The organism is Vibrio sp. Y58_MX_L22, from assembly GCF_024181865.1.
Lineage (GTDB): Bacteria > Pseudomonadota > Gammaproteobacteria > Enterobacterales > Vibrionaceae > Vibrio > Vibrio alginolyticus.
Genome location: NZ_JAMZAN010000005.1, coordinates 1 through 416,912 on the forward strand (window position 1 = coordinate 1; position 416,912 = coordinate 416,912).

General features: G+C 45.1%; 378 protein-coding genes, 10 tRNA genes, 1 other RNA gene, 1 pseudogene and 1 riboswitch. Of the genes and pseudogenes, 261 read left to right on the forward strand and 129 right to left on the reverse strand.

Annotation, left to right across the window (positions count from 1 at the left end; genetic code table 11):
• Positions 1–123: 123 nt before the first annotated feature.
• Positions 124–1,017 (reverse strand): LysR family transcriptional regulator, encoded by an 894-nt coding sequence (locus NL626_RS12720; RefSeq protein ID WP_017633561.1) that lies wholly within the window; start codon positions 1,015–1,017, stop codon positions 124–126.
• 140 nt (positions 1,018–1,157) lie between these two features.
• Here NL626_RS12720 and NL626_RS12725 point away from each other — a divergent pair, with 140 nt between their 5' ends.
• The 5 genes from NL626_RS12725 to mscS all read left to right on the forward strand — a co-directional run bounded on the left by NL626_RS12725 (position 1,158) and on the right by mscS (position 8,123).
• Positions 1,158–3,116 (forward strand): ligand-gated channel protein, encoded by a 1,959-nt coding sequence (locus tag NL626_RS12725; protein ID WP_239938371.1) that lies wholly within the window; start codon positions 1,158–1,160, stop codon positions 3,114–3,116.
• Positions 3,117–3,251: 135 nt separating this feature from the next.
• Complete coding sequence (epd, locus tag NL626_RS12730) at positions 3,252–4,289, forward strand: erythrose-4-phosphate dehydrogenase (protein WP_253657423.1); 1,038 nt, start codon at positions 3,252–3,254, stop codon at positions 4,287–4,289.
• A 151-nt stretch (positions 4,290–4,440) separates the two neighbouring features.
• Positions 4,441–5,601, forward strand: coding sequence for a phosphoglycerate kinase (locus NL626_RS12735; RefSeq protein WP_005384547.1), 1,161 nt, complete (start codon positions 4,441–4,443; stop codon positions 5,599–5,601).
• A gap of 154 nt (positions 5,602–5,755) precedes the next feature.
• Positions 5,756–6,832, forward strand: a complete 1,077-nt coding sequence (gene fbaA, locus NL626_RS12740; protein WP_005380996.1) for a class II fructose-bisphosphate aldolase — start codon at positions 5,756–5,758, stop codon at positions 6,830–6,832.
• Positions 6,833–7,256: 424 nt separating this feature from the next.
• The gene (gene mscS, locus NL626_RS12745; RefSeq protein ID WP_005380995.1) at positions 7,257–8,123 is read left to right on the forward strand and encodes a small-conductance mechanosensitive channel MscS; all 867 of its coding nucleotides are present in this window, start codon (positions 7,257–7,259) and stop codon (positions 8,121–8,123) included.
• Between the two features lie 47 nt (positions 8,124–8,170).
• Here mscS and NL626_RS12750 read toward each other — a convergent pair whose 3' ends face one another.
• Together NL626_RS12750 and NL626_RS12755 are read right to left on the reverse strand one after the other, a co-directional pair.
• Positions 8,171–8,653: a YbaK/EbsC family protein gene (locus NL626_RS12750; RefSeq protein WP_017633558.1), complete on the reverse strand. Its 483-nt coding sequence runs from the start codon at positions 8,651–8,653 to the stop codon at positions 8,171–8,173.
• Positions 8,654–8,679: 26 nt separating this feature from the next.
• Positions 8,680–9,309, reverse strand: coding sequence for a LysE/ArgO family amino acid transporter (locus tag NL626_RS12755; protein ID WP_031780897.1), 630 nt, complete (start codon positions 9,307–9,309; stop codon positions 8,680–8,682).
• A 147-nt stretch (positions 9,310–9,456) separates the two neighbouring features.
• Between NL626_RS12755 and NL626_RS12760 the strand changes: the two genes are divergently transcribed.
• Complete coding sequence (locus NL626_RS12760; RefSeq protein WP_005380990.1) at positions 9,457–10,353, forward strand: LysR family transcriptional regulator ArgP; 897 nt, start codon at positions 9,457–9,459, stop codon at positions 10,351–10,353.
• A gap of 208 nt (positions 10,354–10,561) precedes the next feature.
• Entirely contained in the window at positions 10,562–11,254 is a 693-nt protein-coding gene (locus tag NL626_RS12765; RefSeq protein WP_005384550.1) for an oxidative stress defense protein, read from the forward strand.
• Between the two features lie 71 nt (positions 11,255–11,325).
• On the opposite strand, the gene serA is transcribed toward NL626_RS12765, so the two are convergent.
• The 5 genes from serA to NL626_RS12790 form a co-directional block, all read right to left on the reverse strand.
• Positions 11,326–12,558 (reverse strand): phosphoglycerate dehydrogenase, encoded by a 1,233-nt coding sequence (gene serA / locus NL626_RS12770; protein ID WP_005384551.1) that lies wholly within the window; start codon positions 12,556–12,558, stop codon positions 11,326–11,328.
• Between the two features lie 274 nt (positions 12,559–12,832).
• Positions 12,833–13,489, reverse strand: a complete 657-nt coding sequence (rpiA, locus tag NL626_RS12775; RefSeq protein WP_005380982.1) for a ribose-5-phosphate isomerase RpiA — start codon at positions 13,487–13,489, stop codon at positions 12,833–12,835.
• A 53-nt stretch (positions 13,490–13,542) separates the two neighbouring features.
• Positions 13,543–14,142, reverse strand: coding sequence for a 5-formyltetrahydrofolate cyclo-ligase (locus NL626_RS12780; protein ID WP_053350725.1), 600 nt, complete (start codon positions 14,140–14,142; stop codon positions 13,543–13,545).
• A 5-nt stretch (positions 14,143–14,147) separates the two neighbouring features.
• Positions 14,148–14,332, reverse strand: a non-coding RNA gene (ssrS, locus tag NL626_RS12785) — 6S RNA.
• 8 nt (positions 14,333–14,340) lie between these two features.
• Entirely contained in the window at positions 14,341–14,649 is a 309-nt protein-coding gene (locus NL626_RS12790) for a cell division protein ZapA (RefSeq protein WP_005384553.1), read from the reverse strand.
• A gap of 249 nt (positions 14,650–14,898) precedes the next feature.
• Here NL626_RS12790 and NL626_RS12795 point away from each other — a divergent pair, with 249 nt between their 5' ends.
• From NL626_RS12795 to NL626_RS12805, 3 genes are read left to right on the forward strand one after another with little or no spacing between them, the layout of a single operon-like run.
• Complete coding sequence (locus tag NL626_RS12795) at positions 14,899–15,477, forward strand: YecA family protein (RefSeq protein ID WP_248486991.1); 579 nt, start codon at positions 14,899–14,901, stop codon at positions 15,475–15,477.
• 23 nt (positions 15,478–15,500) lie between these two features.
• A complete protein-coding gene (ubiH, locus tag NL626_RS12800) occupies positions 15,501–16,679 on the forward strand; it encodes a 2-octaprenyl-6-methoxyphenyl hydroxylase (protein ID WP_248486990.1) in 1,179 nt (392 codons plus the stop codon).
• A gap of 31 nt (positions 16,680–16,710) precedes the next feature.
• The gene (locus NL626_RS12805) at positions 16,711–17,919 is read left to right on the forward strand and encodes an FAD-dependent 2-octaprenylphenol hydroxylase (protein WP_033907445.1); all 1,209 of its coding nucleotides are present in this window, start codon (positions 16,711–16,713) and stop codon (positions 17,917–17,919) included.
• Positions 17,920–17,984: 65 nt separating this feature from the next.
• On the opposite strand, the gene NL626_RS12810 is transcribed toward NL626_RS12805, so the two are convergent.
• The 3 genes from NL626_RS12810 to ygfZ all read right to left on the reverse strand — a co-directional run bounded on the left by NL626_RS12810 (position 17,985) and on the right by ygfZ (position 20,264).
• Positions 17,985–18,191 carry a DUF1107 domain-containing protein gene (locus NL626_RS12810; protein WP_005380970.1) on the reverse strand — a complete coding sequence of 69 codons (207 nt, stop codon included), beginning with the start codon at positions 18,189–18,191 and terminating at the stop codon, positions 17,985–17,987.
• Positions 18,192–18,829: 638 nt separating this feature from the next.
• A complete protein-coding gene (locus NL626_RS12815) occupies positions 18,830–19,303 on the reverse strand; it encodes an aminoacyl-tRNA deacylase (RefSeq protein WP_005384562.1) in 474 nt (157 codons plus the stop codon).
• Entirely contained in the window at positions 19,296–20,264 is a 969-nt protein-coding gene (ygfZ, locus tag NL626_RS12820) for a tRNA-modifying protein YgfZ (RefSeq protein WP_065274852.1), read from the reverse strand. Before ygfZ ends, NL626_RS12815 begins: the two co-directional genes overlap by 8 nt.
• A gap of 189 nt (positions 20,265–20,453) precedes the next feature.
• On the opposite strand from ygfZ, the gene NL626_RS12825 reads away from it, so the two are divergent.
• Positions 20,454–20,714, forward strand: a complete 261-nt coding sequence (locus NL626_RS12825) for a succinate dehydrogenase assembly factor 2 (protein WP_005380951.1) — start codon at positions 20,454–20,456, stop codon at positions 20,712–20,714.
• Positions 20,683–21,144, forward strand: a complete 462-nt coding sequence (locus NL626_RS12830) for a protein YgfX (protein ID WP_248486986.1) — start codon at positions 20,683–20,685, stop codon at positions 21,142–21,144. Before NL626_RS12825 ends, NL626_RS12830 begins: the two co-directional genes overlap by 32 nt.
• A 22-nt stretch (positions 21,145–21,166) precedes the next feature.
• On the opposite strand, the gene nadB is transcribed toward NL626_RS12830, so the two are convergent.
• A complete protein-coding gene (gene nadB / locus NL626_RS12835) occupies positions 21,167–22,780 on the reverse strand; it encodes an L-aspartate oxidase (protein ID WP_005380947.1) in 1,614 nt (537 codons plus the stop codon).
• Between the two features lie 554 nt (positions 22,781–23,334).
• Here nadB and rpoE point away from each other — a divergent pair.
• The 11 genes from rpoE (at position 23,335) to acpS (ending at position 32,574) form a co-directional block, all read left to right on the forward strand.
• Positions 23,335–23,913, forward strand: coding sequence for an RNA polymerase sigma factor RpoE (rpoE, locus tag NL626_RS12840; protein WP_005380946.1), 579 nt, complete (start codon positions 23,335–23,337; stop codon positions 23,911–23,913).
• A 26-nt stretch (positions 23,914–23,939) separates the two neighbouring features.
• A complete protein-coding gene (locus NL626_RS12845) occupies positions 23,940–24,566 on the forward strand; it encodes a sigma-E factor negative regulatory protein (protein ID WP_005380944.1) in 627 nt (208 codons plus the stop codon).
• The gene (gene rseB, locus NL626_RS12850; RefSeq protein ID WP_151515120.1) at positions 24,563–25,522 is read left to right on the forward strand and encodes a sigma-E factor regulatory protein RseB; all 960 of its coding nucleotides are present in this window, start codon (positions 24,563–24,565) and stop codon (positions 25,520–25,522) included. Before NL626_RS12845 ends, rseB begins: the two co-directional genes overlap by 4 nt.
• 2 nt (positions 25,523–25,524) lie before the next feature.
• Entirely contained in the window at positions 25,525–25,995 is a 471-nt protein-coding gene (locus NL626_RS12855) for a SoxR reducing system RseC family protein (protein ID WP_005384575.1), read from the forward strand.
• A gap of 158 nt (positions 25,996–26,153) precedes the next feature.
• Positions 26,154–27,947 carry a translation elongation factor 4 gene (gene lepA / locus NL626_RS12860; protein ID WP_154205030.1) on the forward strand — a complete coding sequence of 598 codons (1,794 nt, stop codon included), beginning with the start codon at positions 26,154–26,156 and terminating at the stop codon, positions 27,945–27,947.
• 104 nt (positions 27,948–28,051) lie between these two features.
• Positions 28,052–28,951 (forward strand): signal peptidase I, encoded by a 900-nt coding sequence (gene lepB, locus NL626_RS12865; protein WP_154205031.1) that lies wholly within the window; start codon positions 28,052–28,054, stop codon positions 28,949–28,951.
• Positions 28,952–28,972: 21 nt separating this feature from the next.
• On the forward strand, positions 28,973–29,650 hold the full coding sequence (gene rnc, locus NL626_RS12870) for a ribonuclease III (RefSeq protein ID WP_005380932.1): 678 nt from the start codon (positions 28,973–28,975) through the stop codon (positions 29,648–29,650).
• On the forward strand, positions 29,643–30,605 hold the full coding sequence (era, locus tag NL626_RS12875) for a GTPase Era (RefSeq protein WP_005380931.1): 963 nt from the start codon (positions 29,643–29,645) through the stop codon (positions 30,603–30,605). The genes rnc and era overlap by 8 nt, the downstream gene beginning before the upstream one ends.
• Positions 30,606–30,720: 115 nt before the next feature.
• On the forward strand, positions 30,721–31,452 hold the full coding sequence (gene recO / locus NL626_RS12880; RefSeq protein ID WP_005384578.1) for a DNA repair protein RecO: 732 nt from the start codon (positions 30,721–30,723) through the stop codon (positions 31,450–31,452).
• Entirely contained in the window at positions 31,449–32,183 is a 735-nt protein-coding gene (gene pdxJ, locus NL626_RS12885) for a pyridoxine 5'-phosphate synthase (protein WP_005384579.1), read from the forward strand. The genes recO and pdxJ overlap by 4 nt, the downstream gene beginning before the upstream one ends.
• Before the next feature lie 10 nt (positions 32,184–32,193).
• Positions 32,194–32,574, forward strand: a complete 381-nt coding sequence (gene acpS, locus NL626_RS12890) for a holo-ACP synthase (RefSeq protein ID WP_005380927.1) — start codon at positions 32,194–32,196, stop codon at positions 32,572–32,574.
• Positions 32,575–32,643: 69 nt separating this feature from the next.
• Here the strand turns inward: acpS and barA are convergent, their stop codons facing one another.
• Positions 32,644–35,442 carry a two-component sensor histidine kinase BarA gene (barA, locus tag NL626_RS12895; protein ID WP_253657424.1) on the reverse strand — a complete coding sequence of 933 codons (2,799 nt, stop codon included), beginning with the start codon at positions 35,440–35,442 and terminating at the stop codon, positions 32,644–32,646.
• Between the two features lie 192 nt (positions 35,443–35,634).
• On the opposite strand from barA, the gene rlmD reads away from it, so the two are divergent.
• From rlmD to rpoS, 13 genes are all read left to right on the forward strand, one after another.
• Positions 35,635–36,954: a 23S rRNA (uracil(1939)-C(5))-methyltransferase RlmD gene (gene rlmD, locus NL626_RS12900; RefSeq protein ID WP_213961249.1), complete on the forward strand. Its 1,320-nt coding sequence runs from the start codon at positions 35,635–35,637 to the stop codon at positions 36,952–36,954.
• 123 nt (positions 36,955–37,077) lie between these two features.
• Complete coding sequence (relA, locus tag NL626_RS12905) at positions 37,078–39,297, forward strand: GTP diphosphokinase (protein WP_005380915.1); 2,220 nt, start codon at positions 37,078–37,080, stop codon at positions 39,295–39,297.
• A 349-nt stretch (positions 39,298–39,646) separates the two neighbouring features.
• Positions 39,647–40,444: a nucleoside triphosphate pyrophosphohydrolase gene (gene mazG, locus NL626_RS12910; protein ID WP_253657425.1), complete on the forward strand. Its 798-nt coding sequence runs from the start codon at positions 39,647–39,649 to the stop codon at positions 40,442–40,444.
• A gap of 211 nt (positions 40,445–40,655) precedes the next feature.
• Positions 40,656–42,296 (forward strand): CTP synthase, encoded by a 1,641-nt coding sequence (locus NL626_RS12915; protein ID WP_021034029.1) that lies wholly within the window; start codon positions 40,656–40,658, stop codon positions 42,294–42,296.
• Between the two features lie 78 nt (positions 42,297–42,374).
• Positions 42,375–43,676, forward strand: a complete 1,302-nt coding sequence (gene eno / locus NL626_RS12920; protein WP_005383785.1) for a phosphopyruvate hydratase — start codon at positions 42,375–42,377, stop codon at positions 43,674–43,676.
• Between the two features lie 401 nt (positions 43,677–44,077).
• Positions 44,078–44,359 carry a cell division protein FtsB gene (ftsB, locus tag NL626_RS12925; protein WP_005380907.1) on the forward strand — a complete coding sequence of 94 codons (282 nt, stop codon included), beginning with the start codon at positions 44,078–44,080 and terminating at the stop codon, positions 44,357–44,359.
• Position 44,360: 1 nt separating this feature from the next.
• Positions 44,361–45,068 carry a 2-C-methyl-D-erythritol 4-phosphate cytidylyltransferase gene (ispD, locus tag NL626_RS12930; RefSeq protein WP_017821625.1) on the forward strand — a complete coding sequence of 236 codons (708 nt, stop codon included), beginning with the start codon at positions 44,361–44,363 and terminating at the stop codon, positions 45,066–45,068.
• Positions 45,069–45,082: 14 nt separating this feature from the next.
• On the forward strand, positions 45,083–45,559 hold the full coding sequence (gene ispF, locus NL626_RS12935) for a 2-C-methyl-D-erythritol 2,4-cyclodiphosphate synthase (protein WP_005380896.1): 477 nt from the start codon (positions 45,083–45,085) through the stop codon (positions 45,557–45,559).
• Positions 45,560–45,604: 45 nt separating this feature from the next.
• The gene (gene truD, locus NL626_RS12940) at positions 45,605–46,648 is read left to right on the forward strand and encodes a tRNA pseudouridine(13) synthase TruD (protein WP_154205036.1); all 1,044 of its coding nucleotides are present in this window, start codon (positions 45,605–45,607) and stop codon (positions 46,646–46,648) included.
• Positions 46,648–47,424, forward strand: a complete 777-nt coding sequence (gene surE, locus NL626_RS12945; protein ID WP_005380894.1) for a 5'/3'-nucleotidase SurE — start codon at positions 46,648–46,650, stop codon at positions 47,422–47,424. Before truD ends, surE begins: the two co-directional genes overlap by 1 nt.
• The gene (locus NL626_RS12950) at positions 47,424–48,050 is read left to right on the forward strand and encodes a protein-L-isoaspartate(D-aspartate) O-methyltransferase (RefSeq protein WP_005380892.1); all 627 of its coding nucleotides are present in this window, start codon (positions 47,424–47,426) and stop codon (positions 48,048–48,050) included. The genes surE and NL626_RS12950 overlap by 1 nt, the downstream gene beginning before the upstream one ends.
• A 19-nt stretch (positions 48,051–48,069) precedes the next feature.
• On the forward strand, positions 48,070–48,993 hold the full coding sequence (locus NL626_RS12955; protein WP_253657426.1) for a peptidoglycan DD-metalloendopeptidase family protein: 924 nt from the start codon (positions 48,070–48,072) through the stop codon (positions 48,991–48,993).
• An 80-nt stretch (positions 48,994–49,073) separates the two neighbouring features.
• Positions 49,074–50,060 (forward strand): RNA polymerase sigma factor RpoS, encoded by a 987-nt coding sequence (gene rpoS / locus NL626_RS12960; protein WP_005380887.1) that lies wholly within the window; start codon positions 49,074–49,076, stop codon positions 50,058–50,060.
• Between the two features lie 82 nt (positions 50,061–50,142).
• Here rpoS and mutS read toward each other — a convergent pair whose 3' ends face one another.
• Positions 50,143–52,704: a DNA mismatch repair protein MutS gene (mutS, locus tag NL626_RS12965; protein ID WP_017633545.1), complete on the reverse strand. Its 2,562-nt coding sequence runs from the start codon at positions 52,702–52,704 to the stop codon at positions 50,143–50,145.
• An 84-nt stretch (positions 52,705–52,788) separates the two neighbouring features.
• Between mutS and pncC the strand changes: the two genes are divergently transcribed.
• The 23 genes from pncC to luxS all read left to right on the forward strand — a co-directional run bounded on the left by pncC (position 52,789) and on the right by luxS (position 71,968).
• A complete protein-coding gene (gene pncC / locus NL626_RS12970) occupies positions 52,789–53,271 on the forward strand; it encodes a nicotinamide-nucleotide amidase (protein WP_017633544.1) in 483 nt (160 codons plus the stop codon).
• 200 nt (positions 53,272–53,471) lie between these two features.
• Positions 53,472–54,515, forward strand: a complete 1,044-nt coding sequence (gene recA / locus NL626_RS12975) for a recombinase RecA (protein WP_005380874.1) — start codon at positions 53,472–53,474, stop codon at positions 54,513–54,515.
• A 127-nt stretch (positions 54,516–54,642) separates the two neighbouring features.
• Entirely contained in the window at positions 54,643–55,110 is a 468-nt protein-coding gene (recX, locus tag NL626_RS12980; RefSeq protein WP_017633543.1) for a recombination regulator RecX, read from the forward strand.
• A gap of 142 nt (positions 55,111–55,252) precedes the next feature.
• Positions 55,253–57,835: an alanine--tRNA ligase gene (gene alaS, locus NL626_RS12985; protein WP_005380872.1), complete on the forward strand. Its 2,583-nt coding sequence runs from the start codon at positions 55,253–55,255 to the stop codon at positions 57,833–57,835.
• Positions 57,836–58,047: 212 nt separating this feature from the next.
• Complete coding sequence (locus NL626_RS12990) at positions 58,048–59,235, forward strand: aspartate kinase (RefSeq protein WP_005383803.1); 1,188 nt, start codon at positions 58,048–58,050, stop codon at positions 59,233–59,235.
• Positions 59,236–59,327: 92 nt separating this feature from the next.
• Complete coding sequence (gene csrA / locus NL626_RS12995; protein ID WP_004415691.1) at positions 59,328–59,525, forward strand: carbon storage regulator CsrA; 198 nt, start codon at positions 59,328–59,330, stop codon at positions 59,523–59,525.
• 334 nt (positions 59,526–59,859) lie between these two features.
• A tRNA-Ser gene (locus tag NL626_RS13000) sits at positions 59,860–59,951 on the forward strand.
• Between the two features lie 31 nt (positions 59,952–59,982).
• Positions 59,983–60,059 (forward strand) — tRNA-Arg (locus NL626_RS13005).
• Between the two features lie 29 nt (positions 60,060–60,088).
• Positions 60,089–60,180: transfer RNA gene (locus NL626_RS13010), tRNA-Ser, on the forward strand.
• Positions 60,181–60,265: 85 nt separating this feature from the next.
• Positions 60,266–60,342, forward strand: a tRNA-Arg gene (locus NL626_RS13015).
• Positions 60,343–60,397: 55 nt separating this feature from the next.
• Positions 60,398–60,474, forward strand: a tRNA-Arg gene (locus NL626_RS13020).
• Positions 60,475–60,526: 52 nt separating this feature from the next.
• A tRNA-Arg gene (locus tag NL626_RS13025) sits at positions 60,527–60,603 on the forward strand.
• Between the two features lie 53 nt (positions 60,604–60,656).
• A tRNA-Arg gene (locus NL626_RS13030) sits at positions 60,657–60,733 on the forward strand.
• 52 nt (positions 60,734–60,785) lie between these two features.
• Positions 60,786–60,862: transfer RNA gene (locus NL626_RS13035), tRNA-Arg, on the forward strand.
• Positions 60,863–61,415: 553 nt separating this feature from the next.
• Positions 61,416–61,673, forward strand: a complete 258-nt coding sequence (locus NL626_RS13040) for an oxaloacetate decarboxylase subunit gamma (protein ID WP_005379932.1) — start codon at positions 61,416–61,418, stop codon at positions 61,671–61,673.
• A 31-nt stretch (positions 61,674–61,704) separates the two neighbouring features.
• Entirely contained in the window at positions 61,705–63,489 is a 1,785-nt protein-coding gene (gene oadA / locus NL626_RS13045) for a sodium-extruding oxaloacetate decarboxylase subunit alpha (protein ID WP_149192423.1), read from the forward strand.
• Between the two features lie 9 nt (positions 63,490–63,498).
• Positions 63,499–64,629, forward strand: a complete 1,131-nt coding sequence (locus NL626_RS13050; RefSeq protein ID WP_005379935.1) for a sodium ion-translocating decarboxylase subunit beta — start codon at positions 63,499–63,501, stop codon at positions 64,627–64,629.
• A gap of 123 nt (positions 64,630–64,752) precedes the next feature.
• Positions 64,753–65,703: an NADP-dependent oxidoreductase gene (locus NL626_RS13055; RefSeq protein WP_132936928.1), complete on the forward strand. Its 951-nt coding sequence runs from the start codon at positions 64,753–64,755 to the stop codon at positions 65,701–65,703.
• The gene (locus tag NL626_RS13060) at positions 65,697–66,158 is read left to right on the forward strand and encodes a YqaA family protein (RefSeq protein WP_005379938.1); all 462 of its coding nucleotides are present in this window, start codon (positions 65,697–65,699) and stop codon (positions 66,156–66,158) included. The genes NL626_RS13055 and NL626_RS13060 overlap by 7 nt, the downstream gene beginning before the upstream one ends.
• A gap of 9 nt (positions 66,159–66,167) precedes the next feature.
• Complete coding sequence (locus NL626_RS13065; protein ID WP_047102663.1) at positions 66,168–69,011, forward strand: pitrilysin family protein; 2,844 nt, start codon at positions 66,168–66,170, stop codon at positions 69,009–69,011.
• 156 nt (positions 69,012–69,167) lie between these two features.
• Positions 69,168–70,736 carry a glutamate--cysteine ligase gene (gene gshA, locus NL626_RS13070; protein ID WP_025768181.1) on the forward strand — a complete coding sequence of 523 codons (1,569 nt, stop codon included), beginning with the start codon at positions 69,168–69,170 and terminating at the stop codon, positions 70,734–70,736.
• Between the two features lie 23 nt (positions 70,737–70,759).
• Positions 70,760–71,365 carry a hypothetical protein gene (locus NL626_RS13075; RefSeq protein ID WP_253657427.1) on the forward strand — a complete coding sequence of 202 codons (606 nt, stop codon included), beginning with the start codon at positions 70,760–70,762 and terminating at the stop codon, positions 71,363–71,365.
• An 84-nt stretch (positions 71,366–71,449) separates the two neighbouring features.
• A complete protein-coding gene (luxS, locus tag NL626_RS13080) occupies positions 71,450–71,968 on the forward strand; it encodes an S-ribosylhomocysteine lyase (RefSeq protein WP_017820391.1) in 519 nt (172 codons plus the stop codon).
• Positions 71,969–72,035: 67 nt separating this feature from the next.
• Here luxS and NL626_RS13085 read toward each other — a convergent pair whose 3' ends face one another.
• Together NL626_RS13085 and NL626_RS13090 are read right to left on the reverse strand one after the other, a co-directional pair.
• Entirely contained in the window at positions 72,036–73,316 is a 1,281-nt protein-coding gene (locus NL626_RS13085) for an HlyC/CorC family transporter (RefSeq protein WP_005379948.1), read from the reverse strand.
• 124 nt (positions 73,317–73,440) lie between these two features.
• Positions 73,441–74,235: an inner membrane protein YpjD gene (locus NL626_RS13090; protein ID WP_005379950.1), complete on the reverse strand. Its 795-nt coding sequence runs from the start codon at positions 74,233–74,235 to the stop codon at positions 73,441–73,443.
• 224 nt (positions 74,236–74,459) lie between these two features.
• Here NL626_RS13090 and ffh point away from each other — a divergent pair, with 224 nt between their 5' ends.
• The 5 genes from ffh (at position 74,460) to rplS (ending at position 78,062) form a co-directional block, all read left to right on the forward strand.
• Positions 74,460–75,842, forward strand: a complete 1,383-nt coding sequence (gene ffh, locus NL626_RS13095) for a signal recognition particle protein (RefSeq protein WP_253657428.1) — start codon at positions 74,460–74,462, stop codon at positions 75,840–75,842.
• A gap of 209 nt (positions 75,843–76,051) precedes the next feature.
• A complete protein-coding gene (rpsP, locus tag NL626_RS13100) occupies positions 76,052–76,300 on the forward strand; it encodes a 30S ribosomal protein S16 (RefSeq protein ID WP_005379962.1) in 249 nt (82 codons plus the stop codon).
• A gap of 29 nt (positions 76,301–76,329) precedes the next feature.
• Positions 76,330–76,878 (forward strand): ribosome maturation factor RimM, encoded by a 549-nt coding sequence (rimM, locus tag NL626_RS13105; protein WP_005379964.1) that lies wholly within the window; start codon positions 76,330–76,332, stop codon positions 76,876–76,878.
• A gap of 27 nt (positions 76,879–76,905) precedes the next feature.
• Positions 76,906–77,667 carry a tRNA (guanosine(37)-N1)-methyltransferase TrmD gene (trmD, locus tag NL626_RS13110; protein ID WP_005385420.1) on the forward strand — a complete coding sequence of 254 codons (762 nt, stop codon included), beginning with the start codon at positions 76,906–76,908 and terminating at the stop codon, positions 77,665–77,667.
• A gap of 41 nt (positions 77,668–77,708) precedes the next feature.
• Entirely contained in the window at positions 77,709–78,062 is a 354-nt protein-coding gene (rplS, locus tag NL626_RS13115) for a 50S ribosomal protein L19 (RefSeq protein WP_005379971.1), read from the forward strand.
• 312 nt (positions 78,063–78,374) lie between these two features.
• On the opposite strand, the gene yacG is transcribed toward rplS, so the two are convergent.
• The 8 genes from yacG to nadC form a co-directional block, all read right to left on the reverse strand.
• On the reverse strand, positions 78,375–78,569 hold the full coding sequence (gene yacG, locus NL626_RS13120; RefSeq protein ID WP_017635922.1) for a DNA gyrase inhibitor YacG: 195 nt from the start codon (positions 78,567–78,569) through the stop codon (positions 78,375–78,377).
• A gap of 158 nt (positions 78,570–78,727) precedes the next feature.
• Positions 78,728–79,468, reverse strand: coding sequence for a cell division protein ZapD (gene zapD / locus NL626_RS13125; protein ID WP_213871674.1), 741 nt, complete (start codon positions 79,466–79,468; stop codon positions 78,728–78,730).
• A gap of 27 nt (positions 79,469–79,495) precedes the next feature.
• Entirely contained in the window at positions 79,496–80,110 is a 615-nt protein-coding gene (coaE, locus tag NL626_RS13130; protein WP_213871673.1) for a dephospho-CoA kinase, read from the reverse strand.
• Entirely contained in the window at positions 80,111–80,980 is an 870-nt protein-coding gene (locus NL626_RS13135) for an A24 family peptidase (RefSeq protein ID WP_253657429.1), read from the reverse strand. It lies immediately after the preceding gene.
• A 64-nt stretch (positions 80,981–81,044) separates the two neighbouring features.
• Positions 81,045–82,268 (reverse strand): type II secretion system F family protein, encoded by a 1,224-nt coding sequence (locus NL626_RS13140; RefSeq protein WP_062730449.1) that lies wholly within the window; start codon positions 82,266–82,268, stop codon positions 81,045–81,047.
• A 23-nt stretch (positions 82,269–82,291) separates the two neighbouring features.
• The gene (pilB, locus tag NL626_RS13145) at positions 82,292–83,977 is read right to left on the reverse strand and encodes a type IV-A pilus assembly ATPase PilB (RefSeq protein ID WP_151515109.1); all 1,686 of its coding nucleotides are present in this window, start codon (positions 83,975–83,977) and stop codon (positions 82,292–82,294) included.
• On the reverse strand, positions 83,977–84,435 hold the full coding sequence (locus NL626_RS13150) for a prepilin-type N-terminal cleavage/methylation domain-containing protein (RefSeq protein WP_151515108.1): 459 nt from the start codon (positions 84,433–84,435) through the stop codon (positions 83,977–83,979). Before NL626_RS13150 ends, pilB begins: the two co-directional genes overlap by 1 nt.
• A gap of 262 nt (positions 84,436–84,697) precedes the next feature.
• Positions 84,698–85,585: a carboxylating nicotinate-nucleotide diphosphorylase gene (nadC, locus tag NL626_RS13155; protein WP_151515107.1), complete on the reverse strand. Its 888-nt coding sequence runs from the start codon at positions 85,583–85,585 to the stop codon at positions 84,698–84,700.
• Positions 85,586–85,677: 92 nt separating this feature from the next.
• On the opposite strand from nadC, the gene ampD reads away from it, so the two are divergent.
• From ampD to lpdA, 5 genes are all read left to right on the forward strand, one after another.
• Complete coding sequence (ampD, locus tag NL626_RS13160; RefSeq protein WP_042521337.1) at positions 85,678–86,229, forward strand: 1,6-anhydro-N-acetylmuramyl-L-alanine amidase AmpD; 552 nt, start codon at positions 85,678–85,680, stop codon at positions 86,227–86,229.
• 405 nt (positions 86,230–86,634) lie between these two features.
• The gene (gene pdhR / locus NL626_RS13165) at positions 86,635–87,402 is read left to right on the forward strand and encodes a pyruvate dehydrogenase complex transcriptional repressor PdhR (protein ID WP_005379989.1); all 768 of its coding nucleotides are present in this window, start codon (positions 86,635–86,637) and stop codon (positions 87,400–87,402) included.
• A gap of 48 nt (positions 87,403–87,450) precedes the next feature.
• A complete protein-coding gene (gene aceE / locus NL626_RS13170) occupies positions 87,451–90,114 on the forward strand; it encodes a pyruvate dehydrogenase (acetyl-transferring), homodimeric type (RefSeq protein WP_005386612.1) in 2,664 nt (887 codons plus the stop codon).
• Positions 90,115–90,133: 19 nt separating this feature from the next.
• On the forward strand, positions 90,134–92,026 hold the full coding sequence (gene aceF, locus NL626_RS13175) for a pyruvate dehydrogenase complex dihydrolipoyllysine-residue acetyltransferase (RefSeq protein WP_005396678.1): 1,893 nt from the start codon (positions 90,134–90,136) through the stop codon (positions 92,024–92,026).
• Positions 92,027–92,293: 267 nt separating this feature from the next.
• Positions 92,294–93,721, forward strand: a complete 1,428-nt coding sequence (gene lpdA, locus NL626_RS13180; RefSeq protein ID WP_005379993.1) for a dihydrolipoyl dehydrogenase — start codon at positions 92,294–92,296, stop codon at positions 93,719–93,721.
• 146 nt (positions 93,722–93,867) lie between these two features.
• Here lpdA and opaR read toward each other — a convergent pair whose 3' ends face one another.
• Entirely contained in the window at positions 93,868–94,482 is a 615-nt protein-coding gene (gene opaR, locus NL626_RS13185) for a transcriptional regulator OpaR (RefSeq protein ID WP_005379994.1), read from the reverse strand.
• Between the two features lie 319 nt (positions 94,483–94,801).
• Here opaR and hpt point away from each other — a divergent pair, with 319 nt between their 5' ends.
• Positions 94,802–95,332, forward strand: coding sequence for a hypoxanthine phosphoribosyltransferase (gene hpt, locus NL626_RS13190; RefSeq protein WP_005379995.1), 531 nt, complete (start codon positions 94,802–94,804; stop codon positions 95,330–95,332).
• A gap of 78 nt (positions 95,333–95,410) precedes the next feature.
• Here hpt and can read toward each other — a convergent pair whose 3' ends face one another.
• Complete coding sequence (can, locus tag NL626_RS13195; RefSeq protein ID WP_005379996.1) at positions 95,411–96,079, reverse strand: carbonate dehydratase; 669 nt, start codon at positions 96,077–96,079, stop codon at positions 95,411–95,413.
• A 281-nt stretch (positions 96,080–96,360) separates the two neighbouring features.
• On the opposite strand from can, the gene NL626_RS13200 reads away from it, so the two are divergent.
• The 4 genes from NL626_RS13200 to NL626_RS13215 all read left to right on the forward strand — a co-directional run bounded on the left by NL626_RS13200 (position 96,361) and on the right by NL626_RS13215 (position 101,027).
• Positions 96,361–98,031: a SulP family inorganic anion transporter gene (locus tag NL626_RS13200; RefSeq protein ID WP_253657430.1), complete on the forward strand. Its 1,671-nt coding sequence runs from the start codon at positions 96,361–96,363 to the stop codon at positions 98,029–98,031.
• 250 nt (positions 98,032–98,281) lie between these two features.
• Positions 98,282–99,199 carry an ABC transporter ATP-binding protein gene (locus NL626_RS13205; RefSeq protein ID WP_005380000.1) on the forward strand — a complete coding sequence of 306 codons (918 nt, stop codon included), beginning with the start codon at positions 98,282–98,284 and terminating at the stop codon, positions 99,197–99,199.
• Positions 99,200–99,970, forward strand: a complete 771-nt coding sequence (locus tag NL626_RS13210; protein WP_005386598.1) for an ABC transporter permease — start codon at positions 99,200–99,202, stop codon at positions 99,968–99,970.
• Positions 99,971–100,097: 127 nt separating this feature from the next.
• Entirely contained in the window at positions 100,098–101,027 is a 930-nt protein-coding gene (locus NL626_RS13215; protein ID WP_253657431.1) for a Kdo(2)-lipid IV(A) acyltransferase, read from the forward strand.
• A 53-nt stretch (positions 101,028–101,080) separates the two neighbouring features.
• Here the strand turns inward: NL626_RS13215 and panC are convergent, their stop codons facing one another.
• From panC to sfsA, 7 genes are all read right to left on the reverse strand, one after another.
• A complete protein-coding gene (gene panC, locus NL626_RS13220; RefSeq protein WP_161440654.1) occupies positions 101,081–101,986 on the reverse strand; it encodes a pantoate--beta-alanine ligase in 906 nt (301 codons plus the stop codon).
• Positions 101,987–101,997: 11 nt separating this feature from the next.
• A complete protein-coding gene (gene panB / locus NL626_RS13225; RefSeq protein WP_161440653.1) occupies positions 101,998–102,792 on the reverse strand; it encodes a 3-methyl-2-oxobutanoate hydroxymethyltransferase in 795 nt (264 codons plus the stop codon).
• A gap of 24 nt (positions 102,793–102,816) precedes the next feature.
• Positions 102,817–103,302, reverse strand: coding sequence for a 2-amino-4-hydroxy-6-hydroxymethyldihydropteridine diphosphokinase (folK, locus tag NL626_RS13230; RefSeq protein ID WP_017635910.1), 486 nt, complete (start codon positions 103,300–103,302; stop codon positions 102,817–102,819).
• Entirely contained in the window at positions 103,299–104,666 is a 1,368-nt protein-coding gene (gene pcnB / locus NL626_RS13235; RefSeq protein ID WP_005386589.1) for a polynucleotide adenylyltransferase PcnB, read from the reverse strand. Before pcnB ends, folK begins: the two co-directional genes overlap by 4 nt.
• 102 nt (positions 104,667–104,768) lie before the next feature.
• A complete protein-coding gene (gluQRS, locus tag NL626_RS13240; RefSeq protein WP_005386586.1) occupies positions 104,769–105,632 on the reverse strand; it encodes a tRNA glutamyl-Q(34) synthetase GluQRS in 864 nt (287 codons plus the stop codon).
• A 95-nt stretch (positions 105,633–105,727) separates the two neighbouring features.
• The gene (gene dksA / locus NL626_RS13245) at positions 105,728–106,174 is read right to left on the reverse strand and encodes an RNA polymerase-binding protein DksA (protein WP_005386584.1); all 447 of its coding nucleotides are present in this window, start codon (positions 106,172–106,174) and stop codon (positions 105,728–105,730) included.
• 136 nt (positions 106,175–106,310) lie between these two features.
• A complete protein-coding gene (gene sfsA, locus NL626_RS13250; RefSeq protein ID WP_017635909.1) occupies positions 106,311–107,027 on the reverse strand; it encodes a DNA/RNA nuclease SfsA in 717 nt (238 codons plus the stop codon).
• A 66-nt stretch (positions 107,028–107,093) separates the two neighbouring features.
• On the opposite strand from sfsA, the gene hrpB reads away from it, so the two are divergent.
• The 10 genes from hrpB (at position 107,094) to NL626_RS13300 (ending at position 123,420) form a co-directional block, all read left to right on the forward strand.
• Entirely contained in the window at positions 107,094–109,562 is a 2,469-nt protein-coding gene (gene hrpB, locus NL626_RS13255) for an ATP-dependent helicase HrpB (RefSeq protein ID WP_253657432.1), read from the forward strand.
• The gene (mrcB, locus tag NL626_RS13260; RefSeq protein WP_005380020.1) at positions 109,555–111,927 is read left to right on the forward strand and encodes a penicillin-binding protein 1B; all 2,373 of its coding nucleotides are present in this window, start codon (positions 109,555–109,557) and stop codon (positions 111,925–111,927) included. Before hrpB ends, mrcB begins: the two co-directional genes overlap by 8 nt.
• A gap of 122 nt (positions 111,928–112,049) precedes the next feature.
• Positions 112,050–114,380: a patatin-like phospholipase family protein gene (locus NL626_RS13265; protein WP_253657433.1), complete on the forward strand. Its 2,331-nt coding sequence runs from the start codon at positions 112,050–112,052 to the stop codon at positions 114,378–114,380.
• Between the two features lie 268 nt (positions 114,381–114,648).
• Positions 114,649–117,246 carry a bifunctional aconitate hydratase 2/2-methylisocitrate dehydratase gene (gene acnB, locus NL626_RS13270; RefSeq protein ID WP_005380009.1) on the forward strand — a complete coding sequence of 866 codons (2,598 nt, stop codon included), beginning with the start codon at positions 114,649–114,651 and terminating at the stop codon, positions 117,244–117,246.
• A 99-nt stretch (positions 117,247–117,345) separates the two neighbouring features.
• The gene (locus tag NL626_RS13275) at positions 117,346–117,714 is read left to right on the forward strand and encodes a YacL family protein (RefSeq protein ID WP_064368753.1); all 369 of its coding nucleotides are present in this window, start codon (positions 117,346–117,348) and stop codon (positions 117,712–117,714) included.
• A 188-nt stretch (positions 117,715–117,902) separates the two neighbouring features.
• A complete protein-coding gene (locus NL626_RS13280) occupies positions 117,903–118,241 on the forward strand; it encodes a P-II family nitrogen regulator (protein ID WP_005386570.1) in 339 nt (112 codons plus the stop codon).
• A gap of 27 nt (positions 118,242–118,268) precedes the next feature.
• The gene (locus NL626_RS13285; RefSeq protein WP_253657434.1) at positions 118,269–119,498 is read left to right on the forward strand and encodes an ammonium transporter; all 1,230 of its coding nucleotides are present in this window, start codon (positions 118,269–118,271) and stop codon (positions 119,496–119,498) included.
• A gap of 152 nt (positions 119,499–119,650) precedes the next feature.
• Positions 119,651–120,664, forward strand: coding sequence for a Fe(3+) ABC transporter substrate-binding protein (locus NL626_RS13290; protein ID WP_005386566.1), 1,014 nt, complete (start codon positions 119,651–119,653; stop codon positions 120,662–120,664).
• 99 nt (positions 120,665–120,763) lie between these two features.
• Positions 120,764–122,389, forward strand: a complete 1,626-nt coding sequence (locus NL626_RS13295) for an iron ABC transporter permease (RefSeq protein ID WP_154205054.1) — start codon at positions 120,764–120,766, stop codon at positions 122,387–122,389.
• Positions 122,389–123,420: an ABC transporter ATP-binding protein gene (locus NL626_RS13300; RefSeq protein ID WP_005380055.1), complete on the forward strand. Its 1,032-nt coding sequence runs from the start codon at positions 122,389–122,391 to the stop codon at positions 123,418–123,420. Before NL626_RS13295 ends, NL626_RS13300 begins: the two co-directional genes overlap by 1 nt.
• Positions 123,421–123,577: 157 nt before the next feature.
• Here the strand turns inward: NL626_RS13300 and NL626_RS13305 are convergent, their stop codons facing one another.
• The 14 genes from NL626_RS13305 to hemL form a co-directional block, all read right to left on the reverse strand.
• On the reverse strand, positions 123,578–124,990 hold the full coding sequence (locus NL626_RS13305; RefSeq protein ID WP_025768194.1) for a phosphoglucomutase/phosphomannomutase family protein: 1,413 nt from the start codon (positions 124,988–124,990) through the stop codon (positions 123,578–123,580).
• Positions 124,991–125,115: 125 nt separating this feature from the next.
• Positions 125,116–127,524: a N,N'-diacetylchitobiose phosphorylase gene (locus tag NL626_RS13310; protein ID WP_253657435.1), complete on the reverse strand. Its 2,409-nt coding sequence runs from the start codon at positions 127,522–127,524 to the stop codon at positions 125,116–125,118.
• Positions 127,525–127,608: 84 nt separating this feature from the next.
• Positions 127,609–129,528 (reverse strand): beta-N-acetylhexosaminidase, encoded by a 1,920-nt coding sequence (locus NL626_RS13315; RefSeq protein ID WP_005380048.1) that lies wholly within the window; start codon positions 129,526–129,528, stop codon positions 127,609–127,611.
• Positions 129,529–129,536: 8 nt separating this feature from the next.
• A complete protein-coding gene (locus NL626_RS13320; RefSeq protein WP_253657436.1) occupies positions 129,537–130,427 on the reverse strand; it encodes an N-acetylglucosamine kinase in 891 nt (296 codons plus the stop codon).
• Positions 130,428–130,429: 2 nt separating this feature from the next.
• A complete protein-coding gene (locus tag NL626_RS13325) occupies positions 130,430–132,169 on the reverse strand; it encodes a glycoside hydrolase family 9 protein (protein WP_253657437.1) in 1,740 nt (579 codons plus the stop codon).
• 63 nt (positions 132,170–132,232) lie between these two features.
• Entirely contained in the window at positions 132,233–133,228 is a 996-nt protein-coding gene (locus tag NL626_RS13330; protein WP_005380041.1) for an ABC transporter ATP-binding protein, read from the reverse strand.
• Positions 133,229–133,275: 47 nt separating this feature from the next.
• Complete coding sequence (locus NL626_RS13335) at positions 133,276–134,259, reverse strand: ABC transporter ATP-binding protein (protein WP_005380040.1); 984 nt, start codon at positions 134,257–134,259, stop codon at positions 133,276–133,278.
• Positions 134,260–134,261: 2 nt separating this feature from the next.
• Entirely contained in the window at positions 134,262–135,287 is a 1,026-nt protein-coding gene (locus tag NL626_RS13340; RefSeq protein ID WP_130545024.1) for an ABC transporter permease, read from the reverse strand.
• Positions 135,288–135,289: 2 nt separating this feature from the next.
• A complete protein-coding gene (locus NL626_RS13345; protein ID WP_005380038.1) occupies positions 135,290–136,276 on the reverse strand; it encodes an ABC transporter permease in 987 nt (328 codons plus the stop codon).
• A 170-nt stretch (positions 136,277–136,446) separates the two neighbouring features.
• Positions 136,447–138,129 (reverse strand): ABC transporter substrate-binding protein, encoded by a 1,683-nt coding sequence (locus tag NL626_RS13350; protein ID WP_005380037.1) that lies wholly within the window; start codon positions 138,127–138,129, stop codon positions 136,447–136,449.
• A gap of 781 nt (positions 138,130–138,910) precedes the next feature.
• Positions 138,911–142,297, reverse strand: a complete 3,387-nt coding sequence (locus tag NL626_RS13355) for a response regulator (protein WP_253657438.1) — start codon at positions 142,295–142,297, stop codon at positions 138,911–138,913.
• Between the two features lie 226 nt (positions 142,298–142,523).
• Positions 142,524–143,549 carry a 16S rRNA (guanine(1207)-N(2))-methyltransferase RsmC gene (gene rsmC / locus NL626_RS13360; RefSeq protein WP_213969869.1) on the reverse strand — a complete coding sequence of 342 codons (1,026 nt, stop codon included), beginning with the start codon at positions 143,547–143,549 and terminating at the stop codon, positions 142,524–142,526.
• A 76-nt stretch (positions 143,550–143,625) separates the two neighbouring features.
• A complete protein-coding gene (locus NL626_RS13365) occupies positions 143,626–144,711 on the reverse strand; it encodes an AI-2E family transporter (protein WP_005386541.1) in 1,086 nt (361 codons plus the stop codon).
• Positions 144,712–145,056: 345 nt separating this feature from the next.
• Positions 145,057–146,352: a glutamate-1-semialdehyde 2,1-aminomutase gene (gene hemL / locus NL626_RS13370; protein WP_005380032.1), complete on the reverse strand. Its 1,296-nt coding sequence runs from the start codon at positions 146,350–146,352 to the stop codon at positions 145,057–145,059.
• Between the two features lie 246 nt (positions 146,353–146,598).
• Between hemL and erpA the strand changes: the two genes are divergently transcribed.
• The 3 genes from erpA to vmeK all read left to right on the forward strand — a co-directional run bounded on the left by erpA (position 146,599) and on the right by vmeK (position 151,275).
• Entirely contained in the window at positions 146,599–146,940 is a 342-nt protein-coding gene (gene erpA, locus NL626_RS13375) for an iron-sulfur cluster insertion protein ErpA (protein WP_005380031.1), read from the forward strand.
• Positions 146,941–147,045: 105 nt separating this feature from the next.
• Positions 147,046–148,161: an efflux RND transporter periplasmic adaptor subunit gene (locus tag NL626_RS13380; protein WP_005386537.1), complete on the forward strand. Its 1,116-nt coding sequence runs from the start codon at positions 147,046–147,048 to the stop codon at positions 148,159–148,161.
• Positions 148,162–148,170: 9 nt separating this feature from the next.
• Positions 148,171–151,275 (forward strand): multidrug efflux RND transporter permease subunit VmeK, encoded by a 3,105-nt coding sequence (gene vmeK, locus NL626_RS13385; protein WP_253657439.1) that lies wholly within the window; start codon positions 148,171–148,173, stop codon positions 151,273–151,275.
• Positions 151,276–151,339: 64 nt separating this feature from the next.
• Here vmeK and NL626_RS13390 read toward each other — a convergent pair whose 3' ends face one another.
• Positions 151,340–152,632, reverse strand: a complete 1,293-nt coding sequence (locus NL626_RS13390) for a peptidoglycan DD-metalloendopeptidase family protein (protein WP_005386530.1) — start codon at positions 152,630–152,632, stop codon at positions 151,340–151,342.
• A gap of 130 nt (positions 152,633–152,762) precedes the next feature.
• Here NL626_RS13390 and tyrS point away from each other — a divergent pair, with 130 nt between their 5' ends.
• Together tyrS and NL626_RS13400 are read left to right on the forward strand one after the other, a co-directional pair.
• Entirely contained in the window at positions 152,763–153,950 is a 1,188-nt protein-coding gene (tyrS, locus tag NL626_RS13395) for a tyrosine--tRNA ligase (protein ID WP_017820416.1), read from the forward strand.
• A 418-nt stretch (positions 153,951–154,368) separates the two neighbouring features.
• Positions 154,369–155,214: a magnesium transporter gene (locus NL626_RS13400; RefSeq protein ID WP_047102637.1), complete on the forward strand. Its 846-nt coding sequence runs from the start codon at positions 154,369–154,371 to the stop codon at positions 155,212–155,214.
• Here NL626_RS13400 and dacB read toward each other — a convergent pair.
• A complete protein-coding gene (gene dacB / locus NL626_RS13405; RefSeq protein WP_047102636.1) occupies positions 155,193–156,614 on the reverse strand; it encodes a serine-type D-Ala-D-Ala carboxypeptidase in 1,422 nt (473 codons plus the stop codon). The genes NL626_RS13400 and dacB overlap by 22 nt on opposite strands.
• Positions 156,615–156,800: 186 nt before the next feature.
• On the reverse strand, positions 156,801–157,823 hold the full coding sequence (locus tag NL626_RS13410) for a porin (RefSeq protein ID WP_005380064.1): 1,023 nt from the start codon (positions 157,821–157,823) through the stop codon (positions 156,801–156,803).
• Between the two features lie 545 nt (positions 157,824–158,368).
• Here NL626_RS13410 and greA point away from each other — a divergent pair.
• Positions 158,369–158,842: a transcription elongation factor GreA gene (gene greA / locus NL626_RS13415; protein ID WP_005380065.1), complete on the forward strand. Its 474-nt coding sequence runs from the start codon at positions 158,369–158,371 to the stop codon at positions 158,840–158,842.
• Between the two features lie 84 nt (positions 158,843–158,926).
• Here the strand turns inward: greA and yhbY are convergent, their stop codons facing one another.
• The gene (gene yhbY / locus NL626_RS13420; protein ID WP_005380066.1) at positions 158,927–159,223 is read right to left on the reverse strand and encodes a ribosome assembly RNA-binding protein YhbY; all 297 of its coding nucleotides are present in this window, start codon (positions 159,221–159,223) and stop codon (positions 158,927–158,929) included.
• Positions 159,224–159,361: 138 nt separating this feature from the next.
• Between yhbY and rlmE the strand changes: the two genes are divergently transcribed.
• From rlmE to NL626_RS13505, 17 genes are all read left to right on the forward strand, one after another.
• Positions 159,362–159,991, forward strand: a complete 630-nt coding sequence (rlmE, locus tag NL626_RS13425; protein WP_005388985.1) for a 23S rRNA (uridine(2552)-2'-O)-methyltransferase RlmE — start codon at positions 159,362–159,364, stop codon at positions 159,989–159,991.
• Between the two features lie 108 nt (positions 159,992–160,099).
• The gene (gene ftsH / locus NL626_RS13430; protein WP_017635895.1) at positions 160,100–162,073 is read left to right on the forward strand and encodes an ATP-dependent zinc metalloprotease FtsH; all 1,974 of its coding nucleotides are present in this window, start codon (positions 160,100–160,102) and stop codon (positions 162,071–162,073) included.
• Between the two features lie 52 nt (positions 162,074–162,125).
• Positions 162,126–162,956: a dihydropteroate synthase gene (gene folP / locus NL626_RS13435; RefSeq protein WP_017820419.1), complete on the forward strand. Its 831-nt coding sequence runs from the start codon at positions 162,126–162,128 to the stop codon at positions 162,954–162,956.
• Between the two features lie 19 nt (positions 162,957–162,975).
• The gene (gene glmM / locus NL626_RS13440; RefSeq protein WP_005380076.1) at positions 162,976–164,316 is read left to right on the forward strand and encodes a phosphoglucosamine mutase; all 1,341 of its coding nucleotides are present in this window, start codon (positions 162,976–162,978) and stop codon (positions 164,314–164,316) included.
• Between the two features lie 220 nt (positions 164,317–164,536).
• Complete coding sequence (secG, locus tag NL626_RS13445; RefSeq protein WP_005380080.1) at positions 164,537–164,875, forward strand: preprotein translocase subunit SecG; 339 nt, start codon at positions 164,537–164,539, stop codon at positions 164,873–164,875.
• A 16-nt stretch (positions 164,876–164,891) separates the two neighbouring features.
• Positions 164,892–164,975: transfer RNA gene (locus tag NL626_RS13450), tRNA-Leu, on the forward strand.
• A 56-nt stretch (positions 164,976–165,031) separates the two neighbouring features.
• A tRNA-Met gene (locus NL626_RS13455) sits at positions 165,032–165,108 on the forward strand.
• A 225-nt stretch (positions 165,109–165,333) separates the two neighbouring features.
• Positions 165,334–165,789, forward strand: coding sequence for a ribosome maturation factor RimP (rimP, locus tag NL626_RS13460; protein ID WP_005386424.1), 456 nt, complete (start codon positions 165,334–165,336; stop codon positions 165,787–165,789).
• Between the two features lie 36 nt (positions 165,790–165,825).
• Positions 165,826–167,313 (forward strand): transcription termination factor NusA, encoded by a 1,488-nt coding sequence (nusA, locus tag NL626_RS13465; protein WP_005380084.1) that lies wholly within the window; start codon positions 165,826–165,828, stop codon positions 167,311–167,313.
• Positions 167,314–167,335: 22 nt separating this feature from the next.
• Positions 167,336–170,047 carry a translation initiation factor IF-2 gene (infB, locus tag NL626_RS13470; protein WP_253657440.1) on the forward strand — a complete coding sequence of 904 codons (2,712 nt, stop codon included), beginning with the start codon at positions 167,336–167,338 and terminating at the stop codon, positions 170,045–170,047.
• A gap of 114 nt (positions 170,048–170,161) precedes the next feature.
• The gene (rbfA, locus tag NL626_RS13475; protein ID WP_005380087.1) at positions 170,162–170,557 is read left to right on the forward strand and encodes a 30S ribosome-binding factor RbfA; all 396 of its coding nucleotides are present in this window, start codon (positions 170,162–170,164) and stop codon (positions 170,555–170,557) included.
• A complete protein-coding gene (gene truB / locus NL626_RS13480) occupies positions 170,557–171,510 on the forward strand; it encodes a tRNA pseudouridine(55) synthase TruB (protein ID WP_005380088.1) in 954 nt (317 codons plus the stop codon). The genes rbfA and truB overlap by 1 nt, the downstream gene beginning before the upstream one ends.
• Before the next feature lie 141 nt (positions 171,511–171,651).
• Positions 171,652–171,921 carry a 30S ribosomal protein S15 gene (rpsO, locus tag NL626_RS13485; protein ID WP_005380094.1) on the forward strand — a complete coding sequence of 90 codons (270 nt, stop codon included), beginning with the start codon at positions 171,652–171,654 and terminating at the stop codon, positions 171,919–171,921.
• A gap of 292 nt (positions 171,922–172,213) precedes the next feature.
• On the forward strand, positions 172,214–174,349 hold the full coding sequence (gene pnp / locus NL626_RS13490; RefSeq protein WP_005380098.1) for a polyribonucleotide nucleotidyltransferase: 2,136 nt from the start codon (positions 172,214–172,216) through the stop codon (positions 174,347–174,349).
• A 178-nt stretch (positions 174,350–174,527) separates the two neighbouring features.
• Complete coding sequence (gene nlpI, locus NL626_RS13495) at positions 174,528–175,448, forward strand: lipoprotein NlpI (RefSeq protein WP_005380101.1); 921 nt, start codon at positions 174,528–174,530, stop codon at positions 175,446–175,448.
• Between the two features lie 99 nt (positions 175,449–175,547).
• The gene (locus NL626_RS13500) at positions 175,548–175,970 is read left to right on the forward strand and encodes a MarR family winged helix-turn-helix transcriptional regulator (protein WP_005380103.1); all 423 of its coding nucleotides are present in this window, start codon (positions 175,548–175,550) and stop codon (positions 175,968–175,970) included.
• A gap of 124 nt (positions 175,971–176,094) precedes the next feature.
• Positions 176,095–177,441, forward strand: a complete 1,347-nt coding sequence (locus NL626_RS13505; RefSeq protein WP_253657441.1) for an MATE family efflux transporter — start codon at positions 176,095–176,097, stop codon at positions 177,439–177,441.
• 53 nt (positions 177,442–177,494) lie between these two features.
• Here the strand turns inward: NL626_RS13505 and NL626_RS13510 are convergent, their stop codons facing one another.
• The 3 genes from NL626_RS13510 to NL626_RS13520 form a co-directional block, all read right to left on the reverse strand.
• Entirely contained in the window at positions 177,495–178,373 is an 879-nt protein-coding gene (locus tag NL626_RS13510) for a U32 family peptidase (protein ID WP_065275085.1), read from the reverse strand.
• A 20-nt stretch (positions 178,374–178,393) separates the two neighbouring features.
• Positions 178,394–179,407 carry a peptidase U32 family protein gene (locus NL626_RS13515; RefSeq protein ID WP_213870455.1) on the reverse strand — a complete coding sequence of 338 codons (1,014 nt, stop codon included), beginning with the start codon at positions 179,405–179,407 and terminating at the stop codon, positions 178,394–178,396.
• 133 nt (positions 179,408–179,540) lie between these two features.
• Complete coding sequence (locus NL626_RS13520; RefSeq protein ID WP_005380112.1) at positions 179,541–181,580, reverse strand: bifunctional diguanylate cyclase/phosphodiesterase; 2,040 nt, start codon at positions 181,578–181,580, stop codon at positions 179,541–179,543.
• Between the two features lie 363 nt (positions 181,581–181,943).
• On the opposite strand from NL626_RS13520, the gene NL626_RS13525 reads away from it, so the two are divergent.
• Together NL626_RS13525 and NL626_RS13530 are read left to right on the forward strand one after the other, a co-directional pair.
• The gene (locus tag NL626_RS13525) at positions 181,944–182,471 is read left to right on the forward strand and encodes an SCP2 domain-containing protein (protein WP_005394645.1); all 528 of its coding nucleotides are present in this window, start codon (positions 181,944–181,946) and stop codon (positions 182,469–182,471) included.
• Positions 182,455–182,958: a GNAT family N-acetyltransferase gene (locus NL626_RS13530; RefSeq protein WP_253657442.1), complete on the forward strand. Its 504-nt coding sequence runs from the start codon at positions 182,455–182,457 to the stop codon at positions 182,956–182,958. Before NL626_RS13525 ends, NL626_RS13530 begins: the two co-directional genes overlap by 17 nt.
• Positions 182,959–183,020: 62 nt before the next feature.
• Here the strand turns inward: NL626_RS13530 and NL626_RS13535 are convergent, their stop codons facing one another.
• On the reverse strand, positions 183,021–183,467 hold the full coding sequence (locus NL626_RS13535; RefSeq protein ID WP_253657443.1) for a hypothetical protein: 447 nt from the start codon (positions 183,465–183,467) through the stop codon (positions 183,021–183,023).
• A gap of 159 nt (positions 183,468–183,626) precedes the next feature.
• Between NL626_RS13535 and NL626_RS13540 the strand changes: the two genes are divergently transcribed.
• The 6 genes from NL626_RS13540 to NL626_RS13565 all read left to right on the forward strand — a co-directional run bounded on the left by NL626_RS13540 (position 183,627) and on the right by NL626_RS13565 (position 188,908).
• Complete coding sequence (locus NL626_RS13540) at positions 183,627–184,025, forward strand: DNA polymerase III subunit psi (RefSeq protein WP_053306748.1); 399 nt, start codon at positions 183,627–183,629, stop codon at positions 184,023–184,025.
• Between the two features lie 12 nt (positions 184,026–184,037).
• Positions 184,038–184,493: a ribosomal protein S18-alanine N-acetyltransferase gene (gene rimI, locus NL626_RS13545; RefSeq protein WP_206954571.1), complete on the forward strand. Its 456-nt coding sequence runs from the start codon at positions 184,038–184,040 to the stop codon at positions 184,491–184,493.
• A 285-nt stretch (positions 184,494–184,778) separates the two neighbouring features.
• Positions 184,779–186,368: a peptide chain release factor 3 gene (prfC, locus tag NL626_RS13550; protein WP_005380123.1), complete on the forward strand. Its 1,590-nt coding sequence runs from the start codon at positions 184,779–184,781 to the stop codon at positions 186,366–186,368.
• A 94-nt stretch (positions 186,369–186,462) separates the two neighbouring features.
• Positions 186,463–186,660, forward strand: a complete 198-nt coding sequence (locus NL626_RS13555; RefSeq protein WP_017635884.1) for a DUF5363 family protein — start codon at positions 186,463–186,465, stop codon at positions 186,658–186,660.
• A complete protein-coding gene (locus NL626_RS13560; RefSeq protein ID WP_213968920.1) occupies positions 186,647–187,420 on the forward strand; it encodes a TatD family hydrolase in 774 nt (257 codons plus the stop codon). Before NL626_RS13555 ends, NL626_RS13560 begins: the two co-directional genes overlap by 14 nt.
• 204 nt (positions 187,421–187,624) lie before the next feature.
• The gene (locus tag NL626_RS13565; protein WP_005380131.1) at positions 187,625–188,908 is read left to right on the forward strand and encodes a NupC/NupG family nucleoside CNT transporter; all 1,284 of its coding nucleotides are present in this window, start codon (positions 187,625–187,627) and stop codon (positions 188,906–188,908) included.
• Between the two features lie 358 nt (positions 188,909–189,266).
• On the opposite strand, the gene NL626_RS22970 is transcribed toward NL626_RS13565, so the two are convergent.
• The gene (locus NL626_RS22970) at positions 189,267–189,401 is read right to left on the reverse strand and encodes a hypothetical protein (RefSeq protein WP_005391675.1); all 135 of its coding nucleotides are present in this window, start codon (positions 189,399–189,401) and stop codon (positions 189,267–189,269) included.
• A gap of 90 nt (positions 189,402–189,491) precedes the next feature.
• Between NL626_RS22970 and deoC the strand changes: the two genes are divergently transcribed.
• The 4 genes from deoC to deoD all read left to right on the forward strand — a co-directional run bounded on the left by deoC (position 189,492) and on the right by deoD (position 193,846).
• Positions 189,492–190,268, forward strand: coding sequence for a deoxyribose-phosphate aldolase (gene deoC, locus NL626_RS13570; protein WP_005380133.1), 777 nt, complete (start codon positions 189,492–189,494; stop codon positions 190,266–190,268).
• A 97-nt stretch (positions 190,269–190,365) separates the two neighbouring features.
• Complete coding sequence (deoA, locus tag NL626_RS13575) at positions 190,366–191,694, forward strand: thymidine phosphorylase (protein WP_005380134.1); 1,329 nt, start codon at positions 190,366–190,368, stop codon at positions 191,692–191,694.
• A 68-nt stretch (positions 191,695–191,762) separates the two neighbouring features.
• Entirely contained in the window at positions 191,763–192,983 is a 1,221-nt protein-coding gene (locus NL626_RS13580) for a phosphopentomutase (protein ID WP_253657444.1), read from the forward strand.
• Positions 192,984–193,126: 143 nt separating this feature from the next.
• Positions 193,127–193,846, forward strand: a complete 720-nt coding sequence (deoD, locus tag NL626_RS13585; protein ID WP_005380140.1) for a purine-nucleoside phosphorylase — start codon at positions 193,127–193,129, stop codon at positions 193,844–193,846.
• A 95-nt stretch (positions 193,847–193,941) separates the two neighbouring features.
• On the opposite strand, the gene NL626_RS13590 is transcribed toward deoD, so the two are convergent.
• Positions 193,942–194,547, reverse strand: coding sequence for a YtjB family periplasmic protein (locus NL626_RS13590; RefSeq protein WP_005391677.1), 606 nt, complete (start codon positions 194,545–194,547; stop codon positions 193,942–193,944).
• A gap of 91 nt (positions 194,548–194,638) precedes the next feature.
• Here NL626_RS13590 and serB point away from each other — a divergent pair, with 91 nt between their 5' ends.
• Positions 194,639–195,619 carry a phosphoserine phosphatase gene (gene serB, locus NL626_RS13595; RefSeq protein ID WP_005386439.1) on the forward strand — a complete coding sequence of 327 codons (981 nt, stop codon included), beginning with the start codon at positions 194,639–194,641 and terminating at the stop codon, positions 195,617–195,619.
• A 63-nt stretch (positions 195,620–195,682) separates the two neighbouring features.
• Here serB and NL626_RS13600 read toward each other — a convergent pair whose 3' ends face one another.
• Positions 195,683–198,031, reverse strand: a complete 2,349-nt coding sequence (locus tag NL626_RS13600; protein WP_017635880.1) for a PilZ domain-containing protein — start codon at positions 198,029–198,031, stop codon at positions 195,683–195,685.
• Positions 198,032–198,167: 136 nt separating this feature from the next.
• Here NL626_RS13600 and radA point away from each other — a divergent pair, with 136 nt between their 5' ends.
• Positions 198,168–199,547 carry a DNA repair protein RadA gene (gene radA, locus NL626_RS13605; RefSeq protein ID WP_005386443.1) on the forward strand — a complete coding sequence of 460 codons (1,380 nt, stop codon included), beginning with the start codon at positions 198,168–198,170 and terminating at the stop codon, positions 199,545–199,547.
• A 215-nt stretch (positions 199,548–199,762) separates the two neighbouring features.
• Entirely contained in the window at positions 199,763–201,853 is a 2,091-nt protein-coding gene (fusA, locus tag NL626_RS13610; RefSeq protein ID WP_005386444.1) for an elongation factor G, read from the forward strand.
• A gap of 96 nt (positions 201,854–201,949) precedes the next feature.
• Here the strand turns inward: fusA and NL626_RS13615 are convergent, their stop codons facing one another.
• Positions 201,950–202,897, reverse strand: coding sequence for a LysR substrate-binding domain-containing protein (locus NL626_RS13615; RefSeq protein ID WP_213871655.1), 948 nt, complete (start codon positions 202,895–202,897; stop codon positions 201,950–201,952).
• Positions 202,898–203,003: 106 nt separating this feature from the next.
• Here NL626_RS13615 and NL626_RS13620 point away from each other — a divergent pair, with 106 nt between their 5' ends.
• Positions 203,004–203,204, forward strand: a complete 201-nt coding sequence (locus NL626_RS13620; protein WP_224721253.1) for a DUF1127 domain-containing protein — start codon at positions 203,004–203,006, stop codon at positions 203,202–203,204.
• A 68-nt stretch (positions 203,205–203,272) separates the two neighbouring features.
• Here NL626_RS13620 and NL626_RS13625 read toward each other — a convergent pair whose 3' ends face one another.
• Both NL626_RS13625 and NL626_RS13630 read right to left on the reverse strand, forming a co-directional pair.
• Positions 203,273–204,964 (reverse strand): AMP-binding protein, encoded by a 1,692-nt coding sequence (locus NL626_RS13625; RefSeq protein WP_031779037.1) that lies wholly within the window; start codon positions 204,962–204,964, stop codon positions 203,273–203,275.
• A gap of 148 nt (positions 204,965–205,112) precedes the next feature.
• A complete protein-coding gene (locus NL626_RS13630) occupies positions 205,113–205,838 on the reverse strand; it encodes an AraC family transcriptional regulator (RefSeq protein WP_130545037.1) in 726 nt (241 codons plus the stop codon).
• Positions 205,839–206,174: 336 nt separating this feature from the next.
• Here NL626_RS13630 and NL626_RS13635 point away from each other — a divergent pair, with 336 nt between their 5' ends.
• The 14 genes from NL626_RS13635 to NL626_RS13700 all read left to right on the forward strand — a co-directional run bounded on the left by NL626_RS13635 (position 206,175) and on the right by NL626_RS13700 (position 218,658).
• Positions 206,175–206,348 (forward strand): Flp family type IVb pilin, encoded by a 174-nt coding sequence (locus NL626_RS13635; protein WP_031781043.1) that lies wholly within the window; start codon positions 206,175–206,177, stop codon positions 206,346–206,348.
• Entirely contained in the window at positions 206,348–206,836 is a 489-nt protein-coding gene (locus NL626_RS13640; protein ID WP_031781044.1) for a prepilin peptidase, read from the forward strand. Before NL626_RS13635 ends, NL626_RS13640 begins: the two co-directional genes overlap by 1 nt.
• Before the next feature lie 62 nt (positions 206,837–206,898).
• Positions 206,899–208,212, forward strand: a complete 1,314-nt coding sequence (locus tag NL626_RS13645; RefSeq protein ID WP_165401630.1) for an AAA family ATPase — start codon at positions 206,899–206,901, stop codon at positions 208,210–208,212.
• 13 nt (positions 208,213–208,225) lie between these two features.
• A complete protein-coding gene (cpaB, locus tag NL626_RS13650) occupies positions 208,226–208,981 on the forward strand; it encodes a Flp pilus assembly protein CpaB (RefSeq protein WP_005386448.1) in 756 nt (251 codons plus the stop codon).
• 7 nt (positions 208,982–208,988) lie between these two features.
• Positions 208,989–210,452, forward strand: a complete 1,464-nt coding sequence (locus tag NL626_RS13655) for a type II and III secretion system protein family protein (RefSeq protein ID WP_005386449.1) — start codon at positions 208,989–208,991, stop codon at positions 210,450–210,452.
• A 13-nt stretch (positions 210,453–210,465) separates the two neighbouring features.
• A complete protein-coding gene (locus tag NL626_RS13660) occupies positions 210,466–210,690 on the forward strand; it encodes a hypothetical protein (protein WP_031781045.1) in 225 nt (74 codons plus the stop codon).
• 25 nt (positions 210,691–210,715) lie between these two features.
• Positions 210,716–212,035, forward strand: coding sequence for a pilus assembly protein TadG-related protein (locus NL626_RS13665; RefSeq protein WP_137282334.1), 1,320 nt, complete (start codon positions 210,716–210,718; stop codon positions 212,033–212,035).
• A gap of 1 nt (position 212,036) precedes the next feature.
• Positions 212,037–212,501 (forward strand): TadE/TadG family type IV pilus assembly protein, encoded by a 465-nt coding sequence (locus NL626_RS13670; RefSeq protein WP_031781046.1) that lies wholly within the window; start codon positions 212,037–212,039, stop codon positions 212,499–212,501.
• The gene (locus NL626_RS13675) at positions 212,498–213,031 is read left to right on the forward strand and encodes a TadE/TadG family type IV pilus assembly protein (protein WP_005386454.1); all 534 of its coding nucleotides are present in this window, start codon (positions 212,498–212,500) and stop codon (positions 213,029–213,031) included. The genes NL626_RS13670 and NL626_RS13675 overlap by 4 nt, the downstream gene beginning before the upstream one ends.
• 4 nt (positions 213,032–213,035) lie before the next feature.
• Positions 213,036–214,244, forward strand: a complete 1,209-nt coding sequence (locus NL626_RS13680; protein WP_005386455.1) for an AAA family ATPase — start codon at positions 213,036–213,038, stop codon at positions 214,242–214,244.
• Between the two features lie 12 nt (positions 214,245–214,256).
• Positions 214,257–215,702 carry a CpaF family protein gene (locus NL626_RS13685; protein ID WP_046875025.1) on the forward strand — a complete coding sequence of 482 codons (1,446 nt, stop codon included), beginning with the start codon at positions 214,257–214,259 and terminating at the stop codon, positions 215,700–215,702.
• 9 nt (positions 215,703–215,711) lie between these two features.
• On the forward strand, positions 215,712–216,680 hold the full coding sequence (locus tag NL626_RS13690; RefSeq protein ID WP_046875024.1) for a type II secretion system F family protein: 969 nt from the start codon (positions 215,712–215,714) through the stop codon (positions 216,678–216,680).
• A gap of 2 nt (positions 216,681–216,682) precedes the next feature.
• Positions 216,683–217,624, forward strand: coding sequence for a type II secretion system F family protein (locus NL626_RS13695; protein WP_005386462.1), 942 nt, complete (start codon positions 216,683–216,685; stop codon positions 217,622–217,624).
• A gap of 20 nt (positions 217,625–217,644) precedes the next feature.
• Positions 217,645–218,658, forward strand: coding sequence for a lipopolysaccharide assembly protein LapB (locus NL626_RS13700; RefSeq protein ID WP_005386465.1), 1,014 nt, complete (start codon positions 217,645–217,647; stop codon positions 218,656–218,658).
• Positions 218,659–218,758: 100 nt separating this feature from the next.
• Here the strand turns inward: NL626_RS13700 and NL626_RS13705 are convergent, their stop codons facing one another.
• Both NL626_RS13705 and chrA read right to left on the reverse strand, forming a co-directional pair.
• Entirely contained in the window at positions 218,759–219,874 is a 1,116-nt protein-coding gene (locus tag NL626_RS13705) for a phosphatase PAP2 family protein (protein ID WP_253657445.1), read from the reverse strand.
• Between the two features lie 113 nt (positions 219,875–219,987).
• Positions 219,988–221,127: a chromate efflux transporter gene (gene chrA / locus NL626_RS13710; protein ID WP_253657446.1), complete on the reverse strand. Its 1,140-nt coding sequence runs from the start codon at positions 221,125–221,127 to the stop codon at positions 219,988–219,990.
• A gap of 93 nt (positions 221,128–221,220) precedes the next feature.
• Between chrA and NL626_RS13715 the strand changes: the two genes are divergently transcribed.
• The gene (locus NL626_RS13715; RefSeq protein WP_054574857.1) at positions 221,221–222,162 is read left to right on the forward strand and encodes a LysR family transcriptional regulator; all 942 of its coding nucleotides are present in this window, start codon (positions 221,221–221,223) and stop codon (positions 222,160–222,162) included.
• Between the two features lie 169 nt (positions 222,163–222,331).
• Here the strand turns inward: NL626_RS13715 and ebgR are convergent, their stop codons facing one another.
• A complete protein-coding gene (ebgR, locus tag NL626_RS13720) occupies positions 222,332–223,318 on the reverse strand; it encodes a transcriptional regulator EbgR (protein ID WP_213886688.1) in 987 nt (328 codons plus the stop codon).
• Positions 223,319–223,745: 427 nt separating this feature from the next.
• Between ebgR and NL626_RS13725 the strand changes: the two genes are divergently transcribed.
• On the forward strand, positions 223,746–224,333 hold the full coding sequence (locus tag NL626_RS13725; RefSeq protein WP_005391699.1) for an outer membrane beta-barrel protein: 588 nt from the start codon (positions 223,746–223,748) through the stop codon (positions 224,331–224,333).
• A 39-nt stretch (positions 224,334–224,372) separates the two neighbouring features.
• Here the strand turns inward: NL626_RS13725 and NL626_RS13730 are convergent, their stop codons facing one another.
• Entirely contained in the window at positions 224,373–224,924 is a 552-nt protein-coding gene (locus NL626_RS13730) for a gamma-glutamylcyclotransferase family protein (protein ID WP_005391700.1), read from the reverse strand.
• Between the two features lie 182 nt (positions 224,925–225,106).
• Between NL626_RS13730 and NL626_RS13735 the strand changes: the two genes are divergently transcribed.
• Positions 225,107–226,291 (forward strand): NnrS family protein, encoded by a 1,185-nt coding sequence (locus NL626_RS13735; protein ID WP_253657447.1) that lies wholly within the window; start codon positions 225,107–225,109, stop codon positions 226,289–226,291.
• Positions 226,292–226,364: 73 nt separating this feature from the next.
• Here NL626_RS13735 and NL626_RS13740 read toward each other — a convergent pair whose 3' ends face one another.
• The 5 genes from NL626_RS13740 to NL626_RS13760 form a co-directional block, all read right to left on the reverse strand.
• Complete coding sequence (locus NL626_RS13740; protein ID WP_005380188.1) at positions 226,365–227,318, reverse strand: CorA family divalent cation transporter; 954 nt, start codon at positions 227,316–227,318, stop codon at positions 226,365–226,367.
• Positions 227,319–227,593: 275 nt separating this feature from the next.
• On the reverse strand, positions 227,594–229,153 hold the full coding sequence (gene glpD, locus NL626_RS13745) for a glycerol-3-phosphate dehydrogenase (RefSeq protein WP_017636005.1): 1,560 nt from the start codon (positions 229,151–229,153) through the stop codon (positions 227,594–227,596).
• A 176-nt stretch (positions 229,154–229,329) separates the two neighbouring features.
• Positions 229,330–230,121 (reverse strand): DeoR/GlpR family transcriptional regulator, encoded by a 792-nt coding sequence (locus tag NL626_RS13750; RefSeq protein ID WP_005380192.1) that lies wholly within the window; start codon positions 230,119–230,121, stop codon positions 229,330–229,332.
• Between the two features lie 159 nt (positions 230,122–230,280).
• The gene (gene glpK / locus NL626_RS13755; protein ID WP_005380193.1) at positions 230,281–231,798 is read right to left on the reverse strand and encodes a glycerol kinase GlpK; all 1,518 of its coding nucleotides are present in this window, start codon (positions 231,796–231,798) and stop codon (positions 230,281–230,283) included.
• A gap of 59 nt (positions 231,799–231,857) precedes the next feature.
• On the reverse strand, positions 231,858–232,712 hold the full coding sequence (locus NL626_RS13760; protein WP_253657448.1) for an MIP/aquaporin family protein: 855 nt from the start codon (positions 232,710–232,712) through the stop codon (positions 231,858–231,860).
• Positions 232,713–233,608: 896 nt separating this feature from the next.
• On the opposite strand from NL626_RS13760, the gene glpT reads away from it, so the two are divergent.
• Together glpT and glpQ are read left to right on the forward strand one after the other, a co-directional pair.
• The gene (glpT, locus tag NL626_RS13765) at positions 233,609–234,973 is read left to right on the forward strand and encodes a glycerol-3-phosphate transporter (protein ID WP_005380199.1); all 1,365 of its coding nucleotides are present in this window, start codon (positions 233,609–233,611) and stop codon (positions 234,971–234,973) included.
• A 56-nt stretch (positions 234,974–235,029) separates the two neighbouring features.
• On the forward strand, positions 235,030–236,085 hold the full coding sequence (gene glpQ / locus NL626_RS13770; protein ID WP_017820787.1) for a glycerophosphodiester phosphodiesterase: 1,056 nt from the start codon (positions 235,030–235,032) through the stop codon (positions 236,083–236,085).
• 77 nt (positions 236,086–236,162) lie between these two features.
• On the opposite strand, the gene dapD is transcribed toward glpQ, so the two are convergent.
• From dapD to NL626_RS13795, 5 genes are all read right to left on the reverse strand, one after another.
• The gene (dapD, locus tag NL626_RS13775; protein ID WP_025768219.1) at positions 236,163–237,194 is read right to left on the reverse strand and encodes a 2,3,4,5-tetrahydropyridine-2,6-dicarboxylate N-succinyltransferase; all 1,032 of its coding nucleotides are present in this window, start codon (positions 237,192–237,194) and stop codon (positions 236,163–236,165) included.
• 323 nt (positions 237,195–237,517) lie between these two features.
• Positions 237,518–238,501, reverse strand: coding sequence for a GGGtGRT protein (locus NL626_RS13780; protein ID WP_253657449.1), 984 nt, complete (start codon positions 238,499–238,501; stop codon positions 237,518–237,520).
• A 23-nt stretch (positions 238,502–238,524) separates the two neighbouring features.
• On the reverse strand, positions 238,525–239,217 hold the full coding sequence (locus NL626_RS13785) for an iron-sulfur cluster assembly scaffold protein (protein WP_199483002.1): 693 nt from the start codon (positions 239,215–239,217) through the stop codon (positions 238,525–238,527).
• A 259-nt stretch (positions 239,218–239,476) separates the two neighbouring features.
• A riboswitch (Fluoride riboswitch) is annotated at positions 239,477–239,551 on the reverse strand.
• Positions 239,552–239,707: 156 nt separating this feature from the next.
• Positions 239,708–240,007, reverse strand: coding sequence for a YebG family protein (locus NL626_RS13790; RefSeq protein ID WP_005386503.1), 300 nt, complete (start codon positions 240,005–240,007; stop codon positions 239,708–239,710).
• A 128-nt stretch (positions 240,008–240,135) separates the two neighbouring features.
• A complete protein-coding gene (locus NL626_RS13795) occupies positions 240,136–241,062 on the reverse strand; it encodes a LysR substrate-binding domain-containing protein (protein WP_213901505.1) in 927 nt (308 codons plus the stop codon).
• A gap of 109 nt (positions 241,063–241,171) precedes the next feature.
• On the opposite strand from NL626_RS13795, the gene NL626_RS13800 reads away from it, so the two are divergent.
• Positions 241,172–242,146 carry a TDT family transporter gene (locus tag NL626_RS13800; protein ID WP_085569832.1) on the forward strand — a complete coding sequence of 325 codons (975 nt, stop codon included), beginning with the start codon at positions 241,172–241,174 and terminating at the stop codon, positions 242,144–242,146.
• A gap of 75 nt (positions 242,147–242,221) precedes the next feature.
• On the opposite strand, the gene NL626_RS13805 is transcribed toward NL626_RS13800, so the two are convergent.
• Positions 242,222–244,045 (reverse strand): DUF3413 domain-containing protein, encoded by a 1,824-nt coding sequence (locus NL626_RS13805; protein ID WP_253657450.1) that lies wholly within the window; start codon positions 244,043–244,045, stop codon positions 242,222–242,224.
• Positions 244,046–244,297: 252 nt separating this feature from the next.
• Here NL626_RS13805 and recC point away from each other — a divergent pair, with 252 nt between their 5' ends.
• The 3 genes from recC to recD all read left to right on the forward strand — a co-directional run bounded on the left by recC (position 244,298) and on the right by recD (position 253,937).
• The gene (gene recC, locus NL626_RS13810) at positions 244,298–247,789 is read left to right on the forward strand and encodes an exodeoxyribonuclease V subunit gamma (RefSeq protein ID WP_253657451.1); all 3,492 of its coding nucleotides are present in this window, start codon (positions 244,298–244,300) and stop codon (positions 247,787–247,789) included.
• A gap of 326 nt (positions 247,790–248,115) precedes the next feature.
• The gene (recB, locus tag NL626_RS13815) at positions 248,116–251,790 is read left to right on the forward strand and encodes an exodeoxyribonuclease V subunit beta (protein WP_253657472.1); all 3,675 of its coding nucleotides are present in this window, start codon (positions 248,116–248,118) and stop codon (positions 251,788–251,790) included.
• Positions 251,790–253,937, forward strand: coding sequence for an exodeoxyribonuclease V subunit alpha (recD, locus tag NL626_RS13820; RefSeq protein ID WP_253657452.1), 2,148 nt, complete (start codon positions 251,790–251,792; stop codon positions 253,935–253,937). The genes recB and recD overlap by 1 nt, the downstream gene beginning before the upstream one ends.
• A 34-nt stretch (positions 253,938–253,971) precedes the next feature.
• On the opposite strand, the gene NL626_RS13825 is transcribed toward recD, so the two are convergent.
• A complete protein-coding gene (locus tag NL626_RS13825) occupies positions 253,972–254,160 on the reverse strand; it encodes a hypothetical protein (RefSeq protein ID WP_005380230.1) in 189 nt (62 codons plus the stop codon).
• A gap of 416 nt (positions 254,161–254,576) precedes the next feature.
• Positions 254,577–255,914, reverse strand: a complete 1,338-nt coding sequence (gene argA / locus NL626_RS13830) for an amino-acid N-acetyltransferase (protein WP_012841478.1) — start codon at positions 255,912–255,914, stop codon at positions 254,577–254,579.
• Between the two features lie 162 nt (positions 255,915–256,076).
• Here argA and NL626_RS13835 point away from each other — a divergent pair, with 162 nt between their 5' ends.
• From NL626_RS13835 to NL626_RS13855, 5 genes are all read left to right on the forward strand, one after another.
• Complete coding sequence (locus NL626_RS13835) at positions 256,077–256,532, forward strand: DUF2850 domain-containing protein (protein WP_253657453.1); 456 nt, start codon at positions 256,077–256,079, stop codon at positions 256,530–256,532.
• Positions 256,533–256,805: 273 nt separating this feature from the next.
• Entirely contained in the window at positions 256,806–257,909 is a 1,104-nt protein-coding gene (gene mltA / locus NL626_RS13840; RefSeq protein ID WP_033905546.1) for a murein transglycosylase A, read from the forward strand.
• Positions 257,910–258,008: 99 nt separating this feature from the next.
• Positions 258,009–258,818, forward strand: a complete 810-nt coding sequence (gene tcdA / locus NL626_RS13845; protein ID WP_005380241.1) for a tRNA cyclic N6-threonylcarbamoyladenosine(37) synthase TcdA — start codon at positions 258,009–258,011, stop codon at positions 258,816–258,818.
• A 19-nt stretch (positions 258,819–258,837) separates the two neighbouring features.
• Positions 258,838–259,266, forward strand: a complete 429-nt coding sequence (gene csdE / locus NL626_RS13850; protein WP_017636016.1) for a cysteine desulfurase sulfur acceptor subunit CsdE — start codon at positions 258,838–258,840, stop codon at positions 259,264–259,266.
• A gap of 309 nt (positions 259,267–259,575) precedes the next feature.
• Complete coding sequence (locus tag NL626_RS13855; RefSeq protein WP_005391727.1) at positions 259,576–260,496, forward strand: GGDEF domain-containing protein; 921 nt, start codon at positions 259,576–259,578, stop codon at positions 260,494–260,496.
• Between the two features lie 33 nt (positions 260,497–260,529).
• Here the strand turns inward: NL626_RS13855 and csdA are convergent, their stop codons facing one another.
• The 4 genes from csdA to NL626_RS13875 all read right to left on the reverse strand — a co-directional run bounded on the left by csdA (position 260,530) and on the right by NL626_RS13875 (position 264,133).
• Positions 260,530–261,741: a cysteine desulfurase CsdA gene (csdA, locus tag NL626_RS13860; RefSeq protein ID WP_213962823.1), complete on the reverse strand. Its 1,212-nt coding sequence runs from the start codon at positions 261,739–261,741 to the stop codon at positions 260,530–260,532.
• Positions 261,741–262,340: a DJ-1 family glyoxalase III gene (locus NL626_RS13865; protein ID WP_253657454.1), complete on the reverse strand. Its 600-nt coding sequence runs from the start codon at positions 262,338–262,340 to the stop codon at positions 261,741–261,743. Before NL626_RS13865 ends, csdA begins: the two co-directional genes overlap by 1 nt.
• Entirely contained in the window at positions 262,337–263,227 is an 891-nt protein-coding gene (panE, locus tag NL626_RS13870; protein ID WP_206949382.1) for a 2-dehydropantoate 2-reductase, read from the reverse strand. The genes NL626_RS13865 and panE overlap by 4 nt, the downstream gene beginning before the upstream one ends.
• Positions 263,228–263,335: 108 nt before the next feature.
• Positions 263,336–264,133 (reverse strand): outer membrane protein OmpK, encoded by a 798-nt coding sequence (locus NL626_RS13875; protein WP_005380251.1) that lies wholly within the window; start codon positions 264,131–264,133, stop codon positions 263,336–263,338.
• A gap of 323 nt (positions 264,134–264,456) precedes the next feature.
• Between NL626_RS13875 and NL626_RS13880 the strand changes: the two genes are divergently transcribed.
• The 4 genes from NL626_RS13880 to NL626_RS13895 are packed head-to-tail and all read left to right on the forward strand — an operon-like array spanning position 264,457 to position 267,693.
• Entirely contained in the window at positions 264,457–265,053 is a 597-nt protein-coding gene (locus NL626_RS13880; protein WP_005380253.1) for an LON peptidase substrate-binding domain-containing protein, read from the forward strand.
• Positions 265,050–266,408, forward strand: coding sequence for a DUF4397 domain-containing protein (locus tag NL626_RS13885; protein WP_005380254.1), 1,359 nt, complete (start codon positions 265,050–265,052; stop codon positions 266,406–266,408). The genes NL626_RS13880 and NL626_RS13885 overlap by 4 nt, the downstream gene beginning before the upstream one ends.
• A 44-nt stretch (positions 266,409–266,452) precedes the next feature.
• Positions 266,453–267,037, forward strand: coding sequence for an RNA polymerase sigma factor (locus tag NL626_RS13890; RefSeq protein WP_017636022.1), 585 nt, complete (start codon positions 266,453–266,455; stop codon positions 267,035–267,037).
• On the forward strand, positions 267,034–267,693 hold the full coding sequence (locus tag NL626_RS13895; RefSeq protein WP_005380256.1) for a ChrR family anti-sigma-E factor: 660 nt from the start codon (positions 267,034–267,036) through the stop codon (positions 267,691–267,693). The genes NL626_RS13890 and NL626_RS13895 overlap by 4 nt, the downstream gene beginning before the upstream one ends.
• 63 nt (positions 267,694–267,756) lie before the next feature.
• Here NL626_RS13895 and NL626_RS13900 read toward each other — a convergent pair whose 3' ends face one another.
• From NL626_RS13900 to NL626_RS13915, 4 genes are all read right to left on the reverse strand, one after another.
• On the reverse strand, positions 267,757–269,109 hold the full coding sequence (locus NL626_RS13900; protein ID WP_005380257.1) for an MFS transporter: 1,353 nt from the start codon (positions 269,107–269,109) through the stop codon (positions 267,757–267,759).
• A 71-nt stretch (positions 269,110–269,180) separates the two neighbouring features.
• Complete coding sequence (locus tag NL626_RS13905; RefSeq protein WP_203346006.1) at positions 269,181–269,726, reverse strand: peptidylprolyl isomerase; 546 nt, start codon at positions 269,724–269,726, stop codon at positions 269,181–269,183.
• Positions 269,726–270,295 carry a YajG family lipoprotein gene (locus tag NL626_RS13910; RefSeq protein ID WP_253657455.1) on the reverse strand — a complete coding sequence of 190 codons (570 nt, stop codon included), beginning with the start codon at positions 270,293–270,295 and terminating at the stop codon, positions 269,726–269,728. The genes NL626_RS13905 and NL626_RS13910 overlap by 1 nt, the downstream gene beginning before the upstream one ends.
• Before the next feature lie 32 nt (positions 270,296–270,327).
• Positions 270,328–271,482: a methyltransferase gene (locus NL626_RS13915; protein WP_154205090.1), complete on the reverse strand. Its 1,155-nt coding sequence runs from the start codon at positions 271,480–271,482 to the stop codon at positions 270,328–270,330.
• 243 nt (positions 271,483–271,725) lie between these two features.
• On the opposite strand from NL626_RS13915, the gene bolA reads away from it, so the two are divergent.
• The 9 genes from bolA (at position 271,726) to nqrM (ending at position 279,767) form a co-directional block, all read left to right on the forward strand.
• On the forward strand, positions 271,726–272,034 hold the full coding sequence (gene bolA, locus NL626_RS13920) for a transcriptional regulator BolA (RefSeq protein ID WP_005380262.1): 309 nt from the start codon (positions 271,726–271,728) through the stop codon (positions 272,032–272,034).
• Positions 272,035–272,507: 473 nt separating this feature from the next.
• Positions 272,508–273,848: a Na(+)-translocating NADH-quinone reductase subunit A gene (locus tag NL626_RS13925; protein WP_005380264.1), complete on the forward strand. Its 1,341-nt coding sequence runs from the start codon at positions 272,508–272,510 to the stop codon at positions 273,846–273,848.
• A 5-nt stretch (positions 273,849–273,853) separates the two neighbouring features.
• Positions 273,854–275,098, forward strand: a complete 1,245-nt coding sequence (locus tag NL626_RS13930; protein WP_005380265.1) for an NADH:ubiquinone reductase (Na(+)-transporting) subunit B — start codon at positions 273,854–273,856, stop codon at positions 275,096–275,098.
• The gene (locus NL626_RS13935) at positions 275,088–275,858 is read left to right on the forward strand and encodes a Na(+)-translocating NADH-quinone reductase subunit C (RefSeq protein ID WP_005380267.1); all 771 of its coding nucleotides are present in this window, start codon (positions 275,088–275,090) and stop codon (positions 275,856–275,858) included. Before NL626_RS13930 ends, NL626_RS13935 begins: the two co-directional genes overlap by 11 nt.
• Positions 275,858–276,490 (forward strand): NADH:ubiquinone reductase (Na(+)-transporting) subunit D, encoded by a 633-nt coding sequence (locus NL626_RS13940; protein ID WP_005380269.1) that lies wholly within the window; start codon positions 275,858–275,860, stop codon positions 276,488–276,490. Before NL626_RS13935 ends, NL626_RS13940 begins: the two co-directional genes overlap by 1 nt.
• A gap of 7 nt (positions 276,491–276,497) precedes the next feature.
• A complete protein-coding gene (gene nqrE / locus NL626_RS13945; protein ID WP_005380270.1) occupies positions 276,498–277,094 on the forward strand; it encodes an NADH:ubiquinone reductase (Na(+)-transporting) subunit E in 597 nt (198 codons plus the stop codon).
• 33 nt (positions 277,095–277,127) lie between these two features.
• A complete protein-coding gene (nqrF, locus tag NL626_RS13950; RefSeq protein WP_005380271.1) occupies positions 277,128–278,351 on the forward strand; it encodes an NADH:ubiquinone reductase (Na(+)-transporting) subunit F in 1,224 nt (407 codons plus the stop codon).
• Positions 278,352–278,506: 155 nt separating this feature from the next.
• On the forward strand, positions 278,507–279,511 hold the full coding sequence (locus NL626_RS13955) for an FAD:protein FMN transferase (RefSeq protein WP_253657456.1): 1,005 nt from the start codon (positions 278,507–278,509) through the stop codon (positions 279,509–279,511).
• A gap of 22 nt (positions 279,512–279,533) precedes the next feature.
• Positions 279,534–279,767, forward strand: coding sequence for a (Na+)-NQR maturation NqrM (gene nqrM, locus NL626_RS13960; protein WP_005380273.1), 234 nt, complete (start codon positions 279,534–279,536; stop codon positions 279,765–279,767).
• A gap of 158 nt (positions 279,768–279,925) precedes the next feature.
• Here nqrM and NL626_RS13965 read toward each other — a convergent pair whose 3' ends face one another.
• Positions 279,926–281,143, reverse strand: coding sequence for a response regulator (locus NL626_RS13965; RefSeq protein ID WP_005380276.1), 1,218 nt, complete (start codon positions 281,141–281,143; stop codon positions 279,926–279,928).
• A gap of 187 nt (positions 281,144–281,330) precedes the next feature.
• Between NL626_RS13965 and NL626_RS13970 the strand changes: the two genes are divergently transcribed.
• Together NL626_RS13970 and dinB are read left to right on the forward strand one after the other, a co-directional pair.
• Complete coding sequence (locus tag NL626_RS13970; protein WP_005380277.1) at positions 281,331–281,564, forward strand: DUF2789 domain-containing protein; 234 nt, start codon at positions 281,331–281,333, stop codon at positions 281,562–281,564.
• 112 nt (positions 281,565–281,676) lie between these two features.
• Positions 281,677–282,705, forward strand: a complete 1,029-nt coding sequence (gene dinB / locus NL626_RS13975; RefSeq protein ID WP_017636025.1) for a DNA polymerase IV — start codon at positions 281,677–281,679, stop codon at positions 282,703–282,705.
• Here dinB and NL626_RS13980 read toward each other — a convergent pair.
• Positions 282,702–284,627, reverse strand: a complete 1,926-nt coding sequence (locus NL626_RS13980) for an ATP-dependent DNA helicase RecQ (protein WP_253657457.1) — start codon at positions 284,625–284,627, stop codon at positions 282,702–282,704. The genes dinB and NL626_RS13980 overlap by 4 nt on opposite strands.
• A 76-nt stretch (positions 284,628–284,703) precedes the next feature.
• On the opposite strand from NL626_RS13980, the gene NL626_RS13985 reads away from it, so the two are divergent.
• On the forward strand, positions 284,704–285,183 hold the full coding sequence (locus NL626_RS13985) for a GreA/GreB family elongation factor (RefSeq protein WP_005380280.1): 480 nt from the start codon (positions 284,704–284,706) through the stop codon (positions 285,181–285,183).
• A gap of 61 nt (positions 285,184–285,244) precedes the next feature.
• The gene (locus NL626_RS13990) at positions 285,245–285,988 is read left to right on the forward strand and encodes a YggN family protein (protein WP_005380283.1); all 744 of its coding nucleotides are present in this window, start codon (positions 285,245–285,247) and stop codon (positions 285,986–285,988) included.
• A gap of 90 nt (positions 285,989–286,078) precedes the next feature.
• Here NL626_RS13990 and NL626_RS13995 read toward each other — a convergent pair whose 3' ends face one another.
• Positions 286,079–288,625 (reverse strand): Ig-like domain-containing protein, encoded by a 2,547-nt coding sequence (locus NL626_RS13995; RefSeq protein ID WP_253657458.1) that lies wholly within the window; start codon positions 288,623–288,625, stop codon positions 286,079–286,081.
• A 378-nt stretch (positions 288,626–289,003) separates the two neighbouring features.
• Between NL626_RS13995 and NL626_RS14000 the strand changes: the two genes are divergently transcribed.
• Entirely contained in the window at positions 289,004–290,368 is a 1,365-nt protein-coding gene (locus NL626_RS14000; protein WP_005391763.1) for a sodium-dependent transporter, read from the forward strand.
• 104 nt (positions 290,369–290,472) lie between these two features.
• Here NL626_RS14000 and NL626_RS14005 read toward each other — a convergent pair whose 3' ends face one another.
• From NL626_RS14005 to tsaA, 5 genes are all read right to left on the reverse strand, one after another.
• On the reverse strand, positions 290,473–290,664 hold the full coding sequence (locus NL626_RS14005) for a DUF4250 domain-containing protein (protein ID WP_005380289.1): 192 nt from the start codon (positions 290,662–290,664) through the stop codon (positions 290,473–290,475).
• Positions 290,664–290,870 carry a YaeP family protein gene (locus NL626_RS14010; RefSeq protein ID WP_005391765.1) on the reverse strand — a complete coding sequence of 69 codons (207 nt, stop codon included), beginning with the start codon at positions 290,868–290,870 and terminating at the stop codon, positions 290,664–290,666. The genes NL626_RS14005 and NL626_RS14010 overlap by 1 nt, the downstream gene beginning before the upstream one ends.
• A 111-nt stretch (positions 290,871–290,981) precedes the next feature.
• Entirely contained in the window at positions 290,982–291,650 is a 669-nt protein-coding gene (locus NL626_RS14015) for a tellurite resistance TerB family protein (protein WP_053306724.1), read from the reverse strand.
• A 178-nt stretch (positions 291,651–291,828) separates the two neighbouring features.
• A complete protein-coding gene (locus NL626_RS14020; protein ID WP_005380292.1) occupies positions 291,829–293,544 on the reverse strand; it encodes a proline--tRNA ligase in 1,716 nt (571 codons plus the stop codon).
• Positions 293,545–293,655: 111 nt separating this feature from the next.
• Complete coding sequence (tsaA, locus tag NL626_RS14025) at positions 293,656–294,351, reverse strand: tRNA (N6-threonylcarbamoyladenosine(37)-N6)-methyltransferase TrmO (RefSeq protein WP_253657473.1); 696 nt, start codon at positions 294,349–294,351, stop codon at positions 293,656–293,658.
• A gap of 122 nt (positions 294,352–294,473) precedes the next feature.
• Between tsaA and NL626_RS14030 the strand changes: the two genes are divergently transcribed.
• From NL626_RS14030 to NL626_RS14040, 3 genes are all read left to right on the forward strand, one after another.
• Positions 294,474–294,734, forward strand: a complete 261-nt coding sequence (locus NL626_RS14030; RefSeq protein WP_005380295.1) for a type B 50S ribosomal protein L31 — start codon at positions 294,474–294,476, stop codon at positions 294,732–294,734.
• 3 nt (positions 294,735–294,737) lie between these two features.
• Positions 294,738–294,863 carry a type B 50S ribosomal protein L36 gene (ykgO, locus tag NL626_RS14035; protein ID WP_005380299.1) on the forward strand — a complete coding sequence of 42 codons (126 nt, stop codon included), beginning with the start codon at positions 294,738–294,740 and terminating at the stop codon, positions 294,861–294,863.
• Positions 294,864–295,092: 229 nt separating this feature from the next.
• Positions 295,093–296,679: an AbgT family transporter gene (locus NL626_RS14040; protein ID WP_005380301.1), complete on the forward strand. Its 1,587-nt coding sequence runs from the start codon at positions 295,093–295,095 to the stop codon at positions 296,677–296,679.
• Between the two features lie 106 nt (positions 296,680–296,785).
• Here NL626_RS14040 and NL626_RS14045 read toward each other — a convergent pair whose 3' ends face one another.
• From NL626_RS14045 to NL626_RS14080, 8 genes are all read right to left on the reverse strand, one after another.
• A complete protein-coding gene (locus NL626_RS14045) occupies positions 296,786–297,859 on the reverse strand; it encodes a hypothetical protein (protein ID WP_053349824.1) in 1,074 nt (357 codons plus the stop codon).
• Positions 297,859–298,968, reverse strand: a complete 1,110-nt coding sequence (locus tag NL626_RS14050) for an ATP-grasp domain-containing protein (RefSeq protein WP_213898539.1) — start codon at positions 298,966–298,968, stop codon at positions 297,859–297,861. The genes NL626_RS14045 and NL626_RS14050 overlap by 1 nt, the downstream gene beginning before the upstream one ends.
• Positions 298,956–300,224, reverse strand: a complete 1,269-nt coding sequence (locus NL626_RS14055; RefSeq protein WP_171343216.1) for a F390 synthetase-related protein — start codon at positions 300,222–300,224, stop codon at positions 298,956–298,958. The genes NL626_RS14050 and NL626_RS14055 overlap by 13 nt, the downstream gene beginning before the upstream one ends.
• Complete coding sequence (locus tag NL626_RS14060) at positions 300,212–301,075, reverse strand: MBL fold metallo-hydrolase (RefSeq protein WP_017636031.1); 864 nt, start codon at positions 301,073–301,075, stop codon at positions 300,212–300,214. The genes NL626_RS14055 and NL626_RS14060 overlap by 13 nt, the downstream gene beginning before the upstream one ends.
• Positions 301,044–302,030 carry an NAD(P)-dependent oxidoreductase gene (locus NL626_RS14065; RefSeq protein ID WP_253657459.1) on the reverse strand — a complete coding sequence of 329 codons (987 nt, stop codon included), beginning with the start codon at positions 302,028–302,030 and terminating at the stop codon, positions 301,044–301,046. Before NL626_RS14065 ends, NL626_RS14060 begins: the two co-directional genes overlap by 32 nt.
• Positions 302,027–303,016: a ketoacyl-ACP synthase III gene (locus NL626_RS14070; protein WP_017636033.1), complete on the reverse strand. Its 990-nt coding sequence runs from the start codon at positions 303,014–303,016 to the stop codon at positions 302,027–302,029. The genes NL626_RS14065 and NL626_RS14070 overlap by 4 nt, the downstream gene beginning before the upstream one ends.
• 194 nt (positions 303,017–303,210) lie before the next feature.
• Positions 303,211–303,660 (reverse strand): YaiI/YqxD family protein, encoded by a 450-nt coding sequence (locus NL626_RS14075; protein ID WP_005380310.1) that lies wholly within the window; start codon positions 303,658–303,660, stop codon positions 303,211–303,213.
• Entirely contained in the window at positions 303,657–303,950 is a 294-nt protein-coding gene (locus NL626_RS14080; RefSeq protein WP_005391777.1) for a hypothetical protein, read from the reverse strand. The genes NL626_RS14075 and NL626_RS14080 overlap by 4 nt, the downstream gene beginning before the upstream one ends.
• A 932-nt stretch (positions 303,951–304,882) precedes the next feature.
• On the opposite strand from NL626_RS14080, the gene NL626_RS14085 reads away from it, so the two are divergent.
• Positions 304,883–305,368: a GNAT family N-acetyltransferase gene (locus NL626_RS14085; RefSeq protein ID WP_025768243.1), complete on the forward strand. Its 486-nt coding sequence runs from the start codon at positions 304,883–304,885 to the stop codon at positions 305,366–305,368.
• Here the strand turns inward: NL626_RS14085 and NL626_RS14090 are convergent.
• Together NL626_RS14090 and NL626_RS14095 are read right to left on the reverse strand one after the other, a co-directional pair.
• On the reverse strand, positions 305,328–305,627 hold the full coding sequence (locus NL626_RS14090) for a DUF3301 domain-containing protein (protein WP_005380315.1): 300 nt from the start codon (positions 305,625–305,627) through the stop codon (positions 305,328–305,330). The genes NL626_RS14085 and NL626_RS14090 overlap by 41 nt on opposite strands.
• Positions 305,628–305,640: 13 nt before the next feature.
• Positions 305,641–306,678, reverse strand: a complete 1,038-nt coding sequence (locus NL626_RS14095; RefSeq protein ID WP_253657460.1) for a DUF3549 family protein — start codon at positions 306,676–306,678, stop codon at positions 305,641–305,643.
• Positions 306,679–306,754: 76 nt separating this feature from the next.
• On the opposite strand from NL626_RS14095, the gene NL626_RS14100 reads away from it, so the two are divergent.
• Together NL626_RS14100 and truC are read left to right on the forward strand one after the other, a co-directional pair.
• The gene (locus NL626_RS14100; RefSeq protein WP_042521408.1) at positions 306,755–307,069 is read left to right on the forward strand and encodes a YqcC family protein; all 315 of its coding nucleotides are present in this window, start codon (positions 306,755–306,757) and stop codon (positions 307,067–307,069) included.
• Positions 307,070–307,073: 4 nt separating this feature from the next.
• Positions 307,074–307,856: a tRNA pseudouridine(65) synthase TruC gene (truC, locus tag NL626_RS14105; protein ID WP_253657461.1), complete on the forward strand. Its 783-nt coding sequence runs from the start codon at positions 307,074–307,076 to the stop codon at positions 307,854–307,856.
• Positions 307,857–307,923: 67 nt separating this feature from the next.
• Here truC and NL626_RS14110 read toward each other — a convergent pair whose 3' ends face one another.
• The 3 genes from NL626_RS14110 to map form a co-directional block, all read right to left on the reverse strand.
• Entirely contained in the window at positions 307,924–308,307 is a 384-nt protein-coding gene (locus NL626_RS14110) for a DUF3461 family protein (protein WP_005380322.1), read from the reverse strand.
• A gap of 142 nt (positions 308,308–308,449) precedes the next feature.
• Entirely contained in the window at positions 308,450–311,074 is a 2,625-nt protein-coding gene (gene glnD / locus NL626_RS14115; RefSeq protein WP_017636037.1) for a bifunctional uridylyltransferase/uridylyl-removing protein GlnD, read from the reverse strand.
• A 108-nt stretch (positions 311,075–311,182) separates the two neighbouring features.
• Positions 311,183–312,061 carry a type I methionyl aminopeptidase gene (gene map / locus NL626_RS14120; RefSeq protein WP_005380326.1) on the reverse strand — a complete coding sequence of 293 codons (879 nt, stop codon included), beginning with the start codon at positions 312,059–312,061 and terminating at the stop codon, positions 311,183–311,185.
• 384 nt (positions 312,062–312,445) lie between these two features.
• On the opposite strand from map, the gene rpsB reads away from it, so the two are divergent.
• The 21 genes from rpsB to NL626_RS14225 all read left to right on the forward strand — a co-directional run bounded on the left by rpsB (position 312,446) and on the right by NL626_RS14225 (position 335,284).
• On the forward strand, positions 312,446–313,174 hold the full coding sequence (gene rpsB / locus NL626_RS14125) for a 30S ribosomal protein S2 (protein ID WP_005380327.1): 729 nt from the start codon (positions 312,446–312,448) through the stop codon (positions 313,172–313,174).
• A gap of 132 nt (positions 313,175–313,306) precedes the next feature.
• Positions 313,307–314,152, forward strand: coding sequence for a translation elongation factor Ts (gene tsf / locus NL626_RS14130; protein ID WP_005380328.1), 846 nt, complete (start codon positions 313,307–313,309; stop codon positions 314,150–314,152).
• Between the two features lie 147 nt (positions 314,153–314,299).
• Positions 314,300–315,025 carry a UMP kinase gene (gene pyrH, locus NL626_RS14135; protein WP_005380329.1) on the forward strand — a complete coding sequence of 242 codons (726 nt, stop codon included), beginning with the start codon at positions 314,300–314,302 and terminating at the stop codon, positions 315,023–315,025.
• A gap of 100 nt (positions 315,026–315,125) precedes the next feature.
• The gene (gene frr, locus NL626_RS14140; RefSeq protein WP_005380330.1) at positions 315,126–315,683 is read left to right on the forward strand and encodes a ribosome recycling factor; all 558 of its coding nucleotides are present in this window, start codon (positions 315,126–315,128) and stop codon (positions 315,681–315,683) included.
• Between the two features lie 96 nt (positions 315,684–315,779).
• Positions 315,780–316,535, forward strand: coding sequence for an isoprenyl transferase (locus NL626_RS14145; RefSeq protein ID WP_005380331.1), 756 nt, complete (start codon positions 315,780–315,782; stop codon positions 316,533–316,535).
• Between the two features lie 12 nt (positions 316,536–316,547).
• Positions 316,548–317,390, forward strand: a complete 843-nt coding sequence (locus tag NL626_RS14150; RefSeq protein WP_005385351.1) for a phosphatidate cytidylyltransferase — start codon at positions 316,548–316,550, stop codon at positions 317,388–317,390.
• 50 nt (positions 317,391–317,440) lie between these two features.
• Positions 317,441–318,646, forward strand: a complete 1,206-nt coding sequence (gene ispC / locus NL626_RS14155) for a 1-deoxy-D-xylulose-5-phosphate reductoisomerase (RefSeq protein ID WP_005385353.1) — start codon at positions 317,441–317,443, stop codon at positions 318,644–318,646.
• Positions 318,646–320,004, forward strand: a complete 1,359-nt coding sequence (rseP, locus tag NL626_RS14160) for a sigma E protease regulator RseP (protein ID WP_005380334.1) — start codon at positions 318,646–318,648, stop codon at positions 320,002–320,004. Before ispC ends, rseP begins: the two co-directional genes overlap by 1 nt.
• Positions 320,005–320,048: 44 nt before the next feature.
• Positions 320,049–322,463 (forward strand): outer membrane protein assembly factor BamA, encoded by a 2,415-nt coding sequence (gene bamA / locus NL626_RS14165; RefSeq protein WP_005391802.1) that lies wholly within the window; start codon positions 320,049–320,051, stop codon positions 322,461–322,463.
• A 13-nt stretch (positions 322,464–322,476) separates the two neighbouring features.
• The gene (locus NL626_RS14170) at positions 322,477–322,986 is read left to right on the forward strand and encodes an OmpH family outer membrane protein (protein WP_005391804.1); all 510 of its coding nucleotides are present in this window, start codon (positions 322,477–322,479) and stop codon (positions 322,984–322,986) included.
• 6 nt (positions 322,987–322,992) lie between these two features.
• Positions 322,993–324,024, forward strand: a complete 1,032-nt coding sequence (gene lpxD, locus NL626_RS14175; RefSeq protein WP_054577588.1) for a UDP-3-O-(3-hydroxymyristoyl)glucosamine N-acyltransferase — start codon at positions 322,993–322,995, stop codon at positions 324,022–324,024.
• A gap of 232 nt (positions 324,025–324,256) precedes the next feature.
• Entirely contained in the window at positions 324,257–324,709 is a 453-nt protein-coding gene (gene fabZ / locus NL626_RS14180) for a 3-hydroxyacyl-ACP dehydratase FabZ (RefSeq protein ID WP_005380349.1), read from the forward strand.
• Position 324,710: 1 nt separating this feature from the next.
• Entirely contained in the window at positions 324,711–325,499 is a 789-nt protein-coding gene (gene lpxA, locus NL626_RS14185; protein ID WP_005380357.1) for an acyl-ACP--UDP-N-acetylglucosamine O-acyltransferase, read from the forward strand.
• A gap of 119 nt (positions 325,500–325,618) precedes the next feature.
• Positions 325,619–326,758 (forward strand): lipid-A-disaccharide synthase, encoded by a 1,140-nt coding sequence (gene lpxB / locus NL626_RS14190; protein ID WP_253657462.1) that lies wholly within the window; start codon positions 325,619–325,621, stop codon positions 326,756–326,758.
• Between the two features lie 9 nt (positions 326,759–326,767).
• A complete protein-coding gene (rnhB, locus tag NL626_RS14195; RefSeq protein ID WP_005380361.1) occupies positions 326,768–327,403 on the forward strand; it encodes a ribonuclease HII in 636 nt (211 codons plus the stop codon).
• An 81-nt stretch (positions 327,404–327,484) separates the two neighbouring features.
• A complete protein-coding gene (gene dnaE, locus NL626_RS14200; RefSeq protein WP_253657463.1) occupies positions 327,485–330,964 on the forward strand; it encodes a DNA polymerase III subunit alpha in 3,480 nt (1,159 codons plus the stop codon).
• A 46-nt stretch (positions 330,965–331,010) separates the two neighbouring features.
• The gene (gene accA / locus NL626_RS14205; RefSeq protein WP_005380365.1) at positions 331,011–331,970 is read left to right on the forward strand and encodes an acetyl-CoA carboxylase carboxyl transferase subunit alpha; all 960 of its coding nucleotides are present in this window, start codon (positions 331,011–331,013) and stop codon (positions 331,968–331,970) included.
• A gap of 106 nt (positions 331,971–332,076) precedes the next feature.
• Positions 332,077–333,387: a tRNA lysidine(34) synthetase TilS gene (gene tilS, locus NL626_RS14210; protein WP_239932087.1), complete on the forward strand. Its 1,311-nt coding sequence runs from the start codon at positions 332,077–332,079 to the stop codon at positions 333,385–333,387.
• A 70-nt stretch (positions 333,388–333,457) separates the two neighbouring features.
• On the forward strand, positions 333,458–333,772 hold the full coding sequence (locus tag NL626_RS14215; protein ID WP_005391816.1) for a cytochrome c: 315 nt from the start codon (positions 333,458–333,460) through the stop codon (positions 333,770–333,772).
• A gap of 187 nt (positions 333,773–333,959) precedes the next feature.
• Positions 333,960–334,298 carry a nitrogen regulatory protein P-II gene (glnB, locus tag NL626_RS14220; RefSeq protein ID WP_005380372.1) on the forward strand — a complete coding sequence of 113 codons (339 nt, stop codon included), beginning with the start codon at positions 333,960–333,962 and terminating at the stop codon, positions 334,296–334,298.
• A gap of 140 nt (positions 334,299–334,438) precedes the next feature.
• Positions 334,439–335,284 carry an endonuclease/exonuclease/phosphatase family protein gene (locus tag NL626_RS14225; protein ID WP_033905505.1) on the forward strand — a complete coding sequence of 282 codons (846 nt, stop codon included), beginning with the start codon at positions 334,439–334,441 and terminating at the stop codon, positions 335,282–335,284.
• 1 nt (position 335,285) lies between these two features.
• On the opposite strand, the gene NL626_RS14230 is transcribed toward NL626_RS14225, so the two are convergent.
• The 3 genes from NL626_RS14230 to gloB all read right to left on the reverse strand — a co-directional run bounded on the left by NL626_RS14230 (position 335,286) and on the right by gloB (position 338,565).
• The gene (locus NL626_RS14230) at positions 335,286–335,972 is read right to left on the reverse strand and encodes a YIP1 family protein (protein ID WP_033905504.1); all 687 of its coding nucleotides are present in this window, start codon (positions 335,970–335,972) and stop codon (positions 335,286–335,288) included.
• Positions 335,969–337,552 carry a LysM peptidoglycan-binding domain-containing protein gene (locus NL626_RS14235; protein ID WP_017820746.1) on the reverse strand — a complete coding sequence of 528 codons (1,584 nt, stop codon included), beginning with the start codon at positions 337,550–337,552 and terminating at the stop codon, positions 335,969–335,971. The genes NL626_RS14230 and NL626_RS14235 overlap by 4 nt, the downstream gene beginning before the upstream one ends.
• 254 nt (positions 337,553–337,806) lie before the next feature.
• Positions 337,807–338,565 carry a hydroxyacylglutathione hydrolase gene (gloB, locus tag NL626_RS14240; protein ID WP_005380380.1) on the reverse strand — a complete coding sequence of 253 codons (759 nt, stop codon included), beginning with the start codon at positions 338,563–338,565 and terminating at the stop codon, positions 337,807–337,809.
• A 37-nt stretch (positions 338,566–338,602) separates the two neighbouring features.
• Here gloB and NL626_RS14245 point away from each other — a divergent pair, with 37 nt between their 5' ends.
• Positions 338,603–339,349, forward strand: coding sequence for a class I SAM-dependent methyltransferase (locus NL626_RS14245; protein WP_017636046.1), 747 nt, complete (start codon positions 338,603–338,605; stop codon positions 339,347–339,349).
• On the opposite strand, the gene rnhA is transcribed toward NL626_RS14245, so the two are convergent.
• Complete coding sequence (gene rnhA, locus NL626_RS14250; RefSeq protein WP_005380384.1) at positions 339,346–339,810, reverse strand: ribonuclease HI; 465 nt, start codon at positions 339,808–339,810, stop codon at positions 339,346–339,348. The two genes, NL626_RS14245 and rnhA, sit on opposite strands and share 4 nt — an antisense overlap.
• A 59-nt stretch (positions 339,811–339,869) precedes the next feature.
• Between rnhA and dnaQ the strand changes: the two genes are divergently transcribed.
• The 5 genes from dnaQ to NL626_RS14275 all read left to right on the forward strand — a co-directional run bounded on the left by dnaQ (position 339,870) and on the right by NL626_RS14275 (position 343,550).
• Positions 339,870–340,592 (forward strand): DNA polymerase III subunit epsilon, encoded by a 723-nt coding sequence (dnaQ, locus tag NL626_RS14255; RefSeq protein WP_005380385.1) that lies wholly within the window; start codon positions 339,870–339,872, stop codon positions 340,590–340,592.
• 8 nt (positions 340,593–340,600) lie between these two features.
• Entirely contained in the window at positions 340,601–341,851 is a 1,251-nt protein-coding gene (locus NL626_RS14260; protein ID WP_017820744.1) for a TIGR03503 family protein, read from the forward strand.
• Positions 341,852–342,053: 202 nt separating this feature from the next.
• Positions 342,054–342,611, forward strand: a complete 558-nt coding sequence (locus NL626_RS14265) for a nucleotidyltransferase domain-containing protein (protein ID WP_053304069.1) — start codon at positions 342,054–342,056, stop codon at positions 342,609–342,611.
• Positions 342,612–342,662: 51 nt separating this feature from the next.
• Positions 342,663–343,055 (forward strand): DUF1353 domain-containing protein, encoded by a 393-nt coding sequence (locus NL626_RS14270; protein WP_017633769.1) that lies wholly within the window; start codon positions 342,663–342,665, stop codon positions 343,053–343,055.
• An 84-nt stretch (positions 343,056–343,139) separates the two neighbouring features.
• The gene (locus NL626_RS14275) at positions 343,140–343,550 is read left to right on the forward strand and encodes a GNAT family N-acetyltransferase (RefSeq protein ID WP_005391824.1); all 411 of its coding nucleotides are present in this window, start codon (positions 343,140–343,142) and stop codon (positions 343,548–343,550) included.
• 73 nt (positions 343,551–343,623) lie between these two features.
• On the opposite strand, the gene NL626_RS14280 is transcribed toward NL626_RS14275, so the two are convergent.
• Positions 343,624–345,399: a SulP family inorganic anion transporter gene (locus NL626_RS14280; protein WP_005380390.1), complete on the reverse strand. Its 1,776-nt coding sequence runs from the start codon at positions 345,397–345,399 to the stop codon at positions 343,624–343,626.
• A 202-nt stretch (positions 345,400–345,601) separates the two neighbouring features.
• The gene (gene fadE, locus NL626_RS14285; RefSeq protein ID WP_064377460.1) at positions 345,602–348,046 is read right to left on the reverse strand and encodes an acyl-CoA dehydrogenase FadE; all 2,445 of its coding nucleotides are present in this window, start codon (positions 348,044–348,046) and stop codon (positions 345,602–345,604) included.
• Between the two features lie 376 nt (positions 348,047–348,422).
• Here fadE and lpcA point away from each other — a divergent pair, with 376 nt between their 5' ends.
• Complete coding sequence (lpcA, locus tag NL626_RS14290) at positions 348,423–348,998, forward strand: D-sedoheptulose 7-phosphate isomerase (RefSeq protein ID WP_005380392.1); 576 nt, start codon at positions 348,423–348,425, stop codon at positions 348,996–348,998.
• Between the two features lie 51 nt (positions 348,999–349,049).
• The gene (locus NL626_RS14295) at positions 349,050–349,895 is read left to right on the forward strand and encodes a class II glutamine amidotransferase (protein ID WP_005380394.1); all 846 of its coding nucleotides are present in this window, start codon (positions 349,050–349,052) and stop codon (positions 349,893–349,895) included.
• Between the two features lie 389 nt (positions 349,896–350,284).
• Here NL626_RS14295 and purN read toward each other — a convergent pair whose 3' ends face one another.
• The gene (gene purN, locus NL626_RS14300; RefSeq protein WP_253657464.1) at positions 350,285–350,941 is read right to left on the reverse strand and encodes a phosphoribosylglycinamide formyltransferase; all 657 of its coding nucleotides are present in this window, start codon (positions 350,939–350,941) and stop codon (positions 350,285–350,287) included.
• 151 nt (positions 350,942–351,092) lie between these two features.
• Positions 351,093–352,133, reverse strand: coding sequence for a phosphoribosylformylglycinamidine cyclo-ligase (purM, locus tag NL626_RS14305; RefSeq protein ID WP_005389861.1), 1,041 nt, complete (start codon positions 352,131–352,133; stop codon positions 351,093–351,095).
• A 179-nt stretch (positions 352,134–352,312) separates the two neighbouring features.
• Between purM and upp the strand changes: the two genes are divergently transcribed.
• Positions 352,313–352,939 carry a uracil phosphoribosyltransferase gene (gene upp, locus NL626_RS14310; protein WP_005380401.1) on the forward strand — a complete coding sequence of 209 codons (627 nt, stop codon included), beginning with the start codon at positions 352,313–352,315 and terminating at the stop codon, positions 352,937–352,939.
• Positions 352,940–353,055: 116 nt separating this feature from the next.
• On the opposite strand, the gene NL626_RS14315 is transcribed toward upp, so the two are convergent.
• The gene (locus tag NL626_RS14315; protein WP_253657465.1) at positions 353,056–354,309 is read right to left on the reverse strand and encodes a uracil-xanthine permease family protein; all 1,254 of its coding nucleotides are present in this window, start codon (positions 354,307–354,309) and stop codon (positions 353,056–353,058) included.
• Between the two features lie 365 nt (positions 354,310–354,674).
• On the opposite strand from NL626_RS14315, the gene NL626_RS14320 reads away from it, so the two are divergent.
• Positions 354,675–355,883, forward strand: a complete 1,209-nt coding sequence (locus tag NL626_RS14320) for a DUF2066 domain-containing protein (protein WP_042521428.1) — start codon at positions 354,675–354,677, stop codon at positions 355,881–355,883.
• Between the two features lie 140 nt (positions 355,884–356,023).
• On the opposite strand, the gene NL626_RS14325 is transcribed toward NL626_RS14320, so the two are convergent.
• Genes NL626_RS14325 through NL626_RS14340 form a run of 4 tightly spaced genes read right to left on the reverse strand, consistent with a single transcriptional unit; the run spans position 356,024 to position 358,875 of the window.
• Positions 356,024–356,464 carry a DUF2069 domain-containing protein gene (locus NL626_RS14325; protein ID WP_005380407.1) on the reverse strand — a complete coding sequence of 147 codons (441 nt, stop codon included), beginning with the start codon at positions 356,462–356,464 and terminating at the stop codon, positions 356,024–356,026.
• A 22-nt stretch (positions 356,465–356,486) separates the two neighbouring features.
• Complete coding sequence (gene wrbA, locus NL626_RS14330) at positions 356,487–357,056, reverse strand: NAD(P)H:quinone oxidoreductase (RefSeq protein ID WP_025768258.1); 570 nt, start codon at positions 357,054–357,056, stop codon at positions 356,487–356,489.
• A complete protein-coding gene (gene arsC, locus NL626_RS14335) occupies positions 357,057–357,407 on the reverse strand; it encodes an arsenate reductase (glutaredoxin) (RefSeq protein WP_005380410.1) in 351 nt (116 codons plus the stop codon).
• 16 nt (positions 357,408–357,423) lie between these two features.
• Positions 357,424–358,875 (reverse strand): M48 family metallopeptidase, encoded by a 1,452-nt coding sequence (locus NL626_RS14340; RefSeq protein WP_005394337.1) that lies wholly within the window; start codon positions 358,873–358,875, stop codon positions 357,424–357,426.
• Positions 358,876–359,132: 257 nt separating this feature from the next.
• On the opposite strand from NL626_RS14340, the gene NL626_RS14345 reads away from it, so the two are divergent.
• Positions 359,133–359,369, forward strand: coding sequence for a sulfurtransferase TusA family protein (locus tag NL626_RS14345; RefSeq protein WP_005380414.1), 237 nt, complete (start codon positions 359,133–359,135; stop codon positions 359,367–359,369).
• Position 359,370: 1 nt separating this feature from the next.
• A complete protein-coding gene (locus NL626_RS14350; RefSeq protein WP_005389843.1) occupies positions 359,371–360,444 on the forward strand; it encodes an AI-2E family transporter in 1,074 nt (357 codons plus the stop codon).
• A gap of 77 nt (positions 360,445–360,521) precedes the next feature.
• Here the strand turns inward: NL626_RS14350 and bcp are convergent, their stop codons facing one another.
• Together bcp and NL626_RS14360 are read right to left on the reverse strand one after the other, a co-directional pair.
• On the reverse strand, positions 360,522–360,992 hold the full coding sequence (bcp, locus tag NL626_RS14355) for a thioredoxin-dependent thiol peroxidase (RefSeq protein ID WP_005380418.1): 471 nt from the start codon (positions 360,990–360,992) through the stop codon (positions 360,522–360,524).
• A 16-nt stretch (positions 360,993–361,008) separates the two neighbouring features.
• A complete protein-coding gene (locus NL626_RS14360) occupies positions 361,009–361,551 on the reverse strand; it encodes a glycine cleavage system protein R (protein ID WP_005380420.1) in 543 nt (180 codons plus the stop codon).
• A gap of 476 nt (positions 361,552–362,027) precedes the next feature.
• Here NL626_RS14360 and dapA point away from each other — a divergent pair, with 476 nt between their 5' ends.
• Both dapA and bamC read left to right on the forward strand, forming a co-directional pair.
• Positions 362,028–362,906: a 4-hydroxy-tetrahydrodipicolinate synthase gene (dapA, locus tag NL626_RS14365; RefSeq protein WP_005380422.1), complete on the forward strand. Its 879-nt coding sequence runs from the start codon at positions 362,028–362,030 to the stop codon at positions 362,904–362,906.
• Between the two features lie 80 nt (positions 362,907–362,986).
• Entirely contained in the window at positions 362,987–364,006 is a 1,020-nt protein-coding gene (bamC, locus tag NL626_RS14370; RefSeq protein WP_005380424.1) for an outer membrane protein assembly factor BamC, read from the forward strand.
• A gap of 106 nt (positions 364,007–364,112) precedes the next feature.
• On the opposite strand, the gene NL626_RS14375 is transcribed toward bamC, so the two are convergent.
• The 4 genes from NL626_RS14375 to NL626_RS14390 are packed head-to-tail and all read right to left on the reverse strand — an operon-like array spanning position 364,113 to position 366,531.
• Positions 364,113–364,316: a DUF2897 family protein gene (locus NL626_RS14375; RefSeq protein WP_005380425.1), complete on the reverse strand. Its 204-nt coding sequence runs from the start codon at positions 364,314–364,316 to the stop codon at positions 364,113–364,115.
• Positions 364,313–365,011: a M15 family metallopeptidase gene (locus NL626_RS14380; protein ID WP_053306708.1), complete on the reverse strand. Its 699-nt coding sequence runs from the start codon at positions 365,009–365,011 to the stop codon at positions 364,313–364,315. Before NL626_RS14380 ends, NL626_RS14375 begins: the two co-directional genes overlap by 4 nt.
• Positions 365,012–365,025: 14 nt before the next feature.
• Positions 365,026–366,162: a succinyl-diaminopimelate desuccinylase gene (dapE, locus tag NL626_RS14385; RefSeq protein ID WP_005380429.1), complete on the reverse strand. Its 1,137-nt coding sequence runs from the start codon at positions 366,160–366,162 to the stop codon at positions 365,026–365,028.
• Positions 366,163–366,180: 18 nt separating this feature from the next.
• On the reverse strand, positions 366,181–366,531 hold the full coding sequence (locus NL626_RS14390; protein ID WP_005380431.1) for an ArsC family reductase: 351 nt from the start codon (positions 366,529–366,531) through the stop codon (positions 366,181–366,183).
• A gap of 291 nt (positions 366,532–366,822) precedes the next feature.
• Between NL626_RS14390 and NL626_RS14395 the strand changes: the two genes are divergently transcribed.
• Positions 366,823–367,110, forward strand: coding sequence for a helix-turn-helix domain-containing protein (locus NL626_RS14395; RefSeq protein WP_005380433.1), 288 nt, complete (start codon positions 366,823–366,825; stop codon positions 367,108–367,110).
• A gap of 34 nt (positions 367,111–367,144) precedes the next feature.
• Here the strand turns inward: NL626_RS14395 and NL626_RS14400 are convergent, their stop codons facing one another.
• Both NL626_RS14400 and NL626_RS14405 read right to left on the reverse strand, forming a co-directional pair.
• On the reverse strand, positions 367,145–367,477 hold the full coding sequence (locus NL626_RS14400; RefSeq protein WP_025768262.1) for a DUF4156 domain-containing protein: 333 nt from the start codon (positions 367,475–367,477) through the stop codon (positions 367,145–367,147).
• A gap of 3 nt (positions 367,478–367,480) precedes the next feature.
• Positions 367,481–367,834, reverse strand: a complete 354-nt coding sequence (locus NL626_RS14405) for a DUF2956 domain-containing protein (protein ID WP_169630860.1) — start codon at positions 367,832–367,834, stop codon at positions 367,481–367,483.
• A gap of 144 nt (positions 367,835–367,978) precedes the next feature.
• Here NL626_RS14405 and NL626_RS14410 point away from each other — a divergent pair, with 144 nt between their 5' ends.
• The 18 genes from NL626_RS14410 to fliJ all read left to right on the forward strand — a co-directional run bounded on the left by NL626_RS14410 (position 367,979) and on the right by fliJ (position 387,102).
• On the forward strand, positions 367,979–368,464 hold the full coding sequence (locus tag NL626_RS14410) for a DUF2919 domain-containing protein (protein WP_025768263.1): 486 nt from the start codon (positions 367,979–367,981) through the stop codon (positions 368,462–368,464).
• Between the two features lie 46 nt (positions 368,465–368,510).
• On the forward strand, positions 368,511–369,413 hold the full coding sequence (locus NL626_RS14415) for a Dyp-type peroxidase (RefSeq protein WP_005387715.1): 903 nt from the start codon (positions 368,511–368,513) through the stop codon (positions 369,411–369,413).
• 143 nt (positions 369,414–369,556) lie between these two features.
• Entirely contained in the window at positions 369,557–370,696 is a 1,140-nt protein-coding gene (locus NL626_RS14420) for a flagellin (protein WP_253657466.1), read from the forward strand.
• 263 nt (positions 370,697–370,959) lie between these two features.
• A complete protein-coding gene (locus NL626_RS14425; RefSeq protein WP_005380447.1) occupies positions 370,960–372,093 on the forward strand; it encodes a flagellin in 1,134 nt (377 codons plus the stop codon).
• A gap of 288 nt (positions 372,094–372,381) precedes the next feature.
• Entirely contained in the window at positions 372,382–373,512 is a 1,131-nt protein-coding gene (locus NL626_RS14430; RefSeq protein ID WP_005380449.1) for a flagellin, read from the forward strand.
• Between the two features lie 92 nt (positions 373,513–373,604).
• Positions 373,605–374,039 (forward strand): flagellar protein FlaG, encoded by a 435-nt coding sequence (gene flaG, locus NL626_RS14435; RefSeq protein ID WP_005380451.1) that lies wholly within the window; start codon positions 373,605–373,607, stop codon positions 374,037–374,039.
• Positions 374,040–374,060: 21 nt separating this feature from the next.
• Positions 374,061–376,055, forward strand: coding sequence for a flagellar filament capping protein FliD (gene fliD, locus NL626_RS14440; RefSeq protein WP_253657467.1), 1,995 nt, complete (start codon positions 374,061–374,063; stop codon positions 376,053–376,055).
• A gap of 3 nt (positions 376,056–376,058) precedes the next feature.
• Positions 376,059–376,364: a flagellar protein FliT gene (locus NL626_RS14445; RefSeq protein WP_005380456.1), complete on the forward strand. Its 306-nt coding sequence runs from the start codon at positions 376,059–376,061 to the stop codon at positions 376,362–376,364.
• Between the two features lie 12 nt (positions 376,365–376,376).
• Complete coding sequence (gene fliS / locus NL626_RS14450; protein WP_005380457.1) at positions 376,377–376,787, forward strand: flagellar export chaperone FliS; 411 nt, start codon at positions 376,377–376,379, stop codon at positions 376,785–376,787.
• Positions 376,788–377,074: 287 nt separating this feature from the next.
• Positions 377,075–378,541, forward strand: coding sequence for a sigma-54 dependent transcriptional regulator (locus NL626_RS14455; RefSeq protein WP_005384490.1), 1,467 nt, complete (start codon positions 377,075–377,077; stop codon positions 378,539–378,541).
• A 199-nt stretch (positions 378,542–378,740) separates the two neighbouring features.
• Positions 378,741–379,772 carry a PAS domain-containing sensor histidine kinase gene (locus NL626_RS14460; RefSeq protein WP_253657468.1) on the forward strand — a complete coding sequence of 344 codons (1,032 nt, stop codon included), beginning with the start codon at positions 378,741–378,743 and terminating at the stop codon, positions 379,770–379,772.
• Positions 379,773–379,808: 36 nt separating this feature from the next.
• Complete coding sequence (locus NL626_RS14465; RefSeq protein ID WP_225455688.1) at positions 379,809–381,218, forward strand: sigma-54 dependent transcriptional regulator; 1,410 nt, start codon at positions 379,809–379,811, stop codon at positions 381,216–381,218.
• Between the two features lie 122 nt (positions 381,219–381,340).
• Complete coding sequence (gene fliE, locus NL626_RS14470) at positions 381,341–381,652, forward strand: flagellar hook-basal body complex protein FliE (RefSeq protein WP_005384482.1); 312 nt, start codon at positions 381,341–381,343, stop codon at positions 381,650–381,652.
• 14 nt (positions 381,653–381,666) lie between these two features.
• A complete protein-coding gene (gene fliF, locus NL626_RS14475; RefSeq protein WP_005380462.1) occupies positions 381,667–383,409 on the forward strand; it encodes a flagellar basal-body MS-ring/collar protein FliF in 1,743 nt (580 codons plus the stop codon).
• Positions 383,402–384,457: a flagellar motor switch protein FliG gene (gene fliG, locus NL626_RS14480; protein WP_005380470.1), complete on the forward strand. Its 1,056-nt coding sequence runs from the start codon at positions 383,402–383,404 to the stop codon at positions 384,455–384,457. The genes fliF and fliG overlap by 8 nt, the downstream gene beginning before the upstream one ends.
• Positions 384,458–384,528: 71 nt before the next feature.
• Positions 384,529–385,329, forward strand: coding sequence for a flagellar assembly protein FliH (fliH, locus tag NL626_RS14485; RefSeq protein WP_005394317.1), 801 nt, complete (start codon positions 384,529–384,531; stop codon positions 385,327–385,329).
• 3 nt (positions 385,330–385,332) lie between these two features.
• Entirely contained in the window at positions 385,333–386,652 is a 1,320-nt protein-coding gene (gene fliI, locus NL626_RS14490) for a flagellar protein export ATPase FliI (RefSeq protein ID WP_213901782.1), read from the forward strand.
• A 6-nt stretch (positions 386,653–386,658) separates the two neighbouring features.
• Positions 386,659–387,102, forward strand: a complete 444-nt coding sequence (fliJ, locus tag NL626_RS14495) for a flagellar export protein FliJ (protein ID WP_005380474.1) — start codon at positions 386,659–386,661, stop codon at positions 387,100–387,102.
• Between the two features lie 40 nt (positions 387,103–387,142).
• Here the strand turns inward: fliJ and NL626_RS14500 are convergent, their stop codons facing one another.
• Entirely contained in the window at positions 387,143–387,457 is a 315-nt protein-coding gene (locus NL626_RS14500) for an NIPSNAP family protein (protein ID WP_033907108.1), read from the reverse strand.
• Between the two features lie 280 nt (positions 387,458–387,737).
• Here NL626_RS14500 and NL626_RS14505 point away from each other — a divergent pair, with 280 nt between their 5' ends.
• The 32 genes and pseudogenes from NL626_RS14505 to NL626_RS14660 all read left to right on the forward strand — a co-directional run.
• Positions 387,738–389,609, forward strand: coding sequence for a flagellar hook-length control protein FliK (locus tag NL626_RS14505; RefSeq protein ID WP_253657469.1), 1,872 nt, complete (start codon positions 387,738–387,740; stop codon positions 389,607–389,609).
• A gap of 85 nt (positions 389,610–389,694) precedes the next feature.
• Positions 389,695–390,198, forward strand: a complete 504-nt coding sequence (gene fliL, locus NL626_RS14510) for a flagellar basal body-associated protein FliL (protein WP_005380477.1) — start codon at positions 389,695–389,697, stop codon at positions 390,196–390,198.
• Positions 390,199–390,205: 7 nt separating this feature from the next.
• Positions 390,206–391,252, forward strand: coding sequence for a flagellar motor switch protein FliM (gene fliM, locus NL626_RS14515; protein ID WP_005380478.1), 1,047 nt, complete (start codon positions 390,206–390,208; stop codon positions 391,250–391,252).
• Between the two features lie 58 nt (positions 391,253–391,310).
• Entirely contained in the window at positions 391,311–391,721 is a 411-nt protein-coding gene (gene fliN, locus NL626_RS14520) for a flagellar motor switch protein FliN (RefSeq protein WP_005380479.1), read from the forward strand.
• Between the two features lies 1 nt (position 391,722).
• On the forward strand, positions 391,723–392,136 hold the full coding sequence (fliO, locus tag NL626_RS14525; RefSeq protein ID WP_025767169.1) for a flagellar biosynthetic protein FliO: 414 nt from the start codon (positions 391,723–391,725) through the stop codon (positions 392,134–392,136).
• Complete coding sequence (fliP, locus tag NL626_RS14530) at positions 392,123–392,992, forward strand: flagellar type III secretion system pore protein FliP (protein WP_005380487.1); 870 nt, start codon at positions 392,123–392,125, stop codon at positions 392,990–392,992. The genes fliO and fliP overlap by 14 nt, the downstream gene beginning before the upstream one ends.
• 24 nt (positions 392,993–393,016) lie before the next feature.
• A complete protein-coding gene (gene fliQ, locus NL626_RS14535) occupies positions 393,017–393,286 on the forward strand; it encodes a flagellar biosynthesis protein FliQ (protein WP_005380488.1) in 270 nt (89 codons plus the stop codon).
• Positions 393,287–393,294: 8 nt separating this feature from the next.
• Complete coding sequence (gene fliR, locus NL626_RS14540) at positions 393,295–394,077, forward strand: flagellar biosynthetic protein FliR (protein ID WP_005384463.1); 783 nt, start codon at positions 393,295–393,297, stop codon at positions 394,075–394,077.
• Positions 394,078–394,080: 3 nt separating this feature from the next.
• Positions 394,081–395,211: a flagellar biosynthesis protein FlhB gene (flhB, locus tag NL626_RS14545; protein WP_005380490.1), complete on the forward strand. Its 1,131-nt coding sequence runs from the start codon at positions 394,081–394,083 to the stop codon at positions 395,209–395,211.
• Between the two features lie 210 nt (positions 395,212–395,421).
• Positions 395,422–397,521 (forward strand): flagellar biosynthesis protein FlhA, encoded by a 2,100-nt coding sequence (flhA, locus tag NL626_RS14550; protein WP_253657474.1) that lies wholly within the window; start codon positions 395,422–395,424, stop codon positions 397,519–397,521.
• A gap of 28 nt (positions 397,522–397,549) precedes the next feature.
• A complete protein-coding gene (flhF, locus tag NL626_RS14555) occupies positions 397,550–399,067 on the forward strand; it encodes a flagellar biosynthesis protein FlhF (RefSeq protein ID WP_064354227.1) in 1,518 nt (505 codons plus the stop codon).
• A gap of 14 nt (positions 399,068–399,081) precedes the next feature.
• Positions 399,082–399,969, forward strand: coding sequence for a MinD/ParA family protein (locus NL626_RS14560; RefSeq protein WP_005380498.1), 888 nt, complete (start codon positions 399,082–399,084; stop codon positions 399,967–399,969).
• Complete coding sequence (locus NL626_RS14565; RefSeq protein ID WP_005380499.1) at positions 399,962–400,696, forward strand: RNA polymerase sigma factor FliA; 735 nt, start codon at positions 399,962–399,964, stop codon at positions 400,694–400,696. The genes NL626_RS14560 and NL626_RS14565 overlap by 8 nt, the downstream gene beginning before the upstream one ends.
• Positions 400,697–400,741: 45 nt before the next feature.
• Positions 400,742–401,110, forward strand: coding sequence for a chemotaxis response regulator CheY (cheY, locus tag NL626_RS14570; protein ID WP_017635949.1), 369 nt, complete (start codon positions 400,742–400,744; stop codon positions 401,108–401,110).
• Positions 401,111–401,228: 118 nt separating this feature from the next.
• Positions 401,229–401,969: a protein phosphatase CheZ gene (locus NL626_RS14575; RefSeq protein ID WP_005380502.1), complete on the forward strand. Its 741-nt coding sequence runs from the start codon at positions 401,229–401,231 to the stop codon at positions 401,967–401,969.
• 9 nt (positions 401,970–401,978) lie between these two features.
• Positions 401,979–404,225, forward strand: a complete 2,247-nt coding sequence (locus NL626_RS14580; RefSeq protein ID WP_085569740.1) for a chemotaxis protein CheA — start codon at positions 401,979–401,981, stop codon at positions 404,223–404,225.
• Positions 404,226–404,254: 29 nt separating this feature from the next.
• The gene (locus NL626_RS14585; protein ID WP_005380504.1) at positions 404,255–405,367 is read left to right on the forward strand and encodes a chemotaxis response regulator protein-glutamate methylesterase; all 1,113 of its coding nucleotides are present in this window, start codon (positions 404,255–404,257) and stop codon (positions 405,365–405,367) included.
• An 8-nt stretch (positions 405,368–405,375) separates the two neighbouring features.
• Positions 405,376–406,155, forward strand: coding sequence for a ParA family protein (locus NL626_RS14590; RefSeq protein ID WP_005380505.1), 780 nt, complete (start codon positions 405,376–405,378; stop codon positions 406,153–406,155).
• Positions 406,145–407,215 carry a chemotaxis protein CheW gene (locus NL626_RS14595; RefSeq protein ID WP_253657470.1) on the forward strand — a complete coding sequence of 357 codons (1,071 nt, stop codon included), beginning with the start codon at positions 406,145–406,147 and terminating at the stop codon, positions 407,213–407,215. The genes NL626_RS14590 and NL626_RS14595 overlap by 11 nt, the downstream gene beginning before the upstream one ends.
• A 35-nt stretch (positions 407,216–407,250) precedes the next feature.
• Complete coding sequence (locus NL626_RS14600) at positions 407,251–407,745, forward strand: chemotaxis protein CheW (RefSeq protein ID WP_005380507.1); 495 nt, start codon at positions 407,251–407,253, stop codon at positions 407,743–407,745.
• A 13-nt stretch (positions 407,746–407,758) separates the two neighbouring features.
• A complete protein-coding gene (locus tag NL626_RS14605) occupies positions 407,759–408,253 on the forward strand; it encodes a DUF2802 domain-containing protein (RefSeq protein ID WP_025998721.1) in 495 nt (164 codons plus the stop codon).
• Positions 408,254–408,543: 290 nt separating this feature from the next.
• Positions 408,544–409,161: a cytochrome c biogenesis heme-transporting ATPase CcmA gene (ccmA, locus tag NL626_RS14610; protein WP_005380511.1), complete on the forward strand. Its 618-nt coding sequence runs from the start codon at positions 408,544–408,546 to the stop codon at positions 409,159–409,161.
• A 1-nt stretch (position 409,162) separates the two neighbouring features.
• The gene (ccmB, locus tag NL626_RS14615; protein ID WP_005380512.1) at positions 409,163–409,831 is read left to right on the forward strand and encodes a heme exporter protein CcmB; all 669 of its coding nucleotides are present in this window, start codon (positions 409,163–409,165) and stop codon (positions 409,829–409,831) included.
• A gap of 109 nt (positions 409,832–409,940) precedes the next feature.
• On the forward strand, positions 409,941–410,684 hold the full coding sequence (locus NL626_RS14620; protein WP_213894387.1) for a heme ABC transporter permease: 744 nt from the start codon (positions 409,941–409,943) through the stop codon (positions 410,682–410,684).
• Between the two features lie 11 nt (positions 410,685–410,695).
• Positions 410,696–410,902, forward strand: a complete 207-nt coding sequence (gene ccmD, locus NL626_RS14625; protein ID WP_005380515.1) for a heme exporter protein CcmD — start codon at positions 410,696–410,698, stop codon at positions 410,900–410,902.
• A complete protein-coding gene (gene ccmE, locus NL626_RS14630) occupies positions 410,899–411,384 on the forward strand; it encodes a cytochrome c maturation protein CcmE (protein WP_005380516.1) in 486 nt (161 codons plus the stop codon). The genes ccmD and ccmE overlap by 4 nt, the downstream gene beginning before the upstream one ends.
• Positions 411,381–413,357 (forward strand): heme lyase CcmF/NrfE family subunit, encoded by a 1,977-nt coding sequence (locus tag NL626_RS14635; protein ID WP_017635943.1) that lies wholly within the window; start codon positions 411,381–411,383, stop codon positions 413,355–413,357. The genes ccmE and NL626_RS14635 overlap by 4 nt, the downstream gene beginning before the upstream one ends.
• 1 nt (position 413,358) lies before the next feature.
• Positions 413,359–413,913, forward strand: a complete 555-nt coding sequence (locus tag NL626_RS14640; protein WP_005380518.1) for a DsbE family thiol:disulfide interchange protein — start codon at positions 413,359–413,361, stop codon at positions 413,911–413,913.
• Positions 413,910–414,395 carry a cytochrome c-type biogenesis protein gene (locus NL626_RS14645; protein ID WP_005380519.1) on the forward strand — a complete coding sequence of 162 codons (486 nt, stop codon included), beginning with the start codon at positions 413,910–413,912 and terminating at the stop codon, positions 414,393–414,395. Before NL626_RS14640 ends, NL626_RS14645 begins: the two co-directional genes overlap by 4 nt.
• Complete coding sequence (gene ccmI, locus NL626_RS14650) at positions 414,395–415,609, forward strand: c-type cytochrome biogenesis protein CcmI (protein ID WP_253657471.1); 1,215 nt, start codon at positions 414,395–414,397, stop codon at positions 415,607–415,609. Before NL626_RS14645 ends, ccmI begins: the two co-directional genes overlap by 1 nt.
• Positions 415,610–415,825: 216 nt before the next feature.
• A complete protein-coding gene (locus tag NL626_RS14655) occupies positions 415,826–416,599 on the forward strand; it encodes a VacJ family lipoprotein (protein WP_005380523.1) in 774 nt (257 codons plus the stop codon).
• Between the two features lie 119 nt (positions 416,600–416,718).
• Positions 416,719–416,912: pseudogene (locus NL626_RS14660) on the forward strand (IS3 family transposase); the annotation flags it as partial.

A 416,912-nucleotide genomic window follows, 5' to 3' on the forward strand; every position in this document is an offset into this window, starting at 1 on the left:
TGTAAGACATCAAGAGAAGCAAGAGCGAGTAGAGCAGCAGCAATTGGCGCTGGACTAAACAAAGGCCCCCTTTTAGGGGGCTCACACAAAGCCACCTTCTTTAGAAGGTGGTAATTTACTTTGTCAGGTTTTCCAACCTTGTGGAATGCTTTGGTGAATGCAGTCTAAAAGTACGGATAAGCGCAGTGGTGGTCGTCCTGCTGGTGTATAGCAGTTAATGGAAATAGGCTCAGAAAGCCAACCTTCTAAGCAAGGTGTGATTCGCCCTGGGTGATGTTTCTCATAGCCGCATGCTGTCCAAGTCGGCAGCAGTCCAATACCATGACCATTCGCGATACTGTCTATTTGCATTGCTATGTTGTCGCTGTATAAGCGACTAACAAAGGGTTCTAAAAAGAACTCACCGTGTTGAGGGTGTGCTAGCATCAATCCATTTTCCTGCACTGAACCAAAATCGATCCATGGATGTGCTTCAAGTTCTTTGGGGTGCGGTATAGGCCCATGTTGTTTTAGATAATTTGGAGAGGCAAAAGGCGTATAGCGAAATACCCCCAGCACTTCTTTTCGCCAGTCTAGCTCTTTACGTTCGCCGAGCCAGATGAACAAATCTGGGTCATGGTGCGCTTCAGAAAAGTCACTGGTAAGTTGAACCCTAACGTCAGGATTATCAGCAAGAAAACGATTGAGTACGCCGCCGAGCCAGCTTCTAACTAAGGCGGTGTGACAAACAATATGCAGTGGTCCTGAAACTTGGTTCGTTAAACCTTGAAGTGCATCATAACTCTCTTCACTTAACTCAAGAATCTGGCGGCTGTAGTGGGCAAAGATTTCTCCAGCTCTTGTCAGAACTAATCGATTACCTTGTCTAGCGGTTAGAGCCTGACCGAAGTCTTCTTCTAATTGTGCCAAGCGACGACTTAGCGTTGATTTTGGCTGATTAAGGGCTTTAGCAGCAGCTGTCAAACTTTTATGCTGATTGAGCGCATCAAAGGCTCTAATTGATGCTAAGTCGTGCATATTTCTTTTACTCCTTACTGCGTTATGTACGAGTTCCATAAATGGAAAGAACCGTTCCATAACTCTCACTATGCATCTCATTCTATTTGTGAATAATTCACTTTCGAAAATAATAATCATTATCAATTATGGAGATGTAGATGTCTACTCTTAGACTGCCAGTTATTACCGCAACTGGTATTTTAGCCTTCGTCAGTGTCCCTCATGTTTTTGCCAATGATGCAGTTTCTAAAATGGAAACAGTGGTTGTAACTGCATCAAGCTACGAGCAATCTCAAGCGGACGCGCCTGCAAGTATTAGTGTTATTTCACGTGAGGAGTTGGACTCCCGTTATTACCGCGATGTGACTGATGCACTAAAAAGTGTGCCAGGTGTTGTCGTGACAGGTGGTGGTGATACCACCGACATTAGTATCCGTGGTATGGGTTCTAAATACACTTTGATACTGGTCGACGGTAAACGTCAAAGCACGCGTGAAACTCGTCCAAATAGTGACGGTCCTGGTATCGAACAAGGTTGGTTACCTCCTCTTCAAGCGATTGAGCGAATCGAAGTTATTCGTGGCCCAATGTCGACGCTTTACGGTTCTGATGCGATTGGTGGTGTGATTAACGTCATCACACGAAAAGATGCGCTAGAGTGGACAGGTAATGTTCAACTGGGCACGGTACTACAAGAGAATAGCCGCTCAGGGGGAGAGCAGAGCGCGAACTTTTTCGTTAATGGTCCGTTGGCTGAAAATTTATCTCTCCAAGTATATGGTCAGTACACAACCAGAGAAGAAGATGACATCGAATACGGTTATGAAGATAAAGATATGCAGAGTATCTCTTCAAAACTGACTTACCAGATTAATGAGCGCCATTCGGTGCAATTAGAAGGTGGCACGTCGGCACAAAGTCGTCGTGGTAATGTGGGCCTTTCAGTGCCGACCACTGGGTGTCGTGGTGGGTGTGAAGACTCACTGAATGAATATCGTCGTAATTACGTAACGGTAAGCCACAACGGTGATTGGGATTCGATTGGCATTTCAGATACTTACTTACAGCGAGAAGAGAGCGAGAACAAATCTCGTGAGATGACGATCACCAACACCACGTTCAAATCGAGCTTGGTGACTGGTATCGGAAACCATACGTTGACGACGGGTGTGGACGCCACTCATGCAGAGCTTGAGGATTTCACCTCCAACAAAGCGTCAACGAAGACTGAAACATCGAATACGCAGTGGGCTGTTTTCATTGAAGATGAATGGAGAATCGCTGATCCGTTTAGCGTTACGCTTGGTGGTCGTCTAGATCATGACGAAAACTATGGCGCGCACTTTAGTCCGCGTGTTTACGGTGTATGGCGAGTTGATCCGTCTTGGACGGTGAAAGGCGGTGTGGCAACAGGTTTCCGTTCTCCACAATTACGTGAAATTACTCCTGGCTGGGCGCAAGTCAGTGGTGGCGGTAATATCTACGGTAACCCAGATCTTGACCCTGAAACGTCGCTAAACAAAGAAATCAGCGTCTTGTATCAAGGTGATTCTGGCTTAGATGTCTCTTTGACAGCGTTCCATAACGAATTCAAAGACAAGATCACACGTGTTGTTTGTCCAGACACTATCTGTACTGATGGTCCAAACCAATGGGGCGCAGATCCAACGTACCGTATTAACGTGGATGAAGCCGTCACACAAGGTATTGAAGCGACCTTAGCATCGCCGTTAACGGAAACCATTTACCTTAGCTCGAGCTACACATTTACCGACTCAGAGCAAAAAACAGGTGAATACAAAGGTATGCCGCTGCAGCAGTTACCAAAGCATCTGTTTAATGTGGATGTGACTTGGCAAACGACAACAGATCTAGAGAGCTGGGCGAAAGTCACGTACCGAGGTAAAGAAATGGATCCGGTTACTGGCCCATCAAGAAACAGTATTGTAGAACCAGCTTATACCTTTGTGGACGCCGGTGTGACATACCAGTTAACCGACAATACTCGTATTAAAGGCGCTATCTATAACTTGCTAGACGAGGAAATCAGTTACGAAGAATACGGATATATTGAAGATGGTCGTCGCTACTGGTTAGGTTTAGACGTCGCATTTTAATTATCTATCGTTGTAATAAGGTCGAGCATAGTCTCGACCTTTTTTAATCCTGCTTTACTGTGATTCAACAGGTGCGTTTGTCAGCCTGATCAGGTAGTATCTGTGACACGAAATTTTTGGTAGGGCGAAGGATAAATGCTAAAGGTTGCGATCAATGGATTTGGACGTATAGGTCGTAATGTTCTGCGAGCGGTGTATGAAAGCGGAAAACACCAGCAGATCAAGGTTGTGGCGGTTAACGAACTAGCACAGCCAGAGGCGATGGCACACCTACTGCAATATGACACCAGTCATGGTCGCTTTGGTAAAAAAATTTCCCATGACCAAGAACATTTGCATGTTCATCATGACAGCGGTGAATATGATTCCATTCGCATTCTCCACCTCTCCGAAATCGAATTACTTCCTTGGCGTGATTTAGAAGTTGATATCGTCTTGGATTGCACTGGTGTATTTGGTTCGCAAGCGGATGGGCAAGCGCATATAGAAGCTGGCGCGAAGAAAGTACTGTTTTCGCACCCGGGCGCAAACGACCTAGATAATACGATTATCTATGGCGTGAACCACGAAACTCTGAAAGACGAGCACCGTGTTGTCTCCAATGGTTCTTGCACCACCAACTGTATCGTTCCCATCATTAAAGTATTAGACGAAGCCTTCGGCATAGAGTCTGGCACCATTACCACAATTCATTCGTCCATGAACGATCAACAAGTAATTGATGCGTATCATAACGACTTACGCCGTACCCGCGCTGCAAGCCAATCTATTATTCCGGTGGACACTAAGTTGCATAAGGGGATTGAAAGAATCTTCCCGAAATTTTCCAACAAATTCGAAGCGATTTCTGTTCGTGTTCCAACGGTTAACGTCACTGCAATGGATTTAAGTGTCACAATTAGTACAAATGTGAAAGTTAATGACGTAAATCAAACCATTGTTAACGCATCTCAGTGTACATTACGTAACATTGTTGACTATACTGAATCGCCACTCGTTTCCATCGACTTTAACCACGACCCCCATAGTGCGATTGTGGATGGAAGCCAGACTAGAGTGAGTAACGGGCAACTCGTAAAAATGCTCGTTTGGTGCGACAACGAATGGGGCTTTGCTAACCGGATGCTGGATACTGCCTTAGCAATGCAAACTTCTTCGCAAGTGGAACAGTAATGACGAAGAAGTGATGGAGAATTTTTATTTCAAGCCTTGAAATAAATCCATAATATCTCCATATCTATAACCAGTTTGAAGAATTAACAGGCTTGGCAGGGTTGCCGAGTTTTCAAAAACTTTAATTATTAAATATTTGAGAGGACACATCATGTCTGTAATCAAGATGACTGACCTGGATCTTGCAGGTAAACGTGTATTTATCCGTGCTGACCTAAACGTGCCAGTAAAAGACGGTAAAGTAACTTCGGATGCACGTATCATCGCATCTCTTCCAACTATTAAGCACTGCCTAGAAGCAGGCGCTAAAGTAATGGTTACGTCTCACCTAGGTCGCCCAACTGAAGGTGAATACGCTGAAGAGTTCTCTCTACAACCAGTTGTTAACTACCTAAACGACGCACTAGATTGCGAAGTGAAGCTAGCAAAAGACTACCTAGATGGCCTAGAGCTAAATGCGGGTGAACTTGTTGTTCTTGAAAACGTTCGCTTCAACAAAGGCGAAAAGAAAAACGACGAAGAGCTATCTAAGAAATACGCAGCACTATGTGACGTATTCGTAATGGACGCATTCGGTACGGCTCACCGTGCTCAAGCATCTACTCACGGCGTTGGTATGCACGCAGACGTAGCATGTGCTGGTCCTCTACTAGCGAACGAACTAGAAGCGCTAGGCAAAGCAATGGACAAGCCAGCTCGTCCAATGGTTGCTATCGTAGGTGGTTCAAAAGTTTCTACTAAGCTAACGGTTCTTGAGTCTCTATCTAAAATCGCTGACCAACTCGTTGTTGGTGGTGGTATTGCTAACACATTCATCGCAGCTGCTGGCCACAACGTTGGTAAGTCTCTATACGAAGCAGACCTAGTTGAAACAGCTAAGAAGCTAATGGACGAGTGTGCAATTCCAGTAGCAACTGACGTTGCATGTGCGAAAGCATTTGACGAGAACGCAGAAGCTGAAATCAAGCACGTTTCTGAAGTACAAGACGACGACATGATCTTCGACCTTGGTCCAGATTCAACTGCTGAACTAGCTGAAATCCTTAAAAACGCTAAGACTATCCTATGGAATGGTCCAGTAGGCGTATTCGAATTCAAGAACTTCGAAGCTGGTACTAAAGGTATCTCTGAAGCTATCGCAGCTTCTGAAGGCTTCTCTGTTGCTGGTGGTGGTGACACGCTAGCGGCTATCGACAAGTTCGGTATCAAAGCGGATGTATCTTACATCTCTACTGGCGGCGGCGCTTTCCTTGAGTTCGTAGAAGGTAAAGTTCTTCCAGCAGTAGAAATGCTAGAAGCACGCGCTAAGTAATTAAAGCAAAGCGGGGGAGTGATTCTCCCGCTTTCTTGTTTGCTGCAACGTGTGAGGAACTCTGCTAGAATAGCCTCAGTTGTGAGCAAACGTTTGCAAGATTTTCAACTTAACAAGTTTTGTTTAAAAACGACAGATAAATAGGATTACATCCATGTCTAAGATCTTCGACTTCGTAAAACCAGGTGTTATCTCTGGCGATGACGTTCAGAAAGTATTTGAAGTTGCAAAAGAAAACAGCTTTGCACTTCCAGCAGTAAACTGTGTGGGTACTGACTCTGTAAACGCAGTACTTGAAGCAGCTGCAAAAGTTAAAGCTCCAGTTATCGTTCAGTTCTCTAACGGTGGCGCTGCTTTCTTTGCTGGTAAAGGTCTAAAACTTGAAGGTCAAGAAGCTCAAATCCTAGGTGCTGTTGCTGGTGCGAAATACGTTCACGCTGTAGCTGAAGCTTACGGTGTTCCAGTAATCCTACACACTGACCACGCAGCTAAGAAACTACTTCCTTGGATCGACGGTCTACTAGACGCTGGTGAAGAGTACTTCGCGCAAACTGGTAAGCCACTGTTCTCTTCTCACATGATCGACCTTTCTGAAGAGTCTCTAGAAGAGAACATCGAAATTTCTGCTAAGTACCTAGAGCGCATGGCTAAAATGAACATGACTCTAGAAATCGAACTAGGTTGTACTGGTGGTGAAGAAGACGGCGTTGACAACTCTGATATGGATGCGTCTGAGCTATACACTTCTCCAGAAGACGTTGCATACGCATACGAGAAACTAAGCGCAATCAGCCACCGTTTCACTATCGCAGCATCTTTCGGTAACGTACACGGCGTATACAAGCCAGGTAACGTTGTACTAACTCCAACTATCCTACGTGATTCTCAAGCGCACGTTTCTGAGAAATTCGGTCTTCCAGCGAACTCTCTAAACTTCGTATTCCACGGCGGTTCAGGTTCTTCTCTAGAAGAAATCCGTGAATCTATCGGCTACGGTGTGATCAAAATGAACATCGATACTGATACACAGTGGGCTACTTGGGATGGTATCCGTAAGTTCGAAGCTGAAAACCACGATTACCTACAAGGTCAGATCGGTAACCCAACTGGTGAAGATGCACCAAACAAGAAGTACTACGATCCACGCGTATGGCTACGTGCAGGCCAAGCTTCAATGGTTACTCGTCTAGAGCAAGCATTTGCTGACCTTAACGCAGTTGACGTACTATAATCGTTACTGATTAAGTTACTTAAAAGCCCGCTCTTTGAGCGGGTTTTTTTATGTCTATCATTTTCTTCCCCTCTGCTTTCTCCCGGTATTTTTATGCGTTAGGTTGTATTTGCTAGTGAGATATCTCACCTTTAACGTTTTTTTAAAGAAAACATGGGAATATCAGTCTTAAGAGTGGCGAAATCAGAGTACATTGCGTAACCTGTAACAAGTCAGTGTCAGAAAGCTCTGATAAAGTCTTGTTTTGCATATCTTTGCGAAACTCTGACTTTGAAAAAAGTCAGAGTTGGGATATTGTGCCAAAAATCTGACACTGTTCAGTGGAGCAATAGGGATGTTGTTTTAGAAAAGAGCCTTTAAAAAACAAGGTTCATAAATTAACGGCAATTGGATTTATATCTCTTTATTTTTGAGGATAAGAATTATGGCAGGTGAATCGGTGGGTATCGATACCACTTTAACGGATGGTCTAACTCAGGCTGAAACTTGGCTGACAAACAATTCAGATCTACTGGTTCAGTACGGTGTGAACATTATCTCTGCGCTGCTTATTCTGTTTATCGGTAATCTTATCGTTAAGGCAGTCGCTGGTAGTGTTTCTAAAGTACTAGAAAAGAAAAACATGGATAAGGCCGTCGTTGAATTTATTCACGGTCTTGTTCGTTACTTGCTATTTGTAATCGTGCTAATCGCGGCTCTTGGTCGATTAGGAGTTCAAACCGCTTCTGTTGTTGCTGTGATTGGTGCGGCAGGTCTTGCTGTTGGTCTTGCACTACAAGGTTCACTATCAAACTTTGCAGCAGGCGTACTTATTGTTGCGTTCCGCCCATTCAAATCAGGCGACTACGTAGAAATCGGTGGTGTAGCGGGTAGTGTTGAAGCAATTCAAATCTTCCAAACCGTTCTAAAAACACCAGACAACAAAATGGTTGTTGTGCCTAACTCTTCAGTTATCGGCGGTGCCATTACTAACTACTCTCGCCATGCGACACGACGTGTCGACCTAGTGATTGGTGTTTCATACAAAGCAGACCTTAAACTAACGAAGAAAGTGATTCGTGAGACGCTAGAGAAAGATCCACGTATCTTGAAAGACCCAGATATCACAATTGGTGTACTTACGTTAGCAGACTCTTCAGTTAACTTTGTGGTTCGTCCATGGGTGAAAACTGCAGATTACTGGGGCGTATACTTTGATGCAATGCAAGGTATTAAAGAAGCATTGGATGAAAATGGTATCGAGATTCCATTCCCACAAATGGATGTTCACCTGAACAAAGTCGACGCTTAATCAAAAGCAGTCGATATTCAAAAGCGAGGCCAATAGGCCTCGCTTTTTTATACTTCGTAAAGGGTGTGATGACCAGCAAGTAAGAGGCGTTTTAGATGTTTACCTGCAAATCCAAATGTGAACTCAGGTAAGCCAGGCGTATAGAGCAACTCTTGATGTTGATAGAGATTGGTATCAACAATGATAGTGATGTATTCCGGTAAGCCTATTGGGCAAACCGCGCCGGGTACGCAACCTAACACTTCGACCATTTCATCGTCATTACAAATAGAGGGACGTTTACCTGTAATCGCTTTAATCTGCTTGGCATCGAGGCGCGAGTCCTTATCTGTCAGATAAACCGCGTAACCTTGTCCTTTGAGTGTTAAAAAGAGGCTTTTGGTATGCGTACCCGTCCAACCAAGCTCTCTCGCAATACGTATATCTGTCTCAAAGTCTAAGATGGCTTCGTGCTGCCATTCCCGAAAAGGAATAGAGAGCGCGTTGAATCGCTCTCTATTGTTGTTATAAATACGTTTTAGTGACTCCATGTCTTTGCTGCCTTACTACCTGGTGATTACCAATACTTATCAATAAGCTCACTCGCTAAGATATACGCGATTGTGAACATCATCATTGCGATTGCAATGTCGATGGTTTTTTTCACTTTTGGTTGAGAGAGTGTTGGACCTAGTTTGGCTGCTCCTATCGATAAAGTGTAGAACCAAACAAAGGAAGCCATAATCGTACCTAGTGCAAAAGCAATGCGATCATGGCCTTCAAATTGTCCACCGATCGAACCTAGAATAACGACTGTATCTAAATATAAGTGCGGATTAAGCACAGTGACAGCTAACGCACCTAGAATAACCGTTCGACGACCTCGAGCTACAATCTCCCCTTTTGATTCCGATTCACTCTCTGGCTTAAAAGCACTTTTTAGTGAGAGCAGTCCATAGAAGCTCAAGAAAGCAATACCACCAAGTGTCACCGACGTCAGTAAGATTTCATTTTGAGACAGAATTGCACCACCACCAAAAATACCTAGAGAGATGAAAATCATATCTAGCACGCTACAAATAGTGGCGGTTGTTAGGTGGTGGTTACGCTTTATGCCTTGATTCAAAACATACGCATTTTGCGCGCCGATCGGAATGATCATTGATGCTCCTAAACCAAAACCTTGCAATAGAACCCACAAGCTCACACTTCACCTCACTTCAAAATAACAAATACATTTACAGAAAAGGGAAAGATAAAGCGTTTATCTAAATAAGTATAATTAATGATTTTAATCTTACATTAGATAGACTAATTTAACGGGAGGCGTTTGATCAAGAGTGAGAGGAAAGGTATGCGAGGGTTAGATTACAAATGGATTGAGGCATTAGACGCTATAGTTTATCAGGGTAGCTTTGAGCGTGCTGCCGAGCATTTATTTGTTTCTCAATCCGCCATTTCTCAACGTATCAAGCAGTTAGAGAAGTTTCTCGCGCAGCCTGTTTTAATTCGAAGCCAGCCACCTAAGCCAACGCCAATTGGTAAAAAATTGTTGGGTCTTTATCGGCGAGTACGCTTGCTAGAGCATGAAATTCTCCCCGAACTAAAGAATGATACCAGTACGCGACCTGTGCAACTCTCTTTAGCGACTAATGCAGATAGCCTTGCAACATGGCTACTGCCAGCGCTGCAAAATGTTATGAAGCAGCGTCAAGTTGAACTAAAACTGACTATCTATGGTGAATACCGCTCTATTGAAAAACTCAAAAGTGGCGAAGTGACAGGAGCGATCAGCTTGGAGTCCCAGCCAATCCCCGGATGCAGAGCAGACTATTTAGGTCGCATCGATTATGTTTGTGTCGCGAGCCCAGAGTTCTATCAGCGTTATTTTTCTAAAGGCGTAAATAATCAGACATTGGCAAAAGCACCGGCCGTTTCATATGACCAATATGATGATCTACATAAAACATTTCTTACCGAGCATTTTAACGTCAATCCTGACAGCGTTATTCATCACAACATCAGTAGTTCTGAAGCGTTTCTAAAAGTGGCGTTAGCTGGTGTTGCTTATTGCTTGATCCCCCGCTTGCAAATTACCGACGAATTAGACAGAGGTGTGTTGGTTGATGTGACTCCAGGTTTTTTAATGTCCCATCGGATTTATTGGCACCACTGGCAGTTAGAAACTGGGGTATTACAAGAAATCTCACACGCGATAGTGGGGTATGCGCAGCAGCATCTACCTCAATAAGTTTGTCAGAGCTGCCTATCGTTAACTTAAGTATGTTTTGTTTAAAAATTACGCCAATGTTACATAGTCAAAGTTGTGTTAGAAGTCACTATGGGTGCTTGGATAATCGGCGGAAGTTTCTATTATGAAACCACACGCTTTCTCAGCCATGATAGTGATGTTGGAATCTGAGATTAAGTACTTAATTTTGTATGGATGGATTTATTGAATGAAATTGTATTCATTTTTGCTGGCTTCAGCACTCAGCCTTACCAGTGCTTCAGTTTTGGCGAATACGCCAGAGTTTGCTCATGTTACGACAACGGGGTATGGCGAAGTGACGGCCACACCTGATATGGCTACGTTTTCTGTAAAAGTAGTCGATACGACAATGACGGCTGAACAAGCGAAATTGTCCGTAGATAAAACCGTTGAAGAGTTTCTAAAAAGCTTATCGGATGCCGGCTTGTCAAAAGACAATATTACTAGCTCGAATTTATACCTTGCTCCTCAGTACCATTACCCTAAATCAGGGAAAGCAGAACTTGTTGGGTATCGAGCATCTCGCAGTATTGATGTCACGGTGACGGATCTGAAAAACCTTAACCAATACCTAGATATGGCGTTAGAAGCGGGAATTAATCAGGTTGATAATATTCAACTTAAGGTAAGCAACCAAGCCGAGTATCAGCAAAAGGCACGAATGGCTGCGATTAAGGACGCAAGAGAAAAAGCAGGGTCATTAGCGACTGGTTTTGAGAAAAAGTTGGGCGATGTATGGCAGATCAATTACAGACAGATGCACGTTCAGCCTGTGTTAATGCGTTCAATGGCGATGGATAGTAAAGAAGGAGCGAATAGCTACCAAGATTCAACTATGATCATTCGCGATCAAGTCGATGTCATTTATAAGCTAAAGTAAGGCTTAGCAAACAGTAAAAAGCAAAAGGCAGGGAGTCATAACCCCTGCCTTTGTCGTTTCTGTTTCACTGTTTAGTGAAGGATACGGGCACGGATTGTGCCTTCAATGTTTTTGAGCTTTGTTAGAGCTTCTTCTGAGCGCTCAGTTTCAACGTCGATCACTACGTAGCCTATTTCAGCGGCTGTTTGTAGGTACTGCGCGGCAATGTTAATGCCTTCTTCAGCAAAGATGGTGTTGATCTGAGTTAGGATACCAGGACGGTTCTTGTGGATATGAAGCAGACGAGAGCACTCACCACTGTGTTCTGGTAATGACACTTCAGGGAAGTTTACGCTTGAAAGTGTCGATCCGTTATCAGAGTACTTAGCCAGTTTACCCGCCACTTCTAAGCCGATATTTTCTTGTGCTTCTTGTGTTGAACCACCAACGTGTGGAGTGAGGATGACGTTATCGAATTTTTGTAAAGGAGACTCGAACGGGTCAGCATTCGTTTTTGGTTCAGTTGGGAATACATCAATTGCAGCGCCGGCAAGGTGACCAGCTTCTAAGCTATGGCAAAGTGCAGGAATATCCACAACGGTGCCACGTGCCGCGTTGATAAAGATGGAACCTGGTTTCATTCGAGCAAATTCAGCTTCACCCATCATGTTTTTCGTTTCCGGTGTTTCGGGAACGTGCAAAGAAATCACATCACATTTGTTCAATAGTTCACTCATGGTATGTACTTGCGTCGCATTACCAAGGGACAGTTTGTTCTCAATATCGTAGTAGTAAACGCGCATACCTAAGTTTTCGGCAATAATACCAAGCTGAGTACCAATGTGACCGTATCCGATAATGCCAAGGCACTTACCACGAGCTTCGTAAGAGTTGTCTGCACTTTTCTTCCAAATACCGCGATGTGCAAGTGCATTCTTTTCAGGAATACCACGCACTAGTAAAAGGATTTGCCCAAGTACAAGCTCTGCCACGCTTCGAGTGTTAGAGAATGGTGCATTAAAGACAGGAATACCGCGTTTTGCTGCTGCGTCTAGGTTTACTTGGTTAGTACCAATACAAAAACAGCCAATTGCAACCAGCTTGTTCGCCGCATTTATTACCTCTTCGGATAGGTTCGTACGGGAGCGGATACCAATGAAGTGTACGTCTTTTACCGCTTCAATTAGTTCTTCTTCCGGAAGGGAACCTTTATGGTATTCAATGTTGGTATAACCAGCTGCTTGAAGAACTTCAACTGAAGAAGGGTGGAGTCCCTCTAACAAGAGGATCTTAATCTTTTCTTTTTCCAGTGAAACTTTGGCCATTTTTTCTCGTCCTTAAAATGGAAAGGTGGGCTAATGTGGCGCACATTGGGCAAAACTATTAAAAAGGGGATAATTAACAGTTTTGTAGGAAGACAAACGTTTCCCTGTGCGTCTTCTGTTCAATAAAGTAACAAAAAAAAATTGCTTTGGGTAAGAAAATTACGGAATAAGAGATAATTTTCTTATAGAAAGGAATAAAAAACGGTGCCTTTCAGCACCGTATGTAATGAAATAACAGAAAAGTGAACCAGATAGGTTCATTTTGGGCTGTTATTTACTCTTCAATTTTTGCACCTTCTGGTGTGCCAGTGATCACTACGTCTGCACCACGATGAGCGAAAAGACCCACAGTCACCACACCAGCGATGCCGTTTATTTTGTCTTCCATTTCTTTCGGGTTGGTAATTTGCATATTGTGCACATCCAGAATCACGTTGCCGTTGTCAGTCACAACGCCTTCACGGTAAGCTGGATCACCACCTAGTTTTACCAATTCACGAGCCACGTAAGAGCGTGCCATTGGGATTACTTCAACAGGCAATGGGAACTGGCCAAGTACGTCAACTGCTTTAGTGCCGTCAACGATACATACGAACTTATCAGAGATTGCTGCGACAATTTTCTCACGAGTCAGAGCCGCGCCGCCGCCTTTGATCATTTCACGTGCTGGGTTGATCTCATCTGCGCCATCAACATACACATCCAGCTTCATTACATCGTTACACTCGTATACTTCAATACCAAGCTCTTTAAGGCGCTCAGTTGAAGCGACAGAGCTAGACACTGCACCTTTAATATCATCTTTGATAGTGCCTAGTGCATCGATGAAGTGATTCACGGTAGAGCCAGTACCAACACCGACAATGCTGCCTTTCTCAACATATTTTAGTGCTGCCCAACCAGCCGCTTTTTTCATTTCATCTTGAGTCATGCCAATCTCCTGAATAGATGTTCGTTAACGTTTGCGGGCGTGATTATAGCGGCTTACTTGTCACTTTCCCATTGCCATATTTGGCTTGGGGTCACGATCTTAGGTAATGGAATATCCCAGCTTTCAATTGGTAAGCGTTCTACATGTTGGCAGTCATGAGCGATACCGACAGGTTTAGCACCCTCTCCAGTTATAAACCAACGTGACAGAGTACGATCGTAGTACCCTCCGCCCATGCCTAAGCGGTGTCCGATACTGTCGAACCCAACTAAAGGCGTGCAGATTAAATCAAGCTGGCGAACGGGTTTGAGGTGTCTGATATCGAGCTTGGGCTCTAAGATGCCGTACTTGTTGTAGATGAGCTGTTCATCACTTATATACTGAAGAAACAGTAACTGACCTTTAGAAAAGGGATGGATGACGGGCAGATAAACCGATTTTCCCTGTTGCCATAACCATTCAATGAGCGGTTTAGTATCAAGCTCACCGTCTGCAGAAAGGTAGATGGCAATATGTTGCGCCTGATCGATTTCAGGAAGTTGGGAAAATTGAGTAATAAGGTCGATTCCCGCTTGGTATTGCGTATCACTGCACAGAGCGTTGCGCTTTTCACGAATCAGTTTGCGGAAGTCTTGTCGAGAGAGGTCTGACATAGAGAGAATACCCCAGGGTGCCGTTGAGGATTGTGGCCCTTGAACCAGCTGGTTCAAGGCGGATCAGCAATGACAACCGTAGGCTTCTCGGTGCATGCCGAGCTTGCTCAATAGTTACCAAATACTAACCCTTAGGTATTGCTTATCGGCTCAGGGACTTAAATCCTGCTGACGCACACCCCAGGGTAAATTTTGTATTTACTGCTGTCCTTGCGTAACTTTGCTTAGTGCGTTCTCTAAAGACGCGGTGAGCTTTTCCATTCGCTCAGTAATTTCTTGCTGTTGACCATTGGATTCGTATGACTTGGTGTGCAACTCATAGCAAATATTCAATGCAGCAAAGGTCAGCAGTTGGATTTCATTGGTTACCTTAGTACGTTCGCTCATTTCTTTCAATCGGCGATCCAGATCTTTTGCCGCTGCAACAAGAGACTCTTCTTGTCCTGTCGGACAATTCACTCGTGTAAGTTTGCCTAATATTTCAACGTCGATCGCTTGATTGCTCATGATGAATAAACTCTATATTCGCGCTATCTAAGGTGTTGCTTCATACAACTACCGAGGAGCAAACTATAGGAAAACCGCTATTAAGATTCAAGCATTTCCCATCACAGAAAGAGAAATGATGACGAGATCACACAGGAATTGGGCAAATTGAACAAATGCTGTCCAAAATTGAATTTGATAGCCGTTTCAGACCACTAACCTTGATGGTAGGATATACCAATACATTATTACGCAAGAATGAGCCAAGTTATGAGTGAAATCACCCTTCCTGAATACCAATCTATTGCTGCTGAACTGCAATCGGCAAGCCTGGCTGTGACACCGGCGGAGTTACATGGCTTATTTGTTGGCATGTTAAGTGGTGGATTGGCGATCAATGATCAAACTTGGCAGCCGATTCTTTTTGACTACACCAATGATGGGATGGGGTGGCCCTCGACAGCACTCACTTTTGCTCAGAGCATATTCAACGCTACTGTTAATGAGCTTACTGGCACATCAATGGAGCTGTCTTTACTATTGCCAGATGAGCCGGGCGAAGAAGGCTTATTCGCATTAGCCGACAGTGTGTCCGACTTTGTAAACCACTTTATTTCTGGGCTAGGTCTAGCAGGCGTTGCGCTTAATAAAGCATCTGATGACGCTAAAGAAGCACTGGCTGACTTAGAAGAGATTGCCAAATTAGGCATTGATGAAGATGACGATCTTGGTGAACAAGCGCAATTGCTAGAGCAAGTGATTGAGCACATCAAAGCTTGCGTACTAACGATTCATGCTGAATTTGGTGTTCGTCCTGAAAGCAGCGACAAAAAACCTACTATTCACTAATCGTAGACCGTCCAGAGGTTAGTATGAAGCAATATGATGTAGTCATTGCTGGTGGTGCCATGGCTGGTGCAACGTTAGCATTGGCGATTGACCATTTGTCTCAGGGAAAGCTCCGCATTGCCGTCGTTGAGCCTTTTAAAGCACAATCAGATATGCACCCTGGTTTTGACTCTCGCTCAATCGCATTGTCTTACGGTACTGTCAATCTGTTGCGTCAACTACAGCTCTGGACGTCAGTAGAACCGTTTGTCACACCCATTGAACATATCCACGTTTCTGACCGTTCTCATGCTGGGATGACGGAGATTACCAAGCAAGAGGTTGGGGTGGGAGCTCTAGGGTATGTTGTAGAATTAGCCGATGTTGGGCGTATATATCAAGAATTATTAGACAGCAGCGAATCAATTACGCTGTTTTGTCCTGACTCGGTTACCGATATCGAGCGCGAGCAAAACTGTACCCATGTGACGTTGAAAAGTGGTGAGCAACTTGAAGCAAAACTGCTGGTGGCTGCAGATGGTGCTGTTTCGACCTGTTGTCAGAAAATTGGTCTAGAACTTTCTGAGCAAGATTTTGAACAAGTGGCTGTCATTGCCAATATTGTGACTCAAGAACCTCATCAAGGTAGAGCCTTTGAACGTTTTACTGAAAATGGCCCTGTTGCTTTATTGCCAATGAGTGACAATCGAATGTCCTTAGTTTGGTGTTTACACCCTGAAGAAGCCCAAGCCGTTCTTGAGTTATCTGATCAAGCATTTCTCCAGCGTTTACAGAACGATTTTGGTTGGCGTTTAGGCGCGATGAAAAAAGTGGGGCGCCGTGCAAGTTACCCATTGCTTCTTCGCCATCGAAAGCAAAATATTTCACATCGCTTTGCGATTGTTGGAAATGCGGCGCAAACGCTGCACCCGATAGCTGGACAAGGCTTTAATCTCGGTATTCGCGATGTAGTCTCACTAGCAGAAGAAATTGTGCAGCAAAGTGAGGATGTGGGTCTTTATCAAGGCCTGATGCGCTTTAGTCAACGTAGAGAAACAGATCGAAGCGAAACTATTTGGCTAACCAGTGCCTTGGTGCATGTTTTTTCAAATGATTTACCCGCGATGCGAATTGGCCGAAATACTGCCTTAGCAGCGATGGATAACCTTTCTATTTTTAAGCAGCCGCTACTACGCCATACACTTGGCTTGGTAAAACGATGAACGGCCGCACTGAATTAGGTAATAAAAAGCAATGATGCAAAGTGTAGATATCGCCATCATCGGCGGAGGGATGGTTGGGTTGGCACTTGCTGCCGCGTTCAAAGACAGTGATCTGCGTGTCGCCGTTATTGAAGGTAAAGTGCCAGATGATTCGTTGAAAGAATTGCCCGATGTTCGTGTGTCTGCGCTGAGCCGCTCTAGTGAGACGATTTTGCGTAAACTTGGTGCTTGGCAGGGCATAGAACAGCGCCGAGCTTCGCCTTACCATGGCATGGAAGTATGGGAACAAGATAGCTTTGCCAGCATTGAATTTAATGCACAAAGTATGGCACAACCTGATTTAGGGCATATTGTTGAGAATCGTGTGATTCAACTTGCGCTGCTTGAACAAGTCCAAAAGCTCGATAACGTCACTATGTTTATGCCTGCACGTTGCGCGACTCTCGCGGTCGGTGAGCAAGAAAGCTGGCTGACGCTCGATAATGGCCAAGCCATGACCGCTAAATTAGTGGTCGGAGCCGATGGGGCGAATTCGTGGCTTCGCCATCAAATGGATATTCCATTAACGCATTGGGACTATGGTCATCATGCTTTGGTCGCGAATGTCAAAACTGCCATGCCACACAACAGCATTGCGCGCCAGATATTTACTCCTCACGGACCGTTGGCATTTTTGCCAATGTCGCAACCAGATATGTGCTCTATTGTTTGGTCCACGGAGCCAAATCGAGCAGAGCAGTTAGTGGCGATGAGTGAACATGATTTCAATAAAGCGTTGACGAGTGAGTTTGATGCTCGACTTGGTCTATGTGAAGTAGTGGGAGAGCGTGCTGCGTTTCCTTTGAAAATGCGCTATGCGCGAGATTTTGTTGTCGAGCGAGTCGCGCTGGTTGGTGATGCGGCCCATACCATTCACCCATTAGCGGGGCAGGGTGTGAATTTAGGTTTATTAGATGCGGCCAGTCTTGCTCAAGAAGTATTAGCACTTTGGAAGCAGGGTCAAGATATCGGCAGTAAACGCAACCTAAGAAGCTACGAGCGTTGGCGAAAAGCGGAAGCGGCAAAGATGATCGCTACTATGCAAGGGTTTCGAGATTTGTTCTCTGGCGAGAACCCAGCTAAGAAGCTCGTTCGTGGCATTGGCTTAAGTTTAGCGGGGCAACTGCCGGGAGCGAAAGATGAGATCATGAAGCGCGCGCTTGGTTTAAAGGGACACTTGCCGGATCTGGCGCGTCAGTAAGTGCAAAGCGAACTTCAAATACACAAAAGGCTGGTTAATCCAGCCTTTGTTTTATCAACATTTTGCTAAGCATATGCGCATCGGAGTTTCATTATTTCTTGATTGATCTCTTTGACCGCTCGGAAATGGCGTTGCTCTGCTTTCTCCGGCAGTATTAACTTACCGTTATCAAACTCGAATCTACCGACCCCGTAAATATAAATTCTTCCTTTAAAAAGACGACTTATATGTTTAGCAATCATACTTGGTGTATAGCGCTTAAACAGTCTCATATTTACTTTCCTTTTATCTAACCTAGCCTAGGTATTCTACGTTCTGGACGCGAAAATTATTGTGACAGCAATAGTATTAAATACAGATGTAGGGTGTTGCGTCAGAGAATTGTGTTGTCTTAGACAATTTGACAGTGTCATCTCTTAAATAGCGTGAGGATTACCCCAAAAATAACCTCTCTAAAGGAACCCTTACCCAATACACTCCTTTTTACGTGACGCATTAAGCAATAGTTTTGTTACAGAATTAAGAATAGAACGAAAACGGTTGTTTGCTAGTTGTTTCTATTAAGGTCGTGCTTCGCGTAACACACTTTACGTTCTAACGATTAGAGGAAATGAAAGAGAAAAAGTTCCACGTAAAAAAAAGCCCGCTTCAGCGGGCGAATAGTCACAGATGCATTACACAAAAGTGGATAACTAACTGCATGAATGCTGTCACTCAGCTAGCTGACTCACTTTATATTGGTTAAGTGCTTGTTTGAAACTTAACCAACAAATTCAGCATATACGAGTTTTATCTTTGTGACTATTTATGTTTTATATGTGATTAAAAATTCTCATGTCTATTTTTGTAGATATGAGCGAGATCACGCAGTGATAGAAACACTACGTGTCATTACATTGTTTTTAGACGATTAACGACAGATCTCAGCTACGGTCGGCTGACACAATTGGATAAGATCTTGGATAGAAAGCGCCAGTCCAGCCATGCGATCGCCACTGCTGATCGTGACTTCCTGTTCTTCTAGTAAGCTAGGGTCGAACACGATTGGCATATGACGTTTTAGTAGCAGAGGAGTGACAGTACCAATTTTGTAACCAGTGATGGACTCAACATCGGCTTGATCAACACAAGTCATCCGGCGACATTTCAGTAACGAGCGCACTTTTTTGGGATCAACGCTACGATCACCTGGCGCACAGGCGAGTGCATATTGATTACCCATGTCTCGTAGCAAGATTGCTTTCACCATTTGAGAAGGGCGAATGCCGCGTTGGTGCGCGGCATCCTCAATGGTGGTTGCTGGTCTTTGATGCGGTAACAGACGAAACGGAATGTGTTGGTCTGTGAGAAATTGCATCAAAGGAGTATTGATTGTATTACTCATCATCAAGACTGTAAGGCAGTGATTCGATTGTCCATTCACATTCTGGTTGCGCAACCAAACGAAGACGAGTGTCTTCATCGAGATTATTAGGCAGTACGATCAGGCCAATCGCGTGATTGTCACTGAACTGGTAGTGATTTAACAAAGCACCTACTGAACGCCAGTTTTCACCTACGCTGCGTTCGAGCTCAATTGGTTCGTCACTGAATGGAGCAGAAGTCGCACCTTTTACGATATACATCGCACGTTTATTGGTACCGCGATACTTCGCTCGTGCTACCGTTTCTTGTCCCGTGTAGCAGCCCTTTGTGAAGCTTATGCCTCCTAAAGCTTGAACGTTGAGTGCTTGTGGAATGTGAGCATTCTGCGCGGATGCAGAGACAAATGGTAAACCTGCCTCAATATCGAAACGATTCCAAAGCTCATTTGTCGTAAAGACAGCGTCGGTAGTTTCAACGATTTGCTGTGCTTCTGGCGCACTTAATATCAGTAACCAGCGATCTTGTGCAACTTGCACGGCTGTGCCACCGTCAACTGGGCGAACGCTGCCAGTTGTCTTGCTCATTGTTGAAATGAATTCGTCGGCTTTAACGCCAGCAACGCCTAAGATAACGTCATCAGAAGCTTCAATCGTTACTTTAGAGAAAATGGCGTATTTCTTTATTTCATTAAGTTCTACGTCAATCGCCGATCTTGGTTGGATCATGCCGTAGCCATCATGATGATGGAAAAGGCGGAACACGCTCCACACTTTGCCTTTTGCATCACAATGTGCGCCCAGTGTTGATTGGTCTTGTTCTAAAGAAACAACATCGCAGGTAACCTGACCTTGTAAGTATGATTTTTTATCGTCACCGATCATGGTGATCATGCCGAAGTTATCCAGCAGTGAGATAGATAACTCTGGAAGTGCGTCTTGAGTTGAGAGAGGTAATGCTGAAAAACGAGTTTGCCATTCCATAATTACAATGCCTTTTGAAGATATTTTTCCGCTATGTTATACCCAAATAACCTTGAGATACTAGGGGAGCGATTTACGAATCAACATTTGTCTGCTTTCACTATCGTATTGTGACCCGCACACTAGTGACGTAGCACATCCCTTGTTACACTCCGCACTAACAACAAGACATCTATGAAGGAATAGTGAATGTACACTCCGGAAGAAAAAGCGCGTATTAAATGGGCTTGTCGTCGAGGCATGCTTGAGCTTGACGTAGTAATTATGCCGTTTTTTGAAGAGTGCTTTGATACTCTGAGTGAACAAGAGCAGCGTGACTTTGTTTCTTTACTTGAATGCGATGATCCTGATCTGTTTACTTGGGTAATGGGGCATGGCCGTAGCGAAAATTTAGGTCATGCAGCAATGGTTGATAAAATTGTCGCCCATAACCTCAGCAAAGTTCGTTAATTTTACTGCTTCTCCCTCTCTGACTGCCCGAGTCTTCAATGTTGTACTTTTCTTATTGATGACTTGGGCTGTTATCTTCTCTAGCATTCCGATCGTATTATCGACTTATTTGTTATTACTGATTGTTAAGGCTCTCTCAAGCCAAGGCCTTGTTCAACCTACAAGTCATGGGCATTGGTATGTGCACTGCGATGGCTCGGTTAGGTTTGATGCCCTTGAGTATGGCGAATGCTCGGAAGATATTGAGTCCGAAAAGGGTCATTTACAGCGAGTCGATACATCGGCATCACCATTCAAGATAACATTCCAATTGCAATCTGGCCGTAGTGTTACGATTTGGCGTGATAGCTGTGACGATGAGCAGTATCGTCAACTATCTTTGGTATTACGCCAATGGGAAATGAAACAGGGAGCTAATGCTCCCTGCTGATGTAATAGTTTACTTGGTAAAGTTAAAGCTGTTTAGCTGGAACCAAAATCGTTGGGCCGCTGTTTTCCAGTTGGTTCGGATAGTCAAGCGTGTAGTGCAAACCTCGACTCTCTTTACGCTGCATCGCACAACGAACCATCAACTCTGCTACTTGTAAAAGGTTACGCAGTTCTAATAAGTTGTTCGACACGCGGAAATTGCTGTAGTACTCGTGTGTTTCTTGTTGCAATAGTTGGATACGGCGTAAGGCGCGCTCTAAACGCTTGTCAGTTCGCACAATGCCCATGTAGTCCCACATAAACAGACGAAGCTCGTGCCAGTTGTGCTGAATGATCACTTCTTCATCACTATTGGTTACTTTGCTTTCATCCCAACATGGCACCTGTGAGGGTAGCTCAACGTTAGTGTGATGTTTTAGAATATCTTTTGCCGCAGACCAAGCATAAACCACGCATTCGAGAAGTGAGTTTGATGCCATGCGGTTAGCACCATGCAGCCCGGTGTAGCTAACTTCACCAATCGCATACAAATTTTTCAGATCGGTGCAGCCATTTCTATCCACCATGACACCGCCACAAGTGTAGTGTGCAGCAGGTACGATTGGGATTGGCTCTTTAGTCATGTCAATGCCCAAGTCCATCAAACGTGAATAAATGGTTGGGAAGTGTTTCGTAATAAAGTCAGCAGGCTTATGACTGATGTCGAGATACATACAGTCGGCGCCTAAACGCTTCATTTCGAAGTCGATAGCACGAGCCACGACGTCACGCGGAGCAAGCTCTTTACGTTCATCGAAATCTGGCATAAAGCGAGAACCATCTGGACGGCGCAGGTAAGCACCTTCGCCACGCAACGCTTCAGTCAGCAAGAAGTTACGTGCTTCTGGGTGATATAAACACGTAGGGTGGAACTGGTTAAATTCCATATTCGCCACACGACACCCTGCACGCCAAGCAATCGCAATACCATCACCAGACGACACATCTGGGTTAGAGGTGTATTGATAAACCTTTGAAGCACCACCTGTAGCGAGAACCACAAATTTGGCTCGCACGGTTTCGACATGCTCTTCGTTGCGGTTCCAAATATAAGCACCGATAACTTTGTTTTTATCACCGCCAATTTTGTCTTCGGTGATTAAGTCCAGAGCATTGTGACGTTCGAGAACATGAATGTTTGGATGGTTATGAGCGTTATCTTGCAGGGAGGTTTGCATCGCCATACCTGTCGCATCTGCCGCGTGAAGAATACGACGACGGCTATGACCACCTTCACGAGTTAAGTGGTAGCGAGGTTCATCGTCAGAGTCATCTTCTTCACGATCAAATGGGACACCACCGTCAATCAACCACTGTACACACTCTTTTGAATGCTCAGCAATGAACCTTACGGTCTCCTCATCGCAAATACCATCCCCGGCGATTTGCGTGTCTTCAACGTGTGAATCAATGGTGTCTGACTCATCAAATACGGCAGCGATACCGCCTTGAGCATAGTAGGTTGCCCCTTCGCTGCGTGGTCCTTTACTCAGCACCATCACCTTACAGTGGTTAGCAACGCGCAAAGCCAACGACAAACCTGCCGCGCCACTCCCTACCACTAATACATCACACTCATGTTCACGATTTGTGTTCATATAACTTTTATAATCCCAAGCTAAGGTAACAAAGTTACCTTGTGTATTATTTGCACACCATGTGCATTCCATTATCGCGACATCTGTCGCTAAGGGCTAAGTTGGGAGACCTATCGACGTCCGTGTTACGGCGGTGACTGAGCCACTCTTCTTTTTCATGCAGAGCATGAGCATGCTTCCTAAGTTATAATTTGTAACGCGGTGTTCAGATAGCCATTAGCCATGCAAATGAAAAGTAATAGTTTGTCAATGCCATTGCTTTTCCATGCCCGACCCAGCACAATCTGGGACAGAGATCATTCATTATACCCATTTCCCTCCAAGATGCTCGCTTGTCAAACTTAGACTAAAGTCAGGCAGCGGTGGTCATTTGGGTACAGACATCACACTGTGAAAAAACAATGACAAAAAACTTGAGAAACCATGGAACTTTCTCATTCACGTTAGGGTCACAATAGTGCTCAAGTAAGCAGTGGTGTCAATACTACGTTTTGCATAATTAGTACCCATATCTGAGAAGAGTAGGGGCATAACAAATAGGAGTATCCGCTCGAATGAACGAGCAGCTGACCGATCAAGTATTGATTGAGCGAGTTCAGAATGGCGATAAGCAAGCATTCAACCTGTTGGTAACAAAGTACCAGAATAAGGTATGTAATCTTATTTCCAGATACGTTAGTAATCCTGGCGATGTACCAGATGTAGCACAAGAAGCGTTTATTAAAGCTTACCGAGCTATCCCTAGCTTTCGTGGGGAAAGTGCGTTTTATACGTGGCTGTATCGCATTGCAGTGAATACTGCGAAAAATCACATTGTTGCTCAAGGGCGTAGACCTCCAGCGACAGATGTCGATGCTGAAGATGCTGAATTTTACGAAACAGGTAGTGCACTTAAAGAAATATCGAACCCTGAGAACTTAACGTTGTCCAAAGAATTGCAACGGGTGGTGTTCAGTGCAATCGAAGCTTTACCTGAAGATTTAAAAACCGCAATGACATTACGAGAGCTCGATGGCTTGAGTTATGAAGAAATTGCAGAAGTGATGGATTGCCCGGTAGGAACGGTACGATCGCGTATCTTCCGTGCTCGTGAGGCGGTGGAAAAGAAAATCAGACCTCTTTTGCAACGCTAGTACAAGTAATAACTATGGTGAAAATAATGGCTGACAAAGAAAAACTTTCAGCTCTCATGGATGGAGAATTGGTCGATAAGGCTTTAATTCAAGAGTTAGAGCAAGACCAAGAGAGCCGTGATGCTTGGCAGAACTATCACCTGATTGGTGATGTGATGCGAGGCGAAGCGCCAGCAAAACCTGAGTGGAATATTGCTGAAAGCGTGGCGTTAGCGTTAGAAGATGAACCTGCACACCGTGCGTTTGATTCGCACAGTGCAAATGTTATCTCAATTGCGGATACGCCAAAAGAGTCGCAACCAGAACCGCAAAAAGCAAAACGTCAGTTGCCAGGTTGGTTGACGCAGTTTGGTCAAGTTGCTGTTGCTGCATGTGTATCGCTTGTTGTTATTTTAGGTGTACAGCAGTACGGTGGTAGCGATTCAATGTCGCCGCAAACAGATCAATTACCTGTATTGCAGACGGTTCCGTTTGCTGGCAGCGCAGAACCAGTGAGTTTGACTCGTGAGTCTGTAGAACGTTCTGTAGGCGAGGCAAATATGCAAGAGCAGCGCAAGCGTGTTCATGCTATGCTGCGAGACTACGAATTGCAGTTACGAATTAACAGTGATGCATCTCAACAAGATGCAAATCTGAATCCGGATATTGAATGAAAAAATTTCTGATCAGCGCTTGCGCTCTGTTCAGTATGATGTCTTCTCAAGCCTTTGCTGGTGATAAGCCAGCGGAGGCTTTATTGCATCAAATGAGCGAGGCGAGTAAGAATTTAAGTTACGAACTCTCTTATATCCTTATCAAAAAGAACAGCATTGAGCCGTTGCTGTATCGTCATGCCACGCATGGTGACGATCAATATGCTCATCTTGTCTACTTAAGTGGCCCTGTGCGTGAAGTGATTCGTCGCGGAACTGAAGTAAGTTATATCGAAACGGGTTTAGAACCGTTCACCATCGAGTCAGGTAAAATGGTCGCTCCGACTATGCCTATGCTCAACACCAATATCGATGAGCTAAACTTGTATTACGACTATGTAAAAGTGGGTAGAGCTCGTGAAGCTGGTGTGGCAACACAAGTGTTGCGTATTGTTCCTAAAGACGGTCTGCGCTATTCATACGTACTATGGATCGATGAAAAGAGTAAATTGCCGTTACGTGCCGACCTTGTGGACCGCGATGGTGAGATGCTTGAACAATATCGCACTATTTCTTACACGGTAAACCCAAAAATCGCAGAGTTAATGAGTGGCCTGCAAGATGTCCAATTACCTGCTGTTCTCACCATGCCAAAAGGCGATATTGGGACCAGTAATTGGCAGGTTGGTTGGATCCCTGAGGGTTTCGAGCCGAACGAGCTCAACCGCTATCGAATGGCCGTTACTAACCAAATGGTGGAGAGTCAGCTGTATTCTGATGGTCTGTTTAGCTTCTCTGTTTACGTAGCAAACAAAGATGAGCATTCGTTAAAAGGGCAGTTGGTTCGCCAAGGCAGAAGAACGCTACACAGTTTTGTGAGCGGTCAACATGAAATCTCTGTTGTAGGAGACATTCCACCGACCACAGCACAGCGTATCGCCCAATCTGTCACATTTAATGTAACAAAGGGTAAATAACAATGATGACCGCGTTGGCTACCGTGACAGACGTGCATCGTCGCGGCAAGCAATACGAAATTGATTTAAGTTGCGAACAGCAGACCAGTTGCAGTAGTTGCTCTTCACAGAAAAGCTGTGGAACGGGCGTTGTTACTAAAGCCATTGGTAACAAGAGTTTATCTTGGCACCTGCGCACGGATAAATCGGTGAAAATAGGTCAAGTCGTCGAGATTGGTTTTCCTGAGTCGAGCCTAATAAAATCAGCAATGGCGGTTTATTTACTGCCATTGTTTGGTTTGATTATCGGTGCGATGTTTGGTCACTTCCTATTAGCGCCGCTGACAGCCGGCGGGGAAGGCATCATCATATTGGCATCGGTATTGTTTGCCGCTGGTGGAATGTGGATCGCAAAACGTGTTTCTCGTCCGTTAGAAGATGAATCTAAGCGCCAAGTTACCCTCGTTCGGGTACTTGGAGAGCCAATCCAGTAAGTGCTGTCCCCCTCCACTAAAGGTTATTTGGGTATGTACTTTAAATTACGTGCGCCCGTTAACGAAATTCGGTAGAATCTGCCAACTTGATTGAAATGCCGTCAGTAGATGGCGTTTCTTACTGTCCCTATTTGTAAAGAGTTAGTCACCCTAAATCTATGAAGCACATTCGTAACTTTTCGATTATCGCCCACATCGACCATGGTAAGTCGACCCTATCAGACCGTCTAATCCAAGTTTGTGGCGGGTTAACCGATCGTGAAATGGCCGCACAGGTTCTGGATTCTATGGATCTTGAACGTGAGCGTGGCATCACCATCAAATCTCAGAGTGTGACGCTAAACTACACCGCTAAAGACGGTGAGACGTATCAGCTGAACTTCATCGATACTCCGGGGCACGTTGACTTTGCATATGAAGTATCACGTTCTCTGGCGGCTTGTGAAGGTGCGCTATTGGTTGTGGATGCGGGTCAAGGTGTTGAAGCTCAAACACTGGCTAACTGTTACACCGCGATCGAAATGGATCTAGAGGTTGTGCCAATCTTGAACAAGATTGATCTACCAGCAGCCGATCCTGAGCGTGTAGCGGAAGAAATTGAAGAAATCGTTGGTATCGATGCAATGGAAGCAACCCGCTGTTCTGCGAAGACAGGCATCGGTGTTGATGACGTTCTAGAGAACATTGTGTCAGCGATTCCAGCACCGGAAGGTGATCCAGATGCGCCACTACAAGCGCTGATCATTGACTCATGGTTTGATAACTACCTTGGCGTTGTTTCTCTAGTGCGTATTAAAAACGGCGAACTGAAGAAGAACGATAAGATCAAAGTGATGAGTACGGGCCAAGTTTGGGGTGTGGACCGCCTTGGTATCTTTACGCCAAAACAAGTGGATACCGATACCCTTCGTACTGGTGAAGTAGGTTGGGTTGTTTGTGGTATCAAAGACATTCTTGGTGCCCCTGTTGGTGATACGCTGACTCTAGCGAAGAATGGTTGTGATAAACCGCTACCAGGCTTTAAGAAAGTTAAACCTCAGGTTTACGCAGGTCTGTTCCCAGTATCTTCTGACGATTACGAGAACTTCCGTGATGCGCTGGGCAAATTAAGTCTAAACGACGCATCGCTATTCTACGAGCCAGAAAACTCAGCGGCACTTGGCTTTGGTTTCCGTTGTGGTTTCCTTGGCATGCTGCACATGGAAATTATCCAAGAGCGTCTAGAGCGTGAATACGACTTAGATCTTATCACCACGGCACCAACGGTAGTTTACGAAGTTGAAAAGACCGATGGTGAACTGCTGTACGTTGATAGCCCTGCCAAACTACCAGCGATCAATGATATTGAAGAAATTCGTGAACCGATTGCGCGTTGTAATATCCTTGTGCCTTCAGAGTACCTAGGTAATGTAATCACCCTGTGTGTTGAAAAGCGAGGCAGTCAAGTTGATATGGTTTACCACGGTAACCAAGTCGCTGTGACTTACGATATTCCAATGGCTGAAGTGGTACTGGATTTCTTCGATCGTCTGAAATCAACATCACGCGGTTACGCATCTTTGGATTACAACTTCCAGCGTTTTGAAGCTTCGAACATGGTACGTGTAGACGTTCTTCTTAACGGTGACACTGTTGATGCATTGGCGATGATCACACACAAAGATCAGTCTCAGACTCGCGGTCGTCAGTTGGTAGAGAAGATGAAAGAATTCATCCCTCGCCAAATGTTTGATATCGCAATCCAAGCGGCAATTGGTAACCACATTATCGCTCGTTCAACGGTAAAACAGTTGCGTAAGAACGTTATCGCGAAATGTTACGGTGGTGACGTAAGTCGTAAGAAGAAACTTCTGAAGAAACAGAAAGAAGGTAAGAAACGCATGAAGCAGATCGGTAACGTCGAGCTGCCTCAAGAAGCGTTCCTAGCCATCCTTCACGTAGGTAAAGACTAAAGTTGAACTTTGTCTCACACTTGTCGGTCTTAAGACGTTAGATATTAAAATAAGTGAAAGGGTTTCGGCTCTTTCACTTTCGTATTTTTAGATAAGGGAATTTAATGGCGAATACATTCTCACTGATGTTGGTTATTGCGACTTTGGTAACTGGCGTGGTTTGGCTATTGGAAAAGCTGGTTTTCGCGAAAAAGCGTCAGGAAAAACTGGCTGAGATTCAAGCTCAGACGTCTAATGGTTTGGATGCAGTGACCTTGCAAAAAGTAGAGCGTCAGCCTTGGTGGGTTGAAAATAGCGTCTCTATTTTTCCTGTGATCGCGTTCGTTTTAGTATTACGTTCTTTTATCTACGAACCATTTCAAATCCCATCAGGCTCAATGATGCCTACCTTGTTGGTTGGCGATTTCATTTTAGTTGAGAAGTACGCGTACGGTCTAAAAGACCCAGTATGGCGTACTCAGCTTGTGGAAACTGGTAAGCCTGATCGTGGTGATATCGTGGTCTTCAAATACCCACCACAACCAAGTGTGGACTACATTAAGCGTGTAGTTGGTTTACCTGGTGATATCGTGCGTTATTCAAGTGATAAGCAGCTTTGCGTGCAAAGCCAAGGCGAATCGGCATGTAAGCCAGTTAAACTGAGCAATGTTGAAGAAAGTCAGTTTAGCTCGAACGGTATTCCAATGATCCAACTGGATGAAAAATTGGGTAACGTTGAGCACAATATTTTGGTTAACCCTCTTGTGCGTAACCGCGTGGAGCAATATTTCCCACGCAGCGGAACGACAGAGTGGGTTGTACCACAAGGTCAGTATTTTGTGATGGGTGATAACCGTGACAACAGTGCTGACAGCCGTTACTGGGGCTTTGTTCCAGAAGCAAACTTAGTCGGTAAAGCTGTCGCGATCTGGATCAGCTTCGAGTTTGATCGTGGCGCAGATAGTGTTCTACCTTCATGGATTCCAACTGGTGTGCGTTTTAACCGCATCGGTGGCATTCACTAACCATTCAAATATCGAGAGAGTATGAATTCTCCAATTGATAAACTAGAGAGAAAGCTTGGCTACCAGTTTCAAGATGCCGGGCTTATCAATTTGGCGCTGACGCACCGCAGCGCCAACAGTAAGCACAATGAACGTCTTGAGTTTCTGGGCGATTCAATTTTAAGTTTTGTCATCGCTGATGATCTGTACCATCGTTTCCCAAAAGTGAACGAAGGTGACATGAGCCGCATGCGTGCTACTTTGGTTCGCGGACATACATTGGCGGAACTGGGTCGTGAATTCGATCTAGGAGATTATTTAAAATTAGGTCCAGGTGAATTGAAGAGTGGCGGTTTTCGCCGAGACTCTATTTTAGCCGATGCGGTTGAAGCCATTATTGGCGCAATTTACCTAGACAGTGATCTTGAAGTTGTGCGAGGCATTGTACTGAGTTGGTATCAGTCACGCCTTGAAGCCATTAAACCAGGCGTTTCACAGAAAGATCCGAAAACTCGCCTACAAGAGTTCCTACAAGGCAGAAGAAAACCGCTGCCTGTCTACACAGTGACTAATATTAAAGGTGAAGCGCACAACCAAGAGTTCACGGTTGAGTGCGAAGTAGCAGGTGTGGATAAGCCTGTAATCGGTAAAGGCACCAGCCGCCGCAAGGCAGAACAAGCGGCTGCTGAAACAGCACTTGAGCAATTAACAAATGGCTGATAACGAATTCGATATCGATGCGTTTTTCGCATCACAGGGTGAGCCAAGCTCGCCAGAAAACCAACACTGTGGCTTTATTGCGATTGTTGGTCGTCCAAACGTAGGTAAGTCGACACTTTTGAACAAGATTTTGGGTCAGAAGATTTCGATCACCTCTCGTAAGCCGCAAACGACACGCCACCGTATTATGGGTGTGGATACGGACGGCGATTACCAAGCGATTTACGTCGACACGCCTGGACTTCACATTGAAGAAAAGCGTGCGATCAACCGTTTGATGAACCGTGCTGCTAACTCGTCATTGAGTGATGTAAACCTTGTGTTCTTCTTAGTCGATGGTACGCATTGGACTAAAGACGATGAGATGGTGCTGACCAAACTTCAAAAATCGAACTTCCCAGTTGTGCTTTGTGTAAACAAAGTCGACAACGTACAAGATCGTAACGACGTGATGCTACACATGGCGGAGATGTCGAAGAAGATGGACTTCGTGGATGTTGTGCCAATCTCTGCCAAGCAAGGTAAGAACATTGATGTACTGCGTAAGCACGTGCGTAATCACTTACCTAAAGCAACGCATCACTTCCCAGAAGAATACGTGACTGACCGTTCTCAGCGTTTTATGGCGTCTGAGATTGTGCGTGAAAAGCTGATGCGCTTTACTGGTGAAGAGCTGCCATACTCAGTAACGGTTGAGATTGAGCGTTTTGATTACAACCCAGAAACCGACGGTTTCCACATCAATGCCTTGATTCTTGTTGAGCGTAATGGCCAGAAGAAAATGGTGATTGGCAAAGGCGGCGAGAAGATTAAAACCATTGGTCGCGAAGCGCGTTTAGATATGGAAGAATTGTTCGGTCGTAAGGTTTACCTAGAAACTTGGGTAAAAGTGAAATCTGGCTGGGCAGACGACGAACGAGCGTTGCGATCGTTGGGTTATATAGACGATTTATAATCTTGGCTGCGAAGGTGCTTCGCTCCAACATCGATGAAAAATCAGTATCGATTAAAATAAGGAGCCGCTCGGCTCCTTATTTTTTATTTCACACTTTTTAGGCACAATGACTTAGATGAGTAATCTGTCTTCCGAAGGTTTACAGCGCTGTTTTGTATTGCACCGACGCCCTTACAGTGAATCGAGCTTAATCCTTGATGTATTTAGTGAGGAATATGGCCGAATGACTTTAATGGCCAAAGGCGCGCGCAGTAAGCGTTCGAACTTAAAAGGCGCATTGCAACCTTTTACCCCGCTATTACTTAAATGGTCGGGGAAAGGCTCAATGAAAACTTTGCGTCAAGCCGAGCCGATAAGCCTAGGTTTGCCGTTAACGGGCATTAATCTCTACTCAGCCATGTACGTCAATGAACTGATTGGCCGTATTTTGATGGCTGAAGTGCCGATGCCAGCACTATTTCATGATTATTTGCATGCGTTAACCGAGTTGGCGCACAACGAGAACCCTGAGCCTGCACTGCGTCGTTTTGAGTTAGCCTTGTTGTCTGCGATGGGGTATGGCGTGGATTTTTTGCATTGTGCAGGTACCGGCGAGCCCGTCGACCCAGAAATGACCTATCGTTACCGGGAACAGAAAGGGTTTATTGCTTCGGTTAGGCGCGATAACCTAACGTTTTTAGGGAATGAACTGATTGCTATCAGTGAGCGGCGGTTCGTCACTAAAGAGCAGCTAAAAGCGGCAAAACGCTTTACACGTATAGCCTTAAAGCCGTATCTTGGCGGCAAACCTTTAAAAAGTCGTGAATTTTTCATTCAGACCCCCAGAGCACGGAGTAACGGAAAATGAGCTCAATTTATTTAGGCGTCAATATCGACCATATTGCCACTCTACGTAATGCACGTGGTACAAAATACCCGGATCCTGTTCACGCTGCTGAAATTGCAGAGCGTGCAGGCGCGGACGGTATCACTATCCACTTACGTGAAGACCGTCGCCATATTTTGGATCGTGATGTACGTATTCTGCGTGAAACCATTCAAACGCGTATGAATCTAGAGATGGCAGTGACGGACGAAATGGTTGAGATTGCGCTGCAAACTAAACCAGAGTTTGTGTGTCTAGTGCCTGAAAAGCGTGAAGAACTGACGACGGAAGGTGGCTTAGATGTAGTAGGGCAGCTTGAAAAAATTAAAGCTGCGACGAAAAAGCTGACAGATGCCGGCATTAAAGTTTCGCTCTTTATTGATGCTGACCGTCAACAGATTGAAGCTGCGAAAAAGTGTGGCGCTCCGTTTATTGAGCTACATACTGGCCATTATGCAGATGCGACGACAGAAGACGAGCAACAAGCTGAACTGAAGAAGATTGCCGCTGGTGCTAGTTATGCACATGATCTAGGTATTATTGTTAATGCCGGGCATGGCCTGACTTATCACAATGTCGCACCAATTGCTGCATTACCAGAAATTTACGAACTCAACATTGGTCACTCAATCATTGGTCGCGCGGTATTTGATGGTTTAAATAAAGCGGTTGCTGACATGAAAGCATTGATGATTGAGGCTCGCCAGTCATAGGGCTATCTAGATGGCGATTATAGGGTTAGGGACCGACATTGCAGAAATTGAGCGTATTGAAAAAGCGTTAGCTCGTAGTGGTGAACCTTTTGCTCAGCGGATTCTTTCAGAAGAAGAAATGGCCAAATTCTCACAGCTTAAGCTGCAAGGTCGTTATCTTGCTAAGCGCTTTGCTGTTAAAGAAGCTGCCTCAAAAGCATTGGGGACAGGGATCGCAAAAGGGGTCACGTTTCACGACTTTTCCATCTCGAACGATGAGCTTGGAAAACCAGTACTCGCATTGACGGGCACAGCCAAGCAAATAGCGGATGCGATGGGTGTTAACCACATTCACCTGTCCATTTCCGATGAGCGTCATTACGCTGTGGCGACGGTCATTTTTGAATCCTAGCTTGTAAGTCTTAAACAAAATACTAAAAAGCCAGAGCATTTGCTCTGGCTTTTGTTTCTCTTCAATAGATCACTGTTCAAGGTATAACTTTGCGGTTGTTGTTACTTTAATCATTTCATCTTGCAGCTCGAACATTTCAGGCTCAACTTCCTCAAGACTGATCCCTGAGCGCAGTGCTTGCTCAAGCGTCGCACAGAGTGATTTCAGCCTTGGAACGCCACAATATGAACTACTGCCGTGCAGCTTATGGATGACATGAATTAGGTCGTCACGAGAGATATCTTGTTGCTCCAGAGCTTGGTCAACGACTGCTTCTACTTCAGGGATGAACTCAATCAACATGCGCAGCATATCTTTGGCGAGATCCTCTTTATTCGCGCTCTGTTTCAAGGCTGCTTGCCAATCAATAATCACATCCTGCTGAGGCGAAGAAACGGATTGTGGTACGCTTCCTTCAGGTTCATCAACGTATGAAGGGGCGACTTTGCCAATGCTCTCTGTACAAGCATTGGGGTTCCAGTGAACCAAAACCTGTTGTAGCACATGCTCTTCAATAGGTTTGGTCAAGTAGTCATCCATTCCTGCTGAGAGCAAGCGGTCTCGTTCCCCTGCCATGGCATGCGCCGTTACCGCAATCACTGGCGTGTCTTTATTTAGCTCCAACTCTTTAATGTGCTTACAAGCGGTCACCCCATCCATTTGTGGCATTTGGATATCCATGAAGATTAAATCGTACTTTTTCTCTGTCGCCAGGTTCACCGCTTGCTGGCCATTGCTACAGGCGGTGACGGTTTCTACTCGTTCGCGGAGCAGTGCAGAGATCAGCTTCAAGTTTGCAGGGTTGTCATCCACTGCTAGTACAGTCAGAGGTAAACGGTCCCCTTCGCTTGGCGTAATTGGAGCGCTTAATACCGGTGGGGATTCTACATGTTCGCTAATCAGGCTTTGTAGCAATTTACGGCGAGACAATGGCTTGGTCAGGCACTGGACATGATGCTCAGTCATTATTTGGTCCGCAAGCGCCAATTCGGTACTCGGTGTCCCTAGGAGAACACTTGGAGCCATGCGTTTTGCTTGTTCTATCCAAGGTGTAATAACTTCCGCATCGTGAGTCTGGTTGGCCGCTAAATTCAACAGTACATAATCATATTGTTCTTCGTTGTTTGGTAGCGAAGAGCGGTAGGTTACTAAAATACCCTCCTGACTTAGAATCTGTTGGGTTACGGATGCGGCTTGCATGTTTGGTTCAATCAGCAGTAACTGCTTCCCAGTCAGAAGTTCCACTTCAATCAGTTCGCTCATTGGCATCTCGGTTGAGTGCAAGCGCACCGTAAACCAGAAGGTTGAACCTTGGTGTAGACGGCTGGTTAAACTGATTTCGCCGCCCATCTGGCTCACCAGTTTCTGAGTGATAACCAGACCAAGGCCAGTACCACCGTAACGACGTGAAATACTGGCATCCGCTTGGCTAAAGGCTTGGAACAACTGCGCTTGCTGACGCTCAGAGATACCAATACCGGTATCACGCACCATGAATTGTAGTTCGACGGAGTCTCCTGATTGAGAGCGCATTTCTACGCTAACATCAATGTTGCCTCGCTCGGTAAACTTGATTGAGTTACCTACTAAGTTCGTCAAAATTTGCTGGATACGTAGTGGATCCCCAACTAAACCTGGTGGAATTTTAGGGTCCACTTTTAGGGTGATTTCTAACCCTTTCTCATGTGCACTTGTGGCTTGTAGGTTAATTACCTCTTCTAAACTTTCTCGGAAATCAAAAGGAATATTTTCCAGCGCCAGCTTACCCGCTTCAAGTTTCGAGAAGTCGAGAATGTCATTGATGATATTCAGCAAGTTGTTCGCCGATTTCTCAATCGTCTGTAGGTAATCCGTTTGGCTGTTAGAAAGCTGCGTTTTAAGCATTTGACGAGTAAAGCCAATCACCCCATTGAGCGGAGTACGCAGCTCGTGCGACATGTTCGCCAAGAACTCTGACTTAACCCTGGCCGCTTCTTGCGCGCGTTTCTTCGCGATATCCAGCTCAACGTTCTGAATTTCTAGCTGCTCAAGCGTTTCACGTAAGTCGGATGTGGCTTGGTCTATACTGTGCTGCATCTCCACGTGATATTCTGATAACGATACCGCCATGGCGTTGATGCCATTTTTTAGCTGGTCTAACTCACCGTGCATTTTGCCTTCGATACGCACATCCAGATGACCGCGGCGAATGCGGTCAACGACATTCTTCATGTGGGTGATAGGTTGGGTCACATCGTGCATTAGACGTGAAGCAAACACACTTGCTAAGCCAAGACCGAGAACCAGAACTAAAAACGCAGAGAAGACTTCTTGATACTGTTGCAGCCTCAAGGAGGAGAGATCTAACTCGACGGCGATGTAACCAATCGCTTTTGTGCCTTGGCTTTCGTTCGACAACTCCGCTAAGTAGTGACCTTCTGACAAAATGGGGACACGCAATATCAGTGAGTTTTCGTAGATTTCCGAATTACCCAGTTGCGGGATCGGTTTATCTTTGGGGAACATCAAGGCTTCAAAATTAGGATGAAAGTTAGAGGTCACAAAGAGCTCATGATGTTCATCGAATACCGCGATACTACGAACCAGCTTGGAGTTTTTGCGGTGCGCGTAGCTTATCAAGCGACGTACCGCCTCTCGGCTTTCTGATAGTAGATGAGTTTCACTGGCAATCGCCAGCGGCTCAATAATGCTGTTACCAGTGGTGATAACTTGTTTCTCAAGGTCTTGGTAGCGGTTAAATGAGAAAAAGCCGCTCAGTAATAAACCAATAATGAGAGTGGGAGCGAGAGTTAGTGTAATTACACGTGCTCGTAAGCCATATCTGGTCATGTTATCTAATTACATCGGAGTCTGGATATGGGAAAATAACGCATTATTTCTCAAGCGCACGATAAAGCCTTGAGCAAAGAAGTGACGTCACCGAATAAACGGTAAGCATAATCAAGTCACTCGAATCACACAACGGCTGCAATCAAGAATAGTGAAGCCGAAGAGCAATTACACATAAATCAGGCATAGAGCATGGCACGCATCTTTCAACCGAAAAAGAAAACCCAACTCAATACTCGGCACCAAGCAGTGCAAGTGGAGCGTTTAGATCACCACGGCGCAGGCATTGCTTACCTCAAAAAGAAGCCATTGTTTATCGATGGAGCACTGCCGGGTGAGGAGGTGGTCACTCAATTGGTGGAAGAAAAGAGCAAGTTCGCTCGCGGTAAGTTGATTAAAATCCTTAAGCCGAGTGAAGCTCGTGTGGAGCCATTTTGCCCACATTATCATGAGTGCGGTGGCTGTGATTTGCAGCATCTAGATTATGACCAACAATTGACGTACAAACAGCAAACGTTGCGTCAGCTAATGCGAAAATTTTCAGGCAGTGACATTGAACTAGATGCCCCGTTATTGGGAGATTCGCAGGCCTACCGTCGCCGTGCGAGAGTGAGCTTGTTTGTTGATAAAAAAACACGTCAGCTACATTTTGGTTTCCGTAAAAAGCAGAGTAAGCAAATTGCGCAAGTGACTGATTGCCCAGTGCTAGCACCGGAACTGAATGTTTTGCTGCCAGAGATTTACTCAGCCCTAAAAGCGTTCAAAAAGCCTGAACAATTGGGTCATGTAGAGCTGGTACTTGGTGATAATGGACCGTGTATTACGCTGCGCCACTTGAGCGCTCTGACAACGAGTGAAACTCAATCTCTAACGGAGTTGGCAAAACGTCATGGCGCATCGTTGTACTTAATGCCATCGACAGAACAATTAGACCTTATCGAAGGCGATATGCCTTTTTATCAAGAAGTTGGAGTGAAAATCCCTTTTGCACCAAATAACTTTATTCAAGTAAACCAAGGTGTAAACCAACAAATGGTCAAACAAGCGGTTGAGTGGTTAGACCCACAAAAGAGTGACCGAGTGTTAGATTTGTTCTGTGGTTTAGGCAACTTTAGTTTACCAGTTGCGAAATTAGCTAAGTACGTGGTTGGAGTAGAGGGTGTTGCAGAGATGGTAGAAAAAGCCACAAACAATGCATCTTTGAACCAAATCAATAACGCGCAATTTTATCACGCTAACCTTGAGCAAGATTTTGAAGGCCAAGCCTGGGCCGCAGAGCGGTTTGATAAAGTATTATTAGACCCGGCACGCGCGGGAGCGAGTGGGATCATCGATCAAGTTTCTGAGCTTGGCGCACAGCGTGTAGTTTATGTTTCTTGTAATCCTGCTACCCTTGCTAGGGATAGTCAAAGCTTGATAGAGCAAGGCTATAAATTAACGAAATTAGGTATGCTGGACATGTTCCCTCATACCAGTCATCTAGAATCGATGGCATTGTTTGAAAAGTCCTAACTTTAGGACTTTGACCCCTTATTTGTGGTGGGTGGTCATAAAGCCAGCGTGTACGCGCGGTAAAAAGAACTAACCTGGACGGTGTTAGTCAAACCACACGAATATAATAATTAGGATGATGAGATGGTTGCGGTAAGAAGCGCGCATTTAAACCAAGATGAACAGTTTGAACTCGAAAACTGGGTGGCTAGCCTAGGACAAGAGAAAAACACAGCCTCACGCTTAATCGAAGTATATCGAGATTGCCAGACGGTATTAGCTGATAACGAGCAAGCGGAGCTGTTGTTGTGGCGTGGACGAGAAATGATCGAAATTTTGATCACCTTGTCTATGGATCAAGCCACTTTAGTGGCTGCTCAACTGTTTCCTTTGGTTTCAAGTGGTGCTTTTAACAGAGAAATTCTGGAAGAGAAATACAGCAAAGAAATCATAAAATTAATCGACGGCGTTGAAGAAATGGCTGCTATTGGCCAACTCAACGTCAACATGGAAGGCAGTGCAGCGTCATCTCAGGTAGATAACGTACGCCGCATGCTGCTTGCCATGGTGGATGACTTCCGCTGCGTAGTTATCAAGCTCGCGGAACGAATTTGTAACCTTATTGAAGTTAAAAAAGCGCCAGATGAAGTTCGACGTGCGGCGGCAAAAGAGTGTGCCAACATCTATGCGCCGCTAGCAAACCGATTAGGCATCGGTCAGCTGAAATGGGAAATTGAAGATTACGCTTTCCGCTACCAACAACCGGAAACTTACAAACAAATTGCCAAACAGCTTTCTGAGCGACGCATCGTTCGTGAACAGTACATCAAAGACTTTGTTGAAGACCTCACGCACGAAATGGAAGTGTCGGGCATCAATGCCGAAGTGAGTGGTCGACCTAAGCACATCTACAGCATTTGGCGAAAAATGCAGAAAAAGAGTTTGGCCTTTGATGAGCTGTTTGATGTGCGAGCAGTGCGTATCATCGCGGACAAACTGCAAGATTGTTACGCGGCTTTAGGCGTAGTTCACACCAAATACAAGCACCTACCGAGCGAGTTTGATGACTACGTTGCTAACCCTAAACCAAACGGTTATCAATCGATCCATACAGTAATTCTAGGGCCAGAAGGCAAAACCATCGAGATCCAGATTCGTACCAAGCAAATGCATGAAGAGTCGGAACTGGGGGTTGCAGCGCACTGGAAATATAAAGAAGGGGCAAGCAGCCGAAGCGGTTATGATGAGAAGATCACGTGGCTGCGTAAGTTACTGGATTGGCAAGAAGAAATGTCTGACTCTGGCGAAATGCTCGATGAGCTGCGTAGCCAAGTCTTTGATGACCGTGTTTATGCCTTTACACCACGTGGTGATGTTGTCGATTTGCCAATGGGGGCAACGCCGCTAGATTTTGCCTATCACATTCACTCCGAAGTGGGACACCGTTGTATCGGTGCCAAAGTCGGAGGTCGTATTGTGCCGTTCACGCATAAATTACATATGGGTGACCAAGTCGAGATTATCACTCAGAAAGAACCTAACCCATCACGTGACTGGTTAAACCCATCATTAGGCTTCGTTCATTCTGGTCGTGCGCGTGCCAAAATTAACGCCTGGTTCCGAAAACAAAGCCGTGAGAAGAACCTTGAAGCAGGTCGTGAAATCCTTGAGCATGAGTTAGCCAAAATTGGCGCAACGTTAAAAGATGCAGAGCATTACGCCCTCAAGCGGTTTAACGTCAAAACACCAGATGAATTGTATGTTGGTGTAGGTAGCGGTGATTTGCGCATCAACCAAATCATTAACCATATTAACGCGTTAGTTAACAAGCCAACGGCAGAGGAAGAAGACCAGCAAGCACTGGAAAAACTGCAAGAAGCTGAGCATAAATCACCCGCGCAAAGCCGACCGAAAAAAGACGCAGTTGTAGTAGAAGGCGTCGATAACCTAATGACACATCTAGCACGTTGCTGTCAGCCAATTCCAGGTGACGATATCTCTGGTTACATAACGCAAGGTCGTGGGATTTCAGTACACCGTAGTGACTGTGAACAGCTAGAAGAACTGCGCCATCATGCGCCAGAGCGCATCATCGATACAGTCTGGGGCAGCGGCTTTGTGGGGTCATACATCCTCACCGTGCGTGTTGAAGCGATGGAGCGAGGTGGTCTACTCAAAGACATTACGACACTGTTCGCCAACGAAAAGATCAAAGTGACCAGTATGAAGAACCGAGTCGACTACAGACGTCAACTTGCCATCATGGACTTTGACCTAGAAGTCACCAATATTGAGGTGCTTTCGCGGGTTTCGAAACGTGTGGAACAGATCAAGGATGTCATGACGGTGAAACGCCTCGGCTAAAACTCTCGTCATAGTTATCGTTGTAGCGTTGTTGACTGCACGCACTCGCTCCATCACATGGTGAACCATGCTCAGGAGTCTCGTTTGTTTGTCGCCTAGCTACAACTTCAACTATTTACAGAGTTACACTTGCGTCATATTTGGCTTTTTATCTGCGTTAGCTGCACTTATTCCGACGTGCCGGCTCAGGGGCATCACATAGTAGGCTATGCTCAGGAGTCGCGAAAACTTGTTGCCTTGTCAAAGTAACAATTACTTAGTGAAAGCTGCTGAGAAAATATAATGTAGAAGGTGAGTGGTTTTGGCTGCTCACCTTTTTCTTTAATAGAAAGGTTTAAAGGAACAAAAAATGAGTCATCCAATTGAACAGTTAGAACAAATCATGGCGAAGCTGCGTGACCCCGAAAACGGTTGCCCTTGGGACTTAAAACAAACCTTTGACACCATCGTTCCGCATACAATAGAAGAAACCTACGAGGTGGTGGACGCGATTCAAAATCGAGATTGGCCCAATCTAAAAGAAGAGCTAGGGGATTTGTTGTTTCAGGTGATTTTTTACAGTCAGCTAGCGAAAGAGCAAGAGCTGTTCGACTTTTCGGATGTCGTCGAAACCGTGAACGAAAAACTGACTCGTCGCCACCCGCATGTTTTTTCAGATGTTGAGTTTGAATCTGACGAGGAAATTAACGCGAACTGGGAAGCGGAAAAAGCAAAAGAAAAAGCCCTAGTAGGCAAAGCGGAAGAAAGTATCCTAGACTCAATACCAAACTCTTTACCGGCACTTTCTCGTGCTACAAAAATTCAGAAAAAATGTGCAAAATTTGGGTTTGATTGGGATTCACTTGGCCCGGTTGTCGATAAAGTACGAGAAGAAATTGACGAAGTCATGGAAGAGGCACTGCAAGTTCAGCCCGATGAAGAGAAAGTTGAGTTGGAACTCGGTGATTTGCTATTTGCGACTGTCAATTTGGCTCGCCACCTTGATAAAAACCCAGAAGTCGCGCTAGGAAAAGCAAACGTAAAGTTTGCGCGACGTTTTAAACAAGTTGAAGGCAAGGTCCAGCAGTTAGGCAAAGTACTCACAGATTGTTCTTTATCAGAACTCGACCATTTTTGGGATGAAGTAAAACAAGAAGAATCGAGGTAGAGGTAAACTGGCAGAATACATAATATAAGGTCAGCTTGTTTGGTTACACGAAAACGGACTTTGGTTTGTCTTTGCTCACTTTGATTTGAAGCAAAAAATAAAAAATTACGGTGTGATAGATTTCACGTTGTGGCGGTAAGGAGCTTCTGGTATATTTATCTCCCGTCCAGAAGCACTCCATTTCCCTCATTCAACCAATTTCAGGTTAAACATGACGACAAATTACATTTTTGTTACTGGCGGGGTTGTATCCTCTCTAGGTAAAGGTATTGCAGCAGCATCTCTTGCGGCTATTCTAGAAGCTCGTGGTCTTAAAGTGACTATGATGAAGCTTGACCCTTACATCAACGTTGACCCGGGCACAATGAGCCCTACTCAGCACGGTGAAGTGTTCGTTACAGAAGATGGCGCAGAGACTGACCTTGACCTTGGTCACTACGAGCGTTTCATCCGTACCAAGATGACCAAGCGTAACAACTTCACTGCAGGTCGTGTTTATGCCGACGTACTTCGTAAAGAACGTCGTGGTGACTACCTAGGCGCAACTATTCAAGTTATCCCTCATATCACTAACGCAATCAAAGATCGCGTTATTGCAGGTTCTGAAGGCCATGATGTGGCTATCGTTGAAGTTGGCGGTACTGTTGGTGATATCGAATCACTACCATTTATGGAAGCGATTCGTCAGCTAGCTGTTGAGCTAGGCCGTGAGCGCGCAATGTTCATGCACCTAACACTTGTTCCTTACCTAGCGGCAGCGGGCGAAGTGAAAACTAAGCCGACGCAACACTCTGTAAAAGAACTTCTATCTATCGGTATTCAGCCAGACATCCTAGTTTGCCGTAGCGATCGCGTTATTCCTGCGAATGAGCGTAAAAAAATCGCACTGTTCTGTAATGTTCCAGAAAAAGCAGTAATTTCAATGAAGGATGTAGACTCTATCTACAAGATCCCTCAGTTGATTAAATCTCAAGGGCTAGATGACCTTGTGTGTGCTCGCTTTGGTATTACTGCTCCTGAAGCAGACCTTTCTGAATGGGAACAGGTTATCTACGAAGAAGCAAATCCTACTGGTGAAGTAACCATCGGTATGGTTGGTAAATACATTGAATTACCAGATGCATACAAATCTGTGAACGAAGCGCTTAAACACGCTGGCTTGAAAAACCGTCTAAGCGTCACAATTAAGTATGTAGACTCACAAGATATCGAAACAAAAGGCGTTGAACTTCTAGAAGGTTTGGACGCAATCCTAGTACCAGGTGGCTTCGGCGATCGTGGTATTGAAGGCAAGATCCGTGCGGCTCAATATGCACGTGAAAATAACGTGCCTTACCTAGGTATTTGTTTGGGTATGCAAGTTGCACTAATCGAATACGCGCGTAACGTTGCGGGTATGGAAGGTGCACATTCAACAGAATTTAACAAAGAGACGAAGTACCCTGTGGTAGGTTTGATCACAGAGTGGGTAGACGAATCAGGTAGCGTAGAAGAGCGTACTGAAAAGTCTGACTTAGGCGGTACGATGCGTCTTGGTTCACAGCTATGTCACCTAGAGAAAGGGACTAAAGCTCGTGAACTGTACGGTAGCGCGACGATCCATGAACGTCACCGTCACCGTTACGAAGTGAATAACGTGCTTCGTCCGCAAATCGAAAAAGCAGGCCTAAAAGTATCAGGTCTATCTGCGGACAAGAAGTTAGTGGAAATGATTGAGAACCCAGCTCACCCATGGTTTGTAGCGGCTCAGTTCCACCCAGAATTCACCTCGACTCCTCGCGATGGACATCCATTGTTTGCAGGTTTTGTTAAGGCTGCGGGCCAAAACGCACGCGGCGAATTCGAGAAGTAAAAGGATACGGGCGGCGGCGAAGGTTGTGCTGCTGCCCTTTAAGATTGACATTTATATTTGAAACGAGAGGAAACATTAATGTCTAAGATCGTTAAAGTTCTAGGTCGTGAAATCATCGACTCACGTGGTAACCCAACTGTAGAAGCTGAAGTACACCTAGAAGGCGGTTTCGTAGGTATGGCGGCAGCTCCATCTGGCGCATCTACTGGTTCTCGCGAAGCTCTTGAGCTACGTGACGGTGACAAAGCACGTTTCCTAGGTAAAGGTGTTCTTAAAGCAGTTGAAGCTGTAAACGGCCCAATCGCTGAAGCTCTAGTTGGCAAAGACGCTAAAGACCAAGCTGCAATCGACGCAGTAATGATCGAACTAGACGGCACTGAAAACAAATCTAAATTCGGTGCTAACGCTATCCTAGCTGTTTCTCTAGCAAACGCTAAAGCTGCTGCTGCTGCGAAAGGCATGCCTCTATACGAGCACATCGCTGAGCTAAACGGCACTGCAGGTCAGTTCTCTATGCCTCTACCAATGATGAACATCATCAACGGTGGTGAGCACGCAGACAACAACGTTGACATCCAAGAGTTCATGATCCAACCAGTTGGCGCTAAGACTCTTAAAGAAGGTCTACGTATCGGTGCAGAAGTATTCCACAACCTAGCTAAAGTTCTTAAGTCTAAAGGCTACAGCACTGCAGTTGGTGATGAAGGTGGTTTCGCTCCTAACCTTAAATCTAACGCTGAAGCTCTAGAAGTTATCGCAGAAGCTGTTGCAGCTGCTGGTTACGAACTAGGTAAAGACGTAACTCTAGCTATGGACTGTGCTGCATCTGAGTTCTTCGACAAAGAAGCTGGCATCTACAACATGAAAGGCGAAGGTAAAACTTTCACTTCTGAAGAGTTCAACCACTACCTAGCTGAGCTAGCTAACCAATTCCCAATCGTTTCTATCGAAGACGGTCTAGACGAGTCTGACTGGGATGGCTTCAAGCACCAAACTGAACTACTAGGTGACAAGCTTCAACTAGTAGGTGACGATCTATTCGTTACTAACACTAAGATCCTTGCTGAAGGTATCGAGAAAGGCGTAGCTAACTCTATCCTTATCAAGTTCAACCAAATCGGTTCTCTAACTGAGACTCTAGCTGCAATCAAGATGGCTAAAGACGCAGGTTACACAGCAGTAATCTCTCACCGTTCTGGCGAAACTGAAGATGCAACTATCGCTGACCTAGCGGTAGGTACAGCTGCAGGTCAAATCAAAACTGGTTCTATGAGCCGTTCTGACCGTGTTGCTAAGTACAACCAGCTAATCCGTATCGAGGAAGCTCTAGGTGAGCGCGCTCCTTTCAACGGTCTTAAAGAAGTTAAAGGTCAAGCTTAATTCTTAATTGAATTAACCGCTTAACTTAAAGCTTTTGAAAACGCCTCGCACTTGCGGGGCGTTTTTTATATGACGGAAGCTCTAAATGAGCGCGCTCCTCCATGTTTCAAGGAAGCGGTCTCAAAGAAGTTAAAGATCAAGCTTAATTCTTATTGAGTAAAGTTTCGCTAAATAGCTTTTTGAAACCATCGCTACGGCGGTTTTTTGTATTTATAGGTTTGTATTTTTGGCTCTTACTTTGGTCATGGGTAAGGAGCGCTTCCTATGAGCTTGTTTCATTTTGCTGCTTATTTCTTGTAAGGAGCGTGTGAGTCTCCCTTTCTCCCCTAGAGGCAACCTCGCATTTATGCTATATATGTCACCTTATCTAATTCCTTCCGGTACAGAATGTTAGCAGCGATATGCGAATCTTTGTTATAGCCCTTACGCTACTGTTTGGCTTGCTTCAATACACTCTATGGTTTGGTAAAAACGGAGTGTCTGACTACTACACAGTAAAAGATGAAATTGAAGTTCAGCAACAAGTGAACAGCAAGCTACAAGCTCGCAACAATGAAATGTTCGCTGAGATTGATGACTTAAGGCAAGGTCTTGATGCGATTGAAGAACGTGCGCGTCATGAGCTCGGTTTAGTTAAAGATGGCGAGACTTTTTACCGCATTATAGGTGAGGAAAACCATTAAAATGTTGGATATGAACTCATCGCATATCGCAATTGTGCCAGCTGCGGGTGTGGGTAGCAGAATGAAGGCAGATCGCCCTAAGCAATATTTATTGATCGAAGGTAAAGCGGTACTGGAACATACCGTAGAGAAACTGCTTTCCCACCCAAATATTTCTAAGGTTGTCGTTGCCATTACTGACGGCGACCCATATTACCCAGAATTGTCCATTGCTAAGCACCCAGATGTGATTCGTGTAGCTGGTGGTAAAGAAAGAGCAGACTCTGTGTTATCAGGGCTAAACTATGTCAATGAGCATCTGGAAAGCGAGTGGGTATTAGTCCACGACGCTGCGAGGCCATGTGTATTAACATCCGACATTGACCGTTTGATTGATGTTTGCTGCGCCCACTCAACGGGTGGCATTCTCGCATCTCCTGTGAGAGATACAATGAAGCGAGCAAACGCAGTGCAAGATATCGATCATACGGTAGATAGAGAAGCATTGTGGCATGCACTGACTCCACAAATGTTTAAAACTCAGCAGCTTACTCAAGCACTGGCTGACGCATTAGAACAGGGTGTAACTATTACTGATGAAGCCTCGGCTTTGGAGTGGTTAGGCGAGAAGCCAGCCTTAGTTCAAGGGAATGCGAACAATATAAAAATCACTCAGCCAGAAGACCTTGCGTTAGCCGAGTTTTATCTAAGCCGTGAGCGCGGCGAATAAAGAAAGGATAGAAAATGATTCGAATTGGTCATGGTTTCGATGTACATAAATTCGGTGGTGAAGGCCCAGTCATTATTGGTGGTGTAGCAATCCCTTATGAGCAAGGTTTGATTGCACACTCAGATGGCGATGTAGCGTTGCATGCGTTAACGGATGCTCTGCTGGGCGCGATTGCTGCCGGCGATATTGGTCGTCATTTCCCAGATACGGATGATAAATGGAAAGGCGCAAACAGTCGTGAATTACTGAAAGACGTTTACCGTCGAGTTAAAGAGCAAGGCTACCGTCTTGGCAATGCTGATGTAACCATCATGGCACAAGCGCCTAAAATGGCACCACACATTGACGCAATGTGTGCGGCGATAGCCGAAGACCTAGAAACCGACATTAGTAACATTAATGTAAAAGCGACGACGACAGAACGTCTCGGTTTTACTGGACGCAAAGAAGGCATTGCAACGGAAGCCGTTGTACTTCTGTTTAAGCAATAACTAGCAATTTGCTCCTCTAAGCTGTGATATCAGCGGAAACACATCATGTCAGACATTTTATCTTCATTGGCTTACCTAACGGGTAAGCCAGTTGCATCGGCAAAAATTAAAGCGCAGCCAGAGCATTTTCAGGTTCGCGAAGATTTAGGTTTTGCCTTTACGGGCGAAGGCGAGCACTTAATGGTTCGTATCCGTAAAACGGGCGAGAACACCAGCTTCGTTGCTAACGAGTTAGCAAAAGCCTGTGGTGTTAAGTCGAAAGACGTTAGCTGGGCGGGTCTTAAAGACCGTCATGCGGTGACGGAACAGTGGTTAAGTGTCCATTTACCAAAAGGTGAAACGCCAGATTTTTCAGCGTTTTTGGCTCAATACCCAAGTATCGAAATCCTTGCAACAGATCGTCACAATAAAAAACTGCGTCCTGGTGACCTAGTAGGGAACGAGTTCGTGGTTACTTTGTCTGAAGTGACAGATATAGCGGATGTAGAGCAACGTCTTGAAAAAGTGAAACAAGTTGGCGTGCCAAACTACTTTGGTAGTCAGCGTTTTGGTAACGATGGCAACAACCTTGAAGAAGCACGTCGATGGGGACGCGAAAACGTTCGTACCCGCAATCAAAACAAGCGCAGTATGTATTTATCAGCGGCTCGTTCGTGGATTTTCAACCGCATCGTTTCAGCTCGTCTAGAGAATGGTGTGTTTGATAAGTTCATTGATGGTGACATTGCACAGACGAATTCTGGCACTCAGTTGATTGATGCAAACAACATCGCTGCTCTGCAAGTGCAATTTGCACAAGGTGAAGCGGCAATTACCGCTGCGCTTGCTGGCGATAATGCACTGCCTACTCAAGCCGAGGCTCTGGCATTAGAGCAACCGTTTTTAGACGAAGAGCCTGACCTCATGGCGCTGATTCGTGGTAATCGCATGCGCCACGACCGTCGCGATATTGCGCTAAAGCCAAAAGATTTAGCTTGGACGGTTGAAGGTAACAACATTACGCTGACTTTCTCACTGGATGCGGGATCTTTTGCGACCTCTATTGTTCGTGAGTTAGTTAATGAGGTTGAAGTAGAAAGAGAATACTAATGGAACAGGATTCACGAAACCCGAAGCCCTTAAGAGTCTTAATCAGCAATGATGATGGTGTTCATGCTCAAGGGATTCATGCCCTCGCTGATGAGTTGAGAGATATCGCTGAAGTGACCATTGTCGCACCTGATCGAAATCGTTCAGGTGCTTCTAACTCGCTCACGTTGGAACAACCATTACGCGTGACTGAAATTGCCCCAAATATCTACTCAGTGCAAGGCACGCCCACGGATTGTGTGCATTTCGCGCTGAATGAGCTAATGAAAGATGATTTGCCTGATCTTGTTCTGTCAGGAATCAACCATGGCGCTAATTTGGGTGATGATGTTCTTTATTCTGGAACAGTAGCAGCAGCCATGGAAGGTCATTTCCTTGGCGTTCAGTCGGTGGCTTTTTCTCTAGTGGGTAAGCGACATTTCGAATCCGCCGCTAAAATTGCACGTCAAATTGTACAACAGCATTTAGCGTCGCCGATTCCAACGAATCGTCTACTGAACGTAAACGTGCCTGACTTACCATCAGAGAATTTAGGTGAAATTGAAGTTACGCGTTTAGGTGCACGTCATCACGCAGAGAATATGATCAAGCAGAAAGATCCGAGAGGCCATGACATTTATTGGTTAGGGCCACCAGGAAAGGAGCAAGATGCAGGAGAGGGCACGGACTTTTATGCAATTGAGCATGGCCGAGTTTCAATGACGCCTCTGCAAGTTGATCTCACCGCTCACGAGTCGCTGCGTGCTATGGATAGTTGGTTAAAGGAAGAGAAGTAATGAGTAACCCACATGCTGACAGGTTGATAGCGTTTCTTATCTCCAGTGGCATCAAAGACCAAAGAGTTCTGGATGCTATCCAACGCTTGCCACGAGAAAGCTTTGTTTCTCAAGCGATGATGCACCAAGCCTATGATAACAATGCGTTACCAATTGGTCAGGGACAAACTATTTCTCAGCCTTATATCGTTGCGCGTATGACCGAGTTGCTTGAGCTAGAGCCGGCGAGTCGTGTTCTGGAAATCGGAACGGGATCGGGTTATCAAACCGCGGTACTGGCGCAAATTGTTGATCATGTATACTCCGTTGAGCGAATTAAATCGTTGCAATGGGAAGCAAAGCGTCGCCTGAAGCAATTGGATATTTACAATGTTTCAACTAAGCATGCTGATGGGTGGCAGGGCTGGGAAGCGAGAGGTCCTTTCGATGCTATCATTGTTACCGCTGCCGCTGAAGTGATTCCCCAAGCTCTTCTCTCACAATTAAGAGATGGCGGCAAAATGGTCATTCCTGTTGGAGATACGGAGCAACAGTTATTAAAAATAGAGCGTAAGGGAGACGAATATCTCTCTACCGTTGTAGAAATGGTTCGGTTCGTACCTCTGGTTGCGGGTGATTTAGCTTAAGGGTTAGGGATAGGGATAGGTGAATAAGTTACTACGTCATATTGGTATTAGCTTTGTGTTTGCTGCAGGACTAGTTGGTTGTGCAGCGCATTCCCCTGCACCTGTCTCTAGTCTAAAAAAAGACTATTCAAGCCTTGAAAGAGGGAGTTACAGAGGGAGTTATTATGAGGTAAAAAAAGGCGATACGCTTTACTTCATAGCTTATGTCACAGATAAAGATGTAAATGATCTTGTTCGTTACAATGAGTTAACTCAGCCTTACACTATCTACCCAGGACAGAGGCTAAAACTTTGGGCTCCGAAATATGTCGCCCCTAAATATGGTCAAAAAGTTGAACCCGTTGTGGCTCCTGTTGTTACGACACCCCCAGCTCCAGTGACGAAAACATCAACAGCCTCTAAACCTAAATCCTCGAGTAAAAACTCTAGTCAAAAACCTACAGAGACTAAGCCTAAAGTCGTACAAAAACAGCCTCCAAAGAAGGTTGAACAATCGAAAACAAAGGAGTATGTTGGTTCAAAAGATAACCAAAAAGTGAAGCAAAAAGCGCCAACTACCACAGCAAAGAGTGATAAAGTCTCAAAGTGGTTGTGGCCAACAAAAGGGAGAGTAATCAAGAACTTTTCGGCGGGAGAACAGGGAAATAAAGGTATCGACATCGCAGGACAGCGTGGTCAACCTATCGTTTCAACCGCAGCCGGCACAGTCGTTTATTCAGGCAATGCGCTACGAGGTTATGGCAACTTAATTATAGTAAAGCATAACGACAATTATTTAAGCGCATACGCACACAATGACAAACTGCTGGTCACAGAAGGACAAAGCGTAAAAAGCGGACAAAAAATCGCCACCATGGGTAGTTCAGGTGCAAAGTCGGTCAAACTACACTTTGAAATTCGCTATCAAGGTAAATCAGTGAATCCAAAGCGCTATTTGCCTTAAAACTTTGAAAAACAACTTGCGACATCATTTAGCGACATATTGAGTTGTCATGTCTTGCTAACTCGCCAGGGGGAGGCGTTATGAGTATCAGCAACACAGTAACCAAAGTTGAAGAGTTTGCATTTGACAATGCGTCAGTGAAGACCATTGATAACGAACTCGAAAGATCATCATCCACAGAAAGCAAAGCGACTGCGCGTGAAGAATTTGACGCGAGCAGTAAAAGCTTAGACGCAACTCAGTTGTATTTGGGCGAAATTGGCTTCTCACCTTTACTTACTGCCGAAGAAGAAGTGCTTTACGCAAGACGCGCCCTACGTGGCGACGAAGCGGCACGCAAACGTATGATCGAAAGTAACCTACGTTTGGTTGTTAAGATTTCTCGTCGATACAGTAACCGTGGTCTAGCACTACTCGATCTGATTGAAGAAGGTAACCTCGGCTTGATCCGAGCGGTCGAAAAATTCGACCCAGAACGTGGTTTCCGTTTCTCTACTTACGCAACATGGTGGATCCGACAAACGATAGAGCGAGCGTTGATGAACCAAACTCGCACGATCCGTCTACCTATCCACGTAGTGAAAGAGCTGAACATTTATCTGCGTACTGCGCGTGAACTTTCTCAAAAGCTCGATCACGAACCGACCGCAGAAGAAATTGCTGCTCAATTAGATATTCCAGTCGAAGACGTAAGCAAAATGTTACGCCTTAATGAGCGTATTAGCTCTGTCGACACGCCAATCGGTGGTGACGGTGAGAAAGCGCTGCTGGATATTATTCCTGATGCAAACAACTCTGATCCAGAAGTTTCGACTCAAGATGACGACATCAAATCATCGTTGATTCATTGGTTAGAAGAGTTGAATCCGAAACAGAAAGAAGTGCTTGCACGTCGCTTCGGCCTACTAGGCTACGAGCCTTCGACGCTGGAAGAAGTTGGTCGAGAGATTGGTCTGACACGTGAGCGAGTACGTCAAATACAAGTGGAAGGTTTACGTCGTCTTCGTGAAGTCCTAATCAAACAAGGTTTGAATATGGAAAACTTATTTAACGTAGAAGACGATTAAATAATCCGTATTTCACTAGATACGCAAAAGGCTATGGTTCCCCATAGCCTTTTTTCTTTTTTGCTCGTTGGTGTGAGTCTGTTTACAGCATCTTCTTCAAGCGATACAGCTCTTCAAGAGCTTGGCGTGGCGTTAAGTCGTCAGGATCAATACCTGACAGAGCTTGTTCGACCTCGCTAGGCTCTGGAATCAGGCTCAACTGGTTAGCCACATCTACTGCACTTGGACGCGGTGTGTCACTGTTTTGCCCCAGTTGCTCTAGCTGAGATAGCTTGTTACGCGCATTTTTGATGACCGTTTTTGGTACGCCAGCTAAGCCCGCAACAGCCAAGCCGTAAGACTTACTTGCCGCACCTTCTTGAACTGCGTGCATAAAGGCAATGCTGTCTCCATGTTCTACGGCATCCAAGTGAACGTTCGCTAAGCTTGGCAGTTGGTTCGGTAACTCTGTTAATTCGAAGTAGTGAGTTGCAAATAGGGTCATCGCACCAATTTGTGTTGCGAGCCATTCCGCACTTGCCCAAGCTAAAGACAGACCGTCGTAAGTACTAGTACCGCGTCCGATTTCATCCATTAGCACCAAACTGTTCTTAGTTGCGTTGTGAAGAATATTGGCTGTTTCGGTCATTTCTACCATGAAGGTCGAGCGGCCAGATGCAAGATCATCTGATGCACCAATACGAGTAAATATACGATCTAAAGAACCAATCTGTGCGGATTCTGCCGGTACATAAGAGCCAATATGTGCCATCAATGCAATCAGCGCAGTTTGACGCATGTAGGTTGATTTACCACCCATGTTTGGACCGGTGATGATCAACATCTTACGGGCTGGGTTAAGCTCAATTGGGTTCGCGATGAACGGCTCTGTTGTTACTTGTTCTACGACTGGATGACGACCAGCTTGAATGTGAATTCCTGCGTCTTTCACAAGCGTTGGGCGGCAGTAATCTAACGAATCTGCACGCTCTGCTAGGTTTTGTAATACATCCAGTTGAGACAGGGCAGAAGCTAGGTTTTGCAGCTTCTCAAGGTTTGGCATCAATAGATCAAACAGTTCTTCCCACAACTGTTTCTCAAGTGCTAACGCTTTAGATTTCGAGTTAAGTACTTTGTCTTCGTGTTCCTTAAGCTCTGGGATGATGTAGCGTTCAGCGTTTTTGAGTGTTTGGCGACGTACATAATGCGGTGGAACCAAATGGCTCTGGCCACGGCTTACTTGGATAAAGAAGCCATGAACGTTGTTGTAGCCTACTTTAAGCGTATCGATACCGTGTCGTTCACGCTCATCTCGCTCAAGCTGCTCAAGATATTCTGTTGCACCGTCTGCCAATTTTCGCCATTCATCGAGCTCCGCATTGTAGCCTTCAGCGATGACGCCACCATCACGAATAACAACCGGCGGATTTTCTTTAATCGCGCGCTCTAACAGGTCACATACTTCGTCAATCGGAGCTGCATACTTCGCCAATTTCGTTAGGTACGGATGGGTCAAAGAAGCGGTGACAGATTCTAGCTCTGGTAGCTGTTGCATGGCATTGCGAAGTCTAGCCATATCGCGAGGGCGAGCAGAGCGTAATGCAAGGCGCGCTAAGATACGTTCAATATCACCAATTTGCTTTAACGTTGGTTGAAGATCAGCAAACAGAGCTTGTTCTTTAATCTCACCAATCGCATCAAGGCGATTGTTTAACGTTTCAATGCAACGCATAGGCTGATGCAACCAACGCTTCAGCATTCGGCTGCCCATCGGAGTTGCACAATGGTCGAGTACTGCAGCGAGCGTGTTATCGGTTCCGCCTGCTAGATTTTGAGTAATTTCCAGATTACGTCGGGTAGCAGCATCAAGGATGACGGATTGATCCTGATGATCAAACGTTAAAGAGCGAATATGAGGTAAAGCCGTACGTTGAGTATCTTTTACGTACTGGATCAAACAACCAGCAGCACATAACCCTAAGGACGCATGTTCTACACCAAAACCAACCAGATCTTTTGTGCCAAATTGTTGATTGAGTTGTTGCTTAGCCGTATCAAGCTCAAACTCCCAGACTGGGCGACGACGGTTACCATTGCGGCTCGCCATTAAATGTACAGGTTCAAAATCTTCTGGGAACAGTAGCTCACGTGGTGCGGTACGTTGAAGTTCGGCTGTCATCGCTTCTTCAGTTTCTGGTTCTGTCAGTTGGAAGCGACCAGAGGTGACATCCAGCGTCGCATAACCGAACTTACCGTTGTGATGGTAAATTGCTGCGATTAAGTTATCGACACGCTCAGAAAGCAGCGCCTCATCCGTCACTGTACCTGGTGTCACGATACGCACAACTTTACGTTCTACTGGGCCCTTGCTGGTGGCCGGATCGCCAATCTGTTCACAGATCGCCACAGACTCACCAAGCTGAACAAGTTTTGCCAGGTAGCCCTCTACGGCGTGAAATGGCACACCCGCCATTGGGATAGGTTCACCTGCAGACGCACCACGTTTGGTCAATGAAATATCAAGAAGCTGAGAAGCTCGCTTGGCATCATCGTAAAAGAGTTCGTAGAAATCGCCCATGCGGTAGAACAGCAAAATCTCTGGGTTCTCAGCTTTTAGCTTGAGGTATTGCTGCATCATCGGAGTGTGTTTTTGTTCAGCTTTCACAGGTAAGTTCTTTTGTTTATTTCCGTAGCGGCTTAGGATACGTGAATCCCTATCAAGTAAAAAGAGACAAAGGGCATTTTGGCTATGGAAAAAACAACAAAATTGAGTGCCGATTTAGGCGCATTATTGGCTAAACACGGGCATCTTTTAACGACCGCAGAATCATGCACAGGTGGTGGTGTTGCAACCGCCATTACTGACATTGCTGGTAGTTCAGCGTGGCTTGACCGTGCGTTTGTCACCTACAGTAATGAAGCGAAAATGGAGATGCTTGGTGTGCAAGCTTCAACGTTAGAAGCGCATGGTGCAGTGAGTGAGCCAGTTGTGATTGAAATGGTACAGGGTGCAATTAAAAACTCCAATGCGACCATCGGTGTGTCCATCAGTGGTATTGCAGGGCCGGGTGGTGGCAGTGAAGAGAAACCAGTCGGTATGGTCTGCTTTGCTTTTGCTGATAACCAAAGTTGGCAGCAAGTAGAAACCATGCATTTTACTGGTGACCGTGCAGAAGTTCGCAAAAAAGCGGTCGAGCACGCGTTGACTCAATTGTATCAACATCTGCTCTAGAATTTCTTAACTTGTTTTAGCCCAGCATTGATAAGGGCTAGAGCAAATCATGACTTTAGGTCAGCCAAATTTTTTTCATACAGGTATGGACACTGTATGAATCAACAGTATAATAACTTTCATTGCTGAGCAGTTCTTCTGCTTAAGAAAAATGAATTACTATTCGTCGCCCAAAGAAGATGAATAAATCGGAGAAAGTAATGGACGAGAACAAACAGAAAGCGCTCGCCGCTGCGCTAGGTCAAATTGAAAAGCAATTCGGTAAAGGCTCTATCATGCGCCTTGGTGATAACCGCGCAATGGACGTAGAAACCATCTCAACGGGTTCTCTTTCTCTTGATATCGCTTTGGGTGCTGGTGGTCTACCAATGGGTCGTATCGTAGAAATCTACGGCCCAGAATCTTCAGGTAAAACAACATTAACCCTTGAGCTTATTGCTGCTGCGCAACGTGAAGGCAAAACTTGTGCGTTTATCGATGCAGAGCACGCTCTAGATCCTGTATACGCGAAGAAACTTGGCGTAGATATCGATGCATTGCTAGTTTCTCAGCCAGACACAGGTGAGCAAGCGCTAGAGATCTGTGACGCACTTGCACGTTCTGGTGCTATCGATGTTATGGTTGTCGACTCTGTTGCAGCGCTAACACCGAAAGCAGAAATCGAAGGCGAAATGGGCGATAGCCACATGGGCCTGCAAGCACGTATGCTTTCTCAAGCAATGCGTAAGCTAACGGGTAACCTAAAGCAGTCTAACTGTATGTGTATCTTCATCAACCAAATCCGTATGAAGATTGGTGTGATGTTTGGTAACCCAGAAACAACAACAGGTGGTAACGCACTTAAGTTCTACGCTTCTGTTCGTCTAGATATCCGTCGTACTGGCGCAATCAAAGAAGGTGACGAAGTCGTAGGTAACGAAACGCGCATCAAAGTTGTTAAGAATAAGATTGCAGCACCATTTAAAGAAGCAAACACACAAATCATGTACGGCCAAGGCTTTAACCGCGAAGGTGAACTTGTCGATCTAGGTGTGAAGCACAAGTTAGTTGAAAAAGCCGGTGCTTGGTATAGCTACAATGGCGATAAGATTGGTCAAGGTAAAGCGAATGCGTGTAACTACCTGCGTGAGCATCCTGAAGTGGCTAAAACTATCGATACAAAACTGCGTGAAATGTTGCTAGCGCCAGCACTTGCGGAAGCGCCTGAAGCTGGTGAAGCGCCAGAGCAAGCTGAAGAGTTTTAATCTCTCATAGATTAATAAATGACAAAGCCCTGCAATGCGGGGCTTTGTTGTATCTATTGAAATCAAAAATCGAATTATCACAAAGGCCATTGAGAGCCTGTACAGCAAAAATACTTTTAGGATCATCATGTACCAAAAACGCCAGGCGCCAACATTATCGAGCAAAGAGGCAGCTATCCAATTGCTTAGCCGTCGCGATCATGGTCAGTATGAGCTTTACCAAAAATTATCGATGAAGGGCTATGAAGAATCAGACATCGACATCGCAATTAATTTTTGCCTAGACCATAACTATTTAGATGATTTACGTTACGCGAAGAGTCAAATTAGACAGCATGTATACAAAGGACATGGAGAGCGTCGAATTCGTCAAGAGTTAAACCAGAAGCGTGTTGCGGAATCGGTGATTGAGCAAGCTATGGCTGAAGAGCCGCAAGATTGGTTTGAACTGGCTAAACAGGCGGCAGAAAAGAAATTCAAAGGTATTAAAGCCAAAGACCAAAAAGAGTACGCAAAACAAGTTCGTTTTCTGCAATATCGTGGCTACAGTTTTGACCAAATCAGCTACGCGCTGAGCTTTGAGGACGAAGATTAACGGTCAGTCGTCCGCACTGATTTTTGTTTTGCTTCAAATTTTTTCTCCTACTCCCTCTTTTCCTCAAGAAAACTAGTCTCAGCTGTTTGCATGATCTACAATACGGCAAAATTCTAACTCGACTATTTTCAGGAAGAGCTGCATGTACATGAGCACTGATGAGGTTCGTAACGCGTTCCTCAAGTTCTTTGAGAGCAAAGGACACCAAATCGTAGAAAGTTCATCGTTAGTTCCACATAACGACCCAACCCTGCTGTTCACAAACGCAGGTATGAACCAATTTAAAGATTGTTTCTTAGGCTTAGAAAAACGAGCCTACACTCGAGCGACTACGGCTCAGCGTTGCGTACGTGCTGGTGGTAAACATAACGACCTAGAAAATGTTGGCTTTACTGCTCGCCACCACACATTCTTTGAAATGTTAGGCAACTTCAGCTTTGGCGATTACTTCAAAGAAGATGCGATCTCCTTTGCTTGGGAATTCCTAACCGAAGTTCTTAAACTGCCAGCGGATCGTTTATTGGTAACTGTTTACGAAACCGATGACGAAGCGTTTGACATCTGGAACAAGAAAGTTGGCGTACCCGCTGATCGTATTGTTCGCATTGGTGATAAAGAAGGCGGCAAGCCGTACGAGTCTGATAACTTCTGGCAAATGGGCGACACTGGCCCTTGTGGTCCATGTACTGAAATCTTCTACGATCACGGTGAGCACATCTGGGGTGGCCGTCCTGGCACGCCTGAAGAAGATGGTGACCGTTTTATCGAGATCTGGAACAACGTATTCATGCAGTTCAACCGTCACGCAGACGGCACTATGGAACCGCTACCAAAACCATCGGTAGATACTGGTATGGGTATCGAGCGTATCTCTGCAATCATGCAGGGCGTTCACTCAAACTACGAAATCGATGTATTCCAAGCTCTTATCAAAGCAGCAGCAGAAGTGATCGGTTACGAAGACCTATCAAACCAATCACTACGCGTTATCGCTGACCACATCCGTTCATGTTCATTCCTGATCGTGGATGGCGTTATGCCTTCAAACGAAGGTCGTGGTTACGTATTACGCCGTATCATCCGTCGTGCAGTTCGTCACGGTAACAAGCTGGGCGCACAAGGTGCATTCTTCCACAAGTTGGTTGGCGTTCTAGCTGACATCATGGGTACGGCTGGTGAAGAGCTGAAGCGTCAACAAGCTGTGGTTGAAAAAGTACTGCGTATCGAAGAAGAAAACTTTGGTCGTACACTTGAGCGCGGTATGGCGATTCTAAACGAAGCATTAGATAACCTAGATGGTAAAGTACTGGACGGCGAAACCGTATTTAAACTTTACGACACTTACGGCTTCCCAGCTGACTTAACTAACGACGTTGCACGTGAGCGTGAGTTCGCAATCGACGAAGAAGGTTTTGAGAAAGCGATGGAAGAACAGCGTCAACGTGCGCGTGAAGCGGGTAACTTCGGTACTGACTACAACGCGGCAATCAAAGTTGATACGCAAACAGAATTCTGTGGTTACACAGGTACTAAAGGCTCTAGTTCTGTAGCAGCGATGTTCGTTGAAGGCAACGAAGTAGATTCGCTATCTGCGGGCGACAAAGCAATCATCGTACTTGGTGAAACACCATTCTACGCAGAGTCAGGCGGTCAGTGTGGTGACGCTGGTGAAATCCGTACTGAGTCTGGTGTATTCCGCGTTGAGGACACTCAAAAACTAGGTAACGCAATCGCGCACCACGGTGTAATGGCAGAAGGCGTTCTAGCGAAAGGTGATGAAGTAGCAACTATCGTTGACGCAGAGCGTCGCGCAGCTATCTCTCTAAACCACTCAGCAACGCACTTGCTACACGCAGCACTACGCCAAGTTTTAGGTGAGCACGTAACGCAGAAAGGCTCATTGGTGAAGGCAGACAACCTACGTTTCGACTTCTCGCATCTAGAAGCCGTAACCGCAGCAGAGTTGAAAGAAGTTGAGCGCCTAGTTAACGCGCAAATTCGTCGCAACCACACGATTGAAACCAACGTGATGGACATTGAGTCTGCTAAGAAGAAAGGCGCAATGGCTCTATTCGGCGAGAAGTACGACGACGAAGTACGCGTACTATCTATGGGCGACTTCTCGACAGAGCTTTGCGGTGGTATTCACGCATCAAGCACAGGTGATATTGGCCTATTCAAAATCACTTCAGAAAGCGGCATTGCTGCAGGTATTCGACGTATTGAGGCGGTAACAGGCGAGGCTGCATTAGACGCTATTGAAGCTCAAAACGCGAAGTACGAAGAGAAACTGGCAGAATCTGCACAGAAAGCAAAAGCGCTAGAGAAAGAAGTGCAGAAGCTAAAAGATAAGATGGCGGCAGCAGAAAGCGCTAACATCATGGGCAAAGCGGTTGAAGTCAATGGTACAAAAGTTCTAGTCGCAGCTCTTGAAGGCGCTGACAGCAAGAACCTACGTACTATGGTTGATGACATCAAGAACCAAATGGGGTCTGGTGTCGTACTGCTTGCTAACGTAACAGGTGACAAGGTTGGCCTGATTGCTGGTGTGACTAAAGATCTAACTGGTAAAGTAAAAGCTGGTGATCTAGTTAAGATGATTGCTGAGCAAGTCGGTGGTAAGGGCGGTGGTCGTCCTGACATGGCTCAAGCTGGTGGTACTGATGTAGCCGCACTACCAGAGGCAATTAAAACAGTTCAGCCTTGGTTAGAAGAGCGCTTATAAGCTTTTAACTACTAAAATTACGCTCAATCAAGTTTCTTTGATTGAGCGTAATTTTTTTTAGCAGCCAAGTGGTTTAATTGACCAAAAGTTAACCGAGTCATTTAGGCTATTTGGTTTTTGTTGTAACTACTGCTTATATAATTTTTCTAAAAGGAAATACTGACGATGTAAGCAGTTCTAAAGAGACTTCGGTCTTGGGAAGGTGAAGACTGGTGAAAAAGCCCCTTATCGTGCAAAAGTTTGGCGGAACCTCCGTGGGTTCAATTGAAAGAATCCACCAAGTTGCTGAACACATCATTAAGGCGAAAAATGATGGCAATCAAGTTGTTGTTGTCGTGTCTGCAATGTCAGGCGAAACAAACAGACTGATGGACCTCGCTAAACAGATAGATAGCGTGCCTACAGCTCGAGAACTTGATGTTTTGCTCTCTGCTGGTGAGCAAGTGTCAATGGCACTGTTAGCAATGACACTCAATAAATTGGGTCATGCTGCACGCTCGCTTACCGGAGCACAGGCGAATATTGTGACGGATAATCAACACAATGACGCAACGATTAAACACATTGATACTAAGACAATTCTGGGATTGCTTGAGCAAGACCAAATCGTGATTGTTGCAGGCTTTCAAGGTGTGAATGAGAACGGGGATATCACCACATTAGGTCGAGGTGGCTCAGATACGAGCGCAGTGGCACTGGCAGGCGCATTGCGCGCTGATGAGTGTCAAATCTTTACCGACGTTGATGGTATTTATACTTGTGACCCACGTGTAGTGAAAAACGCGCGAAAATTGGCGGTTATCGATTTTCCTTCCATGGAAGCGATGGCAAGCCGAGGCGCGAAAGTATTACATTTACCTTCAGTGCAATTTGCATGGAAGAATAATGTGCCACTGCGCGTGCTTTCGACATTTGATGTTAATGAAGGCAGTCTGGTAAAGGGGGAGTTAGGCAATCAAGCCGTCTCTGGTATAGCCATTCAACGTGACCTTGCCATAATCGAAGTCGATAAAGAACATTTATCTAGTGCTACAAAACAATGTCAGATGTTGGGTATCGACATTTGGAATGTGATCGAGGAAACAGAACGGGCAGGTATCATGATAAAACAAGATGCATGTGCCAAGTTCGATCTGGTGTTCAGCGACAAAATCCGTAATAGTGAAGTGGTAAGCCTGTTGACCGCAGTGGGGCTTGAGGCCAATGGAATGGTAGAGCACGCATGCGATTTGTTGGCAAAGCGAGATATTGAGATCAATTTCAGCGCAACGAATGCACTCACTATGATGCTAGTTTTAGCACCCGAATGTGTGGATACAGCAGCAAACATTCTGCATGATGCTTACATTACGTCTAGTGAAGCATTAAACATTCAACAAAAACATGCCTTTTTAGGCTGATTTTCGCTAACAAGGTAGTTTACGAAAATATAACTTTTGTTGGATAATAGCTTTGTAGCAAGAAAATTTAGAGATTACTCAAGGAGCAAAGAATGCTAATTTTGACTCGCCGCGTAGGCGAAACACTGATGATTGGTGATGAAGTGACTGTAACTGTACTAGGTGTTAAAGGTAACCAAGTGCGTATCGGCGTTAACGCTCCGAAAGAGGTTTCAGTTCACCGTGAAGAAATCTACATGCGCATTCAAGCTGAAAAAGGCAATGGCAACGTTGCTTCAGGTAACTACTAAGTCGCTCCTGTTTACAGAGCTTAGTTTGAATGAAAAAGGCTAACCGAAGGGTTGGCCTTTTTAGTTTTTACTGTTTTTGAAAATTTGCAGAAACTATTGTGTTGAGTATGGCTGTGAATTCATCAATAATGTTGATTCGAACTTCAGAAAGTTATTTGAAAATAAATGTCTTTTTTTCAGAGAAGACTCTCTTTTTTTCATCATAATAGAGTGATAAAGTTCGTTTAATAGTCACTTTGATTAAATCAGCAACGGTTAAGCCAGTTTCGTAGATTTTTTCAAAGAAAGTGTTTGACATATTTTCGGTAAAACGTAATATGTGCCTCCGCAAGACGGTGAGGTGGCCGAGAGGCTGAAGGCGCTCCCCTGCTAAGGGAGTATACGGTTTATCCCGTATCGAGGGTTCGAATCCCTCCTTCACCGCCATTCTTGCAACGTTGATTTATCAACAAAAAGTGCGTCCTTAGCTCAGCTGGATAGAGTACCTGGCTACGAACCAGGCGGTCGGAGGTTCGAATCCTCCAGGACGCGCCATATCTCTTTTGAGATATAACAATGAAAACGGTGAGGTGGCCGAGAGGCTGAAGGCGCTCCCCTGCTAAGGGAGTATACGGTTTATCCCGTATCGAGGGTTCGAATCCCTCCTTCACCGCCATTCATTGACTGGCCCGATGGCCTTTTTTTTGTTTCGTAAGAAATGAATGTGATTTACTTCACAACTTCTTAGCAAGAAGATCTGCGCGTCCTTAGCTCAGCTGGATAGAGTACCTGGCTACGAACCAGGCGGTCGGAGGTTCGAATCCTCCAGGACGCGCCACTATTTAATAATTCGTTTGATAAACGGGTTATACAAAGTAAAATAAGATTATTGCGCGTCCTTAGCTCAGCTGGATAGAGTACCTGGCTACGAACCAGGCGGTCGGAGGTTCGAATCCTCCAGGACGCGCCACTTATTAAAGGGTAATACCCTGATGTTGACGAAAGTCGATATCGAAAACTGCGCGTCCTTAGCTCAGCTGGATAGAGTACCTGGCTACGAACCAGGCGGTCGGAGGTTCGAATCCTCCAGGACGCGCCACTTATTAAAGGGTAATGCCCTGATGTTGACGAAAGTCGATATCGAAAACTTGCGCGTCCTTAGCTCAGCTGGATAGAGTACCTGGCTACGAACCAGGCGGTCGGAGGTTCGAATCCTCCAGGACGCGCCACTTATTGCAGGGTAATGCCCTGATGTTGACGAAAGTCGATATCGAAAACTGCGCGTCCTTAGCTCAGCTGGATAGAGTACCTGGCTACGAACCAGGCGGTCGGAGGTTCGAATCCTCCAGGACGCGCCACTCATTGAAACAGCCTCGCAATTGCGAGGCTTTTTTGTATCTAGACATCTGAAATATGGCGTAGGATCACTAGAGCCTATGTTCCTCTTTTTTAAAAGCGAATATGTGCGTATCTAAGCAATTTGCTATCAAGCTTCTGTCGCATCGTGTGAAATCATCCTGATTATCCCTCCTATACACTGACTTCCATTTTTCATTTCAATCACTCTCATGTAGTCACTTTGTTTGTTATTTGTTTGTTTATTGTTAATCTTGTTCATCTTTTTGTTTTTGTTGGTTTTTACTGCGTGAGTCCCGATTTGATTTTGAAATCTAAATCGCAGTTTTTATTTATGTCCTCCTTTACTCTGTTCGTAAGGTGATAGCGATTTGAAGTGATTATTTTGTCATGAACTGTGATCTGGGTAGTGAATAAATAATCATTTATCAGGATTACTACAAACCTTCCTTAAACAAAATTGACAAAATTTAACCAATCGAGATAATCCATGGGTCGGGATTTGACACTATTAAAGTCCTGCACGTTGTCAGGATGACAAAGAAAGGAAGCAACATGACTAATATAGGAAGCCTGCTAGTAGATGCGGCCACCCTGATGCTAACGGGGATGGCGGTCGTATTTATTTTCCTCACTATTCTTGTTTATCTCGTTCGGTTAATGTCGAAATTGGTACCAGAAGAAGTACCAGAGCCGATCGCAGCACCAAAAACAAACACTAATATTCAATCAACCTCTTCAGCTGTTAGTCCACAAGTAGTGGCGGCGATCTCGGCTGCGATTCATAAACATCGCGCCTCATTCGCGAAGTAGCCGAACTAGGATTAAAAAGGAGTTTAAGAGCATGTCTAAACCACTAGCTATTACTGATGTGGTCCTTCGTGATGCCCATCAATCACTATTTGCTACGCGTATGCGTATTGAGGATATGCTGCCTATCGCAGCTGAGTTGGATAAGGTTGGTTACTGGTCTCTAGAGACTTGGGGCGGTGCAACATTTGATTCTTGTATTCGATTCTTAGGAGAAGACCCTTGGGAGCGTTTACGTGAACTAAAAAAAGCGATGCCTAATACACCAATGCAAATGCTACTGCGTGGTCAAAACCTTTTAGGATACCGCCATTATGCCGACGACGTAGTAGAGAAGTTTGTTGAACGCGCGCATGCTAACGGCATGGATGTATTCCGTATTTTTGATGCAATGAATGACGTGCGAAACTTCCAGAAAGCCGTTAAAGCAACGGTTGATGTTGGTGCGCATGCTCAAGGTACGTTGTCTTACACTACGAGCCCAGTGCATAACGCAGACACTTGGGTTGACTTGGCAAAACGCCTAGAGGATTTAGGTTGTCACTCGCTGTGTATTAAAGATATGTCTGGCTTACTTAAGCCTTATGAAGCGGAAGAGCTTATCACGCGTATCAAAGCGTCTTGTGATGTGCCATTGGCACTTCATTGTCATGCAACAACGGGGCTGTCTACAGCAACAGCGGTAAAAGCAGTAGAAGCCGGTATTGATATTCTCGATACTGCGATTTCTTCAATGAGTTGTACTTACGGTCATACACCGACTGAAACGGTAGTCGCTATGCTAGAAGGCACCGAGCGAGATACCAATTTGAAACTCGAGCAACTGGAATCTATCGCCGCATATTTCCGTGAGGTACGTAAGAAGTATGCGAAGTGGGAAGGCCAGTTAAAAGGAGTCGATTCACGCATCCTGATTGCTCAAGTGCCTGGTGGTATGCTGACCAATATGGAAGGCCAGTTGAAAGAGCAGGGTGCTGCGGATCGCATTGATGAAGTATTAGAAGAGATCCCTCGTGTACGTGAAGATCTTGGTTTCATTCCATTGGTGACTCCAACTTCACAGATCGTCGGTACGCAAGCGGTGATTAACGTTCTTACTGGCGAGCGCTACAAGAGTATTACCAAGGAAACCGCTGGCCTATTGAAAGGTGAGTACGGTCAAGCGCCAGCCGAGTTAAATGCAGAACTGCAAGCGAAAGTGCTTGATGGTAAAGAGCCAATTACCTGTCGTCCTGCCGATTTACTTGAGCCTGAAATGGAGACGCTTACGGTTGATCTGATGGAGAAAGCGAAATCAGAAGGCATTAAGCTAGCAAGTGAGCGTGTTGATGACGTACTCACTTATGCACTTTTCCCTCAAGTTGGGCTTAAGTTCCTTAAGAATCGTGAAAACCCAGAAGCATTTGAGCCTGCACCAACGCTAGAAGCTGCGAAGCCTGCTGTACCTGTAGCTCAACCAGCAACTGGTGGTGTAGAAACTTATAGTGTACGTGTTGACGGGCAGGTGTATGAGGTGGAAGTTGGCCCTCAAGGTGAACTGACATCTGTTGCTCCTTCTAATGCACCGGCAAAATCGGCTACACCTAGCGCACCTTCTAATGCTTCAGCAGAAGCGGTACCTGCTCCTCTTGCAGGTAACATCTTCAAAGTGAATGTTCAACCTGGTGCTGAGGTAGCTGAAGGCGATGTATTGCTCATCCTTGAAGCGATGAAAATGGAAACTGAAGTACGAGCGGCGCGTGGTGGTGTGGTTCAAGAGCTGAACGTTAAAGAAGGCGATGCTGTCACAGTAGGTGCGCCTTTGTTGAGCCTGGCGTAAGGGAGTATCATGGACGGATTGTTAACCCTTTGGGCAGAAACAGGGATCGCTAACTTCGAGTTCGGCCAAATCTGTATGATGCTGGTTGGTTGTACCTTGCTGTTTTTGGCAATTAAAAAAGGATTTGAACCTTTACTGTTATTGCCGATTGGTTTCGGTGCTATTTTGGCGAATATTCCAAATGCTGGCTTTACTGAGCCTGGTGGCTTGCTCTACTACGTTTACTACATTGGGATTGAATCGGGTGTGTTCCCGCTATTGATCTTCATGGGTGTGGGCGCGATGACCGACTTTGGTGCTTTGATCGCAAACCCAAAAACGTTGTGGTTAGGTGCGGCTGCGCAGTTTGGTATTTTTGCAACACTGTTTGGCGCTATTTTACTCAACTATGTACCTGGCATGGAGTTTTCCATGGCGGATGCATCGTCTATCGCGATCATCGGTGGTGCTGATGGGCCAACAGCGATTTTCTTAGCGAGTAAGCTCTCTCCAGATCTGCTAGGTGCGATTGCAGTCGCGGCATACAGCTATATGGCATTGGTGCCGATCATCCAGCCACCAATCATGAAAGCACTGACAACCAAGGAAGAGCGTCAAATCAAGATGGCTCAGCTTCGTCATGTTGGTAAATGGGAGAAAGTCATCTTCCCGCTTGCTGTATTACTGATGACGATTCTGTTCTTACCTTCAGCTACGCCATTGGTTGGTATGTTCTGTTTGGGTAACTTGATGCGTGAAGCTGGTGTGGTCGATCGTTTATCGAAAACTGCTCAAAATGAATTGATCAACATAGTGACTATCTTTTTAGGTCTTGGTGTTGGTTCTAAGCTGCAAGCTGAGCAGTTCTTGAACCTAGAAACGTTAGGTATCTTGGGGTTAGGCGCAGTTGCATTTAGTATCGGTACTGGTGCGGGCGTCCTGATGGCGAAACTGCTTAACAAGTTCTCGAAAGAAGACATCAACCCACTTATTGGTGCGGCTGGCGTTTCTGCGGTACCAATGGCCGCGCGAGTCGTAAACAAAGTTGGTTTACAAGCTAACCCGCAAAACTTTTTGTTAATGCATGCGATGGGACCAAACGTTGCTGGTGTGCTGGGTTCAGCCGTTGCGGCTGGTATATTGTTAGCACTTGTTGGTTAGACATTATTGAAAATGGAATGATCAACCAATTTACAAAATCACGATTAACTTAGGTTAACAAAATGGTTTATAGTCAAAGGGATGCTTTCGCATCCCTTTTTGTTTTCTTGCAGGGAATGGTTTATGGAACACAAACAGATCGTTATCACTGAGTTTGGTGATGCCAACGTACTCGCGATTCAACATGCTTCTACACCATCACCACAGCCTGGTGAAGTCTTAGTAAAAGTCGCTTTTTCAGGCGTAAATCCTATTGATGTCAAAACTCGAGCTGGGCTCGGTTGGGCGGCAGCGCAGAATAAGGATAATTTACCTTGGGTGCCAGGTTACGACATCTCAGGAAAAGTGATGTCTTGTGGAGAGAGGGTATCACGTTTTAATGAAGGTGATGAGGTGGCTGGATTTATTGGTTTCCCAGTTCGAGGCGGTGGTTACAGTCAATACATATGTGTTCCAGAAACTGAGTTAAGTCATGTTCCTAGCTCTGTCACTTTGGAGGCAGCTGCTGCATTACCGTTGGCGGGACAAACTGCGGCACAAGCTCTCAGTAAGGCTAATGTGAATGAAAACGATCGCGTACTTATCCTCGCTGGTGCCGGTGGTGTTGGACACCTCGCGGTACAAATTGCGATCGCGACGAAAGCGGAAGTCTTTACAACCTGCAGTGAACGAAATTTAGATTACCTTGCGACGCTCGGTGCTCATGCAGTGAACTATCAATTTGCACCAGTGTCAGAACGTGTTGAAGATGTTGATGTTTTGATTGATTTAGTAGGCGGAGATGCTGCGTTAGATGCGCTTAAATGCCTGAAAGACAATGCGAGAGTCATCACCGTTCCAACCATAACTGCTGAGCTGATTTGTGAAAAAGCCAAACTCCTAGGCTTTGAGGCTAGTGGCATGTTGGTTGAACCAGACCCTGCGCAGTTAGATACCTTGTTGTACATGGTGGGCGTTGGCTTACTGAAGACTGAAATTCAACAGGTTTATCCTATGAGTGATGTTATTGGTGCTCACCAGCAGGTCGAATCAGGAAGAACCAGAGGCAAGGTGTTGCTTGATATGACATGCTAGAAGCATTTAACACGAGTTTTGAAAGTTTAGCGCTTTGGTTTTCAGATTCAGCATTATGGGTGCTTTTCATGACCGGTTTTCTCAGTGCCACGTTGTTGCCTGGTGGTTCTGAGGCGGGCTTAGTTGCCACTCTCTCATTAAATCAATACTCCGTTTCTTCAATTGTTATGGTCGCTACTATCGGTAATACGCTTGGTGGCTTAACAAATTATTGGCTTGGCTTGTGGATTCCCAACAAAGCACAAGAGGAAAAGCACGGTCATACCGCATTAAAGTGGCTCTCTAAGTATGGCTATTGGGGGTTGTTTTTTAGCTGGTTACCTGTAATAGGAGACCCGCTGTGTTTAGCCGCAGGGTGGCTAAGAATGAAGTTTCTGCCTTGCGTGATTTTAATATTTTTAGGAAAGGCTGCTAGGTATAGCTTACTTGCGGCCATCTATCTCGGATTATTTTAAGGAAAGTACATGAAGATGTTTTGGGTTGGCGCGTGTTCACTGTTGGTGATCACGGGCTGTGCATCAAATACGCCAGTTTCATCACTGCCGAAAGGGGTAACTTTCGTTGAGTCATCGAAAGCTGAAGAAGGCAAAGTTAAGATTCCATACCAAAAGTATAAACTCGATAATGGTTTAACGGTGATCTTAGCTCCTGAAGATTCTGACCCATTGGTCCATGTGGATGTGACTTACCATGTTGGTTCAGCTCGTGAAGAAGTGGGTAAGTCTGGTTTTGCGCATTTTTTTGAGCACATGATGTTCCAAGGTTCAGAGAACGTTGGTGACCAAGAGCACTTCAGAATCATCACAGAGGCTGGCGGCACGTTAAATGGTACAACAAACCGCGATCGTACTAACTACTTTGAAACTGTCCCTGCTAACCAGCTCGAGAAAATGCTGTGGTTAGAGTCTGACCGTATGGGCTTTTTGCTGGATGCGGTTTCTCAACGCAAATTTGAAATTCAGCGTTCTACTGTAAAAAATGAGCGAGCTCAGCGTTACGATAATCGTCCTTATGGCTTAATTTGGGAGCGCATGTCCGAAGCGCTATATCCTGAAGGTCATCCGTATTCGTGGCAAACCATTGGTTATGTTGAAGATCTTGATCGTGTTGATGTGAACGACCTCAAAGCGTTTTTCTTGCGTTGGTATGGCCCAAACAATGCGACTATCACGATCGGTGGTGACTTAGACGTTGAACAAACTCTAGAGTGGGTAAATAAGTACTTCGGTTCGATTCCTCGTGGTCCTGAGGTTGAAAATGCGCCGAAACAACCTGCAAAACTGCAAGAAGATAAATACATCACTCTAGAAGATCGTATTCAACAACCTATGGTGATGATCGCGTGGCCAACAACCTACAACGGCGAAGAAAGCCAAGCGTCTCTCGATACATTATCGGAAGTATTGGGTGGCGGTACCAACAGCGTGCTCTATCAAGACCTAGTGAAGACTCAAAAAGCGGTCGATGCTGGTTCATTCCATGATTGTGCTGAACTGGCGTGTAACTTTTACGTTTACGCAATGGGTGATTCTGGAGACAAAGGCGACCTATCAAAACTGTACGACGAGCTTTTACAATCACTGAATCAGTTTGCGGAAAAAGGCGTGACAGAAGATCGCCTTGAGCAGTTGAAGGGTAAAGCGGAAGCGGATGCTATTTTTGCGCTAGAAAGCGTTAAAGGTAAAGTGACTCAGTTGGCTTCCAACGAGACATTTTTCGGCGATCCTGATCGTCTTGAGCAACAGCTTGAACAAATCCGTGCAGTTACGCCGACTTCGGTAGAAAAAGCGTATACGGACTTTATTCAAGGTAAGAACAAAGTGACCCTAAGCGTGGTCCCAAAAGGAAAAACAGACCTTGTCGTAAAACCTGCGACCTTTGTGACGCCAAAGCGTACGCTGCCAGAATATGAGAAGATTTCCGATGACCAATTGGCGTATCGTCGTGCGACCGATAACTTCGATCGCTCAGTGCAACCGCCAGTAGGAGAACCAGTGAAAGCGACGATGCCAGAGCTGTACGAGTTACATTTCAAGAATGGCTCAGAGCTGCTTGGTGCAGTTAGCGATGAAACGCCGACGGTGATGATGCAATTTAGTCTACCTGCAGGGACACGTTTTGTTGAAAAGGGTAAAGAAGGTCTTGCCCAATTGACCGCTGCGATGTTGCAAGAAGGTACAACGAAACGCAGTGTCGAAGAGATTCAAGCTGAGCTTGATAAACTGGGTAGTGTTATCTCTGTTAATGCCACAGGTTATACAACAAACATCAGTGTTTCTGCTCTAGAAAAGAACTTAGAGCCGACGTTAAAAATTGTCGAAGAGATGTTGCTGTCTCCTGCATTTAATCAAGATGATTTCGAGCGTGTAAAAATGCAAGCGCTAGAAGGCCTGGTATATGAGCACCAAAATCCAAGTTGGATGGCGTCACAAGCGAGTCGCCAGGTGCTCTATGGGGATTCGGTTTTTGCTCGACCAAAAGACGGCACGCAAGCAGGTGTCAGTGCATTAACGTTGGATGATGTCCGTGAATTCTACTCGAAGCATTACACGCCACAAAGTGCGCAAATCGTCGTTGTTGGTGACATTGATCAACAGGAAATTGAGCAGCAACTGACGTTCTGGAAAAACTGGCAAGATGAAGCTGCGCCATTGTATGCACCGCAAAGCATTGCTGCATTAGGTGAGCAAAAGATCCATCTTGTTGATAAACCAGGAGCGCCGCAAAGTGTGGTCATGATGGTTCGTCAAGGTATGCCTTACGACGCAACGGGCGATTTTTACCTAAGCCAACTGGCAAACTTCAACTTAGCTGGGAACTTCAATAGCCGCATTAACCAAAATCTACGTGAAGACAAGGGTTACACATACGGTGCTTACGGATATTTCTCTGGTAATCCAGAAACAGGCTCGGTGGTTTTCACCGCGCAAGTACGAGCGGATGCAACGGTTGCTTCGATCATTGAGATGGAAAATGAGCTAAATGAATACTCGCAGTCAGGTATTACTGATGAAGAGATGAAATTTATGCGTCAAGCGGTCGGTCAAAAAGATGCACTGAAATATGAAACGCCAACACAAAAAGCGGAGCTCATCAGTGATATTCTTAAGTACAACCTCGATCATGATTACTTGCAGCAAAGAAACGCTATCGTAGAAAAAGTCGATAAGCAGACGTTGAATGCGCTGGCTCAGAAATGGTTTGATCCAAATGACTATCAAATTATCGTCGTTGGTGATGCTAAATCGTTGCGTCCTCAATTAGAAAAGTTGGGGAAAGACGTAGAAGAGCTTGAAATCATTCGATAGAGTACACATTTAATAGCGGAGAAACGTTTCTCCGCTATTCATCTAGATAAGCAACTTTTCGTGGGTTATTTATCTAGATGCATTAACTATCAATAACTTAGCTTACACTTGTGTTATGTAACAAGTGTCCTGCTCCCAATATAAGCGAACCTCATTTTGACTGATTTTGCTGCGCGACTAAAAAAAGTTGCATCAAACCCCGAAGTATTTAAGCAGTTTGGACGCGGTGTTGAGCGAGAAACTTTGCGCTATCGTCAGGATGGACATCTAGCTACAACTCCTCATCCTGAAGGGTTAGGCTCTGCGTTCACAAATCAATGGATCACAACGGATTTTTCGGAATCATTGTTAGAGTTCATTACGCCTGTGTCACATGAAATTCCAGAACTGATGGCACAGCTGAAAGATATCCATCATTTCACTCAAACCAAAATGGGTGAAGAGAAAATGTGGCCACTATCAATGCCTTGCTACGTAGGCTCAGAGGATGATATTCAGTTAGCCCAGTATGGCTCTTCGAATGCAGCGAAAATGAAAACGCTGTACCGAGAAGGTCTAAAGCGTCGCTATGGCAGCCTGATGCAAATTATTTCAGGTGTCCATTTTAACTTCTCGTTTCCTGAAACATTTTGGGATGCGCTCTATGGCGAGCAAGATGAACAAGCCCGCCAAGATGCTAAGTCTGATGCGTACTTTGCGTTGATCCGTAATTACTACCGCTTTGGCTGGATGATTCCCTACTTCTTTGGTGCATCACCAGCGTTATGTGGCTCTTTTATTCAAGGTCGTGAAACCGATCTGCCATTCGAGAAGATTGGCGGGACATTATATTTGCCGAAGTCGACGTCTTTGCGTTTGAGCGATCTTGGCTATACCAATAGTGCTCAAAGTGTGCTGAAAATTGGTTTTAACAGCATTGACCAATACCTCGATGGTTTGAGTGATGCGATTCGCCACCCATCAGAAGAGTTTGCGAAAATTGGGGTAAAAGTGGATGGTGAATACCGCCAGCTTAATTCCAATATCTTACAAATTGAGAATGAACTGTACGCTCCGATTCGTCCAAAACGTGTATCGAAAAGTGGTGAGAAGCCTTCAGATGCGTTACGACGCGGTGGTGTCGAATACATTGAAGTTCGTTCTCTAGATGTTAACCCATTCAGCGCAGTGGGCTTAAATGAAGATCAAGTACGATTCTTGGATCTCTTCCTTACCTGGGCGGCCTTGTCAGACTCAGACCCTATGGATAACTGTGAATTAGAGTGTTGGCGCGATAACTGGAATAAAGTCATTGTTTCTGGCCGTGAAAAAGGTCTAATGCTGCAAATTGGTTGTCAAGGTGAACGTCTATCTCTACAAGATTGGGCACACCGAGTTTTCGTCGAGTTACGTCAAATAGCACAGCAAATGGATATGACCGCTGGTGGCAGTGCATACCAAGATGTGTGTAATCAACTCGAGACATGGATTGATAACCCAGAACTAACGATCTCTGGTCAACTATTAGAGCTAACGAAAGAGCTGGGTGGGCTAGGTAAAGTTGGTTGTACTCTTGGTATGAAGTACCGTGATGAAAACCTAGCTCACGGTTATCAGTACTATTCACAAGATACGATGGAAACGGAAGTAGCGTCGTCCGTGGAAAAACAAAAGCAAGCAGAGCAGAGTGATACGCTTTCTTTTGATGATTTTTTGGAAGATTACTTTGCTTACCTGAAGCAGTAATGACTAACTAAGGATTGGTGCGGTTGAACATTAAGTCGTCAGTAGTAGCGGTATTTGGAAGCGTGTTACTTGCAGGTTGTGCTACGGCACCGCCAAAGCAGCAGAATAATTTATGCGAGATATTCCGAGAGAAATCCGGTTGGTACGATGATGCCAAAGATATGGAAGATGAATGGGGGACCCCTATTCATGTCGCTATGGCCATCATTAAACAAGAAAGCAGCTTTCGGCACGATGCAAAACCACCTAAAGATTATTTGCTAGGGTTTATTCCTTGGGGACGAGTCAGCAGTGCGTATGGTTACGCTCAAGCTCAAGACCCTGCTTGGGAAGACTTCCAAGATGCCACAGGTCAGGGTGGCTCTCGTACCAACTTCGATGATTCTATGATGTTTGTCGGTTGGTATACTCATGAAACACGGCGTCAGCTAGGGATTTCATTATGGGATCCCTATAACCAGTATCTGGCTTATCATGAAGGGCGAGGTGGGTATAAGCGAGGTACTTATAATCGAAAGCCTAGTTTAATCAAAGTCGCTCGACGTGTTGAACAAACAGCGAAAACTTATGGCTGGCAGCTGAAGCAATGTCGTCAGGAATTAGAAGACAACAGCAGCTGGTTCTTTTAGCCCACAGTCAGTTCATGTGATGTAGGGATGAATGACATTTATCCATTACCGAAAGGTACTGGAGTTACAATCAGGAGAGATGTAATGCCTTTACTCGATAGTTTTACCGTGGACCACACTCGTATGAACGCACCCGCTGTACGAGTGGCGAAAACCATGCAGACCCCAAAAGGGGATACGATTACTGTTTTCGACTTACGCTTTACTGCGCCAAACAAAGACATTCTTTCTGAAAAAGGTATTCACACCCTAGAGCACCTTTATGCAGGCTTTATGCGTAATCACCTAAACGGTGATTCTGTTGAGATCATCGATATTTCGCCTATGGGTTGCCGCACAGGTTTTTACATGAGCCTGATTGGCACACCATCAGAGCAGCAAGTCGCAGATGCTTGGATTGCAGCAATGGAAGATGTGCTGAAGGTAGAAAGTCAGAATAAGATCCCTGAACTTAACGAATACCAATGCGGCACGGCAGCAATGCACTCTTTAAAAGAAGCACAACAGATCGCAAAGAACATTTTGGATGCTGGTGTTTCGGTGAACAAAAATGATGAACTTGCTTTGCCTGAGTCGATGTTAAAAGAGTTGCGCATCGACTAGGTGCTCATTAAGAAGCATATTGCCCCAATAAGTAAAAAGCCTGACATGAGTCAGGCTTTTCTTTTGGTTATTTGGATGTCGATTTTTTCTTCTTCGGATAAACACGAACGAGCTTGATTCGGTTCTCTTCAATCTCAACAAGTTCCATTGGGTGACCCGCTACTCTCACACTTAGATGGCTCTCAGGAATATCTTCCAAGTGTTCTAAAATGAGCCCGTTTAGCGTTCTCGGGCCATCCGTTGGTAAATCCCATTTCAGGCCTTTGTTGATATCTCGGATATTGGTGCTGCCTTCAATAAGAAAGCTTCCGTCACCTTGAGGACTGATTTCATCAGAGAGGCTTGGAGAAATGGACGTCGTGAACTCACCAATGATCTCTTCCAGAATATCTTCAAGAGTGATTAGACCGATGATATCACCGTACTCATCCACGATCAGACCGATACGTTGCTTGTTACGTTGGAATTTCAACATTTGCACGTTCAGTGGTGTGCCTTCTGGGATGTAATAGACCTCATCAGCAGCACGTAATAGCGTTTCTTTGTTGAATTCGTTCTTTTCCAACATCAGACGATAAGCCTCGCGCAAGCGCAGCATGCCAACCACTTCATCAATTTGGTCACGATAGAAAACTATGCGTCCATGTGGCGAGTGGGTTAGCTGACGAACAATGGATTTCCAGTCGTCGTTAATATCGATACCAGTAATTTCATTGCGTGGGACCATAATGTCGTTCACGGTGACGTGCTCAAGATCCAAAATCGACACCAGCATGTCTTGGTGTCGGCGAGGAATCAAACCGCCAGCTTCATTTACCACCGTACGCAGCTCATCGGAGCTAAGATGATCTTCTGCTGAGTGATCCGCTCTTACGCCAAGTAAGCGGATAAAGCCATTCGTAATAAAGTTAACAAGCATCACTAAAGGCGACAGTAACTTCATCAGTATGGTCAATAATATACTGCTCGCGTAGGACACGCGTTCAGGGTAAAGCGCTGCAATTGTTTTAGGGGTAACCTCGGCAAAAACCAGTACAACCATAGTTAGTGCACCGGTTGCGATAGCGACACCTAAATCACCATACAAACGCATACCAATAATGGTCGCGATAGCAGACGCGAGAATATTAACGAGGTTGTTGCCGATAAGAATAAGACCAATCAAACGATCTGGACGGTCTAATAGTCTTTCGACTCGCTTAGCACCCTTATGCCCGTTTTTGGCTAAGTGTTTTAAGCGATAACGATTCAGAGACATCATCCCTGTTTCTGAACCGGAAAAGTAACCTGATATGACGATAAGACACGCGAGTAGCGCAAACAAGATACCCGTAGAGATGTCGTCCAAAACGTTGCTGTTCCTTGTAAGTATTGGGTTATATAACGGTTGAGTAAGTCCGTTAAGTCAAAGAGTTAAGGCGTACTGTATTTTATCTAGTCTAAAATATAAAGGATAGGAGCCCTAGAGCTCCTTAATTCAAGATGATTTCTTTTACAAAGCGACTGCCAAAATATGCCAGAGTCAACAGTGTTGCTCCTGCAACAGCGAACCATGTGACTTTTCTACCACGCCAGCCTTTTTGATAGTGACCCCAAAGTAGTATTGAGTACACCACCCAAGCGATGAAAGAAAGAATGCCCTTATGTGCCTTACCTTGGGCAAACATATCCTGCACAAAGACAAAGCCAGTAATGAGCGTGGCAGTTAACAATAAGTTACCGATCAAAATAATTTTGAAGAGTTGACGCTCCACCATTAATAGAGGCGGCAGGTTTGGGTTAATCGCCAAAGATTTTTTTGCTTTCAGTTTGTGATCCAGCCAAGCCAACTGAAGCGCATAGAGTGCCCCGATAGTTAAAGTCGCGTATGAGAAGAGCGCAAATGAAATATGAATGAGTAGCTTAGGGTCATTCTCTAGGTGCTTTATAAACGTGCTTGGCAAAAATGTGGCAGCAGATAAATTGATGGCAGCAAAGCTATAAACGACAGGCAATAAAAACCACAGTCGGTTTTTCAACATAGCAAGGCTCATGACCAGAGAAATAATAAAACTGATCAAAGAAGCCACGTTGAGAATACTCAGGTTTTGACCTGAACCATCAAAGATCAGATCACTCAAAATCCACGCATGAAAAACAAGCGCACAGGCAGCACTAGCAAACACTGTTTTTGCTTTGATTCCTGACTGTTGTGAGAGTCCGGGTATGATGGTCGCAATCGCCAAGACATAAAGTATGGCGGCCGCGATGGCTATTAAGCTATCCATGAATCCTAAATATTATTGTGCACGATGGAGAAATTATACCTTGCATTACACTTTGGGGCTACGTTATATCCGACATCAATCGTGAGAGATGAGATATTGAAATTAATAAGTTACCGCACCATATATAAATAGAGACAAGAATAGGACAGCGGTACGGGTATGACTCAGACCTTGGCTAATGTATACTCACACTAATTAATCGCCATTTTAGCGAAGAGACAAAGATGTTTGAGAATTTAACGGATCGATTATCCAAAACGCTGAAAAATATCAGTGGTAAAGGTCGTCTGACCGAAGACAACATTAAAGAAACCCTACGTGAAGTCCGAATGGCTCTACTTGAAGCTGACGTTGCGCTTCCGGTCGTTCGTGAATTTGTGAACCGCGTTAAAGAAAAAGCGGTGGGCGTAGAAGTTTCTAAATCTCTGACTCCAGGTCAGGAATTTATCAAGATCGTTCAAACAGAACTTGAAGCCGTAATGGGTGAGTCGAATGAGGCGCTAAACCTTGCTGCTCAACCACCTGCTGTGCTTCTTATGGCAGGTCTACAAGGTGCGGGTAAAACCACATCGGTAGGTAAGTTATCTAAGCTTCTAAAAGAACGTGACAAGAAGAAAGTTTTGGTTGTGTCTGCCGACGTTTACCGTCCTGCGGCAATCAAGCAGCTTGAAACACTGGCATCAGACATCGGTGTTGACTTCTTCCCATCATCACCAGACCAAAAGCCTATTGATATCGCCAATGCAGCGATTGACCATGCGAAGAAAAAATTCTACGACGTACTTATTGTCGATACCGCAGGTCGTTTGGCAATTGATGAAGAGATGATGGGGGAGATCAAAGATCTTCACGCAGTTATCAACCCAGTAGAAACGCTATTTGTTGTTGACGCCATGACGGGTCAAGACGCAGCAAATACAGCAAAAGCCTTTGGCGATGCGCTACCTCTTACCGGTGTAGTTCTAACTAAGGTTGATGGTGATGCTCGTGGTGGTGCGGCACTTTCAGTACGCCATGTCACGGGCAAACCAATCAAATTCTTGGGTGTTGGTGAAAAAACTGACGCGCTAGAACCGTTCCACCCAGATCGTGTTGCTTCACGTATTCTTGGCATGGGTGACGTTCTGTCTTTGATTGAAGACCTACAACGCAACGTTGACCAAGAAAAGGCAGAAAAGTTAGCGAAGAAGTTCAAAGAGAAGAAAGGTTTCGACCTTGAAGATTTCCGTGAACAGCTAGGCCAGATGCAAAACATGGGCGGCATGATGGGGATGATGGATAAGCTTCCAGGAATGTCCCAGCTACCAGACAATGTGAAAGATAAAGTCGATGACAAGATGTTCAAACAGATGGAAGCGATCATCAGCTCCATGACAATGAAAGAACGTCAACGCCCAGAAATTATCAAGGGCTCGCGCAAGAAGCGTATCGCGGCTGGTTCTGGTGTGCAGGTTCAAGATGTAAACCGCTTACTAAAACAGTTCACCCAAATGCAGAAAATGATGAAAAAGATGCAAAAAGGTGGCATGAAAGGCATGATGCGCAACATGCAAGGCATGATGGGCGGCATGGGTGGTGGCGGTGGCTTCAACCCATTTGGTCGTTAATTAATCGATCACGCATAGATTCAGGGTGTTAGGTACGTCACAAACTTTAAATTCAATTTATGTTGGTGAAAAAGTAACTAAACTCCTTGCATTGCTCCGGGAGAAGAGTAAAATTCCGGAGCTTTATTTTGGCACGAGACCCCAAACTGTTTAATTTCTTGAATGGTTTTTGGGGTTAATTTTATTTTTGAGAAAGCAAAGAGGACGACATGGTAACCATTCGTTTGGCACGTCACGGCGCTAAAAAGCGTCCATTTTATCAAATCGTAGTAGCGGACAGCCGCAACGCTGCAACTGGCCGTTTCATCGAGAAAGTTGGTTTCTTCAACCCAACTGCTAAAGGTCAAGAAGAAGGTCTACGTCTAGACCTAGACCGCGTTAACCACTGGGTTGGTCAAGGCGCGTCAGTATCTGACCGTGTTGCTAAGCTAGTTAAAGACGCTCAAAAAGCGGCTTAATTTTTTACTTGAAAAGTAGAAACTAGTTTATGTCGATGAAAGGTAAAGAAACAATGAGCAACGAAAAGATTGTTGTAGGCAAGTTTGGTGCTACTTACGGCATTCGTGGTTGGCTTAAAGTTTTTTCCTACACAGACAATGCTGAAAGCATTTTCGATTACAGCCCTTGGTACATTAACCAAAAGGGTAAGTGGGTTGAGTACAAAGTAGAAAGCTGGAAGCGCCATAACAAAGGTATGGTGGCTAAGCTGGAAGGCATGGATGTTCGTGAAGACGCGCATCTAATGACGAACTTTGAAATTGCTATTGACCCTGCGGTACTTCCTGAATTGTCAGAAGATGAGTTCTACTGGCGCGAATTGTTTGGGATGCAAGTTGTAACTACTAAAGGTTACGATCTAGGTGTCGTTACTGACATGCTAGAAACTGGCTCAAACGATGTTCTGGTTGTTAAAGCAAATCTTAAAGATGCTTTCGGGCAGAAGGAACGATTAATCCCGTTCCTTGAAGAGCAAGTGATCATTAATGTTGATCGCGAAGCTCAACGGATCGAAGTTGACTGGGATCCTGGATTCTAATCTCCAAAATTACAGAGCGAGATAAACATGTGGGTTGGCGTTATTAGCCTTTTTCCAGAAATGTTCCGTTCTGTTACTGATTTTGGAGTAACAGGTCAAGCGGTTAAAAAAGGTCTTTTGTCGATTGAGACTTGGAATCCTAGAGATTTCACTCACGACAAACATCGCACAGTCGATGACCGACCTTACGGTGGTGGCCCTGGTATGTTAATGATGGTTCAGCCTTTGCGCGATGCCATTCATACCGCGAAAGCAGCCTCACCGGGCAAGACGAAAGTCATCTACCTTTCTCCTCAAGGTCGCAAGCTCGACCAGAAAGGAGTGGAAGAACTGGCAACGAATGAGAACTTGCTTCTGATTTGTGGTCGTTATGAAGGGGTAGATGAGCGCATCATTCAATCTGAAGTCGACGAAGAATGGTCGATTGGTGATTTTGTGATGACGGGTGGTGAGATACCAGCCATGACGTTAATCGACTCTGTCTCTCGGTTTGTTCCGGGTGTACTAGGGGATTTCGCGTCAGCAGAAGAAGACTCTTTTGCAAATGGCTTGTTAGATTGCCCTCACTATACGCGTCCAGAAGTATTGGATGACAAAGAGGTACCAGCTGTACTGATGTCAGGCAATCACAAGGACATTCGTCAATGGCGACTCAAGCAGTCGTTGGGCCGTACTTGGCTAAGAAGACCAGAGCTCCTGGAAAACCTAGCTCTGACTGACGAACAGGAACAATTACTTGCTGAGTTTGTTAATGAGCATAAAGCCATTAAAGAACATAACGCAAAGTAACCTAATTTATTTAGTATCAGTTTATTCTAGGAATTTAAAAAATGAGTAACATCATCAAAGCTCTTGAAGAAGAGCAAATGAAATCAGACCTACCTAAATTTGCACCAGGTGACACTGTTGTAGTTCAAGTTAAGGTAAAAGAAGGTGACCGTGAGCGTCTACAGGCTTTCGAAGGCGTTGTAATCGCAATCCGTAACCGTGGTCTACACTCTGCTTTCACTGTACGTAAGATCTCTAACGGTGAAGGTGTTGAGCGTACGTTCCAAACACACTCTCCAATCGTTGATAGCATCGAAGTTAAACGCCGTGGTGCAGTACGTCGTGCCAAGTTGTACTACCTACGTGAGCGTTCTGGTAAGTCTGCTCGTATCAAAGAGAAACTTGCTAAGAAGTAATGCTATAACTAGCGTTCTCATCTTAAACGGAGTCCTTTTAGGGCTCCGTTTTTTTATTTGTGTAATTAGCTTGCTCGTTTCTTTTCACCCGACCTGAACTGTCGATGCTCATGCACTGATGTACACTCCACGCCTCTGCCTTGCTGTGAATAGATTCCTGATGTCGCTATGGCTCCTCGGAATGACGGGAATTGATAGCCAAAGATTACAGGGTACCGCGGTTGAAATTCGTCATTCTGGACAGCGACGAAGGAGCGTGATTCAGATTCCCCAAGAAGGAACCTAGGGTATTCCTTTACCCTAGGTCTCAATTTAATACTGGTCTTCAGACCAGCCATCACTATCGGACATATCGGGTGCGCCTGGGATGGTGTTTTCTTCATCTGCCCATTCACCAAAATCAATCATTTGGCATTGTTTACTGCAGAAAGGGCGATGAGGACTTTGTTCTCCCCATTCTACGTCGGCGCCACATTGTGGACATTGAACGATGGTAACTTTAGACATAGTTGAGCGTCCCATTACTAATTGGTGTTAAAGGGTAGTATACCTAAACGAATTAAAGATGGCTTATTCAACGCGCTATTGCTGCTACGAAATTTTATCAAATATAAGCGCAATAAAGCGTTGAATTTTAGATTATGGAGGCGAGGCGTAGTGTCGTCTTAGCTGCACACAGCAAGTTCAAATTCAATATCTTGTGTGCACGCTTGACCGTTTTCAAACGACATGAACTTGATCGCAAAGCGGTTTTTATGGCCTGAAATCATAGGATACACGCCATATTCCATTGGGATGTGAAGTCTTAGAATGTTGGCTTCATCAGCGTCACTTTGGAAGAAACCTGCACGACCGATTTGAGCTTTGAAATGTCCGGTCTCTCTAGTGAGCTTTAACCATAACGAAAGCGCATCAGATAAGGGCTTTAAGCTTGCTTGCCACTGCTGCGCATCATGCTTTTTACGTTCAATGGGTAGGTGAAGCCAGTAATGTAACGCTGGCAAATCAAAACAGCATGAACCACCCGGTAGATTAAAGCGTTGGCGGATAGAGCTTAAGAAGCGATCTTCTTTTAATGCTTGGCCAAAACGTTCAGCACCCATTAGTTGGCTATGAACGACATCTATCTCTTGTAGCAAGGTATTTAATGCGTCTTGATCGACACCATCAATATTTAGCCAATGGCGGTACGACAGCCGTTGCTTCTCAAGATCTTTAGCCAGTTCACTTTTCAGTTGGATTTGTTCGAAGATCTCAACCATATCGAATAACGCACGGAAAAACAGTTGATACTGATGATTTTCGCTAAACCCAGAGGCCAAGTGAGCCTGACGCAGCAGAGACTCCACTCTTAGATAAATACGAGTTTTCTCATTTAACGGATGTTCAAATTTGTGCGTGGTCATCGACATAAGCCTTTGTGAGTTTCGTTCCTATTTTCGCAGATTTTTCTTACACATGGCTAGGTACTTTTCGTGCAAATCTGTGATTTGAAGCAAAAGATCAGGGTCACTTGGATTATTCTTAACCACATCGTCTGCAAGCGCGAGCCTTTGCTCTCTTGATGCTTGAGAGGCAAGGATGGCGCGAACTTGATCTTCACTCACATTGTCTCGTTTCATCGTGCGAGATATCTGTGTATTCGGTTCTACATCGACGACAAGAACGCGATCACACAAACTATCTAGCCTGTTTTCTACGAGCAACGGCACCACAAGTAACGCATACTCTGAAGTGACTTGCTGCAAATCTTCGATCATCTTTTCACGAATTATCGGGTGCAACAGTGCGTTGAGCCATGCTTTTTCATCTGAATTCGAAAAGATTTTTTCTCTCAGCTTTGCGCGATCTAAAGTTTGGTCTTCACGAACGATATCGTGACCAAAGTGTTCAATAATCGCGTTTAGGCCGGGAGTACCTGGCTCGACAACTTCTCTTGCTACAATGTCGGCATCGACGATATCGATTTTAAATTGTTGTTTGAACAGATTCGCGACGGTTGTTTTTCCACTAGCGATACCACCTGTTAAACCAATAACCAAAGCCATTTACACTCCTAGAACTGAAGTAAAGTACCAGTTTAAAATCTGGTCGCCCCAAATTAAGCTTATCCAACTAGCAATTGCTAAGTAAGGACCGAAAGGGAAAGCTTTTTCAATTCCCTGCTTTTGCAAGCGTAGTTGAATGATGCCAAATACGATGCCAACCACAGAAGAAAGTAGAATGATCATCGGCAGTGACTGCCAACCTAGCCAAGCTCCTAGTGCCGCCAGTAGTTTAAAATCACCATACCCCATTCCTTCTTTACCAGTAAGTAGCTTAAAGCCCCAGTAAACGGACCAGAGACATAGGTAACCAGCAATAGCACCAATGACAGAATCTTGTAGAGTAACAGGACTTATTTCGACTAATGCTAAGACAATGCCAGCCCAAGTTAATGGTAATGTTAATTGGTCAGGTAACAACATAGTATCGAGATCGATAAATGTTGCGGCGATTAAGATAAAAGTGAAAAAGAGTAGGGCAACGGTAAAGTAACTAAAACCAAAGTGGTAAGCGACAAAGCCTGAGCAGAACGCAGTGAGCAGTTCAATCAGTGGATAGCGTGCGCTAATGGCTGTCTGACAGTTGTGGCATTTGCCTTTTAAAAGCAGCCAACTAATCACAGGGATGTTGTCTCGAATACGTATCGGCGTTGCGCACTTCTGACAGGAGGAGCGTGGGACGCTCAAGGTCAGCACTTCTTTAGGAGGTTCTATTTTGTATTCAGGAAATGACTCGGCACATTCGCGTCGCCATTCTAGTTCCATGATTTTAGGTAGTCGATAAATAACCACATTGAGGAAGCTACCCACGATCAGACCGAAGATGGTGGCAAACACAACGAATAGCCAAGGGTAGTACTGGAATACTTCCATATTTGTCTCTTGAGCGATGAGTGAAATCAGCAAGATGCTGTTTTAAAGGAGTTAACAGCTCATTCTAGCCCAATACACTCATTAAGTTAAAGATTGGCAAGTACATTGCTGTCACTAATCCGCCAACAACGATACCTAAAAATACGATAATTAGTGGCTCTAGAATTTTACTAAGGTTGTCGACGGTGTTGTCGACTTCAAACTCGTAGATCGTTGCAACTTTATTGAGCATATCGTCAAGTCGACCAGACTCTTCACCGATCATGACCATTTGTAACACTAATTCAGGGAACACATTACAGTTACGCATGGCAACATACATTGGCATACCTGCGGCGGTATCACGGTAAACTTCTTCTATGGCGAGTTGATAGTGTAAGTTTCCTGAGGTTTTTGATGTGGTTTTTAAACTGGTTAGAATTGGAATACCCGCTGTAAAGCTTGTGGCGAGTGTTCGACTAAATTTGGCGATAGCGGCTTTTGATAATACAGGGCCCAGGACAGGAAATTTAAGCACAGAGCGGTTGAGCATTAAGCGAAAAGAATCTGAACGCTTAGAGAGGATTCTCGCCGAAATGAATAAACTAATGGAGCCTAGTGCGATAAACGGACTCCAGTTTTGTGTCCAGGCGGAAAGATCTAATACTTGCCTGGTAAACCACGGTAAGTCAGCACCAAAACCAACAAACATTTTTTCAAACTCGGGAATGACTTTGGTGAGCATGATAAACGACACGCCTAACGCTACTAGCACTACCATGGCTGGGTAGATCAGTGCTTTGATCACTTTCGCACGGAGTTGTTCATTTTTTTCTCGGTAGGTGGCTAAGCGCTCGAACACTTCTGCTAAGTTACCGGATTGCTCACCTGTGGCGATAAGATCGGTATAGAGTGGGTCAAAGTGTTCACTTGCAGTGCGCATGGCTTTTGACATGGGCGTCCCTGCTTCAACGGCGCGTGTCACGCTCATCAAAATGGATTTCATCTCTGCTTTTTTGTGATTCTCTGATACCAATTTTAAAGCCTGAACCAAGGGCACACCGGTTATCAACATCGTCGAAATCTGACGGGTAAACACCGTGATGTCTCTGCCTTTCACGCGATGGCTGAGTTTAGTGAGAAATGAGATACTGCTTTTCTTTAACTTCTTGATCTTGATATGCTGTGCGTTTAGACGTTCGCGTACTTCAATTTCTGTCATCGCGAGGGTTTGTCCAGACGTCTTTTTGCCTGAACTGTTGATGCCTTTCCAGCGGAAGTTTTTAAGTTGTGGTGTAGTGCTTTTCATAGAGGTGACTGCTGATTAAAGGATTAAAAATAAAGTACGCGCTGTAGTTCACTAAAACTTGTGATCCCTTGTTTGAGTTTTTCTATGCCCGACATTTGTAACGTGCTCATACCATTTGCGATGGCGAGTTTTTCTAGTTCATGTACCGAGGCGCCTTTAATAAGCGCTTCGGAAAGAAATTCATCAAAGCGCATCACTTCATAAATCCCCGTTCGGCCGGAATAACCATGGGTACACTCATTACATCCATCGGGATTGGCTTTAAAAATGTTGTCGCTTGCTTGAATTCCAAGGTGTTGTAGCTGAACGGTAAGCTCTTGTGATTGTTTACAGTGCGAGCACAGTTTACGGGCCAAGCGCTGGGCAATAATCAAACTAAGGGATGAGGCCAAGTTAAAGCTTTCTACGCCCATGTTTGATAAACGAATAACCGTTTCAGCCGCAGAGTTGGTATGCAAGGTTGAAAGTACTAAGTGACCAGTTTGCGAGGCTTTGATGGCGATTTCTGCAGTGTCTAAGTCACGAATCTCACCGACCATTACCACATCGGGGTCTTGACGCAAGAAAGAACGCAGTGCTTCGGCAAAACCAAAACCAATCTTAGGCTGAACTTGAACTTGGTTAATGCCCGATAAGTTAATTTCTACTGGGTCTTCTGCCGTGGAAATGTTGATTTCTGGCTTATTGAGGATACTCAGCCCAGTGTACAGAGATACGGTTTTTCCGCTCCCGGTTGGACCTGTCATCAGAATCATGCCTTGTGGGCGACGCAGCGCATCCAAGTACAATTTTTTTTGTTGTTCGCTATAACCAAGCTTGTCGATATCCAGTGACGCAGAGCTGCTGTCGAGCAGTCGTAGTACAATTTTCTCTCCGAATAGAGTAGGTAGCGTGGATACACGCATATCAATTGCGGTGTCTTGATTCAACTTGAGCTTAATACGCCCGTCTTGTGGTAAACGTCGCTCTGCAATATCAAGCTTAGAGAGGATTTTGATACGAGCGGATAAGCGGCGACTTAAGTGGCTTGGTGGCTGCTGTGTTTCAATTAAGATGCCATCACAGCGTAGGCGCACGCGGTACATCTTTTCATAAGGCTCAAAGTGGATATCGGATGCGCCTTTGCGCACAGCGTCCAGCAGAATTTGGTTTATGTAACGGCTGACGGGTGACTCGTCTTGGCTCAAGTCTTCAATGTTGTCGATTTCATCTGCGCCCACATCAACCAGGTTGGCTAACTCTTCTTGGTTGATCTCTTTTAACCCGGACTTCTCATGACTCAATGAACGACCATATAAGCGTCGAATTGCCGCGCTGAGCTGACGAAAATCCGCCAACACTATTTCAATCTGTAAACCAGTGGCAAAGCGAAAATCGTCTTCTGCTTGTTGGTTCGTGGGGTCGGCAACAGCGAGTAATAACGTTGAAGTCGCACGCTGGAGTGGGAGTGCGTTATGCCGTGTGATTAATTCCCTAAGGCCAAGTTGCTGACAAAGCGAAGCGTACTCGTACTGAGATAACTCGGGCTGATTTAATCCAAAAATAGAATTTAAATGTTCAGTGAGTTCGCGTGATGTAAATAACCCTGAACTGAGCAAAGCCTCCGGCATCGAAATGCCAGAAGCTTTGACTTGCTCTATTAACGATTCTTCTTGGGAAAATGTTAGTAACCCGGCCTGGCGAAGAACCGTGGAGAGATTGGTTAGCATTAGTTACCAGAACAATCAATGCTGCGCCCAGGGGTTGTACAACCAGTACCAGCAAGTGTCCACTGAACAACGCCGCTACCAATATTCGGTGTTAACGTTAGTGTTAGCTCGGTACCTGCGCCATCAACACCTGTAGTGGTCATGGCAATAACGCCATCGTTCACAGTTAATTGGTCCACATAAGCAATGGTCGCACCAGCGTCATTTGCTGCAATTGCTGCTGGGATGTCATTGGCGGCGTTGTTGCAACCGTTAAGCTGGCCACGCTCTTGAGCACACATGGCAATGGCTGTTTTAAAGCCACTGATCCCTGCTGCTGCGCCCGCAACACGAGTTCGTTGTGTGTAGTCTGAGTAGGCAGGCACGGCAAATGCAGCCAAAATACCGATAATCGCCACCACAATCATCAATTCAATCAGGGTGAAACCCTGTTGTTTTTTATGTTTACTGTTTTTCATTTTTAACCCTTTCTTAAAAATTAATAATGCTCTTGCATTAGCGAAAGATTATGGAGAGTTAAGGTGGGTTGAAAATGGGGAAGGGATGGGCTCTCGAGTGAGATAAAACTCTTTGGTGAAAAGTTGCATATCGCATGCAGAGTTTTGCGAGTAGTACTATTTTTTGAGTGGATAAAAAGAAAGGGCCAATTGGCCCTTTTTAATGATGAATCACTCACAACTAACTGAGTTAGTTAAAGTAATTGAGATTGTGTTTCTTTTATTATTTGAAGCGCATCGAAAGATCCATCGCTTTTAGATGCTTAGTCAACGCGCCTACCGAAATGTAATCGACACCGGTTTCTGCGTATTCAGCGATGGTCTCTAGCGTAATGTTCCCTGAGTTCTCTAAAGCGGCACGACCTGCGTTAATCGCTACGGCTTCACGCATCATTTCTTTCGTGAAGTTATCTAGCATGATGATGTCGGCACCGGCGTCTATCGCTTGTTTCAACTCTTCTAAGCTTTCCGTTTCTACTTCTACTGGCTTGCCCGGGTTAAGCTCTTTCGCTTTTTGGATGGCTTGAGTGATGCCACCACAAGCAATAATGTGGTTTTCTTTAATGAGGTAAGCATCGAACACACCGATGCGATGGTTAAAGCCACCACCGCAGGTCACGGCGTATTTTAGTGCGCTACGCAGACCAGGAATGGTTTTGCGTGTGTCTAGTAGACGACACTCAGTATGCGCGATTTTTTCAGCGTACTCTGCGGTAACTGTTGCGCAGCCAGACAGCGTTTGGATGAAGTTCATTGCGTTACGCTCACCAGTCAACAAGTCACGAGCAGGGCCTGTCAGCGTGCAAAGGGTTTGGTTAGGCTCGACTTTATCGCCGTCCTTTACGTGCCATTCAATACTGACCTTGCCACCGAGCTGTTTAAAAACTTCATCAGCCCATGCTTGACCACAGAACACACCATGCTCACGAGTAATAATCGTTGCGGTATTAACCGCCTCGGCAGGGATCAAAGATGCAGTAATGTCGTTATCTACATCGACACTGCCACCTAGATCTTCTTTTAAGGTATCAGCGACAGAGCGAGTGATCTCTAAAGGGAGTTGTTGTTTAAGGTATTCTAGGCGTTCTTGAATGTTGTGTGTGTTCTTCATCGCAAATCTTGTCTTGAAAGGGAGATGGCAACGAATGATACTCTCCGGTGTCAATAATTTCAGCAGTTAATTTGCAAAGTAGAGAGGTTGATATGCGCCCAATTATCGAGAATGGCTGGCTGACACAGGCAAAGCATGTTCCGTCACCATTTTTTGATGCCCGCTCTGATATAAACGACATCTCTCTGCTGGTGGTACACAACATCAGTTTGCCTCCTGGGCAGTTTGGTGGACCATATATAGAGGACTTCTTCACTGGCAAGCTAGACCCAAATGAACATCCATTTTTTGAAGTTATTCACAAAATGGGCGTTTCTGCACATTGCTTGATTAAAAGAAACGGCGAGGTTGTTCAATTTGTTTCTTTTCTTGATAGAGCATGGCATGCCGGTCAATCCAGTTTCGCGGGCAGGGAGCGTTGTAATGACTATTCCATTGGTATCGAGCTTGAAGGGACAGAATTTACTGCCTACACAGAAGCGCAATATCAATCACTTGCAGAGATTACTGAGGTGATTATGCAGTCTTATCCTCAAATCACCCCGCCACGAATTACCGGTCATCAATATATTGCGCCCTTGAGAAAAAGCGATCCTGGTCTAAGCTTTGATTGGGTGAAATATAGACTGCTTATACAGCGTTGATTTGTAGCGAAAGTGTAAATTCAAAAAAGCGAAATAAATAAGGCATACGATCAGGTATGCCTTTTTTTGATACCAGAAATATTAATGATTGTTAAAAGTTAACTACATTTTTACGCTCGCACATGCCGTTTTGGTGAATAAATAGACTGATAATTTTGTCATTTTCTGTATTTCTTTTCCAAAACTGCTAGCACGTCGACTTCCCATTTGTATGCTTTATGTAATTGGTCATACCAATTCTATTGCTGTTTTAACAGTCGATTGTTATCAGAGTGTTGGAAGTAAGCTCGTTCTATGATTTAGGTCAATTTTCGGCTGGACAGTGGCGTTTTAATTATGTTAATTTCTGCACCAACTTAAAATTGGTATTACCAATTACCTGCAAGAGTAGAAGAACAATAAATTATGGCTTATCAAAGGATTCGTCAGCCAAAACTCTCTGATGTTATAGAACAAGAGTTAGAAAGGTTGATAGTGGAAGGAACATTGTCTCCGGGGCAACAACTGCCTCCAGAGCGTGAACTGGCAAAACAGTTCGATGTGTCTCGTCCTTCAGTCCGAGAAGCCATTCAACGCTTGGAAGCGAAGCGTTTGTTGACTCGTCGCCAAGGTGGCGGAACATTCGTAAGTGAGAATATCTGGAAGAGCTTTTCAGATCCCTTGTTGAATTTGTTGTCTAGTCATTCTGAAACCCAGCTTGATGTGCTTGAGTCTCGTCATGCGATGGAAGGAATTTCAGCCTACTTTGCAGCTTTACGTGGTACCGAAGAAGATTTTGCGCGTATTCAAGGTTGCCTTGAGCGCATTAGCCAAGAGCAAGCAAACAACGATATCGAAGCTGAATCTGCGGAAGTAATGCAATTTTTGATCGCTTTGACAGAGGCCGCGCACAACGTGGTTTTGTTGCACATTGTTCGAAGCTTAGCACCTTTGCTTGAGCAAAATATTCTACAAAATTTTAAATTACTACGTCGCCGCCCAGAAGCGGTCGAGAAAGTCAGTAAACACCGAGCCAATATCGTGGATGCGATTGTTTCTGGTCAGCCTGAAAAGGCGCGAGAAATGTCCCACTCGCACTTGGCTTACATCGAAGAAACATTGTTGGATTTGACTCGAGAAGAGTCTCGACGAGAGCGTTCTCTACGTCGAATTCAGCAGGGTAATGACTCGTAAGAGCGTTACTTAAATAAGTAGATCCAACCAACAGAAGGATAGATCGCCATGTCTGATATGAAGCATGACGTAGATGCACTGGAAACTCAAGAATGGCTACAAGCGCTTGAGTCAGTTGTACGTGAAGAAGGTCTAGAGCGTGCTCAATTCCTATTAGAGCAAGTTCTAGACAAAGCACGTCTAGACGGTGTTGATATGCCAACAGGTATCACAACTAACTACATCAACACGATTCCTGCAGACCAAGAACCAGCATACCCAGGTGACACAACACTTGAGCGTCGTATTCGCTCAATTATTCGTTGGAACGCTATCATGATCGTTCTACGTGCATCTAAGAAAGACCTAGAGCTAGGCGGCCACATGGCGTCTTTCCAGTCTTCTGCTGCGTTCTACGAGACATGTTTCAACCACTTCTTCCGTGCACCAAACGAGAAGGATGGTGGCGACCTAGTTTACTACCAAGGTCACATTTCACCAGGTATCTACTCACGTGCATTCGTTGAAGGTCGTCTAACTGAAGAGCAGCTAGACAACTTCCGTCAAGAAGTAGACGGCAAAGGTATTCCGTCATACCCGCACCCTAAACTGATGCCTGAATTCTGGCAGTTCCCGACAGTATCGATGGGCCTAGGTCCAATCGCTTCTATCTACCAAGCTCGTTTCCTTAAGTACCTAGAAGGCCGTGGTCTTAAAGATACTTCAGAGCAGCGCGTTTACGCGTTCCTAGGTGACGGTGAGATGGATGAGCCAGAATCACGTGGTGCTATCTCTTTCGCTGCGCGTGAGAAACTAGACAACCTATGTTTCCTAATCAACTGTAACCTACAGCGTCTAGATGGCCCTGTAATGGGTAACGGTAAGATCATTCAAGAACTTGAAGGTCTGTTCAAAGGTGCTGGTTGGAACGTAGTGAAGGTAATCTGGGGTAACAACTGGGATTCACTACTAGCTAAAGATACGACTGGTAAGCTTCTACAGCTTATGAATGAAACGATCGACGGCGACTACCAAACATTCAAATCAAAAGATGGCGCGTACGTACGTGAGCACTTCTTTGGTAAGTACCCAGAGACAGCTGCACTTGTTGCTGACATGACTGATGACGAAATCTTCGCACTTAAGCGTGGTGGTCACGAGTCTTCTAAGCTATACGCGGCATACAAAAACGCGGCAGAAACTAAAGGTCGTCCAACAGTAATCCTAGCTAAGACTGTTAAAGGTTACGGCATGGGTGAAGCGGCTGAAGGTAAGAACATCGCGCACCAAGTTAAGAAGATGGACATGACTCACGTACTACACCTACGTGACCGTCTAGGTCTTCAAGACATCCTAACTGACGAAGCAGTGAAAGAACTTCCGTACCTGAAACTTGAAGAAGGTTCAAAAGAGTACGAATACCTACACGCTCGTCGTAAAGCGCTACACGGCTACACGCCACAGCGTCTACCAAAATTCACTCAAGAATTCATCGTTCCTGAGCTAGAAGAATTCAAGCCACTACTAGAAGAACAGAAGCGTGATATCTCTTCTACTATGGCATTCGTACGTGCGCTAAACGTTCTACTTAAGAACAAGAACATTGGTAAGAACATCGTTCCTATCATTGCTGACGAAGCACGTACATTCGGTATGGAAGGTCTGTTCCGTCAAATCGGTATCTACAACCCGCACGGTCAAACTTACACACCAGAAGACCGTGGCGTTGTTTCTTACTACAAAGAAGCGACTTCAGGTCAGGTTCTACAAGAAGGTATCAACGAGCTAGGTGCTATGTCTTCATGGGTTGCTGCTGCGACTTCATACTCGACAAACGACCTACCAATGATCCCGTTCTACATCTACTACTCAATGTTCGGCTTCCAACGTGTTGGCGACATGGCGTGGATGGCTGGTGACCAACAAGCACGTGGTTTCCTACTAGGTGCAACTGCGGGTCGTACAACGTTGAACGGTGAAGGTCTACAGCACGAAGACGGCCACTCGCACATTTTGGCGGGTACGGTTCCTAACTGTATTTCTTACGACCCAACATTCGCGTACGAAGTAGCAGTAATCATGCAAGACGGTATCCGTCGCATGTACGGTCCAGAACAAGAAAACGTGTTCTACTACCTAACGCTAATGAACGAAAACTACGCAATGCCAGCAATGCCAGAAGGCGCTGAAGAAGGCATCCGTAAAGGTATCTACAAGCTAGAAACTTACACGGGCGACAAAGCGAAAGTTCAGCTAATGAGCTCTGGTACTATCATGAATGAAGTACGTAAAGCAGCTCAAATCCTAAGCGAAGATTACGGTGTTGCTTCTGATGTTTACTCTGTAACGTCATTCAACGAACTAACTCGCGATGGCCAAGATGCAGAGCGTTTCAACATGCTTCACCCAGAAGCGGAAGCGAAAGTACCTTACATCCAAACAGTAATGGGTACTGAACCTGCTATCGCAGCAACTGACTACATGAAGAACTACGCAGAGCAGGTTCGTGCATACATTCCTGCTGAGTCTTTCAAAGTTCTTGGTACTGATGGCTTCGGTCGTTCAGACAGCCGTGAAAACCTACGTCGTCACTTCGAAGTGAACGCAGGTTACGTAGTAGTAGCAGCGCTAACTGAACTAGCGAAACGTGGCGAAGTTGAGAAATCTGTAGTTGCAGAAGCAATTAAGAAATTCGACATCGACACAGAGAAAACAAACCCGCTATACGCTTAATTAAGAAGGTAGATAAGAAATGGCAATCGAAATTAATGTACCAGACATCGGTGCGGATGAGGTTGAAGTTACTGAGATTCTTGTAAGCGTTGGCGACAAGGTTGAAGAAGAGCAGTCTCTGATCACAGTTGAAGGCGATAAAGCTTCTATGGAAGTTCCTGCTTCTCAAGCGGGTATCGTTAAAGAAATCAAAGTTGCAGAAGGCGACAAGGTTTCTACTGGTTCTCTAATCATGATTTTCGAAGCCGAGGGTGCAGCTGACGCTGCACCTGCTCCTGCGGCAGAAGCAGCTCCAGCAGCAGCTCCAGCTCCAGCAGCAGCGGCAGAACTAAAAGAAGTTCACGTACCAGACATCGGTGGTGATGAAGTAGAAGTTACCGAAATCATGGTTGCCGTTGGCGACAGCATCGAAGAAGAGCAATCTCTTCTAACTGTTGAAGGCGACAAAGCTTCTATGGAAGTTCCAGCGCCATTCGCAGGTACTCTAAAAGAGATCAAAGTTGCAGCAGGCGATAAAGTATCGACTGGCTCACTTATCATGGTATTCGAAACAGCAGGTTCAGGCGCTCCAGCAGCACCAGCGGCAGCTGAAGCTCCTGCGGCAGCAGCTCCAGCAGCGTCTGCGGCAAAAGAAGTGAACGTTCCAGATATCGGCGGCGACGAAGTTGAAGTTACTGAGATCATGGTTGCGGTTGGCGACACAGTGGAAGAAGAGCAATCTCTAATCACTGTTGAAGGTGACAAAGCTTCTATGGAAGTTCCTGCACCATTCGCTGGCACAGTTAAAGAAATCAAGATTGCAGCTGGCGACAAAGTGTCTACTGGCTCACTAATCATGGTATTCGAAGTGGCGGGCGCAGCACCTGCTCCTGCAGCAGCTCCAGCTCAAGCGGCAGCACCTGCAGCTCCAGCTCCTAAAGCAGAAGCTCCAGCGGCAGCAGCTCCAGCAGCGACTGGCGATTTCAAAGAAAACGATGAGTACGCTCACGCGTCTCCAGTTGTTCGTCGTCTAGCGCGTGAATTTGGCGTTAATCTTTCTAAGGTTAAAGGTTCTGGTCGTAAGAGCCGTATCCTAAAAGAAGACGTTCAAGCTTACGTGAAAGATGCACTTAAGCGTCTTGAGTCTGGCGCAGGTGCAGCAGCATCTGGCAAAGGCGACGGCGCGGCTCTTGGTCTACTACCATGGCCAAAAGTGGACTTCAGCAAGTTTGGTGAGACAGAAGTTCAACCGCTATCTCGCATTAAGAAGATCTCTGGCGCAAACCTACACCGTAACTGGGTAATGATCCCGCACGTTACACAGTGGGATAACGCAGACATCACGGCTCTTGAAGCATTCCGTAAAGAGCAAAACGCGATTGAAGCGAAGAAAGACACTGGCATGAAGATCACACCACTTGTGTTCATCATGAAAGCGGTAGCTAAAGCGCTTGAAGCGTTCCCAGCGTTCAACTCTTCTCTATCAGAAGACGGTGAGAGCCTAATTCTGAAGAAATACGTGAATGTTGGTATCGCGGTAGATACACCAAACGGTCTAGTTGTTCCTGTATTTAAAGACGTGAACAAGAAAGGCATCTACGAGCTATCTGAAGAGCTAATGGCGGTTTCTAAGAAAGCACGTGCTGGTAAGCTAACTGCGGCTGACATGCAAGGTGGCTGTTTCACTATCTCTAGCCTAGGCGGTATCGGCGGTACAGCGTTTACTCCAATCGTAAACGCACCAGAAGTTGGTATCCTAGGTGTGTCTAAGTCAGAAATGAAACCGGTATGGAACGGTAAAGAGTTCGAACCGCGTCTACAACTTCCACTGTCTCTATCATACGACCACCGTGTGATCGATGGTGCTGAAGGTGCGCGCTTCATCACTTACCTAAACTCATGTCTATCTGACATTCGTCGTCTAGTTCTGTAATAGAAATTAGATGAATGAGAGGCGGCAACTTAGCCGCCTCTGCTAATCATAATTACCGACAATTTGGTTATCAGCCTTGCTTCGTTCAGGGTTTTCACAATCGAATTGTTGTCTAGCTCACAGGCTAAATTGATTTACTTTTCACACCATTAACATCTCTGTAAACTGTTAGCGGTCTGAAAATAACTGTTTAAAACAAATCTCTCTTAAACATAAAAAATCGATACCCACTCAGCCTGTTAGGGATAATGACTACAAGAGGTCAAAATGAGCAAAGAAATTAAAGCCCAAGTTGTTGTACTTGGTTCTGGTCCTGCTGGTTACTCCGCTGCATTCCGTTGTGCGGACTTAGGTCTTGAAACTGTACTAGTTGAACGTTACAGCACGCTTGGCGGTGTATGTCTGAACGTGGGTTGTATCCCATCTAAAGCACTGCTTCACGTTTCTAAAGTAATTGAAGAAGCGAAAGCGATGGCTGACCACGGCGTTGTGTTCGGTGAGCCTCAAACAGACATCAGCAAAATCCGCATCTGGAAAGAAAAAGTTGTTAACCAACTAACTGGCGGCCTAAGCGGTATGGCTAAGATGCGTAACGTAACAGTAGTTAACGGTTACGGTAAGTTCACTGGCCCTAACTCTATCCTTGTAGAAGGCGAAGGTGAGCCAACAGTTGTTAACTTTGACAACGCAATCGTTGCGGCTGGTTCTCGTCCAATCAAACTGCCATTTATCCCGCATGAAGACCCACGTATTTGGGACTCTACTGACGCTCTTGAACTAAAAGAAGTGCCAGAAAAACTGCTTATCATGGGCGGTGGTATCATCGGTCTAGAAATGGGTACGGTTTACCACTCTCTAGGTTCTAAAGTTGAAGTTGTTGAAATGTTTGACCAGGTAATTCCTGCAGCAGACAAAGATATCGTGAAAGTATTTACTAAGCGTATCAAAGACAAGTTCAAGCTAATGCTAGAAACGAAAGTAACAGCAGTTGAAGCAAAAGAAGACGGTATCTACGTTTCAATGGAAGGCAAGAAAGCGCCAGCTGAAGCTGAGCGTTACGATGCGGTTCTAGTTGCTATCGGTCGTGTACCAAATGGTAAGCTAATCGACGGTGAAAAAGCGGGTCTAGAAATTGACGAGCGCGGCTTCATCAACGTTGATAAGCAAATGCGTACTAACGTTCCTCACATCTTCGCGATCGGTGATATCGTTGGTCAACCAATGCTTGCTCACAAAGGTGTGCATGAAGGTCACGTAGCTGCTGAAGTTATCTCTGGTAAGAAGCACTACTTCGACCCTAAAGTTATCCCTTCAATTGCGTACACTGAGCCAGAAGTGGCTTGGGTTGGTAAGACTGAAAAAGAAGCGAAAGAAGAAGGCATCAAGTACGAAGTAGCAACATTCCCATGGGCAGCATCAGGTCGTGCAATCGCATCTGACTGTGCAGACGGTATGACTAAGCTAATCTTCGACAAAGAAACTCACCGCGTAATCGGTGGTGCTATCGTTGGTACTAACGGTGGTGAACTACTTGGTGAAATTGGCCTTGCAATTGAGATGGGCTGTGATGCAGAAGATATCGCTCTGACTATCCACGCTCACCCAACTCTACACGAGTCTGTAGGTCTAGCTGCTGAAGTATTTGAAGGTTCAATCACTGACCTGCCAAACAAAAAAGCAGTTAAGAAGAAGTAAGTTTTTTTCTGACTGAATGATAGAAGCCGCTGCAGTGCAGCGGTTTTTTTATGCTTGTTATATAGAAATATAAATGTGTGCTGATCTGACAGCAGACAATAAAAAGCCCACCAAACGGTGGGCTGACATATATCACGAGTTAAGCTTTAGTGTTCACGGTTGTAAATGCAAAGCATATCTAAGTATGAATTCACTAGATGTTTCAGTTCCGCTTCACCTTTAGCGCGGTTCGCTTGGACAAACAGTGAGTAACAAATACCGTGGAACAGGTTTGCCAAGTGTTCTGAATCGTGCTGGTCACACACCTCACCGCGTTCAATTGCTTTAATGAACATGTTTTGTACTAGCAGCTGGTTAGTGCGGTTAGTTGAAACAAACAATGGCCATACTTCGTCACGTGTTGAAGCACTCCACTCGAACCATACTTTTAGCCAGTGGCAGTCTTGGCTGACAAGCTCGATCATCGCATTAGTAATATTGGCGATGTTTTCACGTGCGTGTAAGTCTAGGTCTATGTTATCCGATAGGAAGTTTGAGAACTGACGTACGACGTGATTGAGAACTTCATCCACCAAGTCTTCGCGTGTAGGGAAGTAGTTAAAAACAGTCGCTACAGAAACTTGAGCAATTTCTGCGATATCTGCGTGACCACCACGACCGATGCCGCGGCGCGCAAATACTTCCAATGCGATTTCCATTAACTGTTGCTTACGCTTAATTGGAGAAAGCCTAGTTCTAGGTCTCTTTGCAATTGAGTCCATATCCATTTTCCTTGCCATTTGAGTTGATATTGGGGGTAACCCCCTAATTGATTATTTTAATAGTTGCTTAAAGCAGTGATGAGTGTAATGGTGCATATGCACAAGGTCAACATCTGTAGAACAATTTATATACAGTAATGTCATTATTATTGATAAATTTAGCTATGAACTTTATAAAACTAAGACCTTCTTCCAAGATTTGTTGGCAACAGGATGCGACTTTCAACCCAATGAACGTGGTGATACACTACACGCCGTAAGATTAGGTGATCGTTTGCGTGCGACTTACCTCAACCCACAAATTTAGATTGAGCACAGTATGAAACATACAATAGAAGTCATGATTTCTGAGCAAGAAGTTCAGGAGCGAGTTCGTGAATTAGGCAAACAAATTACAGAGCGTTATCAAGGTAGTGAAGATCTTGTGTTGGTAGGCTTATTGCGAGGCTCATTTGTATTTATGGCAGACTTGGCACGTGCTATCGAACTGACTCACCAAGTTGATTTTATGACTGCGTCAAGCTACGGCAATACGATGGAAAGCTCACGTGACGTTCGTATCTTGAAAGATTTGGATGATGACATCAAAGGCAAAGACATTTTGCTTGTTGAAGACATCATTGATACAGGTAACACACTAAATAAAATCCGTGAGATCTTATCACTGCGTGAGCCGAAGTCTATCGCGATTTGTACGCTCCTAGATAAACCATCTCGTCGTGAAGTGAATGTTCCTGTGGATTGGATTGGTTTCGAAATCCCAGATGAGTTTGTCGTTGGTGTGGGTATTGATTACGCGCAGAAATACCGCCACTTACCATACATCGGTAAAGTTGTACCTCAAGAATAATCATTGAGAGCAGCATTAAAAATATAAAAAAAACGCCCATCTAAGATGGGCGTTTTTTGTTCAACTTTTAGATATGACTTAGCGACAAAGCAGCTTGTTATCTGTATTTAGAATCGTCGAAAGAGCTTTCTGGTAAGACGCTTCTACGGTTTCCTTAGAGTTAGAACGAATGCCTAAGTACTCTAAGCGACCATCTTCAATTCCGTATACCACACCATGAATTTCAACATCTTGTCCACGCTCCCAAGCGTTTTGCAGGATGGTTGAGTTACCCAAGTTGTACACTTGCTCTGCAACATTAAGCTCGCCTAGTTTATCCGCTCGATCTTGTTGCGGCATTTGATCTAGGTAAGTGCGGTGTTTGAAATAGATATCTCTGATATGTAACAGCCAATTATTAATAAGACCTAGCTTAGGGTTATCAATGGCTGCATTTACGCCACCACATCCATAGTGTCCACAGACAATGATGTGTTTAACCTTAAGAACGTCTACGGCGTACTGGACGACGGATAGACAGTTGAGATCAGTATGGATAACTTGGTTTGCAACATTCCGATGAACAAAGAGTTCACCTGAGTATAGTCCGGTTAGTCGCTCGGCAGGGACGCGGCTATCAGAGCAGCCAATCCAAAGAAAATCAGGCTTTTGCCCCTCAGCGAGTTTTGCGAAGTATTCAGGTCGATCAGATTTGATCTCTTGAGACCATTTCGAATTGTTTTCAAATAACTGTTTTATTTCCGGCATTTTGCAAACTACTTCCCTTAAAAGACAAAATCGCTGCCGCTGTTTGTGTGCACATGCAAGCGATCAGTGTTGTAACTATACACAATGTTACAATTTCGATCTCGTTAAATATTCGTCAGATAGGACTCATCTGACTAGTTTTCATTAAGAAAAAAGTAAAATCTGGTGAAACTATTTGTGGTGTGAATTTAGCCTTAATCTATTTATGGTTTAAATTTTCGCCTAGCTCGTTAAAGTAGTGATATTTTACTTTTTAAAATTGAATGCAGGGAAAATCAGCAGTGTTCGGTAGTCGTTTTGAAGATATCAATTTCAAAGGGGATGTATTTGGCGGGGTAACCACGGCGATTATCTCTCTCCCTCTGGCGTTAGCGTTTGGTGTTGCATCCGGAGCCGGTGCTGAGGCCGGCCTTTGGGGGGCAATAATGGTCGGTTTGTTTGCCTCGTTATTTGGTGGTTCTAATACGTTAATATCAGAACCGACAGGGCCAATGACGGTAATCATGACCGCAGTATTAACCAGTATGATGGCGAAATACCCAGAAACGGGCATGGCTATGACTTTCACGGTTGTCATGATGGCTGGCGCGTTCCAAATCCTATTGGGGACGTTAAAACTGGGTAAATACGTTACCTTAATGCCTTATAGCGTTATTTCCGGGTTTATGTCTGGCATTGGTGTGATTCTTATCATTCTGCAGTTATCGCCTTTGATGGGACATGCTGCGCCTTCAGGGGGAGTACTCGGAACGTTATCTGCTTTGCCTGAGACCATTTCTAACCTTAAATTCAGTGAGTTGTTTTTGGGACTACTGACTTTGGGGATTCTTTTTTTCTTCCCTAAGCAATATCGTAAATACGTTCCTGCACAGCTCGTGGCATTGGTCGCGGTAACTTTATTGTCTGTGATTCTCTTTGATACAGAAGATATTCGTCGTATCGGTGAAATTCCTGCTGGGTTACCTTCTCTCGTCGCCCCTTATATTGACACAGATATGTTTGTCGAGATGGTCATTGATGCATTAGTGCTAGGCACATTAGGTTGTATTGATACTTTGTTAACGGCAGTTATCGGTGACTCATTAACTCGTAAAGAACACGACTCAGATAAAGAGCTGCGAGGTCAAGGGTTAGCTAACATGATCTCAGGCTTGTTTGGTGCGCTGCCAGGGGCGGGGGCTACCATGGGGACGGTAACGAATATCCAAGTTGGGGCTCGTTCGCCATTATCTGGTGTGATTCGTGCACTAATGTTGGCGTTGGTTGTACTGGTTGCTGGCGGATTAACAGAGCCAATCCCGATGGCTGTGTTAGCAGGCATTGCGGTGTATGTTGGCTTTAACATCCTAGACTGGAGCTTTATTCAGAGGGCACATAAGGTAAGCTTTTCCGGAATGGCGGTGATGTATGGCGTTATGTTGCTTACAGTATTCGTTGATCTTATCGTTGCGGTGGGTTTAGGCGTCTTTATCTCGAACATTATCATCATCGAGCGTTTGAGCCGAGAGCAGGCGCGACAAGTAAAAGCAATCAGCGACGCGGATGAAGATGATGTGCCGCTGACTGACAGCGAGCGTGGTTTGTTGGATCGTGCTAATGGTAAAGTGCTGTTCTTTTATCTTTCCGGTCCGATGATCTTTAGTGTTTCTAAAGCCATTTCACGTCAGCACTCTAGTATTTCGGACTATGAAGTGATGATTCTCGATCTTACGGATGTACCAATGATTGATGTAACCGTCGGTTTGGCGTTAGAGAATGCGATTAAGGATGCTCTCGATGCCAATTGTGCCGTGTATTTATTATGCCCGAATGAGCGAACACGAGAACAGCTAGAGAAATTCCATGTGATTGACCTTGTGCCTGATGAAAATATGTACCAATTCCGTTACGAAGCATTGAATGCGGCGGTGGCACATGTTGAGGCAGACCAGTATCAGCGCATAACGGCGTAATGATTCTGACAGTTAAAAACGCAACAGTGTCCTGTTGCGTTTTTTTATGCTCTATTTTGTCTTACTCAGAGATAACCTTTACGAGGTAAGGGTTATATTTCCAATATTATCGAAAGGTTTATTTGTAATCATCGTTATTCAACGATAAACTGATGGACCTCCAGTACGATACCCAAGGCGATTTTGTAGTAAACCGCTGCTAAATATGAGTCGGTATTAGTAATCACAAACAAACGGCAATCAAGACCTTATGTACGCATTAGAAATTGAACAATTGCGCAAGACGTATGCAGGTGGCTTTGAGGCGTTAAAAGGTATAAGTCTCCAAGTGAAAAAGGGTGACTTCTACGCGCTTCTGGGTCCCAATGGTGCAGGAAAATCGACCACGATTGGCATCATTTCCTCCTTAGTGAATAAAACCTCCGGAACGACGAAAGTTTTCGGTTATGACATTGATACCGACCTCGAATTGGCCAAGCAGAATTTAGGCTTGGTGCCACAGGAGTTCAACTTCAACCAGTTTGAAACCGTTGAGCAAATTGTGATGCAGCAAGCTGGCTATTACGGTGTGTCTAAAGTATTAGCCAAAGAAAGAGCAGAAAAATACCTGAAAAAATTGGATTTATGGGAAAAACGCCAAGAGCGTGCTCGTAACCTATCCGGTGGGATGAAGCGTCGTTTAATGATCGCAAGAGCTTTGATGCACGAGCCGCAATTACTCATTTTAGATGAACCAACGGCTGGAGTGGATATTGAACTACGCCGCTCAATGTGGGGGTTTCTGAAAGAGATCAACCAAGAGCAAGGAATTACGATTATTTTAACGACACACTACCTAGAAGAAGCGGAGATGCTGTGTCGAAATATCGGCATTATTAATCGTGGTGAGCTGATTGAAAATACCACCATGAAGGCGTTACTAGGTAAGCTAAGCGTCGAGACATTTATCTTGGATATTGAGTCAGAAGTCGAGGTGCCTGAGCTTGAAGGTGTTAATCGACAAAGTATTGTTGATGGCTCTTTAGAGATAGAACTAGATAAGAGCCAAGGATTGAATTCGGTATTCAGTCAGTTAACAGAGCATGGCATTAAAGTTCTCTCAATGCGTAACAAAGCCAACCGACTTGAAGAGTTGTTTGTCAGCATTGTAAGAGAGGGGAGTAATTAAATGTACGGTTTATATTGGACGGCATTTCGCAGCTTGCTGAGCAAAGAAGTCACTCGTTTTACACGTATTTGGGTGCAAACCTTAGTGCCGCCAGCCATTACGATGACGTTGTACTTCATCATTTTCGGCAATCTTATTGGCTCTCGAATTGGTGAGATGAGCGGCTTTAGTTACATGGAGTACATTGTTCCAGGTTTGATCATGATGTCGGTGATCACTAACTCATACTCGAACGTGGCGTCGTCATTCTTTAGTGCAAAGCTACAGAAGAATATTGAAGAACTGCTGGTGGCACCGGTACCAAACTATGTGATTATTGCTGGCTATGTGATGGGCGGCGTGACTCGAGGTTTGTTGGTCGGTGCAATTGTTACTTGTGTGTCACTTTTGTTCGTTGATTTGCAAGTGGAGCACTGGGGCATTATTGTCGCGACTGTCTTCATGACGTCGGTTGTATTTGCTCTCGGTGGCTTGATCAATGCGGTTTACGCAAAAACGTTTGATGATATTTCGATCATCCCTACGTTTGTATTGACTCCTTTAACTTACTTGGGAGGAGTCTTTTATTCGATCAGTCTGCTGCCTGAATTTTGGCAAGGCGTTTCTAAGATCAACCCAATCGTCTACATGGTGAATGCGTTCCGCTACGGCTTTTTAGGTGTCTCGGATGTGGGCATTGTCACTTCATTTAGTGTACTTGCAGTGTTTGTTGTTGCACTGTATGCCATTGCGCATTATCTAGTAACCAAAGGGATTGGGCTAAGAAGCTAAGCCATTCTCATAAAGCAAAGAGCGGCGATTCACGCTGCTCTTTCGCGTGCATAACAATACATACCCATACAATTTTTCGGTTTTTATCATGGTAGGTTTCAATCATTTGTAATAAATGAGTGATCCTATGAATATTGTCCCGCCGCCGCCTTTCTCCTATCAGTTACTTAAGCCCAAATATTGGTCTGTATGGCTGGCATTTGGGTCTTTAGCGATTCTTGTTAATGTACTGCCATACGTAGTATTGCGAATCTTAGGTAGAAACATCGGCTGTATTGCGATGCATGTAATGAAGCGCCGACACAAGATCGCTCTGCGTAATCTCCAGCTGTGTTTCCCTGATTTTACGGATTGGCAATGTAAGGACGTAGTACGAAAAAACTTTCAATATACTGGAATGGCGATCATCGAAACCGGTATCGCCTGGTTTTGGCCAGATTGGCGGATACGTCGGATAACCTCTATTGTTGGAAAAGCTCGTTTACTCGCTGAGGAAAAGAATGGACGTGGTGTGTTGGTGGTGTGCAGTCACCATTTAAACTTGGAGATAACCGCTCGTATTTTTAGCCAGTTTGCCCAAGGTTATGGCGTTTATCGCCCAAATTCGAATCCTGCTTATGAGTTTATTCAACATCGAGGTCGAACTCGTTTTGGACATCAAATGATTGATCGAAAAGACGTGAAATCAATGCTCAAAGTTCTGAAGAATGGTCATCGACTTTGGTATTTGCCCGACCATGATTATGGCGTTAACCATTCTGTTTTTGCGCCGTTTTTTGCTGTTGAACAAGCGGCGAGTACCGTCGGGTCTAGTGTTCTCATTGATGCAACAAAGTGCGCGGTTATATCTGGCGTTACAGTGAGTAAAAATCACCATTACACGCTGTACATTGGAAAAGACATTAGCGAGCGTTTCGAGAGACGTAATACGGTTAAAGCGGCAAGCATCTTGAACCAAGAGCTTGAGAAAATGATAAAACGTGATATTCCAGCGTGGATGTGGCTGCACAAGCGGTTTAAAACTCGCCCTGAAGGGTTAGATTGTGTCTATACGTAGAGTATAAAAAAGGTCGACTAAGAGTCGACCTTTTTACTTTTATGGCTCAGAGCTTACTCTGCGTTCTCTGAGTTTGTATTGTTAGATTCAGCTTCTTCCTTCGCTTCGACAACCATATCTACCGTTTGGTTATCGATAAGACGAGCTTTGCCTAGGAACGCAGACATCAGAATGACAGCTTGTGTCGTTTCTGGTGTGATCACTTGTAATGTACGAGCATCACGAATGAAGATCTCATCAGGGTGCAGACCTGCAGCTCGAAGTTGGTCGCTTGCATCTTCGATGATCGATGCGTAGTCATCGCGGCCACCGCGAATGGCACTACTGATCCAACGCATTGTACGAGCAAGTACAGGAGCACGTTGACGCTCGTCCAGCGTAAGCAAGCCATTGCGTGAACTCATTGCTAAACCGTCCATTTCACGTACGGTTGGTACACCGATGATTTCAATGTCCATTGCTAGGTCATCAACCATCTTGCGGATAACAGCAAGTTGTTGGAAGTCCTTCTCGCCGAAGCACGCGACATCCGGTTGTACGATGTTAAACAGCTTATTCACAATCGTCGTCACGCCACGGAAATGACCTGGTCGAGACGCGCCTTCGAGAATTGTTGATAGGCCAGGGACATCGACGAAGGTTTGCTTATCCAGACCTTCAGGGTAGATAACTTCTGGTGTTGGCGTAAATACCACATCGACCCCTTCAGAGGTTAACTTGCTTAAGTCTTCCTCTAGCGTGCGTGGGTAATTATTTAAATCGTCTGCACGATCAAACTGCATCGGATTAACAAAGATGCTTACGACAACGATATCAGCGTATTCGCGCGCTTTACGCACTAAAGTTAAGTGGCCTTCGTGAAGGTTGCCCATGGTAGGGACAAACGCCACTTTACGACCTTCACGTTTAAAGGTTTTAAGGTGTTCACGAACTGCTGAGATTTCCGCAAAAGTTTGCATGCATTTATCCTCTAGGCAATGGTATGAGCGTCGTCTGGGAATACACCGTTGGCTACATCTTCAATGTATTTAGCAACGGCTTTGCGCATATCACCTGTTTCAGCAAGAAAGTTTTTGGAGAATTTCGGCATGTAGTTGGCAGAAATACCAAACATATCATGCATTACGAGAATTTGACCATCTGTTACGTTACCTGCACCAATACCGATAACAGGAACCTCAAGCACTTGCGTAATACGTTCAGCAAGCTCAGCTGGTACGCACTCTAGTAAGACGATTTGAGCGCCTGCTTCTTGCAGCGCTAATGCGTCTTTTACCATGCGGTCTGCTTTTTCTTGATCGCGACCTTGGATTTTGTAACCACCAAAAATATTAACAGCTTGAGGAGTTAAACCAAGATGAGCACAAACTGGAACTGATCGTTCAGTGAGCATTTTCACCGTGTCGACAAGCCAGTCACCACCTTCAATTTTTACCATATTGGCACCAGCACGCATCAGTTTAGCCGCATTTTCGCAAGCTTGCTCTGGGGTGGTGTAGCTCATGAATGGCATGTCTGCCATCAACAAACAATTTGGGCTACCAGCGCGTACGCAACGAGTATGGTAAGCGATATCATCGACCGTTACTGGTAGAGTATCGTTGTGACCTTGCAAAACCATACCTAGAGAATCACCAACAAGAAGTACTGGCATTTCTTGGCTTTCAAACAGTTGGGCAAAGCTCGCATCATAAGCGGTTGAAGTAGCAAATTTACGACCTTCTTGCTTCCACTTGATTAGGTCGTTGATGGTCATTTTTTTCATGGTTTTATCCTTACTAGGAGTTGGCTATGACTGCCAGATACTGAGGCCGTTTCTATCTACTTGTTCCAGTAGTTCAGAGACCTCGGTCCCATCAGGGAGTTGTAAACTTGGTGCAATTTCCGCAAGAGGGTAGAGTACGAATTCACGCTCTTTCATTCCATAATGAGGAACGATCAGCCTCTCGGAATTAATCACCTCATTGCCATAAAGCACAATGTCGAGGTCCAAGGTTCTTGGTCCCCAGCGTTCGTCTTTACGGACACGCCCTTGTTCTTGCTCTATAGCTTGTGTGCAATTGAGCAATTCAATAGGCGTCAAGCTGGTGTTAATAGACACAACCGCATTGATGTAATCCGGTTGGTTTTGTGGCCCCATTGGCGTGCTGCTGTATAGCGAAGAAGCTTGAACAAACTCTGATTTAGGCAGCGTTTTTAATGCTTCAATCGCTTGCTTCGCTTGGCTGACAGGATCAGCCAAGTTACTGCCTACCGCAATGTACGCTGTAATCATGATTTGGGCTTACTCTTTTTCTTGCGATAAGTTTTACGGCGGCGCTGGCCTGTTTTCGGTGATTGACCGTCTAAGTCGGCAGCCATTGCTTGACGCATTTCTCGGCCTGCATTTTGAAAAGTTTCCCACCACTTGGCAAGCTTCTGAGTGTCACCACCTTCAATTTCACCGCGCATTTCAAGAAAATCAAAGCCAGCTCTAAATTTATTGAGCTCCATAAGACGGAATGCACGTTTACCGTTACGTCGTGGAAGACGAAGCTGTAACTGCCAAATCTCGCGAATGGTTGCGGTGTGGCGTCTTGGAATGGCAATTGTGCGAACTTGCTCGTCAAGAATGATGTTGCTCGCTTCCATAATGGCGTCGTAATGGCCTAAGTTGCGCTCTTCCATCAGTTCATCGGCTTTCGCACACAGTGGGTACCACAGCATTGCAGCAAACATAAATGCTGGATTGATGCGTTTCCCATCTTCGATGCGCATGTCGGTAGAATCTAGGACAAGATCCAACATCTGCTCAGTGTGAGAGGAGTAATCTTCTGTAAAGTGCGCTGCAATCGTCGGGAATAGTTGCTGGAATAGGTTGTACTCACGCAGTAGGTGGTAGGTTTCTAAGCCATGACCGGATTGCAATAATTTGAGTGACTCTTCAAAAAGACGCGCTGACGGAATGTCACCGAGCAACGGTGCCATGTGTTCGATTGGCGCTGCGGTGTCTTCTTCAATATCAAAGTCTAGTTTTACCGCGAAACGAACCGCACGCAGCATGCGCACAGGGTCTTCACGGTAGCGTGTTTCTGGATCACCAATCAGTCGAATTAGGCGATCTTCTAAATCTTCAATACCACGTGCGTAGTCGTGAATCGAGTAATCTGCGATGTTGTAGTACATCGAGTTAATCGTGAAATCACGGCGCTCAGCATCTTCATCGATGGTGCCGTAGACGTTGTCACGCAGCAGCATACCCTCTTTTGATTGCTGAGAAATGCTCTTATTCTTTTGCTCTTGGTGGTGACCACGGAATGTCGCAACCTCAATGATGTCTCGGCCAAACATAATATGAGCCAAGCGGAAGCGGCGACCAATCAAACGGCAGTTACGAAATAGCTGTTTGATCTGTTCCGGCGTTGCGTTGGTCGCAATGTCAAAATCTTTTGGTTTTTGTCCAAGCAGTAAGTCTCGAACCCCGCCACCCACAAGAAAAGCATCGAAACCAGCACCATTTAGGCGGTACAGTACCTTCAGCGCATTATCACTGATCTGCTTACGCGAAATGTTGTGCTCTTCACGAGTTATTACATTGAGAGCGAGCTCTGGAATTGTGGCAGGTTCGCTTGGTGTATAGTCGTTTGTATTCATGTGCATCTGGCAATAACTGGGTTTAATCCAATCTTGCTTTGGTTAGTTTTATACGCCTCTAGGGCCTAATTTGCGGCTAATGATAGCCTACACAATGCCATTTGAGAATCACGGTGTGATCTCGATCTCTGCTGGAAGCTGTTCCAACCGCCAGTTTTCGCAGCCCCAACGAAGAATATCTTCTATGTTGGCCGCCCTTACGGTTTCAGGTATCTCGAAACCTAAAAATGTCATGGCGCGCAATAGAGTAGGTTTTGGTGTATCTATATCAATAGCCGTCGCGTGATTTTGTTTCGACAATTTATTGCCGTTGTTGTCCATCGCCAATGGTAAATGTAAGTAGCTAACTTCAGGCTGACCAAGTATTTGGTACAGGCTAATTTGACGCCCTGTCGGCTCGATTAAGTCTGCACCTCGCACGACTTCTGTGACGCCTTGGTCGATGTCGTCCAATACTACCGCAAGATTATAAGCAAATAATCCATCTCGACGTTTAATAATGAAATCTTCATTAACGAGTTGCTCTGGAATCGTAATGGTTCCCCGCTTTTGGTCGAGGAAATGAGCGACAGGCTTGGTCATTTTTAGGCGAATCGCGCCGTCTTTCAAGTTTTTATCGCGGCAAGTGCCAGGATAAAAACCGCCATGCTCTTTAATTTGCTTACGAGTACATTGGCAATAATAGGCTTCCCCATTTTCGAGCCATTTGTTTATTTGAGCTTGGTAAAGGTCGTGACGTTCGCTCTGGTATACCACTTCTCCATCCCAATGCAGCTGATAGGCCTTGAGTGCCTCTAGGATAAGTTGCGCTGCACCTGGCATTTCTCTTGGTGGGTCTAAGTCCTCAATACGTACTAACCAAGCTCCGTTTTGTGCTTTCGCTTGAAAATAACTGCCAAGAGCGGCAATCAGTGAACCAAAATGCAGTGGACCAGAAGGAGATGGGGCGAATCGACCTACATAGCGTGTCATGCGTGTATCTCGAATTTAGTAAACAAATAGGGTGCGAAGATAGCCAAAACAAAAAGGGAGCCTGAGCTCCCTTCAACAATCATAATGCTGGGTGATTAACCTTGCATTTGCTTCTCTTTGATTTCTGCAAGTGTTTTACAGTCAATACAAAGGTCAGCGGTTGGACGTGCTTCAAGACGGCGAACGCCAATCTCTACGCCACAAGACTCACAGAAGCCAAAATCGTCTTCTTTGATTTTATCCAAAGTCTTTTCAATCTTCTTGATCAAACGGCGTTCGCGGTCACGGTTACGCAGTTCTAGGCTGAACTCTTCCTCTTGAGAGGCGCGGTCAACTGGATCTGGGAAGTTTGCTGCTTCGTCCTGCATGTGGTGAACAGTACGATCCACTTCAGCTCTTAGCTGGTCGCGCCAAGCTGTTAAGATTTTCGTAAAGTGTTCAACCTGCTCTGGTGACATGTACTCTTCACCAGGTTTTTCCTGATATGGCTCCACGCCGGCAATGGCTAGGATGCCTATCGTTTTCTTCTTTGATTCTGGCATACAGCATCTCCTACTTACACCTAGTCAACTGCTACGCAGTCAATTTAAGGCGGGTATCTATAGCAAAAAGAGGCGGTGCAAGCAAATACTGAATCGCAAAGTTATCGTCAATGTGAAGACGACATCATTTTTTCTCTTAATTGATAAAATCAATAGCGGAAATCAGCTTCATTCCAGTATCGCTCAGTTCAGCTTTGTAGCAGAGAACTTCCACTCCAGCGTCTTGTGCTTGTTTGAGTAATAGTGAATATTTCGCGTCTATATGGTGCGCCGCGGATACTTTTTCAATACCTGAATGTAAAACAGTGAATAAAAGTATGGCTCTACTTCCATTTTGTGCCATTTCTGTGAGCTCTCTCAGGTGTTTTTGTCCCCGAGTCGTGACCGCATCTGGGAAGTATCCTTGTCCAGTAGAGTCGGTCTCATCAAGAAGAGTGACGCTTTTCACTTCTATATAGCACTTTGGCTTGTCGTCTGCGCTGAGCAAGATATCAATTCGGCTATTTTCATTGCCGTATTTCACCTCAGTTTGAAGTGTGTCATAACCACAAAGCTCTGAAATGACATTATTTTCAATAGCCTCTACGGCTAATTGATTGGCACGCGCGGTGTTGATACAAATACGGTGGCCTTGTTCGGTCTCACTCAACTCCCAACTATTGGGGTATTTTCGTTTCGGGTTGTCGGAAGTAGAAAACCAAACCTTGTTTCCGGGCGTTGCACAACCCGTCATTGCACCTGTATTTGCGCAGTGGATTGTACGGATTTCACCAGTATCGAGCTCGATATCGGCAAGAAAGCGTTTATAACGTTTGAGTAGAGTGGCGGACTCTAAAGCGGGTGTGAAATGCATTTGCTTATTTAGACAAAAAATTTTTTATGTACAATGTTGCCACCATTACACCATAAGGTATTTCCTTTGTCACAATTGCCGATTGAAGCCGTGATGCCTGAGTTGCTGACGGCGGTCAAAAATCAACATCAAGTGATCTTAAAAGCGGCGCCTGGTGCCGGTAAGTCGACTTACTTCCCTTTGCAGTTACTCTTAAATCATTCGGTTGCTGGAAAAATCATCATGCTTGAGCCAAGACGACTCGCGGCGCGTAACATTGCCCGTTATCTTGCTGAGCAATTGGGAGAACAAGTTGGTCAACGCGTGGGTTATCGAGTTCGTGGCGAGGCAAAGGTAAGTTCTGCAACGCAGCTGGAGATCGTGACCGAAGGGATCATGACCAGGATGATCCAAACTGACCCTGAACTGGATGGGGTTGATCTACTGATCTTTGATGAGTTTCATGAACGCAGCATTCATGCCGATACCGCTTTGGCATTCAGTTTAGAAGTTCAAGAGGCATTGCGAGACGATCTCAAGCTGGTGGTAATGTCGGCAACGCTTGACCAACAAGCATTACAATCGTTGTTGCCAGAAGCCAGTTACATTGAATCTGAAGGGCGCAGCTTTGATGTGGCAATGCGCTACCAGCCGTTAGGTGTGAACGAGCATTTACCTACGAGTATGGCAAAAACAATAGAAAGTCTTATGAACAAAGAGTCTGGATCTTTGTTAGCTTTCCTACCGGGTGTTGGTGCCATAAAACAAGTTGAAGAGCGGTTGTCTCATTTAGCGGATGATATCGACGTATGCCCACTTTATGGTCAACTGAGCTTTGCAGATCAACAAAAAGCGATTACGCCAGCAGAACAAGGTAAGCGTAAAGTCGTTCTAGCGACCAACATTGCAGAAACTTCACTAACGATTGAAGGCATTCGCCTCGTCGTTGATTCTGGGTTAGAGCGTGTTGCCCGCTTTGATTTGAAAAACGGTTTAACACGCTTAGAGCAAACACGCATTGCACAGTCTTCAGCGATTCAGCGTGCAGGACGAGCGGGACGAATAGAAGAGGGCATTTGTGTTCGTCTTTATTCTGAAAGCCAGTTCAAGCAGCAACCGCTGGTTCCCCAACCCGAAATTTTGCATTCCGATTTGGCTAGTTTAGTTATGGAGCTTGCCTTTTGGGGAGCGAGTGATATCCACGATCTAAAGTGGCTTGATGTTCCAGCTAATGCGTCATTGGAACAAGCGAAGCAGCTATTGGTGTCATTGGGACTACTGACGGAAAAAGGGCAATTAACGTCCGAAGGAAAACAGGCGCATGAACTAGGCGTTGAGCCTCGTGCGGCTGCGATGCTAATTAAAGCGCAATCTTACAGTGATAAGATGTTAAATGCTGCTTTGGCGGCGGTCGCACTGATTGAAGAGCCAGAGAGGAGTGTTACCAATATCGCTCATAGCTTGCATCGTTGGCTTGTTGGTACTCATCCAAAAAAGTCGATGTTGTTCAAGCGTGCTCAATCTCTAGCGTACAAATTGGATACGGTATTTGACCTGAAAGGCGTGGATGAAGATGCATTACCGCTGGTGTTAAGTTTGGCATTTCCAGATCGCATTGCGCAGCAGCGCACAAATCAATTTGGGCGATTTACTTTGGCTAATGGTCATGGTGCAGAATGTCGTCAGGAAGACATGCTAGGTGGCTGTGAGTATTTGGTTGCCGTTGACTTAATGCGTTCTCATTCTAACTCAAGTCAAATTCATTCGGCATGTGAATTGGATGTCAATATATTGCGAACGACCTTTGATACGCTATTTTCGTCTGAAGAAGTAGTGGACTGGGATGAAAAAAGAGGCCGTCTAATAGCTGAGCGACAAACAAAACTCGGTCTGCTGGTCGTTGAACGCGAGCCGTTGCCAAGCCCGGGCAAAGAAAAAATGACACAAGCTTTACTCACGTATGTCCGCCGCCAGGGCTTACAGAGTCTAAACTGGACACCGGCAGCGGAGAGCTTGTTGGCTCGGATTCGTTGTGCGGTGGAATGGTTACCTGAGCAGTCATGGCCAGTGTTTGATGAAGCCAGTTTGCTGGATTCATTAGAGGAGTGGTTAGAACCATACATGACGTCTGTCAGCTCGGTTAAAGACCTGAGCAAGATCAACTTGGTCGAAGCGCTTAATGCTCGATTAGGTTGGCCACTCAATCAACAACTGGATGAATGGTTACCTGAGCATTACCAACTGCCCACAGGTTCAAAGAAGCGTATCCGTTACCAATATGACCATGAGCCGATATTATCGGTGCGTATGCAAGAAGTATTTGGGGAGAGTGGTTCCCCAACGGTGGCTCTTGGCCGCAAGCGTTTGGTGCTTGAACTGCTTTCACCGGCACAACGTCCATTGCAAGTAACGTCGGACTTGGCGGCTTTCTGGAACGGAAGCTACAAAGACGTTCAAAAAGAGATGAAAGGGCGCTACCCAAAACACGTTTGGCCAGATGATCCTGCCAATCATGTAGCAACAACGAAAACAAAAAGACAATTGAATAATGACTGACAGCAAGAAGCCTAGCGCGAAAAAAGCGCCAGCGAAGAAAAGTACAACCAATAAAGGAACCGCAAAACAGACTCGACGTACGCCGAGTAAAAAACCGACTAACGAGAAACGTTCGTGGTTGAAAGTTCTGTGGTCGTTTAGCTGGAAAGCTGGCGTTGCACTTGCCGCTGTTTTGCTGTTTGTTGGGATTTACTTAGATAGTGTGGTGAAAGAACGCTTTGAAGGTCAGCTGTTTGAGCTGCCTACGGTGGTTTATGCCCGTATCTTGAATCTAAGCCCTGGTGAGAATATCACCATCCAAGAACTGCGCAACGAGTTAGATGTGTTGAATTACCGTAAAGTGAGTCAACCTCGTTACCCAGGCGAATATTCCTCTTCTTCCACTCGGATTGAATTGATTCGTCGTCCATTCGAGTTTGCCGATGGTCCCGAGCCAGATCGTCACATTATGCTGCATTTCTCTGATTCCGGCTTGCAACGTATTCAGTCTTTAGAATCTCGAGGAGACCTTGGTTACTTGCGCCTAGAACCGAAGATGTTGGGCATGCTGGAAAAAGACCGTGATGAACAGCGCCTTTTCTTACGTCGTGATCAGTTCCCTGAAATTTTGGTGGATGCACTGCTTGCGACCGAAGACCGGGATTTTTATCAACATGACGGGGTGTCACCGCTCGCGATTGCACGTGCATTGGTTGCGAACATTAAGGCGGGTCGTACTGTTCAAGGTGGTAGTACGCTGACTCAGCAATTGGCAAAAAACCTGTTTTTGACTCGTGATAAAACACTGTGGCGTAAAGTTCGAGAAGCGTATATCGCGCTAATTTTGGATTACCGTTACAGCAAAGATCGTATCTTAGAAGCCTACCTAAACGAAGTGTACCTAGGTCAAAGTGGAGGTGAAGCGATCCACGGGTTTGGCTTGGCGTCGCGTTACTATTTTGGGCAGCCAATCCAAGAGTTGCGAATCGATCAACTGGCGATGTTAGTTGGGATGGTAAAAGGACCGTCTTACTACAACCCAATTCGTTACCCTGAGAGAACGAAAGAGCGTCGTGATCTCGTTCTGCGCCTGTTAATGCAGCAAAACATGTTGACTTCAGAGCAGTATGAACAAGCTGTAAGTCGTCCACTCGATACGCAAAGCAAGCCACGTATTGCGAGCCGTCAGCCAGCTTATTTCCAACAATTGAGCATTGAATTAAAAGAAAAAGTTGGGGAGCGATTTAAAGCAGAGACCGGACTGCGCGTATTTACGTCTCTGGACCCAGTATCGCAAAGCAAAATGGAACAAGCTATCGCGAAAAAGATCCCCGAACTAGCTAAACGGGGTGGTAAAGAGTTAGAAGCCGCTGCTGTGGCCGTTGATCGCCATAGTGGTGAAATCCGTGCGATGGTTGGTGGTAAACGTGTCGGTTATGAAGGCTTTAACCGCGCGCTCAATGCCAGTCGTCCAATTGGTTCTTTAGTGAAACCAGCGATTTACTTAACGGCTCTAGAACAACCGGATAAATACAACCTAGGCACGACGCTACACGACACGCCGTTAAGTCTGAAGAGCAGTAAAGGTAACGTGTGGACGCCGCGCAACTACGATAGAAAATATCGTGGTGATGTGCCACTTTACATTGCTTTAGCGAAATCACTTAACGTACCAACCGTGCGCTTAGGTATGGCACTTGGCATTCCTGAAGTCTCCAATACTTTAGAGCGTTTGGGCGTGAACAAAGACGAAATTCGCCCAGTGCCTTCGATGTTTTTGGGTTCGTTTTCTTTGACGCCATTCGAAGTCGCACAGATGTATCAGACTCTGACGAATTCAGGTAAGCGTGCAAAACTGACCGCTCTGCGCTCAGTCATGGATATGGAAGGTAATGTGCTGTATCAATCCTTGCCTCGTTCATCAAGAGCCGTGGATGAACAAGCAGCATGGCTAACGACCTACGCGATGAAACAAGGGGTTGCTCAAGGCACTGGCCGCTTCTTACAAAGCCAGTTTGGTTGGGCTGCATTGGCAGGAAAAACGGGTACCAGTAATGATAACCGCGATAGTTGGTTTGTCGGTGTTGATGGTCGTGAGGTGACGACAATTTGGCTAGGCCGCGACGATAATAAACCCGTGAATCTAACGGGGTCGAGTGGTGCATTACGAGTATACGCAGAGTACTTGAAGCAGCGTATTCCTGAGCGTTTAGAGCTCCCATGGCCAAGAGAAATCACCACATTAGGGTTCAAGCCTACATCTGATGGAGGTTTAGAAATGAACTGCCGTAGTGATTACAAACTGCCGGTTTGGGATAAAACCGGTCAGATAAAGCAACAGTGTGAGAAGAAATCAAACTGGTTAAATAGCATATTTGATTGGTAGCATCGCCAAATCAACAACATTAGCTTGTTTATCTGATTAATTCTTAGTACATATTAGGGCGTGTTAGTACAGTACTGCTAGCACGCCCTACTTGATCAGATATTCAATAAAGGAAGAAGTGAATGTTCAAAAAGCTGTTATCAAGCCCATCGGTTCGCAACTTTGCGCTTTGGGTTAGTACCTTTTTGATGATCACTCCTTCTGTTTCCCTCGCAAACTCTCTAACAAAAACGGATGACTTGGAACCTCGACCAAAGGTGGCGGTTGTGCTCGCTGGTGGCGGAGCGAAAGGGGCGGCACACATTGGGGTTTTAAAAGCATTGGAAGAAATGCAGATCCCTGTCGATATTGTGACCGGTACCAGTATGGGCGCCTATGTGGGTGGGCTCTATGCCACGGGGATGAGTGCTGATGAAATTGAGAGTTTTATCTACACCGTCGATTGGGGCAGCGGTTATCGAGATCGTGTTGACCGTAGCCAACGTCGAGTTCGTGACAAAGAGTATGAAGACCGCTATCAAATTAATACCGACCTCGGCTTAAGGTTCGGTGAGGTACGAGCACCAACGGGTGTGGTGCAAGGCCAGAACATGTTGCGAGTATTGCGTGAGACTACAGGGAACTTAGGGCGATTCGATTCTTTTGATGATCTTGCCATTCCCTATCGTTCTGTTGCGACAGATATTCTTGCCCTAGAAGAAGTCGTACTGGGCAATGGTTACCTTGTGGACGCCATGATGGCTAGCATGTCTGTACCAGGAGCGCTTCCTCCCTATAAGCTCAATGGCCATATGCTTGTCGATGGCGGTGTCGTCAATAACATGCCTGTCGATGTGGCTCGCGCCATGGGGGCTGATGTCGTTATTGCCGTCGATATTAGCACCGACTACAAAACCGAAGATGAATTTACGGGGCTGTTTACTGTCGCGGACCAACTCTCTAACTATCTCGTTCGTCGTAGTACACAACAGCAAGTGGACGAGCTTGAATCTCAAGATATCTATATTCGTCCCAATGTGGGCACCATGGAAACTATCGAGTTCGACAAAATGCCTTGGGCTTTTCAAGCTGGGTACGATATTACCAAGCAGTTAAAAGACAAGCTGAAAGGGTTGCGCTTGTCCAATGCGGACTATCAAAAATACATCGATCGCAAACAAGAAGTTCGTAAAACTTTGATTTATGGCGATCAGCGTGTGGTTGATGACATAGTGATTGTTAATAACACGCACTACAGCGATGTGTTGTTGACGAATCGTATTGAATTAGAAACCGGACGTCGTATTTCAACGGCCGAAATTGAGAAAGCCGTTGAAAACCTCTACGCGTTAGATCGGTTCGAGCTCATCACTTATCACTTTGAAGAGGTTGATGGTGAGACATTGTTGGTTTTTGATGTTAACGAGAAGTCGTGGGGGCCTAATTATCTCAACTTCCGATTTTTTCTTGAAGATGACTTCGATACAGATAGCCAGTACGGCATAGGAATATCGACCAACTTTACCAATTTAAACTCTCATGGCGCGGAGTTGGCGTTCAACGTAGAAATGGGCACGGATAAGCTGATTGAAGCTGAGTTGTATTCCCCTGTTTTATCTAGCCAAGAACTTTTTGTATCGGGGCGAATTTCCTATGGTAGTGAGAGCCGAAACTTACCTTTAACAGAGCCTCAAGCACCAGATTTAGAGTCAGTAAATGACTTTTTTCCGGTCACTTACGATGATTTTACAACAGAGTTAGCGATAGGTATCCAACCCACATTGTGGCAAGAACTTCGATTTGGCGCTCGCTACTCAACCGGAGATATTGAGCTTTCTACTTTGGCTTCTGCTGGTAAATTGGATTTTGAACGTCGTGGCCTGTTTGCCAATTATCGCCTAGATACACTCGATGATTTCGCATTTCCGACTCGTGGGCTTTTAGTCGATCTCGAATATTTAGTGTCTCATGATCAAAGTCCTCAAGGCGTTAGCCTTTTAGAAACTGACAAAATTATTGAAGATACCGTTTATGAAATCTCTGCACGATTTAAAGGTGCAGTGAGTCATCAGCGTCATACTTTAGTCGGACATGCTGAATATAGTTTTGTAGAGAGTAAAAACTCATCTTTACCGCTTGATCCCAGAGAGTTGGGCGGCTTTTTAAGCCTATCTGGAATCCCAAGAAATAGCCTGATCGGACAGAACTTATTTTTCAGCAGTTTGGTGTACCGATATAAGTGGTTTGATAATGATTTCGGATTGTTTGAAGCTCCAGTCTACCTGGGCGCATCGGTCGAATATGGCGGCGTTTGGTCTGATAATGATCTGAAACTAAACGAAGCGCCGCTTTACAATGCTGGCTCCATCTTCTTTGGTGTTGACTCACCAATAGGACCAATAATGTTGGCATACGGTCGTACCGAGCAAGATTTGGATGCTGTGTATTTGATCGTAGGAACATCGTTTAATTAACCGGGTATGAGAAAGCAAAAACTTGGCATATTTGGTCAAAATTAGCAGAACTTTAGTCGTAAGTTGCTATGTTGGTCAAAATGATAAGATTTTAATTTAAGGTTAAATTTGCTATTATTTTGCCCACAGTTTGGCCTCTACGGCGCTGTTTCTCAATCATAATTGAATGAAAACAAGGGCAATGGAGAGCCAAGTTTCCAAGGATGTTCACTCCTTTACTTTAACAATAGTAATAATAGAGGAGGAACCGCAATGAGAGGAAAAAGTCGTGCTTGAAGCCTACCGTAAACACGTCGAAGAGCGTGCTGCTGAAGGAGTTGTTCCTAAACCGCTAGACGCAGAACAAGTTGCTGGACTTGTAGAACTTCTGAAAAATCCCCCGCAAGGTGAAGAAGAAGTCATTCTTGACCTACTTGAAAATCGTATCCCTCCAGGTGTTGATGAAGCTGCTTATGTAAAAGCGGGTTTCCTAACAGCAGTAGCAAAAGGTGAAGTTAAATCACCATTAGTGAGTCGTGAAAAAGCGGCTGAACTGCTAGGCACTATGCAAGGTGGTTACAACATCGAACCGCTAGTTGAGCTATTGGATGATGAAGCACTGGCAGAGATCGCAGTAAAAGCGCTGTCTCATACGCTGCTGATGTTTGATGCTTTCTACGACGTAGAAGAGAAAGCAAAAGCAGGCAATGCGCATGCACAGAAAGTACTTCAATCATGGGCTGATGCTGAGTGGTTCCTTTCTAAGCCTAAGCTTGAAGAAAAAGTCACTCTAACCGTATTTAAAGTAACAGGTGAAACGAACACGGATGACCTTTCACCTGCACCTGACGCTTGGTCTCGCCCTGATATCCCAGTACACGCACTGGCGATGCTTAAAAACGAGCGTGAAGGAATAAACCCTGATCAACCGGGTACTATTGGCCCGATCAAGCAAATTGAAGAGTTAAAAGACAAAGGTCATCAATTGGTTTACGTTGGTGATGTTGTTGGTACTGGCTCTTCACGTAAATCGGCAACCAACTCAGTGCTTTGGTTTATGGGTGATGATATCCCTTACGTTCCAAACAAACGAGCTGGTGGGTATGTGCTTGGTGGCAAAATTGCCCCTATCTTCTTTAACACAATGGAAGATGCTGGCGCACTACCAATTGAAGTTGACGTAACTAAGCTCAACATGGGCGATGTTATCGATGTTTACCCATATGAAGGTAAAGTTTGCAACCACGAAACTGGTGAGGTTCTAGCTGAGTTCTCGCTAAAAACAGAAGTACTGATTGATGAAGTTCGTGCTGGTGGTCGTATCCCATTGATCATCGGTCGTGGTTTGACAGACAAAGCGCGTCAATCGCTAGGTCTTGAGCCTTCGGATGTATTCCGTAAACCTGGTGAAATCGCAGATTCTGGCAAGGGTTACACGCTTGCACAGAAAATGGTTGGTAAAGCATGTGGCGTAGAAGGCATCCGTCCTGGAACCTACTGTGAGCCGAAGATGACGACAGTAGGCTCGCAAGATACTACTGGCCCTATGACTCGTGATGAACTTAAAGACTTGGCGTGTCTCGGCTTCTCTGCTGATCTTGTCATGCAGTCTTTCTGTCACACATCGGCTTATCCAAAACCAGTAGACGTTAACACTCACCATACACTTCCGGACTTTATTATGAACCGCGGAGGTGTATCTCTTCGTCCTGGTGACGGTATTATCCACTCATGGCTAAACCGTATGCTACTACCGGATACTGTCGGTACGGGTGGTGACTCACATACTCGTTTCCCTCTGGGTATTTCATTCCCAGCTGGCTCGGGCTTGGTTGCCTTTGCAGCTGCGACAGGCGTTATGCCGCTAGACATGCCAGAGTCAATCTTGGTTCGTTTTAAAGGTGAAATGCAACCGGGTATCACACTACGTGATCTTGTTCATGCCATCCCTTACTACGCGATTCAGCAAGGTCTACTAACGGTAGAAAAAGCGGGCAAGATCAACGAATTTTCTGGCCGTATCCTTGAGATTGAAGGCCTAGAAACGCTAACGGTTGAGCAAGCATTTGAGCTTTCTGATGCATCTGCAGAGCGTTCGGCGGCAGGTTGTACTGTGAAATTGTCTCAAGAGTCGATCGAAGAGTACTTAAACTCTAACATCGTGATGCTGAAGTGGATGATCTCTGAAGGCTACGGTGATCGCCGTACTATCGAGCGCCGCATTACTGCAATGCAAGAGTGGCTAGCAAACCCTGAGTTGATGCAAGCAGATAAAGACGCTGAATACGCACATGTGATTGAAATCGATATGGCTGAAATCAATGAGCCAGTACTATGTGCACCGAATGACCCAGATGACGCTCGTTTGTTGTCTGAAGTACAAGGCACAGCGATTGATGAAGTGTTCATCGGTTCTTGTATGACGAACATCGGTCACTTCCGCGCAGCAGGTAAATTGCTTGATAAGTTCAATGGCCAGTTAGCAACGCGCCTTTGGGTAGCGCCACCAACAAAGATGGATAAAGACCAACTGATTGAAGAAGGCTACTACGGTATCTTCGGACGTGCAGGGGTTCGTATTGAAACGCCAGGGTGTTCACTTTGTATGGGTAACCAAGCGCGTGTTGCAGATAAATCAACAGTAATGTCGACTTCAACGCGTAACTTCCCGAACCGTCTGGGTACTGGGGCGAATGTTTACCTATCGTCAGCTGAGCTAGCTGCAGTAGGTGCAATCCTAGGTAAGATTCCAACCAAAGAAGAATACCTAGAATACGCGAAGCAAATCGACGCTACGGCAACGGATACGTACCGCTACTTGAACTTCCATAAAATGGATCAATACACCAAGAAAGCGGACGAAGTGATCTTCCAAGAGCCGGCATAATCAGAAATGCACAATTCAAAAGCACCTCACATGAGGTGCTTTTTTTATGGGAGCAATTCGCTATACTCGCACCAAATTGATACGAAATAGGCAATCTCGGTGGAATTTGAATTCATTCGTAACACGTTGATGGGCGAGTACTACGTAAAATGTAGCATGGGACATGAGATTGTAGGGCGCTGGTTGCAAGAAGAAATTGGCAAAGATCCGATGAAGATTGCACAAGTTGAAAAGCTAATTGAGCAGTCATTTTTAGCGCCTTCTCAGGAGCATAACCTAACAGGCACGGAAATTAGCTTGATGATTCAGGGCGACGAAGTTCTTGTACAAGAAAACGCATTAGCCCATGAATATGATGTCGAGATGGAAAGTGAGTTCGACTTCTACAATGCAGAAAGTACAGCAAGTTGTGGGATAGAGGATTTCATGACACTTATCGAACAATGGAAAGACTTTTTGAACATTTAATGCACAGTTTTGGGTAACTTCTCTGCCGTTGCTTTAAATTTGTGAAAAGGGCGCACCGATATGGTGCGCTCTTTTTGTTTATAGATATGTAAATTGAGGTTAGCTTTTATTATTCAATGACTTAAAAACTTGGCACGTAGATTGGATTATAAGAAGTGTTTCAGGATGAAAGCTTCGGAGATAACTCAATGAAAATAATCAATGCCATTATTAAGCCGTTTAAATTAGACGATGTACGAGAAGCATTGGCTGATGTCGGTATCGAAGGGATGACAGTATCAGAAGTTAAAGGGTTCGGTCGTCAAAAAGGTCATACGGAATTGTACCGCGGTGCAGAGTATCAAGTTGATTTCCTACCAAAGGTGAAAATTGAAATCGCGACTCACGCAGACAATGTAGATCGTGTTGTTGAAGCAATTACAAAAGCTGCGCAAACCGGAAAAATCGGCGACGGTAAAATTTTTGTTTACGATCTGAACCAAGCGGTGCGTATCCGAACTGGCGAAATGGACGCAGAAGCACTTTAAGAATTCAAAGGATTGGAGATACTTATTATGGAATTAACAACAACAGTAACCGAGTTACGTTACGCACTTGACACCTTTTTCTTCCTCATTTCCGGTGCGTTGGTAATGTGGATGGCAGCAGGCTTTGCGATGCTAGAGGCTGGCCTTGTGCGCTCTAAAAACACAACAGAAATTCTTACGAAGAACATCTGTTTGTACGCCATCGCATGTACGATGTTTCTGATTGTCGGTTATAACATCATGTATGTCGATAATGGAGAAGGAGGCTGGTTACCTTCATTTGGTACGCTAATTGGTACTCAAGGTGAAGGGGCCGACCACTCTTTAGAGTCTGACTTCTTCTTCCAAGTTGTCTTCGTTGCAACTGCTATGTCCGTCGTTTCTGGTGCGGTAGCTGAGCGCATGAAGCTTTGGTCTTTCTTGATTTTCTCTGCGATTTTAACTGCGTTTATCTATCCAATGGAAGGTTACTGGACATGGGGTGGAGGCTTCCTAGCAGAAGCTGGATTTAGTGACTTTGCGGGGTCTGGTATCGTACATATGGCAGGTGCTTCTGCTGCTCTTGCTGGTGTGTTACTGCTTGGCGCGCGTAAGGGTAAGTACGGTAAAAATGGTGAAATCTATCCGATTCCAGGTTCTAACATGCCTTTGGCAACGTTGGGTACTTTTATCCTTTGGTTTGGCTGGTTTGGATTTAACGGTGGCTCTCAGTTGATGATTTCAGATTTTGAGAATGCTACAGCGGTTGGTCAGATCTTTCTAAACACTAACGCAGCAGCGGCTGCCGGTGCAATTGCGGCGCTATTCGTTTGTAAAACTACTTGGGGTAAAGCCGATTTAACAATGATTCTCAATGGCGCGCTAGCTGGCTTGGTTGCCATCACTGCAGACCCTCTATCGCCATCACCACTGTACGCGGTTGCGATTGGTGCGGTGTCGGGTGCACTAGTAGTATTCAGTATCATTGCTCTAGATAAACTTAAAATTGACGATCCAGTAGGTGCTATCTCAGTTCACGGTGTGTGTGGTTTCTTCGGCCTAATGGTAGTGCCACTGAGCAACGGTGATGCAACGTTTGGTGCACAGCTTTTAGGTGCCGTAGTTATCTTTGCTTGGGTATTTGGTGCTAGCCTAGTTGTGTGGGCAATCTTGAAAGCGACCGTTGGGATTCGCGTTACAGAAGATGAAGAAATGGAAGGTATGGACATGCATGATTGTGGTGTTGGTGCTTACCCAGAGTTTGTTACGGTGAAATAATCATTAGCTTGTAATAAATGGTTACACACTTAACACAATAAAACCTGCTCCGATGAGCAGGTTTTTTAATATTCGTCATTGTCTTCTTATTGAACATACATATAATAACGCAACTGATAAACGTTATCATTAGCATGGTAAAGGATTAAACAATGAAAAAACTGCTAACTCTTTCAGCACTAACTTGCGCTACTCTAGCTCCAACAGCAATGGCTGCTGAAGAAGTGAACGTCTACTCTTACCGTCAACCTTTCCTAGTTGAACCTATGTTCAATGAGTTCACTAAAGAAACTGGTATCAAAGTAAACGTAAAATTTGCTAAAAAAGGCTTAGCAGAAAAGCTAGCTCAAGAAGGTGAGTACAGCCCTGCTGACGTTATTCTTACGACAGACATCAGCCGTCTAGCTGAACTGACAAACAAAGGTTTAGTTCAGAAAGTCGATAGCAAAATCATTGAAGAAAACGTACCTGCTCAATACCAAGATAAAGAGAATGAGTGGTTTGCTCTAACTCTACGTTCTCGTAGCGTTTATTCATCACGTGATCGCGTAGGTAAACTAGGCGCAGATTTCAACTACGCAGACTTAGCTAAGCCAGAGTTCAAAGGTAAAATTTGTACTCGTAGCGGTAAGCACCCGTACAACGTTTCTCTAGTTTCAGCAATGATTGCTCACAATGGCGAAGCAGAAACCAAAGAGTGGTTAGAAGGCGTGAAAGCAAACCTTGCTCGCAAACCACAAGGCAACGATCGTGCACAAGTTAAAGCGATCAAAGAAGGCCTATGTGATGTTTCTCTAGGTAACAGCTACTACCTAGGTAAAATGGTTAACGACAAAGAGCAAAAAGCTTGGGCTGATGCAGTTTACATCAACTTCCCTAACCAAGAGACTACAGGCACTCACGTGAATATCTCTGGTATGGCGATGGCTAAGTACTCTCCAAACAAAGACAATGCTGTGAAGCTAATGGAATTCCTAACGGGTGACAAAGCGCAGCAAATGTACGCAGAAGTTAACTACGAGTACCCAGTTAAAGAAGGCGTGAAGCGTTCTGAGCTTGTGGAATCTTGGGGTGACTTTAAAGCAGACAAGCTTTCTCTAGACGATATTGCAGCCAACCACGAAGCGGCAATTAAGCTATTAGATGAAGTGAAATTTGACCTTTAATTCCTTGTGGGGGTATAACAGTACCCCCATTTGATTAAAGGATATGAGATGTATTTGCAACAGCATTTGTATTTCATACAGCCTTGCAGTAATTAGGCGATGAAAGATAAACACTCTTTATGGAAAACCAGTAGTGGGGTAATAACTCTGCTACTGGTTTTGCCGATCTTAGCGATCTTCTACACCGCAATTGGTGAAACGGATGATTTGTTTGCTCATTTAATGGCAACGGTCATGCCGACTTATATTTTTAACACGGTTGCGCTAACTGTTGGCGTAATGGTGCTGTCCTTAATTCTTGGTATTCCAAGCGCTTGGATAATGGCCATGTGTAAACTGCCGACCGAAAAATGGTTGCAGTGGGCATTGGTGCTACCTCTTGCAATGCCAGGTTATATCATTGGTTATATTTTTACTGATTGGTTTGATTTTGCAGGCCCGATTCAGATCTTTTTGCGTGATGTAACCGGATGGGGACCTGGCGAGTATTGGTTCCCTGACATTCGTACGTTGCCTGGTGCGACCTTTGTGTTGGCTTTGGTGTTGTATCCTTACGTGTATTTATTGTGCCGGGCTGCGTTTATGGAGCAAAATGTATCTTTATTGCAAAGCGCGCGTTTGCTCAAGTGCTCTCCATGGGAAAGCTTTTGGCGCATCTCGATGCCGTTAGTAAGACCCTCTATCGCAGTGGGTTTATCATTGGTCGCAATGGAGACCATCGGTGACTTTGGTACGGTAAGTTACTTCGCGGTGAATACGTTAACCACAGCGGTCTACGATACTTGGTTGGGGTACTCTAATCTTAATGCGGCAGCCAAGATTTCTGCCATGATGCTCGTCATTGTAGTACTGCTTCTTAGTGCCGAACGATACAGCCGCCGTAAACAAAAGCTTTTTCAAAGCCAATTTAACAGTCACGAAGATTTTCGTTACGAGTTGACGGGCTGGAAAAAGTGGACCGCACTGGTTTGGTGTTGGGGCTTGGTTTCAGTCGCTTTTATTTTGCCGCTACTACAGCTGATTGATTATGCGATCACTTATTTTGCGCAGAGTTGGACCTCAGAGTTTCGTGAATACGCATGGAATAGCTTAGTTGTGTCTGTTATTGCTGCGATTATTGGTGTTGCTGTCGCACTGATCGTTAACTTTACCCATCGAGTCAGTGGTAAACGAGAAAGCTTGGCATTTATGCGTCTTTCTTCTATGGGCTATGCAGTACCAGGAACGGTACTAGCCATCGGTGTGATGGTCGCTGTGCTGTTTATGGATCATCGTGTCAACGATATTGCTAAAGCGATGGAGTGGGGTAGACCGGGACTGATCTTCTCAGGATCTATGTTTGCTCTGATTTTCGCGATGGTTGTGCGCTTTTCCGCGGTAGCGATTGGTAGTATCGAAAGTAATTTAAATAAAATTTCTCCGTCGTTAGATATGGCATCGCGCACTATGGGTTGTAAGCCCAATGCCATGCTGTGGCGCGTGCACTTTCCGCTGGTTAAGCGCGGTGCACTGATTGCGGCTTTATTAGTGTTTATCGAGTCGATGAAAGAGCTTAATGCGGCTTTGTTACTTCGTCCGTTTAACTTTGAAACACTAGCCACATACGTTTATAACTTCGCCTCGGATGAGCATTTAGAATTGGCCGCTTTGCCAGCGGTTCTGTTGGTTCTTGTTGGGTTGATCCCGCTTGTTGTTGTTAACCGTTCACTGGAGCAAAATCACTGATGAGCTGTGCATTATCAATTAAAAACCTAACGTGCCAATATGACGATCAAACTGTACTCGAATCATTGTCTCTTGAGGTAGAACAAGGGCAGATTGTCTGTTTGCTAGGAGCCAGTGGCTGTGGGAAAACAACACTATTAAAGGCCGTTGCGGGATTATTGCCGTTAACGTCAGGCGAAATGAGTCTAAATTGCGTCACAATTGATGATGGGGAAAACTGGTTGCCGCCAGAACAGCGTAATATCGGGATGATTTTCCAAGATTACGCACTTTTTCCTCACTTGACGGTGGAGCAAAACATTGCCTTTGGCTTAAAGCAGTGCTCGACAAAAGAGAAAAATGCCAAAGTTCAAGAGATGTTAGAACTCGTGCATCTTCAAGGTTATGGCGATCGTTATCCTCATCAATTGTCTGGTGGACAGCAGCAGCGTGTTGCGATTGCTCGCTCATTAGCTTACAGCCCAGACTTATTGTTACTTGATGAACCGTTTTCTAATATTGATACGCAAGTTCGCCATGAGTTGATAAGTGAGATCCGTAAGATTTTTAAGGCGCAAGGCGTGACTGCCATTTTTGTTACGCATAGCCGTGAAGAGGCTTTTGCTTTCGCCGATAAAATGGCAGTGATGAACAATGGAGTCATCGAGCAATATGGCACAGCATCTGAACTTTACTACCAGCCTTCAAGTAAATTTGTCGCTGATTTCTTAGGTGGTGGCAGTTACCTTGCTGCTAAACGGGTTTCGAATTCAGAATATGAAACCCACTTGGGCGTGGTTGAAGCCACGGCTCAACAAGATATTCCAGTACAGGCGGAGTGCTCTTTACTGCTAAGACCGCAGCATGTGCAAATTCAATCCGATGAAGATAGTTCGGTAACCGTATTGGAACAGCATTTTATGGGTGATCACTGCCGTTATGTGATTAACGCGAATGGTGATCGTTTGTTAGCTACAGCTTCGCAAGCATTAAATATAGGTGAGTCCGTCGCGGTGAAAATTGAAACGCAAGGCGTCCTGGCATTTGCTTAACGCTCCTGAGTATCTTTGCTATCTCGTTTACGACTTTCCAACATACAATAAAAAAGCCCGGCTGTGGAGCCGGGCAAGTGCTCTTCTCCTGTTGATGAGCGCCTTTTCAGACAGCGTTGACTCTCATCATAGTGCGCGAAGCGGGCACAAGGTTCAGTTATAAAGACAAGAAGTCTTTAAACTGTTGAAGAACACGTTCCGCAGTGTCCTTATCTTGCATCTCTGCAAAAATTCGTAGCAGTGGCTCAGTGCCAGAGAAGCGAGCGATGATCCAACCGCCGTTCTTGAAGTAGACTTTCGCGCCATCTTCATAGCTGACTTTTTCGATTTCAAACTCAAACTCAGGCAACTGTTTTTCAACATAAATTTTGTTGAACAGAACGTCCTTTTGCGCTGGTTTGAACTTACAATCGCCTTCTGCCATGTAGGCATAGCCGTACTTGCCGTAGATTTCATCCAGCAACTCAGACAGCTTCTTGCCGGTTACTGAAATCATTTCTACCAATAGGCTTGATGCGAATACGCCGTCTTTACCTTTGATGTGGCCGCGAATGGTTAGGCCACCAGAGCTTTCCCCGCCAATCAGTGAGTCATCCGCTTCCATTTGGGAACTAATGTGCTTAAAGCCTACAGGAACCTCAAAGCATTTCTCGCCATGATCTTCGGCGACTTTATCGAGAAGGTGGGTGGTTGCGATGTTACGTACCACGGAGCCTTTCCAGCCTTTGTATTCAAGTAGGTAGTAGTAAAGCAGCAGTAGCACTTCATTTGGATGAATGAAGTTACCTTTTTCGTCGATAATACCAAGACGGTCCGCATCGCCATCAGTACCGATGCCAATATCGTAACCTTGCTCTTTCACTAGGTGCATCAAACGGTAGAGTGTTGCAGCGCTTGGCGAAGGCATTAACCCACCGAAATCTGGGTTTTTGCCATCGTTAATCACATCAACGTCACAGCGGCCGTTGATTAATACGGTTTGCAGTGCGTTTTTCGCGACACCAAACATTGGGTCGATCAAAACACGTAAATTCGCCTTCTTGATCGCTTCGATGTCGATAAAGTCGATGATTGAGTCAACGAATTCGTTCATCGGATTGATGATTTCAATCAGCTTATCTTCAACCGCTTGTTCAAAGTCGACGCTTTTTACATCGTGCGCAGTGAGCGCGTCTATTTGTGATTCGATTTTTTGGGTGATGATTTCATCTGCGTCACGACCGCCTTCAATGAAGACTTTAATGCCGTTGTAATCGGCAGGGTTGTGTGATGCGGTAATACATGCCGAGTATGCGCAGCCCATTTCTTTCGCTTTAAACATTACGATAGGTGTTGGGACAAATTTGTCGATAAAGCTAACCACAATGCCGTTTGCTGCTAGAACTTCAGCGAACCAACGACCTGCTTTATCGGAAAGAAAACGACGGTCATAGCCAATCACAAAACCGCGATCAGCAACCGATTCGTTATTCGTGATGTTTGCAACTGCTTGAGCGACCAAACGTACATTATCTTTGGTGAACTCCTCACCGATAAATGCACGCCAACCGCCTGTACCAAATTTGATCATGATTCGATCCTCGATAAGAGCGGCATCCCACCGCGTCTTAAATCTTTGCTAGCGAACCGATGCAATTGTAAAACATAAATGCACCGGATAAATCAAAAGGGGAGAAGGACTCCCCCAAAAGATGATTAACCTAGAGTAACGATAACTTCGTTTACTGAACCTTCCGCTTGAACTGGGACAGAGGCACCATTCACTGCATCACCGTTCACAGTAATCGACTTAACGCCTTTGCTTACTGAGTTTGGGTTAACTACTTTGATGTTGTACGTTGCACCTAGCCATTGACGAGTCACTTCGAAACCAGGCCAGTTCGTTGGGATACATGGATCGATAGTTAGGCCATCGAAGCCTGTACGCACACCAAGGATAAAGTTGGTAACAGCGAAGTAAGCCCAGCCAGATGTACCTGTTAACCATGGGTGGTTTGCACGACCGTGGTCTTGGTGGTCACGACCCATGATGAACTGTACGTATGAGTAAGGTTCTGCAATACGTTTTTCGATGATGTCGTTCTGGTTGTATGGGTTAAGTGCATCGTAGAACTTCATTGCACGATCACCACGACCCAGTTTCGCTTCAGCTACCCAAGCCCATGGATTTGGATGCGAGAAGATCGCACCGTTCTCTTTTACGCCTTGGTAAACACGAGTTACGAAGCCGATATCATCATTCGGTGTTGCAAAAGATGGTGAGTTTAGGTGAAGGCCGTATTCAGAGAACAGGTTCTCATCGACAGCGTCCATCGCTTTTTCGCCGCGCTCTTGAGATACCGCACCAGAAAGTACCGCAAGTGTGTTTGACTCTAGGTGTACACGACCTTCTTTTTGTTGCGCTGTACCGATCTTTTCGCCGTTTTTCGTTAGACCACGGATATACCAGCCGCCTTCTTCGTCCCAAAGGTGGGTTTCACACGCTTCACGAACGTTTGCTGCCATCACCGTGTATTTTTCAACGTCGGCTTCTTTCCCTAGGTATTTAGCTAGGTCGATGAACTCCTGCAGTGCCCAGAAATGTAGGAAAGACACCATTGACGATTCGCCGCCACCTAGGTTCAGACAGTCGTTCCAGTCTGCACGCAGACCTTTACAGATACCGGTTTGACCTACGTATTCAGCCGAGAAGTCTAGCGCGGCTTTCATGTGGTCATAAACCGTTGCATCGCCACCGTCGGCGTAAGGGATCACTTCGTCGAAGAAGCTGTGCTCACCGGTTTCCATCACGTACTTACAGATGGTTGGAACTAGCCATAGGTGATCATCAGAACAAGTGTCTTCGATGCCGTGAATTTTGTCTTCATCAGAAGGTGTTGGAACTACGGTTGGAGATTTAGATGGTTTAACATCATCTTTTTCTGGATCAAACCAATCTGGATCGAATAGGTGTAGACCGTAGCCCGCTTTTACTTGGCCGCGCAGTAGGTCAACGATACGTTTGCGCGTCATTGCTGGGTTAGCGTGAGGAACTGAGATTGCATCTTGCGCTGTATCGCGGTAACCAAGACCAGTACGGCCTCCCACCTCGATGAATGAAGCAAAGCGAGACCACACCACACAAGTTTCCGCTTGGTATAACGTCCAAGCGTTGATCATGGTATCTAGACCTTCGTTTGGTGATTTCACTTGGAACTTGCCACAGCGCTCATCCCAGTGTGTTTTGATACCCGCAAATGCGTTGTCGACTTCTGCAAGGTCTTGGTACTTAGCACGTAGACGCTCACCGTTGCCTTTACCGATACCTAGAATGTAAGCAAAGCGAACTTCTTCACCCGGCTGAATAGTAAATTGCTTATGCAAAGAGCCACAGTGGTTGTAACACGTTTGTGCTGTATTGAAACACTTACCTTGTTCTACCGCTAACGGGTTTGCTTCGTCACGGTATAGGCCTAGGAAGCTGTCACGTTGGCCGTCGTATGAATCTGGGTCAAATGTTGAAGCTAGGTAGTAGAAGCCTTCGAAATCGTTGGTGTTGTAGTACAGGTCGTACTCGATCACGCCTTCGTTGTAAGCCGTACCTGCCGAGTACAGAGACATCTGATGGTTTTGGTTATCAGATTGAATGTGGCTGAATGAGAACTCAACAAATGAGAATGCACTGATCGTACGTGGTTTGCCAGAGGTGTTTTTAATCACTACATCCCAGATTTCAGCGTCTTCGCCTTTTGGCACGAACAGAGTTTTTGTTGCGGTAATACCGCTGTATTCACATTTGAACTTAGAGTAAGACAAGCCGTGACGAACTTCGTAGTTTGCTTCGTCTAGGCTCTTCGCAACTGGTTGCCAAGAGATTGACCAGTAATCACCTGTCTCATCATCACGCAAGTAAACGTAGTGTCCTGGGCGATCGAATGTCGCATTTGGACGGAATTTAGTAACACGGTTGTATTCTGGAGAGTTGTAGAACGAGTAGCCACCCGCGTTGTGCGAGATAACCGTACAGAACTTCTCAGTACCTAGGTAGTTGGTCCATGGTGCTGGTACGTCAGGGCGAGTGATGACGTATTCGCGATTCTCGTTATCGAAATAGCCGTATTTCATTTGTGTCTTTCCTTTTTACGAAGCTGCATCAGCAGCCAAAATTTAAAAACTCTTCAAGCGTGATGTTTCGACATCAGTTTTGTATTACTTCCACGGTTTACGGTAATTCACTCCCTGCAAATCAAGCAGAGGTAGATGGCCTTTCAAGCGTGATAAATAGTCGGTCCAATCTCGGTGTTGTTTGTCTGTCCAACATGCTTCTGCCATTGCAGTTAAACGAGGGAAGATCATGTAGTCCATGCGAGGTTGGTTATTGATAATTTCGCACCATAATGCTGTTTGAATGCCCCAAATGCGCTTACGTATTGGGTCGTCGGCAGGCACTTCAGCGAGCGGCTCGTAGTTGTAAGCTTTTTCTAGTGGCAGTGGGTTTGCCCAGTCCACGCCCGGTTCTTCAGGTGCGTAGTCTTGGGTCATATCTAGGTAAGTGGTTTGTGCTGGTTGCAGCACCACATCAAAGCCTTGGCGAGCACAGTTCAAGGCCGCTTCTTCGCTTAGCCATGAGTAGATCACCGTATCTTTACTGACTTTGTCGCCGTGTTGAGCTTCTTCCCAGCCCAGCATGCGTTTGCCCAATTTACGAAGTTTGTCTTCGGCATAACGTAAGAAGTGTCCTTGCAAATCTTTGTAGTCGCTGTAACCCAGTTGTTCCATTAGTGCTTGGCATGCTGGGCTTTTTGACCATACGCCGTTAGGTACTTCGTCGGCACCAATATGAACGTAAGGCGCAGGAAAAAGTGCAGAGACTTCTTCTAGCACTTTGTCGATAAATTCATAACTCCCCGGCAGAGCAGGGTTAATGACGTTGTCGTTGTAATGCTGAATACTGCGGTATTCGGTGGTATCTTCCGCTTCTACCAATAGGTGTGGTAACGACTTGATGGCGGCTCGGCAATGACCAGGTACATCAATTTCAGGAATGATGGTGATGCCGCGTTGCGATGCAAATTCGATAACGTCTTTGATGTCTTCTTGTGTGTAGAAGCCGCCGTAACGTTCATCAAAGTGCGTGTACTGTGGTTCATTGATCTCATCCAATCCGCGCCAAGCACCAATATCGGTCAGTTGAGGCAGTGATTTGATTTCAATTCGCCAACCCTCATCGTCGGTAAGATGCCAATGGAACGTATTGAACTTGTAATGAGCCAGTTGGTTGATCAAGCGTTTGACTTGCTTAACGGAGTGAAAATGACGAGCACAATCCAGCATCATACCGCGGTAACGAAAACGTGGCCTGTCCTTGATTGAACAGCAAACTACTTCCATTGAGTTAGGTTGATCGCCAACTTTGATTAGTTGTAATAACGTTGCACAAGCATGGGTAAAACCAGACGAAGATCCTGCTTCAATTTTGATTGACTCTTCGGCTACTTTCAGTTTGTAAGCGCCTTCATCCAAGGTTGGGTTGCCTTTGAAGATGATCTGACTGCCATTGTCTGATGCGAACTCAAATTGGTGAATGCGCTTAAGCTCATCAAGTAGCCATTCTTTAGCTGAATTGGCCAGGCTTGAATAAACCGCGACGCCAGCATGATGATCAAAGCTAAAATAGTGATCGCTGACCTCAATATGGTTTGGTTTTGGCAGCAAGGGCTGTGCATGGGTTAAACTTGCAGGAATCTCACTGCGTTCACGGTATGGTGAAGCTAATACGATAGGCGTGACATCCACTTGTGCGCGCTGTGGGTTTCCATCAACGACAAAGTTGATCATCGCTTCGTTAAAGCCATCCGAGTAATAACGGAATGGGTTCGAACCAATACTGAATTCACAGTAATAGTGATGGTTGGCAGCCAGTACCACCCCTTCTGGCTTAAGTGTGCAAAAACTACCAATTTGAGTCAGTTGACCATTTGAAACGCTGTCTGGAAGAATGTAACGATCGAAAGCGAAAGTTAAGCTCCAGCTGTTTAGGTCTTGGTCGCTCAAGTTATGAAAGGTGAGGCCAAAGCGGCAGTTTTGTTTCTGCTCAGAAAGGACTACGAGATCAACACGATATTCCATATCTACTCCTACGCCGCACTGAGCGAGTAAAGGTTATGTTCTGGTTTGCCAGCAAACATAATTGCGCCTTCAATCGCGTCAAACTGTGGCTCAACAATCCATTGCTGAACTGGTGGTGAAAGCCAACGTACAATGCGTTCAGCTATGCTGCCCATTAAACAAATACGTGTTGCGCCGCGCTTGTTTAATGCCACGAGAAACATTTCTATATCCGCTGCGGTTTGCTTCAGCATTTCAATGGCCAGTGCATCGCCTTGTTCCGCATGTTGGAAAATAGCCGGAGAAAACTGCCCATAATCACGAGGAAGCGCCTGTTTTGACCACGCCACCACGTTGTCGACCTCATTTTCGAAATGCGTCATAACGTGTTGTGCTAGGGGCGTTTTTTCTCTGATGCCATCTTCAGCTAACAAAACTTGCTGAACTAGGCGTAGCCCCATCACTGCGCCGCCACCTTGATCCGAAATAGGGAACTCACGACCACCGACAACATGTTGCTCCAATCCGTTAAGGTAGATGCCACAAGAACCGGTTCCCGCAATCATGATTGCGCCATCTTCGCCATTGTGTGCACCAACGCACGCACCGTAAGCATCGGTATTCATAGTTATACTGGCAAATGGATGAGGAAGAGACATGAAGGCTTGCCAAGATGCTTTGTGCTCTGCGCCAGCAAGGGCTAAGCCGACGTGCATCGACGCGAAATCTTGTTGTGTTAGACCGCCTTGCTCGGTAGCCGAAGTGATGGATTCAAGAATCGAAGCCATTGCTATTTCAGCACCTAGCATGATGTTGGCACTGCCGCTTTTGGCCTCGCCAAGAAAATTACCTTGTGAATCTTTAATCCTGGCTCGACATGACGTGCCGCCACCATCGATACCGACAAAATACATTCCCATGATTATTCTTCCTTCATATTTTTAGAGGTCGCCAACTGAGAAACATGCTGAGCTTGACTGATTATCGCGAGTAAGTACCAAGCGCCATGCGGGATCCATTGTTCGCCCCAGCGCCAGTTTTGTAACACGTCTTCTTTTTGTGCTGGTGGATTAAATGCAATGTCTTCCTCGTCTTCAAAGCCGCCAGTGATTCCGTTACACACGCCACCTTTTGCGTTGAAGAAACCATATTGAGGGAGGTAATCAGGGTTGTTACGACCATGGCCATCTAGCATGCACATGTCGTATGGGTTTAAGCCTACAACCCAGTTCAATGCATCTTGAGCAAACACAGAAAGTTGTTGCAGTACTTCTTGCGACGCTATATGCGGTTGAGCAAGGTACGCCATGGTCGCGAGTGAGCCCAGTCGAGCATTCTCGCCTTGCCACCAATAGCCGGATTCATTGTTGTGTGCGACAAAAAATGCCTCGCGTTTTGACTCATTTACGCCTTTAACATATTGGCGAGGGTAACCGAATGGGTTGATCACTTTATTCGATATTGTGATCTCAAACTCACACGCTAGGTTGACGATACGTTTTACCGATTCCGCTCGTGTTGAGTCGTCTTCAATTGATAGATATTCGCATAGGGCAATAACTGGTAGACCAGCTTCGGCTGCGTGAAAATATGGACGGCTGCCGTCTTGGTTTGCTGACCAAAAGTGTTGAATCTGCTCGTCGCTCATTTGGCGTGCAACTAAACGTTGCGCCCACAAACGGCTCTCTTTCAAGTAGCGAGTTTCTTTGGTTGCTTTAAACAGTTCTACACAAGCCAGTAGCGCACAGTATTCGTCGATAATGTTTTCTTCCCCATCATTGAGGTACTGTGTATTGTGCTCTTTTAAGTGCCAGTAACCATTTTCGGCAGCGTTGCGGTATTTTTGTTGATCGTATTCACCGTGAACACTTAAACGCGACGCTGCCGCTAGCGCTGCAATGGCGACACCGCCACCTTGTCGAAAGCCTGCTTGATAGTCGTCAAATTTGTGACCAAGTTGAGTTTCGTACGCGCAAATCTCGCGTTGCGCAGTATCTTTGCTCCACTTGTCAAAGACCGTCATGTAGAAAAAGCCTTTTTCGTTTTGCATACGCACAAGAAAGTCTGCACCGAACAGGGCTTCTTCAATCAGACGTGTACGTGTGAAAGCTGCAATGTCTTCGCTTCCTTCAAGCAACGAAACCCCTTTTAGGATGTTCCAAACCACCATTGGGGTTTGTTGAGGATTCAGATAATTCGCGTATGAAAGGTGACTTAAATACTTGCTAACGTCTCCTGATGCGTCGTACCAGCCGCCGTGTACATCAACCTTTTTATTGGAGTTTAGTACTGGAAGTTGTCGATCTTGTTGATCGAAGATCCCGCCGCAACGTTGCGATTTGAAGTAATGGATCACATCTGACAAAGTTTGACCCAACAGAATGTGTTCGCCAACGATGAAAGAGGAAGAGCGCGTATCTTCTACTTGCAAGAAATAGTCACCTGACGTTGTGAAAGAGGAAAAGTCGATGAGGTAGAAATAGCCCTGATGCCAGTTCGCCACTTTACCTTGTTCTTCAACCGCAAAAGTTGCCACGGTTTGCTCGCTAGTGGCACAAATCAATTGAGCAGTGTAAGAAGACAAGTGTGGTTGTTCGGTCTGGATAATGGCTTTCTTTGGGCCCAGACGTTCATAACCAATGTGGTTAGTCAGTAGCAGCATTCAATGTCTCCGGGAAACGATAAAAACAGGAGTGGGTCAGGCTGAACCTGACCCTCGTTATGATTAATCTTCAAATAAGTAACAGCGGACAAAGTGGTTGTCGGACAGTTGAGTGACGCCTGGTAGTCGTTCGCGACATTTGTCGGTAGCGTGTACACAACGTCCAGCAAATGGACAGCCGACAGATTCTGGTGTCCAAAGTGGGATTTCCCCTTTGTTGCCTTTCAGTTTCTCGTGAATAGACTTCGATGGATCTGGAACCGCAGATACCAACAGTTGCGTATATGGGTGTTGAGGATCGTGAATGATTTCTTCAGTATCGCCCCATTCAACCATGTGACCTACGTACATGACCGCGAGATCTTCAGCAATGTAACGCGCTGTTGCGATGTCGTGAGTGATGTAAAGCAGAGACATTTGTTTCTCGAACTTCATCTCTTCCATCAAGTTCAGAACACCGGCACGGATTGATACATCGAGCATGGATGTTGGCTCATCCGCCAAGACTACTTCAGCTCCAACTGCGATGTTACGAGCTAGGTTTACACGTTGACGCTGACCGCCAGATAGCTGGTGCGGGAACTTTTGCGCCGTTTCTTTTGGTGGAATAAGACCAACTTGTTCAAGTAGGTCGTACACACGCTCTTCCAGTTCTTTCTTGTTGCCCGGTGCTACTTTCTTATGAATCAGCAGCGGGCGCGCAATATGGTGGAAGATATTGTGCGTTGGGTTTAGCGAGCCAAACGGGTCTTGCCACACCATTTGTACACCTTCACGGTAGGTCATTAAATCGTGACGAGAGGTGATGTCTTGGATATCACGACCTTTGTATTCAATGATGCCATCGGTTGGTGCGTACATTTTTGCAATCATTTTTGCGGTAGTAGACTTACCTGAACCAGATTCACCTACCACTGACAAGCCGCGGCTCTTGTACATTTTGAAAGAGACGTCGTTGATTGCGCGCATCTTAGATTGTTTGATTGAGTTACTGTTTAAAGGGAAGTCCTTAACGACATTTTTACCCTCAATCAGCAGTTCGCCGAATTGTTTGCTCATAATTCTCTCCAGTGTAATTTTTGTTCTTAGCTAGCGTTTTTTTGTTGTTAAACCTTAGCTTGAGCAATGGTGTCGCCGTACAAATGGCAATTTGAGAGGCGACCTGGTTCAATTTGACGTAATTGGGTTGGTACACGTGTACATGCTTCATGTACGCGATCGCAACGAGCTTGGAAGCGGCAGCCCCGTGGTACTTCTAGCAAGTTCAACGGGTTACCTGGAATACCAGTCAATTTGGTCTTTGGTCCAGTTAGTGGAGGGAAAGAGCTACCCAAACCTTTGGTGTAAGGGTGGTAAGGACTTTCCAGAATTTGCTTAGAAGGTGCGACTTCAATCAACTCACCTGAGTACATGATGCCGATACGATCCGAGAACTCGACCATCAATGACAAGTCATGTGTGATGAACAGAATTGAGAAACCAAACTCTTCTTTAAGCGCGTAAATTTTTTGTAGAATTTCACGTTGAACCACTACATCCAATGCGGTAGTCGGTTCGTCCATGATGATCATTTTTGGGTTCAGAGCCAAAGCGATTGCGATTACTAGACGTTGACGCATACCACCAGAGAACTGGTGCGGGTAATCACTCAATCGGCTAGGGTGGATATCAACGATTTCCAGCAGACCTTCAGCGCGTGTTTTTGCTTGAGCGCGAGTCATATTGGTATGACGCATGATGACGTCACAGAACTGCTCTTCCATGGTTAGAACAGGGTTCAAAGCGTTCATCGCACTCTGGAATACCATCGACATTTCACTCCAGCGGAACGCTTGCATGCGATCATCGCTGTACTGAAGGATATCTTCACCGTTGAAGATCACCTCACCACCTGTGATAAACGCTGGCGGCTTATGAAGGCGCATTAGTGAGAAGGCAACAGTGGATTTGCCACAGCCAGATTCACCAGCCAGACCGAATACTTCACCTGGTGCAATGTCGAAGCTCACGTTGTTACAGGCGCGGACATCGCCCGCATCTGTAATATAGTCTACGCATAGGTTACGGATGGAAATTAGTGGTGCAGTCATGATTATTTATCTCCGCTCCATAGTGCATTTTGTGGTGCCAGTTCAGGCTCACGCTCTTTCTTGTCTTTTGCTGCTAGTTTTTTCCAGCGTTTCATGCCTTTGTGAGAACGAAGTTGAGGGTTCGCAATTTCGTCAACGGCAAAGTTCAACAGAGCAAGACCAGTAACCAGTAGTGTTAGGGCAATACACGGTGCTAGGACTTCCCACCATGCGCCAATCAGCATGGCTGATGAGGTTTGCACGTTGTAAAGCATGATGCCCCAACTGATCGTGTTGGCATCACCCAAACCTAGGAACGAAATGACCGCTTCAGTGTTGATCGCCAGCATTACTGAGCCAATGAAGCTCGCACCGACAATTGGGATAAGGTTTGGTAAAATCTCAACGAAGATGATGCGGAATGAAGACTCTCCCAATACTTCGGCAGCTTTAACGAACTCTTTCTCGCGTAGTGCCATAGTTTGAGAGCGGACAACACGTGCACCCCATGCCCAAGAAGTACCAGCGATAATCAAGGCAATGGTGAGTGGGCCTGCTTCACCGATAAAGGCCGCCAGCACGAATAGCAATGGATACTGCGGAATTACTAACATGATGTTCATTGCGGCACTCAATATGTCATCCACTTTACCGCCGAAGTAACCTGCCGATATACCAATGACTGTTGCTAAGAAACACACGATGATGCCAGCACCAAAGCCTACACCCAGTGATACTCGTGCACCGTAAGCCACCTGCGACCAGATATCGCGACCCATTCGGCTAGTACCTAATACGTGGTCGGCCTTTTTAGACATAAGCAGTGTACGACGATCGTCTGCTAGGTTTTTAGCGACCCAACCATCAGGGTTGTTTTGTGCCTGTTTTACAACAAAGCTTGGGTATTCGTGTGGGTTACCGGTTCGCTTGTCTGGCGCATGCTTTGTAAGTAAAGGAGCGGCAATCGCAACGAACACGAACAGCGTAACAATGCCAAGACCAATGCGAGCAAATGCGTTACCTAAAATAAGTTTGAATAGTTCTTTCATGATTATTTGCCTCCCGTACGTAGGCGAGGGTCTAGAATCATGTACAGCATGTCAGCCATTAAGTTGAAGCACAGCATGAACATCGTCATGATAATTAACTGACCTTGAAGTACTTGGTAGTCACGAGCGTGAATTGCGTTCAATAGAACAGTACCTAGGCCTGGGTAGTTGAAAATCATCTCGATGATTAATTGACCTCCAATGGCCATACCTAAAGACATAGACAGTGCGGTAACACTTGGAAGTAGTGCGTTACGTGCGGCGTAATTAAAGACGACGCGGTTTTCACTCAGCCCTTTACCTTTAGCCATCGTGATATAGTCTTCGGCGAGAAGGTTGATCATGTTGTTACGCATGTTAACTAGGAAGCCACCAATTTGAACGATGGTTGCACAGAATAGAGGTAGTACAGCGTGGTAACCCACGTTCTTGATGAACTCCCAGCTTGTCCAATCAGGAATAGTACCTGGCGTGTAAGCATAGCCAGATGGGAACCATTTCAGGCCAATCGCAAAGGTAAACAGCGCTAACATTGCGATAACCATTTGTGGAATAGCTTGAATGATCAATGTGCCAGGCGTTACGAATGCATCGTACTTACTACCGCGCTTCCAGGCGGCAAAAATACCAAGGACAGAAGCGATGGAGAAAGAAAGTACAACCGCAGTACCAGCTAGAAATAGTGACCAGCCAAATGCACTACCTAGTAAAGAATTAACTGAAAGTGGGTAGAACTGGATTGAGGTGCCCAATTCCCAACTTAGAATGTTTTTAATGTACGAGAAGTACTGAATGTAAATTGGCCCATCAACGAAACCGAGCAGTTCTTTCATTGCTGCGATTCGTTCTGGAGTCACCTGTACTGAAGCATTAGCAAACATCATGGTAACTGGGTCACCAGGCATTGCTCGCGGAATAATAAAGTTTAACGTCGCTGCAACTAAGAGCGCGACAAGATAGAACGACAAACGTCTTAAAAAATAACCCATAACTCACACCTTACTCACCCAGATTTTTTCCCTGTTTCTGGTTTCAGGTCGCTCCTAGCGAAATTTAGAGCGAAAAATCCCCTGACGACGAGCGCCACATATTGGTTTCGTTAACAAGGGATTTTTATAGGCGGCACACGGGATGTATGCCGCTTGAAATGAACTTCTACTTATTTAACTGGTTTTAGGTCCAGTACGTGAAGTAGACGCTCTGGGATACCTGCCCAAATGTTTGGACGGCCCTTAGGGTTTTCTTCGTTCCACCAACCAGTGAAGCGAGTTGTGTTGTATTGGTACATGTACGCGCCAGATAGCACAGGAATAGTTACTTGGTCCTGAGCAATGATCTTCTGAATGCCATGAGCGATCTCTAGCTGTTCTTGCTTATCTGCTGTCTTGTAGAAGCTGTTAAGAAGACCGTCTAGCTTATCGTTCTTGTAGAAGTGCATTGCAAAGCGAGGCATGCCGTCACCAGCTTGTAGCTTCGAGTTGTAGCCACTATCCCAGTACAAGTGTGGATCTGCACCGTGGAAGTAGTTGGTGTAAGCAACGTCGTAAGTACCTTCTAGCATTGCTTGGTTGTATACCGAGAAGTCCGGTGTACGAGCACGAGCTTTAATGCCCACTTCTGCTAGTTGCTCAACGGCTAGTTGTACTGTGTTGTTGAAGTCAGTCCAACCGTTTGGTGATTGAATTAGAAGCTCGAAAGACTTGCCAGATGGTGTATCCACAAAGCCATCTTTGTTTACATCTTTGAAGCCAGCTTTAGCTAGAAGCTTTTTCGCACCTTCCGCGTTGTATGTGTTGTAGCCTTTGTACTTGTTGTGCGTCTCTTCATCAGACCAAGCTTCGAATGCGTAGCCAAGGCCAGATGCGAAGTCGTTCACTGTACCGCCGCCGTAGAAAGCGATATCAATAATAGTTTGACGGTCTAGCGCCATAGAGAACGCACGACGGAAGTCAACGTTAGTTAGCGCTTCGTTTTTCGCAGCGTCTGGGTTTTTGAAGTTCACTACAAATGCTTGAGTACCCGCTGGTGGGTACCAGTAGTGGTGATTCGGACTTGCTGCAGCGTACGTACGGTCGATGTCTGGTACGAATGAAGACGTCCAGTCCATTTCGCCGTTAACGATTTTGCCCAAGAATTGGTCGTTGTTCGCGATTTGTGGCACACGCAGACAATCTACATCTAGGTTGTCAGCATCCCAATAATTCGGGTTCTCACACTGGATATATAGCTGCGGTGTGAAAGTGTCGATTTCAGTAAATGGACCACTGCCTACTGGATTTTCGTTTGTGAATGTTGCTGGATCTTTTACTTTGCTCCATACGTGCTTAGGTACGACTGGTACTTTCGCAATTTCGTAAGGAACGTTTGAGTTTGCTTCGCTTAGACGGAATTTAACTTGGTAGTCGTTAACTTTTTCTACGCCAGTCACCCAAGAGTTGATACCAGATTGGTCTAGCTCTGGCTTCTCTTTAACTAGGTTGAAAGAGTAAACAACATCATCAGCGGTAAACGCTTTGCCATCAGACCATTTTACGCCCTTACGGATATCGAAGGTTACGCTCATCAGGTCATCAGCCATGGTAAAGTTTTCTGCTAGACGAAATACAGGCGTGTTACCGTGCATTTCGTTAAAAACAACGAGCGGCTCGTAAATAAAGTCGGTTGTTGTGTGCAGGTTAGTTGCACCCAAGAAAGGGTTAAAGTTACGAACGAAAGTTGTAAACTCTTTAGGGTGGATAGTCAGTTCACTGCGTTCAGCCGCAGTAGCTACCGATGCAAAACCTGTAGTAGCCGTTGCAATAATTGCTGTTGCTAGTGCTGTTTTTTTAATATTGGCAAGCATAGCTGTTCCTTACTATTTGCTTTCATTTCACTAAATGGAATTGAATGTCATCAATTGATAAACACTCTCTAAGACCTACCTCTTGTACATGCCTTACTCATTACAACATTGAGTTTCGCCAAGAGTGGCCTGTAGGCCTTAGGCAGGAGTAAGAAAACACCTTATCCATAAAATAATCAAACTTGATTCCCGTTAAAAACGTTAAAATCTCTGAGCTCTCCGTTATAAACGTTATTTTGGCTAATTTTAACCAGTAGAGGGACAAAAAATAAACGTTGATATGCGTCGCAGTTTATATCCTTGTTAATAGTGAGTGTTAGTGATTACTAACCTGGTGAGCCATTTAAAATATACGTTTCTTGCTTGGTTTCTAGGTTCGGAGATCTCGCTCACATGCAGAAATGGTGTTAATTAATCAGCTAAAAATTAATCTGCCGTTCTGTTGTGATTAAGTTCGCAATCTCTATCAATAGTTCGTCAAAATCCGCTTGTTATCTGAAAAATGGCCTTTTTTATCGACAGTTTTCTTCCGTTTGTCGTCCTTTTTTTATTGTATGAATGAAGTTTTTTGGTTGCTCGAACTTACCTAATTAAGGCCAGTTAAATGGATAAGATCGTACGTTTTGAAGACCAACAATAGATAGCGATGTATAACCGAATGTTCGTTATTGGAAATATGTTAATGGGGTAGGAAGAGGCGGTCTCTTTTATCTCTAGGAAGGGAATACTCGAATAACAAAAAAGCCCAGCATGCACGCTGGGCTAGTTTTTTTGATAAATATTAGCTGGTCAATAGTCGCTGTAGTTTATCTCGTTGTGCTTCTATGTATGCTCTCTCGGGGCTCTGTTCTTTGCAGTGTTCGAGAATGAACTCTATCGAGCTTAGCACCGTTCTCCAACGTGGTGTTTTGGGTAATGTTTCTATACGCATGTATTTATCTAAAGTGCGTGTTTGCAAAGTACTACGGTCTAGATAAACGCGCCACAAGCCACTTTGCTCTGCAAATGCGAACTTACTTTCACCCGTTACAGATTCCCAATACTCTAAAGCATGTGTCATTGCGTCTACTAGAACTTCTCGCATAAGTTCTTGCTTGTCTTTTTTATTACCGAGCGCTTTGTCTGCAAGGCGCGTAAATTCTCCGCCAAGCTCTTTTAGCTTTTGCAATTGGTCTTTGTCACCATCAAATGCATAACTTGAAAGCACTTCTACGGCGGTTTCTAGATTATGTATGCGAGCGGCACTGACTCCACCGCCGACATTAAAGATGTACATGATATCTAACCCTGAACCTTCAGGGAGCTTAAGAATGTCTGCTTCGATGTTCTGACGAATATCTTCAATATAGATATCAATCTTGCCACAGTAATGAGGTTGTTTGACGGTCAGATATTTAGGGGCAATCAGCTCATCAGCAGATGAGCGCTTTAGCTGTTCTAAGCTGCGCTTGAATAGCTTACAAGCAGCTTCGTTAGCAAAGCGAATACGCTTGTCTTCACGTAGACAGATGATAGCTTCAGGAGCCGATTCTAGCTGTTCCAACAAACGACCTTGAGTCTCAAGTAAGCTTGCTTCAACGACTGCACGCTGTCTAAGTTCAGACTCTAGCACTTTGTTTTCCATATGGCGCATTTCTGCTTTACTTGCCGTTAAATGCGCTTGGATACGTGCCGCCAACTCTTGTTTATTAAATGGTTTCGATAAATAGTCGTTGGCTCCTGCCTCAAAACCTCTTACACGATCTTCTGTTTGACTGAGTGCGGTGAGCATAATGATTGGCAACTCGGCATGATCATAGGTTTCACGTAGTTCACTACAAACTTGGTAGCCGCTCATGCCTGGCATCATGATATCCAATAACAGAAGTTCCGGCTTCTCTTGCTCGACGAGCGCTAACGTTTCTGGCCCATCGGAGACGGTACGCACACGATAGCCCTCTAAACGTAAAAAGCTTTCAAGCACGCGTAAGTTTACTGGCTCATCGTCAGCTACATACAGTAACGGGCCGTCTGGATTCTCTGGAAGTGATAAGTCTTCACCGTTCTCTACATTAACTTCAGGAATTTGGAAGTGCCCGTGCGCAGCTAGAGTCTGGGTTGCTAGGATTTCTTCTTTACTGGCGAGCGGTAAAGTGAAACTGAAGGTAGTTCCGACCATTGGTTGGCTACTGACGTATAACGAACCTCCCATTAATTCGATCAATTGGCGGCTAATGGAGAGCCCAAGTCCTGCACCTTGACGATAACGGCTCGCGTCTTGCCCTGCTTGGATGAGTGGTTCAAAAATATGTTCAAGTTGTTCTGCGGGAATTCCTTGTCCAGTATCCACGACTTGTACGCGTACATGATCATCTACCACATTAGCGGAGATAACAATTTTACCTTCTGAGGTGTATTTAATCGCATTGCCAATCAGGTTATATAGCACTTGTTCAAGGCGTTGCGGGTCAGCTGACACTGCTTTTAAATCCGCAGGGACTTGGTTGATGATGCGGATGGTTTTACTTCCAAGTAAATGACTAGAAAGCTCTAAAACCAATCGTGTTGCACTGCCCAAACTCACTGCTGATTTCTGGATATCCATGCTTCCATAACGCATTTTATGATAATCCAACAAGTCATCGACTAGATTAGCGAGACGCTGACCACTTTTAATGATGATATCAAGCTGATATTTCTGGCTAGCGGGGATCGCACCATTGGCGCCGGACGCTAAGGTTTCAGCAATCCCGACCATGCCGTGTAACGGTGTACGAAGTTCATGAGAAGTCGTGGCTAAGAATTCATCTTTTAATTTATCGGCCAATTGCAGTTCTTCATTCTGTTTTTGAATGATCTGTATGTTGCTTTCTAGTTCTTCATTTTGCTTCTTAATGGTTTGAATCTTCTCTCGAATAGAGCGTTGCATTCGTTCAAAGCTTAACGCAAGCCGACCAATTTCATCTTTACGAACCGTATTAAAAGACGTGTCATCAAGATCCCCTGCAGAGACCTTTTCGGCAACCCAAGTCAATTTCAGCAACGGAGAAGTGATAAAGTTTGATAAATAGTGAGAAGCGATCACCACAAGGATAATGGCGATCAACATAGCGATAACGAATAGTTTTTCGAGTTGATGGATACGAGCGAAAGCTTCGTTTTCTGGTAACTGTACTACGAGCGCCCAAATCACACCACGAGTTTCAATCGGTGCATAAGCCGCGATGATTTCTTCACCTAAGCCGTTCGTGTAAGTGCCGACACCAAACGCACCAGAGAGTGCTTTATCGATCACTTCTAAACTGTTCTTAATGTCGTCTTGTTTCGTGTTAATTGTGCGAGGTTGGTGATCATTTCCAACCAGCAGGGTGTTAATGGATGACTCTCGATTAGCGTCTGCGGCTAACTTAGTGATGCCATTATTTGGCAAGCGGAACATGGCATAGCTGTGTAGATAACCTTGCTGAACAATTGGTGCACCTAGCCAAGCGACTGATTTACCCCCTTCCAGCTCGAAGTCAGACACAATCACAGGAGTGTAGTCTTCGTTTACTTTTCGACGTTCAGTCACATCATCGGCGAGACGCTTGAAAGTTTTGCCAAGTGCCGAGTCTTTGTAGGGGCCTGATAACAAGTTCGTTCCGTAGTTATCGTCTTTGTTGATCGAGTAGGTGACGTTACCATTGATGTCGACCAGCAAAATGTCATTAAAATCAGAGCGCTTGAGGAGCTCCAAGTAGGCCCAATGATAGCGTTTATGTAAAAGTCGGTAACGTTCACTTCCTACATAGTTGGATGACTCGGGTAACGTTGAGGTTTTGATTTGGTCTCCGCTGCCCTCGATGTAGCGCTGTTGGGCGTTTTTACGAGACTCTTCAATATCATTGCCTAAACGACTAAAAGCATTGACGAGACCGTAGAATCGGCCACCACTGGCGTAAGCCAACTCTGAGCGCACAAAGCCCATGACTTCGGTTTCTCGTGCCTCAAAGTAGTCGATGATTTGCTGCTGTTTTGTATCTCGAACAGACAGTAAGTGCGAGGTGCTTTGTTCTTGCAGATCTTTACTGTGGGACTGCAAGAAAAAGATCGCAGTAATGGTAAGAGGTGTGATACTGAGCACCAGAAATGCGGTCATCAGTGTACTCTGAAGGCGCTTAAATTTCTGTTTTTTGTAGAATTTAAACATGGATAAGATTACAACTCATAATGGGCAGTTCTAAAACATAATTCGCTGCCGAGGTTCTCGTTAAAAACGGATAAGATGTTCAACTAGATAGAATTAACAAAATTAACGAGTTTTTTTTCTTTGACAAGAAAGTTAGTTGTAAAGCGTGCAGGGTGACGCAGTTTTTCTTATGAGTGTTGAATTTATGAGAAAAAATCGCGCAGGTTTGTGCCTGCGCGGAGGGAAGTCATGATTTTTTCGCGTAGTAGATAGAAAATTTATTGGTCTTATTTAGCGTCTCGCAATTATTAAACGCCCGCTCGATAATTGGTGGGTATTTTAAGAAGCTATTCGCGACAATCACCATTTCGCCGTCTTTGGTTAGGTATTGTGGCGCCTGACCCAACAAGGTTTCCGCTGCGTTGTAATTTGTGTCTAGACCACTGTGGAATGGCGGGTTGCTGACGATAAAGCGGTAGTCTTTTTCGGTATCCGAGTATATATCTGATGCAAATACGCGTCCGGATAAACCATTCGCTTCTAATGTGGCTTGGCTAGAAGTGATCGCATAAGCATTAATGTCACACATCTCAATCGCGATCTCTGGATTCGCTTTCGCCATAAACGCACCGAGTACACCTGCACCACAACCAAAGTCGAGCACTTTGCCCGACAGCTTAGGTAAGGTTTCAAGCAGCAATCGGCTACCTAAGTCGAACTCGCCATGGCTGAATACGCCAGGTAGGCTCTTAACCGCTAGCGACTGCTCACCGAGTGTAACAGTGTAAGACTTAAACCAATCTGCTTGGTTGAAAGGTTTTGGCTCATTGAGGCAATTACCCCAGTAAAATGAGCAGCGACGAGCAGAGTCGTACTTGTTCACAGGGCCGTATTCTTGGAACATCTTCTCGATGCTCTTGATGCCGGCGCGGTTTTCACCAACGATGACGATTTCAGTGTTAATGCCCAGTTTCGCCATCAACATCGCCAGCAAGTATTCTGCTTCAGCTTTTGCTTTTGGCCAGTATAAAAGGACCATGTCTGCTTTTGTTTCAACATCAAACACAGAGCCAAAATGACTTTTCACTTTGTCAGAGGTTTGAATTTGGCGGTAGTAGCTATAGTTGGAAGTAAACACTTCAACAGACTCACAATGAGCCACTAACTCAAGAGGAAATAGGTCTTCAACTTCACCAGCGACTAAAACGTGTTTTCCGTTGAAGTATTCAAGTTGGCGCTGAGCTATTTGGCTAGGAGCGATATAAGCAGACATAAATTTGGTTCATCAGAAATAATTTGGGGCAGATTTTCGCACAATCTGCCCCAAGCTTGAAGTGATTAAGCGGTGACTAGCTGTTGTCTTGTTGGTTAAGGAAGTCTTTGAATTCTTCCTCGTAGATATTAAACAGTACCATGGTCACGGCAAAAATAAGTGGGCCGTAGATAAGACCAATCAAACCAAACAGATGCAGACCACCCAGTAATGAGAAGAAAATCATAAGGGTATTCATGCCGGCGCTGCCTTGCATTAGCAACGGGCGCAATAGGTTATCTATAGAGCCAACGACAACTACACTCCACACCGTCAAAAAGATAGCCCAAGTCATATCGCCTGTTAAGAACAAGTACGCTGCTGCAGGAATCCAGATTAGCGCGGTTCCTACCACTGGAATGAATGATGCAAAGCCCATCATCGTTCCCCAAAATAGCCCAGGGAAGCCGGCGAGCCACATACCGATGCCGCCAGCCAAACCTTGAGCAATAGCCGTCATGAATGAGCCCATTACGGCTGATTTAGAAACTTGCTCTATCTCTGTCAATATTCGGTCTTCTTGGCTACGTGAAAGTGGCAGAATATGACGAATCGCAGAGATAATTTTGTCGTGGTCACGAAGCAGAAAAAACAACACAAACAGCATTAGGAAGAAGTTCATTAGGAAGTTGGTTGCGTCTCCTAAAATCTTTGCGCTAATAGCAACTAAGTTAGAGCCAAACGATGTGGCAAATTGCCCAATTTTCTCAGCGATGGCTTTGGGCTCGATTTTATCAAAAGGTAAGTACTCATTAACAATCGCTAAGCCTTTGATAACGAAAGGATGTTGGAATATATCTTGGATACCACCATTGGTAACCCAATTATATGTATTTTGTGAGAAAACAGAGCCTTGCTGAACAATGGCGGCAAACACAAATAAAAGCGGGATAACAATAATAAACGTCAAGACGACACATGACAGCAGTGCCGCCATATTGGGGTGCTTGGGAATTTTCTGCTCAAACCATTCGTGTATCGGAAACATGAGCAAAGAAATGATAAAAGCCATCACAATGGAATTGATATATGGCTCAACCAATAAGTAGCAAGCAAAAGCAGCGGCGAGTAAAGCAACCATTAGTACTCGGTGACTCGACGTTATTTTTACATTATTTGGCATGGTATTAGTCCAACTTACAGGTGACGTTTACGGTTTATGCCTTCAATGATGGCGTGTAACCTTTATTACTTTGCACTCTTAACTCTTTCAAGCTTATGACAATGCCGAATTAGAGCAGGGCGATGTACCTTGCTATAATGACTACAAATCAGTCGGTTATCAATCAAGAGATGAGCTATGGGTTGTTGCAACGGTGATAAAAAGTGTCAAACCGAGAAAAAAGCTAAGCGAATACCGTGGTTTGGCATTGTCGTTGGGGTATTAGCGATATTGGTTATTTTGAATTGGCAATAAAAAAGGACCGTTACGGTCCTTTTCTAAATGCGTTATCGCCGTTTTTAGCGATTATTTCGCTTCTTCTGCAAGAACAGCAAAACAGCGGTCAGCCGCTTCTAATGTGGCATCAATCTCTTTTGAACCATGAGCGAGTGAAGTAAAGCTCGCTTCAAACGCAGATGGCGCAAGGTAGACACCGTGTTTTAGCATTAAGTGGAAGAAACGCTTGAAGCGTTCTACATCGCACTTCGTTACGTCTTCGTAGCAAGTTACTTTTTCCTGGTCAGTGAAGAAGAAGCCGAACATACCGCCCACTTGGTTAACAACTAGCGGAATACCGTGTTTTTCTGCTAGAGACTTAAAGCCTTCAGCAAGTTGTTTCGTTTTAGAAGCTAGGCGCTTTTCGTTGCCTTCTTCTTTTAGAAGGTTCAAACATGCGTAGCCTGCTGCCATTGCGACAGGGTTACCGGAAAGGGTACCAGCTTGGTAAACTGGGCCTGTAGGTGCAACGTATTGCATCACTTCTTTACGGCCACCGAAAGCACCTACTGGCATACCGCCACCAATCACTTTACCCAGTGTCGTTAGGTCGGGTTTGATGTTGTAGTGTGCTTGCGCGCCGCCTAGAGCAACACGGAAGCCTGTCATTACTTCATCAAAAATTAGTAGCGCGCCTTCTTGATCACAGATTTCACGTAGCCCTTCGTGGAAGCCTTCCACTGGTGGAATACAGTTCATGTTGCCTGCTACTGGCTCAACGATGATACAAGCAATTTCGCCTTTGTTAGCAGCAAATAGCTCGCGTACAGAATCTAGGTCGTTGAATGTTGCTGTTAGCGTGTGCTTAGCAAAATCTGCAGGAACGCCAGGAGAGCTTGGTTGGCCTAGAGTTAGTGCTCCAGAACCTGCTTTTACTAGCAAGCTGTCAGCGTGGCCGTGGTAACAACCTTCAAATTTCATGATCTTGTCGCGACCGGTGAAGCCACGTGCAAGGCGAATCGCGCTCATAGTAGCTTCAGTACCAGAACTTACCATGCGGATTTGCTCCATTGATGGAACAAGCTCAGAAACTAATTCTGCCATCGCGATTTCAAGCTCTGTTGGCGCACCGAAGCTAAGACCGCGTTGCGCTGCATCAATTACTGCTTCGCGGATAACCGCGTGGTTGTGGCCAAGAATCATTGGACCCCAAGAGCCAACGTAATCAATATACGCTTTACCATCGGCATCAAAAATCAGTGGACCGTCTGCTCGTTCGATAAATAGCGGAGAGCCGCCAACGCCGTTGAATGCACGAACTGGTGAATTGACACCGCCAGGGATGGTTTGCTGAGCTTTTTGATACAGCTCTGATGATTTGGTCATGGGGTTATCCTCTTTTGATTGCTCGGACCAAGTGGAGCGCATTGTACCTAGCTATAATCAAGTTAGAAACGTTTTGCTTAATTTATGTGTTGTTTCGCAGTGTAATCTTATATATCCGCATCTGTTATAAAGAATCGGCGGCGAATACTTGAACGAGTTTGTCAGGTATTGGATAATCGTCTCAATTAGCACAAATTTGACGTCTTGCTTCAGGCTTGACGCATTACACGAGTGAGAGAGGTCTTCGTGAGCGAAGTAAACGTACCATTATCTTTTTCTGACGCAGCAGCATCTCGCGTTAAGGCATTGATTGCTGAAGAAGAAAACCCAGCATTGAAACTGCGCGTATACATTACTGGCGGCGGCTGCAGCGGCTTCCAATACGGCTTTACTTTTGATGAAAATGTAAACGAAGGCGATACGACAATCGTAAACAGTGGTGTAACACTGGTTGTAGACCCTATGAGTCTGCAATATCTCGTAGGCGGTATTGTTGACTACACAGAAGGGTTGGAAGGAGCGCGCTTCTTCGTAAATAACCCCAATGCAACGACAACATGTGGTTGTGGTGCATCGTTCAGTGTGTAATTAACACCTAACAGGCAGCTAATGGCTGCCTGTGCTTTATGTAGAAGGATGTCACGTAAAGCGCACGCTCGCAGATATGCAGAGAAATAATAAAAAGGACTTTATATGTCTGGACTTTCTTTTGGACGCCGAATTGTCGAGCGCCCTTGGCTAGTATCTCTTATCCTCGTCTTACTTCTTGTTGCATGGCTAACCATCGGCCAACTCAAAGCACAAGATGATCATCCTAACTCTTCAACATCCACGAACACGACACCACTTGCAAAGGTGATGTTTGATACTTTTCTTGCCGAACCTACCAGTAAAACCATTGAATTGTATGGACGAACAGCGCCCAATCGTCAAGCGCGTCTTGGCGCCGAAGTTGCCGGTAAAATAGTCAGTCTTAACATAAAGAAAGGCCAAGCGGTCAAACAGGGACAAGTGATCGCAAACATCGATAAGCGCGACCTTGGCATTCAACTTAAACGGGCCCAGGCGATGCTGTTGGTTAAAGAGAAAGAGTTTAATGCAGCTAAATCGCTAAAAAGTCGTGGACTGCAAGGTGAGGTTGCATTTGCGACAGCGCAAGCAGCGTTGGTAGATGCACGTGCGAATTTGAGTAACGTGCAAACGGCTTTAAGAAATACTGAGGTTAAAGCGCCATTTGATGGCATCGTAGATCACCACTTTGTTGAGTTAGGTGATTTTGTCGGGATTGGCGATCCTATTGCGACGGTCATTGATTTGGATACTTTAGTGATTGAAGCCGATGTCAGTGAACGGCATATACAATACCTTAAGGAAGGCCTAGAAGCCGACGTAAGAACCATTAACCAACAGCATCATCAAGGTCGTGTGCGCTACATTGGACGTGTTTCTTCTGCTTCTACTAATACATTTCCAATTGAAATCGAAATTGATAATCAAGACGCAAGAATTCCTGCCGGTATGAGCGCAGAAGTACAGCTGCCTTTGAGTGAAGTGTTGGCAGTAAAGATTACGGCTGCCATGTTAGCACTAGATGAAGAAGGTAACTTAGGTGTCAAGACACTGCGTAATGAGTATGTTGAGTTTGTTCCAATTCAACTCGTTAAGGCCGAGGATGATGGTGTGTGGCTCTCTGGGTTAGGAGAGCGTGCAGACATTATCGTGCTGGGACAAGGTTTTGTGCGAGATGGTGATCAAGTACTGGCCAATAAAGTTGATGACGTAGTTGTTGAAGCGGCTAGTGAGCAGTAAGGAGCACTTATGTACACTCTGATTGATGCTGCGTTATCCCGCGCTCGCACCATGCTGACATTACTGGTGATGATCTTAATTGCCGGTGTCATTACTTACGTCACTATCCCCAAGGAATCGAGCCCAGATATTACCATTCCTATTATCTACGTTTCTGTTGGGCATCAAGGCATTTCTCCCGTCGATGCCGAACGTTTATTAGTTCGGCCAATAGAGCAAGAGTTGCGCTCTATTGAAGGCGTAAAAGAGATGACCTCTGTGGCATCAGAAGGTCATGCTTCGGTGACGCTGGAATTTAGTGTTGGAGTGGATCTTGATAAAGCGATGGCAGATGTGCGTGATGCGGTTGATCTTGCAAAGCCAAAATTACCAGAGGACAGTGATGAGCCAACGGTAAATGAAGTCACGTTTGCATCTGAAGAGCCTGTTTTGACTGTTGTTCTATATGGCACCGTACCAGAGCGGACCATTGTACAGATTGCCAGAACGCTACGTGATCGTTTGGAGAGTTTCCGTCAGGTTCTTGAAGTTGAAATCGCAGGGGATCGCGAAGACATCGTGGAAATAGTTGTCGATCCGCTATTGATGGAAAGCTACGGTCTCGATCAAGCGGATATCTATAATTTAATTGCCTTGAATAACCGAGTTGTGGCTGCGGGGTTTGTCGATACTGGGTATGGACGCTTTTCGGTAAAAGTCCCATCGGTTTTTGATTCACTGAAAGATGTGCTTGAACTACCGATCAAGGTGAATGGCAAAGAGGTGATCACTTTTGGCGATGTGGCGACAGTACGGCGTGCATTTCGCGATCCTGAAAGTTTTGCTCGTTTAGATGGCGAATCTGCCATCGTTTTGGACGTAAAAAAACGGGCAGGGGAAAACATCATTGAAACGGTTGAGCTGGTAAAAGAAGTACTGGCTCAGGGACAGAAGCGCGCCGAGTGGCCCGACAATTTGCAAGTTAAATACACTTGGGATCAATCCGACGATGTCAAATTGATGCTCAGTGATCTACAAAACAATATCTTATCCGCAATTATCCTCGTAGTTATCGTCATTATTGCCATATTGGGGGTTAGGACCGCGCTTCTCGTGGGGATTTCTATTCCAGGATCGTTCTTGACTGGGTTGTTGGTGTTATCGGTATTTGGGCTGACGGTCAATATCGTCGTACTGTTTGCTTTAATTATGGCAGTAGGCATGTTGGTGGATGGTGCCATTGTGGTGACAGAGTTTGCAGATCGGCGCATGCAAGAAGGAACGCCACGTAAAGAAGCCTATCGAGATGCAGCAAAGCGAATGGCCTGGCCTATTACCGCATCCACAGCAACCACATTGGCTGCGTTTGCTCCGTTACTTTTCTGGCCAGACATCACTGGTGAGTTCATGAAGTACTTACCACTTACTTTAATTGCTACTTTGGCCGCTTCGCTGATGATGGCTTTATTGTTCGTTCCTGTCATCGGTGGGATCATTGGCAAGCCTCAAGTCGTCAATCAGAAAGCTCAGCGAGAAATGGTGGAGCTGCATAACGGCAACTTTGAAAAAGCGACAGGCATTACCAAGCTTTATTTCCAGACTCTGTCTGTAGCGATTCGTCATCCATGGAAAGTCTTACTCAGCGCGATACTGCTAGCGGCAGGTGTCGGCTTCACTTACAACAAAGCTGGCTTGGGTGCAGAGTTTTTCCCTGAAGTGGACCCTGCCTTTTTTACCGTTAAAGTTCGTTCTTATGGTGACTTGTCTATTCACGAAAAAGATGTTGTTATGCGCGAAATCGAGAAGGTGATGCTCGGTCATGACGAGTTTGAAAGTGTCTACACGCGCACAGGATCGAGCGATAATGGGGACGAGATTGGCCAGATTCAAATAACGCCTGTGGATTGGCAGTATCGACGCAAAGTGAAAACCATTATTGAGGAACTAAAAGAGACGACAGACCGCTTTTATGGTGTTGAACTTGAGTATAAATTCCCGGACGCAGGACCGCCTGTCGAGCATGATCTCGTGATTGAAGTGTCATCACGAAATTTGAGTGTTAGTGCGTTAGATGAAGCAGCCAAAAAAGTACGACATTGGGCTGATGGTAATCCTGCACTGACCAACTTGAGTGATACCACTAATAAGGAAGGGATTGATTGGCAAATTGATATCCAGCGAGATGACGCCTCTCGCTTTGCAGCGGATGCTACTTTAGTCGGGAATACCGTCCAGTTTGTTACGAACGGCTTGAAAATAGGCGATTATTTGCCCGATGATGCGGATGAAGAAGTCGATATTTTGGTGCGCTATCCGCAAGATAAGCGCGACATAGGTCGATTTGATCAACTGAGAGTGAAAACGGCAGCTGGTCTGGTACCGATTACGAATTTTGCTCAAATCAAACCAGATCATAAGCAAGACACTATTCGTCGGGTCGACGGTCATCGAGTTATCAATATTAAAGCGGATATGGTGGAAGGTTACAATTTGGCGCTTGAGTTACCTAAGATTGCCGCTGGAATGGAACAGCTCGACTTACCGGAAGGCATTGAATATAAGATTCGGGGTCAAAATGAAGAGCAGGAAAACTCATCAGCATTCTTGCAAAATGCTTTTATTGTCGCGCTTGGTGTGATGGCTTTGATTTTAATTACGCAGTTTAATAGCTTTTATCAAGCTTTCTTAATCCTTAGTGCAGTGCTGTTTTCTACCGTTGGTGTCTTCGCCGGGTTACTTATTTTCCAAAAGCCATTTGGCATCATTATGTCGGGAATTGGAGTGATTGCGTTGGCTGGTATCGTGGTAAACAACAATATTGTTTTAATCGATACTTATAATCAGATGCGTAAACGTGGCTTAGAAAAATCTGAGGCTATTTTGCGTACGGGTGTGCAGCGTTTAAGACCCGTTTTACTTACGACGGTGACCACCATATTAGGCTTATTGCCAATGGTGTTAGAAATGAACATCGACTTAGTTAATCAGAAAGTGGAGTTTGGCGCACCAAGCACTCAATGGTGGTCTCAGCTTGCGACCGCTGTCGCGGGTGGTTTGGCGTTTGCGACTTTGCTAACGTTAGTTCTGACACCGTGTTTGCTTATGCTCGGGAGAGAGCATCACTCCGAACAGTAAGCTTTATCGTGATGATATCGACAAAACAAAAAGGGCAGCTTCGCTGCCCTTTTCAATACCTGGCTTACTTCATTGCTAGCAGTTTGCTGTAGCGTTCAAGCTTGTCCATGCTAATTTTCGCGTTTGCCATGAAAGTTTGTCTCGCTTTGCCTGTCAGGGATTTAGATTGTGGCAAATTCACCGTGCGCGGGTTTTTATGGACACCATTCACAAGGAACTCATAGTGCAGGTGAGGGCCGGTTACACGGCCAGTTCCGCCAAGCGTACCAATGGTTTGGCCTTGCTTAACGCGTTGACCAGCTCGTACAGTACGTTTGGTTAAGTGCAGGTACTTGGTAATGTAAGTATTGCTATGTTTAATGAAAACGTAGTTACCATTAAATTTGTTGTAAGACGATTTTTGAACAACGCCATCACCAGCCGCCCAAATCGGGGTGCCCACTGGTGCCGCATAGTCCGTGCCTCTATGAGGGCGAACGCGTCCCGTTACTGGATGTAAGCGGCGTGGGTTGAAATTAGATGAAACTCGACGGAAATCCAACGGCGCGCGTAAGAATGCTTTTTTCATTGCACGCCCATTTTCGTCGTAATACTTGCCACTTTTCTGATCCAATATTGCGGTAAAGGTATCGCCTTGGTTTTTAAAGATCGCAGCAATGATTTTTCCACGGCCGATTACTTCACCTTCTACCACTTCCTCTTGGTAAAGTACTCGGAAGCTGTCGTTTTTACGAATATCTAAAGCAAAGTCGATGTCCCAACCAAATATGCCAGCCAGTTCCATGATTTGGTTACCATTTAATCCAGAAGATATTCCTGCATTCCAAAAGTTTGATTTGATGGTGGCTTCTGCGTAGTTGTACTGGAAGTCGACTTCTTTCTTATCAACTTCAGAAACGTACTTGCCGTCTTTTAATGTGATACGAAAAGTCTCGAACGCGCTTAGTGTTCTTCTTAGCTGCACCAAGTCGTTATTTTCGTCAAAACCAAATTGCAATCGGTCACCAGGTCGAAGCCGAGTTAACTGTTTTTCCACTTCTTTGTCTGATGAGACCAGTTCATGTAATAGACGAGCAGAAAGTCCTACGCGACTAAATAAGATGGCAGCACTCTCGCCATTTTTTACTTTGTATGTTTCCCAGCGCAGCACGGCGGGAACCGCAGGCGATGAACTATTTAGTGCACTGAGTTCGAGGGAAACTGGCACAGGATAATGTTGACCAACTTTTAATCGGCTCTGCTGCGGGTCTAGGTCTTGCGGATCAGGTAAAAAGAAGAGCGCGAAGATAATCAACGCACTAAAAAAACCGATCAATACTTTGTGCAAGAGTGGAAGTCGGACAAAAATCGAATGCATGAGGTACTTGATTGCTAAATTAAACGGAAAAAGTGACAACTACCTAGTCTAACGTGTTTCAAAATGCATCGCTATTCAAGTAATATGTTCAGCTATTATATTTTTGCCAAATCTGTGGGAGTGAACAAGAATGGCGAGCATTGAAGCTGCACTAGCCGAGATTAAGCGCGGTGTTGAAGAGCTGATTCCAGAAGAAGAGCTAATCGCAAAACTAAAAGAAGACCGTCCTCTACGTATTAAATTGGGCGCTGATCCAACAGCACCTGACATTCACCTAGGCCATACGGTTATTTTCAATAAGCTTCGCTTGTTCCAAGAACTAGGTCATGAAGTGACGTTCCTAATCGGTGACTTCACTGCAATGGTTGGTGACCCAACAGGTAAAAACACAACTCGTCCACCGCTAAGTCGCGAAGACGTATTGCGTAACGCTGAAACGTACAAAGAGCAAGTGTTCAAAATTCTCGATCCTGCAAAGACTAAAATTCAGTTTAACTCTGAGTGGCTGTCTGAACTAGGCGCAGAAGGTATGATTCGCCTTGCGGCAAACCAAACCGTTGCTCGTATGCTAGAGCGTGACGACTTTAAAAAGCGTTACGCGGGTGGTCAGCCAATTGCTATTCATGAGTTCATGTACCCACTTCTACAAGGCTGGGACTCAGTAGCAATGGAAACGGATGTTGAATTAGGTGGTACAGACCAGAAGTTCAACCTTCTAATGGGTCGTGAACTGCAAAAGTCTCACGGTCAAAAACCTCAGGTTGTACTGATGATGCCGCTTCTAGTGGGCCTTGATGGCGAGAAGAAGATGTCTAAGTCAGCAAACAACTACATCGGTATCAGCGAAGCGCCAAGCGAAATGTTTGGTAAAATCATGTCTATTTCTGATGACCTAATGTGGAGCTACTACGAGCTGCTCTCTTTCCGTCCTCTGGAAGAGATTGCTCAATTCAAAGCTGATGTAGAAGCGGGCAAAAACCCTCGTGACATCAAAGTATTGCTAGCAAAAGAAATTATTGCTCGTTTCCACAGTGAAGCCGATGCCGATGCAGCAGAGCAAGAATTCGTAAACCGTTTTGCGAAGAACCAAATTCCTGATGAGATGCCAGAGTTTGACTTTGACGCAGGTCGCCCAGTGAGTAATCTGTTGAAAGAAGCAGGCTTATGTCCATCATCGTCAGATGCGATGCGCATGGTTAAGCAGGGCGCTGTGAAGATTGATGGTGAAAAAATTGCGGACAGCAAATTTGCTCCAGAAGCGGGTACTTACGTGTTCCAAGTCGGCAAACGTAAATTTGCTCGTATTACTATTCAGTAATTCATAATGACTGCAAATGAAAGCGTCCGAAGGGCGCTTTTTTTGTATGAAAATTTAGCAAAAACGGCAAAGTAAAACTTCCATACCTGATGAACTTTGCTACTATACTTGCGCTGCCAATAATGGCAGCGCTATCGGAGATTTACATGAACAATACCGACCATCCTCCCAGTCGTTGGGTGAGTAAGATTAAGGGAGCGAAATAACCCGCTTCGGTATTGGCGATCTCCGCCTTACCTAAGTGGTGAGGCATCTTTTCTAATTTTCTTCTCGTTATTTCCTTCATACATTCTGAATAGACAGTGCATTCGCATTGGTTTTCTCTGTGCATCTTAATTGTTGTCTGACTTTTAGCGTGCAAGAGTGGCTTTTCATGCTTTGTCGATGGTCGTTACCAATGCCAATCGGGAGATTCGCCATGACGGTAATGAACAACACTTTTATTGAAACAACACCAAACTTTTCTGAAGTAGAAATTGGTGCAGCTCGCAATGCATTCTTGCAGTACGAGCAAGAGCAACAAGTCCATTTGCTTACGGTTATGCCGATTGATGAGGCTGTAGGTATTTTACAGCATTGCTCTGTCGGCTATGTGAATAGTCTTATTGCTCAACTTGAGCAAGCAGGTCATGACAAACGCGCACGTCATTATGCTCACCAACTGGGTCTGCATATGTCTGAAGTTGATACACCCGATGGTTATTTATCAACTAGTGTTTTGGGGCATGTAAAACAGCGTATTGGATGGATCATTGCGCTGGCTCTTTTAGGGATAGTGTCAGGCTTGATCATCGCTCAGTATGAGGACACCCTTAGTCAGCTTGTTTTACTTGCAGTGTACATGCCAGTGATTGCAGCTGCTGGTGGTAACACAGGAACACAAGCAGCAACTTTGGTGATTCGTGCTCTTGCTACTGGAGAGTTAAAAAAACGCCAATGGTTAGAAGTTTTGTGGAAAGAGAGCCGAGTCGCTCTATTTATTGCGCTAGCGATCGCTATCGTGATGATTGGACGCATTATGTTATTTAGTGCAGGACAATCAACAGGAGGCTTTGAACTGACCGATATCGCACTGGCAATAGCAGTTGCGCTGTTCATTCAAGTCACCATTTCTACAACATTGGGCGGGCTGTTGCCAATTATTGCACGAGCTTGCAAGTTGGACCCAGCCGTATTGGTGAGTCCAGTTCTTGCGTCTATCGTCGATATTTCAGGAATGTGGATTTACTTTAACGTGGTGAACTATTTCTTAGGTATTACCTGACTAAAGTTCACAATGTCATTGTAAAAAAGCTGCTCAAAATGTGTAATCGGGGCGATGACAGGTGTGTTGTCGTCCCGTTTTTCTGGGAAGTAGTCTGAAACAAACTGAACAAAAATGGTGTTAGGTTGACCATTTTTATCCAAGCCATATCCAGCCATATTGTAAGTCCCGTAGATAGAGCCACTTTTCGCGATCAGCTGTCCTTTAATTGGAAGTTTTCGCATACTTTGTCGGTACTTTAATGTGCCGGATTCACCTGATTTCGGCATGATGGCAATCAATTTGAGTTCGTTTTCATGCTTCCAAATATAGCGCAGCATTTCAGCCATCTTGGTCGCGGAGAACCGGTTATTTCGCGAAAGTCCTGAGCCGTCTTCTAGGCGCGCATTACGAATATCAATACCAGTGTTGGCGAAAATGATCTGCTTGATCGCTTCTGTACCGTTAGTAAAACTGCCTGGCTGAACGAAAAATTTAGCACCAAGTGTTTTGGTTAATGTGTCGGCAATCAAGTTGTCAGAGTTTTTGAGCATATCTTCAAGAATGTCTGGTAAGGCCTTTGATTGATGCATTGCGATGAGCTTTCGCTGCTTTTCTGGCGCTGTACCGACCCTAATCTTTCCTGATACCCCAATGTTGAGCTCCTTGAGCAAAGTCGCCAACCTTTGACTGGTGTAACGCTCAGGGTCTTGAACCGCAAATTTCAGTGGCAATGGTTTGTCTCTTTCAACCAAGCACCCTGTTAGCTTGTAGTTGTTATCGGGATTTGCAACTAAACCTAAGTCACAATGACGACTTTTCTTAATGGTTTTAGAAACTGTTTCTACGGTACTTGTGACACGAATAGGTTGATGCTCTGGTACGTAGACCCGCGTTCCACCATCTTTTTGTGTATAGATAGAGGCTTGTACACAGTTGTTATTGAGTGTGATGGTCGATGCCGGAGCGCTGTAGCAAACTCCCAAGATATCCCACGGCCAGCCCACCGCACGGTTATAACCAGTGAATGCGCTGTTATCGAGCCATAGGTCACCGTTAATCCGTTTTAAGCCATTTTTCTTAGCTAGAGTGAGGATTGATTTTAAGTCGTTGGTTTGGAGTGTTGGGTCGCCGACAAAGTAAATCACTGCATCTGAGTTCGATGTTTCCAGCTTGGTTCGAAACCGGAAGTTATCACCCAGTTCTAACTTCGCGGCTAATGCGGTGACGATTTTTAATGTACTCGCTGGTGGGAACAGTTGTTCGGTAGGATGAACACCGTCAAGCTCAGCATTTTCACTGAGTTTTTCCGCAACTAAACTGATGCGGGCGCCTTCAGGCAACACCTCTTGATGAGGGTACGCTTGTGAAAAAGCAGAAAGTAATGAAGAGAATATGAGCAAGGGCCAACGTAAACGCATAATGATACTTTCTAAGGTGAGTTATGTGATTGAGTATACGCAAGTCCTTTCAATATGCTAGGTAACTAAAGAAATGCTTCAAATGTCTTCATGAATGAGACACGAGAGAAAGGCGCGCTGCTTAAAATGAAGTATAAAAAATGCCCGCTTAAAGCGGGCATTCGATATTCTAGTCAAAGACCGGAATTAGAAGTCGTAACGTAGACCTAGAGCTAGCTCGTCTTCAGCATCGATCTTAGTTGCAACTGTTTTGCTAGTGTCAGTTGAACCAAACTTGTCACCTGCATCAATCAGGTTGAAGTTGTAAGAAATGTAACCACGGAAGTTAGGCTTGAAGTAGTAAGAAGCATCAACAGCGAAGTTGTTTGCAGAAGTTTCGTTGTTAGTTTCTGCATTGTTGTATGATGTTGTAAATACTGTTTGGCCTAGAGTGTAAGCACCCGCTAGCTCGTAACCAGTGTAATCAACTGTGTTACTGTTGTTTGAATCTTCCATTTTCTCGCCGTCAGTGAATACACCAGCGAAGTAAAGATCAGACATTGTGTAAGATGCAGCTAGCATGTACTCGTTAGCTTTGTCTTGATCTGCGTAACCAGCACCTAGCTCAAGACCAGTGTCAGCTAGAGCGTAGATTGCAGATAGAGAGTAACCGTCTTGTTTGTTGTCGTAGTACTCACCAGTGTTTTTGTTTTCCATACGATCAGCGAAGCGGTAGCTTGCTTTTACGCTTAGGTTTTCAAACTGGCCTTTGTAAGCCATCATGTTGTCTGTACGGTCTGATACAGCTAGTTTGTCTGCTGCAGAGTTACCGTGGTAAGCCATGATATCTGTGAAGTCAGTGATAACGCCTAGTGCACCTTCAGTTTTACCGTATGCGAACTCACCGTAAGCACCGCCAAGACCAGCGTAAGCAAGACGAGTTTCTAGATCGCTCTTGTCGTCGCCGTCTACAGTACCGTTTTGAGCAGTCTCAAATTCACCTTCCCAGAAACCAACACCGTATAGGTTGTCATTGATTTCTTGTTTACCAAGGAAGTTTAGACGGATGCGAGATTTGTCTTGAGCGTCGCCATCTTTCATAGATAGACGTGCTTCAGCACGGCCGCCCATTTCTAGAGAAGTACCGTCTTGGTTGTAAAGTTCAGCTGCGTTTACGCCAGTTGCCATAGCTGCTGCAGATACAGAAAGAGCAATTAGAGTCTTTTTCATCTTATTTGTCCTAGTTAGCTGTCCATAATCATTGTTGTATGGGGGAGAGGTGATCTCTCACAAGTTGTTGGTCCAAAATTGGCTAATTGAGCGATATAGTTCGCACTTGTAAGCCATTGATCTAACAACTCGCTGGACATGTTTTACTGCTAAAGTTTCCGTATGAGTTAGTAAAATGATATAAATCCCACTGATGAACACTGTTCAATTGTGCGTTGTTTTTATTTAAATTACTGTTTTTGATTGAAATTATTGGCAATGACATTGGCCTGACATTGATTAGTTTTTATCTTTTTTGAGGTTTTTGGTGTAATGAACAGTGTTGTTTTTCAATAAATTGAGAAGGTGATTCGCCCTAGAACCGCTCTAAAAGTGAGTTATATCATTATGCCGAAAAGGCATAGTCTTGCTGTCTTTCGAATTAAGATGATTTCGTCCGGGAGTTTGTTTACACTAAACGAAATACATCTTTAAGCGCACTACCCAGTCCTATGACAGGGTGGGCTTTTTTTGTCCAAAGACCCATTTGGGCTTGAGGTTATAAAATGGAAAAAGTTCCAATGACACTACGTGGCGAGCAAAAGCTACGTGCAGAACTCGATCGTCTACTTAAACTACGTCCTCAGATCTCAGAGGCAATTGCTGAAGCTCGTGAGCTAGGTGATTTAAAAGAGAATGCTGAATATCACGCCGCTCGTGAAGAGCAGGGCATTTGTGAAGCACAAATCCGTGACATTGAATACAAACTGTCAGTTGCTCAAGTTATTGATGTAACGAAGATGGAGAACACGGGTAAAGTTATTTTTGGTTCAACCGTAACCTTGATTGATATCGACACCGAAGAAGAAAAAACGTACCAAATCGTTGGTGATGACGAAGCCGATATCAAAGCAGGTCGCATTTCAGTGAGCTCACCTATTGCTCGTGGCCTGATTGGCAAGATGGAAGGCGATGAAGTTGCTATTCAAACTCCGGGTGGCGCGAAAGACTTCGAAATTGACCGAGTAGAATATATCTAGGTCGTTTGGAGTAGCATTACTGCCCTGATAAAACGCAAAAAGGTCGCCTCAGGCGACCTTTTTTCTTCAGCAACGTAAGTAGAGTTACTTACGAGGGATTTCGATTTTACGCTCTTCAGACTGGCGGTATAGCACTAGCACTTTACCAATAGTCTGAACTTTTTCAGCGCCCGTCTCACGTACGATAGCGTCGATGATTAGCTGTTTTGTTTCACGATCTTCCGAAGCAACTTTTACTTTGATAAGTTCGTGATGGTTAAGAGCGATTTCAATTTCTGCTAGCACGGCTTCTGTAAGTCCATTTGCGCCCATTAGCACAACAGGTTTTAAACTGTGAGCTAGGCCTTTAAGGTGCTGCTTTTGTTTGGTGCTTAGGTTCATTACGCGGCCAATTTTCTTTAAAATAAGGGTTGAAAAAAGCTATTTTAACGCCATCTATTGCTGAAGACTATAATTTATTGAGTAATAGGTAACGCCTATTAAAACAATAGCTCCAATTTGTGCCTTGTTGGGATTAAAATGAGTAAACAAAAACATTCGGCTAGTTCTGGTCGTTGGTTGAAAGAACACTTTGATGATAAATACGCGAATGAAGCCCGAAAAAAAGGCTACCGCTCACGTGCTTATTTCAAGATCGATGAGATTCAAACGAAAGATAAATTGTTAAAGCCTGGAATGACAGTCGTCGACTTGGGGGCTGCGCCGGGCGGATGGTCTCAATATGCTGCTAAGATAGTAGGGGACAGTGGTCAGATCATCGCGTGTGACTTGCTTCCTATGGACCCGATTGCTGGCGTTAGCTTTTTACAAGGCGACTTTCGTGATGATGCAGTATTGGAAGCTTTGCTAGAAAGGATCCAACCTTCCATGGTAGACGTAGTAATGTCTGATATGGCGCCTAACATCGCGGGAAACAATTCTGTTGATCAACCTCGCGCTATGTATTTAGTTGAATTAGCTTTAGATATGTGTCGACAAGTTCTAGCGCCTAATGGTAGCTTTGTCGTAAAGGTTTTCCAAGGGGAAGGCTTCGATCAGTATGTGAAAGAAGTCCGAGACATGTTTAAAGCCGTAAAAATTAGAAAACCAGACTCATCGCGAGCTCGCTCTCGAGAGGTCTTCGTCGTAGCCACTGGTTACAAAGGTTAACCATTTTGCTCTCTTGAGAGCGTGTTAACACTATAGCTACAGTTAATGAACTGTAGTACCCTACCTTTAATTACAATTAGTTATCGAGAGGCTTACACCTTGAGTGACATGGCAAAAAATTTAATTCTGTGGCTTGTTATCGCCGTCGTATTGATGTCGGTATTCCAGAGCTTTGGCCCTGGAGAAAGCAATGGCAGAACCGTGGATTACACCACGTTTGTACAGGAAGTTGGCCAAGGCCAGATTCAAGAAGCAACTTTTAAAGACGGTGAAATTAGCTTTGTTCGTCGTGGCGGCGGTGCCAAAATGGTCACTTACATGCCAGTGTATGACCAAAAGCTTCTAGATGACCTAATTAACCAAAACGTGAAAGTACAAGGCACGCCTCCAGAAGAGCAAAGCTTGCTGGGTACTATCTTCATCTCTTGGTTCCCAATGATCTTACTAATTGGTGTATGGATTTTCTTCATGCGTCAAATGCAAGGCGGCGGTGGTAAAGGCGCCATGTCTTTTGGTAAGAGCAAAGCTCGAATGATGAGCGAAGAACAAATCAAGACAACTTTTGCTGACGTTGCAGGTTGTGACGAAGCAAAAGAAGACGTGAAAGAGCTGGTGGACTACCTACGCGATCCAAGCCGCTTCCAAAAGCTGGGCGGTAAGATTCCAACGGGTGTTCTAATGGTTGGTCCTCCTGGTACGGGTAAAACGCTTCTAGCGAAAGCCATTGCCGGTGAGGCGAAAGTACCATTCTTTACTATCTCTGGTTCTGATTTCGTAGAAATGTTCGTTGGTGTTGGTGCATCTCGTGTGCGTGACATGTTTGAACAAGCAAAGAAAGCCGCACCTTGTATTATCTTTATCGATGAGATCGATGCGGTAGGTCGTCAACGTGGCGCAGGTGTTGGTGGTGGTCATGATGAACGTGAACAAACACTAAACCAAATGCTCGTTGAGATGGATGGTTTCGAAGGTAACGAAGGTATTATCGTTATCGCTGCGACTAACCGTCCGGATGTGCTGGACCCTGCGTTACTGCGTCCTGGTCGTTTTGACCGCCAAGTGGTAGTTGGTCTTCCAGATGTACGTGGCCGTGAACAGATCCTAAAAGTTCACATGCGTAAGGTCCCTCTAGCGGGTGATGTAGAGCCTTCTCTCATCGCACGTGGTACTCCAGGCTTCTCTGGTGCTGACCTAGCAAACTTAGTTAACGAAGCAGCCCTGTTTGCTGCGCGCGGTAACAAGCGCAACGTTTCTATGGTTGAGTTTGAACTGGCGAAAGACAAAATCATGATGGGTGCTGAGCGCCGTTCAATGGTGATGTCTGAGGAAGTGAAAGAGTCAACCGCATACCACGAAGCGGGTCACGCGATTGTTGGTCGCTTGGTTCCTGAACACGATCCAGTGTACAAAGTGTCTATCATTCCACGTGGTCGTGCGTTGGGTGTAACAATGTACCTTCCAGAGCAGGACCGCGTGAGTATGTCTCGCCAACACCTAGAATCAATGATTTCTAGCTTGTATGGTGGTCGTTTAGCAGAAGAACTTATCTACGGTGCTGACAAAGTATCAACCGGTGCTTCTAATGATATCGAGCGCGCAACAGATATTGCTCGTAAGATGGTTACTCAATGGGGTTTCTCTGAAAAGCTTGGCCCTCTGCTGTATGCAGAAGATGAAGGCGAAGTGTTCTTAGGACGTAGTGTAACTCAGACTAAACATGTGTCTGACGATACAGCGAAGTTGATTGATGACGAAGTTCGTCAGATCATTGACCGCAACTACGATCGTGCGAAGAAGATTCTTCAAGAGAACATGGATATCATGCATGCGATGAAAGATGCGCTGATGAAGTATGAAACCATTGATGCTCGCCAGATTGATGACTTAATGGAGCGCAAAGCTGAAATTCGTGAGCCTGCGGGCTGGAGTGATAACTCAGCAAGCAAACCAGAAGACAGCGACAAGCCTCAAGCAAAGCAAGAAGTTAAAGAAGAAGCAACGGAGACTGCGAAAGATGCAGAACAGCCTAGCTCTTCTGAAACCACTTCTAACGAAGCGCCTGAAAAGAAAGACTCTGAATAAAGAGTATCGATAATATTAAACCCCGAGTTATCTCGGGGTTTTTGTGTTTATGATGATGATTACAGCAAATAACAAATCTTTGGACCTTTCGCGTCCACATGTCATGGCCATTCTAAATGTGACACCGGATTCCTTTTCGGATGGCGGTAAATACAACTCAATTGAACTTGCTCTTGCTCAAGTTGATAAAATGATAAAGGCTGGTGTAAGTATTGTTGATGTTGGTGGTGAATCAACAAGACCTGGTGCACCGGATGTGTCTTTGGAAGAAGAGCTTAGGCGTGTTGTCCCAGTAATCAAAGCCATTCGTGAAAAATATGATGTATGGATTTCCGTTGACACCAGTAAAGCAGAAGTGATGCGTCAAGCAATTGATGCTGGGGCTGATTTGATCAATGACATCCGCTCGCTGCAAGAGCCAGGTGCTCTGGAAGTCGCAGCAGAAGCAAACCTTCCAATTTGTCTGATGCATATGAAAGGTCAGCCTAGGACCATGCAAGTTGACCCTCATTATGATGATTTAATGGGGGACGTGTCGGCTTTTCTAGAAGAACGTATCGCGGCGTGTGAAGCAGCAGGGATTGATAAATCTCAACTGATTCTCGATCCTGGGTTTGGCTTTGGCAAAACAATCGAACACAATTATCATATGCTTGCTCATCTTGAAAAGTTTCATGAATTCGGCCTGCCTATTTTGGCTGGCATGTCTCGTAAATCCATGATCTTCAAACTGTTAGACAAGCCAGCGGCAGAGTGTACGAACGCAAGTGTCGTTTGTGCTACGATTGCCGCGATGAAAGGCGCGCAGATCATTCGCGTGCATGACTTTGAAGAGACAATCGAAGCGATGAAAGTTGTTGAGATGACGAAAAACAATATTTAAAAATAATAAAGGAAAGTTTATGTCGAATGAAAGACGTTACTTTGGTACTGACGGTGTGCGCGGTAAAGTAGGACAATACCCAATCACTCCAGACTTCGTACTTAAGCTTGGCTGGGCTGCTGGTCGTGTACTAGCGAAACAAGGCACAAAGAAAGTTATCATAGGTAAAGATACACGTATTTCAGGTTATATGCTTGAATCTGCACTAGAGGCTGGCCTTGCAGCTGCGGGACTTAAAGCAACATTTACTGGTCCCATGCCAACTCCAGCTGTGGCCTATTTAACTCAGACTTTCCGTGCCGAGGCTGGTATTGTGATTTCTGCATCACATAACCCATATTACGACAACGGCATTAAGTTCTTTTCTTCTGAGGGTACTAAGCTACCTGACGATATCGAATTGGCGATCGAAGCTGAGTTAGATAAAGAAATTGAATGTGTGGAGTCTGCTGAGCTTGGTAAAGCAACCCGCCTAAATGATGCAGCTGGTCGTTACATCGAATTCTGTAAGAGTACTTTCCCATCTGAGTTGAGCCTTGCGAACTTTAAGATCGTAGTTGACTGTGCGCACGGTGCAACGTACCACATCGCTCCAAATGTCTTCAAAGAACTTGGGGCAGAAGTTATCGCTATGGGCGTAGAGCCTAACGGCATCAACATTAATGAAAAAGTGGGCGCAACAGACGTACGAGCACTTCAACAGCGTGTTGTTGAAGAGCAAGCGCATCTTGGTCTCGCGTTTGATGGTGATGGTGACCGTATCATTATGGTCGATCACTTGGGTAACAAAGTTGATGGTGACCAAATTGCTTATATCATCGCTCGTGATGCACTTCGTCGTGGTGAGCTAAAGGGTGGTGTTGTTGGTACACTAATGACTAACTTGGGTATGGAAAATGGTTTAAAGCAGCTAGGCATTCCGTTTGTACGTGCTGCTGTTGGTGACCGTTATGTCATGGAGCAACTGCTAGAAAAAGGTTGGAAAATTGGTGCTGAAAACTCAGGCCATGTGATCTTATTAGATAAAGTCACAACCGGCGATGCGATCGTTGCTGCACTTCAAGTACTTGCTTCTGTAATTGGCAGCGATATGTCTTTGTATGAGCTATCGCAAGGAATGACACTATATCCTCAGGTTTTAGAAAATGTCCGTTTTTCAGGAGAAAGTAACCCTCTTGAAGCTACAGCTGTATTAAACGCTGTCTCTGAAGTAGAGGCGACACTTGGTGATAAAGGGCGTGTACTGCTGCGCAAGTCTGGCACTGAGCCTTTGATCCGCGTTATGGTGGAAGGCGAAGATGGTGAACTAGTTCAACACTCAGCATTGAAAATCGCTGAGGCTGTTAAAGCAAGTTGTTAATCATTGCGTTAAAGCATGTCTTGAATGAAAAGGGCATCTTTTGCCCTTTTTTTGAGCGCTTAACGCATTGGCATTGATTTTTTACTAATTTTCCCTTGTCAGCGTTACTGGCTTTCGCTAGTATTGCTCCGCCTCCCGTTAGGAGGTCGCTAGCCTTGTTCATTATGATTTATTCTTTTGAACGGCGCTGGCTCAACAATTTGGAACATAGGTGGAAAAAATGTTTTCAGTTCTACTTGTGATTTACCTGTTGGCAGCGCTTGGTGTGATTGGCCTTGTGTTGATTCAACAAGGTAAAGGCGCAGATATGGGAGCCTCGTTCGGTGCTGGTGCTTCAAACACAGTGTTTGGTGCTGGCGGCTCAGGTAATTTCTTAACCCGAACAACTGCTATTTTAGCAACCGTATTCTTTATCGTTAGCTTGTTACTTGGTCGTATGTCTACGCACCAGACTGAATCACAATGGGTAGACCCAACGTTAGGTCAACCAGTTGTTGAACAAGTTAAGGATGCAGCGAGTGAAGTTCCTGCCCCTGCGGGTGATGAAATTCCTCAATAAGCTGTAAGGTTTTGATGCCGAGATGGTGAAATTGGTAGACACGCTAGCATGAGGTGCTAGTGCCTTAGGTGTGAGGGTTCGAGTCCCTCTCTCGGCACCATGTATTTACAAACTTGTAAATCACTTGTTTGCGAGTATAATGCTCAGCAAGTCGGACGCGGGGTGGAGCAGCTTGGTAGCTCGTCGGGCTCATAACCCGAAGGTCGTCGGTTCAAATCCGGCCCCCGCAACCAATCTCTTTCTTTAAAAGGAAATCGTAGATTGGCAAGTTTGCGTAGTGCTAACCACACTACGAGTTAAGAAAAGCAATTGTTGGCTATTCTTAACGTATCAGGGTCCAGCAGCATAAAACCCCGACTATCGGGGTTTTTTGTTATCTGAGCTTTTTGAAATGGCTCAGATACTGCTTGGTTTTTTGATTGGGCTCTGAGCCCTTTTTTTGTTTCTGGAGTGGTTAAATGACTGGTTTAGAAAGACAACTTACTGAAATGCTTGACGCGCCAGTAGCGGCATCAGGTTATGAGTTAGTTGGATTAGAATTCATTCGTGCAGGCGCGCACTCAACGTTACGTATCTACATTGACCATGAAAATGGTATTAACGTAGACGACTGTGCAGAAGTTAGCCACCAAGTTAGTGCAGTTTTAGACGTTGAAGATCCAATTTCTGTTGCTTACAGCCTAGAAGTGTCTTCTCCAGGTTTAGAAAGACCACTTTTTAAAGCAGCACATTACGAGCAATTTATTGGTCACGAGGTCAGCATCGTATTGAAAATGGCTGTAGCAAACCGTCGTAAGTGGAAAGGTATTATCCACGGTGTTGATGGCGAAACAGTGACAATTACTGTAGACGGTCAGCAAGAAGAGTTTGCTCTAAGTAACATTTCCAAAGCTAACCTGATCCCTAAATTTTAGTTCCCTAAAAAAGTTTAAGCTTAGAGGCTAAATACAATGAGTAAAGAAATTTTAGCGGTAGCAGAAGCGGTATCGAACGAAAAAGCGGTACCTCGTGAGCGTATCTTTGAGGCTCTTGAGATTGCTCTAGCAACTTCTACAAAGAAAAAATACGAAATCGAAATCGACGTACGTGTTGCCATTGACCGTAAAACCGGTGAGTTTGTAACTTACCGCCGTTGGTTAGTTGTTGATGACGTTGAGAACCCTACAAAAGAGATCTCACTAGAAGCAGCGCAATACGAAGATGACTCAATCGAGCTTGGCGACTACGTAGAAGACGAAATCGAATCAGTAACGTTTGACCGTATTACGACTCAAACTGCTAAGCAAGTTATCGTACAAAAAGTTCGTGAAGCTGAGCGCGCACAAATCGTTGAACAGTTCATCGACAATGAAGGTGATCTAATCACTGGTGTCGTGAAAAAAGTAAACCGTGACACAATCGTGCTTGATCTTGGTAATAACGCTGAAGCGGTAATCCTGCGTGATGACCAACTTCCTCGTGAAAACTTCCGTCCAGGCGACCGCGTACGTGGCCTTCTTTACAAAGTCGCGCCTGAAGCACGTGGTTTCCAATTGTTCATCACTCGTTCTAAGCCAGAAATGTTGGCAGAACTGTTCCGTGTTGAAGTGCCTGAAATCGCAGAAGATATTATCGAGCTGAAAGGCGCAGCACGTGATCCTGGTTCTCGTGCTAAGATCGCTGTCAAAACAAATGACAAACGTATCGACCCTGTAGGTGCGTGTGTTGGTATGCGTGGTGCACGTGTACAGGCTGTTTCTGGCGAACTTGGTGGTGAGCGTATCGATATCGTTCTTTGGGATGATAACCCAGCTCAATTCGTTATCAACGCAATGGCGCCAGCTGATGTTGCTTCTATCATCGTTGATGAGGATGCACACTCAATGGACATCGCAGTTGAAGCTGACAACCTAGCGCAAGCTATTGGTCGTAACGGTCAAAACGTGCGTCTAGCATCTCAACTAACCGGTTGGGAACTGAATGTTATGACAGTTGCTGATCTTCAGAAGAAACACGCTGAAGAATCACAAGCATCTATTGAAAACTTCATGAAGTACCTAGATATTGAAGAAGACTTCGCTCAACTTCTTGTTGAAGAAGGTTTCTCAACGCTAGAAGAAATCGCATACGTGCCAGTTAACGAGCTACTAGAAATCGATGGTTTGAATGAAGAACTAATCGAAGAGCTTCGTGGACGTGCAAAAGATGCACTAACGACGATCGCACTAGCACAAGAAGAGTCTTTTGAAGGTCTAGAACCAGCTGAGGACCTACTTGCACTTGAAGGTCTTGAGCGTGAGATGGCATTTAAATTGGCAGCGAAAGGTGTAGCGACACTGGAAGATCTTGCTGACCAAGGTATTGACGATTTAGAAGGTATCGAAGGCCTGACCGAAGAACGTGCAGGTGAGCTAATTATGGCCGCACGTAACATCTGTTGGTTCGGCGAAGAAGCATAATTTTCGGCAAGGAGGAAGCGGCATGACACAATTAACAGTTAAAGCACTGAGTGATGAGATTGGTACGCCAGTCGACCGCTTGATTGAACAACTTGCTGACGCTGGCATTAAAAAGGCGAGCTCTGACAATGTTACTGATGAAGAGAAGCAGAAGCTTCTCTCTCATTTAAAGAAAGAACACGGTGATAAATCAGGTGATTCAGAGCCGACTCGCCTTACGCTTCAGCGTAAAACTCGTAGTACACTTAGTGTGAACGCGGGTGGTGGTAAGAGTAAGAATGTTCAGGTTGAGGTGCGCAAAAAACGTACATACGTGAAGCGCAGCGCAATTGAAGATGAAGCGAAACGTGAAGCTGAAGAAGCAGCACAACGTGAAGCAGAAGAAGCAGCAAAACGTGCAGCAGAAGAAGCTGCAAAACGTGAAGCTGAAGAAGCTGCAAAACGTGAAGCTGAAGAAGCTGCAAAACGTGAAGCGGAAGAAAAAGCGAAACGTGAAGCTGAAGAAAAAGCGAAGCGAGACGTAGATACGAATGCACAACGTAATGCTGAAGAAAAAGCAAAGCGTGATGCTGAAGAGAAAATTAAGCAAGAAGCAGCGCGAAAAGAGGCCGACGAGCTTAAACGTCGTCAGGAAGAAGAAGCTAAGCGTAAGGCTGAAGAGGAAAGTCAGCGCAAGCTTGAAGAAGCTCGCGAATTGGCTGAAAAGAATAAAGAGCGTTGGTCTGCTGCAGAAGAGAAAAAGGGTGATATGGAAGATACAGATTACCATGTAACGACTTCACAATACGCACGTGAAGCCGAAGATGAAGCAGATCGCAAAGTAGAAGGCGGTCGTCGTAAGAAGAAAAAAGCAGCTTCGGGTAAAGACGACCAAGCTCGCGGTGGCCGTAACAACCAACGTGGCGGTAGAGGTCGTAAGGGCAAACTTGCTAAGCCGACTTCAATGCAGCACGGGTTTGATAAGTCAGCAACGGTTGCTAAGCAAGACGTTGTAATTGGCGAAACGATCGTTCTATCAGAACTTGCTAACAAGATGTCGGTTAAAGCGACAGAAGTTATCAAAGTAATGATGAAGATGGGCGCTATGGCGACTATCAACCAAGTGATCGACCAAGAAACAGCACAACTTGTTGCTGAAGAAATGGGCCATAAAGTAGTTCTTCGTAAAGAGAACGAACTGGAAGAAGCGGTACTATCTGACCGTGACACTAACGCGGAAGCAGTTCCACGTGCTCCAGTTGTTACTATCATGGGTCACGTTGACCACGGTAAAACGTCAACACTTGACTACATCCGTCGCACACACGTTGCTTCTGGCGAAGCGGGTGGTATTACTCAGCACATTGGTGCGTACCACGTTGAAACAGACAACGGCATGATCACGTTCCTTGATACTCCTGGACACGCAGCGTTTACTGCAATGCGTGCTCGTGGTGCTCAAGCGACAGATATCGTTGTTCTTGTAGTTGCAGCAGACGATGGCGTAATGCCACAAACAGTAGAAGCGATTCAGCACGCGAAAGCGGCAGGCGTTCCTCTAATTGTTGCTGTGAACAAGATCGATAAAGAAGACGCGAACCCAGATAACGTTAAGAACGAGCTTGCTCAATACGACGTTATTCCTGAAGAGTGGGGCGGTGAGAACATGTTCGTTCACATCTCTGCTAAACAGGGTACAAACATCGATGGTCTTCTAGAAGCAATCCTTCTTCAGTCTGAAGTTCTTGAACTTACAGCTGTAGCTGAAGGCATGGCATCTGGTGTTGTTGTTGAATCTCGCCTAGATAAAGGTCGTGGTCCAGTTGCAACAGTACTTGTTCAATCAGGTACACTAAACAAAGGCGACATCGTTCTTTGTGGTCAAGAATACGGCCGTGTTCGTGCAATGCGTGATGAGCTAGGTAAAGAAATTACTTCGGCTGGCCCATCTATCCCTGTAGAGATCCTAGGTCTTTCAGGTGTACCATCTTCAGGTGATGAAGCAACAGTAGTTCGTGACGAGCGTAAAGCGCGTGAAGTAGCTAACTACCGTGCTGGTAAGTTCCGTGAAGTGAAACTTGCTCGTCAGCAGAAATCTAAACTAGAGAACATGTTCTCTAACATGACTGCTGGTGAAGTTGCTGAACTTAACGTTGTACTTAAAGCAGACGTTCAAGGTTCTGTAGAAGCAATCGCAGACTCACTAGTTAAGCTATCTACTGACGAAGTTAAAGTGAACATCGTTGGTTCTGGTGTTGGTGGTATTACGGAAACTGACGTAGTACTAGCGGAAGCTTCAAACGCAATCATCCTTGGCTTTAACGTTCGTGCAGATGCTTCTGCTCGTCGTGCTGTTGAAGCCGCAGCTGTTGACTTACGTTACTACTCAATCATTTACCAATTGATTGACGAAGTGAAACAAGCAATGGGCGGTATGCTTGCTCCAGAATTCAAGCAAGAGATCATTGGTCTTGCTGAAGTTCGTGACGTGTTTAAGTCACCGAAACTGGGCGCTATCGCTGGTTGTATGGTTACAGAAGGTGTGATCAAGCGTAACAACCCAATCCGTGTACTACGTGATAACGTTGTTATTTACGAAGGTGAACTAGAGTCACTACGTCGTTTCAAAGATGACGTTCAAGAAGTTAAGAATGGCTACGAATGTGGTATCGGCGTTAAGAACTACAATGATGTTCGCGTTGGTGACCAAATCGAAGTCTTCGAAATCGTTGAAATTAAACGTACTCTAGACTAATTGACTAAAATTACTAATATTGTCTTTGAAAGATAAGTAGTAATTGGTTGTTGAATACACCATGGGGGGCTGGCTTTGACCAACCCCCCATTCTTTCTATATAAGAGTAAAGATATGTCAAAAGAATTTAGCCGCACGCAGCGCGTTGCACAGCAGCTGCAAAAAGAACTAGCGATGATCCTTCAACGTGAAGTTCGTGACTCTCGCCTTGGCATGGTGACGATCTCAGACGTAGAAGTCTCTCGTGACCTAGCTTACGCAAAAGTATTTGTGACCTTCCTATGTGTGGGTGAGCAAACACCTGAATCATGTCTAGCAGCGCTACGTGAGCACGAAGTGCACATTCGCATGATGTTAGGTAAGCGTATTCGTCTACGTTTAACGCCAGAAATCCGCTTCCACTATGACAATACGCTTGTTGAAGGTATGCGTATGTCTAACCTAGTGTCTGAAGTCGTTAGTTCAGACAAACAAAAGCAAAAAGATTCTGGTCGTGAGGACGAAGAATAATGGCTCGTCGTCGTAAAGGTCGTCCAATTAATGGCGTTATACTGTTGGACAAACCAACAGGTATCTCTTCCAATGATGCACTGCAAAAAGTAAAGCGAATCTACTTTGCCGAGAAAGCAGGCCACACTGGAGCCTTGGACCCATTAGCGACAGGCATGTTGCCAATTTGCTTGGGTGAAGCGACAAAATTTTCTCAGTTTCTTCTTGATTCTGATAAACGCTACCGCGTGATCGCAAAGCTGGGTGAACGTACCAATACGTCTGACTCGGATGGTGAAGTTGTAGAGACGCGTCCAGTCGATGTTACGTTAGACAAGCTAGAAGCGTGCATCGATCAGTTTCGTGGTGAATCTGATCAAGTGCCTTCCATGTTCTCTGCGTTGAAGTATCAAGGTAAACCCTTGTATGAATACGCTCGTAAAGGCATCGAAGTTCCGCGCGAATCTCGTAAGATCACGGTATATGAGATTGTTCTTCACCGTTTTGAAGGCGATGAAGTAGAGATGGAAGTGCACTGCTCTAAAGGTACCTATATTCGTACTATCGTTGATGATCTGGGCGAAATGTTAGGTTGTGGTGCGCACGTAACTATGCTTCGTCGTACTGGTGTTGCTAAATACCCTTACGAGAATATGGTAACACTTGAGCAACTAAATGAGTTGCTAGAGCAAGCTCACCGCGAGGAACGAGCGCCTCGAGAACTACTGGACCCGCTACTTTTGCCAATGGATACAGCGGTAGAAGACTTACCAGAAGTCAACTTGGTGCCTGAACTGGCGAATATGGTCCAACATGGGCAGCCCGTTCAAGTATTTGGTGCTCCGACTGAGGGCTCACTTCGCCTTACTATGGGTGAAGAACGCTTGTTTATTGGCGTTGGCGAAATGAACGAAGATGGCAAAATCGCTCCTAAGCGATTGGTCGTGTTCCGAGATGACGTTGCATCCAAGTAAATGATTGAAAATACCGACCTGAGTGTCGGTATTTTTATATTGCACGAGATAGGAAATTTCCCTATAATCCGCGCTTCGCGTAGCGGCTGAATCAGAGATTGGCTGCTACAACTTTAAACCTACTCTTATTAGGAGAGAATTATGTCTCTGAATGCAGAAACTAAAGCAGCAATCGTTGCAGAATACGCACAAGGCGAAGGCGACACTGGTTCACCAGAAGTTCAAGTAGCTCTACTTACAGCTTCTATCAACCACCTACAAGGTCACTTCAAAGCGCACAAAGGCGATCACCACAGCCGTCGTGGTCTTCTACGCATGGTTTCTCGTCGTCGTAAGCTTCTAGATTACCTAAAAGGTAAAAACCTAGCTCGCTACCAAGACCTAATCAAACGTCTAGGCCTACGTCGCTAATCAGCGACTGCATAGCAGTTTGTCTAAAAAGGGGCTTTATGCCCCTTTTTTGTTGCCTAAATTTAGCCAAATTAGACTTATGCCGTTATAATACTGGCGGCTAAACCTTGTAAGAGGTTTTCTCAAAAGCTCATAGCATTACAGTCAACCACGTCGACCAAAAGGTCGCGACTATTCAAAAGGAATTTCCGAGTTTCTTTTTACTAGTCGCGATTCGTAATGCCTTGAGTGTCAATTAACACATCTAAGATTTCTTTAAGCACTAAAGGAAGATTAGAAACAAGGAATAACAATGTTCGAAAAACCAGTTGTTAAAACGTTCCAGTACGGTAACCACACAGTTACTTTAGAAACTGGCGTTATTGCACGTCAAGCTACAGCAGCAGTTATGGTCACAATGGATGATACGTCTGTATTCGTATCTGTTGTAGGTAAAAAAGAAGCCGTTGCAGGTCAAGACTTCTTCCCACTAACGGTTAACTACCAAGAGCGTACTTACGCTGCGGGTAAAATCCCAGGCGGCTTCTTCAAACGTGAAGGTCGTCCTTCTGAAGGCGAAACGCTAACAGCTCGTCTAATCGACCGTCCAATCCGTCCGCTCTTCCCAGACGCGTTTAAAAACGAAGTTCAGGTTATCGCGACAGTAATGTCTGTAAACCCAGATGTTCAGCCAGATATAGTTACAATGATCGGTACTTCTGCTGCTCTTGCTATCTCTGGCATTCCATTCAATGGCCCTATCGGTGCGGCGCGTGTTGGTCATATCGATGGTCAGCTTGTACTTAACCCTAGCCAAACTGAACTAGAAACTTCTAAGCTTGACCTTGTTGTTGCAGGTACAGAGTCAGCAGTACTGATGGTTGAGTCAGAAGCGGACAACCTAACTGAAGAAGAAATGCTAGCGGCGGTTGTTTATGGTCATGACCAACAACAAGTTGCTATTCAAGCTATCAACGAATTCAAAGCAGAAGTTGCAACTCCTGCTTGGGATTGGGTTGCTCCTGAAGAGAACACAGCGCTTAAAAATAAGATTGCTGATCTAGCAGAAGCTAAACTTGTTGAAGCTTACCAAATTACTGAGAAAATGGCTCGTTACGACCGCATCCATGAGATCGCTGCGGAAGTAAATGAAGTTCTTCTTGCTGAAGATCCTGAAGCAGACACAAAAGAAATCCACACTATCTTCCATGATCTAGAGAAGACAGTAGTACGTAGCCGTATTATTGCAGGTAACCCTCGTATCGATGGCCGTGAAAAAGACATGGTTCGTGCACTAGATGTACGTACTGGTGTTCTTCCTCGTACTCACGGTAGCGCGCTATTCACTCGTGGTGAAACTCAGGCGATCGTTACGGCAACGCTAGGTACTCAGCGTGATGCTCAAATCATCGATGAGCTAACTGGTGAGCGTAAAGATCACTTCCTACTGCACTACAACTTCCCTCCATACTGTGTAGGTGAAACTGGTTTTGTAGGTTCTCCTAAGCGTCGTGAAATCGGCCACGGTAAACTGGCGAAGCGTGGTATTGCTGCAGTAATGCCTTCTGTTGATGAGTTCCCATACACAGTACGTGTTGTATCGGAAATCACTGAATCTAACGGTTCATCTTCAATGGCTTCAGTATGTGGTACTTCTCTTGCGCTTATGGACGCAGGTGTACCAATCAAAGCATCTGTTGCTGGTATCGCAATGGGTCTTGTTAAAGAAGGTGACGATTTCGTTGTACTTTCTGACATCCTTGGCGATGAAGACCATCTAGGTGACATGGACTTTAAAGTAGCAGGTACTAACACTGGTATCACTGCACTTCAAATGGACATCAAGATCGAAGGCATCACTAAAGAAATCATGCAAATTGCGCTTAACCAAGCTCAAGGCGCACGTAAGCACATCCTATCTGTAATGGATGAAGCAATCTCTGGTGCTCGTGAAGACATCTCTGAATTTGCTCCGCGTATTCACACGATGAAGATCAGCGCTGAGAAGATCAAAGACGTTATCGGTAAAGGTGGTGCAGTTATCCGTGCTCTAACTGAAGAGACTGGTACAACTATCGAAATCGAAGACGACGGTACTATCAAGATTGCGGCAACTGAAGGCACTGCTGCGAAAGAAGCTATCCGCCGTATCGAAGAGATCACTGCTGAAGTTGAAGTGGGCCGTATCTACACAGGTAAAGTTGCACGTCTAGCAGACTTCGGTGCATTCGTAACGGTTCTTCCAGGCAAAGATGGTCTTGTACACATTTCTCAAATCGCAGAAAAACGCGTAGAGAAAGTGTCTGACTACCTAGCTGAAGGTCAAGAAGTTCAAGTTAAAGTTCTTGAAATCGACCGCCAAGGCCGTGTACGTCTAAGCATGAAAGAAGCGGTAGAAAAGCCAGCTGAAGAAGCTGCTGCTGAAGCACCAGCTGCTAAAGACGAGTAAGACAAAATGAGACTTTCAGCCTTTTATTAGATTAAGGGCCTGAAAGCATGTTATAAAAGGGGAGCATTTTCGCTCCCCTTTTTTGGTTTGTTTCGATGTATTAACCTCAAACGAGGTTATCGCCTATATTGCATTAAGAGAAACAAATCTTGAGCGGTCCAAACAGGAGTATCAATTAGTGAAATGGTTTCAAACCGCAATTTTATGTGTTGCTATCGCGCTGACCGGTTGTGCAAATACTTCTCAACAATCAGCACAAAAGTGGTTATATCCACCGATGGCGGTGCCACTTCAGCCTAGTGTTCAACAAGAAGTACAAATCGCGCGTCTCTCGCAGTTGCTACAACGTCCCGACCTTAGTGATGAAGTGCGCGCTAAAATGCATTATGAGCGCGGTAGCTACTACGACAGCGTTGGTTTGCGTGATCTTGCCCGTTTGGACTTTAACCAGTCTTTGCAGTTGAATCCTGCTCAGCCGGACATCTTCAATCTTTTGGGAGTATACTTTACCCAAGTAGGAGAGTTTGATGCGGCATATGAAGCGTTTGACTCGACCATAGAGTTGGCTCCTGATAATACCTATGCTGAGCGCAACCGTGCGATTGCACTGTATTATGGTGGCCGAATCGATCTCGCTTTAGAAGATATGACCAAGCATTATCAAGAAATGCCAACGGATCCTTTTCGTTCATTATGGCTGTACATCATCGAAGCTGAGCAAAATCCAGAGCAAGCAAAAGCCAATCTTCAACAGCGTTATTTACGAGATCGTAGTGAAGAGTGGGGATGGGTTCTTGTTGCCATCATGCTACGAGACGTCTCGGACGAAGACGCGCTTAAAGCAATTATGGATGGAACGAGAGAGAACTATCGCCTAGCTGAACGATTGACGGAAACGTATTTCTACCTTGGAAAGCGTAATCAGCTTGAAGGTGATATCGCAAGTGCCATCTCACTTTATAAGCTCGCGATTTCGTTCAACGTTTACGATTATGTTGAGCATCGCTATTCTTTCTTGGAGTTGGCGCAAATTTACGATCAATTACAGCAAGATAGATTGGCCAAGTTAAAGGCTGCCAAGAAGCTGGAAATTGAATGATTTAGAGCCGCTCGATGAGAGCGGCTTTTTTTATGATTGAACTTGATGAGTGACTCATTTAAAATAGTTAGTCTTGCTAACTAAGTGGTGGTGGCTTTTATGGCATTAGAAGAAAGCTTGATTGATTTAGAGCGTTTTTGCGCCAAAGCTTGGCGTGTCTATGCCAAAGAAGATCCATTATCACATCTAAGCTTTAATGAGTTCGATTATTTACGTGTGATTCAGGTTTACCCTGAGGGTGTGCGAATAACCGATCTTGCAGAAGAGCTGCAAGTGACTAAGCCTTCCGCATCGACAATGGTTGTGCGTTTGGAAAAAAAGGGTTTGGTGAAACGCATCGCATGTAATGAGGATGCTCGTGCTAAGCGTGTGTTGCTTACGGAAGAAGTCGCAGAAAAAATGTCTTTGGAGCAGGTAGTGTACAAAGATATCTCTGACCAAATGATGCAACAATTAAATCAGCAAGAAGCTGAACAGTTACAAGCTTTATTGAATAAAGCATTGAGTAATAAGTCATTTTAAACTAAAGCAAAGGCCTCAGCTGTATGGTTTAGTTTTTGTTGTTTCATCTTTCTTTTATTTAATTTAACCATTTAGTTAGTCTTGCTAATTAAATGGTTAGCTTTGCTAACTACTGGTGACAGTCATGCAAAACTCAATTTATAGACAGTTTTGGAAATATACGATTCCAACCGTCGCAGCAATGCTCGTGAACGGTTTGTATCAAATAGTTGATGGCATTTTTATTGGCCGTTATGTTGGCGCTGACGGATTAGCTGGGATCAATGTTGCGTGGCCTATTATCGGTTCGATCCTCGGTATAGGAATGATGATTGGGGTGGGGACTGGCGCGCTGACTTCGATCAAGCAAGGAGAGAACGATCATGAAGGCGCTAAGCGAATCCTAACGACCGGATTGACGTTGTTAGCGGCATTGATGCCGGTCGTTGCTACAATATTGTTCTTGTTTTCGGATGAATTTATTCGCTGGCAAGGTGCGGAAGGGCGAGTGTTTGAACTTGCGCTGCAATATTTGCATATTCTGATTGTCGCGTGCGTATTCACGTTGGGTTCTATCGCAGTTCCGTTTTTATTACGCAATGACGACAGCCCGAACTTAGCAACGATTTTGATGGTCATCGGTGCCGTTATTAACATTGTATTAGACTACGTATTTATTGCTTGGTTGGAGTGGGAGTTAACCGGAGCCGCTATTGCCACTGCACTTGCACAATTAGTGGTCACTGTGCTCGGTATTGGTTACTTCTTTACTTCAAAAGCAACATTACGCCTTCGTATCCGCGACTTCAAAGTTCAGGTTGATGCTGCACCAAAGATTATCATGATAGGTACATCAAGTTTCTTTATGTACGCCTACGGCTCTGTGATGGTGGCACTGCACAACGCGTTATTTGCTCAATACGGAAGTGCAATGTTGATCGGAGCGTACGCCATTTTGGGGTACATCGTGACGGTTTACTATCTGATAGCCGAAGGTATTGCGAATGGTATGCAGCCTTTAGTGAGCTTCAACCACGGTGCACGTAATCAGGAGAACATCAGAAAGTTATTAAAGGTCGCGATGGGGACATCTGTGCTTGGTGGGGTGGCGTTCGTTGTTTTGATGAACCTTTTCCCGTACGAACTGGTTGCGGTGTTTAATAATGCTGACCAACAGTTGATTGATAGCACCGTGATCGGGATTCGTTTACACATGTTTGCGTTGTTCTTAGATGGTTTTTTAGTTGTGGCGGCCGCGTACTATCAATCAGTAAACAAAGGCAGCAAAGCCATGTTTGTAACACTAGGCAACATGCTGGTCCAGTTGCCATTCTTATTCATTATGCCGAAACTTTTCGGCGTGACAGGCATTTGGTTAGCTTTCCCATTGTCTAACATTGCATTGAGTTTGGTCGTGATCAGTATGTTGTGGCGAGATGTGAAAAAGCTGCTTAATGAGAGTTCTGTCGAACCAACAGTGCAAGCCTGTTAACAATGGCTGATAGAGAAAAGCGAGGTTGGGCCTCGCTTTTCTTTTTTGGGGAGCTAAATGTTTTTTACTTCTAAGCCAGCTAGCTGATGCCAATAGCCATTGCATTGGCGGCTTTCAAGTTTTTCAGGGTTGTCGCCGTGCTCGTTTGAGCGAAAATGCTCTAACTCAGAAAGTGTACTCACACCGAGAGGGCTTAATCGGACCACATCAACCAGGCCTTGCATACTTGGTAAGTCATTGATCAGGTTATAACAATACCCTGATTGCGTTTGAATGCCGTTAAGGTTAAAGACTTCTTGTCCTTCTTGGCTGCTGACCTGGATACCCGTAGGGTATTTGATACAGCAGGTTTCGCAATCGTCTTTCGCTCGGTTTTCAGCTCGGGCTGTGAAACAGCGAGCGGAATACGCTAAAGGCAAATAACCGTGGCTAAATACCTCAACTTCAAACTTGTTACGAATACCAAGCTCGTCACACTGAACCAAAGTATCGTTTAACCATTCGCGAGAGAGCTCGACAGGCATGCACCAACGCATCATACCTTGCTTCAAAAATAAGTTGAGCGTGTGTGCGTTATAAGTATTGATTGCAGGGCCAACGACGAAAGGCACTTTATGCTCTGATGCCAATTGAACAGCAGATACGTCATTTGCTTCAATCGCGAAGTCACCGTTGTCGATGTACTTCTTCATTATGTTTACTTCACTCGGAGCTTCTAGTAGTGCCATTGTTGATAGCACCACTTGCTTGCCAGATGCAGACAGCTCTTTTGCGATTTCAAGCCAATGCGAAGGCTTCATTTCTCGACGTTTTGAACATACGGTTTCCCCAAGATAGATGATGTCCGCGGAGCTTGATTTCGCTTGTTCATAAAACGCTTCGATGTCTTGTTTTGGCCAGAAGTACAACAGCGGGCCAAGCGCGTATTTCATTGAATTATCCATCTTAACCTCTACTGCCATTTGCGGTGATAAGCACCAAGTGTGGTCTGCGTACCTTCAGACACGTTTGCCAATGCGGCATCCCAAGCCGCTTCGACTTGATAAGCTTCTGGGTTTGCTTGGTAACGTTCAATCGCGGCTCGCCATGTTCGAGTGACTTGTTCTACGTAAGCTGGGCTACGTTGGCGACCTTCAATTTTTACAGACGCCACATTTGCAGCAAATAGTTCTGGTAGCATAGAGAGGGTGTTCAAACTGGTTGGTTCTTCCAGTGCGTGGTAGCGTTTTTTCTCGCCTTCGATTTCTGCTTCGAAACGACCTTTACACAAGGTAGGGTAGCCCGCATTTTCACCGGTGCTGTAGCGATCGATCAAAATGTCGTTAAGGCGGGATTCCAGACCATTTTCTGTTTCTTGCCAGCGAACGTACTTAGCTGGAGAGCATGCTCCCACAGTGTTTGGAGACTCGCCTGTCATATATGACGATAGGTAGCAGCGACCTTCAGACATGATGCAAAGGCTACCAAAAGCAAAGACTTCTAACTCGACATCGCTAGTGATGTTGCGTGAAAGCTGTTTGACCTGATGAATCGATAAAACGCGAGGTAATACTACCCGTTTTACGTTGAAGTTTTGTTTGTAAAAATCAATGGCTGCGACGTTGGTCGCTGATGCTTGCACTGAAAGGTGTAGTTCCAGATCGGGATATTTGCGAGCCGCGTACTCCAGCACTGCAATGTCTGCAACAATCAGCGCGTCTACACCCAGTGCCGCTGCATTGTCTACTGCGTTCGTCCAGCGCTCGAAGCCATTGGGATGAGCGAAGGTATTCAACGCGACATGAATTTTTTTATTGCGGTCATGAACGTATTGCACCGCTTTTTCTAACTTTTTGCCGTTAAAGTTGAGGCCAGCAAAGTGACGGGCGTTGGTATCATCTTTGAAACCAATGTAGACGGCATCGGCACCGCAATCAATCGCAGTTTTTAACGCAGGCAGGTTACCCGCGGGACACAAGAGTTCCATATGCTCACAATCATTGAGAATAAAAAGGTGTCCGCATTTTATGAAGAATTATGAATAGCGAAATTGACCTAAGTTAGGTTTAGCTCAATAAAGTCGATATTTACCCCTTGCGAGTAAGGGTATCGGGTCGGGGTTAGTTCTTGTGACGACGATTCTGTACAAACAGCTCTTCAATTTCATGTTTTGGCTGCGGGCGATAAAAATGGAATCCTTGAATCGCATTACATTGAAGGTTAGAGAGCAAAGTAGCTTGCTGGTGGGTTTCCACCCCCTCGGCAACGACAGTTAAGTCGAGCGACTTACCCAGATTAATGATGTTTTCAATCACAGTGACTTGTTTCGGTAGTGTGTCGATATCATTAATAAAAGCGCGGTCGATTTTTAGCTCGTCAATAGGGAAACGCGCTAAGTAGGAAAGAGAAGAGTAGCCGGTACCAAAGTCATCGATAGAGAGAGCGAAGCCAAGCTTTTTAATCGCATTCAACATTTGCAGTGTATGTTCGCTATCACTCATCACGGCACTTTCGGTTAGCTCGAAGGTAATGCAGCTTGGATCAAGCTCGGTAGTGCGAAGCAACTTTTCCATAAAGTCGATCAGCTGTGGGTTGCCAAATTGCTCGGGAGAGAGGTTAATGGCGACACGGCCTGGCAGTATGCCCTGTTGTTTCCAACGTTTTACCGTATTGAAAACATCACGCATCACGACACGTCCAAGGTGTTCGATTAACCCAGCGCGCTCGGCGACAGGAATGAATGAGCCAGGACTAATGTACCCTTCAACTGGATGCTTCCAACGAACGAGCGCTTCTGCGCCGTTGATACTGAAGTCTCGCGCGTTAACCTTAGGTTGATACCACACTTCCAAACCGTTCTGCTGCAATGCTTTTTGCAGTTCGATTTCAAGCCACAAACGCATACGCGCTTCTTTGTTCATTTGATCGTTAAATTTGATCAGACGATTTCTACCACGATCTTTGGCTTCATACATCGCAGTATCGGCATTTTGTAGTAGGATTCGCGCATCTTGTCCGTCTTCAGGGTATCGAACGCTACCAATTGAACAGGCAAGGCGTTTGCTGAAGTGGTGCAAGTCGAAAGGTTGGTTGATCAACGAGATAATGCGATCGGACAAAATTTCAGCCATGCGGGTATTTTCTGGCTCCGGCAGAATGACGCCAAACTCATCGCCACCCAAATGACCAATAATCGCTTGGTTTGGTAGTAACCGTTTAAGACGGGCCGACACCTCTTGAATCACTTTATCGCCAATATGGTGACCAAGTGAGTCATTAATGTTTTTGAAGTTATCGATATCCAAATAGAACACCAGAAGCGGTGTTTGCTTTTTGATCAGCTGTTCCAAACGTTTGGTGAAGCCAAAGCGGTTGTAGAGTTTGGTGAGCGAGTCAATGTGTATGTCTTCATTCGATGCAGAAGACAGGTTTTTGGGCGCATCATCAGCATCTTGGATTAGGATAATTTGAGATTCGCTACCTAATATCGCCGTGGAATCCGCGTGTAGCTGAACTTTCCGTTCAAAGCCGCATCTTGCGCTGGTTAAGCAGACAAAAGGTTTGTCAGAAATTAATGTACTCAATCGATGACTAAATACCTTTTTACTGTTTTCATCGATGAATAAACGACTTAGCTCTTCGCCCAACAATTCATGAGGAGAGTTAAGTCCGAGAAGGCGCGCTGATGCGGGGTTCGCAGAGATGACAATATCATCTTCGATAAGCAGTAAGCCGTCTGGTAGCAGTTGTGTTAACTTCGCAAACTTACTTTCGGACTCTTCTAAGGAGCGAACGAGTATCTGCTTTTCTGAAGTATCGACAGCGTGAAAAACAACAAAGCGAATGTCGTTACCTTCAAAAACTGGCGAAAGACTAAAGTGAAGACTGGTTTCAAGGTCGGTTTCATCGAGCGTGATTTCGGCTTCGACATGTGCCCCTTTGAACGCGCGCTGATAGTATGGTGCAAGCTTCTTATAAAACTGCTCACCCAGCACTTGGCAATCGTTTAAGCCGACGATTTCCTCATGACTTAAACCTGCGATATCGCAGTAACGGTCACTTACCATTCGATAATTGTGTTTTTTATCAAGAATGGCAAAGAAGAAAGGGCTATTTGAGGTTAGCGTGGCAAACCAATGTTTTAATTGCTGGGAAGGCATTAGGGTATTACCGATCTCCAATGAGCCAGATTATTCGTCCGTGTATAAAAAGCGACACCCTGATAAGCCTGCGGCGGTCTACCACCAAGCTAAAGTGTTACTTGCCATTAAAGGGCTCGCGGTTTTAGCTGTGCAGTCGACAATCACATGGATACGCTCAGATAACTATAACTTTGAAAATACGGTTGTAAAAGTGTTTATCCACCTGTTCGCATCAATAATACACGTAAGTTCAAAAAAAGAAGCGTTAGTGAGCAATAAACCACCAATCTAAAATAAGCACTTTATTGATACATAACAGTAATCTCATCGCCACGATTGCTTAATATAAGCAACCTAATGACAAAGTAACGGATAATGAACGTGTTAAACAAGATTCGCAGTCAACTAGTAAAGAACGCAGCTAATATTTTGCGTTCTCCAGTCCAGTTATTACCACAGCCAATTCAGCAAAAAGCGTTGCTGGAAGGGCTAAAAATGGTGTTTAAAGAAGCCTTGGAAGATGGTGACTTTGAGTTCCTTGAAGACAAGTGGTTAAAAGTTGCGATTAAAGACTTGAACTTAGCATGGTACATCAGCTATCAAGACGAAAAATTGGTGGTAGCTGAAAAACCAGTTCAGGAAGATGTGAGTTTTAGTGGTAATCTAAACGACCTAGTACTGATTGCTGGTCGTAAAGAAGACCCTGACACACTGTTCTTCCAACGTCGCCTTTCAATTGAAGGTGATACTGAGCTTGGCTTAGAAGTGAAAAACTTAATGGACAGTGTCGACTTAGAGCAGTTACCGAAAGCAATGCAAGTCGCTTTGAATCAATTGGCTGATTTTGTTCAGAAAGGAGTTCAAGCGCCTGCACAACCAACCGGAGTAGCGAATGCTTATTCGAACTGAAGCCCCTGCGGACATTCTTACCATTGACCGCTTATTGAAACACGCCTTCCCAACGGAAGCTGAAGCTGAGCTTGTGATGCGTTTGCGCGAAAACAGCAAATTCACACTTTCCTTAGTCGCGTGTACAGATGAGGGAGAGGTGATAGGCCATGCTTTATTTAGCCCTGTGACCTTAAATGGTGAAGATTTGTCATGGCAAGGGCTAGCGCCATTAGCTGTTCATGAAGATTACCGTCGCCAAGGCATCGCTGCAGAGTTGATCAAAGAAGGTTTCGATTCACTGCGTGATTTTGGCTATCCAGTGTGTGTGGTGTTGGGCGATCCTGATTATTACGCGCGCCAGGGTTTTCAATCATGCGACGAGATGGGCTTTGAATGCGCTTGGGATGTTCCTAAAGGTGCATTTCGAATCGCAGAGTTGGTCGAAGGCCAATGTGCCGGACGCTCCGGACGCATAGACTATGCGCTAGAGTTCTCTGAACTGTAAATGAAAGAAGCCCACGACTAAGTGGGCTTCTTTCTTATTCACTGAAAACTGAGATAGGGAGGTTACGATGACTGGTTACTTTTCTTTTTGCCCCAGACCTCTATTTTCGCTTTTTTACTTACCCCTAGCAGGCTGAGTTTTGTGCTTCCCCAGCTACTGTAAGTCATTTCAATCTGTTTTAGCTTGGCTTCTTTTGTACCTGGAAGGCTCCAGGCACGAGTCGACAATCCGCTTGTTAGTACGCCCATAGAGGAAAGCTCTTTCTCACTACCATCTGTCATGACGACTTTTAAACCATCAATGTCTACCGTTCCTTGCACACACTTTAGTTTTATTTTACTGAAGCTTCGGTTTCGGAATAGGCTATTTGGTGTCACGGTATCTGTTTCTGTATGAAAGTTAACGGTTTTCGTTGCAATCAGCTCCCACTCATCGCTGTTATTAGCAAAAACACTCATGCTGGTGGCGGCTACCAGTGTGCAAAGTAGTAGCGTATTTAAGAATTTCATAATGTACCTTATATGTCATACCCAATGTGTGGCCGTTGGCAAAACGCTATGTTCAGGAATATCCAAATCATCTCATTGTGTTCAGGTGTTCCTTGAAGTCCTTTAGGTATAATCGCGATAATTTGATAGGATTGCCCTCGTTCAAATAGGTGACGGAAAATGTCAATTAACGAGAAACAGTATTTACGTGAAATGGGGATCAGCACATGGGAGCTGGTACACCCTGAAAGACTGGAAGGCTATCAATCGCCATTATTGGATTTGCAAAGTTCATGTAAACTCCTATTGGTATCGCCAATATGTCCAGAAAACGAGACGGCATTGATGTTTGAGCGCGTATTAAAAAGCATTAAGCTCACGCTTGATGATGCGCTGCACCTAGAGCCTGAGCGCTTATCCATGCTGGGTGAACATCAGCTAGAGTGGGTGTGGTTTGCAGGCTGTGAGGCTGATAAAAGCATCAAGGCAAAGCACCTGATCTCGCCACTATTACAAGATATTGATGGTAATAACGAACAGCGCCGCGCATTGTGGCAACAAATCTGTTCGTACTCTTAACGGAGCTAATGCGTGACAATTGAAATTACGCCGATGCGTGCAGAGCACCTCGACCAAGTTTTGCAAATCGAGCAGCAAGCACATTCTCACCCTTGGGCCGAATCTTTGGTTCGTGACTTATCCAGTCGCGGTGCTTGCCATCATGTGATGCTGGAAGGCTCTCAAGTGGTTGGTTACTTCTATGGACAGAATATTGTTGGAGAAGTGACACTATTAAATATTGCAGTAGCGCCTTCTCAACAGGGCAGAGGGCTAGGGCAAAAATTGCTGGACGCGTTTATTGAACACTGTGAACAAGCCAAAGCAGAGAGTGCTTGGTTAGAAGTGCGTGAAAGTAATCACCCAGCTATCCATATTTATGAGCAAGCAGGTTTTAATGAAGTGGACCGTCGTTACAACTATTACCCAGCTAAATCGGGAAATGGTAAGGAAGACGCCATTATCATGAGTTACTTATTTTTGAGTTAGTTTTAGGCCGTTACTAATTACCTCATCAACACTTATGCTTTAAATGCGTATCCGGATTCGAGGCTTTTGAATATGTAATAACAATTTTTTGAATTTTTACATCTCTTTGTGTGGCGCTGGCTTTCCCTTGTTAGTTGCAGGTAAAGGCTGGTGAGCCGAGTAAATTCAGTTCATGTCTTTCCAGTTTGCTAGCACAGCGATAATAAGCGAGAATACCGCACAATATCGAATAGTAGATATGCTTGCCTATTTTGTGAGCATGAAAGTAATTTAGAAGATTAACTAATGTCAAATCCCCTTTTTTTAGGCGAAGTGTCTAAGCGCAGAACGTTCGCTATTATTTCTCACCCGGATGCGGGTAAAACCACCATTACTGAAAAAGTCCTTTTATTCGGAAACGCGATCCAAAAAGCAGGTACGGTTAAAGGTCGTGGTAACGCACAGCACGCAAAATCAGACTGGATGGAAATGGAAAAAGAACGTGGTATCTCGGTAACCACTTCTGTAATGCAGTTCCCTTACAATGACTGTCTGGTAAACCTACTTGATACGCCTGGACACGAAGACTTCTCGGAAGATACATACCGTACGTTAACGGCAGTAGACTCGTGTTTGATGGTTATCGATGCGGCGAAAGGTGTCGAGGATCGTACACGTAAGCTGATGGAAGTAACGCGTCTGCGTGACACGCCAATCGTAACCTTCATGAACAAACTTGACCGTGACGTTCGTGATCCAATGGAAGTATTGGACGAGGTAGAAAACGAGTTGGGCATGATGTGTGCGCCAATTACATGGCCAATCGGCTGTGGTAAAGAATTTAAAGGCGTGTACCACATTCACCGTGATGAAACGATTTTATACGAATCAGGTCACGGTCATGAGATTCAAGAAGTTCGAATCATCAAAGGTCTCGATAACCCAGAGCTTGATGAAAAAGTTGGTGCAGGCCTTGCGGAAAGTGTTCGAGAAGAGCTTGAGCTTGTCATGGGTGCTTGCCCTGAGTTTGATTTGGAAATGTTCCTAACCGGTGATCTTACGCCAGTTTACTTCGGTACTGCATTAGGTAACTTTGGTGTGGATCATATGCTAGACGGTCTAACTGAATGGGCTCCAGCGCCGAAAACTCGTCAAGCGGTTGAACGTGAAGTTGAAGCGACTGAAGAGAAGTTCTCTGGTTTCGTATTTAAGATCCAAGCGAACATGGACCCAAAACACCGCGACCGTATCGCATTCATGCGTATTGTATCGGGCACTTACACGCAAGGTATGAAGATGAACCACGTTCGTCTTGGCAAGCAAGTGAGTATCTCTGATGCAGTAACCTTTATGGCTGGTGACCGTGCACGTGCAGAACACGCTTACGCCGGTGACATCATTGGTCTACACAACCACGGCACTATTCAGATTGGTGATACCTTTACGCAAGGTGAATCACTGAAGTTCTCTGGTATTCCGAACTTCGCTCCGGAACTATTCCGTCGTATTCGCCTGAAAGATCCACTAAAGCAGAAGCAGCTTCTCAAAGGTTTGGTTCAGCTATCAGAAGAAGGTGCGGTACAGGTATTCCGTCCTCTACAGAACAACGATCTGATCGTTGGTGCCGTTGGTGTACTTCAGTTTGATGTTGTTGTGGCTCGTTTGAAGTCTGAGTATAACGTTGAAGCGATTTATGAAGGCATTAACGTTGCAACTGCGCGTTGGGTTGAGTGTGGTGATGCGAAGAAACTGGATGAGTTCCAACGCAAGAATCAAGCGAACTTAGCATTGGATGGTGGTGATAACCTAACGTATATCGCTCCAACAATGGTTAACTTAAACTTAGCGAAAGAGCGTTTCCCTGACGTTGATTTCCGTGCGACGCGCGAGCACTAATTTGCGCGGTTAGGGTAAGCCTTAACGCAAACTAGATTTTAAAACGCCCTTGGCTATAAACTTAGCCAAGGGCGTTTTTATATAAGGATAAGATATGAACTGGTTTAAACGTGGGCTAAAGCGTTACGACAATTGGTGTAAAGAAATGGGGTTAACCCCCGACCAGAAACGCAGTTGCGTCCCATATCGAAAAGACCCTGCCCACCAAACTGAAGAGAAGAGTGAAGCCCAACGATCTCCTGATTTTCTGCCCGCAGATACAGATAAAAAGCGTCAAGATGAAGCTCTTTGATACGCACTGCCACTTTGATTTTGATGTGTTTCAAGATGACTTTGCGCATCAACTTGAGCTTGCTCAAACGCAAGGCGTCGCAAGAATTTTGATTCCTTCCGTCGGTCCGCAAAACTGGGCTCGTATTCAAACTTTGGCAGAGCAACATGCCAATTTGTATTATGCGCTCGGCTTTCATCCGTATTTTATTGAAGATAACGTTGAGCAGCACCTTACAGAGCTAGAAGGCTATCTAAATCAAAAAGGACCACAGTGCGTAGCAATAGGAGAGTGTGGTTTAGATTTTGCCATTGATGTTTATCCACAGTTGCAAGAAAAGATACTTGAAGTTCAATTTGAGCTGGCTAGACGCTTCGAACTCCCAGTTATTTTACATAGCCGAAAAGCGCACAATCGCCTCATTCAAATGGTGAAATCGGCGAATCTCCCTAGAGGTGGTGTGCTACACGCTTTTTCTGGGAGTTATCAGCAAGCCATGGAGTGGGTCAAATTAGGTTTTTTTATCGGTGTAGGAGGAACGATTACCTACCCAAGAGCCAAGAAAACACGCGACGCAATTCAAAAATTACCACTCGAAAACCTAGTAATCGAAACAGACGCACCAGATATGCCTATACTTGGATATCAAGGGGAGTCAAATCACCCAGCCAAACTCATTCACGTCTTTAATGAGCTCGTAGAGTTGCATAACGGCCGAAAGCAATCGATTGCCTCTCAACTGTGGAAAAATAGCAATTTTGCTTTCTCGATATGTGAATAAAATCTAAAGATGTGGTTTGAAATCGAAAACGTTTTCCTGCTTATTGTGAATTAACTCACAAAGCTGGTTGAATCAATCATGAATCTTATAGGAAAGTGTGAGGCTGGCATTACTTTAATTGATTCTGCATGAGTATAATTGCCCCCGCTTTATAGCTCCATTTTGTAACACGCCAATAAATAACTTATAAGGAAGTCATAAACTATGAGCCTGTTTATGAGCCTAATCGGTATGGTAGTGCTTCTTGCGATTGCAGTAGCATTTTCTAACAACCGAAAAGCTATCAACTTTAGAACTGTGGGTGGCGCATTCGCTATCCAATTCGCATTAGGTGCATTTGTTCTGTATGTACCTTGGGGCCGTGATCTACTAAACGGTTTCTCTTCAGGTGTTTCTAACGTTATCAACTACGGTAACGATGGTTCATCATTCCTGTTCGGTGGTCTTGTTTCTGACAAGATGTTCGAAGTATTCGGCGGCGGCGGTTTCATCTTCGCATTCCGTGTTCTTCCTACACTGATCTTCTTCTCTGCACTGATTTCAGTTCTTTACTACATTGGCGTTATGCAATGGGTTATCAAGATTCTTGGTGGCGCACTACAAAAAGCGCTAGGCACTTCGCGTGCGGAATCAATGTCAGCTGCAGCTAACATCTTCGTAGGTCAAACTGAGGCACCTCTAGTTGTTCGTCCATTCGTTCCAAAAATGACTCAATCAGAGCTATTCGCGGTAATGTGTGGTGGTCTAGCTTCTGTTGCTGGTGGTGTACTAGCTGGTTACGCATCTATGGGTGTTCCACTAGAGTACCTAGTTGCGGCATCATTCATGGCAGCACCAGGTGGTCTACTGTTCGCTAAAATCCTTCACCCTGAGACTGACCAGCCTCACGAAAGTATCGAAGAAGCGATGGACGGCGGTGACGACAAACCAGTTAACGTAATCGACGCAGCTGCGGGCGGTGCGGCTTCTGGTCTACAACTTGCGCTTAACGTAGGTGCAATGCTAATCGCATTCGTTGGTCTAATCGCGCTAATCAACGGTATGCTAGGTGGCATCGGTGGTTGGTTCGGCATGCCAGAACTAACACTAGAGCTAATTCTAGGTTACGCGTTCTCTCCACTAGCATTCCTAATCGGTGTTCCATGGGCAGAAGCTGTAACAGCTGGTTCATTCATTGGTCAGAAAATCGTAGTGAACGAATTCGTTGCTTACTTGAACTTCACACCATACCTAGGTGAAAACGCTCAAGTAATCGCGGCAACTGGTGAAGTAATGTCTGAGAAGACAACAGCTATCATCTCATTCGCACTATGTGGTTTCGCGAACCTTTCTTCTATTGCGATTCTACTTGGTGGTCTAGGTAGCCTTGCACCAAACCGTCGTAGTGACATCGCTCGCATGGGTGTTAAAGCAGTTCTTGCAGGTACGTTGTCTAACCTTATGGCAGCGACAATTGCAGGCTTCTGCTTAAGCCTTGCAGCACTATAATTAGAATCGGTTCTTAATATATAGACGCCGTTTTACATCATGCCCTGTAGCAAGAGATTGCTGCGGGGCATTTTTCGTTTTTCGGGCTCCAAAATTTCATCGGGTGTTTGCCTTAGTCGAGGTATTACGCAGTCAATGGAATAGGGGCTAGGAAATTTTGAGATACAAACCGTTTGCGCTCCATTTGGTGCTACAGTTTTGCGGTGAAACTCTATAATGTATTAATCACAGGATAGTGGTTAAGCTTGATTCTTAATCACGTAATGAATATTACATAATCGATGGGCAAATGAATTGCCCTGCAATATCAGATCTAATAGGCGTTTTGCTTTGTGATGTGATATTAAAGACACCGCAATCATAGATTGTTGTGCCATAGGCCAAACTGGTACTGTGCGGTGACAAGGATAGCAATTGGCATATGATAAATTTTCGCTGTATATGCCGAGTCTTCAGGGAACCAAGTCCGTTCATTAATAGACTGTTTAGCCATTTACTCACATTGTCTCGACTTGTTGATTATAGTTAAAGACGTGATGTAAGGCTGAGTAGTGAATTTTTTGAATATTGATCGGAGATAGAAATGAGCGATTTAAAAGCAGCAGCGCTACGTGCACTTAAACTTATGGACCTAACTACGTTGAATGATGATGACACTGATGCAAAAGTGATCTCACTATGTCATGACGCGAAAACAGCAGTAGGCAACACAGCTGCAATTTGTATTTACCCTCGCTTTATTCCTATTGCTAAGAAGACACTTCGTGAGCAAGGTACGCCAGAGGTTCGTATTGCAACAGTAACGAACTTCCCACATGGTAACGACGACATTGAAATCGCAGTTGCTGAAACAAAAGCGGCGGTTGCTTACGGTGCAGACGAAGTTGACGTAGTTTTTCCTTACCGCGCGCTAATGGCGGGTGATGAGAAAGTAGGCTTCGAACTAGTTAAGCAATGTAAAGAAGCTTGTGGTGACATTCTTCTTAAAGTGATCATCGAAACAGGTGAACTAAAAGAAGAAGCACTAATCAAGAAAGCATCTCAAATCTGTATTGAAGCAGGTGCTGACTTCATTAAAACTTCAACTGGTAAAGTGCCAGTAAACGCAACACCAGAATACGCTCGCATGATGCTTGAAGTTATTCGCGACATGGGTGTTGCAGAAACTGTTGGTTTCAAACCAGCAGGTGGTGTGCGCACTGCTGAAGACGCAGCAGCATACCTAGCAATGGCTGACGAAATCCTAGGTGACAACTGGGTTGATGCTCGTCACTACCGTTTTGGTGCGTCTAGCCTGCTAACCAACCTACTAAATACATTAGAAGTATCGGACGACGTCGCTGATCCAACAGCGTACTAATTCCAATAATGCGTCTGAACGGTAGCACCTAAACGGGTGCTACCAAACCTCTTCTATCCTACTACAACCATGGCTCAAAAGAGCTTGGGAGGCACTAATGTATTTACCACAAGAAATCATTCGTAAAAAACGTGACGGCGAAGTCCTAACCGCCGACGAAATCAACTTCTTTATTCAAGGCGTAGCGAACAACACGGTATCTGAAGGTCAGATTGCGGCGTTTGCTATGACGATTTTCTTTAATGAAATGACCATGGATGAGCGCATCGCCTTAACGTGTGCAATGCGTGATTCGGGCATGGTTATCGACTGGAGCCACATGAACTTCGGTGGTCCAATTGTCGACAAACACTCAACCGGTGGTGTGGGTGACGTAACTTCTTTAATGCTTGGCCCAATGGTGGCAGCGTGTGGCGGTTTCGTACCTATGATCTCTGGCCGCGGTCTTGGTCATACAGGCGGTACGCTGGATAAACTTGAATCTATCCCTGGTTACAACATTACGCCGAGCAACGATGTTTTTGGTCAAGTAACCAAAGACGCTGGTGTGGCGATCATCGGTCAAACTGGTGACCTTGCTCCTGCGGATAAGCGTGTTTACGCGACTCGTGATATTACCGCAACGGTAGACAATATCTCCCTGATTACGGCGTCGATCCTTTCTAAGAAACTGGCGGCGGGTCTGGAATCGCTAGTGATGGACGTAAAAGTGGGTTCAGGTGCATTTATGCCAACTTACGAAGCGTCTGAAGAGCTAGCAAAATCAATCGTTGCGGTAGCAAACGGTGCTGGCACTAAGACTACGGCAATTCTTACGGACATGAACCAAGTATTGGCGTCTTCAGCGGGTAACGCAGTGGAAGTTCGTGAAGCGGTTCGTTTCTTAACGGGTGAATACCGTAACCCTCGTCTACTTGAAGTGACCATGGCTTCATGTGCTGAAATGTTAGTACTTGGCAAGCTTGCTGAGAACACAGAAGACGCACGCGCAAAACTGATGGAAGTGCTGGATAACGGCAAAGCGGCTGAGTGCTTCGGCAAGATGGTTGCCGGCTTAGGCGGCCCAGCAGACTTCGTAGAAAACTACGACAACTACTTAGAAAAAGCAGAAATCATCAAGCCAGTTTACGCAACAGAAACGGGCATTGTCTCTGCAATGGATACACGTGCTATCGGCATGGCTGTGGTTGCTATGGGTGGTGGTCGTCGAGTTGCTACTGATGAAATCGACTACGCAGTTGGTTTCGACGAGTTCATCCGCCTAGGTGAGGTCGCAGACAGTGATAAACCTCTTGCGGTCATCCACGCTCGCACTGAAGAGCAATGGGAAGAAGCGGCAAAAGCACTGCGCAGTGCAATCAAAGTAGGTGGTGAATACACACCAACTCCAGAGGTTTACCGCCAAATTCGTGCAGAAGATATCTAATAGAACAAGTAATTACACAAGGCCTACTCAACCATAATAAAAAGCCGAGTGGGCCTAAGGAACGAGCAATGAAAAGAGCATTTATTTTAGTACTAGACTCATTCGGTATCGGTGCAACTGCCGATGCTAAAGAATTTGGTGATGTAGGTTCAGACACACTAGGTCACATCGCTGACCAATGTGAAAAAGGCTTAGCAGATAACGACAATCGCCAAGGTGCACTTCGCCTTCCAAATCTATCGAAACTTGGTTTGGCAATGGCGCATAAAGAATCGACAGGTCGCTTCGCACCTGGACTAGACGCAGACGCTGAAATTATTGGTGCATACGGTCATGCAGCAGAGCTTTCTTCAGGTAAAGACACGCCGTCTGGTCACTGGGAAATCGCAGGTGTTCCTGTTCTGTTTGACTGGGGTTACTTCACTGACAAAGCAAACAGCTTCCCGAAAGAATTGACTGACCGCATTCTTGAGCGTGCAGGTCTTGACGGTTTCCTGGGTAACTGCCACGCATCTGGTACTCAAGTTCTTGACGATCTTGGTGAAGAGCACATGAAGACTGGCAAACCAATCTTCTACACTTCTGCTGACTCTGTATTCCAAATCGCATGTCACGAAGAGACTTTCGGTCTAGACCGTCTACTAGAGCTTTGCCAAATCGCACGTGAAGAGCTAGAAGATTACAACATTGGTCGTGTTATCGCGCGTCCATTTGTTGGTGCTGGTAAAGGTCAATTTGAGCGTACCGGTAACCGTCGTGACCTTTCTGTTGAGCCACCATCAGCAACGGTTCTACAGAAACTTGTTGAAGAGAAGCAAGGCAACGTGGTTTCTATTGGTAAGATTGCTGATATCTACGCAAACAGCGGTATCACTAAGAAAGTGAAAGCGACAGGTATCCCTGCATTGTTCGAAGCAACGCTAGAGCAAATCAAAGAAGCGGGCGACAACACGATCGTATTCACTAACTTTGTAGACTTCGACTCAGCTTACGGTCACCGTCGTGACGTAGCGGGTTACGCAGCGGCACTTGAGTACTTCGATGGTCGTATCAACGAAGTGCTAGAGATTATGGAAGAAGACGATGTGCTTATCCTAACGGCAGACCACGGCTGTGACCCAACATGGCCAGGCACTGACCATACTCGTGAGCACATCCCAGTATTGGTTTATGGTCAAAAAGTACCAGCTGGTTCTCTTGGCCGCCGCGAAACATTCGCAGATATCGGTCAAACATTGGCAAGTTACTTCGGTACTTCTCCAATGGATTACGGTAAGAACTTCCTATAATTAGTTAGGTTTTTGAAAACTAGGAGCTTGATTGCTCCTAGTTTTATGTTTGCAGTATGTAAATGCTGCTTGTCGGAAATGATAATACTCTGGCTTATATCGCCTTAAGCGCGGAGCGCTAGAGAAAGGTTAAGGAAAAGAAAATGGCAACTCCACATATCAATGCTGAAATGGGTGCATTTGCAGACGTCGTACTGATGCCTGGCGATCCACTACGTGCCAAATACATCGCAGAGACTTTCCTTGAAGATGTCGTTCAAGTGTGTGACGTTCGTAATATGTTTGGTTACACAGGCACATACAAAGGCCGTAAGATCTCGGTAATGGGCCACGGTATGGGTATCCCATCATGCTCGATTTACGCAACTGAACTAATCAAAGACTTCGGCGTGAAGAAAATCATCCGTGTTGGCAGCTGTGGCGCAGTGAATGAAGACATCAAAGTGCGTGATGTTGTGATCGGCATGGGTGCATGTACTGACTCTAAAGTGAACCGTATCCGCTTTAAAGGTCATGACTTCGCGGCAATCGCAGACTACAACATGGTTCGTGCGGCAGAAGACGCTGCAAAAGCTCGCGGTATTGACGTTAAAGTTGGTAACCTATTCTCAGCAGAGCTTTTCTACACGCCAGATCCAGAAATGTTCGATGTAATGGACAAGTACGGCATTGTTGGTGTTGAAATGGAAGCTGCTGGTATTTACGGTGTTGCGGCAGAATACGGTGCAAAAGCTCTGACAATCTGTACGGTTTCTGATCATATCAAGACTGGCGAACAGACTACATCTGACGAGCGTCAAACGACATTCAACGACATGATGCTAATCGCACTAGATTCAGTATTGCTTGGTGACGAAGAGTAAGCGACGAAGAGTCATTCTATTTTTCGCTCTCAAGAGCTAAAAAAACAGCCCGCACATTGCGGGCTGTTTTTATATGAGTTGTTAGCGCTACCTAGTTACTTGGTTAGCAGCAGGTTTGGCGCTTTTTTACGACGTATCGGTTGTCGACGTAAAATCAAGATGAACAACATACCACAGACAAAGCTCATTAAGACCATCATGTACATATAACGATCGCTCTTGCGATAGTGGTGGTCAGAAATAGCCGTCACCCGGCCCGTCTCAAAGGTCACGCGAACAAAACCGATAAGCGCACCATCTGCAAAAACTGGTTCAACCAACTGCTGGCGACCAATGGAAGCTGTTGCCAAAGGCGTATCTAGGCCAAGAACTTCGCGTACCGATAATGCCTCTTCACTAGACGCTAAACGTACACCCTGTGCATCGTAGATTGTTGCATCAAACACTAAACGGTCTTGTGCTAGTTGGTTTGTTAGCTGAAGTAATCGTTCTTGATCTTTAGTTAAAATCATCTCACTGGCAGAAAGAGACGCCTGTGAAATCAAAACTTTGGTGAGTGTTTCAAGCTGTTGTGCTTGAATTTTCTCATTACCCTTACTGATCACAACACTGTTTTTTATTGTGATAAACAACATCACACACAGTAGGATTAGTGCCAGAATTCTTAGGGCATTCCTTACTGAGAACAAAGATTCACTCATGCTCTTTACTCATCCATTTAAAATAAAACAAAGACTTGCCTTTTTAGTTTGTTGAGGTAACGTTTTAGCAAAGTCATAAGGGATTATATACATGGACGCGTCAAAAAGCTTGCCTATCAGAAAACATACGACACTTTTAAAACGATTACCCGAGACTCGATTTGCCTCCCAATTAGATAAAGCAAAAGCAAACTGGATCGTATTTGCTGAGTACCTTTCGCCAAGTCACTTCGAAGACATTGATTTCTTCACCGGCTTTTACAACCCGATACTAGAAACGTGGAAAGTTGGCCAATATGAAGTAGCCCTGATGGCCGGAGAATTAACTCCTCAACATGAAACGATCTTACAAAGTCTCAACCTAGATTACGCCTCGCTTAATGAAGTGCCCGATCTATCAACCCAAGGGTTGATTGTATTTGATATGGATTCAACGGCGATCCAGATAGAGTGTATTGATGAAATCGCGAAACTGGCAGGAGTAGGGGATGAGGTCGCTGAAGTCACTGAACGTGCCATGCAAGGTGAGCTGGATTTTGAGCAAAGTTTACGTCAGCGAGTTGGTAAGCTCAAAGGTGCCGATGAATCAATTCTTGAACAAGTTCGTTCCCAGTTACCATTCATGCCGGACTTTGAAGCGCTAATTGCGACGTTGAAAGCCTTGGGCTGGAAAACAGCGATTGCTTCCGGTGGTTTTACTTACTTCTCTGATTACATCAAAGATAAAGTCGACCTAGATTTTGCTCGTTCCAATCAATTAGAAATTATTGACGGCAAACTCACGGGTAACGTACTTGGCGATGTGGTAACGGCGCAGATGAAGTCTGACATTCTAGTGGAATTGGCGGATGAATATGAAATTGAGCAGCACAACACGGTTGCTGTCGGTGATGGCGCTAATGATCTTGTGATGATGTCGGTGGCAGGATTAGGGATTGCGTATCACGCAAAACCAAAAGTGGAAGCTCAAGCGCAATCTGCGATTCGCTTTGCTGGGTTGGGCGGTGTGCTCTGTATTTTATCTGGCGCATTGGTGAAGCAGCAAAAGGTTAGCTGGAAAGCTAAACCTTAACCATCCATTCAAAAACACCGCCAGAAAGGCGGTGTTTTTTTTCAATTTGGTATGACTTTGAATTTACTCGGTTAACTCCAATCTAATTACAACCTCTTCAGTAATGTCTTCAAATTCACTGTAACCAACGAGCGCCGTCAACTCTTTTTCTAACTTGCTCGCTTGATGTACACCAAATTGGGTTAAGTCACTTAAATCTTGTTGCAGTAATGATGTCATCGGATCGAAAATTGGTGCAGTAGAAAGGCGAAGCACGTAAAAGTCACCCATCATTCGCGCTTTCTTTATAAATTGAATCCGCTCTTTTACGCTGTTGAACTCTTGATGAAGCTTTGACTCAATGCCTGTAATTTTATTGCCTACTTTTGCGGCGCTTATGTAGATATCCTGATGTCTGGCTTGAGCACCTTCTACACGTTTTATTGGCTCTGCGATTAATGTGCTTGTCCGGCCTTTAAAGATAGGTTCAAGTGACAACAGTTGGTCATGCCCAAGACGGGCAAAAAGCTCAATGTGTTTAGGTAGCGGCAAGTTCACCCCGATAACGGGGGTTTTGATTGAAGATGACGTACTCTTACTGATAAAAATGGGCGTGCTCAGCGTACGCGAGAGCAACATGCAGTGTAGCCTTTCAAGTAGAGCATTACTTGGTAGCGTCTCTTTTTGCGGGATTAGCTTGTCTTGATTGTGCTCGATAATGCTGTTGAAAAAAGCGATTACCTTCATGGTTTGGCTGCTTTCATCAATAACTAGCTGCACGCTACAACCGTCTGGGCTTACACGAATTACTCGGTATGGCACCGACATTAACGGCAATTTTTTATCGTAGAGTTGTAATTCTCGAAAGTTGATTCTTACCTCTTGCCCAGAACGTAACATTGTGGGCTCACTTAGCCTAATTCCGAGTCCTCGTTTGGAAAGGTCAACAGTACTGCCGCCTGTTTTAGTCTGTCCTGAGTACAACTCTAAAGGTGTTTTAAAACGATAACGAGGCTCTTTTCGACGAGACTTTGCATCAAAATAAATGCCCTTTGGATTGCCGATAACTCTTCTCGGATGGCGAAACGCGTTTAATGTATTAGCGGGTAAGCGCGGCTTTTCAGTTAGCAGGTAATCCTGCCCTGACTTTTCGTCAGCAATTTCTTGCAAAATACCAATATGAGTCAGTGATTGAGACGTTTCTGCCAACTCTGGAGAGAATGCTGCTAGGTCTTCCTGTTCTTGCTCTGATAGTTCAAAGATTGAAATTCTAAAGGCGCGCCAACTCTCTCGTTTGCCACCTAAATGCCAAAATAGCTGGCGCTGTTCGCGAGTTGCTTCTGGGCGAAACATCGAATAGAAATAGGTTCGATTCTCGTGCTCGTGAGTAAATGAATAAAGGACATTGGTTGTTCCTTTAACACCAGGCTTAATGAGTGACGCGATGCGTTGCTCGTTGAATAAGGAACCAAACATTTGCTGGTTTCTCTCATCGTGCCAGTATTGCCAAAGCTTTTGATTGTTTGGCGTTAACATTGCTAATTTTAGGTCACTACCATCAAAGAATAGAGGCAAGCTGCTAGTGTGCTTTAGTGCGATGTGCTCATAACCGCGAGTTCGAGCTCGAATAATCTTGTCTTGATTGTCGTGACGAGCCCTTTTAGCAGCACTGTTGAGCGCTTCATCTATCACTCTGGTGACGACATTGGTATCAGTTAAGCGTATGGTTCTGAGGTATCGAACTGAGTCATTTTCGTAACAGTCATCAACCGCGAGTATGCGGTATGCAAGCGGTTTCTCTATACCTGCAACGTTAGATTTGCTGGCAAATTCAGTAAACGTGACCTGAATAATTTCCCCAAGGTTATATTTAAATGCGCTCGGGACTTTGAACTTTGCGCCAGAGCTAGATAAATCAATGCTTAATCCATGAAGAAGCTGTCCTTTAGAACGGCAAATTTCAACTTGAGATTGGACTTTCAAGCGTTTTTCTTGGCGCTTTAAATCGTAGCCTAGGTGAACGGGTTCTGCTAAGAACGGGCTTTTAGGATCCGTTAACGATTGCGTTTTTTGCTGAGTAAGGCGCTTGCTCATTACGCGAAAGTTATTTCGCGTGTTGACCAATGCTTCCCACATTCCTTCCGTGTAGCAGCCAAACTTTTTGATGTTTTTATGGTAAGCGTTGAAAGCAACATCATCCAACCAATGTGGAATACCATCCAAAATATACTCGCGACATTCGCCTTGAACGCGACCTCGCAAATCAATGCTTTTTTTGCATGGAGCCATTAAGCGGTTAAGTTCCATTTTAACCAAAATTTTGGCCGAAGGCGGCTCTTCCTCGGTCAGTTGGCCAAGGACAAAGTCAAAGTCATTCGTACCGTAAACGGGAATGAGTCGTTCTGCGAGCGAGAGAATTTCAGATTGCTGCATTATTTCTGTTAGAGTATGTCGTTACTTTAAATTGTATCGGCTAAGCGAAGTAATACTTAAGTATATCAATAGTTCATTTCAGTTCAGGTCTGACTTGGCTGTGCTTAGTCACATTTGTAGAAAAAATTGAGGCATCATGGCGAAAGCAAAACGAGCGTATGTTTGTAATGATTGTGGCGCGGACTTTCCCCGTTGGCAGGGGCAGTGTAACGCATGTGGTGCATGGAATACGATAACAGAAGTACGTATCGCTGCATCGCCAACCGTTGCTCGCAATGAACGCTTAAGCGGCTACGCTGGTTCCGCAACAGAAGCTACGGTTCAAACGCTATCCGAAATTGATCTGCAAGAAGTACCTCGCTTCACCAGTGGGTTTAAAGAGCTTGACCGCGTGTTGGGTGGTGGTGTTGTGCCAGGTGCCGCAATTTTGATTGGCGGTAACCCTGGCGCAGGTAAATCAACCCTTCTGTTGCAAACCATGTGTAGTTTATCTGCGCAAATGCCAACGCTTTACGTAACCGGTGAAGAGTCATTACAGCAGGTGGCAATGCGTGCTTCCCGATTGGGCTTGCCGAAAGATCATTTAAAAATGCTATCGGAAACGAACGTCGACAAAATTTGCCAAATCGCCGAAAAAGAGCAGCCTCGTATAATGGTAATAGACTCGATTCAGGTGATGCACGTTTCTGATGTTCAATCGTCGCCTGGCAGTGTTGCTCAGGTACGTGAATCTGCGACGGCTCTGACACGATACGCAAAACAGAATAATGTTGCGGTATTTATTGTTGGTCACGTAACAAAAGATGGTACCCTTGCGGGCCCCAAAGTTCTTGAACACATTATCGACTGTTCGGTACTACTCGATGGTGGAACGGATAGCCGATTCCGCACTTTGCGTAGTCATAAAAACCGTTTTGGCGCTGTGAATGAGCTTGGTGTATTTGCAATGACAGGCCAAGGATTGAAGGAAGTGAGTAACCCATCAGCGATCTTCCTTTCTCGTGGTGAAGAAGAAACATCAGGCTCTTCCGTCATGGTGGTTTGGGAAGGTACGCGCCCTCTGCTAGTAGAGATTCAAGCGCTGGTGGATTACTCGCAGTTAGCCAACCCTCGTCGTGTTGCGGTCGGCTTGGAGCAGAACCGCCTATCACTTTTGCTCGCTGTGTTGCATAAGCATGGTGGCTTACAAATGGCAGACCAAGATGTCTTTGTTAATGTGGTTGGCGGTGTTAAGGTGACGGAGACGAGCGCTGATCTTGCTTTAGTTATGGCGCTTTTATCGAGTTTTCGTGACCGTCCACTCCCTAAAGATGTGGTGATTTTTGGTGAGGTAGGGCTTGCGGGCGAAATCCGTCCAGTGCCAAGTGGGCAAGAGCGTTTGAATGAAGCGTTCAAACATGGTTTCAAGAAAGCCATTGTGCCAGCAGCCAACATGCCGAAAGGTGGCATCCCTGGCATGCAAATTCACGGCGTTAAGAAATTGTCGGAAGCTATAGAGGCTTTTGACGAGCTGTAATGCTCATAAGAATGGTATTTGTGCAATCACAAACTGTTCTATCCGTCCTCAATAAAATGCGAATAAAGTACATAAATTGCTGTGTTTGACTATGCTTTGGGGACGGAAATTTCACGTTAAAATTTTTTTTCTTCCATCCGCACGCAAGGGTATCAGTATTGACAGAATGTGATATACTCTGCGCGCACTTTATACCTTATTAACAGAGTAAGACAATGACTGATTTATCAAAATACAGAAACATTGGTATTTTTGCTCACGTAGACGCGGGTAAAACTACCTCTACAGAGCGTATCCTAAAGCTAACTGGTAAGATCCATAAGATCGGTGACACTCACGACGGTTCAACTACTACTGACTTCATGGAGCAGGAAGCTGAGCGTGGTATCACAATCCAGTCTGCAGCAACAACTTGTTTCTGGAACGATCACCGTCTAAACATCATCGATACTCCTGGACACGTTGACTTCACTATCGAAGTTTACCGTTCTCTAAAAGTACTTGACGGTGGTATCGGTGTATTCTGTGGTTCTGGTGGTGTTGAGCCTCAGTCAGAAACTAACTGGCGTTACGCTGACGAATCACACGTATCACGTCTGATCTTCGTTAACAAACTAGACCGTATGGGCGCAGATTTCTACAAAGTTGTAGATCAAGTACAGAACGTACTAGGTGCTACACCTCTAGTTATGACTCTACCTATCGGTATCGAAGAAGATTTCGTAGGTGTTGTAGACGTACTAAGCCAACAAGCTTACGTATGGGATGAGTCTGGCCAACCAGAGAACTACGAAGTTCAAGATATTCCAGCAGACATGGTAGAGAAAGCTGCTGAATACCGTGAAATGCTAATCGAAACTGCTCTAGAGCAAGACGAAGATCTAATGATGGCTTACCTAGAAGAAGGCGAAGAGCCATCTCTAGAAGACATCAAACGTTGTATCCGTAAAGGTACTCGTGATCTAGCATTCTTCCCAACTTACTGTGGTTCAGCGTACAAGAACAAAGGTATCCAACTTATTCTTGACGCGGTAATTGATTACCTACCATCTCCAACAGAAGTTGATCCACAGCCTCTAACTGATTCAGAGACTGGTGAGCCAACTGGTGAAGTTGCGACTGTATCTGCAGACGAGCCACTACGTGCTCTTGCATTTAAGATTATGGATGACCGCTTCGGTGCTCTAACCTTTATCCGCATCTACTCTGGTAAGATGAAGAAAGGTGACACAATCCTTAACTCTGCAACTGGTAAAACAGAGCGTATCGGCCGTATGGTTGAGATGCACGCGGACGAGCGTAACGAGATCGATTCAGCACAAGCTGGTGACATCATCGCTGTAGTTGGTATGAAGAACGTTCAAACTGGTCACACTCTATGTGATCCTAAGCACGAATGTACTCTTGAGCCAATGATCTTCCCAGATCCAGTAATCTCTATCGCAGTTAAGCCTAAAGATAAAGGCGGTTCTGAGAAGATGGGTATCGCGATCGGTAAAATGGTTGCAGAAGATCCATCATTCCAAGTTGAGACTGATGAAGATTCAGGCGAAACTATCCTGAAAGGTATGGGTGAACTTCACCTAGACATCAAGGTAGATATCCTTAAGCGTACTTACGGCGTTGAGCTAGAAGTTGGTGCTCCACAGGTTGCTTACCGTGAAACTATCACTCAAGCAATCGAAGATAGCTACACGCACAAGAAACAGTCTGGTGGTTCTGGTCAGTTCGGTAAGATCGACTACCGCATCAAACCAGGTGAGCCAAACTCTGGCTTCACGTTCAAATCTACAGTTGTTGGTGGTAACGTACCTAAAGAATTCTGGCCTGCAGTTGAGAAAGGCTTTGCGTCAATGATGGAGCACGGTGTTCTAGCTGGCTTCCCTACTCTAGACGTTGAAGTTGAACTATTCGACGGTGGTTTCCACGCAGTTGACTCTTCAGCTATCGCTTACGAAATCGCAGCGAAAGGTGCATTCCGTCAGTCTATGCCTAAAGCTGGCGCGCAACTTCTTGAGCCAATCATGAAAGTTGACGTGTTCACTCCAGAAGATCACGTTGGTGACGTAATCGGTGACCTTAACCGTCGTCGTGGTATGATCAAAGACCAACAAGCAGCGTCTACTGGCGTACGTATCAAGGGTGATGTACCTCTATCAGAAATGTTTGGTTACATCGGTACTCTACGTACTATGACTTCTGGTCGTGGTCAGTTCTCTATGGAGTTCTCACACTACGCACCATGTCCAACAAACGTTGCAGAGCAAGTAATTGCTGACGTTAAAGAGCGTAACGCTAAGAAGTAATTCTTAAGTTAACTCTATAACTTGAAAGCCCCGCTTAGTGCGGGGCTTTTTGTATCTAGCAGTCTTATACGCAGAGCGTGTTTGTTTTGATGATTGTTATGATGCCGTTCTAGTACTGTTGCCTTTTAGGTCAATGGTCTTAAAGTCTGGTACCACTGACTTTTCAAATATTTCTATTTCTTCCTTCAACCATTGCGCAAACAATTGAGCTTTAGGTCTTTTTAAGTAGCCTTTTGGCGCACACAAGTAATACGCAAAGTTGGGCTTGATAGCGATATCTCCAATTCGGACCAATTTGCCAGAACGAAAATATTGATGAGCTAAACTGTGTTTTACCAATGCGACGCCTTGAAGTGATAGTGCAGCCTCAAGCACGAGATGTGATCCACTGTATTTTAAGGTAGGCTTTGCTGCGCTGTGACCCAAGGCTGCTAACCACATATTCCAATCAAGATCAGGCCAAACATCTTCAATCAGCTCAGCTTTGCTTAAATCCTCGATGTTATAGATCCCGTGCTCTTTCTGATACACCGGATGACAAGCAGGATAAAAAGCTTCGTCCATCAGCCATTGTGATTCTAAATTGGGATATTTTCCTAAACCGTAACGAACACATAAATCTATCTGGCTATCTTGAAAAGACACCAAATCATTGGTTGGTTCTAATAGCAAGGCGATATCAGGGTGACGCTGGCGAAAAGCCGTAATTTTCGGGACCAACCAATGATGAGCGAAAGAGGGGAGTGTTGATATCGAAAGGTGGTTCGGGTTTGGATCTTGATTGACTAATCTAACCCCTTGCTGCAAATGAGCAAACCCTCTTTCTGCCTGAGTAAACAGTAGCTCTCCCTCAGGTGTGAGCACGATTTTTCTGTGCTGACGAACAAATAGGTCCGTGCCTAAGAACTCTTCTAAATGACGAATTTGCTGACTAATGGCCGCTGGCGTAACAAACAGTTCTTTTGCTGCCGTTTTAAAGCTTCCTTCCTTTGCTGCAACGAAAAAGTAATACAAGCCCTGTAAGGGAGGCATTCGATCTTTCACATTAGTTTTCCTTAACTCTATGGCAGATTCTATCGTTTGAGGATATCAGCGTAGTCGCTGATTATTAAGTGGTCAACATTGTATAGGGATCTTTGAAATGGAAAACATGACACACACTTGTGAGCGTACTATACCTACTGCCCATCAGAGCGGGTTACAGTTAATTTATTCTAAACTGGCGGCTTGGAGAAGGAACTATAAGACACGTCGTCACTTGAGAGAGTTACCAAAGCACCTTTGGGACGATATTGGATTAGGTGAAAGGGAGATTAGTTGTGAAGTGAGTAAGCCATTCTGGAGAGAGTAGTCTATGAGTTTGATTCAAGCTCAAAGTTAAGTTGCACTCCCCAATGGTGTTGAGGAGTGCAAGCAAAATTACAAGTCTTCTTCCCACACGACCAATTCATCTTTTGGCCAATTGTGGCCTATCTCATGATACTTTTGTTCGAGCACATGACGTTTAATTTTAAGCGTTGGCGTCAGTACGCCATTTTCTATACTCCAAGGTTCTTTAATCATTAACACACCTTTGATTTGCTCATGAGAGGCGAGTTCTTGATTCATCCTGGCAATAACTTTACGTGTGGTACGTGCGTATCGCTCTCGATCAAAGTTAGGGAAGTCATGTGGCACAACCAAAAGAATCGGAGCGGGTAGCCCTAAACCGATGAGACACATCATCTCTACGCGACTGTACTCGAAAAGCTTTTTCTCGATAGGAACCGGAGAGACAAATTTACCTTTGGCGGTTTTGAAGTTATCTTTTTTACGGCCTTGAATCGTTAGATAACCATCTGAGTCGATAGCGCCGATATCGCCTGTGTGTAGCCAGCCCTCTGAATCAAAAGACTCTTGGGTGGCAATGTCATTTTTGTAGTAGCCAGAAAATAGCCCTTTGCCACGCACCATGATTTCATCATCAGCTGCGATTTTTAACTCAATGCCTGGCCCTGCATTACCGACACTACCGATTTTGTCAGCTCTAAATGGGTAGTTGAGCGTGCTGTAGGCAAATGATTCCGTCATCCCCCAAGCCTCTGTGATATCAAGGCCCACTGAGTGGTACCATTCCAACAGCGCTGGCGATACAGGTGCGGAGCCACAGCCTAATACTCGAGCCTGATCTAAACCTAGACCATCTGCTAGCTTTTTCTTGATCAAAGAATTGACGAATGGGATTTTCAACAGAATATTGAGCTTCTTCTGTGGAAGTTTGTCTTGAATACGTTGCTGGAATAGCGTCCATAATCGTGGGACGGAGATAAACAGAGTTGGTCGGTGCATCTTCACATCTTCGATAAAAGTGTCCAGTGATTCTGGAAATGCTGTTGGCACGCCACCCATAATCGATGAACCGAAGATATAAACACGCTCTGTAATATGAGCGAGCGGTAAATAAGAGAACAATCGGTCGTTTTCTTGGATACCAATATGATTGATAAGTTGCTGAACAGACCAACTGAATGCGCCGTAAGTTAGCATCGCGCCTTTCGGTAACCCTGATGTGCCTGAGGTATACACCAACGACATTAGCTTGTCATCGTAATGCTGCGGACGCTCTTCACTTGGCACTGCATCAGCAATGAGCGCTTGGTATTCGTGCTTACACTTAGGTGCCGTGTCATAAGGTAGAGCGATGCTAATGAGTTCAGGCATAGCATCAATGACTTGCTGAGTTGCTTTGGGATCATCGAGTTTTCCGCCAATGATCGCTTTACTTTCACTATGAGTCACACAGTATTCGATGGTGTCTGCACCGGCGGTAGGAAAGATTGGCACACTGACATAGTCACCAAGCATCATAGCAAGATCGCAAATAAACCATTCTGCACAGTTTTTAGATACTAACGCGACTTTGTCGCCAGGCTTTACACCAAGCGAGCGTAGTGCGCTGACAAGTTTTAAGGCTTGATCTGCAACATCAGAGAATGTGTACTCAACAAACTGTCGGTTAATAATTTGTTTTAGGTAGACCTCATTTGGACGCTCTTGAGCCCATTTGAGGATCATTTCATTTGGTGGTGGGAGAGCGCAACCAGCAGCGCTATTTAGATTCGGCTGATTCATTTTAAGTGACTCCATGTCTTCTCATTGTATTTATAATTGTTAACGCATTGTTAACTTTAGCATGTTAAATCGCGACACGGGAATGCATTTTGATGAAATATGTGGGGAAGATAGCGTTAGTTGTTCTGACAGTTGCTACAAATAAAGCCTAAAACTGCTGTCGATAATTTGCTGGAGACAGACCTGTTTTTTTCTTAAAAATTCGAGAAAAGTAAGAAACGTCTCGATACCCGCACTGATAAGCAATGTAAGCAATTTTCATCGATTCATTTTCAATTAGCATTTTCTTAGCTAATGAAATGCGTTTCGCCGTGACATAATCACGAAAGCACATACCCACTTTACGGTGGAAAACTTTGGAAAAGTAGTTCGGCGAGTAATGACAAAGAGCGGCTGCTTCCTCTTCTCTTAGGTCCTTATGAACGTTATTGGCGATGTAATGGACTACGTCTGAAAAGTTTGACTTGCCGCTTCGAGAGAAAAGTTTATCTACCGAGATTTGTTCTTCGTCTACTTTACTATGCAAAAAGTATTTCAATTTTATTTGTGAAAGCCAGATAGGAAGAGTGAGCTCGTTCAACTTATAATATTCCGCACAAATATGCTTGGGCGGCAAGTGAGGAGCCGTATCTTTTGGAGATACGACGATTAGTTTTTTGTCGAGGTTTTTACAGAGCGTTATAACACCTTTCAAGTGCTCTTGATGATCACAGGTTATGTAGTAAAAGAAATAGCTATGTTCTTTATCACTGAGGACTGAGATATCTTTACTGCAGTCCATAATGTCAAAGCACCCATCAAACTCACAACGAAATTGTTCCGGCAGCGAGCAAAGGGTCTCTCCTATCCAGTAAGCTTTGGTCTGTTTATCCATATGAATCCTGCTCAGTACGTACTACACCAATGTTAGTATGCATTGAGGTCAGTCGAGCCTCATTCCTTGAGCTTCAGACCTCACCCTTTCGTTTATTAAGCTTAGGCTTATATAGTCATACTGCAAGTGTGAAATGTGTCACATAGCTTACAGTGATGTGTCTTATTTATGATACATTTCGTCTCTGAAGCGCAGACAGGCAAGAAAGTACTAACCTTTGGCAAAAAAGTCCTAACCCCCCTAATTCTTGATGACTAATGTTTAAGCATGATTCGGGTGTATATGATACCTGCGTCATGGACAAGCGAGATTTGGTTAAATAAAGGGGATAATCTTATGGATAACTTTCGTAATCTAATCAAGGACTTCATGGAAGACGAAGAGGGGCTAACACTTTTGGAGTATATCCTAGGTGCGGCACTAATTGTTACTGCATTCTTGACTTCAGGCTTCTGGACAACCTTGTCTAACAAGTTCACTTCAGTAGCTGGTCGTATTAGCTCTTCGTAATGGTTAGCGAGTTAATTATTTGGTCATTACTTATTGCGATTGGAGTTTCAGACGCACAGAAACACAGAATACCGAATAAAGCGGTGCTTATGCTTTTGGTTGCAGTAACTGCAAACGTAATTTACAACCCAGCCACAACTGGTTTGGATCATTTATATGGTGGGTTGGTTGCGTTTGCGGTGTGTTTCGCGCTGTATCTTTTCAAAGTAATGGCTGGAGGAGACGTTAAGTTACTCGCCGTCATAGGGGCATGGTTGGGATTGAGTAACCTTGGGGAAGCGTCTACCGGGATAATACTCGCTGGAGGCATTGTCGGCATTTTTTATCTAATGCTACATGTGTCATCGACTAGTGTTGCTCTATCACATCAGATTAAAGGGTATTGCTTAGAAAAAGTAACACCAGGTTTTAGGTCCAGTAAGCCGTTGGTCATTCCATTCGCGCCGATAATCGTAATTGGATTAGCTTATTTTTCCTATACCCACTAAATAAAAATAATAAATGGCATGCAGCATCAGTTGGCTAAGCAACTTCAAGGAGGGGAAGTGTGATGGGCTCTGTGTATTGGGAAAAACTCGTGCCACAAATAAATCCACCAAAAGTACCTTCATCGGTAGAAGGTCTTGGCATACCTGCTTCAGTCGTTGAAAACTTAGTGTTGAAACACCTGTCAGCTTATCCGAAATGTGATTTGATCGAGTTAACACAGCGGTTATGTGTGGTTTCAAATATTGTTGAACTTGCTTTGGCGCAGTTGAGGAAACGAAGCTGGGTTGAGGTATATCAGCCTACATCTGAGAAGCTAAACCATTCGTACTCGAACATTCGTTATAGTCTAACGGAGTTAGGACTTGCGGAAGCAGACATTGCATATAGAAAAGATCCGTATATCGGTCCTGTTCCAGTTTCTTTGGAAGAGTATTGGACCGTTGTTGAAGGACAAGATCTACGCAAAAACCCTGTTACCCGTATCGATGTAGAGCGTGCATTATCTGATGTTTTTGGCTCGGATCACTTAGTTCCTGTTCTCGGACCTGCTATCAACTCTGGACGAGCTTTGTTGCTTTACGGCCACGCGGGTACTGGTAAAAGTTATGTCGCATCAAGAGTGCTCAATGCAATGAACACTTCGGTGTTTATTCCTTACGCCGTATATGCCGATGGCAACATCATCAAAGTGTTCTCAGAGCATCATCACCGTCGTTTAGACAACTCCCATTCTCAGGTTTTCGTTAAGTTGGAAACCCATTACGACAAACGCTGGGTTCTTTGTGAAAGACCAAACATTCAAGTGGGTGGTGAGCTGACATTGGAGATGCTTGAGGTAAACCACAGCGAGCATAATCGTGTATGGATTGCGCCACTTCAAATGATGGCTAACAACGGAATCTTAGTGATTGATGATCTCGGTCGTCAGTCAATGCCTGTTGATGCCTTGCTAAATAGATGGATCGTTCCGATGGAATACTTATTTGACCATCTGGCGCTGCCAAATGGTCAACAAGTAACGGTGCCATTTATGCTTACTTTGGCATTCTCATCCAATTTTGCACCAAGCAAAATTGCTGACCCTGCTTTTTTACGCCGTCTGGGGTACAAAATTGAGTTTAAGCCACTTGGTGATGATGACTATAAAGCGCTTTGGTTATCGCTGTCCAAAGACTTGCAACTCGCGTTGTCGCCTGAATTCTTTGACACATTAAATCAATTGCACCGTGAAAATAAAATGCCTAATTATCCATGCTTACCTAAAGATCTTTTGGGCATTAGCAGAGACGTTCTCGTTTTTGAAGGAAAACGAAAAGTCGTCTCATCAGACATTTTAACTCGTGCCTGGGGACTGTATTTCACAGTGGATGAATAGGGAGATCTAAATTATGAGTCGGACTCAAGTCATCATGCTATTGCTACTCTCCATTGTTTTCGGCCTTGCTGCCGTGTTGATAGCTAAACAATGGATGGATGGCAGAAACCAACCAACAGTCGAGTTAGAAGAGGTCGAAAGGCATCCCGTTTTAGTTGCCGCCATGGAGCTAGAACCAGGAACTATTCTCTCTGAGAAACATTTGTCTACTAAGCTCATGGAAGTGGACTGGATAGATGATGAAACATTGAAAGTAAAAGAACAGGCATTGGGAAGAATCGTTGCCAATACTATTTACGCGGGTGAACTTGTTAACCCTCATCGCCTTGCCTTACCTGGTGAAGGCGCAACACTTGCTGCATTAATTCCAGAAAACAAGCGAGCAATCACTATTCGCGTAAATGACGTTATCGGTGTGGCAGGTTTTTTGTTACCAGGCAACAAGGTCGATGTCCTGAATACAGTGAGTTATGGACAAGGTAAAAACGCCACAACAAAAACAGTGCTTAAAAATATCAATGTTCTTGCGGTGGACCAAACAGCTAAAACGAACGATAACAAACCCGTGATTGTACGCGCTGTGACTTTAGAAGTAACACCGAAAGAGGCAGAAAAGCTCTTATCGGCGAACAGCAAAGGCGATATACAGCTTGCTCTGCGCAACCCTCATGAAGTGGATAAACCTGTTGTAGCAAGAAAATACACGCCACGACCTAGTGTGACCATTATTAAGGGATCTCAGGCATCCAGTGTCCGAGTCAGCAATTAGGTGAATTATGAAAACAATAATATTACTTGTTAGCCAGTTACTTTTCGTCAGCTTGTCTGTTAACGCAGCTACGGCGCAGTCAGGAAAAGTCGTAACCGTTGCACATCACCAATCAACTCAATTGATGATATCAGGCCAAGCAAAGAAAGTGACGTTAGGGGATCCAGAAGTCTTGGATATTTTAGTGCTCAGATCGAACGAGCTGTTTCTTATTGGTAAGAAGTTAGGTACCACGAATGTGTCGGTGTGGGATCGCCGAGGCCGGTTAATTGAGCAGTTTAACGTGGAAGTCACGCATGATCTAAATACGCTTAAGTCGAAGCTTTATCAGTTCTTGCCGGATGAAAATATCGAAGTGCACAGTGCGCAAGAAAAAGTGGTACTTAGAGGCTTGGTCAGCAGTCAGCAAAACATGGACACTGCGGTCAAAATTGCTGAAACCTTTGCTTTGGGTGAAGCGGCAGATGAAGAAGATGATAGCTCTAAAGATGATGAAAGTATGGTCATCAATCTACTTTCTATTGGTGGTGCTCAACAGGTAACGCTAGAAGTTACCGTTGCCGAAGTACAGCGCACACTTGTAAGACGCTTCGACTCAAACTTCCACTTTTTCCAAAGAAGTGGGGACTTTACTTGGGGTGGTACGACTGCTGGTGGCGGTATTGATGGCATTGGACCGATTTTGAACGTCCCAACAGTCGAAGATTTCGGTTTTCTCGGATCGTTTATTGACAGTAATACCTTGTTTACCTTTGCGCTTGATGTGGCGAAGCAAAATGGCGTAGCGAAAGTGCTGGCAGAGCCTAGCCTTACCGCATTAAGTGGTACGCAAGCCGAGTTTGTCGCTGGTGGTGAATTCCCAATTCCAGTACCAAATGAAGATGGTATTACCATCGACTACAAAGAGTACGGTGTTCAACTCGACTTTGTTCCGTTTATTTTGAGCGATAAGAGAATCAATCTCAAACTGAACGTCAATGTGAGTGAAATTTCCAATTCTGGTGTGTTGACGTTTAATCCAAACGAAGTGAATGCCACTTTCTTTATTCCACCAATCACAAAACGAAGTGCTGGTACAACGATTGAGCTAGCAGATGGTCAAACCATTGGTATTGCGGGGCTATTGAGTGAAAACGCGCGTAACGTTGCGAATGGTATACCTGGTGCGAGTGATCTACCTGTGTTAGGCCGCTTGTTTAAGAGTGAAGAATTTACCTCTGGGGAAACAGAACTAGTCATTCTGGTTACTCCTCGATTAGCAACCCCAATTGATCGACGTCGAATCACGCTACCAACAGATGGTTTTGTTGCTCCAAACGATGTGGAGTTCTATTTGCTTGGTAAAGGTGCTGAGTTGGATTTCGATAGGTACCAGCTAAACGACATCAGTGAAGAAGATACTAACAACAATTTTATTCAATACGGTTCGTCAGAAGGTGGCTCTGAGGGCAAGTTTGGGCACAGTCTATAAGTGGGAGAGCAAGATGAAAAGCATAATGATAATGACCATTTGTTTCACATCATTCGGCTTGTTTGGCTGTGCGAATGACCCCGAGCTTGGTATCTCGGTTAGCCAGCTGCGCGCTGAACAAACTCTGAATCCAGAAGCCTGGTATGAGAATTTGGGCTACTTACCGGAAGGTAGTGGTGAGCGCACACAAGTTAGCTTAGAGGTATATAACAACAATGGGGTAGCCAAAGATGATTAAGTGATACGTTCACTTAGGAGGGGCTATGCGAAGGAATATGCATATAGCGCCAAGGAGAGCTCAGAAAGGGATTACCTTGGTATTAATTAGTTTAGTTTTATTATTTTTACTTGGTGTTGCAGCCTTTGGTATTGATTTGAATCACCAAGTACTCAATAAAACAAGACTACAAAACGCGGTCGACTCCGCTGCATTAGCGGCTGCGGTTGTCGTCGATGAAAGGACCGACGCGGCAGATTTGGCTGAGCGGCTTAGTTTAGCGACGCAAGCGGCGAATGATGCTCTGACTCATTCTGCTGCGTCTGATGGTAACCAAGAATTAGTTTACACGGGGGAAAACATAGATGTAACTTTCTCAAATTCGAACGCTAAAGGCTCATTTGTTGAAGCTGGAGAGTTCTCTTTGGGCAGTGACAGCGACATCTATGTTCGTGTTGCCGTTAGTAATGTTCTTTTGACACAGTATTTAAGTGGCATGTTTGGGCTCGACAAAGGGGTGTCAGCAAGTGCTGTTGCAGGACCAAGTGCGCCAAGCATTACTACATGTAACGTGTCGCCTATTGCTATGTGTGGCGATGTAGGCTCAGCTGATCTGGCGTGGGGATACATTCCTTCTTCAAACCCAAACTACAATGGTGCACAAGATCGAGATGCTGACACTATTCATGTATTGAAACCATCAGGGCACACGGATGGTGGCATTGGTTCGGGTAACTATCACCTTTTAGACTTTGGTTCCGGTAAAAATACAGTAAGAGAAATGCTGGCAGGGGATACTGAGGAGTGCATAACAGTCGGTGATTTAGTCACAACAGAGACTGGTAAAGGTACGGGACCAGTAGCGCAAGGTCTAAATACGAGATTTGATGGGGGTAAGCCAGATGAAGGCATTACTTCAGATAAGTACATCGAAGAGTCCAACGTAACATACGACAATTACCAACAACAATATCAGGATGCGGAAGATCCGGCCGTTGATAACGATGCGTTTTATTATGCCGATTATGTCGAAGGGTTAGCCGCTTGTACGGGGGGGCCTGGCGCGTGCAAGTCGCAATATTACCGAGCGGATGGGAAAACCGATCGAAGGGTATTACGAGTGCCGATCGTTCGTTGTGATGAAGCTCCAAAAAAAGGCGGCAAGATGGATTTAGAAGTACTGGGCCTAGGATGCTTTTTTGTTACTCAGGAAGTGCAAAACAAGGGGAATGAATCGGAAATATTCGGTCAGTTTCTAGAGGATTGTACGGTAAAAAATGCGTCGTCTGGGGTAGATCCGGATGAAGATGGAGTTGGGCCATACAAAATCGTTCTATACAAAGACCCGTCAAGTGGAGGGTCTTAATATGATGTACTCCAATAGAAAGCATCAGATGAAAAAGATGGCTAACCAGAAAGGACTGGCAATTATAGAGTTTATTCTTGCATTGCCAGTGCTACTGATGCTGACCGTATTAGTTATCGACGTGAGCCGAGCTTTTATTCAATACACAGAGGTCAACAAAGCGTTGCAAAATGGCGCACGGTATGCCGTGGTTGATACTTATGGCACGTTAGATTTTGAAGGCATAGCTGAAGAATCTGATATTAAAAATGTGGTGATCTATGGCACGCCGAGTGGCGTTGGTACGCCGGTAATCGACTATATTGAAGCTGCTGACATTATTGTGACTCAACCAACGGACACCAATAAGGTTGTCACCATATCGGCTACTTATAATTATGAGCCTATTTTCTCAACCTTACCTTTTACCGGAACCTCTTTGGCTTTCAGTATTGGCTCTTCTGCGTCAATGAGGACTAGCCCATGAAACAATGGATAAGGAAACAGAAAGGACTGACCCAAGTTGAGTTTTCGTTAATTGCACTTGCGGTAATGTTAGTACTGTTCATGATTATTGAGTTTGCAATCTACTTTTATTCAGTGCAAATGGTCAACGAAATTACCAGGCGAGCGGCACGACTTGCCACGGTTTGTTTTATTTCTGAACGTGATGAAATACCTAATCATCAAGCTTTGGAGAGTCTATATCCTTCAGGTTTTACCGCTAATAATTTACAAATCGAATATTTAGACGATACAGGTGCAACTGTTGATGTGTCGGATTTTTTGAGTACTCCACCTGCAGCATCTACAGTGTTAGATGCTCAGTTTTCAAAAATAAAATATGTTCAAGCAAGAGCAGTTGATTATGAATTTAAGTTTTTTGTGTTAGCTGCGCTTATTAGTGCAGTAGGAAAAACACCTGCTTTTGAAACTGTATTGCCGGCAGAAAGCTTAGGTGTATTAAAGCCTGAAGCTGATAACCCAGCTGTTTATTCGGATTGTTCCGCGGAGTAGCTTTATGTTGAAACCAGTCAAAATGGATAATGAAACACATAAAAGTTTAAAAACTAACTTGATTATTTGGATAGTTTATTCTACATCAAATTTTAAAATTCACATTGCTGATGAACTATCAAGGTGTGTAAATCTAAATATTGATTGGATAGAGCTAGATACCTTTAACTTGGACTTTGTGAAAAATAAGCAAGTTCCTGATCTCATTTATATTGAAACCGGTGAAAGCTGGGCTCAGAAAGTGGCTCATGTTTATTCTAGTGACAGCAGTTTACAGCATAATCATACCGCTTTGATTGTATTTGGCGATGAGAACGATACTGCATCCCTTAAAATGGCATTAAGGCTTGGGGCAACAGATTATCTGTCTCGTTCGGTTGATTTTGGCGAGCTATATCCTTTATTAAAATCTACCGCGGATGAAAAGATTGCCAATAAGAAAATGGGCGATCTAACATTGTTTATTAATACAAAAGGCGGCTCTGGAGCAACCACTTTGGCTATTAATACAGCAATAGAATTATCAAGCTATGCTAAGAGTAAAGTGTTGCTCGTTGACTTGGATATGCAGTTTAGTGATGCCGCTGATTATTTAAACTGTAAGCCTAAATACAATATTAATGATGTGATTGATTCTGTTAATGATTTAGATGAATTATCACTAGAAGGACTAGTCTACCAGCATCCTTCAGGTTTGAATTATTTGTGTTTTAACCAAAATGATCCAAAAGGTAATTACAAGCATGCGGTTCAAGTTAGTAAATTATTACCTATTTTGAGGCAGTTTTACTCACATATTATTGTGGATTTATCTCATGGCGTTGAGCACGTTTATCAACAAATTGTTTCTCCGGCAACACATGTTTTTTTGATTCTGCAACAGAATGTTACATCGGTGAAGCATGCTGTTAGTTATATACGTTCTTTAGAATTAGACTATGGTTTAAGTAGTCATCAGGTTGAACTAATTGTTAATCGTTTTGAAAAGAAATCGACAATATCGTTGAAAGACATTGAAAATGCGGTTAGTGGACATGCAATACACTTAGTACCTAATAACTTTGCTATTGCTATCGAGAGCGCTAATTTGGGCAACCCAATTGTTCAATCTAAGAAAAATAGTGCGCTGAAAGCGTCTTTGGCTGAAATATCGCACTTATTAGAAAGTCCGACCAAAGAGAATCAAAGTTGGATAAAAAAACTATTTTCTTAGTAAGGGGGAGTTATGTTTTTCAAACGGAAAGGCGTCGGGAGTTCTTTCAATTCCGTAGATGAAACAAAAGAATCCAAAGTTGTGAATGTCGAGTTGGCAAAATCTGATGAAGACACGTCAGATGAGCAAAAGTCTTTGTCGCCGGTAGAAGCCAAGATGAAAGCGATCGAGGAGCAGAAAAAGCAATTAGAACAAGATCTCTCGATAAAACACTACTACCACAAGAAACTACTGGATACCTTGGATCTCGGGCTTCTATCGCACTTGCAAGAAGATCGCGCGAAAGAGGAGTTGCGCGAAGCGGTTGTTCAGCTCATCGCGGAAGATCAAACACACCCATTGAGTTCAGAAGCGCGAAACCGCGTAATACATCAAATTGAAGATGAAGTGTTCGGCCTAGGGCCTCTTGAGCCACTTCTTGAAGATCAAACAATCTCAGATATCTTAGTAAATGGCCCGAAAAATATTTTCGTCGAACGTTTTGGTAAGTTGGAGAAAACACCGCACACCTTTTTAGACGAACGCCATTTGCGCAACATTATCGACCGTATTGTAAGCCAAGTGGGTCGAAGGATCGATGAGGCTTCACCCATGGTGGATGCTCGACTCAAAGATGGCTCACGTTTTAATGCGATTATACCTCCTCTTGCTATTGATGGGCCTTCAGTTTCTATTCGACGTTTTGCGGTTGAACGTTTGAATATGGATAACCTATTAGAACTTGGATCGTTGTCTCCTGAAATGGCGAAGTTTCTTAATGCGGCGGTTGTGGGGGAAATGAATATCCTGATTTCTGGAGGTACAGGTTCTGGTAAAACAACCACGCTAAATATTTTGTCGAGCTTTATTCCTAGCGACCAACGCATTGTAACCATTGAGGACTCAGCAGAGTTACAACTCCAACAGCCACATATTATCCGTTTGGAAACACGTCCTTCCAATATCGAGGGTAAGGGTGAAATTTCTCAGCGTGATTTAGTAAAAAACTCACTACGTATGCGTCCCGATCGGATAGTTGTTGGTGAGGTTCGTGGCTCAGAAGCGGTGGATATGCTATCCGCAATGAACACGGGTCATGATGGGTCTTTGGCTACTATCCACGCGAATACACCAAGAGATGCGTTGAGCCGGATTGAGAATATGTTCTCGATGGCAGGGTGGAATGTGTCGACAAAAAACTTGAGAGCGCAGATCGCGTCTGCCATCAATATTGTTGTGCAAATGGATCGCCAGGAAGACGGTAAACGTCGCATGGTTAGCGTACAAGAAATCAATGGCATGGAAGGTGACGTTATTACCATGTCGGAGATCTTCACCTTCCAGAGAAGAGGGGTCGATCAAGAAGGTAATGTGTTAGGTGATTACATGGCTACAGGGATTGTACCAAGCTGCCATGACCAATTAGTAAAACGAGGCTTAGACGTACCATTTGAAATATTCAATGAAAAAGCCCGTTAGGAGATTGCTATGGATAGTCAATTCCCCCTTTTTCTTGTACTGCTGTTTTTGTCCGTATTCTTTATTAGCCAAGCGTTAATTCTGCCTTCTGCGGGTAAAAAGGTTAAGCATAAGCAATTAATCAAGCGGATACACGAAAGCCATAAACATATTGATCAAGAGAGTATTTCTTTATTAAGGGAAAACTCGCTCAAGAATCTCTCGCCATTAGAGCGATGGCTTGTGAGGTTTAGTCTGTTCGATAACTTTAAGAAGAAGTTGGAACTGGCTGGGATACACATGGGGTTCAGTCGGTTTATTTTCCTCACATTCCTCGGAGGGACTGCGGTTGGTCTATTTCTGTTCTTGTTCGGGCAAGTTTGGTACCTCTGTGCTGGTGTTGCGTTTGCTTGCTGGGTGTCTGTTTACTTCTACATACAGAAAAGGATTGCTGATCGTTTAATGAAATTTGAAGAGCAACTGCCAGAGGCTCTCGATATCATCAAGCGAGTTTTGCAGGCAGGGCAGCCAATTACACAGGGTTTTGGAGAAGTAGGCAGAGAGGTTAGTGCACCGCTTGGTCCTGAGTTCATGAATACCTTTAACTTACTCAACTATGGTTATGACCTCCGCTTGGCGATTATGCAAATGTCGGAGAGAACTCCTACCGTATCGATGCTTGCTTTCTCCAGTGCTGTGTTACTGCAAAAGGAAACGGGTGGTAACTTAGTCGAAAACATTGAGAAGCTCTCCCATATCCTACGTGCTCGTTTCAAACTTGCTCGAAAAATAAAAACCATTTCGGCGGAATCTCGAATGTCGGCATGGGTATTAGTATTAGCGCCTTTTGGTTTATACGTCATCATTTCCCTTGTTCGACCTGAGTATATTGAGTTACTCCACACGCATCCAATGGGGATCAAAATGGTCATTGGTGGGATGGTAGCGTTGTTTATCGGTACGCTTTGGATTCGTAAAATCGTCAATATTGAGGTGTAGCCATGGAAAGTATTCAAGGATGGTTAAACGATTTTGCTGTCGGCCAAGAAACACTGCTTATGGGGTTGATCCTCATCACTACAGTGTTGGTTGTGATGACGTTAGGCTCGATAATTATCGGGGTTAACTCGCCAATTAAACGAAAGTTAGCCGAATTGTCTGGTGATAAGAAAGAAGTCTCTCATCACAACAAAAAAATGTCAGACACCTTGGAGTCGTTAGCGCCTTTAACTTCCCCAACCAGTGAAAAAGAGCGCCAAACGACACGCAATAAGCTGATGCATGCTGGGTTTCATGAAAGCAATGCATTATCGATGTTTTATGCCATTAAATCGGTCACGACGATCTTAGGTGTGATGGTGGCGGCACTGGTGTATTTCTCGGTTCCGGAATCTAAATACCTGTACACGTATATGGCGTTATCCGTATTTATTGGGCTTTTATTTCCTGATTTTATTTTGCGTCGAATGGTGAACAAGCGTCAGCAAGCGATTCGTGCAGGTGTGCCCGACATGCTTGATTTGCTGGTGGTTTGTACCGAATCAGGGCTTGGCTTTAATGCAGCGTTGCGTCGGGTTGCTGATGAACTGGTTATCTCTCACCCAGAGCTTGCCGATGAAATCGATACGGTGTGCAACAAAATTAAAGCGGGTAAACCAATGCCAGAAGCGCTGAGGGAGCTAGTATTAAGAACAGGGTTAGAAGAATTAATGGGGCTGGTAAGTATGCTTAGCCATGCCTCTCGAATAGGGGGGAGTTTAGTCAACTCCTTGCGTGAATATACCGAAGACTACAGGGATAAGCGTCAACAAGCAGCAGAAGAAATTGCTGCAAAAATCCCAGTCAAAATGATGTTTCCAATGGTGCTATTTATTTGGCCTTGCTTTTTTATAGTGGCTATCGGACCTGCGTTAATTTCATTGGCTGAGGCATTTTCTAATTAAAAAGCAAAATAGGGATCGTTATGTGGATTAAGAAATACGTCATCATCTCGTTGTTGGTGCTTACCGCATGTTCAACAACTGAACAGTCATCAGATTTCGATTCAACGCTGTACTCAGGTAAGCCCGTTGAGTCTCTCACTAATGATGAACCTCCCAAAACAGAGGAAGAGGCAATCTCACGAGGGGATATTGCATTAAGCAACAAAAATGTCGACTTAGCCTTGTATGAATATATTCGCTCGCTCTCTTTCCCGAATGCGGTCCATAAAGATAAAACCTTGTACACCGTGGGGCGCATCCATTTAGCTAGGGAGAATTCAGAACTCGCCGATAAATCATTTCGAGCATCTTTGGCTGAGAACCCCGATCATATTGGCTCCCTGACTGAGCTTGGTACTTTATACACGAAGCGTGGAGAAAAGGACGTCGGGAAAAGCTACTACATACGCGCTTTGAATGCTGACCAAATTCGCATGGATGGCGATCCTACCATCACTAAAGACAACATTACTGCAGAGAGCGTTGCAACATATCGCTATGATGATAAATCACCTGTCTCTGCTTACTCCGGTCTAGGTGTGCTTTACGACATTCGTGGCGACCACGATATTGCGCAGGCGTTAATTCGAAAAGCGTTGGATATTGACTCAAGAAACGTAAACGCTTTGGTCAGCCTTGGCTACTCCTACTACATGGAAAAAGCTTACTCAAAAGCGGCGCACTTTACTCAAGCCGCACTAAGTATCAAGCCAGGAGATGAGAGAGGAATCAATAATTTAGGTCTCATTGCTTTAGCTAAAGATCAGCCACGACAAGCTCTGAGTATTTTTAGTCGACACATGACAGAGCCGGAAGCACTCAATAATGTTGGTTACTTCTTGATCCTTCAAGGCAAACCAGGCGAGGCGATTCCTTATCTACAACAGGCTATTGATAAGAACCCTGCCTACTATGAACTGGCAAATAAAAACCTAGAACGAGCATTGGCAATGGTGAGAGAGCGAGGGGATACCTCTACCGCGCTTCTCCAATAAATTTGAAGACCCTTTTAAAAGAAAGCCACTCTGCAAGATAGAGTGGCTTTTTCATTTACCGGGAGTAGTCCGTTGCAAAGGTGTTTGTTCAATTAGCCGTTCATTCTCTTCTTTCAGGGTAAGAAGCATAGCGCCGTAAAGCCCAACCAACTATCTTCCATAACATCACCGTCAAGAGTGTTGCGAGGTAGCCATCAATCGCATAATGCCAAGCTAAATGTACCGAACCGATTTGAATGATGACTGCGAAAGCGTAGGCAAAGTAGCCGATGGTTTTGTTGAGTCTATAAATTGATAGCGCCATCAAAACCGCAATGGAAACGTGCAAACTAGGCATTGCCGAAATGCCAGAGCCAATACCATTGGCATTCGCGATGTACTCATCCCAAAGATATTGCTGTGTAGGCAATGCCCACAATTGCCCAGCGTCCACATTGGTAAGATATTGGCTTTGGGCTTCGAGCGTTTTCATCAGAGGAACAAACTGTTCATCTCCAGTGATAAGCTCCACATAGCAAGGGCCTGCTGAAGAAAGCAGCGTGGCGAAGAAGACACCAAGAATCATCCAAGACAATGCGAACGTGAGTAAAAACTGTTGCCTTACCAACGGGTATTTTTTGTAGATAAGGAAAAAGATGAGTATACCCCACATACAAAAAAACCATGCGTTGTAGGCTACATTTAGCCCTAATGAGGCCCAAGCATTGGAGAATAATGCATGGGTCAACTCCCACGGAGCAACGCCGAAGTGTAGCAACGAATCAATATTCGCAAAGGTCAGATCCCACTTGAACGGATTGATGATTGGAATCAGCGATTTCAAAAACGTGTGGTTAGAGAAAATCAGGTTGAGTGCCATCATCGAAACAAACACTGATACAGGTCGGTACAGCGGAAAAATAAGATGCTTCAGTTTTCGTATGAAGCGCTTTGCTGGCTGTTTTTCTTTGCGCAGTATGAGATAGAAATAATAGTAGATACACCAGCTTAAACCTGTGACATACAAAGCTTGCATGAGCGTTTCAAGGTAAGTGGTAAAAGAGTAATCGATAGGGAAATCGAGATACAAAGAACAAAGGTAAATAATGGTCGTAGAGATAAAGCAATAGGTGTAGAAAATCTTATCGTTCAATAACTCATTCTTCACTGATGTGAGTAAAGCCGATGCTTTTTGCTGCCAGCTCAGGTTGAGCTCGTAATTGTTGTCTTGTTCCATCGATGATCCGTCATCTCTATCCTTCCAATATCATTAAGCTTAGTTGAGAAAACGGGCACTCGTATTTGAGTGCCCGTGGTTTATCTGGATTCAATAGTTGGCGTATCAGCAGACTAAATCATGCCCGTGACAAGGCCTGCAGCCACAAAAAACACGATCATCCACAGAACCGATAGGTTGAGCTTTTTGTGTAGATAGAAACCCGCAACCACTAACGCCATGTCGATGGGAGCAACAACTGCGCTGCTAAATACTGGCTGGTAAAGTGCCGCAAGTAGTAACCCTACTACCGAGGCATTTACACCGTTGATGGCGCCGGAGACCAGCGGTTTGCCTGCCAGTGCTTGCCAGTTTTTAAGAACGCCAAGCAGTAAAAGAAACCCTGGGAGGAATACGCCAAGCGTCGCGATCAGAGCGCCTAAAATTGGCGTAGACGAAAGCTCATAACCGATAAAAGTCGCAAAGGTGAACATTGGCCCCGGTACAGCTTGTGCAGCGGCGTAGCCTGTTAAAAATGCATCTTGGCTGAGCTGGTCGCCAACAATGTTTTGCAGAAGCGGCAGAACCACATGACCGCCACCAAACACTAAGCTACCAGCTTGGAAAAAATCACTAAACAGCCCAAGCAAAGGTAACGTATGAGCCACTAACGGTAAGCCGAGTAAAAGCACCGCAAATAGAGCCAATGGCGCGATAGACGGTTTAAACGACTCGGTTGATGGCGCGGAGTCTTTCTTTAGATATCGCATTCCGACAAAACCTGCTGCGATCAACACGAACATTTGCGTCATGATGCTTGGTGCCACCAGCAACGCAATCGCAGTCGCAACGCACAAACCCGCGGTCAGTTTACTTTGGCAGAAGTTTTTGTACATGCCCCAAGTCGCATCCGCCACGACGACGACTGCGAGCAGTTTTAGGCCGTGAACGATGTTTTGGAACACTGCGGTGTCGGTGATTTGGCTGCTCACCATCGCCAGCGCCAACATGATGACCACTGAAGGAAGCGTGAATCCGACAAATGCTGCGCATGCGCCACCTAAACCGCCACGTTTATAACCCAATGCAAAGCCAACTTGGCTTGAGCCCGGTCCCGGCAAAAACTGACTGAGCGCGACAATTTGCGCGTACTCGCTGTCATCAAGCCATTTCAGTTTCTCAACAAATGTTTGGCGAAAATAACCAATATGAGCCGCAGGGCCGCCGAAGCTGAACCAACCCAGCCAGAAAAAAGTTTTGAATATGGTGAACATGTCGAGCCTGTTTATCTAAAAAGCATTGTTGCTAATTTATCGAATGCTCTAAAATGACTCAAATTGATGATTTTAATTTCATCTATGAATGAAATGAAATGGGATGAGGATGTTGGAGTGAAAGAGGACATTCAGTGGCGCAACATTGACTTGAACTTATTGGTGACGTTTTCCTACTTGTATCGCTATCGAAGCGTTAGCGTCGCGGCAGAGAAAAGTTACGTTAGTCAGTCGGCGATGAGTCATAGTTTGTCTCGTTTAAGGTTGTTGTTTGACGACCCGCTTTTTGAGCGAAAAGGGCACAAGATGGAGCCCACCGAGCACGCTCACCACATCGCGCCAACTGTGCATCACTTGTTGGATTCTATCGCCAAAGACTTGCTCACTAAGTCTGCCTTCCAACCTAAAAATTATGCGGGTGTATGTCGCATTGGATTAACGGATTATGCCGAGTTTATTTTTGCTCCTCGGCTTTATGACGAAATACGCCAGCGCGCACCAGAGGCCCAGATCAGTTTTATTAACGTCAATCGTAGCAACTACGTGGCATTAACTGAGCACGAAAAGATCGATGTCATTATTGGCAGCATGCCAGTGTTGGATGACAACTTTGAGAGCTTGTACTTGTACACGGAAAAACACGTGTGTATGTGTGATAAACAGGCATTGAAAGGGGAAACACAGCTGTCTCTGGAAGCGTTCGCGAACATAGAGCAAGCTCTGGTAAGTCCCGATGGGAGCTTAAAGACACAAGTAGACCAAAAGCTTGCAGAACATGGCTTGAGCCGCAAAGTCACCGTGGCGTCGCGCAACTTTCTCACTATTCGGCATCTATTGAAAAAACGCGATCTCATTGCCATCGTGCCAGAAAAAATGGCATTGGCGGAGGGCTTTTCGGACGATCTCGTTACCGTTAAGCCGCCGATCGCCGTTGCGGATTTTGATATTGCTATGCTGTGGCATTCCAGCCGAAACAATGAAGACAAAGGCATTTGGCTACGCGAGTTGGTTTCTTCGACCATCACCTCTAAATGATAAACATTTGGGGCACTCATGGTGCTTAGAGTGATTTGTTGTTGAACTTCTTACTACCCGCTGAGTTATCGGCGTTATACCGAAACAGTACTGATTGAGCAAAATGAATGTCTTTGGTTGGGGGGGATGTTCCAGATTTAATTCATAAAAGAGATTAATGGAAAAGGTATCATTGAGTTGTACCACGTAGTTTAAGCTCTGTTTGCACGTATACATGAAGAGGTCGTAAGCGTCCATCTCGGTATTTTTCCACCAGTAAGTTCACTCCCTGAGTTCCCATCAACTCAGAGTGAATACGAATTGTAGACAACGGCGGAAAGGTAAAGCGAGCAGTAGGAATATCATTCATACTAATCAACGTAATATCCTCTGGTATCTTTAAGCCAAATTCATGGATTGCACGTACTATGCCAATCGCGATGGAGTCTGAATCAATGAATACTGCTTTCGGGAAGTCACCTATGGCTAGCATCTCTTTCGCTAAGTTATAACCGGACAAACTAGAGCAGGAACAATAGTGTATATCTTGTTCTGCGACCACGCCTTTTAGATAGCCATAGTCCAAAAACACATTTTCACGAATGTCAGCTGCGTCGGGCTTGTTTTGACCGCCAATATAACCGATGCGGCGGTGGCCTCGTTGTACAAAGAAATCAACTACTTGCCTACTGATTCGAATAAGGTCGACATCAACGCAATCATAAGGGCAGGTTGGATCTGAAAAGTTTATGTAGCAGATGCTATCGGCTAGACGTTTAGGTAATTTATCTACTATCTTTTGGTCGACATTTCCGACTAAAAGGACACCTGTTATCTTTTTCGTTTCAACATCAATTTCACTGTTATAGCAATTGGTTAGCGTAATACCTAGTTTGTCGCATTGCGTTTCAATCCCATGACGAATTGATAAGTAGTAAGGGTCATTCACCTCTGTTTCTTGTTTGTAGTTATATAAGGCTAAAAAGTGATGTTTTTGCTTAACTTCTTTGATGCCTTTCTTCGAGCTACTGGTGCGGTACTCCAGTTTTTCTGCAATTTCCAAAATGCGGTATTTGGTTTCTTCTTTAACGCTCAACGTTGGGTCCTTGTTCAAAACCCGCGATACGGTTGCAAGTGAGACGCCCGCTTCAATGGCGATATCTTTTAGCTTTGCCATGTAAATTTCCCGTCGGCACTGCTCACTGCCCAAGTGTGAGCTCAATAATCTGACTATTTTAAACAGCTACTTAGAGATGCACAAACCTTTAGTAAGACAGTCCTAAACACTTTAAATCATCATATCAAGCCAACTTGTTTTCATGAAATAGACTCTATTGAGTAATAAATAAAGCCGTAAACGTAAGGATTATATTGCTGTAAAAATACTGAAAAATGCGACTGGTTTGGAAACTTGCTACTTGTGGTAACTCTAGTACTTAATAGGACTCGAGCCGTTTAGAGTTTAATCAAGCAAACGTTTTATTGTTCATGTTTATGTTTTGTGTCTCATTTTATAAACAAATCAATAGGAAAGTATTCAACTCTATTTATAATCTCCGCGCTTTTAAAAGCTGTCTAACAGTATGAAAAATTAGGAAATTATAATGAAAAAAGTATTGCCATTATTGGCTTTAGGTGCAGTGGTTGCTTCAGCATCAGTTCAAGCAAAAGGTGACTGGTATGTTGGTGCTGATTTGGTAAATTCAGATCTTAAAGTTAAAAGCTTGTCAAAAGATTTTTCTGCGACAGGTCTTAGCCTGGCTGTAGGTAAAGAGCTTCAATATTCAGAAAACTTCAAACTAGCTTTTGAAGGTGAGTACATATACTTTGGCGACTTTGAAGAAACATTTTCTTACATGGGGTGGCCGGTTAAATTTAGTGTTGATGCTTCTGCGTTCAATTTCAATGCGAAGCCTAAATACCAATTCGCAGGTACAGGCTTCTATGTTGGTGCGATTGCTGGCCTTGGTGTAATGAGTGTTTCTTATGAAGTGAAATCATCTAGCACTGTTACCGATGATGGTCGTGATGTAGGCTTTAACTACGGTGTTGAGGCTGGTTATGAGTTTTCTTCAGGTTTGGTTGTATCTGGTGGCTACCGTGCTTCTTCGGTAAGTATTGATGCCGAAAACGGTGGCAGCGAAGATTTTGATTTTGACAGCCTGTACGTTGGCGTTGATTACAAGTTTTAAGATCGCGTAAGCAAAAATATAGATACTAAAAAGGAGCCGCTAGGCTCCTTTTTTGATCAGATTATCAATCAACTCATAATGGTGCTCTTGTACGCCTGCAAGGTTGCCATATTTGGGTTGGTGGCGGTCATTTTCTTTCGCGTGTTGCCAGCCAATGGTGTGACGCACAAAATGCTCTGCAAACGCGTGGGAAACTTCCAAGCAACCTGCCAGCACGGTATCAACATAACTTTGCATGATTGGGCTCTTTGCGCATGGTGGTAGTGGCTCGTCTTTTACGTAAACCCAAATGTCATGTTCTTGGTTAAAACTCGCATCTGTTTCGATTTGATCTGGCTGAAGTTGAATACGATGATAACCTCGCTCACGGCGGTCGAATTCTGCGAGCGCTTCTTCATTTACTTCGAGTAAAACGCCATTAACCTGCCCATCGCCTTGGTTCACAACCAGAGGAGACAGAGTATAGCTGTCATCAATCTTTCCCCAGTAGCGCACCAGTCCATGAGCAATGACGGGAATGGCTTCTCCCGTTTGTCCGGTTAACTTACGCGACGCAGAATTAATCAAACTGCCATAGCCAAATATGTACATTGCCGTTGCATCCCTTAACTGATAGTTGTGCCTCTCATGTTTATACCTAACCCGCATCTGAAGCACAACTTTACCTCTTAAGTATAATCTCAACTATAAACATGTATTTTTTATACATGTTTGTGGTAGCATCAATATGTAGTTGAGTTAACCAGCATCGAGAGACGCTTGAGGGCAAGATAATGCTGAATATCACCGATAAAAAAGTAGAAGAAAAAATCCCCGCATGGCTGCGATTAGGCTTTCGGCCGTTTTTTCTGTTTGGGGCGATTTACGCCATTGTTGCGATTGCGTTGTGGGTGTGGATGTTCCAAGACGGACAGCCAAACGCATTAGCTGTGCCTGCATTGTGGTGGCATGTACATGAAATGTTGTTCGGTTTTTCGATGGCCATTGTAGTTGGCTTTGTACTGACCGCGGTACAAAACTGGACTGGCATTAATGGTACCAAGCATTACATGCTTCTGGCTTTATTTGGCTTGTGGTTAGTGCCCCGCATCTTGCTTTGGACACCTGCACCGTTATGGTTAACCAGCAGTATCGAAGCGGTATTTTTACTGTTTGTCGCCTATGAGGTGGGCATTCGTGTGTATAGAGCCAAAGGTTGGCGTAATTTGTTTTTCGTTCCACTGTTTCTTTTAGCCATCTTTGCGAACTTTGCAAGCTACGCAACGATAAAAGGTATGCCGCCCTTTAGCTCTTCAGCGGTGTGGCAAGCAATGCTGTGGTGGTTTACCTTGCTGTTGTCAGTGATGGGCGGACGTGTGATTCCATTTTTTACTGCGCGTCGATTTAATTTCGAAAAAGCGCAACCATTGGCTTGGTTAGAGTGGTTTGCGAACTTGCCGTTGGTAATGCTATTTGTGCTGAGCTTTTTCCCTGTGACGTTTGCAGAACTAGGTAGTCCTTTGATGCTGTTTGCAGGTGTTGCTCAGTTGGTGCGTTTTGTTCGCTGGAAACCTTGGTTAACCCTGAGCGAGCCTTTAGTGTGGTCGCTGCATGCTGCGTATTTGTGTTTACCACTAAGCTTAATTTTGCGAGGCGTCTGGGGAGATGCATTTGCCAGCCATAACCTCATTCACCTGTTTGCGATAGGTGCGTTAGGCGGTTTGATTTTAGCGATGATTACACGGGTGACGATGGGACATACTGGTCGCATGATCTACAAAGGGCCAAACATGAGCCTTGCGTTTGCAGCGATTACCGCGGCAGCTTTGGTTCGCAGTTTCGCCGTGATCTTTGATCCAGCGAACATGATACTGTGGATTGATATCAGCGGTGGATTATGGATTGTTGCGTTTGGGCTATTTGTGTGGCGCTTTGGTGTGATGCTTGTGACCCCTCGTGTGGATGGTCACCCCGGATAAGATTCTAATGTGAGTAGAGAAAAGAGGAGCCGCGTGCTCCTCTTTTGGTTTTTGTTCTTTATAGGTTTAGTGTTTATTCGTCTTCGTCGTCCGCTTTATTCGTGAGCCCCAAGCGTTTAAATAGCCACCACTCTAGACCAAAAATGACAATTAAGGCGATGCAGAACCAGGTGAATGCCATGGTGGAATCCACGCCTGGCATTCCACCAACATTGATACCGAGTAAACCTGTTAAGAAGCTGGTTGGTAGAAAAATCGTTGCTACCAAAGTAAACAGGTAACTGTTTTTATTGGTTTTCTCATCACGATGATGTTTGATCTCTTCTTGGAAAAGCGCCACTTCTCCAAGATAAAACTCAAGTGTTTCATTTATGCGCGTAATATTATTGTGTGCGAAGCGATATTGATGAGGTCTCAAAGCAATCAATTCTGATTCTGACTCCACAAGATCACGGATAGCGTACTGCTGAGGACGAATAAAACGCTTGATAGAAATCAGTGCTTTTTGAGTAGCCATATGTTTGTACGTCGACTCATCATTCACATCGAACTGGTTTAGTGTTTCTTCAATCGTATCAAGGTAAATGTCTATTTTACTGTTTAATCCTTCAATGATCTGATGAAGTAAACTGGCAAGACTTTTTGGGCCTTTGTGTTCCGCTAATGCTTGGCGAATCTCCATGATCGCGCGTGATGGAATTTTACGAGTTGAAATGAGTGCGCCTTGAAAGTAGAGAATTCGAATACTAAGCATATCTTCTGGTGATGCATTGCCGTTCATATTGACGCCTCGTAAAATCAACATGAAGTTCTCGTCATCCAAAGGATGGAAAGATGGTCGGCTTTCGTCGGCTAATAGATGATCAACCGTAGCTCGAGGTACTTGGTTCTGCTCCAGCCAACCACGAATATCAGGATGCAGCCGTTCGCAATGGTACCAATGCTTAGCTTGAATTTGCTCTGCCGTGGTGGATTGTTGAGTTGCTTCTGGGGTTGAGAAGTCCCAATGTTCAATCATAAAACCCATTTTCTTTTCCTTGTTTGAGCCGATACCAAAATAACCTCAAGATACTTCTTTCGCGAGAATTGCATTGCCATACAGAGGCAATACTCTGAGTACGGTACTCTGAAGTCATTGATGCATTATTTTTCAAATGAGTATGATTGTATTTAACGCCAAATGTCTATGAATAGTTGTTCTTATTTGCAATCGAGTGGAGCGCACCAAGGTGTTGTGCTTAAACAACAAAACAAAAAGCCTGCAACTAAGCAGGCTTTATTGTGGGGGAGGGAGGGGAGCTGTTAGCCAACTTGAGAAAGATTAACCACTTTCTGTTGTAGCTTTTTCTTTAAATAGTCCGTTAAGGCCTGTTTTTCTTCCTCGTTCATGTAAAGACCAAGCTTAGTACGGCGCCATAAAATGTCTTCATCGGTCATTGCCATTTCATGGTTCATTAAGTAATCGATCTCACGTTGGTAAACACCACCTGCTTGTGCCGAGAACGTTTGTCCTAAGTCAGCTTCACTTGTTGTACCTTCCATTAAGTTCCACGTTTGGGTACCAAACTGTGTGACATAACGAAGAATCAATGCTTCTGGCGCCCAGGTGTATTTAGCGTGAATTTGTTTAGCTAATTGTTCACGACTACAGCTGAAGTTACCACCAGGAAGGGTTTGGTTGGCAGTCCAGTCTTTACCCATTTCAGGTAGGAACGGAGCTAGCTTTTTCATTGCTGCTTCACCTAACTTACGGTAGGTCGTTAACTTACCACCAAAAACAGAAAGCAGAGGTGCATGGTCGTATTCCGCATCGAGCTCTAGCGTGTAGTCTCGTGTGATTGCTTGCGGAGAGTCAGATTCATCGTCACATAAAGGACGAACACCACTGTATGTCCAAACTACATCTTCGCGAGTCAACTGGTGGACAAAGTGTTGGTTTACGATATCAATGAGGTAATCGACTTCGTCATCTGAGATCGACACTTCGCGAGGGTCACCTTTGTATTCCACATCTGTTGTACCAATGATTGAGAACTTATCTAAGTAAGGAATCATAAATACGATGCGATTGTCTTTGTTTTGAAGGATGTAGGCTTGCGGTTCGTTGTGGATACGAGGAACAACGATGTGCGAGCCTTTGATTAAGCGAATGTTACGAGGAGAGGCTTGCTCTAATCCATCATCAAAGAACTGTTTTACCCAAGGCCCCGCTGCATTGACTAACGCTTTCGCTTTACGTTCGAAACGTTGGTCTGTCATCACATCGTGAATAGTAACGTGCCAGATACCACCTTCACGGTGTGCTTTTTCCACGCGGCAGTAGTTACGCACTTCAGCATGGTTTTCGCGAGCCGCAAGAACGTTCAGTAATACTAAACGCGCATCATCAACCCAACAGTCAGAGTATTCGAAACCCGTTTTCATTTCTGGTTTTAGCAAGCCAGATTTCGCAAGGTTGACGGTTTTACTGCCTTGCAGCGTCGTACGTTTACCCAAGTTATCGTAAAGGAAAAGGCCACAACGAATCATCCAAGCTGGGCGTAGGAATGGGCGATGCGGTAAACGGAAACGCATTGGTAGTGCGACGTGTGGTGCTTTACGAAGAATAACCTCACGCTCTGCGAGCGCTTCCGAAACTAAACGAAACTCGTAGTGTTCAAGGTAGCGTAAACCGCCGTGTATCAGTTTAGAACTTGCTGAAGAAGTCGCAGATGCGAAGTCATTTGCTTCATATAAGCCAACACTCAAACCTCGGCCTGCTGCGTCTGCCGCAATACCAGCTCCGTTAATGCCGCCACCGATTACGATCAAGTCTAAGGTAGTGGATGAGCTAGTAGTGGAAGCATTATTTTGTATACTCATAAATTTGACCTCTTGGTGAGCGAACGAGCATTTTAGAACATAATGTAATCCTAGCTCAGGTTTCGTTTGTGATCATCTATTATTTTCGTTTGTGAGCGTTTTGTGTGATTTAGACACAAAAAAACCTCTGTCTAATTAAGACAGAGGTCATTTGAGGGGGAATTATACGATTGACGTTACTCGTTTTCGGAGTTTGATTCGTTAGCTTCAACCACTTCAAGTGGGATAGAAGCTTCCTTCAAAATTGACAAGATTTCTTCTGGTGGCTGCTTATTGGTAAAGATCATGTTGAGCTGTGCAATATTGCCTAGTTTCACCATAGCATTGCGCCCGAACTTGGTGTGGTCTACGGCAAGAAATACACTACGGCTATTGTCAATGATCGCTTGTTTTACCCGGACTTCGTGGTAATCAAAGTCTAATAGCGAGCCATCGAAGTCGATACCGCTAATGCCGAGAATACCAAAGTCGAGACGGAACTGTTTAACGAAATCGAGGGTAGCCTCGCCAACAATACCGCCGTCTCTGCTGCGGACTTCTCCACCCGCCAAAATGACTTTGATTTCAGGGTTAGGGAAAAGAATGGTCGCAACATTGATGTTGTTGGTGACAACACGCAACTGTTTATGGTTTTTATTGAGCGCTCGCGCAACTGCTTCTGGTGTGGTGCCGATATCAATGAATAGTGTGGCACCATCTGGAATGTGTTTGACTACCTCGTCTGCAATGACATCTTTTTCATTGAAGTTGAGCGCTTTACGCGTGTTGTAAGATGTGTTTTCAGAACTGAGAGGAATAGTGGCTCCACCGTGATAACGACGAATTTTGTTGTCATCGGCGAGTTCATTGAGATCGCGTCGGATGGTTTGTGGGCTGACATTGAATCTTTCTACCAACTCATCCGTGCTGACATAGCCTTGTTTTTTCACCAGCTCAACAATCTGCTGGTGTCGAGGTATTTGCTTCACTTACCACTCCCTTGTGCATTGGTAACGGCCAATGCTTCAAATTCGAAGCTCTATTGTGCTCGAATTTGCTCGTTGTGAGAAGTAAGCGAGTTCAGGAATCGGGGATAAAGCGCAAAAAGAGCGCACAAATGGCGCTCTTTTTTTCTTATGGAGATGAGATTAATCTTCTTCGTCGTGAAGTTCAGACCAGGTTTGTGCACATTTCACTGCACGTTTCCAGCCCTTGTAACGACGATTGCGTTTTTCTTCATCATCGTGTGGCTCAAAGGTGCGATCAAGTACCGCTTTATTCTGCAACTCATCAATGCTATCCCAGTAACCAACTGCAAGGCCGGCAAGGTAGGCTGCACCAAGAGCGGTAACCTCAGTTACTTGAGGGCGGTGTACTTCTGTGTTCAATACATCGGATTGGAATTGCATTAGGAAGTTGTTCGCTACTGCACCACCATCGACTCGAAGGTTCGCAAGCTTAATGCCTGAGTCAGCTTGCATCGCATCCAGTACGTCACGAGTTTGATAAGCGATGCCTTCCAATGTTGCACGGATGATATGGTTTGAATTCACACCGCGAGTAAGGCCGACAATCGTGCCACGTGCGTAGGCATCCCAGTATGGAGCGCCTAAACCAGTAAATGCAGGCACGACATAAACGCCGTTTGATGTATCCACTTTTGTCGCGAAGTATTCAGAGTCTTCTGCACCGTTTAGGATTTTCAATTCATCGCGTAGCCATTGGATAGAAGCTCCACCCATGAATACGGCACCTTCAAGTGCATAAGCTGGTTCGCCTGCAGGACCACAAGCCAAAGTTGTTAGAAGACCATGTGTCGAAGTGACTTTTTCTTGGCCCGTATTCATTAGCAAGAAACAACCCGTACCGTAAGTGTTTTTCGCTTGACCCGCTTCAACACACATTTGGCCGTAAAGCGCCGCTTGTTGGTCACCTGCGATTCCAGAAATAGGAATACGAGTACCGCCTTTACCACCGATGTTGGTTTTACCGTAAATTTCCGATGAGCGCTTCACTTCTGGCATCATAGATGCTGGAATGCCAAGCTCATCTAACATTTTTTGATCCCAACATAGATCGTTGATGTTAAACAGCATGGTACGCGATGCATTAGTGTAGTCGGTTACGTGAACGCGACCTTGAGTCATCTTCCAAACTAACCAAGTATCGACAGTACCAAACAACAGCTTGCCTGCTTCTGCGTCTTCTCGTGCGCCTTCAACATTGTCCAGAATCCATTTAACTTTGGTACCTGAGAAGTAAGGGTCAAGCACCAAACCAGTGTTGTCACGTACATAGTTTTCGAGACCGCGTGCTTTTAAATCTTCACAGATATCAGCAGTACGGCGACATTGCCATACGATCGCATTGTAAACGGGTTTACCTGTTTCTTTGTTCCAGACGATGGTCGTTTCACGCTGGTTAGTAATACCGATAGCCGCTAATTGGTCGCTACGGATGCCAGACTTAGCTAGAGCTTCTACTAAAGTAGAGCTTTGTGTTGCCCAGATCTCCATTGGATCATGTTCAACCCAACCAGCTTCTGGATAAATCTGAGTAAATTCGCGTTGCGCGACGCTTACGATGTTCGCATCGTGATCAAGAATCACTGCGCGAGAGCTTGTTGTACCTTGGTCCAGGGCAACAATGTATTTTTGCTCAGTCATGGTAAGAATCCTTTTGTTTCGTTATTTATATTTTAGTAAATGTTCGAGTTACGTCAGTTTTAAGCTCTAGCTTCTTCTGTTTCTTCTTCCGTCTCACATTGGTTTGGAATCGTACAACCGTGGCCTTGTTGTGGAAGGTAAGCGGCAATCGCTTTTGGATACAACCAACCACCAAAACACGCACCTGCAATCGGAGCAAGTAAAGGCACGATAAAGTAAGGAATGTCTTTAGCACCTGTCAGAGCGCAATCCCAACCTGCGAAGTAAGCGAACAGCTTCGGTCCAAAGTCACGAGCAGGGTTCATCGCAAAGCCTGTTAGTGGGCCAAGTGAACCACCGATGACGGCAATCAAAATACCGATCAATAGAGGGTTCATTGCGCCACGTGCTGCGCCGTTATTTTCATCGCCCAGAGCCAGAATCGCAAACATCAGCACAGCAGTGATAACGAATTCCACAGCAAAAGCACCAAAGAAAGAGAGGGAGGCATGCGGATAGGTTGAGAAGATACCAGCAGTTGCTAGTGCATCTTGGCTGCTGCGAACGAAGTTATGAGCGATTTCGTAGTCGGTGAAAAGGTTGCTGTATAAGCTGTATACCAATGCAGCAGAACAGAATGCCCCAAGCATTTGAGCGATAATGTATGGCACCACTTTCGCCTTATCAAAACCATGGAACATAGCAAGTGCGATGGTAACGGCAGGGTTGATGTGTGCACCAGAGACGCCAGCCGTACAGTAAATAGCGATGGCGACACCGAAGCCCCATACAATACTGATTTCCCATTGTCCAAATGATGCGCCTGTTAGAACTAAGGCTGCAACACAGCCTACGCCGAAGAAAATAAGTAGTCCTGTACCGATAAACTCGGCCAAACATTCTCCGAGCAGAGAGGGGTGTTTGTTCGTTGTCATGTTAAAAGTCCTTTGATCATTTTTGCCTGTCTAGCACGATACTATTGTGCATATATAAACGTTTGCGAAAACAAACGAGCGCTAAAAATGAGCGTTTGAGCATAAATTTGTTAATCAAAGTCTTCGTTTTTGTTAAATGGCGCATCTTTTAACCGGAAAAGAACACAACGAAAATAATTTATTTGTCACGAGGCCAGTGTTGAGAGCGCTCAAATTACCGATGTGAAAAAGAATGCACAACTGGTAAGAGGAGTTTTGTGAAGCTGCTACGTGCTTGGAGATTTATTACACAGAACTTGTGTAGCAGTTAACCCTAAAGGAGTAGGAGGATGTCAAATGTATCAAGGGCTAGCAGTGATATAAAAATACGCAGTCATGTTTGGACTTTTAGAAAAAATCGTCATCCCATTGATACCAATAGGATGAGTTGAGAAGAGAATAAACGCTGTTAATGTCTTGTGTTTGTGAATCATTGCTTCGGCTTGTATTCAAATAAAAAATTGTTTTTTTTATTTCGTTTGATGCTAAACGTGATCGTTTTTCAGCTTTTTAGTTATTAGTTGGTTCGGAGCGAGTAGGGCAGGCGTAAATCGCCCTTTTTACGGTTAGTTTATGTTCTAATTCGAGCCTTTGTTTCAAAGGTTTCGAATTGGAATGCTAAAGTGAGGGGTTTGAACATCAGTTTAATATTAACGAATCTTGAGTAAAGTTGAACGATGATCTAATTAATGCTCATATAATTTACTGTATTTACTTATATTTAATTCATGTGCAACATTTGTCACAGAAATAAAATCCTGACTCCATACAATTCATGAACTTTCGAACGAAGATTTATTTTGTTTCGTTCGCTCCTTTTGTGTTTTTACCATCGCATACAAAATAATGAGGTTCCTATGTTTGGAATATTCAAACCTAAGGCGCACATTGATCGTCTGTCCCCTGGCAGCATCGATAGCACCTACTCTCGCCTCCGTTGGCAACTCTTTATCGGTATCTTTGTTGGCTACGCCGGTTACTATCTAGTTCGTAAAAACTTCAGTTTGGCGATGCCTTATCTTATCGAGCAAGGCTTTAGCCGCGGAGACTTAGGTGTCGCCTTGGCAGCTGTTTCCATTGCATATGGTCTCTCTAAGTTTCTAATGGGCAGCGTTTCAGACCGCTCCAACCCTCGCTATTTCCTTAGTGGCGGCCTATTGATGTCTGCATTAGTGATGTTTTGCTTTGGCTTTATGCCATGGGCGACTGGTAGCGTCACTGCGATGTTCATTTTGCTTTTCTTGAACGGTTGGTTCCAAGGGATGGGGTGGCCTGCTTGTGGCCGAACCATGGTGCACTGGTGGTCACGTAAAGAGCGTGGTGAGATCGTTTCGGTTTGGAACGTGGCGCACAACGTGGGTGGCGGCTTGATTGGTCCACTATTTATTCTTGGCCTGTGGGCATTTAACGATGATTGGCGCACTGCATTTTATGTTCCTGCATTTTTCGCCACGTTGGTTGCTGTGTTTGTTTGGATGACGGTTCGCGATACCCCTCAGTCTTGTGGTCTGCCTCCTATTGAAGAATACAAAGACGATTACCCAGATGACTATGACAAGTCCCATGAACAAGAAATGACAGCGAAGGAAATCTTCTTCAAATACGTCTTCAATAACAAACTTCTTTGGTCGATTGCAATTGCAAACGCATTTGTTTACCTAATTCGTTACGGCGTACTGGACTGGGCACCTGTTTACCTAAAAGAAGCGAAGGATTTCTCGGTAGATAAATCGTCATGGGCTTATTTCTTATACGAATGGGCTGGCATTCCAGGAACACTATTGTGTGGTTGGATCTCTGACAAATTGTTCAAAGGTCGTCGTGCACCTGCTGGTATCTTATTTATGGTGTTAGTGACAGTTGCAGTGATGGTTTATTGGTTTAACCCTGCGGGCAACCCAACAGTAGATATGATGGCGCTTATTGCAATTGGCTTCCTAATCTATGGTCCGGTTATGCTGATCGGTTTGTACGCACTTGAACTCGCTCCGAAGAAAGCGGCAGGTACTGCCGCTGGTCTTACTGGTTTGTTTGGATACCTAGGTGGGGCAGTTGCCGCAAACGCGATTTTGGGCTACACCGTAGACCACTTTGGCTGGGATGGTGGCTTTATCATCTTAGTGGGTTCTTGTATTACTTCTATCGTGTGTTTGATGTACGCCTTCTTAGGTGAACGTGCGCACCACGAGCAAAAAGAGCGCGAGAAGGAAGCGCTAGCGTAATATTTATTTAAAGAGGCAGTGGAATACTGCCTCTTCGCTTTATCAAGGAAATAACAATGAAAACAAAGTCAGTATGTCTTACTTTTTTAGCACTTAGCCTCTCTGCTGGTGCGATTGCGAAGCCGCTTGTCATTGCGCATCGTGGTGCATCGGGCTACTTGCCTGAGCACACGCTAGAAGCCAAAGCACTTGCTTACGCAATGAAACCTGACTACATAGAGCAAGATGTGGTAATGACGAAAGATGACCAGTTGGTCGTGTTGCATGACCATTATCTCGATCGCGTAACGGATGTTGCGGAGCGTTTTCCTGATCGTGCACGTAAAGATGGTCGTTATTACGCGATTGATTTTACTCTGGCGGAAATCAAATCCTTGCGAGTAACTGAAGGCTTTAATATCGATGAGAAAGGCAACAAAGTAGCGGGCTATCCAACCCGATTCCCTATGTGGAAATCTGATTTCACCGTGCCGACATTTGCTGAAGAGATTGAGCTGATCCAAGGCTTAAACAAAACGCTGGGTTATGACATAGGTATTTACCCAGAAATTAAAGCGCCTTGGTTCCATCGTCATGAAGGTAAGGACATTTCTAAAGCAGTACTTAAAGTCTTGAAGCAGTACGGTTATGGCTCTCAAGACGACAAAGTCTACCTTCAGTGTTTTGATGCGAATGAACTTCAACGCATCAACAGTGAACTCATGCCTACAATGGACATGGACTTAAAGCTCGTTCAGCTTATGGCTTACACGGACTGGAACGAAACTATGGTGTACAAAGGCGACAAGGCAACACCATACAGTTATGACTGGATGTTCGAAGCCGACGGAATGAAGAAAGTAGCGAGTTACGCGGAAGGAATTGGACCTTGGAAGCCGATGCTGGTAGATGATAAGTCAACCAAAGACAATATCATCATCAAGCCGTTGATGAAGGCTGCAAAAGACGCTGGCTTGCAAGTGCATCCATACACGTTCCGCGCCGATCCAGGACGCATTCCAGCGTACACTGACAGCTTTGAAGGCATGATGGATGTGTACTACAACCAAGTAAAAGTGGATGGTTTGTTTACAGATTTCCCAGATAAAGCGGTCAGCTTTTTAAATCAGTAATCAGCACTCACGCATTTTGCTTTAAGCTAAAAAGTCCCCCAACAGTTTCCTGCTGGGGGATTTTTCTTAACTATTTATTAGTTGTTTTTATGCAGTTCGCTGTTCAGTTCAACCGCGCTCTTGTTTGCAAGACACTCGATTTGACCTGTTACAGAGTTACGACGGAACAGTAGGTCAGAAACACCAGCAAGATCGCGTGCTTTCACCACTTCGACTTCTTGACCGTCAGAATCTAGCATGCGTACTTTAGAACCAGCAGTTACGTACAGACCTGATTCGATAGTACAACGGTCACCCATTGGGAAGCCAAGACCTGCGTTCGCGCCTAGTAGAGAGTTTTCACCGATAGAAACCACAACTTTACCGCCGCCAGATAGCGTACCCATGATAGATGCGCCGCCGCCGATGTCAGAGCCGTTACCAACCACTACGCCAGCAGAGATACGACCTTCAACCATGCTCACGCCTGTTGTACCCGCGTTGAAGTTGATGAAGCCTTCGTGCATTACCGTTGTGCCTTCGCCAACGTGTGCGCCAAGACGTACGCGAGAAGTGTCAGCGATACGAACGCCAGTTGGTACCACGTAGTCCACCATTTTAGGGAACTTGTCTACGCAATCTACGCTTAGTGCACGACCCGCTAGGCGAGCTTCGATTTGACGCTCTGCTAGTTCAGGTAGGTCGATTGGACCTTCGTTAGTCCATGCGATGTTGTGTAGTAGACCGAAGATGCCGTCTAGTACCGTGCCGTGCGGTTGAACTAGGCGGTTAGAGATAAGTTGAAGTTTTAGGAAACCTTCAGCAACGCTTTGTGGCTGCTCGTCAGTGGCAAGGATTACCAGTACAAGTGGTTGTGCTGATTCTGCTGCTTTTGCTGCGAAAGAAGCGTTTGCCGCATCGCCGTTTGCTTCAAATGCTGCTGCCAGTTCTGCGCTTTGTGCTGCAGAGATCTCGATAGCTTGGTTGCCTTGCTCATAACCTGCTACTGCTGCTAGTGCGTTAACAAGCGCTTCGCTTGGGTTAAGAACTGGGTTTGGGAAAAACGCTTCGATGATTTTGCCGTCGCGGTTTTTAGTTGCCGTACCAAAGGCTAGAGAGAAGAAAGCCATAGTTGATCTCCATGTGTTGAGTCTTGTGTCTCGTCTGTTCACTGACAAGAAATAATTACGTTGTCAGCCATCATAAAGAGAGTATTGGGGAGTTTAAAGAGGGGAAATGGAGAAAGTCTGTAGATGGATACCTTTTGTCTTTTTAGAGATATGTTTGTCTGATGAGAAATGTGTCGCAAAAGCCTTCTCAGACCGGTTTGGGGTAAAGACACAGTGAAGTTGGAGAAGGGGGCATAGCAAAAATAAGGGGAGGACCGAAGTCACTCCCCCTACACTGGGTTTGTTGGATTTACTGGCTTTGGATAGTAAAGCGATAAATCGACTTAGAGGCTTAGCTCACCGACCTCTACTGCAAGTGCAACCGTTGCCCCTACCATTGGATTATTGCCCATACCGATAAAGCCCATCATCGCTACGTGTGCTGGTACTGAAGAGCTACCCGCGAATTGTGCATCGGCGTGCATGCGACCCATAGTGTCTGTCATGCCGTAAGAGGCAGGGCCTGCCGCCACGTTATCTGGGTGTAGAGTACGACCAGTACCACCGCCTGATGCCACAGAGAAGTAAGGCATGCCTTCACGGTTACGTTCCGCTTTGTAGATACCTGCTACAGGGTGTTGGAAGCGAGTCGGGTTGGTTGAGTTACCTGTGATGCTCACATCCACTTGTTCTTTATGCATGATAGCCACGCCTTCACGCACATCGTCTGCACCGTAGCAAAGGATCTCACCACGTGGACCTTGGGAGAAACGGCGACGTCCTACTTCCACTAACTCACCAGTTTGGTAGTTGTATTGAGTGCGTACGTAAGTGAAACCATTGATGCGTGAGATTAGGTAAGCGGCGTCTTTACCCAAACCATTTAGGATAACTTTCAACGGATTTTTACGTGATTTGTTCACGTTCAATGCGATTTTAATTGCGCCTTCTGCCGCTGCGAATGACTCATGGCCCGCAAGGAAAGCGAAACAGCCACTTTCTTCATTCAATAGACGAGCCGCCAATGCACCGTGACCGATACCCACTTGGCGTTGCTCTGCGACGCTGCCTGGTTTTGTGCACGCCTGAAGACCTTCACCGATGATGTTTGCAGCTTCTTCTGCTGTTTTTGCACCGCGGAAAATCGCCAAAGTAGTGCCCAGTGTATAGGCATCGGCAGCGCTTTCAAACGCGATAGGTTGAGTGTCCATCACTAGCGCTTTAGGGTCGATACCACGATCCATACAGTATTGGTAAGCCTCTTCCAGAGAAGAAAGTTGCATTTCGTCTAAAGTGCGACGTACAGATTCAGTAATTGGAGTGTTCATAATCTCTTTCCTCTTGGTGGCAATTATTGTTGGCGTGGGTTGATGGTAGATACGGCTTCGTCAAAACGACCGTAAGTCCCCGTTGCTTGGTCTGCAGCTTCTGCTGCAGGTACGCCTTCGTTGATGGCTTTCATCATCTTGCCTAGGTTGAGATATTGGTAACCAATCACTTCTTTGTTTTCGTCTAGCGCGAGTTTTGTTACATAGCCTTCAGCCAACTCCATGTAACGTACGCCTTTCGATTTAGTTGAGTAGCTAGTACCCACTTGGCTACGTTGAGTTTGACCAAGGTCTTCCAGTGCCGCACCAATTTCCAAGCCGCCTTCAGAGAAAGCAGATTGAGTACGACCGTAAACAAATTGAAGGAAGATTTCGCGCATCGCGACGTTAATAGCATCACATACCAAGTCGGTATTCAGTGCTTCAAGAATGGTTTTGCCTGTTAGGATTTCTGCGGCCATCGCTGCTGATTGAGTCATGCCTGAACAGCCGATCGTTTCGATCAAAGCTTCTTCGATGATGCCGTTTTTGACGTTAAGAGTCAGTTTTGCTGCGCCTTGTTGAGGAGCACAAGCGCCAACGCCGTGGCTAAGACCAGAAATCGCGATAACGTCTTTTGGATTGATCATTGCGCCTTCAACAGGGATCGGTGCAGATGCATGAAGATCGCCGCGTTGAATCGGGCACATTGATTGGATTTCGTGTGAGTATTGCATAGTGTTTTCCCAGTGTACGATATCCAGCCTATTTGTCAGACTCAACGGCGTTGACTGCTCTTATTCGCTCCATCAAATAGAAAACTATGTTCAGGAGGTTCATGCGTTTGTCGCCTTGTTGAGTTAACAACTATTTTGGATATCTTTTTAATTTTTGAGAAAACAGGAGCGGGGTTGGAGAAGAGTTGAATTGCTCACTACAGAACTCTTGCTTTCACAACACAGGCGAAAGCATTTCCAACAGGGCTGACCTGTTTTCGTTTCTGTAGGAGTCATTAGCTTTAAAGCGGTTCGAATCTTTCGATTCCGGTGGTACCCCATCACCGAACCCATTTAGACTAGATCTAAGTCACACTAATCTGCAACATGAAATTTAGAGCAATTTGGGATATTAAATCGGTTCTTTATATTCTCAGAGATATATGGAGATAAACGGAAGGAATAAAAAAACGCCGCATAATGCGACGTTTTTTCTAAACAAATGAGAGGTTTATGCAGCGTCTTCTTGCTCGCTATCTTCTTCAACAGCTTCAAGCTTCTTTGCTTTTTTTGGTGCAGGTTTACGTTTTGCACCCAGAGCGTAAAGCACTTCTTCTTTGTTTTGCGCAAGGTACATTGCAAGATCTTCTTGCTTACCTTCGTCTTCTAGAAGTTCACTTTTACCCAGCAGTGAGAATAACTCGTCTGCCATATCCAGCATTTTGTCGTATGCGTCAGCTTCCGCTTTAGAGGTAAAAGTCATTTTCTCTTCTCCATTGCGTTCTACCACGTACTTGACGATTACAGCCATGGTTGGTCCCCTAATTTGGTGTATTGATACTGGCTTTTTATACAGTTTTTGACCAATCAAGTCTAGCGACAAGCCTCAGAATGAGAGACACGTACAACTAACTGACTAGCATTTAAACTATCTTGGTTTCACTTTGCGGATTTATTCCCCAAAGGAAGGTTTGTTGGTCGCTCCCAATCTTGGCAAAATTCGATAAACGTTCTGAGCAATGGGCTTTGATATTTCTCTTTATGAACCAGTAACCAGAAGCGACGTTTCATATCTAAAGGCATGTCGAGCAGTTTTACGCGGCCGTCACGAATAGCAGGTTCTGCAGACAAACGTGACAAGCAACCTAAGCCTAACCCTGCCGATACTGAGTTGATCAGCGCTTCGGTGGTATTGAGCTGAAAAGCTTCATGCCAATGTTCCAAGCGCGGCGCGACAACGCGCATAAAAAATTCGCGTGAACCAGATCCCGCCTCTCGCAATATCCATTCACTGTTTTCTAGCTCGGTTAAGTTTACTGGCCCTTCGTGCGCGGCTGGGGAATCGGGCGCGCAAATCACGCACATTTCATCTTCGCTAAACTGGGTGGACTGCAATTCAGGGTGAAGTGTTTTGCCTTCAATGAGGGCTATGTCTAACTCGTAATCGGTCAGCATGTCGCAGATTTGTGCGGAGTTAGAAATGAACAGGCTTTGAGATCGATGGTTCGTTTGCTGACGAAATTCGCTAAGCAAATAGGGCGCGACTTGGTTGCCAATGGTGTCGCTGGCACCAATGCGAAGTTGGCCCGATAGCGCTTGGTCACCATCGAAAATGCTCTCGATGTCTTTGGCTCGGTTGAGTAACTCATCCGCCAGTGGTAGCAGTTTTTGACCTTCTTGGTTCAAAATCAGTCGGTTATTAACACGATCAAACAAGTGATGGCCGATCTGTTTTTCTAATTCTGAGAGTGCCATGCTCACTGCGGCTTTCGATAAAAAGAGACTATCAGAAGCTGCTGTGAGCGTTTTGTGCTGCGTGATCGTCGTAAACACTTTCAGTTGTTTAAGAGAAATGTGACTTGCCATACCCCACCGTTAAGTAATTCTGAACGTTTGTTTTAAATAATTAGATATATCGGAACGAAGTGCAAGCGTATTATACGTCCCATCAAGAGTGAGTCTGGTTGAGGTCATCATGATTCAAAGAACAAAAGCAAAAGTAATGGGAGCGCCAACTCCAATGGCGGGTTTGGCTCTTGGTATTGCAAGCTTGGGCTGGAGTTGGGAGAACTTCGCCGAATTACATGGCTACGGACAGTGGATTAGTGCGGGTATCGCGAGCGTATTATTGGCTATATTGGCAACCAAGTTTTTGCTACATAATCATCTATTGAGACAAGATCTTGCTCATCCGGTTGTGGGCAGCGTGGTTCCGACATTTGCGATGGGCACTATGGTGGTATCGAACTCTCTCGGCCATTTTTACCCATTAGCTGGCGATGCGCTTTGGCTGATTGCGGTGGTTTTGCACATCGTGTTCTTGGTGAGCTTTGTTTACCATCGCGCCAAAGATTTTGAACTACACCACATGGTGCCAAGCTGGTTCGTACCACCAGTGGGTATTATCGTTGCAGACGTGTCTTTCTCAGGTAACCCAGTGCTTGCACCTATTGCACACGGTGCGTTGATCTTCGGTATGGTGGCTTACGCGGTGATGTTGCCAATGATGATCTACCGTTTCATGTTCACCCATGAAATTCCGGATGCAGCGAAACCAACAATGGCAATCATGGCAGCGCCAGCAAGTCTATCATTGGCAGGGTACTTAACGGTCACTGCGACACCATCACCAGTGATCATCGCTATGCTATTTGGTATCGCGGTATTGATGACAGCCATCATCTACTTAGCCTTCTTTAAATTGCTAAGACTGCCATTCAGCCCTGGCTATGCAGCGTTTACCTTCCCGATGGTGATCGGTGCGACGGCGCTGTTTAAAATGGCGAATTGGATGGAGTTGCAAGGATTGGCTGCGCACTATGTTCAACAAGTACGAGGCTTAGCTGGTCTTGAGTTGATTGTGGCAACATTTGTTGTCTCTTATGTGGCTTTACAATACATCAACAACTTATTGATTCAGCCACGCTTGATGCACGCTCATCACGCTTAAATAGCAGAGAGGAAAAAGCCTCTTGGTCTTACAACCAAGAGGCTTTTTTATTTCAATCGGCGTCGATGTTGGACGCTAGCCTTTTTTGTAAAATCGCGACATCTCATCCAGAGAATGACGAATGATATCGACAGGAACTTTCTGTTCTTTCTCGACTTTTAACTGGCGATTCAGTTGCTGAGAGTGCCCGCCAGGGTTGACCACAAGCATCAGTTCTTTGCCGACCAATGCATAGTTGTAGTAGCTGCCTGCAATATACCAATCGCGAGAGGCAGAGCTATCAAACAAGTTATGACCAACACTGTATGAACTCGTTGTGCCTTGAACGTCAAACAGCGTATTCATCATGGTTGGCACGACGTCAAAATGGGTCGTGCGGTAATCAACTTGCTCTGGCTGACGATTTGGCATGTACACGTAAAGAGGCACATGTACTTGAACGTCACTGTAGTTACCCGTGTGGCCCCAATAGTTCATCTTATGGTCGTTAAACTCTTCACCATGATCTGATGAAATCACCACAATGGTGTTGTCTAAGTCGACATTTTTCAGCACATCACCAATCAAGCTGTCGATGTAGTACAACGAGTTCTTGTATCGATTGTGGTAAAGCGAAGCGTCAAAATCGTTGTTGAGCAAAATGTGGTCAACGCGTTCCCAGTATGGTTTGAATTTCGCAAATTCAGGTTCGGGAAATACTGTGCCGTGGGCGGCATCGTAGAACAGAAAACCAAAGTACGGCTTGTCGCTATCCTGCTTTTGGAACTCGATGAACTTGTCTGTTATCTGCTGATCGCGCTCGACAGCTGTTTCCCCAGTTTGTTTCAGGGTCAAGTCCGACACTTTTTTGAATACCGTGCGAGAAAGTGGCGGGCTGGTGAGCGGTGCCGAGCCAAAAATGCCCATGCGGTAGCCTTCTGCTTGCAGCGTATCCATAAAAACAGGAGAGCGTTGACTTGCGTAAAAGCTTTCCCAGTAGGTCGCGGGCAAGCTGTAAAACAGGCTGAAAATACCCGCTTGAGTTGAGTTGCCGCCGCTCATATGTTGTGTGAAATTCACCGTTTTTTCGGCGAACTTGCTGACATTTGGCATGACTTTCGGCGTCGCATCACTGTAGCGCCACGCGTCAACCAAGATAAACAAAACATTGGGCTGTTTCTCTTTGCTTTGCACTTGAATCGGCGCAAGCGGGTAGTTGAGTGAGCTACGTTCAATGTTGGTTAACTCTACGCGGTTCTTCGATGCAATGCTCTCATCAACTAGGTCGTGTTTGTAAATAAATTTACGAGCCGTCAGCGGGTAGTAAAGTGGCCAGTTATTCGAAAACTGACTGACTTCATCGTCGTAAAGGGCATTTTTGTACGCATGAATCATCTGTGTGCTGAGCAATACAGCAAACCAGACGCTGATCAAAACGAACTTAGCTCGGCTTTGTGCCAGTTTATTACTTACCCAAACGGTACAGGCGAGCCCGATCACCAGAACGGCAACTTCACTGACGAAGATAAGCCAACTCATCCACGAAATATCGAAGACATCACCACCACCTTCGAAAAACATACGGATTAATAGAGCGTTGATGTGAAGTTTGTATTGCTGAAAAACGAGGATATCGACTTTAAACATAATCAATAGACAGATCGCGATAGCGATCACGATACCTTTGAATGCTCGAGTCGGTAGAAAAGAGAGCAATAAACTCAACAACATAAATGGAAGAGCGATCAAGCCTAGCCAGCCATATTGAGTCGAAACCAAATAGTAACCTTGCAACAAGGTTAGCGGTTCATTCTGATTGTTAGACAATACAAAAGGATAACAAGCGATCGACAGGTACACTGCAAAGCAAGCAAAAAAAGCAATCAGCCAAGCGCTGTTGGAAGACAGTTTGCGAAACATACTTTTTGTTTGTTTATAAATTATGGGTAGAGGGAGTATAAAACAGTGTTTTTTATTATGGAATAGTTGCGACGAATGTCACATTTTGTATGGAGGTGTCAGACTTGATTGACATGTGAAAATTAAGAAGATTCATACTCTATTTGAGTGATATATAACCTTTTGTTTTTTCCGAACGCGAGATCACTGCGGGTTTAAATGGGGCTGTGCTAAGCTAGCTAACAGTTTCAATCGGCGCTCGGTATTCCCAATTTGTTTACTGTTTATCACTCCAACCAAGTTGACGTTCTTAAATCACTCCTTGTCGAACTGATTCGAATCAGTCCGCTGGAAAACCCGTTCGAAAAAGAACAAATTCTGGTTCAAAGTCCGGGCATGTCCCAGTGGCTAAAAATGGAATTGGCCAAAGAGTTTGGTGTTGCCGCGAACATTGATTTTCCGCTTCCTGCTACCTTCATTTGGGATATGTTTACGCAGGTGTTGCCAGACGTGCCAAAACGCAGTGCGTTTAACAAAGAAGCGATGACGTGGAAGTTGATGCATCTGCTTCCGGGGCTTCTCAACCAAGAGGTGTTTTCGCCGTTAGCGCAGTACCTCAAAGATGACAGTGACCACTCTAAGCTGTATCAGCTGGCTGAGAAAATTGCCGATATTTTCGATGGTTACTTGGTGTATCGTCCGGAATGGATCGCAAGTTGGGAAGCTGGGCAGAGTGTGCCAGAGCTGGAAGATGAGCATCCGTGGCAGCCGATCCTGTGGCAAGCGTTGTACGATCACACTGTGTCATTAGGACAGTCTCCTTATCACCGTGCCAACCTTTATGAGCACTTTATCGACACATTAGCGAGTTTTAACGGCAATTTTGACCATTTACCCAAGCGTTTGTTTGTTTTTGGTATTTCTTCGTTGCCGCCTCGCTATATGGATGCGCTAAAAGCAATTGGTGAACACATCGACGTGCATCTGATGTTCACCAACCCGTGTCGTTATTACTGGGGTGAAGTTCGAGATCGCAAATATCTGGCTCGTTTGGCGGCGAAACATCGTCAGCACGTTGTGTGGCAGGACGATCACTCGGAAGTGCAAGGTGAAACTGAGCAACTGAAAGGATCACTGGAAGATAATGTGATCGATGAGCTGCACACCGATGTGGTCGGAAACAGTCTGTTGGCATCCATGGGTAAACTCGGGCGCGACAATATGTATCTGTTGTCTCAGCTGGAATCTCATGAAATTGAAGCCTTTGTTGATGTTGAGCGCGACAGTCTGCTCCATCAATTGCAAGCGGATATTCTCAATCTTGAAGAACATCAAGATGACCAACAGATTGAAAACAGTCATCACAAACAAGTGGTTAGCTTGGGTGATAAATCACTGAGCCTACACGCTTGTCACAGCCCGATGCGTGAAGTGGAAGTGCTGCATGATCAACTGTTGGCGATGTTCGATGCTGACCCAACGTTAAAACCGCGCGATATTATCGTGATGGTCGCGGACATCAACGCTTACAGCCCTGCGATTCAGGCGGTCTTTGGTAACGCGCCGGGTGAGCGTTTTATTCCATATTCGATTTCTGACCGAACCGCCGATCAAGAGAGCCCAATTCTGGCCGCATTTATGCAGTTGGTGAACTTACCCAATACGCGCTGTTTGGCATCAGAACTACTCGAACTTCTGGAAACTCCAGCGATATTAAAGCGTTTTGAACTCAGCGAAGATGATTTCTTACAAGCCAAACAATGGGTTGAAGAATCGGGAATTCGCTGGGGGTTGGATGCCAATACCGGACGCGAATTTGAACTGCCGGAAACTCGTCAAAACACATGGCAATTTGGTATTCAACGAATGTTGCTTGGCTACGCGATGCCAGAATCCGCTGGTTTGTTTGAAACCGAGCAAGGCAGTTTGTCTCCGTACAACGAAGTGCAAGGCATGGGCGCAGAGCTGGCGGGCAAGTTGGCACACTTTATCCAACAAATTAGCACTTATCGAAGCAAACTTTCTCATGTTCAAACTATCGATGGTTGGCGAGAGACTTTGGTTTCACTGCTGGATGACTTCTTCTCTGTTGAGTTAGAAGGCGAAATGGCGCTCAAATCCATTCGCGATACGCTCAACCAACTCAAAGAGCAATTAGCTGATGCCGCATTTGATGATGCGTTATCGCCGTCGATCATCAGCCAATACCTTCAAAACAAATTATCTGGCACACGAGTCAGCCAGCGCTTCCTTGCTGGTCAAGTGAACTTTTGTACTCTGATGCCGATGCGCTCTATTCCGTTTAGAACCGTTTGTCTACTGGGGATGAATGACGGCGTGTACCCACGCTCCATGCCGCCAGAAGGCTTTGACTTGATGACGGGAAGAACCAAGCCGGGCGACCGTTCGCGCCGAGATGATGACCGTTACCTATTCCTCGAAGCGATGTTGTCTGCACAGCAAACGCTCTACATCAGTTATGTTGGCCGTTCAATCCAAGACAACACCGAGCGAGTGCCTTCGGTTCTGGTTTCTGAGCTGATGGAATACTGTCACCAAAACTATTGTTTAAGTGGTGATGAAGCGTTGCCCGTTGATGAGTCTGGCGACAACTTATTAAATGCGTTGGTGAATACCCACGCCATGGTGCCGTTTAGCCCAAGAGCGTTCCAAGGCATGCACGCCAGCTACGCGAAAGAGTGGATTCCAGCGGCATTGACTCAAAGTAGTCAATCGCAAGGCTATGTTCGTCGTGATTTTAATCGGGCATTAGACGACTATCTGTTAGGAGCGACGTTCCCACTTGAGCTCGACTTAGTCGAGTTGCAACGTTTCTGGCGCTTACCTGTGCAGTATTTTTTCAATCGTCGTTTAAAAGTAATCTTTGAACCGCCACTACCGGTGATGGAAGACGACGAACCCTTTGTTTTAGGTGGTTTGGAAAGCTATCAAATGCGTGATGAGCTGTTAGAAACCTTGCTTGAAGCGACATTGATGCAGCCAGAGAAAAAAACAGAGGTGCTTAAACACTTTATGAGTCAACAGCGCGCGCAAGGCAAACTGCCGGTGGGGGCGTTTGGTGATATCGAATTTGAAACCAACCGAGTTCAGGCGGAAGAGCTGGTGGATAAACTGGCGTTTTTATCTGGTGCGCCTCAAGACGATTTGGAAATCGACCTGACGTTTGATTCCTTGTTTGAGCGAAATGAAGGCGAAGAGAAAAACGTTCGCCTAACAGGTTGGCTAACCCAGTGTTACCAATCTGGGTTGATTCGTTACCGAAGCGGTAAGATTCGCTCGCAGGATTACCTTGCAGCGTGGATCGATCACCTTGCCATGTCGGCGTCGGGTTATGCCAAGAAAACTCATCTGATTGGCTACGATCGTAAAGAAGGCGCGCTGCATTTGATCTACCCAGAAATTGCCGATGTGCAGTATGCCAAACAGCTACTGACTGAATTGGTTCGCTTGTTCTTCGAAGGCATGACTAAGCCTTTGCCTTATTTCCCGAAAACGGCGTTGGCTTGTGTTGAAGCGGGCTTTAGCCGCGGTCAGTGGGTAGATGACGAAGAGAAATCTTTGAAGAAAATGGCTGACGCATTCAATGATGGCTTCATGAGCCCGGGCGAAGGCAGTAATGCGTACATCTCTCGAATTTGGCCTGCTTGGAATGATGAGTTGGCCTCAGAAGTTCGTTTGCTGACAGCATTAGTTTTGCAAGGTGCGCGCTTAGCGGTTCAAGACACTGATGACGTAAAAGCGTAATAAAGACAGTTGGATAAAGAGAAGGAAGAGTAGGGTGGCCGCCAGAAAATCATTATTTTTTGTAGGGCGTTCGCTGTACGGCCACAAGGTCAGAGGGACCATGATACTTTTGTTTAATTCATTTGAGTTGTGCCGCCAAAAGGTTTGGCTTATCTCGTGGGGCGCATACTAACGGTACGTCTTATGGATAACCGTGAGAAAGATCTCACAAAGCTCTAAATTATCCAACTTGTTAAACATATTAATAGAATTTTTAACTATAGATCACATTTATTAGGTGATACGTCCTAGTAAATAATCCGGAGAGATTCAGCGTTATGGATCAAATGTCAGGTGCAGAGTGTCCTCTACATACGTTAGACCGCACAGAGCAGCCTCAACCAACGCCACTAGAACCGATGACGTTTCCTCTGCACGGTGCGAGGTTAATCGAGGCATCAGCAGGTACAGGTAAAACCTTCACTATTGCAGGTTTATATCTGCGTCTTTTGCTTGGTCATGGCAGCGCGGAAACTCGACATCGCGTACCGCTTACGGTCGACCAAATTCTGGTTGTAACCTTTACCGAAGCGGCAACTGCGGAATTACGCGATCGTATCAGGGCAAGGATCCATGACGCGCGAATCGCGTTTGCGCGTGGACAGAGTTCCGATCCGGTGATCCAACCTTTGCTTAATGAGTTTGACGATCACAAGCAAGCCGCAGAAATTTTATTGCAGGCAGAGCGTCAGATGGACGAGGCGGCGGTCTACACCATTCACGGTTTTTGCCAACGTATGCTAACGCAAAATGCGTTTGAATCTGGCAGCCGATTTAATAACGAGTTTGTGACCGATGAAAGTCACCTAAAAGCGCAAGTTGTAGCCGATTACTGGCGTCGCAATTTCTACCCGTTGCCGTTTACCTTGGCTGGGGAAATTCGCCAGCTATGGAGCTCTCCATCTGCGTTGTTGTCTGACATCAGCAATTACTTAACTGGTGCGCCGTTAAGCCTTTCTGTTCCGGCAATGAAAGGCAGTTTGGCTGATCTTCATACTGAAAATCTGAAAAAAATTGATGAATTAAAAGCACAGTGGCGAGAAAGCCAAGATGACTTCTTAACGCTAATTTCGTCTTCAGGTGTAAATCCGAGAAGTTACAACAAAAAGTCTCTGCCGACGTGGTTGGAGGCGGTGAATGCTTGGGCGGCAACGGAAACCACAGGTTACGATTATCCAGACAAGCTGGAGAAATTCGCGCAAAACGTCTTGTTGGAAAAAACACTGAAAGGCAGTGCGCCGCAGCACGCGGTATTTGAAGCCATTGAAACATTTCTTGCTAACCCAATCAGCTTAAAAGCGCCACTGCTTGCTCATGCGATTGAGCATTGTCGTGTGATGCTGGCCAACGCGAAAAATCAAAAACAGTGGCTCTCTTTCGATGATTTGCTGACGCAACTTTCTGCTTCTATCGATACGGACGAAAGCGAGCTTTTAGCGGCGCGTATTCGTACTTTGTATCCTGTCGCAATGATTGACGAGTTCCAAGATACCGACCCGCTTCAATACAGTATTTTCAGCCGTATTTATCTGAACAACCCGGAATGTGGTTTGTTTATGATCGGTGACCCCAAGCAGGCGATTTATGGCTTTCGTGGCGCAGACATTTTCACCTATATCAAAGCGCGTAACCAAGTAAGTGCCCACTACACGTTAGGAACCAACTGGCGTTCTAGCGCAGATATGGTGCAGGCGGTAAACCAAGTATTTGCTTTGCCAGACAGTCCATTTATCTATGATTCGGATATTCCGTTCTTACCCGTTAGGTACAGTCCCAATGCCGAAAAACGCATTTGGACTATGGGTGGCCAAAAGCAACCGGCGCTGACTTATTGGTTGCAAGAAGCGGACGATAAACCGCTACCAAAAGGCGAGTATTTGACTCGGATGGCGGAGGCGACCGCAAGCCAAATCCAAACCATTTTGACGCAGGCTCAACAGGGGCAAGCGTGTCTGGTGAATGGCGAAAAACAGAAAGCGGTTCAAGCGGGCGATATCGCGGTGTTGGTTCGAACAGGTAGTGAAGGTCGAATGATCAAACAAGCGCTGGCTGAACAAGGCATTGCCAGCGTGTACCTGTCTAACCGAGACAGTGTGTTTACCAGTTCAGTGGCGCAGGATTTACAGCGTCTGCTGCAAGCGGTGCTGACGCCAGAAAATGACCGTGCGCTGCGTGCAAGTCTTGCTTCTGAGCTGTTTGCCCTCGACGCAGCAAGTTTGGATGCACTTAATAACGATGAAATTGTGTGGGAAAACGCCGTAAACGAATTCAAAGAATATCGCAAACTTTGGGTTCAACGTGGTGTGCTGCCGATGTTGCGCGCGGTGATCAGCAAACGCCATATTGCCGAGCGATTACTAGAAGAAGGCGCGAGTTCACAGGGTGAAAATGGTGAGCGAGTACTTACCGATTTAATGCACATCGGTGAACTGCTTCAACAAGCCAGTAATGAACTGGATAGCGACCACGGTCTGCTGCGTTGGCTCGCTCAGTCCATCAGTGATGCGGAAAATGGTTTGGGCGGCAGTGATGACCAAATCCAACGTTTAGAATCGGAACGTAACTTAGTGCAGATCGTAACTATTCACAAATCAAAAGGCTTGGAGTATGACCTCGTATTTCTGCCGTTTGTGTTCAGCTATCGAGAAGCCAGCGAAGCCAAATATTACGATGCAGCCAATGACCGCACGGTACTGGATATCACTGGCAACGATGCGTCCATGAAGCAAGCGGATAAAGAGCGTTTGGCGGAAGACTTACGCTTGATATACGTGGCGTTAACGCGTGCTGTGTATGCGTGTTTTATTGGAGCCTCGCCTTTGCGCAATGGCCGTTCGACCAAAGAGCCAACCGGCGTACACCGCAGTGCGATTGGCTATTTGATTCAAAATGGTCAAGAAGGTGGCATTAACGATTTGCACCAAGGTTTAACAAAGCAACAAGACGAGCTTGATTGTGTCGTTGTGGCCGATCCGCCGCAGCAACTCGAAGAGAAGTACGTAGCACCACAAGAAGAAATACACGATCTTAGCGCGAATGAGCTGCAAAACCCTATCGATAGAAACTGGCGCATCACCAGTTATTCTAGCTTGGTCAAGCAAGGCTCTCATCACGCCGAGCATGATGCCACGATTGAGGTTACGGGTTTTGATATCGACTCATCTGAAGAACAAGACGAAGCGGATTTGGTGGAGCCAGAGCGTTCTATTTTTACCTTCCCTCGTGGTGCGCGTCCGGGTACGTTCCTGCACAGCCTGTTTGAGGAAATTGAATTTACTCAGCTAGCCACGACGGAAGAGAATACACAAATCATCCTTGGCTTGATGGAAAGCGAACAGCTCGATGAAGAGTGGTTGCCCATTTTACAGCAATTGATTGATACCGTACTCGCAACGCCATTGGATGGTAAGTCTTTACTGCTGAATCAAAAAGCACCGTCGCAGCGTTTGGTGGAGATGGAATTCTTGTTGCCGATTGAAGTGTTGTCTGCACCGGCGTTAAACCGAGTTATTCAACGTCACGATCCGTTGTCGGCGAAAGCGGGGGATTTAGGTTTCCAAACCGTGCAAGGCATGCTCAAAGGTTTTATCGACTTGGTGTTTGAACATCAAGGTAAATACTACGTGCTTGACTGGAAATCGAATCATCTTGGCGACGATGTGACGCACTACCATGGTGAGGCTCTGAAATCGGCGATGGCAGATCACCGCTACGATTTGCAGTACCAGATTTATGCGTTAGCCCTGCATCGTTTCCTACGTAGCCGATTGGCCAATTATGATTATGAACAGCACTTCGGTGGCGTGTATTACTTGTTCTTGCGCGGCATGGATGGGCAGAGTGACCACGGCATTTTTGCCGCGAAACCAACTTTCGAGTTCTTACAAGAGATGGATCGTTTGATTGATGGTCAAGCACTTGAAACGCGCTCAACTCAAGCCGGGCAGATGGAGCTACTTTAATGACGACAAATCACAATCTTCATTCTGACCAAGATAGTCTATTGGTAGCGCTGGAACGCTTGGCGCACAAAGGTGCTATTCGTCAGCTCGACTACCAATTCGCCTGCTTTATTGATTCTCAAACGCATGATGAACAGTCGGACAGTCAAGCATTGGCGTTTATCGCGGGTGTTGTCAGTAGTGAGCTTGGTAAAGGACATATCTGTCTGTCTCTGTTCGATGCACAAGGGCAATCTACGGATTTAGCCAGTAAGCTAGGGCTGTTTGGTGAGTCGGCATTGGCGCTCAACACACAGTTGCAAGGCATAGACTGGATTCAAGTATTAAAAAATTCCACAGTGGTCGGCGCGCAAGGAGAAGCCTTACCGCTGATGTTCGATGGCGAGCGTCTGTATCTGCACCGCTATTGGCATTATGAAGTGACACTGGCGGAAAAGCTCAATCAGTTGGGCGCCGCAGTTAACTTGCAACCACAAGAGTTTGCGCGATTATCCGAGTTACTCAACCATTTGTTTGCACGTCAATACCATTTTCTGTTTAACGCGTTAGGCAAAGTAGTAGAAGCGGGAAGCAGCAACCAAGTGTTGCGTCAGCAATTGGTGTGTGACCACCTTGATGTGGTCGCAAGCGAATCGTTGGATTGGCACGCCATTGATTCCGTGCTTAGCAATGCGCGCAAGGTTCAAGATTTGCAAATACTGGATGAACTCGTACCACTCTCGGCTTGCGTGAACTGGCAAAAAGTCGCGGCGGCAGTTGCGTTAACCCGTCGATTTGCTGTGATTTCTGGTGGCCCTGGTACGGGTAAAACGACGACAGTAACCAAATTGCTTGCTGCTTTGATTGAACAGGCGACGCAAGAGAAAAATCTAACCATCAAGCTGGTGGCCCCGACGGGGAAAGCGGCGGCGCGATTAACCGAGTCCATTGGTAAAGCAGTGCAAGAGCTGCCAGTTTCTCCGGAGCTAAAAGCCAAAATTCCAACTGAATCGAGCACCTTACATAGGTTGCTGGGCGCGATTCCTAATAGCGCAGAATTTCGTCACAACAAGCAAAATCCACTGCATTTGGATATTTTAGTTATCGACGAAGCGTCGATGGTCGATTTACCAATGATGTACAAAGTGGTCGATGCCTTACCGAAACATGCGCGGCTGATTTTGCTAGGTGATAAAGACCAACTTGCCTCAGTTGAAGCAGGGGCAGTGTTGGGGGATATCTGTTCATTCCATGCATTGGGTTATGGCAAAGAGCAGGCGTCAGCCATCGCAAAACTGACGGGCTTCGATACTTTAGCCCATACGGGGAACAGTGCCTCCAGCATTGCCGATAGCTTATGTATGCTGCAAAAGAGCTACCGATTTGACGCTCGCTCAGGCATTGGTCAGTTGGCAAAAGCGGTTAACTCAGGTTCTGCTGCGAGCGTAGATAACGTCTGGGCGCGTGACTTTTCCGATATCGAACATTTCGCACTAAGTAGTCAACATTATAACCAAATGATGCAGACGTTGGTGCAGGAATACGGTCGTTACCTCAAACGCATTGGACAACAGGAAACTGCTCCTAAAACCGGAGAGCCAGAGTCGCTAACGCACAAAGCCAAAGCGGTGTTAGATACCTTCAACCAATGCCGACTGCTGTGCGCGATCCGTGAAGGTGACTTCGGTGTGGCTGGGCTAAACCAACGTATCGAGAAAGCGCTCGCAGCGCGCAAGTTCATTCAAGTTCAGGATGAAATTTGGTATCACGGCAGACCCGTCATGGTTACGCGTAATGATCACGGTTTAGGTTTGTATAACGGTGATATTGGTATTTGCATGCGAGATGACACTGAAGAAGAACCGCGTTTGAAAGTCTTTTTTGAGTTACCTGACGGCAGTGTGAAATCGGTCTTACCGAGCCGAGTACCTGAACATGAAACGGCTTACGCCATGACCATCCATAAATCGCAAGGCAGTGAATTTGATTACACCCTGATGATTTTGCCACCAGACTTTAGCCCGATATTAACCCGTGAGTTGATTTACACAGGCATTACCCGCGCGAAAAAGCGTTTAGCTCTTTACGCCGAACTTAATGTTCTGAAGCGAGGCATTAAGGTGAAAACCACTCGTGCGAGTGGGTTAGTACAGCGGCTTACTAACTAAAACAAGAAGACCGAGCTTATGGCTCGGTCTTCTTTTATGCATGTTTTGCAAACGCGTTGGTAAAAGACACGCTGCGTATTTTGTATTGCTGTTGATAAGCAAGAATAAAATCTCGGATAGCGTCATTTACGGGGAAAACACAGTGGACGTCTAGGCCTTCTAAAAACTGATTGTCAGCCATATCCCAGAAGCTTTGAAGCGAATTACAAATGATTGTTCTCATAACAGTGCTCGTCTCGGCTTATTTAAAGTCAGATTAACAACTGTCCTTGGTGTGCAATACGGAGCTAACTAGTTTTTCAATTGCCCAGTATTTTAGGGTGAAGGCTACATTACATCACCTAGATCCATTCGTATTGGTTAAAAACCAATCACTAGCGAGCAGAGTATAGCCAACCAAATGTATATTTAAAAGATAAAATTGGAACGAAAATCAAGCAATGGTTTGCGTATTTCTAAGTTGGTGTTTATATGATGACCCGCTAGTCCGGAGTAGGGTTTATGTGTGGCCTTACTCCTAAACAAACTCGTTCCTAAACAAGCTCGATGTGCAGGATTGAGCGTTAATGAGCTGAATCCCGCACCTTGAGGTTTTGGTATAGCGGAACGTTAAATTTAGCTTCGTGATTTAAGGCTAAGCTACAAATCTAGCGCTAAGATTTTTGACTTACGCTGGAAGTTATATAGCCCTTGTTTGGCTCCGGGCAAATAGTCGACACTGACTTCGTAAAAACCTTGCTCTCTGAACCAATGCAGACTGTGTGTCGTGAGGACAAAGATTTGATCAATGGTTTCGGATTTAGAACGATGTTTCATGTAGTTGAGCAGTAACAAACCTCGGTTTCCATCACGATAGTCAGGGTGAATCGCTACGCAAGCCATCTCAGCTTTACGCTCTTCTGGGTATGGATAAAGGGCAGCACAGCCAATAATCAAGCCGTCTTTTTCGATGATGGTAAATTTTCCAATCTCTTGCTCTAGCTGCTCTCGTGAGCGCCTAACCAGTACACCTTGTTCTTCTAACGGGCGAATGAGGTCTAAGATACCGCCAATATCGTCAATATTAGCTTGCCTCACTTGTTCAGCACTCGCCATAACAACTTGGGTTCCGATGCCGTCGAAAGAGAACAGCTCCTGAATTAAGGCGCCATCTACTTTATAACTGATCAAGTGGCTACGAGGTACTCCGGCACGGCAAGCGGCAATAGAGCCTTTAAGAAAGCGCAGTGTCCCAGTGTTGTAATCTAGGTCAGGAGACGTATTTTCAGAAAGCGTTTTGATGACATGCTCCGCCTCAATTGGTAGTAACTCGGCGACAGCATTGCCGTTGTCATCAATGACACCTTGTTCGGAGCAAAAACCAATCAGCTTATCCGCACCCAGCTTTATCGCTAGTTGGGTGGCGACTTCTTCCGATAATAAATTGAAGCACTCGCCAGTCACAGAGCTAGCAATGGGACCTAGCAGAACAATTGAACCTTGATCAAGAGTGCGGTTGATAGCGTCGGTGTCAATGCGGCGAATGCGCCCACTATGGCAATAGTCCACACCATCATCAACGCCGAGTGGCTGAGCAATGATGTAGTTTCCGCTAACGACATTGAGCTGGGTGCCTGCCATCGGAGTGTTGTTGAGGCTCATTGATAGGCGCGCAGTAATCGCAAGTTGAAGTTGTCCGGCAGCTTGCATAACAACAGATAAAGCCGATTCATCCGTAATGCGGATATTTTTGTGGTAAGGCGTAGTGAGGTCTTGTTTTTCTAGCAGCTGATTAATTTGAGGACGTGCACCATACACCACCACGACTTTGATTCCGAGGCTGTGCATGAGTGCGATATCATTAATAATATTGCCAAAATTTTTGTGTGCGACGGCTTCTCCGCCCAGCATGATCACCATGGTTTTTCCGCGGTGAGCATTGACATAAGGTGTTGATTGACGGAATCCTTTTACGAGAGCAGTACTACGAATTTTCACTACAGCCATTCCTTTGTTTAATTATGTTAAAATAATGCCTTTTTATTCACTTGGTGGCAAGGTGAAATTTTGGAATAAAGCACAAACATATTGAGGTAGGTTCTTGGTCCCGTTAAGAGGGAAGGTTACAATGGTGGCGTCTTTCCTCAATACGTGAACCTCATGTCTTCTGCTGTTAATAAGAATGCTGCGATCACTGCTTCAAATCTGTCAAAAACGTCATCTAAATCAATGCTTCGTAAGTGGCTAGAGCGTTCTCTCATGCTTATAGCGATAGTTGGAACCGTTGTCGTGTGCATGCTGTATAGTGATTTGATTACTCGAACCATTAATCCGCCCATTCCCAAATCGACAATTTATGGTCGCTGGGTTGAGCAAGATGTTGCGCCTTATGCTCGTGAAGAATTTGTGTTGAGTGAGCGCGGTGTTACCGTAAATGGTTCTACAGTGGCGACCAGTTTTGAATTCGATGGGGATTCGTTTTCGTATCGAGTGGGTTCAAATGAGCGGCACTTCAATATTGTGGGTAAGCAGCATGCAGAAATGAAGCTGGATGCCAATGCACATTATCTACCTGTATTCCGTTTAGAGGGGCGTGCAAGGATTGCGGTAAGATAGTCGTTTTTATCTTTGTCTGTTAAGCAGAGATCTCTTGCGTCTGTGAGTCACATGGATGATCACAATTTCATCTCTCAATCAGTAAATCTTACTTTCAAACATAATCCGGACAATTCCGTAATTCTTCCGCTGCTATCATGTTGTATTAACTGAATGAATTCACAACGAGTAAACGGATTGGCTTAGCGTTGAAACATTTTGTCGTTGCTTTTCAATTGCACCGTATGCATTTGTTTGCCATCCTTTTGCTATTCTCTTTTACGGAAAAGACACGTGTTAAAAAAACTCCTTCCTATTATCTCTTTGAGCCTACTCTTTGGCTGTGCTCAACAAAATGATCGTGCTCAGCAATATCTTGATGGTGAGTTTCCTCAGATCCTCAATCAAGTGGATGTGGTTGAGTCTAACAAACCACGCGATTTTACTGAATTTAACAAGCAAGCAGAGCAAGTGGTGATAAAGTCACCATCCATGGCGAAGATTTACCAACCGCTATATCAACGATTAAGTGAGTGGGCGCAACAAAGCGGAGACACCAGCGCGTTGAGTGCGTTTGGCATTCAAGCTGCGCAATTAGGCGGTGGTGATCAAAAAGGTAATGTACTGTTTACCGGATACTTTTCTCCCGTGATGGAGCTGCGTCATACACCAAACGACATTTTTAAGTACCCAGTTTATGGCAAGCCAAACTGCTCATCAGATTGTCCGACTCGCGCGGAGATCTACAACGGGGCATTAGATGGCCAAGGTTTAGTGCTAGGTTATGCGCCTAATCGTATTGACCCGTTTATGATGGAAGTGCAGGGCAGTGGCTATGTGCATTTTGAAGATGATGATACGTTGGAGTACTTCGCGTACGCAGGGAAAAATAATAAAGCTTACGTTAGTATTGGCCGCATTTTGATTGAACGTGGTGAAGTGCCGCGTGAAAAAATGTCCCTCAAAGCAATCAAAGAGTGGGTGATGGACAACGACGATGCGACAGTGCGCGAGTTGTTGGAGCAAAACCCTTCTTACGTCTTCTTTGCGCCAAAAGAGGAAGCGCCAGTAACGGGGTCGGCTGGTATTCCTTTGTTGCCAATGGCGGCGGTCGCGGGTGACCGTTCTATCTTACCAATGGGGACACCAATCTTGGCGGAAGTACCATTGCTGAATGCGGATGGTACGTGGAGCGGTGCGCATCAACTGCGAATGCTGATCGTTTTAGACACTGGTGGTGCGGTAAAACAGAACCATTTGGATCTGTATCATGGCATTGGTGCGAGAGCAGGAACGGAAGCAGGGCACTACAAGCATTTTGGTCGAGTTTGGAAACTTGGGCTGGAAAACTCACCAACTCAAGCGCCTTGGGCTTTACCGCCAGAAAAGCTACAATAGTCGTCCAAGAGAGAGGAACACTCTCTTATCTAGACATTTCATCAAAGAGTGCGTATAAATCGCACTCTTTGTTTTTCTATCGATCATCTGGACTTCAATATGCGTGAACTCGATACCCCAGCATCTGACAGCTACAATCAACGCTTTGGCGGCACTCGTCGTCTTTATGGCAACAGCGAAGTAGACATTCTTCGCGCTGCACACGTTTGTGTGATTGGTATTGGTGGCGTAGGTTCATGGGCGGTGGAAGCGCTGGCTCGTACGGGGATCGGTGAGTTGACTCTGATTGATATGGACGATGTTTGTGTCACGAATATTAACCGCCAAATTCATGCGATGACGGGCACCGTTGGCCAAAGCAAAATTGAAGTTATGGCCGAGCGTGTCAAATTGATCAACCCAGAGTGTAAAGTCAATCTGATTGATGATTTCATCACGCCAGACAATCAACATGAGTACTTAAGCAAAGAGTTTGATTACGTGCTAGATGCGATTGACAGCGTAAAAGCGAAGGCGTCTTTGTTGGCGTATTGCCGCAGCAACAAGATCAAAGTGATCACTACGGGGGGCGCTGGTGGTCAGGTTGACCCAACGCAGATCATGGTCGCTGATTTAACGAAAACGATCCAAGATCCTCTAGCGAAGAAAATCAAAGACACCTTGCGTCGTCATCATAACTTCCCTAAGAATCCGGCTCGTAAGTTTGGTATTGATTGCGTGTTTTCAACCGAGCAGCTGAAGTACCCTCAAGCAGACGGTTCAGTGTGTGGTGTGAAGTCGACAGCGGAAGGCCCAAAACGTATGGATTGTGCTAGCGGTTTTGGTGCGGCGACTGTGGTAACTGCAACGTTTGGCTTTGTCGCGGTATCGCGAATCGTTGAGAAGTTGATTTCAAAATATAAGAAGTAAACTAGAAGAAGAGCGCATCATGACAGATTTTCCCGTTTCTCCATTTGGTACAGATATCACCAGCGAAGACATTGTAGCGACTATGCAGCAATTTCAAGGCTGGGAAGATCGCTACCGTCAGGTTATTCAGTGGGGTAAAAAGCTGCCACAAATGCCAGAAGAGCTGAAATCAGAACAAGTTACCGTTTCGGGTTGTGAAAGCTTGGTGTGGTTAGTGAGCCAAGAGCAAGATGGCGTTTGGCATTTTTGTGCGGACTCCGATGCGCGTATCGTCCGTGGATTGATTGCCTTGGTGATGGCGGCTTATGACGGAAAAACGGCCGATCAAATTCAAGCATTTGATATTGATGCTTATTTTGATCAGCTGGGGCTTGTCTCCCATTTAAGCCCGTCACGTGGTAATGGCTTGAAAGCTATTGTAGAGCAGATTAAGCAAACCGCCGTGTAACGAGTCATTTTCCCAATTCTTAAAAAACGCTGAATAGCCTAGCTGTTTGGCGTTTTTTGTATCTGAGTTGAGATATTTTTTGCATATGGATAAAAAATATGCAAATGGTCGACTATTTTAGCGTTAATTAACCATTCTATTGATCCTGGTTCATTATATTGCCCACTTGGTTTTTATAAACTCAATTGTATTTAAAATTTGTCTATATTAGATAGTAGACATATGCCTCATTCGCTCCTGTTCCCCAATGCTGACACGCATTTGGAGGCGATTGGGATATTTAGGTACAAACGCTAGGAACCTCCCTATATGCAATTCACCTTGGAACATGCGCAAGACGTATTATCCGGAATGCCAGACCCCACTTTTATTCTGAGTGAAGATGGTATCTATATTGATGTTTTTGGAGGAACAGATAAAAAAGCCTATCACGATGGAAGCAATTTGATAGGTAAGACACTTCACGGCGTACTTGAAAAAGATAAAGCCGACTGGTTTATCGAACAGATAAATCGGTCACTGAAACAAGACAGTATTGTGACGATCGAGTACAAGATGTGCGCCGACAGCATTCAGGGAATAGATGCTAACAGTGGGCCAAGAGGCGACCTATACTACGAAGGCAAGATCTGCCCACTCGCTATAAAATACCGAGGTCGTCGCGTTGTCCTTATTCTTACACGCAACATCTCCAATCGCCACCGAGTTGAAACCCTTCTTCGCCATCAAAGCCAAATAGATGCTCTCACCAATATCTACAACCGACGTGTTTTTTTCGAAAAGCTCACAGAAGAGGTCATTAAAGCTCAAGAGCCGAACTATCACTCCGCGTTGTTATTGTTTGATTTGGACTTTTTTAAAGTCATCAATGATAAACGTGGTCATGATGCGGGAGACCATGTCTTAGAAACGTTAGCTGATTTGGTTTCTCACTTACTCGTCAAAGATGAAATTTTCGCAAGAGTCGGAGGGGAGGAGTTTGCGATTATTTTGCCAGAAACTTCTCTGTCGGCGGCGAAAGAGGTAGGAGAGGAAGTACGTTCCCACATTCAAAATTGTCAGTTCGAATTTGAAAAGATTGAAATTCCGGTCACGGTGAGTGTAGGCGTGGTGGAAATAGGCAGAAATGAAACCACCAAACGTTTGTATGCGCATGCAGATAAAGCGCTTTATGCTGCGAAAAGAAATGGCAGAAATTGCGTGGCGACTCTGGATAGGCAGATGGAGTAACCTTGTTGGTTACTCCAAATCAAACCGTTGGCGTTATAGCATGTCGACGGCTTTTTCTACGGCGGCGATGAGTCTATCCACATCTTCAGCCGTGTTATAAATACCAAAAGAAACGCGTACCGTGCCTTTAACGTTTAGCGCATCCATCAATGGGTGAGCGCAGTGGTGTCCTGCTCGTACCGCAATGCCTTGTTGATCGAGCAGCGTCGCCATGTCTTGGTGATGAACGCCGTCCATGACGAACGTCAGTACAGAGGCATTCGGTTGATAGCCTAGAATATGGATGTCATCCAAAGCGCTTAGTGCTTGGTAGGCCTTATCCTGAAGCACATGGAGATGATCCTCTACTTCGTGATGGTTAAAACCTTGGTACCACTCAATGGCTTTCGCTAGAGCAATCGCGCCCGCAACGTTTGGTGTGCCCGCTTCAAATTTACCAGGAAGTGCAGAAAACGTCGTTTTCTCGAAAGAAACACGTTCAACCATTTTACCGCCGCCGTGCCATGGTGGCATGGCTTCCAAAAGTTTAAGCTTGCCGTATAAAACCCCAATGCCTGCTGGTGCATAAAGTTTGTGACCTGAGAAAACGTAGAAATCGATATCTGATGTCGATAAATCAAGTTGCTCATGTACGATGCCTTGCGCGCCATCAACTACAACAACCGCGCCAACGTTGTGCGCCAGTTCAGTGATTTTTTCGATAGGTTGGCGTGTGCCTGTTACGTTGGTTATTTGTGCGCAAGCAACAATTTTACAGCGGTCAGACAGAAGCGCCTCAAATGCACTGATGTCGAACTGGCAATCTGATGTCATCGGAACTTTAATGACTTTAGCACCCGTTTGCTCTGCCACGATTTGCCAGGGCACGATGTTGGCGTGGTGCTCCATCTCGCTAATCAAGATCTCATCACCTGGTTGTAACGTGCTACGGGCGTAGGTTTGAGCAATTAAGTTCAGTGCTTCGGTTGCGCCCCGTGTCCAAATGATCTCTTTAGAGCTGTTTGCACCAATAAAGCTTGCCACTCGTTCTCGTGCCGCTTCAAATTGGCTGGTGGCATTAGCCGTTAAACTATGGCTGCCACGGTGAACATTGGCATTTTGCGCACTGTAGTAATGACTGATGACATTAATCACACATTGCGGTTTTTGCGTTGTCGCTGCGCTATCTAGATACACTAAGGGCGTATCGTTGACGGATTGGTTTAGAGCAGGAAATTGCTCGCGTACAGCATTTACGTCAAACATTATTCTTCACCAAGCTTGTGGTAGTGCAGAGTAGGCAGAGGGATCATTGGTTCAGCAACTGACCATGCGTGTTTTTTACCTGAGAGTTGAATGATTACTTCCATCGCGAACTCTAAAGCTGTACCCGGACCTTGACTAGTGATCAGGTTGTGGTTGATATCAAAGGTCACACGTTTACTGCGCCACTTCTCTACCGGGATATGCGACTGAAAGCTCGGGTGACAGGTCATCAGTGATTGTGGGAAAAGATCATGGTGTTGCAATACCAACGCTGGTGCTGCGCAGATAGCTGCGACCAATTTTCCCTCGTAGATGTGCTGCTTAAGGATTTCTATCATCACCGTACTATCACGGAAAATTTCTGCACCACCAACACCACCAGAAAGCGCTATGGCATCAAACTCATCATCAGCGATATCGACCAGCATACAATCTGCCGTTAATGTGACTCCGCGAGAAGCTTTCATCGTCAATGAGCCATCAAAAGCAGCACTCGCTACCGTAACGTCATAACCCGCGCGAACCATCATGTCGATAACGGTGACGGCTTCCATTTCTTCGGTGCCTGGAGCGATTGGCACTAAGATTTTCTTACTCATTGTTCTGTCCAGCTTTGTTCTATTTGTTTGATGCGTTGGTAAAGTTTTAAATTCTCAGGCGTATTGATGCGATGTTTCTCGGCAGCCTTTAACAAGTATCCGGTTATAAAATCAATTTCCGTTCGACGCTGATGGAATACGTCTTGTCTCATTGAAGAATAGTTCTCAGCTGTGGCGTTCACCACTTGCATTACCGTATCGAAAAGAGAGCGAAACTCGATAGCAATACCTTCTTTACTCATTACTTCAACCAGTTCTTGAGTGATGCTTTCGAGTTGTATCTTAAACTCGGGCTTCGCAAGTTCACCATTCTTACACTGGAGAATCGCAGTCAGTGGGTTAATCGCGCAGTTGATCGCTAACTTAGTCCATAACGCAGATTGGATGTGTGGATTCCAAATGACCTCTGGAAGGGCATTATGCATAACATCTTGCAGAAAAGTGCACTGCATTCCTTTGTCATTATAACCACCCGCTTGCGTTGTTCCGTGACCGGTATGCAATACGTGTTGGTTATCTGGTTTGTATGCGCCGTGCGTCGTTGTTGCGAGCACTATCGGATTGTTTGGCACAACCTTCTCCACGGCAGAGGCAGTACCCATACCATTGTGCATCAGCATGATAATCGTGTCTGTATTGATATGAGGCAGTAAAGGCTGAATGGCGTCTTCCACTTGCCAAGCTTTTACCGTGATCAAAATGAGGTCCGCTTGATTTACAGAGGAAATATCTTGATTACTGAATACGTTTGCGGGTGTGTCATCCAACTGAAGTGATTGTTGGCTTTCAGAACTTCTTCCCCACAATGAAACATTGTGCCCGGCAAGCTTAAATTTTGTTGCCCAGAGTGAGCCCACCGCACCTGGACCGAGGATAAGGATATTCACCAAACGCTCTCATTAAAAAGGTTTGCTGCAAGGATAATGAGGGAAAAAAGGAAAGCAAATAAAAATGGCGCCGAAAGGCGCCATTTTTGAGCAAACTTAGTGGTTCAATTAGAACTTGTAAGTTACAGCAAGGTAGTGGCCAAAGCCAGTTGACTTGAACCCATCAGTATCTTTGATACCGTACACGTCTTTGTAACCTTTTAGACCGTAACCCACTGCGAAGCGGTCTGAGTGCCAGTAGATACCGTTGAACATTGCACCACCGTTTGACGCGGTTGAACCAAACTTGTTACCAGCAGCATCATCCATACCGAATTGGTAATCGATGTAGCCTTGGTAAGAAATGAATGAACCGTTCTCGAAGAAGTAGAATGGTTTGAACCAGTTAGTCGAGATTTGGAAACCGTTCCAATCCTTTTTGTTGCCGTCGTAAGTGCCGTATAGGTTAACACCAACTTTACCAAACCAAGGAACCATTACGTCAGAACCTAGACCGATTTTTTGAGAGTTAACACCAGAGTTACCACCCCACTCGATTAGAGTTGCAACGTATAGCTCTTGAACTGGACCGAAAGATAGGTCTTTACCAGTTACCGCATCTAGAGACATACGTGGAGCGAATTTCATAAAGATCTTCTCTGCGCCAGCTTTGTCGCTACCTGGATCAGAAGTTAGGTTGAATACATCAACGTAGCCGTAAAGGTCGAAGATACCAGAGCGGCCGCCGAATTCCATTTCTAGGTAGTCGTGTGAAGACTCACCTGGAAGTTCGTCAAATGCACCCATTAGGTTAAATTGCATCCACTTGTAATCGTTTTTGTGAATATCGCCGTCAGAGTAATCTGCCGCCATAACTGGAGCTGAAGTAGCCGCTAGAAGGCTAAGAGCTAAAAGTGATTTACGCATAAGGGGACTCTCTATGTTTGTAATGATTCAGAACACGCAATCTGTGCTGCGCTTTCCAATTGGCGGGAATAATAGCGATAAAAATCCCAAATGAAAGTGATAAAGGGTGCAAAATGAAACGTTTTTGGTGAGTTGCATCACGAAATTATCTTTATTTACGGAACTTTTTGTTTGTTGCATTTTATTGCAATAAATGTGTGATTTGGATCGTTTGCGTGAGCGATTTTATGACTTTTTAAGCCAGTCGATTAACCAACATAAATCGTTAGTGATCGGAGTGATAAGGGATTCGTATGTATCCGTGAATCAAAGAGGACGTTTGAATGAAAGAAGTCATGTTATTCCCACTCACTTCAGTTGTACTCCCTGAAGGTAAAATGAATCTGCGCATTTTTGAGCCACGATATAAGCGAATGGTAAAGGAATGCAGCCTACAAAATGTGGGTTTTGGAGTTTGCCTAGTAGGAAGTGAAGGTGACCCTAAAGACGTGGGTAACGTTTCATCTATCGGAACTTTGGTCAGGATCGTTGATTTTGAAACACTCAGTGATGGTCTTCTTGGTATTACAGTCGCTGGTGAGAAACGCTTTGTTGTCAAACGAGTTCGTGCAGATGCGGACGGCTTACGCCATGCAGAGGTCGAATGGTTAGACAATTGGCAACATCCAGACAACTCACCAGATTTCTTCTATTTAAGCCAGCAGTTATCCCATGTTTATGAAGAGTTTCCTCAACTTGGAAACCTCTACCAGCATCGTTTTTACGATGACTCAGCTTGGGTGACCCAGCGCTGGCTTGAATTACTTCCTTTAGACTGCAATCTGTTCGAACAGCTCGTTGGCGCAGAGAACTGCATTCCTGCGTTGCAATTTCTGACAGAAGCCATAGAAGCCCCGACTAACAAAGAGGCAAGGATATGAAAGGATTTGGCAGAGCTGCGCTAACTATGGTGGCGGCATTAGGACTGGCGGCGTGTGGCTCCGACAGTGACACTATTGAGTATTCCAATTTACAAGCAGTGCACGCGTCTTCTGATGCGCCGCTTGCAAATGTGTGGATCAACGATAAACCATCATTAACGAATGTTGATTATGGTGTGGGATCTGGCTACGTTAAATTGCGAGAGGGGATGAATTCGATTCAGGTCGATGTTCAGCTCCCAGGTAATGAAACCGCGACCGTAATACCTAAAACAGAACTAGATCTTGATTCCGACCTCAATTATAACGTGTTCGTTGTTGGCGATGCCGATGGTTCGCCAAACCCAGTTGAGCCTTTAGTTGTGACTCGCAGCGCCGATTCAATGGCTGATGCCAATAGTCTAGATGTTCAAGTTGTTCATGCAGCTTCAGGCGTTCCTGCTGTTGATCTTTATGTCACTGAGCCAGGTGTTGCTCTTGCTAGCGCGACTCCAATAACTAACCTTGCTTACAAAGCTTCTACCGACGTATTGAACATCCCAGCTGGTGAGTATCAAGTTCGACTTGCCGTAGGAGACAGCGTTGCTTTTGACTCCGGCACAGTACCTCTTGCGGCTAATTCCAACTTGACGATTGCCGCTATCGGCACAGGAGATTCGAATAGCACGTCACCTGTCAAACTCTTGGTGTTGGACGGTTCGGGCTCTTCTATAATTGAAGATATGGGCAGCCAAGCTGAAGTAAGAGTCGGACACCTTGTCGATGGAGCGCCAGTCGTCGATGTTAACGTTAACGGGGCGGCCTTCGCTCCTCTTGCCGACTTAGCGTTCAAAGAGATTCGTGGTTATTTGGATCTTGCTGCTGGCGCTTACGATATTGACGTTTACGTGGATGGCACAACAACTAATCCGATCATAGATGTTGACGGGTTAATGGTTGCAGGTGGAATGGATTACAGTGTTTATGCAGTCGGTGTTGTTAGCCCAGCGATTGATATCGAAGCTCTGGTTGTTGAAGATATGAGACGCGCTGTGGCGACTAGCGCGACATTGAATGTGACACACGCGGCGGCTAATCCTATAGCGGAAATGGTGGATATTTACCTCACTACGAGTGCAGGAATAGATGGAAGTGATCCAACTATTGCTAATTTTGCGTATAAAAATAGTGTACAAGGATTATATGTCGCTGAAGGTACATATTATGTAACGGTAACAGTGGCTGGTAACCCAAGTATTGTTGCGGTTGACTCAGCACCAGTCAATGTAATGAACGGTGTTGTGTACCAAGTCGTTGCCATTGATGATGGGAACAACGGTGGTTTCAACTTGTTGGTCGATGACGTGACCGATTAGGACGAATGGGAGGAGGAGACTCCTCCCACAAATTAAGGCCGATTATGATGAGTGATAGCCCGAAAAAACTGGGGCGCAGTGATTGGAACGATTACATGGATAAAGTGAAGGATCGAGACAAAGATGCGTTCGCTTTTGTATTCCGTTTTTACGCACCCAAGCTGAAGCAATTCGCTTACAAACATGTTGGTAATGAGCAAGTTGCTATGGAGATGGTGCAAGAGACCATGGCGACAGTTTGGCAGAAAGCGCACCTCTATGATGGTGAAAAGAGCGCGTTATCGACTTGGATATATACCATAATCCGAAACCTTTGTTTTGATCTGCTGAGAAAACAGAAAGGTAAGGAATTACACATTCATTCTGATGACATTTGGCCGTCAGAGTATTATCCACCTGATCTTGTTGATCACTATTCACCAGAACAAGATATGTTGAAAGAACAGGTGGTTAAGTTTTTAGATATATTACCGAAAAACCAGAGAGATGTTTTACAAGCGGTATATCTTGAAGAGTTACCTCATCAACAGGTCGCGGAATTATTTGATATACCCCTCGGTACCGTAAAATCCAGGCTGAGGCTTGCAGTAGAAAAGCTAAGGCATTCAATGCATACGGAGCAACTATGAACAAACACCCAGATAACAGCTTGTTAGAAGCATACGCTTCGGGAAGCATTGATGCAGTTTCTGGTCTTGTGGTCGCAACCCATTTAGAAACATGCACCAAGTGCCGAGCTTATGTGAACCAAGTCGAAGCAAGTCAAGCGAACATCGTAAGTGACATACCTTCTGAGTATGTTTCTGAATTTGACGACATGTTCAATGACATCATCAACGCGGAGCCAGCGACTGATAACATCGTGATCCGCGACTCTGCTGCTGTTAATGTGGCAGGAAAAAGCTTCGCTCTTCCTAAAACCTTAGCGCGTTTCTCTGACCTCGTAGGGTCATGGAGAAGTTACGGAGGCAAGGTTTTCAGTGCTCAGATTGATCTAGGGGAAGACGCTCGTGTCAGCTTAATGTACATCGGGGAAGATGTGCAAATCCCTCAACATACGCACAAAGGCCTGGAGTCTACATTGATCCTACATGGTGGATTTAGTGACGAGGATGGCCAATATGAAGAGGGCGATTTGATGATTAGAGACGCATCAGTGAAGCACAGCCCTTACACTAAGGCCGGAGAAGACTGCTTGTGTTTAACCGTATTGACTGAGCCGATGATCTTTACTCAAGGCGTGGCACGTATATTTAATATGTTTGGTAAAGGGTTATACCCATAGACCTCTTATCTTATATCTCGCAAAACAAAAACCACCGAATTCGGTGGTTTTTTATATGTTTCGTTAATGCTTGTGACGTGCTTTTTCCAATAGAGCATCAAAGTAATGTCGTAGCGAGTACAACATAATCAAGCTTGGCACGACCATGACAGCGGTAAGCACGAAGAATGTGCTCCAATCATTGAGATAATCCACTAGCTCGCCACTGAAAGAAGCAAGAGTCGTCCGTCCGAAGTTTCCTAGAGAGGCAAGCAACGCATACTGAGTTGCCGAAAATGCTTGCCCGGTTAGAATCGTCAAAAATGAAACAAAAGCGACAGTTGAGAAAGCAGTCGTAAAGTTATCGACAATAATCGTGGCTAAGTACAAGTGCTCGTTTGGGCCTACCGAAGCAATCCAAGCAAACATCAAGTTACTGGCAGACATCGCAATACCGCCGATCATTAATCCACGTACAATACCAAACCTAACGTTGAACATGCTTCCGACAAAAGTAAAGAAGATGGTGGCTCCCCAACCGATCAGTTTGGAGTAATAGCCAATTTGTTCATTGCTAAAACCAATATCTTTATAGAACGCGATCGACATCCTGCCCAAAAACGCTTCGCCAATTTTAAATAGGAAAACGAACAGCAACAGAGTAATCGCGACACGGACGCCATTGCGATTAAAGAAATCAAGGAAAGGTTCTACAACAGTCACGGTAAACCAAGCTACGACTTTTGAACCAACCACTTCTTTGTGGCGTTGTTCAGCGGCAGACTGAAGTTGTTCGCGTTGAGTCTTCGGTTCACCGACTAAAATCGTAAAGACCATTAGAATGCCGACTATCACCGCCATCCCGTAGTACACACCATTCCAACCGACACTGTCAGCATTAACAAACGCTAAATAACCCGGTAGTGAATAACCTGTCCACCAGCCAATGACCGCCATTGCAGAAGCTTGAGGCAGTTTAGACTCTTCTGACTTTGGGAAAGTATCAATACGAAAAGCATCAATTGCGATGTCTTGTGTCGCTGAAGCCGTTGCAATGCACAAGGCGAGTAGTGACGCAAACACCAAGTTTTCCGCTGGATTAACGCCGGCAATAAATAGGGTAGCGACGAGTACGATACTTTGGCAAAAGAAAATCCAGCTACGTCTTTGCCCCAGCAGTCTAAAGAGGACTGGCAGCTTCACGCGGTCAACCAGAGGTGCCCACAGAAAGTTGATCGCATAGACCGCAAAAACGCTACCAAAATAGCCAATTGCGGAGAGGGTCAAGCCGGCATCTTTTAGCCAACCTGACATGTTTGAACCGATAAGAACCCACGGAAAGCCGCTAGAGCAGCCCAGCATGAAAACCCACATGAGTCGTTTATCGAGGTAACTTTTTACCGTTTCCAACCAAGTGATGGAAGGTAATGAAGACATAAATCAATCCAATAAAATGAAGCCGTTGAAAGAGAAAGCCCTTCGATTATTCAAAGGGCTTATCGTTTTGGCTATTTAAGTAGTGTAGCTTTGGTGATGACGATTTGCGTCTCTGGTACATCACGCATTCGGCCTACTGTCGTGGTCGGCTGCTGAGCCATTTTCTGGATAACGTCGAACCCCTCAGTAACCTCACCAAATACAGCATAACCTGGTGGTCGAGCGCCATAGTTGAGAAAGTCATTGTCGACTAAGTTGACGAAAAACTGACGAGTTGCAGAGTTTGGTGCATTAGTTCGTGCCATGGCGATGGTAGCACGGTCATTGTTTAGACCATTATTTCCTTCGTTTTTGATTGGCGCGTATGTTTTCACCATTTGCATATCTTGGTTAAAGCCACCACCTTGCGCCATAAAACCTGGAATAACGCGGTGAAAAATAGTGCCTTCATAGCTACCGTCTTCTACATATTTCAGGAAGTTCGCTACCGTAATCGGCGCTTTCTCTTCATTCAGTTCGACAGTAAATGAACCTAACGTTGTTTCAAACGCCACTTTTGGTCCGGCCCAAACGCTGCAGCTGAGTAGCGCGAGAGAAAGAATTGCCTTGCGTAACATTAGAAACGCTCCTGCATGTATTGACGAAGCTCAGGGTCATTGGCAATCTCTTTAAGCGTCAATGTCACCACATCATTCAATGTCTCTTCAATATCGGCATCAGAAGCACTCAATGTGCCAGAGCGCTTTGCTGTACCTGTATAAGTTTTGACTAGCTTGCCCTCAGGTGTCTCTGCTGTGATTTCCAGCACAACTTTAGCATCCATCTCATTTTCCATCACCGAATGCTTCACGTTGACCAACGCTTCTTGAACGCTCAATTCAATCGCGTTGTTGCTGTTTAGATCCGCATGGAAACCTTGAGATGAGAATTGCTTCTCTAATGCTTCTTCTAACGCAATACGTAAATTCTGTTTAGCATGAAGAGGAAGAATGTTCGAACGGCCGTTATCCACCAACGCCACGTATTGCGCTGCACGCACATCTCTGCTGGTCAAACTGTAAGTCTTGCCTTGAACAATTGGATTGGTGCTCAATGTGCTTTCTGGCATCAGGTTCAGCTGAGGTTGTTGAGGGGCTGAACACGCAGCAAGCAACGCAACCGAAGCCGCAAGTACCAATTTTCTCATCTTATTATTCCTTTTAACTATTTTGCTAAAGCTTATTTTGCGCTTAATTTAGCAGGATTTTTTGTAGCCTGTAAAATCACAAACTTATTGTTGGAAGCGATAAGTTTCACATTTTTATCGCCAAACAGACGTTTGAGTTTTGCGTCGTACCCGAGGTGACGATTTCCGATAACCAGTAAACGGCCATTTTCACTTAATACTTGTTTAGCATCGCAGAACATTTGCCAAGCAATATGATCGGTGATTGCCTGTTGTTGATGAAACGGTGGATTACACATAACCATAGAGCTGCTGCTGTGTTTAAAACCGTCCAAGCAATTGTTCGCTATGCACTGTATGTCTCTATTTTCACCAAGGTTGTCGCGTAGGTTCTGTTTTGCTGATTCAAGCGCCATAAAACTTTCATCAACACATGTTAGCCGAGCATTTGGATTCAACTGACCAAATTTAACAGACAGAACACCATTGCCGCAGCCGAGGTCGATGACATTGTCTATCAAAGGGTCTTGAGGCAGGTGCTGCAGCATAAAGCGTGCACCTAAATCTAAACTTTCTCCTGAATAGACATTTGGCATGTTCTTGAGTTCGATATCTTCGCCATCAACGCGCCAAGTCGTGAAAGGCATTACTTCAATCGTAGGCTCAACTGTTGCTTGAGAAAACACCAATCTGTGCTTTTTCCAGGCCAAAGATGTTTTTGTTTCGCCTAAGTATTTTTCAAACAGTTTTAGCGTCGAAGTATGAATGTCTTTGGCTTTATTGACTGCAATGACGGGGCAGGAAGCCGGTAGCGCCTTTCTTAATTGGCTTAGTATCCAAACTAGATGGCGGTTACTTTTGGGCAGTTGCAGCAAGACGAGATCAATATTGGCAGGAACGAGGTCCATCGTGGTGGCAAACGCTACTTTATTGCACTGGTTTTGCTCGAGATTTTGCTGTGCACCTTTATGTGAGATGAATGAATCACTCATTAGCGTTACATGGTGCTTTTCCGAAAACCAGCAGGAGAGAGCACCAAAGCTGTCATTAATCACGAGGATGTTTTGATTGTCTGGCAAAGCAAGCTCTTCAACATGATTAATAAGATACTCATCACCGGCATCCCACGCTTGTAGCGTTTCGTTACTACGTTTTGGGAAACGATGAAGTGTTAAGCTTCGCTCGTGAAGGTTCAGTTCGGTTTTCATAGCTAAATGTAAGTTGATTTAGAAATTAAGTGTTATTGTCGCAAATGATGACGTGTCGAGATACAAAAAGCTGTCAAATTTTACGAGTTCAGTGATGGCTGCTCTCTAGGCATGTTCATGGAGTCAAGCGCTTTGAGACAATATGTCTACAAAGTGCGTCAATAGTGAGAGTGATGTTTGAGTGATGCATGTCTGCTTTACTTAGGTATATACTTATGGAATTCGCATCAATGAGGAACGAATATGATCCAAGAAATCATAGAGAAGAAACTACACAGTGAGCTGCAACCCAGCTATCTCAAAGTGATTAATGAGAGCTACATGCATAATGTGCCACCAGGCTCAGAGAGTCATTTCAAAGTGATTGTTGTGAGTGATTCGTTCGCGGGACAGCGCTTGATTGGGCGCCATCGTCAAGTTCATCAAATTTTGGCAGATGAGCTGGATAACCACATTCATGCATTAGCTATTCATACATACACTGATGAAGAGTGGAAGCGTGAACAAGATGGCGCCCCTGATAGCCCGATGTGTATGGGTGGCGGTCACTAAAAACGCAAGATATAAAGGTGCAGAGAAAGGTGGCTTAAGGCCATCTTTTTTCGTTTTACATTCTTTAGGGACGTTAACGTGGCACAAATTCTGGTTAAAAAATGTGTTAACAGTGTTTCAACAAATGAATGGAAATTGCAGAATATTTCAGGCGATGAATATCACTTTTCCATAAGATATGTATGGAATATGGCATTTGTGCGATGGGTCAAAGTTATGACTATTCTTTGACCTTTTAGACCTGATTCTACCGAAATAACCCCTCTATTCTAATGATTGATCATGGCATCAAGTTCCTAAAAAATGCTAGACTACGGCACCTGATAAATCTCGCGTATTCCTTGTGACGAGATTTTTAATAGGATGTTGCGATTTTGATGTTTAAAACAACATCAAAACCGGACACTGATGTCGTGTCTAAAAGTTACGCAATCAAAAGAATCTTTTTCCCGATAAAAGTAGTGCAAGTGCGTATGATTACAATAAAGAAGGGCTTGGATCTTCCTATCGCAGGAACTCCATCCCAGGTGATTAATGATGGTAAGACCATCAAAAAAGTCGCCTTGCTTGGCGAAGAGTACGTTGGCATGCGACCTACCATGCATGTCCGCGTTGGTGATGAAGTGAAAAAAGCGCAAGTTCTTTTTGAAGATAAAAAGAACCCAGGCGTGAAATTTACTGCACCAGCAGCCGGTAAAGTGATCGAAGTTAACCGTGGCGCTAAACGTGTCCTTCAATCTGTAGTGATTGAAGTGGCAGGTGAAGAGCAGGTGACATTTGATAAGTTCGAAGCCGCTCAACTTTCAGGTCTAGATCGTGAAGTGATCAAGACTCAGTTGGTTGACTCTGGCTTATGGACCGCTTTACGTACTCGTCCGTTTAGCAAGGTTCCTGCAATCGAGTCTTCTACTAAGGCTATTTTCGTAACTGCAATGGATACTAATCCACTAGCAGCTAAGCCTGAGTTGATCATTAATGAGCAACAAGAAGCATTCATTGCTGGTCTAGACATTCTTTCAGCCCTGACAGAAGGCAAGGTTTACGTATGTAAATCTGGCACTAGCTTGCCACGCTCTTCACAGTCTAACGTAGAAGAACACGTCTTCGATGGCCCTCACCCAGCAGGTCTTGCTGGCACCCACATGCATTTCCTATACCCAGTAAATGCAGAGAATGTGGCATGGAGCATCAACTACCAAGACGTTATCGCGTTCGGTAAGCTGTTCCTAACTGGTGAGCTATGCACAGATCGTGTTGTGTCTCTAGCTGGCCCAGTTGTGAATAACCCTCGTCTAGTTCGTACCGTAATGGGTGCAAGCTTAGATGACCTAACAGATAACGAGCTGATGCCTGGCGAAGTTCGTGTGATCTCTGGTTCAGTACTAACAGGTACACATGCAACTGGTCCACACGCATACCTTGGCCGTTACCATCAACAGGTTTCTGTATTACGTGAAGGCCGTGAAAAAGAACTATTTGGCTGGGCAATGCCTGGTAAGAATAAGTTCTCGGTAACTCGCTCTTTCCTTGGTCACGTATTCAAAGGTCAGTTGTTCAATATGACAACGACGACCAATGGTAGTGATCGTTCAATGGTTCCAATTGGCAACTACGAACGCGTAATGCCTCTAGATATGGAGCCTACTTTGCTGCTTCGTGATCTATGTGCCGGCGACACAGACAGTGCTCAAGCACTGGGTGCGCTTGAACTGGATGAAGAAGATCTAGCATTGTGTACCTTTGTATGTCCAGGTAAGTACGAGTACGGTACGTTACTTCGTGAATGCCTAGATACTATCGAGAAGGAAGGGTAATTTTCATGGCTCTTAAAAAGTTTCTTGAAGACATCGAGCATCATTTTGAGCCTGGTGGCAAACACGAAAAATGGTTTGCCCTGTACGAAGCTGTAGCAACAGTTTTTTACACGCCAGGTATCGTAACAAATAAAAGCTCGCACGTTCGTGATAGCGTTGACCTAAAACGTATCATGATCATGGTTTGGTTTGCGGTATTCCCAGCAATGTTCTGGGGTATGTACAACGCAGGTGGCCAAGCTATTGCAGCACTTAACCACATGTACGCTGGTGACCAACTAGCGACAGTTATCGCAGGTAACTGGCACTACTGGCTAACAGAAATGCTTGGCGGCACTATCGGTGCGGAAGCGGGTGTTGGCAGTAAGATGCTACTAGGTGCGACTTACTTCCTGCCAATCTACGCAACAGTATTTATTGTTGGTGGTTTCTGGGAAGTGTTGTTCTGTATGGTGCGTAAGCACGAAGTTAACGAAGGTTTCTTTGTAACTTCTATCTTATTCGCACTTATCGTTCCACCAACGCTACCTCTATGGCAAGCGGCGCTAGGTATCACATTTGGTGTTGTTGTAGCAAAAGAGATCTTCGGTGGTACAGGTCGTAACTTCCTTAACCCTGCACTTGCAGGTCGTGCATTTCTATTCTTCGCTTACCCAGCACAAATTTCGGGTGACGTAGTATGGACTGCAGCTGACGGCTTCTCTGGTGCAACTGCTCTTAGCCAATGGGCTCAAGGTGGTAACGGTGCTCTAGTTAACACAGTAACTGGCGCTCCTATCACTTGGATGGATGCGTTCATCGGTAACATCCCTGGTTCAATTGGTGAAGTATCGACTCTAGCTCTAATGATCGGTGCAGCGATGATCGTTTACATGCGAATCGCTTCATGGCGCATCATTGCGGGTGTAATGATCGGTATGATCGCAGTATCGACTCTGTTTAACGTGATCGGTTCTGACACTAATCCAATGTTTAATATGCCATGGCACTGGCACCTAGTTCTAGGTGGTTTTGCATTCGGTATGTTCTTCATGGCAACGGACCCAGTATCAGCGTCATTTACTAGCAAAGGTAAATGGTGGTACGGCATCCTGATTGGTGCAATGTGTGTGATGATCCGTGTAGTTAACCCAGCGTACCCAGAAGGTATGATGCTGGCGATTCTATTCGCGAACCTATTCGCACCTCTGTTCGACCATGTAGTGATTGAGAAGAACATCAAGCGGAGACTAGCACGCTATGGCAAGTAATAACGACAGCATTAAAAAGACGCTGGGTGTTGTTATCGGGTTGAGCCTTGTTTGTTCAATCATCGTATCAACAGCAGCAGTAGGTCTGCGTGATAAGCAAAAAGCTAACGCTGTCCTAGATAAGCAATCAAAGATCGTTGAAGTTGCAGGCATTGACGCAAACGGTAAGAAAGTACCAGAGCTATTTGCTGAGTACATTGAACCTCGTCTAGTAGACCTTGAAACAGGTAACTTTACTGAGGGTAATGCATCTACGTACGATCAACGTGAAGCATCAAAAGATGCAGAACGTTCAATCGCATTGACACCAGAAGAAGACGTAGCTGATATCCGTCGTCGCGCGAATACAGCAGTGGTGTACCTTGTAAAAGATCAAGATGAAGTCCAAAAAGTTATCCTGCCTATGCACGGTAAAGGACTATGGTCGATGATGTATGCCTTTGTAGCCGTTGAAACTGATGGTAACACTGTGTCTGCTATTACTTACTACGAGCAAGGTGAAACTCCTGGACTTGGTGGTGAAGTAGAGAACCCTTCATGGCGCGATCAATTCATTGGCAAGAAATTGTACAATGAAGATCACCAGCCAGCGATTAAGGTCGTGAAAGGCGGCGCACCGCAAGGTTCTGAGCACGGTGTTGATGGCCTATCAGGAGCAACGCTCACTAGTAATGGTGTTCAACACACATTTGACTTCTGGTTAGGTGATATGGGCTTTGGTCCTTTCCTAGCAAAAGTTCGTGACGGAGAACTTAACTAATGTCTAGTGCACAAAACGTTAAAAAGAGCATTCTAGCGCCAGTATTGGATAACAACCCAATCGCGCTACAAGTTCTTGGTGTATGTTCTGCTCTTGCAGTAACAACTAAACTAGAAACAGCTTTTGTAATGACACTAGCGGTAACATTTGTAACTGCGTTGTCTAACTTCTCTGTTTCATTGATCCGTAACCACATTCCTAACAGTGTGCGTATCATCGTTCAGATGGCAATCATCGCATCGTTAGTAATCGTGGTAGACCAAGTGCTAAAAGCTTACCTATACGATATCTCTAAACAGTTATCTGTATTCGTTGGTCTGATTATCACTAACTGTATCGTAATGGGTCGTGCTGAAGCATTCGCAATGAAGTCTGCGCCAGTACCATCTCTTATTGACGGTATTGGTAACGGTCTAGGTTACGGCTTCGTTCTTATCACTGTAGGTTTCTTCCGTGAGCTATTTGGCTCAGGCAAACTATTTGGTCTAGAAGTTCTACCTCTAGTGAGCAACGGTGGTTGGTACCAGCCTAACGGCCTAATGCTACTAGCACCATCAGCATTCTTCCTAATCGGCTTCCTTATCTGGGTAATCCGTATTCTGAAACCAGAACAAGTAGAAGCGAAGGAGTAAGGACGTCATGGAACATTACATTAGTCTGTTAGTTAAATCGATTTTCATCGAAAACATGGCTCTGTCTTTCTTCCTAGGTATGTGTACTTTCCTTGCCGTATCTAAGAAGGTTAAGACCTCTTTCGGCCTAGGTGTTGCAGTTGTGGTAGTTCTGACTATCGCTGTTCCTGTGAATAACCTGGTATACAACCTAGTTCTGAGAGAGAACGCGTTAGTTGAGGGCGTGGACCTTAGCTTCCTAAACTTCATCACCTTTATCGGTGTAATTGCAGCACTTGTACAGATTCTAGAGATGGTCCTAGACCGTTTCTTCCCACCTTTGTACAACGCGCTAGGCATCTTCCTACCGCTGATCACAGTAAACTGTGCAATCTTCGGTGGTGTATCTTTCATGGTACAACGTGACTACAACTTTGCTGAATCGATCGTTTACGGTTTCGGCTCTGGTGTGGGCTGGATGCTAGCAATCGTTGCTCTTGCAGGTATCCGTGAGAAGATGAAGTACTCTGACGTACCTCCAGGTCTACGTGGTCTTGGTATCACATTTATCACTGTAGGTCTTATGGCGTTAGGCTTTATGTCTTTCTCTGGTGTTCAACTGTAAGTCGGGTAAACCGCAACAATTAAGGAATAGTCAATGGACATTATTCTTGGTGTAGTGATGTTTACTCTGATCGTACTTGCACTAGTACTAGTGATTCTTTTCGCTAAGTCTAAGCTTGTACCAACAGGTGACATTACAATTTCTGTGAACGATGACCCTTCTCTGGCGATCGTTACACAACCAGGTGGTAAGCTACTGAGTGCTCTAGCAGGTGCTGGCGTATTCGTATCTTCTGCTTGTGGTGGCGGTGGCTCATGTGGTCAGTGTCGCGTAAAAGTTAAATCAGGTGGTGGCGACATCCTACCAACCGAGCTTGACCATATTACTAAAGGTGAAGCGCGTGAAGGTGAGCGTCTAGCGTGTCAGGTTGCAATGAAAACTGACATGGATATCGAGCTTCCTGAAGAAATCTTCGGCGTTAAGAAGTGGGAATGTACTGTTATCTCTAACGATAACAAAGCGACATTCATCAAAGAGCTTAAGCTACAAATTCCAGATGGCGAATCAGTACCTTTCCGTGCTGGTGGTTACATCCAGATTGAAGCTCCTGCTCACCACGTGAAATACGCAGACTACGATATTCCTGAGGAATACCGTGAAGACTGGGAGAAGTTCAACCTTTTCCGTTACGAGTCTAAAGTTAATGAAGAGACCATTCGTGCATACTCTATGGCTAACTACCCAGAAGAGCACGGTATCATCATGCTTAACGTTCGTATCGCAACTCCGCCGCCGAACAACCCAGACGTACCACCAGGCATCATGTCTTCGTACATCTGGTCTCTAAAAGAAGGCGACAAGTGTACTATTTCTGGTCCATTTGGTGAGTTCTTTGCGAAAGATACAGATGCAGAAATGGTATTCGTTGGTGGTGGTGCTGGTATGGCTCCAATGCGCTCACACATCTTCGACCAACTTAAGCGTCTGCACTCTAAGCGTAAGATGTCTTTCTGGTACGGCGCACGTTCTAAGCGTGAAATGTTCTACGTAGAAGATTTCGATATGCTACAAGCTGAGAATGACAACTTCGTATGGCACTGTGCACTGTCTGATCCACTTCCAGAAGATAACTGGGATGGTTACACTGGCTTTATTCACAACGTTCTTTACGAGAACTACCTACGTGATCACGAAGCGCCAGAAGACTGTGAATACTACATGTGTGGTCCACCTATGATGAACGCTGCTGTAATCGGCATGCTGAAAGATCTAGGTGTAGAGGATGAAAACATCCTACTAGATGACTTCGGTGGTTAATTCCTCCAAGTGATTGAATCTATGGCTAGCTCTCCAAGAGCTAGCCATTATTTTTTATAGACATAAAACTGATATTCAACAGTTGATATAGGTAATCGGATTGAAATGATTGGTCCTATTTCCCATATCAATTCAACAACATTGGGAGTTAACAAGTGAAAAAGTGGCTTGTTGCATTCGCTTCTCTATTGATTTTGGCTGGCTGTGAGCAGCCTGCAGATCAAATTCATTTAAGTGGCCCTACCATGGGGACTTCTTACAACATCAAGTATATCGAGCAAGATGGTATTCCAACGCCAAAAGCGATGCAGACAGAAATTGATCGCTTATTGGAAGAGGTTAATGACCAAATGTCGACCTATCGTGACGACTCAGAGTTAAGTCGTTTTAATCAGCATCAAACGAGCGAGCCATTTACAGTTTCGACACAAACTGCGACGGTAGTGAAAGAAGCAATTCGCCTTAACGGTCTTACTTTAGGTGCATTGGATGTGACGGTCGGCCCTCTAGTTAACCTGTGGGGGTTTGGTCCAGAAGCTCGTCCAGATGTAGTTCCAACCGATGAAGAACTCGCTGCTCGCAAAGCAAATACCGGTATTCACCACCTATCTGTTGATAGTAATACACTGTCCAAAGATCTTCCTAACTTGTACGTCGACCTATCGACGATTGCGAAAGGTTGGGGGGTTGACGTGGTTGCTGACTACCTTCAATCTGAAGGGGTACAGAACTTTATGGTCGAAGTTGGCGGTGAAATGCGTCTCAAAGGTGTCAATCGTGAAGGTGTGCCTTGGCGTATCGCAATTGAAAAACCGACCGTTGATGAACGTTCAATTCAAGAAATTATTGAACCAGGCGACATGGCAATTGCAACAAGTGGTGACTATCGTAATTACTTTGAGAGTAATGGTGTGAGATACTCTCATATTATTAATCCACGAACAGGCAAACCAATTCATCATAAAGTGGTGTCTGTAACGGTATTAGATAAATCGTCGATGACTGCTGATGGTCTTGCAACTGGTCTTATGGTGCTAGGTGAAGACAAAGGCATGGCAATTGCGAACGAAAATAATATTCCTGTTTTCATGATTGTGAAAACGGAAGATGGTTTTAAAGAGTTGGCTTCGGAAGCATACAAGCCATTCATGAAGAAATAACAACAGAAGTGAGCATGTTTTTATGAATACATTTCTAATTACCTTTGCTGTGTTTGTCGCGGTAATCACTGCAATGGCTGTCGGATACATTTTCCAAAAGAAAGTCGTGAAAGGTAGCTGTGGTGGCTTAGGGGCAGTTGGCATCGAAAAAGTGTGTAATTGTCCAGAACCCTGCGATGCGCGTAAAAAACGTGAAGCGCGCGAGGCTGCGCGTGCTGAGAAATTGGCGGCGTGGGAAAAAGATAGAATTGCTTAGTATTGGTTAATCGTACTAAGAAAGTGATAAAGCTCAGCGTTCTGCTGAGCTTTATTTTTAGGCAGCTAACCAAAGCTCAGATGTCCGAGAAAGAGCCCAATACCGTGTTTTGTTGTTTCTTTCTCTCATGTTACAGAGCAAGACCACACTGATAGTCATTAGGACGAAGAAATGATTTGGTTACGTCCGTTCTCTTTGGCCATGTAAAGTCGCTCATCCGCCACTTTTATTTGTTGTTCCAGCTCCCCCTCGATGTTGCTTACACCAATACTCGCGGTCACAAGAATGTTTTTGTCCAAATAAGTTATTGGCGTTTTTTCTATGCGCTGTCTCATTTGTTCTAAGCGTGTTAGAAAGCCGTCATAGTCGCCACTGGCTTGAATACAAAACTCCTCGCCACCAAGCCTAGCGACAATATCATTTGGAAAATAGATTTTTAGAATATTCGCTATCATGACTAACACAGCATCGCCACCCTCATGTCCGTGTGTATCATTTACTTGCTTAAAGAAATCGATATCAAGCATCGCGATGTTTCTTTGAGCGTTTTCTACATGGGGTTGCTCAAACAGAAAGCGGCGGTTCCATAAGCCCGTTAGCGCATCTTGATTTGCCATTTTAAACAGTTCAGATGTTGCGTCTTTGATATCTAACAGTTGGTGAATACGGCAAAAAAATTCTTCTTGATTAAATGGCTTGTATAAAAAGTCATTGGCCCCTGCTTTTAGAAACCTAGCCGTCATTGTCTTAGAGTTACTACCCGACAAGCCGAGAATGGCTAATTGATTTTTATCCCACTTCCGACGTAATTCTCGCACCATCGTAATGCCATCTTTAACGGGCATGTCATGGTCGGTTAAAACGAGAGTGATATCTGGATTTTGCTCGACAAGCTCTAGGGCTTTTTGCCCATTGTCAGCTTCCAACGTTTGAATGTATTGATGCTCCAAAAGTTGGGCAATGTGTCTTCTTACGGTGTGTGAATCATCAACGACTAAACATTTGTGTTGTTGATTGTTGGTTAGTCGCTTGAGGAGTGGTAATAGATAGGAAACGGACGCCATGCTGTCTTTCAAAATATAGTCGAGGACACCTTTTGCGAGCATCTTTTCGCGAGTGTCTTCTTGAAATCGAGCCGTTAAAACAATGACACGATGACCATGTTCCAAAACGAGGTCAATAATCTCGCCATCTTGAGCATCCGGTAAACAATAGTCTAAAACCGCACAGAAGAGGTCCTGTGCTGAAGATAACAAGTTCTTTGCCTCCGCGTAGCTTTCTGCTGCGATGACCTCATAACCAGCTTGGCTTATTGTTTGGCAAAGAAAGTTTTTAAACGCACGACTATCTTCAACAACCAGAATCTTATTACTCAAGCGCAGTCCCCAAAATTAATTGTTTAAAATCAATGATAACTAAAATTAAACTTATCGCCATCAAAAAACACATGTCAACCAAAAGTAGAACAACTACCCAAATGTTTGACACGCATCCGTTAACATCACATCATTATTCCTGTCTTAGTTATATAATTATGTTTAGCTAACGTAGGGAGAAAGTAGTATGGAAATGCATCAACATGGTATGGCTGAGCTATTTCAACAACTGGGCCTCGGTAGCTCTCCTCAAGAAATGAAAGATTTTATTAATCAACATCGACACAAAAGAGATTCTGCGCCTTTACATGAAGCTAGCTTTTGGACGATGTCACAGGCGAACTTTCTAAAACAAGCCATCGAAGAAGATGCAGATTGGGCCGAATTGGTCGATCAACTGGACGTAATGCTTCGAGATTGACGTTCGCTTAAACACGCCCATTTCTCTTCAGGTAGATTTGATTTATACTGTTTTTTTGAACAGTGCATTGATAGCTATGTCAGATCGAATTAGAAAAATTATTCATGTCGATATGGATTGTTTTTATGCTGCCGTAGAGATGAGAGATAACCCCAGTTACCGTGGCATTGCACTCGCTGTTGGCGGACATGAAAAGCAGCGTGGAGTGATTAGCACCTGTAATTATGATGCGCGTAAATATGGTGTTCGCAGTGCAATGTCAACGGCGCGCGCGCTGCAACTCTGTCCTCATTTGTTGGTTGTGCCCGGTAGAATGCATGTATATAAGCAAGTCTCTCAGCAGATTCGTGCTATTTTTGAGCGTTATACGCCTATCATTGAACCTCTCTCATTGGATGAAGCATACCTCGATGTCACGGACTCGACAGCTTGCCGTGGCTCCGCAACGTTGATCGCAGAGTCAATTCGCCGTGATATCTGGAGTGAACTTGGGTTGACGGCATCGGCGGGCATTGCTCCGATTAAGTTTCTTGCCAAGGTCGCGTCAGACATGAACAAGCCCAACGGTCAGTTTGTGATTCCGCCAGAGAAAGTCCAAGAGGTTATCGATAGTCTTCCGTTAGAGAATATTCCTGGCGTGGGGAAGGTGAGTCTTGAGAAGCTCCACCAAGCCGGTTTTTATCGATGTGAGGACATTAAAAACAGTGACTATCGAGAGTTGTTGAGGCAGTTTGGTCGTCAGGGTGCCTCCTTATGGCAGCGAAGCCATGGAATTGATAATCGAGAAGTCGTTGTTGAGCGCGAGAGAAAGTCCGTCGGTGTGGAAAGGACATTCAGCCAGAACATCGCAACCTATGGTGAATGTTGGCAAGTGATTGAGGAGAAACTTTATCCTGAACTCGAGAAACGTTTAGAGCGTGCAAGCCCAGATAAGTCGATTATTAAACAAGGTATTAAAGTCAAATTTGCCGATTTTCAACTGACAACAATTGAGCACATCCATCCGCAATTAGAGCTTGAGGACTTCAAGATCTTGCTAAGAGATATTCTTAAACGCCAAAATGGACGGGAAATTCGCCTTTTAGGCTTGAACGTGATGCTCAAGCCCGAAGACCAAGCGCGTCAATTGAGCTTTTTTTAGGCCCTTACCGTTTCTACCTGCGTTAATACCTGCTCAAAACTTACATTTGCCATTGCACCATAACCTGCTAGCTTTGAGGCTTTTAGCTGGCTAATCAAAGGAGTGCTGATTCCGCACAAGAAGCGAGCAACGGCATCATTACTGATGACTGATGGGGACAGCTGAATAAACTCCTGCGCCCATATCGATACTTGAGATTGTTCAATATCTTCAGGTTCTGGTGCTGTGAATGTGGCGACGTGACCACGACACACGGAGCAGTGACCACATTGCTTTGGTGCATCGTGATCCGCAAAGTAGTTCGCCAATTGTGAGCTCAAACAGTGCTCGGACTGGAACAAGTGCAGCATGGTGTGGATTCTTTCGATATCTTTGCTTTCTTTGGATTGGAACAGTTCATACAGTTGTTGGATTAAAACATCCGAGCTCTGTTTGGTTGGCATAACTGAGTACACGTCCGTCAGTTGTTTGCTCTCTAGTTCTATCCAGCCGTTCTGGTGAAAATAGTCGAGCGCTGCGACAACTCGGCTGCGTTCCGATTGATAGTTCATCCATAGCGCTTCTAGGTCAACTTGGCACCATACTTTGGCTTTTTGCGAGCAGGAGAAAATAGCCTCCACAAATTGACGTCGCTCGCCTTGAAATTGATTCACAATAAATTGCTGATCGTGCAAAAACTTAAACCGATATTCCGCAAAGTAACTGTACTTTGCTTCAATGACGTTATGTAGCTCCAAATAAACCAACAAGGTTTTGAGTGGCAATTGGCGGATATTACTTTCACGCGACAAACGCAGTGGCACTACCTCCCATTGTGGAGCATGTTCTTTCGCTTGCTCGACTACATAGTTAATTGACGCAAATTCTGGTGTGTCACCATAGACAAAATTCTCCAACACCGTTAGGCCGGACGTATTGCCTAGCAGAATGCACTCCGAGCGTTGCCCGTCCCTGCCTGCACGTCCAATCTCTTGTGCGTAGTTCTCGATTGATTTGGGTAAGTCGAAGTGAATAACGCGTCGAATATCAGATTTATCGACCCCCATACCAAATGCAATCGTTGCAACAATACAGTCAATTTGGCCATCCATGAACTGCTGTTGGATTTGTTCACGAACGTCGCTTTTCATGCCAGCGTGGTATGCGTGAGCGTTAATGCCAATATGGATTAATGACTTTGCTACTCGTTCTGCTGTTTGCTGCTGCGTCACGTATACGATGGTCGGAAGCTTAGGTGAAGAGGCGATGATCTCACTGAGCTGTTCTTGTTTCTTTGTTTCCTCACACGGGATCACCGAGATATCCAGATTAGAGCGGTAGAAGCCTGTAACGGTAATATGTTCACTGGAAATATCGAACTTTTTTTGCATGTCTTCAATAACTGCAGGCGTTGCCGTTGCGGTGAGAAGTAAAGACTGTGGGATGTTCAGTTCACGTTGATATTGCGGTAGTTTGAGATAATCTGGACGAAAGTTATGCCCCCATTCGGAAATACAGTGCGCTTCATCAATGACCATCAAAGAAATCGGTACTTGGCGAATGAATTCACGAAAACGCTCATTTTTTAGTCGCTCAACAGAAATCATCAAGATTTTGATTTGTCCATTCTTCACGCCAGCCATGACCTGTTGTGCTTCTTCTCTACTTTGACTGCTATCGATAGAAGCGGCCGCGATTCCTTTACTTTGTAAAAAGCTCAGTTGATCCTTCATTAACGCCAACAACGGAGAGATCACCAACGTAAGGTTGGGTAATATGGTTGCAGGTAGTTGATAACAGAGTGACTTCCCCGAGCCTGTAGGAAAGATTGCCGCAGCAGAGTAACCATTCATAACGGCTTCAATAACGGGTTGCTGACCTTGGCGTAATGAGTCAAAACCAAATACAGATTGAAGTGTTTGATGCAGCGAGTCACTTTGCATAATAGGAAAACCTTTCTTTGATGGTAAACTTGGCTACATTAACACACCCCGAATACTAAACGCGCGTCCTAAAAGTATGAACAAAGCTGACTTAGTCCAAATTATCATCCAACATCTGGAAGAAAAACTTCAAGTTGCCCATTCATCGGCTCAGCGAGCTATCGATGCCGCCACAGATGAAGAAACTGTTCCCGAGCACAAGTACGATACATTGGCACTTGAAGCCGCGTATCTTGCTCATGGACAAGCCATGCGAATTCAAGATAGTGAAGAGGAGTTGCGTCAATATCGTTCTTTAGTGACTCGTAACTTTAAGAATGCGCCTGTTGGTGTTGGTGCTTACGTTGTTCTCGCAGATGAGAATTTGATCGAAAAGCACTTCTTTGTAGGCCCTTGCTCTGGTGGTTTGACTGTTCAATATCAGACTCTGGAAGTCTTTGTCTTAACAGCCAAATCTCCTCTGGGTCGAGCGTTGTTCGGGAAAGAAGAGGGTGATGAGGTTGACGTGAAAATAGGAGATAAAACAACTTGTTACGAAGTCGTGACGATTTGCTGACATCTCATGTATCACTCAGTGTTATGTTTAACACGAGTAATGTTAAATAAAAGAGAATGACATGAAAAAGCTTTTTACACTCTCATTGCTGATGGTCAGTGCTACTGGTTATGCAGCGCAGTGTCGTGTGGACATCAATAATGAAGTCCGTATGGATGGGCAAAGCTTGGAAATTCGCCAAACGACAGGTGATAAAGCTGTCGTGGATGAGGATAACAACCTCTTCATCAAAGGTGAGCTAATTGAACTCAATGCCGACCAAAAAGCGGCAATTGAAGACTATCGCGAAAAAATGAACGCGTATATTCCACAAGCAAAGCAATTGGCGAGTGATGGTTTAGCGCTTGCGAATGATATTATTGATGATGTTGCGGAAAGCCTCGATGCACCTGGTGCGTTTGATAATGTAAAAGTCGCAGTAAAGGACTTTTTCGCTGATGTTGAATCACGTTACTACAAAGATGGTGATTTCATCCTGCCTGCGGAGAGTTTTGAGTCTATGACACAAGGGTGGACTGAAGACTTTGCAAAAGCACAAGAGATCTTCAATAAAGAGTTTTTAGCCAGTTCGTTGGATGCTTTATCGAAAAAAATGAAGGAAGAGGGAGGGATAAACCTCACTGCATTATCAGAGAGTATGGCTGAACTCAGCGCGAAAGTAGAAGAGCGTTTAGCCGAGCATTCGAAAGAGGTAGAACAACAAGCAGAAGACTTGTGCGATTCGCTGGATGACATGGCAGGGCAAGAAAACGATCTGTTGAAGAAAATCCCTGAGCTAAAAGATTACCGAGTATTTACGATTTAATTACTCATTAAAAAGCAAAAACTCGATGAGATAAAGAAAGAGAGCACTATTGTGCTCTCTTTGCGTTTTACTCGCTTATTCTTTGATAGCTTATTGCGCATTCATCTCGGTGAGTTTATCGCCGACAGGTTTTGAGAAGTTAAAGCCATCATGCTGATCCCAGTTGATAGACCATGTCATTACTCCTGCATAATTCGGGTAATGGTACGCTGGTTTAACGGTGCCACATGAAGTGCCTTTGGTTAAACAATCTAGTGCGTTGATAATATTCTGTGTTGGAGCCTGCCCTGAATTTGCCGAGCTAGGACCTGAAGGTAAACCGATTGCGACTTGATCATCGCGCAATGGTGCAAATGGAGTGCCGTCGGCCAACTCAAAACCTTCGATAAGCATTTTAGATTGCGCTACCATCATATCCACAGAGCCTTCTGGTGCACTGCCTGGCAGGTATGGGTTTGGCAAACCGCCGTTGTTATATAACTGGACGTGAAGCAAGTCGAGCGTGCTGCGTGTCTCGTTTATCACAGGAATGTAAGCTCCCCAAATACCGCTGTAAGCCACATAGCCGCCTTGAACATAAGGGTGCTCAGGCGCCATGGTTAGGTACATATCTCCACCCATGTTTTGCTCTATTTGAAGCAAAGCACGACCAAGGCGAGCTTGAATTTGCGAGCCATGAACTAAGTTAGAACCACTCTCTAAATCCACATCTAGACCATCAAAGCCCCACTCAGCGATAAGACCTGTTAGGCTAGAGACAAAGTTGGCTTCATCTTGGTCGGTATTCAGCGTAATCGTGCCTTCTGCGCCGCCAAGAGAGAGAACAAACTTCTTACCTTTAGCTTGAAGCGCTGCCATGTCCTGCTTGAATTGTGTTGGATCGAGTGCTGGACAATCGCTGTAAATATCGCCTGAATATAGATTAAAGTGCACAGTGCCATCACTGTTGCGATCATTTTCAGCAAAGGCAATATCAATCACATCCCAAGCATCTGCCATATCTGCTAGACGAATTGGACAGCCCGCACCATTTACAAAATTGTGCCAGTAACCGATGAGTTTATGGCGTTTCTCTACTTGCTCAACCACCGTTATTGCTGCGGCGTCAGACAGTGCATTGCTTCCTGACAAATCCACAGCTTGGGCGCTAACTGTAAAGTTACCAAGTGCAGTTGGTGTCCAGTTGGCTGTGTAAGGTGCTGTGGTATCGGTTGCAACAATAGAGCCGTTGATCATGAAATCAACGTGTTTAATGCCTGAAGTTAAAGACGTTGCATCGGCGCTTAATGCGAGACTTTTGCCTAATCCGACGGTTTGACCGCTGCTTGGTGAAGTCAGAGAGACGACCAAATCTTTATCGCTGACTTCCACACCAACCAGGGACTCTGACGTGTTGTTATCATTATCGGTTGCGACGGCTTTAAGCTGGTTAGCGCCAATAAGTGTGGCGTTCCAAGTAACGGAATATGGCGCTTGAGTGGTGACCCCTAAGCTGGTGTTGTTCGCAAAAAACTCAACTTGCGTGACTGTGCCATCAGCATCGCTTGCGTTTGCCGTGATTTCGTTATTGCTGCCAGCGAGCACGACTTGTCCATCCGTTGGTGCCGTAATGGTAACTTGCGGTGGTGTCGAACAAGCACCTAGGCCACTCCAAGCATCTTGCCAGTATAGCCCTTCACCAGGCTCGTAAGCCCATGTCGCATCCGAGGAGCACCAACCAGCAACATCACAACGATATTTTTGGTTGAAGTGAGAAATCAGGTCGCCAGCTTGATAACTTGTGCCTGCCACATAAGGTACTGCATCTGCACATCCGCCCGTTCCGGTTTCTGAATTACTAATAACCAGCGCTACTTCTTGGCTCATCGTTGCGAGGTTTGTATCATCAGTCGCTTGTGCTTTGAACGAGTATGTACCTGGACTAGCGGTCCATTGATATTCGTAAGGTGCGCTAGTATCAATGGCGACAGATTGATTGTTTACGAAGAACTCAACTTGTGTGACCACACCATCAATATCGTCAGCTTGAGCGGCTACGGTTAGGTTATCGCCTACATTAAGCACTTCTGTGCCTACTGGGCTTGTCAATGAAATGCTTGGTGGCGGTAATTCGACTTGTGGTTGAACTTGGATAGAAATCGTCGTGGTGCTAACAGCTCCCTCATTATCTGTCGCAATTGCGGTCAATTGCGAGATCCCTTCAATAGCTGTCCAAGAAGCTTCGAATGGTGCTTGAGTTACCACAGCAACGGTTTGGTTGCCTGCAACAAACTCAATTTGTGTGATTTGGCCATCTTCGTCAGTTGCGTTGGCTAACAAAGTGATCGCACTGCCTTCGGGAATTTGTGCGTTGTTTATTGGAGAGGAGAACGACACCGTTGGTGATAAATTGTTGCTTCCACCATCACATTGCCCTAACGCTTTCCATGCTTCCCAAGATCCTGAGTTGGTCACGGGATCATTGCCTTGCGTCCAATATGCAGCCTCATAAGCGGCTCCTTGCGTTTTTACTAAAGCGCCCGATGTATAAGTCGCAGTGCTGTCCCAGTCGGGTAAACTTTGACAGTTATAGGCTTGAGCTTGGTAGCTGGCGCTGAGTGCTACAACCATCGCTCCGTGAAGTAGGGTGACCTTCATTTTCCTCTCCTTGAATCATGGGTATAAATGAGAACAGAGTAATAACTAGCTGATAAATAGACATTAGGGGGAAAAAGCGAAGCATAATATTCTGCTTTTCGACACAGTATCACGAGGAACAGTTCGTCCCTTACACCAGAGCTCATTATTTTTCGGCTCACTTCACGGCAGAAGGATTGGTAAAATTCAGCCACGTGAAACGAGCAACAGTCACGAGGCTTTTGAGCGATGAATATGAGATGTACGTTAAAATTTACAAGCTGAATGACTATAAATTATTTCAACTGTCGAGGATTTAACCGAGGTACTCTTGTTGAATAGTGAATATTGCTATAGTGTACTAGTTAGCTAGTTCAATGATATTTTTGTGTGAGTAGTATGACACAGCAAACCTCTTCTCAGCCTCGCGAGCATTTTGGCTCTCGTCTCGGGTTTATCTTAGCTGCCGCAGGTGCCGCAGTTGGCCTTGGCAATATTTGGGGCTTCCCAACTCAAGCAGCCAGTAATGGTGGCGGTGCTTTCCTGTTAGTTTATTTGGTGATGATTCTTATCGTCGCATTTCCGATGCTGGTGGTTGAAATGGCGATTGGTCGCCATGGTCAAGCCAACCCTGTAGACAGTATGCGTGCAATCACAGATAACCCTGCCGGTAAAAAGCTCGGCGGCATTGTGGGTTGGATTGGTTTAAGCGTACCAAGCGCTGTCTTAGCGTTTTATTCAATTGTTGGTGGTTGGTTGATCTGCTTTTTACTGGGTGCAATCACAGATCTAATGGGGTTAGAAGCTGCAACTCAATGGCTAAAGGGCTTTAGTGTTGAACGTAACTTGTTCGGAACCATTACTTTTTATGTACTGACGATTCTCATCGTACAAGGTGGCGTAAAACAAGGTATTGAGAAGTGGTCCACACGTTTGATGCCAGCATTGTTTGTTTTGTTTGCTCTGCTATTTGCTTACATCATGACGCAAAACGGTGCGATGGAAGGTCTGAAACATTACCTAGTGCCGGATTTTGAAAAGGTATGGGACCGCAAGTTGATTCTTGCTGCAATGGGGCAGGGCTTCTTCTCGCTTACGATCGGTGGCTGTTCAATGCTGATTTATGGCTCTTACTTGAGTAAGAAAGAGAACCTACCAAAGATGGCGATGAACGTGACCATGGTAGATACTGCCGTTGCTTTCATTGCAGGATTAGTGGTGATGCCAGCGATGTTTGTGGCAATGCAAAAAGGCGTTCAGATCTATGCAGAAGATGGCTCTCTATTAAGCTCTGATACGTTGGTATTTACCGTATTGCCATTGATGTTTGATAGCTTAGGTTTGCTTGGTCAATTGTTCTCTATTGTGTTCTTCTTATTGCTGACGATTGCGGCGCTAACGTCCTCCATTTCAATGTTAGAGTGTCCAGTGGCTTTAGTGAGTGAGCGCTTCAATACTAAGCGCAGCGCAACGAGCTGGGTTTTAGGTGGTCTCATTGCCTTGTTCAGTGTGGTGATTGTTTATAACTTTGGCGCTCTGTTTGGTATGGTCGCGACGGTTGCTACTCAGTATCTACAACCAACCGCTGCGCTCTTATTCTGCTTATTTGGTGGTTGGGTATGGAATCGCAACTCAAAAATCAAAGAGCTTGAGCAAGGTTGCCCGGAGTTTACGCAAGGTTGGTTTGGTAAGTTATGGCCTGCGTATGTGAAGTTTGTATGTCCAATTCTTGTGGCGACAGTCATCTGGGCTTCATTTGGCTAACCGAGACGCCTATCGAATAAAAGAAAAGGGCTTGATGGTAACTCATCAAGCCCTTTTTGATATTGGTTATTCTCGTTTCGGTTATCCGCCAAGCATGGTGTTGATTAACGGAATTGTCCTGCTTCTGGAAGAAAGTCAAAACCAGCAGAAGCCAGTTTTGTCTCCAGTGCTGTGCGTTCGATATCGAAGAAAGCCACCAGTTTATCTAAGTCACCACCGAAGTCGTCGCGTAGCTTCATATTCACAATGCTCATCAGCATGACAGGATCCATGGATTCAAAGTTCGCTAGATTCATTACTTATCCTCAAAATCTGAAATCAGTAGGTTTGCCGCAGCAAATGCCGCTTTTTCACGCACTTCTTTAGGCAGGGACTCATCCGCTGCAACATCGTTCAGTGCTTTAACTGCACATGAAATTGCTTGGGGAATATAAGCTTGATCGCCACTACCAATCTGAGCATAAAGCTCACGAACCAGTTCACAACAGCCGTATACTTGCATGTTTTCTTTCCACTAAATGATAACTTATCTCAATATACACACAGCGGATTTGAAACTCAAAGTACAGAGTTGTTTTGGCTCAAGTTGAAGGTTTGCTTGAGCGAGATTTAATCACTGCATTTGTGCTTCTAACTGCTGGGTGACTTCTGGTGAAAGTTGAAGTTGTTTTGCTAGTTCTTGCAGATACGCTTTTTCCATAAAGTTTTGTTCATCAGCGACGATCAAAGACGCCAGGTAAATTTCTGACGCTTGTTGAGGAGAGGTCGCCTGATTAGCAATTTCAGCAGGATCAAGCGGTTTGTTTAACTCTTGCTGAACGAGGTGACGAACGTGCTCATCTGCGCCCATATCCGCGAGAGCTTGTTCAATGCGCGCCATTTCCTCTTCATCAACGTGACCATCAGCTTTCGCAGCTCCAATCATTGCTTTTAAAATTAAGACACTGTGTTTACTGTCATCGGGGTCAAAGGTTTCTTGAACACCTTGACCGGATTGCTTGGCTTGCCAGTCGTTATACACTTTGTAGGCCAAGGCTCCAAGCGCAGCTGCGCCACCGACTTTTAATGCGTTTGACCCTATTTTTTTAGTCATTTTTTTACTTTTCTTTGAGCCCATCAGCATACCGATGAGGCCTCCGCCTACAGCACCTGCTCCTAGCGTTTTTAGACTACTTGAATTTGATGAGGATTTGATGTTGTTGGTTTGTTTGCCCAATGCATCTGCACCTTGCTTAAGTAAGTCTGATTTGAGTGCTTGGTTTAGAAGACTTTTTAAATCCATAACTGACCTCCTTTAGATGATGAAATCAGTTTAATAGCAAGAAGCTGAACCAAAGATTAACAAAGTGAATAGTTCGAAAAAGGTGGAGGGAGGATGTTGAGCTGTAATAAAAAGGGCTGACCGAAGCCAACCCTTTTTAACTATTTGAAACTACTTCAAATGCGAACTCGTCTAGTGCTTACTTTAGTTGAGCTTTTACGTGCTCAACAATGTCAGTCATTGCGACTGCTGTTTTCTCACCAGTAGCACGGTTCTTGTATTCGAAGTTGCCTTCTTTCATTGAGCGGTCACCGATAATAATGGTATGCGGTACACCAATAAGCTCCATGTCAGAGAACATTACGCCTGGGCGTTCTTTACGGTCGTCAAATAGCACTTCGATGCCCATTGCCGTTAGCTCAGCGTACAATTTCTCAGCGGCTTCTTTCACTTCTTCTGACTTGTGCATGTTCATTGGAACGATCGCTACCTGGAATGGTGCGATTGCATCTGGCCAGATGATGCCGTATTTGTCGTGGTTTTGTTCAATAGCAGCCGCTACTACGCGAGTGATACCGATACCGTAACAACCCATTTCTAGGATGACGTTCTTACCATCAGGACCCAGTACACCACAGTTCATCGCTGCGGAGTAAGCGTTACCTAGTTGGAAGATATGGCCAACTTCGATACCACGCTTAAGCTGGATAATGCCCTTGCCACATGGGCTTGGGTCACCTTCCACAACGTTACGTAGGTCTTCAACTTGACCAAGCTCTACATCACGACCCCAGTTAATACCGAAGTAGTGTTTGCCATCGATGTTCGCGCCCGCACCGAAGTCGCTCATTACCGCAACGCTGCGGTCAACAATGAACGGCAGTTTAAGGCCAACAGGGCCTAGTGAACCAGGGCCTGCACCGATAAGCGCACGAATTTCTTCTTCAGATGCCATTTCCAGTGGAGCTGCAACCTGAGGAAGGTTTTCTGCTTTCACTTCGTTCAGTTCATGATCACCACGAATAATAAGCGCGATGATTGGCGCATCAACTTCGTCAGATGCTTTCACAAACAGTGTTTTCACTGTTTTTTCAATTGGTAGTTCGAACTGCTCAACCAATTCAGCGATTGTTTTCGCGTTTGGCGTATCAACCAACGTCATTTCTTGTGTTGGTGCCGCAGCCTCAGAGGCTGGAGCTAGTGCTTCTGCTTTTTCAATGTTTGCCGCGTAATCTGACTCGCTAGAAAATGCGATGATATCTTCGCCGCTTTCAGCCAGTACGTGGAACTCTTGAGAGCCGCTACCACCGATAGCACCGCTATCTGCAAGTACAGGACGGTAATCCAGACCCATGCGATCGAATGCTTTACAGTAAGCATCATGCATTGCGTCGTATGACTTTTGTAGTCCGTCTTTATCAATGTCAAAGCTGTACGCATCCATCATTGAGAATTCACGTGAACGCATTACGCCAAAACGTGGGCGTCGTTCGTCACGGAATTTAGTTTGGATTTGGTACAGGTTTAGCGGAAGCTGTTTGTAAGAGCTCACTTCATTGCGAACAAGGCTTGTGATCACTTCTTCAGCGGTTGGGCTAAGTACAAACGGACGAACATGACGGTCAGTAAAGCGAAGTAGCTCAGGGCCCATCTTTTCGCTGCGGCCTGTCTCTTCCCATAGTTCAAACGGCTGAACAACGGGCATCAAAGTTTCGACTGCGCCTGCATTGTCGATTTCTTGACGAACGATGTTTTCGACTTTACGCAGTACACGTAGACCAGTAGGTAGCCAGGTGTATAAACCTGAAGCCAGCTTACGGATCATACCTGCACGTAGCATGAGCTGGTGGCTCACTACTTCTGCGTCGTTTGGAGTCTCCTTCAGAGTAGAAAGAAGATAATTACTGGTACGCATTAAATTTATCCGTTTATTTAAGTTAGATACTCAAGCTTGAATAAGCAGGAGTATGGGAGTTCCCGAAAGGGAAATTTGTTAGCCGTCTATAATATCAGCCAATTGCGTTTGTCAAAAGCTTTCAATAGCGGTAACCGTTATTAAGTTGCTTGTTGCTGTGAACTTTACGTTCAAGTCGAACAAATTTACCGCATATTCTTTGTCGTCCGGCTTGTTTTTCTTATATGCAGGGCGAGGATCTTGTGCCAGAACTTGTTCAATGACTGATCTTACATAGTCAGTATCGGATCGATTTTCTATCGTTGCTAATGCTTGAGCAGAAAAGGTGACTTGTGACTTTTCTGGCTCTTGGTCTGCGTATCCGCCTTGTGCTTCCGAAATAGAATCCGAATAGGGGATATAAGGCTTAATATCCACAATCGGTGTCCCATCCACGAGATCTACACTGCCTAAATCAAGATAGATTTGATCGCCTTGCTTAGTGACTCCTTTCGCTTCAACGGCTGACATTCCGATTCCGTTTGGACGGAAAGTCGAGCGCGAGGCAAAGACACCAATTCGTTCATTGCCGCCTAATCGTGGCGGACGTACAGTTGGTTTCCAACCAGCTTCCAGATTCTGATCAAATAGAAACAACAACCAAACGTGAGAGAACTGTTCTAGCCCACGCACTGCTTCAGGGCTATTTGCTGCACCTAACAGTTTTACGCGTGCTTTAGCCTCTGGTACTAAGCGTGGTTGGCGCGGAACTGCAAACTTTTCTTTGTACGGTGTCTCAATGACGCCGATGGGTTCGATGGAATACATGGTGGACATCTTTAAGAATTCATTGAGATGAAAGTATCACAAATTTCTCTTGCTTTTCTTGTTGATAATGATTATTAATTAAAACGTTATAACATAACAGTTCAATTGAAAGGAAAAGTATTATGAAACCAGGAATCCATCCTGAATATCGTCCTGTGGTGTTCCACGACACCAGTGTAGATAAGTACTTTGTCGTTGGTTCTACGTTGAAAACGGAGAGAACCATCGAATGGAAAGATGGCAAAACTTACCCTTACTTTACGTTAGATGTGTCATCAGCTTCTCACCCGTACTACACCGGTAAACAGCGCGTTGTACAAACCGAAGGTCGCATTGCGAACTTCAACCGTCGTTTTGGTCAATTTAAGAGCGAAAAGGAATAAATCATGAAGGTAGTAAAATCATTAAAAAGTGCAAAAAGTCGTCATCCGGATTGCCAGATTGTAAAACGGAGAGGGCGTCTTTATGTCATTTGTAAAACGAACCCGAGATTCAAAGCTGTGCAAAAGTAATCAACCTGCATATATCTAACTTATGGTTTTGTTTAATTGATAATGTTGAGTTAATTATCTTACATGGATGAAATATCTACATTTTTATTCAATGTTGGTTATAAATGCCTCTGTTCGTCACAGTTTGTAACATTTAGGGCTTTTATTTGACCTTCTACTCAAGTACCCTTCGCACGCTTTTTGACATTTTTGTCACATTTGCATAGGAATAAAAACAAGGAGGGAACAGATGAGTTCATCTGATTCAATTAAACAAAACTCGCCTAAGAAGCCGCTGTTTACGCGCTTTTTGGATACTGTCGAATATTTGGGGAACTTATTACCCCACCCGATCACACTATTTGCCATTTTCTGTTTAGCCATTCTGGTGATGTCGGGTATTGCAGGATACTTCGAAGTTTCCGTAGTTGACCCTCGTCCTGAGGGTGCAAAAGGTCGTGCCGCGGATGGCATGATTCATGTCGTTAGCTTGCTTAACGCTGATGGCCTTGAACTAATCGTTACCAATCTAGTGAAAAACTTTGTCGGCTTTGCACCTTTGGGTACGGTATTGGTTGCGATGTTGGGTGTTGCTATTGCTGAATACTCAGGCTTGCTATCTGCAGCAATGCGTGGCTTAGTCATGGGGGCATCACAACGCATGGTAACAGTGACGGTCGTTTTCGCGGGTATCATTTCAAATACGGCATCAGAGCTTGGCTATGTGGTACTTATTCCACTGGCTGCAATGCTGTTCCATTCTTTAGGTCGTCACCCACTTGCCGGTCTTGCTGCGGCGTTCGCTGGTGTATCTGGTGGTTACTCAGCAAACCTACTTATTGGTACGGTTGACCCGCTGTTGTCAGGCATTACTGAAACGGCGGCGCAAATGATTGACCCAACTTACACTGTTGGTCCAGAAGTTAACTGGTACTTCATGTTTGTGTCGACATTCTTCATTGCAATCACAGGTGCGTTTGTTACTGAAAAAATTGTTGAGCCAAAGCTTGGCAAATACAGTGAAGAAGAAGCCTCAGAAGATTTGTCGAACGACAAAATGGGTGGCTTAACAGACATTGAGAAGAAAGGCCTAAAACTAGCAGGTGTTGCTGTACTGGTTGTTTCAGCGCTGCTTGCTTGGACGGTTGTTCCAGAAGACGGCATTCTACGTTCTGATGCAGGTACAATTGCAGGTTCACCATTCCTGAAAAGTATCGTGGCATTCATCTTTGTGTTCTTTGCTATTCCAGGCTTTGTGTTTGGTAAAGTTGTTGGCACGATGAAGACGGATCGCGATGTAATTGATGCAATGGCGAAATCTATGTCTTCTATGGGCATGTACATTGTATTAGTTTTCTTTGCGGCTCAGTTCGTTGCTTTCTTTAAATGGACTAACTTCGGTCAGGTATTCGCGGTTGCTGGCGCTAGCTTCCTGCAAGAAATTGGCTTAACTGGCCCAATGTTGTTCTTTGCCTTCATCCTGATGTGTGGCTTTATCAACCTAATGATTGGTTCGGCATCGGCACAGTGGGCAGTAACGGCTCCGATTTTTGTTCCTATGTTGATGCTTGTTGGTTATGCACCGGAAACGATTCAGGCTGCTTACCGAATTGGTGACTCGACGACAAACATCATTACTCCAATGATGAGCTACTTTGGTTTGATTCTTGCCGTAGCGACTCGTTACATGAAGAACTTAGGTATCGGTACGCTGATCGCGACCATGCTACCTTACTCAATCTGCTTCATTGTAGGTTGGAGTGTGCTGTTCTACCTATGGGTATTCGTATTTGGTTTACCAGTAGGCCCTGGCGCAGCAACATACTACACACCGTAGAAAACGGTTACCTCACACAGCTCCATTATAAAAAGCCTGCGAACGTCGCAGGCTTTTTTATCGATTGAGACTGTGTACGCAGGCTTACCTGATTATAGATGTCGGTTTATAGCTGAAAACGCATCAACAAAGGGCGATAAAAGTGCTGAGTGAGCCAGCACAAGCTTTTCCAAATTATGCGTTTGTACCAAGGTAAGTGCGCAATATAAACATAGCTAAATTCAATTTCTGGCCGGGCTTTTCTGTTGCGTTTAAAAGCCGGAGCGCCTGAGCTCATATTAAAGCGACGCTGGTATATCATTGCATGGCGGATGGTATAGGCCGATATTCGACGATACAATGCGAGGCGTTGCGGCTTATTGGTATCGTAGCCAAAAATTGGGCAAGTCATATCATTATCAATTTCTACAATGCCTAACGTAGCCAGCATCTCTTCTTGATAAAACAGTCCCACTAAATGTACTAATTTGTTCTGGCTCACCTGTTTTAAATATTGGGTTGAAAACTGGATGTTATTGAGGCTGTATTTATCAAGGTAAAGCATGTCATATAACTCTTTGGCACGCTGAAACTCTTCATCAGTGGTCAGTGGCCTAAACTGCCAATCTTTATCATTAAGCAGTTTGAAGTCTTTCGTTAAATCTCGGTTGAAGCTGAACGCTTGCCAATCATCAAGTAAATACACTTGTCGTGTTACCAAGCTTTGCCATTGCTGCTGCTCTAATCGCTGAATAAAGCGTGATTGTTGACGTTGGTTAATGGAGCGAAGCACCAAGGGAAAGGTGGGGTATTGATCGAGTGCGACGCGACGCAGTTCATCGAGATTTAAGGCTGCCCATTGTTCGCTATACATATTGGTGGACAAGCACTGATTGTTGAGAGTTTGGACTTGATCCAATCCAGCCAATGATAAGATTGGTTTAGTCATATTAATAAGTAACTTACATACCCATCGAACAGCCACATTTTTGACTTTGTGAAGCTCTTCTTCGGCGTAGCCACTAAGCAGTGTCATAGGGGACACGGCATAACAGTTGTTTGGTATTTTTGGTGTTACGGAGTAGGGAATGGCAACATCATCGATATAGTAGCAACCAAAGCTTGCTGTGCATTCATCAATGGGATTCGACTGCATAAGAGTGATAAAGGTTTTATGCCATTCTTGAGAGGAAAGCGTCATTAGTTCAATGCCTCTCCATTCCACTCAATATCAACGGTAGAAGCGTTGCTCCACTTCGTCTTGTTCTGCCTAGCTAACCGGAGTAATTCAAACATACTCCGGATTTGGCTCCCGACCGGTAAGTTATGCTGTTGCATCACATTCACTCCAGACCACCAATCTTGCCAAGTTCGAGCCTTGAACAGGGATAACCCTCCTTCAGCGATGAGTGTTATTGGCCCTAAATGATGCAGTCGCTGTTTGGAAGGGGCAGTAAATGCCATATTAGGGAGCAGTTGACTGCATCTAGACGAGAGTAGGTGCAAACCACTAGTGGCTCTTGGGTTACATTCAATCACGTAGAGTTCATCTTGTGATTTGATGAAGTCAAACGACACTTGCCCATGATAAGTATGACGTTTACCAAAAGTTGCGATAAATCTATCTAGTCGTTCGCACGAGATCGGCTGAAAAGCACTGGCGGCCGAGCTGTTTACACAGTATTTCGGTACATAAGCTTGGTGTGCTTTAAGTTCACCATGTTCAAAAATGGCATAGTTACACACCGGAGTCCCTTGGATTTTTTGTTGCTGAACCCAAGGAAAAAGGGGCGATATCGTGGCGGCAGAAATAGACTGAGTCGTCACATCTCTTATGACTTGCCCGCCAAACCGAGAGTAAACGGGCTTTAGAACGGTCCTCTTATTAATTTCAATCTCACTTTTATCAGCGACCAAACGAGTTTTTGGAAGTGTGATTTCTGGCAAACCCTGAAGCTGTTCAAAGACGGTCAACTTGTTGTGCAGGGCATTGAGTAGTCCCACATTGGGCAGAAAAAAATCTACTTCTGGGCATTGTTTGGCAACATGAGCCAAGTAATAAACTTCTTCACAAGTGGGTATCACTATATCAATACGCATCTGAGTAATGATTTTTAGGATCTGCTGTTGATAGGTGGGAAACGCAAATCGAGGTGAAGCGGTGGGTATATAAGACTCGATACCTCGCAAAAACGATCCCAGAGGCTTTTTTAGCGAATCGGTGAGAATTACTTCATGCCCATGATGCATACACATGGTTGCCCACTCTAGTGCAACTGGTGCTCGGGCTCCGGTGATTAAGACCCGCATATGTTCACCACACGTCGTTGTTTATTCATTGGCGTCCAAATAGGCGCAGGGCGGTAACTAAATCTGACAGGATCAAGCCGCAATTGGTCAAACAACTTTATCAAGGCTTGGTGTATAACCCGATGGTGGTGAACATCCGCTTCAATTTGAATGGCTTGTGACCCTGTTTGGGTGATTCGGTAATCCACGCGACCTTTGGCAGATAGTGTTATAGCGCGGTAGATGAGATCTGGTAACACCGTAACTGGGACGTGGTTTGCGTTTAGCGTGAGGCGATCACCACATCGTCCGGCAATCGTGCCAAGAGGTTCAAATACGCCATTATCCTGTTTATTCTCAATAATATCGTCGAGCTGATAACGAATAATGGGCTGAGTTTTACGACGAAAATCGGTGATAATTGGGCTGTAATGAGTACGTTCGGTATTCAGCCAATGTTTTTCGATGTAAATAACATCCTGATTCCAGCGCATTTGTCCATGCTGATCAGTACATGCAAGAAAACCTTCGGTACATTGATAGACTTCATGGAGTTCGCTGTCGAACCGTTGAGAAATAAAGTGACGGTCACTCTCAGTTAGGACTTCTGCACCAGAAATGATCCGCTGTGGTTGAATTTCGGGTTGACCAAATTGACCGCTGAACTGGGCGCAGAGCTGAAGAGCTTGCGCACTACCAACTAAAAGCGTGGGTTGGAACTCATCTAGCTCTTTTATCCATTCTTGGTAAGGTTTAGTTAAATCCGCATAAAAGAATGTGACAGGGCCTTTCGCGACGGATTTATACAGTGGGCTGTTGGCGCGCAAGGCTAGCGCAATTCGGTGCTTTTGCCATAGGTTGGGCAACAGGCGAGCCAATATATTGCCAGCCCACAGTTGCGTTTCCTGTTTGTCAGCAAGAAACAACCCGCGTATGCCTGATGTGCCCGAAGAAAGCCCAACAGTAACATCGCCAACTTTCGAAGCGGCGAAGTTGCGTGACTGTTCTGCTTCGAGTGCTTGTTGCATTAGCTGTTCAGCATCTAAGCCTTTCGTATTCAACTCTGAAAGGTTCTCCATCATGGTTTGCTTATTCATGATAGGGAAATCACTGAGTGGTGCACCTTGAAGTGAGCGGTAATACGGTGAATGACGGCATACCCAATCCAAGTGTTGCGTTAAGTGTTGTTGCTGCCATGTTTCGACTTGTTCCCTTGAGCCGAAGGGGCGGTAGCGGGTTCGCCAGAATTCTGAGATAAGCGTTCTCACTTCATCCATCCTTCTTTGATTAGCTGCTGGATAGTTTCCTGACAATGTGAAGGCACGAAGCGAACAAAGTGGTGGGTTTGTTGGTAGCAACTTCTCAACTCGGAGAGGGTGTTTTTATAGGCTTTTGTATCATCGCAAAGCATGTTCGCCAGCCAATGTTGATCGATATTTTCACTCAAGCTCTCGATTAACCAGCATGCATCGGCGAGTAAGAACAGCCAACTTTGGTCTCTTTTAACTAGCAAGCCCACTTGACCCGCAGCATGGCCTGGCAAGCTAACCATATAAATGAATCCGTCGTCGAACATGTCTTTACAGAGCAAATTAACACCTTGGCACTGAGGAATAATTTGGCTGATTGGTACAGAAAAATCACTATGAATGAATAAGTTAGATTCAAGTTGTGGAGGAAGTAGAGCTTTTAGGTATCCTTTTCTTACGCCTCCAATTCGACCACTCTTAGTAATTGCATCCACCCCTTTTTGTTGGCAATGCAATTGAGAGTGGGAAAACTCAGACACGGCAGCAATGTGATCAGCATGGAAGTGGGAGAGTACTAAGTGTTCAATATCATGAGGTTTGAGACTTTCTTTTGCTAACTGCGCAACAATTCCGTGTTCTTTGTTATAGCGACAAGGTGTTGTCCAAGCATAAAAACGTTCAGGGAAGGGACGAGTCGCGCTAAAAAAATGCTCGTGATATCCCGTGTCAAACAGGATGTTGCCTTGTGTTGGGTGCTGAATTAACGCAACGGCTGCCGGAAATGCTCTAGGCTTGATACCAGAACCTGGTTTGACAACAAAGCCTGGGTGTACGCAGTGTCCAACCTCAAAGATTTTTATTTTTAGACCAGTTTGCATACTGCTGTATTCCTTCTTGAATTGAAAAAAGCGGTTGGTAATTCAGTGTTTGTTTCGCCTTGCTGATATCCAGAGTTTGATGATAGTTAAACAATCCTGCGCTGTATGAGGTGAGCCTTGGTTCTGGCTGATGTGGTAAGTGCCTTCGTATTTGCTCACTGAGCTTTAATAATGGTGATACAACGCCGTATGGTAATGATTGTAACGTTATTTTTAGGTTTAACCCCTCACATAAAGCTTGCAGAACAGTCTCAATTGGCATTGGTTCGTTGTTGGAAATGTTGAACACATCACCATGCTGAAGTTGGCCTGCCTGAGTGCAAGCGAGCATCGCTGCATGGGCAACGTTGTCGACATAGGTCAGATCAACCACAGGATTTCTACCCGATGGCAGAAGCAGAGTGTTGTTTTTTATCGCCTTAAGCACTCTTGGGATAATCGCGCGATCATTGGGTCCAAAAATGCCACGCGGTCTTAAAATGATCGCTTTACTTCGACCTTTTACGGCTTCAATTTCTGATAGATATTTTGTGTGTGCGTAATCATTACACCAGTATGAAGCTATGGCGTCGGTTTCTCGAATATTCCAACGGTCTTGATGGTCAAAGTAGACGCTGGTGGAGGAAATATGGATAAAACGCGAGATTTGATGGGTATTAGCCGCATTGACGAGGTTTTTGGTGGCATCTACATTGGCTTGATAAAACGCCTGCCACTTTCCCCATGGGCTTGAGAGAGCGGCACAATGGATGATTGCATCCATACCTTGGCATACCGCATGAACTGCTGAGTGGTCTCTTAAATCGACTATATGGGGTATAACATCGAATTGCTCGGCGAGTTGTTTAGCGATGACTGTATTTCGTGCTATAAAATGCAGTTCATGCTGCTGGTGAAACATTCTCAGAATTGCGCTACCCAACATCCCGCTGCCACCAGTGACCAATATCTTCATAGTTTTAGCACTCCCATCCCTAGCGACAACCCTGCGGCGGTGCCAGCTAATAACACATGTTTTCCTGCGGTTTCTGGCTGATTACGCAGCCAGTGTAAGTTAATTGGGAGTGAGGCGGCGACTTGGTTTCCCAAAGTCGAAAAGTGATTAACGGTTTTCTCTGTTGGTAGCCCGGTGAGTGAAGGCAGTTTTTTTAATCCATGCGCGCTGGCTTGATGAGGAAGAAAATAATCAATATCGCCGAGTGTTACCGGAGAGGCGTCAAACCCTTTTTTTAGAAACGCTGGTAAGGCTTTACGCACATGTTTAAAGAGTGCTTTGCCCTCCATTTCAAACTGGCAACTTTTTAAATAGGCTTGATGCTCGGAGGTATGCGGGTTGATATGACTACCTCCGCCCTTAATTTGACAAAATGAATACCCGGTATGATGCGTTTCAAAGTGACTGGTGAGCAATCCATCATCGTCGTGTTCTTCGAGCAAAAATGCGGCGGCACCGTCCGCGAATAAGGTTGCAACTTCTGGTTTGAGCGTAAAATTTCGATTCAGTGTGATGCCAGTGGCGAGTTCGCTGGTGACAATAAGAATCCGACGGTACCGTTTTGCTAAGAATAGACTCTGAGCAAGATCAAGCGCAGAGAGAAAGGATAAACAGGTGCTGTTCAAATCAAAGCTTTCTAGCCATGTTGGAGCGTCTAACGCGGCGAGAACCGCTGAGGCGTCGTAGGGTAGAGACTGGTGGTGTGTGCCGCTAGCGTAGATAAGAAGATCAACGGAGCTTAAGGTATGTGTGTTTCCTAAACACTGCTCTATTGCCTGCATTGCCATGTAAATAGCGGTCTCTTTTGTATTGGCTACATGACGATATTCAACGTCGAATTTATTTCGGCAGGTCCCTGGCGCTAATTTTAGGAAGCGATCCATCTCTCGATCAGACCATTGATTCGTTGGCAGGTAGCTTCCACTGGAAACGATGTTAAAGCCCATTATTCTCTATACACTTATTAAAAACGTCGTTCAAAATAAACCACGTTGCATATTGAAGCTATGGCGAGCGAGATGAAAAACAAACAGAACAAAACAAATGGGAGTAAGAGCACGCTTTGGGTGCAATGCTGAGAATGAATTTTCAGGAATGAGCCAGGCTTTGATTTGCTGGCTCAATTTGAATAGAGTGAGGGTTACTTCTTAAATTTCGCCAAAATACGATCCAAATGGTTTGCAAATTCGCGTCGATCGGTTTGAGAAAGCGCGGCGGGCCCACCAGTCTGAATTCCGCTTGAACGCATGGTTTCCATAAAGTCGCGGATATTTAGGCGAGCTTTGATGGTGTCTTTTGTATAGAGCTCGCCACGAGAACTGAGGGCTTGAGCGCCTTTAGAGATAACCTCATCTGCAAGCGGAATATCTGACGTGATCACCAAATCGTTGGCTTCCACACGCTTGACGATTTCGTTGTCTGCGATGTCAAATCCCGCAGGGACTTGCAGCGAGTGGATGTTGTCTCTTTTCGGCACAGGGACAACGTGGTTAGCGACAAACGTACATTCAATCCCTGTACGCTCGGCGGCACGCACAATGGTTTCGCGAATAACTTTCGGACACGCGTCTGCATCTACCCATAACTTCATGATGATTTCTCACTGAGTTTCGCTTCTAACTCTTCAATACGAATGGCTAGCATTTTTACGGTGCGTTCTAGGGCTTCAAGACGATCATTATCGGTGTGGTGCTGCGCTGCGATTTCAACCTTGGGTACGCGTTGAGCACTCTTCCAACTTTTTATTGCGGTGATTAACGCTGGCATTGGAACTGGCGTTTTCAATCGTGCTTTCACTAACGCTACGGTTGGCTCTTTTCCTTGTTGTTGCAACTGTTCCATTGCCGCTTCTAATTCTTTAGTAACGTCTTGAGTTAACATTTTTAATCCTTAACAACGATATATCTATCATCATACGTTGAGTGCGCTGATTTGGCGAATGGCATTTTGGAGAGTGTAGTGTGAGAGATCTCTTACATAGGTTGTGAGAGAAAACGATTTCGTAAGCGGAAAAAGAGAAGTTGAAGAGCTTAAGTTTCTGATAAATAATGATTTAACAACTTGTTAACCAATGTGAGAGCCAAATATTTATCTTGGATAGATTGTCTATTTTTGGAAAAGGCGTAAATTGAGAGTTGTCAGCAGGAAGCAGACATGGAACAGGAAAGCACCAAGGATTTGGTTATCGTCAGGAAGACGATTTGGTTGGTCAGGATGATTAATCAAGCATGGAGCGTAGGACATTGTAAGGATACGATCATCAATAGGATGTTGATGACTAAGGATAGACAATGGACCCCTCTAGGATTGAGGTTATGGACAGCATCAGGAAGATGCAAGGGACACCGCTCAAGGAACAAGTGACGTGTGCTAACGAGGAATGTTAGCAGTCAGGATGATAAGGACACCGCTAGGACGGCGACGTAAGGAATAAGCTGACGGAATCAGCCACTATTATGGATGATGCATGGAGCACTTTTAGTAGCCGGACTGCTGCGAGTAAGACCATGACCCCGATACTTATGTGTCGGGGTCTTTCTTATATAAAAACGATATCCAGTGTTCTCATTGAATTAAGCATCTCGATGTTACTTGGGGATATCAATATCACAAAATATATAAATTCCTAATAACACTTAATAAAAAACAACTCAGATCAATATCCTTTCCAACCAGTTGGTTTAACTTTCGGCTTCTCTACAAGGTGTTATGCCCGCAATCATTGAGCATGTTCAGCTCATCGAGTTTGTGATCTGCGGATAGATTAAGTTTGTTGTAATCAAGGAACAGATGTGGCCATAGTAACCAGAAGAATGCTTCTTCTACCCTACAATGAGTCGTTGCAACTAGAATTCGTCATGCTGAATTGCTGTGCGAAAAACCGTGCTGAATTGAATGGTCCGTATACAGTTGCGTCTGCCAAACAGATGTTTGAGAAAATACTGGATGATGAGAACATTTATAGTATGGCAGTGCTAGAGAGCACCAGTCGTGACTATATGGGGCACGTGTTCATTGCTAATCTCGATTCCGAACCTGAATTAGGGTTTATTTTTGATAAATCATATTGGGGTAAAGGGTTAGCAACAGAAGCACTAAAAGCATTTTTCCCCAAAGCGTGCCGTGAGTTGGGCTTGAATAAGGTGAAAGCTAACGTGAATAGCAATCATCAAGCTTCTATGGCGGTACTGAAAAAGCTGGGATTTGTTAAAACAAAAGAAAGTAAGGATGTATATGGTCCTTACTTTGAAATGGAATTTACAAGCGATGCGGTGGTAGGTGAAAGTTCTGCGGCCTGAAACCGACCATGGTTAACTCTCCTTGGTAGCAATCGTCACCAAGAGATGAAAACTCAAATTGATACACCGTATGCCAACGCCAGACTCCGTCTGGCGTTTTTAGTTTATGGGCACCAAAGGCGATGCTGATTAATTGGAGATCCAATTGCTCACATTTACGCGTGATGGCCGCTTTTGCGAGTTCGGCTTGGCGACGCTGTTGCCAAAACAGGTAACAGAAAAAGCAGAGCCCTAAAATTGCTAAAAGATCACCAATCATTCCTGAACCTTTCTTAGCTTTTTGTTGCTTGTTGTAAGCTTACTAGCGCATTTGCTAGTTCCTCTGATGGGTTTGAATGCAGCAAAGGCAATAACACCATTCTTAACTCTGGCAGCATCACTAAATCGGCAAATAACTGATTAAATAGGGCTTGATTACCGGTTTGAGCTAAACGCAGCAAAAACTGTTCTGCTACCTTTTCATTGGCGAGTAAGTGCCAAGCGCGACCCGCCACACCAATCAATACCTCCTGATGGCTTAAACGAGGGCTATGCAATATCGCATCTAATACTGGAGAGGCGACTTCTGTTGGTGCACCAGCAAGGGCTCGGATAAGTGCTGAAAGTAGGAATAGATCAGGTTCGCTACTTGCGATTTCTTGCTGTGCCTTTTCCGCGATACGTTCTGCTAAACGCTCTTGAAGCTCTACATGCTCAAGCGCACCTAATAGGGCATAAAGTGGCTCATTTGGTAGGTGGTTCAACGCTTTGCGTATCATTACCCCGTTTTGCTCTTTTTCCAGGCGAGCGGCTATGTCTGTGATACCTTGCAGACCTACAGTTTGCCAATTATCCCAGCCTAAACCTCCAGAGAAGTAATGCTGTGTATGCTCGTAATATTGGCTAGTAGGAAGATTGAGGTTTGCGCGGACCTGGCTATGAAACACGGCCATTTTATCTTCGGAAGGTTTGAAAGTGTATGGGTTGTTAGACAGCTTTTGCTGTTGCTCTTCAGTGATATCATCATTGAGGCGTGTTCCCATAGCCTCCACTACGTATTTAATGAAATTGCCGATATCCGCTTGCTTTAACAAACCGCGCTCGTCCAATTCAAACTTTAGAAACCAAATCCAAGGTTGCTTTTGTTCATTCCAATAAGCGATGGCAAGGTGTGCTTTACGCTGCATTGGGAATGGGTACGGTGCTTGACCTTTTTCTACATCGGCAAACTCTTTCTTAGCGATGGTTTTGATACGACGACCAAGATCGAAGATTTGATAATCACAGCGGCTGTTGTTCAACAGTTGAGTGAGGGTTTGAATGTTTTCCATTAAATACGACGTCCTAACGTTCTTTTCACAAGAAATGGTATCATTCTCGGCTAATTCAAGGTTCGAGATAGAATTAATGGTAACAAATACTCAATTGGTCGACTTACTTCACCAACTTGAAACGCAGCTTAGAGAGCATAAATTGTGGCAATACACTATGCCTTCAGAGCAAGCCTTACAAAGTGCGGAGCCATTTGCGATTGATACATTGCATCCTCATGAGTGGTTGCAGTGGATTTTTATAGCCAGAATGCACGCACTAGTGAAAAATAACCAACCACTGCCAAGAGGGTTTTCTCTCGAGCCCTATTTTTCAGAAGCGTGGAAGCAGGAACCGCAGTTCGCCGAGCTGCTCGTTACAATCCGAACCATTGACGAACTGTGTAAGTAAACGAATGCTAGAACAAGAACTAACGCGATCTTCAGAACCAGTTGAGCTGGAAATCGTTTATCAGGATGAATATTTTGTAGCGGTCAACAAGCCTGCAGGCATGTTAGTGCATCGCAGTTGGTTAGATAAACACGAAACTCAGTTTGTCATGCAAACTTTGCGCGACCAAATTGGTCAGCATGTGTTCCCATTGCATCGTCTGGATCGCCCAACATCTGGTGTGCTCGTGTTTGCGTTGTCGAGTGAAGTCGCATCACAAGTCATGCCGATGTTTGCTGAACATAAAATGGAAAAGACATACCACGCAGTAGTACGCGGTTGGATTGAGGAAGAGGGCGTCTTGGATTACGCGCTCAAAGTCGAGTTAGACAAGATTGCGGATAAGTTCGCTTCACAAGAAAAAGAAGCGCAAGAAGCGGTGACGGAATATAAGCCGTTGGCTAAAGTGGAAGTTCCCTATTCGACGGGTAAATTTCCTACAACGCGTTATTGCTTAGTTGAGATGAAACCTAAAACGGGGCGTAAGCACCAACTTCGTCGTCATATGGCACATCTACGCCATCCGATCGTGGGTGATACAACGCACGGGGATGGAAAGCACAACAAGCTGTATCGCACAGAGTTTGAATCTCATCGTCTGCTACTGCATGCTTCAGAGTTACGGTTCGTCCATCCATTTACCGATCAAGAGATTGTCATGACGGCCAATCTTGATGAAACTTGGCAGCAATTGTTTACTCGATTTGAGTGGGATGAACCGATAATCGGCGCAGTTAGATCTAGATAATGATTGAGTACAAATAAAAAGGGTTAGCATCAATGCTAACCCTTTTTAATATTTAAGACTTAACGTTTTACTTTAGTTTTTCAAGATCTGCTTCGATCTCTGCGATCTTGCTCGAAACGACTTTTTCTAAATGACGAAGGTCTGAAAGAATTTTCTCTTTTACATCAACCTCAGGTTGTTTCGTTGGCTTAGTGATTTTATTCAGCTCATCAATGACTAATGTGAGGTTACGGTTGATTTCCGTTACTTCTTTATATTTGTGACTGCCACTATCAACAAGAACATTTTTGATTTGGCGTGGGTATTTGAATTTAACGCTTTTAGCGAACAGTTCGCCTTTTTGCTTGTGGAAATAGATCTTGAGTACGTCTTTGTGTGCTTCTTGGCGTAGGGAATAACGTTCAATCTGCTTAGGGTCGTGAATGCCCAAACCAGTGAGGTGGGGATACATAGGCTACCTCTATTACATCGAATTGATATTGATATAACTGTAGCAGCCTATGTATGAGCTAGATAGCTGATATTTAGCCAAAATGCTTAACTTGTGGGCAAGATCGCTCTCGCCCTGAACCGAAAAGATTGGCAGGTTTGATCTAAGCTGCGACCTCATCAGATAACTTTTCGATCAATCTCTCTCTTAGCTCATCTTGCTGTTCTTCACTTAATCTTCCCCCTGCATCACTGGTTAAAATAAACAAGTCTTCTGCTCGCTCACCAATGGTGGTGATTTTGGCACCGTGAAGGTTGATATTTAAATCAGCAAACGTACGGCCTACTTTGGCCAACAGCCCTGGTGTGTCTAGCGCGACAAACTCCATTAAAGTGTGTTTTTTACCTTTGGTTGGTAAGAAGTCGACTTTGGTTTTCACATTAAAGTGCTGAAGTTTGTTCGGAGTACGGCGCGTTTTAATCTTGGTTGGTCGGCCTGCCTCCAGTACATGAGTGAGGTGTTTAATCACCGCGGCGTGACGAGACTCATCGATCGCTTCGCCATGTTGATCGAGTACCATAAAGGTATCAATCACGTGCCCATCTTTGCTGGTCATGATTTGTGCGTCGTGTACATTAAAATTACGCCTATCTAACTCCGCCACGACCGTCGCAAATAAAGCAGGCTGGTCTTTCGTATATACAAACACCTCAGTGCCGCCACGAGTGGCTTTTTTACTGATCAACACCAAAGGCTTAGTCGGATCTTCCATGCGAAGTAAGTGTTCGCAGTGCCACGCGATTTGCGTATGAGTATGACGAAGGAAGTAGTCAGCTTTGAAGCGTTGCCACAATACTTCAATTTCGCGCGCGGCAAACCCCTCTTTGCGCAGCATTGCGGAGGCCATTTGTTGATTGTGGCGAATTCGCTCACGCACATCGACAGGGTTCTCTAGGCCTCTACGTAAAGCACGTTGTGTGGAGTAATACAGCTCCGCAAGTAAAGTTCGTTTCCAAGCATTCCAAAGTTCTGGGTTGGTTGCACAAATATCTGCAACTGTCAGGCATACAAGATAATCGAGAGATTCTTCGTCTCTGACTTTTTTGGCAAACTCGGTAATGACATCGGGATCATAAATATCTCGGCGCTGTGCGGTGACAGACATTAATAGATGATGTCTTACCAACCAAGCGACAAGTTTCGCTTCGGGCTTCGATAAACCATGCTCAATGCAGAAGTCGTACGCTTCTCCTTCACCGATAATCGAGTGATCGCCGCCACGACCTTTCCCGATATCATGGAAAATAGCGGCAATAATCAGCAGCTCTTTCTTTTGCATTCGAGGGTAGACGTCACAGCAAATTGGGTGCTTCGCATGATTTTCTGGGTCACTAAAAGTGTTGATGTGTTTAAGTAAGCGAATACTGTGTTCATCAACTGTGTAGGCATGGAATAAGTCAAACTGCATTTGACCAACAATCTGACTCCATTGCGGTAAATAGGCCGCCATAACCCCTAATCGGTGCATGAGACTGAATGCTTTGTGCAGAGCATTAGGGTGACGACATAACGCCATGAACTTTTCACGCGCAGCAGGAATGGTGTGCAAAAACTTGTTGAGCCGACGGCGGGCGGTGCGCAGTTGACGCAGCGTTGGTGGGCTCACCCCTTCAATAGTTGAGTCGTTAGCAATATGTAAGAACATATCCAGAATAGTTTCTGGGCGAGCTTGGAACAATGCGGGTTTCCGCGCTTCAATTAAAGAACCGCGACGTTGAAAGTCCGTATCGAGAATCTCGGCACTTTCTGTCGCCCCACCATTAATGATCGCTTGGTCAAAGAGTTTGAGTAGCATTTTATTGAGCTCTGCCACACGACGAAGCGTGCGGTAGAACTCTTTCATCATCATTTCTACGCCTCGATTGCCTTCTCCGACGTAGCCTAGATTTTCCGCAACTTGTGCTTGATGGGCAAAGGTCAAGCGGTTGTCATAGCGGCGAAGCTCCATGTGCAGAGCGAAACGTACTCGCCAAAGGAAGTCCTGACATTCAACCAATTCTCGGTATTCTGCGTCAGTTAAAAATCCGTATCGGCTCATTTCTAACAATGAAGTCGCACCAAAGTGACGTCGAGCGACCCAGCTTAATGTATGAATATCGCGCAGCCCGCCAGGGGTTGATTTAATGTCCGGTTCTAAGTTGTAGGTCGTGTCGTGGTAACGCGCATGGCGTTCGCGCTGCTCTTGAATTTTAGCGCGGTAAAACGTCTCACTTGGCCAGAAGGAGTCTGATAACACGACTTTCTTCAGTGCCTGAAAGGTGTCCTCGCTTCCACACAGCAGTCGCGCTTCTTGCAGGTTTGTCGCGACCGTTAGATCGGCTTTACCAATTTCAGCACATTCAGTAACGGTGCGAACAGCGTGTCCGACCTCGAGTTTTAAATCCCACAACAGCGTAATGAATTCGCTGATTTTTGCTTCTAACGCGGTTGGCAGTTTATTGTTCGACAGAATCAAAATATCGATATCGGAGAGCGGATGCAGCTCGCCTCGTCCGTAGCCACCAACGGCAACTAGGGAAATGTTGTAAATATCCTTGAAACCAAAATGTTGCCACAAACGATTGAGAAGCAGATCCATATATTCAGCTCTGGCTAAAACCAAGCTTGTTACCGGATGATGATTGAGAAACTCTTGGTTTTGATTAGAGCTAAACTTCTCTAATTCTTGTTTGAGTTCACCGATATTGATTTGTTCATCGGAAAAGGTAAGAGGGGACTGAAGTGTCATATTTGCCATCCGTGCAAGCTAATCTAATAACAATCTAACAAATTTGCGGCAGATAAAAAATATCCCCGCCGAAGCAGGGATATAGTAAACAACGAGTGGTCGTCAGCTTTACGCGTTTTTCATTAGGCGAGGAATCGTATCGTCGCTACGAAGCGTCAGTACTTCACAACCTTCTTTTGTTACTACAATGGTATGTTCCCATTGCGCAGAGTTCTTGCCGTCGCCCGTGTAAACAGTCCAGTCATCTTGTGCATCAACAGAGCAACCAAATTTACCAGCGTTAATCATCGGCTCAATAGTAAAGCACATGCCTTCTTTTAATACGCGGCGGTCTTTGTTCTTGTAATGAACCACTTGTGGTTCTTCATGGAACTCATCGCCGATACCGTGACCACAGAAGTCTTTCACAATAGAAAACTTGTTGCGAGGATTGTTCTTGTTGTTCTCTTTGATGTACTTCTCGATAGCTGTACCGATGTCACCAACCGTTGAACCTGGCTTAACGGTACGCATACCAACATACAGTGCTTCTTGAGCTACCATGCACAGACGTTTGTTTGCAGGCGAAACATCACCGACTAGGAACATCTTAGAAGTGTCACCATGGTAACCCTGAGGACGCACGCTCAGATCGGCATTCTCATCATTTGGAACGATTACGGTAATATCAACGTTTAAGATGTCACCATCTTTTAGTACCGCCGGCTTCATTTGGCCGTTGCTACCGATTTCGTCTTTTTCCGCTGGAATACCGTGGCATACGATATGGTTGATTGAAGTACAGATCGACTTAGGGAAACCATGGTAATCAAGCGGAGCAGAGTATGCACCTTTTTCTAGAGCGTACTCATGACAGATTTTGTTTAACTCTTCTGTCGTCACACCAACTTTGATGTGTGGTTCGATCATTTCTAGAATCTCTGCGGCTAGCTTGCCCGCAATGCGCATGCGTTCTATTTCTTCAGCAGTTTTAATCTTGATTGACATTGGCTTTCTCTACTTATTCCTAAGCACGTAAACGTGCGAATGGCCGCATTCTATCAGACATCGGGGCGTTAACCCAAGTTAGATAGGAATATGCATCATTCTTAATTCGATCATATGTTTAAAGTTTTGCTTATAAATAGGAGAAAGTGGCTCGGTGAAGAAATAATTTTTACTAGCCACAGTGAGCTAAAATATGGTATAAAGCGCGCCGGAATAGAGGACTGTTCTCTTCGTTTAGCAAAGTTAAGCGGCGAAGCAAGCTTCATCCGAATAACCTTTTATCTTTAAATCACACACATTCCGTCACATATTCCGGGGTGCTGAGCAGAAGCTTGGTCGGAGTTATGGGGAATGTGGAGGCCTAACCCCATAGAGGATTTTAAAATGGCAACTGTATCAATGCGCGATATGCTAAAAGCTGGTGTTCACTTCGGTCACCAGACTCGTTACTGGAACCCAAAAATGAAGCCATTCATCTTTGGCGCTCGTAACAAAGTTCATATCATCAACCTAGAAAAAACTGTACCAATGTTCAACGACGCTCTAGCTGAACTAGCTAAAGTTGGCGAGAAGAAAGGTAAGGTTCTATTCGTAGGTACTAAGCGCGCTGCATCTGAAGCTGTTAAAGAAGCTGCAATCGCAAGCAACCAGTTTTACGTAAACAACCGCTGGTTAGGCGGTATGCTTACAAACTACAAAACAGTTCGTCAGTCTATCAAGCGTCTAAAAGAACTAGAGACTCAATCTCAAGACGGTACTTTTGACAAACTAACTAAGAAAGAAGCTCTAATGCGTACTCGCGAAATGGAGAAGCTAGAGAAATCTCTTGGTGGTATCAAAGACATGGGCGGCCTACCAGACGCTCTATTCGTAATCGACGCTGATCACGAACACATTGCAATTAAAGAAGCTAACAACCTAGGTATTCCAGTATACGCTGTGGTAGATACTAACTCTAACCCAGACGGCGTTGACTACGTAATCCCAGGTAACGACGACGCGATCCGCGCTGTACAGCTATACCTGAATGCTGCTGCTTCAGCAGTATCTGAAGGTCGTAACAAAGACGTAGCTGCAGTTGCTGAAAAAGACGGTTTCGTAGAAGCTGAATAATAGCGGCTCTGTGTCACACTTGGTCTATGTGAAACCTTTGTGTAGCATAAACTAAGTTATAGTTAGCAATGGGGGCCGACAATGTTAGGCCCCTGTTTTTTACCTTATTTCGAATCAAACGAGGAAGACAGAATGGCAACTGTAACTGCTGCTCTAGTTAAAGAACTTCGCGAGCGTACTGGCGCTGGCATGATGGAATGTAAGAAAGCGCTTGTAGAAGCAAACGCTGACATCGAACTAGCAATTGAAAACATGCGTAAATCTGGCGCAGCGAAAGCAGCTAAGAAAGCTGGTAACGTTGCAGCTGAAGGCGCAATCATCATCAAAGAAGAAAACGGCGTTGCTGTTCTTCTTGAAGTTAACTGCCAAACTGACTTCGTTGCTAAAGACGGTAACTTCACTGCATTCGCAGAAGAAGTTGCAGCTGCAGCTCTAGCTTCAAAAGCTTCTGTTGAAGAACTACAAGCACAATTCGAAGACGCACGTGTAGCTCTAGTAGCTAAAATCGGTGAAAACATCACTATCCGTCGCGTAGAATACGTTCAAGGCACTGCAATCGCTTCTTACCGTCACGGTGAGAAAATCGGTGTTGTTGTTGCTGGTGAAGGCGACGCAGAAACTCTTAAGCACGTTGCAATGCACGTTGCTGCTTCTAAGCCAGAGTTCGTTAACCCAGAAGACGTACCAGCTGACGTAGTAGAAAAAGAGAAAGCGGTTCAAGTTGAAATCGCAATGAACGAAGGCAAGCCTGCTGAAATCGCTGAGAAGATGGTTGTTGGCCGCATGAAGAAATTCACTGGCGAGATCTCTCTAACAGGTCAAGCTTTCATCATGGAGCCTAAGAAAACTGTAGGCGAAATGCTGAAAGAAAAAGGCGCTTCAGTTTCTACGTTCGTTCGCCTAGAAGTAGGTGAAGGTATCGAGAAGAAAGAAGAAATGAGCTTCGCTGAAGAAGTTGCAGCAGCTCAAAAAGGTTAATCCTTAGAGACTGTATAAAGATTAGACCGTAGCCAAGGCTGCGGTCTTTTTATGAGCAGTGAACGATTAGCCGTGATGAATAGCCATAACTGAAGTTGTGTCTATTCATGACTGTTAATCAACAACTCTCTTTGGAAGGTAAACTCCATGACTACGAACCCTAAACCAGCGTATCAACGTATTCTATTAAAACTGAGTGGTGAAGCTCTTCAAGGTGAAGACGGTTTTGGTATTGATCCTGCGGTCCTTGACCGTATGGCACAAGAAGTTAAAGAACTGGTTGAACTGGGTGTTCAGGTTGGTGTAGTTATCGGTGGCGGTAACTTGTTCCGTGGTGCAGGCCTAGCTGAAGCTGGTATGAACCGCGTAGTTGGTGACCACATGGGTATGCTTGCTACAGTAATGAATGGCCTAGCGATGCGTGATGCTCTTCACCGTGCATACGTAAATGCGCGCGTTATGTCTGCAATCCCTCTAAAAGGCGTATGTGACGACTATAATTGGGCTGATGCGATCCGTGAGCTTCGCCAAGGCCGAGTTGTCATCTTCTCTGCTGGTACTGGTAACCCGTTCTTTACAACGGATTCTGCTGCTTGTTTACGTGGTATCGAAATTGAAGCGGATGTCGTACTAAAAGCGACGAAAGTTGATGGTGTATTTACTGCTGACCCTGTAGCAAACCCAGACGCAGAGCTGTATGATAAGCTATCTTATGCAGAAGTTCTGGATAAAGAGCTGAAAGTTATGGACTTGGCGGCGTTTACGCTAGCTCGTGACCACAAAATGCCAATCCGCGTATTTAATATGAACAAGCCAGGCGCACTACGTCGCGTGGTTATGGGCGAAGCAGAAGGCACGCTCATCAACGAATAAGCTTGGCTTAAGGTGCCACTCCAAAGCGTTAGGGTGGTGCTTGCTTTGCTCAACCGTTTTAGGCTTTCTTCAGGAAAGATGACATTTTTAAGGTGAAACTGTGATTAACGAAATCAAAAAAGACGCGCAAGAGCGCATGGATAAAAGCGTTGAAGCGCTTAAGAACAACCTTTCTAAAATTCGTACAGGTCGTGCACACCCAAGCCTACTATCTGGTATTTCTGTAGAATACTACGGTGCAGCAACACCTCTAAACCAAGTAGCAAACGTTATTGCTGAAGATGCACGTACACTTGCAATCACGGTTTTTGATAAAGAGCTGACGCCGAAAGTAGAAAAAGCGATCATGACGTCTGACCTTGGTCTAAACCCTATGTCAGCTGGCACTATCATCCGCGTTCCACTTCCACCGCTAACGGAAGAACGTCGTAAAGACCTAGTTAAGATCGTTCGTGGTGAAGCTGAAGGTGGTCGTGTTGCTGTTCGTAACATCCGTCGTGACGCAAACAACGATCTTAAAGCGCTTCTAAAAGATAAAGAAATCTCTGAAGATGAAGACCGTAAAGCACAAGACGAAATTCAAAAGCTAACTGACGTTGCAGTTAAGAAGATCGATGAAGTTCTTGCTGCAAAAGAAAAAGAGTTGATGGAAGTTTAATACTCCCACACACATCACTGTTGGAAAACGCTGTGCTCACAGCTCAGCGTTTTTTTATGTTAGTCTATCCAACTGATGGAACTCAATTAACTCCCTATGCAAAATTCTCAAGCCTTCTCTGATTCCCTTCCTAAGCATATTGCCATCATTATGGACGGTAATGGCCGTTGGGCTAAGTCCAAAGGAAAACCTCGCGTATTTGGTCATAAAAAAGGCGTTAGTGCCGTTCGTAAGACCGTGGCTGCTGCTTCAAAACTAGGCATTAGAGCCATGACGCTGTTTGCTTTTAGTAGTGAAAACTGGCGTCGTCCGGAGGAAGAAGTGGGTCTTTTGATGGAACTGTTTATCACGGTCCTGTCTAGTGAAGTAAAAAAACTACACAAAAATAACTTACGGTTGCGCGTGATCGGTGATACCAGTCGATTTAGTGAGCGTCTACAAAAGAAAATTGTAGAAGCAGAAAACCTAACGGCAGATAACACGGGTATGGTGATCAACATTGCAGCCAACTATGGCGGTAAATGGGACATCACAGAAGCTGCTAAAACGTTAGCGCTAAAAGCACGTAACGGTGAAATTCGTGTAGAGGATATCAATGAGCAGCTAATCACTGAGCATTTGACCATGGCAGACCTACCGGAAGTGGATCTTTTAATTCGCACCAGTGGAGAGTGCCGCATCAGCAACTTTATGTTGTGGCAAATGGCTTATGCAGAAATGTACTTTACACCAGAGTACTGGCCAGAATTCGATGAAGACAGTTTGGTAGAAGCTGTAACTTGGTTTATCAACCGAGAACGTCGTTTTGGCTGTACAGGTGAACAAATAAAGGCATTGATGGCAGCTCAATAAGGACTAGTTAGTTTGAAACAGAGAATAATAACAGCACTAATTTTAGCTCCCCTGGTTATTTTAGGCATTTTTAAATTACCGCTAATGGGCTTTATTGCCGCTTTAACTGCAATAACGCTATTAGGTTTTTGGGAGTGGACTCAGTTTACAGGAAGCAACTCTCGCATTGCTGCCCTTGTGCCGGCAATCATTATTACCGGACTTAGTTTTCTATACATCTCGCCTGATGCATATAGCCTCAATCACTTAACGACACCTCATTATGTCGTCTTGGGTATTGGTTTTGTTTGGTGGATTATTGCTAGCTTAATGGCGATTACTTACCCCAAAACGACGAAATCTTGGCAAAGTAATTTTGTTTTACGTCATGTATTTGGTTTTCTGACATTAATCCCATTCCTTTGGAGTGTGATTATTCTCAGAGCGTATGACATCACTGTAGATCCATACCACGGCGCAAAGCTTGTGTTGTACGTTTGTTTCTTGGTATGGGCTGCAGATAGCGGCGCCTACTTTGCAGGCAAAAGCTTAGGCAAACGTAAGATGGCTCCTCATGTAAGCCCCAATAAAACCATTGAAGGGCTAATTGGTGGCATTATCACGGCATTAATCGTAGCGTGGGCATTTGCTGATTGGTTCGATATCCAGTTCACTAGCCCTGTCCATATGGTGCTGATTACGCTGGTTACTGTCGTTATTTCAGTGCTTGGTGATCTGGTTGAAAGTATGTTCAAACGTGTCTCAGGCATTAAAGACAGCAGTAACATTATCCCAGGGCACGGTGGTGTGCTAGATCGTATCGACAGCCTAACCGCAGCATTCCCAGTTTTTGCTCTTCTTTACTACGTATTCTAATTTATCAGGAGCGGCGTCGTCGCTCCTGAGCTTTCTAACGGTCTTACAACATGCAAAAGTTAACGATTCTTGGTGCTACTGGATCAATTGGTGCAAGCACGCTTAAAGTGGTCGAACAAAACCCAGATCTGTTTTCTGTCGTTGCCTTAGCGGCAAGCACTAACGTTGAAAAGATGATCGGTCTATGTCGTCAGTGGCAACCTAAGTATGCGGTCATGGCAGATAAAGCTGCGGCGTCTCAACTTCAAGCTGAGCTACACTCGGTTTCGCCAGGTACCGAAGTGCTAGGTGGTGTTGATGCGCTATGCCATATTGCTTCGCTGGACGAGGTCGACAGTGTAATGGCTGCTATTGTAGGAGCAGCTGGCTTATTGCCTACCATGGCTGCCGTGAAAGCAGGTAAGCGAGTCTTGTTGGCAAATAAAGAAGCACTTGTAATGTCAGGCCAGCTATTTATTGATGCTGTAGAAGAATTTGGCGCAGAGCTACTTCCCGTCGACAGTGAACACAACGCCATTTTCCAATGTTTACCACAGCAAGTACAAACCAATCTAGGTCGTTGCAATTTACAAGAACATGGCATTTCTCATATTTTGTTGACTGGATCTGGTGGTCCTTTCCGTTACACTGACATCGCAGAACTGGAACAGGTGACACCCGCTCAGGCGATTGCTCATCCAAACTGGTCGATGGGGCCAAAAATTTCTGTTGACTCTGCCACGATGATGAATAAAGGCCTTGAGTATATCGAAGCTAAGTGGCTATTTAATGCTGCTCGCGAACAACTGAAGGTGGTTATTCATCCTCAATCGGTAATTCATTCTATGGTTCAGTATCGTGATGGTTCGGTCTTGGCACAAATGGGAGAAGCGGATATGGCGACGCCAATTGCGCTCACCATGTCATACCCGTCAAGAGTGGAAGCTGGGGTTAAGCCGCTAGACTTCACGAAAGTTGGCGAGCTGACGTTTTTGCAGCCTGATTTTGCTCGTTACCCATGTTTAAAACTCGCAATTGATGCCTGTTATGAAGGTCAACACGCAACAACAGCATTGAACGCAGCTAATGAAGTCGCTGTTGATGCATTTTTAAATAACAGACTAGGTTTTACCGATATTGCTCGCATCAATGAGTCTGTGTTGAATAAAATCAACGCAAGCTGCAAAGCTGAGAATGCGAATAGCTTGGAAAGCTTGCTCGAGCTAGATAGAATGGCACGAACTATTGCCCTAGAAACCATACGCGAGCGTAGCTGATGACTGGTATATTGTGGAATCTCATTTCTTTTATCGTCGCACTGGGCATTCTTGTTGCCGTGCACGAATTTGGGCATTTTTGGGTTGCTCGCCGTTGCGGCGTTAAAGTTGAAAAGTTTTCAATCGGTTTCGGCAAGTCTATTTGGAGTAAAGTAGGCAAAGACGGAACGGAGTACAGCATCTCAATGATCCCTCTCGGCGGCTATGTGAAAATGGTTGATAGCCGTGTCGATGAGGTGCCAGAACATGAGAAGCACCTAGCGTTTGATAAGAAGCCGTTATGGAAGCGAACCTCTATTGTTGCGGCTGGCCCCATCTTTAATTTTCTTTTCGCAATTTTTGCCTATTGGCTGGTATTTCTAATTGGTATCCCGGCTGTTAAGCCTGTAATTGGTGAAGTTACGCCCAATTCGATTGTTGCGGAAGCTGGAATTGAATCTGGAATGGAACTTAAATCGATATCTGGTATCAAAACTCCGGATTGGGAATCAGTAAATATGGGATTGATTTCTCATATTGGCGATGATTTGATGACGGTAACACTAACGTCAGCGAATGAAGTTGGTTCAGAAGTAACGAAAACGCTCGATTTACGTGAGTGGAAGTTCGACCCAGAAACTCAGTCAGCGATGCAGTCGTTAGGTTTTGCTCCGTATACACCGGAGGTGTATCGAGTTATCGAGCAGGTCTCGCAAGGTGGAGCGGCGGAAAAAGCCGGTGTGCTTCCAGGTGATGAGGTTGTCGCAATTGGTCAACAACGCGTAACCGAATGGAAGCAAGTGGTTGAAGCGGTTCGTTCTAATCCTGATACACCGCTTGAATTGACGGTGTTACGTCAGGGTTATGAGCAAACATTGACGCTGACGCCCGGTAGCCGTGAGCTAGCTAACAAAGAAGTCGTTGGTTTTGCAGGTATTGCACCTAAAGTCGCAGAATGGCCAGAAAGTTATCGCTTCGATCTTCAGTTTGGTGTATTCGAGTCAATAGGTAAAGCAGTAGACAAAACTGGCCAAGTCATTGGTTTGACAATCAGCATGCTTAAGAAGCTGATTGTTGGAGACGTTGGTCTGAATAATCTGAGTGGACCAATATCAATAGCCAAAGGCGCAGGCGCGACAGCAGATTATGGTTTGGTCTACTTTTTAGGTTTTCTCGCTCTAATTAGTGTTAACCTAGGTATTATTAACCTCGTTCCTTTACCAATGTTGGATGGCGGTCATTTGTTGTTTTTTGCAATTGAAGCAGTCATTCGACGTCCTGTTCCTGAGAAAGTGCAGGAAATGGGCTTTAGAATTGGTGGTGCGATCATCTTCTCGCTCATGGCGTTAGCGCTATTTAATGATTTTACTCGTCTGTGATAGTTCAGAGACAAAAGCAGTAGCAAGGAATAATTAGAACAAGTATGGCGATTAAGCGAATTCTATTTGCAAGTTTACTGGCGACCAGTGTATCTGCAAATGGAGCAGAGAACTTCGTAGTTCAAGATATTGAAATCGATGGATTGCAGCGTGTAGCACTGGGTGCTGCATTGTTGAAAATGCCTGTACGTGTCGGTGATACCATTGGCCAAGGCGATGTTGCAGAAATTATCCGCGCCCTGTATGCATCTGGTAACTTTGAAGATGTGAAAGTGTTGCGTGACGGTGGTGTTCTGATGGTTCAAGTCAAAGAACGTCCTACCATTGCAAGCATCTCTTTTTCAGGTAACAAAGCAATCAAGGACGAGCAGCTACAAGAAAACCTGAACGCGTCTGGCGTTCGTGAAGGTGAAGCGCTTGACCGCACCACGCTAAGCAACATTGAAAAAGGCTTAGAAGACTTTTACTACAGCGTAGGTAAATACAACGCAACAGTAAAAGCGGTGGTTACTCCACTACCACGTAATCGTTCTGACCTTAAGTTTGTCTTTACTGAAGGTGTGTCGGCAAAAATTCAGCAAATCAACTTTATCGGTAATGAAGTGTTCAGTGATGAAGAACTGCTTTCGCGCTTTAACTTAAATGTTGATGTGCCGTGGTGGAATTTCCTTTCTGATGAAAAGTATCAAAAGCAAGTCCTTGCAGGTGATATTGAAGCACTCAAATCATTCTACCTGGATCGTGGTTACTTAAAATTTAACGTTGATTCGACACAAGTTGCAATCTCTCCTGACAAGAAAGGGGTATACATTACTCTTGGTCTAGAAGAGGGCGAGGTTTACACCGTTAAGGACGTGAAGTTCCGTGGTGATTTGATTGGTGAGGAAGCGACGTTCGAAAGACTTGTGCCATTTGAAGACAATGAGACATACAACGGCTCGTTGGTTACTTCAATGGAAGAAGGAATTAAGCGTGTGCTTGGTGAGTCCGGTTATGCTTATCCTCAAGTGAACACCATTCCTGAGTTTGACGACGAGAATCAAGAAGTTTCTTTGGTCGTTAACGTAGATCCGGGTAACCGAATTTATGTTCGTGATATTCGCTTCACGGGTAATAACTCAACCAAAGATGAAGTCCTTCGTCGTGAAATGCGTCAGATGGAAGGCAGTTGGTTGAACTCGAAATCGATTGAAACGGGTAAAACTCGTCTAAATCGTTTGGGCTACTTTGAAAATGTTGAAGTACAGACGGTTCGAGTTCCTGGTAGTGATGATCAAGTTGACCTAGTTTACTCTGTCAAAGAAGCGAACTCTGGTAGCGTTAACTTCGGTGTTGGCTACGGTACAGAATCGGGTGTGAGCTTCCAGGTTGGCCTGCAACAAGATAACTTTATTGGTAGCGGTAACCGTGTTGGTATCAATGCGATGATGAATGACTACCAGAAAAACATCAGCCTAGATTACCGTGATCCGTACTGGAACTTAGACGGTGTAAGCTTAGGTGGTAAGGTTTTCTATAACGAATTTGAAGCGAAAGAAGCCAATATTGTTGACTATACCAACGAAAGCTATGGCGCGAGCTTAACGTGGGGCTTCCCATTCGATGAGTTGAACCGTTTTGAATTCGGTGTCGGTTATACGCACAACAAGATCGGTAACTTATCGCCTTACTTGCAGGTAGAGCAGTTCTTACGAGCACAAGCAGACAACATTGATTCTAGTGGGGCGTTGAACACAAACGACTTCGACTTCAATATCTCTTGGACACGTAATAACTTAAACCGTGGTTACTTCCCAACGGCAGGTAACCATCAGCGTGCATTCTATAAAATGACCGTACCTGGCTCTGACGTTCAATACTTCAAAATGCAGTACGATGTTCGCCAGTATGTGCCATTGACTAAAAAGCACGAGTTTACCCTCTTGTTCCGTGGCCGCTTAGGTTACGGTAATGGTTACGGTCAAACGGATGGTAACGATAACTTGTTCCCATTCTACGAAAACTACTACGCAGGTGGCTTTACATCGCTTCGTGGCTTTGGCTCAAACTCTGTTGGTCCTAAAGCGGTTTACCGTGATACATCTGGTTCAAACAATGGCGCAGATACAGCAACAGATGACTCTGTTGGTGGTAACGCCGTAGCGCTAGCAAGTGTTGAGTTGATTGTCCCAACACCATTTGCATCAGAAGAAGTACAAAACCAAATTCGTACCAGTATCTTCTTTGATATGGCAAGTGTTTGGGATACGGAGTTTGACTACCGCGATTCAGGTGCGGAATATGGTGACCGTTACTACTACGATTACTCAGATCCAACCAACTACCGCTCTTCTTACGGTGCGGCGTTGCAGTGGATGTCTCCAATGGGGCCACTAGTATTCTCACTAGCGAAACCAATTAAGAAATTTGATGGCGATGATGAAGAGTTCTTCACATTCACTATCGGTAGAACTTTCTAAAGAGGAAAATATTTTGAATAAAATGATCAAAGCGGCTGGGATTGGCCTTCTTGTACTGAGCTCTTCAATGTTTGCAAATGCGGCAGAAGCTGCACAGAAAATTGCTTACGTAAATACAGCTCAAGTTTTTCAAGCTCTTCCTCAACGTGAAGTTGTACTACAAAAAATGCAGAAAGACTTCAAAAGCAAAGCTGATGAACTGAAGTCAATCCAAGCACAAGCTAAAACAAAGATTGAGAAGCTACAACGTGACGGCGAGCTTTTGGGTCAAGACGAAGTTGAAAAGCTACGTATCGATATCGCGAAGCTAGACAGCGAGTACAAAGTGAAAGCACAAGCACTTGAAAAAGCAAGTGCGCGTCGTGAAGCTGAAGAAAAAGCGAAGCTTTTCAAAACGATTCAAGATGCAGTTAAGAAAGTCGCAGACAAAAATGGTTACGATCTTGTGATTGATATCTCTGCTTTGCAGTACGGCAAGCCAGAATACAATATCTCTGAAGACGTAATTAAAGCTCTAAAATAAGAAGTTATGAAGACATTGACATTAGCCGAATTGGCGACAATTACCGGGGGTGAGCTGTTTGGTGACGAGTCTCTCGTTGTAAGCCGTGTTGCCCCAATGGATAAAGCACGAGAAGGTGACGTAACCTTCTTGTCTAACCCAAAATACGCAAAACACCTTTCTGAGTGCCAAGCTACCGTTGTTATGGTAAAGGCTGAGCATAAAGATCAATGCGTTGGAAATGCGCTAGTGGTTTCAGACCCTTATGTCGCATTTGCTCGTGTGGTCCAAGCGATGGATACCACACCAAAACCGGCAGACGATATTGCACCAAGTGCTGTGATTGCCGCTGACGTTAAAATGGGTGAGAACGTTACAATCGGCGCTAACGCCGTGATTGAAACGGGCGTGGAACTCGGCGACAACGTAAGCGTTGGTGCTGGTTGTTTTATCGGTAAGAACGCCAAGCTAGGGAATAACACCAAGCTTTGGGCTAATGTCACTATCTACCATGAAGTGTCATTGGGTGATGACTGTCTCGTTCAATCGGGTACCGTCATTGGCTCTGATGGCTTCGGTTATGCGAATGACAAAGGCGAGTGGATCAAAATCCCTCAGCTTGGTTCAGTGCGTATCGGTAACCGCGTTGAGATTGGTGCTTGTACTACGATTGACCGCGGTGCACTCGAAGATACTATCATTGAAGACAATGTCATTCTGGATAACCAACTTCAAATCGCGCACAACGTGCAGATCGGATATGGTACCGTGATGCCTGGTGGTACTATTGTCGCGGGCAGTACAAAAATTGGTAAGTACTGCCAGATTGGCGGCGCGTCTGTTCTGAATGGCCATATCACTATCGCAGATGGTGTGGCGATTACAGGTATGGGCATGGTAATGCGCAGTATCGAAGAAAAAGGCCTTTACTCATCAGGTATTCCACTACAAACGAACAGAGAGTGGCGTAAAACTGCAACTCGAGTTCACCGTATTGATGAGATGAATAAGCGCCTGAAAGCGGTTGAAAAACAGCTGGAACAGAAAGAAGAAATTTAGAACAAGTTATCTTTCGCTCTGTATTTAACGTGAAAGCTAACAGGCTCTAGTTCCATATTCTGTACGAAGACTCGCGAAATGCGGGTCTTTTTCTTCTATAATGACGCGCTCTAAGTAGATTTAACTCCAAGATGGTGCGTATTTTGCTAGTATATTGCAAAGCGATTCGGCTTTACGACCTGTTGCCACGTTTGCCATCTTGGCGGCAAAAAATTGATATAGGAAGACGACTTTGACTACTGAAAAGAAAACGATGAACATCTCTGAAATTCAAGAGCTACTACCTCATCGCTACCCATTCTTATTGATCGACCGAGTGATAGACTTCCAAGAAGAGAAGTACCTTCACGCGATTAAAAACGTGTCGGTTAACGAACCTCAGTTCACAGGTCACTTTCCTCAACTACCAGTATTCCCAGGTGTTTTGATTTTAGAAGCAATGGCTCAGGCAACAGGCTTACTTGCATTTAAATCATTTGGTGCACCAACAGAAAATGAACTGTACTACTTTGCAAGCGTAGACGGCGCGAAATTCCGTAAACCAGTGGTTCCGGGCGACCAATTGGTTATTGAGGTAGAATTTCTGAAAGAACGTCGCGGCATTGCTGCATTTAGCGGTGTAGCAAAAGTTGACGGCGAAGTGGTATGTTCTGCAGAACTGAAGTGTGCTCGTCGAGAGTTTTAATATGATTCATGAAACCGCTAAAATCCACCCGGCAGCGGTGGTAGAAGAGGGCGCCAAAATTGGTGCTAACGTAACAGTAGGTCCTTTTACGTACATCACCTCTACGGTTGAAATTGGTGAAGGCACAGAAGTGATGTCTCACGTTGTGATCAAAGGTCACACGACTATTGGCAAAGATAACCGTATTTTCCCACATGCTGTCATCGGCGAAGAAAACCAAGACAAAAAATACGGTGGTGAAGACACAACTGTGGTTATCGGTGACCGTAACGTCATTCGTGAAGCGGTCCAAGTTCACCGCGGCACAGTGCAGGACAAAGCAACCACGATCATTGGTGATGACAACTTATTGTGTGTGAATGCACACGTTGCGCATGATGTTGTTATTGGTAACCACACTCATATCGGTAATAACTCGATTCTTGGTGGTCACGTTACTGTTGATGATTATGCCGGTGTGATGGCACTGTCTGCGATTCATCCGTTTTGTACAGTGGGCGCTTACGCTTACATTGGCGGCTGTTCAGCTGTGGTGCAAGATGTCCCAGCTTATGTACTCGCGCAAGGTAACCACGCTACTCCATTCGGCTTGAACCTTGTTGGCTTGAAGCGTAATGGCTTTGAGAAACCAGAGATTCGTGCGCTACAAAAAGCGTATAAAGAAATCTACCGTTCAGGTAAGACGCTAGAAGAAGTGAAGCCTATTCTGGCTGAAATGGCTCAAGAGTGGCCGGCTGTGAAGCGTTTCTCAGATATTCTGGAAACGACGGAACGTGGCATTATTCGTTAATTGGCGAATGAACCAATAAATAAAAAGATCGTGACCGAATTTGAGGTTACGATCTTTTTGTGTTTTATGGATAAGGCAAACCGTTATCCATAGCGCACAGGAAAAATAGCGAAGTAGATATGGAAAGACCATTACGTATTGGCATCATTGCCGGAGAATTGTCTGGCGATACGCTAGGTGAAGGCTTTATCAAAGCAGTAAAGCAGCAATATCCAGACGCAGAGTTCGTAGGCATTGGCGGTCCGAAAATGATAGCCCAAGGTTGCGAGTCTCTGTTTGAAATGGAAGAGCTTGCGGTGATGGGATTAGTCGAGGTTTTAGGCCGCTTACCGAGACTTCTTAAAGTGAAAGCTGAGCTCGTTCAGTATTTTACTCAGAATCCGCCTGATGTTTTCATCGGGATCGATGCTCCTGACTTCAACTTACGCTTGGAGCTTGACCTCAAGCAAGCGGGCATTAAAACCGTTCATTACGTGAGTCCGTCTGTTTGGGCTTGGCGTCAGAAGCGCATCTTTAAAATAGAAGCGGCAACGAACTTGGTGCTAGCATTTCTTCCGTTTGAGAAAGCGTTTTACGACAAATTTAATGTACCTTGCGAGTTCATTGGTCATACCTTGGCTGATGCCATCCCACTAGAATCAGAACAAGCGCCTGCACGTGAGTTGCTTGGTTTAGAACAAGATAAAAAGTGGCTTGCTGTCCTGCCAGGCAGTCGTGGTAGCGAGTTAAAAATGCTCTCAGAGCCATTTATTGAAACCTGCAAGTTACTCCATAACAAATTTCCAGAACTGGGGTTTGTTGTCGCGCTTGTTAATCAAAAACGCCGTGAGCAGTTTGAACAAGCATGGAAAGAGCTAGCGCCAGAGTTGGACTTCAAGTTAGTTGATGACACCGCACGCAACGTCATCACCGCATCCGATGCTGTGATGTTGGCCTCCGGTACCGTAGCGTTGGAGTGTATGCTTCTCAAGCGTCCAATGGTGGTGGGTTATCGTGTGAATGCATTTACTGCTTTCTTAGCTAAACGTCTATTGAAAACGAAGTATGTGTCATTGCCGAATATCTTGGCGGATGATGAGCTCGTCAAAGAATATCTACAAGATGAGTGCACACCAGACAATTTGTTTACTGAGGTTTCTCGCTTATTGGAAAGCGACAATAAACCGATGTTAGATAAGTTTACGGAAATGCATCATTGGATCCGTAAAGATGCGGATCAACAAGCCGCAAACGCGGTTCTAAAACTGATTGAAAAATAGAGATTTATCATGGCTGTTAAACCAAAAGCGACCAAAACCAAAGTTGAACTCCCTCCGTTTGAATATCCGCAAGGTTACCAGCTTGTGGCCGGAGTCGACGAGGTAGGACGTGGTCCTTTGGTGGGAGACGTCGTCACCGCTGCGGTTATCCTTGATCCTAACAATCCTATTGAAGGGTTGAACGATTCGAAAAAATTGACCGAAAAGAAACGCATGGCGTTGCTTCCTGAAATCAAAGAAAAAGCATTGGCGTGGGCGGTCGGGCGTTGTTCTCCTGAAGAAATCGATCAACTGAATATTTTGCAGGCGACTATGGTTGCGATGCAGCGTGCAGTGGCGGGGTTACAGGTTCAACCTGATTTGGTGTTGATTGATGGTAACCGTTGTCCGGAGCTGCCAATGGATGCTCAAGCTGTAGTAAAAGGCGATCTACGTGTTGCCGAAATCAGTGCGGCTTCAATTATTGCCAAAGTCGTGCGTGACCAAGAGATGGAAGAGTTGGATAAACTTCATCCACAATTTGGCTTTGCGAAGCACAAAGGTTACCCAACTAAAGCGCACTTTGAAGCGATTGAGCAACACGGAGTGATCAGTGAACACCGCAAGAGTTTCAAGCCAGTAAAAAAAGCGTTAGGCATAGAATAATCAAACGATCTAATTGGTGTTATAAACCCAACCTCTTTAGGTTAGAATCCCCAACAAAATAGAGTTACACGGTACCTGTTAATGTCAGATCCCAAATTCATCCACCTGCGTGTTCATAGTGACTTCTCGATGGTGGATGGCCTCAACAAAGTTCCGCCAATCGTAAAGAAAGTTGCTGAGCTCGGTATGCCCGCAATGGCGTTGACCGACTTTACCAACCTATGTGGTTTGGTGAAGTTTTACGGTACGGCGCATGGCAGTGGTGTTAAACCGATCATCGGTGCTGACTTTAAAATGCAGTCGGACGAGTTTGGTGAAGAGCTGACTCAAGTGACTTTGCTTGCGGCGGATAATGTGGGTTATAAGAACCTGACGTTATTGATATCAAAAGCGTACTTACGTGGACATGTTCAACACCACCCTGTGATTGATAAAGCCTGGTTGGCTGAAATGTCTGAAGGCTTGATTGTATTATCCGGCGGTAAAAGCGGGGAAATTGGCCGCGGCCTTTTGAAAGGCAACCGTCAAATAGTGCAGGGGTGTGTTGATTTTTATAAACAGCATTTTCCAGATCGCTTTTATCTTGAGCTACTTCGTACCAGTCGTCCAGATGAAGAAACTTATCTTCACTTTGCGGTTGAATTGGCAGAGCAGCAAGACTTGCCAGTAGTGGCGACCAATGAAGTTGTATTCCTGAGTCCAGACCTATTTGATGCTCATGAAATACGCGTAGCGATTCACGATGGTTACACATTAGAAGATCCGCGTAGGCCAAAAAACTACAGTCCGCAGCAATATCTTCGTACAGAAGAAGAAATGTGTGAGCTGTTTGCTGATATTCCTGAAGCGTTAGAAAACAGTGTCGAGATAGCGAAGCGTTGTAACGTGACTGTGCGCTTAGGTGAGTACTTCCTACCAGCTTTCCCAACCGAAGGGATGAAAGAGACTGAGTTCCTAGTCATGAAATCCCGAGAGGGGTTGGAAGAGCGTTTAGAGTTCCTATTTCCAGATGAGGAAGAGAGAAAACGTCGCCGACCTGAATATGATGAACGTCTTCAGATAGAGCTAGATGTTATCAACCAAATGGGATTTCCTGGTTACTTCTTGATCGTAATGGAGTTCATCCAGTGGTCAAAAGATAATGGAATTCCTGTCGGTCCTGGACGTGGTTCCGGTGCTGGTTCTTTGGTGGCTTACGCACTAAAAATCACCGATCTGGATCCACTAGAATATGACTTGCTGTTCGAACGTTTCTTGAACCCAGAACGTGTTTCGATGCCCGATTTCGACGTCGATTTCTGTATGGATAAACGTGACCAGGTTATTGACCACGTTGCGGAAATGTACGGTCGCGACGCGGTATCTCAGATCATCACGTTTGGTACCATGGCGGCAAAAGCGGTAATCCGTGACGTTGGCCGCGTATTGGGCCACCCATTTGGTTTTGTTGATCGTATTTCAAAGCTGATCCCGCCCGATCCAGGCATGACGCTAGATAAAGCGTTTAAAGCTGAACCTGCACTACCTGAATTGTATGAGGCCGATGAGGAAGTTAAAGAACTCATCGACATGTGTCATATTTTGGAAGGCTGTACGCGAAACGCCGGTAAACACGCTGGTGGTGTTGTAATTTCACCTACAACAATTACCGATTTTGCGCCAATTTATGCAGACGCTGAAGGTCACTTTCCGGTTACTCAATTTGATAAAAACGATGTTGAGACCGCTGGCCTAGTTAAGTTTGACTTCTTGGGTTTACGTACCTTAACCATTATTGACTGGGCGTTAGGACTGATTAACCCACGCCTAGAGCGAGAAGGGAAAGAACCGGTTCAAATTGAATCCATACCGTTAGAAGACCCTGCCTCTTTCCGTTTGTTGCAAAACTCTGAAACGACAGCAGTATTCCAGCTTGAATCTCGAGGCATGAAAGAGCTGATCAAACGACTTCAGCCAGACTGTTTCGAAGACATTATCGCATTGGTTGCACTCTTCCGTCCGGGTCCTTTGCAATCGGGCATGGTAGATAACTTTATCGACCGTAAACATGGTCGAGAAGCGATCTCTTATCCAGATGAAAAGTGGCAACACGAGTCGCTAAAAGAGACGCTTGATCCAACCTACGGCATCATCCTGTACCAAGAGCAGGTAATGCAGATTGCGCAGATCTTAGCAGGTTACACGCTAGGTGGTGCGGACATGCTTCGTCGTGCAATGGGTAAGAAAAAGCCAGAAGAGATGGCAAAACAACGTGCTATCTTTGAAGAAGGTGCGATAAAGAACGGTATCGATGGCGAGTTGGCGATGAAAATCTTCGACTTGGTAGAGAAGTTCGCCGGTTATGGTTTTAACAAATCGCACTCTGCTGCTTATGCATTGGTTTCTTATCAGACTCTTTGGCTGAAAACACATTACCCTGCCGAATTTATGGCTGCGGTAATGACAGCCGATATGGATAACACGGAAAAAGTCGTTGGCTTGGTCGATGAGTGTTTCCGTATGAAGCTCACCGTGCTGCCACCAGACATCAACTCTGGCTTATATCGCTTTAATGTTGATGAAAATGGCGCAATTGTTTACGGTATTGGTGCGATAAAAGGGGTAGGTGAGGGTCCTATCGATGCGATTCTTGAGGCGAGAAATAAAGGTGGTCACTTTAAAGACCTATTTGATTTCTGTGCTCGAGTTGATCTAAAACGCGTCAATAAACGAGTGATAGAGAAGCTGATTTACGCGGGCGCGTTGGATCGACTAGGCCCACACCGCGCGGCGATGATGGCTTCACTCAATGATGCGGTAAAAGCCGCAAGTCAACATCACCAAGCTGAGGCGTTTGGTCAAACGGATATGTTTGGTGTGCTAACGGATGCGCCTGAAGAAGTAGAGCATAAGTATACGCAGGTTCCGCCTTGGCCAGAAAAAGTGTGGTTAGAGGGCGAGCGTGATACCCTAGGTCTCTATTTGACAGGGCACCCAATTAACGCCTACGTAAAGGAACTAAACAAATACACCAGTTGTCGACTAAAAGACGCAACGCCCACTCGCCGCGATCAATCTGTCACGGTAGCCGGCCTGGTTATTGCCGCTCGTGTAATGACGACCAAGCGTGGTACACGAATTGGTATTATGACACTGGATGACCGAAGTGGTCGCATGGAAGTGATGTTGTTCTCAGATGCGCTGGATCGATACGCTGAACTTCTCGAAAAAGACAGAATTTTGGTCGTTTCTGGACAGGTCAGCTTTGATGACTTCAACGGTGGCCTTAAAATGTCGGCGCGTGAAGTTATGGATCTTGGCAGTGCGCGCGAGAAATACGCTCGTGGTTTGTCGGTATCGATAGATGCAAATCAGATCAATGATCAGTTTTTTGAGCAGTTCAGCCGTATTTTAGAACCGCACAAAGCCGGAACCGTACCCGTCAATGTATACTACCAGCGTGCCGACGCCAGAGCGCGGTTAACATTGGGCACCGAGTGGCGAGTAACGCCAAGTGATACATTACTCGACGATTTAAAACAGTTACTTGGCAAAAGCCAGGTAGAACTCGAATTTAACTAAAAATTCAGCGCAATATGTTAGACGCTGAGTAAACAAGGATTCATAGATGAGCCTAAACTTTCTTGAATTTGAAAAGCCAATTGCAGAACTAGAAGCGAAAATTGAAGCATTACGTGATGTCTCTCGTCACGGAGGTGATTCTGCGATTGACCTGGATAAAGAAATCGAACAGCTTGAGAAGAAAAGCTTAGAGCTGAAGAAAAAAACCTTCAGCGACCTAGGCGCATGGGAAACAGCTCAACTGGCTCGTCACCCACTACGTCCTTACACGCTGGATTACATCCAACACGCTTTTGAGGAGTTTGATGAATTAGCGGGTGACCGCGCGTTTGCAGACGACAAAGCGATTGTGGGTGGCATGGCTCGCCTTGAAGGCCGCCCTGTGATGATCATTGGTCACCAAAAAGGTCGTGAAACCAAAGAGAAAGTGAAACGTAACTTTGGTATGCCAAAACCAGAAGGTTACCGTAAAGCGCTACGTTTGATGGAAATGGCAGAGCGTTTCAACATGCCGATCATCACATTTATCGACACGGCTGGCGCGTATCCAGGTGTGGGCGCAGAAGAGCGTGGTCAATCTGAAGCTATCGCGAAAAACCTAAAAGTGATGTCTGGTCTTAAAGTGCCAGTAATCTGTAACGTTGTTGGTGAAGGCGGTTCTGGTGGTGCACTAGCAATCGGTGTAGGCGACTATGTGAACATGCTTCAGTACTCTACGTACTCAGTAATTTCTCCTGAGGGTTGTGCTTCAATCTTATGGCGTGATTCAGACAAAGCGCCACAAGCGGCAGAGGCAATGGGTCTAACTGCTCCGCGTCTTAAAGAGCTTGAACTGATCGACGAAATCATTGAAGAGCCACTAGGCGGCGCTCATCGCGATCATGTTCAAATGGCAGCGAATATGAAAGCGACACTACTTCGTCAGCTAGAAGATCTAGAACAATTGGATGAAGAGACGCTACGTGAGCGTCGTTACCAGCGTCTAATGAGCTACGGTTACTGTTAATTTCGGTGATTGCTATTAAGCGTTAGCTGATATCTCAAGTGATAACAGTTAAAATAGAAAGGGTTGGATGAGAGTCCAGCCCTTTTTTGTACCTATCGGATCGTTTATGGAATCGCTTTACCTGCATTTTGCTCAAGTTCTCGGCCGCTACTATCAATCAGGCACTAAGGTTGTCTTGGCGTTTAGCGGAGGAGTGGATTCACGTCTTTTACTCGAATTACTCAGTCGCTACCAACAAGCGCACTCTGTAGAGTGTCACGCTGTGTATGTGCACCATGGTTTAAGCTCGAATGCCGATAATTGGGCCGATAAATGCTTACTTTGGGCACAACAAGTGGGGATATCGTGCTCGATCGAGCGAGTGAGCTTAGACATCAGCAATGGTGAAAGTATTGAACTTCTTGCTCGTGAAGCTCGCTACCAAGCCTTAACTAAGTACATTCAAGAAGGTGATATACTGTTGACTGGTCAACATGCCGACGATCAAATAGAGACTTTTCTCCTTGCGCTTAAGCGCGGCAGCGGGCCTAAAGGGTTATCTTCGATGGCGGAGAGTATGCCGTTTTCTTGCGGATCTCTAGTTCGACCATTGCTTACTATCAAGCGGAAGACCATCGAAGAAGCCGCTACTAAATTAGGCTTGGAGTGGGTGGAAGACGAAAGCAATCAAGATACCCGTTATGATCGTAACTTTCTTCGTCATTGTGTTATTCCTGAATTGTCTGGTCGCTGGCCGAGTATCCATCAAGCGGTTCAGCGCAGTGCAAACTTATGTGCTCAACAAGAAGCGCTATTGGATGAACTATTGAGCGCGGTGTTTGAACGCGCTTTACAAACGGATCTAAGTTTGAGTATTGAAGAACTGGCTAAGCACAGTGGATTAGCGCGTGCGCGCTTGATTCGTATGTGGCTGTCTAAGCTTAATACTAGTATGCCGACTCAGGTACAACTCAATCTTATCTGGAATGAAGTCGCATTAGCTCAGCAAGATGCCAACCCCAAACTACAACTTAAACAAGGTGAAGTGCGCCGTTTTCGAAATCGTCTCTATTGGGTAACGGAAATCGCTGACGTCACTGAGTGGCAAAGTACGATTCAAGTCGATACCGTTTTATCGCTTCCAGAGCGGCTAGGGGAGCTGACCTTAACGACGAGTTCTAGCAACGCAACGATTGCGCTTCCGAGTCAGCCAGAATTGCTTCGCGTGACCTTTAATCCGGAAGGCTTATCAGCGCATCCAACCACGCGTAATCACAGTCGAAAACTGAAGAAGTTGTTCCAAGAATACAATGTGCCAAGCTGGCTGCGTCGTCAAATTCCGATTTTGATGTATCAAGACCGAGTCGTTGCTGTGGCAGATCTGTTCGTTGATCAGGCGTTTAATGGTCAAGATTGTGAACTTATTTGGCGCAGGTAATGAAAATTCATGCCACAATGTCGATTATAAAATATAAAAATCCTTAAATAATAATTGATTAGGTGAAGCAATGAAGAAAACAATCATGGGTGCAATGGTGGCGTTAACCATGTTTAGTGGGCAAGCTCTAGCTGCGGGAGATGCTACAGCAGGTCAAGCAAAGTCGGGAGTATGCGCGGCGTGTCATGGCGCTGATGGTATTGCTGTCATTCCGGGTTACCCAAATCTGAAAGGGCAAAATGAGCAATATATTATCAGTTCAATTAAAGCTTATAAAAATAAAGAGCGAACAGGTGGGCTTGCTGCTGTGATGCAAGCTCAAGCTTCATTGTTGTCTGATGAAGATATCGCTAACCTAGCGGCTTATTACGCAAGTTTGAAGTAAACGCGAGTCTGAAAAAGCTTGGACGATTGGGCATTGAGCAGTCCTCACTGGGGTTTTATCAACTCACGATATTCGCTATGTTAATTTGCTCAATCTGGATTTTCGCTGGTGGATCAGAGACAAACATTGAATGTTGCGAAACGCTAAACGATAATAAGCGCAATCGATTGAAGCTTAAGGGATGAACATGAAAAAAATTGAAGCGATTATCAAGCCATTTAAACTGGATGATGTTCGAGAAGCGCTAGCTGAAGTTGGCATTACAGGGATGACCGTCTCTGAAGTGAAAGGCTTTGGTCGCCAAAAAGGTCACACCGAGCTTTACCGTGGTGCAGAGTACATGGTGGACTTTCTACCTAAAGTGAAGCTCGAAATCGTTGTAACGGAAGATGTGGCTGATAAATGCGTAGAGACAATCATTGAAACCGCGCAAACTGGTAAGATTGGTGATGGTAAAATATTTGTCACTGATATTGAGCGTGTGGTTCGTATTCGTACTGGTGAAGAAGACGAAGACGCGATCTAAGGTTTCTTGTCACCTGTTTCGTATTTATTATGCTAAAAGGGAGCCAAGTGGCTCCTTTTTTGTTGTTTGCTTATTAGTGAAATCATTTAACCCGAGATTTGTTGTTCTAGATTTTGGGTGCCTACATTCAGGTTTGTCGTATGTTTAAGCGTTTTTTTCTGGCGTTAGCTTTTCTCGTAATGGCGGTATTGGTTGGCTTCCAGGTTATTTTCACCGTACCAGATCAGCCGCAAATTATTACTCAAACAGGTACCGAGCTGACACAAGATATCAGGTGCATCGAATTTAGCGATTCAAAAGCTCTCGATCATGACGGCAAAATCAATGTGCTTGTCTGGAATATCTACAAACAGAACCGGGCTAATTGGCAACGTGCACTCGATGAGTTTTCTGCTGATAAGCAGTTACTGTTATTGCAAGAAGCCAGCATGACACCATCATTTAAACAGTGGTTGGTGGATGGTCGCTGGGTTAGTAATCAAGTGAGTGCTTTTAAGGCGCTGGGTAGCGGTGCCGGTGTAATTAGTATTGCTCAAGGGCAACCAGAAAAAGCCTGCGCTTACACCTCTAAAGAGCCGTGGCTTCGCTTACCTAAGTCTGCATTATATAGCCAGTATCACTTGAGTAATGGCGAGAAACTCGCAGTGGTGAATGTACATGCGATTAACTTCACCGTGGGTACAAAAGAGTATGTATCTCAGTTAACGGCGCTTGAAATGCTTTTAAAGCATCATGTGGGGCCAATTCTATTTGCTGGAGACTTCAATAGCTGGAGTGAATCTCGCGTTAATGCGATGAGGCAGGCCTTAAAGGCTGCGGACTTACAAGAGGTGACGTTCTTGCCGGATCATCGAGTCCAATTTATAACAGGGTTACCACTGGACCATGTGTTTTACCGAGGTCTGACGCTTAAGTACGCAAAAGCGCCGCAGAGCGACGCTTCCGATCATAACCCATTGTTATTGTCATTTACGTTAAATGACTAGCTTAGGTTACCACAATATAAAGTGCCCAAATAACGTAGAAGAATACCCATGGCAGGCTTGCAATCACCAAAGCTTGGCCACGTTCAAACTCCGTCCACGTCAGTACAACGCCGTAGCCGAGCACAATGTACCAAGGCAGAAGCAAAGGTAACGAGCTAGCGAAATGAGACCATTCGTTAGTAAGAGGCAGCTTTAATAGACCATTGAGGCTATTTAAATCGGCAGCGTAAGTCATTACCTGACCATGCTTGAGTAGCAAGCTCGCGTAGCTTGCTACATCGCCCAATACTGCTGGGAATAAGATAGCACACGATGCGGCAAACCATTTCCAGTAACCGTATTGTTGTTTGCTTGCCTTTGTTGCAAGAAAGAACCAAAGCGCGAGCAATATTAAGGTGGCAAAGCGGTTGAATACATCATTGATGATCGCGCTTGCCATTAGCGTGTTTGGTTCTAATAGCTCAATCTGCTTCGGGTCGATTTGCTGAAATTGCGCAGCAAGTTGGTCACTGAGCCACGTGAAATCGACATTCGAAAAGTAAGCACCCCAGAATAAAAACGGACTAAGCATCAGGAAGATGAACGGTTGCCATCCCCATCCACCGCGTTGATAAAGCGCGAGAAAACAAGATGTTGGAGAACGAAAAATGTCCAACAGCATCACAAGTGGATTGCTTGATGGGTTCATACACTTACCTTCGTTACGTCAACGTACAACTTAAGCTTTTGACCTGGTTGTAAGTATTTTTTCTTGTGTAGCGAGTTCCATTTCACGATGTCGTTCGTTTTTACTTTGAACTTGCTTGCAATGCCGCTAATGGTGTCGCCAGAGCGAACGTTGTAGAAAACGGTACGGATCACAGAACCTTTGTCTGAGTCCTTCCAAATCACTAGCTTTTGACCCACACGCAATGGATCTTTAGGGCCCATACCATTCCATTTAGCTAACGATTTATACGACACTTTATTGTTACGTGCGATTGACCACAAACTTTCTCCAGACTGAACGACATGGGTGAGCTTGAGTTGACCACGAGCACGAGATTGAGTCTTGTTTAATCGGTTTTGTGCCGTTAATGCATATTTTGCATCGTCTTTTGTTGATGTCGGAATCAATAGGTATTGACCAATACGAATGTTGTTATTCGATAGGCCGTTGGCACGTCGAATGACTTTCGTGGTTGTGCCGTATTTATTAGCTAGCACGCTTAAAGAGTCACCAGATTTCACCTTGTAGCGAGCGACCTTCATCCCTTTACCGCGATTTTTCTCCACCTTGGTGAGAAAAGTCTCTTTTTTCTCTACGGGAATCAAAAGTTGGTGCGGCCCCTCAGGCGCTGTCGACCACTGGTTGTATGCTGGGTTGTAACTCTGCAACTCTTTTACGCTAATGCCGGCATAATCTGCGGCAATAGCCAGATCTAACTGCTCTTCTGGATCAACAAGCGTTAGAACAGGCTTGTTTGGAATTGCAGGAATATTAAGTCCGTACTTGTCTTGGTTTGCGATAACGTCAGCCAAGGCCAATAGCTTAGGAACGTAACTGCTGGTCTCTTTTGGTAAGTCTAATGAGAAGAAATCGATAGGTTTACCGAGCTTTTTATTCTTACGAATTGCGCTAGAAACTCGGCCTCCACCGCTGTTATAAGCGGCGATTGCATGTTCCCAGTTACCATCAAAACGCTCGTTTAGTTGTACTAGGTAGTCCAGCGCTGCATCCGTTGCTGCTGCCACATCTCTGCGACCGTCATACCAGTAGTTTTGCTCTAATCCCATCATTTTTCCGGTGCCTGGGACAAATTGCCACAACCCAGCCGCGCTACCATGTGAGTAGGCAAAGGCATCGAATGAACTTTCCACTACAGGAAGTAATGCAAGCTCCATTGGGAGTCCGCGCTCTTCGATACGTTTTGTGATCATGTATAGAAAAGGAGTCGCACGCTTAGATACCGTGTAAAGGTGATTTGGGTGCTTTAAATACCACGTACGGTAGTAGTCCACTTTCTTGTGGTTTGGGATATCCATGTCCAGCTGCATGGCGATACGTTGCCACACATCTTCTTGTTCTTGGGGGGAGAGAACTTTAGGCGCGTCGTTAGCGGATTTTTTTGCTAGTGACGATTTATTGCCCGGTTGAGCTTTTACTGCATTTTGCTTTGCAGTCTGCTCAGATTTATTGGTTTCTGGTGTAGAAGACGTTGAATCTGACTGAGTCAATTGACAGCCAGATAATAACAACGCCAACGCCCAAGTATACTTCAAACGCATGGATTCAGCCTATTTAGGGCCTGTTTATCTTCACCTGCCTGTCGCGCAACGTAATGTGCGTGGCAGTCGCAAGATAATAGACATCTTTTAAACACTAACTAATTTATAGAGGCAAAGAGCTTCTAATTATGCAATGGGGAGAAATTCAAATAGATTTATATCAACCCCAAACGTAAGAGAAGCGCCAGTGGCGCTTCTCGAAAAATCAGTCCCTGATAATACTGGGGTCTTGCAAACTTACAAGCAGAAAATGGTTAAAATTCGTTCTTCCACTCGCGTAAAGCAGTAAAAACCGAGCATGGATCGCTATTTTTAATGCGACTAGCAACAGATTGAACCACGTCAGGGTTAGAGGTTCGCAAGAACGGATTAATCCACTTTTCTTTGCGTATTGTTGTTGGAAGTGTCGGAATGTTGAGTGCTCGCAGTCGGTTTACATCGTCGCGATATTGGCGAAGTTGCTCATTGTCAGGTTCAACCGCTAGAGCAAACGCCACGTTACTCGCGGTGTATTCATGCGCGCAGAAGACTTGAGTTTCTTCTGGTAGAGACGTTAGTTTGCTCAGTGATTCAAACATTTGCTCAGGCGTACCTTCAAAAATACGACCGCAGCCAGCAGAAAAGAGCACATCACCGCAAAACAGTTTTCCGTCCCCAACGTAACCGATATGGCCCAAAGTATGGCCGGGTAACCCAAGTACTAAGAAAATCTCACCAAACAACTCCAGCTTGTCGCCTTCTTCCATTGGTGTCGTTAGGGTTGGAATTGGCTCTGATTTTGGGCCCACAACGGCGACGTTAGGAAATGCACGCACTAAGTCTGGAACGCCACCAATGTGATCGTTGTGGTGGTGCGTAATTAAAATCGCTTCTAAAGTTAATTCGTTAGCCTGCAGAAATTCTAATACTGGCTTCGCATCGCCCGGATCAACGACTGCGCAGCGCTTATCGCTATTTTGTATCAGCCAGATGTAATTATCATTAAATGCGGGTATGCTTTTGATCTCTAACACGATTCGTTCTCCGTCACCCATTTTAGTCAGGTGGTTAATGAAACCAGCACTCAGCAACAAAACTATACCACACCCGTCGACTTGGTCAGCAATGAACAACGGTCCGTGGGTGCTTGAGTCAATCCAGACCCGACTTGATGAATGGTGCCCGAAACTCTTCGGCTACCATATGCTCAAACTGGGCGGGTTGAGCTGTGAGCTAACCAGCTGTAATTGTAACATTCAACACCAAGTCAACGTAGATATCCAGAACCCGTTGCATAATGTGATTGCAGATGGTTACGAATTACCCTTTTTGGAAAAAAGCTTTGATGTTGTGATACTCGCTCATCAGCTCGACTATGCAAGCGATCCACACCGTTTGTTGCGTGAAGTCGATAGAGTGATGATGGATGATGGCTATGTAATTATTACTGGATTCAACCCATTAAGCTTGACTGGATTAGCGAGTTTGCTTCCATGGCGTAAACATAATTTGCCTTGGAGTGGACGAATGTTTACGTCGAACCGCATCAAAGATTGGTTAGGGTTACTTAATTATCAAGTGATTCATTGTGATCGTTATGCGCTGTTTCCGATGAAACGTTACCGTACGATGTGGACATGGTTGGAAAATAGTCTTGGTGATTGGGCATCACCCGCTGGGAGTTTGTATTACATAGTCGCGCGGAAACGGACATACCCTCTCAAGCCTATCAAACCGCATTGGCGCTTGAAGAAAAAGCTCACACCACTTGGGGTGATGAATCGAGAGGGTAACACTATGAGGAAAGAATCTCGCTAAGAGGGTTGGTAACCTGTATCTTCCTCAGTTGGGTTTTCTGCAGCAGTCCGGGCTAGCTCATCACACATTTCGTTCTCACGATGGCCCGCGTGGCCTTTTACCCAATGCCATTCAACTTGATGGCGTGCGGTTTCTTTGTCTAGAGCTTGCCATAAATCGGCATTCTTCACGGGTTTTTTATCCGCTGTTTTCCAACCACGCTTCTTCCAGTTATGGATCCACTGAGTAATACCTTGGCGCACATATTGGCTGTCAGTCGTTAAAGTGACTTTGCAAGGTTGTTTTAACGTCTGCAGCGCGACGACAGCCGCCAACATTTCCATGCGGTTGTTGGTAGTTAACGTATAGCCTTTGGAAAGTGTCTTTTCTACGTCTTTGTAACGCAATACTATGCCGTAACCACCTGGTCCTGGGTTACCTAAACAAGAACCGTCAGTGAAAATCTCAACGTGTTTGGTCATATTTTTTGGTACTATTAGCCGAAACATTTAATAAAGCATAGTCTGACATACATAACCTTATGAATACCAGCAGCAATTCTGAATATAACCGCATTGTCGTTCTCGATACCGAAACCACAGGTATGAACCGCGAGGGTGGTCCTCACTACATGGGACACCGTATTATTGAAATCGGTGCCGTGGAGATCATCAACCGTAAGCTGACTGGTCGTCACTTCCACGTTTATTTAAAACCCGATCGTGAAATCCAACCAGAAGCGGTGGAAGTTCACGGTATTACGGATGAATTCTTGGTTGATAAACCGGAATACGCGAGCGTGCACCAAGAGTTTCTTGAGTTTATTAAAGGCGCAGAACTTGTTGCCCACAACGCGCCCTTCGATACCGGCTTTATGGATTACGAGTTTGGCATGCTCGATCCTAACATCGGCAAAACGGACGACTACTGCAAGGTGACCGACACCCTTGCTATGGCGAAGAAAATCTTCCCTGGTAAGCGAAACAACCTTGATATCTTATGTGAACGTTACGGTATTGATAACTCGCACCGTACTCTCCACGGAGCTTTGCTCGATGCGGAGATTCTAGCCGACGTTTACCTCTTTATGACGGGTGGTCAAACGAGTCTAGAATTTAACGCGAATAAACAAGAGGGTGGAGTAGAAACCATTCGTCGTATTGAAGGAAGAAAAGCGCTAAAGGTTTTGCGCGCAAGTGCCGATGAACTAGAAGCTCACCAAAAAAGATTAGAGTTGGTGAACGACTGTATTTGGCATCAATAGGAGAAGCTATGTTGAGGGCTTTGTTGGTCGCGTTTTTAGCGATATGGAGTAGTCTCTCGAGTGCTGCGAGTGAATCTACAATGTCTTTATTAGACAATCGCTTTCGAGTTGATCCAACCATCGAGCAGATCACGTTTTTGGTTTATCGTGAGCAAAGTTCTCAGCCAGTTGTTTTAGTCCGTCCTGACGGTAAAAAATACTATGCTTGGGGCTCTTACGACAATGTACGTTGGTATCAAGAAGCCTCACTCGATATTATTTCCGTTGATAACCCTATGCCAGGTCCATGGCAGGCTGTGGGGAAAGTTACGCCTAAAAATAACATCCGCTTAATTTCTCACCTAAAGCTCAGTACGGATCTGTTCCCAAACCGATTATATAATGGGGAAGCGCTTAAGTTTACAGCTCGCCTGACCTCCGACGGCAAACCTCTTGTATTGCGCGACTTCCTTGATCGCGTGAATCTGCGCGTGACATTTACCAAGTTTGTCGAAAATGAAGATGAGCTGATCAAAGAAGCTCGTCCAGTGCCGATGGTTGTGGGTGAGTTTGCTGATGACGGCCGCGGCTTGGATGAAAAAGCAGGGGATGGAGTGTTCACGGTTCAGCTCCCAATAGACGTTGAGCCTGGTAAGTACCGCGCGCGCATCACGTCTGGCAATGGCGTATTCTTACGAGCGCAAGAACAAGTCATCTTGGTTTATCCGAACCCAATCTCTCGTACTTTTATTCAGGCTCGTAATCCCGATAAGCCACATCAATTAGTGGTGAGTGGTGAGCAAGGTATGATTGCACCAGGCTCTATTGCAGTCACAGTGAAAAAGGACGCTCCCGATGGTTTCATTAGTTACAGCCAAGGACAGGTCTCTAAAGATGGAATGAGAGTTACGTTGAACCTCAATAACGATGCTGAGCTTGGTAAGTACGCATGGCGCGGCGAGATCTTTACCACTGATTTTGCAACCCAGCGTCCGTTGGTGTTTCCTATTCCAGAGCAAACCTTCAGTGTTGTTGATGAAGTTGATCTAGAAGCTGCTCGAATTGCAAAAGAAGCTGAATTAGCCGAGCAGCGCCGTATTGAAATGGAAAAGCAAATTATCGCTGAGCGGGAGGCTGAGCGTAAGCGCAGCATGATTATTATCGCGGTGGGTAACGTGATAATGCTGCTGATTGTGATCATTGCATGGATAGTCTGGCGCAAAATTAAAGCGAAGCGCGATGCCATGCCAGAGATGCAGTTAGAAGTGCCAAAGAAATAGTAGTAACACATAAAGCGAGAAACGGAGCCAATCGGCTCCGTTTTTTCAGTTTAAGTTTGAGACAGAATTTGATGTTTCTCATGGTCATTAATCATTTTATTTTAAAGTAACACCATGATTTAACGTTGATTAATCATAATAAAGCTCGCATGATACTGTTTACGTTTCGACTTGATTTTAGTGCGTATCGACGGAGTGAATTATGACAATTGGAGAGTTAGGACTAGAACATTTACCACGACAAAAGGCCTTGGTTGAGTCAGCTTATGATGCCTTTTGTTCTGAAAAAGACGTTGTTGCCGCGGTATTGCTTGGTTCATTGTCATCAGGACAAGGTGACCGTATTTCGGACGCTGATGTTGTTGTATTTACTCAAAACAACTTCCATAAAGCCTCAGAGCCTTGCTTTACCCAGTTTGAAGCTAATAAAGACATTTTTTATCGCCTTGAGGGAGAGCACAACGAAAATGCGTGTTTCAAAAAATACATTTTTAATGACCTAACCAGTGCAGAGATTCATTGTTTAGATCTCTGTGAGCCCTTCAAACTTTCTAAGCCATTTAAGACTTTATTTGATAAAGCTGATGTGATTGGGGGCATGGTTACTGATGAACCTGCGCCAAAGCATGAAGATTTCCCAGTTTATACCAGTGGTGATCAAGGACTGATCTGGGAACTCTTTGATTGTATTAAGTGGTTGAGCAGAGATAACCATGAGCTTGCTAAGTCCTATTTGAAAAAACTCTCTGAGAAACTCTAATTTGAGAGTCATCTCCGTTCCTCCCACTGAAGTTAGCTAGGCGGTTAGGTTATGAAATACAAAAAGCGTCAGAAGTATAAATACACTCTCCATTCTGAAGAAAAGATTGAGACTCACATTTCAGTGAGTAACGCGTATGACAGCCCTTTTCTTAGTTTGTCCAAACAAGGCGTGTTAACGATTAAAAAGGGCTATGCATGGGATGGAGCGAGTGGGCCAGCGTTAGACACAAAAAACATTATGAAAGCTTCTTTAGTGCATGATGCTCTTTACCAACTCATGAGGGAAGAGGTGTTGCCACAAAGTGCTCGAAAGCATGCGGATACGTTGTTGAGAGAAACATGTTTAGAAAAAGGAATGTCTAGCTTCAGAGCAACTTATATCTATTATGGCGTCAGAGTTGTCGGTGGCTTCTTTTCTAGACCCGATACTTTGTGTGCTTAATGGGAACATCTTTCCAACGTTTAACTGTTTATTCATACAGTTTGGTTATGTAAGCTCCAAGGTGATACAAAGGAGTAGTACATAATGACAATAAGATATGAAGAGCATGTGCCAAGCCCGAAAGAATACTGTGATATGCGTATAAAAGCCGGGCTATCACCCAAATCGTTGAAAGCTGCTGAAATTGGCCTACCCAATTCGTTATATGGCGTATCTGTTCGGGATGAAGGAAAGCTCATTGCAATGGGTCGGGTTGTTGGTGACGGGGCGTGTAACTTCGAAATTGTCGACGTTGCCGTTGATTCTGATTATCAAGGCAACGGTTTAGGTAGAAAAGTCATGGAATACATCGACGGTTATCTTTCTTCTGTTGCACTTGAAGGCTCTTACGTTTCTATGATTGCTGATGAACCGGTCTTTTACGAAAAGCTTGGTTATAGGCTGGTGGCTCCTAAAAGCCAAGGGATGACAAAAAAGTTTAAGCCAAAGGCATAACACGTATTCAGCTGTGAAGATAAGCACTAGAAAACAGGAGTTTAATTTCCTGTTTTCTATATTAAATTTCTATTTAAGCCACTTCTGGAATTGGTTTGGGTGGCTGCTCTAAATCAGGCTCTTTTTGAACAGTAGGAATTTGTCCCTCACCCACAGCACTGATGTAACAGCCACTAAGTTTAATGGCAAGGTACATATCAGCTCGCAGTAAGATGCCTCCTTCACTGGTGCTGATACCAGTAAGCTCACACCATTGACGAAGGCGTCGTTTCCTTCCTGCGAGGATTAAGCGTACGCCTCTCTTTTTCAAAGTATTGTGAATATCTGCCAGTGTTGCCATCACACTGAGATCCAAGTGAGTAAAGCTCGACACGGCGTCGATGACAACGCAACTTGCGTCTTTGTGATGCTCTGCCTGCTCTAACACTCTACGTTTAAAGTAAGGAGCATTGAAGTAAGTTAGCGGTGAGTTAAAGCGGTAAATCACCATTCCAGGAATAGGCGAAGCTTTTCCTGAGTCGTCGATGGTCCGAATGGTGCCTTTTTCATCCAAGCCAAGTAGCTGATCACTCGGCCGCATGACAATACGTAAAAATTGAAACAGCCCTAGCAATACCGCCAAAGTGATCCCCGGTATTACACCCACGATCAACACAGAAATAAAAGTAATGATGGCCAGATAAAATGCATCTTTGTCACGAGATTTTAATTTCCAAATTGCTTTAAGATCGAGCAGCGATAGGGACGCAATAATCAATACAACACCAAGTGAAGCGATAGGGATGAACTGTAAAGGCTCGTAAATAAATACCGCAATAATGGCAATGGTGATTGCGGCGACAATCGAAACTAATTGAGATTTACCGCCATTTGCATCATTGACGGCTGTGCGTGAGTCAGCGCCGCTTATTGCGAAACCTTGTGAAAACGCTGAGGCAATGTTGGCAAAACCCAACGCCTGAAACTCTTTATTTGCATCAATATCATAACCGTTTTTAGCCGCGAAACTGCGGGCGGTGAGCATCATGCTAACAAAACTGACAATCGCAAGGTTGAGCGCCGGGACTACTAGTTCACGAACTTCACCTAGCTCAAATTCCGGTGTTTGAAACTGAGGGAAGCCACCTTGAGTGAGTCCGACAACCGATACGCCCATCTCTTGTAAATGGAAAAACCAAACTGACGCAGTAGTTACGAGGATCGCCAGCATGGCAGCAGGCCAAGTTGGTCGGTAGCGTTTGGTGAGCAAATAAACGACAACTGTCACGATACTCAGAGTTACAGTAGGCCAATGAAGATCGGTTAATCGTTGTGGAGCTTCCCATAAACGTTCCAGTAAATAACGTTGCTCGTATTTCAAACCGACTACTTTCGCAAACTGACCAACGATAATTGTGAGAGCAACACCGTTGAGTAGACCCAAAAGAATCGGGCGAGAAAGGAAATCTGCAAATACCCCTAGCTTGAAACGACTTGCCAGTACACACCAAATCCCCGTCATCGCTGTCATGGTCATAACCAACTGCCAATGTTTTGTGGGGTCACCTGCGGCAAGTGGTGTCACAACAGCAGCAATCACTGCACAGGTTGCTGCATCGGGTCCGACAATGAGTTGTCGAGATGTGCCCATCATAGCGTAAACCAACATTGGCAGTACACACGAATACAGACCGACAATTGCGGATACACCAGTTAACTGTGCGTAAGCTATGGCAACTGGCAGTGCAACCGCGACAACAGAAAAGGCGGCTCTAAAGTCGTTAACAAACCATTCTTTTTGATAATGCTTAAGCTGAACAAGCCCTGGGAACCACTGTGCGAGTAATATTTTAGCCAACGGATTTACCATATATGTGAGTGAGTTACTTAAAGTATACACCGCTTAGTTGGAACGTCTGTGAGTTAGTTATCACTGGAAATCGGGGAAAAGATTGGAGTGCGAGGATTTTATTGCGCAGGGGGGCTTTGTAGTGTGAGGTGTTATGAATCCGATTCTGGAAGCAATAAAAAACGGGAGCTGATACTCCCGTTTGTGGTCTCAGATTCTAGAGTTACGCGACACTATCCATCTGAGGGTATAGCGGCTTTGCGGCAAGCAGTTCCGGCTCAAAATCGTCAACGTTGATTGTATCTAGACGATGCTGTTCCGCTTCTCTGAGTAGATCGGCTTCTTCTTGCGTGATAAAGCCTTGCTCTAGCCCTTCCTGAGCAATCATATCCAAACGTAAGAATGGGCGACGCTTACCCTGCGCTTTACATACTTTGTCAAACACAGGCTCAGCTTGAAGAATGACTGATAGTGCAAGTTCAATCTTACCTGCTGCGTTGTGCTCGGTTGGTTCAAGGTATTGACCGCGACCAATGCGTGAGCGCGTTGCACTTGGCGTTTGTAGAATGCGCGCCACTTTACTGTCTAGTTTATCGCTTGGTGCTTTGCGTACGCGACCAAATGGCATGATTAATACGCGTAGCGCACGGCCAATTACTTTGTTCGGGAAGTTTGCTAAGAATTCATCTACTGCCACTTCCGCTTGTTTCAAACTGTCTTGTAGACCCCAGTGTACTAATGGTAAATCTTCGACTGGACGGCCATCTTGCTCAAAACGTTTCAACGTCGCAGAGCTCAAATATAGCTGGCTTAGAATGTCACCAAGACGTGCTGATAGACGCTCTTTACGCTTCAAAGAGCCACCTAGCACTGCCATTGAGATATCCGATAGCAGAGCAAGGTTTGCACTGTAACGGTTCAATTGTTGGTAGTAACGCTTGGTTGCATCTTTGGTTGGTGATGAAGAGCCCAGACCGTCGCTAAAACCAAACCAAATACTGCGCACTAGGTTACTCATTGTAAAGCTCACGTGACCAGCAAGCGCTTTATCAAATTTCTCGACAGCATTACTTGCTTCAGAATACGCCGCGTTCATTTCTTCAAGAACGTACGGATGGCAACGGATTGCGCCTTGGCCAAAGATGATCATTGAGCGTGTTAGAATGTTAGCACCCTCAACCGTTACTGCGATTGGCGCACCTTGGTAACCACGAGCTAGGAAGTTAGAAGGTCCCATACAGATACCTTTACCGCCTACGATGTCCATTGCATCGATGATGCTTTGCTGGCCGCGGTGCGTACAGTGATACTTCACGATAGCTGAGATTACTGAAGGCTTTTCACCTAAGTCGATACCCGCAACGGTTAAGTTGCTTGCTGCATCCATCACGTAAGCATTACCACCCAAGCGTGCTAATGGTTCTTCAACCCCTTCCATATGGCCGATAGGCTGTTTGAACTGACGACGAATACGTGAGTAAGCACCGGTTGCCATTGCCGCAGTTTTGATGCCACCTGTTGAGTTTGAAGGCAGCGTGATACCACGTCCAACCGACAGACACTCAACCAGCATACGCCAACCTTGGCCCGCCATTTTTTCGCCACCGATAATGAAATCGATAGGAACAAAGATGTCTTTACCGCGCGTTGGACCATTTTGGAATGGTACATTGAGCGGGAAGTGTCGGTTACCAATCTCAACACCTTTGACATCAGTTGGGATAAGCGCACAAGTGATGCCAAGATCTTCTTTGTCGCCTAGCAAACCTTCAGGATCGCGAAGTTTAAATGCTAAGCCTAGTACCGTTGCGACTGGCGCTAGGGTGATGTAGCGCTTGTTCCAAGTCAGGCGCATACCCAGTACTTCTTTTCCTTCCCATTCGCCTTTACAGACCACACCGTAATCTGGAATAGATCCAGCGTCAGAACCCGCTTCTGGACTTGTTAGGGCGAAACAAGGGATTTCCTTACCTTCAGCTAGACGCGGTAAGTAATGATTTTTTTGATCTTCAGTACCGTAGTGTTGCAGTAGCTCACCTGGGCCCAAAGAGTTAGGAACACCAACGGTAGACGATAGAACGCCAGAAACACCCGTTAGTTTTTGTAGTACTAGTGATTGCGCGTATGCTGAGAACTCAAGACCACCGTACTTTTTCTTAATGATCATGGCGAAGAACTTATGATCTTTCAGGTATTGCCAAACTTCTGGCGGTAAGTCCGCGAGTTCATGGGTCACTTGGAAATCACTCACCATGGCGCACACTTCATTCACAGGGCCGTCTAAAAAGGCTTGTTCTTCCGCACTTAACTTAGGTGCTTGAATTGCGTGTAGCTTTTGCCACTCTGGTTTGCCTTTAAATAGTTCGGCTTCCCACCAGACGGTACCTGCGTCTAACGCTTCTTTTTCGGTTTGAGACATAGCTGGCAGCACTTTCTTGAAAAGCACTAACGCTTTGCGGCTAATTAAAGACTGACGTACGCCAGGAACCGCGAGCACAGCTGCGGCGAGAACGTAAATCGCCCAACCAATAACGCCGACAGTACCAGCTACTGTAAGAGCCAGCATGGCTGCGGTGAGTAAGCTAATAGATTTCACGAGAGACATGCGGTGGTAGAGCGTAATGCCTAGCACGATCGCCATCGTGATGATTGAGAGCAAGATGTCCATATATATTTTCCTTTTCAGACTTTATAAGTTTTGTACGTCTGCATGTTAGGTAAGAGGTCTAACCAGTTGGTTTAAGTGTAATCAAAATATTAAGGAAATGTAAAACATAAGATTGGATAAAAAGTGATCTAAGTAGAGTTAAAATTCTAAAGTTGAGATTTGAGTGATGGTTTCATGAGCAAGTTGACAAGTTTATTACCATCACTAATCTAAATCTGTTGGTTCACTATCGACACTAATTCTCGTTTGTGGGTAAACTCAGAGTAATCAAACCCGAGTTCCGGTTTATGAAATGTCCGATACCAAATTGGTATCAGAACAATTTGCTCAGTGAGTCAAGAGCTGACTGAAGCCGAAATAATAAAGAGAACGTCTTATGTACCATGATCTGATTAGAAGTGAATTAAACGAAGCTGCTGAAGTGCTCAACAAATTTTTAAGCGATGACCATAACATTGCGCAAATCGAAGCAGCGGCGAAAATGATTGCTGACTCATTCAAGCAAGATGGTAAAGTATTGTCGTGTGGTAACGGTGGTTCTCACTGTGATTCAATGCACTTTGCCGAAGAGCTAACAGGCCGTTACCGAGAAAATCGTCCTGGCTATGCTGGTATTGCTATTTCAGATCCAAGCCACCTTTCTTGTGTGAGTAATGACTTTGGTTATGACTTCGTGTTTTCACGTTATGTAGAAGCGGTTGGTCGAAAAGGTGACGTACTGTTTGGTCTGTCGACGTCAGGTAACTCAGGTAACATCCTGAAAGCGATTGAAGCAGCACAAGCGAAAGGCATGAAGACGATTGCGCTAACAGGCAAAGATGGCGGCAAAATGGCAGGCCTTGCAGATATTGAAATTCGCGTGCCACACTTTGGTTATGCAGACCGCATTCAGGAAATTCATATTAAGATTATTCATATCATCATTCAGTTGATCGAAAAAGAGATGGAATAATCGTTTTACGGCCACCGTTTCGAGCTGTGTTGTTAGGGAGTTTTTTAAACCATGTGTGAATTGCTCGGTATGAGCGCCAATGTTCCAACAGATATTTGTTTCAGCTTTACTGGGCTCATGCAGCGTGGAGGTCGAACTGGCCCACACCGTGACGGATGGGGGATCACCTTCTACGAAGGGAAGGGCTTTCGAACCTTCAAAGATCCCAAGCCAAGTTGTGAGTCTAAAATAGCAGAGTTGGTACAAAATTATCCCATCAAAAGTCGTGCGGTCGTTAGTCATATCCGACAGGCGAATCGTGGTGGTGTTAATTTAGAAAATACTCATCCCTTTACACGTGAGCTGTGGGGTAGGTATTGGACGTTTGCGCATAACGGTCAGCTCTCTGGCTATCAAGACTTGCATACAGGTCGACATCGACCTGTCGGTGAAACAGATAGTGAACTGGCATTTTGCTGGTTATTGAAGCAAATGGAAGATCGATATCCTGAGCCACCAAAGGATATGGAGTCGGTATTCTTATATGTTGCTAAATGTTGTGATGAGCTAAGAGAGAAGGGTGTATTTAACATGCTTCTGAGTGATGGTGAGTATGTAATGACGTATTGCACCAATCATTTGTATTGGATCACAAGACGCGCACCGTTTGGAAAAGCTGCTTTGCTTGATGAAGATGTGGAAATTAACTTCCAAGAAGAAACCACGCCACATGACATCGTTTCTGTGATCGCAACTCAACCTTTGACGGGCAACGAAGCTTGGCAGCGTATGAAACCTGGCGAATACGGCTTGTTTCACCTAGGTGAACTAGTCAAAAATAATGCCTCTGAACTGGTAAATGTGCCTTTTGCGGCGGCTAAGCCGGGCAATCAAGCGCCAACCGAACCGTTAGAGTGATGGTCTCTTACTCTGAATATAAAAATAAAGCTCGCTTAATCGCGAGCTTTATTTTTATGCGTTTTAAACCGAGGGCGGATACGGATGAGCATTCTTACTTTCTAGAGTGCTGGTAGTAGAGTCCTAGTCTCGCTAAGGCTTGCTGTAAAGACGTAACTGATAGAAATTTCTCATAAAACACCTCGTCAGTCTGAACGGTGAAGAACGAACCAGATTCAGAATCTACTTTCCGAGTGTTATGTTACTCAAGTGGTTATGGGATTTTTTAGAATGTTGGGTTTTAGGTTTCTAGTCTCACTACGGCTTTCTTGAATCAAGTTTATAAGTATTAAAACAACCAAGAGCAGCCCTCAGGCTGCTCTTTTGTGCTTGGAGTTTATTATTCAGGGCTACTCATCTGAGGCGTACCCATGTACGCCAAGCTCTGCGTCATCTAAATAGGCTTTACCATCCTTCATGATCAACCGCTCGTCTACCAGCCACTTAGCCACCATAGGGTAGATTCGGTGCTCCTGCGCCTGAACACGTGCCGCAAGTACACTAGCATCATCGTCTTCGAACACAGGAACTTTTGCTTGCAGTATGACAGGGCCACCATCAAGCTCTTCCGTTACAAAGTGCACACTCGTACCATGTTCTTTATCGCCAGCATCAATTGCTCTCTGGTGTGTGTGTAGCCCAGGATATTTTGGTAGAAGAGAAGGGTGGATATTGATCATCTTACCCATGTAATGAGAAACAAATGCGCTGCTCAGAATGCGCATGTAACCAGCAAGAATAATCACGTCTGGTTGGTATTCATCTATTTGACTCATTAGCTCTGCATCAAAGCTTTCACGCGAGCTGAATGCTTTAGGGTCGACAAAGTGACCGTCCACATCAAACTTTTTTGCACGTTCTAAACCAAAAGCATCTGCTTTGTTAGAGAACACGGCTGCCACTCGTGCGTTTGGCATGCTGTCTTCGCAAGCTTCCAAGATAGCTTGCAGGTTACTTCCGTTACCCGAGATGAGGACCACAATGTTTTTTAGGGTATGGTTTTTCATGATGTCGAGAGCGCCTTGGTATTGTAGGTTGGAGTTATGTAGCTTCTAAACTACCTACTAATAGAATGGTTTTTAGTGTTCTAGATAGCAAAATGAGGACCTAGTCATCTAGTGTCCTCATTCTTCTTATCTTTTGAGCTCGATTTGCAAATTATTGGATTTCAACTTGCTCTTCGTTCGCGTCTGCTTGTGCGATTTGACCAATCACCCACGCGTTTTCGCCTTCTTCTTTAAGAAGAGCAACTGCTGCATCTGCCTGGTCTTTCGGTAGTGCGACGATTAGACCTACACCACAGTTGAATGTGCGGTACATTTCGTGTGTGTCGACGTTGCCTTTCTCTTGTAGCCACTTGAAGATAACTGGCCATTCCCAACTGTTACCATCGATAACTGCTTTCGTGCCTTCAGGCAGTACGCGTGGGATGTTTTCCCAGAAACCACCACCAGTGATATGAGAAATCGCATGGATGTCGTGTTTCTCAATCATCTTAAGTGCTGACTTGATGTAAATTTTTGTTGGTTCTAGTAGGTGCTCACCAATAGTGCGGCCTGCTAGCTCTTCGCTCTTATCTGCACCAGATACTTCTAGGATCTTACGGATAAGGGAGTAACCGTTTGAGTGTGGGCCGCTTGAACCAACAGCGATAAGTGCATCACCAGCAGCGACTTTCGTGCCGTCAATCACGTCTTCTTTTTCTACTACGCCAACACAAAAACCAGCTACGTCGTAGTCTTCGCCTTCATACATACCAGGCATCTCCGCAGTTTCGCCACCAATTAGGGCACAACCTGCTTGAACACACCCTTCTGCGATACCTGAAACAACATCCGCTGCGGTATCAACGTCTAGTTTGCCTGTTGCATAGTAATCTAGGAAAAACAGTGGCTCTGCGCCTTGCACGATAAGATCATTTACACACATTGCCACTAGGTCGATGCCGATCGTGTCGTGCTTGTTCATATCCAGTGCTAGGCGAAGTTTGGTGCCAACGCCATCAGTACCAGAAACCAGTACAGGTTGTTTGTATTTAGTTGGCAATTCGCATAGCGCGCCAAAACCACCGATACCACCCATAACTTCAGGGCGACGAGTACGTTTTACCGCACCCTTAATACGATCCACAAGCGCGTTGCCTGCATCAATATCTACACCAGCGTCTTTATAGCTAAGAGAAGAGTTGTTACCACTCACAGGGAAGTCCTCGGTATTAAGTTGGATATGAAAACGGCGCTATTCTAACAGTGCTTAAACATAGATAGCAAACGTTTGCGTCTGTTTTTTTCTTTAGTGATTTATCCTGATATCCCTGTGAAAATCATGTATAATCTGAAGGTTTGTTTAAATATTGCCAACTATAGCCGGAGATGGACATGAAAGTTGTTGAAGTAAAGCACCCTCTAGTAAAACATAAAATTGGTCTAATGAGAGAAGGTGACATCAGCACAAAACGTTTTCGTGAGTTAGCGACTGAGGTCGGTAGCCTACTTACTTACGAAGCAACGTCAGACTTTGAAACAGAAAAAGTGACCATTGATGGTTGGAACGGTCCGGTAGAAGTAGACCAGATTAAAGGTAAAAAAGTAACCGTAGTGCCAATCCTACGTGCAGGTCTAGGCATGATGGATGGAGTTCTTGAGCACATGCCAAGCGCACGTATCAGTGTTGTGGGCATTTACCGTGATGAAGAAACGCTTGAGCCAGTTCCTTACTTCAACAAGCTTGCTTCAAACATCGAGGAGCGTATTGCGCTTGTTGTTGACCCAATGCTTGCAACAGGTGGTTCTATGATTGCTACGATCGATCTCCTAAAAGAGAAAGGTTGTAACCAAATCAAAGTGCTGGTACTTGTTGCTGCACCAGAAGGTATTGAAGCGCTAGAAAAAGCACACCCAGATGTTGAGCTATACACTGCGGCAATCGATGAGAAGCTTAATGACAAAGGCTACATCGTTCCGGGTCTAGGCGATGCAGGTGATAAGATCTTCGGTACTAAGTAATTCTTTGATGTATTACTATGACTGAACAGAAAAAGGCTTGGTGAAAACCAAGCCTTTTTTGTATCTACAAGAGGAGAAGAGTAAGACACGCCACCTAATAAAGCGGCGCAAACGAACTATTTCGCGCTTTCTTCTTCCATTTGTGCGTTATCCACAACGTGGTTTTCACCTAAATCGTTTGGTAGCACAAGGTTAAGAATAATTGCCACGATACCGCATAGGCTCACACCCTGTAGACTGAACTCACCAATACCGAAAGCCATACCACCAATGCCAAACACAAGTGTTACGGCAACAATCACTAGGTTACGAGACTTATGTAAATCAACGTTATTCTTGATCAGTGTGTTGAGGCCTACCGTTGCGATGGAGCCGAACAGCAGAATCATGATGCCGCCCATGACAGGAACTGGAATCGTTTGAAGAACCGCACCTAGCTTACCTACCAATGCAAGTACGATTGCGGTGATTGCTGCCCAAGTCATGATCACAGGGTTAAATGCTTTGGTTAGCATTACCGCTCCTGTTACTTCACTGTAAGTGGTGTTTGGTGGAGCACCCACCATCGAAGCTGCGATAGTTGCCACCCCGTCACCTGCGATTGTGCGGTGAAGGCCTGGTTTTTTCAGGTAGTTTTTACCTGTAACGTTTGAGATAGCAAGCATGTCACCTACGTGCTCAACCGCAGGTGCGATAGCGACAGGAATCATGAACAAAATTGCGTTGATATTGAACTCTGGCGCGGTGAAGTTTGGCATGGCTAGCCAAGCCGCTTGTTCTACGGGAGTGAAATCAACCACACCGTAGAATAGAGAAACAGAGTAACCAGCAAGAATACCACCAACAATAGGAACGAGCTTCAAAAAGCCTTTTGTAAAAACGCTAAGTACAATGGTTGTGAGCAGTGAGACCGCCGAGATAATGATCGCAGCATCACCATTAACTAGCTGTGCAGCTCCATCACCAGTTTTACCTACCGCCATGTTCACTGCTGTTGGGGCAAGGCCAAGGCCGATAACCATGATCACAGGGCCAACGACAACAGGCGGGAGAATTTTATGGATAAATCCAACACCGCGCACTTTGATCATCGCCCCTAGAGCCACATAAACTAAGCCCGCTGCCATCAAGCCGCCCATCGTTGCACCGATACCCCAAGTTTGGATACCGAACATAATAGGAGCAATAAACGCAAAAGAAGAGGCAAGGAAGATGGGAACAGAACGTTTAGTCATTAATTGGAAGAGGAGAGTACCGACACCGGCACCAAAGAGGGCTACGTTTGGATCAAGGCCAGTTAGGAGCGGCACAAGCACCAAAGCACCAAAAGCGACAAAGAGCATTTGAGCGCCTTGTAACGCGTTTTTCATAATAATTCCCTATTTTCAAGATACGCAGACAAATCCGGCGAATACTATCATCCTGCAATCGTTTGCAATGTTGCATAGATCAAACTTTCGATTGAATTTTTCTCATAAATAGCACTTTTGAGAGTTGCTTGCTTGCAAATTGTCCTCTTTTACGTGTCTTGCGTGAAGATGAAAAATGGACAGCCTAACTTGTTGAGATAGCTTAATAAGCAATGAGTTTATTATAAAAAATAGCACTGAAGCGCTGGTTGAGGCCCGAGTTAACAAAGCTGGTCATAATACAGACAATTTACTCAGTACTTGCCTTGCTCAAGATTTGATAGTTGCTTATTATTCGGGTTCTTGTTCAGAGGATTATAAAAACTATGCGCTATTTAGCTCTCTTACTGATAGGTTGGTTGTCCCTACCAGTATATGCATTAACTCAGGTGGATATCTATCGTGCCGAAGTGGTTATCGACAGTGAGCAGAACGACGGTGAGTCTTTGGCTCGTCAACAAGGTATGCAGGATGTGATTGTTCGAGCGACCGGTTCTCAATCCTCTTTAAGCAATCCAGTGATTAAAAAGGCACTCAGCTCAAGTGCGCGTTACATTTCTCAACTGAGCTATGGGCAGGTTGATGGAAAAGCGAGCCTAAAAATGTTGTTTAACAACGACCAAATCAGCTCTCTTTTAACACAAGCACAATTGCCATCTTGGTCGCCAAATCGTGCCAATATTTTAGTTTGGATGGTTGAAGAACGGGGTTACGATCGTAACATTGCGTGGGAACATTCTGAATCTTCAAATGTTGCAGCACTTCGTAGCGCAGCGAAATTAAGAGGCCTACCAATCACTATCCCGGTTGGGGATTTTGATGATGTGACCGGTGTTAATGTCTCTGATCTTTGGGGCGGCTTTATTGAGCCAATTGGTCAAGCCAGCCAGCGCTACCCAGCTGACGCCGTTTTGGTTGTACGAGCTCAAGGTGAACAAATTCGTTGGACACTCTACGACCAGTCGCCAACGAGAATTGTAGAAGCGCAACGTTCTCCGCGTAGCGGGTCTGCATCAGGTGCTAATGCTATTGCAGAAATGGTGGATGGCATCGCAGACTACTATGCAAGTAAGAGTGCAGTTGTGGTTTCAGGAAAGTCTTCAAAAGCGCTAGCAGTGAAAGTCCTTAATGTAACCTCTGCAACGGACTTCTTCCGTTTAGAGAATGCGTTAAAACAACTTAATTCGGTTGCGGGTACAGAGATTAAGCGTGTTCAAGGGGACGAGTTAACGCTCAACATCCACCTTTTGGCATCACAACAAGCTTTTGAGAAAGAAGCTTCTTCTATTTCTCAATTAATGGTTTTTGAAGATCCTTTAGGTGAAGTTGATGCCCCAGCTTCAACTCAAGAAGAAGAGCCATTGGTTCAGAGTAATGAAGCAAAAGACGCCGCGACGCCAAAAGAAGCGCAGCCTGAAGTACCAGTAGATATTGTGGCAGAAGCAAGTGACGAAACACAACCAACTCAGCCGATGATTGTGGAGCCTGTCCGAGAACAGTATGACTTGATCTACGAGTGGCGCTCGGCATCGTAATCGCCTTGGTAGCGTTCCAGGCGTGAAACGCAAGGATCAAAGACCAATGTGGTAAGCATAAAAAAGAGTCGCAATAGCGACTCTTTTTGTTTTCTAAATTCGTATTCGAACCAATGATCAGTGATTGACTGCAATTGGCGTTATTTATTGAATTTCGCTTTTTCTTCTTTTTCTACTTGAGAGAGGCGTTTCAACTTAAGACCTAGCTCTTTGCCTCTCGCTCTAGCAAACAAAATATTGCCAGCGAAACCGAGTGAAGTCAGTATCAGTTCCACTGCCGCAAGCCAGCGTTCACCCCCATCCACATAAAGGATGGTCAGCGCATGCAAGAAATACAGCATAAGAACAAAGTTAGCCCAAGCATGAGTGTAAGGCTTACCAGCTAAAATACCAGGTAACGGAAGTAGTAGCGGAATACACCAAGCAATAGCAAGTGTTGTGCTGCTGAGGTGAGGGTGAGGGGATAACGCAAGCTGCCAAATAGCGACCCAGGCTAATAAGGCTAAGTTGCCAAATAAAGCCAGGTAACGATAGGTTTTAGCCTGTGTACCGAGTGGTGTTTGGTCTAAAGAGTCAGACATCGATTAACTATCCTTGATTTTACTAACAGACTTTTAGTTTTAACGCTGCAGTTGCCAGCCTTTTGCCTAATTGTTGTGCCAGGCGAATCTCTTCACTGCTTAGGGTTGCCTCATGGCCTACACTGCTGGCGCCATACGGAGTGCCTCCGGACTGCGTAGTGTGTAACTCTGGCTCGGAATAAGGAATGCCCAAAACCATCATCCCGTGATGCAATAAAGGGGTCATCATGCTTTGTAACGTTGTTTCTTGACCACCATGCATCGAGGACGAAGAGGTAAAGACACAAGCAGGCTTATCGATTAAGTCACCACTGACCCATAAAGATGTAGTCTGATCCCAGAAGTGCTTTAAAGGCGCAGCCATGTTGCCAAACCAGACGGGACTGCCAAACGCTAGACCGTCGCACGTTTTCAGTTCCTCTAGAGTAACAATTGGATCAGAAGGGGAGTGTGAGTGAGGTGACAATTCTTCAACTGTACGCAAAACTGCTTGGCATTGAGGAGTCGATTCGACTCCTCTTGCTATTTGTCTTGCCAGTTGTTTTGTCGAGCCATGACGGCTGAAATACAAAATAAGGATCTGGCAATCCATTTATAAAATATCCAACACTTGCTCTGGTGGGCGACCAATTTTTGCTTTGCCGTTAGCAACGACTACCGGACGCTCAAACAACTTTGGATTTTTCGCCATTGCTTCGAATAATTGCTCATCGCTGACGGAGTCTTCGCCTAAGCCAAGCTCTTTATATTCACTTTCTTTAGTGCGCATCATTTCACGTACAGATGAAAAGCCAAGCTGGGCGTACAGCGCTTTTAGTTCATCCACGTTAAGTGGTGTGTCTAGGTATTTGACGACTTCCGGTGTAACACCATTTTGCTCAAGCAGTTCAAGTGTTTGACGGCTCTTTGAGCAACGAGGGTTGTGATAAATCACGACTGACATGGTTTTCTCCATTTCGTTATTGTAATGCCATGAATCGATCTCTTTGGATCATGAGTTGGTCGATACGGGCATCGTATCGTGCTTGCTCTAAGCTGCCCAACTTGGCCATTTTACTTGCTTCACTATAATATTGAATCGCTTTATTCCAATTTGCTCGCAATGCCAAAATTTCTGCTCGAGCAGCCAACTCTTCATCGCTACGCCCCAGCGCGTGGTAGCTCTTCGATATTAGGTGCCAGCCATTTGTATCTTCAGGATAGTCATGAGTGTATCTTTGAAGAACTCGCGTGGCTTGATCGTTTTTATTGTCCTCAAGTAGCGCATTGGCGTAGTTAATGGTCAATACTTTATTTTGAGGGTTACGAGATAACGCTTTGCGGAGCATCTCGGTTGCTTTTTCTGGCTGCTTCTTCTCGATGTATAAATCCGTCATAGCGTCCAAGTAAAACGGGTTACTTGGGTCTTGTTCCAGTAACTTTTTCAAAATTGGTTCCGCTTGAGATAAGCGTTTATTGTCTAAATGCACGAGTGCTCGACCATAATCAAAAGCAGGTGTAATGTCCGCAGAGGCTTTCTTTTGGGTTCTCTCAAACCAGCTCAGGGCGGCTTGTCCATCAATGCCAGCGTAACGAGCCACAATGCGCGCGCGAGCTAGATGATAGTCTATTGAAGGCACAACACGCATTGGAGGATAGGTTCTTGCTCGCGCACGGCTATCGGTAATTCGATCTTCAGGCAGAGGGTGAGTCAGGAGCATTGGTGGCGGTTTACTCGCATAACGATACTCATCAGCAAGACGGCCAAAAAACCTTGGCATTGCTTGAACATCAAAACCGGCTTTTGCTAGTGTCGAAATACCAAAGCGATCCGCTTCTTTTTCGTTTGCACGAGTGTAGTTGATTTGACTTTGCATGTTGCCCGCGGTTGCTGCTGTAATTGCAGCCATCCCCGCTTCGGGTGAGGCAATTGAAAGCAGTAGTGCCCCCGCAAGTGCGGCTAATGTGGCCGGAGAGCGGCGTGCTTGTTCTTCCATACTCCGAGCAAGATGACGTTGTGTGACGTGCGCTATCTCGTGAGCGACAACAGAGGCCAGCTCACTTTCTGAACGAGCATGAAGAAACAACCCAGAATGCAGCGCTACATAGCCACCAAAAAACGCGAACGCGTTGATATTACGGTCGCGAATCATAAAGAAGTGGAACGGCGTTTTTACATCATTCGCATTGGCCACTAATTTGTGCCCAAGAGAGTCAATATATTCATTGATGACAGGGTCATTAACGATAGGTTTACTGGCTCTGAGCATACGCATATAGGCGTCGCCATAAATCAACTCTTGGTCTATTGAAAGCGTGCCACCAGCAGCTGTGCCAATGTCTGGCAAGTCAATGCTATTGGCATAAGTTGTCGGCGAACTGATGGCAGCAGCAAGACATAAGCAAACTAGCGAGCGAGTGCGTTTTAACATACGTTTAAAAGGTTCTCCAAAATACATAAGCATGTGGTTACAGGTCGAGAGCCTATTAACAGCGCCACATACGTTTTGGTTATCCGTGAGGATATAAGCTAACAGTAAGACCGGAAATAAATGAATTGGTTTCGTAAATTATTTTACATCCGAGCTATTTCAGCATGTGGTTAAATCATGTCAGAAGTGCTAGCACCAGCTCAAAAAGCCGTTACAATACAACCCTATCATAAGTGCAGAGCAATACAATGGAATCCATGTTACTTGATTTGCGTGAGCAACGTTGTCCTATGGCACTGTTACTTGCAAAGCGTCATGCTGCTGAGGTCTTTCAAGGAGAAGCAAAGCAGTATCATCAACTTGTCATTCAAGTGGTGGACAACAGCTCTAAACGAGACATTGTGAACTATCTTAGTGCCCAAGGGTACTCGGTTGATTGCCAATCTACATCAGAGCACTACACATTGACTGTCTTCAATAAGGAATCCGCATAAGATGTTTGAAATGGTTAGTCGTTGGTATAAACGACGTTTCTCTGACCCTCACGCAGTAAGTCTCGTCGCGATCTTGCTGTTTGGCTTTATCACCATTTACTTCTTTGGACACTTGATTGCGCCATTACTTGTCGCGATCGTTTTGGCTTATCTACTTGAATGGCCAGTTGTCAAAATGTGTCGTATGGGCGTGCCGCGCACTTTGTCGGTTATTATCGTGATCTTGGTCTTTGTCGGGTTAATGTTAATTGCGTTGTTTGGCTTGGTTCCGACGATTTGGACTCAGGTCGGTAATCTAATTAACGATATTCCGAACATGTACAACGGGCTACAAAAGTTTATTGTCACATTGCCAGAGCGCCACCCTGAACTAGCCAATTTAGAAATAGTAGAAACCGTGGTGACGAACGCCAAAAACCAAGCATTGGGGCTGGGTGAAAGTGTCGTCAAAGGGTCGCTTGCTTCATTAGTTAGCATTGCAACGCTAGCGGTATATTTGATCTTAGTGCCACTTCTGATCTTCTTTTTGCTTAAAGACAAAGAAGAAATGCTGCGAATCGCAAGCGGTATTCTGCCGAAAAACCGTAAATTGGCGAATAAAGTTTGGCATGAAATGAACGAGCAGATATCAAATTACATTCGCGGTAAAGTGTTAGAGATTTTAATCGTGGGCGGTGTGAGCTACGTAACTTTTGCCCTTTTAGATCTTCGTTACTCGGCGTTGCTTGCCGTAGCCGTTGGTCTATCGGTTTTGATTCCTTATATCGGTGCGGCGGCTGTTACTGTACCTGTTGCTATCGTTGGTTTGTTCCAATGGGGTTTAACGCCTCCGTTTTATTGGTTGTTGCTTGCTTACGGTATTATCCAGGCGCTTGATGGTAACGTCTTGGTTCCTGTTCTGTTTTCCGAGGCAGTAAACTTACACCCAGTTGCTATCATTGTGGCTGTATTAGTCTTTGGTGGGCTCTGGGGCTTTTGGGGGGTGTTCTTCGCCATTCCTTTAGCGACATTAGTCAAAGCCGTATGGCATGCATTACCAAGCACGGAAGAAAACGAACCTGTCGAACAAGAGTAGTTGTTACCAAAGGTACGATGGTTAAAAGAAAGCCCAGCAGTTTGCTGGGCTTTTTGTTTGTAGAAAAACAATAGCGTTTAAGCGTTTTCGTTTAAGTAGTTTAATACGACTTCGTGGTGATCTTTGGTTTTGAACTTGTTGAACACATGTTCGATCACGCCTTCTTCATTGATCAGAAAGCTAATGCGGTGAAGACCGTCGTATACTTTGCCCATGAATTTCTTTTCGCCCCAAACGCCGAACTGGTCTGCAACGGCATGGTCTTCATCAGAAAGCAGAGTGAAGTTTAAATCATCGCGCTCGATGAACTTGCCTAGACGCTTTACAGGGTCGATGCTTACGCCGAGTACCACCACGTTATGTGCATCGAGTTCAGCTTTGATGTCACGAAGGCCTTTTGCTTGTGTAGTACAACCCGGCGTCATCGCCTTAGGGTAAAAGTAGAAAAGTACTTTCTTGCCTTTAAAGTCTTCAAGAGAAACGGTATTTCCGTCTTGGTCGAGCAAAGAGAAGGCTGGCGCTGGCGAGCCTGCTGTCAGCGTATTCATTTTGATTTCCTTTACTTTATAGTGTGTTTTTAATGAAATTCAGAGAACCTTGTACGTTGAGCGACTTACAAAGTTCATCGAAGTCTTCTTGTAACTGCATCAAATTAAAATCCGCGCTTACAGATGCAGTAATCGCAATGTGAAACTGGTCAGAATCGAGTTGAATTTTCGACTTGCTGATGGTTTGCGCGCTAAGAGAGTCTAAACCAATCTGCTGATCAGCGAAGAACTTAGTAAATTTTTCAGTTAACCCAGGGCGGTCTTCAGACTCAATAAACACTTCCATGGTGTAGCTGTTATCGAGCAGTTCGTGCGCCGCTGTGCGTTTCATGATCGTAATAAGGTCATGTTCTTGGCCAAGCAGGGGCAATTGTGTTTCAACTCGAGTCACGCTGCTGGCGTTCCCAGTCAGGAGCATGATCAGCGTAAATTCGCTGCCAAAGATAGCGATACGGCTATCGACTATGTTACAACCAGCTTGAGTAACGAGCTGTACGACTTGGTTACAAATGCCTGGACGGTCCGTTCCAACTGCTGTAAGTACCAGATGTTGCTTCATAAATGAGCTTCTTGTCCTTTCTTCAATAGAGAGATGTTAGCACAGATATTGCGAAGAAATATCGAGCCAGTTCTTTTTTAGTCCATAAAAAAGCAGTCGGAGCTTGAGGGGAGTGGTGGGAAATAAACAGTAAATGCAGGCTATAGGATAAACAAAACGTTTGCATGATGTGCTTGCCTATTGTCTGGCCGTTTTATTCACTTAGATCTGACTTGGCTAACAAGACCAAAGAGTATATTTTCCTTGCTTGTGCTCTTCAGTATTTTCCAAATCACTGATAGATTCTAAAGTCACTCGAAAGCCCAACACGATTATCAATATTGCCGTTAATCAAACCAAATAGAGCAATTAAGTTGCTAGACCTCTAACAACTGATAATTATTCATTCATTTGTACTTTGTAAGCGAGTTTACGCTCTTGTGTTTTTCAATCGCATTACAGTACCATGCAGAAAGAGTTAAATGAGGGAGATAAACATGTTTTCAGGAAGTATCGTAGCGCTGATTACGCCATTCAAAGCAGATGGCGAAGTAGACTTTGACGGTCTGCAAAAGCTAGTAGAGTACCACGTTGAAGCGGGTACAGACGGTATTGTGGCAGTAGGCACAACAGGTGAGTCAGCGACACTGACCATTGAAGAGCATGTGAAGGTCGTTAATAAAACTGTTGAGTTTGCCGACGGTCGCATCCCTGTGATTGCTGGCACGGGTGCAAATGCAACCCATGAGGCAGTAACATTTAGCAAATTACTGGCTGATTCTGGTATTGCTGGCTTCCTGAGTGTGACACCGTATTACAACAAACCAACTCAAGAGGGTTTGTTTTTACATTACAAGGCAATCGCCGAAGCGAGTGATGTGCCTCTAATTTTGTACAACGTACCAGGCCGTACTGCTGTTGATATGCAGCCAGAAACAGTGGCACGCTTGTCAAAGCTTGATAATATCGTGGCTCTAAAAGATGCAACGGGCGATTTGGAACGAATTGCAATTCATCGTGAACTTTGTGGCGAAGATTTTATCTTACTAAGTGGCGATGATGCGACAGGGCTGGATTTTGTGAAACTTGGCGGCAATGGTGTTATCTCGGTAACGAACAATATTGCAGCTAAAGACATGGCAGACATGTTCCATTTGGCAAGTGAAGGTAAGTACGAAGAAGCAGAAGCGATTAACCAACGCTTGATGACTCTACACAAAAACCTTTTCATCGAAGCAAGCCCTATCCCAGTAAAATGGGCAGCGCAAAAGCTTGGTTTGATTGAAGAAGGTGGTTTGCGTCTTCCTTTAACTACACTTTCTGAAAAATCGCAGCCGATCGTCGAGCAGGCGCTAACAGACGCCCATATTTATTAAGATTGAGCTATTAAGATTGAGTTACTAGGATTGAAGTTCATACTGGGGGCCAAAGCGCCCTCGGTGTTTTAGGAGTATAGATGAAGCTTTCAAGCCAGTTAGTGTTAAGTTCATTAGCTGTATTCGTATTGACTGCCTGTTCAGGTGGTGCCAATCAACGTCGTCAAGCAAAAGATGACTTCGAGTATTTGAACTCCCCCAATTTGGGTGAGTGGAATGTCCCACAGGGTGCACAGCCTCAGTTTTACCCTAACTACGAGATCCCTCAGGGTAACTACGCTGGTGGTGTCGGTAAAGATGTCGACATTCGTCCACCTCAACAAGTCCTAGAGCTTATTCCCGGTGCACGTCTAGACCGCAGTAGTGATGGTGAAGTGACACTTTGGCTACTTCGTAAAGATGAACTAGATAAAGTGTGGCAAACGGTGCAAAACATGGTCGCGGCCAACGAGATTCCAGTTGAAAGCCAAACAGACTCTCGCATCGAGACAGGATGGGTGACTTGGGATTCGCCAGATGAAGAGCTAGAAATTGGCAGCCGATATGAAATCGTACGCGCTGAAGCAAATGGTCGACACGGCTTTAAGGTGAGCCTTATTGACTGGCGTGAAGGCAATCAAGTGAAAGAAGTAACGGCGACCAACCGTGAGCGCTACAATGTGTTCATGACGAACTTGGTCACCGCTCGCTACGATCAAGAAGTGCGTGAAGAAGCACAGCGTAAAGCGCAAGAGTTGGTTAAACAGATCCCAATCACAATGGGTAAAGACCGCAGCGGACTTCCAGTGATTATCGCGCGTGCGCAATACAACATGCTTTGGCAGCGTCTGCCTAATATTCTACCTAAGATGGGCTTTAAGATTGAAGAGCGTAGCCAGTCTCAGGGCACAATCACTGCGAAATATGCATCTCCGGATGATGAATTCTGGAACGATATCGGCGTTAAACCAGTGGAGTTAGCCGCTGGTAAGTACACATTCTTACTTGGTGATTTAGGCAACCGTACGTCTATCAATATCACCGACTCCTCTGGCAAGCCAGTAGAAGAAGAGTTTTTGAAATCACTAGCGCCTGTATTGGCTGCAACAGTGAAGCAGTAAACAAAGCGAGCTTAACGCGGCGTGTTTACTTAATGATAGAAAAGGGACCTAGTGGTCCCTTTTTTGATGTTTAGATTAAATGTGTCGAGATGAAGCTGGTGAGTAACTAACGAGGCTCGTTTTTGTTTTTATCTTCTTCAGCGTAGCGCTGTTTATCCAATGTGTTCAGCTTATCTAAATCGTTCTTACGGCTTTTATCCATCTGACCAAACTTCATTTTTGCGGTATATTTGAGTGCGGCAATATTACCAATGACCACGCTCAACACTACAATAATAATGACCCAAGGATTGGTTAGTATTTCTATCATAGAGCCTCCGGCGGCGTGATATTGTGAATAAATTTGGCAACGACGTTATCCAAATTATTCAGTATGACGTCAATCCCTGCAATGTTGTCGGTCTGATTTTGTTTAATCAACTGGCTTCTGAGTACATCAAGCGTCAACTGCTCGAGGCATTGCTGCCCGACAGCGCGGTGACTAATGTGCCAAGGCTCAATCGAAACGCCACCTAAATCGTGCTGATAAGGAAAGAAGAAACCGAACCGACCAAGGTTGGCTTTTAACCATTGGTAGAACGCCTGCTGGTGGCCTTCGAGATACTCCCAAGGTTCCAACTTGAGTTTTGTGTCAGCAGGCAATAAATTGCGCGCATAGACATCAAAATCACAACCCCAATGATGACGACTTCCTCCGGGCAATGCCGACCAGCGCAAAATGGCCATCAATTTCTCTTCGTCATTTAACTCTGCTTTATTCAAAGGGCGGGAGTTGATGTCGAGAATTGGCAACTCACCAGAAAACTTCCCGTTCCAGATGGCTTTTTGGCGATTAAAGTCACGAAAACCACTGGCGATTTCCATTTTGAAACCTGCTTCTGTTGCCGCTTCAATCATCTTTAGCAGATCGTCAGCCACTTCAGGGTGGAGTAGAAACGCTTTTTGCCCCACTAGTGTGGATTGAAGATGAGAATCAGTGATTCCGGTGAGTTGCTCTGGTGTCATTGTGTTCTCGCTGATTACTTCGCCAATAGGTGTTTCAACGTGTTTTCGTACATGTCCGTCAACTTTTCAAGATCGTCGACTTTCACACACTCGTTCACTTTATGAATCGTAGCGTTAACAGGACCTAACTCTACGACTTGACCTCCCATTCGAGCAATAAAACGACCATCAGAAGTACCGCCAGTTGTAAGTAGCGCTGGCTTCGTATCATTGACTTCGGCCACAGCAGCTACAACCGCGTCTAGCAGTGCGCCCGTATCGGTCAGGAATGGGTCACCGTTGAATGTCCATTTTAGGTCGTAGTCCAGCTCATGCTTGTCCAATGTTTCGGTAACACGCTGAACAATTGCGTCATTGTTAAGCTCAGTACTAAAACGTAGGTTGAACTGAACATGGAACTCGCCAGGAATAACGTTAGACGCACCAGTGCCAGCCGATACATTCGGGATCTGGAAACTGGTCGGTGGGAAGTAATCATTCCCTTTGTCCCATTCCGTCGTCGCGAGTTCATGAATCGCGAGTAGAGACTCGTGCACTGGATTGCTGGCTAGGTGAGGGTAGGCCACGTGGCCTTGTGTTCCTTTTACCGTTAAATCACCAGTGATGGATCCACGGCGTCCATTTTTCACTACATCGCCAACCACGTCGGTGCTGGATGGTTCACCAACAATACACATATCGATGTTCTCACCACGTTCCATCAACGTTTCTACAACGCGAACGGTACCATTGATAAATGGCCCTTCTTCATCTGACGTAATCAAAAAGCCAATTGAGCCTTTGTGGTCTGGGTTTTCTTCAATGAAGCGTTCGACAGCAACGACCATAGCAGCTAGCGACCCTTTCATGTCAGCTGCGCCGCGGCCATGCAAGTAACCATCAATAATGGTCGGTTCAAACGGATGTGTATTCCAGTGTTCCAATTTGCCAGCTGGTACCACATCGGTGTGGCCAGCAAACGCAAATAGCGGCGCTTCTGAACCACGTCGAGCCCAGAAGTTCGTGGTGTCTTCAAATACCATCACTTCAATTTCAAACCCGAGTGCTTTTAAGCGCTCGATCATCAAATCCTGACAACCTGCGTCTTCCGGCGTTACGGACTGTCTACTGATCAGATCTTTAGCAAGTGCCAATACTGGACTGTCTGTCATCCTTGAGTATTCCTTTATTTAAGAGTTGAAAATGCTAGCGTATTGATCAGCTTTAAAACCGATATGAAGTTGATCATTCACTTTTAAAATTGGGCGTTTAATCATCGCAGGGTTTTCTACCAAAAGAGCGATGGCGTTTTCCTCGTTAAGTGTGTCTTTCTGCTCTTGCGCTAATTGGCGGTAGGTTGTGCCACGTTTATTGAGCACCTGTTCCCAACCTAAAGCGCGACAAAATTCACTTACCATTTCTGCATCAATGCCTTGCTTACGGTAGTCATGGAAGTCGTAAGCAATATCCTCGGCTTCTAACCATTTCTTGGCTTTTTTGATCGTATCGCAGTTGGGAATACCAAACATGGTAATCGACATAGTGTTTCCTTTTTCTTTGTTCTATTTTTCACTGGCGCGGTTAAGACGCACTTAAGTGATTTGGGCTGTTAAAGCATCCTATCAAGAAGCAATCAAACTGACAAAATGCGGTGGAAAATATTTTCAGATAGATTGAGATAACTAATGTCACATAACTTATTTACGATGAATGCGCTATAAATCGAATAAAAATTCGTCTAAATCAAATGGAAAAGTCGAGTTATTGATCAAACGCAACACCTCGCTGAGCAAAAACGAAATAATGAATCAGCACAATTTTAGGAGGTGTCAATGGAATTGAGTCCTGTTTTTGCAAGGCGGCTATATTTGGCCTTGTTGGTGGAAAACCTAGAAAGGCCGAATGTGCCAAAGTTGATCGAAAAAACGGGGTGGCCTCGTCGTACTATTCAAGATGTACTCAAGGCGTTACCTGGGATCGGCATTGAACTCATATTCGTTCAAGATGGCCGACGTCATAATGACGGCTATTATCAACTTTCAGATTGGGGGCCTTTTGATAGCCAATGGGTTCTAGAGCGGGAGAGAGATATCGCTAGCAGTCTTGGATTTCGTGCATAAGCCAGCAATTGCTGGCTTTTTTCATATTCAGGCCTCATCCATTGCAGCGGTAGGCGGAACCCAGCACGCTAAATGAAGTGATAAAATCTTGTGGGGAAACCATAAAAACGGTGTCCGCATCGATAGCCGCTGCATTGTTTTTTAAATCGTTCATCGCGCCTTGCATCATCGCGTCATTAGTCATGAAAATGTAGTTATACCAATGGCCTTCACTTCCGGTGACTTCGCCTTTGTATTCGCATCGCTCAGGGTTGAATTGCGCGTCAATGCGAATATGAACATCTTGACTTTGAGCATGAGTAAGGTGAGAAGGCATCGTGCAACCCGTTAGAAGCACGACAAAAAGTCCAAGTAACAGGCGTTTCATTAGCTATTTCCCCAATACTATGTAAGCAGCAAAGCCAATCCAGCTCAGAACAAGTAGTGTCCAAGGCAGTTTGCTTGATGAATGGTTTGGCGCATCGTCGGTGATATTGTCTTGTTCGATAATCTCTTCATGCTGACGTTGTTTTTCACGTTGCTGTTTTTTCTTCGCTTTATCGGCTTGGCGGTTGCGCTCTTTTTGTTGTTTCTTATATTGCGCGATGCCTTTTTCGATACCTTGAGCGATAAGCTTGGTTTGCTCTTTGGTTTGCCCCGGTTTCTGCGTGGATTTGGCAATTCTCATCGCTTCGGCTTGAGTTTCTTGAGAAGGCGCTGGGGTAGCTGGAGTTCTTTTTTTCATGTTTCTCATCAACGTCGCTGTAAATCTTTGTTTAGTTTACCTGTGTAAGGTGCTGAAATGAACTTCAGTTCTCATCTTTGTTGGCTTGCAACTCTGAAACGATAGGTTAAAGTGACGTTTTTATCACATAAAGAAGAAGATGTTGTGCGCTATTCGTTTGACCAATATGACGCTCATGGATTTTTAAAGGCGCCGATCATTTTATGGGTGGGATGGATGTTTCTTGTGCGTTCATGGGTGGTGTTTGCCATGGCTGGTGTAAGTCGTGATAGTGGCAGCAAGCTACTCGCTATTGTTTACCCAGATTCAAGTACGTTGTATTTAGGTTTGGCGATGGGCATTCCAAGTTTGCTTCTTATGTGGTTAATGGGGCTTCGTCATCCCGACAGAGGATGGGTAAACAGAATTACTCGCTATGGTCGCGAGATCACTTTGATCTTGTGCGGTATTCAACTTGCTCAGACCATGTATCATGTGTACCTAGAACATGGAGTGTTTAATTGGGCAAACGCCCTTACCATTACCTTATTAGCTTGGTTTATGATCTATCTTCTAAATGGAAGATGGGTAAAAGACTGTTTTCATGTGCCACAATTAGCGCACGATGAACAGCAGCATTCAAAGAATTAAAAACAATAACTTCCCACTCTGGGGCAAAGTAATAGAGGAAACCTCAATGTCACAAGCTCAAACGGCGATCGTGCCAGAAGCCGGGCCATTTGCACTGTACACTCAACTCAAAGTGAACCAAAACCGTGAAAACGTATTAGAAAAACTGAAAGCACTGCCAAAGTTGGTGGAAGAGTTAAACATTACCCAGCCGGGTGCAGCGCTGACGCTTTCTATCGCATTCACAAAATCGTTTTGGGAACACCTTAATGTAGACGCGCCAGAAGAGCTTATTGATTTTACTCAACTTGGCGAAGGTGACATCGTTGCTCCAGCAACAGACGTAGATGTACTGATTCACTGTCACTCGACTCGTCACGACTTGCATTTTTACGTGTTGCGTAAGTTCCTAGAAGAGACGGCACAAGATGTCACCATTGTGGACGAAACATATGGGTACCGTTACCTTGATGCTCGTGATATGACAGACTTCATTGATGGCACAGAAAACCCGAAAGGAGAGGCTCGCGCTGATGTGGCTCTAGTAAAAGAGGGCCCATTTGCTGGAGGTAGTTATGTCATGGCTCAACGCTTCGAACATAACCTTGCCGCTTGGAATCGCTTGAATGTCAAAGCGCAAGAAAAAGTGATTGGTCGTACCAAACCAGACTCTATAGAGCTAGAAGACGTTCCTGCTGCATCACACGTTGGTCGCGTTGATATTAAAGAAGAAGGAAAAGGTCTCAAGATTGTCCGTCATAGCTTGCCATACGGGACGGTAACAGGGCCTCATGGCCTGCTGTTTATTTCTTACTGCAATACACTTCATAACATTAAAGTGATGCTAGAAAGTATGTACGGCGTGACAGATGGTAAAACAGACCAAATGCTTCGTTTCACAACAGCGGTAACAGGTGCGTACTTCTTCGCTCCTTCACAAGAAATGCTCGCAGAGCTAGCCATCAAGTAAGTTCTCAGACTTTATTTCTTAAGCCCTCCAATTGGAGGGCTTTTGTTTTCTATTTCTATTCCAATCTCTTTTCAAAAAACACTAAACTTTTCTGTTACTTGGTCGATAAGTACTCAAAGCCTTAATTTTAGGACTCTTTATTCGTGGCGATCACCGTTAATACCAATGTTGCAGCACTTGTCGCACAACGTCATTTGACCAGTGCAACGGATATGCTGAACCAATCCATGGAGCGTTTGTCTTCAGGGAAGCGTATTAATAGCGCAAAGGATGACGCTGCGGGTCTGCAAATCTCCAACCGCTTGCAATCACAAATGCGTGGTTTAGATGTTGCGGTTCGCAACGCGAATGACGGCATTTCCATCATGCAAACTGCGGAAGGCGCGATGAATGAGGTGACCAATATCATGCAACGTATGCGTGATTTGTCGCTACAGTCAGCCAATGGTTCAAACAGCAAAGCGGAGCGCAATGCACTGCAAGAAGAAGTTTCTGCTTTAAATGATGAGTTAAGTCGTATTGCAGAAACGACCTCCTTTGGCGGACGTAAATTGCTGAATGGCACATTCGGTACATCGTCTTTTCAAATCGGAGCAACGGCTGGTGAAGCGGTACAAATTGGCCTGCGGACCATGCAGCCGGAATCTTTAGGTAGCTTTTCAATGAGCTCATATCAAAGAGTCAGTTCAGATTGGACGGTTCAAAACGGAAATAATGAAATTGTTATCAGCTACCGTGATAACAATTTTGAAGAGCAGGAGATCCGTATTGAAGCTAAAGCTGGCGACGATATAGAAGAACTCGCGACTTACATTAATGGGCAAACCGATAAAGTGAAAGCGTCTGTTAATGAAGAGGGGCAACTGCAGTTACTCATGTCCCACAAGGACGCCATAAAATACCCTGGACCAACCTTCAGTGGTGGCCTGGCTGATGAGTTAGAACTTGGCAAGTATGTCACCGTAAATAGAACGGTAGATAGTATTGATATTAGCACGGTCGGTGGCGCTCAGATGGCGGTCGGCATTTTAGATGATGCTTTGAAAACGGTAGATGGCAGTCGTGCGGAGTTAGGTGCATATCAAAATCGCTTCAATCATGCGATCGATAATCTAGATAATATCCACGAAAACTTAGCCGCTTCCAACAGTCGTATCCAAGACACTGACTATGCCAAAGAAACTACGCAAATGGTGAAGCAGCAGATTTTACAACAGGTCAGTACTTCTATTCTGGCGCAAGCAAAACAAGCGCCAAACCTAGCATTGACCTTGCTTGGCTGATGAACGGCCTTGCCCGAATTTAACGCAAAACCTGCCTGTATCGACAATTCGAAAAGAAGCTTTAGCGAAAAATGAAAGTTTTTTTGCTTTTTTATCCGCTTTGTCACGATTACCCCTCCAAACGAATTATTTTCAAAAAAATCTAAAATTTTCTCTAAAGAAAACAGGGCATGCGCCGTTAATAAAAGTAACTTTGAGAGAACTACTTGGTTTTCCGAGACGTCGGAAACCGCTACACCGGAAAATCAATTGGAGAAATCACCATGGCAGTGAATGTAAACACTAACGTATCAGCGATGACCGCTCAGCGTTACCTAAACAACGCAAACTCAGCTCAACAAACTTCTATGGAGCGTTTGTCTTCAGGTTTTAAAATCAACAGCGCAAAAGATGACGCTGCGGGTCTACAAATCTCGAACCGTTTGAACGTACAAAGCCGTGGTTTGGATGTAGCGGTTCGCAACGCGAACGACGGTATCTCGATTGCACAAACTGCTGAAGGTGCAATGAATGAGACCACTAATATTCTTCAACGTATGCGTGACTTGTCTCTGCAATCAGCAAACGGTTCAAACTCGAAAGCAGAGCGCGTTGCGATTCAAGAAGAAGTGACCGCTCTCAACGACGAACTAAACCGTATCGCAGAAACCACTTCTTTCGGTGGTAACAAGCTACTAAACGGCACACACGGTGCGAAATCGTTCCAAATCGGTGCAGATAACGGTGAAGCAGTGATGCTTGAGCTAAAAGACATGCGTTCAGACAACAAAATGATGGGCGGTGTGAGCTACCAAGCTGAAAGTGGTAAAGGTAAAGACTGGAACGTTGCTGAAGGTAAGAACGACCTAAAAATCAACCTAACGGACAGCTACGGCCAAGAGCAAGAAATCAACATCAGCGCAAAAGCGGGTGACGATATCGAAGAGCTTGCGACTTACATTAACGGTCAAACTGACCTAGTGAAAGCCTCAGTAGACCAAGACGGTAAACTGCAAATCTTTGCTGGCAACAACAAAGTCGAAGGCGAGGTCGAGTTTTCAGGTGGTCTATCTGGTGAACTAGGCTTGGGCGAAGGCAAAAAGGTAACGGTAGATACTATCGACGTAACCTCAGTTGGTGGCGCACAAGAATCTGTTGCTATCATCGATGCGGCACTGAAATATGTAGACAGCCACCGCGCAGAGCTGGGTGCTTTCCAGAACCGTTTCAACCACGCAATCAGCAACTTGGACAACATTAACGAGAACGTGAATGCGTCGAAGAGCCGTATCAAAGATACTGACTTCGCGAAAGAAACGACGGCAATGACCAAGTCACAAATTCTATCGCAAGCGTCAAGCTCAATCCTTGCGCAAGCGAAACAAGCGCCAAACTCAGCGCTAAGTCTGCTAGGTTAATTTCAAACCTAAGACGAGAACCTCATTGGCTCGTGGTGAGAGATGAGCGAGTAAACCCAGCTTCGGCTGGGTTTTTTTCTGTCTTTTGGGGCCCCAGGATTTCTGCGAATCACGACATTAGAGCTTCATCACATTTCAGTAAACCAAAGAAAATAATCGCAAAAAATTGAAAATTTCTTCTAAAGGATATTCATCGGTCGCCGTTAAAGGGACTGAGAGAAATGAGATGTACCTAAGTGAGGTGAGAGACACGACGGTACATTCACTAAAGCCTTAAGGAGATCAATTATGGCGATTAACGTTAATACTAACGTTTCTGCGATGACTGCACAGCGTTACCTAAACCAGGCAGCTGACGGTCAACAAAAATCAATGGAGCGTTTGTCTTCGGGTTATAAAATCAATAGCGCGAAAGACGATGCTGCAGGTCTACAGATTTCAAACCGCTTGAATGCACAAAGCCGTGGCCTAGACATGGCAGTGAAAAACGCAAACGACGGTATTTCTATTGCACAGGTTGCTGAAGGTGCAATGAATGAATCTACCAACATCCTACAACGTATGCGTGATCTTTCGCTTCAATCTGCGAACGGTTCTAACTCAAAAGCAGAACGTGTAGCGATCCAAGAAGAAGTAACAGCGCTAAACGACGAGCTAAACCGTATTGCTGAAACTACCTCTTTCGGTGGTAACAAGCTTCTAAACGGTACTTACGGTACTCAATCTTTCCAAATCGGTGCGGACTCAGGTGAAGCAGTGATGCTTTCTATGGGTAACCTACGCTCAGACACTTCAGCAATGGGTGGTAAGAGCTACGCAGCAGAAGAGGGTAAAGACGCATCTTGGACTGTTGGTGAGAAAACAGAGTTCAAAATGAGCTACACCAACAAGCAGGGTGAAGAGAAAGAGCTATCAATCAGCGCTAAGCAAGGCGATGATATTGAACAGCTAGCGACATACATCAACGGTCAAAACGATGATGTAAAAGCCTCTGTTGGCGAAGATGGCAAACTACAAGTATTTGCTTCTTCTCAAAAAGTTGAAGGTGATGTTGAGTTTTCTGGCAACCTAGCAGACGAGATCGGCTTTGGTGGTCCGAAAGACGTAACAGTGAAAGACATCGACGTAACCACAGTAGCTGGCTCTCAAGAAGCAGTAGCGGTTATCGACGGCGCTCTTAAGTCCGTAGACAGCCAACGAGCTTCACTCGGTGCTTTCCAAAACCGCTTCAACCACGCAATCAGCAACCTAGACAACATTAACGAGAACGTTAACGCGTCTAAAAGCCGTATTAAAGATACTGATTACGCGAAGGAAACCACTGCGATGACTAAGTCGCAAATTCTTCAGCAAGCAAGTACTTCAATCCTGGCTCAAGCGAAGCAGTCTCCATCTGCAGCGCTAAGCTTGTTGGGCTAAGTGGTAAACCCAGCCTGAGGTCAACACCTTAGTGCTGGGGCACCAAAGCGATAGATTCTATCGTTAGCCCATAAGGTGGAAGGGAGATTGTAATGGATATATCCTCCTACGCATCGAACATCCAGCCTTACGGCACGCCAAATGGCACAAAGTTTGCAAATAAAAATGGCAATGATATAGGCACGTCTAGCCCAGCAAATTCAAATGGTGAGATTTCGCCGCAAAAAGCGAAAAACACCGAATACGACTTCTCTGTTCAAGCTGCGCTCGAGATGGCTGAAAGCCGTCAAGAACTGAACAAAGAAGAACGTGAAAAATTGGTCGCACAAATGAATGAATTTGTAACGTCCATAAACAAAGGAGTCGCATTTCGAGTGGATGAAGAATCCGGACGAGATGTGGTGACGATTTATGAAGCCAATACCGGTGACGTGATTCGTCAAATTCCTGATGAAGAAATGCTAGTGGTATTGCGTCGCCTAGCTGAGCACACAGCCAACAGCGGGTTGTTGACTGAAAAAGTGTAAGTCGTTTTTAGAGGTGATTTGATGAGTTTAGGCCCTTTGGGGATGTCTGGCGGCATGGATGTTAATTCCATGGTCAGCAAAATTGTGGATGCCGAACGCGTACCAAAGCAGCAACGCATCGACAACGAACGCACGACAATTAATGCCAGTATCAGTGCTTACGGGCGACTCAGAGAATCATTGGATACGATGAAAAATCTCATGGCGAACTTTCGTCAGGAGAAAGCATTTGCCGTTCGCACTGTCGAAACGACCAATGACAATATCGTATCTGCCACGGCAACCACAGATGCTATCGCTGGCAAATATGCTATCGATGTGTTGCAGCTTGCTCAGAGCCATAAAGTCGCTTCTGACGTATTGCCAGAAGACGCAAAATTTGGCCCTGGTAAGCTGCAGATTTCGCTTGGTGATGAGCGTTTTAATATCGATGTTCGTTCCCGATCTAAGCTCATCGATGTCGTACGTGGCATCAATGGCGCTAAAGATAACCCTGGCGTTCGTGCATCTCTTATTAACGACGTCGAAGGTCCACGCCTTATCCTTGCTTCTAACCTCTCTGGTAAGGATCATCAAATCAGAGTCAGTGTGGAGGCAGAAAAAGGCAACCCTCTTAAATATTTCGAATACCAAACACTTGAAGACCGCGTCAACGCGCTTGAAGAAGCTCGTTCAGCGGCGGAAGATGTCTTAGGTCCTCTTAAATTTCCGGAACAACCAGCAGAAGAGCTGGATGCAAACGGCAATCCTCTACCTCCAGAAGAGCAAAAAGCGGCAGACGATGTACAAGATGATGCATCGCAGGCGCCAATCTCTGCGGCGGGTGCAGAAGCAGCCAAAGCTGGTCAAGAAGCCATTGATGAAGCCAATCGACGCGCGAGCTTACGCCCTGAAGACAGAATTCCAGGGTGGACAGAAACTGCGTCAGGTACTTTGTTGGACTCTTATGAAGAACCAGAGCTCGAACTCGACGAAAAGGCAATAGAGAAGGCACCAGATGTACCAGGCTGGAATAATGCCGCATCGGGCACCCTAACCGATTCTTACGTTACGACGAAAGAGGCTAAGCAGCTTCTTGAGCAAGAAAAAGCGGAAATCGAGCAAAAAATTGCGAGTGAAAAGCAAGCGTTAGACGAAAAAGTGGCACGTGGTGAACTTTCCGAAGCGCAAGCTAAGCAAATTCATCGCGCTAAACTTGATCCTCAAGAACGTGAGCGTCTGGAAAAAATTGATGAAGCAGAAGCGAAAATCGCAAAGGCACAATCTGCTTTTGAAGAATACCTTGGGATGACAGAAGTACAAGCAGGGCAAGATTCAGAAGTTCTGCTTGATGGCGTGGCAAAGCTATCTAGCCACAACAATGTGATTGAAGATGCGATCGAAGGTGTTGATTTAACACTAAAAGGCAAATCAGAACCGAATAAACCGCCTGCTGAAATTGGTGTCGAGTACGACCGTCAAAGTGTACGCAACGATATCGAAAACTTTGTGGCAGCGTATAACTCGTTTTATCAAACCTCCCAAGCGTTGGCGAGTGTGGATCCGGTAACGGGTCAAAAAGGGCCGTTGTCAGGTGACAGCACCGTACGTAGTGCAGATTCACGATTAAAATCGGTCTTTTCTACTCGAATCGATAAAGCACCTGAAAACCTAAAGTCCTTAACAGAATTTGGCATTACGACCACACGTCAAGGCACCCTAGAAATCAACTATGACATGCTAGACCGCCAGTTGAACAATAACTTCAACGAGTTAGAAAAGTTCTTCGGTGGCAACACAGGTTTTGCTAAACGAGTAGAAGATGCGATTCACGGTATCACAGGTATTACAGGCAGTATTCGTACTCGAGAAAAAAGTCTCACAGAACAAAACTACCGTTTGAGTGACGATCAAGCGGCATTAGATCGCCGCATGGAAAGCCTAGAGAAGCGTACTCATGCGAAGTTTACCGCGATGCAAGATGCAACCGGTAAAATGCAAGGCCAGTTAGGCGCTTTGATGAGTGCGTTGGGTTAATAAATGCAAAAAGAACTCATGGAAATTAGTGATATAGATCAACTAATTACGCAAGAATTAGAAAAAATTGATTTTAATGCTGAAGAAATTCTTCGCTTGGTCGATATCAGGGAACGGTTATTGCAAAACCTGTTACCAATTATTCATCAAAATCCTTTGGTTAAGCAGGATGCAGAGTGGCAAGCGTTGCTAACTCGTACCAAAAGAATTGTCGAGCTGATGCAATCGGAAACGTCAAAGGTCGGAAAAGAGCTCCATAAGTTTCGTTATGGCCAGCGTTCACTTCAGCAGTACAAAAAATTTATTTAAAAGAGGATTACTATGCGCGGTTCTTTGCAAGCATACAAAAAGGTATCAGTCGACAGCCAGCTTAGCGCGGCTTCTCCGCACAAAGTCATTCAAATGCTTATGGCTGGTGCGATTGAGCGCCTTATTCAAGGTAAAGCAGCCATGCAAGCAGGCAATATTCCAGCAAAAGGTGAGCGCTTGGGTAAAGCCTTAGACATCATTATCGCGCTACGCAGCTGTCTATCTATGGATGACGGTGGTGATATTGCTTCAAACTTAGATTCACTGTATGAGTTTATGATCACGCAAATTTCTGCTGCTAACCATCAAAATGAGCCTCAGCTGATCGACGACGTTATCGATATTATCCGTGAGATCAAGTCCGCTTGGGACCAAATCCCAACAGAGTTTCATAATCTTACCGCTGCTGAAGTTGGTATTTAATAGTCAAAACAATGCGTTAAGATACTAGACGAATATATTTGTCAATTGCGCAACGAGTTGTGTAGCAAAGTTTCTATCAAGCTCACACCTCTCCATTGCTTGGTTGCCTTATTTTTATATTCAAATAAAATAGAAGCCATTAGTAGCCCTAATGGCTTTTTTGTTGCTGATTTTCCTATTTTGTCTATCGTAAATTGAGTGTGGTGGTTCTGCCTTCTTTAGCACCCAATTGCGCAAATCAAGGTTTGGCCGCAACGCACCTAAAATAAAGGCAATCATTCTTACTTATGCATGGTTTGGCAAAGCTGCTTGTAATTGATGATGACGCATCAAGTCGTTTAAATTTAAGCAATATATTGGAATTTGTTGGAGAAAATTGCGAAGCGGTCAGTTCTGATCAGCTCAGCGATGTTGATTGGTCTAGCGTATGGTCGTGCTGTATTGTTGGTAATATTCCAGCAGGTCAAGCGGCGAGTACGGTTATCTCTCATTTAAACAGCGCTTACCACATCCCTCTTCTAGTCATGGGCCGTTTTCCTTTACCTGTTGATGATCTTCCAAATTTTGTTGGTGAACTAGAGCTGCCGCTTAATTACCCACAGCTTAGTGAAGCGTTACGCCACTGCAAAGATTTTCTGGGGCGAAAAGGAGTGAATGTTGTTGCTAGTGCACGCAAAAACACGCTTTTTCGCAGCTTAGTTGGTCAAAGTAGAGGTATTCAAGAAGTTCGACACCTGATTGAGCAAGTATCAAACACGGAAGCAAACGTGTTGATCTTAGGTGAGTCCGGTACGGGTAAAGAAGTTGTTGCGCGTAACATCCACTATCACTCTTCATACCGCGATGGCGCATTTGTACCTATTAACTGTGGTGCAATACCGCCTGAGCTCCTAGAAAGCGAATTATTTGGTCACGAAAAAGGCGCGTTTACTGGTGCGTTAACTGCCCGTAAAGGTCGATTTGAGCTCGCAGACGGTGGCACTATCTTTCTTGATGAGATTGGCGATATGCCAATGTCGATGCAAGTAAAGTTGCTTCGTGTATTGCAAGAACGCTGCTTTGAACGTGTAGGTGGCAATAGTACCATCAAGGTAAATGTTCGAGTTGTGGCGGCGACACACCGTAATCTAGAAAACATGATTGAAGAAGGCACGTTCCGAGAAGACTTGTTCTATCGTCTGAACGTGTTTCCAATTGAGATGCCAGCGCTGAAAGAGCGCAAACAAGATATACCATTGCTGCTGCAAGAACTGATGACACGTTTAGAGGCGGAGGGCGGACAACCTATCTGCTTTACACCTCGTGCAATCAACTCACTGATGGAGCATAACTGGCCGGGTAACGTACGCGAGTTGGCTAATCTTGTTGAGCGAATGATTATTCTGTATCCAAATAGCTTGGTGGATGTAAACCATCTACCAACCAAATATCGCTACAGTGACATCCCAGAGTTCCAACCAGAGAGCAATCCATTTGTTTCGGTGGAAGAGCAAGAGCGTGATGTATTCCAAGATATCTTCTCTGAAGATTTTAGCTTTGAAGATCAAGACGACCTTGATCACAGCATGAACGCCCCGCAAGCGCTGCCACCGGAAGGGGTTAATTTGAAAGAGCTGCTGGCTGATTTAGAAGTTAATATGATCAGCCAAGCATTAGAAGCGCAGGGTGGCGTTGTAGCAAGAGCGGCCGACATGCTGGGTATGCGACGTACTACGCTGGTGGAAAAAATGCGTAAGTACAACTTACAGCGCTAGGTAAAGTGAAGTTTTAAGACGATATCTGAATTATCACTTGTGCTAGTTAACATCGTTTTTCTGGCATCCAAAACTGTTATCTCTGAGTGTCAACTTATTGTCGATAGCTTAACGTCCTGATAAATATAAAAAATAGCTTGGTACGCTAATTGCTTACCAAGCTATTTTAGTTTTAGCGGCGATATTTCGACAGGCAGTAATGGATAACAACACCAATCAATCCCATTTAGATTCCGTAGAGAATCAGGTTGAGCGCTACAAACAGGTGCTCGATGTGATGCCTGCTGGAGTGATTTTGCTCGATACGTACGGAGTAGTGCGTGAAGCAAATCCAGAAGCGCACCGAATTCTTGAGATTCCACTGGTTAACGAAAAATGGTTCAACGTTATCCAGGCGGTGTTTGACCCACGTGAAGATGATGGCCACGAAGTTTCATTACGTAATGGCCGTAAAGTTCGACTCGCCATCTCGGCGTCCCCAACAGGTCAATTGATCCTGATTACCGATTTAACCGAAACCCGTTTACTTCAAGCTCGTGTCAGTGATTTACAGCGCTTATCGTCGTTAGGACGTATGGTTGCGTCGCTTGCTCACCAAGTAAGAACGCCGCTGTCGAGCGCTATGTTATATGCATCCAATTTGGGAGCGCCAAATCTTCCTCCAGCGACAAAAGATCGCTTCCAAACCAAATTAATGGATCGACTGCACGATTTGGAAAAGCAGGTTAATGATATGCTGCTTTTTGCTAAAGGTGGTGATAATAAAGTCATTAAGCCATTTACGATTGCCCAGTTGGTAGCGGAATACCAGCCGATGGTCGAAACCGCGCTAAAAAACAACAGTATTGATTACTGCCTAGAAGTGGAAGAAGAACAAACTGAACTACTAGGCAATGCGAACGCCATTGCATCCGCATTAAGTAATCTGGTCATGAACGCGATTCAAATGTCTGGTAAAGAATCGCAAGTCGATATTTTTTTCCGCCCGGTAAATGGTGAGTTACGCATTTCTGTGCAAGACAGCGGACCGGGTGTGCCCGAAGAACTGCAAGCCAAAATCATGGAGCCATTTTTTACCACACGTTCTCAAGGAACTGGATTAGGGTTGGCAGTTGTTCAAATGGTTTGCCGTGCCCATGACGGTCGATTGGAACTTATTTCAGAGCAGGGTGATGGAGCCTGCTTCACCATGTGCATTCCGCTAGAGCGAGTGCAAACAGAAGCGCAATAAGCGGCTTTTGGTAATAACAATTTCTGGAGAATCATAATGGCGCAAAGCAAAGTGCTGATCGTAGAAGACGATGAAGGTCTTCGTGAAGCCCTAGTCGATACTCTGGCTCTGGCAGGGTATGAATGGTTGGAAGCGGACTGTGCTGAAGATGCACTGTTGAAGCTGAAATCGAATACGGTTGATATCGTCGTTTCTGATGTGCAAATGGCGGGTATGGGTGGCTTAGTTCTGCTCAAAAGCATCAAGCAGAATTGGCCTAACTTACCAGTATTGCTAATGACGGCGTACGCCAACATTGAAGATGCCGTGTCTGCAATGAAAGATGGCGCGATCGACTACATGGCGAAACCATTTGCACCAGAAGTGTTGCTAAATATGGTCAGTCGTTATGCACCGATAAAAAGTGATGACAACGGTGATGCCATCGTTGCTGATGAGAAAAGTCTGCGCTTACTCGCGTTGGCCGATAAAGTGGCACGTACAGATGCGAATGTTATGGTGCTAGGTCCGAGTGGCTCAGGTAAAGAAGTGATGTCGCGCTATATTCACAACGCGTCAAATCGTAAAAATGGTCCTTTTGTCGCAATTAACTGTGCCGCGATTCCTGACAATATGCTCGAAGCAACACTGTTTGGCTATGAAAAGGGCGCATTTACTGGTGCTGTTCAGGCATGCCCAGGAAAGTTTGAACAAGCGCAAGGTGGCACAATCTTGCTTGATGAAATCAGCGAAATGGACTTGAACCTGCAAGCGAAGTTATTGCGTGTTTTGCAAGAGCGAGAAGTAGAGCGCCTTGGCAGTCGCAAAAGCATCAAGTTAGATGTTCGTGTGTTAGCGACGAGTAACCGTGATCTTAAGCAATACGTGTCAGAAGGAAACTTCAGAGAGGACTTATATTACCGCCTGAATGTATTCCCAATTTCGTGGCCTGCACTTAAAGAACGTAAAGGCGATATTGCACCGCTTGCCAAGCATCTTGCTGAGCGTCATTGCAGCAAAATGGGCATGCCAGTGCCTCAATTCTCGACCGTTGCGTTAGAAAAACTATTGCAATACCCTTGGCCGGGTAATGTTCGTGAATTGGATAACGTGGTTCAACGAGCGCTGATATTAAGTGAAAATGGCGACATCGATGCAGAGCACATTTTGCTTGAGGGCGTAGATTGGCAAGATGCCAATAGCTTGCAACACGTGGTGCAAAATGCAGATATGGTCGTGCCCAATGTTAAGCCAGTTGCTCAAGCTGAGAGTGTTAGCCGCCCAGTAACTGGTGGAGAAGGCTTAGGTAGCGAGCTGCGCGATCAAGAATACGCCATTATTTTGGAGACTTTGGTTGAGTGTAATGGTCGACGCAAAGAAATGGCGGAGAAACTGGGTATAAGCCCTCGAACCTTGCGCTATAAGCTTGCCAAAATGCGTGATGCTGGTATAGATATCCCGAATTAACACAGACAACAGCCATAAGACGAAAAGTGTAAGTAAATTGATTGCTAATGTCTTATGGCACGTTAATTGCTGTGTCAATAATCAGTTTTGTTAATAGTCAATCTTTTGGCTTAGAGGTGCTAATGAAAATTGATGGTATTCAGGCAGAAATGCGCGCCATGATGGTAGAAGCAACCAATACGGCTCCTACTGCAAGTGGGGCGAAAGTTGGAGCGGATTTTAACGATCTCCTAACTAAAGCCATCAATAACGTGAACACACTTCAAAAAGCATCTGGTGATTTACAAACCCGTTTTGATCGTGGTGATGCCGATGTATCCCTTTCTGACGTTATGATCGCTCGTAACAAGTCTAGTGTCGCTTTTGATGCGACGGTTCAAATTCGCAATAAACTCGTTGAGGCATATAAAGATCTCATGAACATGCCAGTGTAATTTAGGTAATAAGTGTGGCAGACAAGTCTACAGATTTAACCGTCACTGAAGGCGGCTCAGATGGTGCACTGGTAGCAAGTTCCGATGTGGATGTGGAGAGTCAAAATCCAGATCTAGAAGAGCGCAGTGCGTCAAAATTCGATATGGCAGTGGGCGACCTCGATTTACTTCGTCAGGTTGTGCTTGTGCTGTCGATATCCATCTGTGTTGCATTGATCGTGATGCTGTTCTTTTGGGTCAAAGAACCGGAGATGCGCCCACTTGGTGCGTATGAGACCGAAGAATTGATCCCCGTTCTGGATTATCTGGACCAGCAGAAAATCAATTATAAGCTTGATGGCAATACTGTTTCTGTTGAATCGAGTGAGTACAACTCGATCAAACTTGGCATGGTTCGTTCCGGCGTTAACCAAGCTACAGAAGCAGGCGATGATATTTTGCTGCAAGACATGGGTTTTGGTGTTTCACAACGTCTCGAGCAAGAGCGTCTCAAACTCAGTCGAGAGCGCCAATTGGCTCAAGCAATTGAAGAAATGAAGCAAGTTCGCAAAGCACGAGTGTTATTGGCACTGCCAAAGCACAGCGTGTTTGTGCGTCATAACCAAGAAGCGTCTGCGTCGGTATTTTTGACATTGTCGACAGGCACGAACCTTAAGCAGCAAGAAGTGGATTCTATTGTCGACATGGTAGCGAGTGCCGTGCCGGGAATGAAAACTTCTCGAATTACCGTCACAGATCAGCATGGCCGCTTACTCAGCTCAGGCTCCCAAGATCCCGCTTCTGCGGCGCGACGCAAAGAACAAGAATTAGAACGCAGCCAAGAGCAAGCGCTGCGCGAAAAAATTGATTCCGTACTATTACCGATTTTAGGTTATGGCAACTATACGGCGCAGGTTGATATCCAAATGGATTTCAGTGCGGTTGAACAAACTCGCAAACGCTTTGATCCGAACACCCCTGCGACCCGCAGTGAGTACGCACTCGAAGATTACAATAACGGTAACATGGTAGCGGGTATTCCGGGTGCGTTGAGTAATCAGCCTCCAGCGGATGCCTCAATTCCGCAAGATGTGGCTCAAATGAAAGATGGTTCTGTCATGGGGCAGGGTTCAGTTCGTAAAGAGTCCACGCGTAACTTTGAGCTAGATACCACCATCAGCCACGAGCGAAAGCAGACCGGGACGGTGGCTCGTCAGACCGTTTCTGTTGCGATTAAAGACCGTCGTCAAGTTAACCCTGATACGGGTGAAGTGACTTATACCCCAATGTCCGAATCTGAAATTAATGCCATTCGCCAAGTATTAATTGGTACCGTTGGCTTTGATCAAGGCCGTGGCGATTTGCTGAATGTATTGAGTGTAAAGTTTGCTGAGCCAGAGGCTGAGCAGCTAGAAGAACCACCAATTTGGGAGCACCCTAACTTCAGTGATTGGGTTCGTTGGTTCGCAAGTGCATTAGTGATTATTGTGGTTGTGTTGGTTCTGGTTCGCCCAGCAATGAAGAAATTGCTTAACCCTACCAGCGATGATGAAGACGAAATGTACGGACCAGACGGCTTGCCGATTGGTGCGGATGGTGAAACTAGCTTGATTGGCAGTGACATCGAAAGCAGCGAACTGTTCGAGTTTGGCTCAAGTATTGATTTGCCAAACCTTCATAAAGATGAAGATGTATTGAAAGCGGTTCGCGCTCTGGTTGCGAATGAACCTGAACTGGCTGCTCAAGTAGTGAAAAACTGGATGAATGACAATGGCTAACGATATCGTACCTCAAGATGACAACGCCGCGGGAATGCCAGTAGAGCTGGATGTTTCAACCATTACTGGCGAAGAAAAAGCGGCAATTTTGCTACTGAGCCTTAATGAACAAGATGCAGCTGGCATTATCCGTCACCTAGAACCAAAACAGGTTCAGCGTGTTGGTAGTGCGATGGCTCGCGCGAAGGATCTCAGCCAAGACAAGGTATCTGCTGTTCATCGTGCGTTTTTGGAGGATATCCAGAAATACACCAACATTGGTATGGGCAGCGAAGACTTTATGCGTAATGCACTGGTTGCCGCTCTTGGTGAAGACAAAGCCAACAACTTAGTTGACCAGATCCTACTTGGTACGGGCTCAAAAGGCTTGGATTCTTTGAAATGGATGGACCCACGCCAAGTGGCGAGCATTATTGTCAATGAACACCCACAGATTCAAACTATCGTACTGTCTTATTTAGAAGCAGACCAATCTGCAGAGATTTTGTCTCAGTTCCCTGAGCGCGTGCGTTTGGATCTGATGATGCGTATTGCCAACCTTGAAGAAGTTCAGCCATCAGCATTGGCAGAGCTGAACGAAATCATGGAGAAACAGTTCGCGGGTCAAGCGGGTGCACAAGCAGCCAAAATTGGCGGCCTGAAAGCAGCAGCGGAGATCATGAACTACCTAGACAACAACGTCGAAGGTTTGTTGATGGAACAAATTCGCGATCAGGACGAAGACATGGCGACGCAAATCCAAGACCTAATGTTTGTTTTCGAAAACTTAGTCGAAGTGGACGACCAAGGTATTCAGAAGTTGCTGCGTGACGTACCACAAGACGTGTTGCAAAAAGCACTCAAAGGTGCAGATGACTCGTTACGTGAGAAAGTCTTCAAGAATATGTCTAAACGTGCTGCTGATATGATGCGTGATGACATAGAAGCGATGCCGCCAGTACGAGTGGCAGATGTAGAAGCCGCTCAGAAAGAAATCTTAGCAATTGCCCGTCGAATGGCGGATGCTGGTGAGCTCATGCTATCTGGCGGTGCTGACGAATTCTTATAATTTCTATTGCTTCGCAATTATCCTATTGCGGAGCACCCTCACTTCTTAATCGAACACACAATAGGTAACCCATGGCTGGCGATAGAAAACGTGGATTTATCCGTCCTGATGAAGATGATTCGATGATCGAACCTCAACGTTGGGGGCTGCCTGATTATGGCGAGCCTAAAGCCAAACAAGCAAAACAAACCGCGTTCAACTATGACCCGGGATGGGTGCCGAATTTTGATGAGCCTGAAGAAGAGCAGCCACTTGCGCTAACCGAAGAGCAAATTGAACTGATTAAGCAAGGTGCTTATCAAGAAGGCTTACATCAAGGTCAGGAAGCTGGCTTTAAGCAAGGTTACGACAAAGGTAAAGAAGAAGGGTTGCAAGCCGGCCATGCTGAAGGTCTCGAGCTCGGAAAAGCTGAAGGGGTAACTGCAGGGCAAGAATACATTCAGCAGCAAGTTGAAACTTTTATGAACTTGGCCAATCAGTTTGCTCAACCTTTGGAGTTGATGAATGCTCAGGTTGAAAAGCAGCTGGTGGATATGGTGCTCTGTTTAGTTAAAGAAGTGGTGCACGTTGAAGTACAAACCAACCCTCAAATTATTTTAGATACAGTGAAGCAGTCGGTTGAAGCGCTACCAATATCAGGCCACCCTATTACCTTGCACCTGAATCCAGAAGATGTCGCGATTATTCGTTCAGCTTATGGTGAAGAAGACCTTAATTGTCGCAACTGGACGTTAGTTGCTGAGCCATCGCTAAATCGAGGTGACGTCCAGATTGAAGCCGGTGAATCAAGCATTAATTATCGCATGGAAGAACGCGTCAAAAGCGTATTGCACAGCTTTTGTGGCGCAAACCGTCATCAAGAGGGTGAGTAATCCATGCAAGCACTCGCTGACCGCTTAAAAAGCTACAAAGTTGAAGGCCTTACGACGCGCCCTGTCGCCTCTGGCAAACTGGTGCGTGTGGTTGGGTTAACGTTGGAAGCAACCGGCTGTCGCGCACCAATTGGCAGTTTATGCTTAGTGGAAACCATGTCAGGTCAGATGGAAGCCGAGGTTGTCGGCTTTTCAGGTGACAACCTATTTTTAATGCCAAGCGAACAAATTACGGGCATTTTACCTGGCGCGAGAGTCACCCCTTTAACCAGTGACGCTGGTTTGCCTGTCGGCATGGAGTTACTTGGGCGCGTGATAGACGGGGTTGGGAATCCACTTGATGGACTTGGCCCTTTGTATACCGATCACCGTGCCTCTTTTAATGCCGAACCAATCAACCCGTTGGCTCGAAAACCAATTTCTGAACCGCTCGATGTTGGCCTAAAAGCCATCAATGGTTTGTTGACGGTTGGTAAAGGTCAGCGTATCGGTCTGTTTGCAGGTTCTGGTGTGGGTAAATCGGTCACGCTTGGCATGATGACGCGAGGCACCACCGCACAGGTTGTGGTCGTCGGCCTGATAGGTGAGCGTGGACGTGAAGTTAAAGAGTTCATCGAAGAGATCTTGGGTGAGGACGGTCGTCGCCGCTCAGTGGTGGTCGCGGCGCCTGCCGATGCTTCACCTCTAATGCGCTTAAAGGGGTGCCAAACGGCATTAACGATTGCTGAATACTTCCGGGACCAAGGGTTAGATGTTCTGCTATTGATGGACTCGTTGACTCGTTTTGCACAAGCACAGCGTGAAATCGCACTTTCTGTTGGTGAGCCGCCAGCGACGAAAGGCTACCCGCCTTCTGTATTTGCCAAGCTGCCAGCGCTGGTTGAGCGAGCGGGTAATGGAAGTGCCGAACAAGGCTCGATTACGGCGTTCTTTACCGTGTTGACCGAAGGGGATGATTTGCAAGATCCGATAGCGGACGCATCGCGAGCCATTCTTGATGGCCATATTGTACTTTCTCGTGAAATGGCGGATGCAGGCCATTATCCGGCGATTGATGTCGAGAAGTCGGTGAGCCGTGTTATGCCGCAAATCACGACTGAAGAGCACGTTTTGATGTCAAAAGCGGTGCGACAGGTCTTGTCTATTTGTCGCAAGAATCAAGATTTGGTCTCGATTGGAGCGTACAAACCGGGTACCGATCCTGCTATTGATGGCGCATTTACTTTGAAACCGAAGTTAGACGAATACTTGCGGCAGAGCATGAAAGAATCGGTGCCATACGATATGTGCGTCAATATGCTTAGAAACATTTTGGGTGGGTGATAGCGCATGAATAATGCGATGGAGTTTCTACTTGAGCAAACTAAGGATCGTGAAGACCAAGCTGTGCTTGCACTGAACAAAGCGCGTTCTGAACTCGAAGATTATTACCGTCAGGTTGAACAAATTGAAAAGTATCGGCTTGATTATTGCCAGCAACTCGTCGACCGTGGTCAGGCGGGCCTAACGGCAAGTCAATATGGACACTTAAATCGATTCCTTACCCAGCTAGATGAAACTTTATCTAAGCAAAAGCAAGCAGAAAGTCATTTCAAAGAGCAGGTTGAAAACTGTAAAGAATATTGGTTAACCGTGCGTAAAGAACGCAAATCCTATGAGTGGATGATAGACAAACGCGAAAAAGAGAAACAACTTGCTGAAGCTAAGCGCGAACAAAAGCAAATGGACGAGTTTTCCACCTTACTTTACAGTCGAAAACCACATCGTTTCTAAAGGTTATCGGTTCGATATTGCATTACGGTGTTGCAGTTGACTACATCTCTACCGTTTCAAGTAAGGTAACTTTGATTGAGTCTTGTTCAATTAGCTCAAATACCTTCGGTCGAATCTCGCGAACCCACCACTCGTTGTATGTTTTTTCGTAGAGAGCCTGGCGTGCTTGTTCATTGTCGAACTCTCGAAGCCAAACAAAATAGTCATGTCCATCATCACCAGTGTGGACGTAAGTATTCAGTACACGCATGCCTTGTGAGCGTTGATAGGGCAACAGTTCTTCCTTCATCCAACTTAGCCACTGTTCTGTTTTGCCTGCTCTGATTCTATATTGGCGTAATTCTGTGATCTTCAAAGTGATTCCTTAATTGTTAAGCCAAGTGTCTGTTTACGCTTATCGTTTTTCAAAGTCAATCAAGTAGCTGTACATCATGTTAGGAACCAGGTTATCGGATAGTATTGTTGATGTTTGTTCCATAAACATGCCATCTATTAGCTTGCCGAGAATTGGCCCAATATTGTGGTGTGATTTTTGCATTTTAGCTGTCAGTGTCGGGTCTTTTTGACCTTAGTTTGCCGCCAGTATTGCTGCCTGCCAGCGATATACTCAGAGCCACGAGAACGAGAGTTTCTAAATGAGTGTGAATTTGTCCCATGTATCTGCGACTACCAAGACGCCAGTTTCTGATGTGTCCGCTAAAGCGTCCGCAGAGAGCACTGAGAGCACTGAGAGCACTGAGAGCAAGGGATTTTTAGAAACGTTAACCGATGCGTTTGCTGGTAAACAAAAGCCCGAAAAAGTAGCAACAGAATCGACAGTGGTTGAAGAAAAAGAAAGAGCGGATGTAGGCAGTACTTCTTCTGCTAACGTCTCGGACGAATTGTTGGCGCAAGAAAGCCAAGGATCCGTCAGTGACGAGACCCATGGTTTTGATGAAATATCAGCAAACAAACCGAATGCAACCTTAAGTGAAGAAGCAAGTTTACAAAAGGCGAGTAACAGCACACCTTTGGAGAATGATGTTGAAGCTATTGAAAAAGTGAAATCAACATCAATCGATACGAGCAACCCATCAAATACAGTGGACGTAAAAAGCACGATGGGCGAAGGACAACAGCTTCTTGGTCGAATTGAACAAGCGAATCAAACCCTGAATGCGAGTAATGCATCCATCGATAGTGGCAAAGTTTTGCCTCAGAGCGCGAATTTAGTGCATTCGTTCCACGAGCAAGCAACCGTTTCGACACACCTTGATGAGCTGGCTTTGAATGAAACGCCATCAGTTCATTCGCTTGAACAAGCACAGATGATCCCAGGACAAGACTTAGAGCCAATTTTAGATAAGAATGGTCAACCTATCGATGTCGACAAACTTTCGCCTGAGTTTGCTGCTTGGCAAGAGCTAGCGAAACAAGCCAGCCATCCGACGGCTAAGAGCGCAGTCAGTGGTGAAGTAGCTAATGATCTGTCGCCGTTGTTAACAGACGTTGATGGTTCCAACATCGACGCGCTTCCACGAGTCTCCTTGGATGAACTTGAAATTATAGATACCAAGTTGGCGCAAGGAAAAGCACTGACTCAGCAAGAAGCTCAGATCATTGAAGGGTTGAAACAAGGAAGGATCACGGCGGATATTCCTGATCAAGACCTTGCCCAATTTGTTGCGCTCCCTAATGACATTAAACAGATTCTCGCAGAGCAACAAGTACAACATAATTTAACTCGCCAGGCTGGACCTATGGCAGTGTCTCAGCAAATCCAGCATACAGCGGCTCAAGTACCCCAGCCACAAACTGCTCATAGTGGAGATAAAGTCGCATTATCTCCAACGCCCGATATGTTGATAGCCGCGCAAGTGCCGACGTCGCTTCAGGGTGTGAAAGACGGAGAGATTAGCCAGAAAGTGATGAACGCAGCATTGGCGACTGGTGCGCTAAAGGCGACTGCGGATAAACAAGATAAGCCGGACCTCCAACATGGCTTCGCTGGACAGCTTCAGGCTATGGCAGGTCAGCAAGGAATTAATGTGCAGCAACAAGCGCGTATTGATGCTGCACAACAAGCTCAGCTTCCGTTGCAACTAACTAAAGAGCTAGCTAACGAGCAAGTTGCGGAAAAAGTGCAAATGATGATGTCGAAGAATCTGAAAAATCTCGATATTCGTCTTGATCCACCAGAGTTAGGTCGTATGCAAATTCGTATGACCATGAATAACGACGTTGCCAATGTACATTTTACAGTGAACAACCCGCAAGCTCGTGACATTATTGAACAGACGCTCCCTCGTTTGAGAGAAATGCTAGCGCAACAAGGTATGCAGCTGGCTGATTCTTCCGTCCAGCAACAAAACAGCGGGCAACAGCAAGGTAGGTATACTGCTGAACAACATGGTCAAAGCGCGCAAAGTGGCGGTTTTTCTGGACAGTCCGAAGAGGGTTTTGAATCTGATGTCAATCTGGATTTGAATGTCGCTTCAAAGCGTGATGGAATTAGTTTTTACGCATAAAAGGCCGTTTAACGGCAATGGAATACGGTTACCAAGCAACTTACTAAAACGTCTTGGTAACTCAAAAGAACAATAAGAGACAAGAATGGCAGAAGAACAGTTACAAGGGGCCGATGCGCCGAAAGGAAAAAGCAAGTTACTTATCATCATCATCGCTGTTGTAGTATTACTACTTGGTGGCGGGGCAGCGGCATTTTTTCTAATGGGCTCTGATGAACCTGCTCAGGCTGAATCGTCTCAACAGGCTCAAGTGAAGGCATCGGATGCTGCGCCCATCGCGTATGTGAATCTTCCTCAGGCATTTGTATTTAACGTTACTGGGGATAGCCGCGATAGGTTGGTTCAAATTAAAGCGCAGTTAATGGTTCGCGGTGCAGAAAATGAAGAGTTGGCGCGGTATCATTCGCCACTGATTGAAAGCTCTATGCTATCAACGTTTGCTTCCGCGACGGTTGATCAATTGCGCTCTCCTACAGGACGAGTGGAATTGCGCGATCGTGCTTCCGAAGATATCAAAGCAGCGCTGAATGCTGCGGTCGGTAAGCCAGTGATTGAAAAAGTACTGTTTACAGATTTTGTTATTCAATAGGTAAAACGTGACCGATCTATTAAGCCAAGACGAAATTGATGCGCTATTGCATGGGGTTGACGATGTTGATGACGTCGATGAACCGATAGAAAACGACACTGAGGGTGCCGTCAATTTTGATTTCTCGTCGCAAGACAGAATCGTACGTGGTCGAATGCCGACGCTCGAACTTATCAACGAGCGCTTTGCACGGCACATGCGTATTAGTCTGTTTAATATGCTGCGTAAAACGGCAGAGGTGTCGATCAATGGCGTGCAGATGATGAAGTTTGGTGAATACCAGAACACATTGTACGTGCCAACCAGTTTGAACATGGTGCGTTTTCGTCCGTTAAAAGGCACTGCGTTGATCACCATGGAGGCTCGTTTAGTCTTTATTCTGGTAGAAAACTTCTTTGGCGGTGATGGTCGATTCCACGCCAAAATCGAAGGCCGCGAATTTACCCCAACGGAACGCCGCATCATTCAGTTGTTACTGAAAATTGTATTTGAAGATTATAAAGAAGCGTGGTCGCCAGTGATGGGGGTAGAGTTCGAATATCTCGACTCTGAAGTAAACCCAAGCATGGCAAACATTGTCAGCCCGACAGAAGTGATTGTCGTGAGTTCATTCCATATAGAAGTTGACGGCGGTGGCGGCGATTTTCATGTCGTTATGCCTTACTCCATGGTTGAGCCTATCCGTGAACTATTGGATGCAGGTGTTCAGTCCGACAAGATGGAAACGGACGTTCGCTGGAGCTCAGCACTACGTGAAGAGATCATGGATTGTCCGGTTAACTTCCGCGTGAACTTGCTCGAAAAAGACATTTCTTTGCGTGATCTCATGGAGCTGCAACCGGGCGATATCATCCCGATTGAAATGCCAGAACATGCGACGATGTTTGTAGAAGACCTACCGACCTATCGCGTAAAAATGGGTCGATCGGAAGACAAATTAGCGGTGCAAATTTCTGAGGAAATTGAGCGCCCACATGTCGTCAAAACAGATTTAGCTTTCTTAGGTAAAGACATCATGTCCGAGCTTGAGAGTGAAGACGATATAGACCATTAAGATACCTTATTAAATAGACATGCTATGGCATGAGTAAGGCGTAACACAGGATAGAAAAATGGAACCAAGTGACGATCAAAAGCTAGCAGACGAATGGGCAGCCGCTCTTGGCGAAGACCCGTCTGCCCCTTCTGTAGACGTAGATGAAGTATTGGCTGCGCCACTGGAAGAGCTAAAAGACACTTCAAGCCCAATTAGCGAAGATGAGCGTCGTAAACTCGACACTATTATGGATATCCCGGTGACGATTTCGATGGAAGTCGGTCGTTCTCAAATTAGCATTCGGAACCTGTTGCAGCTTAACCAAGGTTCGGTTGTTGAGTTGGATCGTTTAGCCGGTGAGTCGCTCGACGTATTGGTTAACGGTACTTTGATTGCTCACGGCGAAGTCGTGGTCGTCAACGATAAGTTTGGTATCCGTTTGACGGATGTGATCAGCCAAACTGAACGAATTAAGAAGCTGCGTTAAGATGAGTCGTTCAATCAAAATGCGATTGAAGCAAATCACTGGAGCACTGAGCTTAATGCTAAGTGCTCCTTGTGCATTTGCTGCCGCACCAAATAATCTGGATCTTGCGACGACACTTGGCTCGCTTGTGCTTGTAATCGGCGTGATTCTTTTGCTGGCTTGGTTGCTGAAACGTATGCAAGTGCCAGCGATGGGACAACAAAAGGGCTTGCGTATAGTGAGTCAGTTGCCAGTGGGTACAAAAGAAAGAATCGCAGTAGTTCAAGTGGGTGAAGAACAGTTTTTGGTTGGGATTACTAGCCAATCGATCCAAACTTTAGCCAAGTTAGATAAGCCACTGAAAGAGGAAGAGTTGGCGACCAATGCTTTTGCGACTCAATTTAGCCAGCTGATCAAAAAACATGACAAAGGGTAATCCAATTCGTTTGCTCCTGAGTACGTTGTTACTTTTTGTCGGCGTGCTGTTTTCTTCATTTACCTTTGCTGAAGCAGAGGAGTCAGCGCTGCCAGATAACTTAGCCGATGGAAGTAGTGTTACAGTTCAGGCTATGCAAAGTGATACTGGTGCTAGCCGTGCTATGTCCGTTTCTAGTGGCGGTGGTATTCCAGCATTCACCATGACCACGAACCCTGATGGCAGTGAAGACTACTCGGTTACACTACAAATTTTAGCGTTAATGACCATGCTTGGCTTCTTGCCTGCCATGGTGATTCTGATGACCTCGTTCACTCGAATTGTGGTGGTGATGTCGATATTGCGTCAGGCAATGGGTTTGCAACAAACGCCTTCTAATCAGGTTATTATTGGTATTGCGCTGTTTTTGACCTTTTTTGTTATGTCTCCTGTCCTGAACGAAATCAACGACAAAGCTGTTCAGCCTTATTTGAACGAGCAAGTCACGGCGCGAGAAGCGTTTGATGCTGCACAAGCGCCAATGAAAGCATTTATGCTTAAGCAGACCCGAATCAAAGATTTGGAGACGTTCGTAACCATGTCAGGAGAGCAAGTCGAGAATCCAGAAGATGTGTCGATGGCGGTGTTGATTCCGGCTTTTATCACCTCAGAGCTAAAAACTGCATTCCAAATTGGCTTTATGCTCTTCTTGCCGTTTTTGATTATTGACCTTGTAGTCGCTTCGGTACTGATGGCAATGGGTATGATGATGTTGTCACCAATGATTGTTTCGTTGCCGTTCAAGTTGATGTTGTTCGTATTGGTCGATGGTTGGAACTTGATACTCTCGACACTTGCGGGCAGCTTTGCCCTTTAGATAAGCGCAGATAGAGGATAAGACATGACACCAGAAATGTTTGTCGAGCTTTTCCGTGAAGCACTTTGGATGGTGCTTATCATGGTCTGCGCTATTATCATCCCAAGCTTGCTTATCGGCCTTGTAGTCGCGATTTTTCAAGCTGCGACATCCATCAACGAACAAACATTGAGCTTCCTACCGCGTTTGATTGTCACGCTTTTGGCCCTGATGCTGTTTGGGCATTGGATGACGCAAATGTTGATGGAATATTTCTATGGCTTGATTGAACGCTTACCTCAGGTGCTTTATTAGAGGCGCCTATGGAGTACCCCACTAGCGTTGTCTTAGATTGGATCGCAAACTACTTCTGGCCCTATGTTCGTATCTCATCCATGTTGATGGTGATGACAGTAACCGGGGCCCGATTTGTTTCGCCAAGAATCCGCCTTTACCTCGGTTTAGCCATCACTTTCGCTGTCATGCCAGCCATCCCCGCCGTACCTCAAGACATTGAGCTACTCTCGTTTCGTGGCTTCATGACCATTGCCGAGCAAATGATCATCGGCATAGCGATGGGTATGGTTACTCAATTTATGATTCAAACCTTTGTCCTACTTGGTCAAATATTGGGTATGCAATCAAGTTTGGGCTTTGCTTCTATGGTTGATCCCGCAAATGGTCAGAACACGCCATTGCTTGGCCAGTTATTCATGTTCTTAACGACAATGTTTTTCCTTGCCACCGATGGACACTTAAAAATGCTGCAATTGGTGGTGTTCAGTTTTAAAACTTTGCCGATTGGCTCCGGCTCGCTCAACGCGGTTGATTTCCGTGAAATGGCAGGCTGGCTTGGTATTATGTTCCAAACGGCACTGAGTATGTCTCTATCTGGCATTATTGCGCTACTGACCATTAACTTGTCGTTTGGTGTAATGACCCGTGCCGCACCACAGCTGAATATCTTCTCGCTTGGTTTTGCTTTTGCTTTGATGGTGGGTCTATTACTTTGTTGGTACATACTGGCTGGTCTATACAGTCATTATGAAATGTTCTGGACAGTGGGTGAGGCGCAGATTTGTCGGCTTATTCGCTTGGAGTGCTAAGATTTGGCAGAATCAGACGGTCAGGAACGCACCGAAGAAGCCACGCCTCGACGGTTACAACAAGCCAGAGAAAAGGGGCAGGTCGCTCGATCTAAAGAGCTCGCATCAGCATCTGTGCTGATCGTTGGCGCCATTTCATTGATGTGGTTTGGAGAGGCGTTAGCACGTTCATTGTTTTCCATCATGAGCCGTTTATTTGATCTTCAACGAGAAGAGATTTTCGATACTGCAAAACTGTTTGATATCGCTTTGGGCGCGATGAGTGATTTGTTGTTCCCACTATTTTTGGTGTTAGCGACATTGTTTACCGCCGCCATGATTGGAGCAGCAGGTGTGGGAGGAATCAGTTTTTCTGCCCAAGCAGCCATGCCCAAGCTGTCGAAAATGAATCCGCTTAGCGGCTTAAAGCGAATGGTTGGAATGCAAAGCTGGGTAGAGTTGATCAAATCAATCCTTAAAGTGGTTCTGGTCACCGGTGTCGCCATCTATTTGATCCAAGCATCACAGGCCGATCTGATTCAATTGAGCATGGATGTGTATCCGCAAAACATCTTCCATGCTTTAGATATTTTGCTGAACTTTATTTTGCTGATCAGTTGCTCGCTATTGATTGTGGTTGCCATCGATATTCCATTTCAAATCTGGCAGCACGCTGATCAGTTAAAAATGACCAAGCAAGAAGTCAAAGACGAATACAAAGAGACTGAAGGTAAGCCGGAAGTGAAAGGCCGTATTCGTATGTTGCAAAGGGAAGCGGCTCAACGTCGAATGATGGCGGATGTTCCTCAAGCTGATGTTATTGTTACTAACCCAGAGCACTTCTCGGTAGCGCTTCGTTATAAGCAGAAGACAGACCGTGCGCCAGTCGTGATCGCTAAAGGTACTGACCACATGGCGATGAAGATTCGAGAAGTCGCACGCGAACATGACATTACGATTGTGCCCGCACCACCTTTGGCTCGTGCGTTGTACCACACGACAGAGCTCGAGCAAGAGATCCCCGATGGGTTATTTACTGCCGTCGCTCAGGTTTTGGCATTTGTATTCCAATTGAAGCAATACCGAAAACGAGGTGGACAGCGCCCGAAAATTCAAGATTATGATTTGCCAATCCCGCCCGAGCACCGTCATTGATACGAAAAGCGGTAAAGCCTTAAAAAAGCTCGTTTGATCAAAAGCTAAGCTCTATTTGAGTGTTTAGTCATTATTTTGGCGCTAATTATGGTACATAGATTGCTTAAAACGCTTTAATTATCAACCCTACCTAAACTTTTAGGCTAAAGCGGTCGCGTATTAATAGTAAGAGCTTACGTGACGCTTCAATCGATTGAGATCTCTCGCAGTATGAAGTTAAGCCTGCCGTTTGCAGATAAATTGCCACGAATCCCTCAACGTGAAATGCCAGCTATTGGTGCTCCGGTGATGGTTTTGGCCACCCTAGCGATGGTGGTACTGCCGATTCCAGCATTTTTGCTGGATATGTTCTTCACCTTTAACATCGCGCTGTCGATGGTGGTGTTGTTAGTGACCGTTTACACACGTCGCCCTTTGGACTTCGCTGCTTTTCCAACGGTATTGCTGATCGCCACGTTGCTCCGCTTGGCTTTGAACGTTGCCTCGACTCGTGTCGTCTTACTGCATGGTCATGAAGGCGGTAATGCGGCAGGTAACGTAATTGAGGCGTTCGGTAACGTCGTTATTGGTGGTAACTACGCGGTCGGCCTAGTGGTTTTCCTCATCTTAATGATCATCAACTTTATGGTGGTGACCAAAGGTGCGGGTCGTATCTCTGAGGTAAGTGCTCGCTTTACGCTTGATGCGTTGCCGGGTAAGCAAATGGCGATTGATGCCGACTTGAATGCCGGATTGATAGACCAAGAGCAGGCAAGAGTTCGTCGTTTTGAAGTGACCAAAGAAGCGGATTTCTATGGCTCGATGGATGGTGCCTCGAAGTTCGTAAAAGGTGACGCGATTGCCGGTATTTTGATTCTGTTTATCAACATCGTCGGCGGTCTGTCGATCGGTATGGCGCAGTATGGATTGGGTTTCGGTGAAGCGATTGAAATCTATACCTTACTGACAATCGGTGATGGTTTGGTCGCACAAATCCCATCGCTATTGCTGTCGATTGCAGCGGCAATGATGGTGACGCGCCAAAACACCGATGAAGACATGGGGGAACAACTGGTCTTCCAGATGTTCGACAACCCAAAAGCGCTGATGATTACTGCGGCTATTCTTGGTGTGATGGGCATCGTACCGGGCATGCCACACTTTGCGTTTTTGAGCCTGGCAGTCGCGGCCGGTGCAGCGGCATATTTCATCGACAAACGGCAGAAGCAGAAAGCGAAAGAGCCCGCTTTACCAGCAACAGCAGACGAAGGTACAGAACCTTCCTCACAGCGCGAACTGTCTTGGGATGACGTCCAGCCAGTCGATATTATTGGCTTGGAAGTCGGTTATCGCTTAATCCCTTTGGTGGACAGAGACCAAGGTGGGGAACTGTTAGAGCGCGTAAAAGGCGTGCGTAAAAAGTTATCGCAAGATTTTGGGTTCCTAATTCCAGCGGTTCATATTCGTGACAATCTTGAGCTGACCCCAAACAGTTACCGAATTACATTGATGGGGGTTGCGGTGGGCGAAGCAGAGATTCGTCCGGATCAAGAGCTAGCGATTAACCCAGGTCAGGTGTATGGCATGATTGATGGTGAGCCAACCATTGACCCTGCTTTTGGACTGGAAGCCGTATGGATCCGAGAAGATCAGCGTGAGCACGCGCAGGCTCTGGGTTATACGGTTGTTGATTCATCAACGGTATTAGCGACGCACCTGAGCCAGCTATTGACCAACAACGCGTCACAGCTAATTGGTCATGAAGAAGTAGAGAATTTATTAGAAATGTTAGGACGCAGCGCGCCTAAGTTGGTCGAGAACTTTGTTCCTGACCAATTACCATTAGGTGTGGTGGTGAAAGTCCTACAAAACTTGTTAAACGAGGCCATTCCAATCCGCGATATTCGCACGATTGTTCAAACTTTGGCTGAGTACTCAAGTAAGAGTCAAGAAGCTGACATATTGACGGCAGCAGTTCGAATTAGTCTTAAACGTCTAATTGTTCAAGAAATCAATGGTATAGAGCCTGAGTTACCAGTGATTACTTTGACCCCCGAACTGGAACAAATATTGCATCAAACTATGCAAGCATCAGGAGGCGAATCCGCGGGGATTGAACCGGGACTCGCTGAGCGATTGCAATCTTCACTAAGCCAAGCGACACAGGAACAAGAACTGAAAGGCGAACCTGCCGTTCTGCTTACTTCTGGTGTATTACGCTCGACGTTGGCGAAATTTGTGAAGAACACAATACCTAATCTCCGGGTACTGTCTTACCAAGAAATCCCGGATGAAAAACAGATCAGAATTGTGCAAGCCGTGGGTAACTGATCTCACGCATCATTAATGGATTCATAGTTTGAAAATAAAGCGATTTTTTGCCAAAGACATGAGAACGGCGCTGCTCCAAGTGAAAGAGGAGTTAGGCGCGGAAGCGGTGATCATGTCAAACAAGAAAGTGGCTGGTGGAGTAGCGATTGTTGCGGCGATAGATAGTGAATCTAATCCGTCTCAAGCAAGCGCAGCGTCACAGCAAAATCGCGGTGCTTCTCAATCGAATCGCTATAACGAACATCGTCAAATGTCATCGTCTTCTGCTGATCGTTACCAAGATCGTCATTTAGATGAAGATAAAATTAGCCTGAACAGTAATAACAGTAACAATGAAAAAACAGGCTCAATGACGCAGCGATTCGCTAATATGCTTAAGCAATATAGCGGTGGTGCAGCAGATGCTGACGACCACGTAGCGGAAAATGAAGATTCGCTCTCGGCTTTGCTGCAACGCCAAAATAAGCATCGCGACGGCTACAACCAAGAAAAGCCAGCGCCATATCAACCAGATTCACCTTTGGCGAAGCTAATCGCACAGGACAATCGATTTGAACGTCCGACGCCCAAGCTGGACCCGACGCGCTATGACCGACGTCGCCCAAGCGATGAGCGTGGCGAATCGGCCGATGAGCTAGAAAGCATGCGCGAAGAGATGACGTCAATTCGTCGTCTGTTGGAGCACCAAGTTTCTGGCCTGATGTGGCAAGAAGTAGAACGCCGTGAGCCGCTAAGAGCGATGCTGATTAAGCGCTTAGAGCGAATGGGCGTTTCTCCGGAGTTAGCAGACCAGATGGCCTGTTATATCCCGGAAGATACAAAGCCAGCGCGAGCGTGGAAAGCGTTATTGTCGCTGGTGGCGGATCAAATCAATATTCCTAAACAGGACATTTTAAAACGTGGTGGCGTAGTCGCATTGTTGGGTCCGACGGGGGTTGGGAAAACAACAACCGTAGCGAAACTCGCAGCACGCGCAGCCATGGAATACGGTGCCGACAATGTGGCCCTTGTGACAACAGATACATATCGCATAGGTGCACATGAGCAGCTCTCAATTTATGGAAGAATCATGGGTTGTCCCGTAAGAGTTGCTAAAGATTCTAACGAGTTAGCCGATGTTATATATCAGCTAAGAAACAGAAGACTGATTTTGGTCGATACGGCAGGGATGGGGCAACGAGATGTGAGGCTTTCCGAGCAGCTCGACACTCTAATGCAAGAGAGCGGGGAAGTGATTCACAGCTACCTTGTTTTGCCGGCTACCGCACAACGTCGTGTTCTACAAGAAACGCTGGATCACTTCCGACGTATACCACTTTCGGGTTGTATTATGACGAAGCTTGATGAGTCATTAAGCCTAGGCGAATTCATCAGTGTAGTGATTCAAAACGCAATGCCAGTAGCTTACATCGCTAATGGTCAACGCGTACCAGAAGACATTGTGATAGCGCAACCAAAATATATGCTTGCGAAAGCAAATGAACTGTTAGAGAAGTCGACAGAGAACGAACCTCACTTTTGGAACAGTGACAGTGAAGGACTCTAAGGCGGCGGACTACTATGACTGAGAATATGATACACGATCAAGCAAGCGGCCTCCGTCGCTTAACACAACCATCGTTGACCAAAGTGATTGCTGTTACTGGCGGCAAAGGTGGTGTGGGGAAATCAAACGTAACACTGGGTCTGGCGATTTGTATGGCTCGCCAAGGCAAGAAGGTGATGGTTCTCGACGCTGATTTAGGTCTGGCCAATGTGGACGTGATGCTCGGAATTCGTGCAAAACGTAATCTAGGACATGTCTTAGCGGGTGAATGTGAGCTAAAAGATGCGATTGTCGAAGGGCCTTATGGTATAAAGATAATTCCTGCAACTTCTGGCACACAGAGCATGACAGAGCTTTCTCACGCTCAGCATGCTGGACTCATTCGAGCATTTGGTAGTCTTGAAGACGAAATGGATGTCCTGCTGATTGATACCGCTGCTGGTATCTCTGACATGGTAATCAGTTTTTCGCGAGCAGCTCAAGATGTGGTTGTAGTTGTGTGTGATGAACCGACGTCAATCACAGATGCCTATGCATTAATCAAGCTGTTGAGTAAAGAACACCAAGTTCAACGCTTTAAAGTTGTAGCAAATATGGTCAGAAGCTACCGTGAAGGGCGAGAATTGTTTGCAAAGTTGACACTAGTCACAGAGCGATTCTTGAATGTTAGCCTTGAACTCGTAGCATGTATTCCATTAGATGATAAAGTACGACAGGCTGTAAAAAGACAAAAAATTGTCGTTGATGCGTTCCCACGCTCGCCTGCCGCTTTAGCTATCAGCTCACTAGCAAACAAAGCGTTGACGTGGCCACTACCGAAAACACCAAGTGGACACTTGGAATTTTTTGTGGAAAGGTTGCTAAATCGTACCGAATTCGCAGAGGACCCTTTTGGTGAATAAAGCGATAACCTATGACCAACATGGCAAATTTAATAGCCAGCAGGCGTTCATTGAACGTTATTCAGTGTTGGTTAAGCGCATTGCTCACCACCTACTAGGCCGTTTACCGCCGAGTGTTCAGGTAGAGGATTTAATTCAGGCCGGCATGATCGGTCTTATCGAAGCTCAGCAGAATTATGATGGTTCTAAAGGTGCGAGCTTTGAAACTTATGCAGGTATCCGTATTCGTGGCGCAATGTTAGATGACATGCGTAAAGGCGATTGGGTACCGCGTTCTGTTCATAAAAATAATCGAGAGATTAACCAAGCGATTGCGGAGCTGGAAGGCGAATTAAATCGAGATCCTACTGATTCTGAAGTAGCCACGCATCTCGGTATGACACTGGATCAATATCATAGTGCTCTTACCGATATCAACTGCTCAAAATTAGTCGGTATTGAAGATTTAGGCGTTTCTGATGATGTGATTTCACCGGCGGATGAAACCGATGACAGCAACCCATTCAAAGGGGTAGTTGATGAATCATTTCGAAAAGCACTGGTTGAATCAATAAAACAGCTTCCAGAGCGTGAAGCTTTGGTTCTTTCGCTTTATTATGATGAAGAACTCAATTTGAAAGAAATTGGCGATGTGTTAGGCGTAAGCGAATCTCGCGTAAGTCAAATACTGAGTCAAGCGATGCAACGTTTACGTACCAAGCTCAGTGCGTGGACACAAAATGACTAAAAACACTGATTTTACGATTCAGTGGAGGCAATTTTGAATAAAAACATGAAGATCCTTATTGTTGATGATTTCTCAACAATGCGCCGTATTGTTAAAAACCTGCTTCGTGACTTGGGTTTCAATAACACTCAAGAAGCGGACGATGGTTTAACCGCATTACCAATGCTGAAAAAAGGTGACTTCGATTTTGTTGTAACTGACTGGAACATGCCAGGTATGCAAGGCATCGATTTGCTTAAACACATCCGCGCGGATGCAGAACTTAAGCATCTGCCAGTTCTAATGATCACGGCTGAAGCGAAGCGTGAGCAGATCATTGAAGCTGCTCAAGCAGGTGTAAACGGCTACATTGTTAAGCCATTTACTGCTGCAACATTAAAAGAAAAATTAGATAAAATTTTCGAGCGTTTATAACTCTCTCTTTCTCTTTGTTATTCGAGTCATTCATACCAATTATTAAATACCTATTAAATGACTCGTTTAGCGTTTTCAAAGTGATAAGAAGAACTAAACGTAAAAGGGTCTATTCAGAATGATCTCACTAGAGCAGGCGAAGTCACTCGTTCAAATGCTAGAAAACGGGGAACAAGACCAAGCCAATATGCTTGTTGCCTCGATCTACGAAGGTGCCGATAACCCAATGCTGCAAGAAATTGGAGCGTTAACTCGAGACCTTCACGAATCACTCAAGCAGTTCAGTCTCGATCAGCGCATGACCGAAATTGCGAAAGACGAAATCCCTAACGCTAGGGATCGTCTCAATTATGTGATCGAGAAGACAGAGCTTGCAGCCAACAAAACAATGGATGCGGTCGACTGCTGCCTTCCTATCGCTGACAACCTGCATGATTGCCTTCTAAAAGTTCGTCCTCAATGGAATGAACTCATGCACGGGCGCATAGAATTAAGCGAATTTAAAGCACTGTGCCACCGAATCGACGGGCTATTAGTGCAAGTCGAAGGTGACAGCACTGAATTGCGCGGCCAATTGACCGAAATTCTCATGGCGCAAGACTTCCAAGACCTAACTGGCCAAATCATTCGCCGCGTAATTACATTGGTTAATGAAGTTGAAGGCCGCTTAGTGGAAATCCTAACCGTATTCTCTGGAAATAAACTTGAAGAACACATTCAAGTTTTGTCAGAACCGGCAGATAAAAAGAATACACAAACAAGCGAAGCCGAAGGCCCGATTCTTCATCCAGAACTGAGAGAAGATGCGGTTTCATCGCAGGACGAAGTCGATGACTTGTTGTCCAGTCTTGGATTTTAAAGGTAACGTATGAGCTACGATTTAGACGAAGATATTCTTCAGGACTTTCTCATTGAGGCTGGGGAAATTCTCGAGCTGCTTTCTGAGCAGTTGGTTGAATTGGAAAATAACCCAGAAGACAAAGACTTACTTAATGCTATTTTCCGCGGGTTTCATACCGTAAAAGGCGGTGCCGGCTTCCTTTCATTGGCAGAGCTAGTCGATACTTGTCATGGTGCGGAGAACGTGTTCGACGTTTTACGAAACGGTCAACGCACGGTAACGCAAAACTTAATGGATACGATGCTAAAAGCCTTGGATACGGTTAATACCCAGTTCCAGGCTGTTCAAGATCGTGAGCCGTTAGAAGCTGCGGACCCTGAGCTTCTTGAAGAACTTCATCGTCTATGCAAACCTGAGTCAGAAGATGAAGTAGCGGCAACCGTAGTTGAAGAACCAGTGGCTACTCCAGAGCCTATTATTCCCGAGCCTATCATCGAAGAACCTGCTGCGCCGTCAGCACCATCAAGTGTCGGCTCTGTTGATGAAATTACCCAAGACGAATTCGAAAAGCTACTTGATGAGCTTCATGGTAAAGGTTCAGCGCCAGGCACCTCAATGTCTGCGACACCTACAACGCCATCTGAACCGCCTCAATCGAGTGCGCCATCAGTTGAAAGTGGTGATATCACTGATGATGAGTTTGAACGTTTACTCGATGAACTGCACGGTGTAGGAAAAAGCCCTTCTACGGCAGAGGCTGCTGCATCTGCATCTGCATCCGTACCAGTAGAGCCACCCAAAGCGGCAGAGCCTTCCGCTCCAGTGGCATCTTCATCAAATCAAGACAGTGACTTAATGACGGACGAAGAGTTCGAAAAGTTACTCGATGAGCTACATGGTTCAGGTAAAGGCCCAACGCTAGAAGAATTGGACATGGCAACGAAGCCTGCTTCAGCAAACGTAGAGCAAAGCCCTGCGAAACCTGAGCCTGTTGCTAAGCCAGCACCTGTTCAAGCAGCGCCAGCACCAAAGCCAGAATCTAAACCAGTCGCGGTAAAAGAAGAAGCCAAAGCACCAGCGGTTAAAAAACCTCAGGCTGAAGCAACCGTTCGTGTTGATACCTCGACGCTTGATACCATCATGAACATGGTGGGTGAGCTCGTATTGGTGCGTAACCGTCTACTAAGCCTTGGTTTGAATAGCGACAACGAAGAGATGTCCAAAGCGGTCGCTAACCTTGATGTGGTAACTGCGGATCTACAAGGCGCGGTAATGAAAACGCGTATGCAGCCAATTAAGAAAGTGTTTGGCCGTTTCCCACGCGTTGTCCGTGACTTGGCTCGTAACCTAAATAAAGACATCGTGCTAGAAATGCGCGGTGAAGAAACCGATCTCGATAAAAACCTTGTAGAAGCATTGGCCGATCCGTTGATTCACTTGGTGCGTAACTCGGTTGATCACGGTATTGAAATGCCAGACGCACGCGCGAAGGCAGGCAAATCACGCACAGGTAAAGTGATTTTGTCAGCATCGCAAGAAGGGGACCATATTGAACTATCCATCGTAGATGATGGTGGCGGTATGGACCCGAACAAACTGCGTGGCATCGCGGTGAAGCGTGGCATGATGGATGAAGATGCGGCGGCACGTTTAACAGATAAAGAGTGCTTCAACCTTATCTTCGCACCTGGCTTCTCAAGTAAAGATAAAATTTCTGACATTTCTGGTCGTGGTGTGGGTATGGACGTGGTTAAGACGGCGATCAATACCTTAAACGGTTCAATCGATATCGATTCTGAGCTAGGCAAGGGCACTAAGATTACGATCAAAGTACCACTAACGTTAGCGATTTTACCGACTCTGATGGTTGGTGTTGGCGGTCATCCTTTTGCTCTACCACTGGCTTCGGTGAGTGAAATTTTCCACTTGGATCTTAGTCGTACAAACGTGGTAGATGGTCAGCTGACGATCATTGTGCGTGAGAAATCTATCCCACTATTTTACTTACAAAACTGGTTGGCATCCAAATCGCAAAACGTTCAAGAGCGTACTGGTCACGGTCACGTGGTGATTGTACAGATTGGTAACCAGCGCGTTGGTTTTGTTGTGGATACGCTTATTGGTCAAGAAGAAGTGGTTATTAAGCCACTCGATAATCTATTACAAGGCACTCCAGGTATGGCTGGTGCGACAATTACTAGCGATGGCCATATTGCATTAATTCTAGATGTGCCTGATTTACTTAAGCGATATGCTGCGGCTTCACGCCTTTAAGCAAAGCTGACGTTATTAAAAGGAATAAGATGGCGATTAAAGTACTAGTCGTTGATGATTCGAGTTTTTTCCGACGTCGCGTGAGCGAAATCATCAACTCAGAATCGCGCCTAGAAGTGATTGACGTTGCGGTAAATGGTAGAGAGGCGGTTGAGAAAGCCAAATCTCTCAAACCTGACGTCATCACTATGGATATTGAAATGCCAGTGATGGATGGCATTACAGCTGTACGTGAAATTATGGCCGCTGCTCCAACGCCAATTCTAATGTTTTCGTCCCTGACCCACGACGGGGCGAAAGCTACGCTTGATGCGCTAGATGCGGGCGCATTGGACTTCTTACCGAAAAAGTTTGAGGACATTGCGCGTAACCGTGAAGAAGCGGTGTCATTACTTCAACAGCGTGTGATTCAGATTGCCTCGAAGCGCGCTTTCATGCGTCGACCTATCGCTCGCCCAACAGCGAGTACCAGCACGACTACTCGATCATTAGGTTCAAGAACGGCTTCACCTGTGACTCCAACACCAACTCGACCTGCTGCGACAAAGTACCGTGCTTCTGGTAAGAAGTATCAACTGACGGCAATTGGCACATCAACAGGTGGCCCCGTTGCTCTACAAAAAATTCTGACGCGCTTGCCGATGAACTATCCGCATCCGATTGTATTGATTCAACACATGCCAGCAACGTTTACTGCTGCGTTTGCCAGTCGTTTGAACACCTTGTGTAAGATTCAAGTGAAAGAAGCACAAGATGGCGATGTGTTACAGCCCGGTGTGGCATACCTTGCACCAGGTGGGAAACAAATGATGGTAGATGGACGAGCGGGCGCTGCTCGTCTTCGCATTATTGATGGCGGCGATCGCATGAACTACAAACCATGTGTGGATGTGACTTTTGGTTCTGCCGCAAAAGTATATGGCGACAAAGTGCTCTCTTTAGTGTTGACAGGCATGGGTGCAGACGGTCGTGAGGGCGCTCGCATGTTGAAGTCTTCAGGCTCAACAATTTGGGCACAAGATGAAGAAAGTTGTGTTGTTTATGGCATGCCCCAAGCGGTTGCTAAAGCAGGCATTTCTTCAGAAGATTTACCGCTTGACCGCATTGCTGAACGCATGTTGGTGGAAGTTGGCCTAGCTTAGGATTCATCATGATTGTTTGGAGTGTAGCTAACCAGAAAGGAGGCGTGGGTAAAACCACCTCAACAGTGACATTGGCGGGCTTATTGAGCCAGAAAGGCCATCGAGTATTGATGGTTGATACTGATCCTCACGCCTCACTGACTACTTATCTCGGTTATGATCCTGATGCAGTAACTTCGAGCCTATTTGATTTATTCCAGTTGAAGACGTTTTCTCGTGAGACGGTTAAACCGTTGATTTTAGAAACAGAGCTGGAAGGAATGGATATCATTCCCGCGCATATGTCCCTTGCCACGCTTGATCGCGTAATGGGTAATCGCAGTGGTATGGGATTAATCTTAAAACGGGCGCTGCAAACTGTCTCACAAGACTATGACTATGTGTTGATTGATTGTCCGCCAATCCTTGGCGTGATGATGGTGAACGCGTTGGCAGCCAGTGACCGAATTTTGATTCCTGTTCAAACAGAGTTTTTGGCGATGAAAGGTCTAGAGCGCATGATGCGTACGCTAACCATTATGCAAAAATCTCGCCCGGGCGGTTTCAAAGTGACTATCGTCCCAACCATGTACGATAAGCGCACGAAAGCGTCATTGCAGACATTGATGCAACTGAAAAAAGATTACCCAAATCAAGTGTGGACCTCAGCGGTGCCTATTGATACCAAGTTCCGCGATGCCAGTTTAAAGCACTTGCCAGCGTCGCATTTTGCATCTGGTAGCCGTGGTGTGTTTGCCTATAAACAGCTACTGATTTACCTGGAGAGGTTGGCGTTCGATGAGCAGTAATGATGTGCTGTCCAGTGAACAAGCACTTGATGACTACTTTAATGCATTACTGGATGATGAAACTGAAATAACGACTCTTGAGGAAGACCTTGACCTGTTGGCTCAAGAGGTATCATCTGCAGAGCCAGAGCCAGAGCCAGAGCCAGAGCCAGAGCCAGAGCCAGAGCCAGAGCCAGAGCCAGAGCCAGAGCCAGAATTGCAGCTACAATACTCGGAGCCAGAAACGTACCAGTTTCAAGAAACATATCCGCCAGAGTTGGAAGCTCCAAACCTGGAAGATGTTCAAAGGCTATTAAGTCAGCTTGAAGCAAGCAACCCAGTGGCTGAGTTGGATATTGATCGTATTCTTGAACAAAATACGATTGATATTGCAGCAGAGATAAAAGCGGCTGAGCCTGAGGTACAAACCTTTAGTGAGGTGTCTGAGCTTCAGGGTGTTGAGGAAATACAGGACTGGGTGATTGATGAGCCAGTTTTTGAGGAAGCTCAACCAGAGGTGGATGAACCTCACGCAGTGATCGAACAAAGTATCAATATAGAATCGAACGTCGATACTGAACTCGAAACACAAGCAGATTCCGATATACCAACGGCCTGGGAGAGTACGAAGCGAAGTGAGGACTTCCAAGTTCTTTACTTTGATGTGAATGGTGTCACGTTTGCTGTACCTCTTGATGAGTTAGGTGGTATTCATCGCATTAGCGAGCTTAACCATTTGATAGGAAAACCCGCCTGGTATTTGGGGCTACAAACAAATCGCGAGCAACAGTTTGATGTCGTCGATACCGCGAAATGGGTGATGGCAGATAAGCTTCGTGATGATAGCTATAAAGATAACTACCAATATGTCGTCATGCTTGGTGAGAGCATGTGGGGGTTGGCCAGTAACCAATTAATGGGGACTGAAACGCTTAATATCGACAAGGTTCGCTGGCGTGAGCAGGCGGGTAAACGCCCTTGGCTAGCGGGCATGGTAAAAGAAAAAATGTGTGCCTTAATTCATGTCCAGGCGCTCATTGACATGCTAAACGCCGGTTTAGATGTCAAATCACTGAATTAGATTTAAGTCGGGAACGACATTAACGAGGATTAACTATGTCTCAAGCTTTTGAAGTAGAAGTGAAGAAAGATGCATCGAATGACGAAGTTCTTCAGTGGGTGACGTTCCAGCTAGAAGAAGAAACGTACGGCATCAACGTAATGCAAGTTCGTGAAGTACTTCGTTATACTGAAATTGCCCCTGTTCCAGGTGCACCAGATTATGTACTTGGTATCATCAACCTACGCGGTAATGTAGTTACTGTTATCGATACACGTTCACGTTTTGGCCTGATGGAAGGCGAAGTCACCGACAACACTCGTATTATTGTGATCGAGTCTGAGCGTCAAGTGATTGGTATCTTAGTAGATAGCGTGGCAGAAGTCGTTTATCTGCGTTCTTCTGAAATTGATACGACGCCTTCAGTTGGTACCGACGAGAGTGCGAAGTTCATCCAGGGTGTGAGCAACCGTGACGGCAAGCTTCTTATCCTTGTGGATTTGAACAAGCTGCTAACAGATGACGAGTGGGACGAGATGGCTCACCTTTAATGGCTGAATGATGATGGCTGAAGAGACTCTTTTATCTGCTCCATTCCTTGCGGGTGGCGTCGCTTTTATCGTGTTAGTATTGGTTGTTTTGCAACTGCGGATTCGCTCGGGGTTACAAAAGCAGTTAGACCAACAACGAGCTCAATCTCGACACGCAGATAAAGAAGTGCAAAAGTTGAGTAAGCAGTTACTCGAAGTGCGCTCGGTTGTCGTTGGTCTTGGGCAAAAAGTGACGGAGCAACAAGACATTATTCAGCACTTAAACGAGAGAATTCGCGAACTCGAACACGCTGATACTGATGGTCGCTTGTACAGTCGCGCTTCTAAAATGGTACAGCTTGGCGCTGATATCAACGAGCTGATTGAAGAGTGCGAACTACCAAAAGCCGAAGCTGAGTTGATGCTTTCACTGCAGAAGAAACTGGCAGGGAAAGAGAAGATTCCACCATTAAGTGGTCAGCCATCAGATGACGCAGAATATCCAGCGCGTGGACGTCGTCGACGCTAAAGGTTATCAAGCGATAAAAAAGAGGCGTTATTACGCCTCTTTTTTTGTTTTTAGCCGCTAATGCTCTTCTTAAATACACCCCTAGATAACCTTCAGTCGATCTTGCTCTTAGCTCTGGCCTCTCAAATTCAAAATGAGCGCTTATAACTACTTATAGTTAATTTTATTAAAGTGTGATGATTAATTAACAAAAATACATGAACTTACATGTAACCTAGCCCTCTTATCCTGTTTTGTCATAACTAAGCTGTGCTAATATAGCGGCTCGTTCATTTTTTAGTTGAAGCTCTATGTTAGAAGTGTCTAACCTGACAGCAATCCGTGATGAAAGGGTTCTGTTTGAAAACCTGCAGTTTGAAATTAAGCCTGGTGAATTGGTCCAGATCGAAGGGCGTAATGGTACTGGTAAAACTACATTGCTACGGATTGTGACAGGGTTAGGTGATAGAGAAGAAGGTGTCATTAAATGGAAAGGAGAAGAGGTTGAAAAATCTCGTGATGTTTTCCATCAAGATCTGCTTTTCTTAGGACATCAAACAGGAGTGAAACGAGAGCTTACCGCATTAGAAAACTTACGTTTTTATCAATCTATTCAAAATAATCGCTCTTCAGACGAAGAAATCTTTATCGCTTTGACTCAAGTAGGATTAGCTGGTAGAGAAGATGTGCCTGTAGCACAACTTTCCGCAGGTCAGCAACGACGAGTCGCATTGGCAAGGTTATGGCTCAGTAAGCAAATTTTATGGATCTTAGATGAGCCGTTGACTGCCATTGATAAGCAAGGTGTCAAGGTGCTTGAATCTTTGTTCGCAAGTCATGCTGATAATGGCGGTATTGTTGTGTTGACGACGCATCAAGATATGTTTGCGGACAGCCCGAAACTTAGAAAAATAAAGCTGGGTGACTGATATGATTTCCTCGATGACCACCATCATTCGTCGTGAGCTCCTAATCGCATTTCGCCGTCAGGCAGACATTCTGAACCCGCTGTGGTTCTTTATTATTGTCATTACTCTCTTTCCTCTGAGTATTGGACCAGAGCCTAATTTGTTAGCACGTATTGCAGCGGGCATCGTTTGGGTTGCCGCATTGCTGTCCGCCTTATTATCATTAGAGCGTCTATTTCGTGATGATTTTCAAGACGGTGCACTAGAACAAATGATGCTAATGCCGATTCCATTGCAACTTGTAGTGGTTTCAAAGGTCATAGCACATTGGTTGTTAACAGGGTTACCTCTGATTTTAATTAGCCCATTATTGGCGGTTTTACTTTCGCTCGACTTCAATACTTGGCTATCGGTTGTATTAACCTTGATGATCGGTACACCAACACTAAGTTTTATTGGTGCCATTGGTGTGGCGTTGACTGTTGGGTTGCAAAAGGGTGGCGTTCTTTTGAGTTTGCTTATTCTTCCGCTCTACATCCCAATTTTGATTTTCGCAACATCGGCAATTGATGCTGCCGCACTCGGTATGGCGTATAACGGTCAACTAGCGATTTTAGGTGCGATGCTAATGGGGGCGATGACATTAACGCCTTTTGCCATCAGTGCCGCATTACGAGTTAGTGTCAACTAACTCAATAAAGTGCCAATGAAGCGGCGCTTGATCAAAGAATTATTATTAAAGCACTGCTACGGTCTCAACCCTTTAGACAGTGTCCCTGAAGTAAGAGTGAGAACAAAACATGTGGAAATGGCTACATCCTTATGCCAAGCCAGAAGCAGCTTATCGTTTGAGTGGTAAGTTTCTGCCTTGGTTTTCTGTATTGGCCCTCGTATGCTTATCGGTTGGTACGGTTTGGGGGCTTGCATTTGCGCCTTCAGATTACCAACAAGGTGACAGTTTCCGAATCATCTACATTCATGTCCCATCAGCTATTTGGTCTATGGGCGTTTATATGTCGATGGCGATCGCTGCATTTATTGGCCTAGTATGGCAAGTTCGCCTATCTGATATGGCGGCACTTGCGATGGCTCCGATTGGTGCAGTATTTACTTTTATTGCTCTACTTACAGGTGCTGTTTGGGGCAAGCCTATGTGGGGCACTTGGTGGGTATGGGATGCCCGTCTTACATCTGAATTGATTCTTCTATTTCTCTACCTTGGTGTGATTGCGCTTTACCATGCGTTTGACGATCAAAAAACCGCCGCAAAAGCTGCTGGTATTTTAGCGATCGTAGGCGTAGTAAACCTACCTATCATTCACTTTTCCGTGGAATGGTGGAACACGCTTCATCAAGGTGCGACGATCACGAAATTTGAACAACCTTCTATTTCACCCGACATGCTTTGGCCGTTATTGCTGAACATCTTTGGCTTTGCGTTCTTCTTTGGTGCCGTGACGATGGTCCGTTTTCGTAACGAAATCATCAGTAAAGAAAGTCACCGCCCTTGGGTGCGCAAACTCGCAACAGAACAAACTCAGTGAGGTAACTGATTATGCATTTTGAATCTCTGAGCGACTTTTTTGCCATGGGTGGCTACGCATCATACGTATGGAGTGCGTTTGGTATTACTTTCTTATCCATGCTGATTCTTCTGATCACTAGCCTTCGCCGCGGTGATGCATTATTGAAAGAAGTGAAAGCAAAAATTGACCGTCAAGCTCGTATCGACGCAGCGAAGAACATGGAGAACACCTTATGAACCCGAGACGTAAAAAGAGGCTAGGTATTGTACTAGCGATCTTTATCGGTATTAGTGCCACCATTGGTTTGATACTTTATGCGCTTAACCAAAATATGGACCTTTTCTATACTCCAACGGAATTGGTTAATGGTAAGCCAGATGGCACCAAGCCAGAAGTAGGCCAGCGTCTGCGTATCGGTGGAATGGTGGTTGTGGGCTCAGTTCGTCGAGATCCTAATTCTTTGAAAGTGAGTTTTGACCTGCACGATGTCGGTCCGAAAGTGACGATTACCTATGACGGTATTCTTCCTGACTTGTTCCGTGAAGGGCAGGGTATTGTTGCTCAAGGTGTACTGAAAGATGCCACGACAGTTGAGGCATTTGAGGTCCTAGCGAAGCACGATGAAGAATACATGCCACCAGAAATTGCAGAAGCGATGAAGAAAACGCATGAACCGCTTCAATACAGCACCGAACAGAAACAAGGAAGCGGCCAATGATTGCTGAAATCGGTCACTTTGCTCTCATTCTTTCGCTTGCAATGGCAGTGCTGTTGAGCGTATTGCCATTGTGGGGAGCATCGAATAATAACACCATGCTAATGAACACAGCGCGACCGCTATCTTGGTCTATGTTCCTGATGCTGTTGTTCTCTTTCGCCATTTTATGTTGGGGATTTTATACCAACGACTTCACGTTACAGTATGTAGCGAGCAACTCGAATAGTCAGCTTCCTTGGTACTACCGTTTAACCGCAGTATGGGGTGCACACGAAGGTTCACTGTTGCTATGGGTTTTAATCCAAGCTGCTTGGACTGTCGCTGTAGCGACGTTTAGTCGTGGTATGCCGCAAGAGTCGGTTGCACGTGTACTTGCTGTTATGGGCATGATCTCAGTGGGTTTCCTACTGTTTATCATCTTAACGTCAAATCCATTCCTACGTACGTTACCGTTCTTCCCGGTTGACGGACGTGACTTGAACCCTCTGCTTCAAGACCCTGGTTTGATTGTTCACCCGCCAATGCTTTACATGGGCTATGTTGGTTTCTCGGTTGCATTCTCTTTTGCGATCGCATCCCTAATGACCGGACGCCTTGATACGGCTTGGGCTCGTTGGTCTCGTCCTTGGACAACCGCTGCATGGGTATTTTTAACACTTGGTATCGCACTAGGTTCTTGGTGGGCTTACTACGAACTTGGCTGGGGTGGCTGGTGGTTCTGGGACCCAGTAGAAAACGCATCATTCATGCCTTGGTTAGCGGGTACCGCATTAATGCACTCTCTTGCCGTGACAGAAAAACGCGGCACATTTAAAGCGTGGACGGTACTATTGGCAATCTCTGCATTTTCGTTGAGTTTGTTGGGCACCTTCTTAGTCCGTTCCGGTATTTTAGTATCGGTGCACGCGTTCGCGTCTGACCCGTCGCGCGGTATGTTTATTCTAGGCTTCCTCGTTTTCGTTATCGGCGGCTCTTTATTGCTGTTTGCCGTAAAAGGGGCAGCAGTGCGTGTACGAGGTAACTTCGACTTAGTCTCACGTGAAAATGCGCTCTTAGCCAACAACGTATTACTTATCGCCGCTCTTGTTGTGGTGTTAGTGGGGACACTGTTGCCGCTCGTACACAAGCAGCTTGGTTTGGGGTCGGTTTCTATCGGTGCGCCATTCTTTGACATGCTATTTGCGTGGTTAATGATGCCATTCGCTTTCCTGCTTGGTATTGGTCCTCTTATTCGTTGGAAGCGAGACAATTTATCTAAACTTGTGAAACCAATGCTCGTTTCAGGTGTGCTTGCTTTCGCTTTGGCCGCGCTATGCGTGTACCTGTTTGCCGATTTCTTCTCAACCATGGCTTACATTGGTTGGGTGATGGCGATTTGGATTATTGCGATGCATGGCTTTGAATTGTACGAGCGTGCAACGCACCGTCATAGCTTTAGTGAAGGTGTTCGCAAGCTGCAACGTAGCCACTGGGCAATGATGTTGGGTCATGTTGGTCTGGCGGTATCTGTTATCGGTATTGCGATGGTACAGAACTACAGCATCGAGCGAGATGTACGTTTAGCACCTGGCGAACACTTCCAAATTCAAGGTTATGATTTCTACTTCTCAGGCTTGCGTGATAAAGATGGTCCAAACTACGATGGCTACATCGCAGACTTTGAGATCACACATGATGGCAAATACGTGAATACGCTTCACGCAGAGAAGCGCTTCTACCGTACGGCTAAGTCTATGATGACTGAAGCAGCCATTGACCGTGGTATTAGCCGCGACCTATACATTGCAATGGGTGAACGTTTAGACGACAACCGATCTTGGGCTGTTCGTATTTACTATAAACCGTTCGTTCGTTGGATTTGGGCTGGCTCTTTGATTATGGCATTAGGCGGCGCACTAGCGATTTCTGATAAACGCTACCGCTTCCGTAAATCGCCGAAGAAAAATGCGAAGTCAAAAGAGCAGGAGGCATAACATGAATAAGAAAATCTTATTTATTCCGCTTGTCGCTTTCATGATTCTAGCGGGCATTTTCGCAACCCAATTAATGCGTAACCAAGAGGGCGATGATCCAACTAAATTGGAGTCGGTTTTGGTTGGCAAGCCAGTTCCTGAGTTTCATTTAGAAGACCTGGCTGAGCCTGGAAAACAGTACGACCAATCAATTTTTAAAGGTGAACCGTTGCTCTTGAACGTTTGGGCAACGTGGTGCCCAACGTGTTATGCAGAGCATAAATACCTAAACGAATTGGCGGGTAAGGGCGTTAAGATCATCGGTATGAATTACAAAGATGATCGTAATAAAGCAATAGGTTGGCTGAATGATCTCGGCAACCCGTACTTGATCAGCCTATTTGATGGCAGTGGTATGCTTGGCCTTGACCTTGGCGTTTATGGTGCTCCAGAAACATTCATTATTGATGCAAATGGTGTGATTCGCTATCGCCATGTAGGGGATGTAAACCCACGTAATTGGTCAGAAACACTGGAGCCGCTTTACAACAAATTGGTTGAGGAGGCGAAGCAATGAGAAAGCTAATTCTTGCCGTTTTTGCTGCGATGACATTATCTCTTGCTGCTCACGCTGCCATTGAAGTGTACGAGTTCGATAACTTGGAACAAGAACAGCAGTTCAAAGAGTTAAGCCATACGCTCCGTTGCCCTAAATGTCAGAACAACACGATCTCGGATTCTAACGCTGAACTTGCTCAGGACTTACGCCATAAGGTGTACGAAATGACCAAAGAAGGTAAGTCCAAAGATGAGATTGTTGATTACATGATCGCCCGTTACGGTAACTTCGTGACTTACAACCCACCATTTACGGTCGCGACTGCGATTTTGTGGCTAGGGCCACTCGCTGTAGTACTGGGTGGTTTTGGTTTGATTGTACTGCGTAGCCGTAAATCTAAAGTTAAGGCAAAAGCGAGCAGTGACGAGCAATGGGATGAGCAAAAAGAAGCTCGTTTAAAAGCATTGCTTGAAGAAGAGAACAACGGAGATAAGAAGTAATGACACTATTTTGGATTTCCACCGTTGCTCTCACGCTTATTGCTTGTGCGCTGGTGGCTTTGCCGCTGCTTAAACAAAAAGTGAACAATGATGATGTGTTACGCGATGAGCTCAACAAGGCATTTTATAAAGACCGACTATCTGAGCTTGCAGAAGAAACTGACGAAGGTCTGGTTGAAAGTGAAGACGAACTGATTTCTGATCTAAAGCAATCACTGCTTGACGATATCCCTGGTGATAGAGCGCAAAAAGAAACCAAGGTTTCTCCAATCGCAGTTTTAGTTCCATCGGTAATTCTGACGGTGGTGCTGAGCTATGGTTTGTATTATAAATTTGGCGCGTCAGACGATATTGTTCAATGGCAAGAAGTGTCTGCAAATCTACCTGAGTTATCGAAAAAGCTGATGTCGGCTTCTTCTGAGCCGCTGAGTGACGATGAAATGGCGGATTTGACCCTTGCCCTTCGAACTCGCTTACATTACCAGCCGGAAGACTCGACAGGTTGGTTACTGCTAGGTCGTATTGCGTTAGCAAATCGTGATGTCACCACAGCTATCGATGCGATGGAAAAATCGTACCGCCTAGAGCCAAAAGACCCAGATGTGATGTTGGGTTATGCACAAGCTCTGATGCTGTCTCAAGAGGAAATGGATCAAGCGGCGGCTCGCTCATTACTCGGCAAGCTGATGCAGCAAGACTATGTCGATCTGCGTGTGTTTTCTTTGTTAGCGTTCGATGCGTTTGAGCGTCAAGACTTCCCGGCAGCCATAAAGTACTGGGGAATCATGCAGCAAATGATTGGTCCAGAAGATAGCCGCTACGAGATGTTGTCACGCAGTATTGAGAGTGCTCGTAAGCAAATGGGCGAAGCGGTTTCACCGGATAAGAGTGTAGCTGTGACAATTAATGTGGCACCAAATGCTCAGTTGGATCCAAACGCAGTTCTGATTGTGTCAGTACATCGTTCAGATGGCTCTCCAATGCCTGTGGCTGCTGCTCGTTATCCGCTAGGTACTTTCCCTCGCACAGTCGTATTAGATGATGGCAATGCCATGATGCAAGGGCAAAAGTTATCTTCACTCGATAAGCTAATCGTCCGTGTGCGTGTAGATTCTGACGGTAACGTAGCAACGCGTGATCAAGATTGGCACGGAGAAAGTGACGTCGTTGAATTTGGCGCACCAGTAGAAGTGACCATTGATCAGCAGTATTAATTGTTAACATCTGTCTCTGAAACATGACAACGAGGTAGAGTCAGTTGCCTTTAGTGGTATGACTCTAAACGATCGAGTAGAATACCGAAGGCCAGCGATTGCTGGCCTTTATTTATTCCCATATCTGAGTCATCTTTACTATGTATCCTGCTCAACATACGTACAATGGTTAATCGGGGTGACTTAGGTACATTAATAGTCGTTATGGAAAATAAAATGTATAACAAGGGTAAATCTACCTTCTTGTTGCTGTTAGCCGTTGGACTGGTTGGCTGTTCAAGTGCGCCTGATGAAGCAGTAACAGGACAAGAAACAAATCAAACGACTTCTGATGTGTATGACCCGTTGGAAGGCTTTAACCGAACCATGTGGGAACTCAACTACGAATATTTAGATCCGTATTTGGTTCGTCCTGTATCACTTGCGTATGTAGAATACACGCCAGTTCCTATTCGTTCTGGTATCGCTAACTTCTTATCGAACTTAGATGAGCCAGCAAGCATGGTTAATAACTTAATCATGGGTAATGGTACGAAAGCCGTGGACCACTTTAACCGTTTTTGGATTAACTCGACGTTCGGTATTTTCGGTTTATTCGATATTGCAAGTGCCGCGGGTATTACGAAGTACGACGAGAAAGCGTTCAGTGATGCAGTAGGCCACTATGGTGTTGGAAATGGTCCTTACTTCATGGTTCCAGGTTATGGTCCGTATACCTTACGTGAAGTGACAGATACCGTAGATAGTACGTATTTACCCCTCTCTTATCTCAACTTCTGGGCGAGTTTGGGTAAGTGGGCGTTTGAAGGAATGGAGAAGCGTGCTTTATTAGTACCGCAAGAAGCGCAGCTAGACTCGTCGCCGGATCCATATATTCTAACTCGCGATGTTTATATCCAGCGTCAAAACTTTAAAGCAGAAGTTGAAACGGTAGAAGAAGTTAACATCGAAGAAGAAGAGTATTTAGATGAATATCTAGAAGACTTTTAAGCGTTGTTCTTCACAATAGAGAAATGAAAAAAGGCTTAGCTGATGCTAAGCCTTTTTTGTATTTTGTGTGCCGTCCTAAATAAGGTTGACACTTTCTACCCCCAAAATTGGAGAGTGTTATGAAATCAACAACTAAAAGAACTCAGCGCGATTACTCCCTCGCTTTTAACTTACTGTAGTTGATGAGGTTGGAAAAGGAAGCCTCACTTACAAACAAGCCCAAGAGAAGTATGGCATCCAAGGTTGCTCTACGGTTTTGGTTTGGCTTCGTAAGCATGGTCGACTAGATTGGTCTAAAGGGACACCTAACTTT

What these genes read in the sequence shown, in the direction of transcription:
- eno (WP_005383785.1), top strand. Translation starts at nt 42,375, where the DNA reads ATGTCTAAGATCGTTAAAGTTCTAGGTCGTGAAATCATCGACTCACGT.
- NL626_RS14015 (WP_053306724.1), bottom strand. Translation starts at nt 291,650, where the DNA reads ATGGATTTAAAAAGTCTTCTAAACCAAGCACTCAAATCAGACTTACTT.
- glpQ (WP_017820787.1), top strand. Translation starts at nt 235,030, where the DNA reads ATGAAAACAAAGTCAGTATGTCTTACTTTTTTAGCACTTAGCCTCTCT.
- rpsP (WP_005379962.1), top strand. Translation starts at nt 76,052, where the DNA reads ATGGTAACCATTCGTTTGGCACGTCACGGCGCTAAAAAGCGTCCATTT.
- NL626_RS14645 (WP_005380519.1), top strand. Translation starts at nt 413,910, where the DNA reads ATGAGAAAGCTAATTCTTGCCGTTTTTGCTGCGATGACATTATCTCTT.
- NL626_RS13310 (WP_253657435.1), bottom strand. Translation starts at nt 127,524, where the DNA reads ATGAAATACGGCTATTTCGATAACGAGAATCGCGAATACGTCATCACT.
- tyrS (WP_017820416.1), top strand. Translation starts at nt 152,763, where the DNA reads ATGGCGAGCATTGAAGCTGCACTAGCCGAGATTAAGCGCGGTGTTGAA.
- NL626_RS14020 (WP_005380292.1), bottom strand. Translation starts at nt 293,544, where the DNA reads ATGCGTACCAGTAATTATCTTCTTTCTACTCTGAAGGAGACTCCAAAC.
- NL626_RS13355 (WP_253657438.1), bottom strand. Translation starts at nt 142,297, where the DNA reads ATGTTTAAATTCTACAAAAAACAGAAATTTAAGCGCCTTCAGAGTACA.
- NL626_RS13835 (WP_253657453.1), top strand. Translation starts at nt 256,077, where the DNA reads ATGTCTTCTGCTGTTAATAAGAATGCTGCGATCACTGCTTCAAATCTG.
- lpxA (WP_005380357.1), top strand. Translation starts at nt 324,711, where the DNA reads ATGATTCATGAAACCGCTAAAATCCACCCGGCAGCGGTGGTAGAAGAG.
- lpcA (WP_005380392.1), top strand. Translation starts at nt 348,423, where the DNA reads ATGTACCATGATCTGATTAGAAGTGAATTAAACGAAGCTGCTGAAGTG.
- NL626_RS12915 (WP_021034029.1), top strand. Translation starts at nt 40,656, where the DNA reads ATGACGACAAATTACATTTTTGTTACTGGCGGGGTTGTATCCTCTCTA.
- NL626_RS13140 (WP_062730449.1), bottom strand. Translation starts at nt 82,268, where the DNA reads ATGAAAAGCACTACACCACAACTTAAAAACTTCCGCTGGAAAGGCATC.
- NL626_RS13630 (WP_130545037.1), bottom strand. Translation starts at nt 205,838, where the DNA reads ATGGATAAACAGACCAAAGCTTACTGGATAGGAGAGACCCTTTGCTCG.
- NL626_RS14045 (WP_053349824.1), bottom strand. Translation starts at nt 297,859, where the DNA reads ATGACGCTTTCCTCTCAAGAATGGCATAAAACCTTTATCACTCTTATG.
- NL626_RS14585 (WP_005380504.1), top strand. Translation starts at nt 404,255, where the DNA reads ATGGCGATTAAAGTACTAGTCGTTGATGATTCGAGTTTTTTCCGACGT.
- NL626_RS13705 (WP_253657445.1), bottom strand. Translation starts at nt 219,874, where the DNA reads ATGGAACAAGACAACAATTACGAGCTCAACCTGAGCTGGCAGCAAAAA.
- NL626_RS14460 (WP_253657468.1), top strand. Translation starts at nt 378,741, where the DNA reads ATGGATAACAACACCAATCAATCCCATTTAGATTCCGTAGAGAATCAG.
- rpoE (WP_005380946.1), top strand. Translation starts at nt 23,335, where the DNA reads ATGAACGAGCAGCTGACCGATCAAGTATTGATTGAGCGAGTTCAGAAT.
- fliO (WP_025767169.1), top strand. Translation starts at nt 391,723, where the DNA reads ATGAGTCGTTCAATCAAAATGCGATTGAAGCAAATCACTGGAGCACTG.
- NL626_RS12810 (WP_005380970.1), bottom strand. Translation starts at nt 18,191, where the DNA reads ATGAGACTGTTTAAGCGCTATACACCAAGTATGATTGCTAAACATATA.
- NL626_RS14060 (WP_017636031.1), bottom strand. Translation starts at nt 301,075, where the DNA reads ATGCAAACTGGTCTAAAAATAAAAATCTTTGAGGTTGGACACTGCGTA.
- hemL (WP_005380032.1), bottom strand. Translation starts at nt 146,352, where the DNA reads ATGACCAAATCATCAGAGCTGTATCAAAAAGCTCAGCAAACCATCCCT.
- truC (WP_253657461.1), top strand. Translation starts at nt 307,074, where the DNA reads ATGCTAGAACAAGAACTAACGCGATCTTCAGAACCAGTTGAGCTGGAA.
- nqrF (WP_005380271.1), top strand. Translation starts at nt 277,128, where the DNA reads ATGGACATTATTCTTGGTGTAGTGATGTTTACTCTGATCGTACTTGCA.
- rpsO (WP_005380094.1), top strand. Translation starts at nt 171,652, where the DNA reads ATGTCTCTGAATGCAGAAACTAAAGCAGCAATCGTTGCAGAATACGCA.
- lpdA (WP_005379993.1), top strand. Translation starts at nt 92,294, where the DNA reads ATGAGCAAAGAAATTAAAGCCCAAGTTGTTGTACTTGGTTCTGGTCCT.
- csdA (WP_213962823.1), bottom strand. Translation starts at nt 261,741, where the DNA reads ATGTTTGACGTAAATGCTGTACGCGAGCAATTTCCTGCTCTAAACCAA.
- pnp (WP_005380098.1), top strand. Translation starts at nt 172,214, where the DNA reads ATGTTCGAAAAACCAGTTGTTAAAACGTTCCAGTACGGTAACCACACA.
- glnD (WP_017636037.1), bottom strand. Translation starts at nt 311,074, where the DNA reads ATGACACTTCAGTCCCCTCTTACCTTTTCCGATGAACAAATCAATATC.
- NL626_RS14320 (WP_042521428.1), top strand. Translation starts at nt 354,675, where the DNA reads ATGCGCTATTTAGCTCTCTTACTGATAGGTTGGTTGTCCCTACCAGTA.
- alaS (WP_005380872.1), top strand. Translation starts at nt 55,253, where the DNA reads ATGTACATGAGCACTGATGAGGTTCGTAACGCGTTCCTCAAGTTCTTT.
- acpS (WP_005380927.1), top strand. Translation starts at nt 32,194, where the DNA reads ATGGCGATTATAGGGTTAGGGACCGACATTGCAGAAATTGAGCGTATT.
- NL626_RS13645 (WP_165401630.1), top strand. Translation starts at nt 206,899, where the DNA reads ATGGGCTCTGTGTATTGGGAAAAACTCGTGCCACAAATAAATCCACCA.
- NL626_RS13655 (WP_005386449.1), top strand. Translation starts at nt 208,989, where the DNA reads ATGAAAACAATAATATTACTTGTTAGCCAGTTACTTTTCGTCAGCTTG.
- chrA (WP_253657446.1), bottom strand. Translation starts at nt 221,127, where the DNA reads ATGTTCACCATATTCAAAACTTTTTTCTGGCTGGGTTGGTTCAGCTTC.
- pncC (WP_017633544.1), top strand. Translation starts at nt 52,789, where the DNA reads ATGGAAAAAACAACAAAATTGAGTGCCGATTTAGGCGCATTATTGGCT.
- gluQRS (WP_005386586.1), bottom strand. Translation starts at nt 105,632, where the DNA reads ATGACACGCTATGTAGGTCGATTCGCCCCATCTCCTTCTGGTCCACTG.
- NL626_RS14380 (WP_053306708.1), bottom strand. Translation starts at nt 365,011, where the DNA reads ATGACACCAGAGCAACTCACCGGAATCACTGATTCTCATCTTCAATCC.
- glpD (WP_017636005.1), bottom strand. Translation starts at nt 229,153, where the DNA reads ATGAGTATACAAAATAATGCTTCCACTACTAGCTCATCCACTACCTTA.
- NL626_RS13305 (WP_025768194.1), bottom strand. Translation starts at nt 124,990, where the DNA reads ATGATCAAATTTGGTACAGGCGGTTGGCGTGCATTTATCGGTGAGGAG.
- ccmI (WP_253657471.1), top strand. Translation starts at nt 414,395, where the DNA reads ATGACACTATTTTGGATTTCCACCGTTGCTCTCACGCTTATTGCTTGT.
- fadE (WP_064377460.1), bottom strand. Translation starts at nt 348,046, where the DNA reads ATGGACATCTTGCTCTCAATCATCACGATGGCGATCGTGCTAGGCATT.
- NL626_RS14405 (WP_169630860.1), bottom strand. Translation starts at nt 367,834, where the DNA reads ATGAAAAAAAGAACTCCAGCTACCCCAGCGCCTTCTCAAGAAACTCAA.
- NL626_RS14075 (WP_005380310.1), bottom strand. Translation starts at nt 303,660, where the DNA reads ATGAAGTTATGGGTAGATGCAGACGCGTGTCCGAAAGTTATTCGCGAA.
- dacB (WP_047102636.1), bottom strand. Translation starts at nt 156,614, where the DNA reads ATGCGTTTACGTTGGCCCTTGCTCATATTCTCTTCATTACTTTCTGCT.
- glnB (WP_005380372.1), top strand. Translation starts at nt 333,960, where the DNA reads ATGAAAAAAATTGAAGCGATTATCAAGCCATTTAAACTGGATGATGTT.
- yhbY (WP_005380066.1), bottom strand. Translation starts at nt 159,223, where the DNA reads ATGAACCTAAGCACCAAACAAAAGCAGCACCTTAAAGGCCTAGCTCAC.
- recB (WP_253657472.1), top strand. Translation starts at nt 248,116, where the DNA reads ATGTCAGGTGCAGAGTGTCCTCTACATACGTTAGACCGCACAGAGCAG.
- can (WP_005379996.1), bottom strand. Translation starts at nt 96,079, where the DNA reads ATGCCGGAAATAAAACAGTTATTTGAAAACAATTCGAAATGGTCTCAA.
- NL626_RS13905 (WP_203346006.1), bottom strand. Translation starts at nt 269,726, where the DNA reads ATGTTACGCAAGGCAATTCTTTCTCTCGCGCTACTCAGCTGCAGCGTT.
- nqrM (WP_005380273.1), top strand. Translation starts at nt 279,534, where the DNA reads ATGAATACATTTCTAATTACCTTTGCTGTGTTTGTCGCGGTAATCACT.
- fliD (WP_253657467.1), top strand. Translation starts at nt 374,061, where the DNA reads ATGAGTTTAGGCCCTTTGGGGATGTCTGGCGGCATGGATGTTAATTCC.
- tilS (WP_239932087.1), top strand. Translation starts at nt 332,077, where the DNA reads ATGGAATCGCTTTACCTGCATTTTGCTCAAGTTCTCGGCCGCTACTAT.
- NL626_RS14655 (WP_005380523.1), top strand. Translation starts at nt 415,826, where the DNA reads ATGTATAACAAGGGTAAATCTACCTTCTTGTTGCTGTTAGCCGTTGGA.
- NL626_RS13970 (WP_005380277.1), top strand. Translation starts at nt 281,331, where the DNA reads ATGGAAATGCATCAACATGGTATGGCTGAGCTATTTCAACAACTGGGC.
- NL626_RS14445 (WP_005380456.1), top strand. Translation starts at nt 376,059, where the DNA reads ATGCAAAAAGAACTCATGGAAATTAGTGATATAGATCAACTAATTACG.
- NL626_RS13555 (WP_017635884.1), top strand. Translation starts at nt 186,463, where the DNA reads ATGAACTGGTTTAAACGTGGGCTAAAGCGTTACGACAATTGGTGTAAA.
- NL626_RS14595 (WP_253657470.1), top strand. Translation starts at nt 406,145, where the DNA reads ATGAGCAGTAATGATGTGCTGTCCAGTGAACAAGCACTTGATGACTAC.
- NL626_RS14245 (WP_017636046.1), top strand. Translation starts at nt 338,603, where the DNA reads ATGAAACCAGCACTCAGCAACAAAACTATACCACACCCGTCGACTTGG.
- NL626_RS14095 (WP_253657460.1), bottom strand. Translation starts at nt 306,678, where the DNA reads ATGGAAAACATTCAAACCCTCACTCAACTGTTGAACAACAGCCGCTGT.
- NL626_RS14395 (WP_005380433.1), top strand. Translation starts at nt 366,823, where the DNA reads ATGGAATTGAGTCCTGTTTTTGCAAGGCGGCTATATTTGGCCTTGTTG.
- rpiA (WP_005380982.1), bottom strand. Translation starts at nt 13,489, where the DNA reads ATGACTCAAGATGAAATGAAAAAAGCGGCTGGTTGGGCAGCACTAAAA.
- ftsH (WP_017635895.1), top strand. Translation starts at nt 160,100, where the DNA reads ATGGCAAAAAATTTAATTCTGTGGCTTGTTATCGCCGTCGTATTGATG.
- barA (WP_253657424.1), bottom strand. Translation starts at nt 35,442, where the DNA reads ATGACCAGATATGGCTTACGAGCACGTGTAATTACACTAACTCTCGCT.
- NL626_RS14600 (WP_005380507.1), top strand. Translation starts at nt 407,251, where the DNA reads ATGTCTCAAGCTTTTGAAGTAGAAGTGAAGAAAGATGCATCGAATGAC.
- NL626_RS13540 (WP_053306748.1), top strand. Translation starts at nt 183,627, where the DNA reads ATGTCAATTAACGAGAAACAGTATTTACGTGAAATGGGGATCAGCACA.
- NL626_RS14390 (WP_005380431.1), bottom strand. Translation starts at nt 366,531, where the DNA reads ATGTCGATTACCATGTTTGGTATTCCCAACTGCGATACGATCAAAAAA.
- NL626_RS12805 (WP_033907445.1), top strand. Translation starts at nt 16,711, where the DNA reads ATGATGCAAAGTGTAGATATCGCCATCATCGGCGGAGGGATGGTTGGG.
- NL626_RS12765 (WP_005384550.1), top strand. Translation starts at nt 10,562, where the DNA reads ATGAAATTGTATTCATTTTTGCTGGCTTCAGCACTCAGCCTTACCAGT.
- ccmA (WP_005380511.1), top strand. Translation starts at nt 408,544, where the DNA reads ATGTTAGAAGTGTCTAACCTGACAGCAATCCGTGATGAAAGGGTTCTG.
- NL626_RS14375 (WP_005380425.1), bottom strand. Translation starts at nt 364,316, where the DNA reads ATGATAGAAATACTAACCAATCCTTGGGTCATTATTATTGTAGTGTTG.
- NL626_RS13865 (WP_253657454.1), bottom strand. Translation starts at nt 262,340, where the DNA reads ATGAGTAAGAAAATCTTAGTGCCAATCGCTCCAGGCACCGAAGAAATG.
- NL626_RS13365 (WP_005386541.1), bottom strand. Translation starts at nt 144,711, where the DNA reads ATGCCAAATAATGTAAAAATAACGTCGAGTCACCGAGTACTAATGGTT.
- NL626_RS13050 (WP_005379935.1), top strand. Translation starts at nt 63,499, where the DNA reads ATGGACGGATTGTTAACCCTTTGGGCAGAAACAGGGATCGCTAACTTC.
- NL626_RS13900 (WP_005380257.1), bottom strand. Translation starts at nt 269,109, where the DNA reads ATGTCTTCATTACCTTCCATCACTTGGTTGGAAACGGTAAAAAGTTAC.
- NL626_RS13560 (WP_213968920.1), top strand. Translation starts at nt 186,647, where the DNA reads ATGAAGCTCTTTGATACGCACTGCCACTTTGATTTTGATGTGTTTCAA.
- pdhR (WP_005379989.1), top strand. Translation starts at nt 86,635, where the DNA reads ATGGCTTATCAAAGGATTCGTCAGCCAAAACTCTCTGATGTTATAGAA.
- NL626_RS13940 (WP_005380269.1), top strand. Translation starts at nt 275,858, where the DNA reads ATGTCTAGTGCACAAAACGTTAAAAAGAGCATTCTAGCGCCAGTATTG.
- NL626_RS13785 (WP_199483002.1), bottom strand. Translation starts at nt 239,217, where the DNA reads ATGCAATACTCACACGAAATCCAATCAATGTGCCCGATTCAACGCGGC.
- NL626_RS13805 (WP_253657450.1), bottom strand. Translation starts at nt 244,045, where the DNA reads ATGTTTCGCAAACTGTCTTCCAACAGCGCTTGGCTGATTGCTTTTTTT.
- ykgO (WP_005380299.1), top strand. Translation starts at nt 294,738, where the DNA reads ATGAAGGTAGTAAAATCATTAAAAAGTGCAAAAAGTCGTCATCCGGAT.
- vmeK (WP_253657439.1), top strand. Translation starts at nt 148,171, where the DNA reads ATGTACACTCTGATTGATGCTGCGTTATCCCGCGCTCGCACCATGCTG.
- aceF (WP_005396678.1), top strand. Translation starts at nt 90,134, where the DNA reads ATGGCAATCGAAATTAATGTACCAGACATCGGTGCGGATGAGGTTGAA.
- NL626_RS22970 (WP_005391675.1), bottom strand. Translation starts at nt 189,401, where the DNA reads ATGGCTAAACAGTCTATTAATGAACGGACTTGGTTCCCTGAAGACTCG.
- NL626_RS13265 (WP_253657433.1), top strand. Translation starts at nt 112,050, where the DNA reads ATGTTCAAAAAGCTGTTATCAAGCCCATCGGTTCGCAACTTTGCGCTT.
- NL626_RS13825 (WP_005380230.1), bottom strand. Translation starts at nt 254,160, where the DNA reads ATGAGAACAATCATTTGTAATTCGCTTCAAAGCTTCTGGGATATGGCT.
- surE (WP_005380894.1), top strand. Translation starts at nt 46,648, where the DNA reads ATGGAACAGGATTCACGAAACCCGAAGCCCTTAAGAGTCTTAATCAGC.
- glpK (WP_005380193.1), bottom strand. Translation starts at nt 231,798, where the DNA reads ATGACTGAGCAAAAATACATTGTTGCCCTGGACCAAGGTACAACAAGC.
- rpoS (WP_005380887.1), top strand. Translation starts at nt 49,074, where the DNA reads ATGAGTATCAGCAACACAGTAACCAAAGTTGAAGAGTTTGCATTTGAC.
- yacG (WP_017635922.1), bottom strand. Translation starts at nt 78,569, where the DNA reads ATGTCTAAAGTTACCATCGTTCAATGTCCACAATGTGGCGCCGACGTA.
- NL626_RS14415 (WP_005387715.1), top strand. Translation starts at nt 368,511, where the DNA reads ATGTCACAAGCTCAAACGGCGATCGTGCCAGAAGCCGGGCCATTTGCA.
- NL626_RS14265 (WP_053304069.1), top strand. Translation starts at nt 342,054, where the DNA reads ATGACAATTGGAGAGTTAGGACTAGAACATTTACCACGACAAAAGGCC.
- deoC (WP_005380133.1), top strand. Translation starts at nt 189,492, where the DNA reads ATGAGCGATTTAAAAGCAGCAGCGCTACGTGCACTTAAACTTATGGAC.
- recO (WP_005384578.1), top strand. Translation starts at nt 30,721, where the DNA reads ATGAGTAATCTGTCTTCCGAAGGTTTACAGCGCTGTTTTGTATTGCAC.
- NL626_RS13410 (WP_005380064.1), bottom strand. Translation starts at nt 157,823, where the DNA reads ATGAAAAAGACTCTAATTGCTCTTTCTGTATCTGCAGCAGCTATGGCA.
- NL626_RS14275 (WP_005391824.1), top strand. Translation starts at nt 343,140, where the DNA reads ATGACAATAAGATATGAAGAGCATGTGCCAAGCCCGAAAGAATACTGT.
- NL626_RS12845 (WP_005380944.1), top strand. Translation starts at nt 23,940, where the DNA reads ATGGCTGACAAAGAAAAACTTTCAGCTCTCATGGATGGAGAATTGGTC.
- accA (WP_005380365.1), top strand. Translation starts at nt 331,011, where the DNA reads ATGAGCCTAAACTTTCTTGAATTTGAAAAGCCAATTGCAGAACTAGAA.
- NL626_RS14560 (WP_005380498.1), top strand. Translation starts at nt 399,082, where the DNA reads ATGACTGAGAATATGATACACGATCAAGCAAGCGGCCTCCGTCGCTTA.
- NL626_RS13935 (WP_005380267.1), top strand. Translation starts at nt 275,088, where the DNA reads ATGGCAAGTAATAACGACAGCATTAAAAAGACGCTGGGTGTTGTTATC.
- lpxD (WP_054577588.1), top strand. Translation starts at nt 322,993, where the DNA reads ATGAAGACATTGACATTAGCCGAATTGGCGACAATTACCGGGGGTGAG.
- bolA (WP_005380262.1), top strand. Translation starts at nt 271,726, where the DNA reads ATGATCCAAGAAATCATAGAGAAGAAACTACACAGTGAGCTGCAACCC.
- NL626_RS13730 (WP_005391700.1), bottom strand. Translation starts at nt 224,924, where the DNA reads ATGTACATATTTGGCTATGGCAGTTTGATTAATTCTGCGTCGCGTAAG.
- NL626_RS13215 (WP_253657431.1), top strand. Translation starts at nt 100,098, where the DNA reads ATGAATATTGTCCCGCCGCCGCCTTTCTCCTATCAGTTACTTAAGCCC.
- NL626_RS13895 (WP_005380256.1), top strand. Translation starts at nt 267,034, where the DNA reads ATGAACAAACACCCAGATAACAGCTTGTTAGAAGCATACGCTTCGGGA.
- fliP (WP_005380487.1), top strand. Translation starts at nt 392,123, where the DNA reads ATGACAAAGGGTAATCCAATTCGTTTGCTCCTGAGTACGTTGTTACTT.
- NL626_RS13740 (WP_005380188.1), bottom strand. Translation starts at nt 227,318, where the DNA reads ATGGGTTTTATGATTGAACATTGGGACTTCTCAACCCCAGAAGCAACT.
- NL626_RS12795 (WP_248486991.1), top strand. Translation starts at nt 14,899, where the DNA reads ATGAGTGAAATCACCCTTCCTGAATACCAATCTATTGCTGCTGAACTG.
- NL626_RS12790 (WP_005384553.1), bottom strand. Translation starts at nt 14,649, where the DNA reads ATGAGCAATCAAGCGATCGACGTTGAAATATTAGGCAAACTTACACGA.
- NL626_RS13040 (WP_005379932.1), top strand. Translation starts at nt 61,416, where the DNA reads ATGACTAATATAGGAAGCCTGCTAGTAGATGCGGCCACCCTGATGCTA.
- NL626_RS13635 (WP_031781043.1), top strand. Translation starts at nt 206,175, where the DNA reads ATGGATAACTTTCGTAATCTAATCAAGGACTTCATGGAAGACGAAGAG.
- NL626_RS13690 (WP_046875024.1), top strand. Translation starts at nt 215,712, where the DNA reads ATGGATAGTCAATTCCCCCTTTTTCTTGTACTGCTGTTTTTGTCCGTA.
- NL626_RS14635 (WP_017635943.1), top strand. Translation starts at nt 411,381, where the DNA reads ATGATTGCTGAAATCGGTCACTTTGCTCTCATTCTTTCGCTTGCAATG.
- NL626_RS13625 (WP_031779037.1), bottom strand. Translation starts at nt 204,964, where the DNA reads ATGAATCAGCCGAATCTAAATAGCGCTGCTGGTTGCGCTCTCCCACCA.
- folK (WP_017635910.1), bottom strand. Translation starts at nt 103,302, where the DNA reads ATGATTACAGCGTACATTGCGGTAGGCAGTAACTTGGCTGATCCTGTC.
- rseB (WP_151515120.1), top strand. Translation starts at nt 24,563, where the DNA reads ATGAAAAAATTTCTGATCAGCGCTTGCGCTCTGTTCAGTATGATGTCT.
- NL626_RS13135 (WP_253657429.1), bottom strand. Translation starts at nt 80,980, where the DNA reads ATGGAAGTATTCCAGTACTACCCTTGGCTATTCGTTGTGTTTGCCACC.
- truD (WP_154205036.1), top strand. Translation starts at nt 45,605, where the DNA reads ATGTCAGACATTTTATCTTCATTGGCTTACCTAACGGGTAAGCCAGTT.
- bcp (WP_005380418.1), bottom strand. Translation starts at nt 360,992, where the DNA reads ATGAATACGCTGACAGCAGGCTCGCCAGCGCCAGCCTTCTCTTTGCTC.
- rimP (WP_005386424.1), top strand. Translation starts at nt 165,334, where the DNA reads ATGACTGGTTTAGAAAGACAACTTACTGAAATGCTTGACGCGCCAGTA.
- fliQ (WP_005380488.1), top strand. Translation starts at nt 393,017, where the DNA reads ATGACACCAGAAATGTTTGTCGAGCTTTTCCGTGAAGCACTTTGGATG.
- NL626_RS12950 (WP_005380892.1), top strand. Translation starts at nt 47,424, where the DNA reads ATGAGTAACCCACATGCTGACAGGTTGATAGCGTTTCTTATCTCCAGT.
- NL626_RS14605 (WP_025998721.1), top strand. Translation starts at nt 407,759, where the DNA reads ATGGCTGAAGAGACTCTTTTATCTGCTCCATTCCTTGCGGGTGGCGTC.
- ftsB (WP_005380907.1), top strand. Translation starts at nt 44,078, where the DNA reads ATGCGAATCTTTGTTATAGCCCTTACGCTACTGTTTGGCTTGCTTCAA.
- NL626_RS14455 (WP_005384490.1), top strand. Translation starts at nt 377,075, where the DNA reads ATGCATGGTTTGGCAAAGCTGCTTGTAATTGATGATGACGCATCAAGT.
- NL626_RS13795 (WP_213901505.1), bottom strand. Translation starts at nt 241,062, where the DNA reads ATGGCAAGTCACATTTCTCTTAAACAACTGAAAGTGTTTACGACGATC.
- glmM (WP_005380076.1), top strand. Translation starts at nt 162,976, where the DNA reads ATGTCGAATGAAAGACGTTACTTTGGTACTGACGGTGTGCGCGGTAAA.
- NL626_RS14010 (WP_005391765.1), bottom strand. Translation starts at nt 290,870, where the DNA reads ATGCAAGTATACGGCTGTTGTGAACTGGTTCGTGAGCTTTATGCTCAG.
- NL626_RS13670 (WP_031781046.1), top strand. Translation starts at nt 212,037, where the DNA reads ATGATGTACTCCAATAGAAAGCATCAGATGAAAAAGATGGCTAACCAG.
- NL626_RS13510 (WP_065275085.1), bottom strand. Translation starts at nt 178,373, where the DNA reads ATGAAATACGCGCTTGGCCCGCTGTTGTACTTCTGGCCAAAACAAGAC.
- NL626_RS14280 (WP_005380390.1), bottom strand. Translation starts at nt 345,399, where the DNA reads ATGGTAAATCCGTTGGCTAAAATATTACTCGCACAGTGGTTCCCAGGG.
- purN (WP_253657464.1), bottom strand. Translation starts at nt 350,941, where the DNA reads ATGAAAAACCATACCCTAAAAAACATTGTGGTCCTCATCTCGGGTAAC.
- NL626_RS13665 (WP_137282334.1), top strand. Translation starts at nt 210,716, where the DNA reads ATGCGAAGGAATATGCATATAGCGCCAAGGAGAGCTCAGAAAGGGATT.
- csdE (WP_017636016.1), top strand. Translation starts at nt 258,838, where the DNA reads ATGACAGATTTTCCCGTTTCTCCATTTGGTACAGATATCACCAGCGAA.
- NL626_RS13780 (WP_253657449.1), bottom strand. Translation starts at nt 238,501, where the DNA reads ATGAACACTCCAATTACTGAATCTGTACGTCGCACTTTAGACGAAATG.
- NL626_RS13320 (WP_253657436.1), bottom strand. Translation starts at nt 130,427, where the DNA reads ATGGGAATGTATTTTGTCGGTATCGATGGTGGCGGCACGTCATGTCGA.
- panC (WP_161440654.1), bottom strand. Translation starts at nt 101,986, where the DNA reads ATGCAAACTTTTGCGGAAATCTCAGCAGTTCGTGAACACCTTAAAACC.
- NL626_RS12780 (WP_053350725.1), bottom strand. Translation starts at nt 14,142, where the DNA reads ATGTCAGACCTCTCTCGACAAGACTTCCGCAAACTGATTCGTGAAAAG.
- NL626_RS14295 (WP_005380394.1), top strand. Translation starts at nt 349,050, where the DNA reads ATGTGTGAATTGCTCGGTATGAGCGCCAATGTTCCAACAGATATTTGT.
- NL626_RS13400 (WP_047102637.1), top strand. Translation starts at nt 154,369, where the DNA reads ATGACGGTAATGAACAACACTTTTATTGAAACAACACCAAACTTTTCT.
- NL626_RS13980 (WP_253657457.1), bottom strand. Translation starts at nt 284,627, where the DNA reads ATGCAAAGTGACTCGCTGCATCAAACACTTCAATCTGTATTTGGTTTT.
- ispF (WP_005380896.1), top strand. Translation starts at nt 45,083, where the DNA reads ATGATTCGAATTGGTCATGGTTTCGATGTACATAAATTCGGTGGTGAA.
- rnhA (WP_005380384.1), bottom strand. Translation starts at nt 339,810, where the DNA reads ATGACCAAACACGTTGAGATTTTCACTGACGGTTCTTGTTTAGGTAAC.
- bamA (WP_005391802.1), top strand. Translation starts at nt 320,049, where the DNA reads ATGGCGATTAAGCGAATTCTATTTGCAAGTTTACTGGCGACCAGTGTA.
- ffh (WP_253657428.1), top strand. Translation starts at nt 74,460, where the DNA reads ATGTTTGAGAATTTAACGGATCGATTATCCAAAACGCTGAAAAATATC.
- NL626_RS13890 (WP_017636022.1), top strand. Translation starts at nt 266,453, where the DNA reads ATGATGAGTGATAGCCCGAAAAAACTGGGGCGCAGTGATTGGAACGAT.
- NL626_RS14050 (WP_213898539.1), bottom strand. Translation starts at nt 298,968, where the DNA reads ATGCGGGTCTTAATCACCGGAGCCCGAGCACCAGTTGCACTAGAGTGG.
- rseP (WP_005380334.1), top strand. Translation starts at nt 318,646, where the DNA reads ATGACTGGTATATTGTGGAATCTCATTTCTTTTATCGTCGCACTGGGC.
- NL626_RS13660 (WP_031781045.1), top strand. Translation starts at nt 210,466, where the DNA reads ATGAAAAGCATAATGATAATGACCATTTGTTTCACATCATTCGGCTTG.
- cheY (WP_017635949.1), top strand. Translation starts at nt 400,742, where the DNA reads ATGAAGATCCTTATTGTTGATGATTTCTCAACAATGCGCCGTATTGTT.
- dinB (WP_017636025.1), top strand. Translation starts at nt 281,677, where the DNA reads ATGGATTGTTTTTATGCTGCCGTAGAGATGAGAGATAACCCCAGTTAC.
- NL626_RS14640 (WP_005380518.1), top strand. Translation starts at nt 413,359, where the DNA reads ATGAATAAGAAAATCTTATTTATTCCGCTTGTCGCTTTCATGATTCTA.
- serA (WP_005384551.1), bottom strand. Translation starts at nt 12,558, where the DNA reads ATGGCCAAAGTTTCACTGGAAAAAGAAAAGATTAAGATCCTCTTGTTA.
- NL626_RS14110 (WP_005380322.1), bottom strand. Translation starts at nt 308,307, where the DNA reads ATGTATCCCCACCTCACTGGTTTGGGCATTCACGACCCTAAGCAGATT.
- rnc (WP_005380932.1), top strand. Translation starts at nt 28,973, where the DNA reads ATGAATTCTCCAATTGATAAACTAGAGAGAAAGCTTGGCTACCAGTTT.
- mscS (WP_005380995.1), top strand. Translation starts at nt 7,257, where the DNA reads ATGGCAGGTGAATCGGTGGGTATCGATACCACTTTAACGGATGGTCTA.
- NL626_RS14005 (WP_005380289.1), bottom strand. Translation starts at nt 290,664, where the DNA reads ATGAATCTAGCGAACTTTGAATCCATGGATCCTGTCATGCTGATGAGC.
- NL626_RS14360 (WP_005380420.1), bottom strand. Translation starts at nt 361,551, where the DNA reads ATGAAGCAACATCTGGTACTTACAGCAGTTGGAACGGACCGTCCAGGC.
- NL626_RS13700 (WP_005386465.1), top strand. Translation starts at nt 217,645, where the DNA reads ATGTGGATTAAGAAATACGTCATCATCTCGTTGTTGGTGCTTACCGCA.
- rnhB (WP_005380361.1), top strand. Translation starts at nt 326,768, where the DNA reads ATGGCTGTTAAACCAAAAGCGACCAAAACCAAAGTTGAACTCCCTCCG.
- NL626_RS13330 (WP_005380041.1), bottom strand. Translation starts at nt 133,228, where the DNA reads ATGAGCAAACAATTCGGCGAACTGCTGATTGAGGGTAAAAATGTCGTT.
- wrbA (WP_025768258.1), bottom strand. Translation starts at nt 357,056, where the DNA reads ATGGATTGCCAGATCCTTATTTTGTATTTCAGCCGTCATGGCTCGACA.
- NL626_RS14070 (WP_017636033.1), bottom strand. Translation starts at nt 303,016, where the DNA reads ATGGGCTTTAACATCGTTTCCAGTGGAAGCTACCTGCCAACGAATCAA.
- tsf (WP_005380328.1), top strand. Translation starts at nt 313,307, where the DNA reads ATGGCAACTGTAACTGCTGCTCTAGTTAAAGAACTTCGCGAGCGTACT.
- NL626_RS14230 (WP_033905504.1), bottom strand. Translation starts at nt 335,972, where the DNA reads ATGAACCCATCAAGCAATCCACTTGTGATGCTGTTGGACATTTTTCGT.
- NL626_RS14465 (WP_225455688.1), top strand. Translation starts at nt 379,809, where the DNA reads ATGGCGCAAAGCAAAGTGCTGATCGTAGAAGACGATGAAGGTCTTCGT.
- NL626_RS13535 (WP_253657443.1), bottom strand. Translation starts at nt 183,467, where the DNA reads ATGAAATTCTTAAATACGCTACTACTTTGCACACTGGTAGCCGCCACC.
- NL626_RS13685 (WP_046875025.1), top strand. Translation starts at nt 214,257, where the DNA reads ATGTTTTTCAAACGGAAAGGCGTCGGGAGTTCTTTCAATTCCGTAGAT.
- dnaQ (WP_005380385.1), top strand. Translation starts at nt 339,870, where the DNA reads ATGAATACCAGCAGCAATTCTGAATATAACCGCATTGTCGTTCTCGAT.
- pyrH (WP_005380329.1), top strand. Translation starts at nt 314,300, where the DNA reads ATGACTACGAACCCTAAACCAGCGTATCAACGTATTCTATTAAAACTG.
- rpsB (WP_005380327.1), top strand. Translation starts at nt 312,446, where the DNA reads ATGGCAACTGTATCAATGCGCGATATGCTAAAAGCTGGTGTTCACTTC.
- greA (WP_005380065.1), top strand. Translation starts at nt 158,369, where the DNA reads ATGGAAAAAGTTCCAATGACACTACGTGGCGAGCAAAAGCTACGTGCA.
- NL626_RS14100 (WP_042521408.1), top strand. Translation starts at nt 306,755, where the DNA reads ATGGTAACAAATACTCAATTGGTCGACTTACTTCACCAACTTGAAACG.
- ccmB (WP_005380512.1), top strand. Translation starts at nt 409,163, where the DNA reads ATGATTTCCTCGATGACCACCATCATTCGTCGTGAGCTCCTAATCGCA.
- NL626_RS14030 (WP_005380295.1), top strand. Translation starts at nt 294,474, where the DNA reads ATGAAACCAGGAATCCATCCTGAATATCGTCCTGTGGTGTTCCACGAC.
- NL626_RS13695 (WP_005386462.1), top strand. Translation starts at nt 216,683, where the DNA reads ATGGAAAGTATTCAAGGATGGTTAAACGATTTTGCTGTCGGCCAAGAA.
- NL626_RS12735 (WP_005384547.1), top strand. Translation starts at nt 4,441, where the DNA reads ATGTCTGTAATCAAGATGACTGACCTGGATCTTGCAGGTAAACGTGTA.
- fliG (WP_005380470.1), top strand. Translation starts at nt 383,402, where the DNA reads ATGGCTAACGATATCGTACCTCAAGATGACAACGCCGCGGGAATGCCA.
- recX (WP_017633543.1), top strand. Translation starts at nt 54,643, where the DNA reads ATGTACCAAAAACGCCAGGCGCCAACATTATCGAGCAAAGAGGCAGCT.
- arsC (WP_005380410.1), bottom strand. Translation starts at nt 357,407, where the DNA reads ATGTCAGTCGTGATTTATCACAACCCTCGTTGCTCAAAGAGCCGTCAA.
- fliS (WP_005380457.1), top strand. Translation starts at nt 376,377, where the DNA reads ATGCGCGGTTCTTTGCAAGCATACAAAAAGGTATCAGTCGACAGCCAG.
- fliR (WP_005384463.1), top strand. Translation starts at nt 393,295, where the DNA reads ATGGAGTACCCCACTAGCGTTGTCTTAGATTGGATCGCAAACTACTTC.
- NL626_RS14080 (WP_005391777.1), bottom strand. Translation starts at nt 303,950, where the DNA reads ATGTTAACTCAAGACGTTACTAAAGAATTAGAAGCGGCAATGGAACAG.
- fbaA (WP_005380996.1), top strand. Translation starts at nt 5,756, where the DNA reads ATGTCTAAGATCTTCGACTTCGTAAAACCAGGTGTTATCTCTGGCGAT.
- folP (WP_017820419.1), top strand. Translation starts at nt 162,126, where the DNA reads ATGATGATTACAGCAAATAACAAATCTTTGGACCTTTCGCGTCCACAT.
- fliJ (WP_005380474.1), top strand. Translation starts at nt 386,659, where the DNA reads ATGAATAATGCGATGGAGTTTCTACTTGAGCAAACTAAGGATCGTGAA.
- NL626_RS13530 (WP_253657442.1), top strand. Translation starts at nt 182,455, where the DNA reads ATGCTTATTCGAACTGAAGCCCCTGCGGACATTCTTACCATTGACCGC.
- lpxB (WP_253657462.1), top strand. Translation starts at nt 325,619, where the DNA reads ATGGAAAGACCATTACGTATTGGCATCATTGCCGGAGAATTGTCTGGC.
- ccmE (WP_005380516.1), top strand. Translation starts at nt 410,899, where the DNA reads ATGAACCCGAGACGTAAAAAGAGGCTAGGTATTGTACTAGCGATCTTT.
- NL626_RS13065 (WP_047102663.1), top strand. Translation starts at nt 66,168, where the DNA reads ATGAAGATGTTTTGGGTTGGCGCGTGTTCACTGTTGGTGATCACGGGC.
- ebgR (WP_213886688.1), bottom strand. Translation starts at nt 223,318, where the DNA reads ATGGCAAAGCTAAAAGATATCGCCATTGAAGCGGGCGTCTCACTTGCA.
- NL626_RS13380 (WP_005386537.1), top strand. Translation starts at nt 147,046, where the DNA reads ATGTCTGGACTTTCTTTTGGACGCCGAATTGTCGAGCGCCCTTGGCTA.
- flaG (WP_005380451.1), top strand. Translation starts at nt 373,605, where the DNA reads ATGGATATATCCTCCTACGCATCGAACATCCAGCCTTACGGCACGCCA.
- panB (WP_161440653.1), bottom strand. Translation starts at nt 102,792, where the DNA reads ATGAAAAAAATGACCATCAACGACCTAATCAAGTGGAAGCAAGAAGGT.
- NL626_RS13315 (WP_005380048.1), bottom strand. Translation starts at nt 129,528, where the DNA reads ATGGAATATCGTGTTGATCTCGTAGTCCTTTCTGAGCAGAAACAAAAC.
- NL626_RS13500 (WP_005380103.1), top strand. Translation starts at nt 175,548, where the DNA reads ATGGCATTAGAAGAAAGCTTGATTGATTTAGAGCGTTTTTGCGCCAAA.
- NL626_RS14055 (WP_171343216.1), bottom strand. Translation starts at nt 300,224, where the DNA reads ATGGATGAAGTGAGAACGCTTATCTCAGAATTCTGGCGAACCCGCTAC.
- mazG (WP_253657425.1), top strand. Translation starts at nt 39,647, where the DNA reads ATGAGTCATCCAATTGAACAGTTAGAACAAATCATGGCGAAGCTGCGT.
- NL626_RS13055 (WP_132936928.1), top strand. Translation starts at nt 64,753, where the DNA reads ATGGAACACAAACAGATCGTTATCACTGAGTTTGGTGATGCCAACGTA.
- sfsA (WP_017635909.1), bottom strand. Translation starts at nt 107,027, where the DNA reads ATGCATTTCACACCCGCTTTAGAGTCCGCCACTCTACTCAAACGTTAT.
- NL626_RS13335 (WP_005380040.1), bottom strand. Translation starts at nt 134,259, where the DNA reads ATGACTGCACCACTAATTTCCATCCGTAACCTATGCGTAGACTATATT.
- NL626_RS13210 (WP_005386598.1), top strand. Translation starts at nt 99,200, where the DNA reads ATGTACGGTTTATATTGGACGGCATTTCGCAGCTTGCTGAGCAAAGAA.
- map (WP_005380326.1), bottom strand. Translation starts at nt 312,061, where the DNA reads ATGTCAATCAAGATTAAAACTGCTGAAGAAATAGAACGCATGCGCATT.
- deoD (WP_005380140.1), top strand. Translation starts at nt 193,127, where the DNA reads ATGGCAACTCCACATATCAATGCTGAAATGGGTGCATTTGCAGACGTC.
- NL626_RS14145 (WP_005380331.1), top strand. Translation starts at nt 315,780, where the DNA reads ATGCAAAATTCTCAAGCCTTCTCTGATTCCCTTCCTAAGCATATTGCC.
- recD (WP_253657452.1), top strand. Translation starts at nt 251,790, where the DNA reads ATGACGACAAATCACAATCTTCATTCTGACCAAGATAGTCTATTGGTA.
- NL626_RS14345 (WP_005380414.1), top strand. Translation starts at nt 359,133, where the DNA reads ATGTTACTTGATTTGCGTGAGCAACGTTGTCCTATGGCACTGTTACTT.
- NL626_RS13350 (WP_005380037.1), bottom strand. Translation starts at nt 138,129, where the DNA reads ATGCTTGCCAATATTAAAAAAACAGCACTAGCAACAGCAATTATTGCA.
- lepB (WP_154205031.1), top strand. Translation starts at nt 28,052, where the DNA reads ATGGCGAATACATTCTCACTGATGTTGGTTATTGCGACTTTGGTAACT.
- rbfA (WP_005380087.1), top strand. Translation starts at nt 170,162, where the DNA reads ATGTCAAAAGAATTTAGCCGCACGCAGCGCGTTGCACAGCAGCTGCAA.
- NL626_RS13725 (WP_005391699.1), top strand. Translation starts at nt 223,746, where the DNA reads ATGAAAAAAGTATTGCCATTATTGGCTTTAGGTGCAGTGGTTGCTTCA.
- dapD (WP_025768219.1), bottom strand. Translation starts at nt 237,194, where the DNA reads ATGGCTTTCTTCTCTCTAGCCTTTGGTACGGCAACTAAAAACCGCGAC.
- NL626_RS13880 (WP_005380253.1), top strand. Translation starts at nt 264,457, where the DNA reads ATGAAAGAAGTCATGTTATTCCCACTCACTTCAGTTGTACTCCCTGAA.
- NL626_RS14325 (WP_005380407.1), bottom strand. Translation starts at nt 356,464, where the DNA reads ATGTCTGACTCTTTAGACCAAACACCACTCGGTACACAGGCTAAAACC.
- NL626_RS13675 (WP_005386454.1), top strand. Translation starts at nt 212,498, where the DNA reads ATGAAACAATGGATAAGGAAACAGAAAGGACTGACCCAAGTTGAGTTT.
- dnaE (WP_253657463.1), top strand. Translation starts at nt 327,485, where the DNA reads ATGTCAGATCCCAAATTCATCCACCTGCGTGTTCATAGTGACTTCTCG.
- NL626_RS12825 (WP_005380951.1), top strand. Translation starts at nt 20,454, where the DNA reads ATGTACACTCCGGAAGAAAAAGCGCGTATTAAATGGGCTTGTCGTCGA.
- pcnB (WP_005386589.1), bottom strand. Translation starts at nt 104,666, where the DNA reads ATGCACATGAATACAAACGACTATACACCAAGCGAACCTGCCACAATT.
- NL626_RS12855 (WP_005384575.1), top strand. Translation starts at nt 25,525, where the DNA reads ATGATGACCGCGTTGGCTACCGTGACAGACGTGCATCGTCGCGGCAAG.
- glpT (WP_005380199.1), top strand. Translation starts at nt 233,609, where the DNA reads ATGTTTGGAATATTCAAACCTAAGGCGCACATTGATCGTCTGTCCCCT.
- NL626_RS14505 (WP_253657469.1), top strand. Translation starts at nt 387,738, where the DNA reads ATGAGTGTGAATTTGTCCCATGTATCTGCGACTACCAAGACGCCAGTT.
- NL626_RS14225 (WP_033905505.1), top strand. Translation starts at nt 334,439, where the DNA reads ATGTTTAAGCGTTTTTTTCTGGCGTTAGCTTTTCTCGTAATGGCGGTA.
- recA (WP_005380874.1), top strand. Translation starts at nt 53,472, where the DNA reads ATGGACGAGAACAAACAGAAAGCGCTCGCCGCTGCGCTAGGTCAAATT.
- tsaA (WP_253657473.1), bottom strand. Translation starts at nt 294,351, where the DNA reads ATGTATTCCATCGAACCCATCGGCGTCATTGAGACACCGTACAAAGAA.
- ampD (WP_042521337.1), top strand. Translation starts at nt 85,678, where the DNA reads ATGCGCCCAATTATCGAGAATGGCTGGCTGACACAGGCAAAGCATGTT.
- pilB (WP_151515109.1), bottom strand. Translation starts at nt 83,977, where the DNA reads ATGCTAACCAATCTCTCCACGGTTCTTCGCCAGGCCGGGTTACTAACA.
- NL626_RS13345 (WP_005380038.1), bottom strand. Translation starts at nt 136,276, where the DNA reads ATGGGTTATTTTTTAAGACGTTTGTCGTTCTATCTTGTCGCGCTCTTA.
- NL626_RS12750 (WP_017633558.1), bottom strand. Translation starts at nt 8,653, where the DNA reads ATGGAGTCACTAAAACGTATTTATAACAACAATAGAGAGCGATTCAAC.
- NL626_RS14065 (WP_253657459.1), bottom strand. Translation starts at nt 302,030, where the DNA reads ATGAAGATATTGGTCACTGGTGGCAGCGGGATGTTGGGTAGCGCAATT.
- NL626_RS13640 (WP_031781044.1), top strand. Translation starts at nt 206,348, where the DNA reads ATGGTTAGCGAGTTAATTATTTGGTCATTACTTATTGCGATTGGAGTT.
- ispC (WP_005385353.1), top strand. Translation starts at nt 317,441, where the DNA reads ATGCAAAAGTTAACGATTCTTGGTGCTACTGGATCAATTGGTGCAAGC.
- NL626_RS13925 (WP_005380264.1), top strand. Translation starts at nt 272,508, where the DNA reads ATGATTACAATAAAGAAGGGCTTGGATCTTCCTATCGCAGGAACTCCA.
- NL626_RS13325 (WP_253657437.1), bottom strand. Translation starts at nt 132,169, where the DNA reads ATGCTGCTACTGACTAACCACATTGGTTATGAACGTCTGGGCCCAAAG.
- NL626_RS13915 (WP_154205090.1), bottom strand. Translation starts at nt 271,482, where the DNA reads ATGAAAACCGAACTGAACCTTCACGAGCGAAGCTTAACACTTCATCGT.
- pdxJ (WP_005384579.1), top strand. Translation starts at nt 31,449, where the DNA reads ATGAGCTCAATTTATTTAGGCGTCAATATCGACCATATTGCCACTCTA.
- NL626_RS13280 (WP_005386570.1), top strand. Translation starts at nt 117,903, where the DNA reads ATGAAAATAATCAATGCCATTATTAAGCCGTTTAAATTAGACGATGTA.
- flhA (WP_253657474.1), top strand. Translation starts at nt 395,422, where the DNA reads ATGAAGTTAAGCCTGCCGTTTGCAGATAAATTGCCACGAATCCCTCAA.
- aceE (WP_005386612.1), top strand. Translation starts at nt 87,451, where the DNA reads ATGTCTGATATGAAGCATGACGTAGATGCACTGGAAACTCAAGAATGG.
- NL626_RS14000 (WP_005391763.1), top strand. Translation starts at nt 289,004, where the DNA reads ATGACACAGCAAACCTCTTCTCAGCCTCGCGAGCATTTTGGCTCTCGT.
- rplS (WP_005379971.1), top strand. Translation starts at nt 77,709, where the DNA reads ATGAGTAACATCATCAAAGCTCTTGAAGAAGAGCAAATGAAATCAGAC.
- NL626_RS12815 (WP_005384562.1), bottom strand. Translation starts at nt 19,303, where the DNA reads ATGAGTAATACAATCAATACTCCTTTGATGCAATTTCTCACAGACCAA.
- NL626_RS13565 (WP_005380131.1), top strand. Translation starts at nt 187,625, where the DNA reads ATGAGCCTGTTTATGAGCCTAATCGGTATGGTAGTGCTTCTTGCGATT.
- NL626_RS13855 (WP_005391727.1), top strand. Translation starts at nt 259,576, where the DNA reads ATGCAATTCACCTTGGAACATGCGCAAGACGTATTATCCGGAATGCCA.
- NL626_RS14340 (WP_005394337.1), bottom strand. Translation starts at nt 358,875, where the DNA reads ATGTTAAAACGCACTCGCTCGCTAGTTTGCTTATGTCTTGCTGCTGCC.
- NL626_RS14350 (WP_005389843.1), top strand. Translation starts at nt 359,371, where the DNA reads ATGTTTGAAATGGTTAGTCGTTGGTATAAACGACGTTTCTCTGACCCT.
- rimM (WP_005379964.1), top strand. Translation starts at nt 76,330, where the DNA reads ATGTCGATGAAAGGTAAAGAAACAATGAGCAACGAAAAGATTGTTGTA.
- NL626_RS13060 (WP_005379938.1), top strand. Translation starts at nt 65,697, where the DNA reads ATGCTAGAAGCATTTAACACGAGTTTTGAAAGTTTAGCGCTTTGGTTT.
- ubiH (WP_248486990.1), top strand. Translation starts at nt 15,501, where the DNA reads ATGAAGCAATATGATGTAGTCATTGCTGGTGGTGCCATGGCTGGTGCA.
- NL626_RS14425 (WP_005380447.1), top strand. Translation starts at nt 370,960, where the DNA reads ATGGCAGTGAATGTAAACACTAACGTATCAGCGATGACCGCTCAGCGT.
- NL626_RS13290 (WP_005386566.1), top strand. Translation starts at nt 119,651, where the DNA reads ATGAAAAAACTGCTAACTCTTTCAGCACTAACTTGCGCTACTCTAGCT.
- NL626_RS14090 (WP_005380315.1), bottom strand. Translation starts at nt 305,627, where the DNA reads ATGATTGGTGATCTTTTAGCAATTTTAGGGCTCTGCTTTTTCTGTTAC.
- nadB (WP_005380947.1), bottom strand. Translation starts at nt 22,780, where the DNA reads ATGAACACAAATCGTGAACATGAGTGTGATGTATTAGTGGTAGGGAGT.
- NL626_RS13715 (WP_054574857.1), top strand. Translation starts at nt 221,221, where the DNA reads ATGAAATGGGATGAGGATGTTGGAGTGAAAGAGGACATTCAGTGGCGC.
- NL626_RS13790 (WP_005386503.1), bottom strand. Translation starts at nt 240,007, where the DNA reads ATGGCTGTAATCGTCAAGTACGTGGTAGAACGCAATGGAGAAGAGAAA.
- mrcB (WP_005380020.1), top strand. Translation starts at nt 109,555, where the DNA reads ATGACTGACAGCAAGAAGCCTAGCGCGAAAAAAGCGCCAGCGAAGAAA.
- rsmC (WP_213969869.1), bottom strand. Translation starts at nt 143,549, where the DNA reads ATGTCTGCTTATATCGCTCCTAGCCAAATAGCTCAGCGCCAACTTGAA.
- NL626_RS12720 (WP_017633561.1), bottom strand. Translation starts at nt 1,017, where the DNA reads ATGCACGACTTAGCATCAATTAGAGCCTTTGATGCGCTCAATCAGCAT.
- NL626_RS12760 (WP_005380990.1), top strand. Translation starts at nt 9,457, where the DNA reads ATGCGAGGGTTAGATTACAAATGGATTGAGGCATTAGACGCTATAGTT.
- NL626_RS14235 (WP_017820746.1), bottom strand. Translation starts at nt 337,552, where the DNA reads ATGCGTTTGAAGTATACTTGGGCGTTGGCGTTGTTATTATCTGGCTGT.
- infB (WP_253657440.1), top strand. Translation starts at nt 167,336, where the DNA reads ATGACACAATTAACAGTTAAAGCACTGAGTGATGAGATTGGTACGCCA.
- epd (WP_253657423.1), top strand. Translation starts at nt 3,252, where the DNA reads ATGCTAAAGGTTGCGATCAATGGATTTGGACGTATAGGTCGTAATGTT.
- NL626_RS13520 (WP_005380112.1), bottom strand. Translation starts at nt 181,580, where the DNA reads ATGCCTTCCCAGCAATTAAAACATTGGTTTGCCACGCTAACCTCAAAT.
- coaE (WP_213871673.1), bottom strand. Translation starts at nt 80,110, where the DNA reads ATGGCTTTGGTTATTGGTTTAACAGGTGGTATCGCTAGTGGAAAAACA.
- NL626_RS13090 (WP_005379950.1), bottom strand. Translation starts at nt 74,235, where the DNA reads ATGGATAGCTTAATAGCCATCGCGGCCGCCATACTTTATGTCTTGGCG.
- NL626_RS12725 (WP_239938371.1), top strand. Translation starts at nt 1,158, where the DNA reads ATGTCTACTCTTAGACTGCCAGTTATTACCGCAACTGGTATTTTAGCC.
- upp (WP_005380401.1), top strand. Translation starts at nt 352,313, where the DNA reads ATGAAAGTTGTTGAAGTAAAGCACCCTCTAGTAAAACATAAAATTGGT.
- rlmD (WP_213961249.1), top strand. Translation starts at nt 35,635, where the DNA reads ATGGCACGCATCTTTCAACCGAAAAAGAAAACCCAACTCAATACTCGG.
- NL626_RS13995 (WP_253657458.1), bottom strand. Translation starts at nt 288,625, where the DNA reads ATGAAGGTCACCCTACTTCACGGAGCGATGGTTGTAGCACTCAGCGCC.
- rlmE (WP_005388985.1), top strand. Translation starts at nt 159,362, where the DNA reads ATGAGTAAACAAAAACATTCGGCTAGTTCTGGTCGTTGGTTGAAAGAA.
- NL626_RS13930 (WP_005380265.1), top strand. Translation starts at nt 273,854, where the DNA reads ATGGCTCTTAAAAAGTTTCTTGAAGACATCGAGCATCATTTTGAGCCT.
- serB (WP_005386439.1), top strand. Translation starts at nt 194,639, where the DNA reads ATGGACGCGTCAAAAAGCTTGCCTATCAGAAAACATACGACACTTTTA.
- NL626_RS13580 (WP_253657444.1), top strand. Translation starts at nt 191,763, where the DNA reads ATGAAAAGAGCATTTATTTTAGTACTAGACTCATTCGGTATCGGTGCA.
- hpt (WP_005379995.1), top strand. Translation starts at nt 94,802, where the DNA reads ATGAAACATACAATAGAAGTCATGATTTCTGAGCAAGAAGTTCAGGAG.
- era (WP_005380931.1), top strand. Translation starts at nt 29,643, where the DNA reads ATGGCTGATAACGAATTCGATATCGATGCGTTTTTCGCATCACAGGGT.
- NL626_RS13600 (WP_017635880.1), bottom strand. Translation starts at nt 198,031, where the DNA reads ATGCAGCAATCTGAAATTCTCTCGCTCGCAGAACGACTCATTCCCGTT.
- fliH (WP_005394317.1), top strand. Translation starts at nt 384,529, where the DNA reads ATGGCTGGCGATAGAAAACGTGGATTTATCCGTCCTGATGAAGATGAT.
- NL626_RS13735 (WP_253657447.1), top strand. Translation starts at nt 225,107, where the DNA reads ATGCTGAATATCACCGATAAAAAAGTAGAAGAAAAAATCCCCGCATGG.
- NL626_RS14260 (WP_017820744.1), top strand. Translation starts at nt 340,601, where the DNA reads ATGTTGAGGGCTTTGTTGGTCGCGTTTTTAGCGATATGGAGTAGTCTC.
- NL626_RS13800 (WP_085569832.1), top strand. Translation starts at nt 241,172, where the DNA reads ATGATTCAAAGAACAAAAGCAAAAGTAATGGGAGCGCCAACTCCAATG.
- NL626_RS14315 (WP_253657465.1), bottom strand. Translation starts at nt 354,309, where the DNA reads ATGAAAAACGCGTTACAAGGCGCTCAAATGCTCTTTGTCGCTTTTGGT.
- secG (WP_005380080.1), top strand. Translation starts at nt 164,537, where the DNA reads ATGTTTTCAGTTCTACTTGTGATTTACCTGTTGGCAGCGCTTGGTGTG.
- luxS (WP_017820391.1), top strand. Translation starts at nt 71,450, where the DNA reads ATGCCTTTACTCGATAGTTTTACCGTGGACCACACTCGTATGAACGCA.
- dksA (WP_005386584.1), bottom strand. Translation starts at nt 106,174, where the DNA reads ATGCCAGAATCAAAGAAGAAAACGATAGGCATCCTAGCCATTGCCGGC.
- trmD (WP_005385420.1), top strand. Translation starts at nt 76,906, where the DNA reads ATGTGGGTTGGCGTTATTAGCCTTTTTCCAGAAATGTTCCGTTCTGTT.
- zapD (WP_213871674.1), bottom strand. Translation starts at nt 79,468, where the DNA reads ATGACCACGCACAAATTTGAACATCCGTTAAATGAGAAAACTCGTATT.
- NL626_RS13295 (WP_154205054.1), top strand. Translation starts at nt 120,764, where the DNA reads ATGAAAGATAAACACTCTTTATGGAAAACCAGTAGTGGGGTAATAACT.
- ygfZ (WP_065274852.1), bottom strand. Translation starts at nt 20,264, where the DNA reads ATGGAATGGCAAACTCGTTTTTCAGCATTACCTCTCTCAACTCAAGAC.
- ccmD (WP_005380515.1), top strand. Translation starts at nt 410,696, where the DNA reads ATGCATTTTGAATCTCTGAGCGACTTTTTTGCCATGGGTGGCTACGCA.
- cpaB (WP_005386448.1), top strand. Translation starts at nt 208,226, where the DNA reads ATGAGTCGGACTCAAGTCATCATGCTATTGCTACTCTCCATTGTTTTC.
- NL626_RS13390 (WP_005386530.1), bottom strand. Translation starts at nt 152,632, where the DNA reads ATGCATTCGATTTTTGTCCGACTTCCACTCTTGCACAAAGTATTGATC.
- NL626_RS13885 (WP_005380254.1), top strand. Translation starts at nt 265,050, where the DNA reads ATGAAAGGATTTGGCAGAGCTGCGCTAACTATGGTGGCGGCATTAGGA.
- NL626_RS14580 (WP_085569740.1), top strand. Translation starts at nt 401,979, where the DNA reads ATGAGCTACGATTTAGACGAAGATATTCTTCAGGACTTTCTCATTGAG.
- NL626_RS13760 (WP_253657448.1), bottom strand. Translation starts at nt 232,712, where the DNA reads ATGACAACGAACAAACACCCCTCTCTGCTCGGAGAATGTTTGGCCGAG.
- tcdA (WP_005380241.1), top strand. Translation starts at nt 258,009, where the DNA reads ATGCGTGAACTCGATACCCCAGCATCTGACAGCTACAATCAACGCTTT.
- NL626_RS13505 (WP_253657441.1), top strand. Translation starts at nt 176,095, where the DNA reads ATGCAAAACTCAATTTATAGACAGTTTTGGAAATATACGATTCCAACC.
- NL626_RS14085 (WP_025768243.1), top strand. Translation starts at nt 304,883, where the DNA reads ATGCTTCTTCTACCCTACAATGAGTCGTTGCAACTAGAATTCGTCATG.
- truB (WP_005380088.1), top strand. Translation starts at nt 170,557, where the DNA reads ATGGCTCGTCGTCGTAAAGGTCGTCCAATTAATGGCGTTATACTGTTG.
- bamC (WP_005380424.1), top strand. Translation starts at nt 362,987, where the DNA reads ATGAAGCTTTCAAGCCAGTTAGTGTTAAGTTCATTAGCTGTATTCGTA.
- NL626_RS14430 (WP_005380449.1), top strand. Translation starts at nt 372,382, where the DNA reads ATGGCGATTAACGTTAATACTAACGTTTCTGCGATGACTGCACAGCGT.
- NL626_RS14040 (WP_005380301.1), top strand. Translation starts at nt 295,093, where the DNA reads ATGAGTTCATCTGATTCAATTAAACAAAACTCGCCTAAGAAGCCGCTG.
- radA (WP_005386443.1), top strand. Translation starts at nt 198,168, where the DNA reads ATGGCGAAAGCAAAACGAGCGTATGTTTGTAATGATTGTGGCGCGGAC.
- opaR (WP_005379994.1), bottom strand. Translation starts at nt 94,482, where the DNA reads ATGGACTCAATTGCAAAGAGACCTAGAACTAGGCTTTCTCCAATTAAG.
- nqrE (WP_005380270.1), top strand. Translation starts at nt 276,498, where the DNA reads ATGGAACATTACATTAGTCTGTTAGTTAAATCGATTTTCATCGAAAAC.
- NL626_RS14575 (WP_005380502.1), top strand. Translation starts at nt 401,229, where the DNA reads ATGATCTCACTAGAGCAGGCGAAGTCACTCGTTCAAATGCTAGAAAAC.
- fusA (WP_005386444.1), top strand. Translation starts at nt 199,763, where the DNA reads ATGACTGATTTATCAAAATACAGAAACATTGGTATTTTTGCTCACGTA.
- NL626_RS13205 (WP_005380000.1), top strand. Translation starts at nt 98,282, where the DNA reads ATGTACGCATTAGAAATTGAACAATTGCGCAAGACGTATGCAGGTGGC.
- NL626_RS13300 (WP_005380055.1), top strand. Translation starts at nt 122,389, where the DNA reads ATGAGCTGTGCATTATCAATTAAAAACCTAACGTGCCAATATGACGAT.
- nadC (WP_151515107.1), bottom strand. Translation starts at nt 85,585, where the DNA reads ATGAAGAACACACACAACATTCAAGAACGCCTAGAATACCTTAAACAA.
- nusA (WP_005380084.1), top strand. Translation starts at nt 165,826, where the DNA reads ATGAGTAAAGAAATTTTAGCGGTAGCAGAAGCGGTATCGAACGAAAAA.
- oadA (WP_149192423.1), top strand. Translation starts at nt 61,705, where the DNA reads ATGTCTAAACCACTAGCTATTACTGATGTGGTCCTTCGTGATGCCCAT.
- NL626_RS13285 (WP_253657434.1), top strand. Translation starts at nt 118,269, where the DNA reads ATGGAATTAACAACAACAGTAACCGAGTTACGTTACGCACTTGACACC.
- NL626_RS13515 (WP_213870455.1), bottom strand. Translation starts at nt 179,407, where the DNA reads ATGGAACTCTTGTGTCCCGCGGGTAACCTGCCTGCGTTAAAAACTGCG.
- fliI (WP_213901782.1), top strand. Translation starts at nt 385,333, where the DNA reads ATGCAAGCACTCGCTGACCGCTTAAAAAGCTACAAAGTTGAAGGCCTT.
- NL626_RS13620 (WP_224721253.1), top strand. Translation starts at nt 203,004, where the DNA reads ATGACACACACTTGTGAGCGTACTATACCTACTGCCCATCAGAGCGGG.
- NL626_RS14620 (WP_213894387.1), top strand. Translation starts at nt 409,941, where the DNA reads ATGTGGAAATGGCTACATCCTTATGCCAAGCCAGAAGCAGCTTATCGT.
- prfC (WP_005380123.1), top strand. Translation starts at nt 184,779, where the DNA reads ATGTCAAATCCCCTTTTTTTAGGCGAAGTGTCTAAGCGCAGAACGTTC.
- ispD (WP_017821625.1), top strand. Translation starts at nt 44,361, where the DNA reads ATGTTGGATATGAACTCATCGCATATCGCAATTGTGCCAGCTGCGGGT.
- NL626_RS13340 (WP_130545024.1), bottom strand. Translation starts at nt 135,287, where the DNA reads ATGAAAGAACTATTCAAACTTATTTTAGGTAACGCATTTGCTCGCATT.
- relA (WP_005380915.1), top strand. Translation starts at nt 37,078, where the DNA reads ATGGTTGCGGTAAGAAGCGCGCATTTAAACCAAGATGAACAGTTTGAA.
- fliL (WP_005380477.1), top strand. Translation starts at nt 389,695, where the DNA reads ATGGCAGAAGAACAGTTACAAGGGGCCGATGCGCCGAAAGGAAAAAGC.
- NL626_RS13590 (WP_005391677.1), bottom strand. Translation starts at nt 194,547, where the DNA reads ATGAGTGAATCTTTGTTCTCAGTAAGGAATGCCCTAAGAATTCTGGCA.
- fliE (WP_005384482.1), top strand. Translation starts at nt 381,341, where the DNA reads ATGAAAATTGATGGTATTCAGGCAGAAATGCGCGCCATGATGGTAGAA.
- NL626_RS14400 (WP_025768262.1), bottom strand. Translation starts at nt 367,477, where the DNA reads ATGAAACGCCTGTTACTTGGACTTTTTGTCGTGCTTCTAACGGGTTGC.
- deoA (WP_005380134.1), top strand. Translation starts at nt 190,366, where the DNA reads ATGTATTTACCACAAGAAATCATTCGTAAAAAACGTGACGGCGAAGTC.
- NL626_RS13150 (WP_151515108.1), bottom strand. Translation starts at nt 84,435, where the DNA reads ATGAAAAACAGTAAACATAAAAAACAACAGGGTTTCACCCTGATTGAA.
- dapE (WP_005380429.1), bottom strand. Translation starts at nt 366,162, where the DNA reads ATGACAGACAGTCCAGTATTGGCACTTGCTAAAGATCTGATCAGTAGA.
- csrA (WP_004415691.1), top strand. Translation starts at nt 59,328, where the DNA reads ATGCTAATTTTGACTCGCCGCGTAGGCGAAACACTGATGATTGGTGAT.
- dapA (WP_005380422.1), top strand. Translation starts at nt 362,028, where the DNA reads ATGTTTTCAGGAAGTATCGTAGCGCTGATTACGCCATTCAAAGCAGAT.
- NL626_RS14270 (WP_017633769.1), top strand. Translation starts at nt 342,663, where the DNA reads ATGAAATACAAAAAGCGTCAGAAGTATAAATACACTCTCCATTCTGAA.
- NL626_RS13875 (WP_005380251.1), bottom strand. Translation starts at nt 264,133, where the DNA reads ATGCGTAAATCACTTTTAGCTCTTAGCCTTCTAGCGGCTACTTCAGCT.
- NL626_RS13910 (WP_253657455.1), bottom strand. Translation starts at nt 270,295, where the DNA reads ATGAGAAAATTGGTACTTGCGGCTTCGGTTGCGTTGCTTGCTGCGTGT.
- NL626_RS14215 (WP_005391816.1), top strand. Translation starts at nt 333,458, where the DNA reads ATGAAGAAAACAATCATGGGTGCAATGGTGGCGTTAACCATGTTTAGT.
- NL626_RS13680 (WP_005386455.1), top strand. Translation starts at nt 213,036, where the DNA reads ATGTTGAAACCAGTCAAAATGGATAATGAAACACATAAAAGTTTAAAA.
- NL626_RS13985 (WP_005380280.1), top strand. Translation starts at nt 284,704, where the DNA reads ATGAACAAAGCTGACTTAGTCCAAATTATCATCCAACATCTGGAAGAA.
- NL626_RS14590 (WP_005380505.1), top strand. Translation starts at nt 405,376, where the DNA reads ATGATTGTTTGGAGTGTAGCTAACCAGAAAGGAGGCGTGGGTAAAACC.
- lepA (WP_154205030.1), top strand. Translation starts at nt 26,154, where the DNA reads ATGAAGCACATTCGTAACTTTTCGATTATCGCCCACATCGACCATGGT.
- NL626_RS13990 (WP_005380283.1), top strand. Translation starts at nt 285,245, where the DNA reads ATGAAAAAGCTTTTTACACTCTCATTGCTGATGGTCAGTGCTACTGGT.
- fliN (WP_005380479.1), top strand. Translation starts at nt 391,311, where the DNA reads ATGGAACCAAGTGACGATCAAAAGCTAGCAGACGAATGGGCAGCCGCT.